This is a genomic window from Sphingorhabdus sp. 109 (genome assembly GCF_902506555.1).
In the GTDB taxonomy this organism is placed as follows: domain Bacteria; phylum Pseudomonadota; class Alphaproteobacteria; order Sphingomonadales; family Sphingomonadaceae; genus Parasphingorhabdus.
Genome location: NZ_LR732707.1, coordinates 664,917 through 1,126,289, shown reverse-complemented (window position 1 = coordinate 1,126,289; position 461,373 = coordinate 664,917). Strand labels below are relative to the sequence as shown.

General features: G+C 57.2%; 421 protein-coding genes, 11 tRNA genes, 2 other RNA genes, 1 pseudogene and 1 riboswitch (2 of these 436 running past the window's edge). Of the genes and pseudogenes, 190 read left to right on the top strand and 245 right to left on the bottom strand.

Annotation, left to right across the window (positions count from 1 at the left end):
* Together BOSE62_RS05420 and BOSE62_RS05415 are read left to right on the top strand one after the other, a co-directional pair.
* Window positions 1-2,504, top strand: partial view of a TonB-dependent receptor gene (locus BOSE62_RS05420; protein ID WP_159643068.1) — the 3' portion only. The gene continues 55 nt to the left of window position 1, outside the view; only the last 2,504 of its 2,559 coding nucleotides appear in the window; its start codon lies beyond the left edge, outside the window; the stop codon is at window positions 2,502-2,504.
* 227 nt (window positions 2,505-2,731) lie between these two features.
* Complete coding sequence (locus BOSE62_RS05415) at window positions 2,732-5,683, top strand: TonB-dependent receptor (protein WP_159643066.1); 2,952 nt, start codon at window positions 2,732-2,734, stop codon at window positions 5,681-5,683.
* Between the two features lie 356 nt (window positions 5,684-6,039).
* Here the strand turns inward: BOSE62_RS05415 and BOSE62_RS05410 are convergent.
* The 7 genes from BOSE62_RS05410 to BOSE62_RS05380 all read right to left on the bottom strand — a co-directional run bounded on the left by BOSE62_RS05410 (window position 6,040) and on the right by BOSE62_RS05380 (window position 13,304).
* Window positions 6,040-6,115, bottom strand: a tRNA-Thr gene (locus BOSE62_RS05410).
* A 30-nt stretch (window positions 6,116-6,145) separates the two neighbouring features.
* On the bottom strand, window positions 6,146-7,018 hold the full coding sequence (locus BOSE62_RS05405; protein WP_159643064.1) for a hypothetical protein: 873 nt from the start codon (window positions 7,016-7,018) through the stop codon (window positions 6,146-6,148).
* Between the two features lie 85 nt (window positions 7,019-7,103).
* Complete coding sequence (locus BOSE62_RS05400; RefSeq protein WP_236553853.1) at window positions 7,104-8,351, bottom strand: mechanosensitive ion channel; 1,248 nt, start codon at window positions 8,349-8,351, stop codon at window positions 7,104-7,106.
* Window positions 8,352-8,466: 115 nt separating this feature from the next.
* Window positions 8,467-9,465 carry an NADPH:quinone oxidoreductase family protein gene (locus tag BOSE62_RS05395; RefSeq protein WP_159643062.1) on the bottom strand — a complete coding sequence of 333 codons (999 nt, stop codon included), beginning with the start codon at window positions 9,463-9,465 and terminating at the stop codon, window positions 8,467-8,469.
* Window positions 9,462-10,820 carry a serine hydrolase domain-containing protein gene (locus BOSE62_RS05390; protein WP_236553851.1) on the bottom strand — a complete coding sequence of 453 codons (1,359 nt, stop codon included), beginning with the start codon at window positions 10,818-10,820 and terminating at the stop codon, window positions 9,462-9,464. Before BOSE62_RS05390 ends, BOSE62_RS05395 begins: the two co-directional genes overlap by 4 nt.
* Window positions 10,801-12,120 (bottom strand): replication-associated recombination protein A, encoded by a 1,320-nt coding sequence (locus BOSE62_RS05385; RefSeq protein WP_159643060.1) that lies wholly within the window; start codon window positions 12,118-12,120, stop codon window positions 10,801-10,803. Before BOSE62_RS05385 ends, BOSE62_RS05390 begins: the two co-directional genes overlap by 20 nt.
* A gap of 2 nt (window positions 12,121-12,122) precedes the next feature.
* Window positions 12,123-13,304 carry a glycosyltransferase family 4 protein gene (locus BOSE62_RS05380; RefSeq protein ID WP_159643058.1) on the bottom strand — a complete coding sequence of 394 codons (1,182 nt, stop codon included), beginning with the start codon at window positions 13,302-13,304 and terminating at the stop codon, window positions 12,123-12,125.
* Window positions 13,305-13,368: 64 nt separating this feature from the next.
* Between BOSE62_RS05380 and BOSE62_RS05375 the strand changes: the two genes are divergently transcribed.
* On the top strand, window positions 13,369-14,022 hold the full coding sequence (locus tag BOSE62_RS05375; RefSeq protein WP_159643056.1) for an MOSC domain-containing protein: 654 nt from the start codon (window positions 13,369-13,371) through the stop codon (window positions 14,020-14,022).
* A gap of 5 nt (window positions 14,023-14,027) precedes the next feature.
* Here the strand turns inward: BOSE62_RS05375 and BOSE62_RS05370 are convergent, their stop codons facing one another.
* The 11 genes from BOSE62_RS05370 to BOSE62_RS05320 form a co-directional block, all read right to left on the bottom strand.
* On the bottom strand, window positions 14,028-14,963 hold the full coding sequence (locus BOSE62_RS05370) for a hemolysin family protein (protein WP_159643054.1): 936 nt from the start codon (window positions 14,961-14,963) through the stop codon (window positions 14,028-14,030).
* 21 nt (window positions 14,964-14,984) lie between these two features.
* Window positions 14,985-15,491, bottom strand: a complete 507-nt coding sequence (ybeY, locus tag BOSE62_RS05365; protein WP_159643052.1) for an rRNA maturation RNase YbeY — start codon at window positions 15,489-15,491, stop codon at window positions 14,985-14,987.
* Window positions 15,478-16,509, bottom strand: coding sequence for a PhoH family protein (locus tag BOSE62_RS05360; RefSeq protein ID WP_159643050.1), 1,032 nt, complete (start codon window positions 16,507-16,509; stop codon window positions 15,478-15,480). Before BOSE62_RS05360 ends, ybeY begins: the two co-directional genes overlap by 14 nt.
* On the bottom strand, window positions 16,509-17,846 hold the full coding sequence (gene miaB / locus BOSE62_RS05355; protein ID WP_159643048.1) for a tRNA (N6-isopentenyl adenosine(37)-C2)-methylthiotransferase MiaB: 1,338 nt from the start codon (window positions 17,844-17,846) through the stop codon (window positions 16,509-16,511). Before miaB ends, BOSE62_RS05360 begins: the two co-directional genes overlap by 1 nt.
* A gap of 9 nt (window positions 17,847-17,855) precedes the next feature.
* A complete protein-coding gene (locus BOSE62_RS05350; protein ID WP_236553849.1) occupies window positions 17,856-18,602 on the bottom strand; it encodes a lysophospholipid acyltransferase family protein in 747 nt (248 codons plus the stop codon).
* A 79-nt stretch (window positions 18,603-18,681) separates the two neighbouring features.
* Window positions 18,682-19,104, bottom strand: coding sequence for a Fur family transcriptional regulator (locus BOSE62_RS05345; protein ID WP_067199835.1), 423 nt, complete (start codon window positions 19,102-19,104; stop codon window positions 18,682-18,684).
* A 113-nt stretch (window positions 19,105-19,217) separates the two neighbouring features.
* Window positions 19,218-19,634 carry a MucR family transcriptional regulator gene (locus BOSE62_RS05340; RefSeq protein WP_159643046.1) on the bottom strand — a complete coding sequence of 139 codons (417 nt, stop codon included), beginning with the start codon at window positions 19,632-19,634 and terminating at the stop codon, window positions 19,218-19,220.
* A 107-nt stretch (window positions 19,635-19,741) separates the two neighbouring features.
* Window positions 19,742-20,245, bottom strand: a complete 504-nt coding sequence (gene rimI, locus BOSE62_RS05335) for a ribosomal protein S18-alanine N-acetyltransferase (protein WP_159643044.1) — start codon at window positions 20,243-20,245, stop codon at window positions 19,742-19,744.
* A 3-nt stretch (window positions 20,246-20,248) separates the two neighbouring features.
* A complete protein-coding gene (gene tsaB / locus BOSE62_RS05330) occupies window positions 20,249-20,875 on the bottom strand; it encodes a tRNA (adenosine(37)-N6)-threonylcarbamoyltransferase complex dimerization subunit type 1 TsaB (RefSeq protein WP_159643042.1) in 627 nt (208 codons plus the stop codon).
* 7 nt (window positions 20,876-20,882) lie between these two features.
* Window positions 20,883-21,476: a malonic semialdehyde reductase gene (locus BOSE62_RS05325; RefSeq protein WP_159643040.1), complete on the bottom strand. Its 594-nt coding sequence runs from the start codon at window positions 21,474-21,476 to the stop codon at window positions 20,883-20,885.
* 24 nt (window positions 21,477-21,500) lie between these two features.
* Window positions 21,501-22,073 carry a NifU family protein gene (locus tag BOSE62_RS05320; RefSeq protein ID WP_159643038.1) on the bottom strand — a complete coding sequence of 191 codons (573 nt, stop codon included), beginning with the start codon at window positions 22,071-22,073 and terminating at the stop codon, window positions 21,501-21,503.
* 123 nt (window positions 22,074-22,196) lie between these two features.
* Between BOSE62_RS05320 and BOSE62_RS05315 the strand changes: the two genes are divergently transcribed.
* Window positions 22,197-25,115, top strand: coding sequence for a M16 family metallopeptidase (locus BOSE62_RS05315; protein ID WP_159643036.1), 2,919 nt, complete (start codon window positions 22,197-22,199; stop codon window positions 25,113-25,115).
* Between the two features lie 9 nt (window positions 25,116-25,124).
* Here BOSE62_RS05315 and BOSE62_RS05310 read toward each other — a convergent pair whose 3' ends face one another.
* From BOSE62_RS05310 to BOSE62_RS05295, 4 genes are all read right to left on the bottom strand, one after another.
* On the bottom strand, window positions 25,125-25,757 hold the full coding sequence (locus tag BOSE62_RS05310) for a peroxiredoxin family protein (protein WP_159643034.1): 633 nt from the start codon (window positions 25,755-25,757) through the stop codon (window positions 25,125-25,127).
* Window positions 25,758-25,894: 137 nt separating this feature from the next.
* On the bottom strand, window positions 25,895-27,196 hold the full coding sequence (gene hslU, locus BOSE62_RS05305; protein ID WP_159643032.1) for an ATP-dependent protease ATPase subunit HslU: 1,302 nt from the start codon (window positions 27,194-27,196) through the stop codon (window positions 25,895-25,897).
* A gap of 40 nt (window positions 27,197-27,236) precedes the next feature.
* Window positions 27,237-27,803, bottom strand: coding sequence for an ATP-dependent protease subunit HslV (gene hslV, locus BOSE62_RS05300; protein ID WP_159643030.1), 567 nt, complete (start codon window positions 27,801-27,803; stop codon window positions 27,237-27,239).
* A gap of 163 nt (window positions 27,804-27,966) precedes the next feature.
* Window positions 27,967-28,206 (bottom strand): hypothetical protein, encoded by a 240-nt coding sequence (locus tag BOSE62_RS05295; RefSeq protein WP_159643028.1) that lies wholly within the window; start codon window positions 28,204-28,206, stop codon window positions 27,967-27,969.
* Between the two features lie 276 nt (window positions 28,207-28,482).
* Between BOSE62_RS05295 and BOSE62_RS05290 the strand changes: the two genes are divergently transcribed.
* Window positions 28,483-28,728: a hypothetical protein gene (locus BOSE62_RS05290; protein WP_236553847.1), complete on the top strand. Its 246-nt coding sequence runs from the start codon at window positions 28,483-28,485 to the stop codon at window positions 28,726-28,728.
* 18 nt (window positions 28,729-28,746) lie between these two features.
* Here BOSE62_RS05290 and BOSE62_RS05285 read toward each other — a convergent pair whose 3' ends face one another.
* A complete protein-coding gene (locus BOSE62_RS05285; RefSeq protein WP_159643026.1) occupies window positions 28,747-30,033 on the bottom strand; it encodes an MFS transporter in 1,287 nt (428 codons plus the stop codon).
* Window positions 30,034-30,196: 163 nt separating this feature from the next.
* On the opposite strand from BOSE62_RS05285, the gene pgsA reads away from it, so the two are divergent.
* Genes pgsA through BOSE62_RS05270 form a run of 3 tightly spaced genes read left to right on the top strand, consistent with a single transcriptional unit; the run spans window position 30,197 to window position 31,481 of the window.
* A complete protein-coding gene (gene pgsA / locus BOSE62_RS05280) occupies window positions 30,197-30,769 on the top strand; it encodes a CDP-diacylglycerol--glycerol-3-phosphate 3-phosphatidyltransferase (protein ID WP_159643024.1) in 573 nt (190 codons plus the stop codon).
* The gene (moaD, locus tag BOSE62_RS05275) at window positions 30,769-31,032 is read left to right on the top strand and encodes a molybdopterin converting factor subunit 1 (protein WP_159643022.1); all 264 of its coding nucleotides are present in this window, start codon (window positions 30,769-30,771) and stop codon (window positions 31,030-31,032) included. Before pgsA ends, moaD begins: the two co-directional genes overlap by 1 nt.
* Window positions 31,029-31,481 (top strand): molybdenum cofactor biosynthesis protein MoaE, encoded by a 453-nt coding sequence (locus tag BOSE62_RS05270; RefSeq protein WP_159643020.1) that lies wholly within the window; start codon window positions 31,029-31,031, stop codon window positions 31,479-31,481. The genes moaD and BOSE62_RS05270 overlap by 4 nt, the downstream gene beginning before the upstream one ends.
* On the opposite strand, the gene BOSE62_RS05265 is transcribed toward BOSE62_RS05270, so the two are convergent.
* Window positions 31,478-32,401: a hydrogen peroxide-inducible genes activator gene (locus BOSE62_RS05265; RefSeq protein WP_159643018.1), complete on the bottom strand. Its 924-nt coding sequence runs from the start codon at window positions 32,399-32,401 to the stop codon at window positions 31,478-31,480. The genes BOSE62_RS05270 and BOSE62_RS05265 overlap by 4 nt on opposite strands.
* A 153-nt stretch (window positions 32,402-32,554) precedes the next feature.
* Between BOSE62_RS05265 and epsC the strand changes: the two genes are divergently transcribed.
* A complete protein-coding gene (epsC, locus tag BOSE62_RS05260; protein ID WP_159643016.1) occupies window positions 32,555-33,259 on the top strand; it encodes a serine O-acetyltransferase EpsC in 705 nt (234 codons plus the stop codon).
* Window positions 33,259-33,612, top strand: coding sequence for a DUF2794 domain-containing protein (locus BOSE62_RS05255; protein WP_159643014.1), 354 nt, complete (start codon window positions 33,259-33,261; stop codon window positions 33,610-33,612). Before epsC ends, BOSE62_RS05255 begins: the two co-directional genes overlap by 1 nt.
* Before the next feature lie 43 nt (window positions 33,613-33,655).
* On the opposite strand, the gene phoB is transcribed toward BOSE62_RS05255, so the two are convergent.
* The 7 genes from phoB to BOSE62_RS05220 all read right to left on the bottom strand — a co-directional run bounded on the left by phoB (window position 33,656) and on the right by BOSE62_RS05220 (window position 41,268).
* Window positions 33,656-34,357: a phosphate regulon transcriptional regulator PhoB gene (phoB, locus tag BOSE62_RS05250; RefSeq protein ID WP_100094691.1), complete on the bottom strand. Its 702-nt coding sequence runs from the start codon at window positions 34,355-34,357 to the stop codon at window positions 33,656-33,658.
* Window positions 34,357-35,088, bottom strand: coding sequence for a phosphate signaling complex protein PhoU (gene phoU / locus BOSE62_RS05245; protein ID WP_159643012.1), 732 nt, complete (start codon window positions 35,086-35,088; stop codon window positions 34,357-34,359). Before phoU ends, phoB begins: the two co-directional genes overlap by 1 nt.
* 25 nt (window positions 35,089-35,113) lie before the next feature.
* A complete protein-coding gene (gene pstB / locus BOSE62_RS05240; RefSeq protein ID WP_159643010.1) occupies window positions 35,114-35,911 on the bottom strand; it encodes a phosphate ABC transporter ATP-binding protein PstB in 798 nt (265 codons plus the stop codon).
* Between the two features lie 53 nt (window positions 35,912-35,964).
* Window positions 35,965-37,227 (bottom strand): phosphate ABC transporter permease PstA, encoded by a 1,263-nt coding sequence (gene pstA / locus BOSE62_RS05235; protein ID WP_159643008.1) that lies wholly within the window; start codon window positions 37,225-37,227, stop codon window positions 35,965-35,967.
* Window positions 37,220-38,605: a phosphate ABC transporter permease subunit PstC gene (pstC, locus tag BOSE62_RS05230; RefSeq protein ID WP_159643006.1), complete on the bottom strand. Its 1,386-nt coding sequence runs from the start codon at window positions 38,603-38,605 to the stop codon at window positions 37,220-37,222. The genes pstA and pstC overlap by 8 nt, the downstream gene beginning before the upstream one ends.
* A 60-nt stretch (window positions 38,606-38,665) precedes the next feature.
* Window positions 38,666-39,709, bottom strand: coding sequence for a substrate-binding domain-containing protein (locus BOSE62_RS05225; protein ID WP_159643004.1), 1,044 nt, complete (start codon window positions 39,707-39,709; stop codon window positions 38,666-38,668).
* A 182-nt stretch (window positions 39,710-39,891) separates the two neighbouring features.
* Window positions 39,892-41,268 (bottom strand): sensor histidine kinase, encoded by a 1,377-nt coding sequence (locus tag BOSE62_RS05220; protein WP_236553844.1) that lies wholly within the window; start codon window positions 41,266-41,268, stop codon window positions 39,892-39,894.
* A gap of 129 nt (window positions 41,269-41,397) precedes the next feature.
* Between BOSE62_RS05220 and BOSE62_RS05215 the strand changes: the two genes are divergently transcribed.
* The 12 genes from BOSE62_RS05215 (at window position 41,398) to BOSE62_RS05160 (ending at window position 50,721) form a co-directional block, all read left to right on the top strand.
* Window positions 41,398-41,814, top strand: coding sequence for a hypothetical protein (locus tag BOSE62_RS05215; RefSeq protein WP_201295635.1), 417 nt, complete (start codon window positions 41,398-41,400; stop codon window positions 41,812-41,814).
* A 72-nt stretch (window positions 41,815-41,886) separates the two neighbouring features.
* Complete coding sequence (locus BOSE62_RS05210) at window positions 41,887-42,171, top strand: HPr-rel-A system PqqD family peptide chaperone (RefSeq protein ID WP_159643000.1); 285 nt, start codon at window positions 41,887-41,889, stop codon at window positions 42,169-42,171.
* Between the two features lie 8 nt (window positions 42,172-42,179).
* Complete coding sequence (locus tag BOSE62_RS05205; protein ID WP_159647904.1) at window positions 42,180-43,040, top strand: HprK-related kinase A; 861 nt, start codon at window positions 42,180-42,182, stop codon at window positions 43,038-43,040.
* The gene (locus tag BOSE62_RS05200) at window positions 43,040-44,071 is read left to right on the top strand and encodes a nucleotidyltransferase domain-containing protein (RefSeq protein ID WP_159647903.1); all 1,032 of its coding nucleotides are present in this window, start codon (window positions 43,040-43,042) and stop codon (window positions 44,069-44,071) included. Before BOSE62_RS05205 ends, BOSE62_RS05200 begins: the two co-directional genes overlap by 1 nt.
* A gap of 112 nt (window positions 44,072-44,183) precedes the next feature.
* The gene (gene glmU, locus BOSE62_RS05195; RefSeq protein ID WP_159642998.1) at window positions 44,184-45,533 is read left to right on the top strand and encodes a bifunctional UDP-N-acetylglucosamine diphosphorylase/glucosamine-1-phosphate N-acetyltransferase GlmU; all 1,350 of its coding nucleotides are present in this window, start codon (window positions 44,184-44,186) and stop codon (window positions 45,531-45,533) included.
* A gap of 120 nt (window positions 45,534-45,653) precedes the next feature.
* Window positions 45,654-45,887, top strand: a complete 234-nt coding sequence (locus BOSE62_RS05190) for a ribbon-helix-helix protein, CopG family (RefSeq protein ID WP_159642996.1) — start codon at window positions 45,654-45,656, stop codon at window positions 45,885-45,887.
* Window positions 45,888-45,893: 6 nt separating this feature from the next.
* A complete protein-coding gene (locus tag BOSE62_RS05185) occupies window positions 45,894-46,259 on the top strand; it encodes a type II toxin-antitoxin system VapC family toxin (RefSeq protein WP_159642994.1) in 366 nt (121 codons plus the stop codon).
* Window positions 46,260-46,277: 18 nt separating this feature from the next.
* A complete protein-coding gene (gene glmS, locus BOSE62_RS05180) occupies window positions 46,278-48,101 on the top strand; it encodes a glutamine--fructose-6-phosphate transaminase (isomerizing) (protein ID WP_159642992.1) in 1,824 nt (607 codons plus the stop codon).
* A 2-nt stretch (window positions 48,102-48,103) separates the two neighbouring features.
* Window positions 48,104-48,544 (top strand): OsmC family protein, encoded by a 441-nt coding sequence (locus BOSE62_RS05175; protein ID WP_159642990.1) that lies wholly within the window; start codon window positions 48,104-48,106, stop codon window positions 48,542-48,544.
* A 91-nt stretch (window positions 48,545-48,635) separates the two neighbouring features.
* Window positions 48,636-49,802 carry a DUF2157 domain-containing protein gene (locus tag BOSE62_RS05170; RefSeq protein ID WP_159642988.1) on the top strand — a complete coding sequence of 389 codons (1,167 nt, stop codon included), beginning with the start codon at window positions 48,636-48,638 and terminating at the stop codon, window positions 49,800-49,802.
* Entirely contained in the window at window positions 49,799-50,335 is a 537-nt protein-coding gene (locus tag BOSE62_RS05165; RefSeq protein ID WP_159642986.1) for a GDYXXLXY domain-containing protein, read from the top strand. The genes BOSE62_RS05170 and BOSE62_RS05165 overlap by 4 nt, the downstream gene beginning before the upstream one ends.
* An 11-nt stretch (window positions 50,336-50,346) precedes the next feature.
* Window positions 50,347-50,721, top strand: a complete 375-nt coding sequence (locus tag BOSE62_RS05160) for a GFA family protein (protein WP_236553843.1) — start codon at window positions 50,347-50,349, stop codon at window positions 50,719-50,721.
* A 77-nt stretch (window positions 50,722-50,798) separates the two neighbouring features.
* Here the strand turns inward: BOSE62_RS05160 and katG are convergent, their stop codons facing one another.
* Window positions 50,799-52,994, bottom strand: coding sequence for a catalase/peroxidase HPI (gene katG / locus BOSE62_RS05155; protein ID WP_159642984.1), 2,196 nt, complete (start codon window positions 52,992-52,994; stop codon window positions 50,799-50,801).
* Window positions 52,995-53,265: 271 nt separating this feature from the next.
* On the opposite strand from katG, the gene BOSE62_RS05150 reads away from it, so the two are divergent.
* The 6 genes from BOSE62_RS05150 to queE all read left to right on the top strand — a co-directional run bounded on the left by BOSE62_RS05150 (window position 53,266) and on the right by queE (window position 58,228).
* Window positions 53,266-54,450 carry an aspartate aminotransferase family protein gene (locus BOSE62_RS05150; RefSeq protein WP_159642982.1) on the top strand — a complete coding sequence of 395 codons (1,185 nt, stop codon included), beginning with the start codon at window positions 53,266-53,268 and terminating at the stop codon, window positions 54,448-54,450.
* Entirely contained in the window at window positions 54,447-55,373 is a 927-nt protein-coding gene (gene argF, locus BOSE62_RS05145; RefSeq protein ID WP_159642980.1) for an ornithine carbamoyltransferase, read from the top strand. The genes BOSE62_RS05150 and argF overlap by 4 nt, the downstream gene beginning before the upstream one ends.
* Window positions 55,373-56,275: an Hsp33 family molecular chaperone HslO gene (gene hslO / locus BOSE62_RS05140; RefSeq protein WP_159642978.1), complete on the top strand. Its 903-nt coding sequence runs from the start codon at window positions 55,373-55,375 to the stop codon at window positions 56,273-56,275. The genes argF and hslO overlap by 1 nt, the downstream gene beginning before the upstream one ends.
* A gap of 147 nt (window positions 56,276-56,422) precedes the next feature.
* Window positions 56,423-56,830: a DUF3617 domain-containing protein gene (locus BOSE62_RS05135; protein ID WP_159642976.1), complete on the top strand. Its 408-nt coding sequence runs from the start codon at window positions 56,423-56,425 to the stop codon at window positions 56,828-56,830.
* Window positions 56,831-56,900: 70 nt separating this feature from the next.
* A complete protein-coding gene (gene queC, locus BOSE62_RS05130; protein WP_159642974.1) occupies window positions 56,901-57,587 on the top strand; it encodes a 7-cyano-7-deazaguanine synthase QueC in 687 nt (228 codons plus the stop codon).
* Window positions 57,584-58,228, top strand: coding sequence for a 7-carboxy-7-deazaguanine synthase (gene queE / locus BOSE62_RS05125; RefSeq protein ID WP_159642972.1), 645 nt, complete (start codon window positions 57,584-57,586; stop codon window positions 58,226-58,228). The genes queC and queE overlap by 4 nt, the downstream gene beginning before the upstream one ends.
* Before the next feature lie 4 nt (window positions 58,229-58,232).
* Here the strand turns inward: queE and BOSE62_RS05120 are convergent, their stop codons facing one another.
* Both BOSE62_RS05120 and lipB read right to left on the bottom strand, forming a co-directional pair.
* On the bottom strand, window positions 58,233-58,460 hold the full coding sequence (locus BOSE62_RS05120) for a hypothetical protein (RefSeq protein WP_159642970.1): 228 nt from the start codon (window positions 58,458-58,460) through the stop codon (window positions 58,233-58,235).
* Between the two features lie 50 nt (window positions 58,461-58,510).
* A complete protein-coding gene (lipB, locus tag BOSE62_RS05115; RefSeq protein WP_159642968.1) occupies window positions 58,511-59,161 on the bottom strand; it encodes a lipoyl(octanoyl) transferase LipB in 651 nt (216 codons plus the stop codon).
* Window positions 59,162-59,233: 72 nt separating this feature from the next.
* On the opposite strand from lipB, the gene BOSE62_RS05110 reads away from it, so the two are divergent.
* Window positions 59,234-59,974 carry a hypothetical protein gene (locus tag BOSE62_RS05110; RefSeq protein ID WP_159642966.1) on the top strand — a complete coding sequence of 247 codons (741 nt, stop codon included), beginning with the start codon at window positions 59,234-59,236 and terminating at the stop codon, window positions 59,972-59,974.
* A 3-nt stretch (window positions 59,975-59,977) separates the two neighbouring features.
* Here the strand turns inward: BOSE62_RS05110 and BOSE62_RS05105 are convergent, their stop codons facing one another.
* The 3 genes from BOSE62_RS05105 to BOSE62_RS05095 are packed head-to-tail and all read right to left on the bottom strand — an operon-like array spanning window position 59,978 to window position 61,882.
* Window positions 59,978-60,565: a GNAT family N-acetyltransferase gene (locus BOSE62_RS05105; protein ID WP_328799754.1), complete on the bottom strand. Its 588-nt coding sequence runs from the start codon at window positions 60,563-60,565 to the stop codon at window positions 59,978-59,980.
* A 4-nt stretch (window positions 60,566-60,569) separates the two neighbouring features.
* Window positions 60,570-61,427 (bottom strand): oxygen-dependent coproporphyrinogen oxidase, encoded by an 858-nt coding sequence (hemF, locus tag BOSE62_RS05100; RefSeq protein WP_159642964.1) that lies wholly within the window; start codon window positions 61,425-61,427, stop codon window positions 60,570-60,572.
* Window positions 61,424-61,882, bottom strand: coding sequence for a tRNA (cytidine(34)-2'-O)-methyltransferase (locus tag BOSE62_RS05095; protein WP_159647900.1), 459 nt, complete (start codon window positions 61,880-61,882; stop codon window positions 61,424-61,426). Before BOSE62_RS05095 ends, hemF begins: the two co-directional genes overlap by 4 nt.
* A gap of 176 nt (window positions 61,883-62,058) precedes the next feature.
* On the opposite strand from BOSE62_RS05095, the gene petA reads away from it, so the two are divergent.
* Genes petA through BOSE62_RS05080 form a run of 3 tightly spaced genes read left to right on the top strand, consistent with a single transcriptional unit; the run spans window position 62,059 to window position 64,776 of the window.
* Window positions 62,059-62,622, top strand: a complete 564-nt coding sequence (petA, locus tag BOSE62_RS05090) for a ubiquinol-cytochrome c reductase iron-sulfur subunit (RefSeq protein ID WP_159642962.1) — start codon at window positions 62,059-62,061, stop codon at window positions 62,620-62,622.
* Between the two features lie 14 nt (window positions 62,623-62,636).
* Window positions 62,637-63,905 carry a cytochrome b gene (locus tag BOSE62_RS05085; protein WP_159642960.1) on the top strand — a complete coding sequence of 423 codons (1,269 nt, stop codon included), beginning with the start codon at window positions 62,637-62,639 and terminating at the stop codon, window positions 63,903-63,905.
* 19 nt (window positions 63,906-63,924) lie between these two features.
* A complete protein-coding gene (locus tag BOSE62_RS05080; RefSeq protein ID WP_159642958.1) occupies window positions 63,925-64,776 on the top strand; it encodes a cytochrome c1 in 852 nt (283 codons plus the stop codon).
* 71 nt (window positions 64,777-64,847) lie between these two features.
* Here the strand turns inward: BOSE62_RS05080 and BOSE62_RS05075 are convergent, their stop codons facing one another.
* A complete protein-coding gene (locus tag BOSE62_RS05075) occupies window positions 64,848-66,320 on the bottom strand; it encodes an FGGY family carbohydrate kinase (protein WP_159642956.1) in 1,473 nt (490 codons plus the stop codon).
* A gap of 116 nt (window positions 66,321-66,436) precedes the next feature.
* Between BOSE62_RS05075 and glpD the strand changes: the two genes are divergently transcribed.
* The 3 genes from glpD (at window position 66,437) to BOSE62_RS05060 (ending at window position 69,464) form a co-directional block, all read left to right on the top strand.
* Window positions 66,437-67,945 carry a glycerol-3-phosphate dehydrogenase gene (glpD, locus tag BOSE62_RS05070; RefSeq protein WP_159642954.1) on the top strand — a complete coding sequence of 503 codons (1,509 nt, stop codon included), beginning with the start codon at window positions 66,437-66,439 and terminating at the stop codon, window positions 67,943-67,945.
* 66 nt (window positions 67,946-68,011) lie between these two features.
* Window positions 68,012-68,085: transfer RNA gene (locus BOSE62_RS05065), tRNA-Gly, on the top strand.
* A gap of 302 nt (window positions 68,086-68,387) precedes the next feature.
* Window positions 68,388-69,464: a sensor histidine kinase gene (locus tag BOSE62_RS05060; RefSeq protein ID WP_159642952.1), complete on the top strand. Its 1,077-nt coding sequence runs from the start codon at window positions 68,388-68,390 to the stop codon at window positions 69,462-69,464.
* Between the two features lie 26 nt (window positions 69,465-69,490).
* On the opposite strand, the gene BOSE62_RS05055 is transcribed toward BOSE62_RS05060, so the two are convergent.
* Window positions 69,491-69,895 carry a response regulator gene (locus BOSE62_RS05055; protein WP_201295634.1) on the bottom strand — a complete coding sequence of 135 codons (405 nt, stop codon included), beginning with the start codon at window positions 69,893-69,895 and terminating at the stop codon, window positions 69,491-69,493.
* 264 nt (window positions 69,896-70,159) lie between these two features.
* On the opposite strand from BOSE62_RS05055, the gene BOSE62_RS05050 reads away from it, so the two are divergent.
* The 4 genes from BOSE62_RS05050 (at window position 70,160) to BOSE62_RS05035 (ending at window position 73,930) form a co-directional block, all read left to right on the top strand.
* Window positions 70,160-70,861, top strand: coding sequence for a hypothetical protein (locus tag BOSE62_RS05050; RefSeq protein WP_159642950.1), 702 nt, complete (start codon window positions 70,160-70,162; stop codon window positions 70,859-70,861).
* 210 nt (window positions 70,862-71,071) lie between these two features.
* On the top strand, window positions 71,072-71,704 hold the full coding sequence (locus BOSE62_RS05045) for a hypothetical protein (RefSeq protein WP_159642948.1): 633 nt from the start codon (window positions 71,072-71,074) through the stop codon (window positions 71,702-71,704).
* A gap of 106 nt (window positions 71,705-71,810) precedes the next feature.
* Window positions 71,811-72,530 carry a response regulator gene (locus BOSE62_RS05040; RefSeq protein WP_159642946.1) on the top strand — a complete coding sequence of 240 codons (720 nt, stop codon included), beginning with the start codon at window positions 71,811-71,813 and terminating at the stop codon, window positions 72,528-72,530.
* Window positions 72,527-73,930 carry a sensor histidine kinase gene (locus BOSE62_RS05035; protein ID WP_159642944.1) on the top strand — a complete coding sequence of 468 codons (1,404 nt, stop codon included), beginning with the start codon at window positions 72,527-72,529 and terminating at the stop codon, window positions 73,928-73,930. The genes BOSE62_RS05040 and BOSE62_RS05035 overlap by 4 nt, the downstream gene beginning before the upstream one ends.
* A 43-nt stretch (window positions 73,931-73,973) precedes the next feature.
* Here the strand turns inward: BOSE62_RS05035 and BOSE62_RS05030 are convergent, their stop codons facing one another.
* Both BOSE62_RS05030 and BOSE62_RS05025 read right to left on the bottom strand, forming a co-directional pair.
* On the bottom strand, window positions 73,974-74,216 hold the full coding sequence (locus BOSE62_RS05030; RefSeq protein WP_159642942.1) for a hypothetical protein: 243 nt from the start codon (window positions 74,214-74,216) through the stop codon (window positions 73,974-73,976).
* Entirely contained in the window at window positions 74,213-75,601 is a 1,389-nt protein-coding gene (locus tag BOSE62_RS05025; protein ID WP_159642940.1) for a M28 family peptidase, read from the bottom strand. The genes BOSE62_RS05030 and BOSE62_RS05025 overlap by 4 nt, the downstream gene beginning before the upstream one ends.
* 198 nt (window positions 75,602-75,799) lie before the next feature.
* Between BOSE62_RS05025 and ettA the strand changes: the two genes are divergently transcribed.
* Window positions 75,800-77,479: an energy-dependent translational throttle protein EttA gene (gene ettA / locus BOSE62_RS05020; RefSeq protein WP_159642938.1), complete on the top strand. Its 1,680-nt coding sequence runs from the start codon at window positions 75,800-75,802 to the stop codon at window positions 77,477-77,479.
* A gap of 135 nt (window positions 77,480-77,614) precedes the next feature.
* On the opposite strand, the gene putP is transcribed toward ettA, so the two are convergent.
* The 3 genes from putP to BOSE62_RS05005 form a co-directional block, all read right to left on the bottom strand.
* Window positions 77,615-79,087: a sodium/proline symporter PutP gene (gene putP / locus BOSE62_RS05015; RefSeq protein WP_159642936.1), complete on the bottom strand. Its 1,473-nt coding sequence runs from the start codon at window positions 79,085-79,087 to the stop codon at window positions 77,615-77,617.
* 220 nt (window positions 79,088-79,307) lie between these two features.
* Window positions 79,308-80,072 carry an NYN domain-containing protein gene (locus BOSE62_RS05010; RefSeq protein ID WP_159642934.1) on the bottom strand — a complete coding sequence of 255 codons (765 nt, stop codon included), beginning with the start codon at window positions 80,070-80,072 and terminating at the stop codon, window positions 79,308-79,310.
* Window positions 80,073-80,369: 297 nt separating this feature from the next.
* Window positions 80,370-81,011 carry a carbonic anhydrase gene (locus BOSE62_RS05005; protein ID WP_159642932.1) on the bottom strand — a complete coding sequence of 214 codons (642 nt, stop codon included), beginning with the start codon at window positions 81,009-81,011 and terminating at the stop codon, window positions 80,370-80,372.
* Window positions 81,012-81,075: 64 nt separating this feature from the next.
* Between BOSE62_RS05005 and lipA the strand changes: the two genes are divergently transcribed.
* Both lipA and BOSE62_RS04995 read left to right on the top strand, forming a co-directional pair.
* Complete coding sequence (gene lipA, locus BOSE62_RS05000; RefSeq protein WP_159642930.1) at window positions 81,076-82,029, top strand: lipoyl synthase; 954 nt, start codon at window positions 81,076-81,078, stop codon at window positions 82,027-82,029.
* A complete protein-coding gene (locus BOSE62_RS04995) occupies window positions 82,016-82,501 on the top strand; it encodes a type II toxin-antitoxin system RatA family toxin (protein ID WP_159642928.1) in 486 nt (161 codons plus the stop codon). The genes lipA and BOSE62_RS04995 overlap by 14 nt, the downstream gene beginning before the upstream one ends.
* On the opposite strand, the gene BOSE62_RS04990 is transcribed toward BOSE62_RS04995, so the two are convergent.
* From BOSE62_RS04990 to BOSE62_RS04980, 3 genes are read right to left on the bottom strand one after another with little or no spacing between them, the layout of a single operon-like run.
* A complete protein-coding gene (locus BOSE62_RS04990) occupies window positions 82,450-82,965 on the bottom strand; it encodes a CinA family protein (RefSeq protein WP_159642926.1) in 516 nt (171 codons plus the stop codon). The two genes, BOSE62_RS04995 and BOSE62_RS04990, sit on opposite strands and share 52 nt — an antisense overlap.
* 15 nt (window positions 82,966-82,980) lie before the next feature.
* Window positions 82,981-83,499, bottom strand: a complete 519-nt coding sequence (locus BOSE62_RS04985; RefSeq protein WP_159642915.1) for a hypothetical protein — start codon at window positions 83,497-83,499, stop codon at window positions 82,981-82,983.
* A gap of 2 nt (window positions 83,500-83,501) precedes the next feature.
* A complete protein-coding gene (locus tag BOSE62_RS04980; protein WP_159642913.1) occupies window positions 83,502-84,674 on the bottom strand; it encodes a bifunctional 2-C-methyl-D-erythritol 4-phosphate cytidylyltransferase/2-C-methyl-D-erythritol 2,4-cyclodiphosphate synthase in 1,173 nt (390 codons plus the stop codon).
* A 92-nt stretch (window positions 84,675-84,766) separates the two neighbouring features.
* Here BOSE62_RS04980 and dusB point away from each other — a divergent pair, with 92 nt between their 5' ends.
* The 7 genes from dusB to hflX all read left to right on the top strand — a co-directional run bounded on the left by dusB (window position 84,767) and on the right by hflX (window position 93,983).
* A complete protein-coding gene (gene dusB / locus BOSE62_RS04975) occupies window positions 84,767-85,762 on the top strand; it encodes a tRNA dihydrouridine synthase DusB (RefSeq protein ID WP_159642911.1) in 996 nt (331 codons plus the stop codon).
* Window positions 85,762-86,835, top strand: coding sequence for a two-component system sensor histidine kinase NtrB (locus BOSE62_RS04970; protein ID WP_159642909.1), 1,074 nt, complete (start codon window positions 85,762-85,764; stop codon window positions 86,833-86,835). The genes dusB and BOSE62_RS04970 overlap by 1 nt, the downstream gene beginning before the upstream one ends.
* 14 nt (window positions 86,836-86,849) lie before the next feature.
* Entirely contained in the window at window positions 86,850-88,271 is a 1,422-nt protein-coding gene (gene ntrC, locus BOSE62_RS04965) for a nitrogen regulation protein NR(I) (RefSeq protein ID WP_159642907.1), read from the top strand.
* 97 nt (window positions 88,272-88,368) lie between these two features.
* A complete protein-coding gene (locus tag BOSE62_RS04960; protein WP_159642905.1) occupies window positions 88,369-90,669 on the top strand; it encodes a sensor histidine kinase in 2,301 nt (766 codons plus the stop codon).
* A 9-nt stretch (window positions 90,670-90,678) separates the two neighbouring features.
* Window positions 90,679-92,061 (top strand): nitrogen assimilation response regulator NtrX, encoded by a 1,383-nt coding sequence (gene ntrX / locus BOSE62_RS04955; RefSeq protein WP_159642903.1) that lies wholly within the window; start codon window positions 90,679-90,681, stop codon window positions 92,059-92,061.
* 132 nt (window positions 92,062-92,193) lie between these two features.
* Window positions 92,194-92,688, top strand: a complete 495-nt coding sequence (gene hfq, locus BOSE62_RS04950; RefSeq protein WP_089132374.1) for an RNA chaperone Hfq — start codon at window positions 92,194-92,196, stop codon at window positions 92,686-92,688.
* The gene (hflX, locus tag BOSE62_RS04945; protein WP_159642601.1) at window positions 92,685-93,983 is read left to right on the top strand and encodes a GTPase HflX; all 1,299 of its coding nucleotides are present in this window, start codon (window positions 92,685-92,687) and stop codon (window positions 93,981-93,983) included. The genes hfq and hflX overlap by 4 nt, the downstream gene beginning before the upstream one ends.
* Window positions 93,984-93,987: 4 nt before the next feature.
* Here the strand turns inward: hflX and mazG are convergent, their stop codons facing one another.
* The 10 genes from mazG to BOSE62_RS04895 are packed head-to-tail and all read right to left on the bottom strand — an operon-like array spanning window position 93,988 to window position 103,416.
* Window positions 93,988-94,731: a nucleoside triphosphate pyrophosphohydrolase gene (mazG, locus tag BOSE62_RS04940; RefSeq protein WP_268893894.1), complete on the bottom strand. Its 744-nt coding sequence runs from the start codon at window positions 94,729-94,731 to the stop codon at window positions 93,988-93,990.
* Window positions 94,732-94,784: 53 nt separating this feature from the next.
* Entirely contained in the window at window positions 94,785-95,402 is a 618-nt protein-coding gene (locus BOSE62_RS04935; protein WP_159642599.1) for a retropepsin-like aspartic protease family protein, read from the bottom strand.
* 4 nt (window positions 95,403-95,406) lie between these two features.
* Complete coding sequence (locus tag BOSE62_RS04930; RefSeq protein WP_159642597.1) at window positions 95,407-96,177, bottom strand: MBL fold metallo-hydrolase; 771 nt, start codon at window positions 96,175-96,177, stop codon at window positions 95,407-95,409.
* A 2-nt stretch (window positions 96,178-96,179) separates the two neighbouring features.
* A complete protein-coding gene (locus BOSE62_RS04925) occupies window positions 96,180-96,956 on the bottom strand; it encodes a TatD family hydrolase (protein WP_159642595.1) in 777 nt (258 codons plus the stop codon).
* 1 nt (window position 96,957) lies between these two features.
* Window positions 96,958-98,511, bottom strand: coding sequence for a methionine--tRNA ligase (metG, locus tag BOSE62_RS04920; RefSeq protein WP_159642593.1), 1,554 nt, complete (start codon window positions 98,509-98,511; stop codon window positions 96,958-96,960).
* A 57-nt stretch (window positions 98,512-98,568) separates the two neighbouring features.
* Window positions 98,569-99,576, bottom strand: coding sequence for an AAA family ATPase (locus tag BOSE62_RS04915; RefSeq protein WP_159642591.1), 1,008 nt, complete (start codon window positions 99,574-99,576; stop codon window positions 98,569-98,571).
* Window positions 99,573-100,202 carry a dTMP kinase gene (gene tmk / locus BOSE62_RS04910; RefSeq protein ID WP_159642589.1) on the bottom strand — a complete coding sequence of 210 codons (630 nt, stop codon included), beginning with the start codon at window positions 100,200-100,202 and terminating at the stop codon, window positions 99,573-99,575. Before tmk ends, BOSE62_RS04915 begins: the two co-directional genes overlap by 4 nt.
* A complete protein-coding gene (locus tag BOSE62_RS04905; protein ID WP_159642587.1) occupies window positions 100,199-101,341 on the bottom strand; it encodes a D-alanyl-D-alanine carboxypeptidase family protein in 1,143 nt (380 codons plus the stop codon). The genes tmk and BOSE62_RS04905 overlap by 4 nt, the downstream gene beginning before the upstream one ends.
* 40 nt (window positions 101,342-101,381) lie before the next feature.
* Window positions 101,382-102,401 carry a septal ring lytic transglycosylase RlpA family protein gene (locus BOSE62_RS04900; protein WP_159642585.1) on the bottom strand — a complete coding sequence of 340 codons (1,020 nt, stop codon included), beginning with the start codon at window positions 102,399-102,401 and terminating at the stop codon, window positions 101,382-101,384.
* Window positions 102,385-103,416 (bottom strand): lytic murein transglycosylase, encoded by a 1,032-nt coding sequence (locus BOSE62_RS04895; protein ID WP_159647898.1) that lies wholly within the window; start codon window positions 103,414-103,416, stop codon window positions 102,385-102,387. The genes BOSE62_RS04900 and BOSE62_RS04895 overlap by 17 nt, the downstream gene beginning before the upstream one ends.
* A 209-nt stretch (window positions 103,417-103,625) precedes the next feature.
* Here BOSE62_RS04895 and BOSE62_RS04890 point away from each other — a divergent pair.
* From BOSE62_RS04890 to BOSE62_RS04880, 3 genes and pseudogenes are all read left to right on the top strand, one after another.
* Window positions 103,626-103,715, top strand: a tRNA-Ser gene (locus BOSE62_RS04890).
* 158 nt (window positions 103,716-103,873) lie between these two features.
* Entirely contained in the window at window positions 103,874-104,263 is a 390-nt protein-coding gene (locus BOSE62_RS04885; RefSeq protein ID WP_159642583.1) for an Arm DNA-binding domain-containing protein, read from the top strand.
* Between the two features lie 70 nt (window positions 104,264-104,333).
* A pseudogene (locus tag BOSE62_RS04880) lies at window positions 104,334-104,441 on the top strand (PEP/pyruvate-binding domain-containing protein); the annotation flags it as partial.
* Window positions 104,442-104,862: 421 nt separating this feature from the next.
* Here BOSE62_RS04880 and BOSE62_RS04875 read toward each other — a convergent pair.
* From BOSE62_RS04875 to BOSE62_RS04825, 11 genes are all read right to left on the bottom strand, one after another.
* Entirely contained in the window at window positions 104,863-110,700 is a 5,838-nt protein-coding gene (locus tag BOSE62_RS04875; RefSeq protein ID WP_159642579.1) for a DUF4011 domain-containing protein, read from the bottom strand.
* The gene (locus tag BOSE62_RS04870; protein WP_159642577.1) at window positions 110,697-112,772 is read right to left on the bottom strand and encodes a 3'-5' exonuclease; all 2,076 of its coding nucleotides are present in this window, start codon (window positions 112,770-112,772) and stop codon (window positions 110,697-110,699) included. Before BOSE62_RS04870 ends, BOSE62_RS04875 begins: the two co-directional genes overlap by 4 nt.
* Window positions 112,769-113,275: a hypothetical protein gene (locus BOSE62_RS04865; RefSeq protein ID WP_159642575.1), complete on the bottom strand. Its 507-nt coding sequence runs from the start codon at window positions 113,273-113,275 to the stop codon at window positions 112,769-112,771. The genes BOSE62_RS04870 and BOSE62_RS04865 overlap by 4 nt, the downstream gene beginning before the upstream one ends.
* Window positions 113,276-113,278: 3 nt before the next feature.
* Window positions 113,279-116,275, bottom strand: coding sequence for a site-specific DNA-methyltransferase (locus BOSE62_RS04860; RefSeq protein ID WP_159642573.1), 2,997 nt, complete (start codon window positions 116,273-116,275; stop codon window positions 113,279-113,281).
* The gene (locus BOSE62_RS04855; RefSeq protein WP_159642571.1) at window positions 116,275-117,264 is read right to left on the bottom strand and encodes a DUF3883 domain-containing protein; all 990 of its coding nucleotides are present in this window, start codon (window positions 117,262-117,264) and stop codon (window positions 116,275-116,277) included. Before BOSE62_RS04855 ends, BOSE62_RS04860 begins: the two co-directional genes overlap by 1 nt.
* The gene (locus BOSE62_RS04850) at window positions 117,261-120,302 is read right to left on the bottom strand and encodes a BPTD_3080 family restriction endonuclease (RefSeq protein ID WP_159642569.1); all 3,042 of its coding nucleotides are present in this window, start codon (window positions 120,300-120,302) and stop codon (window positions 117,261-117,263) included. Before BOSE62_RS04850 ends, BOSE62_RS04855 begins: the two co-directional genes overlap by 4 nt.
* Window positions 120,303-120,496: 194 nt before the next feature.
* Window positions 120,497-120,742, bottom strand: a complete 246-nt coding sequence (locus BOSE62_RS04845) for a hypothetical protein (RefSeq protein WP_159642567.1) — start codon at window positions 120,740-120,742, stop codon at window positions 120,497-120,499.
* Window positions 120,739-124,182, bottom strand: a complete 3,444-nt coding sequence (locus BOSE62_RS04840) for a TM0106 family RecB-like putative nuclease (RefSeq protein ID WP_159642565.1) — start codon at window positions 124,180-124,182, stop codon at window positions 120,739-120,741. The genes BOSE62_RS04845 and BOSE62_RS04840 overlap by 4 nt, the downstream gene beginning before the upstream one ends.
* A gap of 343 nt (window positions 124,183-124,525) precedes the next feature.
* On the bottom strand, window positions 124,526-129,820 hold the full coding sequence (locus tag BOSE62_RS04835) for a sacsin N-terminal ATP-binding-like domain-containing protein (RefSeq protein WP_159642563.1): 5,295 nt from the start codon (window positions 129,818-129,820) through the stop codon (window positions 124,526-124,528).
* Between the two features lie 529 nt (window positions 129,821-130,349).
* Window positions 130,350-130,709 (bottom strand): hypothetical protein, encoded by a 360-nt coding sequence (locus BOSE62_RS04830; protein WP_159642561.1) that lies wholly within the window; start codon window positions 130,707-130,709, stop codon window positions 130,350-130,352.
* Between the two features lie 22 nt (window positions 130,710-130,731).
* The gene (locus BOSE62_RS04825; protein WP_159642559.1) at window positions 130,732-131,628 is read right to left on the bottom strand and encodes a hypothetical protein; all 897 of its coding nucleotides are present in this window, start codon (window positions 131,626-131,628) and stop codon (window positions 130,732-130,734) included.
* A 578-nt stretch (window positions 131,629-132,206) separates the two neighbouring features.
* Here BOSE62_RS04825 and BOSE62_RS04820 point away from each other — a divergent pair.
* Both BOSE62_RS04820 and BOSE62_RS04815 read left to right on the top strand, forming a co-directional pair.
* Window positions 132,207-132,593 (top strand): hypothetical protein, encoded by a 387-nt coding sequence (locus BOSE62_RS04820; protein WP_159642557.1) that lies wholly within the window; start codon window positions 132,207-132,209, stop codon window positions 132,591-132,593.
* Between the two features lie 11 nt (window positions 132,594-132,604).
* Window positions 132,605-134,245 (top strand): hypothetical protein, encoded by a 1,641-nt coding sequence (locus BOSE62_RS04815; protein ID WP_159642555.1) that lies wholly within the window; start codon window positions 132,605-132,607, stop codon window positions 134,243-134,245.
* Window positions 134,246-134,533: 288 nt separating this feature from the next.
* On the opposite strand, the gene BOSE62_RS04810 is transcribed toward BOSE62_RS04815, so the two are convergent.
* The 14 genes from BOSE62_RS04810 to BOSE62_RS04745 form a co-directional block, all read right to left on the bottom strand.
* Window positions 134,534-135,436: a hypothetical protein gene (locus BOSE62_RS04810; protein WP_159642553.1), complete on the bottom strand. Its 903-nt coding sequence runs from the start codon at window positions 135,434-135,436 to the stop codon at window positions 134,534-134,536.
* 125 nt (window positions 135,437-135,561) lie between these two features.
* Complete coding sequence (locus tag BOSE62_RS04805; RefSeq protein ID WP_159642551.1) at window positions 135,562-136,818, bottom strand: hypothetical protein; 1,257 nt, start codon at window positions 136,816-136,818, stop codon at window positions 135,562-135,564.
* Between the two features lie 71 nt (window positions 136,819-136,889).
* Window positions 136,890-137,657, bottom strand: a complete 768-nt coding sequence (locus BOSE62_RS04800; RefSeq protein ID WP_159642549.1) for a tetratricopeptide repeat protein — start codon at window positions 137,655-137,657, stop codon at window positions 136,890-136,892.
* A 347-nt stretch (window positions 137,658-138,004) separates the two neighbouring features.
* The gene (locus tag BOSE62_RS04795) at window positions 138,005-138,559 is read right to left on the bottom strand and encodes a hypothetical protein (RefSeq protein WP_236553840.1); all 555 of its coding nucleotides are present in this window, start codon (window positions 138,557-138,559) and stop codon (window positions 138,005-138,007) included.
* Window positions 138,504-139,370 carry a hypothetical protein gene (locus BOSE62_RS04790; protein WP_159642547.1) on the bottom strand — a complete coding sequence of 289 codons (867 nt, stop codon included), beginning with the start codon at window positions 139,368-139,370 and terminating at the stop codon, window positions 138,504-138,506. Before BOSE62_RS04790 ends, BOSE62_RS04795 begins: the two co-directional genes overlap by 56 nt.
* A gap of 33 nt (window positions 139,371-139,403) precedes the next feature.
* A complete protein-coding gene (locus tag BOSE62_RS04785) occupies window positions 139,404-139,763 on the bottom strand; it encodes a hypothetical protein (RefSeq protein ID WP_159642545.1) in 360 nt (119 codons plus the stop codon).
* A gap of 189 nt (window positions 139,764-139,952) precedes the next feature.
* On the bottom strand, window positions 139,953-140,834 hold the full coding sequence (locus BOSE62_RS04780) for a hypothetical protein (protein WP_159642543.1): 882 nt from the start codon (window positions 140,832-140,834) through the stop codon (window positions 139,953-139,955).
* A 379-nt stretch (window positions 140,835-141,213) separates the two neighbouring features.
* Window positions 141,214-141,897, bottom strand: coding sequence for a TetR/AcrR family transcriptional regulator (locus tag BOSE62_RS04775; RefSeq protein WP_159642541.1), 684 nt, complete (start codon window positions 141,895-141,897; stop codon window positions 141,214-141,216).
* Between the two features lie 220 nt (window positions 141,898-142,117).
* A complete protein-coding gene (locus BOSE62_RS04770) occupies window positions 142,118-143,569 on the bottom strand; it encodes an efflux transporter outer membrane subunit (protein WP_159642539.1) in 1,452 nt (483 codons plus the stop codon).
* Window positions 143,569-145,164: a DHA2 family efflux MFS transporter permease subunit gene (locus tag BOSE62_RS04765; RefSeq protein ID WP_443028804.1), complete on the bottom strand. Its 1,596-nt coding sequence runs from the start codon at window positions 145,162-145,164 to the stop codon at window positions 143,569-143,571. The genes BOSE62_RS04770 and BOSE62_RS04765 overlap by 1 nt, the downstream gene beginning before the upstream one ends.
* Complete coding sequence (locus tag BOSE62_RS04760) at window positions 145,161-146,399, bottom strand: HlyD family secretion protein (RefSeq protein ID WP_159642537.1); 1,239 nt, start codon at window positions 146,397-146,399, stop codon at window positions 145,161-145,163. The genes BOSE62_RS04765 and BOSE62_RS04760 overlap by 4 nt, the downstream gene beginning before the upstream one ends.
* A 248-nt stretch (window positions 146,400-146,647) precedes the next feature.
* Window positions 146,648-148,516, bottom strand: coding sequence for an AMP-binding protein (locus tag BOSE62_RS04755; RefSeq protein WP_159642535.1), 1,869 nt, complete (start codon window positions 148,514-148,516; stop codon window positions 146,648-146,650).
* 10 nt (window positions 148,517-148,526) lie between these two features.
* A complete protein-coding gene (locus BOSE62_RS04750) occupies window positions 148,527-148,922 on the bottom strand; it encodes a 2,4'-dihydroxyacetophenone dioxygenase family protein (protein ID WP_159642533.1) in 396 nt (131 codons plus the stop codon).
* A gap of 22 nt (window positions 148,923-148,944) precedes the next feature.
* Window positions 148,945-151,176, bottom strand: a complete 2,232-nt coding sequence (locus BOSE62_RS04745; protein WP_159642531.1) for a TonB-dependent receptor — start codon at window positions 151,174-151,176, stop codon at window positions 148,945-148,947.
* A gap of 234 nt (window positions 151,177-151,410) precedes the next feature.
* On the opposite strand from BOSE62_RS04745, the gene BOSE62_RS04740 reads away from it, so the two are divergent.
* The 11 genes from BOSE62_RS04740 to BOSE62_RS04690 all read left to right on the top strand — a co-directional run bounded on the left by BOSE62_RS04740 (window position 151,411) and on the right by BOSE62_RS04690 (window position 164,635).
* Window positions 151,411-152,388, top strand: a complete 978-nt coding sequence (locus tag BOSE62_RS04740; protein ID WP_159642529.1) for a helix-turn-helix domain-containing protein — start codon at window positions 151,411-151,413, stop codon at window positions 152,386-152,388.
* Between the two features lie 114 nt (window positions 152,389-152,502).
* Window positions 152,503-153,288 (top strand): glucose 1-dehydrogenase, encoded by a 786-nt coding sequence (locus BOSE62_RS04735; RefSeq protein WP_159642527.1) that lies wholly within the window; start codon window positions 152,503-152,505, stop codon window positions 153,286-153,288.
* A complete protein-coding gene (locus BOSE62_RS04730) occupies window positions 153,285-154,268 on the top strand; it encodes a thiamine pyrophosphate-dependent dehydrogenase E1 component subunit alpha (RefSeq protein WP_159642525.1) in 984 nt (327 codons plus the stop codon). Before BOSE62_RS04735 ends, BOSE62_RS04730 begins: the two co-directional genes overlap by 4 nt.
* On the top strand, window positions 154,255-155,304 hold the full coding sequence (locus BOSE62_RS04725) for an alpha-ketoacid dehydrogenase subunit beta (protein ID WP_159642523.1): 1,050 nt from the start codon (window positions 154,255-154,257) through the stop codon (window positions 155,302-155,304). Before BOSE62_RS04730 ends, BOSE62_RS04725 begins: the two co-directional genes overlap by 14 nt.
* On the top strand, window positions 155,301-155,531 hold the full coding sequence (locus BOSE62_RS04720) for a biotin/lipoyl-containing protein (RefSeq protein ID WP_159642521.1): 231 nt from the start codon (window positions 155,301-155,303) through the stop codon (window positions 155,529-155,531). The genes BOSE62_RS04725 and BOSE62_RS04720 overlap by 4 nt, the downstream gene beginning before the upstream one ends.
* The gene (locus BOSE62_RS04715) at window positions 155,531-156,211 is read left to right on the top strand and encodes a lipoyl protein ligase domain-containing protein (protein WP_159642519.1); all 681 of its coding nucleotides are present in this window, start codon (window positions 155,531-155,533) and stop codon (window positions 156,209-156,211) included. Before BOSE62_RS04720 ends, BOSE62_RS04715 begins: the two co-directional genes overlap by 1 nt.
* A 174-nt stretch (window positions 156,212-156,385) precedes the next feature.
* Entirely contained in the window at window positions 156,386-157,585 is a 1,200-nt protein-coding gene (locus BOSE62_RS04710; RefSeq protein ID WP_236553838.1) for an efflux RND transporter periplasmic adaptor subunit, read from the top strand.
* Between the two features lie 44 nt (window positions 157,586-157,629).
* Window positions 157,630-160,854, top strand: coding sequence for a multidrug efflux RND transporter permease subunit (locus BOSE62_RS04705; RefSeq protein WP_159642517.1), 3,225 nt, complete (start codon window positions 157,630-157,632; stop codon window positions 160,852-160,854).
* The gene (locus BOSE62_RS04700) at window positions 160,851-162,260 is read left to right on the top strand and encodes an efflux transporter outer membrane subunit (protein WP_159642515.1); all 1,410 of its coding nucleotides are present in this window, start codon (window positions 160,851-160,853) and stop codon (window positions 162,258-162,260) included. The genes BOSE62_RS04705 and BOSE62_RS04700 overlap by 4 nt, the downstream gene beginning before the upstream one ends.
* 224 nt (window positions 162,261-162,484) lie before the next feature.
* Complete coding sequence (locus tag BOSE62_RS04695; protein WP_159642513.1) at window positions 162,485-163,657, top strand: thiolase family protein; 1,173 nt, start codon at window positions 162,485-162,487, stop codon at window positions 163,655-163,657.
* Window positions 163,658-163,705: 48 nt separating this feature from the next.
* Window positions 163,706-164,635, top strand: coding sequence for an acyl-CoA thioesterase (locus tag BOSE62_RS04690; RefSeq protein ID WP_159642511.1), 930 nt, complete (start codon window positions 163,706-163,708; stop codon window positions 164,633-164,635).
* A 3-nt stretch (window positions 164,636-164,638) separates the two neighbouring features.
* On the opposite strand, the gene BOSE62_RS04685 is transcribed toward BOSE62_RS04690, so the two are convergent.
* From BOSE62_RS04685 to BOSE62_RS04670, 4 genes are all read right to left on the bottom strand, one after another.
* Window positions 164,639-166,381 (bottom strand): class I adenylate-forming enzyme family protein, encoded by a 1,743-nt coding sequence (locus tag BOSE62_RS04685; protein WP_443028803.1) that lies wholly within the window; start codon window positions 166,379-166,381, stop codon window positions 164,639-164,641.
* Between the two features lie 30 nt (window positions 166,382-166,411).
* Window positions 166,412-168,448 (bottom strand): 3-hydroxyacyl-CoA dehydrogenase NAD-binding domain-containing protein, encoded by a 2,037-nt coding sequence (locus BOSE62_RS04680; RefSeq protein WP_159642509.1) that lies wholly within the window; start codon window positions 168,446-168,448, stop codon window positions 166,412-166,414.
* 403 nt (window positions 168,449-168,851) lie between these two features.
* Window positions 168,852-169,172 (bottom strand): DUF6481 family protein, encoded by a 321-nt coding sequence (locus tag BOSE62_RS04675; RefSeq protein WP_159642507.1) that lies wholly within the window; start codon window positions 169,170-169,172, stop codon window positions 168,852-168,854.
* A gap of 357 nt (window positions 169,173-169,529) precedes the next feature.
* Window positions 169,530-169,877, bottom strand: a complete 348-nt coding sequence (locus tag BOSE62_RS04670; protein WP_159642505.1) for a hypothetical protein — start codon at window positions 169,875-169,877, stop codon at window positions 169,530-169,532.
* A gap of 205 nt (window positions 169,878-170,082) precedes the next feature.
* Window positions 170,083-170,292, top strand: a riboswitch (cobalamin riboswitch).
* 81 nt (window positions 170,293-170,373) lie between these two features.
* On the opposite strand from BOSE62_RS04670, the gene BOSE62_RS04665 reads away from it, so the two are divergent.
* Genes BOSE62_RS04665 through BOSE62_RS04655 form a run of 3 tightly spaced genes read left to right on the top strand, consistent with a single transcriptional unit; the run spans window position 170,374 to window position 173,807 of the window.
* Window positions 170,374-172,311, top strand: coding sequence for a TonB-dependent receptor plug domain-containing protein (locus BOSE62_RS04665; RefSeq protein WP_159642503.1), 1,938 nt, complete (start codon window positions 170,374-170,376; stop codon window positions 172,309-172,311).
* 27 nt (window positions 172,312-172,338) lie between these two features.
* The gene (locus BOSE62_RS04660; protein WP_159642501.1) at window positions 172,339-172,887 is read left to right on the top strand and encodes a hypothetical protein; all 549 of its coding nucleotides are present in this window, start codon (window positions 172,339-172,341) and stop codon (window positions 172,885-172,887) included.
* On the top strand, window positions 172,884-173,807 hold the full coding sequence (locus tag BOSE62_RS04655; protein WP_159642499.1) for a cobalamin-binding protein: 924 nt from the start codon (window positions 172,884-172,886) through the stop codon (window positions 173,805-173,807). The genes BOSE62_RS04660 and BOSE62_RS04655 overlap by 4 nt, the downstream gene beginning before the upstream one ends.
* A 216-nt stretch (window positions 173,808-174,023) precedes the next feature.
* Here BOSE62_RS04655 and lpdA read toward each other — a convergent pair whose 3' ends face one another.
* The 3 genes from lpdA to BOSE62_RS04640 are packed head-to-tail and all read right to left on the bottom strand — an operon-like array spanning window position 174,024 to window position 177,148.
* Window positions 174,024-175,436, bottom strand: a complete 1,413-nt coding sequence (gene lpdA / locus BOSE62_RS04650) for a dihydrolipoyl dehydrogenase (RefSeq protein ID WP_159642497.1) — start codon at window positions 175,434-175,436, stop codon at window positions 174,024-174,026.
* A gap of 21 nt (window positions 175,437-175,457) precedes the next feature.
* Window positions 175,458-175,841 (bottom strand): acyl-CoA thioesterase, encoded by a 384-nt coding sequence (locus BOSE62_RS04645; protein ID WP_236553835.1) that lies wholly within the window; start codon window positions 175,839-175,841, stop codon window positions 175,458-175,460.
* Window positions 175,838-177,148, bottom strand: coding sequence for a pyruvate dehydrogenase complex dihydrolipoamide acetyltransferase (locus BOSE62_RS04640; RefSeq protein ID WP_159642495.1), 1,311 nt, complete (start codon window positions 177,146-177,148; stop codon window positions 175,838-175,840). The genes BOSE62_RS04645 and BOSE62_RS04640 overlap by 4 nt, the downstream gene beginning before the upstream one ends.
* Before the next feature lie 136 nt (window positions 177,149-177,284).
* On the opposite strand from BOSE62_RS04640, the gene BOSE62_RS04635 reads away from it, so the two are divergent.
* Window positions 177,285-177,740: a universal stress protein gene (locus tag BOSE62_RS04635; RefSeq protein WP_159642493.1), complete on the top strand. Its 456-nt coding sequence runs from the start codon at window positions 177,285-177,287 to the stop codon at window positions 177,738-177,740.
* Here the strand turns inward: BOSE62_RS04635 and BOSE62_RS04630 are convergent.
* The 15 genes from BOSE62_RS04630 to pgi form a co-directional block, all read right to left on the bottom strand.
* A complete protein-coding gene (locus BOSE62_RS04630; RefSeq protein ID WP_159642491.1) occupies window positions 177,737-178,267 on the bottom strand; it encodes a peroxiredoxin-like family protein in 531 nt (176 codons plus the stop codon). The two genes, BOSE62_RS04635 and BOSE62_RS04630, sit on opposite strands and share 4 nt — an antisense overlap.
* A gap of 71 nt (window positions 178,268-178,338) precedes the next feature.
* On the bottom strand, window positions 178,339-180,642 hold the full coding sequence (gene rnr, locus BOSE62_RS04625) for a ribonuclease R (protein WP_159642489.1): 2,304 nt from the start codon (window positions 180,640-180,642) through the stop codon (window positions 178,339-178,341).
* On the bottom strand, window positions 180,642-182,177 hold the full coding sequence (proS, locus tag BOSE62_RS04620) for a proline--tRNA ligase (RefSeq protein ID WP_159642487.1): 1,536 nt from the start codon (window positions 182,175-182,177) through the stop codon (window positions 180,642-180,644). The genes rnr and proS overlap by 1 nt, the downstream gene beginning before the upstream one ends.
* Window positions 182,178-182,208: 31 nt before the next feature.
* Window positions 182,209-182,826, bottom strand: a complete 618-nt coding sequence (phaR, locus tag BOSE62_RS04615; protein ID WP_159642485.1) for a polyhydroxyalkanoate synthesis repressor PhaR — start codon at window positions 182,824-182,826, stop codon at window positions 182,209-182,211.
* Between the two features lie 180 nt (window positions 182,827-183,006).
* Complete coding sequence (gene alr, locus BOSE62_RS04610) at window positions 183,007-184,062, bottom strand: alanine racemase (protein WP_159642483.1); 1,056 nt, start codon at window positions 184,060-184,062, stop codon at window positions 183,007-183,009.
* A gap of 19 nt (window positions 184,063-184,081) precedes the next feature.
* Window positions 184,082-185,719: an MFS transporter gene (locus BOSE62_RS04605; RefSeq protein ID WP_159642481.1), complete on the bottom strand. Its 1,638-nt coding sequence runs from the start codon at window positions 185,717-185,719 to the stop codon at window positions 184,082-184,084.
* 34 nt (window positions 185,720-185,753) lie between these two features.
* Entirely contained in the window at window positions 185,754-187,727 is a 1,974-nt protein-coding gene (locus BOSE62_RS04600) for an acetyl-CoA carboxylase biotin carboxylase subunit (protein ID WP_159647892.1), read from the bottom strand.
* A gap of 117 nt (window positions 187,728-187,844) precedes the next feature.
* Window positions 187,845-188,948, bottom strand: a complete 1,104-nt coding sequence (bioB, locus tag BOSE62_RS04595; RefSeq protein WP_159642479.1) for a biotin synthase BioB — start codon at window positions 188,946-188,948, stop codon at window positions 187,845-187,847.
* The gene (gene scpA / locus BOSE62_RS04590) at window positions 188,945-191,080 is read right to left on the bottom strand and encodes a methylmalonyl-CoA mutase (RefSeq protein WP_159642477.1); all 2,136 of its coding nucleotides are present in this window, start codon (window positions 191,078-191,080) and stop codon (window positions 188,945-188,947) included. Before scpA ends, bioB begins: the two co-directional genes overlap by 4 nt.
* A gap of 62 nt (window positions 191,081-191,142) precedes the next feature.
* A complete protein-coding gene (locus tag BOSE62_RS04585) occupies window positions 191,143-191,925 on the bottom strand; it encodes an enoyl-CoA hydratase-related protein (protein WP_159642475.1) in 783 nt (260 codons plus the stop codon).
* Window positions 191,926-192,032: 107 nt separating this feature from the next.
* Complete coding sequence (gene mce, locus BOSE62_RS04580) at window positions 192,033-192,467, bottom strand: methylmalonyl-CoA epimerase (RefSeq protein ID WP_159642474.1); 435 nt, start codon at window positions 192,465-192,467, stop codon at window positions 192,033-192,035.
* On the bottom strand, window positions 192,468-193,412 hold the full coding sequence (locus BOSE62_RS04575; protein WP_159642472.1) for a DUF808 domain-containing protein: 945 nt from the start codon (window positions 193,410-193,412) through the stop codon (window positions 192,468-192,470).
* A 10-nt stretch (window positions 193,413-193,422) separates the two neighbouring features.
* Window positions 193,423-194,949, bottom strand: a complete 1,527-nt coding sequence (locus BOSE62_RS04570) for an acyl-CoA carboxylase subunit beta (protein WP_159642470.1) — start codon at window positions 194,947-194,949, stop codon at window positions 193,423-193,425.
* Between the two features lie 128 nt (window positions 194,950-195,077).
* A complete protein-coding gene (gene gorA / locus BOSE62_RS04565) occupies window positions 195,078-196,427 on the bottom strand; it encodes a glutathione-disulfide reductase (protein WP_159642468.1) in 1,350 nt (449 codons plus the stop codon).
* Window positions 196,428-196,443: 16 nt separating this feature from the next.
* On the bottom strand, window positions 196,444-197,943 hold the full coding sequence (gene pgi / locus BOSE62_RS04560; RefSeq protein ID WP_159642466.1) for a glucose-6-phosphate isomerase: 1,500 nt from the start codon (window positions 197,941-197,943) through the stop codon (window positions 196,444-196,446).
* Between the two features lie 152 nt (window positions 197,944-198,095).
* On the opposite strand from pgi, the gene lepB reads away from it, so the two are divergent.
* From lepB to BOSE62_RS04540, 4 genes are all read left to right on the top strand, one after another.
* Complete coding sequence (gene lepB / locus BOSE62_RS04555) at window positions 198,096-198,899, top strand: signal peptidase I (protein ID WP_159642464.1); 804 nt, start codon at window positions 198,096-198,098, stop codon at window positions 198,897-198,899.
* A complete protein-coding gene (gene rnc, locus BOSE62_RS04550; protein ID WP_159642462.1) occupies window positions 198,848-199,564 on the top strand; it encodes a ribonuclease III in 717 nt (238 codons plus the stop codon). The genes lepB and rnc overlap by 52 nt, the downstream gene beginning before the upstream one ends.
* The gene (gene era, locus BOSE62_RS04545) at window positions 199,561-200,454 is read left to right on the top strand and encodes a GTPase Era (protein WP_159642460.1); all 894 of its coding nucleotides are present in this window, start codon (window positions 199,561-199,563) and stop codon (window positions 200,452-200,454) included. Before rnc ends, era begins: the two co-directional genes overlap by 4 nt.
* A gap of 245 nt (window positions 200,455-200,699) precedes the next feature.
* Complete coding sequence (locus BOSE62_RS04540) at window positions 200,700-202,136, top strand: sensor domain-containing diguanylate cyclase (protein ID WP_159642458.1); 1,437 nt, start codon at window positions 200,700-200,702, stop codon at window positions 202,134-202,136.
* A 116-nt stretch (window positions 202,137-202,252) separates the two neighbouring features.
* On the opposite strand, the gene topA is transcribed toward BOSE62_RS04540, so the two are convergent.
* The 3 genes from topA to plsY form a co-directional block, all read right to left on the bottom strand.
* Entirely contained in the window at window positions 202,253-204,850 is a 2,598-nt protein-coding gene (gene topA / locus BOSE62_RS04535; RefSeq protein WP_159642456.1) for a type I DNA topoisomerase, read from the bottom strand.
* Window positions 204,851-204,973: 123 nt separating this feature from the next.
* Window positions 204,974-206,092 carry a DNA-processing protein DprA gene (gene dprA / locus BOSE62_RS04530; protein ID WP_159642454.1) on the bottom strand — a complete coding sequence of 373 codons (1,119 nt, stop codon included), beginning with the start codon at window positions 206,090-206,092 and terminating at the stop codon, window positions 204,974-204,976.
* Between the two features lie 5 nt (window positions 206,093-206,097).
* Window positions 206,098-206,691: a glycerol-3-phosphate 1-O-acyltransferase PlsY gene (gene plsY / locus BOSE62_RS04525; RefSeq protein WP_159642452.1), complete on the bottom strand. Its 594-nt coding sequence runs from the start codon at window positions 206,689-206,691 to the stop codon at window positions 206,098-206,100.
* 152 nt (window positions 206,692-206,843) lie between these two features.
* Between plsY and murI the strand changes: the two genes are divergently transcribed.
* Together murI and hemA are read left to right on the top strand one after the other, a co-directional pair.
* The gene (gene murI, locus BOSE62_RS04520) at window positions 206,844-207,656 is read left to right on the top strand and encodes a glutamate racemase (protein WP_159642450.1); all 813 of its coding nucleotides are present in this window, start codon (window positions 206,844-206,846) and stop codon (window positions 207,654-207,656) included.
* Window positions 207,657-207,773: 117 nt separating this feature from the next.
* Window positions 207,774-208,994 (top strand): 5-aminolevulinate synthase, encoded by a 1,221-nt coding sequence (hemA, locus tag BOSE62_RS04515; RefSeq protein WP_159642448.1) that lies wholly within the window; start codon window positions 207,774-207,776, stop codon window positions 208,992-208,994.
* Window positions 208,995-209,329: 335 nt separating this feature from the next.
* On the opposite strand, the gene BOSE62_RS04510 is transcribed toward hemA, so the two are convergent.
* Window positions 209,330-210,313, bottom strand: coding sequence for a threonine ammonia-lyase (locus tag BOSE62_RS04510; RefSeq protein ID WP_159642446.1), 984 nt, complete (start codon window positions 210,311-210,313; stop codon window positions 209,330-209,332).
* 53 nt (window positions 210,314-210,366) lie between these two features.
* Here BOSE62_RS04510 and BOSE62_RS04505 point away from each other — a divergent pair, with 53 nt between their 5' ends.
* The 5 genes from BOSE62_RS04505 (at window position 210,367) to BOSE62_RS04485 (ending at window position 215,067) form a co-directional block, all read left to right on the top strand.
* Window positions 210,367-211,584: a saccharopine dehydrogenase family protein gene (locus BOSE62_RS04505; protein ID WP_159642444.1), complete on the top strand. Its 1,218-nt coding sequence runs from the start codon at window positions 210,367-210,369 to the stop codon at window positions 211,582-211,584.
* A 1-nt stretch (window position 211,585) separates the two neighbouring features.
* Window positions 211,586-212,755, top strand: coding sequence for a carboxynorspermidine decarboxylase (locus tag BOSE62_RS04500; RefSeq protein ID WP_159642442.1), 1,170 nt, complete (start codon window positions 211,586-211,588; stop codon window positions 212,753-212,755).
* 146 nt (window positions 212,756-212,901) lie between these two features.
* Entirely contained in the window at window positions 212,902-214,101 is a 1,200-nt protein-coding gene (locus BOSE62_RS04495; protein ID WP_159642440.1) for a type III PLP-dependent enzyme, read from the top strand.
* Between the two features lie 73 nt (window positions 214,102-214,174).
* Complete coding sequence (locus BOSE62_RS04490; RefSeq protein ID WP_159642439.1) at window positions 214,175-214,606, top strand: MAPEG family protein; 432 nt, start codon at window positions 214,175-214,177, stop codon at window positions 214,604-214,606.
* Window positions 214,607-214,635: 29 nt separating this feature from the next.
* Window positions 214,636-215,067: an MAPEG family protein gene (locus tag BOSE62_RS04485; RefSeq protein ID WP_159642437.1), complete on the top strand. Its 432-nt coding sequence runs from the start codon at window positions 214,636-214,638 to the stop codon at window positions 215,065-215,067.
* 41 nt (window positions 215,068-215,108) lie between these two features.
* Here BOSE62_RS04485 and BOSE62_RS04480 read toward each other — a convergent pair whose 3' ends face one another.
* From BOSE62_RS04480 to BOSE62_RS04445, 8 genes are read right to left on the bottom strand one after another with little or no spacing between them, the layout of a single operon-like run.
* Window positions 215,109-216,317 carry a class I SAM-dependent RNA methyltransferase gene (locus tag BOSE62_RS04480; RefSeq protein ID WP_159642435.1) on the bottom strand — a complete coding sequence of 403 codons (1,209 nt, stop codon included), beginning with the start codon at window positions 216,315-216,317 and terminating at the stop codon, window positions 215,109-215,111.
* Entirely contained in the window at window positions 216,314-217,717 is a 1,404-nt protein-coding gene (locus BOSE62_RS04475; protein WP_159642433.1) for an NAD(P)H-hydrate dehydratase, read from the bottom strand. The genes BOSE62_RS04480 and BOSE62_RS04475 overlap by 4 nt, the downstream gene beginning before the upstream one ends.
* Before the next feature lie 8 nt (window positions 217,718-217,725).
* A complete protein-coding gene (locus BOSE62_RS04470; RefSeq protein WP_159642431.1) occupies window positions 217,726-218,094 on the bottom strand; it encodes a hypothetical protein in 369 nt (122 codons plus the stop codon).
* A 55-nt stretch (window positions 218,095-218,149) separates the two neighbouring features.
* Window positions 218,150-219,871, bottom strand: a complete 1,722-nt coding sequence (gene ilvD / locus BOSE62_RS04465; RefSeq protein WP_159642429.1) for a dihydroxy-acid dehydratase — start codon at window positions 219,869-219,871, stop codon at window positions 218,150-218,152.
* A 52-nt stretch (window positions 219,872-219,923) separates the two neighbouring features.
* Window positions 219,924-220,676 (bottom strand): N-formylglutamate amidohydrolase, encoded by a 753-nt coding sequence (locus BOSE62_RS04460; RefSeq protein ID WP_236553831.1) that lies wholly within the window; start codon window positions 220,674-220,676, stop codon window positions 219,924-219,926.
* A complete protein-coding gene (locus BOSE62_RS04455; protein WP_159642427.1) occupies window positions 220,649-221,503 on the bottom strand; it encodes a 4-(cytidine 5'-diphospho)-2-C-methyl-D-erythritol kinase in 855 nt (284 codons plus the stop codon). Before BOSE62_RS04455 ends, BOSE62_RS04460 begins: the two co-directional genes overlap by 28 nt.
* The gene (locus BOSE62_RS04450) at window positions 221,503-223,191 is read right to left on the bottom strand and encodes a tetratricopeptide repeat protein (RefSeq protein WP_159642425.1); all 1,689 of its coding nucleotides are present in this window, start codon (window positions 223,189-223,191) and stop codon (window positions 221,503-221,505) included. The genes BOSE62_RS04455 and BOSE62_RS04450 overlap by 1 nt, the downstream gene beginning before the upstream one ends.
* Entirely contained in the window at window positions 223,160-224,815 is a 1,656-nt protein-coding gene (locus BOSE62_RS04445) for an electron transfer flavoprotein-ubiquinone oxidoreductase (protein ID WP_159642423.1), read from the bottom strand. Before BOSE62_RS04445 ends, BOSE62_RS04450 begins: the two co-directional genes overlap by 32 nt.
* A gap of 128 nt (window positions 224,816-224,943) precedes the next feature.
* On the opposite strand from BOSE62_RS04445, the gene BOSE62_RS04440 reads away from it, so the two are divergent.
* On the top strand, window positions 224,944-225,720 hold the full coding sequence (locus tag BOSE62_RS04440) for a uracil-DNA glycosylase family protein (protein ID WP_159642421.1): 777 nt from the start codon (window positions 224,944-224,946) through the stop codon (window positions 225,718-225,720).
* On the top strand, window positions 225,717-227,459 hold the full coding sequence (locus BOSE62_RS04435; protein WP_159642419.1) for a lytic transglycosylase domain-containing protein: 1,743 nt from the start codon (window positions 225,717-225,719) through the stop codon (window positions 227,457-227,459). Before BOSE62_RS04440 ends, BOSE62_RS04435 begins: the two co-directional genes overlap by 4 nt.
* Window positions 227,460-227,535: 76 nt before the next feature.
* On the opposite strand, the gene ahcY is transcribed toward BOSE62_RS04435, so the two are convergent.
* Complete coding sequence (gene ahcY / locus BOSE62_RS04430; RefSeq protein WP_159642417.1) at window positions 227,536-228,990, bottom strand: adenosylhomocysteinase; 1,455 nt, start codon at window positions 228,988-228,990, stop codon at window positions 227,536-227,538.
* A gap of 103 nt (window positions 228,991-229,093) precedes the next feature.
* The gene (locus BOSE62_RS04425; protein ID WP_236553827.1) at window positions 229,094-229,666 is read right to left on the bottom strand and encodes a YqgE/AlgH family protein; all 573 of its coding nucleotides are present in this window, start codon (window positions 229,664-229,666) and stop codon (window positions 229,094-229,096) included.
* A gap of 143 nt (window positions 229,667-229,809) precedes the next feature.
* Here BOSE62_RS04425 and BOSE62_RS04420 point away from each other — a divergent pair, with 143 nt between their 5' ends.
* On the top strand, window positions 229,810-230,286 hold the full coding sequence (locus BOSE62_RS04420; protein WP_159642413.1) for a peroxiredoxin: 477 nt from the start codon (window positions 229,810-229,812) through the stop codon (window positions 230,284-230,286).
* A 59-nt stretch (window positions 230,287-230,345) separates the two neighbouring features.
* Here the strand turns inward: BOSE62_RS04420 and BOSE62_RS04415 are convergent, their stop codons facing one another.
* From BOSE62_RS04415 to BOSE62_RS04400, 4 genes are read right to left on the bottom strand one after another with little or no spacing between them, the layout of a single operon-like run.
* A complete protein-coding gene (locus BOSE62_RS04415) occupies window positions 230,346-232,184 on the bottom strand; it encodes a M2 family metallopeptidase (RefSeq protein WP_159642411.1) in 1,839 nt (612 codons plus the stop codon).
* A 57-nt stretch (window positions 232,185-232,241) separates the two neighbouring features.
* Window positions 232,242-232,772, bottom strand: coding sequence for a hypothetical protein (locus BOSE62_RS04410; RefSeq protein ID WP_159642409.1), 531 nt, complete (start codon window positions 232,770-232,772; stop codon window positions 232,242-232,244).
* Between the two features lie 5 nt (window positions 232,773-232,777).
* A complete protein-coding gene (locus BOSE62_RS04405; RefSeq protein ID WP_159642407.1) occupies window positions 232,778-233,530 on the bottom strand; it encodes an alpha/beta fold hydrolase in 753 nt (250 codons plus the stop codon).
* 55 nt (window positions 233,531-233,585) lie between these two features.
* Window positions 233,586-234,233: a 2-hydroxychromene-2-carboxylate isomerase gene (locus tag BOSE62_RS04400; RefSeq protein WP_159642405.1), complete on the bottom strand. Its 648-nt coding sequence runs from the start codon at window positions 234,231-234,233 to the stop codon at window positions 233,586-233,588.
* An 89-nt stretch (window positions 234,234-234,322) separates the two neighbouring features.
* Between BOSE62_RS04400 and BOSE62_RS04395 the strand changes: the two genes are divergently transcribed.
* From BOSE62_RS04395 to BOSE62_RS04385, 3 genes are read left to right on the top strand one after another with little or no spacing between them, the layout of a single operon-like run.
* Complete coding sequence (locus tag BOSE62_RS04395; protein ID WP_159642403.1) at window positions 234,323-234,781, top strand: MarR family winged helix-turn-helix transcriptional regulator; 459 nt, start codon at window positions 234,323-234,325, stop codon at window positions 234,779-234,781.
* Window positions 234,774-235,862, top strand: a complete 1,089-nt coding sequence (locus BOSE62_RS04390) for an HlyD family secretion protein (protein WP_159642401.1) — start codon at window positions 234,774-234,776, stop codon at window positions 235,860-235,862. The genes BOSE62_RS04395 and BOSE62_RS04390 overlap by 8 nt, the downstream gene beginning before the upstream one ends.
* Window positions 235,859-237,409, top strand: coding sequence for a DHA2 family efflux MFS transporter permease subunit (locus BOSE62_RS04385; protein WP_236553825.1), 1,551 nt, complete (start codon window positions 235,859-235,861; stop codon window positions 237,407-237,409). Before BOSE62_RS04390 ends, BOSE62_RS04385 begins: the two co-directional genes overlap by 4 nt.
* On the opposite strand, the gene BOSE62_RS04380 is transcribed toward BOSE62_RS04385, so the two are convergent.
* The 7 genes from BOSE62_RS04380 to ffh form a co-directional block, all read right to left on the bottom strand.
* Window positions 237,406-238,431, bottom strand: coding sequence for an aspartate-semialdehyde dehydrogenase (locus BOSE62_RS04380; RefSeq protein ID WP_159642399.1), 1,026 nt, complete (start codon window positions 238,429-238,431; stop codon window positions 237,406-237,408). The two genes, BOSE62_RS04385 and BOSE62_RS04380, sit on opposite strands and share 4 nt — an antisense overlap.
* Before the next feature lie 83 nt (window positions 238,432-238,514).
* Window positions 238,515-238,904 carry a 50S ribosomal protein L19 gene (rplS, locus tag BOSE62_RS04375; RefSeq protein WP_089132446.1) on the bottom strand — a complete coding sequence of 130 codons (390 nt, stop codon included), beginning with the start codon at window positions 238,902-238,904 and terminating at the stop codon, window positions 238,515-238,517.
* A 3-nt stretch (window positions 238,905-238,907) separates the two neighbouring features.
* Window positions 238,908-239,873 carry a tRNA (guanosine(37)-N1)-methyltransferase TrmD gene (gene trmD, locus BOSE62_RS04370; RefSeq protein ID WP_236554141.1) on the bottom strand — a complete coding sequence of 322 codons (966 nt, stop codon included), beginning with the start codon at window positions 239,871-239,873 and terminating at the stop codon, window positions 238,908-238,910.
* Window positions 239,870-240,184 (bottom strand): hypothetical protein, encoded by a 315-nt coding sequence (locus BOSE62_RS04365; RefSeq protein WP_159642395.1) that lies wholly within the window; start codon window positions 240,182-240,184, stop codon window positions 239,870-239,872. Before BOSE62_RS04365 ends, trmD begins: the two co-directional genes overlap by 4 nt.
* The gene (gene rimM / locus BOSE62_RS04360) at window positions 240,181-240,669 is read right to left on the bottom strand and encodes a ribosome maturation factor RimM (protein WP_159642393.1); all 489 of its coding nucleotides are present in this window, start codon (window positions 240,667-240,669) and stop codon (window positions 240,181-240,183) included. The genes BOSE62_RS04365 and rimM overlap by 4 nt, the downstream gene beginning before the upstream one ends.
* 3 nt (window positions 240,670-240,672) lie before the next feature.
* Window positions 240,673-241,116, bottom strand: a complete 444-nt coding sequence (gene rpsP, locus BOSE62_RS04355; RefSeq protein ID WP_159642391.1) for a 30S ribosomal protein S16 — start codon at window positions 241,114-241,116, stop codon at window positions 240,673-240,675.
* Window positions 241,117-241,160: 44 nt separating this feature from the next.
* Window positions 241,161-242,624, bottom strand: a complete 1,464-nt coding sequence (gene ffh / locus BOSE62_RS04350; RefSeq protein WP_159642389.1) for a signal recognition particle protein — start codon at window positions 242,622-242,624, stop codon at window positions 241,161-241,163.
* Between the two features lie 257 nt (window positions 242,625-242,881).
* Here ffh and BOSE62_RS04345 point away from each other — a divergent pair, with 257 nt between their 5' ends.
* The 5 genes from BOSE62_RS04345 to BOSE62_RS04325 all read left to right on the top strand — a co-directional run bounded on the left by BOSE62_RS04345 (window position 242,882) and on the right by BOSE62_RS04325 (window position 248,256).
* The gene (locus BOSE62_RS04345) at window positions 242,882-244,555 is read left to right on the top strand and encodes a putative bifunctional diguanylate cyclase/phosphodiesterase (RefSeq protein WP_236553823.1); all 1,674 of its coding nucleotides are present in this window, start codon (window positions 242,882-242,884) and stop codon (window positions 244,553-244,555) included.
* Between the two features lie 71 nt (window positions 244,556-244,626).
* A complete protein-coding gene (gene dapF, locus BOSE62_RS04340) occupies window positions 244,627-245,433 on the top strand; it encodes a diaminopimelate epimerase (RefSeq protein ID WP_159642387.1) in 807 nt (268 codons plus the stop codon).
* Window positions 245,430-246,695: a tRNA (N(6)-L-threonylcarbamoyladenosine(37)-C(2))-methylthiotransferase MtaB gene (gene mtaB / locus BOSE62_RS04335; RefSeq protein ID WP_159642385.1), complete on the top strand. Its 1,266-nt coding sequence runs from the start codon at window positions 245,430-245,432 to the stop codon at window positions 246,693-246,695. Before dapF ends, mtaB begins: the two co-directional genes overlap by 4 nt.
* Window positions 246,692-247,621 (top strand): signal recognition particle-docking protein FtsY, encoded by a 930-nt coding sequence (ftsY, locus tag BOSE62_RS04330; RefSeq protein ID WP_159642383.1) that lies wholly within the window; start codon window positions 246,692-246,694, stop codon window positions 247,619-247,621. The genes mtaB and ftsY overlap by 4 nt, the downstream gene beginning before the upstream one ends.
* The gene (locus tag BOSE62_RS04325) at window positions 247,618-248,256 is read left to right on the top strand and encodes an inner membrane-spanning protein YciB (RefSeq protein WP_159642381.1); all 639 of its coding nucleotides are present in this window, start codon (window positions 247,618-247,620) and stop codon (window positions 248,254-248,256) included. The genes ftsY and BOSE62_RS04325 overlap by 4 nt, the downstream gene beginning before the upstream one ends.
* 21 nt (window positions 248,257-248,277) lie before the next feature.
* Here the strand turns inward: BOSE62_RS04325 and BOSE62_RS04320 are convergent, their stop codons facing one another.
* The gene (locus BOSE62_RS04320; protein ID WP_159642379.1) at window positions 248,278-248,883 is read right to left on the bottom strand and encodes a superoxide dismutase; all 606 of its coding nucleotides are present in this window, start codon (window positions 248,881-248,883) and stop codon (window positions 248,278-248,280) included.
* Window positions 248,884-249,066: 183 nt separating this feature from the next.
* On the opposite strand from BOSE62_RS04320, the gene BOSE62_RS04315 reads away from it, so the two are divergent.
* The gene (locus BOSE62_RS04315; protein WP_159642377.1) at window positions 249,067-249,630 is read left to right on the top strand and encodes a urate hydroxylase PuuD; all 564 of its coding nucleotides are present in this window, start codon (window positions 249,067-249,069) and stop codon (window positions 249,628-249,630) included.
* Between the two features lie 48 nt (window positions 249,631-249,678).
* Here BOSE62_RS04315 and pspF read toward each other — a convergent pair whose 3' ends face one another.
* On the bottom strand, window positions 249,679-250,725 hold the full coding sequence (gene pspF, locus BOSE62_RS04310) for a phage shock protein operon transcriptional activator (RefSeq protein ID WP_159647888.1): 1,047 nt from the start codon (window positions 250,723-250,725) through the stop codon (window positions 249,679-249,681).
* Window positions 250,726-250,883: 158 nt separating this feature from the next.
* Between pspF and BOSE62_RS04305 the strand changes: the two genes are divergently transcribed.
* The 10 genes from BOSE62_RS04305 to BOSE62_RS04260 all read left to right on the top strand — a co-directional run bounded on the left by BOSE62_RS04305 (window position 250,884) and on the right by BOSE62_RS04260 (window position 254,582).
* A complete protein-coding gene (locus BOSE62_RS04305; protein ID WP_159642375.1) occupies window positions 250,884-251,060 on the top strand; it encodes a hypothetical protein in 177 nt (58 codons plus the stop codon).
* Between the two features lie 149 nt (window positions 251,061-251,209).
* Window positions 251,210-251,884, top strand: coding sequence for a phage shock protein PspA (gene pspA, locus BOSE62_RS04300; RefSeq protein WP_159642373.1), 675 nt, complete (start codon window positions 251,210-251,212; stop codon window positions 251,882-251,884).
* Window positions 251,884-252,192 carry an envelope stress response membrane protein PspB gene (gene pspB / locus BOSE62_RS04295; RefSeq protein WP_100094848.1) on the top strand — a complete coding sequence of 103 codons (309 nt, stop codon included), beginning with the start codon at window positions 251,884-251,886 and terminating at the stop codon, window positions 252,190-252,192. The genes pspA and pspB overlap by 1 nt, the downstream gene beginning before the upstream one ends.
* Complete coding sequence (gene pspC, locus BOSE62_RS04290) at window positions 252,189-252,572, top strand: envelope stress response membrane protein PspC (protein ID WP_100094849.1); 384 nt, start codon at window positions 252,189-252,191, stop codon at window positions 252,570-252,572. The genes pspB and pspC overlap by 4 nt, the downstream gene beginning before the upstream one ends.
* A 24-nt stretch (window positions 252,573-252,596) precedes the next feature.
* On the top strand, window positions 252,597-252,896 hold the full coding sequence (locus tag BOSE62_RS04285) for a hypothetical protein (protein WP_159642371.1): 300 nt from the start codon (window positions 252,597-252,599) through the stop codon (window positions 252,894-252,896).
* Entirely contained in the window at window positions 252,896-253,225 is a 330-nt protein-coding gene (locus BOSE62_RS04280; RefSeq protein WP_159642369.1) for a hypothetical protein, read from the top strand. The genes BOSE62_RS04285 and BOSE62_RS04280 overlap by 1 nt, the downstream gene beginning before the upstream one ends.
* 13 nt (window positions 253,226-253,238) lie before the next feature.
* A complete protein-coding gene (locus BOSE62_RS04275; protein WP_159642367.1) occupies window positions 253,239-253,493 on the top strand; it encodes a hypothetical protein in 255 nt (84 codons plus the stop codon).
* A gap of 32 nt (window positions 253,494-253,525) precedes the next feature.
* Window positions 253,526-253,786, top strand: a complete 261-nt coding sequence (locus BOSE62_RS04270; protein ID WP_159642365.1) for a hypothetical protein — start codon at window positions 253,526-253,528, stop codon at window positions 253,784-253,786.
* Between the two features lie 30 nt (window positions 253,787-253,816).
* Entirely contained in the window at window positions 253,817-254,047 is a 231-nt protein-coding gene (locus BOSE62_RS04265; protein WP_089134678.1) for a hypothetical protein, read from the top strand.
* A 124-nt stretch (window positions 254,048-254,171) separates the two neighbouring features.
* Entirely contained in the window at window positions 254,172-254,582 is a 411-nt protein-coding gene (locus tag BOSE62_RS04260) for a SufE family protein (RefSeq protein ID WP_159642363.1), read from the top strand.
* 148 nt (window positions 254,583-254,730) lie between these two features.
* On the opposite strand, the gene BOSE62_RS04255 is transcribed toward BOSE62_RS04260, so the two are convergent.
* The 6 genes from BOSE62_RS04255 to BOSE62_RS04230 all read right to left on the bottom strand — a co-directional run bounded on the left by BOSE62_RS04255 (window position 254,731) and on the right by BOSE62_RS04230 (window position 259,164).
* Window positions 254,731-255,267, bottom strand: coding sequence for a J domain-containing protein (locus BOSE62_RS04255; protein ID WP_089132466.1), 537 nt, complete (start codon window positions 255,265-255,267; stop codon window positions 254,731-254,733).
* Between the two features lie 50 nt (window positions 255,268-255,317).
* Window positions 255,318-256,970, bottom strand: a complete 1,653-nt coding sequence (locus BOSE62_RS04250; protein ID WP_159642361.1) for a caspase family protein — start codon at window positions 256,968-256,970, stop codon at window positions 255,318-255,320.
* A 46-nt stretch (window positions 256,971-257,016) separates the two neighbouring features.
* An RNA gene (gene rnpB / locus BOSE62_RS04245) (RNase P RNA component class A) lies at window positions 257,017-257,373 on the bottom strand.
* Window positions 257,374-257,379: 6 nt separating this feature from the next.
* Window positions 257,380-258,072: an N-acetylmuramoyl-L-alanine amidase gene (locus tag BOSE62_RS04240; protein ID WP_159642359.1), complete on the bottom strand. Its 693-nt coding sequence runs from the start codon at window positions 258,070-258,072 to the stop codon at window positions 257,380-257,382.
* A gap of 21 nt (window positions 258,073-258,093) precedes the next feature.
* Window positions 258,094-258,735, bottom strand: coding sequence for a histidine phosphotransferase family protein (locus BOSE62_RS04235; RefSeq protein ID WP_159642357.1), 642 nt, complete (start codon window positions 258,733-258,735; stop codon window positions 258,094-258,096).
* A gap of 24 nt (window positions 258,736-258,759) precedes the next feature.
* Window positions 258,760-259,164, bottom strand: a complete 405-nt coding sequence (locus BOSE62_RS04230; RefSeq protein WP_236553822.1) for a Mov34/MPN/PAD-1 family protein — start codon at window positions 259,162-259,164, stop codon at window positions 258,760-258,762.
* Between the two features lie 43 nt (window positions 259,165-259,207).
* On the opposite strand from BOSE62_RS04230, the gene BOSE62_RS04225 reads away from it, so the two are divergent.
* The 4 genes from BOSE62_RS04225 (at window position 259,208) to BOSE62_RS04210 (ending at window position 262,420) form a co-directional block, all read left to right on the top strand.
* The gene (locus BOSE62_RS04225) at window positions 259,208-260,161 is read left to right on the top strand and encodes an RluA family pseudouridine synthase (RefSeq protein ID WP_159647887.1); all 954 of its coding nucleotides are present in this window, start codon (window positions 259,208-259,210) and stop codon (window positions 260,159-260,161) included.
* A gap of 74 nt (window positions 260,162-260,235) precedes the next feature.
* The gene (rpoH, locus tag BOSE62_RS04220; protein WP_089134681.1) at window positions 260,236-261,147 is read left to right on the top strand and encodes an RNA polymerase sigma factor RpoH; all 912 of its coding nucleotides are present in this window, start codon (window positions 260,236-260,238) and stop codon (window positions 261,145-261,147) included.
* An 85-nt stretch (window positions 261,148-261,232) separates the two neighbouring features.
* Window positions 261,233-261,898: a monofunctional biosynthetic peptidoglycan transglycosylase gene (gene mtgA, locus BOSE62_RS04215; protein ID WP_159642353.1), complete on the top strand. Its 666-nt coding sequence runs from the start codon at window positions 261,233-261,235 to the stop codon at window positions 261,896-261,898.
* A 24-nt stretch (window positions 261,899-261,922) separates the two neighbouring features.
* The gene (locus tag BOSE62_RS04210) at window positions 261,923-262,420 is read left to right on the top strand and encodes a hypothetical protein (protein ID WP_159642351.1); all 498 of its coding nucleotides are present in this window, start codon (window positions 261,923-261,925) and stop codon (window positions 262,418-262,420) included.
* 56 nt (window positions 262,421-262,476) lie between these two features.
* Here the strand turns inward: BOSE62_RS04210 and clpX are convergent, their stop codons facing one another.
* Together clpX and BOSE62_RS04200 are read right to left on the bottom strand one after the other, a co-directional pair.
* A complete protein-coding gene (clpX, locus tag BOSE62_RS04205) occupies window positions 262,477-263,739 on the bottom strand; it encodes an ATP-dependent Clp protease ATP-binding subunit ClpX (RefSeq protein ID WP_159642349.1) in 1,263 nt (420 codons plus the stop codon).
* Window positions 263,740-263,876: 137 nt separating this feature from the next.
* Window positions 263,877-264,500 (bottom strand): ATP-dependent Clp protease proteolytic subunit, encoded by a 624-nt coding sequence (locus BOSE62_RS04200; RefSeq protein WP_159642347.1) that lies wholly within the window; start codon window positions 264,498-264,500, stop codon window positions 263,877-263,879.
* 244 nt (window positions 264,501-264,744) lie between these two features.
* Between BOSE62_RS04200 and BOSE62_RS04195 the strand changes: the two genes are divergently transcribed.
* Window positions 264,745-265,365, top strand: a complete 621-nt coding sequence (locus BOSE62_RS04195) for an ATP-dependent Clp protease proteolytic subunit (protein ID WP_159642345.1) — start codon at window positions 264,745-264,747, stop codon at window positions 265,363-265,365.
* A gap of 107 nt (window positions 265,366-265,472) precedes the next feature.
* Here BOSE62_RS04195 and tig read toward each other — a convergent pair whose 3' ends face one another.
* From tig to gatC, 5 genes are all read right to left on the bottom strand, one after another.
* On the bottom strand, window positions 265,473-267,029 hold the full coding sequence (tig, locus tag BOSE62_RS04190) for a trigger factor (RefSeq protein WP_159642343.1): 1,557 nt from the start codon (window positions 267,027-267,029) through the stop codon (window positions 265,473-265,475).
* A gap of 57 nt (window positions 267,030-267,086) precedes the next feature.
* Window positions 267,087-267,171, bottom strand: a tRNA-Leu gene (locus BOSE62_RS04185).
* Window positions 267,172-267,262: 91 nt separating this feature from the next.
* Entirely contained in the window at window positions 267,263-268,750 is a 1,488-nt protein-coding gene (gene gatB / locus BOSE62_RS04180; RefSeq protein ID WP_159642341.1) for an Asp-tRNA(Asn)/Glu-tRNA(Gln) amidotransferase subunit GatB, read from the bottom strand.
* A 2-nt stretch (window positions 268,751-268,752) separates the two neighbouring features.
* Window positions 268,753-270,237 (bottom strand): Asp-tRNA(Asn)/Glu-tRNA(Gln) amidotransferase subunit GatA, encoded by a 1,485-nt coding sequence (gatA, locus tag BOSE62_RS04175; RefSeq protein WP_159642339.1) that lies wholly within the window; start codon window positions 270,235-270,237, stop codon window positions 268,753-268,755.
* The gene (gatC, locus tag BOSE62_RS04170) at window positions 270,237-270,524 is read right to left on the bottom strand and encodes an Asp-tRNA(Asn)/Glu-tRNA(Gln) amidotransferase subunit GatC (protein ID WP_159642337.1); all 288 of its coding nucleotides are present in this window, start codon (window positions 270,522-270,524) and stop codon (window positions 270,237-270,239) included. The genes gatA and gatC overlap by 1 nt, the downstream gene beginning before the upstream one ends.
* Window positions 270,525-270,652: 128 nt before the next feature.
* On the opposite strand from gatC, the gene BOSE62_RS04165 reads away from it, so the two are divergent.
* From BOSE62_RS04165 to BOSE62_RS04150, 4 genes are read left to right on the top strand one after another with little or no spacing between them, the layout of a single operon-like run.
* The gene (locus tag BOSE62_RS04165; protein ID WP_159642335.1) at window positions 270,653-271,777 is read left to right on the top strand and encodes a DUF3089 domain-containing protein; all 1,125 of its coding nucleotides are present in this window, start codon (window positions 270,653-270,655) and stop codon (window positions 271,775-271,777) included.
* Window positions 271,774-272,238, top strand: a complete 465-nt coding sequence (gene ruvX, locus BOSE62_RS04160) for a Holliday junction resolvase RuvX (RefSeq protein ID WP_159647886.1) — start codon at window positions 271,774-271,776, stop codon at window positions 272,236-272,238. Before BOSE62_RS04165 ends, ruvX begins: the two co-directional genes overlap by 4 nt.
* A 22-nt stretch (window positions 272,239-272,260) precedes the next feature.
* Window positions 272,261-273,253: an aspartate carbamoyltransferase catalytic subunit gene (locus BOSE62_RS04155; protein ID WP_159642333.1), complete on the top strand. Its 993-nt coding sequence runs from the start codon at window positions 272,261-272,263 to the stop codon at window positions 273,251-273,253.
* Window positions 273,250-274,470, top strand: a complete 1,221-nt coding sequence (locus BOSE62_RS04150; RefSeq protein WP_159642331.1) for a dihydroorotase — start codon at window positions 273,250-273,252, stop codon at window positions 274,468-274,470. The genes BOSE62_RS04155 and BOSE62_RS04150 overlap by 4 nt, the downstream gene beginning before the upstream one ends.
* Before the next feature lie 30 nt (window positions 274,471-274,500).
* On the opposite strand, the gene BOSE62_RS04145 is transcribed toward BOSE62_RS04150, so the two are convergent.
* The 3 genes from BOSE62_RS04145 to BOSE62_RS04135 are packed head-to-tail and all read right to left on the bottom strand — an operon-like array spanning window position 274,501 to window position 277,387.
* Entirely contained in the window at window positions 274,501-275,934 is a 1,434-nt protein-coding gene (locus BOSE62_RS04145) for an SPOR domain-containing protein (protein WP_159642329.1), read from the bottom strand.
* Between the two features lie 59 nt (window positions 275,935-275,993).
* A complete protein-coding gene (locus tag BOSE62_RS04140) occupies window positions 275,994-276,647 on the bottom strand; it encodes a hypothetical protein (protein ID WP_159642327.1) in 654 nt (217 codons plus the stop codon).
* Window positions 276,648-276,664: 17 nt separating this feature from the next.
* On the bottom strand, window positions 276,665-277,387 hold the full coding sequence (locus tag BOSE62_RS04135; protein WP_159642325.1) for a ParA family protein: 723 nt from the start codon (window positions 277,385-277,387) through the stop codon (window positions 276,665-276,667).
* 252 nt (window positions 277,388-277,639) lie between these two features.
* Here BOSE62_RS04135 and BOSE62_RS04130 point away from each other — a divergent pair, with 252 nt between their 5' ends.
* The gene (locus BOSE62_RS04130; protein WP_159642323.1) at window positions 277,640-278,656 is read left to right on the top strand and encodes an SPOR domain-containing protein; all 1,017 of its coding nucleotides are present in this window, start codon (window positions 277,640-277,642) and stop codon (window positions 278,654-278,656) included.
* Window positions 278,657-278,663: 7 nt separating this feature from the next.
* Here the strand turns inward: BOSE62_RS04130 and serB are convergent, their stop codons facing one another.
* Window positions 278,664-279,545, bottom strand: a complete 882-nt coding sequence (gene serB, locus BOSE62_RS04125; RefSeq protein ID WP_159642321.1) for a phosphoserine phosphatase SerB — start codon at window positions 279,543-279,545, stop codon at window positions 278,664-278,666.
* On the opposite strand from serB, the gene miaA reads away from it, so the two are divergent.
* From miaA to BOSE62_RS04095, 6 genes are all read left to right on the top strand, one after another.
* Window positions 279,538-280,473 (top strand): tRNA (adenosine(37)-N6)-dimethylallyltransferase MiaA, encoded by a 936-nt coding sequence (gene miaA, locus BOSE62_RS04120; RefSeq protein WP_159642319.1) that lies wholly within the window; start codon window positions 279,538-279,540, stop codon window positions 280,471-280,473. The genes serB and miaA overlap by 8 nt on opposite strands.
* Window positions 280,474-280,589: 116 nt before the next feature.
* Window positions 280,590-282,335: an acetolactate synthase 3 large subunit gene (locus BOSE62_RS04115; protein WP_159642317.1), complete on the top strand. Its 1,746-nt coding sequence runs from the start codon at window positions 280,590-280,592 to the stop codon at window positions 282,333-282,335.
* Window positions 282,335-282,850: an acetolactate synthase small subunit gene (ilvN, locus tag BOSE62_RS04110; protein ID WP_159642315.1), complete on the top strand. Its 516-nt coding sequence runs from the start codon at window positions 282,335-282,337 to the stop codon at window positions 282,848-282,850. Before BOSE62_RS04115 ends, ilvN begins: the two co-directional genes overlap by 1 nt.
* 86 nt (window positions 282,851-282,936) lie before the next feature.
* A complete protein-coding gene (ilvC, locus tag BOSE62_RS04105) occupies window positions 282,937-283,956 on the top strand; it encodes a ketol-acid reductoisomerase (RefSeq protein ID WP_089132485.1) in 1,020 nt (339 codons plus the stop codon).
* Between the two features lie 302 nt (window positions 283,957-284,258).
* Window positions 284,259-285,917: a 2-isopropylmalate synthase gene (gene leuA, locus BOSE62_RS04100; RefSeq protein ID WP_159642313.1), complete on the top strand. Its 1,659-nt coding sequence runs from the start codon at window positions 284,259-284,261 to the stop codon at window positions 285,915-285,917.
* 79 nt (window positions 285,918-285,996) lie between these two features.
* A complete protein-coding gene (locus BOSE62_RS04095; RefSeq protein WP_159642311.1) occupies window positions 285,997-286,968 on the top strand; it encodes an NAD(P)H-dependent flavin oxidoreductase in 972 nt (323 codons plus the stop codon).
* A gap of 78 nt (window positions 286,969-287,046) precedes the next feature.
* Here the strand turns inward: BOSE62_RS04095 and BOSE62_RS04090 are convergent, their stop codons facing one another.
* The 7 genes from BOSE62_RS04090 to fabD form a co-directional block, all read right to left on the bottom strand.
* The gene (locus BOSE62_RS04090) at window positions 287,047-288,060 is read right to left on the bottom strand and encodes a TIGR00341 family protein (protein ID WP_159642309.1); all 1,014 of its coding nucleotides are present in this window, start codon (window positions 288,058-288,060) and stop codon (window positions 287,047-287,049) included.
* A gap of 45 nt (window positions 288,061-288,105) precedes the next feature.
* Window positions 288,106-289,077 carry an endolytic transglycosylase MltG gene (gene mltG / locus BOSE62_RS04085; RefSeq protein WP_159642307.1) on the bottom strand — a complete coding sequence of 324 codons (972 nt, stop codon included), beginning with the start codon at window positions 289,075-289,077 and terminating at the stop codon, window positions 288,106-288,108.
* Window positions 289,078-289,081: 4 nt separating this feature from the next.
* Window positions 289,082-290,338 carry a beta-ketoacyl-ACP synthase II gene (gene fabF, locus BOSE62_RS04080; protein WP_159642305.1) on the bottom strand — a complete coding sequence of 419 codons (1,257 nt, stop codon included), beginning with the start codon at window positions 290,336-290,338 and terminating at the stop codon, window positions 289,082-289,084.
* Between the two features lie 171 nt (window positions 290,339-290,509).
* Window positions 290,510-290,746: an acyl carrier protein gene (locus tag BOSE62_RS04075; RefSeq protein ID WP_089132491.1), complete on the bottom strand. Its 237-nt coding sequence runs from the start codon at window positions 290,744-290,746 to the stop codon at window positions 290,510-290,512.
* 98 nt (window positions 290,747-290,844) lie between these two features.
* Window positions 290,845-291,381: a hypothetical protein gene (locus BOSE62_RS04070; RefSeq protein WP_159642303.1), complete on the bottom strand. Its 537-nt coding sequence runs from the start codon at window positions 291,379-291,381 to the stop codon at window positions 290,845-290,847.
* A 12-nt stretch (window positions 291,382-291,393) separates the two neighbouring features.
* Complete coding sequence (fabG, locus tag BOSE62_RS04065; RefSeq protein WP_159642301.1) at window positions 291,394-292,137, bottom strand: 3-oxoacyl-[acyl-carrier-protein] reductase; 744 nt, start codon at window positions 292,135-292,137, stop codon at window positions 291,394-291,396.
* A 43-nt stretch (window positions 292,138-292,180) separates the two neighbouring features.
* Complete coding sequence (gene fabD, locus BOSE62_RS04060; protein WP_159642299.1) at window positions 292,181-293,116, bottom strand: ACP S-malonyltransferase; 936 nt, start codon at window positions 293,114-293,116, stop codon at window positions 292,181-292,183.
* A 200-nt stretch (window positions 293,117-293,316) separates the two neighbouring features.
* Here fabD and BOSE62_RS04055 point away from each other — a divergent pair, with 200 nt between their 5' ends.
* Entirely contained in the window at window positions 293,317-294,642 is a 1,326-nt protein-coding gene (locus tag BOSE62_RS04055; protein ID WP_159642297.1) for a phosphotransferase family protein, read from the top strand.
* The gene (locus tag BOSE62_RS04050; protein ID WP_159642295.1) at window positions 294,639-295,916 is read left to right on the top strand and encodes an acyl-CoA dehydrogenase family protein; all 1,278 of its coding nucleotides are present in this window, start codon (window positions 294,639-294,641) and stop codon (window positions 295,914-295,916) included. The genes BOSE62_RS04055 and BOSE62_RS04050 overlap by 4 nt, the downstream gene beginning before the upstream one ends.
* Window positions 295,917-295,961: 45 nt before the next feature.
* Here BOSE62_RS04050 and BOSE62_RS04045 read toward each other — a convergent pair whose 3' ends face one another.
* Window positions 295,962-298,211 carry a sensor domain-containing protein gene (locus BOSE62_RS04045; RefSeq protein WP_159642293.1) on the bottom strand — a complete coding sequence of 750 codons (2,250 nt, stop codon included), beginning with the start codon at window positions 298,209-298,211 and terminating at the stop codon, window positions 295,962-295,964.
* A 359-nt stretch (window positions 298,212-298,570) separates the two neighbouring features.
* Here BOSE62_RS04045 and rpsF point away from each other — a divergent pair, with 359 nt between their 5' ends.
* Genes rpsF through rplI form a run of 3 tightly spaced genes read left to right on the top strand, consistent with a single transcriptional unit; the run spans window position 298,571 to window position 299,827 of the window.
* On the top strand, window positions 298,571-298,933 hold the full coding sequence (rpsF, locus tag BOSE62_RS04040) for a 30S ribosomal protein S6 (RefSeq protein ID WP_159642291.1): 363 nt from the start codon (window positions 298,571-298,573) through the stop codon (window positions 298,931-298,933).
* 20 nt (window positions 298,934-298,953) lie between these two features.
* Entirely contained in the window at window positions 298,954-299,178 is a 225-nt protein-coding gene (gene rpsR / locus BOSE62_RS04035) for a 30S ribosomal protein S18 (RefSeq protein WP_089132498.1), read from the top strand.
* Between the two features lie 10 nt (window positions 299,179-299,188).
* Entirely contained in the window at window positions 299,189-299,827 is a 639-nt protein-coding gene (gene rplI / locus BOSE62_RS04030; protein ID WP_159642289.1) for a 50S ribosomal protein L9, read from the top strand.
* A gap of 198 nt (window positions 299,828-300,025) precedes the next feature.
* Here the strand turns inward: rplI and folE are convergent, their stop codons facing one another.
* The 6 genes from folE to BOSE62_RS04000 all read right to left on the bottom strand — a co-directional run bounded on the left by folE (window position 300,026) and on the right by BOSE62_RS04000 (window position 309,696).
* A complete protein-coding gene (folE, locus tag BOSE62_RS04025; protein ID WP_236553821.1) occupies window positions 300,026-300,646 on the bottom strand; it encodes a GTP cyclohydrolase I FolE in 621 nt (206 codons plus the stop codon).
* A gap of 117 nt (window positions 300,647-300,763) precedes the next feature.
* Window positions 300,764-300,840 (bottom strand) — tRNA-Arg (locus tag BOSE62_RS04020).
* 177 nt (window positions 300,841-301,017) lie between these two features.
* Window positions 301,018-303,696 carry a pyruvate, phosphate dikinase gene (gene ppdK, locus BOSE62_RS04015; protein ID WP_236553820.1) on the bottom strand — a complete coding sequence of 893 codons (2,679 nt, stop codon included), beginning with the start codon at window positions 303,694-303,696 and terminating at the stop codon, window positions 301,018-301,020.
* A gap of 220 nt (window positions 303,697-303,916) precedes the next feature.
* A complete protein-coding gene (gene glyS, locus BOSE62_RS04010) occupies window positions 303,917-306,373 on the bottom strand; it encodes a glycine--tRNA ligase subunit beta (RefSeq protein WP_159642285.1) in 2,457 nt (818 codons plus the stop codon).
* A gap of 136 nt (window positions 306,374-306,509) precedes the next feature.
* Window positions 306,510-307,382, bottom strand: coding sequence for a glycine--tRNA ligase subunit alpha (locus BOSE62_RS04005; RefSeq protein WP_236553819.1), 873 nt, complete (start codon window positions 307,380-307,382; stop codon window positions 306,510-306,512).
* Between the two features lie 214 nt (window positions 307,383-307,596).
* Entirely contained in the window at window positions 307,597-309,696 is a 2,100-nt protein-coding gene (locus tag BOSE62_RS04000) for a molybdopterin oxidoreductase family protein (RefSeq protein WP_159642283.1), read from the bottom strand.
* A gap of 159 nt (window positions 309,697-309,855) precedes the next feature.
* On the opposite strand from BOSE62_RS04000, the gene BOSE62_RS03995 reads away from it, so the two are divergent.
* The 7 genes from BOSE62_RS03995 (at window position 309,856) to BOSE62_RS03965 (ending at window position 316,586) form a co-directional block, all read left to right on the top strand.
* A complete protein-coding gene (locus BOSE62_RS03995; protein WP_159642281.1) occupies window positions 309,856-310,827 on the top strand; it encodes a TraB/GumN family protein in 972 nt (323 codons plus the stop codon).
* Between the two features lie 52 nt (window positions 310,828-310,879).
* On the top strand, window positions 310,880-311,794 hold the full coding sequence (locus tag BOSE62_RS03990; RefSeq protein WP_159642279.1) for a TraB/GumN family protein: 915 nt from the start codon (window positions 310,880-310,882) through the stop codon (window positions 311,792-311,794).
* A 12-nt stretch (window positions 311,795-311,806) separates the two neighbouring features.
* A complete protein-coding gene (locus BOSE62_RS03985; RefSeq protein ID WP_159642277.1) occupies window positions 311,807-312,604 on the top strand; it encodes an acyl-CoA thioesterase in 798 nt (265 codons plus the stop codon).
* 124 nt (window positions 312,605-312,728) lie between these two features.
* Window positions 312,729-313,394 carry a 50S ribosomal protein L25/general stress protein Ctc gene (locus tag BOSE62_RS03980; protein ID WP_159642275.1) on the top strand — a complete coding sequence of 222 codons (666 nt, stop codon included), beginning with the start codon at window positions 312,729-312,731 and terminating at the stop codon, window positions 313,392-313,394.
* A 109-nt stretch (window positions 313,395-313,503) separates the two neighbouring features.
* The gene (gene pth, locus BOSE62_RS03975; protein ID WP_159642273.1) at window positions 313,504-314,073 is read left to right on the top strand and encodes an aminoacyl-tRNA hydrolase; all 570 of its coding nucleotides are present in this window, start codon (window positions 313,504-313,506) and stop codon (window positions 314,071-314,073) included.
* A gap of 120 nt (window positions 314,074-314,193) precedes the next feature.
* Window positions 314,194-315,294 (top strand): redox-regulated ATPase YchF, encoded by a 1,101-nt coding sequence (gene ychF, locus BOSE62_RS03970; RefSeq protein ID WP_159642271.1) that lies wholly within the window; start codon window positions 314,194-314,196, stop codon window positions 315,292-315,294.
* A 47-nt stretch (window positions 315,295-315,341) separates the two neighbouring features.
* The gene (locus tag BOSE62_RS03965) at window positions 315,342-316,586 is read left to right on the top strand and encodes an alkaline phosphatase family protein (protein ID WP_159642269.1); all 1,245 of its coding nucleotides are present in this window, start codon (window positions 315,342-315,344) and stop codon (window positions 316,584-316,586) included.
* Window positions 316,587-316,607: 21 nt separating this feature from the next.
* Here the strand turns inward: BOSE62_RS03965 and BOSE62_RS03960 are convergent, their stop codons facing one another.
* Window positions 316,608-317,078, bottom strand: a complete 471-nt coding sequence (locus BOSE62_RS03960) for a hypothetical protein (protein WP_159642267.1) — start codon at window positions 317,076-317,078, stop codon at window positions 316,608-316,610.
* 94 nt (window positions 317,079-317,172) lie between these two features.
* Window positions 317,173-318,978 (bottom strand): DNA mismatch repair endonuclease MutL, encoded by a 1,806-nt coding sequence (gene mutL / locus BOSE62_RS03955; protein WP_159642265.1) that lies wholly within the window; start codon window positions 318,976-318,978, stop codon window positions 317,173-317,175.
* Window positions 318,979-319,129: 151 nt separating this feature from the next.
* Between mutL and BOSE62_RS03950 the strand changes: the two genes are divergently transcribed.
* The 6 genes from BOSE62_RS03950 (at window position 319,130) to BOSE62_RS03925 (ending at window position 324,855) form a co-directional block, all read left to right on the top strand.
* Window positions 319,130-320,167 carry a rod shape-determining protein gene (locus tag BOSE62_RS03950; protein WP_089132514.1) on the top strand — a complete coding sequence of 346 codons (1,038 nt, stop codon included), beginning with the start codon at window positions 319,130-319,132 and terminating at the stop codon, window positions 320,165-320,167.
* A 49-nt stretch (window positions 320,168-320,216) separates the two neighbouring features.
* A complete protein-coding gene (mreC, locus tag BOSE62_RS03945; RefSeq protein ID WP_159642263.1) occupies window positions 320,217-321,119 on the top strand; it encodes a rod shape-determining protein MreC in 903 nt (300 codons plus the stop codon).
* The gene (mreD, locus tag BOSE62_RS03940; RefSeq protein ID WP_159642261.1) at window positions 321,119-321,634 is read left to right on the top strand and encodes a rod shape-determining protein MreD; all 516 of its coding nucleotides are present in this window, start codon (window positions 321,119-321,121) and stop codon (window positions 321,632-321,634) included. The genes mreC and mreD overlap by 1 nt, the downstream gene beginning before the upstream one ends.
* Window positions 321,631-323,607, top strand: a complete 1,977-nt coding sequence (gene mrdA / locus BOSE62_RS03935) for a penicillin-binding protein 2 (protein ID WP_159642259.1) — start codon at window positions 321,631-321,633, stop codon at window positions 323,605-323,607. Before mreD ends, mrdA begins: the two co-directional genes overlap by 4 nt.
* 2 nt (window positions 323,608-323,609) lie before the next feature.
* On the top strand, window positions 323,610-324,722 hold the full coding sequence (gene rodA, locus BOSE62_RS03930) for a rod shape-determining protein RodA (RefSeq protein WP_159642257.1): 1,113 nt from the start codon (window positions 323,610-323,612) through the stop codon (window positions 324,720-324,722).
* Window positions 324,723-324,779: 57 nt separating this feature from the next.
* Window positions 324,780-324,855, top strand: a tRNA-Lys gene (locus BOSE62_RS03925).
* Between the two features lie 127 nt (window positions 324,856-324,982).
* Here BOSE62_RS03925 and BOSE62_RS03920 read toward each other — a convergent pair.
* Entirely contained in the window at window positions 324,983-325,978 is a 996-nt protein-coding gene (locus BOSE62_RS03920) for a hypothetical protein (protein WP_159642256.1), read from the bottom strand.
* Between the two features lie 54 nt (window positions 325,979-326,032).
* On the opposite strand from BOSE62_RS03920, the gene BOSE62_RS03915 reads away from it, so the two are divergent.
* Window positions 326,033-327,343, top strand: coding sequence for a DNA cytosine methyltransferase (locus BOSE62_RS03915; RefSeq protein ID WP_201295633.1), 1,311 nt, complete (start codon window positions 326,033-326,035; stop codon window positions 327,341-327,343).
* Window positions 327,344-327,389: 46 nt separating this feature from the next.
* Here the strand turns inward: BOSE62_RS03915 and BOSE62_RS17600 are convergent, their stop codons facing one another.
* Entirely contained in the window at window positions 327,390-327,527 is a 138-nt protein-coding gene (locus BOSE62_RS17600) for a helix-turn-helix transcriptional regulator (RefSeq protein WP_443028819.1), read from the bottom strand.
* 110 nt (window positions 327,528-327,637) lie between these two features.
* On the opposite strand from BOSE62_RS17600, the gene BOSE62_RS03905 reads away from it, so the two are divergent.
* Both BOSE62_RS03905 and BOSE62_RS03900 read left to right on the top strand, forming a co-directional pair.
* Window positions 327,638-328,147, top strand: coding sequence for a hypothetical protein (locus BOSE62_RS03905; protein ID WP_159642252.1), 510 nt, complete (start codon window positions 327,638-327,640; stop codon window positions 328,145-328,147).
* Between the two features lie 83 nt (window positions 328,148-328,230).
* Window positions 328,231-328,611 (top strand): hypothetical protein, encoded by a 381-nt coding sequence (locus tag BOSE62_RS03900; protein ID WP_159642250.1) that lies wholly within the window; start codon window positions 328,231-328,233, stop codon window positions 328,609-328,611.
* Window positions 328,612-328,890: 279 nt separating this feature from the next.
* On the opposite strand, the gene BOSE62_RS03895 is transcribed toward BOSE62_RS03900, so the two are convergent.
* From BOSE62_RS03895 to BOSE62_RS03880, 4 genes are all read right to left on the bottom strand, one after another.
* Entirely contained in the window at window positions 328,891-329,214 is a 324-nt protein-coding gene (locus BOSE62_RS03895; RefSeq protein WP_159642248.1) for a hypothetical protein, read from the bottom strand.
* Window positions 329,211-329,474 (bottom strand): hypothetical protein, encoded by a 264-nt coding sequence (locus BOSE62_RS03890; protein WP_159642246.1) that lies wholly within the window; start codon window positions 329,472-329,474, stop codon window positions 329,211-329,213. Before BOSE62_RS03890 ends, BOSE62_RS03895 begins: the two co-directional genes overlap by 4 nt.
* 35 nt (window positions 329,475-329,509) lie before the next feature.
* A complete protein-coding gene (locus tag BOSE62_RS03885; RefSeq protein WP_159642244.1) occupies window positions 329,510-330,250 on the bottom strand; it encodes a hypothetical protein in 741 nt (246 codons plus the stop codon).
* A gap of 271 nt (window positions 330,251-330,521) precedes the next feature.
* Window positions 330,522-331,136, bottom strand: a complete 615-nt coding sequence (locus tag BOSE62_RS03880) for a hypothetical protein (RefSeq protein ID WP_159642242.1) — start codon at window positions 331,134-331,136, stop codon at window positions 330,522-330,524.
* 160 nt (window positions 331,137-331,296) lie between these two features.
* Here BOSE62_RS03880 and BOSE62_RS03875 point away from each other — a divergent pair, with 160 nt between their 5' ends.
* A complete protein-coding gene (locus BOSE62_RS03875; protein WP_159642240.1) occupies window positions 331,297-331,659 on the top strand; it encodes a ribbon-helix-helix protein, CopG family in 363 nt (120 codons plus the stop codon).
* A gap of 93 nt (window positions 331,660-331,752) precedes the next feature.
* Here the strand turns inward: BOSE62_RS03875 and BOSE62_RS03870 are convergent, their stop codons facing one another.
* The 18 genes from BOSE62_RS03870 to BOSE62_RS03785 all read right to left on the bottom strand — a co-directional run bounded on the left by BOSE62_RS03870 (window position 331,753) and on the right by BOSE62_RS03785 (window position 350,637).
* Window positions 331,753-332,349, bottom strand: coding sequence for a hypothetical protein (locus tag BOSE62_RS03870; protein WP_159642238.1), 597 nt, complete (start codon window positions 332,347-332,349; stop codon window positions 331,753-331,755).
* Between the two features lie 85 nt (window positions 332,350-332,434).
* Window positions 332,435-333,184 (bottom strand): hypothetical protein, encoded by a 750-nt coding sequence (locus BOSE62_RS03865; protein ID WP_159642236.1) that lies wholly within the window; start codon window positions 333,182-333,184, stop codon window positions 332,435-332,437.
* A gap of 562 nt (window positions 333,185-333,746) precedes the next feature.
* The gene (locus BOSE62_RS03860) at window positions 333,747-336,047 is read right to left on the bottom strand and encodes a DUF5906 domain-containing protein (RefSeq protein WP_159642234.1); all 2,301 of its coding nucleotides are present in this window, start codon (window positions 336,045-336,047) and stop codon (window positions 333,747-333,749) included.
* A gap of 84 nt (window positions 336,048-336,131) precedes the next feature.
* Window positions 336,132-336,395 carry a helix-turn-helix domain-containing protein gene (locus BOSE62_RS03855; RefSeq protein ID WP_159642232.1) on the bottom strand — a complete coding sequence of 88 codons (264 nt, stop codon included), beginning with the start codon at window positions 336,393-336,395 and terminating at the stop codon, window positions 336,132-336,134.
* 105 nt (window positions 336,396-336,500) lie between these two features.
* The gene (locus tag BOSE62_RS03850; protein ID WP_159642230.1) at window positions 336,501-336,731 is read right to left on the bottom strand and encodes a helix-turn-helix domain-containing protein; all 231 of its coding nucleotides are present in this window, start codon (window positions 336,729-336,731) and stop codon (window positions 336,501-336,503) included.
* Between the two features lie 101 nt (window positions 336,732-336,832).
* Window positions 336,833-338,029: a tyrosine-type recombinase/integrase gene (locus tag BOSE62_RS03845; RefSeq protein ID WP_159642228.1), complete on the bottom strand. Its 1,197-nt coding sequence runs from the start codon at window positions 338,027-338,029 to the stop codon at window positions 336,833-336,835.
* 354 nt (window positions 338,030-338,383) lie between these two features.
* Window positions 338,384-339,796 carry a dihydrolipoyl dehydrogenase gene (locus tag BOSE62_RS03840; RefSeq protein ID WP_159642226.1) on the bottom strand — a complete coding sequence of 471 codons (1,413 nt, stop codon included), beginning with the start codon at window positions 339,794-339,796 and terminating at the stop codon, window positions 338,384-338,386.
* A 1-nt stretch (window position 339,797) separates the two neighbouring features.
* The gene (locus BOSE62_RS03835; protein ID WP_159642224.1) at window positions 339,798-341,177 is read right to left on the bottom strand and encodes an NAD-dependent succinate-semialdehyde dehydrogenase; all 1,380 of its coding nucleotides are present in this window, start codon (window positions 341,175-341,177) and stop codon (window positions 339,798-339,800) included.
* A gap of 47 nt (window positions 341,178-341,224) precedes the next feature.
* Complete coding sequence (locus tag BOSE62_RS03830) at window positions 341,225-341,908, bottom strand: hypothetical protein (RefSeq protein ID WP_159642222.1); 684 nt, start codon at window positions 341,906-341,908, stop codon at window positions 341,225-341,227.
* Window positions 341,909-342,216: 308 nt separating this feature from the next.
* Complete coding sequence (locus tag BOSE62_RS03825) at window positions 342,217-342,480, bottom strand: DksA/TraR family C4-type zinc finger protein (protein ID WP_159642220.1); 264 nt, start codon at window positions 342,478-342,480, stop codon at window positions 342,217-342,219.
* Window positions 342,481-342,731: 251 nt separating this feature from the next.
* Window positions 342,732-343,007 carry an HU family DNA-binding protein gene (locus tag BOSE62_RS03820; protein WP_089132522.1) on the bottom strand — a complete coding sequence of 92 codons (276 nt, stop codon included), beginning with the start codon at window positions 343,005-343,007 and terminating at the stop codon, window positions 342,732-342,734.
* A 240-nt stretch (window positions 343,008-343,247) separates the two neighbouring features.
* The gene (lon, locus tag BOSE62_RS03815) at window positions 343,248-345,677 is read right to left on the bottom strand and encodes an endopeptidase La (RefSeq protein WP_159642218.1); all 2,430 of its coding nucleotides are present in this window, start codon (window positions 345,675-345,677) and stop codon (window positions 343,248-343,250) included.
* 98 nt (window positions 345,678-345,775) lie between these two features.
* The gene (locus tag BOSE62_RS03810; RefSeq protein WP_159642215.1) at window positions 345,776-346,111 is read right to left on the bottom strand and encodes a YbaB/EbfC family nucleoid-associated protein; all 336 of its coding nucleotides are present in this window, start codon (window positions 346,109-346,111) and stop codon (window positions 345,776-345,778) included.
* A gap of 2 nt (window positions 346,112-346,113) precedes the next feature.
* A complete protein-coding gene (locus BOSE62_RS03805) occupies window positions 346,114-347,829 on the bottom strand; it encodes a DNA polymerase III subunit gamma/tau (RefSeq protein ID WP_159642213.1) in 1,716 nt (571 codons plus the stop codon).
* A gap of 151 nt (window positions 347,830-347,980) precedes the next feature.
* Window positions 347,981-348,075, bottom strand: an RNA gene (gene ffs / locus BOSE62_RS03800) — signal recognition particle sRNA small type.
* Window positions 348,076-348,112: 37 nt separating this feature from the next.
* Complete coding sequence (locus tag BOSE62_RS03795) at window positions 348,113-348,454, bottom strand: 2Fe-2S iron-sulfur cluster-binding protein (RefSeq protein ID WP_159642211.1); 342 nt, start codon at window positions 348,452-348,454, stop codon at window positions 348,113-348,115.
* Complete coding sequence (locus tag BOSE62_RS03790) at window positions 348,451-349,554, bottom strand: cysteine desulfurase family protein (RefSeq protein WP_159642209.1); 1,104 nt, start codon at window positions 349,552-349,554, stop codon at window positions 348,451-348,453. Before BOSE62_RS03790 ends, BOSE62_RS03795 begins: the two co-directional genes overlap by 4 nt.
* 9 nt (window positions 349,555-349,563) lie before the next feature.
* Entirely contained in the window at window positions 349,564-350,637 is a 1,074-nt protein-coding gene (locus tag BOSE62_RS03785) for a cysteine desulfurase family protein (RefSeq protein ID WP_268893893.1), read from the bottom strand.
* A gap of 143 nt (window positions 350,638-350,780) precedes the next feature.
* Between BOSE62_RS03785 and BOSE62_RS03780 the strand changes: the two genes are divergently transcribed.
* Window positions 350,781-351,437, top strand: coding sequence for an alpha/beta hydrolase (locus tag BOSE62_RS03780; protein WP_089132528.1), 657 nt, complete (start codon window positions 350,781-350,783; stop codon window positions 351,435-351,437).
* An 8-nt stretch (window positions 351,438-351,445) separates the two neighbouring features.
* Here the strand turns inward: BOSE62_RS03780 and BOSE62_RS03775 are convergent, their stop codons facing one another.
* Window positions 351,446-351,649, bottom strand: a complete 204-nt coding sequence (locus BOSE62_RS03775; RefSeq protein WP_159642207.1) for a hypothetical protein — start codon at window positions 351,647-351,649, stop codon at window positions 351,446-351,448.
* Between the two features lie 173 nt (window positions 351,650-351,822).
* On the opposite strand from BOSE62_RS03775, the gene BOSE62_RS03770 reads away from it, so the two are divergent.
* The gene (locus BOSE62_RS03770) at window positions 351,823-352,584 is read left to right on the top strand and encodes a hypothetical protein (RefSeq protein ID WP_159642205.1); all 762 of its coding nucleotides are present in this window, start codon (window positions 351,823-351,825) and stop codon (window positions 352,582-352,584) included.
* A 7-nt stretch (window positions 352,585-352,591) separates the two neighbouring features.
* On the opposite strand, the gene BOSE62_RS03765 is transcribed toward BOSE62_RS03770, so the two are convergent.
* Complete coding sequence (locus BOSE62_RS03765) at window positions 352,592-354,187, bottom strand: phosphoenolpyruvate carboxykinase (RefSeq protein WP_159642203.1); 1,596 nt, start codon at window positions 354,185-354,187, stop codon at window positions 352,592-352,594.
* Between the two features lie 238 nt (window positions 354,188-354,425).
* Between BOSE62_RS03765 and BOSE62_RS03760 the strand changes: the two genes are divergently transcribed.
* The 8 genes from BOSE62_RS03760 to BOSE62_RS03725 are packed head-to-tail and all read left to right on the top strand — an operon-like array spanning window position 354,426 to window position 360,028.
* Window positions 354,426-355,130, top strand: coding sequence for a response regulator transcription factor (locus tag BOSE62_RS03760; protein ID WP_159642201.1), 705 nt, complete (start codon window positions 354,426-354,428; stop codon window positions 355,128-355,130).
* A complete protein-coding gene (locus BOSE62_RS03755) occupies window positions 355,102-356,688 on the top strand; it encodes an ATP-binding protein (RefSeq protein WP_159642199.1) in 1,587 nt (528 codons plus the stop codon). Before BOSE62_RS03760 ends, BOSE62_RS03755 begins: the two co-directional genes overlap by 29 nt.
* Window positions 356,685-357,140 carry an HPr kinase/phosphorylase gene (locus BOSE62_RS03750; protein WP_236553818.1) on the top strand — a complete coding sequence of 152 codons (456 nt, stop codon included), beginning with the start codon at window positions 356,685-356,687 and terminating at the stop codon, window positions 357,138-357,140. The genes BOSE62_RS03755 and BOSE62_RS03750 overlap by 4 nt, the downstream gene beginning before the upstream one ends.
* A complete protein-coding gene (gene rapZ, locus BOSE62_RS03745; RefSeq protein ID WP_159642197.1) occupies window positions 357,137-358,072 on the top strand; it encodes an RNase adapter RapZ in 936 nt (311 codons plus the stop codon). Before BOSE62_RS03750 ends, rapZ begins: the two co-directional genes overlap by 4 nt.
* Window positions 358,073-358,076: 4 nt before the next feature.
* Entirely contained in the window at window positions 358,077-358,481 is a 405-nt protein-coding gene (locus tag BOSE62_RS03740) for a PTS sugar transporter subunit IIA (RefSeq protein WP_159642195.1), read from the top strand.
* Window positions 358,478-358,756: an HPr family phosphocarrier protein gene (locus tag BOSE62_RS03735; protein ID WP_159642193.1), complete on the top strand. Its 279-nt coding sequence runs from the start codon at window positions 358,478-358,480 to the stop codon at window positions 358,754-358,756. The genes BOSE62_RS03740 and BOSE62_RS03735 overlap by 4 nt, the downstream gene beginning before the upstream one ends.
* Window positions 358,757-358,760: 4 nt before the next feature.
* Window positions 358,761-359,564, top strand: a complete 804-nt coding sequence (locus BOSE62_RS03730; protein WP_159642191.1) for a TrmH family RNA methyltransferase — start codon at window positions 358,761-358,763, stop codon at window positions 359,562-359,564.
* Between the two features lie 50 nt (window positions 359,565-359,614).
* Window positions 359,615-360,028: a COG3650 family protein gene (locus BOSE62_RS03725; protein ID WP_159642189.1), complete on the top strand. Its 414-nt coding sequence runs from the start codon at window positions 359,615-359,617 to the stop codon at window positions 360,026-360,028.
* 3 nt (window positions 360,029-360,031) lie between these two features.
* On the opposite strand, the gene rmuC is transcribed toward BOSE62_RS03725, so the two are convergent.
* From rmuC to recR, 4 genes are all read right to left on the bottom strand, one after another.
* Window positions 360,032-361,411: a DNA recombination protein RmuC gene (gene rmuC, locus BOSE62_RS03720; protein ID WP_159642187.1), complete on the bottom strand. Its 1,380-nt coding sequence runs from the start codon at window positions 361,409-361,411 to the stop codon at window positions 360,032-360,034.
* A gap of 192 nt (window positions 361,412-361,603) precedes the next feature.
* The gene (gene def / locus BOSE62_RS03715) at window positions 361,604-362,170 is read right to left on the bottom strand and encodes a peptide deformylase (protein ID WP_159642185.1); all 567 of its coding nucleotides are present in this window, start codon (window positions 362,168-362,170) and stop codon (window positions 361,604-361,606) included.
* A gap of 220 nt (window positions 362,171-362,390) precedes the next feature.
* The gene (locus BOSE62_RS03710; RefSeq protein WP_159642183.1) at window positions 362,391-365,120 is read right to left on the bottom strand and encodes a TonB-dependent receptor; all 2,730 of its coding nucleotides are present in this window, start codon (window positions 365,118-365,120) and stop codon (window positions 362,391-362,393) included.
* 321 nt (window positions 365,121-365,441) lie between these two features.
* On the bottom strand, window positions 365,442-366,044 hold the full coding sequence (recR, locus tag BOSE62_RS03705) for a recombination mediator RecR (RefSeq protein ID WP_159642181.1): 603 nt from the start codon (window positions 366,042-366,044) through the stop codon (window positions 365,442-365,444).
* Between the two features lie 142 nt (window positions 366,045-366,186).
* On the opposite strand from recR, the gene fmt reads away from it, so the two are divergent.
* Together fmt and truA are read left to right on the top strand one after the other, a co-directional pair.
* Window positions 366,187-367,092, top strand: coding sequence for a methionyl-tRNA formyltransferase (gene fmt / locus BOSE62_RS03700; RefSeq protein ID WP_159647880.1), 906 nt, complete (start codon window positions 366,187-366,189; stop codon window positions 367,090-367,092).
* The gene (gene truA, locus BOSE62_RS03695; RefSeq protein WP_159642179.1) at window positions 367,089-367,832 is read left to right on the top strand and encodes a tRNA pseudouridine(38-40) synthase TruA; all 744 of its coding nucleotides are present in this window, start codon (window positions 367,089-367,091) and stop codon (window positions 367,830-367,832) included. Before fmt ends, truA begins: the two co-directional genes overlap by 4 nt.
* Window positions 367,833-367,919: 87 nt before the next feature.
* Here truA and BOSE62_RS03690 read toward each other — a convergent pair whose 3' ends face one another.
* The 12 genes from BOSE62_RS03690 to BOSE62_RS03635 all read right to left on the bottom strand — a co-directional run bounded on the left by BOSE62_RS03690 (window position 367,920) and on the right by BOSE62_RS03635 (window position 383,621).
* Window positions 367,920-369,815 (bottom strand): XrtA/PEP-CTERM system amidotransferase, encoded by a 1,896-nt coding sequence (locus tag BOSE62_RS03690; protein ID WP_159642177.1) that lies wholly within the window; start codon window positions 369,813-369,815, stop codon window positions 367,920-367,922.
* A gap of 9 nt (window positions 369,816-369,824) precedes the next feature.
* On the bottom strand, window positions 369,825-371,387 hold the full coding sequence (xrtA, locus tag BOSE62_RS03685; RefSeq protein WP_159642175.1) for an exosortase A: 1,563 nt from the start codon (window positions 371,385-371,387) through the stop codon (window positions 369,825-369,827).
* Window positions 371,384-372,607 (bottom strand): TIGR03087 family PEP-CTERM/XrtA system glycosyltransferase, encoded by a 1,224-nt coding sequence (locus BOSE62_RS03680; protein ID WP_159642173.1) that lies wholly within the window; start codon window positions 372,605-372,607, stop codon window positions 371,384-371,386. The genes xrtA and BOSE62_RS03680 overlap by 4 nt, the downstream gene beginning before the upstream one ends.
* Window positions 372,607-373,680 (bottom strand): FemAB family XrtA/PEP-CTERM system-associated protein, encoded by a 1,074-nt coding sequence (locus BOSE62_RS03675; RefSeq protein ID WP_159642171.1) that lies wholly within the window; start codon window positions 373,678-373,680, stop codon window positions 372,607-372,609. The genes BOSE62_RS03680 and BOSE62_RS03675 overlap by 1 nt, the downstream gene beginning before the upstream one ends.
* Complete coding sequence (locus tag BOSE62_RS03670; protein WP_201295707.1) at window positions 373,677-374,573, bottom strand: XrtA system polysaccharide deacetylase; 897 nt, start codon at window positions 374,571-374,573, stop codon at window positions 373,677-373,679. Before BOSE62_RS03670 ends, BOSE62_RS03675 begins: the two co-directional genes overlap by 4 nt.
* Window positions 374,554-375,855 (bottom strand): XrtA/PEP-CTERM system-associated ATPase, encoded by a 1,302-nt coding sequence (locus BOSE62_RS03665; RefSeq protein WP_159642169.1) that lies wholly within the window; start codon window positions 375,853-375,855, stop codon window positions 374,554-374,556. The genes BOSE62_RS03670 and BOSE62_RS03665 overlap by 20 nt, the downstream gene beginning before the upstream one ends.
* Before the next feature lie 35 nt (window positions 375,856-375,890).
* Window positions 375,891-377,513: a hypothetical protein gene (locus BOSE62_RS03660; RefSeq protein WP_159642168.1), complete on the bottom strand. Its 1,623-nt coding sequence runs from the start codon at window positions 377,511-377,513 to the stop codon at window positions 375,891-375,893.
* Between the two features lie 3 nt (window positions 377,514-377,516).
* Window positions 377,517-378,434 (bottom strand): AAA family ATPase, encoded by a 918-nt coding sequence (locus BOSE62_RS03655; RefSeq protein ID WP_159642166.1) that lies wholly within the window; start codon window positions 378,432-378,434, stop codon window positions 377,517-377,519.
* A gap of 10 nt (window positions 378,435-378,444) precedes the next feature.
* Complete coding sequence (locus BOSE62_RS03650; protein ID WP_159642164.1) at window positions 378,445-379,977, bottom strand: XrtA system polysaccharide chain length determinant; 1,533 nt, start codon at window positions 379,975-379,977, stop codon at window positions 378,445-378,447.
* A 39-nt stretch (window positions 379,978-380,016) separates the two neighbouring features.
* Window positions 380,017-380,634: an XrtA/PEP-CTERM system exopolysaccharide export protein gene (locus BOSE62_RS03645; protein WP_394700057.1), complete on the bottom strand. Its 618-nt coding sequence runs from the start codon at window positions 380,632-380,634 to the stop codon at window positions 380,017-380,019.
* Between the two features lie 213 nt (window positions 380,635-380,847).
* Window positions 380,848-382,083, bottom strand: coding sequence for a pyridoxal-dependent decarboxylase, exosortase A system-associated (locus tag BOSE62_RS03640; RefSeq protein ID WP_159642162.1), 1,236 nt, complete (start codon window positions 382,081-382,083; stop codon window positions 380,848-380,850).
* Window positions 382,080-383,621 carry an acyl-CoA ligase (AMP-forming), exosortase A system-associated gene (locus BOSE62_RS03635; protein ID WP_159642160.1) on the bottom strand — a complete coding sequence of 514 codons (1,542 nt, stop codon included), beginning with the start codon at window positions 383,619-383,621 and terminating at the stop codon, window positions 382,080-382,082. Before BOSE62_RS03635 ends, BOSE62_RS03640 begins: the two co-directional genes overlap by 4 nt.
* 30 nt (window positions 383,622-383,651) lie before the next feature.
* Here BOSE62_RS03635 and BOSE62_RS03630 point away from each other — a divergent pair, with 30 nt between their 5' ends.
* The 4 genes from BOSE62_RS03630 to BOSE62_RS03615 are packed head-to-tail and all read left to right on the top strand — an operon-like array spanning window position 383,652 to window position 386,529.
* Entirely contained in the window at window positions 383,652-384,692 is a 1,041-nt protein-coding gene (locus BOSE62_RS03630) for a GNAT family N-acetyltransferase (RefSeq protein ID WP_236553816.1), read from the top strand.
* 42 nt (window positions 384,693-384,734) lie between these two features.
* Window positions 384,735-385,007: an acyl carrier protein gene (locus BOSE62_RS03625; RefSeq protein WP_159642159.1), complete on the top strand. Its 273-nt coding sequence runs from the start codon at window positions 384,735-384,737 to the stop codon at window positions 385,005-385,007.
* A complete protein-coding gene (locus BOSE62_RS03620; RefSeq protein ID WP_159642157.1) occupies window positions 385,004-385,711 on the top strand; it encodes a hypothetical protein in 708 nt (235 codons plus the stop codon). The genes BOSE62_RS03625 and BOSE62_RS03620 overlap by 4 nt, the downstream gene beginning before the upstream one ends.
* On the top strand, window positions 385,696-386,529 hold the full coding sequence (locus BOSE62_RS03615) for a hydrolase 1, exosortase A system-associated (protein WP_236553815.1): 834 nt from the start codon (window positions 385,696-385,698) through the stop codon (window positions 386,527-386,529). Before BOSE62_RS03620 ends, BOSE62_RS03615 begins: the two co-directional genes overlap by 16 nt.
* Here the strand turns inward: BOSE62_RS03615 and trxB are convergent, their stop codons facing one another.
* From trxB to BOSE62_RS03600, 3 genes are all read right to left on the bottom strand, one after another.
* On the bottom strand, window positions 386,530-387,495 hold the full coding sequence (gene trxB, locus BOSE62_RS03610) for a thioredoxin-disulfide reductase (protein ID WP_159642153.1): 966 nt from the start codon (window positions 387,493-387,495) through the stop codon (window positions 386,530-386,532). It abuts the gene before it with no gap.
* Between the two features lie 212 nt (window positions 387,496-387,707).
* Complete coding sequence (locus tag BOSE62_RS03605) at window positions 387,708-388,970, bottom strand: hypothetical protein (RefSeq protein ID WP_159642151.1); 1,263 nt, start codon at window positions 388,968-388,970, stop codon at window positions 387,708-387,710.
* Window positions 388,971-389,217: 247 nt separating this feature from the next.
* Window positions 389,218-389,294 (bottom strand) — tRNA-Met (locus BOSE62_RS03600).
* Between the two features lie 178 nt (window positions 389,295-389,472).
* On the opposite strand from BOSE62_RS03600, the gene BOSE62_RS03595 reads away from it, so the two are divergent.
* Complete coding sequence (locus BOSE62_RS03595; protein ID WP_159642149.1) at window positions 389,473-390,708, top strand: NAD(P)/FAD-dependent oxidoreductase; 1,236 nt, start codon at window positions 389,473-389,475, stop codon at window positions 390,706-390,708.
* Here BOSE62_RS03595 and BOSE62_RS03590 read toward each other — a convergent pair.
* Both BOSE62_RS03590 and BOSE62_RS03585 read right to left on the bottom strand, forming a co-directional pair.
* Entirely contained in the window at window positions 390,705-391,220 is a 516-nt protein-coding gene (locus tag BOSE62_RS03590) for a 2'-5' RNA ligase family protein (protein WP_236553813.1), read from the bottom strand. The genes BOSE62_RS03595 and BOSE62_RS03590 overlap by 4 nt on opposite strands.
* A gap of 74 nt (window positions 391,221-391,294) precedes the next feature.
* Window positions 391,295-391,831, bottom strand: coding sequence for a peroxiredoxin (locus tag BOSE62_RS03585; RefSeq protein WP_159647874.1), 537 nt, complete (start codon window positions 391,829-391,831; stop codon window positions 391,295-391,297).
* Between the two features lie 172 nt (window positions 391,832-392,003).
* Here BOSE62_RS03585 and BOSE62_RS03580 point away from each other — a divergent pair, with 172 nt between their 5' ends.
* Complete coding sequence (locus BOSE62_RS03580; RefSeq protein WP_159642147.1) at window positions 392,004-392,435, top strand: hypothetical protein; 432 nt, start codon at window positions 392,004-392,006, stop codon at window positions 392,433-392,435.
* A gap of 1 nt (window position 392,436) precedes the next feature.
* Here the strand turns inward: BOSE62_RS03580 and BOSE62_RS03575 are convergent, their stop codons facing one another.
* Window positions 392,437-393,264, bottom strand: a complete 828-nt coding sequence (locus BOSE62_RS03575; protein ID WP_159642145.1) for a queuosine precursor transporter — start codon at window positions 393,262-393,264, stop codon at window positions 392,437-392,439.
* Window positions 393,265-393,367: 103 nt separating this feature from the next.
* Between BOSE62_RS03575 and BOSE62_RS03570 the strand changes: the two genes are divergently transcribed.
* Window positions 393,368-393,444 (top strand) — tRNA-Arg (locus BOSE62_RS03570).
* 5 nt (window positions 393,445-393,449) lie between these two features.
* On the opposite strand, the gene BOSE62_RS03565 is transcribed toward BOSE62_RS03570, so the two are convergent.
* Window positions 393,450-394,274, bottom strand: coding sequence for an NUDIX hydrolase (locus tag BOSE62_RS03565; protein ID WP_236553811.1), 825 nt, complete (start codon window positions 394,272-394,274; stop codon window positions 393,450-393,452).
* 105 nt (window positions 394,275-394,379) lie between these two features.
* On the opposite strand from BOSE62_RS03565, the gene BOSE62_RS03560 reads away from it, so the two are divergent.
* Window positions 394,380-394,967 (top strand): DUF4126 domain-containing protein, encoded by a 588-nt coding sequence (locus BOSE62_RS03560; protein WP_159642143.1) that lies wholly within the window; start codon window positions 394,380-394,382, stop codon window positions 394,965-394,967.
* Between the two features lie 56 nt (window positions 394,968-395,023).
* Here the strand turns inward: BOSE62_RS03560 and BOSE62_RS03555 are convergent.
* The 4 genes from BOSE62_RS03555 to BOSE62_RS03540 form a co-directional block, all read right to left on the bottom strand.
* Window positions 395,024-395,100: transfer RNA gene (locus tag BOSE62_RS03555), tRNA-Pro, on the bottom strand.
* 105 nt (window positions 395,101-395,205) lie between these two features.
* Window positions 395,206-395,282, bottom strand: a tRNA-Ile gene (locus BOSE62_RS03550).
* 133 nt (window positions 395,283-395,415) lie between these two features.
* On the bottom strand, window positions 395,416-396,309 hold the full coding sequence (locus BOSE62_RS03545) for a WalW protein (protein WP_159642141.1): 894 nt from the start codon (window positions 396,307-396,309) through the stop codon (window positions 395,416-395,418).
* Window positions 396,310-396,459: 150 nt separating this feature from the next.
* The gene (locus BOSE62_RS03540; RefSeq protein WP_159642139.1) at window positions 396,460-398,238 is read right to left on the bottom strand and encodes a sensor histidine kinase; all 1,779 of its coding nucleotides are present in this window, start codon (window positions 398,236-398,238) and stop codon (window positions 396,460-396,462) included.
* A 73-nt stretch (window positions 398,239-398,311) separates the two neighbouring features.
* On the opposite strand from BOSE62_RS03540, the gene BOSE62_RS03535 reads away from it, so the two are divergent.
* Complete coding sequence (locus BOSE62_RS03535) at window positions 398,312-398,785, top strand: Lrp/AsnC family transcriptional regulator (protein ID WP_159642137.1); 474 nt, start codon at window positions 398,312-398,314, stop codon at window positions 398,783-398,785.
* A 48-nt stretch (window positions 398,786-398,833) separates the two neighbouring features.
* Here BOSE62_RS03535 and BOSE62_RS03530 read toward each other — a convergent pair whose 3' ends face one another.
* The gene (locus BOSE62_RS03530) at window positions 398,834-400,117 is read right to left on the bottom strand and encodes a hypothetical protein (protein ID WP_159642135.1); all 1,284 of its coding nucleotides are present in this window, start codon (window positions 400,115-400,117) and stop codon (window positions 398,834-398,836) included.
* Window positions 400,118-400,304: 187 nt separating this feature from the next.
* Here BOSE62_RS03530 and yaaA point away from each other — a divergent pair, with 187 nt between their 5' ends.
* The 4 genes from yaaA (at window position 400,305) to BOSE62_RS03510 (ending at window position 405,566) form a co-directional block, all read left to right on the top strand.
* On the top strand, window positions 400,305-401,063 hold the full coding sequence (yaaA, locus tag BOSE62_RS03525) for a peroxide stress protein YaaA (protein WP_159642133.1): 759 nt from the start codon (window positions 400,305-400,307) through the stop codon (window positions 401,061-401,063).
* Window positions 401,060-401,764 carry an SDR family NAD(P)-dependent oxidoreductase gene (locus BOSE62_RS03520; protein ID WP_159642131.1) on the top strand — a complete coding sequence of 235 codons (705 nt, stop codon included), beginning with the start codon at window positions 401,060-401,062 and terminating at the stop codon, window positions 401,762-401,764. The genes yaaA and BOSE62_RS03520 overlap by 4 nt, the downstream gene beginning before the upstream one ends.
* Window positions 401,765-401,933: 169 nt before the next feature.
* Complete coding sequence (gene gyrA / locus BOSE62_RS03515) at window positions 401,934-404,627, top strand: DNA gyrase subunit A (protein ID WP_443028818.1); 2,694 nt, start codon at window positions 401,934-401,936, stop codon at window positions 404,625-404,627.
* Between the two features lie 102 nt (window positions 404,628-404,729).
* Entirely contained in the window at window positions 404,730-405,566 is an 837-nt protein-coding gene (locus BOSE62_RS03510; RefSeq protein ID WP_159642127.1) for a TauD/TfdA dioxygenase family protein, read from the top strand.
* On the opposite strand, the gene BOSE62_RS03505 is transcribed toward BOSE62_RS03510, so the two are convergent.
* Entirely contained in the window at window positions 405,557-406,246 is a 690-nt protein-coding gene (locus BOSE62_RS03505) for a lysoplasmalogenase (RefSeq protein ID WP_236553807.1), read from the bottom strand. The genes BOSE62_RS03510 and BOSE62_RS03505 overlap by 10 nt on opposite strands.
* A gap of 97 nt (window positions 406,247-406,343) precedes the next feature.
* Between BOSE62_RS03505 and trmFO the strand changes: the two genes are divergently transcribed.
* Window positions 406,344-407,696, top strand: coding sequence for a methylenetetrahydrofolate--tRNA-(uracil(54)-C(5))-methyltransferase (FADH(2)-oxidizing) TrmFO (trmFO, locus tag BOSE62_RS03500; protein ID WP_159642125.1), 1,353 nt, complete (start codon window positions 406,344-406,346; stop codon window positions 407,694-407,696).
* Here the strand turns inward: trmFO and BOSE62_RS03495 are convergent.
* Together BOSE62_RS03495 and BOSE62_RS03490 are read right to left on the bottom strand one after the other, a co-directional pair.
* Window positions 407,693-408,151, bottom strand: a complete 459-nt coding sequence (locus BOSE62_RS03495) for a hypothetical protein (protein ID WP_159642123.1) — start codon at window positions 408,149-408,151, stop codon at window positions 407,693-407,695. The two genes, trmFO and BOSE62_RS03495, sit on opposite strands and share 4 nt — an antisense overlap.
* Window positions 408,152-408,189: 38 nt before the next feature.
* Window positions 408,190-408,861: a hypothetical protein gene (locus BOSE62_RS03490; protein ID WP_159642121.1), complete on the bottom strand. Its 672-nt coding sequence runs from the start codon at window positions 408,859-408,861 to the stop codon at window positions 408,190-408,192.
* Window positions 408,862-409,030: 169 nt separating this feature from the next.
* On the opposite strand from BOSE62_RS03490, the gene BOSE62_RS03485 reads away from it, so the two are divergent.
* Genes BOSE62_RS03485 through BOSE62_RS03475 form a run of 3 tightly spaced genes read left to right on the top strand, consistent with a single transcriptional unit; the run spans window position 409,031 to window position 412,376 of the window.
* Window positions 409,031-411,073: a Tad domain-containing protein gene (locus BOSE62_RS03485; RefSeq protein WP_159642119.1), complete on the top strand. Its 2,043-nt coding sequence runs from the start codon at window positions 409,031-409,033 to the stop codon at window positions 411,071-411,073.
* An 8-nt stretch (window positions 411,074-411,081) separates the two neighbouring features.
* Window positions 411,082-411,681 carry a TadE/TadG family type IV pilus assembly protein gene (locus BOSE62_RS03480; protein ID WP_159642117.1) on the top strand — a complete coding sequence of 200 codons (600 nt, stop codon included), beginning with the start codon at window positions 411,082-411,084 and terminating at the stop codon, window positions 411,679-411,681.
* A complete protein-coding gene (locus tag BOSE62_RS03475; protein WP_159642115.1) occupies window positions 411,678-412,376 on the top strand; it encodes a TadE/TadG family type IV pilus assembly protein in 699 nt (232 codons plus the stop codon). Before BOSE62_RS03480 ends, BOSE62_RS03475 begins: the two co-directional genes overlap by 4 nt.
* A gap of 27 nt (window positions 412,377-412,403) precedes the next feature.
* Here the strand turns inward: BOSE62_RS03475 and BOSE62_RS03470 are convergent, their stop codons facing one another.
* From BOSE62_RS03470 to eno, 4 genes are all read right to left on the bottom strand, one after another.
* Complete coding sequence (locus tag BOSE62_RS03470) at window positions 412,404-413,786, bottom strand: pyruvate dehydrogenase complex E1 component subunit beta (RefSeq protein WP_159642113.1); 1,383 nt, start codon at window positions 413,784-413,786, stop codon at window positions 412,404-412,406.
* A complete protein-coding gene (gene pdhA / locus BOSE62_RS03465) occupies window positions 413,786-414,871 on the bottom strand; it encodes a pyruvate dehydrogenase (acetyl-transferring) E1 component subunit alpha (RefSeq protein WP_236553804.1) in 1,086 nt (361 codons plus the stop codon). The genes BOSE62_RS03470 and pdhA overlap by 1 nt, the downstream gene beginning before the upstream one ends.
* 117 nt (window positions 414,872-414,988) lie before the next feature.
* Complete coding sequence (locus BOSE62_RS03460; protein ID WP_159642109.1) at window positions 414,989-415,300, bottom strand: FtsB family cell division protein; 312 nt, start codon at window positions 415,298-415,300, stop codon at window positions 414,989-414,991.
* A 100-nt stretch (window positions 415,301-415,400) separates the two neighbouring features.
* Complete coding sequence (gene eno / locus BOSE62_RS03455; RefSeq protein WP_159642107.1) at window positions 415,401-416,675, bottom strand: phosphopyruvate hydratase; 1,275 nt, start codon at window positions 416,673-416,675, stop codon at window positions 415,401-415,403.
* Window positions 416,676-416,878: 203 nt separating this feature from the next.
* Here eno and BOSE62_RS03450 point away from each other — a divergent pair, with 203 nt between their 5' ends.
* The 5 genes from BOSE62_RS03450 to BOSE62_RS03430 all read left to right on the top strand — a co-directional run bounded on the left by BOSE62_RS03450 (window position 416,879) and on the right by BOSE62_RS03430 (window position 418,978).
* A complete protein-coding gene (locus BOSE62_RS03450; RefSeq protein ID WP_159642105.1) occupies window positions 416,879-417,415 on the top strand; it encodes a hypothetical protein in 537 nt (178 codons plus the stop codon).
* 62 nt (window positions 417,416-417,477) lie between these two features.
* The gene (locus BOSE62_RS03445) at window positions 417,478-417,861 is read left to right on the top strand and encodes a phage holin family protein (RefSeq protein WP_159642103.1); all 384 of its coding nucleotides are present in this window, start codon (window positions 417,478-417,480) and stop codon (window positions 417,859-417,861) included.
* Entirely contained in the window at window positions 417,858-418,184 is a 327-nt protein-coding gene (locus BOSE62_RS03440) for a hypothetical protein (protein ID WP_159642101.1), read from the top strand. Before BOSE62_RS03445 ends, BOSE62_RS03440 begins: the two co-directional genes overlap by 4 nt.
* Window positions 418,185-418,187: 3 nt before the next feature.
* A complete protein-coding gene (locus BOSE62_RS03435) occupies window positions 418,188-418,727 on the top strand; it encodes a hypothetical protein (protein ID WP_159642099.1) in 540 nt (179 codons plus the stop codon).
* A complete protein-coding gene (locus BOSE62_RS03430; RefSeq protein ID WP_159642097.1) occupies window positions 418,724-418,978 on the top strand; it encodes a DUF4170 domain-containing protein in 255 nt (84 codons plus the stop codon). The genes BOSE62_RS03435 and BOSE62_RS03430 overlap by 4 nt, the downstream gene beginning before the upstream one ends.
* Here BOSE62_RS03430 and BOSE62_RS03425 read toward each other — a convergent pair.
* The 6 genes from BOSE62_RS03425 to carA all read right to left on the bottom strand — a co-directional run bounded on the left by BOSE62_RS03425 (window position 418,975) and on the right by carA (window position 425,629).
* Window positions 418,975-419,616: a rhomboid family intramembrane serine protease gene (locus tag BOSE62_RS03425; RefSeq protein WP_159642095.1), complete on the bottom strand. Its 642-nt coding sequence runs from the start codon at window positions 419,614-419,616 to the stop codon at window positions 418,975-418,977. The genes BOSE62_RS03430 and BOSE62_RS03425 overlap by 4 nt on opposite strands.
* 5 nt (window positions 419,617-419,621) lie before the next feature.
* The gene (greA, locus tag BOSE62_RS03420) at window positions 419,622-420,095 is read right to left on the bottom strand and encodes a transcription elongation factor GreA (protein ID WP_159642093.1); all 474 of its coding nucleotides are present in this window, start codon (window positions 420,093-420,095) and stop codon (window positions 419,622-419,624) included.
* A 114-nt stretch (window positions 420,096-420,209) separates the two neighbouring features.
* On the bottom strand, window positions 420,210-423,545 hold the full coding sequence (gene carB, locus BOSE62_RS03415; RefSeq protein WP_159642091.1) for a carbamoyl-phosphate synthase large subunit: 3,336 nt from the start codon (window positions 423,543-423,545) through the stop codon (window positions 420,210-420,212).
* Window positions 423,545-423,949 carry a hypothetical protein gene (locus BOSE62_RS03410; protein WP_159642089.1) on the bottom strand — a complete coding sequence of 135 codons (405 nt, stop codon included), beginning with the start codon at window positions 423,947-423,949 and terminating at the stop codon, window positions 423,545-423,547. The genes carB and BOSE62_RS03410 overlap by 1 nt, the downstream gene beginning before the upstream one ends.
* 109 nt (window positions 423,950-424,058) lie before the next feature.
* Complete coding sequence (locus BOSE62_RS03405) at window positions 424,059-424,436, bottom strand: ribonuclease E inhibitor RraB (protein WP_159642087.1); 378 nt, start codon at window positions 424,434-424,436, stop codon at window positions 424,059-424,061.
* Window positions 424,436-425,629: a glutamine-hydrolyzing carbamoyl-phosphate synthase small subunit gene (gene carA / locus BOSE62_RS03400; RefSeq protein ID WP_159642085.1), complete on the bottom strand. Its 1,194-nt coding sequence runs from the start codon at window positions 425,627-425,629 to the stop codon at window positions 424,436-424,438. Before carA ends, BOSE62_RS03405 begins: the two co-directional genes overlap by 1 nt.
* Window positions 425,630-425,762: 133 nt before the next feature.
* Here carA and BOSE62_RS03395 point away from each other — a divergent pair, with 133 nt between their 5' ends.
* The 7 genes from BOSE62_RS03395 (at window position 425,763) to BOSE62_RS03365 (ending at window position 433,512) form a co-directional block, all read left to right on the top strand.
* Window positions 425,763-426,215: a GatB/YqeY domain-containing protein gene (locus BOSE62_RS03395; RefSeq protein ID WP_159642083.1), complete on the top strand. Its 453-nt coding sequence runs from the start codon at window positions 425,763-425,765 to the stop codon at window positions 426,213-426,215.
* A gap of 33 nt (window positions 426,216-426,248) precedes the next feature.
* On the top strand, window positions 426,249-426,659 hold the full coding sequence (locus BOSE62_RS03390) for an endonuclease domain-containing protein (protein WP_236553803.1): 411 nt from the start codon (window positions 426,249-426,251) through the stop codon (window positions 426,657-426,659).
* Entirely contained in the window at window positions 426,656-428,524 is a 1,869-nt protein-coding gene (dnaG, locus tag BOSE62_RS03385) for a DNA primase (RefSeq protein WP_159642081.1), read from the top strand. The genes BOSE62_RS03390 and dnaG overlap by 4 nt, the downstream gene beginning before the upstream one ends.
* A gap of 23 nt (window positions 428,525-428,547) precedes the next feature.
* Window positions 428,548-430,560 carry an RNA polymerase sigma factor RpoD gene (rpoD, locus tag BOSE62_RS03380; protein ID WP_159642079.1) on the top strand — a complete coding sequence of 671 codons (2,013 nt, stop codon included), beginning with the start codon at window positions 428,548-428,550 and terminating at the stop codon, window positions 430,558-430,560.
* 167 nt (window positions 430,561-430,727) lie between these two features.
* Window positions 430,728-431,363, top strand: a complete 636-nt coding sequence (locus BOSE62_RS03375; RefSeq protein WP_159642077.1) for a DUF6975 family protein — start codon at window positions 430,728-430,730, stop codon at window positions 431,361-431,363.
* Between the two features lie 106 nt (window positions 431,364-431,469).
* Window positions 431,470-432,315, top strand: a complete 846-nt coding sequence (locus tag BOSE62_RS03370; RefSeq protein WP_159642075.1) for an AAA family ATPase — start codon at window positions 431,470-431,472, stop codon at window positions 432,313-432,315.
* Window positions 432,316-432,330: 15 nt separating this feature from the next.
* Complete coding sequence (locus tag BOSE62_RS03365; RefSeq protein WP_159642073.1) at window positions 432,331-433,512, top strand: vWA domain-containing protein; 1,182 nt, start codon at window positions 432,331-432,333, stop codon at window positions 433,510-433,512.
* A gap of 3 nt (window positions 433,513-433,515) precedes the next feature.
* Here BOSE62_RS03365 and BOSE62_RS03360 read toward each other — a convergent pair whose 3' ends face one another.
* From BOSE62_RS03360 to BOSE62_RS03350, 3 genes are read right to left on the bottom strand one after another with little or no spacing between them, the layout of a single operon-like run.
* Window positions 433,516-433,818 carry a hypothetical protein gene (locus BOSE62_RS03360; RefSeq protein WP_159642071.1) on the bottom strand — a complete coding sequence of 101 codons (303 nt, stop codon included), beginning with the start codon at window positions 433,816-433,818 and terminating at the stop codon, window positions 433,516-433,518.
* A gap of 57 nt (window positions 433,819-433,875) precedes the next feature.
* Window positions 433,876-435,072 (bottom strand): exo-beta-N-acetylmuramidase NamZ family protein, encoded by a 1,197-nt coding sequence (locus tag BOSE62_RS03355; RefSeq protein ID WP_159642069.1) that lies wholly within the window; start codon window positions 435,070-435,072, stop codon window positions 433,876-433,878.
* Window positions 435,072-435,617 (bottom strand): DOMON-like domain-containing protein, encoded by a 546-nt coding sequence (locus BOSE62_RS03350; protein ID WP_159642067.1) that lies wholly within the window; start codon window positions 435,615-435,617, stop codon window positions 435,072-435,074. The genes BOSE62_RS03355 and BOSE62_RS03350 overlap by 1 nt, the downstream gene beginning before the upstream one ends.
* Before the next feature lie 38 nt (window positions 435,618-435,655).
* On the opposite strand from BOSE62_RS03350, the gene tyrS reads away from it, so the two are divergent.
* Window positions 435,656-436,885 carry a tyrosine--tRNA ligase gene (gene tyrS / locus BOSE62_RS03345; RefSeq protein WP_159642065.1) on the top strand — a complete coding sequence of 410 codons (1,230 nt, stop codon included), beginning with the start codon at window positions 435,656-435,658 and terminating at the stop codon, window positions 436,883-436,885.
* A 129-nt stretch (window positions 436,886-437,014) separates the two neighbouring features.
* Window positions 437,015-437,299 carry a PilZ domain-containing protein gene (locus BOSE62_RS03340; protein ID WP_159642063.1) on the top strand — a complete coding sequence of 95 codons (285 nt, stop codon included), beginning with the start codon at window positions 437,015-437,017 and terminating at the stop codon, window positions 437,297-437,299.
* A 3-nt stretch (window positions 437,300-437,302) separates the two neighbouring features.
* Here the strand turns inward: BOSE62_RS03340 and recG are convergent, their stop codons facing one another.
* A complete protein-coding gene (recG, locus tag BOSE62_RS03335) occupies window positions 437,303-439,360 on the bottom strand; it encodes an ATP-dependent DNA helicase RecG (RefSeq protein WP_159642061.1) in 2,058 nt (685 codons plus the stop codon).
* A gap of 59 nt (window positions 439,361-439,419) precedes the next feature.
* Between recG and BOSE62_RS03330 the strand changes: the two genes are divergently transcribed.
* Entirely contained in the window at window positions 439,420-439,686 is a 267-nt protein-coding gene (locus tag BOSE62_RS03330) for an FAD assembly factor SdhE (RefSeq protein WP_159642059.1), read from the top strand.
* Window positions 439,687-439,718: 32 nt separating this feature from the next.
* On the top strand, window positions 439,719-443,189 hold the full coding sequence (gene mfd / locus BOSE62_RS03325; RefSeq protein WP_201295632.1) for a transcription-repair coupling factor: 3,471 nt from the start codon (window positions 439,719-439,721) through the stop codon (window positions 443,187-443,189).
* Here the strand turns inward: mfd and BOSE62_RS03320 are convergent.
* On the bottom strand, window positions 443,186-445,159 hold the full coding sequence (locus BOSE62_RS03320) for a putative bifunctional diguanylate cyclase/phosphodiesterase (RefSeq protein ID WP_236554139.1): 1,974 nt from the start codon (window positions 445,157-445,159) through the stop codon (window positions 443,186-443,188). The two genes, mfd and BOSE62_RS03320, sit on opposite strands and share 4 nt — an antisense overlap.
* Before the next feature lie 209 nt (window positions 445,160-445,368).
* On the opposite strand from BOSE62_RS03320, the gene moaA reads away from it, so the two are divergent.
* The 3 genes from moaA to BOSE62_RS03305 all read left to right on the top strand — a co-directional run bounded on the left by moaA (window position 445,369) and on the right by BOSE62_RS03305 (window position 447,274).
* Entirely contained in the window at window positions 445,369-446,355 is a 987-nt protein-coding gene (moaA, locus tag BOSE62_RS03315) for a GTP 3',8-cyclase MoaA (protein ID WP_236553801.1), read from the top strand.
* Complete coding sequence (locus BOSE62_RS03310) at window positions 446,352-447,125, top strand: NAD kinase (RefSeq protein ID WP_159642051.1); 774 nt, start codon at window positions 446,352-446,354, stop codon at window positions 447,123-447,125. Before moaA ends, BOSE62_RS03310 begins: the two co-directional genes overlap by 4 nt.
* 74 nt (window positions 447,126-447,199) lie before the next feature.
* A tRNA-Asn gene (locus BOSE62_RS03305) sits at window positions 447,200-447,274 on the top strand.
* A 166-nt stretch (window positions 447,275-447,440) separates the two neighbouring features.
* Here the strand turns inward: BOSE62_RS03305 and BOSE62_RS03300 are convergent.
* The 7 genes from BOSE62_RS03300 to BOSE62_RS03270 all read right to left on the bottom strand — a co-directional run bounded on the left by BOSE62_RS03300 (window position 447,441) and on the right by BOSE62_RS03270 (window position 455,484).
* Window positions 447,441-448,595 carry a GGDEF domain-containing protein gene (locus BOSE62_RS03300; protein WP_159642049.1) on the bottom strand — a complete coding sequence of 385 codons (1,155 nt, stop codon included), beginning with the start codon at window positions 448,593-448,595 and terminating at the stop codon, window positions 447,441-447,443.
* A gap of 1,088 nt (window positions 448,596-449,683) precedes the next feature.
* Window positions 449,684-449,932, bottom strand: coding sequence for a hypothetical protein (locus BOSE62_RS03295; RefSeq protein WP_159642047.1), 249 nt, complete (start codon window positions 449,930-449,932; stop codon window positions 449,684-449,686).
* 359 nt (window positions 449,933-450,291) lie between these two features.
* Entirely contained in the window at window positions 450,292-450,555 is a 264-nt protein-coding gene (locus BOSE62_RS03290) for a hypothetical protein (protein WP_159642045.1), read from the bottom strand.
* Window positions 450,556-451,467: an RHS repeat-associated core domain-containing protein gene (locus BOSE62_RS03285; protein WP_236553800.1), complete on the bottom strand. Its 912-nt coding sequence runs from the start codon at window positions 451,465-451,467 to the stop codon at window positions 450,556-450,558. It lies immediately after the preceding gene.
* Between the two features lie 43 nt (window positions 451,468-451,510).
* On the bottom strand, window positions 451,511-452,278 hold the full coding sequence (locus tag BOSE62_RS03280) for a sulfite exporter TauE/SafE family protein (RefSeq protein WP_159642041.1): 768 nt from the start codon (window positions 452,276-452,278) through the stop codon (window positions 451,511-451,513).
* A 32-nt stretch (window positions 452,279-452,310) separates the two neighbouring features.
* Window positions 452,311-455,052 (bottom strand): preprotein translocase subunit SecA, encoded by a 2,742-nt coding sequence (secA, locus tag BOSE62_RS03275; protein WP_159642039.1) that lies wholly within the window; start codon window positions 455,050-455,052, stop codon window positions 452,311-452,313.
* Window positions 455,053-455,157: 105 nt separating this feature from the next.
* Complete coding sequence (locus BOSE62_RS03270) at window positions 455,158-455,484, bottom strand: hypothetical protein (protein ID WP_159642037.1); 327 nt, start codon at window positions 455,482-455,484, stop codon at window positions 455,158-455,160.
* 59 nt (window positions 455,485-455,543) lie between these two features.
* Here BOSE62_RS03270 and argJ point away from each other — a divergent pair, with 59 nt between their 5' ends.
* On the top strand, window positions 455,544-456,773 hold the full coding sequence (gene argJ / locus BOSE62_RS03265; protein WP_159642035.1) for a bifunctional glutamate N-acetyltransferase/amino-acid acetyltransferase ArgJ: 1,230 nt from the start codon (window positions 455,544-455,546) through the stop codon (window positions 456,771-456,773).
* A gap of 4 nt (window positions 456,774-456,777) precedes the next feature.
* Window positions 456,778-457,584 carry an inositol monophosphatase family protein gene (locus BOSE62_RS03260; RefSeq protein WP_159642033.1) on the top strand — a complete coding sequence of 269 codons (807 nt, stop codon included), beginning with the start codon at window positions 456,778-456,780 and terminating at the stop codon, window positions 457,582-457,584.
* Here the strand turns inward: BOSE62_RS03260 and trxA are convergent.
* Complete coding sequence (gene trxA / locus BOSE62_RS03255; RefSeq protein ID WP_089132615.1) at window positions 457,581-457,907, bottom strand: thioredoxin TrxA; 327 nt, start codon at window positions 457,905-457,907, stop codon at window positions 457,581-457,583. The two genes, BOSE62_RS03260 and trxA, sit on opposite strands and share 4 nt — an antisense overlap.
* Before the next feature lie 75 nt (window positions 457,908-457,982).
* Window positions 457,983-461,373, bottom strand: the 3' portion of a protein-coding gene (gene addA, locus BOSE62_RS03250; RefSeq protein WP_159642031.1) for a double-strand break repair helicase AddA. The gene runs 62 nt beyond the window's last position; only the last 3,391 of its 3,453 coding nucleotides appear in the window; the start codon falls outside the window, past its right edge; it ends in the stop codon at window positions 457,983-457,985.

Sequence of the window (461,373 nt, the reverse complement as noted above, 5' to 3'; positions counted from 1 at the left end):
CGCCTGCCTATGCGCAGGATGTGCAGGAACAGGAAACGTTCGAAGACAATGTGATCGTCGTCACCGCGTCCAAGCGCGAGACGACTTTGCAGGAAACACCCATTTCGGTTTCCGTGACGTCCGGTGAAACGCTTGAAAATGCGCAGATCCGCGATGTGCTTGATCTGCAATCGGTCGCTCCTTCACTGCGTGTCAGCCAGTTGCAGACGTCTTCGGCCTCGACCTTCATCATTCGCGGCTTTGGCAACGGCGACAATAATTTCGGCATCGAGCCATCAGTAGGCGTGTTCATCGATGGCGTATTCCGTTCGCGTTCGGCGGCGGCTCTGTCGGATCTTCCCAATGTCCAGCGTATCGAGGTTCTCAACGGCCCGCAATCGACGCTGTTCGGCAAAAATGCATCGGCCGGCGTAATCTCGGTCGTGACACGCGAACCGCAATTTCAGTTTGGCGGTGCTGTTGAAGCGATTTACGGCAATTATAACAATGTCGTCATCAAAGGAGACGTTACTGGCCCGCTGACCGACAATATCGCTTTCTCGCTCGATGGCAGCTACAACCGGCGCGACGGCTATGCGGAGATTGTCAATCTGGGCGTAGACCAGAACGACCGGAACCGCTGGGCGGCGCGCGGCCAGTTGCTGATCGAGCCGACGGCCGATCTCTCCATTCGCGCGATTGCTGATTATTCGCGGATCGACGAAGTCTGCTGTCAGGTGACCACGGTGGTTGCCGGACCGACTGCCGGAGCAATCCAGTTGCTGGGTGGCCAGTTCTCGACCGACCTGTATGACTATAATGCCTATCTCAACCAGATTCCGATCAACAAGGTCGACAATTATGGTGGATCGGTACAGGTCGATTATGAAGCCGGTGCGCTGTCGTTTACCTCGATTTCCTCCTACCGGGAACTGAAGAACCTGTTCGTTTCGGACATCGACTTTACCAGCCTCGATATTGCGAACGAAACCCGCAACCAGAAGGTGAAGACGGTCACCCAGGAATTCCGTGTGACGTCCGACTTCGACGGCCCGGTCAACTTCCTGCTCGGTGGCTATTATTTTGACGAAAGCATCTCGCAGCGCAGCCAGATCGAAAATGGCAGCCAGATTCGTGATTTCTTCGAAATATTGGCTGGTGGTAACCCGGCGGATGTCATTGCCGGGAACCCGAGCGTGTTCAACGGCGTGGAATCGGCTCTTGGCCTGCCGCAGGAATCGATCTTTCTGACTCCGTTGCTGACATCCGAGCAATTCTCGATGGACAATACGTCCTACTCGATCTTCGGCACGGTTGATTTCGAACCGGTCGACGGTCTCGTGTTTACCGGCGGTTTCAACTATACCGATGACAAAAAGGATTTCGCTCTCGCACAGCAAAGCTTTGATCCTCTGGGCCAGATCAATCTGATTGATGCCTTCATTGTTGGCGCGACCAGCGGAACCGTGACCACAAGGGATCAGTTCCAGGCGCTTCCGGCTACGACCCAGCAGGCGCTGCTTGCCGCGGCAACCGATGCCAATGTTAACCCGTTGCTCGGTCTTTCCGCGTTTCAGTTCCAGCCTCCGTTCGTCACCATTCCGAACGCGATTGAAGACGGCAAGACCCGGGATGACAAGTTCACCTATCTGCTGCGGGCATCCTATTCGATCTCTGATCAGGTCAATGTCTACGCCAGCTATGCGACGGGCTTCAAGGCCAGTTCTGTAAACCTGTCACGCGACAGCCGTCCCTCCAACACCGACTATGTTGCAGGTATCGGCGGATCGACTTTTGCAGCGCCGTCATCGCCCATTCTCGATGCCGGCCTGGCGGTGCCCAACCTGAGAAGCGGTTCGCGCTTTGCAGGGCCGGAAAATGCCACTGTCTATGAAGTCGGCCTGAAGGGCCAGTGGCCAGGGTTCGGTTTCAACCTCGCCCTGTTCGACCAGACCATCGAGGGTTTCCAGAGCCTGGCCTTCACCGGCACCGGATTTGCCCTGCAGAACGCAGGTCAGCAGTCGGTCAAAGGCTTCGAGTTTGACAGCAATATCAATCCGGCTGACGGACTGGTGTTCACTTTTGCCATGACCTATCTGGACCCGCTTTATGATGATTTTCCGGGCAGCGTTCTGGGCGATCTGACCGGCGCTACGCCAGGCGGTATTCCGGAATTCTCGATATCCACTTCCGCGACCTATTCCCACGAATTCGGCGCGAGCGGAAATATGCTGATCACGCGGATTGACTATAATCACGAAAGCAACACGCCGATCAACAATGGCCTGCCGACCTACAATGCCGATCTCGGCAACACCCAGATTTTCGATCGTGAGGTCAATCTGGTTAACGGCTCGATGACGCTCAAGCTCGAGAATGGTCTGGAAGTCGGTGCCTATGTCCGCAATCTGCTCAATGACAAGTATCTCACGACTGTCTTTGACGGCGTGGCCCAGTCGGGCACGGTGTCCGGCTATCCAAGCGCCCCCCGTACCTATGGCGGAGTCGTGCGCTACAAATTCTGATATTGTACGAAAATTACAAGACAGGGCCCTGCCGGGAAACCGGCAGGGCTTTTTTGTGTCCCAATTGCACCAAATTGTCCTTTTTTGGTGCAAAAATGTAATGCTATCATGCATTTTTTATAATTCTGGCTGGACTTAATCGCGCGATTAGTTGAGTATTCGTTCATCGGGGGGATGAGCAAAAGCTACACTCTCCGGTGACAAACGTTGGGATTTGGGAGAGAGAAATGCGTAAATCGCTACTATTGGCTGCCACAGCTATATCGGGAATGTCCGCACCTGCCTTGGCGCAGGGTCAGGATAATGATGTCATCGACAGCAACGTCATCATCGTCACCGCACAACGTCAGGCGCAAAGCGCACAGGATGTGCCAATTGCCGTTTCCGCATTTTCGCAAGAGGCGCTTGAAGCGCAACAGATCGAGAACAGTTCCGATCTCCAGCTGACGCTTCCGAACATCACCTTTACCAAAACCAATTTTACCAGTTCGAGTTTCACAATCCGTGGCATCGGCGATCTGTGTGTTGGCACATCCTGCGACCAGGCAACCGCCATCCACCTGAATGATCAGCCGCTATTTTCGACCCGCCTGTTCGAGACAGAGTTTTTCGATCTGGAGCGCGTTGAAGTTCTGCGCGGTCCACAAGGCACATTGTTCGGACGGAATGCGACCGCCGGGGTGGTCAATGTGGTTAGCGCCAAGCCCAATCTGGGAGAATTCCAGGCTTCCGGTGATGTGGAATATGGCAATTATAATGCGCTCAAGGTCAAGGGAATGGTCAACATTCCGATCGGCGACAGTCTGGCTTTCCGTGGAGCGGGCATTTACGTGAAACGCGATGGCTATACGACCAATCTCAATGGTGGCCCTGATCTCGATGACCGCGAGCTATACTCGATCCGCGGCTCGCTGCGCTTTGAACCGGGGCCGGATACCACGATCGATCTGATGGCTTCCTATTTTCGCGAAGACGACAACCGGATGCGCATCCAGAAACAATATTGCCAACGCGACGAAACCGGTATTCTCGGCTGTCTGAATGCCCGCCGCGATGCGCAATCGTTCAACGGCAATGCCACCTTTACCGCAGCGCTGTCCTCGCAGGAATTCCTCGCCACTCAAGGGATACCAACCGCCTTTGCGCTAGGAAGCCTCTACGGTCCGGATCAATATGAAGGTATCGGCATCCCTGCCGATCCGCGGACGGTGAACACGGCATTCTCGCCTGAATATTTCACCAGCGAACTGACTTTCCAGGGCAAGATCGAGCATGACTTCGGACCGATCAGCGCCCAGCTTTCGGGTACCTATCAGAAGGTGAAGCTGGATTCCCGACAGGATTATAACAATAATATCGGCCGCCGGGATATCTATGCTCCCGGCTTGAACACACTTGCCGCCGCAGCGGCCGGCCTGGTTCCGGGCCTGCCGGCAGCCTATTTTGCGCCGCTTGCAGCCGCAATCATCCCCAACGGACCGGATGGCGTGCTATGTACGTCGGACACGGACACAATCGGTCTGGGGGCATTTGGCGGAAACAGCAATTGTTCAATGACGCCGCTGCAATATGACCGTTCCAATCAATATAATAACAGCTGGTCGGCGGAAGCGATAATCTCGAGTGATCTGGACGGACCGTTCAATTTCCTCCTTGGCGGCATCTATGCCGATTATCATCTGACCGAGAACAGCTATTATGTGAATGCGTTCGCGATCGATTATGTTGCCGGTCTGCTCGGCAGCTTCACATCTCTGGGCGGGGGTTTGCCGCCATCGTACCTCGGTACTCCCTATTTCCGGAACAATACCGATGACCTGACGGTCAAATCCTACGGTCTGTTCGGCGAAGTCTATTTTGACATCAGCGACAGCCTCAAACTGACCGGTGGCTTGCGCTATAATAATGACAAGAAAACTGTGCAGGCGCGTTCAACTCTGGCCAGCTTCTTGGTCCCGTACAGCCAGACCACCAATGCGTTTGAATCGCCTTATGTCGGATCTTTCGATGCAGATCCCGGCACGGTTGGCAACCAGATCTACCAGAATCGCGAGGTCAAGTATAACGAGATCACTGGGCGGGCCGTAATCGACTACAAGATCACCGATGACAACCTGATCTATGCATCCTATTCCCGTGGCTACAAATCCGGCGGTATAAACCCGCCACTGCAACCGATTTTCGAGGTTCCGGAATCCTTCCGGCCAGAACAGGTGGATGCGTTTGAAATCGGTTCGAAAAACACCTTCGGTGATGGAGCGCTGCAACTCAATGTGACAGCCTTCTATTACAAATATAAGGATCTGCAACTGAGCAAGATTGTCGCACGAACAGCCGTGAACGAGAATATCGATGCCGATATTTACGGTGCGGAAGTCGAAGCGATCATCCGTCCCGATCCGGACTGGATGATCAATCTGGGTTTCAGTTATCTGCACACCGAAGTGAAGGGCGATACGTTTAACAGCGATCCCCGCGATTTCGGTGGCGGCCGGTCCGATGCGGTGATTATCAAGGATATCACCAATGCATCCAACTGTGCGGTGGCTTCGACATCCGGAAATGCAGCGGGAGTTAACCAGTTCGTCAACTCGGTGAACAGTGTCATCAACGCCGGTCTGGTTCCGGGACTTGCGGCCGGGGCAGGGCTCCAGCCTACGGTTTCCTTCCCTGATGATGGCGGCATTGCTTCCACTGGCGCCTTCGGTATCTGCGGCGTGCTTGAAGCAGCGGCTGCTGGTGCATTTGCCGGGGCCGGACTTGATCCGGCTGCATTTGGCGGGGTTGAATATTTTGCCGCGGGCGTTCCCAAGAATATTCGCGGAAATGATCTGCCGCAGGCGCCGCAGCTGAAATTCTCGGTCGGTGTCCAATATACGCATAATTTCGACAATGGCATGAGCCTGGTGCCGCGTGTTGACCTCGCTTATACCGGAGAAAGTTACGGCAGCATCTTCAACGGCAATGTCAACCAGATCGACGGCTATGCGCAGGCCAATGCGCAGATACAGCTGAACGGAACGGATGACCGCTGGTATGTTCGGGGCTTCATCCAGAATATATTCGACAGCAACTCGGAAACCGGACTTTATGTGACGGACCAGTCGTCCGGTCTCTACACCAATGTCTTCACGCTGGAGCCCCGGCGCTACGGTATCGGTGCCGGCTTCAAATTCTGATCTGAAACGATGATGATGACAGACGAGCCCTGCCGGGAGACCGGCGGGGCTTTTTGCAACTCGTTGAAAAGTCTGTTCACAAAAGAACGGGCGGATTCGGATTTGCGAAAATCCTCGACACGGGCCGTTTTTGCCAAGCCGGAATGAAATTGATCAGGATTGGATCCGTTGCGCAGAAACATGCAAGAAGCATAAGGTCCTGCTGTGCTATGGATCCGACAGACAGGCTAGTCTCTCTGCGATGGCCAGGCGGCTGCCTTGCCAAATCTGCAAGATGATCGGGAAAGCCCCAGCTTGCTCGCGCTTCGGTTTTTTTGCTGCCGTCGATCGCCCGGATCAACTTCAATCCGTAAAAATGGTGCCGAATATCCGACTCGAACGGATGACCTACCGCTTACAAGGCGGTTGCTCTACCAGCTGAGCTAATTCGGCATACACTGGATTTGCTGGGCGCTATTAGCGTCAAACCACGCCAAAGGTCCAGCCTTCTTTTTGCGCGATTTCATCGGTCAGGGCAGGCGGGTTCCAGAGCGCCGGATAGGCCGCGGACCGCTTCATCCATGCCGCCGTAATCAGCGCATCGGTGCTATGGTCGTCATAGCGGGGCAGCCTTGACGGGACAGGCGTATCAAGCCGTGTCAGGGCGCGTTTAAGTCCGGCGCGATCACGGACCTTGCTGCGGCCTTTGGGCTGACCCGCGGCCAGCGCCGCGATGGTCGTATATATTTCGACAATGACGGGACCGGATTCGGGCACGGGGTCAAAAGGCCAGATCGGAATCGCGCCATCGAGCTGATTGAGCAGGCGCATACCGGTCAGGCTGGATTTTCCCACCTGCGCCGCGCCGACCAGATTGAAGCAGCTGGCGCTGTTGGCTTGCCGGGTTTCACGCTGATAACGCTCGACCGCGCGCAAGCGGCCGCTGCCGCCGGTAAACAGGTCGCCAACCCGGCCTTGCCCGTGGCGGAAATGACGGCTCGCCTGCGGGTGCACGAGAAAGCTCGTGACATTGAGATGGGGGTCATCAGCACTGAGTCCATCGATCTGACGCCACAGGTTTTTCGCATCAAAAGGACTGTCTTCCCACTCCGGAAAATAAGCCTGCCGATCAAAAAACGGCAGCGACATCGACAGGTCAAAGCCGATCAGGATATCCCGCTGCGTCGCTGCATGTCCGAGCAGCCAATCCAGGACATCAGCCCGCGACCAGCGCGGTTCGGGCGATAACAGGGCAGGGGGACCTTCAGGACCGATAATCGCGACCGCGATTCCGCGGGGCCGTTCGGTCCTGGCGCCCGACCAGTCGATGCAGGCAAATTGGGAGAAGTTTCGCACTCGGCAACCCTAGCGGATTGCTCGGGCAAAAGAAAAGGGCGAGTCCAGTGGACCCGCCCTTGTTCTATAACTTGTCAGCCCGTGCCTATTTCTTGGCGGCCGGTTTTGTCGCCGCAGGCTTCCGCGCTGCGGGCTTACGGGCTGCGGGTGCCTTGGGTTTTGGCGGATTGTTGCGGAGGTCCTCAAGAACCTTGCCGGCAACATCGCGACCACCCCAGCCAAAAGCGAGAGCTGCCGCTGCTGCGCCGCCAATCACCAGTGCTGTGAAGGCGGTCTGAACAATCTCCTCGCCCACGCCCATGAACTGCAGACCCATGAAGGTGAACAGGATGATGGTGGCATAGCGGATGATCGTCGCCGCCATGCTGCTTTCGTCCGCAGCGCTCATTACCCGAGCCAGCAAATTGGCAATCAGGAAACCTGCCATGATCACAACACCGCCGAATATGACCCGGCCACCGAGTTCAAGCACCTGGTCCAGTATCTGGGTAAGTTCCGGAAAACCGAGCAGGCGCGTTGCTGCGATAGCAAAGAAGAGCATGATGCCGATCTGCGCAATACGTGCCAAAATGGACGTCAGAGAGGTTTTCTCGGGCAATATTCCGATCGCCGCAACCGATTGGTCAACGCCAAGACCGGGCAGGATATCCTTGATGATCTGGACAACAAATTTGCTGATCAAATAGCCGAGTCCCAGGGTGATCGCTGCCGAGAAAATGGCGGGCAATGCCTGGAAGATAGTCCGCAGCATCTCGCTGGCCGGTCCCGAAATTGACTCGATATCGAGAATGTCGAGCGCGAAAATCGCGATGAAGATAACAGTCAAAGCATAGACGATCGAACCGATTGTCGACGAAATCTGGCTATTGCCGGTAGCCGTGTCGATACCGCCCCGGTTGGCCCATTTGTCAAAGTCGAATGTCTGCAAGGCGGTTACCACGAGATCGCGCAATATATCGGCGATCTTGAGGCCGACGAAAAAGACAACCACTGCCATCACAATGCCGGGCAATGCCTGCATCACGGTGTTGAGCAGTCCCTCGATTGGCTGCACAACGCCACCGAGGCCGAACACGGTCAGAACAGCAATCAGGCCAAACAGCCAGATCAACAGGCTGGCGATTTTGCCCAGCGATTCCCCAAGCGATGCTCCCGAACCGGTATCACGGCGCAAAAATCCGATATTGTCTACCAGCTTTGCAAAGGCCCATTTGGCGGCCTTCGCCAAAAACCAAGTGATAAGAAGAATGATGACCGCCAGGCCGATCTTCTGTCCTATTTCTATGGCGAGCTCCGTATCCAGAGCGTAATTGCCTATTCGCATACCATCCATATAGCATCCCCTGCTTAAAAAAAGTTTCGACTGATATCTTGTTACCACATTTCGCGGTGGATAGACAGTTATCAATAGCAAGCCGGCTGGGAGGAAGCGTAAATAGTCGTAAAGATCAGTCGCCTGGAATTATTTCTATTACAACCCGTCCAATGGCTTCGCGCCTTTCGAGCACCCTTAGCGCCTCCGCAGTATCGGCGAGCGCAAAGCGGTGGGAAATATGCGGCCGCATGGCGCCCTCGGCGGCCAGTTGCTGCAGCGCGGCACTTTGGCGCCGGGCAAGCTCGGGATCCCGGCGCGGGCTCTCTCCGGCACGCACACCAATCAGGCTGTAGGTCTTGATCATGGCATGATTGGCCGGGAAAGCCGGAATTTTACCACTGGCAAAGCCGATTATGAGGTACCGGCCGTTCCAGGCGATGGCCCGTGTGGCCGTCAGCGCCAGATCACCCCCGACCGGATCATAGACAAGATCGACACCTTTGCCGTCGGTCAATGCCTTCACCCGGGCGGCCAAATCCTCAGCCGATGGGTCGAGGACATGATCGGCCCCTGCAGCCAGAATGGTCTTTCGCTTTTCGTCGCTTGAACCGGTGCCGATGACGGTTGCGCCAACATGCTTGGCCATCTTGACGGCAGCCATGCCGACCCCGCCGCTTGCACCCAGAACAAGGACGGACTCTCCTTGCCGGAGGTGGCCCCGCTCGACCAGTGCATGCCAGGCGGTTGAACCGGCAGCTTGCCAACTGGCGCCTTCGCTGAAGGAAAGAGCGTCGGGCAGGGGCGATGCGGCAGCGGCCCTGACGACCCATTGTTCGGCCAGCGCGCCCCCTTTTCCGCCCGTCATGACCCGGTCACCCGGCTTGAAAATGTCAACATCGGAGGCGACTTCGATCACCTCGCCGGCCGCTTCCATGCCGGGAATGAACGGCGGGTCGGGCCGAAACTGATATTTGCCCTCGGTCATCAACAGATCGGGAAAATTCAGCCCCGCCGCGTGGACCAGAATACGGATCTCGCCGCTTCGCAGCGGCTTCGCTTGCTGCTCCAGGATCCGGATGGAGGAAGGGCCGCCGAGGTCCGTGCAGACGGCGGCCTGATATTTATCACTCATGATTTTCCTGCTGCTATCACGTCTCTGATGAATGTTTCGATGTCGAAACGATTGTCGCTGCTGTCATAGCCCCGGCGGACGATCACCATGTCGAGCGAAGGTATGATCACAAGATACTGGCCGCGATTGCCAAAGCCGGCAAAGCTGTCGTCTGGAATCCCCGGTGATTTGTTCATCAGCCAGAAGGTCGCACCATAGCCGAACGCTCGATTTTCAGGCTGCGGTCCGGATGGCTTGCTGACATAGTCCCGCCAGTTCTCCGGCAGCAACGTTTCGCCGTTCCACGATCCATTATCGAGATAGAGCATGCCGAGCCGGCCCAGGTCCCGCGCTGTGGTCCACACCTGGCTGGAAAGGATATAATGGCCTTGCCAGTCGGTTTCGGCATAGGTCCGCGTCATGCCAAGCTTCTGGAAGAGGATGAAAGGATCGAACTCCGGATGTTGCTGCCGGGCAGCGTGAACCGCGAGCAACGTGTCGTTATTTGCGTAGCGAAAGCGGATGCCCGGTTTATAGAGCAAGGGCCATGCGGTGGCTCGTTCGGTGACGCTTGCCCCGCCCATATAAAGTGGATCGGTGCGGTTTCCGGCGGTATCATTGACCAACCCGCTGCTCATCCGCATCAATTGATCGATGGTGAGCGATGCGCGGGGATCGCCCTGTCTCTGCCATTCGGGAATCTGTACCGGAGCAAATATGTTCAGCTTTTTCTGCTCGACCGAATATCCGATAAGGGTGCCGGCGATGGATTTTGCGACCGACCATGTCCGCTGCGCGGTGTGCAGATCGTGCCCTTTCTTGTAGGATTCCGCGACGATCTTGCCGTTTCTTATGATCAGCACAGCGCTGGTTTTTCCGCCATATGTCTCTGTTTGAAACGCTTGTTCGGCTGTCGTCCGGAAAGCGGCCGGCCGGGCCGTCGCCGCCGAAAGCGCTTCGCGGTCACCCATCGGCCAAGTCCGATCGTCGAAATATCTCCGCTCAGCCGGCGTTGGGCGGATTTCCGTTTGTTCAAAGCCGATTGGCATGGACGTGCAACCGGTTTCGCTATTCCAGACGGCAATCCGCGGCGGGGCATCTTCGGTGAAAGGCACCCGCACTTCGCGCCTTGCCATATCAATGTCTTCAACCAGAAGAGGAACGGTTTCCGCCACCCGATCATAGATACCGGTCAGTTCGTCGGCCTTGATATCAGCCAGCGTTTTTCCGCCGTTCCACAGCCCGGAACAGATGAATTGTGCTTTGTAACCGGCCGCCAAAGCCCGGTCATAACGCGCCATCTCGTCGCTCTGGGCCATGGCGCTGCTGCTCAGCAGGGCACCGGCGACACAGATATTAGCGAGTTTTTTCAGCACGCAGTTTCCCCCAAAAATCCAGCCGTTCCCTTATTTTGTGCTCGAAGCCGCGATCCACCGGATGGTAGAATTGCTGCGCCTTCATATCTTCTGGCCAGTAATTATCGCCCGAAAATCCGTCATCGCTTTCATGATCATAGCTGTAACCGGAACCATAGCCGATTTCCTTCATGAGTTTTGTCGGTGCGTTCAATATATTCTGCGGCGGCATTAGCGAACCGGTGTCTTTGGCAGATTTCCAAGCGGCTTTTTGCGCCTTATAGGCGGCGTTGGATTTCGGCGCGGTCGCGCAATAGAGACAAGCCTGTACGATGGCCAGTTCGCCCTCCGGACTGCCGAGAAATTCATAGGCCTGTTTTGCCGACAACGCCTGCACCAGAGCCTGCGGATCTGCCATGCCTATATCCTCGCTGGCAAATCGGACGATCCGGCGCAGCAAGAATAGAGGTTGCTCCCCGGCAACCAACATTCTCGCAAGATAATATAGGGATGCTTGCGGATCGGATCCGCGCATCGCTTTGTGAAGCGCCGAGATCAGATTATAATGGCCTTCGCGATCCTTGTCGTAGACGGCCATCCGGCGATGCAGGATTTTGGCAAGACTCCCCGGGGCCAGCGGATCCTTGATATCCAGCGACAGCAATGTTTCAGCCTGATTGAGCAGAAAGCGGCCATCACCATCGGCACTGGCAATCAGCGCCTCTCTGGCTTCCCTGGTAAGCGGCAGGGATTGCTGCTCCAGTGCCTCTGCCTTTGCCAGCAATTGTCCCAGCGCATTGCTGTCGAGCCTGTTCAGAATCAGCACTTGGGCGCGGCTGAGCAGGGCGGCATTGAGCTCAAAGGACGGATTCTCGGTAGTCGCACCAACAAGAACCACGGCGCCGCGCTCGACATAGGGGAGGAAGCTGTCCTGTTGCGACCGGTTGAACCGATGGATTTCATCTACGAACAACAGAGTGGCCTTGCCCGACTGAAAATGCATCTCGGCTTCGGCGAAAACCTTTTTCAGTTCGGCAACGCCGGAAAAGACCGCGGAAATCGCGTTGAAATGCAAGTCTGTCTGATCGGCCAATAACCGAGCAAGACTGGTTTTTCCGGTCCCGGGCGGCCCCCATAAAATCATCGAGGAAAGCCTGCCGGCGGCGACCATTCGGGCTATTGTCCCGTCCGCTCCGACAAGATGGTCCTGACCAACAATCTCTTCCAGAACACGGGGTCGCAGCCGGTCTGCCAGTGGCGCGTCCGGCGTGGATTCAGGCGCGTCCTCCTGCCCGTCGTCCTCGTCGAAAAGGCCCTGCATGGCTAGCGGACTGCCGCTTGCTGTATCGGGCCGTGGCCGGCCTGCCGCTGGCGGACCAGACGGATATAGGTTTGCGCCACCACATTGTTGATCTGGTCCCAGCTATAGTCCTCGGCACGCTGTTCGCCGGCGGAGCCATGGGCATTGCGCAGATCGCTGTTCTGGCAATAGAGTTGCAGTGCATCGGCAAATTCGCGAACCGCGCCGGGGGTCACCAGCTTGCCGGATTCGTTATTCTTGACGAGGCTCTGGCTTCCCGTGGCCTTTGCCGCAACGACGGGCAGTCCGCAGGCCATCGCCTCCAGAGTTACATTGCCGAACGTCTCGGTGATTGAGGGATTGAACAGCATATCCATGCTGGCCACCGCGCGACCGAGATCGCTGCCTTGCTGAAATCCGACGAACGCAGCACCGGGGATCCTGTCTTCGAACCATTGCTGGGCCGGTCCTTCTCCAATCACCAGAATCTTGTGCGCCACCTTACGGCGTTTCAACTCGTCGATCGTGTCCGAAAAAACGTCGAGCCCTTTCTCCATGACCAGTCGACCGAGAAAGCCGATCACGGGCATATCATCCTCTATGTCCAGCGACTGCCGCCACGCCAGATCGCGCCGTCCGGAATGGAATATTTCGCGATCGACACCGCGCGACCAGATACCGATGTCATAGTTCATCCGCTGGTCCCTCAAAACCTGCGCCATTGATTCCGAGGGTGCGACCAGCGCGTCGCAACGGCGATAAAGGCGGCGCAAGATCGCTTCGATCACCGGCTCCAGAAAAGCGAGATTATAATAACGAGGATAAGTTTCAAACCGGGTATGGACCGATGCCAGTACCGGAATATTCTGGCGACGGGCCCAGGACACCATCTTGTGACCGACGCGGTCGGGGCTGGAAATCTGCATGATATTCGGATTGAACTGGGCCAGATCCTTGCGCACGTCCCCGGAAATCCGCGTGGGAAAACGATATTCGCCGCGGCCGGGAAAGGCGACCGACGGCACGCTGACCAGATCTCCTGTCGGCTCAAAGGCAGGCGTGTCAGTGGTCGGGGAATAAACCCGCACAGCGGCCCCCTGACGCAACAAATAGTCGACCAGACGGTTGAGCGCCTGGTTTGCACCATCGCGCACAAAATTATAATTGCCGCTGTAGAGCGCAATACGAAGATCACTGATTTTCATTCGCGCCTTCAAGCATAATAGCTGGCGAATTGCCAATATGAACTTGATCGGCTAGCAGAGGAACATGATAAAGACCCGGCTCGACCAGTTGCTGATCGGCACCCCGAAACCCTTTCGCAAAGACGGTGAAACAAGCGCCATTGTCAAGATGCCGGTCGAGGATGCCAGAATGCTCGGCCTTGAAGGCCTGTCCGGCAATCAGGTCGCCGATCAGGTCCACCATGGCGGCCGGGACAAGGCTGTCCATCTCTATCCGGCAGATCATTATGCGTTCTGGCAGGACAGATACCCTGATCTTGAGCTGCTCGAGCATCCCGGGGCGTTCGGAGAGAATTTTAGCTGCACCGGCATGAGTGAGGACCGGCTCTGTCTCGGCGATATTTTTCGGCTAGGCGAAGCGCTGATCCAGTGCAGCCATGCCCGGCAACCTTGCTGGAAACTCAATCATCATTTTGGCAAAGCGGATGTGCTGAAAACCATCGTGAAAACCGGCAAATCCGGCTGCTATTTTCGCGTTCTGGAAACAGGAAAGGTGCGGGCAGGAGACGATTTCATCCAGCAGGCCCGCCCTTTGCCCGAATGGCCGCTCGACAGACTGTTCGGCCTGATCATCGGCGGCGGACACAAGGGGCGTAACGCGGAGCTTGAAATGCTGGCCAAAAACCCGCTGCTGGCAGAGAGTTGGCGGCTGCGGGCAGGGCAACTGGCCGCAGCCTGAGTGGACTAGATCTGCTCCGACTTTGGCGGGTGCAGGCGCAATTTCGTCACGCGCCGATCATCCGCTTCGGTGATTTCCAGTATCCAGCCGCTGGGATGTTCCAGCTTTTCGCCGACGACCGGTATATGACCGGCCAGGACGAACGACAGACCGCCGATTGTATCGACATCTTCGTCGATGACTTCCAGCGCCGGATCAACGGCCTCGCCGACATCATCCAGTTCGGCTCTCGCGTCCGCTTCCCAGATACCATTTTCCAGCTGAACCAGCATAGGAACCGGTTCATCATCATGCTCGTCTTCGATCTCGCCGGTGATTTCCTCGACAATATCCTCGATCGTGACGAGGCCTTCGGTACCATTATATTCGTCAAAGATGATGGCTAGATGAGTGCGCGTCGCCCGCATTTCGGCGAGCAGGTCGAGCACGCCCATGGATTCGGGCACGAAGCGCGGTTGCCGGAGGAAGGGGCTGATGTCATCGGGATGTTCGTCCCCTCTGGCAACGATCGCAAAGATATCCTTGATATGGATCATGCCGATAATATTGTCGAGATTCTCCCGATAGACCGGAATCCGGCTGTGGCCGTGTTCGGAAAAAATATCGACGAAATCGCTGAAAGGCGCGCTTTCCTCAATGGCTATGATGTCGGCGCGTGGCACCGCGATATCATCGACCCTATGCTCGCTAAAATGCAGCATATTGCGCAGCATTTCCAATTCCAGCGACGAAACGTCAGGCGGATTATTGGGGTCTGCCTCGGCGTCGCTCTCATGATCGTCGATGACTTCTTCGATCTGCGCGCGCAGGCTGTTGTCTTCGTTATTGCCGAATAGCAGAGCCTTCAGGCTCTGCCATATTCGCCCGGGTTCCTCATCTTCCTTGGATAGGCTGCTGCTGCGCGCCGCACCGGTAGCATTATCATTTTCAACGTCGGTCATTCTGTTTCTTGATTACCTGTTTTACGCTTGTTCTGAATAAGGGTTGGCAATGCCCAGTGTCGCCAATGCTTTGATTTCGCAGTTTTCCATCAATGCAGCATCTGTCTCGTTCTCGTGATCATAGCCTAGCAAATGCAGCGTCCCGTGCACAATCAAATGTGTTATATGGGTGGTGAGGGCAACATTTTTGCCCGCAGCCTCTTCACTGCAGGTTTCGTAGGCCAGAATGATATCTCCGAGCAGGGCTTCGCCATCGTCGGTATTGGCTAGGGCGCCGAGCAGATCCGGCTGAATCTGGGGAAAAGACAGAACGTTGGTCGGCTTGTCCTTGCCGCGATAATCGTTGTTGAGACGATGGACTTCGGCATCGTCCGAGAGCTTCACGCTGAGCTCCATATCAAAATTCCGGGCCAGCAGATCCGCATGGGACGAAGCGGTGATTGCCGCCTTGGCCGCACGCGCAGCGAGATTCGACCAATCCCGTTCACTGTCCCAAACGGGAGATGCTGTCAGTTCAGTCCGGAGCATCTTTGCCTTCATAGGCTTCGACAATTTTGCCGACCAGTGGATGACGGACAACATCGCTGGCGCCGAATCTGACTACGCTGACGCTCTCGATATCCTGCAATTTGGATACGGCATCAGCCAGTCCGGACGTGGCCTCGCGCGGCAAGTCGACCTGGTTGGGGTCGCCGCAGATCACCATGCGGCTGTTCATCCCGAAACGGGTCAGAAACATCTTCATCTGCGCAGCAGTCGTGTTCTGGGCCTCGTCGAGGATGACAAATGCGTCGGACAGTGTCCGTCCGCGCATGAAAGCAATGGGTGCAATTTCGATTTCACCGCTTTCGATACGGCGCTCGACCTGTTCGGCTGGAAGCGTATCGTAGAGGGCATCGTAAAGCGGTCGCAGAAACGGATCGACCTTTTCCTTGAGGTCACCCGGCAGAAAACCGATTTTTTCACCCGCTTCGACAGCCGGACGCGACAGGATCAAACGATCGACAGAGCCGCTAACCAACTGAGACACTGCTTGTGCCACGGCCAGATAGGTCTTTCCGGTGCCTGCAGGACCGAGAGCGAAAATCATGTCGTCGCGGGCCAGAGCTTCCATATAATGAGCCTGCCGCACCGACCGCGGAAAGATGGTTTTCTTGCGCGTCCGGATCATGACCTTTGGCGCATCGGCAACATCAATTTTCTTTGCCGTCACACCCGGAGCCGGCTGTTTTGCGGTTTTTGCCACTCGCGGATCTGCAGCCATGGCGATGATCGCCTCGACCGCGCCCGCGTCGATCTCCTGTCCTTGCTCCAGACGGTTGTAAATGCCGAAAATGACATCGCGCGCCTGTGAAACCGCTTCTTCCTCGCCTTCGATTTTCAGCTTCGTACCACGCGCAGCAATATAGACACCGAGCCGGTTTTCGATGGCGACAATATTCCGGTCATATTCCCCGAACAGGTCGCCCAATATCTGCGGGTCGTCAAATTCCAGATCCAAGGTCGTGAGCTTTGCGGATGCACCGGCTTTGCTTTTATGGGCCATCAGGCAGCGAGTCTTTCTTTGATCCGACCGGTGAGACTGTTCGGTCCGGCCTGGGTGATTTCGACGTCGGCCAGATCGCCAATGGCGAGATCGGGCGAAATGATATGCACCGATTGCAGCCATGGCGTTTTGCCGATCAGCTGACCGTCAAGCTTGCCCTGCCGTTCCAGCAGGATATCGGTTGTCCGGCCAACGGTTTGCTGGTTGAAATCAAATTGCTGCTGGTTCAGCAAAGCCTGCAGTCTTTGGAGCCGTTCATCCATCACCTCCGGCGGAATCTGTTCCTCCATTCCGGCCGCGGGTGTGCCCGGACGCGGAGAATATTTGAACGAGAAAGCCTGAGAATATCTGGCCTCGCGGACGATTTGCAAAGTCTCTTCAAAATCCTGATCGGTCTCGCCCGGGAAGCCGACGATAAAGTCGCCGGAAAGCGCTATATCGGGCCGGACTTTCCGCATCTGTTCGAGAATGTCGAGATAACTTTTTGCGCTGTGTGAGCGATTCATCGCCTTGAGAATCCGGTCGCTACCAGACTGGACCGGCAGATGGAGGAACGGCATGAGCGTCTCGACATCACCATGTGCGGAGACGAGACCCCCGGTCATGTCATTGGGGTGGCTGGTCATGTAACGAATACGCTTCAGCCCCTTGATCTTGTCGAGCGCACGGATCAGACCATCGAGGCCCTGTGTCTGGCCCTTGTCATCTTCGCCGCTCCAGGCATTCACATTCTGCCCGAGCAGCGTGATTTCAAGCGCGCCACCATCAACCAGCGCCTTTGCCTCGTTGACAAGGTCTGCCCAAGGCCGGGAGATTTCAGCGCCGCGGGTGTAAGGCACTACGCAATAGGTACAGAATTTGTCACAGCCTTCCTGCACCGTCAGAAATGCGGTTGGTCGCGCCTGTTTGCCGCGCGAGGGCAGGATATCGAATTTCGAAATCGCCGGCATGTCGGTATCGAGCGCCTTCTTGCCGGATTTCGCCACGTCCATCAGTTCTGGGAGCCGGTGATAGGCCTGTGGCCCCACGACAATATCGACGCTGGGCGCGCGACGGGATATTTCCCTTCCCTCGGCTTGGGCAACGCAGCCGGCAACAGCGATCATCGGGCTGCTGCCGTCCTTCCGGCGCAGACGTCCGATATCGGAATAGACCTTGTCGACCGCTTTTTCCCGGATGTGACAGGTATTGAGCACCACAAGATCAGCATCCTCGCTGCTATCCGCCGCGCTCATGCCCTGATCGGACAGCAGTTCGGACATGCGCTCGCCATCATAGACGTTCATCTGGCAGCCGAAGGATTTGATATGATATTTTTTGGGATCAGCCTGTGTCATAGAGCGCGCCTATACAATGGGTTTGCCCCCCAGGGAAGCCGAAAGCGGCTCGACAATCCGTCGTCTGGCTTCGGCCGCAATATCTTTGCGGCTGGAATAATGGTCAGGATCGAACGGCTCGAGAAAATGGACTTCGACCAGGAAACTGCCGCGCCGGGTGAGCAACCGCCAGGCATTGGACTGTGCACTTTCTTCGCCGGTCCAGCTGACCTCATAGGCGTCGCCGCCATAGTTGAGAAATATCGGCTGCACCAAAATGCCAGGTGGCGGGGGTTCCAGCACCTTGAGCAGCGGTGCTTTGAACGGCAGAAGCGTGGAGCCATCAGTCGTCGTGCCCTCGGGGAATATCGTTATCGCCCAAGTTTCCTCCAGCGCGTCGCGGAGTTGGTTAATCTGCTGTGCGATTCCCATACGGTCCGCGCGCGAAACAAACACCGTATCGTTGAGCCGGCAAAGCCAGCCTATGACCGGCCATCGGCTGATCTCTTCCTTGGATACAAAGGCGGTACCGCTATGACCGCCGAGTATAGCGATATCGACCCAGGACAGGTGATTGGAAATGAAAAAGACATCGCGTTTGATTGGCGTGCCGATAATGTTCACCCGCGCTCCGCAAGCAAAGGCGGCAATCTTGAGAAACGTACGCGGCCAGGGGTTGGACAGGCCGAAGAGACGCCACAGATAGTAAAGGGGAACGCAGACAAGCAATGCCAAGACCAATATCGTCATACGCAATGCGAATCTCAGATATCCCATCGGTGATGCTCCGCTCCACAACCTATATGCCATCGGCTGGGTGTCGCAGGGGCGAGCCTCCGGGTCGGGATCAAGCACCTCAGCTTTTTCTGGCGAGAGATACGCCATATAGCTCCATGCGATGATCAACCAGCCGGTATCCCAGCTTTTCTGCGATCTGTTTCTGCAATGCTTCCAGTTCCGGATCGACAAACTCGATGACTTTACCGGTTTCCACATCGATCAGATGATCGTGATGCGCTTCCGGCACCGCTTCATAGCGCGCCCGACCGTCGCCGAAATCATGGCGATCAAGTATACCGGCTTCTTCAAACAGCCGGACTGTCCGGTAAACGGTCGCAATCGAAATTCTGGGATCTACCGCTGACGCACGCTCGTGCAGGGTCTCGACATCGGGATGATCCTCGGCGTCGGATATGACACGCGCTATCACCCGACGCTGGTCGGTGATGCGGAGCCCTTTTTCAGCACAGAGTGCTTCAAGATCAATTTTTTGCGGCATGGAACCTTTCCGTTACGCTGGCCAAGACTCTATGCGGGGCAGGGGATATTGCAAAGGGAAAATTGCGACAAGCTTGCCGCAATTTCGATATTTGCTGCAACGAGAAGTCCAGCCTATTTCTTTTTGCCCTTTTTCTTGCCCAGACCGATTGCCTTGGCAAGTTGGCGGCGTTTTTCCGCATAATTGGGCGCGACCATCGGATAGTCGTTGGGCAGCCCCCATTTCGCGCGATAATCCTCGGGTGTCATGCCGTAATGGGTCATCAGGTGGCGCTTGAGCATTTTCAGCTTCTTGCCATCTTCCAGGCAAACGACATAGTCCGGCTTAATCGATGCCTTGATTGGAACGGCGGGTTCCGGGCGTGCCTGTTCCGCTGCCTTGCCCGAAAGCGAGGCCAGTGCTCCGTGAACGCTGCTGATGATCAGCGGCAGATCAGACACTGCGACGCTGTTATTGCTGACATGCGCAGCAACAATGTCCGAAGTGAGCGTAATCAACGTCTCATTCAGAGCGATTTCTTCCTCTGTCATATTAAATTACCTTTGTGCGACCATTATTTTTATAATGCATTTTTTGCGCGCCGGTAATTACACGAACTGTCAGTAGCTGCAATAGGCAAACTGTCAGTTACATTAGTTTAAACGCTGAGCGTTGTCTTGTAAGTAACCGCGTCGAATTTTTGCATATCCGGGCCGGTGTAATAGGCTTTTCGCACACCAATTTTTTGAAATCCGAATTTCGAATATAGTATTTTCGCCGGATTATCTTCTCTCATTTCCAGAAAAACCGCATTAACTCCGTTATTTACTGAAAGTCTCAGCATATGTTCGAGCAGATGATAGCCGACGCCTTTGCTTCGGAATTCCGGAGCCACCGCAAGCATCAGAAGCTCTTCTTCGTCTGCAGCCTGCCGGCTGATCAGAAAACCACAGATGATGTTTTTGCATTCTGCAATCAATAGCTTTGCATTCGGCAGGGACAGCATCGACCGGCATTGATGGGTATTCCATCCTTCGCCGTAGGTTTTCGGAAAAGCATGTTCCATGACGTGCATGACATCGCCAAGATCAGCGAGATCACCAAGCCGTATTCTGATCGGGAAGAGGCCATGATCTTCGCTAGGGCTTTCGCGCGTGGCCATTGATCAGCCTGTCTTCGTAGGCTTGGCGTCTGGCTTGCGCCCGTAATCCGGTTTGGGGAACATATTCTTCATATCCTCTGCCACTAAAAAGATATGCGCCGCATTTGGCAATATTGAAATGTCTCTTTTGCTACCGGCAAGTGTGGCAAGCTCTGTCGCGGCCGATCCCGCTATGACATCTGCCCGCACCTCTTGCACAGCCTGTTCCGGTGTGAGGGAAGCAAAATCACCGGCCGGTTTGCCGTTAGCGCAATAATTCTGGACAAAATATTGGCCATGGCCGGCCAGCATGGCCACACAAATAGGTTCAGGCTGTTCGAGCTGATCCAGTGCTTGCGCCGCCACCAGTGCGAGACAATTATAGCCGTGAATATCCGAACCCCAAGCGAGCGCAAGCGCCTTGGCGGCGGAAATACCGATCCGAACGCCGGTAAAACTGCCCGGTCCGCAATTGACCAATATCTTGTCGGCCTTGCCGCGATCGGGAAGTTTGGCGATCGCCGGAACCAGCTTTTCCGCATGGCCACGACCGATTTCGGCATAACTAGCAGCAATCAACGCACCATTTTCAAACAGTGCGACGGAACATGCAGGGCTGGCCGTGTCGATCGCGAGAAGGCGCTCGCCCATCAATTCGTCAGATCAGGCTGTTGAATTTATCGAAATCCGGGCGCGGGCTCCGGTCGAAAATTGTCGCGGGATCGCCATAGCCAAGCGTCGATATGAAGTTGGACTTGACGTGCGGCTGGTCGCCGAAAAATTCCTTGTCGACGGCATCATTGTCAAAGCCGGACATTGGACCGGTGTCGAGGCCGAGCGCGCGCGCCGCCAGAATGAAATAGGCGCCCTGGAGCGAACTGTTGCGCATTGCATGGACCTTGCGGGCCTCGGCATCGCCTTCGAACCAGCTTTTTGCATCGGCATGCGGAAAAAGTTCCGGAAGATGTTCGTGGAAATTCTCGTCCATTCCGATGATCACGGCGACCGGAGCCTTGCGGATTTTATCCTGATTGCCTGCCGCAGACAGTTTGGCCAACAGGTCGAGTGATTGCTGGCTGTGGCACCAGATCAGCCGGGCTGGCAGCATATTCGCGCTGGTCGGGCCCATTTTCATAAGATTCCAGATAGCGTGTAGCTGTTCGACCGTTACCGGCTTGTCATGATAGCCGTTATAGGTACGGGCTTCGAGAAACAGCTGGTCCAGCGCAGCCTGATCGAGTGGAGAATTCATGGCTCTGCTTTCTTTGGATGACGTTTAGGCGGCCCGGACTTCCGTAACTTCCGGGACGTAATGTTTGAGCAGGGATTCAATGCCGTGTTTGAGCGTCGCTGTCGACGACGGGCAACCGGCGCAGGCCCCCTGCATTTTCAGGAACACGGTGCCCTGGTTGAAGCCGCGGTAGATGATATCGCCACCATCATTGGCAACCGCCGGGCGGACCCGTGTTTCGATCAGTTCCTTGATCTGTGCGACGATGTCGGCATCTTCCGGATCATCATGTACCTCCTCTTCGGGAGGGACAATGATGTCGCCGGCACTGCCCGGTTTGAAGAGCGGCAGTCCGGCAGAAAAATGATCGAGCAATATGCTTAGCACCTGCGGTTTCTGATCGCTCCAGTCGGCACCTGGTCCACAGGTAACCGAAATGAAATCCGATCCGAAGAAAACACCGGTGACATCGCCGAGCGTGAACAGCGCTTCGGCCAGCGGAGATACTTCGGCATCTTCGGGCGAGGCAAAGTCTCGGGTTCCTTCGGACATGACCGGCCGGCCCAGCAGAAATTTGAGGGTCGAGGGATTTGGTGTTTTTTCGGTTTCTATCAACATGACTGCTACCTGGCGATTATATGCGGAGCGATCAAGGGCTAAACAACATCTCTCTGTGGAAGATGGGGGAAACGAGAGGACTATTCACTGGCCAGTCAGATTGAGCCTGCTTATACCTGACGCATGAGAACATTATCACTGCGCCTCCATCCAGGCCTTTCCATTCTGTTTCTGTTGCTCGCTCTGCTGGCAATGCCCGGCATGGCGCATGCCGAAGAGAGCCGGACGGATGCTGAAGTCCCGTGGTTATACGAGAACAGCGATGTTCCGGTTGACACAAGCTGGACCTTTGGCGTGCTGGAGAACGGCATGCGTTATGCCGTCAAGCACAATGGCGTCCCGCCGGGCCAGGTATCGATCCGCCTTCGGCTCGATGTCGGCTCGTTAATGGAAACTGAAGCGGAACAGGGATTTGCCCATTTCATGGAGCATCTGACATTTCGCGGCTCGACCCATGTCCCCGACGGCGAAGCAAAGCGGGTCTGGCAGCGTCTGGGAGCAACCTTCGGGAGCGACAGCAATGCCGAAACCACGCCGACGCAAACCGTCTACAAGCTCGACCTTCCCAATGCGAACCGCAACAGTCTCGATGAAAGCCTGAAAATCCTGTCGGGCATGGTGCGCTCGCCCGGACTCACCGCCACCGCGGTCAATGCCGAACGTCCCGTCGTTCTGGCCGAATTGCGCGAGCGTGCCGGCCCGCAGTCGGATGTGCAAAACGCGACCCGGGAACTGTTTTTTGCCGGGCAGCGTCTGGCAAAACGCGCGCCCATCGGCACGCCGGAAACATTGAGCGCGGCCACGCCACAGATGCTGCAACTGTTCCATCAGCGCTGGTATCGACCGGAGATGGCCGTCATCGTCATTGCCGGCGACGGTGATCCGGCCCTGTTCGAGCAATTGCTGAACAAGCATTTTTCGCAATGGCAAGGCAAGGGCGAGGCGGGCAAGATTCCCGACTTTGGCGATGTTCGGGCTGATGCCGACATCAGCCGGGTGGTTATCGAACCCACTTTGCCGCGGTTCATCTCGATGGTCATCGCGCGCCCCTGGGAACAGGTTGAGGACACTATTGAATATAACCAGCAGATTCTGGTCGATCTTCTGGCCCTGCAGCTGATCAACCGGCGGCTCGAAGCGCGGGCCCGGGCAGGCGGCAGCTATCTGCAAGCCAGCGTCGGTCAGGAAGATGTCAGCCGATCGATAGATGGTACTTTCGTCAGCATAGTTCCGCTGGGAGAAGACTGGGAAGCTGCGCTGGAGGATGTCCGTTCGGTTATCGCCGATGCAACCACCACAGCGCCCTCCGAACAGGATATTGCCCGGGAGGTCGCGGAATTTGACGCGGCTCTGGCGATCGGCGTCGAAAGCTATCAGACAGAGGCGGCGCGCAAGCAGGCCGATGATATCATCAATGCTGTCGATATACGCGAAACGGTGGCCACACCCCAGGTGGCTCTCGATGTCTTTCACGCGATGCGGGATATGTACACGCCGGACCGACTGCTCGATTCGACGCAAAAACTATTTTCCGGCGTCGCCACGCGCGCCCTGCTGACTTCGCCTCACATCATCGACAATGGCAAGACCCGTCTGGAGCAGGCGTTGCGACGGCCCGTCGATGCCGCCAGCGACGTCCGTATGGCCCAGTCCGATATCGGTTTTGAAGCGCTCAGGAAAATCGGTAAAATGGGATCGGTGCTGTCGGCCGAGAAATATGATCGTTTTGATATCGAAAAGCTGGTTCTGGCCAATGGCGTCAGGGTGTTGATGTTTCCGAACAACGCCGAGCGCAACAAAGTCATGGTCAATGTCAGATTTGGCAAGGGGTATAGCGGCCTTTCATCACAAGAGGAGACTCTGGCCTGGTCCGGCGCCATGGCGCTGATGCCCAGTGGTGTCGCCGATCTCGGGCAGGAGGAACTGGACAAGATCACAACCGGTAGACGCATCGGGCTTTCGTTCAACATCGACAATGACGCGTTTGAAATTTCTGCCGATACGCGTCCATCGGATCTAGAGGACCAGTTGCATTTGATGGCGGCTAAACTGGCCTTTCCGCGTTGGGATGCCGCCCCTGTGGTTCGAAGCAAAGCCGCTGCGCTGATTAGCTACGACAGCTTCTCGGCCTCTCCGCAGGCGGTACTTGGCCGTGATCTGGAATGGCTGGTTCGCGGCAAGGATCCGCGCTGGAAGACGCCGAACAAGGAAGATTTCAAGGAGCTTACCGCCGAGAATTTCAAGAAATTCTGGAAACCGATTCTGGCCAGCGGACCGGTGGAAGTGATGCTGTTTGGTGATTTTGACCGGGACCAGGCCGTCGAATCCGTACTGAAAACGTTCGGCGCGTTGCCAAAACGGGACGCGCAACCGGTCGCCGCGGACGCGCGATCCCCGCAATTTCCAGCGCCAGAAGCCGGTCCTGAAATACTGGTCCACAAGGGTGATCGGGAAAGAGCCGCTGCCATGGTGGCCTGGCCGACGGGCGGCGGGCTGGACAATGTTCGTGAGAGTCGCAAACTGGAGGTCCTGTCGTCGATATTCAATGACCGGCTTTTTGAAATCCTCCGGTCGCAACAGGGGGCAAGCTATAGTCCGCAGGTCATCAACAGCTGGCCTGTGGAATTTGAATCCGGTGGATATATCGGCGCTCAAAGCCAGTTGACCCCGGACAATATTGACCGCTTCTACAATGTCATCGACATGATAGCCAAGGATTTAAGGGAAAAACCGGTTAGCACGGATGAGCTTCAGCGCGTGGTCGAGCCTCTTCGTCAGTTGATCGCGCGGGCCAGCAGCGGCAACAGTTTCTGGATGAGCCAGCTGGAGGGTGCGAGCTACAACCCCCGGAAATTCGCCGCCCTGCAGACCCTGTTGCGTGACTATACGGTAGTCACACCGGAAGAAGTGCAGGCGCTGGCAATCAAATATCTTGATGATGCAAAAAAATGGAAGCTCGCGGTGCTCCCCGAAGCGGAAAATCTGGCGGCCAATGACAATGGAGTGCCCGGACAGTCAGTGGATGCCGCCGCCAGCCACTAGCCGCTGGACTCAGATTGAGTCGACCAGCGCGAGTATCTGGTCATTGCTTGGCCGCTTTGTGTAATCGCCGGACACTGTTTTCGCGATGATCTTCCCGGTCTTGCCGATCAGATAGACCGATGCATAAGGAACACCGACGGCCCGCCCGTCGGTATATTGCGGGTCGCGCAACCCGAATGCGTCGATCACCGCCGAGGACTGGTCGGACAGCATCTCATATTGCAGCATCTGGTTCTTCGAAAAACGGTCCTGTTGCGCCGGACTGTCATAGCTAAGGCCATAGAGCGTATAGCCACGGTCCTTGAGGTCGCCGACGATGCCGTTGATCGCTTTCAATTGCGTCTGGCAATAGGGACACCATTCGACCGAGCGCGTAAAAACCACGAGGGCAGGACCATTCTCGAGAATTTCGGCAAAGCTTGTTTCATCGCCGTTGGCCAGAAAGCCGGTCTCCAGGGGAACCTGTTCTCCCACCGCGAGACCGGCATCGATGCTTTCCGCCTCGGTTATCGGAGCAACCGAAATTTCCGGCTTGCTTTCCGTCTGATCGGATGCGCCGGTGCCCGTTTCAGAAGCGGGTTCGGAGCAGCCGGTCAGCGCCAGCACGGCAAGGGAAGACAAGGTCAAAGCGGTTCGGGTCATTTTATGCTCCATTCAACTATCTTTGCCAATATTCGTGGACCGAAGCCGGAATGTTACAAAGCGGGGCCCCCGGTTTCCCGAATAGCGGGGCCTGTTTTTACGATCGGCAAAGCGCCGCCGAGCGCTCGCTTTTACCATCACAATACATATTTGGACAGATCGGTGTCTTTTGCCACATCAGAAAGCTGCTTTTCGACATAAGCCCTGTCGATGATGATTTCCTCACCGGTCCGGTCCTCCGCATCAAAGCTGATTTCTTCAAGCAGTTTTTCCATCACTGTCTGCAGCCGGCGGGCCCCGATATTCTCGACCGTTTCGTTCACATTTGCCGCGATTTCGGCCAGCTTGCCAATCGCATCGTCGGTGATTTTGATGACAACATCTTCCGTCCCCAGCAATGCAACATATTGCTCAGGCAGATTGGCGCGTGTTTCGGTCAATATCCGGACGAAATCGGACTCAGTCAGCGCCCGCAATTCGACACGGATCGGCAACCGTCCCTGCAATTCGGGAAGCATGTCGCTCGGTTTCGATATCGAAAAGGCACCGGAAGCGATGAACAGGATATGGTCTGTTTTCATCGGACCATATTTGGTCGCAACCGTCGTTCCCTCAATCAGCGGCAGCAGGTCTCTCTGAACCCCTTCCCGGCTAACCGATCCGCCACGCATGTCGCTGACGGCGATTTTGTCGATCTCATCAAGGAAAACAATACCGTTGGATTCGGCGTCGGTAATTGCGGCCCGCGAGATATCCTCTTCGTCCAGCCGCTTGTCGGATTCTTCCTCAATCAGTTTGTCCCAAGCGTCGGCAACCCGCATCTTGCGGCGCTTCAGGCGCGACTGGTTGAACGCTTTGCCCATCATATCCGACAGGTTGATCATCCCGACCTGACCGCCCATACCGGGAATATCCATCGGCATATTAGGCGTGTCTTCCACTTCGATCTCGATTTCGGTATCGTTCATATGATTGTCGACGACCCGTTGACGAAAGCTCTCGCGCGTGGCTTCGCTGGCATTTTCACCACATAACACATCGAGCAACCGGTTCATCGCGGCTTCCGCTGCCGCTTCATGGACCGCCATTCTCCGGCGGTCGCGCTCCAGCCGGACTGCCTCCTCGGCAAGATCGCGAGCAATTTGCTCGACGTCGCGACCGACATAGCCCACCTCGGTGAATTTGGTGGCCTCGACCTTGATAAAGGGCGCATCCGCTAGCTTCGCCAGCCGGCGCGAAATCTCCGTCTTGCCGCAACCCGTGGGGCCGATCATCAGAATATTCTTGGGCGTTACTTCGTCGCGCAGTTCGGCAGGAAGCCGCTGGCGGCGCCACCGGTTGCGCAGGGCAACAGCTACGGCGCGTTTAGCCTCCTTCTGACCAATGATATGGTCGTCCAGTGCCTTGACGATTGTTTTGGGGGTCAGGTTCGCCTGCATGCTAAATTCTCTTCATTGGTGATAATGGGGTCGACCAGGATCAGCTGTCGCTGTCGAGCGTCTCTATGGTGACCTGGTCGTTGGTGTAGACACAGATTTCCGCGGCGATTTCCATCGCCTTTTTCGCCAGCTTTTCGGCGTTCTTTTCGTAATCCATCAAGGCGCGGGCAGCCGAGAGCGCGAAATTACCGCCGGATCCGATCGCCGCGATGCCTTCGTTCGGCTCCAGAACGTCGCCGTTGCCGGTCAGGATGAGCGTGACATCCTTGTCCGCCACGATCATCAGGGCTTCCAGATTGCGCAAATATTTGTCGGTTCGCCAGTCTTTGGCAAGTTCGACAGCGGCCCGCATCAACTGCCCGTTATGCCGCTCAAGCTTGGCTTCCAGTCTTTCGAACAAGGTGAAAGCGTCAGCGGTTGCCCCGGCAAAACCGCCGATCACCGAGCCATCGTGCAGCTGCCTTACCTTGCGGGCATTGCGCTTCATTACCGTCTGACCCATCGAGACCTGGCCATCTCCGACGACCACGACCTTGCCATTTTTCCGCACCGATAGGATTGTTGTGCCATGCCATTGCTGCAGGCCGTGTTGCTGATTTTCTGTCATGAAAGCAGATATGGGTAATCGCTTCCGAATGTGCAACCAATGGCTTTACGGCTTTGTTTCATTGCAGGAAAGATTGACCGAAACCGGTCAATCAACCCGCAATCGTGGCAAAAAAAATGGCGACCGAAAGGCCGCCATTTTCAAAATCTGTATCTGAACAAGTTCAGGGGGAGGTTGGCGTATCGTCGCTGCCATCGGCTGCGATGATGATGCCAGCAATCACTGCTGCTGCTGCCAGAATTGCGATGATGATGCCGGAGCCACCTTCGAGATCATTTTCGCCTTCGACAGTTGCGCTGGTGCGTACAGCCGAAGAAACAGGCTGGGAGGCCTGTGCCAAAACGGGTGCGCTTACAAGCGATGCAGCTGCTGCTGCAGCCATTCCTATTTTACCGAAACGCATAATTTGCTCCTTCAGGGTTTCGCATTTCACTTAATACGCTTCGAGCATTGACATAAGAGCATGCTGAAATCAACCATCTTATTGTTCAAAACCACAATATCGCCAATCAGTTGCAAAGATCACACAGGTTGAACTTTTGTCTAAAATAGGCCTTTGAACCGGCGCATGATGGACAACAGTTAATTTTACCCGCCTGTTATCGCTCTATCCCTTGATTTTCATAGCCTGTACCAATTCAAGACGTTAACCAAAAGGGGCAATTTCGGGCTGGAATATATGGCTAACAAATTGTTAACCAAGGCCATGGACAGAGAGAATTCGAGACATCTGGTTGTAGCAGCCGAACGACCGGGACACAGTTTTCGCCGCAGTCTGCCGGTAAAAATCGTGGATATCGCCGCTGAAGAGCATGACAGCGACAGAGTATCAATCGCGAAAAGCAAGGGATTCGGAGAAGATGTCAGCCTGTTTCTGCTTAGCTTCCTCGCATTCTTTACTGCTTTTTACATGTTCATCGTCTGAGCGGACGTTGCCGCTCGACTAATCGCAGGCCCGATGCAATTGCTGCCCGAGCCATGCCGCGACCAGGCACATGGCTGCGACCAGCAAAAGCTGTTCGGTCGTTGACACGCCGATCATGCTCAGCCCCAGCGCGACCAGAGCGCCCACGACCATACAGCCGGAATTGACAACATTGTTGGCCGCAATCGTGCGGGCGGTCTGGCTGATGTCCACCGTGGTTGTCAGAAAGGCGTATAGGGGAACAACAAACATGCCGCCGAAAATAGATACGCCGGCCAGAGTGCCGAGCAAGGCCCACGCCCCTTCGTGGACGATAAAAGTGTCGAACGTATAAAGTTGGCCCTCCGGCAAACCCTGCCAACTGCGCGCAATGAAATAGAGTATCAGCACGAATACCCCCATCAGGATCACGCTAGCCGGCGCAAAACGCGCTGAAACTTCGCTCTTCAGCAGCCGGTTGACCAGTATCGAACCAACGGCAATGCCGATCGAGAATACGCCCAGAAACAGGCTGGCGACCTGCGGAGTTGCGGTCAGCACATTTTCAACCAGCGGCGGGAATTGGATGATCAGCACCGATCCTATGGTCCAGAAAAAGCTGATCGCGATAATCGCCAGATATAGTCGGCGCACATGCAAGGTAGCGGAAATCAGCCGTATCGATGAGCGGACAAAGTTGAAGTCGATCGCTTCAACTTCCTTTTGTGCCGGTGCTGGCGGCATGAACTGGGCGGCGATGCGTCCAATCAGCGCCACTACAAAAACCGCGATTACAGCAATTTCTACACCATTTCCATTCCGGTCGATGATGATCCCGCCCAGAATCGTGCCGGCCAGAATTGCGATATAGGTTCCCGCTTCTACCAGTCCGGTGCCTCCCAATATTTCGTCTTGCTCCAGATGCTGGGGAAGAACGGCATATTTTATCGGACCAAAGAAAGTCGATTGCAGACCAAGAAGAAACAGGGCGGTCAGCATTATCGGTATCGACTGCAGCCAGAGTCCGATACCGCCGACGACGGCAATGAAAATTTCCAGGGTTTTGACGAAACGCGTGATTCGCGCCTTGTCATAATTGTCCGCCAACTGCCCCGCCAGCGACGAGAACAGGAAAAACGGCAATATGAAAAGGCCGGACGCCAGCGCATTGAACGCGAAATCTTCGGATTCGCTTTCATAAATTCCATAGGTGACCAGAATGACCATCGAGAATTTGAAGAGATTGTCATTAAATGCCCCGAGCAACTGTGTCAGGAAAAGCGGCAAAAATCTTCTCGTTCGCAGCAAATGCGCAGTATTTTGCATAAAGTGAAAATCTCTGTTCGAGCAAAGGATGAGGGTTACGGCATCCTTAGTCCTTTCAGCCTGTGCGTCAAATTCAATGACCGACTGTCCTTGCAATGAATTTCCACTCCTGTTGGTTGAAACAATTTTCATTTCGGGCAAATCTGTCTATGCGAGAGCCATAATGCTGAACTTGCCGAACATATTGACGCTCTCGCGAATTTTTGCGGTTCCGATTCTCGTGTTTCTGCTCTGGCCAAATTTCGAATCGGTTCGGCCGCAACCGCTCCCCATCGACTATTTACTGACGTTCGGGCTCTATTGTCTGATGGCGATCACCGACTATTTCGATGGCTATCTGGCCCGTTCCCAAGGCACGGTTTCGAAGCTCGGCATATTTCTCGATCCGATTGCCGACAAGATCATGGTTGCCGCGGTCGTTCTAATGCTGATATTCACACGCGATATCAGCGGATGGCACGCCATTGCCGCCATTATCATATTGCTGCGGGAGATAACCGTATCGGGTCTCCGTGAGTTTCTCGCGGGGTTGCAGATCAGCGTTCCGGTTTCTCAATTGGCAAAGTGGAAAACCGGGTTCCAGATGATTTCCCTCGGCGCTTTGATCTTGGCAGGCGGTTTGCCGCAATTTCCGATTGTGCAGACCGTGGGCCTGTGGACGCTTTGGGCGGCGGCGATCCTGACCCTGATCACCGGCTGGGACTATCTCCGCGTCGGCCTGAAGCATATGGACTGATGGCACGCTCGCTCGACATCGTCTATTTTGCCTGGGTTCGGGAGCGGCTTGGTCTGGACCAGGAACAGGTCGCGCTCGGCGAGGGCATCGAGACTATTGCCGATGTCGTTATGATGTTGGTTGCGCGAGGCGGCGTCTATGCCGAGATATTTGCCGACCTGGCCAAATTGCGCTTTGCCCTCGATCAGGACTATGGCCTTCCGGCAAGCCCGCTCGGTTCGGCGAAGGAGCTGGCGATTTTTCCGCCGGTAACGGGCGGATGATCAGAATTTCGGTCGGACCGGACGATTTCGACATCGCGGTCGAGACAGCGAGAGTTTCGGGGCAGGGCGGCGGCGCGATTGCCAGCTTTATCGGACAGGTTCGCGATGACGGGAATCTGCAATCGCTCGCGCTGGAACATTATCCCGCAATGACCGAAAAGGCGCTGCACAAGATTGCCGAAACGGCACGGGCGGACTGGCCGCTCCACGCCGTCACCATCATTCACCGCGTCGGGAAACTGGCGGTGGGCGATAATATCGTATTGGTGATAACCGGATCCGATCATCGCGGAGCGGCAATCGAGGCCTGTTCCTTCATCATGGACAAGCTGAAGACGGTTGCGCCCTTCTGGAAGAAGGAAACCCGGACCGACGGAACGACGAAATGGATCGAAGAGCGCGCATCGGATGTCGATGCATCGCAAAAATGGGACCTTCGGAAAAACTAGAGTTGTTTTTCGGCAACCCGGTGTTGCGCCCCTTTCATGATTTCTGCCAGCAGCTGAAACTCGCTTCGGCGTGGGCTGTTCTTGCGCCAGACCAGCGCGATGTCGCGCGTGGCACGATCCGACTGTAGCGGTCTGGCAACGATATTGGTGTGATCGAGAATGCCGCTATCTATTGCCATTTTGGGCAACAGGGTCAGACCAAGGCCATTGTCGACCATTTGCACCAAAGTATGCAGGGAAGTACCCATCATCCGCGCGGATGCCCGGAGTTCCGGTCGGTTACAGGCCGCGAGGGCATGATCTTTCAGGCAGTGTCCGTCTTCGAGCAGGAGCAATTGCGTTTCGTCGATGGTAGCCGGATCAACCTGCGGCGGAGGATCGCGCGGATCGTCTTTCGGGAAGGCCACAAAAATTTCGTCGCTGAACAGCATTGCCGATTCGACATCGCCGCAGGGAAAGGGCTGTGCCAGCAAGACGCAGTCCGCATGGCCATGATGCAGCGAGTCGCAGGCTGCCTGACTGGTTTCCTCTTTCAGATAAAGTTTCAACTCCGGGCGTTCCTTGCGCAGTTGCGGCAGCAGTCGCGGCAGCAGAAAGGGAGCGATGGTCGGGATCACGCTCATCCGGACGTCCCCCGCCAGTGGCTTACCGGCAGATCGGGCCATTTCGGACAATTCCTCAGCCTCCCGTAAAATACGATAGGCTTTCTCGACCATCTGGTTGCCCAGTTCGGTAAAACGGACCACCCGGCGGGTCCGCTCGACCAGAACAATATCGAGCAGCGCCTCCAGTTCCTTGATCCCGGCAGACAATGTCGACTGGGTGACAAAGCAGGATTCCGCCGCTTTTCCGAAATGGCCATGTTCTTTCAGCGCAACCAGATATTGCAATTGCTTCAACGTGGGGAGATAGGTCGACATTATCGAAGCCTTCGATCAGTAAATGTATATTGATCTGCTATAGTGATAAACAATGGGTTGAAAAGTGCGTTCCCATTTCCGTTTCGAAAAAGAACTGGAAATACGGGCCTGTCCTACCTAGTTAATGATATTCGTATCTTCCGGAGGAAATTTATGTTTCGGCAACTCGGCGCCTATCTGGATTCCATTAAGGCGCGCGACCCGGCACCGCGATCGCGCTGGGAAGTGCTGCTTTATCCTGGCGTGCTGGCGCTTGGCCTCCACCGCCTCGCGCATTGGCTATTCAAGGGCGAATTATATTTCTTCGCCCGGTTGATCAACCATATCTCCCGCTTTTTCACAGCGATCGATATCCATCCGGGTGCCAAAATCGGCCGCCATCTGTTCATCGACCACGGGTTTACCGTAATCGGTGAAACTGCACAAATTGGCGATAATGTAACTATCTATCAATGCGTTACCCTGGGCGGGACGAACCCGGCAAATGGCGTTGGCGGCAAGCGACATCCGACAATCGAGGATGACGTTATTCTCGGTTCGGGAGCCCAGGTGCTCGGTCCTATCACGGTCGGCACACGAGCGAGGGTGGGGGCCAATGCGGTCGTGACCCAGGATGTTCCGGAAGGAGCAACCATGGTTGGTGTCCGCGCCCGCCCGACATTGGTTGAGGCCAAGGATTATCAGAAGGAATTTGTTCCTTACGGCACGCCGTGCAGTGAAATATTCGATCCGTCGACGCAAAAACTGGAAATTCTTCAATGCGAAATGGAACAGTTGCAGAAACGCATAGCGGCCTTTGCGAAGGAGCGAAACGGCGAAAAAGAGTCAATTGAATCAGAGGGACGCGACAGCGCTTGATGCGTTTCGGCGATTCCAACATATCCCCTTTTCCGCAGCGCGGCTCGGCTACCCAGGTCGGTTTTGAACGTCGTGAAATAGAGCGGATTCTGGGACTTTACGGCCGAATGGTCGCGGCTGGACACTGGAAGGATTACGCCATGGATATGCGCCGGGATGTCGCGATATTCGCTGCTTTCCGCCGCGCATCGGAACGGCCGCAGATGCGGATAGAGAAGCGACCGTCTGAACGCAATCGCCAGGGCATGTGGTCGCTACGCGGCGAGCAGGGACAGGTTTTGAAACGCGGCCATGATCTGGCCGGCGTGTTGGCACCGATCGAGCGCAAGCTGATGAAACTGGTCGGCGACTAGCAAATCCAGATCGGCGCGCAATGCACCTTGCTCCGCCCGGATATCAGCCTTCGACAGCGTCGGTATCGAGCGCATAGCCCGCTGATCTTACAGTACGAATGATATCCGATCTGCCATTGGCGTTTAGCGCTTTTCGCAGCCGCCGGATATGGACATCAACGGTACGCAGTTCAATATCGCTGTCCTGCCCCCACACGCTGTCGAGCAGTCGTTCGCGGGAAAACACCCAGTTGGGATGCTCCAGAAAATGGCGCAGCAGGCGAAATTCGGTGGGACCGAGCGGGATAGTGTCGCCGCCTCGCTTCACCTTGTGGCCAACGGTATCCATTTCCAGATCGCCAAAGCTGAGCTTCTCGCCCGCCAGCGCCGGTCGGACACGCCGCAGGACGGCTTTCACTCTGGCGATTAGTTCACGGGGGCTGAACGGCTTGGTGATATAATCGTCAGCACCGGTTTCTAGGCCACGGATCTTGTCCTCTTCCTCTCCACGGGCGGTCAGCATGATAATCGGGATATTGGCGGTTTCCGAAGAGCGGCGCAGGCGGCGACACACTTCGATTCCGGAGAGACTTTCCAGCATCCAGTCGAGCAAGATCACGTCGGGACGATGTTCCTGCACCAGCAGCAAGGCTTCCTCGCCATCCGGAGTATGGATGACGTCATATTCCTCTTTCTTGAAATTCCAGGTCAGCAGTTCCGCCAGGGCGGCATCATCCTCGACCAGCAGTAATTTGGCGTTGACCATCAGTCTTCCCCGTCGATGGGCGCTTCGTCGACCGGTGTCGTCGGATTTTCGCCGCGTGTCCGTTCCGGCATCGGCTCTCCGGTGGCCGCAAAATAGACCATCTCGGCAACATTGGTGGCATGATCACCGATCCGCTCCAGATTTTTTGCGATGAACAGCAAATGGGCCGCTTCCCCGATATCCTTGGGATTTTCTATCATATGGGTGATTACGGCACGGAAAATGCTGTTATAGAAATCGTCGACAATCTGGTCGCGGCGGTTCACTTCCATCGCCAGGTCCGCATCCCGTCGCGCAAACGCGTCCAGCGAATCTCGCACCAGTTCGCTGGCGATTTTCGACATGGATGGCAGCAGCGAGATCGGCGTCAGGCGATGGGCTGTGGTAACAAGCGGTACCCGCTTGGCAATATTCTTGGCATAATCGCCTATCCGTTCGACCACACCGGATATCTTGAATGTGGCAATCAATTCCCGCAGGTCGTCAGCCATGGGCGCCCGCAGCGCGATGGTCTGGAATGTCAGCTCGTCGATCCGTTTTTCGAGTTCGTCGATGAGCTTGTCTTCCCGAACAACTTCTTCCGCCAGTTCCAGATCGCTGTTCTCCAGCGCGCGCATGGCCTTGGAAATGGCCTGCTCGCTGCGTCCGCCGATTTCCGCGACCATGCCGCGCAATTCGTTTATGTCGGAATCGAAGGCTTTAACCGTATGTTCTGTACCAGTATTGACCATTTTTGACTTCCTAGACTTCGAGATATCAGCCGTAACGTCCGGTGATATAGTCCCGTGTTTTCTCTTCCCGCGGATTGGTGAAAATATCGGTAGTTTCACCATATTCCACCAGGGTTCCCAAGTGGAAGAACGCCGTCTTCTGGGATACGCGCGCGGCCTGCTGCATATTGTGCGTTACGATGACGATCGCATATTTGCCACGCAATTCATGGATCAGCTCCTCGATCTTTGCCGTTGCAATCGGATCGAGAGCTGAGCAGGGTTCGTCCATCAGGATCACCTCGGGATCGACCGCAATGGCACGGGCGATACACAGGCGCTGCTGCTGCCCGCCCGACAATGCGGTGCCGCTATCGTGAAGCCGGTCCTTCACTTCACCCCAGAGACCAGCGCGCTGCAGAGAGGATTCGACAATATTGTCCAGTTCTTCCTTGCCCGTAGCGAGGCCGTGGATCCGCGGCCCATAAGCGATATTGTCATAGATGGACTTGGGAAAAGGATTCGGTTTCTGGAACACCATCCCGACCCGCGCCCGCAACTGGACAACATCCATTTTCGGCGCGTAGATATCATCTCCGTCCAGCTGGATATCACCGGTGACCCGGGCGATCGGAATCGTGTCGTTCATCCGGTTCATGCAGCGCAGGAAGGTAGACTTGCCGCAGCCGGAAGGCCCGATGAAGGCGGTCACATTATCCATGTTCACGTCGATGGACACATCATTGATCGCCTGCTTGTCGCCGTAGAACACGTTGACATTGCGAGCCGTCATCTTCGGCGTAGAGGCTTCGCTTGCCATATCAGTCGGGGCCGAATCTGTCATATTTGCGCTTTCACTTGCTTCTTGCATTGTCAGATCATCATTCATCACAGCACCTACCAGCGGGTTTCAAAACGGTTGCGCAGATAGATGGCCAGAGCGTTCATCGTCAGCAGGAACAACAATAGCACGATGATCGCTGCGGATGTTTTTTCTACAAAACCGCGGTCGACTTCATCCGACCACAGGAAAATTTGCACCGGCAATACCGTTGCCGGATCGGTAATGCCATTGGGCGGGGTGGCGATAAAAGCGCGCATGCCGATCATCAGCAGCGGCGCAGTCTCGCCGAGCGCCCGGGCCATGCCGATGATGGTACCGGTCAGGATGCCGGGCAGGGCCAGCGGCAGGACATGGTGAAAGACCACCTGCAACGGACTCGCGCCGATGCCAAGCGCTGCTTCGCGAATAGACGGCGGTACCGATTTAACGGCATTACGCCCCGAGATCACAATCACCGGCATGGTCATTAGCGCCAGGGTCAGGCCGCCGACCAGAGCGCCGGATCGCGGCATGCCGAAGAAATTCAGGAATACGGCAAGCCCCAGCAAGCCAAAGATGATCGAGGGGACAGCCGCCAGATTGTTGATAGAAACCTCGATCAGGTCGGTCAGCCGGTTCTTCGGCGCATATTCCTCAAGGTAGAGCGCCGCCAGCACGCCCACCGGAAAGGCCAGCAGCAAGGTGACAACCATGGTGATCAGCGACCCCTTGAACGCACCCCATATGCCGACCTGCATCGGGTCGGTGGCATCGGAATGGCTGAGGAAATTCCAGTTGAAGCCGGTCGAGAAACGATCTCCCAGTTCGCGCACTTTCTCTTCTGCTTCCGGATTACCGGCATCCTTGTAAGCGACATCGATATCGGAAATAACCGGCAAATATATCGTGGTTTTCTGTTCGACAATATCCGGATCATTCAGAATCATCGCGCTAACCGCGGTCCAGCCACCCGGCGAAAAGAGCTCCGTTCCGTCCGGGCCATATTGAATCTCGATGCTGCTGTCGACGATTTCACGCAGCCCCATGGACTGCAAATTTGCATTGGCATTGGGCCCTTCAAACTGGCTGGCCGAAGCGCCGCCGGTAACAGCCGGAAAATCGATATCGACAGGCAATTCTGTCTGGGTGAAGCCGCGGAAGCCGTTGCCGACCATCACCACCAGCAAAAAAGCAAGAAAGCCCGCCGAAAGCATGACCGCAGCCATGCCCAGGGCCTTGAAGCGGCGTTCGGCCGCATAGCGCCGGGCGATGCGCTTCTGCATCGCCGGGCCCTGCCAGTCAGTCGGATTGCGCTTCGTTTCGGTGAGACTATTCATATGCTTCCCGATATTTTTTGACCACGCGCAGGGCGATAAGGTTGAGCAGCAGCGTTACGATGAACAGAACCAGTCCGAGGGCAAAGGCAGCCAGCGTCTTCGGACTGTCAAATTCCTGGTCACCGGTCAGCAGTTGCACGATTTGCGTTGTGACGGTGGTTACGCTGGAAAAGGGATTGGCGGTCATATTGGCAGCGAGACCGGCAGCCATGACCACGATCATCGTTTCGCCAATCGCGCGGCTGACGGCCAGCAGAACACCGCCAACGACACCTGGCAGGGCAGCCGGGATAAGCACCTTCTTGATCGTTTCGCTATGGGTGGCTCCCATCGCCAGCGAACCGTCGCGCATTGCGCTGGGTACCGCGGCAATGCTGTCATCGGCCATCGACGAGACGAACGGAATGATCATGATGCCCATGACCACACCAGCTGCGAGAGCGGACTCCGACGACGCACCGGCAATGCCGATCGAAACGGCAAAGTCGCGCAAAGCCGGAGCGACGGTCAATGCGGCAAAATAGCCGTAGACCACCGTCGGCACCCCGGCGAGAACCTCGAGTATCGGCTTCATCCAAGCGCGGAATTTCGCTGGTGCATATTGGGTCAGATATATGGCGCTCATCAAGCCGAGCGGGATCGCGACGATCATCGCGATTATCGCGCCGATAAAGACGGTGCCCCAGAAAAGCGGAATGGCGCCAAATCCGGTTTCGCCTCTCGGACCGGCCACCGCTTTCGGATTCCATTCGGTACCGAACAGAAAATCGATCGGTGACACCATCGAGAAGAAGCGGGCCGATTCGAACACCAGCGACAGGAAGATGCCGACGGTGGTGATGATTGCAATAAGCGATGCGAGCAGAAGAATCAGCATTGTCACACGCTCGATCTTGGTCCGCGCCCTCAGGTCAGGCTTGATCTGCAGCCACGCATAGACACCGCAGGCGAATACCATCAGCAGTGCCGCGACCGTTCCGATCATCTGATAATAGGCAATAGCTTCGCGATAGGGTTCGACCATCGATTGCGACAGCGGATTGAAGGCATTGGTCTGGTTGCCATAAGCTATCGCGCGGGCCTCGGACAGGATCGCTGCCCGGGAAAAACTGTCCTGCGGTAGCCCGGCCGCTGCAGCGCTGGTCAGCGCGGCATCGGTTATCAGCGCCGGGCTGACAAAATTCCAGATGGTCATGAAAATCGCGGCCGGAACAATCGCCCACAAGGCGACATACCAGCCATGATAATTTGGCAGCGAATGGAGCGCAGATCGGGAGGTCTCTCCGCTCGCCTGCATTCCGGAAGCCTTCAGGCGGCCAAAAAACCAGGCGACCAGCCCCAGGCCGATCACGAGAAAAAGAAGCGTCGCACTTGTCACAATATCTGGTTCCGCTCCTGCATCAATATCATCAAGTATGTAGCGCGCGTCAAAGCGTGCCTATTCAAGTTCGCCGATCGCGAGCGGAGGCATGTCACGGATCACGTCGGTCATCACCGCTCGTACATTTTCTGGCGATGCAATCAACCCGGCTTTCACCAGATAACCGTCGCGGCTGCCAGCCTCGATAAACTCAAGCATATATTCGCGAAGCCCCGGAATGACACCGACATGCTGTTTTTTGACATAGACGTAAAGCGGGCGTGCGCCGGGATAATTGCCGGATGCAATCGCATCATAGGTCGGCTTCACCCCCGAGACCGAAATGCCACGAACGCTGTCCAGATTTTCTTCCAGAAAACTGAAACCGAAAATTCCGACGCTGTTGGGATTTGCTTTCAGTTTCTGGACGATGAGATTGTCATTTTCCCCCGCATCGACATAACCGCCGTCGGTGCGGACTTCATGACAGATGTCCTTGAAGGCTTCCTCGTCGCTGTCCTTGAGCGCCTTGGTGGCCGAATCGGCTGTACAGCCAACTTCCATTATCAGTTCGGTCAGCGCGTCGCGCGTACCTGACGTGGACGGCGGGCCGTAAACGCTGATCGCGAAGTCGGGCAGGGACGAATCGATATCAGACCATCTCTCGTTCTTGTTTTCCTTACCGTAGGGCCTTGCCGCAATGGCTTCGTAAATCTGGGCCGGAGTCAGCGAAAAGGCAGGGCCGTTATTCGCTTGGGCAACCGCGATACCATCGATACCGATCTGCACTTCGATGATGTCGGTCACGCCATTGCTCTGGCACAGTTCAAACTCGGATGCCTTGATCCGGCGGGATGCATTGGCGATATCGGGCGTGTCCGCGCCCACACCGGCACAGAACAGGCTCATGCCGCCACCGGTGCCGGTCGATTCGAGGATGGGGGAGGGATTGGCGCCGTTGATGCTGAACTGCTCTGCCACCGCTTTCGCAAAGGGGAAAACGGTCGAGGAACCGACGATCCGTATTTCGCTGCGGGTGCCGCCTTGGCCACCGGACGCCTGGTCCTGGCAGGCCGATAGCCCGAGGGAGGCGACCGCCACGAGCGCGATTGTTCTCAACATAGAATAGTTCCTAATTCCACTGCAGGTGATCCCTCGCAAAAATTGCCAGAAACCCTATCAACAGGCTTGTTCGGGAGGCTTCTAGGGAGGCGCAATGTCCTGTTCGTGACAAATATATTACAATTATGTGACCATGCAGTCGGACACTCATTCCCGGGAGAATTATTTCCCGCGATCATCGATCAATCACTGCCTTGTGCCAGCAAAACGGCTCCCGGACTTTTGCTGGCGACCGGCAGCAATACCGATACCGTTGTACCGCGGCCTACCTCACTGCTGATTTCCATCCTTCCCCCATGGCGTTCCGAAATATGTTTTACGATTGCGAGCCCCAGTCCGGTACCGCCAATCGACTTGCTGCGTCCCTTGTCGACACGGTAAAAACGTTCGGTGAGCCGGGGGATATGTTCCGGTGCTATGCCGTCGCCCTGATCACTGATCGACAGATAAAGCATCGTGCCCGATTTATTGGGCGCGACCTTGATCGTGACCGGTGCCCCTTTTCTTCCGTATTTGAATGCGTTGCTCAGCAGATTGTTGACGACCTGCGACAATTGCGCCCGGTCTCCGTGGATCATTGGCATAACAGTTGGAAAATGAACCAGTATTTCACTTTCTTTCTTGCCACGGCTGTTGATGTAGAAATCACGCGCTTCCTCGACCAATTCGCTCAGATCTATCACGTCTGAAGGCAGCTCGAATTTCTCTGCCTCGATCCTGGAGAGCGACATCAGGTCCTCGATCAGACGCTGCATCCGGTCGGCTTCGTCATACATGATTTTCAGAAAGCGGGCGCGGGTTGCATCGTCCTTGCCGGCCGTGGGGTCCTCAAGCGTTTCGATAAACCCCTTGATGGCTGCCAGTGGTGTGCGCAGTTCGTGGCTGGCGTTTGCGACGAAATCGGTCCGCATTCTTTCGGCGGCATAGCGACTGGACCGATCGGAAAGCTGGACCAGCTTCAGTCCGTCCTGAAGCGTGTGGATGCGCAATTCCCATCTCTGGTCCGTGCTTCCGACACCGACCAGCAAAATGGGCTCACCGGTATGTTTGGCATCCGGATTTGCCAGACGGTCGGCAGCGGCGGGATGGCGGATGGCGATGCGCACGTCCTCGCCAACGATATGATTGCCCAGGACCTGGGCGGCGGCCGGGTTGGCCGCGGCGACCTTGGCATTGCGGATCAGCATGATCGGATCTGTTATCGGGTCGATAATATCCTGATAGGCCTCCGAGCGCCCCTGATATAATATCCGTTTGGTCTGTCGTTCCAATGCTGCCGGATCCGGCATTGGCGAGGCGGGCCGGTCCTGCATAACCATGAACAGGGCGAAGGTGCCCGAGACAATGACCACGATGAACTGCTGGCCGGATTGTGGCATTTGACCGGAAAGAATGCCACCGCCGACAATGATCGCCAGAGCGATCAGCAAACGAAGAGGGGAAACCGAAGTCATCGGAATGATTCTGGCATTGTCATAGCCGCTGTTTAGCCGGTGCTCCGGCGCATCGGCAACGGGAATGTTTCGGGAGCCTGCACCGGCTTTCGCAAATAGAGACAATATTAACGATTTGCATGTCTATGTCCCGAATATGGACGCGGTTGCGAGCGAGGGACTGATTGCTCGCCTTTCAATCGATTTCCGCTTATGTGCACCTATCTGAAGCTAAGAAAAATGGACAGAAATTCGATGAAAGAGGGCCTTCCATCTGAATCGTCAGACGCAAATGGCGAGAATTGCGGCATTGTAAACCGTCGCCGCGCCCTGATGATGGGCGCAGTCACGGCTTCAGCTGTAGTCAGCATCAAGCCTGCATTGGCGCAGACCGCCGGTTCCGTTCTCAATTGCGAGATTCCAGTGCCGGGCAAACATGCTTCGGGCGGTTTTATCGCGCCGAACGGGAAAGTGGTCACGGCAGACACGCCAGGAGCATTTCCGCCCGCCGGTCGCAATTTCACCGGCGAGGAAGTACGCCGCGCCATGAGGGGCCGCACCTTGCCCGGGACATCCAACGACCAGTCGCGGGCCTATGTGAAATATATTCGCCGGCTGCAGTCCGGGCAGAGCGGCTTCACCTGTTATGCTTCGCTGCAAATGCCGCGCTGATATATCCGCACCATTTTAACTTTTGCCTGCTATTAATCGGTTATGTCGCACCAGATTCGCAGGTAGTTCTCCATGACCCAGAAATATCGGGCTGCGCCGGCAGAAGATCTGATCTGGCATGACCTGGACAGCATGAAACTGCTGTATCACAGACCGTCCGGCATCACCCATATTCTAGCCGATCCGGCCCCCGCCATATTCGAAGTGATGGAAGAGGCTGCGCTTGCCGCAACCGAGATTATTGCGCGGCTGACCGCCCTATTCGACATCGAATCCGGCGGAGATGCGGAAGAAATCATTCTGGCACGCCTCGAAGAACTGTCATTGCTCGGTCTCGTGTCCCGGGTCCCCGGCTGATGGGCAAGATGCATCATATCCTGCTCAAAATCGGTCCCGCAGCTTTCCGGATTGCTTCGGCATGGCGACAACCGCTGGATCAGCTGGCCGGTCTCTATCGGCACTATCCGGCACCGGGCGAAGGGCAGGTCGATTTCACGGTTCGGCTGGAGCCAGACAAGCCCTGGCGCCGCCACATCCGCCCGTCCGTCCACATCGGCGGTGACTTCTGGCTGCCCGATGCCGCACCGTTGCCGCTGGCGCAGGGTTTGCTTGCCGCCGAAATGGGCATGAACCTGCAAATGGCGCTCGGCTGGCGGCGGCATCTGCTGCTCCATGCCAGCAGCGTCAAGAAAGACGGCAAAGCGCTGGTCATGACCGGCCTGTCCGGCTCGGGGAAATCGACCTTGTCCGCGATGCTGGCCGAGCGGGGCTGGCGGTTCATGGGGGACGAATTCGCACTGTTGGGCCTCGACGACGGAAAGATTTCGCCTTTTCCGCGCCTGATAAGCCTGAAAAACCAGGCTATCGGGGCGATGCAGAATCTTGCAGCGGATGACCGGTTCGGCCCCGAAATGAAAGCCACACCCAAGGGCGACATACGCCATCTTGTGCCGCCGCAGGAGGCCGTTACCCGAATGGAGGAGTCGGCCACGCCGGCGCTGTTGCTTTTTCCCCGCTTTGGTCACGCTCGCGAATTGCGCGAAATGGGCCAGGCCGAAATTTTCGTCCGGCTGACCCAGGCCTCAACCAATTATGTCGCGCTCGGAGAATCGGGATTTCGGGCACTGACCCGGTTTGTTGATCGGGTTCCCGCCAGAGCCATGGATTATCAATCGATTGAGCAGGCGGAAGAACTGATCGACGGATTGTGGAGCAAACTGCCATGATGCGCGATGCCCGACGTCTGGTCGATGCCCTGCGCAACCCGGCCAGCGTGGAAATGCTTCGAGGCAGCGAGTGGACCGACCTGATCAGCATGGCCCGGGCCGAATCGCTGATCGGCGCGCTGGCTCACCGGATCGATCATGCGAAGGTGCCGGATCGGATTCGCATGGTTCTGCAAGATGCCGTCGAGGCGCATGATCTGGCGCGACTGCAGGCCTTGTGGGAAGCCGATTGCGCGCGACGGGCGCTCGCCGACTATCCCGGCAAGATCGTCCTGATGAAGGGGACAGCCTATGTCGCGGCCGACCTCGCCGCTGGCCGGGGCCGTAGCATAGGCGATCTCGACATCATGGTGGAGCGGAAAGATTTGCCGGTGGTCGAAAACGCCTTGCTCGATGCCGGCTGGGAATGGGTTAAACCGGATCCCTATGATGACCAATATTATCGCGAGCATATGCACGAACTGCCGCCGCTGATCCACCGCGAGCGGGACCGGATGATCGACGTACATCATACAATATTGCCGTTGACCGCTGGTCCTACGCCGGATGCCGGAGAGATACTCGCCAGTGCCGTAGCACTCGCGGATGGCCTGTATGTGATGGCGCCGGCGGACATGGTGCTGCATTCCGTCGCCCATCTGTTTGCGGATGGTGATCTGGCCGGCGGCTTGCGGAATCTGTGGGACATCAACCTCCTGTTGCGGGAAAAGGCCGAAGCCTCAGCATCATTCTGGACCGAGCTCGATGAGCGCGCCCGTCTCCACGGGCTGGCCGACGAACTGGCAAGGGCGCTGCGCCTTGCTGCGGCGCTATATGATACGCCGGTTCTTCCGTCGCTGGCGGGCAAGGCGACGTTTACCGACAATTTCTATGTCCGCCGTTTGCTGGCGCGCGACGGTTATGGCCGCGAAACCCGGAAATTGACGCGCCTTGCCTTCTATATCCGATCCCACTGGCTGCGAATGCCGCCACTGATGCTGGCGCGGCATTTGTGGATCAAATGGCGCAAGGACGGAAAGCCGTCTGGATGAACCCGCCACGCCGACAAGATACAGGGTGGCTTATCCCCGCTTTGCATGGCATTAGCCGCTGCAAATGGCCGAGACAGCGCCGCTATAGTCCCATTTGTTCCGGAGAATTTCGATGTCAGATCGCCCGCTAGCCGCAATCATCCTGGCCGCCGGTCAGGGGACGAGGATGAAATCGGAAAAGCACAAGGTGCTGCACCCGATTGCCGGCAAGCCGATGCTCCACCATCTTCTCGATACTATCGAGTCTGTTGGCGTTGAACGCACCGTCATTGTCGTCGGCGCCCGCCGTGAGCAGATCGAGGAAAGTGTAAAGGACCGCAATGTCGCGATCGCAGTGCAGGAGGAGCAGCTCGGCACCGGCCACGCGGTGGCGCAGGCTCATGACGCGCTAAAGGGCTTCGCCGGCGACGTGCTGATCCTCTATGGCGATGTGCCGATGGTCAGCGCGGATACGATGCGCGACATGATTTTCCGCCTCAACAATGGATCCGATCCGCGCGCCGTCGTGCTCGGCTTCCGCCCAGATGATGCCGCCGCTTATGGCCGGATTATTGCCGATGATCAGGGCGAGATCGAGAAGATGGTCGAGTTTAAAGACGCCAGCGATGCGGAGCGTGCGGTCAATCTGTGCAACAGCGGCCTGATGGCGGCGCGCTCGACGGACCTGTTCATCCTGCTCGACCAGATCAGCAACGACAATGCTGCAGGGGAATATTATCTACCCGACATCGTCATGCTTCCCGGCCAGAAAAGCGCCGTTATTGAGGTCGATGATCCGGCCGAGGTCGCCGGCGTCAACAGTCGCGCCGAACTTGCCGCGGTCGAAGGCGAATGGCAGGCCCGCCGCCGAGAACAAGCCATGGCCGACGGGGTCAGCCTGATCGCGCCGGACACGGTGTGGTTCGCGCACGATACGCAAGTCGCTTCCGATGTCGTGATCGAGCCCAATGTGATCTTCGGTCCCGGCGTCTCGATCGCCTCGGGCGCGAAAATATATGGGCACAGCCATATCGAAGGAGCGACTATTGGTCCCACGACCAACGTCGGACCCTTCGCCCGTCTGCGCCCGGGGGCCGTGATGGAAGAAGGCTCCAAAGTCGGCAATTTCGTGGAAATGAAAAAAGCCACGCTGGGCAAAGGCGCCAAGGCCAATCATCTGACCTATCTCGGCGACGCTGAAGTGGGCGAGGGCGCTAATATCGGTGCCGGCACGATCACCTGCAATTATGACGGCTATTTCAAATATAAAACGGTGATCGGCAAGGGCGCCTTCATCGGATCGAACAGCGCGCTGGTGGCACCGGTGACGATCGGCGAAGGCGCAATTGTCGGCGCAGGCGCAACCGTAACGAAAGATGTTGCCGCCGGCGATCTGGCGCTGGTTCGCGCTGAACAGACGGCGAAGGCAGGTTGGGCTGCCCGGTTCAATGCGGCAAGCGTTAAGAAAAAATCGCGAAAGTGACGCCGGAATTACATATCGCTTGATTAAGAACCAAGCCGATGCCGCTTGTAACGCAACTTCCCGGCACAAATAGTCGATTCAAATTGACATGATATCACGATATGATATCAATATATCATCATGACCCGAATCCTCGCTGATCTCCCCGAAGACGATGTAAAATGGCTCGACGCTCAGGCGACAGAGCAGGGCAAGTCTCGCGCCCAGTTGTTACGGGATGCAGTGGCTGCATATCGCGCTGAGGGCAGCAAGGACTGGATCGCCAAGGGCCGCGGCTATTGGAAAGATCGATCTGATATCGGGGACAGCATGGCATATCAGCGCACCATCCGCGCAGACCGCGAACCGGCATAGAAGGCCATGTCCACGCCCTTTTTCGACACTAATATCATCATCGACTGGTTGCAGGACCGGCCCGGCGCGGCCGCTGAATTGCAACGATATGCAAAGCACCGGATCAGCCGTGTCGTCTGGACGGAAGTCATAGCAGGCGAACCGCTGGAAACCCGCCGCAAGATACAGGATCTGCTGGCCCCGTTCGAAATCGTTGAACTGGACGCACGAATTTGCGATGCCGCTGCCGATATCCGCTATCGCATGCAGATGAACTTGCTTGATGCCATGATTCTTGCCACTGCCCAGGTTAGCGGTGCTATCCTGATTACCCGTAATACAAAGGATTTTCCGGCCAACATGCCGGGCATCCGGATACCTTATATATTTTAGCAGAAAGCCCGAAAAACGATGTGCGGAATTATTGGAATAGTTGGCAATCAGTCCGTTTCAGATCGTCTGGTCGATGGCCTGAAAAGGATGGAGTATCGCGGCTATGACAGCGCCGGTGTCTGCACCGTGCATAATGGCCAGCTGATCCGCCGCCGGGCAGAAGGCAAGCTGGCGAATCTGGTGGAGGTGTTGAAAACGGATGATGCCGCCGGCAACGTCGGGATTGCCCATACCCGCTGGGCCACCCATGGTGCGCCCACAACCAGTAACGCGCATCCTCATGCAACCGGCGAAGTAGCGCTGGTGCATAACGGCATTATCGAGAATTTCAGGAGCCTTCGCGAAGCGTTGAGCGCGCGTGGCCGGTCATTCGAAAGCGAAACCGATACCGAAGTGGTCGCTCATCTGGTCAGCGAGCAGGTCGAAACGGGCAAAAGCCCGGAAGAAGCGGTCCAGGCGATCTTGCCACAATTGCGGGGGGCTTTTGCGCTGGCCATCGCTTTCCGCTCGCAGCCCGACCTTCTGATCGGCGCGCGGCTCGGCTCCCCTCTGGTGGTCGGCTATGGCGACGGCGAAACCTATCTCGGATCCGACGCGCTGGCGCTGGCGCCGCTGACCCAGCAAATTGCCTATCTGGAAGAAGGCGACTGGGTGGTCATCACGCGCGATGGCGCAGATATCTATGACAAGGATAATGTCCCGGTGGAGCGCGAGATCACGACATCCGGCGTCTCGGCTTCCGCCATCGAAAAGGGCAATTACCGCCATTTCATGCAGAAGGAGATTTTCGAGCAGCCCACCGTCGTCGCGCAGACATTGCAGAGCTACATCCGCTCGCTCGAACAGCAGGTAGCACTGCCACAAATGGATTTTGACCTGCGCGATATCAAGCGCGTGACGATCGTCGCCTGCGGCACCAGCTATTATGCCGGCATGGTAGCCAAATATTGGTTTGAGACGTTCGCCCGCGTCCCTGTCGATCTCGATTTCGCCTCGGAATTTCGCTATCGTGATCCGGTGCTCGAACCTGGTGGACTGGCGCTGTTCATCTCGCAGTCGGGAGAGACCGCTGACACTCTTGCAGCGCTTCGCCACAGCAAGGAGAATGGCCAGAAAATTGCGGTTGTCGTCAATGTTCCGACCAGCAGCATGGCCCGCGAAGCCGATCTCCTGCTGCCCACCCATGCCGGTCCCGAAATCGGCGTTGCATCGACCAAGGCCTTCTCGTGCCAGCTTGCGGTGCTCGCTGCGCTCGCGGCCCATCTGGCCGTGGTGAAGGATAGAATGACGCGGGACGAGGAGCGGGATGTCGTCAGGCACCTGACCGAGGCACCCGCAGCCCTGAACGCGGCCCTCGCGCATGACGAAGATATTGCACAAATGGCGCATCTGATCGCGCCGGCGCGGGATGTGCTCTATCTGGGACGAGGTCCGGATTATCCCTTGGCCCTAGAAGGCGCTCTGAAACTCAAGGAAATCAGCTATATTCATGCCGAAGGCTATGCCTCCGGCGAAATGAAGCACGGTCCGATTGCTTTAATCGACGAAGCGGTACCGGTGATCGTGCTGGCGCCATCAGGCCCTTTGTTCGAGAAAACCGTATCCAATATGCAGGAAGTCATGGCCCGCGGCGGCAAGGTTGTGCTTATCTCCGATGCTGACGGGATAGCGGAAGCGGGAGAGGGCTGTATGGCCACGATCGAGATGCCGAAAGTCCATCCTTTGATCGCGCCGCTAGTCTACGCGGTACCCGTGCAACTATTGTCCTATCATGTCGCAGTCGCCAAGGGCACGGATGTCGACCAGCCCCGCAATCTCGCAAAGTCGGTAACGGTGGAATAATCATGGCAACCAATCCTTCTCTTGTCTCCGTCGAAACCGCTAGCGGCAAATTCCAGCAGACCGTCAGGGTCGGGAAACATCGGTTTCTGGCAGACGAACCGGAATCCTTTGGCGGTAATGACAGCGGCCCGTCGCCTTATGACCTGTTGCTCGCGGCACTGGGCAGTTGCACATCAATGACGATGAAGATGTACGCCGATCGCAAGGGTATCGCGCTCGAGGCCGTGCATATCCTGCTCGAGCATAGCCGCGAGCATGTCGATGACTGCCAGAGCTGTAACAATGACGACAATCGCATTGACGTAATCGACCGTTCGATCACTCTTGAAGGGGATTTGAGCGAGGAGGATCGGCGCAAGCTGCTCGAAATTGCCGAAAAATGCCCGGTGCACAGAACTTTGGAAAACCGCATAGACATCCACACCACCGAAGTGCGGGATTGATCCGACCCGACCGTTAGCGCGTGACTGCGCCGCTGCGCTTGCCATCCCAGCCCGCCTCGCGTAGATTTTTTACCGGAGCGGAGATCGGCAATTGTCAGAAAGAAAAATCAATATCTGGCTGAATGCCGGCGTGATCGATGGAGCGACTGCGCAACGCATCCGGGACTATGAGAGCGATCAGGCGAGACCACTCGGTCTCTGGTCGCTGATCGGACTGGGTGCTCTAGCCATCGGTCTCGGGATCATCTCGCTCGTCGCCGCGAATTGGGATGATATCCCCGGAATGGTCCGCCTGTCCGTTCATGGACTTTTGATCAGCGGTCTTTGCGGCGCAATCTATCGGCTGGAGCCGCGCAAAGGCTTTCTCGGTCTCTATCTGAAGGACATTTTTCTGTTCGTGACCGCGGTGCTGGGCTTGACCTTTTTCGGGCATCTCGGTCAGGTCTACCAGACCAGTTCTCCGCTTTGGCAGCCTCTGCTGATATGGCTGCTACTGTTTTCCCCTTTGTTGCTGCTGACCGGTCGCGGGTGGCTGATCTCGCTGCTCTGGCCGGCGTCGCTGATGGGGACGGCCATCAGCTTTCTGGGCTGGTATTTCGAACAAAGCGAAGCCCCCAGTTCCCTCATTGTTGCGGTCATCACCAGCCTGCCGGTTTTTGCACTGCTCCTTGCCGTGGTGATGGGAAAATGGAGCGAAAGGGCGGTTTTCTGGCGGCAGATCGGACAATTTGCACTGACGATCTTAGTCGCAGGGGTGGGTTTCAAACTGATAACCGATGGATTGGCATTGGGCACGGGGGAATCGAACCAGTTCCTGAGCGATATAGCAGCGATCCAGTTGCTGTTATGGAGCGCAGCTGCGCTTCTGGTCTACTTTTACAATCGCGCCGCATCCGGTATCAGCATCGCCGCGATTGTAACCGGTGCCGCGATCATCAATTTTGTCAGCAGTATCGCGCAGCCTAGCGCGCCTGTGGTCAACGCTATATTGTTCATGGCCTTTTGGGCCGTGGTTGGCTGGAGTGCGATCCATTCCGGGTGGCGGAACGTGTTTCAGGCGGTTGTCGCGATCATAGCGTTGCGCCTGATCATCCTGAATTTTCAGCTCGCTTATGATCTGTTCAGCAGCGGCATCGGCCTGATTATCGCAGGGCTGATCACCATTGCCATAGCGATGGCCGCCTATCGCCTGTCCCGGACGTTGGCACCAGAAAAGTCGAGTGCAGACGAACCGAACGAGCAGGGGAGCGACCAATGAGCCGCTATCGTCGATTTTTCATGCCGCTTGCACTGCTATTGCCGCTGGCCGGTCTGGCACTGATCTGGTGGATCACGGAAAGGGAATCGCACCAGGGGACTGAATGGGATGTGCCGATTGCCGGCTATGATCCTCGCGATCTGCTGCGGGGCCATTATGTACAGTTTCGCTACGACTGGCCTGCGACCGATGAGGGCCAGATACCGTCATGGGGGGCCGCTCGCAAAAGCTTGTGTATCAGGGGCACCGCGCCCGAAATCGCAAGCGTCGAAACATATGACCGGATTGACGCCGATCCTCTCGTGGATGACCGTTGCGATATGGTCGTCCGGGCCAATCCGTGGAGCGAGGAAGGCAATGATGGCCTCACCCGCGACCGCCTCTATGTCGCGCAGGACGCAGCGCGCGACTATGAGAAAAATCTTGTCGATCCGGATTTGCAGGCTATCGCGAGAATCCGGATTAACAATGACGGGTTCATCACTCCGCTGTCGCTGCGTTTCCGCCCGCGTCGCGAAGAAGAGAACAGATAGGAGAAGTTTTCGTGCGCAGCAGCATATCCGGCGGTTGCCATTGCGGCGCTGTCCGCTTCGAAGCCGATGTCGAAAAGGCACCGGCAATGCTTGATTGCAACTGTTCGATCTGTGCCCGGACCGGCTTTCTGCACCTGTTCGTGCCACATCAGCAGTTTAGCCTGCAAAAAGGGGAGGGGGATCTTACCAGCTACCGCTTTGGCAGCGGCCAGGCGAATCATCTCTTCTGCAAGATTTGTGGCGTCAAAAGCTTCTACCAGCCAAAGTCCCACCCGGAGAGCTGGAGCGTGAACTATAACTGCCTCGACACCGGCCATGATCTGCAACCAACGATCACCAAATTTGATGGCCAGAACTGGGAAGCAGCCAAAGCAAAACTGGGCTAAGACGCGGACCATGGTTCCAACCAAAACGGCCCGCGGATTTTATCCGGCGGGCCGTCTCAGCGGGTGTCGTCCAGATATCAGCCTAGATCGAAGCGATCGGCGTTCATGACTTTTGCCCAGGCCGCGACAAAATCCTCCACGAACTTTGTCTCATGCCCGTCCTCGGCATAGACTTCGGCGACCGAACGGAGCTGCGAATTCGATCCGAACACCAGATCGGTCCGGGTCGCGCGCCATTTCTCCTCGCCCGTCTGCCGGCATTTTCCGATGAACAGTTCGTCGCCGGACTTGTCCACGACTTCCCAAAATGTGCCCATTTCGAGCAGATTGACGAAAAAGTCATTGGTCAATTGGCCGGGGCGGTCGGTGAACACGCCCTCGGTCGGCGCGCTCGAATGATTGGCCCCGAGTACCCGCAGACCGCCAACCAGAACCGTCATCTCGGGAATGGTTAGATTGAGGAGATTGGCGCGATCGATCAGAATTTCCTCGGTCTTCACGCTTGCCTTGGTTTTCAGATAGTTGCGGAAACCGTCCGCAAACGGTTCCAGCGGTTCGAAGCTTTCTGCGTCGGTTTGCTCTTCACTCGCGTCTCCGCGTCCCGTGGTAACCGGAACGTTGACATCAAATCCCGCATCCTGAGCCGCTTTCTCGACCGCCGCGCTGCCCGCGATGACGATGGCGTCGGCCATTGACAGCGAACCGCGGATTTCGTCGAGCTTGTCCAGAACCTTGGCTAGCTCTCCGGGATCATTGGCTTCCCAGTCTTTCTGCGGTGCAAGCCGGACTCGCGCGCCGTTGGCACCGCCGCGGTGGTCACTCTTGCGATAAGTGGAAGCCGAAGCCCAGGCCGCCTTGACCAGTTCCGCAACCGAAAGACCGCTGTCGAGCACCTTGTCCTTGAAGTCCGCCACATCCTGATCCGTAGCCTGCTGGCCTGCGGGAACGGGATCCTGCCAGATCAGATCCTCGGCGGGTACTTCAGGGCCAAGATAGCGGACCTTGGGTCCCATGTCGCGGTGCGTCAGCTTGAACCAGGCGCGGGCGAAGGCATCATCCAGCGCAGCCTGGTCATCACGGAAGCGTTCGGATATCTTGCGATAGTCCGGATCGCGTATCAGCGCCATGTCGGCGGTGGTCATCATTGTCGGGACCTTTTTGGAAGGGTCCCGGGCATCGGGTGCCATGTCTTCGGGGTCCGGATTGACCGGCTGCCACTGCTTGGCACCCGCGGGACTGTCGACCAGTTCATAATCATATTTGAACAACAGGCGAAAATAGTCGCCGCCCCATTGCGTCGGATTGGGCGTCCACGCCCCTTCCAGCCCGGACGTAGTGATATGTCCCTCGCCAATCTGCTCCGGATCCGTGCTCCAGCCGAAGCCCATCAGATTCAGTTCGCCCGACTCCGGGTCACCGCTTAGCTGGTCGGGCGGAACCGCGCCGTGGCATTTGCCAAAGGCGTGGCCGCCGGCAGTCAGGGCCACGGTTTCCTCGTCATTCATCGCCATCCGCGCGAAAGTTTCCTTCATGTCGCGGGCCATGCCCTCGGCATCATGCGGATTGCCGCCCGGACCTTCCGGATTGACGTAGATCAGACCCATCTGGATTGCCGCCAGCGGATTTTCCATCGCCTTGCCTTCATCGGGATCGATGCGTGTGGCAACGCCTTCATTGACCCATTTTTCTTCCGAGCCCCAGTATACGTCTTTCTCGGGTTCGTAGACATCCTTGCGGCCACCGCCGAAACCGAACACTGGTCCGCCCATCGATTCAATCGCGACATTGCCGGTCAGGATGAACAGGTCAGCCCAGCTAATCTGCTCGCCATATTTCTTCTTGATTGGCCAGAGCAGGCGGCGCGCCTTGTCTAGGTTACCGTTGTCCGGCCAGCTGTTCAGCGGAGCAAAACGCTGCTGCCCGCTGGAAGCACCGCCGCGACCATCACCGGTGCGGTAGGTGCCGGCTCCATGCCACGCCATGCGGATGAAAAAGGGACCATAATGCCCGTAATCGGCCGGCCACCAAGGCTGGCTGTCGGTCATCAGCGTCTTCAGATCATCCTTGAGTGCCTGGAAGTCCAGCTCGCCGAAGGCTTTCGCATAGTCGAAATCGGGCCCCATCGGGTCCGGCGATGTGCCGCCCTGAGTCAATATTTCGAGTTGCAGCGAATTGGGCCACCAGTCACGGTTTGTCCGCCCCAGTAAGCTCCGTACACCGCCATCAAAACCCATCGGGCAACCATCAGGGGAACCTGTTGTTTTCATATCCATCTGACTATCTCCTTTTCTGGTGTCTGCGTCTGTCCCGCCAGTCACCGATGCCGTTAATTACCTCATGGCGAGCTGGCCGCTAAATGAATTCTCCCTGTCTCTGTGATCAGAACAGTCACTCAACTCGCTCAGCGACAGCATGGCGGCCGCCACATTCTACCATGATTGACCGGCTTAGCGAAGCGGCATATAAGGAGGCCTGTTTCGAGAGGCGGCCAGTCGGGTCGCCTTTTCTATTTTGTTGAAGTCCCGTTTTCGGAAGGAAGAGAAAATGACGATTACCCCGCTCATGCCCGTATATCCCCGGTGCGGTTTTCGTCCTGTGCGCGGCGAGGGCGCCTGGCTGATTTCCGAAGACGGCTCGCGTGCACTGGATTTTGCCAGCGGCATCGCGGTCAACCTTCTGGGACACGGTCATCCGCATCTTACCAAGGCGATCCAGGACCAGGCGGCAACCCTGATGCACGTGTCAAATCTCTATGGTAGCCCGCAAGGCGAGAAATTTGCCCAGCGGCTGGTCGACACGACTTTTGCCGACACGGTCTTCTTTACCAATAGTGGCGCGGAAGCCGTGGAATGCGCGATCAAGACCGCGCGTGCCTATCACCAATCGGCCGGCAGTGAACGGTTCGAGATCATTACCTTCAAAAATGCATTTCACGGCCGGACGATGGCGACCATCTCGGCGTCCAATCAGGAAAAAATGCACCACGGATTCTCGCCTTTGCTCGCCGGCTTTAAATATGTCGATTTCGATGATCTGGCGGGAGCGGAAGCGGCTATCACCGACAAGACCGCGGCGTTTCTGGTCGAGCCCATCCAGGGCGAAGGCGGCGTACGTCCGGCGTCGGATGAGTTTATGAAGGGCTTGCGCGACCTGGCCGACAAACATGGCATTTTGCTGGCGCTCGACGAGGTACAATGCGGCGTGGCCCGCACCGGCGCGCTATACGCTTACGAGCTTTACGGCATCAAGCCGGACATTGTCGCGACGGCCAAGGGCATCGGCGGGGGTTTCCCCCTCGGCGCATGCATGGCGACCGAAGAGGCCGCACGCGGCATGGAGCCCGGAACCCACGGTTCGACCTATGGCGGCAATCCGCTGGCGATGGCCGCCGGCAATGCTGTCTGGGACGTGGTTGCCAATGACGAATTTCTGGAAAATGTCCGGGTGACCGGTGAAAAGCTGCGGGCGGCCATCGAGCAGTTCATCGGCAATTATCCGGATCTGTTCATCGGCGTGCGGGGCAAGGGCCTGATGCTCGGTATTATGATGACTCAGGAGGCGCGCAGCTTTGTCGCCCATCTACGGGACCATCACGGGTTGCTGACCGTGGCTGCCGGCGACAATACACTCCGGATATTGCCGCCGCTCAATATCGACGACAGTCATATCGCAACCTTCATCGAGAAACTGTCAGCGGGCGCAGCCGATTACGAGGCACCTGAATCATGACCCGGCATTTTCTCAATCTTTCGGACGCGAGCGGGGACGCCATTGCAGCGATGATCAACGATGCGATCGACCGCAAGGCAGCGCGCGCTGGCTTCCCCAAGGGCAAGCCGGACGCAGACCGGCCGCTGGCTGATCATGTGCTGGCGATGATCTTTGAAAAGAGCAGCACGCGAACCCGCGTGTCCTTCGACATGGCAATCCGCCAGCTTGGCGGTTCCAGCATCGTCATGGACAGCGGCTCAATGCAGCTCGGCCGCGGTGAAACGGTCGATGACACGGCCAAGGTCCTTTCCCGGATGTGCGACGCGATCATGATCCGCACCGATGACCATGCGAAAATCGAACAAATGGCCACAAATGCCAGCGTACCGGTGATCAACGGCCTGACCGACCTATCCCATCCCTGCCAGATTGTCGCCGATCTGCTGACGCTGGTGGAACATGGCAAATCCCTGCCGGGTCTTGAAATCGCCTGGCTCGGCGATGGCAATAATGTGCTCAACAGCATCGTCGAAGGGGCCGGGTTGATGAAATATAACGTGCGCATCGGCTGCCCCGAAGGCTATGATTCCGACCCGGAGTTCATCAAACGAGCGCGGGACGCTGGCGCCAATGTTTCGATCCATCGTGACGAGAATGAAGCGGTGGCCGGCGCAGATGTCGTTGTTGCGGACACTTGGGTCTCGATGGGGCAGGAACATGCGGAAGCCAAGCTTGCTGCCATGATGCCCTATCAGGTCAATGATGTGATCATGGAACAGGCCAAAGCGGACGCGCTGTTCCTGCACTGTCTCCCGGCCCATCGCGGCGAGGAAGTCATGCCTTCGGTGATCGACGGCCCGCAATCGGTCGTTTGGGACGAGGCCGAGAACCGGATCCATGCCCAGAAGTCCGTTCTGCGCTGGTGCTTCGGGCAACTCTGATGATGGAAATAGGTCTGAGCGACAGCATATTATCCTTTGCGATTCCGGCAAAAAACTGCCGTGGTCGGGTGGTTCGTCTGGGCCCCGCCCTTGATGATATTCTGGGCGCGCACAGCTATCCGCCGGTAATCCGGGACCTGCTGGCGGAGGCCGTCTGCCTCACCGCAATGCTTGGCGCGCTGATGAAGGAAGATGGCTCGCAACTGACCTTGCAGGCCCAGACCGAAGCGGGCGTGATCGACCTGCTGGCCTGTGATTATAAAGATGGTGCCTTGCGCGGTTATGTAGCATTTGACCGCGAACGGTTTGCCGCCCAGCCGGTTGAACCCAGCCTGATGTCGCTGTTCGGCAAAGGCTATCTTGCGATCACATTTGATCTGCCGCAACCGCGTGGCCGCAACCAGGGGATCGTGCCGCTCGAGGGAGAAAGCTTGTCCGAAGCGGTACAGAATTATTTCCTTCAGTCGGAGCAGATTCCGACGCTGATCCGGGTTGCGGTGGACGAGAATGATGGCCGGATTTCTGCTGGTGGGTTGCTTGTTCAGCATCTTCCGGAAGGGGAGGTGGGGCGCGAACGCCTCCATGCGCAGTTGGATCATCCGGAATGGGAACATGTCGAGATCATGGGCGGCAGCGTGCGCCCGGCAGAGCTGACAGATGAAAATCTGCCGCTGGAAGACATTTTGTGGCGCCTGTTTAGCGAGAGCGACGAAGTGAGGGTTTTGAGCGGTAAAGCGTGCGTTAAGGGATGCCGCTGTAATGAGGACCATATCAGGGACGTAATCGCACGGTTCCCGAAAGAAGATAAGGACGACATGCTCGATGAACTGGGTAATATCGCGATAGACTGCGCATTTTGTAGCAAGACTTTCACGATCACAGGCGCCAGTCTGAACAATTGAATACCGACAAAATTGAGGCAATCACGCACGATTGTCGAAAAAATCCTAGCGATTGACATAATTGGCGACGATATTGGCCGCAATTCAGGAATATTATCAACCCATTGGCAATCAAACACCCGCAACCAACAGGACAGGAGAAATAATATGAAAGGCATGAAACTGATCAAATCAGTCAGCGCAGTTGCCGTCATCCTGTCGGGCTTTGCTATTGCCGCCCCCGCACAGACCCCCCGCATGGCTTTGCTTGAGGGATTATCGGCCGGCGAATGGACCCTGAAACAGCGGGGATCGACCGGATCGGGCAAGAAAGTCTGTCTCGGAAACCCCGAATTGCTGCTGCAGATCCAGCATGGCCGGGCAAATTGCACCCGATATGTGATCGAAAACGGGCCGAAAAAGCTGCGTGTCAGCTATAAATGCGGCCCTGCGGGCCATGGCGTCACCGAGATCAAGCAGGAATCCAGCACCCTGGTACAGATATCATCGCAAGGCTTTCGCAACGGCGAGCCCTTTTCGGTCGATTTCGAGGGCCGGCGCACCGGCAGTTGCTAGGGCCTGACCCCGTGACCGGCAAGCGCGGAACACTTGCACCGCGCGGTCAAGGCCTTTAGCGGGGCGCATCATGACCTCCGAATCGAAAACAGCGATCATATTATTGTCCGGTGGACTGGACTCGATGGTGTCTGCAGCAATCGCCGCGGAACAGGGCTATCGCCTTATCGCACTCACCGTCGACTATAACCAGCGGCACAAGGTCGAACTGCAATCGGCCCGAACCATCGCCTCGAAACTCGGCGTATCGGAACATATCATCCTGCCGCTCGACCTGAGTCGCTTTGGCGGCTCGGCGCTCACCGCCGACATTGATGTGCCCAAGTCCGGCCTGACCAATGATATTCCGGTGACCTATGTGCCCGCCCGCAACCTGATATTCCTGTCGCTGACTCTCGGTCTTGCGGAAGCGAGGGATGCCCGCGATATATTCATCGGCGTGAACGCGCTGGACTATTCCGGCTACCCGGACTGCCGTCCCGAATTCATTCAGGGGTTCGAACGTCTTGCCGATCTCGCGACAAAGGCCGGTGATCAGGGCAGCGGCTTCAACATCCGGACCCCGCTGCAACATATGACCAAGGCGGATATTGCCCGCGAATCAATCCGGCTGGGACTTGACCCGTCTTGGAGCTGGTCCTGCTATGATCCGACCGGGGACAATCTCCCTTGCGGGCTATGCGACAGCTGCCGTCTGCGGCAGAAGGGCTTCGAAGAAGCCGGCCTCGTCGATCCGACCCGATACGCGGCATCATGAGCTATGCGGTCAAGGAACGCTTCCTGACCCTGCAAGGCGAAGGTGTGCACGCCGGTCGACGGGCGGTGTTCGTCCGCTTTGCCGGCTGCAATCTCTGGACCGGACTGGAAAGGGATCGCGCTACCGCAATCTGCCAGTTTTGCGACACGGATTTTGTCGGAATGGACGGCGAAGGCGGGGGACGTTTCCCTACGGCAGAAGCTCTCGCAACAGCCGCGGCAGAAACCTGGGGCATGGACCGCGATTCGCGGTTCGTGGTGCTGACCGGCGGTGAACCGATGCTGCAGGTGGATGCAGATTTGATCGATGCGCTGCACGCCGAGAATTTCTTCATCGCCATTGAATCCAATGGAACGCTACCGGTCCCGCGAACGATCGACTGGATCTGCATCAGCCCCAAAGCGGAGAGCGAAACAGTCCAGCGGTCCGGCGACGAACTGAAACTCGTCTGGCCGCAAGAGGGCAGCAACTGGCAGGATATGCAGGACTGGGATTTTGCCAATCTGCTACTGCAGCCGAAAGACGCAATTTCCGATCCTGCCGCTAGCAAGGGCCATCTTGAACAGGCGATTGCCTTTGTGCAGGCCCATCCGAAATGGCGCCTGTCGCTACAGACTCACAAGATACTCGGTCTGGCCTGAGAATTTATTCCGCGGGTTCTTCTGCCGGTTCTTCTGTGTCCTCGCCAGTCGCATCGACTTCCGTGATTGTATCGACATCAACCATTTCATCGCTGATCGTGCCGTCTATGACATCGACATCGTCCATCCGCGTTTCCGTCGTTTCTCCGGAATCGGGAGCCTCACTGCCCGAACAGGCCGAAATCGCCAGGGCAAACGCCGCAACACCGGTCATTCTTGAAAATTTGCTCATGGTCTTCTCCTCTTGTCGTGATCAGGTACTTCCCGCTTCATAACCTGCAATCAGCGACGATCAATCGCCTTCAGGAATCCGCCGGCCGTTTTCTGCAACGCTTCATCAAATTCCTGCAGCGTTGCCGCGATACCCAGTTGGGCAAGGCTGGTGACCGGAAATTCGCTGATTCCGCAGGGGATGATCCCGCCGAAATGGTTGAGATCGGGATCGATATTGACCGAGAAGCCGTGCATCGTCACCCATTTGCGGATACGAATGCCGATCGCTCCGATCTTGGCTTCCTGCCCGTCCGGCGTGTCGCACCAGATGCCGACGCGACCGTCTACCGCCCGTGCCGCCACGCCAAATTCCGCCAGCGCCGCAATCACCCAGTCCTCGAGCGCGTGAACAAACCCGCGCACGTCCGCGTTGCGTCTTTTCAGGTCGAGAATGATATAGCCTACTCGCTGCCCCGGACCATGATAGGTGTGGCGACCGCCGCGCCCGGTCTCATAGACAGGAAAAGTCTGGCTGAGCAGTTCCGCCGGATCGGAGCTTGTGCCGGCGGTATAGAGCGGTGGGTGCTCGAGCAGCCAGACCAGCTCCTGCACGTCGCCGGCCCGAACCGCAGCGTTGCGCGATTCCATTTCGGCGAGCGCATCAGGATAGTCGATCTTTTCCGGCGCAACGCGCCATTCGATATCGTTGAGGGCATTCATAGAAATTTCGTGCACTTTTGCTGGCCGGGTGGCAAGAGCTTGCAAGACGGAAATGGAATTGGGAACGAAAAAATGAAGCTCGATTATATGCAATGCTGGAATGGTGCAATGGCCCTGCTCGGTGCGCATAAAGAGGCCGTCTTTGCCATTGCCGGCGTTTTTCTATTTCTCCCGACCTTGTTGTTCGCACAATATGTAGCCCCGCCGCTTCTGTCCGGCGAAGAGGATGCCAATGCGCTGTTCACCGTCTATTCCGCCTATTTCAGCGACAATGCCTTTGCGATTCTCGCCTCCAATCTGGTGATGGGATTTGGCGGGCTGGCAATCTATTTTGCGCTGGTGCCGACGCGAAGCCACACCGTAGCCGAGAACCTGTTGGCGGCATTGAAATTTCTCGTCATCTATCTGCTCGCCAATCTGTTGTCCGGCCTGTTCGTTCTGTCGGGCCTGATGCTGTTCATTTTGCCAGGCCTCTATCTAAGCTGCCGCTTCGTCCTGATCCCGGTCATTCTGGCCGATCAGCAGGAACGCAGTCCGGTGGAACTGCTCAAGCGGAGCTGGTCTCTGACCCGGAATAACGGGTTTGCGATTCTCTTTTTCCTGCTGATCATCATGGTTGTCGGCGCTATCGCCATTAATGTGCTGGAAGCCGTGACCGGCATTGTGGTCGGATTGGCAACCGGCGGCGAAGGGTGGCCACTCATCGTCAATCTGGTCGCTTCGCTGGTCGAGACGGTCTTCCAGCTGATTATCTACGCCGCCATCGCTTCGATCTATCTGCAATTGTCCGCCCCGCGGCAATCAGCGGTCTGACGCCTATTCCAGTATCGGGACGTGGGGTGCCGCCGATCGCGGCAAAAGGCTGGTCAGCCGCGGGTCTTCCATCAGGTCGGTCTGCTGCCTGAAAATCCGGAAACCGCATTGCTGGTAAAAGGGCAGGGCGCGCGGCGAATCCTGCGTACAAGTGTGGAGCCAGACCCGGCCGATGCCGTCCCGCCATGCCATGTCCAGTGCCCTGCTCATCATCCAGCGGCCTTGGCCCTTTCCGTTCAACGCCGGGATCAGTCCGAAAAAGGCAATCTCGCATTGGCGGGGAACGCGAAAATCCAGCTCGATAAAACCGACGACGGCTTCATTGCCATCGCGTACAAGCGAGATTTCCACTGCCGGATCATCGAGGATCGCGGTCAGCCCATCGCGGTCCATCAACAGCCGCGATGTCCACATCCATGGCTCTCCGACCTTGCGGAACAGTGCGCAATAATCCTCTGCCGAGGGATCGGCCCAGCGTTCGATATAAAGATCCGATTCCAATAGCGGCAACCGAGGCTTTTCCAACATCTCCAGATGGGAAATGATGGTAGCTACATGGCCGGCCGGAACATCCCGAACCGACATTGTCATAGAATCAGACCCATTTTGCCTCGGGCGGCAAGCTCATAAGGATCGCGTCGACATTGCCGCCGGTCTTCAGCCCGAAAGTTGTGCCGCGATCATAGACAAGGTTGAACTCGGCATAGCGCCCACGCCATTCCAGCTGCTGCTGTTTCTCTTCGTCGGTCCACTCCATTGCCATCCGCTTGCGCACCAGGGCGGGGAAAATATCCAGAAAGGCGCGACCGACATCCTGGGTGAACGCGAAATGGCGGTCGAAATCCGATTCCTTGTCGAGTTCGATATGGTCGTAAAAAATCCCGCCAACACCGCGATGGACCTTGCGATGGGGTATATAGAAATAATCGTCAGCCCATTTCTTGAAGCGCGGATAATATTCCGGGCTGTGCGGCGCGCATGCGGAACGCAGTCGCGCGTGAAACTGTTCGGTATCGTCATCATAGACGATTGCCGGGTTGAGATCAGCGCCACCGCCGAACCAGCGCTTGGTCGTGCACAGGAACCGCGTGTTCATATGTACATTGGGGACATGGGGGTTTGTCATATGCGCAACCAGACTGATCCCGGTGGCAAAGAAGCGGGGATCATTTTCGGCACCATTGATCTGAGCCTGGAATTCCTCGCTGAAAACACCGTCGACCGTGGAAATGTTGACCCCAACCTTCTCGAATATTTTCCCCTTCATCAAACCTTGCGTGCCGCCACCGCCGGGCGAGCCATCGGGATTCTGCCGGTCCCAAGGAATATAGTCGAAAGTCGCGTCGCTGCCGGCTTCCGACTCAATCTTCTCGAATTCGGCGCATATCTGGTTCCTCAGATCCTTGAACCAGGTCTGAGCCGTAAGCTGCTGGTCATCCAATATATTGGTCATTCCGGAAATTGTCCTGTCTGTCTAAGTGCTTCGCCCAAGGCCATGCCAGCCGAAACCGCCAGATTCAAGCTGCGCATACCGGGTTTCATCGGGATCGTGATTCGTCCATCGCATTGCTCATGTACAGTAAGGGGAACCCCTGATCCCTCCGATCCAAACAACAGGATATCGTCCTTGCTATAGGCAAACTCGAAATACGACGCTTCGGCCTTGCTGGAGAGCAGGACAATCCTTGATTCCTGGGAATCGACACTTGCACGAAATGCATCCCAGTCGGCGTGACGGGTATAGTCGACATGGTCAAAATAATCCATTCCGGCGCGTTTCAAACTGCGGTCGCTGAACGGAAAACCGCATGGTTCGATGATATCGACAGACACATGAAAGCAGGCACAAGTCCTTAATATTGTTCCTAAATTTCCTGCGATTTCGGGTTGATATAATGCTATTCTCATAGGGCAGGCACCTTGCGCGGGAAGTGAATGTTCGGTCAATCGAAAATTCCCTGTTGGCAAACCCTATCCTTCGCGGCTATCAGGCGCGCAATTCACTGCCTGTTCAAACTGCTGTTGAGCAGTATCGGACATTCTGGCAGTCTTGGGGTCATAAATTTTCTATAGGGCTTGTTTGCATGGCAACGGTTGAAACAGCTGATACGGCAGTCGCAGAAGAAAGCGGCGTTCGCCGCCGGGACTTTATCAATATCGCAGCAGTGAGCTTCGCTGGTGCCGGGGCGGTGGCAACGGTTTTCCCGTTGGTCAACCAGATGAACCCGAGCGCTGACGTACTTGCTCTGTCATCGATCGAAGTCGACATTTCGGCGATCGAAGCCGGCCAGTCGATCAAGACAAGCTGGCGGAAACAGCCTATTTTCATCCGTAACCTGACGGCAGACGAAATATCCCAGGCCAATGCGGTCGATACTGCTGGCCTGCGTGATCCGGAAACCCTCGCCGACCGGACAACCCCCGGCAAGGAAAACTGGCTGATCACGCTGGGCGTTTGCACCCATCTCGGCTGCGTGCCGCTCGGTGCTGCGCAGGGCGAAATAAAAGGTGAATTTGGCGGCTATTTCTGCCCGTGCCACGGATCGCATTATGATACGGCCGCCCGCATTCGCAAAGGTCCGGCCCCGACCAACCTCGTGGTTCCGGAACATGAATTCCTTTCAGATACTGTCGTGAAAATCGGCTAAGGGGCAGAAGAAAAATGAGCTTTCCTTGGGCAAAAGAATATACACCAACAACTGATTTTGGTCAGTGGATGGACAAGCAGCTGCCGCTGCCACGGTTCATTTACAACAGCGTTGGTGCTGGTTATCCCGCGCCGCGCAATTTGAACTATATGTGGAATTTCGGTTCCTTGGCCGGCCTGTTTCTGGTCGTCCAGATCGTGACCGGCATCATTCTCGCCATGCATTATGCGGCCAACGCAAATATTGCCTTTGATTCCGTCGAACATATCATGCGCGATGTGAACAGCGGCTGGATGATCCGCTATGCGCATGCCAATGGTGCAAGCTTCTTCTTCATCGCCATCTATCTGCATATCGGTCGCGGGCTTTTTTACGGCTCGTACAAGGCGCCGCGCGAGATGCTGTGGTTGCTGGGTGTGGTTATCTATCTTCTTGCGATGGCGACCGCTTTCATGGGCTATGTTCTGCCATGGGGCCAGATGAGCTTCTGGGGTGCCAAGGTGATTACCGGCCTGTTTGAAGCCATTCCGCTTGTCGGCAAGCCGATCCAGGAACTGCTGCTCGGTGGTTTCGCGCCGGACAATGCGGCGCTGAACCGCTTCTTCTCGCTGCACTATCTGTTGCCATTCGTCATTGCCGGCGTTGTCATCATGCATATCTGGGCGCTGCACATTCCGGGCTCTAACAACCCGACCGGTGTTGATGTAAAGGGACCACAGGACACGGTTCCATTCCATCCTTACTATACCGCGAAAGACGGCTGGACGATCGGTCTCGCGCTGATCTTCTTCACCGCGCTGATGTTCTTCCTGCCGAACGCACTGGGCCATGCCGACAACTATATTCCGGCCAACCCGCTTTCGACGCCGGCCCACATCGTTCCGGAATGGTATTTCTGGCCCTGGTACGCGATTCTGCGCGCCTTCACCTTCGACTTCCTGTTCATTCCGGCGAAGCTGCTTGGTGTACTGGCGATGTTCTCCGCGATCCTGGTCTGGTTCTTCCTGCCATGGCTGGACAAGTCACCGGTCCGCTCGGGCAACTTCCGTCCCAAGTTCAAGATCTTCTTCGGCATCCTTGTGATCGACGTGCTGATCCTGGGCTATTGTGGCGGTGCGCCGGCCGAAGAACCGTTCGTGATGATCAGCCAATTGGCCGCCGCTTATTATTTCGCGCATTTCCTGATCATTTTGCCGCTGTTGTCGCGGATGGAAAAGCCTGAGCCTTTGCCGAACAGTATCACTGAATCGGTAACCGGCAAGCCACTCAACACTGCCAGCTAAGAAACAGGGACCTGTCGTAATGGTAAGATTTATCGGAATATTGGTTGGCCTGTTCTTTTCAGGCTGGCTCCTGGTTTCTTTTGCAATGGGAGCAAAAGAATATATCTCCAACCCGCCGGCGGAAACCGCCGAACATGCGTTCCATCAGGAACCGAAGGATATTTCCTTCACCTCCGATGGTCCGCTGGGAAAATTTGATCGCCAGCAGCTGCAACGCGGCTTCCAGGTGTACAAGGAAGTCTGCGCAGCCTGCCACTCGCTCCGTCTGGTCGCTTTCCGCAATCTGGAAGAAATCGGCTATAATGAAGACGAAGTGAAGGCAATCGCGGCCAACTGGGCTATCCAGACACCGGATGTCGATCCGGACACCGGCGAAATGTCGTCCCGCCCATCGTTGCCTGCCGACAAGTTCCCCAAGCCATTTGCCAACAACGTTGCGGCAGCCGCTGCCAACAACAACGCGATCCCGCCTGATCTCTCCCTGATCACCAAGGCGCGCGAAGGCGGAGCTCCTTATGTCTATTCGCTGCTGACCGGCTACCAGAACCCTCCGGCAAATCTGCCTGAAGCCAACCAGCCGGGACCGGGACTGCATTATAATCCTTATTTCGCCAACCTGAACCTCGCGATGGCCCCACCACTGGCGGCTGCCGATATGGTCAGCTATTCCGACGGCACCAACCCCAGCATCGAACAGATGGCTGAAGATGTGACGGCTTTCCTGATCTGGACGGCAGAACCAAAGCTGGAAGAACGGCACCAGACCGGCTGGGCGGTCATCGCTTTCCTGCTGATTGCGACGATTCTCGCCTATCTGTCCTACCGGACGATCTGGGCCGACGTGAAAGCGGAAAAGAAAAAGAAGGTCTGAAGACGCGCAGCCTCTTCAACTGCTGACTAGAAAAGCCCGCGCAATGCGGGCTTTTTTATGGCTGCAACATCCTAGCTGGCCAGAACTGAAGTGATGGCCCGTTTCCAGCCCGCCAGACGCAAGTCTCTGACATCTGCTGCGATCGCCGGTTCGTGAACGTCGAGCCCCGAGATCATCGTCGCAGCGGCTTCGAGCGAACCATATATTCCGCAACCGACCGCCGCCAGCATTGCGGCACCCAGCGCCGTAGTCTCGAAAAATTCCGGCCGTTCGACCCTGATGTCGAGAATATCGGCGAGATCCTGCACCATCCAGTCATTGGCCACCATGCCGCCATCAATCCGCAAATTTTGCCAGTCGACCCCGTCAGCGGAAAAAGCTGTTTTCAGATCGTGGCATTGATAGGCCATTGATTCGAGCGCGGCGCGAGCGATATGCGCCTTTTTCGATGCAAAGCTCATACCGGAGATGGTCGCGGTCGCATCGGCGCGCCAGTGCGGAGCGCCGAGGCCGGACAAGGCTGGGACCAGATAGACCCCGCCGTTGTCGTCGACCGAGCGCGCCAGTTCCTCGCTCTCTCCGGCAAATTTCAGCAAACCGATATCGTCGCGCAGCCATTGCATCAGGCTGCCGGCCACGAATACCGACCCTTCGAGCGCATAGACACGGCGGCCCTGATATTGATAGAGAATGGTCGATAGCAGGCGATTGTCCGACCGTGGTGCCGTTTCCCCGCTGTTGGTCAGGATGAAGGCTCCGGTCCCGAAAGTGGCTTTTGTCTGGCCGATCGCCAGACAGGCCTGGCCGATGGTGGCTGCCTGCTGGTCACCGGCGGAACCGCATATCGCGATCGGGCTGCCGAACAGGTTCGGTGCGGTGGTCCCCAGCGTCCCCGCGCAATCGACAATGCGCGGCAGCGTCTTTCCGGGAATGTCGAAAAGCGCCAAGAGCGCATCATCCCAGTCATCCGATTCCAGCCCCATCAGCATTGTCCTGCTTGCGTTGCTAGCGTCCGTGACATGCTGCCCGCCGGTCAGCCGGTAGATGAGGTAGGATTCGATCGTGCCGAAGGCGAGATTATCGCCCGCGGCTTTTACGTCGGGCCAGTGTTCCAGCATCCAGCCGATCTTGCTACCGGAAAAATAGGGATCGAGCAGCAAGCCCGTCTTGTTCTGAACCATCGGCTCGAGGCCGTCAGCCTTCAGCCTGTCGCATGTGTCAGCCGTTCGGCGATCCTGCCAGACGATTGCCCGGCCGAGCGGTTCGCCCGATCTCTTGTCCCAGGCGACGACCGTTTCCCGCTGGTTGGTGATCCCGATCGCCGCGATCTTGTCTGCTCCGCCAGCCTTTTCGATCATTTTCTGGCAGCAACTCAGGGTCTTGTCCCATATTTCGGCAGCATCATGTTCGACCAGTCCCGGAGCCGGATAATATTGCGTCAGCGCTTCCTGCTGCGATCCCTGCAACTTGCCGTCGACGCCAAACAGCATCGCCCGGGTCGATGTCGTGCCTTCATCGATAACCAAAATATGCTGTGCCGCCATGTCCCGCTCCCATATTGCCCTTGCAAGCTATAAGCTGGCATTGAAAAGGCAAGCGAAAGCCGCCTATGCTGCAATGCAACATTGCACATATTGCTGGTTTGTTTATTAGGTCGCTAATGTACGATTTGGCTATCATTGGCGGCGGTATAAACGGCGTCGGCATTGCGCGCGATGCAGCGGGCAGGGGGCTGAAGGTCCTGCTGGTCGAGCGCGACGATCTGGCTTCGCATACATCCTCGGCAAGCACCAAGCTGGTCCATGGCGGTCTGCGCTATCTCGAACATTATGAATTCAACCTCGTCCGCAAGGCGCTCAAGGAACGGGAAGTCCTGCTCCGCGCCGCACCGCATATCATCTGGCCGATGCGCTTCGTGCTGCCGGTCGACAAGGGTATGCGGCCCGCCTGGCTGCTGCGGCTCGGCCTGTTCCTATATGATCATCTTGGCGGTCGCGAGATATTACCGGCCACCAAAAGCCTCAATCTCCGCACCGACCGTCGTGGCGATCCGCTGCAGAAACGGCTCAGCAAAGGCTTTGCCTATTCCGATTGCTGGGTCGAGGATGCCCGACTGGTCTCGCTCACCGCGCGCGATGCCGCCGAGCGCGGCGCCGAGATCCGGACACGCGCCGAATGCGTCGGACTCGATCGCAAGGCCGATCACTGGAATATCGACATTCGGCAGAATGGCGCACCATGCATCGAACAGGCCAGGATATTGGTCAACGCCGCCGGCCCTTGGGTCGACCCGGTCACGGCGCTCTACAACCGCAGCAACCACGCGGCCAAGTTGCGACTGGTCAAGGGCAGCCATATCGTGGTGAGGCGCAAATATCAGGGCGATCACAGCTATATTTTCCAGAACAATGATGGCCGAATCATCTTTGCCATTCCCTATGAGGGCGAGCACACGCTGATCGGTACCACCGACCAGCCGTGGACCTATGCCGAAGGTGACGCGACGATCAGCGACAGCGAAATCGATTATCTCTGTGATGCCGCCAGCGAATATTTCGTCAAGCCGGTAACCCGAGACGATATCCAGTGGACCTATTCCGGGGTCCGGCCGTTATATGACGACCATAGCCGCAGCGCCGCCACCGTGACCCGGGATTATGTCTTTGATTATGAGACGGATAACGGCGCGCCGGTGCTCTCGATCTTCGGCGGGAAGATAACCACTTATCGCGTGCTAGCGCTGCAGGCGATCCGGACGCTCGCGGACAAGCTCGATGTCGATACCGATGACTGGACCAGAGAAGCGGCTTTGCCCGGCGGCGATTTCCGGCATGATGGCGTCGAGGCGCTGGTCGACCAATATGAAGAACGCTGGCCTTTCATCGATCGGGTCATATTGCACCGATTGGTCCGGGCTTATGGTACGGATACCGTCACTTTGCTGGCCGAAGTCAAACAGGCGGCGGATCTGGGCCAGTCTTTTGCTGCCGGCCTCTACGAGATCGAGATCCGCTGGCTGGTCGACCATGAATTTGCACGCAGTGCCGAGGATATTCTCTGGCGCCGGTCGAAGCTGGGATTGCATATGACGAAAGCCGAACAGCAGGCCGTCGCGCAATGGTTTGAACAGCATGCGCTCTCCTCACAGACAAATCTCAAGCTTTCCTGATTGACGGACCACAAAAGCGGTGGCAATAGCAGCGCATTCGGACGATCTGACGGTCGATCGGGAAATGCGGGTGTAGCTCAATGGTAGAGCAGAAGCCTTCCAAGCTTACGACGAGGGTTCGATTCCCTTCACCCGCTCCATCTACCTTGTAACACTGCGCCGTTCCGCCAAAATTTTAATTCTCCGGCCATGTCGCGTTACGTCCGCGCCTCATGGCGAGGGCGTTCAATAGCGATATATCATAATAGCCACAGCGGCTTTAAGCCTTGGGTTCGCCTGTCGGTTTGCCTTGAACATGCTTTGCCAGCGACCGGAGGAAAATTCGCAGGTATAAAAAGATTTGGTTACATTTTTCAAAAATAGACTAAATTGCGCTGACTTGTCCTGTTCCGAATTGTTTGATCACCTGAGCTTCCGTCTCAATAAATAGTGGAATCTGATTATGCCTACTCGCAGCCGGATCAAGAATTTCAGACTGGCCGACTATAAAGACCGGCAGGCAAATGACTCGCGGTTGCAGGAACGCGGCGCATTGCAGAAGAGCGGTGATGCCTTTCATGCGCTGGCCGATACCATGCCACAAATGGTCTGGTCGACGCTGCCCGACGGTGATCATGATTATTATAATGCCCGCTGGTATGAGTATACCGGAGCGCCCAGGGGCTCAACCGATGGCGAAGCCTGGGCCGACATGTTTCATCCCGACGACCAGCCGGAAGCCTGGAAGCGATGGAATCACAGTCTCGAGACCGGCGAGCCCTATGAAGTGGAATATCGTCTGCGTCATCATTCCGGCCAATATCGCTGGGTTCTGGGGCGGGCACTGCCGATTATCGGGCCGGATCAGAAGATCCAGCGCTGGATAGGCACCTGTACCGATATCGAGGATGCAAAACAGGCGGCCAGCCACAACGAGATGCTCAGCCAGGAATTGAGCCACCGGATCAAGAATATTTTTGCCATCATTTCCGGCCTCATCAGCATGACCGCACGCGGCGACGAAAGCTTTCGCGAGCCGGCCGAGACCCTGAAAGGGCGGATAGCGGCGCTGGGGCGAGCGCATGAATATGTGCGGCCGCATAATGACAAGGAACAGGCAGTATTGGGTGATGTGACAATGCAGCGCCTGCTGTCGGAGATATTTGCATCCTATCCCGCCTTTACGGAGAACAGGCTGCGTATTTCCGGCGGCGATATTGCGGTTGGTGACAGGGCGGCAACTCCAATCGCGCTTGTTTTCCACGAACTGGCAACCAATTCGATGAAATATGGCGCCTTGGCCGCTGATGAAGGGCAGGTCGATCTGGTCATTTCCCGGGACCAGGACATGGTGCTTTTCAAATGGTCGGAAAACGGTGGCGCGCCGATCGATACACCGCCAACCGGGTCCGGTTTTGGATCAAAGCTGGTCGAAATGTCCGTAACCCAGCAACTGGGCGGCAGACTCGACCGGCTATGGCTGCCCACCGGTCTGCAGATCGATATGGCGGTCCAGGCAGCCCGGTTATCGGGAAGCTAGCAACCGGGCGCGACCGATAGCCGAAATCAGTCGAACAGTTTCATTCTTTGCGGCGGTTCGGCATCGTCCCTGTCGTTCGAGACGTCGACCAGATAGTTCAGAACATCCTTCAGGACTTCGATTTCAACCGGTTTGGTCACCGCACCCAATGTTCCCTCGACGCCGTCTCCCAGCTGCCTGGGGTTTGCAGTGATGAAGACCACCTTCACCCCGAATTCATTGGCCAGCCGTTCGCCGATAATCGGGCCGGTCGGCCCGTCGCTCAGATTGACATCGACGAGCGCAATGCCGGGCTTTTTCCTGACGAGCGCCAGCGCGGATTCGGTGTCATCGGCAACACCGATGCAGTCGTAGCCGAGGTTACCGACGATTTGCTCCAGCTCCATGGCGATGAGAAACTCATCCTCCACGATCATAATCTGAGGGGTCATAATATTGGTCCGCTAATATACTATCTGCTTCCTTAACGCGAGAATTGCCAGTCCGGTTCCCGGAAATGGCCAAATAACGCATATTTCAAACGACCGGGAAAAATCAATCATCGATCTACCCCTCGATAGGAATTGGCAAAGCGTGCCTTTCACGCCTGAAAATTTCACCGAACCAGCCCGGCCGGAGCCGGCCTGGTTAAATATCTGACATAATCAATATGCTTATCCCCGTGGTATGGCTAGTATCCGGGGGAGGGGATTTTCATGGACAACCCGTTTGCGAAACCTGTAAAATTGGTCATTCTGGCAAGCAGCATGGCTCTGGCAATGATTCCCGTGCCGGCTTCGGCGCGATTTGGCGATGCTTTCGGAGCCAAATCCGGCGATGCATCACGCGAAGAACCTGCCACCACAGCAGAGCAGGGCGGCGCTTCGGGTCCCCGGTTATCAAAAGAGTCCGCTACGGATGCCGATACGGTAGCCCCCGAAGATAGCGTCGCCGGCCCGGCTGGTGCCACATCCTTTGATACATTGTGCGGCAATGGCCAGGGCAAACCGGATGGGACGAACGCCGGTCCCAGGCGCAAGGGGCTGTTCGGCATGGCCGACCGGATGGCGAAAATGACCAGAAAGATCCCGCTGGTCGGCGATTTTCTCGTCGACAGTGCCAACGATCTTTCTCAGGCAGTGGCCTGCCGACTCTACCCGGAAGAGCAACAACAGGCGGCCGAAGCGACGCAACGGGCGACAGAGGGTGGTGAGATTGGTAAAAAGGTCGAATGGCGGAGCAGCGTGCGCGACAATGTCTCGGGCAGTTCGACCATCGCTTCGAAAAATGCCTTGCCGGACGGAACGCCCTGCATGCTGCTCACAGATATTGTGATTGTGGACGGCGAGGAACTGAAAGTGTCCAAAACCATGTGCAAACCGGCCGGCACAAACCGCTACACGATCATGGACAGCTGATCCGCTATATCGCAAAGTCATCCTGCGGCAGCGGGAACGGCCGCAAAAGCGCTTCTTTCTGACAGGGGAATGAACCATGCGCGTCGATTGATACATTTTGCGACAATTTTTGTTCGTTCTGACAAAGTTCAGCGACAAGTTGCCAGTAGAACGACATTCATGGCGGAACGGAAAAAGCGTTTCCCCGAACTGGAACATGAGGAACATATTATGAAAAAAGCAATTTTGATCTCGAGCGCTACCGCCCTGTTGATGGCAGGCGGCATTGCCGTTGCTGCCCCCGGTGACCGTGGCATGAAAGCTGACGCGAATGGCGACGGCACGATCAGCCGGGCGGAAATGACCGCATCGCTGAACAGCCGCTTTGCCAAGATGGATGCAAATGGCGATGGCCAGCTCTCCAAGGAAGACCGTGAAGCGAAGCGTGCCGAACGTGCGGGCAAGCGCGACGAACGTTTTGCCAAGGCTGACAGCAATGGCGACGGCGAACTGAGCCAAGCCGAAATGGAGGCGGCCCGCGCCGAACGCAAGGCCGCGCGCTTTGCTCGCGCCGACAAGGACGGCAATGGCAAGCTCAGCCAAGAAGAAGCCAAGGCCATGAAGGGCAAACGCAGCGGCAAGGGCATGCGCGGCAAAGGCAACAAGCGTGGCGGTCACGGCATGGCGATGATGCGTAATGCCGACACCAATGGTGACCAGAAGATCAGCAAGGCCGAATTTACCGCAGCGGCAATGGCCCGTTTCGACAAGGCCGATGCCAACGGAGACGGCAATCTGACCAAGGAAGAACGCCAGGCGGCCTTCAAGGCGCGCAAGGGCGAACGGAATAAAAGAGGCGGTTAATCCCTGAACCACTCTTTTTGCGAACGGATCGTCAGCCATCCCCCTTCTCCCCCAAAGTGGCTGGCGGTCCGTTCCTATTTTGCAATTTCTCTATTAGGGCAACCCGATGACGAACAAGACCCACATATTGCTGGTCGATGACGAAGCCTCGCTGCGCGAACCGCTGGCCGAATATCTGATCAAACAGGGCTATAAGGTACAGCAGGCCGCCGATGCCAGCATCGCGCGGTCATTGCTCAACGCCTATGATTTCGACATCATCCTGCTCGACATCATGATGCCCGGCGAAGACGGGCTCAGCTTGTGCCGCTTTGTCACCGACAAGACCGATATCCCGGTCATTATCATCAGTGCCAAGACCGAAGAAACCGAGCGGATCATCGGGCTCGAACTGGGCGCAGACGACTATATCACCAAACCCTTCAGTCCGCGCGAACTGGTCGCCCGGATCAAGGTTATTTTGCGCCGCGCTGAAAAAAATGGGACCGCCCAGGTCGGGACCAACGGCAGCGGCTATCAATTTTCCGGCTGGACCCTGAAATGTGACAAGCGAAGCCTTGTGGATGCCGATGGAGTGAATGTGTCTCTCTCGACCGGCGAATACCAGATGCTGCTGGCGCTGGTATCCCGCGCTGGCAAGGTATTGAATCGCGACCAGCTGCTCGACATCACCCAGGGCCGCGAAGCCCATGCCTTCGACCGCGCCGTCGACAACCAGATCAGTCGCCTGCGCCGCAAGATCGAAGCCGATCCGAAAAATCCCGAAATTATCAAGACCGTCTGGGGTGGCGGCTATGTGCTGGCCGGCGAAGTTAAATCGCTGTGAAGCGCCTGTGGCCCCATAGCCTGGTCGGACAATTGCTGATGGTCGTGGCGCTGATTCTGTTGCTGGCGCAGGGCATCAACAGCTTTCTGCTCTATCGCGGTGCCCAGAACCAGAATCTGGTCGAGGCGTCGACGGCGGCCGTCGCCCGCATTGCCTATGGTTTCGAACGGCAGGCGCGCGATCGTCCAGCCCAGCGCCGCAACAGCAACAGGTTACGGCGCTGGGGGCAGCTCCGCTATAGCCCCGATAGTCCTGTTACCGACAATATGCGGCGGCTGCCCGAACTGGAAGCGCGCGCCGGTCAGGCCCTTGCCAATATGGGCATCGGTTTCACCGAAATCCGCGCCACGGTGCTGACCGACCTGACCAGCGACATGACCGGTCATGTGGTCGGCTCCAATCGCGGCGAGTGGCGCAACAGTCCGATCAACCGGTCGATGGGCGGTGGCACGCAGAAAGCGGAAACCAAAGGCTTCGTTGTCATTTCAGTACAGCAGGACATCGGCCAGTGGGTCAGCATCGCTTCCGCCGTGCGCGAACGATCGCCGCTTCTGGTCCGCACGCTGCTGGTACAGACCATCACCATCTATCTGCTGATGCTGATCCCGCTGATCCTGCTCGGGCGCTATATTTCCCGTCCGCTGAAATCGCTCACCGCAAGAACCCGATCCTTTCAGCCCGGCACGACCGAAACGCTCGAGGAACAGGGACCGCCGGACACGCGTGAACTGATCCGCGCCTTCAATGACATGAGCGACCGCGTGACGCGGATGATCGATGAAAAAGACGTCATGCTCGGCGCTATCGGCCACGACTTGCGGACTCCTCTGGCCGCCTTGCGGGTGCGCGTGGAAAGTGTCGAGGACGAGACCGAGCGCGAGCGGATGGTCAGCGGTATCGAGGACATGAACAATATGCTGGAGGATATCCTGTCGCTGGCGCGCCTGGGTCGCTCTACCGAGCAAGCGGATCCGGTCGACATCCGGTCGCTGATCGAAACCGTTGTCGACGAATTTACAGATCTTGGCCGTGATGTCCGCTATCAGCGCGGTGAAAAACAGATTGTTGCGGTCCGCGAAACCCTCGTCCGCCGGGCGCTGCGCAATCTGGTCGGCAACGCCACGCTTTACGGCAAGCTTGCGGACATCTCTGTGGAAAAGTCCGACAACAGCCTGTTGATTCATGTGGATGATGACGGCCCGGGCATCCCCGAGGCCAAAATATCCACGATGTTCGAACCCTTTCTGCGCGGTGACGGATCGCGCAATCGTGCCACCGGCGGATCGGGGCTGGGCCTAACTCTCGCCCGCGCCATTGCGCGTGATCACGGCGGTGACATCATTCTCCAAAATCGGGAAAATGGCGGACTGCGTGCCACGCTGATATTGCCGCTCGGCTGAGCTTCGGGCCGGCGGTCTTTGCATCGTCAGAGCGCGGCGGATGTTAGTCTGCCGCGGTTTCCGTAACCGCAACCGGATCGTTGACACCATCGGCGGCCAGTTCCGCATCAATATCCTCGGCCATCACTCTCGCCGCTTCGGCAGCGGCTTCTTCCAGCGACCGCGCATCCTCCTCTATCTCTGCTTCCATTTCGGCTATGGCCTCGTCACCCTGTTCCTCCATCGGCGTTTCGGAACAGGCGGCCAGCAACAATAGGCTGAGTCCGAGAAGCGGAAGCGCTCTCATGGTTTGACAGGCATGGTAAAATCCGCATCGCTATTGGCGATGATCGACAAGACCGTGGTCCAGGCCGCAACATTTTGCCGCAACTGTTCCGGATCAATCTTGTCGAGCGTGTCATCCGGTGTGTGGTGCAGGTCGAAATAGCGGCTGCCGTCCTGCTGCAAATCGATTATCGCAAGATTGCTATCGCTGATGATCGGCCCGATATCCGCGCCGCCACCGGCCTTGCCGCCGGAACGGCCTATGCCAAGATTGAGCAGACTGGCGGATATCCTGTCGGCCACCGGTTTGGCGCTATCGGGCAGGGTAAATTCCACCCGCCAGACCCTGTCGGCGCCGAAGTCCGATTCCATGGCGATCGCATGTTTCTGATCGCGATGGGCATCGCGATAGGCCTTGCCACCCCAGATACCGACTTCTTCCGCGCCCGCCCAGAGCAGTCTGATGGTCCGCAGGGGCTGGCCGTGATCCCTGATATTCTTGGCTGCCGCCGTGATGATACCGCAGCCCGCCGCATCGTCAAAGGCGCCGGTCGCCAGATCCCAGCTGTCAAGATGGCAGGCGATCAATATCATCGGCAGGCTCGGGTCCCGTCCGGTCACTTCGGCGATGACATTGCCCGATTCCTGCTGGCCCAGATTTCTCGGTGTCAGCACCAGATTCATCGTCACCGTCTCTCCGACCCCCTGCGCCAGCTTGACCATCCGTTCAAGATTGTCGGCGTCGGGAAGTGACAATGCGCCCGCCGGGATCGGTTTGACGCCTTCACCAAATCCGGTGCTGCCGGTGTGCGGATTGCGATGATAGTCGGTGCCGATCGACTTGATAACATAAGCAACCGCGCCCTTCTGCGAGGCAATCGAGGGACCGACCCAGCGGACCGGTCCGAAAGCGCTATAACCCGAACCATCCTGGGACCGGTGCATCTTGTGCGTTACAAAGGCGATTTTACCGGCCAAGCTGCCGTCAGGCACCGCCTTCATTGCCTCAAGCGACTCGAAATAGGCAACTTCCGCCGTAATGCCCTCCACCCCGGTGCTTGCGCTATTGCCAAGCGCGGTGACAACCAGCGGCTGGGCATAAGGGGCAACAACGGCAGCCGTTTCTGCCCCGCGCACCCATGTCGGCATCATGAAGGGTTCGCTACGGACATTGTCGAAACCGTACGCTATCAGCCTGGCCACAGCCCAGTGGCGCGCCCGAGCTTCCTGTTCGGTACCCGCCTGCCGCGGTCCGATCTCGGTGGTCAGCCCCTCGACAATATCATAGGCGACATCGTCCTGCAGCGCCTTGGCCTGAAGCATCATTGGGTCATGGTCCGTGGCCAGAGCGGTGGTGGACAGGGACAGCGCGGTTGCGCCAGCGAGCAATGCGGATATTTTTCTCATGACGGCTGACTAACCCGCCCGCCAGCATTTGCCAATAGGCTGGCCAATGGTCTCTTGCGACCGGCGGACGGAATAGCTACATGGACCATCAAACAAGCCCGATTTTTCCGTTAATGCTGCGCCTCCCCGGCCATGCTGAGCCATCAGCACGATCGACAGGCTCGGGGCTAACGGCACTTGAACAAGAGAGAATTTAACATGGCCGCCCAATATTCCTTCGTCATGAAGGGTCTGTCCAAGACCTACCAGAACAAGCAGAAGCCGGTACTGGATAATATCAGTCTGCAATTTTATCCCGATGCCAAGATCGGCATTGTCGGTCCGAACGGCGTCGGCAAATCGACCCTGATGAAGATCATGGCCGGCAAGGACACAGAATTTACCGGTGAGGCCTGGGCCGGAGACGGGATTACCGTCGGCTATCTGGAACAGGAGCCCGAGCTCGACGAGAGCAAGACGGTCAAGGAAAATGTGATGGATGGTGTCGGCGAGATTGCCGATCATATCCGCCGCTTCAACGAAATCACAGAATTGATGGGTGATCCGCCCGAAGACGCCGATTTCGATGCGCTGATGGAAGAAATGGGTGTGCTCCAGGAAAAAATCGATGCGGTTGATGGCTGGACACTCGACAACCAGCTGGAAATCGCGATGGAGGCCCTGCGCTGCCCGCCCGGCGACAGCGCGGTAGACAATCTGTCCGGCGGTGAAAAGCGCCGCGTCGCGCTCTGCCGTCTGCTGCTAGAGAAACCCAGCATATTGCTGCTCGATGAGCCGACCAACCATCTTGATGCGGAATCGGTTTCCTGGCTGGAAAACCATCTGCGCGAATATCCCGGCAATGTTATCATGGTAACCCATGATCGCTATTTCCTCGACAATGTCGTGAACTGGATGCTCGAACTCGATCGCGGCCGCTATTATGTCTATGAAGGCAATTATTCGCTCTATCTGGAGAAGAAAGCCAAAAGGCTGGAGCAGGAAGCCCGCGAGGACAAGGGCAAGCAGAAAGCGATCAGCGACGAACTGGCCTGGATGCGACAAAATCCCAAGGGCCGCCAGACCAAGTCCAAGGCGCGTATCAAGAGCTTCGACCAGCTGGTCGAGGCCCAGGAAAATCGCGATCCGGGCAAAGCGCAAATCCTCATCCAGACCCCCGAACGGCTCGGCGGCAAGGTGATCGAGGTTGACCATCTCTCGAAGGGCTTTGGCGACAAGCTGCTGATCGACGATCTCAGCTTCACCCTGCCACCCGGCGGCATCGTCGGCGTCATCGGCCCCAATGGCGCGGGCAAATCAACCCTGTTCAAGATGCTGATCGGTCAGGAAGAGCCGGATAGCGGCAGCGTGTCGATCGGCGACACGGTCAAGCTGGGCTATGTCGACCAGAGCCGCGACGAACTCGACCCGAACAAGAATGTCTGGGAAGCGATTTCCGACGGCCATGACTATATGACACTCGGCAAGCATGAAATGTCGACCCGCGCCTATGTCGGTGCCTTCAACTTCAAGGGCACCGACCAGCAGAAGAAGGTCGGCCAGCTTTCCGGCGGTGAACGCAACCGCGTGCATATGGCACGGATGCTGAAAGAGGGCGGCAACGTGCTGCTGCTCGATGAGCCGACCAACGATCTCGACGTCGAAACCCTGTCAGCGCTGGAAGAAGCTCTGGAAAGCTACGCCGGTTGCGCCGTGGTCATCTCGCATGACCGCTTTTTCCTCGATCGTCTGGCAACCCATATCCTGGCGTTCGAAGGCGACAGCCATGTGGAATGGTTTGAAGGCAATTTCGAGGCCTATGAGGAGGACAAGGTCCGGCGTCTGGGCGAGGATGCGCTGAAACCGAGCCGGGCGACCTACAAGAAATTGACCAGGTGAGACGGATCGATACGGAAAAACACGGACGGAACCCTATCTAATCGTCATGCTGAACGTGATTCAGCATCCAGAGCGTCAAACCCCTGCAGTCATTGGGTACCGCTCTGGATACCGGATCAAGTCCGGTATGACGTTTTAGGCCGGGCGTGCAGCCGGTTTTCCAGCCAAACTAACCCCGACAATCGCCACCAGCGCGGCAACAAACCCGGGAATAATTTCGTAAACCCCTGGACCACCCAGGAACTCCTTGTTCCAGCCCATAGCGATCCACAGAATCACCACGCCGGCGCCGACAGCCAATCCCGAGACCGCGCCCGCGCCGGTCATCCGCTTCCACGTCAGCGACAGCAGGATCAGCGGACCGAACGCAGCGCCGAAGCCGGCCCAGGCGTTGCTGACCAGTCCCAGAACCTTGCTGTCCGGATCGCGGGCGATATAGATGGCGACCAGCGCGACCAGCGCCACAAACAGTCGTCCGATATTGACGGTTTCCCGCTCACTGGCGTTCTTGCGCAGAAACAAGCGGTAGAAATCCTCGGTCAGCGAGCTGGAGGAGACCAGCAGTTGCGAGCTGATCGTGCTCATGATCGCGGCCAGCAATGCGGCGAGCAGGAAGCCGGTGATCAGCGGGTGGAACAATGTGTTGGCCAGCAAGATGAAAATCGTCTCCGGATCGTCCAGCGTCAGTCCGTTCATCTCGACATAGGCGCGGCCGGTGATGCCGACGCCGATCGCGCCGAGCAATGCCACGCCCATCCAGCTCATGCCGATATTGCGCGCGGTGGCCACTTGCGGCACCGAACGGATCGCCATGAAGCGCACGATGATATGCGGCTGTCCGAAATAGCCGAGCCCCCAGGTGATGGCCGAGAGGAAGCCGATGAAGGACAATCCGGCGGTCAGACTCAGAAAATCGCGGTCGATCGCGTTCAGTTGCGCACTGGCGGCGCTGAAACCGCCATCGCTGGTCAGGACCACGATCGGCATCAGCACCAGCGCCACGACCATTATGCAGCCCTGGACGAAATCGGTCAGGCTGACGGCCAGGAATCCGCCAACCATCGTATAGGCCAATACCACGCCGGCGGTCATCCAGATGCCGGTCATATAATCGCTCATGCCGGTGTCGCCGAACAGGCCGGCGAAGCTGGTTTCGAACAATTTGCCGCCGCCGACCAGGCCGGCTGCGGTATAGACAGCGAAGAACAGGACGATGATGATTGCCGAGGTCACTCTGAGCGCGAGCGCCTTGTCAGGGAAACGGTTGGCGAGAAACTGGGGTATGGTGAGGGCGTTGCCATAGCTTTCCGTCTGCGCGCGCAGACGTGGGGCAACGACGATCCAGTTGACCAGCGCGCCGACAAACAGGCCGATGCCGATCCACACCTCGACCAGCCCTGCCGCATATAGCGCGCCGGGCAGGCCGAGCAGCAGCCAGCCCGACATGTCGGATGCCCCGGCAGATAAAGCCGCTACCGCCGGATGGAGATCGCGCCCCCCCAGCAGATAGCCTTCGCTACTGTCTGTCGATTTGCGCCAGGCGTAAAAGCCGATGGCCAGCATCAATATGAAATAAAGGGCGAGTGAAAAGAGGGCTCCGGTTTGCATCCGACGGTCATAGCGATTTTGACGCGCGAGTCACCCGTTGCATTTGGGAAGGAGGAAACTGCGAATTCCTGTCGCTGATCGTCCCGCAACCCGGCTTGCGGGCTCTGCCATCCTCCCTGCCTACGGGGAAGGGGAAGGCGAGCGCACCATTTTGCAGTGAACCCGGTGGCGGTCCAGATCCAGCCCTAATGTTCCTTCCTCTTCGCGGAGGAAAAAATACTCACCGCAAACGCTTCACAAATAACTGTCCATTTTCATCACGTTTTGTCTGAAAGTTCGGAACCTCTTCGAACATTTCTGAAAGCCGCGAAAAACCGTAGTTGCGAACGTCGAAGCTTGACCGGTTGCCGGCAATCTTGCCGACTTCGCTGAGGCTGGCATAGCCCTCGGCATCGCGTTTGGTGGCCTGATAGGCATCGATCAGCAGATTGAGCAGTTCTTCGTCGACCTTGCCGCCGTTGCTATCGCCGGTTCCGTTCGCTGCCTCGCCCTTGGCTGCCGTCTTGACGTCACTTTTACCCGCGCCGGCGCGATGGCGCTTGTCCGCCTTGATCAGCGCATCGACGTCGATAAAGCGGCTGCAGGCCTGCTTGAACGCTTCCGGCGTCTTGGCGCTGCCAAACCCATAGACGGGCAGGCCTTCCTGCCGGATCCGCATCGCCAGCGGCATGAAGTCGCTGTCGCTGCTCATAATTCCGAAGCCGGTAACCTTGCCGCCGAACAGCAGGTCCATGGCGTCAATCGTCATCTTCATGTCAGTGGCGTTCTTGCCCTTGGTCATGTCGAACTGCTGTTGCGGTTCGACACCATATTTGTGCAATATATCGACCCATCCCTTGAGCGACTGCTTGCGCCAGTTGCCGTAGGCGCGGCGGATATTCACGGTGCCCAGCTCGGCTAGCGCGGTCAGCACGGGATCGAGGCCATTGTGGCTGGCATTGTCGGAATCGATCAGCAGGGCGATATTGTCATTATGTTGATTCATGACGCTTTGATGGACCGCGCGGGGAGGGCGTTCAAGAGGAAAAACGCTGTCCTACAGCAGGGCGGATCGATTATATGAGGCGTGGCTCTTTGACAGGCAGCATATCGATTGCGCGGCGAGCACCGCTGGCGCATGCGCCTAAGCGCGACCTGGTTCCGGGAGCAGGGAATTTCTTTATAACAGTGTAAAGTGTGTAAAGTTCGCCGCCACAATAGGCGCGAAACCAAAGGGCAAGATTGGTTACATTCTCAAGATAGCGAATCAAAGCACTGAAATGACGGGATTCACAAGGCCCCTTCAGTCCACGACCGAGAAATGGTCACCGTCCGGATCGAGCACGTGCAGCTTGCCTTCGGCAATCGCGAACCAGGCGCCGATCAGACGAATCGAGCCATTTGCTTCCTTTTCCTGAATGCAGGGGAATGTCCGCAAATTGGCCAGGCTGGTCTTGACCCCTTCATGCTCCATCGCCAGTTGGGCGGCGCTGCTGTCGAGGTCTCCGTGTTCATGCGCAACTCTGGCCCGCGCGTCGTCGAGCAGGGTGATCCAGTCGGCGATAAACCCGCCTTTGCCGTGGGGCATGTCCTTCATCTGCTCGGACAAAGCCGCGGCGCAACCGCCGCAGCTGCCATGGCCCATGACGACCACTTCTTCGACCTGAAGAAACTGGACGGCAAATTCGAGCGCTGCCGAGACGCCATGCTGTCCCGGTGTGGTCTCGAACGGAGGCACCAGCGCCGCCACATTGCGGACAATGAAGGTCTCGCCGGGGTTGGTATCGAATATCTGGGTCGGGTCCACGCGGCTGTCGCTGCAGGCGATGATCATCACCTTCGGGCTCTGGCCTTCCTTGAGTTCATCCCAGCGCTCCCGCTGGGTATGCCATTGGTCGGAACGAAAGCGGCGATAGCCGTCGAGCAGGTCTGCAAATTTTGTCATGTTTCGATCCATATCACCGGTTTTGGGGGTGGCAAGAGCGGTTTTCTTTCCCTATCTGATAGAAATGAACGAAATCACCAAGATCACCCCGCCGGAACCCCGCCCCGAACGCCTGCGCAAGCCCGACTGGATCCGCGTCAAAGCCCCGATGGGGACGGAATTCGAGAAGACTCGCGCACTGATGCGCGAGCATAAGCTTAACACGGTTTGCGAAGAGGCGGCTTGCCCGAATATCGGCGAATGCTGGACCAAGAAGCATGCCACCGTGATGATCCTGGGTGATGTCTGCACAAGGGCCTGCGCCTTCTGCAACGTCAAGACCGGCATGCCGATGCCGGTGGACCCGCTGGAGCCGCAGCACACGGCCGATGCCGCCGCCAAACTGGGTCTGGAACATATCGTTATCACCTCGGTGGATCGCGACGATCTGCCCGATGGCGGCGCCAGCCAGTTCGTGAAAGTGATCGAGGCTTTACGCCGGACGACACCGAAAACCACGATTGAAATATTGACACCGGATTTTCGTAACAAGACCGAAGCAGCGGTCGAGGCCATCGTCGCCGCCCGTCCCGACGTCTATAATCACAATCTGGAGACTGTCCCGCGGCTCTATCCGACAATCCGTCCCGGCGCGCGCTATTATGCGTCGCTGCGCCTTCTCGAGCAGGTCAAGCGACTCGATCCGTCGATCTTCACCAAGTCGGGCATCATGCTGGGCCTGAGCGAACAGCGGCTGGAAGTGCATCAGGTGATGGACGATATGCGCAGCGCTGATATTGATTTCCTGACCATGGGCCAATATCTGCAGCCGACGACGAAACATGTAAAAGTCAGCGAATTCGTCAAGCCGCAGGCCTTTGACGCTTATGCGTCGGTCGCCCGGGCCAAGGGCTTCCTGCTGGTCGCATCCAGCCCGCTGACCCGTTCCAGCTATCACGCCGGTGAGGATTTTGCGAAGATGCGCCAGGCGCGCGAGGAAAAACTGGCGCGGTCCGGTGACCTGAATGCCCGTCCATAGGGAAACCCGCGATCTGCCCTACAGCGCCGCGCAAATGTATGCGCTGGTGGCGGATGTAGGACGCTATCAGGAGTTTCTGCCCTGGGTTGTCGGCACGCGGATCAGGGCCGATAACGAGACCGAGATGCTCGCCGATGTCCTCGTCGGATTCAAGGGGCTGCGCGAGCAATTCTCGTCTCGGGTGATCAAGGTCCGGAACGAGTCGATCGACGTGGATTATCTCGACGGTCCGCTGAAGCAGCTACACAATGAATGGCGCTTCCGCTCGCGTGACGGTGGCGGTTGCCATGTCGACTTTTACGTGGAGTTTACCTTTAAAAACCGCATGTTCGAAAAACTGGCCGGACAGATGTTCGCCAAGGCGCTGCACAAGATGACCAGTGCCTTTGTTGACCGCGCCGGCGAAATATATGGCGGCAGCTACGCGCTTTCTTCGGGCAGCAGCAGTTCCAGCGCCACCCGCACCGCCTGAAAACGGATATCGGCGCGGCTCTGGTCGTCGCCGAAATTCTTGCGGTCGGCCACAACATCCTCGGCGCTTTTACCCTTCTCGGCCTTGGCAAAGACAACCGTACCGACCGGCTTTTTCTCGGTCCCGCCGCCGGGTCCTGCAACTCCGGTGATCGCCACTGCGACATCGCAGCCCGAGCGCTCGAGCGCCCCCTGCGCCATTTCCCAGGCGACCGCGATGGACACCGCACCAAAGGTCTCGAGCAGATCACCGCTGACTCCCACCATCGACTGCTTGGCGTCATTGGAATAGGTGATGAAGCCGCAATCGAATACGTCGCTGCTGCCAGCCACCTCGGTCAGAGCGGCGGCAACCAGACCGCCGGTGCAGCTTTCGGCTACGGTAATCCGTCTGCCAATCTTGCGGTTCTGCTCGATGACTTGGGCCGCCAATGCGGCAAGCTCTGGGGGAAGAAGATTTTGCATGAAAGTGCGGCTACCCTATTTCTCCGTGTTTTCACAAATAATTATCGGCGGCTTTTTCTCACGGTCAGTTCCCAGCTTCATGAACAATCCGATCAATCCACCAACATTAGCCGGCGGCAGCGGTTCCAGCAATGTATAGGCTTCGCTGATCGTGGTGCAGCTTTTGGGTTTGATGCCATCGTTGACCATGGCGCTGACCAGACCATCGAGGAAGGGCCGCATGGCATCAACATCCATGCTTTCCGGCATCTTTTCATCGAACATGATCTTGATTCCGTGCTTGGCTGTCGGCCAGGCCTGCTCCGAAGCGATGCTATATTTCTGATAGGATTGTGAGTTCTGCTGCAACAATGCCGCATTCTCGTCGAGATAGGGGCTGCATTTTGATCCCGCAGCATCAAAAATAACGGGCAGAATATACGTGAATATCGCATTGGCCTGTTCGGCAGAGACACAGGCCTGCGTTTCTGCGGCCTGGGCAGCACCGATGTTGAGCGCGCTGATTAGAGTGACGCAAGATGCAAGCTTCTTCATTCTCATCCTTCCAATAGAATCGTGGCAATGGCTTGCGCCGCTATGCCTTCCCCGCGCCCCGTGAAGCCAAGCGCCTCGGTCGTGGTCGCTTTAACGCTGACACGATCCAGGTCAAGCTTGAGCAGGGACGCGATATTCTGTCGAATGGCTTCGCGGTGCGGCTTGATCTTGGGCGCCTCGCAGATGATCGTCATATCGACATTCTGGATCAAGCCGGCTTTTTCAACAATCAGCTTCACCGCATGTTCCAAAAAGTGCGCAGAAGCCACGCCACGCCATTGCGGATCCGACGGCGGGAAATGGTCGCCAATATCGCCAGCAGCTATTGTTCCGAGCAGGGCGTCCGTCAACGCGTGGAGCAGGACATCAGCATCGCTATGTCCGGCAAGACCTTTCTCGTGATCGATTTTAACGCCACCCAGCCATAACTGCTCACCGGCAACCAATCGGTGGACATCATAGCCCATCCCGGTACGCGTCTGGTGCATAATCTCGGTTCCTTCTGCCGAAAAATCGGCGGGCAAAGTAAATTTTCTGAGCGCTTCGTCACCCGCGACGGTCGAAACCTTATGTCCAGCGGCGCGAAATATCTGCGCATCATCGCTGGCATCTTTGTCTGCGGTGAAATTTTCATGGGCCGCAACAAGCTTCTGAAAATCGAAGGCTTGCGGCGTCTGCACGCGCCACAGGCTGTTGCGATCCACCGTCCGATCGAGCTGGTTACCGTTCAGTTGCACCATTGTGTCAACGCAAGGCAGCAGCGGAATGGCAGCAGGCGCCCGCTCCAGCTGGTCAAGGAGCCGGTTGACCACCACATCCGGCACAAAGGGCCGTGCGGCGTCATGGACAAGAACATATCGGGCGCCACCGGCACGCCAAATCGCCATCAGCCCGTTATAGACCGACCGCTGGCGGGTCGTTCCGCCGATCACGATATTGTGCGAGGGAAAGGAGACAAGCGATTGATTTAGCATGTCTTCCTGCCCCTCGGCAATCACGATCCATATCCGGTCGACAGCGGGATGAGAGGACAATCTTTCCACGCTGTGCCGGATCATCGGCTTGCCGCCAATGGTTTCAAACTGCTTGGGCAGGTCCAGTCCCGACCGCGCGCCGACACCGGCGGCTACAATCAGAGCGTGGGTCTGCTGGGAAGGATCGGGGGATGCAACCATGACTCGCGATCTACGCCGAGAAAGAGGATGAAGCAATTCTTGCCTCGAAATTGATTTATAGGTAGAGGCTGCTTAAAATTTAGGCAGTAGATATGAAAATTGATCCCATCTTCATTGGTGACTTGAAAATTGACAGCCCGGTCATTCTGGCGCCGATGACCGGCGTCACCGATTTGCCGTTCCGCAAGTTGGTCCGTCGATTTGGCTCCGGTCTCAATGTCACCGAAATGATTGCCAGCCAGGCGATGATCCGCGAAACCCGCCAGTCGCTGCAGAAATGCGCGTGGGATGCGACCGAAGAACCGGTCTCGATGCAACTCGCCGGCTGTGACCCGGCGGTAATGGCTGACGCTGCCAGACTGAATGAGGATCGCGGCGCCCAGATTATCGATATCAACATGGGCTGCCCGGTGAAGAAGGTCGTCAATGGTGATGCCGGCTCGGCGCTGATGCGCGACCTCCCGCTGGCGGCCTCGCTGATCAAGGCGACGGTCGAGGCGGTCAAGGTGCCGGTGACCGTCAAAATGCGCATGGGCTGGGATCATCAGAGCCTGAACGCGCCGGAACTTGCCCGTATCGCAGAAGACCTGGGCGCGAAAATGATTGTCGTACATGGCAGAACCCGATGCCAGATGTACCGGGATAGCGCTGACTGGGCCTTCGTCAGCAAGGTCAAGCAAGCGGTTTCACTGCCGGTGATCGTTAACGGCGACATTTGTTCAATTGAAGACGGGCAGAAAGCGCTCGAACAAAGCGGTGCTGATGGCGTGATGATCGGCCGCGGTGCCTATGGAAAACCGTGGCTGCTCGGGCAGTTCATGCACTGGTTCAAGACCGGGGAACATCTGCCGGATCCGGATATTGCCACGCAATATGCCATTCTCGACGAACATTATCGCGACATGCTGAAACTCTATGGCGACCATGTTGGCGTCAAGGTGGCACGCAAGCACATCGGCTGGTATACCAAAGGCCTGACCGGATCTGCTGAATTTCGCAATCGGGCCAATAGCGAGAACGATCCCTATGTCGTGCTCGAAATGCTCGAGGAATTTTATTCGCCCTGGCTGAACAAAGCGGCCGCTTGATGGACGGGACGCCTCCGGCTGAGCTGATACTGTCCGGGCTCAGCCACGCGCTCCTGATCGTCGACTCGGATCATATGGTGACCCGGGTCAATCCTGCAGGCGAAGCGCTTTTTGGCACCAGCGCCAAACATCTGGTCGGTCGCAGGATTGACCAGATTTTGCATTTTTCCGATCCTCGGCTAGATGCGGCGCTGACCGAACGGGACATCAGCCTGACTGCACGTGGCGTGATGATCTCCGGTGACGAGCGCAAATTGGGGATCGTCGATTTCGACATTCATCCGCTGGCCTCGGAATCGCTTTGGCGGCTGATTTCGCTTTCACCCATGCCGCAGGATGGCCCCATCCTCGAAAATGAGAATAATGATCCGTCCAATCTCGCCATTCGCGCGCCGGACATTCTCAGCCACGAGATAAAAAACCCGTTGGCGGCGATCAAGGGCGCAGCGCAGCTGCTCGACCGGCAGCTTGACGACAGCCAGAAACCGCTGACCCAGATGATTACGGCTGAAGTGGAGAGGGTAGTCAATCTGCTCAACCGGATGCAGACCTTGTCGTCCAATCAGCCGGCACAGACCAAGGCGGTTAATATTCACACATTGATCGATCGAGCCCGGCGATCGACCGAGGCGGCCACCGGTCAGGCAGTTAAAATCCGGGACAAATTTGACCCGTCTCTGCCCGACGCGCTGATCGATCCGGACGCAATGATGCAGGTATTGACCAACTTGCTCGCCAACGCCGTCGATGCCACCAAACATCTGCCCGACCCGAAGATCCGCATCATCACCCGCTACAGTTTCGGCGCTTCGCTCTCGGCTCAGGGCCAAACGGCCGCGGTCCGTCTGCCAATCCAGATCATGGTCTGCGACAACGGCCCGGGCGTCCCCGCCGAACTGGAACGGGAAATATTCTCGCCCTTCGTCTCGACCAAAAAGGAAGGGCAGGGGCTGGGCCTCGCACTGGTGAAAAAGCTGATGCGGGATATGAACGGCCGGATCCGCTACGATCGCGAGAACCAGGACGAAATGAGCCGGTTCACTCTATTTCTTCCCGTTGCACCGAAAAACTGACGTCAGGAAATATCATGGCCAAAGAAAAAATCATATTGGTAGAAGACGATCTGTCGGTCAGCCATGTTATCATCACCGCTCTGCGCGCCGAGGGCTACGAAGTGGAGAATTGCAAGTCGATCGCCGAACGCGACGCGCTGATGTCGAGCAGCCATTATGATCTGTTGCTTACCGATGTCGGGCTGGGCGAAGGGGATGGCGACGGGATTTCCTCGCTCGACAGCGTCAAGGCGACCCATCCCGATATTCCGATCATTATCATTTCCGCTCAGAACACCCTCAACACCGCGGTCCGCGCCTCGGAAACGGGAGCGTTTGAATATCTGCCCAAGCCCTTTGATCTCGACGAACTGGTACAGGTCGTGGGCCAGGCGCTGAAACCGAAGAATATTCAGCCGGTAGAGCCTTCGATGGACGAGGAGAGCCTGCCGCTGGTCGGACGCAGTCCGGCGATGCAGGAAGTTTACCGGATGATCGCCCGACTGCTGAAAAACGATCTGTCAGTGCTCGTGCTTGGCGAATCGGGTACCGGCAAGGAACTGGTAGCCGAGGCAATTCACGGGCTTGGCCACCGCAAATCCGGACCATTTGTCGCGGTCAATATGGCCGCGATCCCCTCGGAACTGATCGAAGCGGAGCTGTTCGGCCACGAAAAGGGTGCTTTCACCGGCGCTGTTGCCAATGCCTCGGGCAAGTTCGAACAGGCGCAGGGCGGCACCCTGTTCCTCGACGAAATCGGCGACATGCCGATGCACGCCCAGACCCGGTTGCTGCGCGCTCTGCAATCTGGCGAAATCAACCGCGTAGGCGGCAAGGGGCCAGTCAAGCTCGACGTCCGGATCATTGCCGCCACCAATCATGATTTTCTCGATCTGATTGAGCAGGGAAAGTTCCGCGAAGATCTCTATTACCGGATCAATGTGGTGCCGATCGAATTGCCGCCGCTACGGGAACGCGCCAGCGATATTCCGGCGCTGACCAAGCATTTCCTCAAGCTTGCGGTGACCGAAGGACTGCCCCACAAGCAAATTTCCGAGGAAGGAATGAACCTGCTTTGCCACCACTATTGGCGCGGCAATGTCCGGGAACTGAAAAATGTTATCTACCGTCTGGTCGTGACCGGCAGGGAGGACACGCTGTCGGAAGACGCCATTCGCCAAATTCTCGCGACCGAACGCAGCGAGGACCGAGGCCAGGCGGCAAATATGGAGTTTGAAGCGCATATCAAGGCGATCGTGCTGGACCTGATGGCCGCGCCGGAAAAGGAGAATCTCTATACGCAGGCGCTGGAGAAATTTGAAAAACCGCTGCTGTCCGAAATGATGCACCATGCCCATGGAAACCAGATCAAGGCGGCAAAAATTCTGGGTATCAACCGCAATACATTGCGCAAGAAGCTGAACGAATATCAGATCGATCCATCCGAGTCGAAATGACGTCTTCGCGATGAACTGACGGATTGCTTCGCTCAACCGTGATATTTTTACAATATTAGTGCTTTTTTTGCAACGATTCCGTTGTATTGAAAGCACAATGACAGTGTCTCCCCCCCTGACGGAACAGCGTGTCCCCCTCTGGCTGCGCCGCCTGTCGCTAATGGCCGAGAAAGAAGCGGTCATGCGGCGGGTCGAATGGATTGTCGCGCTGCTGTTCGGCACGATCATGCTGGGCACCTATTTCCTGCTGAGTACGCAATCCGACCAGACCGACTTCATTTCACCGCCGCTGACCGCCGCTTTGTTGGTGGCGAACCTGATTCCGGCGATGACCTTGCTGGTGCTGTTCGGACGCCGGATCGCGAAGGGCAGGGCTGCGCAATCGTCAATCGGCAGCAAGGGCCGCCTGCACGTCCGGTTGGTGGCCCTGTTCTCGCTGGTCGCCAGCATCCCGATGGTGCTGGTTGTAATCTTTGCATCATTATTGTTCCAATATGGCGTCGAATTCTGGTTTTCTGATCGCGCCCGCGGCATGCTGGAAAATGCCAATGATCTTGCGCGCGGCTATTATGAGCAAAACCAGCGCGAAGTGGGAGAAGAGACCATCACCATGGCCAATGACCTGCGCAACTATTTGCAGCAGGCCGAACTGGAAAGCCCGCAATTTGCCGAAGGCTATGTGTTTCAGGTGTTGTCGAGAAAGCTCAATGAATCGGCGATCATCGAATATGGGGCGGATGGTGTCGCCAGGACGGCGGCGGCGGTGGATCCCGATGACACCGACCAGCAACCCAAGATAACCGATGCCGTTCTCAAGCAACTGGAGCAAGGGCAAAGCTATGTGGTCACCGCAAGGCCGGACAAGATCGAGGCGGTTACCGCGCTCGACCTGAATTCCCGCATTTTTCTCTACGCGGCGCGCGACTCCGATATGCTGGCGCTGAGCCAGTGGGAGAGGGCACAATCGGTTCTCGCCGACTATGAAGACCTATTCTCGCGATCGCGCAGCCTGCAATTGCAGTTCAACATAGCCCTGTTCGTCATTTCGTTACTGATTGTCGGGCTGGTCTTGTGGATCGCGCTGGCGGTTGCCGACCGCATGGTGAAACCGGTCAGCGACCTCGTCCACGCGGCCAAACGGGTCACCGAAGGCGATCTTGCCACCCGGGTACCGACGACCTTTGAAAATGACGAAATCGGCACGCTGGGGCGGGCGTTCAACCGCATGACCGAGCGGCTGGAAACCCAGACGACCGCGCTGATAACAGCCAATGAACAGCTCGGCAGCCGGCGTGCCTTCATCGAAGCTGTACTGGAATCGGTCACCGCCGGGATCATCAGTGTAAATGAAAAAGGCGAGATTGGGCTGGTCAATTCACAAGCGCAGTCGCTGCTTTCCAAGCCGATCGACGATCTGCTTGAGGCCGATATCGGCAAAGCCGCCCCGCAATTTGCAAGTCTTGTTCAGGATGGAGTGGAAAATAGCATCATCGAATTTGCTACCGATTCCGACATGCGCACCCTGGCGGTCAAAATTGTCGGCGGACCGACCGGTCATGTTATCACCTTTGAAGATATCACCCAGCAGTTGCTCGACCAGCGACGGGCAGCCTGGTCTGACGTAGCCCGGCGCATCGCGCACGAAATCAAGAATCCCCTGACCCCGATCCAGCTGGCCGCCGAACGGCTGCAGCGCAGATTCGGTGCGCGGATGAGCGACGATGTCAGCATTTTTGAAAATCTTACCAATACGATCATCCGCCAGGTTGGTGATCTGCGCAATATTGTCGATGAATTTTCTTCCTTCGCACGCATGCCGAAACCGGTTTTCCGGCGGGAGAATCTGGACGATATCCTGAAGCAGGCGTTGTTCATGCAGGATGTAGCATGGCCGTCTGTCACATTTAATTTTAACGCGGACGCTCAGCCTGTATCGCTGGTCTGCGACCGGCGGCAGCTTGGACAGGCATTCACCAATATTATCAAAAATGCTGCAGAAGCAATTGAGCAACGAGCAGAATCCAGTGCAGATTTTCAACTGTCAGACGGTCAGATCGATCTGGAAATCCGGAGCGAGAACCAAATTGTCGCAATCGAATTGACGGACAATGGCATCGGGCTGCCAATCGAACGAGACCGGATCGTCGAGCCTTACATGACAACCCGGGCCAGCGGCACCGGACTGGGCCTCGCGATCGTCAAGAAAATCATCGAGGAACATTTCGGTGAAATGAAGTTCAGCGATGCTCCGCAAGGTGGCACCCGGGTGACGATCCGGTTCAGCCCATCGCAACTGGCGCGGCTGAGCCACGGAGATACAGAAAATCCGGACAATGCCCCTGACAAGGGACCGAACGGGGACAATAGCGAACAGCACAGTGAAACGAATGAGGAATAGAGGTTCAACATGGCGTTAGATATTCTGGTTGTCGACGACGAACCCGATATCCGTGATCTGATATCCGGAGTTCTGGAGGACGAGGGCTATACGACCCGGGTGGCCGCCGACAGTGACGCGGCGCTGGCCGCGGTCAACGAGCGGCGTCCATCTCTGGTTCTACTGGACGTCTGGCTCAGAGGATCGCGTCTTGACGGCTTGGAACTGCTGACCGAGCTGAAACAGCTCGACGCCAAAATGCCGATCATCGTCATCTCCGGCCATGGCAATATCGACACGGCTGTCGCCGCTATCTCGCAGGGCGCGGTCGATTTTATCGAGAAACCGTTTGAAGCCGAACATCTGCTGCATCTGGTATCCAGAGCCACCGAAACAGACCGGCTGCGCCGGGAGAATGAAATTCTCAAGGCCCGCGTCGGCTTCGCCGATGAACTGACCGGCAACTCGGCTGCCGTGAATAACGTGCGCGCCACGCTGAAACGCGTCGCCGGAACCGGGAGCCGCCTGCTGATTTCCGGCCCCGCCGGGGTGGGCAAGGAAGTTGCCGCGCGGCTGATGCATAATTGGAGCTCGCGCTCCGATGCCGCCTTTGTCACCATCAGCGCTGCCCGGCTTTCGCCCGAAAGCGTGGAAGAAGAATTGTTCGGCACCGAACGCAACGGCAAGATAGAAAAAACCGGGCTGATGGAGGAAGCCCATGGCGGAACGCTGTTCATCGACGAAGTCGCTGATATGCCGCTGGATACCCAGGGCAAGATATTGCGGGTCCTGACCGAGCAGAGTTTCAACCGGCTTGGGGGGTCGCAAAAGGTGAATGTCGATGTCCGGGTTGTATCAGCGACGTCGCGGGATCTGGAAGTCGAAATCCGCGAGAAGCGCTTCCGGGAGGATCTCTTCTACCGGCTCAACGTAGTGCCGGTCGTGCTGCCGCCGCTCAACCAGAGGCGGGAGGATATTCCGGTTCTCGTCGACCACTATGCCGCGCGATTTGCGGCCGAACAGCGCCTGCAACCACCGGAAATTACCGATGAAGCCATGGCGGCCCTGCAAGCCTGTGACTGGCCGGGCAATGTCCGCCAGTTGCGCAATGTCGTCGAGCGGACGATCATCCTGGCGCCAAAAGATAATTTTGCGAAGATAGAGGTCGAGATGTTGCCGCCGGAAGTGCTTGGCAATGACGATGATCTCGATCAGGGCGTCGCATCGCTCATGGGCTCCCCTTTGCGCGAAGCACGGGAGAGCTTCGAACGCGAATATCTGAAAGTACAAATCCGTCGCTTTTCCGGCAACATCTCGAAAACCGCCAATTTCATCGGCATGGAGCGGTCGGCCCTGCATCGGAAATTGAAGATATTGGGCCTTGCTTCACGAAAGAAATCCGACGTCGAGTGAGAAAGCAGGCTTGACGGTTGTCGAGACAGGCCGAATATCATATACGAAGACAAAGGCTCCCCGAGAAGAGCAGATGCCGTCAGAGAAATAATAATATGCCATCGCAAAGCTGGCCAATAACTGGAGTCAAATATGACCGATAAATCTAACAACTTGCAGGATTTATTCCTGAACTCCCTCCGCAAATCAAAAACCCCTGTCACCATGTTTCTGGTCAAGGGCGTCAAGCTGCAGGGCATTGTCACCTGGTTCGACAATTTTTCCGTACTATTGCGCCGCGACGGCCAATCCCAGCTGGTGTACAAACATGCCATTTCGACCATCATGCCGTCGGAATCACTGGACACGCAGCCTTTCTCCGATCTGATGGACAAGGCAAAGAACCGGCCCGGCGTGCTGCAGGAAGTATTCCTGACCGCGGTGCGGGACAGCAATGATCCGGTCACCATGTTTCTGGTCAACGGCGTGATGCTGCAAGGCGAAGTTGCGGCCCATGACCTTTTCTGCATCCTACTCGAACGGGAAGGGCTGTCGCAACTGGTGTACAAACACGCGATATCCACCGTGCAGCCCGGCGGCCCCCTCAATCTGGCGGATTATAACAATGCAGATGATGGTGCGCATTGATACCATTTGAGAAGGACAGTCTCGACAGCAAGAGCCAAAAAGCGCTCGTCGTACATCCCGACATGGTGTCGCTGAGCCAGTCTGCGCTCGAACATCGCCTTGAAGAAGCCGTAGGCCTCGCCCTTGCGATCGGACTGGTCGCGACCGGTTCCCACTATTTTTCTGTACGCAACCCCAAGCCGGCAACGCTATTCGGTTCGGGGCAGGTGGACCAGATCCGCAAGATGATGCAGGAACAGGAAGCGTCGATACTGATCGTTGACGGCAGTCTCAGCGCGATCCAGCAACGCAATCTTGAAGAGAAGCTGGAGGTCAAGGTCATCGATCGTACGGGCCTAATTCTCGAGATATTCGGGGCCCGCGCCGCGACTGCGGAGGGCCGTCTTCAGGTGGAACTCGCCCATCTCGATTATCAGGCCGGCCGGCTTGTCCGCAGCTGGACCCATCTGGAGCGGCAGCGCGGCGGTTTCGGCTTTCTGGGCGGGCCGGGCGAGACCCAGATCGAATCTGATCGCCGGATGATCCGTGACCGCATGGCCAAATTGCGTAAGGATCTGGCCCATTTGCGCAAGACTCGCGCCCTGCATCGCGAACGCAGGCAGCGGGCGCCCTGGCCGGTAATCGCGCTGGTTGGCTATACCAATGCCGGCAAATCGACACTGTTCAACCGTCTGTCCGGTGCCGAAGTCTTTGCCGAAGACCTCCTCTTCGCCACGCTTGACCCCACGATGCGGGAATTCCCGCTGCCGGGATATGACAAGGCGATATTGTCGGATACGGTGGGTTTCGTCTCCGATCTGCCGACGCAGCTGGTTGCCGCTTTCCGGGCGACCCTCGAAGAGGTGAGCGCCGCCGATATTGTTGTACATGTGCGAGATATTTCGCACGAGGCCAGCGATGCCCAGGCCCGCGATGTCAGGCAGATATTGGCCGATCTCGGCGTTTCGCAAGAAGCAGGCGAGGGGCCCCCTGTTATCGAGGCATGGAACAAGATCGACAAGATAGGCCCCGATGACCCGCAATTTGAACGGATATCGTTACCATTGCCCGACAATGTCTGCACAATTTCTGCCGCGAGTGGTGAAGGCGTGGAAGATCTGGTCAACATGATTTCCAGAACTTTGTCCGAGGGCTATAAATCGGATACGGTAATCATCGAGGCATCCGACGGCAAAAAAATGGCCTGGTTGCACGAAAATGGGCGGGTTCTGAGCAGCGACCAAGATGGTGACAAGCTGAGGGTGGCGGTTGAAATGTCACCCCGCAATTGGGGTCGTTTTGACGCATTGGGTTGAAGGTTCAGCCGTCGGCCGGGCAATCCTTGGCCTTTTGCCATTCAGCCTCCAGTTCCTCAAGCGACATATCTTGCATGTCTCCGTCAACATTTGACTCTATCCGATTGAATCTCAGGATGAATTTATCCGTAGCATCAACTAGCGCGCGTTCTGCATCGACCTTGTAATGGCGGGCCAGATTGACCGCAGAAAACAGCAGGTCACCGATTTCCTCATGGATGTCCGCCTCACTGGTAGCGGCTGCAACTTCGTCGAGTTCCTCCAGCAACTTTTCTTTCACCGGTTCTTTGTCAGGCCAGTCAAATCCGACCCGCGCCGCCCGTTTCTGGATTTTCTGGGCACGCAGCAGGGCGGGCAGGGCGAGCGCCACACCATCAAGCGCGCTGGACTGTCCCGTCTGAGCACGTTCGTCAGCCTTGATCTGTTCCCAGCCCGGGCTCTGTTCGGCCGTGCCGAAAATATGCGGATGCCGTCGCATCATCTTGTCGCAAATCGAAGTCACGACATCGCCAAACTCGAATTTTCCGGCATCAGCCGCGATCTGGCTATGAAATACAACCTGGAGCAGGAGGTCGCCCAATTCATCCTTGAGCGCCAACATATCCTTGCGTTGTATCGCATCGGCAACCTCATAGGCCTCTTCGATCGTATAAGGCGCAATGCTGTCGAACGTCTGAACCTTGTCCCAGTCACATCCATCGTCAGGATCGCGCAAATGTCGCATGATTTTCAGCAGGGGATCGATCAAAGGCGTCTCCGTTCTAATCCGTCATTAAGAGTGATAATATATATTATGTTAAATTACTGATTGTCTGGTGTGGCGGGTTCCAGCACCATTTCACCCTCCGCTACGCGCCAACTACCCAGTTTTGACAAAAAATTCATGCCGATCACATTGGCGTCACCAAATTCTTCCGCGACCACTACCGGCAGATCCTGCATTTTCAGCGGTCCGACCTGGATAGACTGGATAACACCGCGCTGCGCCTCGACCGACCCATTGGCGGTGCTGAGAACGACCGGAAACGGGCTGCTGCTGATATCAATGTCCGCAGCCTGCGCCGTACGCAATGCCATAGCGGTCGTGGTCGCGCCGCTATCGATCAGGAACCGTACCGGCGTCGCGTTAACCTTTGCATCCACCCAGAAATGGCCATCAGCCGATTGCCGTATCCGCAAGGTTTCACCAACCACGACTTGGTCATGCGAACCGTTTAGTTCTCCGGAAACCCGACTCCAGACAGCCAATATTTCCTGCTTGTAGGAGAACCCGACGATGAACAGCCCAAAGATCGCAACCCAGGCAAGAGCCGTTCGCACAATCTCGCCAAGGCCAATCCGCCGCGAGAATAACGCACTCGCGACCAGCACCAGAGCACCGATAGCGAAAACAAGGTTAATATTCTGATCTTCCGTCAAGGTTTCAGATTTCTTTCACAAAGCCGTCGAAAGCGGGCCGGATATGATTGGGCAATATGGACACAAGATGGTGATAATCCATCGACTTGTCCATATGTGTCAACAGGCTCAACTTCGGCTGGACGTCTTCGATCAGATCCAGTGTCATTTCCAGATGCGCATGCGTGGGATGCGGTTCATCGCGCAACGCATCAACGACCAGCAGATCGCAACCCTGATACAGGGCGCGCATATCGGCAGTAACCTCGCCAAAATCGGTGGCATAGACGATCGATCGCCCCTGAAGTTCGAACCGCAGTCCGGCTGAAGTAATACCGCCATGCGGCTGGTCGACGTGGCGAACCATGATGTCGCCAATGGTAATATCACCGTCCAATATTTGGGCCTCGCAGATCGACGGATAATATTTATGTCCCTCGAAAGCATAAGCGAAGCGATGTTGCAGGCTCTTGAGTGCGAATGGACGGGCATAGCCCGGAATTGGCTGACGCTTCTGCTGGAACACCGCCCTGAGATCATCGATCCCGTGGCAATGATCAGCGTGATCATGCGTCCAGATGACTGCGTCGATCCGGTCTATTCCATTATCGAGAAACTGGTTGCGCAGATCGGGCGATGTATCGACCAGAATTCGGGTGGCGGCGCTTTCAATCAGAATGGACACCCGGCTTCGTCGGTTTTTCGGCTCATTCGGGTCACAATCGCCCCAGTCATTGCCGATCCGGGGCACACCCGCGGACGTCCCGCATCCCAGTATCGTCAGTTTCAAAGCCACATTCAGGGACGTGCTTTATTGAACAATTGGTAGAAATTGCGACTGGTCGTTTCGCATAGCTGATCATAGTCCTCGCCACGCAACTCGGCCAGATAGCGAGCCGTATCCGCGACAAAGGCAGGCTCCCCTGTCTTACCACGATGCGGAACCGGCGCGAGAAAGGGGGCATCGGTTTCAACCAGAAGCCGATCCGATGGCAATTTCGCTGCCGTTTCCTTCAGGTCCTTGGCATTTTTGAAAGTCACGATCCCGGAGATCGAAATATAAAGCCCCAAAGCCAGGGCTTTCCGGGCGAAATCCTCGCTTGCCGTGAAGCAATGGATGACACCGGTATAGGCGCCCTGCTCCATTTCTTCCGCCATGATTTCGGCCGTATCGTCCTCGGCATCGCGCGTATGGACGATGATCGGCAGGCCGGTTTCGCGCGCCGCGTGAATATGCGTGCGAAAGCTCTGTTTCTGACGGTCCCGGTCGCTGTGATCATAATAATAATCCAGCCCGGTTTCTCCAATCGCAACAACCCGCGGATGCGCGGCTTCTTCCAGCAGTTTTGCGAGATCAATATCGGGATGCGCATCGGCCTCATGCGGGTGGATACCGATGCTCGCCCACACATCCTTTTCCCGCTCGGCCGTAGCCACGATATCGCGCCATTCACGCTCTCGTGTCGAGATGTTGAGCATTGCCGTGACGCCGCATTGCCGCGCGCGATCAAGGGCAGCGCCCTGCTCTTCGACAAGCCCTTTGTAATTCAGGTGGCAGTGGCTATCGACAAGCATATCAGGCCTCTGTCACGTCTTTCAGCGGTTCGAGGCGCGGAAAAATTCCCTCCGGCTTCGGCAGTTCGAGCCCCTGCTCTATCGGCTGGCCAAGATCTTCAAAATCGCGGTTGTCTGGCGACTGCGCCAGCAAATCGAGCATCCGGTCACAACTGTCGGGCATCACCCAGCGCAACATGATCGCCAGTTGCCGGATCGCTTCGGCGGTATGGTAGAGCACGCAGTCAGCACGCGCAGGATCGGTCTTGCGCAATGCCCAAGGCGCCTGGTCGGCAAAATAGATATTGGTGGCACTCAGCCGTTCGCGGATGACATCGAGCGCCTGATCTATGTTGAACAGACCGCCGGTCATCGCTGATTTCACGTCGGCAAAACAATTGTCCAACTGGCCAAGCAATTCCAGTTCTGCAGCGGTAGGCTCGCCACGCGACGGAATTTTCCCGTCGCAATTTTTGGCAATCATCGACAGGCTTCGCTGTGCAAGATTACCGAAATTATTGGCAAGATCGGCATTGGTCTTGGTAATGATGGCTTCCGCCGAATAGGTCCCGTCCTTGCCGAAAACGACGTCGGCGAGCAGGAAATAGCGAAGCTGATCGACACCAAAGCGTTCCGCCAGTTCCATCGGATCCACAACATTGCCTACCGATTTCGACATTTTCTCGCCACGGTTCAGCAAAAAGCCATGACCGAAAATCTGCTTGGGCAAAGGCAGACCGGCGCTCATCAGGAACGCAGGCCAGTAGACCGCGTGAAAGCGAACGATATCCTTACCGATGAGATGAAGGTCAGCCGGCCAATATTTGGCGAACATCCCCTCAGTATCGGGATATCCAACGCCGGTCATATAAGTCGTCAGGGCATCGACCCAGACATACATTACATGGCCGGGTGATCCGGGCACCGGAACGCCCCAGTCAAAGCTGGTACGGGAAACACTGAGATCGCGCAGTCCACCTTCGACAAAGCGTCTGACTTCGTTGCGCCGGCTTTCGGGTTGGATGAATTCAGCATGCTCCTCATATAGTTTCAGCAACTTGTCCTGATATTTGGACAATTTGAAAAACCAGGTCTCCTCCGCTGTCCATTGCACCGGAGTACCCTGGGGAGAAAGCTTTTCGCCCCCCTCGCCTGCTTCCAGCTCTTCTTCTGCATAAAAGGCTTCGTCGCGCACCGAATACCAGCCTTCATAGCGATCCAGATAGAGATCGCCATTGGCTTCCATCGCTTTCCACAACGCTTTGCTAGCCTCATGATGAGCCGGTTCGCTGGTTCTCCGAAATCCGTCATAAGCGATATTAAGTTTATCGCACATTGCTATGAAATATGAAGACATTTCATCGGCAAGCTTGATCGTTTCAACGCCCGCGTCCCGCGCCGTCTGGACCATTTTGAGTCCATGTTCATCGGTACCGGTGATCAGACGAACGTCGCGGCCGCCCAACCGTTGAAAACGTGCAATTGCATCAGCAGCAATGGCTTCATAAGCATGGCCAATATGCGGACGCCCATTGGGATAGCTTATTGCGGTGGTAATATAGAAAGGTTCTGACATAGCCGTCTCTCTTGATGCATTGGCGGCCGTTGTAAACAGCCAAATCATCAATTCTGCTCATCCTTCTTTGGCAAGCCCTCCCATCAGGCTGCCTAGCCGGAAAATTACCGCCTGATTGTCGAGCGCTTTTGGTAGCGCCGAAGCCGCCAATTCGCTGGCTTCCCGCCATTTTTCAATATTCTGCATCGAACAGGCAAGGTCAGGCCCTTTGATATGTTCTGCAATAAGGCTGGGAACCCGGTCGAGAAACGCGCGATATCTTGGCGTTGCCGCTTTCAAGGACAACTTGCGGGCCAGTTCACTCTTCAGACTGTTATCCCGATCACCGGACTTGACGATCTGCCGCGCAATTCCTTCCAGTTCGGCAAGGCCGACTTCGGCATATTGCAGGGCCCGCCCGGGCGAACCTTCGCCGGCCCGCACCAGCGTTTCCAGATCCGCTGCCCCGAGGTTCGGCGCAGCGGTTTTGAGCACCGCGCGCATGTCTTCGGCCTCCAGAGGGTCGAATCGCAGCATCTGGCACCGTGAACGGATCGTCGGCAACAGCCGGTCAGGCATATGGCTGATCAGGAAGAAGATTGTGTTTTTCGGCGGCTCTTCCAGGTTCTTTAACAAGGCATTGGCGCCGGCGCGTTCGAGATCGTCAGCCGCGTCAATCACCACCACCCGATAGTCCGAAATCGAAGCCTGATTCTGGAACAATTGCTGAAGGGCTCGAATCTGGTCCACCTTGATATTTCTGGCCAGTTCATGTTCGTCGAGCGAATCCAGACCATTGTCCCGCGCCTTTTTTTCCTCCTTGTCGCCCTTGGCTCCCCGCCGAAGCAGGCGAAAGTCCGGATGCGATCCGGCTGCAAGAAGATGCCCGGCCTCGTCATCCTGACTGTCCGAAAAACCCGGCTGCGCATTGCGCGAATTGAGCAGCAGATGCGCCGCTCGCTGGGCAAATGCCGCCTTGCCGAGACCTTTGTCTCCAGCCAGTATCCAGGCATGATGGAGCTTGTCCCTGGCGAAGGCCTGCAGAAAAATTCTCCGGGGCTTATCATGACCAACATATGACGTCATGGCTTCAAGCCGTCCAGATTCTGCACCAGACTGGCGGTCACCGCTTCGACGGATTGCGAAGCGTCAATCAGGCGAATACGATCGGGTTCGTCAGCGGCGAATTTCCGGAAGTTGGCCATGACCGCCCGATGATAGTCGCGGTCCCTGCCCCCGATCCGGTCACTTTCGCCACGATCTCTCGCCGCCGCTCTGCGCAAGGCATCTGTCTCCGGCAAGTCGAGGACGAAGGTGCGGTGCGGCATCAGATTCCCGCTGCCAATACGATGCAAATCCATGATTTCGGCGTCGCTTATCTCACCGTTAACGCTTTGATAGGCCCGGCTGCTGTCGATGAACCGGTCACAGACCACCCATTCGCCGCGTGCCAGAGCCGGACGGATCAATTTGGCGCAATGCTCGGCGCGTGCTGCCGCGAACAACAACGCTTCAGTCCGGATATTCCATTTTTCCTCGGCCCCCGTGAGCAACAGTTCCCGGATTGTCTCCGCGCCGGGCGTTCCGCCCGGTTCACGGGTGAGCACGACTTTCGTGCCATTTTTTTCCAACGCATCAGCGATCGCCTTTGCCTGGGTAGACTTACCGGTCCCCTCTCCGCCTTCCAGCGTGATGAAGCACCCCTGGATCACGCCAATCCGAGCAAGGATTTCAATCCGGCCCAGACGCGGTCAAAAAAGCCCGCCTCGTCCACATCTTCGCCAGCGACGAGATCTACCGACTGCTGTCCGGCATCCGCCGTACTGACGATCAGCTTTGCGATAGGCTGGCCTTTGACGATCGGGGCCTTGATCGGACCGCTATAGGTCACCTTCATTGATATATTGCCATCAGAAGCTTTTGGAATCGTTGCGAATAAATCCTTTGGAGCAACCAGCGAAACAGTGGAACTGTCCCCAAGCTGTACTTCCGCATTCTGGATCCGGGTTCCCTTGTCGAAAAGCTTTTTTGGCTCCCAGGCATTGAAGCCCCAGTTCATGAATTTGACCGACTCCTCGACCCGGCCGCCGTAGCTATCAAGCCCGGCCAGCACCGATATCAGCCGCCGTCCCTTCTGCTCCGCCGAACCGGTGAAGCCGAACCCGGCCTCTTCTGTGTGGCCGGTCTTCAACCCGTCCGACCCGGCCACTTTGCCAATCAGCGGATTACGGTTGGACTGCTTAATGCCGTTCCAGGTAAATTCGTCCTGGCCATAGAAATCATCATAGAGTTTCGGGAAATTGGCCACTGTAGCCGAACCTAGTCTGGCCAGATCCCGCGCGGTGACCATAGTCCGGCCTTCGTCCGGCCAGCCGTTGCTGTTGCCGAAACGGCTATTTGACATGCCCAGTTCCTTAGCCCGCTTGTTCATCAGCCCGACAAAGGCTTCCTCGGTCCCGGCAATGCCTTCCGCCAGCACGACGCAGGCATCATTGCCCGAAAGCGTGACGATGCCGTGCAACAAATCGCTCACGCTAACCCGATCACCGACGCCGAGAAACATTGTCGACCCCTGGTTGTTCCATTTCTTCCAGGTCGCTTCGTTGACGCGAAACTTGTCGTCAAGATCGAGCTTGCCTTTGCTGATCAGGTCAAACGCGACATAGACCGTCATCATTTTTGCCATTGATGCCGGCGGGATTTTCCTGTCCGCGTTTTTCTCGAACAGTACCGCTCCCGACGAAAGGTCCGTCATATAGGCTATCGGTGCCTCGGTCTGGAAGTCCGGTGCAGCGACAACAACCGATGACAAGGCGACAAAAGGCAGTGACAACAGAAGATATTTTTTCATTTAGGACAGGATTCCCGATCAGAATTAATGCGGCAACAGACTATTTGTCCCCGCGCAAGATTCGTGCGCCGCTATAGCCGCGCTGCTGCGCCTGTGCCAGCCCTGTCTGCGCGTCTCCTTCGCTGGAATAAGGGCCATAACGCACGCGCCAGATCGACCGCGTTCCATCGGGCATGACCTTGGCTCCGACTTTCTTGGCCAGCGTGTCCGCCCTTGCCTTGCTGCTGAAAGCGGCGATCTGCACAAAATAAGCTCCGACAAGGTCTCCGACGTAATTGTTTCCGACGCTTTGCTGCGCGCCCACCGGTCGTCCAGCGCCCTCGATGATGAAACGTCCGTCACGACTTCCCGTCGCCGGCGCAGGCGTGATCGCTCCGGGCGCAATCTGGCCTGGGGCGGGTTTGACCGGCACAGCGGCTTGCCGGACCGGCGTGGCCGGTTTCGGCAACTTGGCCAGATTCTTCCGCAATATCATCAGCAGGGAATCGGGTGTGGCGATCCGTTCGGCTGCGGGCGCCCCCATGCGCAGAACTGCGCGTTCCTGTTCGTTGGGATTGACCTTGCGTACGCGCACGCCGGCGACGCCGACCTGATCGATCCCCAGTTGCTTGGCCGCGCCGTGAGACAGGTCGATCAGCCGGTCATTGGCAAATGGTCCCCGATCATTGATGCGCACCAATATCGTGCGTCCGGTCTCCAGCGCCGTTACCTCGACGTAGGAGGGTAGCGGCAATGTCTTGTGCGCGGCCGAAATGCCTTGTGGATTGAACGCTTCACCATTGGCGGTCGGATTGCCTGACAGCTCTTCACCATACCAGCTGGCATAGCCGACTTCGTCGTAATTCTGCACGTCCTCAGGCGTATAGGTCATGCCGCCCACCTTGTACGGATCTCCGATTTTCTGCGGAAAGTCGGAGACCGCTGCCGAGCCGGATGGCTGACCGGCGTCACGCGGTGGCGGCGCGCCATCGGGAAACTGACCAAAATCGCGCGAGCCGCTGCACCCCGCTAGGGCCAGCGTTGCTACCGATAATATTCCAAATCTAACCGCGTATCTCATCCGCTAATAACCCCACTGCTAGCCCGTAAAAATTCGAACAATTATAATCCAGAATGACGCGATAATTGCCCGTCAGCAAATAAGCGGTACTGCCTGCCCCGTCCGGCTCGAGCAGAGTTGCCATCACATTTTCGTCGAGGGTCTTTCCGGTTGCCGGCACAACACCGAGCGCGCGCCATTCAGCCATGCTTTTCCACTGGCTATGGCGGCCGAATACGCGCGGGCATCGCGTCGGCACGATCTTGCTTGCGACTGCATCGCGATCTAGTGAAGACGGCACATTAACGGCGATACCCCACGGCTCGCCGCGACGCCAGCCGGAGCTGACAAAATAATTGGCGATCGAGGCAACAGCATCATGCTCGTTGTTCCAGATATCCGCATAGCCGTCGCCACTGCCATCCTTCGCCAGCCGCAAATAGACCGACGGCAGGAATTGCGGCATGCCCATGGCCCCGGCCCAACTTCCCTTGAGCGCTGACTGCGGAACACCCTGATCGATCAACTGGAGCACGGCCAGCAATTCGGGCTCGAACAGCGAGCGGCGGCGCCCTTCATAAGCGAGCGTGGCCAGAGAGCGGGGAATATCGAAATCGCCCATATAGGAGCCGTAATTAGTTTCCTTGCCATAAATAGCCATGATGATCGGGCCCGGCACGCCGGTCTCGCGCTCGACATCGATCAACTTCCCAACGAGACGGCGATAGGCAGCCTTGCCATTGGCGATTCTCTGGCTCGTGATATGCCGCCGCTGATAGGGAGCGAAGGGCGGAATCGCGCTGTTCGGACTTCCTCCCGGCTGCGACTGGTCCAGCGCAACAACCCGCGGATTGTAACTCAGCCCTGGCAACACCTGATCGAGCGTCTGCGCCCGTATGCCTTGCTGCAATGCTTTTTTCCGCACCTCCAGAAGATAGGTATCGAAACCGGAATTACTTTGTGCCTTGGCGTTTTGCATCGGTGTCGCGGAACTGATGCCCAGAAGTGCAAGAGCGCCGCAAGCGATGGCGGTCATGATACGCATGAATACTTCCCTTTCGTCACACCGTTGTCGCACAAAGCTCGTCTGAGTGGAATCCCTAAATAACCTGCACAAGCAACCATTCGCCCCAAAAGCCGCAATATGCGGGAATCCGGTATACCGGCTGCCGCCAGCCACAAAATGTTTTGCGCTTTCAAATTGATGGCGCTAGGACGCGTTCGACCCGGCCCGAAGGGCCATGCGGACAGGTGGCAGAGTGGTCGAATGCAGCGGTCTTGAAAACCGCCGAGGGTGCAAGCTCTCCGTGGGTTCGAATCCCACCCTGTCCGCCACTCACTAGTCCAGACTAGTCCTATGCTTTCCAGATCCTATAGAAAGTCTTGACTTTCTAAGCGTTTCTTGATCAATCCTGTCCAGCCAAGACCACCTCTAGCCAGAGAGAAATTGGGGTATATTGGGGGTGCGGTTCTTCGCAAATGGGGGTATAGAAATGCTGACGGACAAAGCGATCAAAGCGGCAACGGCGAAAGAGAAGCCATATAAGATCACCGATGGAAACGGCTTGTTTCTCCATGTATCAACCAAGGGTCACAAGACTTTTCGCTTTAAATTCCGATTTGAGAAGAAAGAACAGCTCCTGATATTTGGGATATACCCAGATATATCGCTGGCTGATGCTCGGGAGAAACGCGGAGAAGCGCGCAAGCAGCTTCGCGCAGGGAGAGATCCCCGCCATGCGTTTAAAATATCCAAATTGGTGGGATTTGATGCCGGATCCAAAAACTTCGAATCGTTGGCCCGCGAATGGTATGATCTACAACGTCCCCGCTGTGTCCCCCGTCAGCGTTCGATAGACAGATTGCGGTTCATTAACATGTGAGTGTTTTGGTATCATCGTAGTGACGCAAGGAACGAAGATGAGACCAAAACAGAAAAATTCCAAAGCTAGTGCTGAACGCTACTTCGGTAGGGCAGCATCAATCATCAAGCAAAGAGAAAGGATAAAACAACAGACTTTTAAAAAACGCCGCTTGCTTCACAGCAAGCTGGCAGCTTAATATCAACCAGATGGTGCCAAACACTCAACAAAGTGAATGACACATCTGTCTCAATTTATCTGACGACGGACAGTCTAAACCGTATGGTAAAACTTGCGGCTCTATCGACTCCAAATGCAAGCTTTGAGCAAATAAGAATTAGATTGCTGCTTGGTCAATCAAAACACAATTACCTTGATCAGTGTGCTTGCTGCACCCAGCCAATAGTTTCTTCTGTCCCAAGTCATAAATCTTTTGGGTTAAACTTATGCGCCAAATGCTCAACAAAAGTTCGGTTATCAGATGATAGTTGAAAGAGAATTAATGGACATGGCATGACCTAAGCAGTAAATGTCTTTTTCACGGACAAGTTACAACTCTGGAAACGAGTGATGTTCGCAAATGATAGCTGGCGATCTACAATCTATGCTTTGCTACATTTTTAAGCCACTGCGTGTGCCTGATGCATACTTAGTCGAGCGATCTTGCGGATCGCTGCGTATATATCATCAGACTTGAATAGCTCGCCCGAGCTTGAAACTTTTCCTTCATATTCCGAGCGAGCGACGACAATTTGGTCTCCGTAAAGTTTGGGGGCGGCATTCGCGCGAGATAACACCATTACCTCGCCAATCAGCGTCTCGCCATCCCAGACGGAATATAGCCTGTCTTTTTGGTCTTCATACCAAACTATTCCGTCGACATCTCTCATCCTTCGACCAACCGGTTTACGAGCTTCTTGGTCATCGCTGCTTTCTTCATCGAATTTTCGCTCCGCAACCTCTATGTCCGATCGCTCCGGTTCATCATGATAGTCAGGCTTCTCAATTCTTATATCAGCTGCCCGCTCAGCGCTCTGTTTTGTCTTTGGAGGATTTTGGGGTTTTTCGGCGAGCGTTGCCATCCTTCGTTCACGAACGCCGTTCAGCCACCTCAGCAGCCGCTGCGTTTCTCGATCCGGGTCGGCATACCAGTCAACAGACCAAATGCGATAAATACGCCATCCCAGATTTTCCAATTGTGTCTGCCGGATACGGTCCCGGTCGCGCACCGTGTGGCCTGTGTGATAGGGTGCTCCATCGCACTCGACGCCCGCCAGGAAACCCAAGGGAAAATCCCTATGCCTGACACCGAGATCAATGCGAAAACCGTTCACTCCCACTTGTGGAACCACGTCATAGCCGTTAGCCCGTAATTTTTCGGCAACAAAGTCCTCGAATGGGCTTTCTGCGTCGCCGCCAACTGGATCGTCGGCTGCGCCACCACCATGAATATAAGTGAGATAAGCATGAAACGCCCGGATTCCACGGCTGGAATTGGCTGTCACTTTTACATCATTGGGCCGGAGAGACGTAAAAATCCGAATAGCCAACTTGGCACGAGTGACGAGCACATTCAGTCGCCTCCATCCAACTTCGCGGTTCATCAACCCGAAATTCTGCTTTACAATCCCATCCCTATCTTGACCATATACGGTCGAAACTAAAATGATGTCCCGCTCGTCCCCTTGAACATTTTCGAGGTTCTTAATGAAAAATTCGTCAACGGAATCGGCGTATCTATCCAGATATTTACGCACTTCAGGTTGTTCGAGTTGCAGCCGGTCGAAATCGTTCTGGATTAATTCTGTTTGCTTAGCATTCATCGCCGCTATCCCGATCGATCGTTCAGGATAAGCGATCATAAGTCGAAATGCCTCTTCGATTACTGCCTGTGCTTCTCTCTGGTTTATGGAACTTTCATAATAAGTATCAGGATGAATGTTTGGAACGTAAAAACATCGGACGCCCAGCAAATCATCGTCTGCACCTATAGGGCTGGGGAATACAACTAGGTCGCCATCGTAGAATTCACGATTTGAAAACTGAATCAGACTTTCATGCTGGAACCGGTAAGCCCATTTAAGTCGTCTCTTGCGCCGGAATCGAGAACTAGCGAGGTCGAGGATGGATTCCGTATCAACGGCTATACCGGTGCTATCATCATCCTGCTCGCCATCATCCCGACTTTGAAAATGGTCGCTGGGTGGCAATTGGTTTGCGTCGCCAACCACAACGAATTGCTTGCCTCGTAAAACTGAACTAATTGCATATTCTGGGCGCATTTGCGAAGCTTCGTCCATTACAATCAGATCAAATTGTAGGCTACCGGGACGGATATACTGTGCCGCACTGGCGGGAGACATCATCCAGACCGGTTTCAATGTCTGTAGGGCGTTCCCGGCTCTGTGCACCACGTCGCGGAGCGGGGTGCGCGGACGACGCAAACCCAGTTCATGATTGAGTAGCGCCTTTTCGGTATATTCACCGACTAGTCCATAGTCGATACCCCAAGGTGTGTCATCATTCAACCGATCTGCCAAAATAGCCTTGGCTTCCAAAGCATGCAATTCAAGATCAATCTCAACGAACCTATTACGCGCGGCAGCCAAGCTCAGCCCGCCCGCCCGCTGCAAATCAGCCCCATCGCCCGTGAGATATTGCCGAAGCAATCCATTGACGAAAGCAAGTTCATAGATATCTGCTAGATGATTGGGCTCGACTGCCCCGGATAGCGCACTTTCCGCCAGCAGGGTCAAGCCCGCCGCACTTAAGTCAGCGCGATACTTGAAGAGGTCAGCGGCCAGTTTTACCCCGGCTTTATCTGCTGCCATCTCAGTCAAGTCTTCTGCCAACTTATGCCAGGACTCTGATGTCGGTCGATCACTGTTCTCACACAATCCCTTAGCTTCCAATCCGGCTATCTCAAAAAGCAGCTTCTCTGCTTCCTGCCACTTGCCCGCTGATTCAACCAATGTTTCGCGCAGACCTAGTATTTCAGTCATAACTGATACAGGCCGCTCGCTCCGACTAAGCACCTGAACCAATCCCATAGTGTCTTGGCTCGCGCGCAATTTATCCGCCGACTGAAGTGCGCGGGACAGAGCTTCGAGCGGTTCATCGATAGTGCCGACCCAACCAAATTCAGCATGTTGACGGATAACATCGAATTCATCTACGCTGCTCAACAGGGCAGAAATTCGTTCGTCCAAAGATTCTCCGTCACGAACTAACTGACACTCTGATCGGATAGTAAGTGCTTGAATAGAATCGTCTAACTGATGAAGGTTGTCGCGGGCCGTTGCCAATTCCACCGAAATATCGCTGACACACGTTTCTACCGGCACATATTGCAAAGCGTGTTCCAAAGCAGGCGCCAGTTCGCTTGCCGCACGTCCAATCATGGCCTGATCGTCTACGCTTAAGGCCAAGTATTCGCCGATGGCAAAACTTGCTCCGATCGTGGCGAAGGATTGCCGTGCCGCATCAAGCGCTGTTCGTGCTTCCCGGAGATTTGAAAAATCCGACCCGGCGCCTTTCCATAGCACATCAGGGAAATATGTCTTTGAGGCACTATCAGCGTGAAAACTATCGGCTTGGCGTTGATAGCGGGCGGTGCGTCTAAGCGCATCTACCGCTACTTCTCGGTCGGCACTGTCGCGAAGAATACTAGCGGCACGCCGACGTGCTGCACGAAACTCTCTGCTAAAAATGCGTGCGAAAAACCCGGTCTCTTCTAAGATATCCGCGATCCTGAGAAGCTCTTGGGAAGGCTCTACATTAGTTGGATCGCGCAAGTCGGATTTGACAGCATCCCGTTCACTACATATGCTTTCTGCCCTGTCGGATTCTTCTCCCAGCACCAAACCAGCCACTGGATCAAGCAAGCGCTGGGAATAGAACGCGCGTATTTTTTCATCGACTTCGGATAGCCGCTTAACAGCTTCGGTAGCAACCAAGAGCGCGTTCCCCGTCAGGTCGCTTGGCAAACAAAGCCGGGTAATGACAGATGTGACATGAACCCCAACTCTATTCCAACTTTCGCAAGCTAGTTTCGACTGAACTGCTCTCTCCACAGCATTGCGGGCAGTCTCGGGCGTCGGAGTCACAGCTGCTAATGCGTTGGCGAGGGCGTTAACTGTCTGGGGATTAGCAGTATTGACATTGTTCATTTCCTCGCTGGCCCGGGAATATAACTGACGCCACCGACTTTGTTTTTGGAGTAAAGACCGCACAGTTTCCGGTTCACGCAAGGCAGCCTTCACCATATCTTCTGGTAGATCGTCGAACGGTTCGATCATGCTTAGCTGGTCGAGAAGAGGCTGAATGTCTTGCCACGGTCCAGGTAGATCAACTGCCGCAACCGCACTGAGTTCGTCAAGCCGCACGCCAAATGCAGCAGCAGATTCTGCCGCTCTAGAAGCGGCATTAATCTGAGAACTCTGATCGAAGACCGGCAAGGTCTGCGCCTTTAACCAAAGTGGCCGAGCATTGCGACCGTTATCCAGAGCTGCAATAGCCTTGGCATATGTTGTCAGCTGACTGCGAGTCTCAATAAGGCCTGTTTGATCAATCAAAGCAACATCATTTATAGTAACGAGCTGCCTGAAATTAGTCTCAGCATATTCACTGACATTTGCCCGCAGGATTAGTTCTCGCCAGACCAGATCGTATGTTTTTCGTCCCAGTGCGCCCAATGACGTATCAAGCAATGCCAGATAGTTGCGGAGAAGATCGCGCTGGCTGGTCAATTCCCGGCGTCTCAGTTCTAGTTTGTCAGACTGTTGCTCGGCGCGTGCATCCAGCCTCACCCGAAGCGAACGATAGAATTCATCTCGCTTGGCATTTTCGCCATGCAGTTCTAACACTAATTCACCTAAACCACTCGCCTTCAAACGATCCGCCACGACGCGAAGCGCCGCTTGCTTCTCTGCAACGAATAATACCTTTTTATTTTGACTGATTGCAGTGGCAATTATGTTGGTTATAGTTTCCGATTTACCGGTTCCTGGTGGCCCTTCTATCGCAAGATTAGCACCGTCGGCTGTTTCTATCAGTGCGCTATGCTGTGATGCATCTGCGGGCCGAATTAGCGTCGGTGCACGGTCCGACCATTCTGGAGAATCTATATCGTAAGGTTCGCTAGGTGAAGGATCGCCCCCCATTGGTGCGGCGCCCAACAATGCAGGAAGCAAACAGTGACCGGCAAACGCATTTTCGGGCCATGCATCAGGATCCAAGTCCTTCCACAAAACCATCCGCGGAAAAGGCAAAACGCAAAGTGTTGCAAAATGCCTTAGTTTTAATCGGTGGCCTTTTTCCAGAACTGATTCTAACCGAATGAAATAGGATTCTGGAGTTTCCTCTGTTCGTAATTCCGGCATCGCCAATTGCCAATGTTGACGCATTTTCTCGGCTAGGGCGACATTAATTTGGAGCCCCTCGTCGTGCGTAGACAAGGTATATTCATACCGGCCTCGCACAACCTTGCGCTCGATTTCCACGGCCAGCAATAAGGCAGGTGCATAGTTTGGCGTATCGCCGGTGTTGTCATCGAACCATTGGACAAATCCCATGGCCAAAAACAGTGTATGAAGACCGGTTTCACGTTGATGTGAACGATATCGCTCCCAAATTGTTTTAAGCCGTTTATCACATTCTTTCGGCGTCAACAAAACGCGAATGCGGTCATCCTTATGATGATCTGAAATTGGATCATCGCTCGATTTGAGATCATAGGATGGATCGAACCCATGTGCTCGAGCAATGGCTGCTACATCGATTGCTTTACCATAATCGAGTCGGGGCAGTCCTAGTTCTTCTCGCACGACAGCGCGCAGAGTTCGTTCCGCAGAGTCCCATCGCTGGGCATCTGCCTCGTCATCACCTAATGTTTCAGTCTCTGCGAGGAACGCTTCATTTGTCAGCTGCGCACGCTCATAGGCAACCTTAAATTCAGCTGTGTCTTCATCCGGCGGGATCGTCTCTTCATCTGGCAGGGCCTCGAAGCGCATACCTTTTTTCGAAATTGTTTCGAACAGCAGATCGGGTCTCTCATCGACGATCCTCACCATGCTGGCCGATCGACTGCCGTGTTTGAATGAAATGAGCGGATTACGGCGTGATAAATCAATCAACTTCGCGCGTAGTTCGGCAACTCCACCTTCGGTAAACCGGCGCATTGTGTCATCGATTTCGGACGACTTTTCTGTCATCGTATCACTTTCTTTCGGCGTTGCTACAGTTCTCTTGCCGCGATTCCTCGGCACTTTCTCTTTAATATCTTGACGATTACAATCGAGTAAATAGGTTTGGACGAGCTTTTCTAGCTGTCTGGTTTTTTTGGTCCTTCGATGAGCAAGCTCTGACAGAATTAGCTTGAGCTCAGCGGCATTGCTTTTGTTTTTCTGGGCCGCCTCTTCTAGCTGATCGGCTGAGTGTAGCATCAAGGGCCGCGTCATGACGCAACCTTGGCCAATATGTCATCAATGAACTCACTGCCGGGGCTGACGCCGCTAACCAGCAATTTGTCGCGTGCGCGGGTGCAAGCAACGTAAAGCAAATGTCGCTCGGTCTCAAAGGCAGTTTCCATTTCCGCAGGATCGCCGATCATTGCCAGCCGCGTTGGGTCCGGCAAAACGTCCTCATCGCAAGCCATGGCTGCGACGGCGCGAAATTCCAGCCCTTTTGCGTCGTGCATCGTTATGATCGCCACCCCGTTTTCGGATCTAGGATCGAGCCCTGCCGCTTTCGCAGCATTTCTAGCCCTCCCCAATTGACCGTCGCTCCTCACCAAGAGGCCAATTTGTGACTGCGCGATATCTGCCTCGATACAGCTTTCAAGCCAAGCGGCGACTTTCGCACATTCATCATTTTCATCTTTGGCCAGGACAACCGTTGGTTCGACGCCATCGAACACTGATACAGTGCCTCGCCGGCCTTCTTCTATTCCGTCCATGTCCGTGATTGAGGGTGGGAGCAGCCGATCGGCCATGGCTCTGATCTGATGTGAGGTCCGGTAATTGACCTTCAGCGAATGGCTTCGGCCACGAATGTCGATTCCTAGTTTGGCCCAGCTGAACGGCAATCGAAAAATACGCTGACCAATATCGCCAGCGAGGAACAGAGCGTCTTTTCTATTCTGGCCAGCTTGGGCAAGAAAACGCACTTGTGCAACCGTCAGATCTTGTGCCTCGTCCACCACGATATGGCTGTAGGGCAGCTGATCGAGACCCTTCTGCCCGATCCAATCTGTGAGCGCGCCATACATCATTGCCCAAGTAACGAGATTGCGATCTTCTAACCGCTGTCTGACAAAGTGGAATACGCTCCACGCGGCCTCCCTTTGCTGAGCGCCAAGGCGGGTTCGGCGGCCAGTTCGCGGAATGGCCGCATACTGGTCGGGGTCCGAAACGCCCCAAGCATCAACCAGTTCATCCCACTCCTCGAACAGGAATTCAATCGACAAAGCTTTGCCGAGACCCGCCTTGTCCGCTTCCTTGATAAACGCGCGAATTTGCGACGGCGATGCTCGATTTGGCTGTGAATGCACGCTCGTGTAAAGTTCAATGGCTGCCTGATCGAGTGGAAGCACTACAATGCGGCTCCGCAACTCGGGTTCGGCCTCAGTCAGAATATCCCGCTTACTCTCCAACGCTTCGGCAAGTTTCTTGGAGAATGTTGTGAGGAGCACATTTGCAGCATCATCATTGCGCACCAGATGCACTGCGCGATGGAGAGCGACGATCGTTTTTCCGGTGCCTGCGGACCCTGTCACCCGCGTTGGGCCATTGACTTTCTTTTCGACCAATTCGCGCTGCGCAGGGTGGAGGAACACGGCCCATTTTTCGAAGGGTGCATCCAGCGCTGCCTGAAGTTCCTCGATATTGTCGAGGATACGAAATCGCCGCTGTGCATCGGGATGAACGAAGGGATTAGATCCCGGCGTCGCTGGCACTGCGATATGGTCGTCTAATTTGCCGCCGGTTGCGAAATCATAAAGAGCTTCAGCTGCTTCGGCCGGCAGCTTATCGAACAACGTCTCCAGATCATCTTCTGGCATTTCGCGCACGGGCTGCAGCCAATCGCGCGGGACTCCGACATCGAGCATTTCATCGTCCGTTAGGACCCAAAACGGTTGAACCACAGGGCTTTCTGGTTTGTCGAGCGGGTAATCCTCCGGTCCATTTGTTACCGAAATTTCTTCAATCCGCTCCACCACCTCAACGATTTGCATAGCGCCAGTGCGCTCATGTGCCACCATTTTGCGCCGATTTGCCCATGCGTAGGCGTCGTCATGGTGATCCACATAGGCAAGTGTAGTCGCGTCGCCATCCTTGTGTAGGATGATCCGAATGTCACGGTTAGCGCGTAGTGACCAAAATCCTTCTGCACCATCAATCCTATGCATCTGCAATCCGTTGCCGGCCGGATCTTTACCATAGCGCAAAGCTGCCTGCATGGCCGCTCCAGCTTCTGCCTGGTTCAGTATGGCTAGCGCATCGTTAAAGGTGGAGGCGAGCAGAAGTGTCAAAGGCTATCGAGCCCATATGCATCGCCCGCATTGTCGTCATCGCAGCCGGAAAATTCATAATCCAGCATCACGTGGCTCATTTCGTAACCATCATTTGTCGCAATCATCAACATAATATGCTGCACGTCGTCAGTAAGATCGTGAGTGCCAAGCATCCATCTGCACGCATGATTGCGTCCGCCATTTTCTAATGCCATGCAGAAATCTTTCGGGTCTGACCATGTATCGTCGATCACATCCTCATCTACTTTTGGTGGACCATAAATTTGCGATAATTGACGTTTTACCTGATCGTAAATCCGAAGGGCATTGGATGCGTAGGAATCATCGGTAAAGGTCTCCGACTGCCCTAATATTCGAACTAAGCCGGCTTCGGGCTTCCAGATTCCCGAGTAGGTCTTAAAGGCGGGATGCGGCTTAGGAACTGAATGCAAGATAACGTGATAAGTTGCCATACCACTGGGCACGGTTGACCCTGCTTCTATGCCGAACGGATTTGCCATAAATTAAACCTCCAAAACTTTCATAACTTCATCACCCAGATGGTTCACCACCTTCACGGCCACGCGCCCATCTTTCGGTCGCGCAAACACGCGTGATCGGGTGCGATTGAGTGAATCCCATGCATCCTGGTCCACCTCGGCCTTCAGCGTTGTTTTCAAAGCCTTGTAAGGATCGTTTGCGCCCGGAAAATAGGCGTGGCGGACAAAGAAGCTCTCGTAATTATAATCTGTGTCGATAAACCATACGGCGATGTCGTCGGCGTCGCCGCTTTCGATCTGACCGCCTTTATACATATCGACACCCAGCACCTCGATGCTGATCTCTCCATCGCCTTCATCATGGACCACTATGTCGGGCTCCCCGAACACGGTGAACAGATTGCCCGCGCCGGTATTGGCGAGATCGGGCATGTGCAGATCAGGATTGATCCGCGCTTGCAACACGGTGAGAGGCCCCATTTTGGTCAGCTCGCTGGCATGGGCATCAAAGTTGAACGCTGCAGCAATCAGCAGGTCGAAGCCGGCATCCATCGCTTCACGCGCGGCTGCAGTCAGGGCGGTGCGGCTGACAGTGCCATATTCTGGGCCAACAAAGATCGCAGCGCGGCGGGTTGGGCCTGTGTCGCTATCCTCATCATCTTCCGCCTCGGTCAGGGATTTCTGGCGCACGATGCCCTCGGCCACGATCCACTCGCCCGGCCACAGCTTCATCGCTTCGAACGCCAGCTTGTCGTCCTTTGCCCGCTGCTGGACGCCTGAACGTTTAAGATTGTCGAGCACCATTTCTGCGAAGTCCACGCGTTCGCCGCTGCCAGTTTTTGTCGCCCTGCCCTCGGCCGCTTCTATCTCGTCGAACAGACTGTCGTCGACATCGACGGCAGGGACGCGGTGGGGACTAAGGCTTTCTACGGTGAACGGCCCCGCGACGCGCACGCGACTTTTGTCCTCATAGGGCTGGTCATAGAGATATTCAGTGTCCGCCTTGGCGGCAATGCTGGCATCGATTTCCTGCTGGCGTTCGATGCGCAGCTTCCACCATTCGGCGTGCAGCTTCTCACACTCCGGGTCGTTCCAGGGATCGACCGGATGGTCGGGCAGCGTATCGAGTTTGTAGTCACGGCCCAGTTCCTCGTTCAGCTTTGCGAGCCATTTGCTGCGCACCGCATCGGAGGCGCCCTCGTTGCGCGCCTTTTCCAGTGCCTTGGCGGCAGGTTCGGGCCACGGTGAGCCGGGTTCGCGCGGCATGGTCCATTCCTCGAAGGGAGGGAGGTCGGGGTCAGAACCATCCCGGCTACGCAAGGCGTTGATCTCGGCGCGCAGCGGTTCGAGCTTTTCCTGATACTCCTCCCAGATCGTGTCGATCTCGGCATTGTTGGCGATGCTCTTGAGCGTGATGTGCGGCACACGTTTGTAGACGAAGCCCTGGCGCAGGCGCCCTTGGGTGGGCGTGTCGCGCGGCGGGGTGCGGGTGATCTCGCCTTCCTTCACCTGCCCTTCGCGGCTGTCGGCGAGCAGATACCAGGGATAGCGCGCGCCCATGATCCGCGCCCGGGCAAGCGCAAGCGCGACCCGGCTGGTATCGATTGTGATCCACCGCCGCCCCCACTGCTCGGCGACATAGGCGGTGGTGCCCGAACCGCAGGTGGGATCGAGCACTAAATCACCAGGATCGGTGGTCATCAGGATACAGCGCTGGACGACCTTTTGGCCCGTTTGCACGACATATGACTTTTCTTCGGAGAAGCCTGTCATCTTCACATCGGTCCAATAGTTAGCAATTGGAACAACATCGAAATCACGCAAGAAACGCTTATACATTAAGCTATTTCCGATTGGTCTTAGGCGACCAGATTTCGCTAACTTTGTGAGGCCGACCAAATCGGTTTTGAAGGTTCCGCGGCCTGGCTTGAACTCACGTCCAGCGTATTCAAAATCTCGAACATCGGCTCCTTGTAGTGGCCTCTGGCTGGTAAGGTTGTCGCAAGCAAAAATATTTTCTCGGTCAATACTGATTGCGTTTGAGGCAATTTCCTCAGACGAGAGGCGACGATCTTCTCCACCCTGCAAATCAAACCAAGTATATTGGGTTGTTCCAGCTTCTCCCAATACTTTGCGTTGATATGGAGATCGAAATTTCAAAGAGGGCTTGGAGCGTGCAAACCAGATTAGGTAGTCACTAATTGCTGCCAACCCTGTGGTTGAGGTGCTGCTGGTTTTTTCGAAACCGATCTGACCTACAAAATTCTCTTCGCCAAACACCTCATCCATGAGAGCTCGCACACGGTGCACATTTTCGTCCCCGATCTGGACGAAGACGCTGCCGCTCTCTGTCAACAGGTCGCTCGCCACGGTCAGGCGGTCGCGCAGATAGGTGAGGTAGGAGTGGATGCCGTCGGCCCAAGTGTCGCGGAAGGCCTTCACCTGCTCGGGCTCGCGCGTCAGGTGGTCGGCCTTGCCGTCCTTCACGTCGCGACTGGTGGTGGACCACTGGAAGTTGGAGTTGAACTTGATGCCATAGGGCGGGTCGATATAGATACACTGCACCTGGCCCTTCAGCCTCTCGCGCTCCGCCAGCGATGCCATCACCTTCAGCCCGTCGCCCAGGATCATGCGGTTCGACCAGTGCTGGTCATGCGCGTAGAACTCGGTCCGCGCCTCCGGATCGACGCCGTTGAAATCGGCGAAGAGATCGGGCGCGTCGTCGGGTTCGTCGCGCTGGCTAGCGCGCTTCAGATCCTCGATCAGTGCCTTGGGATGGATCTTCTCCTGGATATAGAGCGGCGGCGCCTCGACCACGAGGTCCGACCAGTCCGCCACATCCTTCCCCCGCCACACCAACTGCGGATCGAGATCGCGATTGCGCCGCTCGTAAGCGACCTCGATCGGCCGCTTGGTTTCGGCATCGACAAAGGTTTCGAGTTCGGCCGTGGGTGCATTCTTTCGGGTCGCCTCGTCATGGGTGAGCGTTTCGACGCGGAGGGGTTTCTTATTCTTGGACATTAATTGTCTTTCAACTTACCGCGAAACGCGTAGCAATCTAAGTCAAAAGCGCGGTTCATTTCGGCAAACGTATAAATATGTGGCTTGGGGTTTTTACCTAAAGCATCTGGGACAACTGCCAGTTTCCACAATGGCCTCCATTTGCCATCTCTGGCTTGGCGAGCACGTGTATCGTTGTGAGAGTGCTTTTCTGCATAGGAGCGTTCTTTCTCAGTGATGAAGAAGCACGGATCAGGTAGCGATGTTCCTTTTACCTCTACGTGCATCACTTCACCGGTCTTTTTCGAAAACAAGAGGTCGTAACCGCACTTGTCAGCCTCTTTGCTCTCACAAGTCCATTTCGCATAATGCTGTTTGACAATCTCAACCGCCCTATCTTCGATCAGTTTTCGCCGCGTAGCATCAACACAGAATGTAACATTCGCTTCTGTGTCACCCTGCTCCACTGCCGTAAATTCAGCTAGAATTTCGTTCCTGTATCGCAGAAGTTGCTGCGCCATATCCTTGCGCCAAGCGTCATCGTCGTTCCCGCCGCGAAGATATGCATAAGACCGTTTCAAATTATCGCCGCGCACTTTTCTCTTTCGCATAAGTAGTGGAACATGCCGGGCATTGTGCGAAGATACCGTATATCCAAACCGACCTCCGTCGGAATCTAGTTCAAGCTTGTCGGCATCTGGGCGAGTTTCATAGCCTCTTTCAAAATTTGCATCTTCATACCAGCCCACGAGATAGAGGCCGGCCTTGCCGGGTTTCTTAGAAACAAAAAAGACCAGCCATCCAGCGGGATCTTCAGGCATTGGCGGACTGCTGCTCCCGCCTAACGGTGGAGCGTAACCATAAAAGATGCCTTCAGAGTCCGGCAGGAAGTTGAATTTCTCATGACCAACGCGTCCATCCAAATAACCAAAATCGCCTTTGACTTCAGCCCCTTGAAAATCGTCAGACCATCCAGTGTTGATAATTGCAATTTTGTTGAATTTGGTCATCGTAAATCCCCCTCACCTACGGTTTTAATCCACTCTTTTATAACGGCTTCGAATTCCGTCTGCATCGTCCATTTCTCGGTAAACTCGGCAAAGCCCCAGCGTCCCATCGTGCCGAGATTGTTCACGCCCGGAACCCAATAGCTTGCCATCGTATCGGCCTTGTCCTTGGCGTCTTCATTTCGAAAACCCTTGATTTCCACGACGAGGTTCAGCGGGTCCTCGGCGCCTTTCCCGTCATCGATCTGCAGTATAAAATCAGGGCGATAGCGCCGGGCTTCCCCGCCGGTGCGGTAAGGCACTTCGAAACCAAGATTGTGGTTCTTCACCCAGGCGAGAACGCGCGGATGTTGGTCGGCGACGCGGCAGAACTCCAGTTCCCAATCGCTATCCGCGATTGCATAGTTGATATGACATTTTTTACCGGTCTCGTATCTGTCCTGGCTGGTGTTAAACCCGACATGGGATGTGGAGCCTTCGCGATTATAGGGATCGAGCAAGGCAATCACTCGATTTTCCCCTTGCGTCCCACGAGTGATCGCGCGCTTAATTCGCTCCGCGACCCGGTCAGCAATATCGTAATAGAGCAATTGCGCCGGCTGTGTGCTGCCCTTGCATACCAGATGTTCCGCCATCCAGCGGCGAACAATCTTGCGCATTTCGAGAATAAGCGCGGGATTGGGCACCTCACCATCCTGGGTAAACTGCCGTCGCACGATACGGTCAGCAAGGCGCAGCTGAATTGTGGCGGGGCGCATATCGGCGAGATAGTCCAGCGTCATGTCCGCTGTTTCACCGATGATACCAGAACTGATCGTCTCGGTCGCACCGACCAGGTCAGGGTTCAGCTCCAGGGTAGAATCTTCGGTGAATTCGGCCTGCAGCGTGTCCCGCGGCAATTCGGTGCGATAGCCCTCTACGCGTGGAAAACGAATTTCGACGTCGTCACGTTCCGGACTAATTGCTTCCACCCTGATCATCGGCGGAGGCGGTTTTATATCGGCTTGAACGGCCTGCGCCGTGAAATCAAACGGGATGCCGAAGATGTCAGCATATTCAACGCCGAACCGGTCATCTGCGTTCAGTTCGTAAGAGACGCGGCGTAGTGCGCGACCAATAACCTGCTCACATAATAGCTGCGTGCCGAATGCCCGCACGCCAAGCACATGGGTAACAGTATTCGCATCCCAGCCTTCTGTGAGCATGGACACCGAAACCACGCAGCGGATTGCCCCACCCAGTTGACCGGGTCTGCCGACAGTGTTCATCACTTCCCGCAATATGTCGGCATCGTCGATCTTTTCAGCCGACGCGCGGTCGCCGGTGCGCTGGACCATCTCGTCCTTGAACCGATCGATCTCACCAGCCGCTGCGGCTTTAAATTCCGCGCTGACCGCCTCACCGCTTTCCAGCTGCATGCTGTCAATCAAAAGGGTCCGCATCTTGGGCAGGGCCACACCATCGGGGTCGAAATTCTGAAAGAGCTTGCATTTGCCAGCGACCAGCTGGCTGCCGCCATCTTTCGTCGATACTGGGTAACCGGCGATATAATCGTGCACCAGCTTTGACGTAGCTGTATTGTTGCAAACAACGATGAATACTGGTTCGACGCCCAGATTGGACTCCTTCCAAGCATCAAAGGTTTTAACGTAATGGCCGTAGAGCGCGTCGATCGCGGAAAGCAATTCGTTCGGTAATTTTTGTGGATCGTCAAAGCCCGATTTGCAGCGGCCCTTCTTTGGCAATTTCTTGCCGATATGTTCCCACAGATTTCGGAACATCGGCATCTCGCCCTGTTCCACATTGTCGATAATGGGAACGCGCGGCAATTTTACGATACCGCACTCAATCGCATCCATCAGGCTGAAATCGCTCATCACCCAGCCAAACAGCGATCCTTCTCGATAGCCTGAACCCTTGAGGAAGAAAGGCGTGGCGGACAGATCATATACCATATTGAGGCCGAGCGTGCGCTTGACAGTTTCCAACCCTGAAATCCAAAGGCGCGCGGCTTCGTTGTTTTCCTTGGCCTCGGCCTTGTCATCACCTTTCAGAGTCTTTTCTTCCTCCGGTGATAGCGGGCGTTCACGATAACAGTGGTGCGCCTCATCGTTCAGAACGACGACATTTTTCATTCCGAGCAACGGCCCTGCGACGCGGCGTAGCATTGCGCCATCGCTCTCCTGTTTAGGGGTGGTATTGAGCGCTGCCTGTTGGACCTTGTTGAGTGACACCTCATCTTTTTTCTTGAAGGCATGAAAGTTGGTAATGACAATTTTCGCCTGCCCCAGATCGCGCAGCATATCCTCCGGGACAATCTCGCGGCTCTTATAATAGCTGTTCGGATCATTGGGTTGCAGCACCTGCAACCGATCTCGGATGGTAATGCCGGGCGCGATAACCAAAAAGCCCTTAGAGTATTTCTTGGATCCTGGATGCCGCACAGCATTTAGCGTATGCCAAGCGATGAGCATCGCCATCACCGTCGTTTTGCCTGCCCCGGTCGCTAGCTTGAGCGCAAGCCGGATCAAGTCAGGGTTCGAGGCTTCATTGGCTGCAAACAGATGGTCCCAAAACCTCTGGCCAGTCGCGAGCTTTACCTTACCGCCCTTGCGGCTTGGACGACCAACAACTTCCGTAAGCCAAATAACCGTTTCGACGGCCTCAACCTGGCAGAAAAACGGTGTCTGATTGGTGAATTTATGCGTGCGCCAGTGGCGAAGCAAACGAGCCGTGGTGGGCGTAACCTGCCACTGGCTCTCCGGCAAAGCACGCCAACTTTGCACTGCAGACCGGATACCGTTGATGGTTTCGGTAGGATCGTAGATCTCGCCCTTGGCATCGGCATAGAGATCCTGTTGAGAAGCAACATTCCCGCGCGTCGTTTTTGCCTTGGGTATGGGTGTAGTCAGATCGCTCTTGCGCCGTCCCGGTTCGATCTGACCAGTAGGCTGGCCAGAATCGCTCAGCTGCCAGTGCTGGCCTGGCTCCTCATACGGCGAATTGAGAATCGGAGATTCGAAAAATGCCTGGCTGTTCATCTAATCATCCGCTTTCTCAAAAACCTGAAAGAAGGCCAAAAAATAGCGACACTCTAATTTCGTGAGCCATTCCAATCCCCTCTCTTGTGGAGCCGTTATTGAGTCAATTAATTCTATTCATGAAAATGAAAAGTCAAGAAACCACTTGATTTGCAAGTGGTTGTAACTCGAATATTGACGATTGCAACAAGCCGCTAAGACGGGCTTGAATAGCGGAGCGATGTCGGTAGGTGTTGGCGGTCCCCGATTCCTAGTTCCGACGGAATGCTGTCAGGATTAGATAGCCGCGTTTTTATCTTTTCGATTGTTCCACTACGGATATGTTCATCAAGATCGCCATAATAGCGGTCCAGCTTCCAGACCTTGCTCATCTGGGAAGAAATCGTGCCTTCGGATTTCCCGGTTTCCTTTAGCCACGCCTTGAATTGTTCTTCTCTCACTTGCTTCCCTCCTCTTCCACCCAGGCGAGCGTATTTACCAACCTTAGATGATCGACAGTTTTTGCGTCTAGTTCCAACAGCTTGGGATTGGCCAAGATTAACGCCAGCGTGCGAGCACGGCTAATCGCGACATTAATCCGATTCTTGGAATAAAAGAACTCGATATGGCGCGGCAAATCTTCGGGCGTCGAGGTTGTGAGACTGACAATTACTACTTCTGCTTCCTGCCCTTGGAAACGGTCCACCGTGCCCACTCGTGCGGCAGCGGGGAGTGAAGCTGCGAGTGCGTTTACCTGCATATTATATGGCGCAACGATTAGAATATTGTCCCAACCTATTTTTCCGCTGCTGCCTTCTCGTCTCGTAAATTTGGTGCCGAGCAAGCCGGTTGCTAGCTCCTTCACGCGCTCTACTTCGATATCGCAGCGCTGGCCGCAACCGATATGATCCATCGGCACAAATCGCAGACCTTGTTCAGCTATCGCCGGGTCATGTCCCTGGTCCAGATGCAGGCGCTGCCGCCCGCAGTCAGGGTGCGCTTTCAGCCGTCCGTCGTAGACGGCTTCCGAGATGAAGCTACATATTTTAGGGTGCATTCTCCAACTTGTGTCTAGGAGGATACCCTTGTCCGGTGCAACGGTCGCGTCTCCCTGTAATAGATAATCCAAAGCTGAAAGTCCGCTTTCGCCGGGATGCGAGCCTTGTATCGGTTGCGCCAGCTGCATCTGATCGCCCACGAGAACAATGTTTTTCGCCGCCGAACCCATAGCCAAAAGATGACCGAGTGAGACCTGTCCCGCTTCATCGACAAAGAGATAATCGAACTCCTGGTCGAAACCCTTGTCGGCGAATAGCCAAGCGGTGCCGCCCACTAGATCAGGAAAATAGTCGTGAACGTCACTAGCGCTTTCCACATCGGTAATGACACGCCCATTTAAACGCTGATCCTCATTACCGCGCGTGCATTTCTTGACGCCGGAAAAGGAAAGCCCGGTTTCCTCGGCGACATCCTCAACCTTAGCAAGTAGATTGTTGATTGCCTTATGGCTGTTGCTCGACACGCCCACGCGCTTGCCAGCAACAATCAGCGAGCAAATCACGTGAGCGCTCGTAAATGTTTTGCCGGTGCCGGGAGGCCCCTGAATAAATAGCGTTGTGTTGTCCATCGCAAGGCAGCGCAGAGTTGCGGCCTCGATCAAGCTTTCACCTTCTTGCACCAGACCGCCGCCCTGCCAGTCTTGCAGTCGAGGCTTCTTCCGTTCAATGATATCAAGTAGCGCACGGTAAGGCTGCGCGTCGGGCAGTCCGCTAACATCAGTTGTAAGACCATCAGGGTCGACGCAGCCGTTCAGCCACTGGTCTTCGTCTATGCCGGCCCAGGCCATTGCGACCCGGCGCACCGCAGCTACCAGTATCGCGTTTGGCACTGTAGGTTCCGGGATCAAAGAGCCGTCCAGCGGCCAAAAGCCTTTTGCGCTGTTACCGCGCTTGATTTCGACCGTCCCCGCTTCGCAATCCAGAGCGATAATTGTGCCGACTCTCTGAAGCGTGGGCGCATGGAGCACGGCTGCTCCTTCACGCAGCTTACTGTCTTGAGGAGGGAAACGGTAACTAGCGACAGTGCTCCGCTTCTCTACTCGCTGCCAGTTGCCCTCAGAGTCAATATCCGGCGTGATCGCTCCAATACATTCGCCATCTTCCACTAATTCATGGGGTTCATGCTCGCAGCGGTCAAACATCGACCAGAAAGCAGGCTTATCGGCGCGGCGGTGGAACTGGGTAAGATGACCCACAAGCGCCCTGCCCTCCTCGCTCTCAGGAATTTTTCCAGCATGAATAGCTTCGATCAATCGCTGTGATCGCAACTCTGCCTCCACGCGCGCCTCTGTCTTGTCATCCGTCACGGGAACGGCAGGGCCAGAAGCTCTCCATGGAAGGTCCGGTGTCCGAAGCTCTATGAGCCAATCCCTCAGCGCTTCGGTATTTTCGCAATCGACCTTATTATACTCCAAAATACCCTGTAAAATGGCGTCTTCGCCGGTCACCTTCCAGCTTTTATATTCGATGATTGATTGATCCGCTTTGGTGACATCACCATCGCGCGCTTCGGCAAAAAATATTTCCATCGTTTTGAGTGACAAGTTGGGTTCTGATGTGCGAATTGCCTGCCGCAATACTGCATAGAGGTCGACGAAACGACGCTGACGAAGCAAATTATCCAAAACTTCCTCGCGGCTGGCATGCAAAGTGGAAAGCCGCCGAAGGGATGTAATCTCGTAGGGAGCATAATGGTAGATATGAGCGCCAGGGTTGGCATCCAGATGCTGGGCAATCCAGTCCACTGTATCTTCAAACGCTAGGCGTTCTGCCGCATGATCATGGCCCCAGCGGAACCGGAATTCGGGCTTGCCGCCATCCCTGTAATGGACACCCCATAGATAATCGAGACCGCCTTCTTCCAGTGGATCACCTTCTAGGTCGAAGAATAAATCTGCGGCATGTGGCTGGGGCAAATTGGCAAAGCCGCGGCCATCTTCCAGTTCGAGCGTTTCGACTACGGGTTCGCCGCCCTGCCATCGGGCAATCTGTAAACGGGCCTGCGCTTGCAATTTTGCAAAAGTTGCAGGTGCCATGCGCGCAATTCGCGTATCATCAGGCGAACTGGCAAGAGCAGTTGCGCTTAAAATCCCGGCATCGCGGAGCTTTTGCGCTTGTGGTTTGCCTAGTCCGGCTATGCGGGAGAGGTGATCTTCTTCCTCCCATATTGAAGCACAGTGATCCCGCCATGGGCATAATGAGCATGCAGCGCAGGGTTCTGGCGAGCTTTTCTCCGCTCCTGTTTCTACAAAGGATAGGTAGCGGCCGATAGCGTTTCCAAGAACATGATCAAAGTCGACCATTCGAAAGCTTTCGCGTCTTCCATCCCCGAGCTCGACATGGACGCGTTCTGGATTGCATCCCTGCAAAGCGGCGATCATCCGGGCATAAAGACCGAGCTGAACGATGTGAGATGCTTTTGCTGACTTGGCGAGCTTGGTATCAACTGGTTCGTAAGACCACTGCCCTAAATCAGACGGCTTCTCGACACGGATCAAAAAGTCAGCGAAGCCGCTCCATTGATTTTGGAGGAACGCCGCCTGAAAGATTGTGCGGGCGCCAGTTTCCATTGCCTCGCGAGTTAAACGGGCGCGGGTTTCAAGCGAACCATCGCCGGGGATTTCGACCAGAGTTCCATCTTTTGCCAATTTCTGTCGGTAATTATCTTCATGATCCAGTCCAGCCTCTTGGACTAGCTTTGCCATGGCATCGTCTTCTGCGCGGTTAGGTGCTTTTTCCGGATCGGTCATGCGCAGCAAATCTAGAGTGGTGGCATAGGCACACCCCAGATATCGAACCAAATCAGACGGCGAGTGCACGATCTTGTCTTTATGTCGGCGCAAATTTAGATTCCCCCCATCCGAAAAGTGTAGCAACTGAGTAGCTGCGTAAGCGTCGGAAACACCATCTTAAATTATAGATTCGGTCTATTAATTCCGTTCTTCATGCACTCCGTTTTCTAATGATGCATTACAATAAATCGCAAATTGAAGTTTCATGTATTAAACAAGTTTTTTATGTCGATGATCGGGTTGACCAATAAATCTCATCAGTTCGCTTGGGGGCAACGTGACCTGCTGCGAAGATATCTATCATCGGGCGCATTTCAGACCGGTAGCAGTTGGGTCGACAACCGTCTTTCGGGTTGTGGCGTGCAGACGACTCAATCGCTCCTTCAACTATCGCTCATCGTTCGATGTCAAACTTTAATCGAGTTGCCCCGGCCCCGACCTCCTTAAACAGGCCCCGGCCATCGGCGCTCAACGGGTTCGGCAGCTGCATTACCCGCCATCGCGTAGGATCGAACACGAACGGGACATAGAGGATGCGATACTTTCGAGTGCCGTCCGACGAGCAGTCAGCCGCTACGCGCATCTCGTTCTGTGAAAACTCGAACTCGAAGGCGTCGTCTAGGTTCGACTTCACCTCGTAGCGCCATTCGACCTCGGCGGTCTGAACGCGGAAGTCGAATCCAAGAGCGTCATCGCCTTCCCAGTCAATTTCGATTAAGCCCCTGTTCTCAGAGACCCAACAGCGATCGTCATACCTTTCCTTATGCTTTTCCAACAGGAAGCGGCTGGCGAGATACTCGCTAGCGAAACCCATGGCCGAGCGGATATCTTCCGTGACTCGTTTTGACCGGCGCCTACCGCTGTTGCCTCCACCGCGCACAGCCTTGCGAGCCACTCGTTCGGACTGCTCCGTAAGGGAGAATCGACTACGCGAGCGCTTCAACCAGTCGCCGTTCAACATACGGTCGTCTGCGAGGTCGACCAGCAACCTCGCGAAGTCTTGATTGCGCGTGTCCAGCGAGACGTCTGCGAACTTAATAGTCCGCTTCTCCGCCTCGTTGCGCTCCTGACGCTGACGTTCGCGTTCGAGCTCGCCGTCGAGGTCGTCGGGGTTCAGTCCGAGGGCCGTCGGCTCGACCGAATGAGGCATGCCACGAGGCCATAAACCTGCTTGGTCTATAACCACAATCTCAGTGCCTTCCTCGACCCGCACGAAGTCGAGCAGCCCCTTACGGCCGACCTCCTTCACCGCGGCAAGCGAACCTTCCTTCCACGGGTCGGGAAGGGTATTCGCGAAACACCAGGCACCGACCACGCCGGCGTTCGTCTCGACAAAGCGCTGCAAGGTCCTCGCCGACAATCTTCGAACCTTCTCGACTGGATCCAAGTCTCCCTTGCCATCCGAGCCCAGCAGTTCATCCAGTTTAGCCTTCAGCAAAGCACGGACGTCCTCCTTGGCGAGATGCTCGCGGTCGATGATCCATCTTTCCTGGAACACCAAGAAATCCAGTTCACGCATCGAGACATAGCGATCCAGCGGGCGACCAGCCTCGAAGTCCGATAGGAAATGTCTGCGGATCCGGTCGAGTGCAATGTCGGACAGCTCTCTTTTCCAAGTCTCGAACAGCCGCCTGAGCTCGTTCTCGTTGGTAAGAATCGGATGGCCTAGCGAGGCGAGCACCCGATTTAGGTCGCCATAGTTCAAGTCGAGTTTACGACGGACTTCGGCGAGATCGGGTCGACCGAGTTCCTCGACCAGCTCTTCTGGAGTGCACGGAAGACGTTCGGAAATGCCAGTTAACGTCTCTACTATCTCGGAACGACGCGGGGAAGTGCCTAGCGTCTCGAAGAGCCATTCGGCTGTCGCTTGGTCGGTGATGCACGTCACGATCGGCACGAAACGTTCCAAAATGAGCGTATGGTCCGTCGTCATCGCATAAGCGTGATCGTGCACGAGATCGACCTTGCACCCCAATGCGCGTGCGAGTTCCTCGTCGCTGGGTCGCAATCTCGGATCAGGTGTCGGACGTCGGGCGGCAAGGCGTAGCAGGAGTGTTTCGAACGAACGCATGCGGCGATCGAGGAGTGTTGACAAGACCGGAGCAGCATCGGCCAGAACGGCCCAAGTGATTTCCTCACCGTCGCCCACCGCAAGCGTAGGATGGTCGTCGTCGGGAAGGGCGTAGAAACGGAGCGGTTCCTCTACCGCGGTTGCGCCGACCGAAAGTCTGATGGTTTTGCATCGGCGAAGTCGCACCCGCCGCAGCCTTTCCGCCACCGTGCCGCTCGGAATCTGACGTTCGAGGGCCTGCCCCAGGACTTCGTTGGCAAGCACTGCTGCCTCAGGAAGCCAGTCCAGTCCGTCCGCAGCTAGCAACGGATCGGAGTTGGAAACGACCATCGGCTTATGGTCGACAAGGACCCCTACCTGTCCGTCATCGACCGGCAGTGCATCGAAGCCGCCGCCAATTCGCAGCTTCGCTATAGCCTGCGTGACAAAATTCTCCTCAGACAGTTCTAGGACCGCCTCTCCGGCCGCGAGGACCGCCTTGGTTTCTGGCAAAAGCGGATCGCCGGTCAAGAACACCCGCGGCGGCGCGTCAGGATCTCCTTCGACGACGGAGTAACCGGTCGAAGTAAGCACAACGAGGGGAAGGTCGGAGGACAGGTCGAGTTCGGACGAACAGACCTCGCCCCAAACTTGCTGATAGGCCTTACGAAAAGCCACGCGCTCACGTGGCTGGAGATTTGAAGCGCCCGTCGCCATTGCTGCCAACTTGAGCGGTATCTGTTCTGGGTCAGACCAGTTACGCAAGTTGATTGGCGGGGAGAACATGACAGACGCTAGGCCCTCGTCGGTCTCGATCATCTCGACCAGCCTGTCCCTCGGCCGATCTACGTAGCGCGGCGGTCGCCGCCGCCCGTCAGTGCTCGCCCAGAGCTCGTCTGGCCGGCGGAAGCGCTCGTCATCGCTGTCGACCGGCATCCAGCGTGACGTCGCTAGGAAGACGGCCGCAGGCGTCAGGAGTTCGGTCTCGTTGCGTTCTGTTCCCCAACGCTCGTATCTGCCTAGGTGCCAATTTTTCCAACCTGCGTCACGCTGTGCGACCTGCACCATGGCTAGCTCGGCCAGCCTGCGCCTCGCCTCCGGAGGGAGTTTGCGGTGTTCGAGTTGTCCGGGAAAGCGCCACAGCTCGCCTTGCCGCGAATAGGCGGTCCAAGGGTTAGGAAGGTCAACGTTGGCATTAGCCGACACCCAAGCAGCGGTGCGACCTTTATCCATATCCTTGGTCTTGAGAAAGGCGTTCCATATATAGGTTGGTGCTCCGGTTTGTGGTGCCGTCTCGTCTGCCAAGAGCGGTAGACCGTCCTCAACACCGGCAGCGCGCAGGAAGTCCGTCCAGTCCTTGCGGAGCGCCACTGACTTTGGGATCCATGACGCTTCCGGGCGCAGAAGCATCTGGGCGGCCTTAGCGCAGTCGGGGGACACGGCGGAAGCCTCGGCAAGGTAAGTTGTTAGGTTCCTTCCTTGTGCTGTCCAGCCGTCGGAGAAGCGTGCCTCGCGAGCCGGCCTCCATCCTCCCGCAACCTCGACGTGAAGGTCAATCGTGGACAACACTTTGTGGCACTTGGATCCTTCCGCACGCCAAACTTCGAACGCCCACTTAAGCGCTGCTTCCCGTCTCTTGGGGGCAGGACGTTCGCTGAAGGTTGCCGGAAGCTCTGCCAGGACCTCCAGTGCGTCGTATCGCCTTACGAGGCCCGCCTTCATGAAATCCGCGACCACTTCGGACGTCAGCGACACATCGTCGTCGAGGATGGAGAACTTGCTTGCGAGCGCCTTCGGCGGCAGCGGCGCCCCTTCCGCCTTCCTCCGCTTTCCGATGGCATCGCGCACGAATACCGGGGTCTCCGTTTCAATACTCATGGCGGCCTTGATGCTACCGTCGCGCGTTAAGAGTATCTTCCTCCCGCCTAATTCTTTCAGGGCATGGACTGAGGGAAGCGCCTTCCGGCATTCCTCGTAGAATGTGCCCCAGGTTTTGGGCGACGATCCGTCGAATCCAAGCGATGCGGCTACCGCTTCGAGCCATCCCGCCAAATCCTGTTCGTTTGGCACAGCCCTGAGTGGGATCGTTTTCAGCATTCCGCAAATCCGCTCGAGACGGCGTGATCCTATGTTTGGGTCGGCCAAGTTAGCGACCCCTGCCTTGACCAAACGCCGCACCCGCAGAAGACGGTAGCCTTTCTCCTCCCATACGTATGCTTCCTCGAACGAGCACCAAGCGTCTTTGCCTTCAGCCTCGGGAACGACCTCGAGGTTCCGCCAATCGATCTCGTGCACCTTGCAAACGCGAGCGAGCCTGTCCACGTCCTCTGGATCCCAAGCGGCCAGATCAAAGATGGCATTCCTGTAAGTCGGGCCAGAGATCTCCTTGAGTTCGAGCGATGCCTGGACCGCGGTGTCGGCGAGCTCGTCGAGCAGGAAGGCGTTGAGTGGGAGCTCGAAGTTTGCGCGCCGTCGGTCGATCGAAGCGTAGAAAGGCGCGTCGACATGCCCGTCGAGTGGTGACGGCATCTCCGCGGCCATAGGAAGGAAGTTATAGATCCTTCCAGGCTCGGCATCGATGGCCGCCAATGGGATCGCGACCGACACCTTGGGGTCACCCTGCCAATCGCGCCATCTGACTAACTGCGCCTCCGTGGCGATACTCGCCTCGACGGCCTCGCCGAGACGCTCGCGGTCGACCGGTCGCCGCGCGACTATGTAGCGTCGGCGATCGGGCCCAATTGAGACAATCTCGTATTCGATGTCCGACCGCTCTACCGGTGATGGCCTTTTTACGACCTTGCGGGTCAACCTACGCCTGGTGACGTCGCCTCCTTCGTGGATCTCAATGACGACCTTCTCCAAACGATCTAGGAACAACAGCAGTGGCACCTCTAGCTCAGCTAGGGCGGTGGTTTGCGAGCGTGCCACAGAAACCGCCGCCCGCCCCTTTATCGGCAGGTGGACGACGGTGGCGAAACCCTCTTTCGCAAACTCCGCTATGTCGTTGCTTTGTTGCAGGATCGGCATCGCAGCGAGGTATCGCGGCAGGTCGCGTGCCACTTTGGCGGCCGTCTGCGGCGAAGTTACTCGCTTCGCAGCGCGTTCTATCTCGGCACGATTGGCGAAGCGAAAGCAGTAACCCTCGAACGCCTCCGCGCTTTTAGCAACCGCCTGAGAGTAGATTCTCACGTCGTCGGTGAGGGTTTCGACCGAACGAAACCCGAGACCCTTGTTTCCTATCCCCTCTCCAACCGACTTGCTAGACAGCCCAACGTTCCGGATGGCGTCGACGTTTCTCCAAGTGAAGCCCTTTCCCGTATTCGCTATAAAAAGGTCTGCTCGCTCGTCGCCGTGGATCACAAGCTTGAGGAGGATAGAGCCGACAGTCCCTTCGTCGTGTGCGTCGTGCGCGTTCTGGAACAATTCAAACAGGACCCGGTCGCCATATTCGCCGCCGATCACCTCGCCGAGATTCCGCAGGCTTTCGTAGGGCCGGAGGCCTTTGTCCGATGCCGCTGCCGCGTGCTCTAGTTGATCAGCGAGAACGGCTTCGAGCTGGGCGGAAGGCGAAATTTCCGTGTGTTCTGAGTTGTCGATTTCCGATTGTTCGAACGCACCTAAATCCGCTTGTGCCAAATCACCCTCCAATAGATTGCTCAATCGGACTAGAATAGGCGGATTTTAATTTCCAGATGCTTTTGTCGCCGGTCCCCTAATCGCATGAAGCTCAACGCCCAATTCAAAGAAATTGGTAACGGGAATGGGCGCCAATTTCAATTTTTCCATTTTTTGAAACTTCAAGATGTTCCTGGTTCCGATGGTCAAGATGGAAAATCCGGGCGCTTTGGCAGATTGCAATTTTGAGGTAGGCAACTAATATTTATCACTGCGCTAATAACAATAGATGTTACCGCCTCAGCGGCCAAGTCCTTCCCGCCGCTAACGTTCATCTACCGACTCCAAGTTAATGCCATTGCCCCAATTTGGAGTTTCTCTTTTAGCTAGACGATAAAAGTTGCCGTCTTTCCGAGCTGTCACGCCTTGACCCGACGTCGGGGGATCGAACACCACAGTAAAGTAACGCGGTGGCTCGATCAGCCGGTGTTTTCCGCGACAGCCGGCTGCGCGCGCCCTCTACGACTATCGAGGGCAAACTCGCAGGGCGTTACCGGCTCACGCAGGCATCGAGTGCCTTACGTGCGGTTTCGAGCGTGGTGACGCGCAGACGAGCCAATGGCTTATTTCGAAAGGTTTCAAGGGTATTGAGATTACTGTTTCGACCTTCCTTGCTGGCGGGTAGCAATTCGGGTTCGAGGTCATCAATCCGACCATCTGCGACCGCACGCGAGAAATACAGAAGCGGCGTTCTCGCTCGTTTTTCTACCGCGAGCTCGGCGCCGCATGTCGTGCGATAGCGAAGAACATATTTCGAATGGCCTTTTGGATGTTCGTCAATGTTTACGCAGCTGATTATTAGCGAGTGCAGCTCGGCCGTTTGCCTAGAAAGTCCGGTTGTATAGTGCATCTTTATTCTCCTGTTGGTGGGATCAATTGGTAATTCTGAGCTGTTCGATGAGGGAATTCCTGGTCGCGGGTGGTAGCGCGCGGCCCTCGTCAAACCAATCGCGCGCATGTTCTGGTGTAACGTTGTGTGCCGGCGCTATTTTCGACAGCGCGCCGAGATTCACGACGCTTGCCACTAACAGCCCACGCGTAGCATTGGCGGGGTTGGCATCATGCAGTTGCCGCGCAAGCCAAGCCGGATCTATCGTGGAAATCACAAAATCTTTTCGGCTCCTAAGCCAGTCAATTGCGTCAAGTGAGTGAAGAAAGACAAATGCAGGAGAGGCTCTGCCACGCTGCTGCGCGGCTCGCGTTGTGCTGGTCCGGATTATTTTGCCAGGTCCGCAACGATTACGAACGGTCCGCGTGTCCAGTTCCGTAAGAAGTGCCAAGTCGTTTACAGCCAATGTGGATTCGGTTTCGCCGTAAAATGCTCCTTCAATAGTCTCTATCAAATTTAGCCATGCATAGGCTAGGTTGTAGACTTTGCGCACTTCACCATTTCTCGCTGACGTGAAATCGATGCCACCTAAAGCAACATTGGGAAGGGTTGATAAAAAATGCTCAAGGAAGTCGAGCGCGTCATTCCGATCGAACTCTACATCCGGCAAATGCTCGTTATCTAGCGACAAACGGCGATCTTCCAGCATCATGTGAAGGCCGCGAATTTTTTCCGCGACGGCAAAACGGCCGAGGTCGATCGATGCGATGTCATTCTCTGACAGATTCTCTTCGGCCAACCCTTCGACCGTAAGACCTAGAAAGTCGTTTCGCATCGCATGGCCATGCGGCTCTGCAAGGGTAAAATAGAGATCATCCGCCTTCAGAAGCAGGCAGTGCCGCAAATTCGTTTCAACATTATCTAGAGTGGGAATATCCATGGCCTGCCCTTTTGTGATATTTACTTATCACTCATGTAAAGCCTCGAGTCAATAGAAATGTGATATGTAGATATCATTCTGCCGACAGCTTATGATTTTAGGCGAACTCCCTTATCTTAGGTCTTATATGGCCCGTCGGATGCGCTGAGACCGGACGTTGCGGTTCCCGACCAACGTCGTCATTTCCAAACCGATTCGAAGCGATAGAGATTGATAGTTTTCGGGGTGCATGATTAAAACTTGGAGATCAGTAATTGGACGCATCCATGCTCGCCGGCTTTATGACGCAAGGGCAGCGAGCCCACTACTGGCACAGATAATTGCCAGAGCGGCCATTGTCTGATCTCACAATATTCTGCCTGCGCCAATCAATCGCGCAGCTTTGACCATAACAGTCGAGGGACACCAGTTGCGGCTACTGGCAGAGCTGATCCCTTGGAGCCATGACTAGTGTATCGACGACGCCTCCTACAAAGCAGATCAGCTAGTGGAAGGCTAAGACACTGGGTGGCTGAAACCCCTGAGCCTCATGAAGGCGAAGGCACCACAACAAAATTGCCAGATACTTTGCCAGAATAATGATTGCGTATTACCAGAAAAATATCCAAGCTGTCCGTGCGTTGCAGGCAGCTCGCTCGTTACAAGAAGACATCACGAACGAACAGGATGTAATCTTCGCTATGCACTATTTTAACTCCATCCATAACCCTTCCCCCCTCAGCCGCCATGCCAAGGCGCAAATGCAACGTCGCTGTATACCGGAGGCTGCAGTCGAACTTTTATTGGATTTCGCCACTGCAACACCATCCGGCGGCGGAACTTTGCGTTATCGCTTCGACAAACGTTCTTGGGCGGTAGCTGAAGAATTTCTCGGTGCACAGGCGCGTGCCTTCGAAAAATTTCGCAATGCCTATGTCATCGAAGCAAGCAACGGCACGGTGGTTACCGCCGCCTGGTTGCATTAAGGAGAACTAGGATGGAAAATGTTATTAATGCTTCCAAACTATTCGAAAAGCCTAGTAAGGCGACCCACGAGGCTCGCGAGGCGAATGCCAATCAATCGCTAATGAACAAGCTGCGGCAGTCGTCTCGAACCGATCGCGATGACGCAGTTCTGATCGCTAAACGCCTTGGCGACATTGCCGAGAAGCTGTCACCAAAACAGCCGAAGAACATGGCTCGCCAATGGTTTGATGCATTATGGAACGGTGACCGTTGGGAAAAGCGCAAGCGCTATGTTATTTTCGATGGTGAAACGGCGCCTGATCCCATCGCAAGTAATGGCGCCGACTGGTCCGCGCTGATCGAGCAAGCCGCCAAAAGCCTTTATCCGGACGGGAGCATCACCTCGGAAAAGGAACGCGCAAGAATTTGCCGCGACGTCTTACGCGGGACGAATTATCTTCCCGCGCTCAACACTGTCCCTTTACGGTCAGACAGTGCACAGACCCTCATGGTCGCCTACGTCGCCAGGATTTGCGAAGCCATCGAAGAGCAGACCGATATTGTTGAACTGTGGGATGCGATGGATCAGGCTCCGTTTGCCATTCACTCATATGATCTTGAGAAGCCGACATATGAAGATGAGAACCCCGCCGATCCATTCACCGTGCGTCTTCGCAGCCTCGATCGCTACAACGGGGATGCCTACTCTAGAGGACCGTTAGGTGAAGCTTCGCGCAAAGCGGATGAAGTTTCGCGCTATCAATATAGGCAAAGAAGCGATGAAAGCTATCGCTTCGAGCCCAGCACTCGACACGACGACGAAGAGTGGCAATTCCCTACGACCTACCTTGGACTCGCTGGATATCGGCACGAGAGCCGTATTTTTGCAATTCCCCACGACTTCTTGGACGATCTCCCTTCCGGCCGAGAACGATTTGACGAATGCGAAGCAGATGAACAAGAGCTCATTTCCGAATGGCTCGTGATGAAGAACATTTCGCCAGACGACCCTCAAGCACGATTGCCGGAGATAATCTATTCCGAAGAACATGGGTTTGGTTGGAAGCCATTTACATATGACGTCCCTAGGCAAGTCTGGCTGCAAATTAGACCTCGTCCGGACGGTCCAGCGGGCCTGTGGCTAACTGGCAAGGCTCAAGATTTTGGGGCCTGCTATCCGGTGCTTCCGCAGATGGACACGTTAGCTGTTCAATCAAGTATAAGTTCGCGCTGGGACAGCTTCATACCGCAACACTATAATTGGCACTACGAGTCTCTGCTATGGCCCGAATTTATTCCCGAATTCATGACGAACGCTGACGTGCCTGAGGGCGCTATCACAGGTTTGTTTGAAAACCCATACCACGAGATGACAGATATAGAAGGATGGTTGGACGATCTTGATAACGGCGAGTTGCAGGAGTTCCTGTTCCGTCTTGATCCTAGATCTCGATTTTGCCCTTCGATTGGACTTGACGACGAGCTTCCTCCACCATGCCGATCGGGCACTATTGCTGCCGCGTTGTTCTCGAACGCCGGCAGCTCGCGCGATGAGCGCTTAGCGATGCAGCTAATATTGCAAGCCAACGTAATTGCTAGCAATGGACTAGATTTTCATGCGGCGCTTCTCGCCTCCAATCGCGCACTGATCGAAGCAATGATCTTGGACTAAGCAAACCGACTGAACTACTTGTCTTGCTGAACGGAAATGGTGGGTTGTTATGATCTAATAGTCTGGAACGGCAAGTCCGCTTTCCCAAGCAAGGCACTCGCTTGGGAGGGTCTAAATTGTGCGCAGAAGGCAGTTATGAAATCTTACCAATCCTAATGTCTGATTTTGGGTCGTTAGCGGATAGGCGGCAATCCGGTCGGATTTGGCTTTGAGCGGACTGTCCGCCAACTATATTTATCCAATGATATAAATGACTTACAGGGACTGCGCTCAGTCATAATCGCTTTGTTACTTATTACATATCCGGCGACCGTTTGAGACGTAACAGCGCAATGGTGTATTGTCGCGGATCGTCCTTTGGCGCTGACATGTGCTATCACACCAATTTGAGTTGGACGACGCATTCGGTGCGCTAGGCTGTGTGGGTTTGGGAACCGCGGCAGCAAATTCTGCTTCGATTTGTCTGGCGAAGCTGACGGGGACAGTATTGCAAGCTTTATTGTTGCTCCGGTAACTGGCTTGAAGCATGGACCACCAGCGCTCCCCCAGCTCTCCCGAACTTTTTCCCTTGTCGGATCCTAAGCGCCTAATAAGTTCATTGCAGACCGATGTTGTCACCGATGTCAGTTGGGTTCGCTGTCTTAGTTCCATTTGGTGCTCGGCGTAGGAGGCGCTTGGTGGCAACAGGTCGCGGTCCCTACTTGCGTCACTTCGTAAATCTTCGGTAATTTTTTTAAAGCGGCCGTCAATGGTGCAATTGAGTGTTCGCTGCGCCCAATTGAGCAACGTAGGCGGAGGACGGTTCATCCCTGGCGTGTTGAAGTTGGGTGTGGATTTGTCGTAGATGTCACGTTTGAATCTGGCATCCCAATATTCATTCCAGTCATGAAACTCGGGTGCATTCTTATCCAACTTGTTGCAGCCAGAATTGCTCAGCATATTTGTGCATTGGCGTATCGCAAAATTGATTTTATTATCAGATGCAAGAACAGAAGGTCCCGCCTCGTTCCAGCTCAAAATACCGTAAGCGCTATAGGATGCGTCCAACCTCGAATATGCTGCGTCCAGGTTGCGTTTCAGCTGTTCACCGGTAGGGCATGTCTGATCTTGCTGCATAGCATGTGCGGCCGGAGATGTGAGAATTCCAGCGACCAAAACAATAGATGTTAAAACAGCAATTTCTTTACGCATAAAATTATCCTCGAAGAACTTTTGGTCAAATTTCGATTTTGAATTCTTTGCAGCCCTCACGCTTCAAATTGATCTGGAACAAAAACCCAAAATCGCGCCGCGTGATGGTCAGACGCATCACCTGGTCACATGTCAGAGCCAAGCTCGGCATAGCATGCACCGAGCATATTCAGCAGTTTGTAACCGGACCCTGGGTCTTCATTCACCCATTCGGCATATGCTTCATCGCCAGCTTCGTTAGATTTTGCCACAATGGCATCAAAAGATTCAGCATCGCCCTGTTCCAACCGGTTTTTAGTTTTTGCTTTTTCAAGCCAAAAGAAAGATTGCTTCTCGGCGTTGTTTGACGAAAGCGCCGGATCAAGTGCGCCAACAAAGGTAGCGTTGTTCATGCTATCAACACTGTATTTCCATCGGTCCCAATAGGCTGCACACTCGGACATTTTACCGATTTCAACGGGATGGTTATCGGAATTCTGATATTTACGAAATGCTGCATTCGCACGTTCTGAATCTATTGCAGCTATAGCCGCATCGTCAGTGTCCAGGGAAGCTTCTGCTTGCTTTTGCTGCATCGCAGTCCCGGAGTCTGGATTATCAATATATTGCGTTTGGCCGACGGGCGTAGATTCATCAAAGGCCAGTCGATTGACCATTAGCACCCCTGCCCGAATAATGTAATCGATCTTCACGGTCCCTCCGCTCGCGCAACATTCTCCGTCACCTTCTCGCCATACTGGCGAACTGGCGAACAATTCACGCAGATCAATTTTCACGCTCTGCCGGATTGCAAATCCAGCAGGCAACATGGCGTTCACCTGCTCGAACCAGCGATCCATATCAATCTTGATCCATTTCTCCTTTGTGCGCACCAGCACAAAATCGGCGTTACCCTTTCCGCCGACATTTCCTGCAATATGGAATACCACCCCATCATCTGAATTTTCGACCATGTCAGGGGGAATAAAATAGCCCCAAACCTGATGTGCTGTAACAAGTTTCATATCGTCACCCGACATGCCTTCCGCAATGACGATCATTTCATGGACAGGCCCGTCTGTAGGCATTAGCTGCATATGTTGCCAGATTATCGGGCCACCACGCTCCATGCTGGCAAAGCTGCCGGATGATATGACCCAGCATCGCGATTCACTTTGGTAGAGGCAGCGGCTGCGAAGAGTGATCAAATAATCATTCGCCAAGGTCACAGCCTTTTCCATATCAGCCTGACTGCATCCGCTTTCATATCTGCCGTCGGGACACACGCCGATCTGCAATGCTGTGCCGGCGGTTTTATCGGACATGGCTTGTGCAGACGCGATGGTCGGTAGCGACAAAAAAGCCAATATAATTATAGCAATTCTTTTTAGATATTTAGCCAATGCACCCTCCCATTTTCATCGAATGATATTGGCGCCAACCGCTTGCGGGGCGTTGCCAGAATTTCTGCATCTCATTGTTTGGCTGCGCAGGCAGTCGGGTCACCCAGGTCGCAGCCCTTGGCAATCGCTTTTTTGCCGCCATAGATATCTAGCGCTCCGCCCTCGCCAACTTGCTGCATATTGCCATAGAAAAAACAGGCAGTGCCAACGTCCTGCCGACACAGCGCGCCATATGACGATCTTGCTTCAGACAAATCTTGAGGTCCGCCTTTTCCGTCATATAGGAACTGGGCAATCCGGAAGCAGGCCTCGGTGTGACCGGATCTGCAAGCCATCTCATAAGCGCGCCGCGCTGCGCCGTAGTCGCGGGGGCCCGTTTGATCACCCAATCGTCCATAATGCGAAAATGTGCCGACAATGAAACACGCTCTGGCCTGGCCGGCATTGCAGGCTTCGTTTAGCAACTTGGTGCCCTCGTCCGATTCCCCTTTTCTCATCGGGCTGGTAACCAGCAAGTCACCATAGTTGGTGCAGGCATCAATATTCCCTGCTGCGCAAGCCGTATCGAACATCGCCCGTGCGGCAATCCGGTCTTGATTCCCGCCCTCGCCATTGAGCAGCATTGCTCCGTAATTATTGCAGGCAGCAACCACATTTTTATCACAGGCCCTGCTGTAGAAATCTCTTGCAACGGTCAGGTCATTGACCGGGCTTTGTCCTCCGACGATCAGCTGCGCTCGATTGAAACAGCCGCCGCCGCTGCCGTAAAGGCAGGCCCGTTCAAAGCTGCCATCCGCGGCACCGACATCCTTCGGTCCGCCAGTGCCATCCTGTTGCATGGCGCCAAGGAAGTTGCAGCCCTCTGAGATCGTTGCGCTACAGGCCCGTTCAGACAGACTCCGTGCCGCGATATGATCCGGTGGACCATCCAGCCCCCGGTAAAGAGCGCTGATTGTGTTTAAACAGTCTTTATTGTTTCCTCCGTGGGCAGACAATGACTGACACGATGGCTCGTCGACCCGCTCGGTCTTTCGGTCATGTTGCATTGTCCGAGGTGCTGCGGGTGCTGTAATATTATCCCCTTGCGGAGTAGCTCGTGCAGCCAGCGGTGTAGCGGCGGCTAAGAGCAACATGCTTAGCCAGATAATAAAAAGCCCCTGTAATCTGCGCAATATCGTCAACCCGGTCATTTGCAAATGGCCAGCCATTCCATCAGATTTTGCATGCCTTTGTCGGTTTGATCGCGATAGGCTGTGGTAAGCTTATTGGCATATTCCTCCGCTGTGCTGCGCTGTTCGTCGAAATAGGCGCTATCGTCGTCCTCATCCATTTCCCGCCGGGCAACCCTTTCCCAGTAAATCTTCCGCTTTTTGGCATTGCCTGAAGACAATTCCTTGCGTAGCGCATCCGTAAATTTGCGATCTGACCTCTCGAGGAGAGAGGAATTCCAGCGTTCCCAGACGGCGGAACAGGTCAACATTTCTGAAAGCGTTTGCGGAGACGCACCACTGGTAGTCCAGAGTTCGAAGGCGGCATTGTGCGCCGGTGCGTCGGCTGATTGCGCATTGACGGCAGAGACCGTGCTGCCAAAAACCGCAACAGCGGTAACAACTGACAATAGTTTATACATGCCGGGAAACTTTCTATTGGTGATAAATGATTGGGATAAATGAATGATGTCCGGTTCAATCTTCCTTGCAGACGGTTCCGCCTCCCGTGCCACTGTAGGATGTGCAGACAACCAGACCACTTCCGCGCTTGGGCTTATATGGTTTACCAGTGCCCAGAGACCCCACCGGACGTGCATTGGCCTGTCGCGCCTGTTGGGCACGATCATCCGCAGCACGCTGGGCCCATTGACGGGCGTCGTTCTCCGACTGTCGCTTCATCCGCATACGCCGCTGGTATTCGGCAAAGACAAGACGCGTGGCCGGTGGATTATATTGCCAGTAAAATTTATTTGCGATCGTATAGACCGCTTCGTCGCTCAATTTGCGCAAGCCGCTTGCGCCGATTTCGACGATAATATTTCCCAGAAGGTCGCCATCCTCGTTCGGTTTGAACATGCTCTTGCCATAGGGATAATGATAGACAAGATAGTCGGCAACGGCGCCATAGTCGCCGGTGCGGTTTATATAGGCGCGCAAAGAGGCCGCAGATAAGGTTCCGAGCGAGTTCAATTGTCCTTCCTGCTCGGCGGATTGCATTTCCGTCCGCTCGTCATAGAGATCGGAGCAATCCTGCGCGATGCCCAGCACATATTGATCCAGGCCCGACCGGCCATTTTTTTTCTTATAGTCAGCCCAGATCGTATCAATCGCTTTTGCCGCCCGTGCGCGGGCAGCAGGATCATTGCCGGTCTCTTCGCCGAAATGGGCCATCGCACGAGAGCCCGGGACCGAATGCTGGACCCCTTTTGACGAAGCAAAATCGAGCGCCAGGGCGCATTCATAGATCAGCTCGGAATCATCCGCGCTCGCCTGTGCAGGAGCGGTGGCGATGGCCGGAACCATGGATAGAATTGAAATGCCGAAAATGCGGGATATGGACATGATCGCCGTTTCCTTTTGCTACTCGCTTTGCGGTCAGCTTCCTTGAAAAACGGCCATTTCCCGGTCACAATCCTTCGAACGGCCGAGCATGTAATTATATGCTTCATCAGCGCCCATAGCGCGGGTCCGCTTGTTATATTTCGCTTTGGCCGAAATCAGAGATTGTTCGCCGTCGAGACCGGTTTGTTGCTCGATCAAGCGAATGACGTTCATCCAGTCGGCCGACCCATAGTTCAACTGGACCTCATTACCTTCGGCAATCCCAACGACATATGCACAGCTGGCACTTATCTCCATCAGCTTTTTGGGGCTCGGACCCTTGGCTGAAACAGGTGCGGCGACGAACGCTATTCCGACGGCCGCCAGGGGAAATAATGAACCTAATTTCAACATGTTCTACTCCAGACAAAAACCACATTCTGTCACCTATCGTCCACCATATGCATCGGATCGTCGACCTGCCCTGAAAGTGGCTAATCGGAGGCGAAAAAAGCGGAGCAATGCGGGTGCAAATTACAAATTTGGTAAACAACTTATGGTGTTGTCCATATTGCGAATGGGCTGATGCGTATTGGATGAAATCTATGTTTTCTTGCCATTTGTGTTGTGAAGCCCCTGCAATGGTTGGCCGAACATCGCGGCCCGGGCTCTGGCTGCGGCAGTCAATATGGGTCTAGGCAAATTGAAATACGCGCTTGGACTCATGCCGAGGAAATATTGAAAGTCCCGCACCATATGGCTCTGATCTGTATATTGCGGATCAATAAATTCACGCCATTCCGCATAGGGGCGCGAGTGCATGGTTCCAAGCATCCGTAAAAACCGTTGACGGCGAAGTAGCAATTTCGGCGTAAACCCCAATGTCTGCTTAGACAGGCGCGCAAGCTGGTTTTGCGTTATTCTCAGGCCATTGGTAAGCTGCTCCACGGTAGCAATATCCGGGTCAGCAAGGAGGGATAATAGATCTTCGACTATGTCTGAGGAACGTCGCGCAGGTCTGCTTCCAATCCGCCTTAACAAGAACTGATCAGCAATGGCTTTACGTGCATCAATATCCGCTGCAGCTCCGATATCTCCAATAAAATCGGAGCCCTCCGGTCCTTCCAGAACAGAAGCCAAGGGGACGATCCGATCCGCCATACTGCTTGCATCGATATTCCAAAGTCGCCCCCAACCGATTGGCAAGATGCCTATCCCGAAACTGGCTCCGCTACCTTTTATATATGTTGGCTTGCTAGTCGGTCCTTGCAGGACAGCACGCGCACCCGTTCGGACTGGCTGTCCCCCGGCATCAAGACCAATAATCCACGGTCGATCCAGGGCCAAGCGGATATTGGCCCACTCAGGATGCAGGTAATCCTCAACCGGTTCATCCCCCGACGTGGAAAACTCATAATAAGTTGATATAAGGGGAAGTAGCTCAGGCGCAGGAGCGCGGAAAGCTATCGAAATAGTTGGGTTCATACATCATATGATCTGCAACAGATTATTCTTTGTAGCAAGCAATAACAAATTACGGTCGAAACTAGATTTAGCCGTTTCAGCGCAAGCGGAAGACTACGCTTTTAGCGTGAAACGCAAATCAAATGCAGCTTTTGAAAATCGGGGTATGTCTAGGGGTATAATAAGAAAAGTCTGAATTATTATAATTGAATTACAATGCTTTATCTCATAAGAGCGATAGCCACCCTGTCCGCCACTTTTCATCGGCAATTCCAAATGACAGGTCACGTGCCTGCGAAACGTGGAAACGGGCGTCAAAGACCACAAGGAAGCAATCCGGAGGCAATATTTTCCCCTGGACGCCGATGCGATCGAGATCGCCGCGCCCGCACACCGAGAATCAGAAGCAGAACGTCTTCTTGATCATTGCCCAGTAACGGGTTGCCCATTGCAAATGCGGCTCCCGGTCGAACTTGTCCTGCACTTCAGCCAGACGGGCATGTCCGCAAATCCCTTCCATCAGAAAAAGCGACGCGGTTTTGATCTCGCTCATCCTGATTTCTCCCCGTTGAACAGCACGCTCCAGCAATTCGCTGATATCGTGGATCGCCACTTCTGCACTCCATCCCCGCATCGAAGCACCGCCATCCTCCGTTTCGATATCGAGCCAGTCGATAAGCCTTTCCATCAGACGCCCTTCCGGAGAATGATAAAACTCCACACCATCTGAGCATAGAGCGGGGATAGCCTCGTCGATATGATGATGCGTGACGCCTTCGAACAACCCCCGAGTCCGTTCCTTGATATTTTTCATCAGAACCGCGCGGAGAAGTTCCGCCTTGCCGGGGAAACGGGCATAGATGGTAGGCTTGCCAAATCTCCCATATTTGGCAAGCTTGTCGATCGAAAAATTCTCAAACCCTATCTGGAGCAACAATTCCCAGCTTGCCTGCAATATACGATCGGTCAGAACCTCGGCATCTTCGGCGCTCGGACGACCGGCGCGAATGACGGAACAGACATCCATATCGTCAGTTTTGGTGCTCGTTTGCACCGGTTCGGGTTGATCTTTCGGATCTGTCACGATTGCGTCCCCGAAGGAAACGATCGCGATGCCGCCTGCAATCGGCACCACAAGAAAGCGTCAAACCGTTCAAGTAAGACGCCCATATTCTTTCCAAAAGCGTTACTCGCCGTTCCATGCCCTTTGATCCTCTCCGCTTTTGCGGCTATCGGATCAATCATTAGAGCGCAGAAGCGCGGTGTCAATATCCAACGATTCGGCATCATTTTCCCTGAAACCATTACGGGGCCTGCTGCCAACCCAGTCCCAACGCCTTGTTTACGGCAATATAGGCTTCCGCAAGCTCGGCCCGCGCCGACGTACTAGACATTTGAGAACGCAGCAAATCGCGGTTCGCAGCCAGCGCATCCGATCGTGCTATCGCTCCTGCCTCGGCACGCATTTGGTCCAGCGCCGCCCCGCGCCGGGCGGCAGCCTCGGCCTCGAGCACCTGACCAAAGGCTATTCTCGTACCGCCAAACCGGGCCAGAGCAGCTTCGCTGTCCGCCAGTGCGCCGAGCACGGCTGCGCGGTAATTGGCCTCTGCTTCGGCAAAAGCGCCCCGGCTTGCATCAACCCGTAACTGGCTACGCCCGCCATCAAAGGCACTCCAGCTCAGACGCGGCAGGGCAAGACCGATCAGGCGCGACGGGTCAAAAAGATCGCCGATGGAATCACTACCCAGCCCGAGCAATCCGATGAAACTTATCTTCGGGAACAGCTCTGCGACGTTGACCCCGATATCGGCATTGGCCGCAGCTAGATTACGTTCCGCCTGACGAATATCGGGCCGCAATCGCAACATATCTGCTGGAGAGCCAATCGCAACCTGATCCGGTGGCAGCGGAACCGGAGTTTCAGCGGCCAGCAAAATATCAAATGCTCCCGGCTCCCTGCCTGCCAGAACGGCCAACTGGTCCTGCGCGATCGTGATCTCGATATCGTTCCGCGCCGTTTCAGCCAGAGTTTGCATTTCCTGTCCACGCCACTGCTCCACCGGATGCAAGGTGCCGGTTCCCTGCTTATAACGCTGTTGGGCGAAGGCCAGCAGCTGACGGTCAATCCGCAACTGCTCTGCAAACATGGCTTTCATTTGCTGGCGAGCGCGCAAACCGACATAAACTCTGGCAACTTCCGCCGATAGCGAAACCTGCGCATCGGCGAGACTGGCCCGGCTCCCTTCAAAACGCGCATTGCTGGCTTCGACCCGGCGGCGGTTTCCACCAAACAAGTCCAGCTCCCAACTCGCGTCGAAGCCCAGGCTCAGGCTTTCCGCGGTGAAGCGGTCACGGTTACTCTCCGGATCCACCAGCTCAGCTGGTATGTTGATATAGGGGGTGGATGCAGACGCCCCGATTGCAGGCAGCGCATTGGTGCGCGCCGACTGCAATCCCGCACGCGCCTGCGCAACCCGTGCAAGTGCCGCATCGATAGAAGGTGCGTTGGTAAGCGCTTCTTCTACCAATCCGGTAAGCACCGGATCATCCAGCTGCTCCCACCAGGCCGCAGCCGGTGCGCGCGGCACAGTTTCATCCGGAGCGCGCAAAAATGCGCCACGCGCGGTGCTCTGCCCCGCCGTTTCCGGCGGACCGGAATAGTCAGGCCCGACTGTCGTACAGGCTGCGACTGCCAACGGAGCCGTCGAGAGCAAAAGGCTTTTGGAAAGGGTTCTGAATATGCTGGAAATTGTCATCAGTGCATTGCCATATTGACCTGCCCCTTGGGCAGCGGTTTCAGGAAGATTGCCAGCGTGGTCACCAACAGAGTGCCGATGGCCAGCAACCAGAATTCGTCGTTAAAAGCCATCACCAGCGCCTCGCGCGTCACGGTGGCGTCGATCATCTGGAAAGCGGCGGTCATGCCTTCCGTCCCGCCACCATATTGTTCTACAAGCGAAGCAAACCACCCTTGCGTTGCCGGATCATTGGCCTGCAGGTTCGCGTGCAGATTCCAGCGATGAAACTCCCAGCGCGTGTCCTGAACGGTTGCCAGCAAGGCAAGAGTGATCGAGCCGCCGAGATTGCGGGCCGCGTTGAACACGCCGGCTGCATCGCCGGCATCATCGACATCGACCGCGCTGATCGCCGCCTGATTGAGGAACATGAAGCCTAATATCTGGCCAACGCCGCGCATCAACTGGCTTTCCGTAAAGTCCGCGCCGGTCGATTGTGCTGTAAGCGAAGCATCCCAGAAGCAGGAAAAGGCCATCAGTCCAAAACCAAGCGCCACGGCGAGCCGCAGATCGATGGTGCGGATCATCAGCGGCACCAGGGGCATCATGAGCAGCGCCGGAACGCCGGAGAGAAAGACGACCTGCCCAGCCTGCAGCGCGTTGTAATCCGCTATGGCGGCGAGAAATTGGGGAATGACGTAAGAGGTTCCGTATAAAACGCCGCCCAGGATCAATGCGAGCACCGACACTGCTGCAAATTCGCGGTTTTTCAGGAGCGCCAGTTTTATCACCGGCTTTTTTGCCGTGAACTGGCCAAATGCCAGAAGCGCGAAGCCGATTACCGTGACGATACTCAACTGCCATATCAGCGCGGATTCAAACCATTGCTCCTTGTGTCCATCCTCCAGCACGACCGTGAGTCCGCCCAGACCGAGCGACATGCCGATAATGCCGAGCCAGTCGGCCGATTTCAGTTCCTCGAGATTCATTTTCTGGTCAGGCAGGCCAAATATGAGTAGTCCGATCAGCAAGGCACTGACGGGAACGTTGATGAAAAATGCATAGTGCCAGCTAAGATTTTCGGTGAGCCATCCCCCTAGCAATGGCCCCAGAACAGGCCCAAGGATCACCGTCGCACCGAAAAGAGCGGTTCCGATTGGCTGCTGCGAAGGCGGCAAACGGGTGGCAATAATGGTCATCGCCGTGGGTATCATCGCACCGCCGGTAAAACCCTGACCGATACGGCCAATGATCATCGTCGTAAGATCGTCTGCCAGGCCACACATAGTCGAGAACGCCGTGAACAGGACTGCCGCAATCAGCAGGAACCGGCGCAATCCGAAGACCCGTTCAAGCCAGCCGGTAAGCGGTATGATGATGATTTCGGCAACGAGATAGGCGGTTGCCACCCATGTGCCTTCCGACGCAGACGCACCGATTTCGCCCTGAATGGTGGGAAGCGAGGCGTTGACAATCGAAATGTCGAGCGTCGCCATCAGAGATCCCAGTGCCCCGGCGGCGACACCCATCCACGCACCCAGATCGGCTTTTTCCGGTGACGGTGCGGAGCCTGACGTCGTCAGACCGTCGGCGGGAGGTGATGCGGCAGCGCTCACCGGTCGCCAGCCTGCTCGCGCTCAATAGCTGCCACGGAATCGCGCCCTGATCTCGTGTCGACAGAAACCTCCAGCGACAGGCCGGGCACCAGAATGCGGCGCGATTCCGGCCCCGCTTCGATCCGCAAACGGACCGGCACACGCTGGACGATTTTCGTGAAATTGCCGGTCGCATTCTGGGGAGGAATCAGCGAGAAATTTGCGCCCGTTCCCGGCGTGATGCTTTCGACCACACCGCGAAACTCGACACCCGGAAGCGCATCAGCCACAATGGAGGCGGACTGACCCGGCCGCATCAGTCCGATCTGCGTTTCCTTGAAATTGGCCGTCACATAAATATCGCCGGTGGGGACGATGGTCATCAAGCGCTGGCCGGGCTGGACGAACTGACCGGCACGCGCTGCCAGGCTGCCGACGCGGCCGCCTACCGGTGCCGTCAGCTTGGTATCGGACAGATCGTCCCGGGCGCGGCTGCGATCCACCCGGGCGGCCTGGATCTGGGCCTGGGCCGCACCCGTCTGGGCTTGCAGGGACATTACCCGTTGCCGGGCCTGATTTACCGCAGCCTGATTGCCTCGCCGTGCCGCGATCGCCTGGGCAAGTTCGGTTGTGAAACCGTCGAGACGGGTCGAAGGTTCTGCTCCCGAAGCGACCAGCGGCCGGTAGCGGCTGATCTGCTGCTCGAGATACTGTATCCGGGCCTGGACCGAAGCGACTTCCGCTTCGGCGGCCGTAACCGCAGCTTGCGCCTCGCGTATATTCGACCGGGTAACTGCCTCATTGGAGCGGGCCAGGGCGATTTGGCTATCGGCGGCATCGATCCGGTTTGCATAATCTGATGCCCTGATCTGGACGAGTAATGCACCCTCGTCGACCGTTGCGTTTTCCGCCACCACGACTTTTTCGACAAAGCCGGAAAGTTTCGAAGAAATCGCAACATCATCTGCGGTGACAAAGGCATCATTGGTTGATTCCTGATATTTTCCAACCGTCTGGTAAAGCCAGAATTGATACGCGCCAAAAGCCAGAGCCACAATTGCGATGACGATCAGCAACGGGCGAAACCAGGAACGATCGGTCACCGAGGGAGCATGATCATCCTGCGACTGGTTCTCCGGTGCGGAATCGCAGTCTGCGTCCGGGCTATCGCCTCGCAGCTGGTTCTCATCGACCGGATTGTCGGAATTTCTTTTGTGGGAAGAGGGGGAGGAAGTCTGAAGAGGGGTTTCTGTCATTAATAATTCCCGAAACGAAACGGTATCGTTCTTTTAAGTTTCTGCGCATTTGGCTGTTCGCTATCGCTATGTCAATGGGCTAGTGATCGCAGCGGGCAAAAAATCCGAGGTCGATAGTGTTCGTCACATCGCTTCGAAATGAGAATCGAGATCGTAGCAGGAGATGAGGCCGGGAGCAGGTCGTAGGCACAATATCTCCCTGCCCTCAAGCCGCTGCGCTGGATTTCGCAGGCTCGATCTACGAACCGCTAATGGTCGGAAACATCCAACTGGGCTAGTATCGCCTCAATCGCGTCAGGATTTTCGATTGTGCTGGGCATGGTGACGTCCTGACCATTGGCAATCGAGCGCAGCGACGAACGCAGAATTTTCCCCGAGCGCGTTTTTGGCAATGCGCCAACGACATGGATGGTCTTCACCGATGCGACAGCTCCTATTTCAGATCGGGCATGCGCGATACAGGCGGTGACCAGTTCCGCTTCACTTTGCTGTCCGGAAGCGACAACAAAAGCAACCGGGATCATCCCCTTCAGCATATCGTCGGCCCCGATCACCGCGCATTCCGACACACCGTCAACCTCAGCCAGCGCGCCTTCCATCTGACCGGTGGACAACCTGTGCCCGGCAACATTTATGATATCATCGGTTCGGCCCATCACGTGCATGAATCCATCCGCGTCGCAAAAGCCTGCGTCACCAGTTTCATAATATCCGGGATAAGATGCAAAGGCTTTTTGAAAGCCTTCGTCATTGCTCCAGAGTCCTTTGAAGCAGCCTGGTGGCAAGGGGCAATCTATCACAATATTGCCCACCCCTTCACCGGATACAGGCTTACCATCGTCGTCCAGCACATGAAATTGGTAACCGGGCACCGGGAAACCCGCGCTGCCCGCTTTACGGCGCACATCACCCAGACCTGCACAAGTTGCCAGCGCGGGCCACCCCAGTTCCGTCTGCCACCAGTGATCGATAACCGGACGCCCAGTACGCTTTTCCAGCCATTTTATCGTGTCCGGGTCAGCGCGTTCGCCGGCCAGAAACACCGCCCGGAGCGAGGGCAAGTTGCTTGCCGGATAGAGCGCGCCATCCTCGTCTTCCTTGCGAATGGCGCGGATGGCGGTTGGAGCGGTGAAAAATACCGAGACCCGGTTACGCTCGATAACCCGCCAGAATTCGCCGGCATCCGGCGTGCCCACCGGCTTGCCCTCATAGAGGACCACGGTGGCACCCGCGAACAGCGGCGCATAGACAATATAGCTGTGGCCGACCACCCAGCCGACGTCGGAAGCCGCCCAGAAACATTCGCCGGGCTTCAGGCCGTAGACATGGCGCATGCTCCATTCGAGCGCCACTGCATGTCCGCCATTATCGCGCACCACCCCTTTCGGCGTTCCGGTGGTTCCCGATGTATAAAGGATGTAGAGCGGGTCGGAGGACATGAGGGGAACGCATTCGGCGGGCTTGGCCTTGGCAAGCTGTTCCGACCAGTCTTGCGCCCAGCCATCGCCGAGGTCGGCGCGCAGAGTCTCGCGCTGGAACAGCAGCACGGCTGGCACCGGGTGCCGGGCCTGCGCCAGACTCTCGACCACCAGCGGCTGGTAGGGAATGACTTTCTGGCCTTCTATTCCGCAAGATGCGGTGAGCAATAATCTGGGCTCGGCGTCATCGATCCGTTTCGCCAGTTCCGGCGGGGCAAAACCGCCGAACACGACCGAATGTATTGCGCCGATCCGCGCGCAGGCAAGCATGGCGAACAGGGTTTGCGGGATCATCGGCATGTAGATGATCACGCGGTCACCCTTCCCCACGCCTTGCGCCGCGATCATGCCGGCGGTTCTTGCAACCTCCGCCTGCAATTCGCGATAAGTAAATGTCTGCCGCCGTCCGGTAACCGGGCTTTCGTAGATGACCGCATTCTGGTCCGCCCTGCCCCCGTCGACATGGCGGTCCACGGCATTGTAGCAGCTGTTCAGCTGGCCATCGGGAAACCAGCTGTTGCTGTCCTCGTCCCAGCCGATCGTCGGCGCTGCAATCCAGTCGATTTCCGAAGAGGCTTCCAGCCAGAAACGATCCGGATCGGCGATATTATCCGCTATGGACTTTTCATATTCATGCATCGGGAGCAGCTTATCCGTTCGACAGCTCGGTTAAAAGAGAATGATCCAATATCGATGTCACATTGTCTTCGTCGTCGAGAAAAACGACCGGGCCATGATTGGTGAAATAGAGCTCGGTATATTCCGGAAAAGCCGTGTGGTCGTGGATAACATCCAGCGGCTCATAACCATAGGTGCCTTCGAGCGCCACGCCCATGCGATATTCCATCTTGCCCTTGACCACATAATATTCTCCCGCGCCGAGGTGACGGTGCCGGGGAAAGAAACTGCCTGGCTGGCAGCGTAGCAGCACTGTCCATCTGCCCGTCTCCTGGCTGGCAAAGAAGAGCTTGAAATCGATTCCCTCCACCAGATTGGACCAGCCAATATCTCCGGGGGTGGTCAGCAGTTCAGGCACAATATCCATGGTCAAATCCTGTCTTCTGGGGTTAGAACGTAAGCCGGAGTTCGGCACCATAGGTGGCCCGTTCGCCATAATAGCGCGGCACGAAACCGAAACCGCGCAGATCGGTCGCATCGACAATATAGGCCTTATCGGTGACATTTTTGGCCCAGGCCGCCAGTTCCCAGCCGTTGTCAGGATCGGATAGCGAGGCCCGCAAATTGAGCAGCCCGTAGCCCTCTCCGGAACTGATCAGAGGGTCCTCGGCATTGTTGTAGAATTTCTTGCCGGTATAATTATATTCGGCCCGCCAGCGCGTTTCGAAGCGTCCGACTGGCACGGTAACCTGGGCGTTGGCCGACAGGGTGAATTTTGGCGCGCCCGGCATGCTGTTACCGGAGAAATCCCGGGGCAAGCCGGAAACCGGATCAATCGCCCCGGACTGGTAATTTTTGAATTCGGCATCCAGGACGCCGAAATTCAGGCCGAGATCGAGCCAGTTCGTCGGCGTCGCAAACGCCTCGACTTCTATGCCCTTGATCTTCGCATCGGCGGCATTGTCGAGGCCCAGGGTCGGGACGGCGCTGCCCGCCTGTGTGTTGACCGACAGGACCTGCAGATCGCTGTAATCATAATAGAAGGCCGCAACATTCAATCTCAGATTGCGGTCGAACAGGGTCGATTTGAAGCCGACTTCGTAGGAAATCAGGGTTTCCGGATCAACCTGTGTGCGCTCCGCGATATCGGTGATAATCCCGATATTGAAGCCACCGGCCTTGAACCCTTTGTCAACGCTGACATAGGCCAGCACGTCATCGGTGACATCATAATCTGCCGAAAGCCGCCAGGAGAATGACTTGTAGGAATCGCTGAGCCTGGCGAATGGTACCAGCGGGATGGGATCGCCATTGGCAATATCGTCATCGAAAAATCCTGAGATAAGGTCAGCCTGATGGGTCGACCGGACCTTGTCGATCGTATAGCGGGCGCCAACGGTAAGGCGCAACTCGGGCAATACCGAATAGGTCGCCTGGCCAAAGGCGGCATAGGCCTTGTTCTTGCGGGTGGCCTGGGTGATCACCGGCAAGGCGCCCTGGGCGAAGGTCAGTTCGCCGAGCAGATCGGCATTGCTGCGCGCGTCAAAATCCTCGTAGAAATAATAGAGGCCGGCGATCGCATTGAGGGTGCCGTCGTCATAGGACAGCTGGAATTCCTGGGTGAACTGTTCGGCATCCGTCAAAAAGGTGATTTCATCGATCCGGAACGGCCCGCCATCGACATCCACGCCATTGTCGACGTCGCTCTTGTCATAGCCCGTCAGGGAGCGGATCGACCAGTCGCCGAAATCATGCTGCGCAACGAAATTGACGAAAACATTGTCCGAATGATTGCGTGAAGGGCCATTGAAATTGAGCAAGCGCTCGTCGTCGGGGAAAGGATCGGTATAGCCGAACAGATCGGCTCCGTTGATCGTGCCCACCGGCTTGTTTTCCAGATAGTCGCTGCGATCCCGGCCCCCGCCGACGGTCAGCCGGAGATCGGTATCGGGACCGGGGCGCAGGCGGAAAATCGCGCGCGCCGCGGCTTCGTCGACATTGATCGCGTCTGTGCCGTCGAACCGGTTGAATTTTTCGCCATCCCGTTTGCGAACCATGCCGGCGACCCGGACCGAGAATCCGTCGGTGATCGGCAGCGATGCGGCCACCTCGCCTTCAAACAGGCTGAAACGGCCATAGCCGAAGCGGGCGTTCCCCTCGAACCGGTCGTCTGGCAATTTGGAGAAAAACTGGATCGCACCGCCGGTGGCATTCTTGCCGAACAATGTGCCCTGCGGGCCACGGACGACTTCTATCCGTTCCAGATCGAACAGCGAGAAAATCTGGCTGCCGGTGGATGCCACCACGACGTCATCGCGATACACGCTGATAGGACCGATCGATGAACTGTTAAAATCATTATTGCCGACGCCGCGAATGAATATATTCGGGACACCACCGAACGTCTTGATCTCAAGATTGGGAACCTGGTCGCCGATCGAAAGGCTGTTGGTGAACCCGGAGTCGGCAATCATCTGCGTATCGAAAGCGGACACGGACACCGGCACATCCTGCAAATTCTGCGCCCGCTTCTGCGCCGTGACGACGATGACATTGACGCCGCCGCTCTGCTCGTCGGTATCGACATTGTCCGGCACGGCCTGAGCCAGCGCGGTGCCGTGGGCTAGCAATGAAACCGATGCAAGGGATACAGCTAGGGTTGCGCGACATAAATTCTTCATTGTTCTTCCTTCTCCTGAACGGTGAGCCATCTTGTGTGCGGCTTTCCGATTGGCAGGGTATTAGCCCGCATGGCTTTGACGTTTCTTGCTTGGGAACGGCGTCATTTTTGTATTCCTGTGAACCGATTTGTCCGAAATTGTTCCAGAGAGACACCAAACTTGGCAATGTGCGCCAGAAAAGCACACCGGCTTGCGAACGGCGCCAAGCCGTCGTAGCATCGACCCAGGAGAGGGATGATGAAAATAATTGAGGAAGAGAGCTGGCAATCGACCAGCCTGCCTCCGACGCGGCAATTGCCCGGCTTTCAGGAAGTGCTGGACCGCACCCATTTTCACTGGGATCTGAAATCGGCACGGGATGACCAATATATAGCCGAAGTACGACGGCGTGCGGTCAATGACTATATGCTCACCCATATTGTCGCCGACCCGGTCACCGGATTCCGGTCGATGGACGATGTCAAGAAAAGCAATGACGCCTATTTCTGTCTGCTGTTTTTCACGCAGGGCGAATGTCTTCTCGAGCAAGGCGCCAATGAAACCGTCGTGTCCAATGGCAAGATCGCGATCTGGGACAGCACCCGTCCCGCCAAATTCCAGAACACCAGCAGGCTGACCCAATATTCAATATTGATCCCGCGCGACAATGCCAAGATCATGATCCCCGGAATCGAGGACATGTGCGGCCTTAGCGTCGATGGCAACAAGGGACTCGGCTCGATCCTGCATTCCCATCTGGTGCAGATCCACCAGGCCATCGAACTGGTGGAACCGGAAGACCGGCCGGCCGTGTTGCGGGCCACCGTCGAACTGGTAGCGGCCGCCTTCAAGCCGGAAAGCACCAACCGCTCGAGCACCGTCTTTCGCCAGGCGGTCCTCAACCGGGTGCAGGAATATATAATAGCCAATCTCGGCGAGCCGGACCTTTCACCGGCAACGGTGGCAGCGGCTTTCAAATTTAGTCCACGCTATCTGCACCGTTTGTTCGAGGAATCGGACGAAAGCGCAGGCAGCTGGATCCGCAAGCGACGGCTGCATGCCGCCAAGGCAGATCTTGCTGACCCGGCAAAAAACAGATTATCTGTCACCCAGATTGCCATGCGGCGCGGTTTCGCTGACGCTTCCCACTTCAGTCATGCGTTCAAGAAGGAGTTCGGACAATCGCCACGACAGTTCAAGCAGTCATGCAAGAGCATTGATCCGCACGACTGAAGCAATCGCTTCGCATGCAGTTCGCCCAGAATCAACTTTGTAGCCACGCTGACACAAGCGGAACGGCGCGCCCTCTCCTATTTCCGAAACACAGAAAATAAAGAGGATGGGATTATGGCAGCACGACTGCAAAACAAGGTCGCGTGTATAACCGGGGCAGCGCAAGGCATTGGAGCCGGGATCGCAGAAGCCATGGCGAAGGAAGGCGCGCAAATCATCATCGGCGACATCAATGACAATGGTGCCCAGTCGCTCGCCAAACAAATTGGAGCCAATGCTGTTCATCTGGATGTATCATCGCAAGAGGATTGGCAGGCATTGCAAGATCATGTCGAAGAGCAATTCGGGCGGCTTGATATCCTGGTCAACAATGCCGGTCTGGAGCTGGTCAAGCCGATGCAGGACCATAGTCTGGCAGAGTGGCGCAAGGTCATGGCAGTCAATGTCGATGGTCTTTTTCTGGGCTGCAAGACGTTCGAGGCGTTGCTCCGCGAATCCGGAAAGCCGGGTTCCCCTGCCTCGGTAATCAATATTTCCTCGATTGCGGGCCTGGTCGGCTATCCCGACCAACTGGCCTACAACACATCCAAAGGCGCTGTTCGGCACATGTCGAAAAGCCTGGCGATCGAATGGGCGGCGCATGGTGATGCGATCCGGTGCAATTCCATCCATCCTGGCTGCATCCGCACGCCGATGCTCGAAATGGCGGTGGACGGATGGGTTGAAAACGGCTCGGTACCCGCCGATGATCCGTGGAGCGCGGTCGCAGCGCTATGCCCGTTGAACACGGTTGGCCTGCCGGAGGATATTGCCATGGGCGCGATATATCTCGGTTCTGACGAGTCCCGCTTTGTCACCGGAATCGAGCTGGTGATCGACGGCGGGTGGGTTGCCCGATGAGCAGCAACCACAGCAAGCGCCTCTGGATGTATGCGCAGATGGTCAAGAGCCGCCATTTCGAGGATATGATCAAACCGGCCTATTTTGAAGGCAAGACGCCCGTCTTCAATATGGCGAAAGGCCCGCTGCCCGGCGAGATGCATCTCTCGGATGGCCAAGAGCCGTGCGCCGTCGGCGTATGCGCACATTTGCGCGCTGACGACACCGTCACAGCCACCCACCGGCCTCACCATATCGCAATCGCCAAGGGCGTCGATCTGAACGCCATGGCGGCAGAGATTTTCGGCAAGAAGGACGGGTTGGCCGGCGGACGTGGCGGTCATATGCATTTATTCGATCCAGCGGTGAATTTTTCCTGCTCGGGAATTATCGCCCAAGGGATGGGCCCGGCAGTCGGCGCAGCGATGGCGGCGAAGATGCAGGGTAGCGATGCCGTTGCGGTTGCCTTTTTGGGAGAAGGCGCTGCCAATCAGGGCGCTTTTCACGAAAGTCTGAATTTGGCCTCGGTATGGCAAGCGCCGGTGGTCTTCGTCATCGAGGACAATAGCTATGGCATTTCCGTTCCCAAAACCGCCTGCACCGCAGTTGCCAGCAATGTCGAACGTGCGGCGGGCTATGCCATGCCGGGCCATAATGTCAGAAACAATGATCCGGACGGCGTCTATGAAGCCGCGGGTATCGCGATCGACCGGGCGAGGTCCGGCTCGGGGCCCAGCCTGATCGAGATAGAAACGAGCCGGCTGGAAGGTCATTTCATGGGCGATCCGGAAGGCTATCGACCCAAGGACGAGGTCAAGCGATTGCAGGAGCGCGATCCGATCCCAGCCTATCGGGCCCGATTGGTCACGGAAGGATTTGACCAAATGGAACTTGATCGCGCTGAACGCGAAGCCCGCGAACTCGTCGACCAGGCCTTTTCGTTTGCCCGTGGCAATGAGTATCCCGAACCGAAGGAGGCCTTTGACCATGTCTTTGCCTGATGCAACTGTAGAGAAACCGGCTTCCGAACGCCGGCTGACCATCGCCAAGGCGATGAGCGAGGCAATCGGCCAGGAGATGGAACGCGATTCCACCGTACTGGTGATGGGCGAGGATATCGGCAAGATGGGCGGCGTGTTCGGCACCACAACCGGACTATTCGAAAAATTCGGTAAAGATCGCGTCCGAGACACGCCGATTTCCGAAACCGCTTTCATTGGCGCGGCCGTTGGTATGGCCGCTTCGGGGATGCGTCCGGTGGTTGAGTTGATGTTCGTCGACTTTTTCGGCGTCTGCATGGACGCGATCTACAATCTGGCCGCCAAGCAAAGTTATTTTTCCGGCGGCAAAGTCTCCTGTCCGATGGTGCTGATGACCTCGGTTGGCGGCGGCTATGGCGATGCTGGCCAGCACAGCCAGTGCCTCTACGCCACATTCGGCCATCTTCCCGGCATGAAGGTGGTGATCCCGTCCAATGCGCATGATGCCAAGGGCTTGATGCTCTCGGCCATCCGCGACGACAATCCGGTCATTTTCATGTTTCACAAGGCATTGCAAGGCATGGGATGGCTCGGCACCGTAGCCGGTTCGATCAATGATACACCGGAGCGCGAATATTGCGTGCCGATCGGCAAGGCCTCGGTCGTTCGCGAAGGAAGCGATATCACCATTGTCGGACTCGGGGCCACCGTACATCAGGCACTCGCCGCCGCGAAAAAACTCGATGACACCGGCATTGACGCAGAAATTGTGGATTTGCGCACGATCGCGCCGCTTGACCGGAAAACAATCCTTGCCTCGGTTGCCAAAACCGGCCGGCTGCTGGTGGTCGACGACGATTATCTGAGTTTCGGGATCGGATCTGAAATCATTGCGACGGTCTGCGAAGCGCTTCCCGCGCCGCTAAAATATCCACCGCAACGGATGGCCCACCCCGACATTCCGATCCCATTCACCCCGGTGATGGAACATTTTCTACTGCCCGATGCCGGAAAGATCGAGAGCAGGGTTATCGCCATGATGGGAGAGAAAACATGACTGATATATTGGTTCCCCATGGGCAGTGGGAAGCGGATCAGGACGCCGCCCTCGCCACTTGGCTTTACGGTGATGGCGAAACCGTGCAGGAAGGAGTGACGGTCGCCGAAATCATGGTGGAGAAAACCAGCTTCGAAATCCCCGCTCCGGCCAGCGGTACGCTTTCCATAGCGGTTGAGGAGGATGCAATCGTGGCCCCTGGACAGGTGCTTGGCTCGATCCGGTAATGGCGGCTACAACGGAGCGGGCCCTTGTCCGTCATCTGGCCCGCGCGATTTCGCCGGAGACGGAAATTGAAATCTGTTCGGGACAGCAGGCGATCGACCGCGACGATGCACTTATCGAGAAAGTTGCGGCCTTTCCGCCCGGAGCTTCATGCATCAGGATCTGGGAGAACCATAATTGTCTGGTAACAACCCGCCGCATCGCCAGACGGGCCGCTTTTGCAGAAGCTGTCGCCGCGAGCGCTCAATCAGGCTGGCCCGTTTATGTCCGCTCTTCAGGAGGATCGACCGTTATCCATCGCCCGGGAATTTTGAATATCTCGCTCGCCAAAGCGGCAGGCGCCGACATCGTGCAACCCGAAACCAGCTATGACGACTTGCTCCTCATGTTGCGAGACGGCTTGCAAAAACTGGGTATCGAACCTTCGATCGGGGCTATCAAGGGCGCCTATTGCGACGGCAAATATAATCTCTGCCTGAATGGCAGAAAAATCGCGGGAACCGCATCGCGCATCGTCCGCCGGAAACAGCAGACCGTCTATCTCTGCCACGCATCCATAGCAGTATACGGCTCGCCAATGCGGGACATCTCCCTGATCAGCGCATTCGAGCAAAATATGGGCCTGGACCACATATATGCGCCATCGAGCCACACCACCTTGATCGAACTGGCGGGTTTCTGACAGGAACAAGGCTGGCGGCACCCCCGATGCCCGGGGAAATAAAAGGCAAAAAATTGATTTGAAAATCAAAGGTCTATGCTGCAGCGCACAAAGAGTGTTGCGATTACGGTCTTTTCTCCCTATTTCCCCAGATCAACTTATTGGCGCTCCCCCTCGACCAACAGGACAATCGACATGATGAAAAAAACGCTGGCTGGGCTTTTGCTTCTCGGTCTCACGGCTTGTTCCGGTGAACCGGAAGCTCCTGTTCAGCAACCCGTACCGGTCGAAATATATACTGTCAGCGAATCCGAGATACCCAATATCGTGGAACTGCCGGGACGGGTCGAGGCGATACGTGTCGCCGATGTCCGGGCTCGGGTGACCGGGATTGTGCAGCGGCGCCTATATGAAGAGGGCAGCCATGTGCGGGCGGGACAGCCCCTGTTCGCCATCGATCCGTCGGAACTGCGTGCCAGCACAGCCCAAGTGCGGGCAAGCCTCCAACGGGAAATGGCCACAGCCGCCAATGCGAAGGCCGTGGTGGATCGTTATCGCTCACTGGTCGAGGAGCAGGCTATCAGCCGTCAGGAATATGATGCCGCGGTCGCTGCGTCCCGCGAAGCCCAAGCCAGCGTTGCACAGATCAAGGCCGAGCTTGATGCAGCCAATTTGCAACTCGGCTACACCACTGTCCGTGCGCCTATCGCCGGTCGCTCGCGCAGCGCCGAAGTGACGGAAGGCGCCCTGGTCAGCGCTTCCGAAGCCACGTTGCTGACCCAGATCGAACAAGCTGGTCGCGTATATGTCACGTTCGCGCAATCATCTTCGCGCATTATGGACGTCAGGCGAGGCATTGCTGAGGGTACCATTATACTGGACGAGAACGATAGATCCGAGGTCCAGCTGGTTTTCGAGGACGGCACAGAATATCCGATACCCGGGGAGATCGACTTTCTTGATTTTTCCGTCAACGAAACGACCGGCACGGTCAACCTGCGCGCTGAATTTGCCAATCCTACCGGTCTTTTGCTGCCCGGTGAATTCGTGCGCGCGCGCATATTCGTGGGGACGAGGAAAGGCGGCTTTATAATTCCGCAGAAAGCAGTAACCGTGAGCGAGACGGGTGGCGTCGTCATGGTTATCGACGACGAGGGGAAGGCAGCGGAACGAGCCGTCGAACTCGGCGCGATGACCGGATCGATGTGGATCATCGAGTCTGGTCTGAAAGCGGGCGACAAGGTCATCACCAGCAATCTGCAGAAAATACAGTCCGGCATCCCTGTCACGCCTAAAAAACCCGAAGTAAAGTCAAATGGCTCCGGCACCAAAGCGACGCCGAAGACTCCGGAAGCCTCATCCGCCGCAAAACCGAAAACGGAGGCGGCACAATGAGCGTGAACAACCAATTTCCCATCGCGCACAAGTCGGATTGAGCTGTGCCGAGATATTTCATTGACCGTCCCATATTTGCATGGGTCATCGCGCTGGGCATCCTGTTGTCGGGGTTCATCGCCCTGCGTCAATTGCCGATCGAACAATATCCCGATGTCGCACCGCCATCACTGAGCATTTCTGTATCCTATCCCGGTGCAGACGCCGCGACGCTGGAGCAGAATGTCATCCAGCTGATCGAGCAGCAACTGAACGGCATTGATGGCTTCCTCTATATGTCGTCGTCGAGCGAGAGCAACGGCACCGGAACGATCACGCTGACGTTTGAAGCGGGTACCGATATCGATATCGCGCAAACCGATGTACAAAACAGCCTGAGCACAATCGAGGCCCGCCTGCCAAGCGATGTGACCGCTCAGGGTATACAGGTGAGGCAAGCCACAAGCGGATTTCTGCAGATTGTCGCACTAACTTCGAAAAGCGGAACTCTGGATTCAACCGATCTTGGCAATATTGCGTCGACCCAGGTTGTCGACGAATTACGACGGGTGAACGGCGTGGGTGACGTGACTCTGCTGGGGTCCGAATATGCCATGCGGATCTGGCTGGATCCGGAACGGCTGGCCTCGTTCGGCCTGACGCCGTCGACGGTGCTGGCGGCCATCCAGGAACAGAATAACCAGACCGCAGGCGGTTCGATTGGAGCACTTCCCGTGCTGCAGGACACTCAGATCAACGCCACCATCACGACGCAAAGCCGGTTCACCACCACGAAACAGTTCGAAGAGATCATCCTGCGCGCAGAAACGAGCGGCGGCACAGTCACGCTGGGCGACGTGGCGCGGGTGGAAATCGGAGCGCAAAGCTATTCGACATCGACGACACTGAACGGCCAGCCGATGGCCGGGATGGCGATCCAGCTGGGCACCGGCGCAAACGCCCTTTCGGTTGCCGAAGGAGTGGAAGAACGGATGCAGGCGATAGGCGACAGCCTTCCTGCCGATGTCGAATGGGCGATTCCCTACGACACCACTCCATTCATCAATATCTCGATAGAGGAAGTCGTTACTACGCTGATCGAGGCGATGATTCTGGTCTTCCTCGTGATGTTTCTGTTCCTGCAAAGCTGGCGCGCCACGCTCATTCCGACATTGGTTGTGCCGATTGCACTAGCCGGCGCGTGCCTGGGATTGTGGGTATTTGGATTTTCGATCAACGTTCTCACCCTGTTCGGCATGGTGCTGGCGATCGGCATATTGGTCGATGACGCGATTATCGTGATTGAAAATGTCGAGCGTATCATGCGCGAAGAGGGGCTCGGCCCTATTGAGGCATCGCGCAAGGCAATGGACCAGATCACCGGCGCGGTCATCGGTATCACATTGGTACTGGTCGCCGTGTTCTTGCCGATGGCTTTCTTCCCCGGATCGACCGGCGGCATCTACCGTCAGTTTTCCGTAACGCTCGCGGTATCCATATTATTCTCCGCGCTGATGGCATTGACACTGACGCCGGCCTTGTGCGCGAGCCTGCTGAAGCCGATCAGAGAGAGCGGATCAGAAGGTCAAGTTGACCGGGAAGAAATCGGCGAGTCTTCCGCCACCGGCGCGGCGGGGATATGGGCGAAGCTTCTGGCTTTCGTCTCCGACTGGCTTAACCGGTTCAATCTCTGGTTTGCCAAGCTTACAGAACGCTATGGTCGTGCGACCGACTCCATGCTGGGGCGGCCGATGCGCGGTCTCGCCATATTTCTGCTATTATGCCTGGTCAGTGGCTTCTTGTTCCTGCGCCTGCCGACCGCATTCCTGCCCACCGAGGATCAGGGATATCTGATTACCGTTATTCAATCGCCTTCAGGTGCCACCTTGGAACGGACTGAAGAAGCAGTGGAACCGGTTTCCGAGCATTGGATGAACAAGGAGGAGGTTGCCAATCTGGTCGTGGTGCGCGGCTTTAGTTTCTATGGCCAAGGGCAGAACAACGCGATGATGTTCTCTCCGCTGATCGACTGGAACGAACGCTCGGCGGACGAAAGCAAGGCGGATGCGCTGTTTGAAGAAGCCATGGGCCAGTTCGCGCAGAATGAAGATGCTATCATATTCGTGATACAACCTCCTGCCATCCAGTCTTTGGGCAATGCCAGCGGCTTCAGCGTGAAAATCCAGGACCGTGCGGGCTTGGGCCGTGAGAAGCTGACCGAAGCGCGGGACCAGTTACTCGGCATATTGGCCCAAGGCGACATTGTCACGGGTGTCCGTGCGGAAGACCAGCAGGCTGCTCCGCAGCTCAAAGTCGACATCGACCGTGTCTTGGCGCGCTCGCTCGGCCTGTCGATCAGTGATGTTAACACGACATTGTCGATCAATTTCGGATCCGCATTTGCCAATGAATTCATTCTCGACGGTCGCTCGCTGGAAGTCTACGTGCAGGCCGACGCACAATATCGCATGACGCCGGAAGACGTAATGGCGTTGCAGGTCCCCAATGATCTAGGCGAACTGGTGCCATTTTCGACTTTTGCGACCGCGAAATGGACGGCCGGCGCGCCCAGCCTTGCGCGCTACAACGGCTATCCCGCGATGACCGTTTCCGGATCTGCTGCAGCAGGCGTGTCGTCCGGCGATGCGCTTGCAGCGGTAGAAGAGGCCATGACGCAAATGCCTGATGGAATCGGATATGAATGGACCGGCATCAGCTATGAAGAAAAGCAGTCAGCCGGTCAGATCGGATTGTTGCTTGGTCTCTCGGTTCTGGTGGTCTTCCTGTTGCTCTCCGCTCTTTACGAAAGCTGGGCCGTACCGTTTGCGGTGCTCTTGATCATCCCCATCGGCATGCTGGGCGCGGTGCTATTTTCCATGATGCGGGGATTGTCGGCTGATATATATTTCAATGTCGGCCTGATCACCATCATCGGTCTGGCAGCGAAAAACGCCATTCTGATCGTCGAATTTGCAATTGAAGAAGAGGCCGAGGGAAAATCGATCGTCGATGCCGTCAAAAGCGCTGCCCGCCTGCGGCTGCGACCGATCATCATGACGTCATTAGCCTTCATTCTCGCTATGGTCCCGCTTGCCATTGCCACGGGTGCCGGGGCGAACAGCCGCATAGCGGTGGGCACCGGTGTGATGGGCGGGATGATCAGCGCAACCGCCATCGGCATTTTCATCATACCTTTGCTGTATATGCTGGTACGGCAAAATCTGAGCCGAAAGGCGCCAATGGCTGCCGGCTCGCTCGAAGAAGAACAGGCGGGGGGAGACAAAGCATGACCGGCACGCCCCGCCTCACTCTGGCAGCCGTTTTCGTTTCGACCAGCATGCTCGGCGCTTGCGTCAATCTGGCGCCCGAAGACCGGCGCCCCGATCTGCCGACAGCGCAAGCCTTTGCCAGCGAATACCGCCCCGACGGCCTCGTGATTGCCTCGCAATTGGGCTGGAGCGAATATTTCAATGACCCGCAGCTCAAGCAGCTGCTCGCTGCGGCGATCGAAAACAACCGTGATCTTGTTGCAGCGACAGCGCGCATCGAACAGGCGCGCGCGCAATATCGAATCCAGGACAGTGCACGCCTGCCGCGGTTTGATGCCAGCGGCAGCGCCACCCGGACACGCACACCAGTGGATACGGATGGCAGCAGCGCGGTTACATTTGACAGCTATAATATTGGTGTTGCCGTTACTTCTTTCGAGCTGGATTTCTGGGGCCGCGTTCGCAATTTGAGTGATGCCGCGCGTGCCAGCTATCTGGCCACGATCTCGGCGCAACGCGCTTTCTATCTGTCGCTGATCGGCGATGTTGCCTCGACTTATCTCGAACTTATCGAAACGAGAGAGCAGATTGCCTACGCCGAAGCGACGCTGCAAAGCCGGACCGAAGGGTTGAGGATCGCCAAATTGCGACTGGATGCCGGGATCACATCAGCGCTGGATTACCGGCAAGCCGAAGTTTTGCTGACACAAGCGCAACAGACACTAGGTGCGCAACGCCTGTCGCAGGCCCAATCCCGTAACCAGTTGGCGGTACTGGTCGGCGGCCAGCTTCCGGACGATCTGGACACTGCCCTCCCTCTCGAGCAACAGGAATTTGCAGGCCCCCTCGATGCCGGCCTTCCCTCTGATCTGTTGCTTGCCCGTCCAGACATCGTTGCGGCCGAGCAAAACCTCAGCAGCGCCCGCGCCAATGTCGGTGCGGCGCGCGCTGCATTTTTCCCGAGCATTTCCCTGACCGGTTCCGGCGGCCTGACGTCGGACAGCTTGGACAATCTTTTCGATGGGGATAATCTTACCTGGAGTTTTGGACCATCAATCAGCTTGCCGATATTCGACTGGGGTGCCCGAGAGGCCGACCTCGGCCTGGCCCGCGCGCTCGAAACAGAAGCGGTCGCCAATTATGAAAAGACCGTCCAGACGGCCTTCCGCGAAGTATCGGATGCCCTCGCTGGGCGCCGCTGGCTCGGCGAGCAGGTGGTCACGGCAAAACGCACGGTTGCGGCCCAGGAAGAGACGGCGCGAATTGCCCGTTTGCGCTATCGCGAGGGCGTGGTGGACTATCTGGAAGTTCTCGACGCCGAGAGAAACCTGTTCAGCGCCCGGCAGAGCCTGCTGGAGTTGATCCGCACAAATGACCAAAATCATGTATCGCTGTTCATCGCGCTTGGTGGCGGCATAAAGCCCTGATAAGCTCGTCAGCCTGCCCTTTCAGGGCGCTTGTTACCCGGTCGGCGCGGTATCGAACCGAAGGGTCACCCTGCACAGCCGATGATGCATCTGGATCGATCTGCTGAAGGATTCTATACTGTAGCGCGGTGGACATTTTCAACGCGCCTCGTATAAATTCCGATCGCAACAGACCGCCATGTTCCAGAACAAACAATCGCGGCAAATCATCAGGAGAATCCATCATGCGTGAAGCAGTCGTCGTATCCTATGCTCGAACGGGTCTAGCCAAAGCCGCTCGTGGCGGTTTCAATATCACGCCCCCAATGACCATGGCGGCCCATGCTATCAAACATGCAGTGGCCAAATCGGGTGTTGAAGCGGATTATGTCGATGATTGCATATTTGGCAATGTCGCGCACGGGGCACCCAATATCGGACGCAACGCGGCGCTTCTGGCCGGCCTTCCCAAAACAACCGCAGGCGCGACGATCAACCGCTTTTGCTCGTCCGGCATGCAGGCGATTGCCATTGCCGCAAACCATATCCGCGGCGACGGTGCCGATTGCGTGGTTGCAGGCGGCGTCGAAAGCATATCGATGCAGGGCCCGCGCGCGCCGGAAGGCACGATCGACGAGAAAATCCTGACGATCGCTCCCGCGATTTTCATGCCGATGATCGAGACCGCCGATATCGTTGCAGAGCGCTATAATATCAGCCGCGAATATCAGGACGAATATTCCCTGCAATCGCAGCAGCGCATAGCGAAAGCTCAGGAAGCCGGTCTTTTTGATGATGAGATCGTGCCGATGCAGACTAAAATGAAGCGGGTCGACAAGGAGAGCAAGGAAGAAACCGTCGTTGACTACACGGTCGACCGGGACGAGTGCAATCGTCCGACCACCACGTTGGAAGGTCTTGCCAGTCTCAAACCGATCATGGGCGAAGACAAATATATCACGGCGGGGAATGCCAGCCAGCTGTCCGACGGAGCGGCCGCTCTCGTGCTGATGGAAGCGAAGGAAGCGGAGCGTCGCGGGTTGAAACCGCTCGGGCGCTTTGTCTCCTGGGCGGTCGCCGGGTGCGAACCGGATGAAATGGGCATTGGCCCGGTATTTGCGGTTCCCAAACTGTTGGAGCGCCAGGGCCTGACCGTGGACGACATCGATATCTGGGAACTCAACGAGGCGTTCGCCAGCCAGTGCCTGTACAGCCGCGACCGGCTGGGTATTGATCCGGAAAAATATAACGTCAACGGCGGCTCTATCTCGATCGGCCATCCCTTCGGCATGACCGGCGCGCGCTGTGCCGGTCATCTGTTGCAGGAAGGCCGCAGGCGGGGTGCCAAATGGGGTGTTGTCACCATGTGCATCGGCGGTGGACAAGGCGGCGCCGGACTTTTCGAAATATATCCCTGAGCTAAAACACCGTCGGACCATGATTGATTACAAGGAATAGTAACAGCTTTGCATAAATTAACAGACGAACAAGTCGCGCGGCGGCTAGCCACCGCTGAGGCCCATCGCAACTCGGTACCGGCAGATGAGCTGATCGCCGGATTGCTCCGCACTTTCACGCTCACTGCGGACGGGAATGACGAATTCATTTATCCGGCTTTGAGTTCCACCACGCGTGAGCGGATTTTCGGTGGCCAGGTGATTGCCCAGGCGATTGTCGCGGCAGACCGGACGGTCGATGACGAGAAAAATATCCATTCGCTCCACTCCTATTTCCTGCGGGCCGGCGACGAAACCAAGCCGCTGCATTTTCGGGTGCACCGCGACTTTGACGGACGCAGCATTTCCAATCGCCGGGTTGTTGTCCGTCAAAATGACAAAGTGATATTCAATCTGACCGCTTCCTTCCAGAAACCGGCGGAAGGGCTACATCATCAGGTAGATATGCCCGATGTCTTGCCGCCGGCAGACTGTATGACCGCGATGGAGCAAATTGCCCGGAACCCTGAGGTTTCGGACGATCATATCGAGCGGATGAGTATGCCGAGACCCTTTGAAATCCGCAGCTTTGAACCCGAAGGCAAAACAAGCCACGCACATCAATATCAATGGTTCAGGACCATCGCTCCCCTGCCCGATGACCCGCTGACCCACAAGGCAACCCTGGCCTTCGCCTCTGACATGGGACTGCTGTCGACATCCATGATACCGCATGGCCTGCACTGGACGACGCCCGGACTATTCTCGACCAGCCTTGATCATGCCATGTGGTTCCATGACGATTTCAGAATGGACCAGTGGGTCTGCTACGTGATGGACAGCGACTGGACCGGCAATACGCGCGGCCTCAACCGCGGCTCACTATACCGGCAAGACGGCACGCTGATTGCTTCTGCTGTTCAGGAAGGCCTTATGCGCCTGACGCCGCCGAGCGCTTGAGCCTCAGAACAGCGCCTTCAGGTCCTTCTTCAGGATTTTTCCGTTGGCGTTGCGCGGCAGGCTTTCGGTCCGGAAGAGCACTTTTACCGGCACGTTGAATGCAGCCATCCTTTCCCGGACCCATTGCTGAATTTCCGTCTCGCTGGCGGTCTTTCCCGGAGCCAGTTGCACGATAGCCGCCGGTTCTTCGCCCAGTGTTTTGTGGTCGACACCGACGAGAGCGGCATCCATGACCGCCGGATGATCATAGAGAATATTTTCCACCTCGGACGAGTAGATATTTTCGCCGCCCCGAATGATCATGTCTTTGGCGCGGTCGACGATATGGCAGAAGCCTTCTTCATCCAGTCGCGCCAGATCGCCGGTGCGCACCCAGCCATTGACGAAGGTTTCAGCGGTTGCTTCCGGACGGTTCCAATAGCCTTTGACCACCATCGGGCCGCGGGCCCAGAGTTCGCCGACTTCGCCGACCGGCATTTCCTGATTGCCGTCATCGCTCATGATTTTCAGGTCGGCGGCGGCCACCGGCGGGCCGCAACTGGTCGGGCGATTGAGATAATCCTCGGCCGTATGCGTCGTCACCGTCGCCATGGTTTCGGTCATGCCCCAGCCATTACCGGGCAGCGCGCCAAACACTTCGTAAATCTTCCTGGCAAGCTCGGGCGCCGAGGGCGCGCCGCCATAGGCGATGGAATCGATGGAGCTCAGATCATATTGGTCGCGATCCGGATGTTCGATAAGCTGCCACGCGATGAACGGGACCCCGCCGGTTGAATTGACCTTTTCCTTCTCGATGATTTCCATCGCCCGGACGGTATCCCATTTGTGCAGAAAGACCATTTTATGGCCGCCGTGAACGGTCGGCATCATGATCGCCGAACAGGCAGTGCAATGGAACATCGGAACCACGGTCAGACCGACGCGCACCGCCGGCTCGGGAAGTTCGTCGCCGCGTCGCAAGGCTGCCGCCGCGCCGGAATAGCCGACCGAGACGGCATTGGTGGTGAGGTTGCGGTGCGAACCCAGCGCGCCTTTGGGCTGTCCGGTCGTGCCGCTAGTGTAGAAAATTGTCGCCGGATCATCAGGCGCAATATCAACCGCCGGCAGCTTCTGATCCGGTAGATCGGCGTAGGCATTGGGTCGACCGATAATATCTTCCAGCGCGCGCGCCGGGTTTGCCAAAGCGGCCTGTCCGCGTGCCACGATGATATGTTTCAGATCGGGCAAGTCCGCCATATGCGGCGCGATCCGGTCCCATCGCTCGGCGTCGCAAAGCAGCACGCTGGTCTGCGAATTGGTCAGTCCGAAAACCAGTTCCTGATCGGTCCACCACGCGTTTAGCGGGACAACAATTGCGCCAATCGACGCTGCGGCAAAGAAGATCACCGGCCATTCGGGCAAATTCCGCATTGCCAGCGAAACCCGGTCGCCCTTGGACACGCCGATATTGTGAAGCTCCGACGCCAGAGCGGCAACGGCGCGATACCAGGCCTCATAGGTTACGCGCTCATCTGCATAGATCAGAAATTCGCTGTCACCATGGCTCCGGGCATGGTCCGCCAGGGCGGCCAACGTGGGATGGGCATTTTTCCAGACGCGGGTCGGCACCCCGTCTATATCGACCATCTCCATTTCAAACGGCTGACCGGGTGCGCACAATATGGCTTCCACATCCTTGCGCGATCGTACGGGCCATCCAGCGGGCGGTGTCCACTTTTCCAGCGAATCTCGTGCTTCAACTGACAAATTTTTCTCTCCTGATCGACAAGCGTGGGCCTATCCGTTGAACGTGCCTCCTTCATCGGCTTTTTCCTTCAGCAGTTTTGCGACCGGCAATCCGTGTTTTACCAGACCGGCCACGATTTCGCCGAGCCCGATCGTATCGGCCCAGAACATCGGCCCTCCGGTATAAAGCGGCCAGCCATAGCCGTTGATCCAGACGACATCGATATCGCTCGCCCGCTGCGCCATGCCTTCTTCGAGGATTTTCGCGCCTTCATTGACCATCGGATAGAGCAGTCGCTCCCGGATCTCGTCTTTCGAAATTTCACGCTGTTCCTTGCCGGCCTTGGCGGCGAATTCGGCGATGATCTTCCTGACTTCATCAGAGGGCGTGCGTTGCCTCGCTTCATCATAATCGTAAAATCCCTTGCCGACCTTCTGGCCCCAGCGACCGGTTGCGCATAAGGCATCCCGCAAGCTTTCGATGCGATCCGGATCGCGATGCCAGCCGATATCGACGCCGGCCAGATCGGACATCTGGAACGGGCCCATCGGAAAACCGAAATCGAGCAAGACATCGTCGACGTCCCAGTAATTGGCCCCTTCCACGATCATTGCATTGGCCTGCTCCTGGCGGGGGCTGAGCATCCGGTTGCCGATAAATCCGGGACAGACGCCGGAAACCGCAGCAACCTTGCCAATCTTCTTAGACAGTTTCATTGCCGTCATCAGCACATTGTCGGCCGTTTTCTCGCCGCGCACGATTTCGAGCAATTTCATCACATTGGCGGGCGAGAAAAAGTGCAGGCCGAGAACATATTCCGGTCGCTTCGTGACCGCAGCAATTTCGTCAATATTCAGATAGCTGGTGTTGCTGGCCAGTATTGCGCCCTGTTTCACAATGCCGTCGAGCTTGGTGAATACGTCTTTTTTAACATTCATATTTTCGAACACCGCTTCGATCACCAGATCGCAGTCAGCCAGATCATCATAAGACAGGCTGGGCGTCAGAATGCTCATGGCATCTTCGACTTGCTGCTGGGTCATACGACCGCGCTTGGCCGTATTCTCGTAATTTTTGCGGATCACGCCAACGCCGCGGTCGAGCGCTTCTTCTTTCAGTTCGACAATAGTCACCGGGATGCCCGCGGACAGAAAATTCATGGCAATACCACCGCCCATGGTCCCGGCCCCCAGGATGCCGACCTTCATGATCGGGATAAGATCGATATTGGGGTCGATACCGTCAATCTTATTGGCGGCGCGTTCGGCAAAGAAATAGTGCCGCATGGCTGCCGACTGGGTCCCGGTCATCAGCTTGGTGAAAAGCTCGCGCTCCTTGGCGACGCCTTCGACATAGGAAAGTAGCCCGGCAGCCTTCACCGCCTGAATAGCGGCTTCCGGCGCGTCAAATCCGCGAATTTTGCGACCGTTTTTCTGCCGGAACTCATCAAAGATAGCGGGGTTTTTCACGCCATCCTGATTGGCCGTGCCTTCGGAAGAGCGTGGCGGCTCCTTGCCAATCTGTTCGCGGGCGAAGGCAATGGCGTCATCGGCCAGGCTGTCTTCGCCAACCAGCTTGTCAACCAAACCGATAGCGTGCGCCTTTTGCGCCGAAATCGGATTGCCAATAACCACCAGTGGCAAGGCCGCTTCGGCCCCAACAACTCGCGGCAGGCGCTGGGTCCCGGCCGCACCTGGAATCAGGCCCAATTTCACCTCCGGCAGCCCCATTTTTGCCGAAGGAACCGCCACCCGGTAATGACAGGCGAGAGCCACTTCACAGCCCCCGCCCAAAGCGGTGCCGTGGATCGCCGCGACCACCGGCTTGCTGCTCGCTTCGAGCCGGTCAATCGCCTGCCCCAGATCGGGCCCCTTCATTGGTTTGCCAAATTCTGAAATGTCGGCGCCGGCAAAAAAAGTCCGTCCGTCGCAGCGGATAACCACAGCCTCGACTTCGTCATCGGACAAGGCTTGATCGATACCGTCGCACAATCCTTGGCGAACGACCGATCCCAGCGCGTTAACCGGAGGGTTGTCCGAAAAGATGACCAGGACATTGCCATGCTTTTCCGTTGTCACGACAGACATTCTTCTCTCCTCTATATTTATAGTTGGATGCAGAACAGATGCGGTGCGCCGTGTCAATTGGGTTGGCCAACGCGAGAACAGCCGGACAGTCCGCCCGGTGAACCGTTCGGCCGCCAACTTGGGTAAATCAGGGGTCAGACATATGCGCACCGATCAATATGCATCGCCCGCCGGTCGGGGCCACCGGATTGATCCTTGTGTAGGGTCCGTACACACGGCCACAAGTCGATAATTCAACGTCGTCGTTGAACCGAATAGGGCTGATCCGGGAGACCGGAGAGGGTGTATAGAGGCAGCCGAGCACATAGCCGGCAGCCCAACCGGTCTCGCGTTATGTTCTTCAGTCAAGCCGAACGGGCTGGCGATCCGGTCCGAAAAGTCTGTCGAACCTGGCGCCCGAGATTTATTTCCGGCGTTTTTTCCGCTTGGCATAGCGCTCATCGCGAGCGGCCTTTTTTTCCGCTTCCGTGAGTCCCAAGGCAAGCTTCGGCTTGGCTTTTTCCTTTACCGCCTTGCGCTCCGCTTTCGCCTGTTCAAAGGCCGCGCGCTTTGCTTCGCTCGCCGCCGCCTGCTTTTCCTCGCGCGCAAGTTGCGCGGCCTTGCGTTCGGCAATGACCTCATCGCTCAGCGGCGGTTTTTCTTTCAGCTTCTTGAGGGCAGCCTGTTTGGCTTTGGCTGCCATCTGCGTGCGTTCCTGGAAAGTCGGTGGTGTGAATGGCGGCATTTGAGTTTATATGTCCTCGATCGTGCGATTGGCCCGTGCACGCCGATAAATTCCCGCACAGAGGTGCAGCCCGTACAGCCATTGGTGCTATCGGGCAATGTTTTAGCGTCCGCACGCGATTATATTAGGTCGCGACGGTGACGGGGCATGAACGCTTTTCGATCTGGTTCCAGGAAAGGCCGCCGATCAGGGCGGGTAAAATCACCTGCGAACAGCGCCCGAAACGATGCGCGCAGGCAAAATTCGCGATTGATCAGCGGTATCTGGAATCGTCAAAATATCTGACACGGCCCCGGCCACTATCCATCCCCTGCCCCGCGCTCCAGCGCGGACACTGACAATGCCGCCGGTCCGGTTTCAGTCCTGCTTCACGGGGCGCGTACTGGAACTCGCATAACCGGCATAGCTGTCGGTAAAGGCATATAGAACGCCGTCGGCTTCTTCCTTGGCAAACTGGGCCGCTTCCTCGTCCGAACTGCCGTAAGTTATCTCATCTTTTGTGATGGCGGAGATCATCGCATCGCGCTCAGCGGTACAAGCTGTCTTTGCGGCCTTTTTAAACGCGCCGGTGCCAGTCTTCTCATCCAGCTGCGCTGTTGTGAAGTCGACGAGACAGTTGGAATAGGCAACCCGCGCGGTTTCCGCATCGGCAATTGTTGCGGCTGAAACGGTGCTGAACAAGGCAATACTCAAAAATGCAATCATGACTATCATTCCTAAAGTGAGGCCTCATCCTATAGCATAACTGGAATTCAGGAGCGAAGCAGATTCCACCCTCACCCTGTTAAATTTTACCTTCCGGAATCAGCCTGAATGCTGTTGCCGACGCACACACGATGGTGAAAATGGATAGGCCCCTCGTCCCAATCCGATTGAAATTTGGGCTTGCAACTCGAATCGTTTTCGACGAATGGGGCGCCAGATATCGGGTTTCTCTTAATCGAGAATTTAAAGGGAAATCGGTGAGAAGCTGGCTCTGGCCCCTTCAAATCCGGTACTGCCCCCGCAACTGTAAGCGGCTAGCCGATATGCCATATGCCACTGGATCTGCGGATCTGGGAAGGCGGCATATCGACAGCGATCCGCAAGTCAGGAGACCTGCCCTATATCGTCGTTCTTCAGCCGGACGGGGTGTGTCGGGTGAACGGGGCTTTTCCCTGCGTAACGGCAATATTGGTCGTTAACATAAGGGAATATTCCAATGCCTAAATTCACACTATTGACTGCTCAGCTTCTGGGCAGCGCCGCTCTATTATCCGGGTCTGCCGCTTTCGCGCAGGACAGCACCGCTGCGGACGACCGCGATGATCTGATCGTCGTCACCGGAACGCGCTCCGGCGAAGCCATCGCGCCGGATATCCATGCAGGCTCTCTGACCGTTATCGACAGCAGCCAGATCATCAACCGTCAGGTGCGCGAGGTCTCAGAAGTGCTGCGCGACGTCCCCGGAGTCGCGGTCAGCGTCGTCGCCGGCCAGACCCAGCTGCGTTTGCGCGGTGCCGAAGGAAATCACACGCTGTTCCTGATCGACGGGATCGAGGTGTCTGACCCCTTTTTCGGCGAGTTTGATGTCGGAACCCTGATCGCCGATGATTCAGCCCAGATCGAGATTTTGAGAGGCCAGCAAAGCGCGCTTTATGGATCGGATGCCATTGGCGGTGTGGTGCATTACCGGACCCTCAGCGGCGAAGCCGCGCCCGGCCTTTCCGCCCGGATCGAGGCAGGCTCGTTCAACAGCTTCAACAGCGCGGCCCGGTTCGGCGGGAAGAGCGGCGCATTCGACTATGTGGTTACTGCGTCGATGGTTAGCACCGATGGCCAGCCCAATGCCCGCGGCGGGACCCGTGACCTGGGCAGCGACAGCGCAGCCTTCGGATTTGTCGGCAATCTGCAGGCGGCCGACAATCTTCGTTTCGGCATCGTCACCCGCTATTCGGAAAATAGCGGAGATTTCAACGGGACCGAGAGCGATCCAACAACTGCAAATTTCGGGCAAATTATCGACAGTCCGGGCAAAGGGTTCGAAAATGACGGCCTCTATGGCCTGGTTAAAGCCGAGCTGGATCTGCTGGACGGTCGCTGGACCCATCGGGCGTCGGCCCAATTCGCCAATAGCGAGCGACGCGGCTATTCCGGTGGTTCGCAAAACTCTGGCAGCATCGGCAAACGCCTCAAGGGGAGCTATGAAACCACCGCGAAATTCACCGGTGGGGCGATCGAGCACCGGGTGACTTTTGCCGCCGACCTCGAGCGGGAAACCTACCGGAACGATGATCCGTCCGGCTTCGCCTTTACCGGTGAACGGAGTAACGAGAATCTCGGTCTTGTTGGCCTCTATGAACTGGAGGCCGGTGGTCGCGCATCGTTCAGCGCAGCAATCAGATATGATGACAACGAACGCTTCGCCAATGTCACCACCTATCGCGTGCAAGGCGCCTATCTGCTGCCCACAGGTACACGGCTGCAGGCGGCTTATGGCACCGGCGTCAAAAACCCCGGATTTTTTGAACTGTTCGGCTATTTTGACGGCATATATATAGGCAATCCGGATCTGAACCCGGAAAAGTCGGAAGGATGGGAAATTGGCGTCACGCAGAATTTCCTTGACGGTCGGGGCAAGATCGGACTGACTTATTTCGAAAGCCAGCTGGAAGACGAAATCTATACAACCTATCTGCCGCCCACCTTTGCTGCGACGCCGGCCAATCGGGACAGCCTTTCCAAACGCGATGGCGTGGAAAGCTGGCTGGAAATCGATCTGGATGACAGCTGGCGGATCAACGGCAACTACACCTATCTGCGCGCACGCGAAAACGGCGTGCAGGAAGTCCGGCGGCCGAAACATATCGGCAGCATCGCCATTGACTGGCACTTGCCGGACGACAAGGCCGGGGTGACATTGGTGGCGCGCTACAACGGATCACAGCAGGATGTGGCCTTTACCGATCCGAGCTATGTGCCGGTGGATGTCCGGCTTGATGATTATCTGTTGATCAATTTGAACGGCCGGGTGAAGCTGGCCAGCAACATCGAGCTGTTTGGCCGCGTTGAAAACCTGTTCAATGAGCGTTATGAGCAGGTGTTCAGTTTCGTTTCGCCCGGTAGGTCTGTCTACGCCGGCATTCGCGGTCAGTTTTGAATTCAGGAAAATAGAGGGAAACATGTTATGACGACGCAAACTATGTCCGGAAAGGCCGAGAATATCTGGGCCGCAACCGTTGCAGGCGCTTCCGTTCTCGGAAGCTGGATATTTGCCTGCATCATGCCGTTCACCGCAATCGGTGTATTGCTGGCCGCGACCATGCCGTTGCGCAAGGCGATGACATGGATGGCCGGGGTCTGGCTCTCCAACCAGTTGGTTGGCTATCTGATTCTCGACTATCCCCGCACCATGAACAGCTTTGCCCACGGTGGCAGCCTGCTGGTGGCCAGCATGGCCGGCCTGATGGTCGCCCATCACGTCCTGAAATGGCGCAAGGACAGCGGAATCGCCAGCCTGGGCATCGCTTTTGTCGCAGCGTTCACGACCTATGAAGCCCTGCTTTACGTTGCTGCACTCTATCTCGGTGGCATCGCAAATTTTGCAGCGGATATCGTCTGGCTGATTGCCAGGAATGACATGATATGGTTCGCCGGCCTGCTGGCTGTGCGCACGGTGCTGACCCGTGCCCTGCCCCGCTTCTACGCACCACAGCTGGCAGCACGTTCCGCATGAGCAGCGACCTGCGTGTCGTATCCCTGTTGCCCAGTGCCACGGAAATTGCCGTGGCACTGGGTCTCAAACCCAATATCGTCGGACGGTCGCACGAATGCGATTTTCCCGCTTTCGTCGGCGACCTGCCGATCTGCACCTCGACCAAATTGGAAAAGGGCCTGCAATCGGACGAGATCGACAAGCGAGTCCAGGAAATCGTGCGCCAGGGTCTATCGGTTTACGAAGTCGATACGCCATTGCTGCAGTCGTTGAAACCGGATGTCATCCTGACCCAGTCGCAATGCGCGGTCTGTGCGGTCACCCCCAATGACCTGGAAGAAGCGCTGGCAAGCTGGATCGGCCAGAAACCACAGCTCATCTCGCTCGCTCCCGACAATCTCGACGACGTATGGCGGGATTTCCGCAGTGTGGGCGAAGCGGTCGGACGGACCGGCGAGGCCGAGCAGGTGATAGCCGGTCTGCAGGAGCGCCTGCGCAAGCTGGGTGAGGGCAGGAAGCACCAGCCGAGCGTCGCCGCGATCGAATGGATCGAACCGCTGATGGTGGCCGGGAACTGGGTTCCCGAACTGATCGAGATCGCCGGCGGACAATCCCTGTTCGCCGAAGCGGGCCAACACTCGCCGTGGCTCGAGTGGGACGACCTGCTTGAATCCGACCCCGACAAGATAATTTTCATGCCCTGCGGCTATCAGATCGACCAGACGCTGGCGGAAATGCCGACCATGGTGAAGCACCCGCATTGGGCAAAATTGACGGCGGTCAAAAATGGCGAAGTTTTCCTCGCCGACGGCCATCATTTCTTCAATCGGCCGGGCCCCCGCCTGGTCGAGTCTGCCCAGATCATCGCCGATATATTATATGCCGAGTCCGGCGATAATGGCGACCTGTCGAAAGGCTGGATCCGCTGGACCAGCGAATGATGACCGGGGCAGCGCACCGATCGTGACCCAATCTTTTGCTGCAATGGCCCCGGTAAAATGACAGCCGTACATTTGCGGCCGGTTCACCCCCTTAGCGTGAATCAGCAACCCTTGCGCGTTCACTCTGCACCTGCGGCGACGACGAGCTTGTTTCCCGTCCTTATCCTCTCCGGAGAAAAGGACGGAAAGCGGCCTCCTGCCTGAGCAGGAACACCGTTACATATGCAGAACGCGCCCGTAAGCGTCCAGCACGCTTTCGTGCATCATTTCGCTCAGCGTCGGATGCGGGAAGACCGTGTTGGCCAGCTCCGCCTCGGTTGTTTCCAGCGTCTTGCCGATAGTATAGCCTTGGATCAGTTCGGTCACTTCTGCGCCAATCATATGGGCACCGAGCAATTCGCCGGTCTTGGCGTCAAATACCGTCTTGATAAAGCCTTCGGTCTCGCCCAGCGCAATCGCCTTGCCATTGCCGATGAAGGGAAATTTGCCAACCTTGACGTCATGACCCGCTTCCTTGGCCTTGGCTTCGGTCAGGCCGACGCTGGCGATCTGCGGGTGGCAATAGGTGCAGCCGGGGATATTGTTGACGTCCATGGCGTGTGGATGACCGTCCTTGCCCATGGACTGGGCGATGGCTTCCGCCGCGATGACGCCTTCATGGCTTGCCTTGTGTGCCAGCCACGGGCCGGCGGTGCAGTCACCGATCGCGTAGATGCCATCGATGTTGGTCCGGCAATATTCGTCGGTTTTGATATGATAGCGTTCGTCCGGCTGGACACCCAGTTCGTCCAGACCGATGGTCTCGATATTGGGCTGGATACCCACAGCCACGATGACATGGCTGAAATCGTGGACATCTTTCTTGCCCTTGCTGTCCTCGATCTCCGCCTTGACGCCCTTGTCGCCGGTTTCGATGCTTTTCACGCCAGCACCGGTCATGATCGTCATGCCCTGCTTTTTCAGCGACTTTTCAAGGAATTTCGAGATTTCCTCGTCTTCCACCGGCACGATCCGGTCGAGCATCTCCACAACCGTAACATCAACGCCGATATCATTGTAGAAGCTGGCAAATTCGATGCCGATCGCGCCGGAGCCGATGACTAGCAACTTGGTCGGTGTTTCGGTCGGGGTCATCGCGTGGCGATAGGTCCAGATGCGTTTGCCGTCCGCCTTGGCAAAAGGCAGGTCACGGGCGCGCGCGCCGGTCGCGATGATGATATTCTTGGCCTCAAGCTCTTCCTCGCCCTTGTCGGTCTTCACAGTTAGCTTTCCCGGCGCGGTGATCGTGCCATCGCCCATGACGACATCAATCTTGTTCTTCTTCATCAGGCCGGTGACGCCCTGATTGAGTTGCTTGGCAACGCCGCGGGAGCGCTTGACGATGGCATCGAGGTCGGCGCTGATCTTTTCGGCAGCCAGACCATAGTCGGCGGCGTGTTTCATATTGTGAAACACTTCCGCCGAACGCAGCAAAGCCTTGGTCGGGATACAGCCCCAGTTGAGGCAGATACCGCCCAGATTTTCGCGTTCCACAATCGCGGTTTTCAGGCCCAGTTGCGAAGCGCGGATTGCGGCGACATAGCCACCGGGGCCGGAACCGAGAACGATGAGGTCATATCCGTTTGCCATAATATTCCTTTTCGATAATCTTTAATCTAGAGCGGGGACCCGCACAGGCTTCCCGTCTCCGTCAACAGCCACAAATGTGTAGACACCCGATGCAGCTTTGGTCATTTCATCCGCATGCCGGTCACGGCGATATGTTTCGACCTGAACGGTCATCGAACTGCGGCCGATTTTGGAAAATTCCGCATAGACCGACAATTCATCACCAATTTCAACCGGGTGCCCGAAACGGACATCGTTCGCGCCGACTACAACCGACTGGTGCCGACTATGCTGCGCTGCCAGCGCGCCGCCGGCCTGCGCCATCTGCGCCATCAGCCAGCCGCCAAAGGCAACGCCATAAGGATTGCCTTCGGTGGGCATCACGATGGTTCGGATAGCAGGGATTTTTCCGCTCAGTTCCGTCAAGCGAGCATCCCCATTGGATTTTCAACGGTTTCCTTGAACGCCTTCATGAAGGCGGCACCGGTCGCACCATCAATCGCGCGATGGTCAAAGCTGCCGGTAGCGGTCATGATCGTGGCGATCTGGACACTGTCGTCGATCACCACCGGTTTCTTGATGCCGGCGCTAATCGCCAGGATCATCGCCTGCGGCGGATTGATCACCGCATCAAAGGTCGTCACGCCGAACATGCCCATGTTGGACAGGCTCGCAGTGCCGCCCTGATATTCGTGCATCTTGAGTTTGCCGGCCTTGGCGCGCTCGGCAAGATCTTTCATCTCGGTGGCAATGGCGCTGAGCGACTTGGTGTCGGCGCTGGTCACGATCGGTGTGATCAGGCCGCCCTTGATGCTGACCGCAACGGCGATATCGGCGCGCTCATAGCGGATCAGATTATCTTCGGTATAGCTGACATTACAGTCCGGCGCCTGCATCAGCGCAACCGCCTGCGCCTTGATCAGCAAATCGTTGACCGACAATTTGATACCACGCGCTTCGAGCGAAGCGTTGAGTTCGCCGCGCAGTTTCAGCAGCTTGTCGATATTGATATCGATGCTGACGCGATAATGCGGGATGGTCTGCTTGGCCTCGGTCAGGCGGCGCGCGATGGTTTTACGCATGCCGGAAAGTTTCTCGACGGTGTGCGGAATATCGAACTCGCTGCCCGCCGCGGCGCTTTTCTTCGCTGCCGGCGCTGGTGCGGCGATTGGCGCCGGAGCAGCGGCTTCTGCCTTGGCCGGAGCCGTGCCGCCTTCGGCCGCATCAATATCGGCCTTTACGATACGCCCGCCGGGGCCGGAACCGGTCACGGCGGACAGATCGACGCCTTTCTGTTCGGCGAGACGGCGTGCCAGCGGACTGATTTTCAGGCGATCGTCGCCGGACTGGGCAGCAGCCTTCGGCGTCGGTGCCGGGCTGGCCTTTGGCGCCGGCTTCGGTGCCGGAGCCGGTTCTTCCTTTTGCGCTGCTGGTTCTGCGGCTTTTTCCGCTTTTGGTGCAGGCGCGGCTTTTGCATCACCGACATCCTCACCTTCTTCGGCAATGATCGCGATCACATCGCCAACCTTCACATTATCCGTGCCCTCAGCAACCAGTATCTTGGCGATCACCCCCTCGTCGATCGCTTCGAATTCCATGGTCGCCTTGTCGGTTTCAATTTCCGCCAGCAAGTCACCGGAAGATATGCTGTCACCCTCTTTCACCAGCCACTTGGCGAGCGTTCCTTCTTCCATGGTCGGGGAGAGCGCAGGCATTTGGAGGTTAATGGGCATGGCCGGTTATCTTTCCTGAATGAGTCCTGTTATCGCCAAAAGCTGTCCAACATTGCGCCAATGTCGTCAAGGCCAGTCGCTTGCCTTGCGGCTGTTTTTATCGCAACAAGTGTTTTTGACAGGGAGAGGATGGTTCATGCGCACCTATCTGGTAGTAATCGACGAGACCGACGAGGCCAGCCTCGCGCTGCGCTTCGCCTCGCGCCGGGCAATGAAGACGAACAGCGCCCTGCATATTCTGGCGCTGGTGGAGAGCGAGGACTTCGTGGCCTGGGGTGGCGTGCAGGCGACGCTCGAGGAAGAAGCGAAGAGTCGCGCCGAGGCACTGGTCTCCAGCGCGGCCGGCACATTGTTCGAGGAAACGGGCATCCGTCCCTCGATCACGGTCAAACAGGGCAAGGGCCCTAAAGTGGTACGGGAGATGATGGACGAAGTCGACGGCCTGGGCGCACTGGTGCTGGGAGCCGCGGCCACGGGCGCGCCCGGACCGCTGGTCAGTCATTTTGCCGCCACCGAGGCAGGGACTCTGCCCTGCCCGGTGATGGTTGTACCCGGGGCACTGACCAAGGAAGAGATTGACCGGTTGAGCTAGTCCGCTTTTGCCAGTTCGCCGCGGGCGGGATAGTCGTTTTCCAGCGCGAAATCGATACCCTTGAGCAGTTCGTCGAGCGGCGGCCGGGTGAAGGGCATGCTCTGGATGCTGGCGAAATAAAGCGTCTGGTCGGGCCTGACCAGCAGCATCGCCGGTTCGGAGAAGATCGACGGCTCTTTGCTGCCCGGACGACCCGATGAAATATAGAGCCCCATATCGCGGGCCAGATCTTCACCGAGCCCGTAGCCGAGCAGCAAATCGTCAATGCCCCACTCTTCGACCGATTTCTCCGCCCGTTCCTTGCTGTCCATGCTGATCGCGACGACGGTGATACCGCGCTCGGCAAAATCGCCAAGTTTGCGCTGCAAATCGCGCAACTGCATCTTGCAGATCGGGCAGTGCACGCCGCGATAGAATAGCAGCAGCGTGAAATTTTCGCCAAGCCGCTGGCTCAGCTGGAACTGGCCACCATCGATCAGCGGAACCGTGAAATCGGGGACTGTCTGTGTCGGAAGGATATTAGGCATAGGGGGGAATTCCTTTTCTGTTGATAATCTATACCCCTATTCGAGCGCATTGGTTGCCCGGTGACAATGAACTATTTCTTTCTCCGGGCCTTGCCTTTGTTTCCCCGAATATTGGCAGGCCGTCCCGGTTTCCCCTTGCGATGGACTTTGCCCTTGCCTTTGCCCGGCCAATTGGGCGCAGGACGCGATCCCATATGATTGGCGCCTTCGGGCAATTCGAACAACAGGCTGCCGGTGGCGGCATTCGCCTCGACCAGACGCAGTTCGATCTTCTGGCCGATATTATAGGCAGTGCCGCTCTCCATGCCGGTCAGCTGCTGCTTGGCCTCGTCATAGTCGAACCGTTCGGCGCCCAGCGTCCGAACCGGCACCAGACCATCGCCGCCGAGCTCCTCGACCGTAGCAAAAAAGCCGAAATTCTGGACGCCGGTGATCCGGCATTTGACAACCTCGCCGATCCGGTTTGCGAGATGGGCCGAGATATAGCGGTCCACGGTTTCCCATTCCGCCTTCATCGCGCGGCGTTCGAGCTTGGAAATTGTTTCGGAAATCCGTTCGAGACGCCCGGCCTCTTCCTTGCCCAGTCCGGAAAATTCCGGAATGGCGCTGTTTTGTGGCGCCGGTTGTTCCAGCTTGCAAGCGGTGACCAGCGCACGGTGCACGACCAGATCGGCATAGCGCCGGATCGGGCTGGTGAAATGGGCGTAACTGCCCAGCGACAGGCCGAAATGGCCCATATTGGTATGGCCGTAATAAGCCTGGGTCTGGCTGCGCAAAATCTGTTCCATGACCAGAGGCAGCAGCAGTTCGTCGTCGACCTGCCGGATCAGATTGTTGAACACCGCCGGCTTGATCACCTGCCCCATGGCAAAGCTCATGTCGAAGCTTTTGAGGTAATCCTTCAGCGCGATCAGCTTCTCGCGGGATGGCGTTTCGTGCACCCGATAGATGACCGGAGATTTTTTCGATTCCAGCATCCGCGCCGCCGCGACATTGGCGACGATCATAAAATCCTCGACCAGACGATGCGCATCGAGCCGTTCGCGGACGGCGATTTCGACAATCTTGCCCTGATCGTCGAGCACCACCCGCTTTTCCGGTAGATCCAGATTGAGCGGTTCGCGTTCGTCGCGCGCCTTGGCGAGCAGCTTCCAGCAAGCCCACAGAGGTTTCAGCGCATTGTTCTTCAGCGGATGATCCCGTTTCCCGTCCATCGCTGCCTGGGCATCTTCATAGGCGATATTGCCCGCAAGCTTGACGATCGCGCGGGTAAAGCGGGAACCGATCACCTTCCCTTTCGCGTCGATGGTGACGTGACAGACCAAAGCCGCCCGGTCGACGCCCTGTTTCAGCGAACAGACATCGGTGGACAATGCTTCCGGCAACATCGGCACGACCCGATCGGGGAAATAGACGCTGTTTCCGCGCTTATAGGCTTCGCGGTCGAGCTTGCTGCCCGAACGGACATAATAGGACACATCGGCGATGGCGATCAGCGCCTTGAAGCCGCCCTTGTTATCCGGACTATCATCCGGCTCGGCCCATATCGCGTCATCATGGTCGCGGGCATCGGCCGGATCGATCGCGACAATCGGCAGATGCCGAAGATCTTCCCGCTTTTCCTTCGACACCGGCAGTCTGATCGCCTGTTCCGCTTCCTCTTTCACCGCATCAGGAAAATGGAGCGGTATCTCGAATTTGTGAATGGCGATCAGGCTGAACGACTTGGGAGCGAACGGATCGCCCAATATGTCCTTCACCCGCGCCTTGACTTCGGATCCCCGCTTAACCGGTTCGGCCAGAACCAGATTGCCCGGTTCGGCTTCACCAAGATCAAGAATTGGCGTGCTGCGACGAATTTTCCGGTCTACCGGCTTCAGCCAATAGCGGTCGCGTTCGTCTTTCTCGACCACACCCATCAGCATCTCGCTGCTTTGGGCGAGCTTCTTCATCAAAAAGGCGACATGCCCCTGCCCGCGGGATTCTGTCCGTGCCAAAATCCGGTCACCAACGGCCAGCGCCGCACGGCGACCTTTTTCCTTGATGCGCAGCTTAGGTGCAGGCGCATTGTCGGCTTCCCAGCGCTCGGGAATCCCGATCGCTTCATTGCCGTCTATTTCAACGATCTTGAGGACGGTAACTTTGGGAATACCGCCCATCTTGTGGAACGCCCGTCCCGGCGTGCTGTCGATCAGCCCTTCATCGGCCATATCCTTAAGCAGCGCTTTCAGCGCAATCTTGTCCGATCCCCGCAATCCGAAGGCTTTCGCGATTTCCCGCTTGCCGACCTGCTGGTCGGACCGCTCGATAAAATCCAGTATCTGTTTGCGCGTGGGAACCTGCTTCGGTTTGTGGGTTTTTCTCGGACCTGCCATCAATATGCTTTGCCGATGATGATCCGCTCGACCGCCGGCTTGCCGGTGAAGATGCAGACCCCGTCTGCCGGCGCGGCATCCACCGGAACATTACGGAAAGTCAGCTTCAGCTTTTTCAGCCGTTCTTCGATCCCGTCCAGTTCGTCAGCGGTGGCCTTGCACCATTGCACTTCGAGCCAGCCCGGATGTTTCTTATTCTCTTTGTAAAACCGCTCGACGTCTGACCAATGTTCGACACCGCGCGTGATATTGCCCTCAAGCCGCTGCCTGGCTTCCGCGTGCAATGCCGACTGGACCTCGGACAAAAGCACCGGGATTTCCGGAATGAAATCCGCCCGGGCGAGAAATTTCGTGTCGAGTTTGCCGCTGTCCTGATAGAGCGCGTCACGCCGGATCATCGCCACCTTGTCGTCGGCCATGTCGCGCGGTCCGATTTCCAATATGACCGGCGCGCCTTTCTTGATCCAGGACCAGCGCTTGGTCTGGGTCTTGGCGCCCGTGATATCCAGCTTTACCCGGACCGGTTCGTCAAAGGCTCTCAGCTTGCCAATGTCCTGCGCCAGCGCCTTGCAATAGTCCAGCACGGCTTCGTCTTCCGGCTTGTCGCGCAGCATCGGCACGATCACCACCTGATAGGGCGCAATAAGCGGCGGCACGCGCATGCCGTCGTCATCGCCATGGGTCATGATGACGCCGCCGATCATCCGCGTCGACGTACCCCAGCTGGTCGTGTAGGCAAACTGGAACTCGCCTTCCTTGTCCTGATAGCGGATATTCTGAGCCTTGCTGAACGTCTGGCCAAGGAAGTGGCTGGTGCCCGCCTGCAAGGCCTTGCCATCCTGCATCATCGCCTCGATCGAATAAGTCGCATCGGCGCCTGGGAAACGTTCATTTTCCGGTTTCTCTCCGGCGACGACCGGCATGGCCAGCACGCTTTCCGAAAAGTCGCGGTACATTTCCAGTGCGTTGAGCGTTTCTTCCATCGCCTCGGCCTTTGTGGCGTGGGCCGTATGGCCTTCCTGCCAGAGAAATTCCGTGGTCCGCAGGAACATTCTGGTCCGCATTTCCCAGCGCACCACATTGGCCCATTGATTGATCATCACCGGCAGGTCGCGCCAGCTCTGCACCCAGCGGGCAAAAGCGGTGCCGATCACGGTCTCGGAGGTCGGCCGCACGACCAGTGGTTCTTCCAGCTTGGCTTCCGGATCGACGACCAGACCGCCATCGTCGCCCTTGATCAGCCGGTGATGCGTGACAACCGCCATCTCCTTGGCAAAGCCGTCGACATGCTCGGCCTCTTTCGAGAAATAGCTGAGCGGGATGAACAGCGGGAAATAGCAATTTTCATGACCAGACGCCTTGATCCGCTGGTCCATCAGAAATTGCACCCGTTCCCAGATGCCATAGCCCCAGGGCCGCATGATCATGCTGCCGCGTACGCCGGACTCCTCGGCCATGTCGGCTTCTGTAATCACCTGTTGATACCATCCCGCGAAATCTTTTTCCCGGGTAATGGATAGGGCATTTTTCTTCACTGGTTTTTCCTGCGGGTTATGGGGCTGAAGATCAGTTGTCGATCTTGTCAATTTTGGACTGGATATCCGCCAACTGTTTTTTCAGCTCCATAATTTCAATATCCTTGTCGGACAATTGATTTTCCGCTTCATCTTCGCTTTCGTTCCGGTCACCCTGACCGATACTCAATGCCTTTTCGAAAACCCCGGCCAACGGACTGGCCTTCAGCGCATTTTCTACCGCTTCCTGAAATTGCTTCTGGTTCTTCACCGCCATCTGCCCGAGCGGGTTTTTGTTGAGCGCGCCTTCGACCGCTTCCTGAAACTGCTTCTGGTTCTTGCGGAAATTATCCATCGAAGCCTCGAGATAGGAAGGCATCAGGGATTGCATGCTGTTACCGTACATGGAGATCAATTGACGCAGGAATTTGACCGGCAGCATCTGCTTGCCGCTGCTTTCCTCGTCGACGATGATCTGAGTCAGTACATTATGTGTGATATCCTCGCCGGTCTTCGCATCGACCACGATAAAATCCTGATCGTTGCGAGTCATCTCGGCGAGAAAGTCGAGCGTGATATAGCTCGAGGTCTCGGTGTTGTAGAGACGCCGGTTGGCATATTTCTTGATCGTTATAGGATCACCTGGATTTATGTTCTTGGACTTGGCCATATCTGCTCCCGACGGGTTAAAATCCTGTTCTTGATGAGGACTTTCCAACCGACAATTATTTATATGTTGCAAGAGCACTAAACCTATTTGTGCATTGCCGCAACTTTTGTCGTTATCAGTGTTTTGTGCGCAGCATTTATATTTTGTGCAACTGCGTAGAAATACAGTATTGTTACGGCGCTATGTCCAGTCGCGGGCAAGCCGGTTGCCAAGACCGGTGATCAGCTCATATTGCGACAGGCCCGACTGGGCAGAGGCAACTTCCAGATCATATTCGCAGTCGACCCAGTCGCCTTCTTGCAGATAGGGCGCTGCCGCAAGATCGATCGCGATCAGGTCCATAGACACGCGGCCCAGCACCGGCAGCAGATATCCGTCATGCATGAACATGCCGTTGTTGGAAAAACCGCGCAAATAGCCATCGGCATAGCCCATCGCCAATATGCCGACCTTGTGCGGTTCGGCCGCAATATATTGCGCGTTATAGCCGAGCTTGTCCCCCGCTTGAAGCGAGCGCACCTGGATGATTTCCGCCTGCGGAACTGCGACCTGAGTGATGACGCCGTCCAGATCCGGGCGCTGGATTCCGCCGTAAAGAGAAAGACCGGGGCGGGTCACATCGAAATGATAGTTGCTCCCCAGTGCGATACCGGCGCTGTTGGCAAGACTGGCCCGCTTGCCGGTCACGATTTCCAGCGCAGCATTATATCGCGAGAGCTGCTCCCCATTTTGCGGCCCGTCCTCGTCGGCCGAGGCCAGGTGGCTCATCACCATATCGATCGCCATCCCGGCAAACAGACCGGCGTCCAGATCTTCCACATTGATACCGAGCCGGTTCATGCCGCTGTTGATCATGATGTCGCAGGACCTGCCGCTGGACTTCCAGCGCTGCACCTGCTCAAGACTGTTCAGCACAGGCTTGGCCGGAGAACGGAGCGCGAAGGGCAAATCGGCTGCACGCACCCCGTTGAGCACCGACACTTGTGCCTTGCCCGTGGTCAGGTCTTCGATTTCCTGCGCTTCCTGCCAATTGGCGACGAAAAAGTCGGTGCAACCCGCCGCGACCAGCCTGGCCACGACATTGCGGGCGCCCAGACCATAAGCGTTGGCCTTAACCGCAGCTCCGGCCTTTGCTGCGCCCGACATAAGGTCAAGCGCGCGCCAGTTGGCAAGCAGCGCGTCTGAGTCCAGCTTCACGCGTGCGGTCGGCGGAATATTCGGTTTGTCGTCACTCATGAAGCGACCGATAGGGCCTTTAGGCCGCTTCGTCGAGAGCCGCTTCCGGGTCGTTGGGAATGCCCCACCAGGCAACGGCCGCACCGAATGCGACGACCACCCATGTGTACCAGAGACCGGCGTATATATCGCCGGAACGCGCCACGATATATCCGGCAATCAGCGGCAGGAAGCCACCGAGATAGCCGGCGCCGATATGATAGGGAATCGACATCGAGCTATAGCGGATTTTGGCCGGGAACATTTCTGACAGCAGAGCGGCGACCGATCCGTAGGTCAAGGCACTGAGGGCCCCGAGCACCAGCAAGATGGCAACGATCCCCAATATGCTGGCCATGCCCGGCTGCTGCCTGGCAAAATCATAGCCATATACGGCCAGCGCAGCGCGAATGCCGCTGCTGCGCGCAGCCCCGTCTTCCAGCCACGAGGGCTCGATAGCGATCGGGTTGTTGCCAGCGCTCAATTTCAGTTCGCTGGCATCGACCAATGTATAGGACACGCCGGCAGATGTCAGAGTTTCCAGAATTTTACCGCAATCGCTCTGTTCCCGACTGAACAGTTCGGCAAAAGGATCGGTGCTGCAGGCACTGCCCTCCACCCGCACGGGATGGGCCTTGGCGGCTTCCGCCAGACCGGGATTGGCGAGCTGCCCCAATCCCCAGAACGCTGGAAAGAGCAGCAGCAGCGACAGCAGCGCACCGACGACAATCGGTTTCTTGCGCCCGACCCGGTCCGACCATTTCCCAACAACAAGGTAAAACGACATGGCAATCAGACCGGAGACAAACAGGACGATGTCAACGGTGCGCGCCTCCATGTTCATTGGCCCGCGAAGAAAGGACATGCCGGAAAAGAAGGCGGTATACCAGATGGTGGTCAACACGCCGGTGATGCCGAACAGCGCGACAAAAATCCGCTTCTTGTTGCCAGGGTAGGTGAAACTTTCGACAAAAGGGTTGCCCGCCGTTTCACCTGCCGCCTTCATTGCCTGAAAAACGGGGCTCTCGTTCAGCTTCAGACGCATCCACAGTGATATTGCCAGCAGCATGATCGACAGCAGGAAGGGCACCCGCCAGCCCCAGTCATTAAATTCCTGTTCCGGAATCAGGAAGCGACAGGCCAGAATGACTCCGATCGACAGGACAAACCCGCCGGCAACGCTGGCCTGGATATAGCTGGTATAATAGCCGCGCTTGTTGGTCGGCGCATGTTCCGCGACATAAATCGCCGCGCCACCATATTCGCCGCCCAGCGCCAGACCCTGCAATATCCGCAGAAAGATCACGATCAGCGGCGCCGCCAGCCCGATCGTCTCGGCGCTTGGAATGAAACCAACCCCTGCCGTGGCAATCCCCATCAGGGTAACCGTAACAAGGAACGTATATTTGCGGCCCAGCTTGTCGCCGAGAAAGCCGAAAAGAATGGCGCCCACCGGACGGAAACCGAAGCCGATGGCGAAGGTCGCCCAGACCATCAGGATTTCCAGCGTCGGATTGCCGCTGGGGAAAAAGGTCGGCCCGATAATGTAGAAGAGCGTGCCGTAGATGAAAAAATCGTACCATTCGAAAATGGTGCCGGCGGAGGACGCCGCTATGACCAGTCTTATTTCCTTCTGCGTCGGTTCGCGTTGTCCCGCTATCGCAGCGTCACTGGCCATATCTGTGCCCTCCCCGAGGCGTTGTTCAATCGGTCTATTCCAGTTCGAGTATCACCGCATCAACGGCAAGGCTATCACCCTGCGCGGCTTCCACCGATTTTACCACGCCATTTTTCTCGGCACGAAGAATATTCTCCATCTTCATCGCCTCGACCACGGCCAGAGGTTGCCCCTCGACCACGCTATCGCCCTCGCCCACGTGCAGCGCGACCAGCAAGCCGGGCATCGGGCAAAGCAGGAATTTCGACAGATCGGGCGGGATCTTCTCGATCATGTGCACCGCATGTTGCGCAACATGGGCGGGCAGGATCCGTGCCTTGTGGGTTGCACCATGACTGTTGAGTGCGAAACCGTCGGAGCTTTTCGCGATCTTCACCGACAGCGGCTTGCCCGCAACTTCGGCGAGAATCAGACTATCGCCCGGTGTATATTCCATCGACAGGTCTACAGCCGTACCATCGACCGAGATTTCCTCTTCGGAAATCAGCACATCCATGATCTTGTCGCCGATCTTCACCTGCCATTCGGAGGGCGCTTCGAGACGCTTGCCAAGCTGATTGTCGACTCGGCGCGCCCGATCCGCATGGGCGGTGGCGGCAAAAGCGCCAATGGCGGCAAGATTAACCAGCAGTTCGTCGGATGCCGGAGCGCCGTGAAAACCGTCGGGATATTCCTCGGCGATGAAATTGGTGGTGATATTGCCTTCGCGGAAACGCTCGTGCTGCATCAGCGCCGAGAGGAAATCGATATTGTGACCGGGACCGACCAGCTCGAACCGGTTCAGCGCGTCGATCTGGCGATCAATTGCCTCGATGCGGGTCTCGCCATAGGTGATCAGCTTCGCGATCATCGGATCATAGAAGATCGACACCTCGCCGCCTTCGGCCACGCCATCGTCAACGCGAATACCTTCTTCCGCTTCCGGTGGCCGATATTTGACCAGACGACCAGTGGAAGGCAGGAAGCCGCGATAAGGATCTTCGGCATAGACGCGGTTTTCGACCGCCCAGCCGGTCAGCGTCACATCATCCTGCGTCAGCGGCAGTTTTTCGCCATAGGCAACGCGGATCATCTGTTCGACCAGATCGAGACCGGTGATATATTCGGTGACCGGATGTTCGACCTGCAGACGGGTGTTCATTTCAAGGAAATAAAAGCTCTTATCCGCCCCGACGATCAGCTCGACCGTACCGGCGCTATAATAGCCCACGGCCTGCGACAGCGCGACCGCCTGTTCGCCCATCTTCTTGCGCATTTCGGGATCGACGAACGGCGATGGCGCTTCCTCGACGACCTTCTGGTGGCGTCGCTGGATCGAACATTCGCGTTCGCCGAGATAGATGACATTGCCATGCTTGTCGCCAAGCACCTGGATTTCGATATGGCGCGGCTGTTCGATGAATTTCTCGATAAACACACGGTCATCGCCAAAGCTGGCAAGGCCTTCGCGCTTGGTCGCTTCAAAGCCTTCGCGAACGTCTTTCTCGTTCCAAGCGAGCCGCATGCCCTTGCCGCCGCCGCCCGCGCTGGCCTTCATCATCACCGGATAACCGATGTCCGAAGAAATGCGCACAGCATGTTCGGTATCGTCAATCTCGCCGATATGACCAGGAACAACGCTGACGCCAGCCTTTTCGGCGAGCTTCTTCGACTCGATCTTGTCGCCCATCGCCGCAATCGCATTGGGTGGCGGCCCGATGAAGGCAATATCATTGTCCGCCAGTTCCTGTGCAAAGCTGGTCCGCTCGGACAGGAAGCCATAGCCGGGATGCACGGCTTCCGCGCCGGTGTCCTTGCAAGCCTGGATGATCTTTTCGGCGATCAGATAGGATTCCGCAGCAGGAGACGCACCGATATGCACGGCTTCATCCGCCATTTTGACATGGGGGCTGCGCGCATCCGCATCGGAATAGACGGCAACCGTCTTGATCCCCATTTTCTGGGCAGTGCGAATGACCCGGCAGGCGATTTCACCACGGTTTGCGATCAGGATTTTCTTAAACAAAATATGACTCCAGCAGTTCGTCACCCTGAACTTGTATCAGGGTCCATCGTGCGAAAAGCACTGACGGTGATTGTTGATAAGTGGATGCTGAAACAAATTCAGCATGACGAAAATATAAGCTCACTCCGCCGCCTCCAGCTTGCATTCCCGCTGCTCGGCTTCCATTGGAACCAGACCCAGTTTAGCGAACAATGTCTCGTCCGCATCGTCGCCCGCATTGCCGGTGGTCAGCAATTTGTCGCCGGTGAAGATGCTGTTGGCACCGGCAAGGAAACACAATGCCTGCGTGCTTTCGCTCATGCTCTCCCGCCCAGCGGACAGCCGGACCATCGAGGCGGGCATGGTAATCCGTGCCACCGCGATCGTGCGGACAAATTCGATATCGTCGATCTTCGCCAGCGGCGTGTCGGCGAGCATATCGCCGAGCACCGTGCCCTTGACCGGGACCAGCGCATTAACCGGAACGCTTTCCGGATGTTTCGGCAAGGTCGCCAGAGCATGGACAAAGCCGACCCGGTCTTCCCGGGTCTCCCCCATGCCGACGATACCGCCGGAACAGACGTTGATGCCGCTGTTGCGGACATTTTCCAGAGTCTCGAGCCGGTCGCCGAAGGTGCGCGTGGTGATCACCTTCTCATAATGTTCCGGCGAGGTGTCGATATTGTGGTTGTAATAATCGAGGCCTGCCTCGGACAGCATTTCGGACTGTTCCTTGGTCAGCATGCCCAGCGTCATGCAGGTTTCCATGCCCATCTGCCGGACGCCCTTGATCATTTCGATGATCGCCGGCATGTCGCGGTCCTTGGGGTTGCGCCAGGCAGCGCCCATGCAGAAGCGCGAGCTCCCGCGGTCCTTCGCCTGCGCCGCGGTTTGCAGCACCGTGCGAACGTCGAGCAGCTTTTCTGCCTTGAGGCCGGACTTCGCACCAGCAGACTGGTTGCAATAGCCGCAATCTTCGGGGCAGCCGCCGGTCTTGATCGACAGCAGAGTCGAGAGTTGCACCTCGCCCGGCGTGTGGTTGGCGCGGTGGACGGTTGCGGCCTGGAAAACCAGTTCGTCGAACGGCAGGTTGAACAGGGCCGCGATGTCCTCGCGCGTCCAGTCGTTGCGGACCTCGTGTCCCTGCGAAGGCAGGGACCCATTTCGGACCTGCTCGTCCGGACGCGATGGCGGGAGATGGGCACCTGCCTGCGCAGGTACACTGATATTTTCGTCTAAACTCATTCCGCAGCTTCCTCTTCGGGAGGCATATTATGCCCCAGCAGTCTCAAGATGTCCGCGGCACATTCCACAATATTGCTGCCCGGTCCATAGATTCCGACCACGCCGCTTTTGCGGAGAAATTCATAATCCTTGGCCGGGATGACGCCACCGGCAAATACCTTGATATCGCCGCGCCCGGATTCCTTCAGCAGGTTGATCAGTTCCGGGATCAGGGTCTTGTGGCCCGCCGCCAGGCTGGACGCGCCGACCGCGTCGACATTTTCCGCCAGAGCCAGATCGCGGGTTTCGCCGGGCGTCTGGAACAGAGGCCCGGAAATCACGTCAAAGCCCATATCGGTAAAGGCGCTGGAAACGACATTGGCACCACGATCATGGCCGTCCTGCCCCATTTTCGCGACCAGAATTTTCGGCTTGCGACCAAGCCGTTGCGAGACCGCGTCGACGCCGTCGATGACCATCGCGTAACGGGCATCATTTTCATAGGCCTTGCCGTAAATGCCCTTCACCGGCGTCGGCTTGGTTTCGTAACGGCCGAACACCGCTTCCATCGCATCGGAAATCTCTCCGAGCGAAGCGCGCTGACGCGCCGCATCGACGGCGAGCGCCAGCACATTGCCGCCGCCTTTCGCACCGTCGGTTAGCGCCTTGAGCGCTGCCTGACAGGCCGCTTCATCCCGATCGGCGCGCATTTTCTCGAGCCGGGCAATCTGGCCCTGCCGAACCTTGGCATTGTCGATATCGAGCGTTTCCATCGCGTCTTCTTCGGGAAGGCGGTATTTGTTGACGCCGACGATCACCGCGTCGCCCTTGTCCACGGCGGCCTGACGACCGGCAGCGGCTTCCTCGATCATGGCTTTCGGCCAGCCATCGGCAACCGCTTTTGCCATGCCGCCTTCCGAACTCACGCGTTCGATAATCTCCCAGGCCCTATCGACCAGTTCCTCGGTCAGCGCCTCGACATAATAGCTGCCGCCGAGCGGATCGACGACCTTGGTTATGCCCGCCTCTTCCTGCAGCACAATCTGGGTGTTCCGCGCAATACGCGCCGAAAAATCGGTCGGCAGCGCAATCGCTTCATCCAGCGCGTTGGTGTGCAGCGACTGGGTTCCGCCCAAAGTCGCGGCCATGGCTTCGATCGTGGTGCGGATCACGTTATTATATGGATCCTGTTCGGTCAGCGAGACGCCCGACGTCTGGCAATGGGTGCGCAGCATTTTCGAGCGTTCCGACTTAGCGCCGAGATCGGTCATAACGCGATGCCACAGGGTTCGCGCCGCGCGCAGTTTGGCCACTTCCATGAAGAAATTCATGCCGATGCCGAAGAAGAAGCTCAGCCGGCCCGCAAAGGCATCGATATCCAGACCCGTCGCCATCGCCTGTTTGGCATATTCGCGGCCGTCGGCAATGGTGAAGGCCAGTTCCTGCACCGCCGTCGCGCCGGCTTCGTGCATATGATAGCCGCTGATCGAGATGCTGTTGAACTTCGGCATATGCTCCGATGTATAACCGATAATGTCGGAAATGATCCGCATCGAAGGCGCCGGCGGATAGATATAGGTGTTGCGCACCATGAACTCTTTGAGAATATCATTCTGGATCGTGCCGGAGAGCTTCTCCTGAGAAACCCCCTGCTCTTCCGCCGCGATGATATAAAAAGCGAGGCACGGAATGACCGCGCCGTTCATTGTCATCGATACCGACATTTCGTCGAGCGGAATCTGGTCAAACAGGATTTTCATATCCTCGACGCTGTCAATCGCGACGCCAGCCTTGCCGACATCGCCGACCACGCGTGGATGATCACTGTCATAGCCACGGTGGGTTGCGAGATCGAAGGCGACCGAAAGCCCCTTCTGCCCTGCGGCGAGATTGCGACGGTAAAAGGCGTTCGACTCTTCGGCGGTTGAAAAACCGGCATATTGGCGGATCGTCCAGGGCCGACCGGCATACATGCTCGCCTTCACGCCCCGGGTGAACGGACCAAAGCCCGGCAAACCCGGATCGCCGGCATCTTCGGCCGTGTAGAGCGGCTTGACAGCAATACCCTCGGGCGTTTCCCAGGTAAGGTCGCGCCCCTTGACTTCCTTGTCAGCCAGTTCCTGCCAGTCTTCGATCGTCGGTTTGTCAGTCATAATATCGCCATGCTTGGGTGAACGGAAAATGCTTCACTTATATACGTTAGTTATACAAATCATCACTTGCCTTTGAACTCGGACTTGCGCTTCTGCAGGAAAGACAAAGCGCCTTCCCTCGCATCTTCGCTGTCACCGGCAATTCGCTGGCCTTCCGCCTCGCGAAGCAGTGCAGTCGCATAATCGCATTCCAGTGCTTCGGTAAGATTCTTGCGCATGACGCCCAGCGCCACAGTTGGCCCGCCGGCCAGTCGCTTGGCGAGGGCCATGGCCTCATCCATCAGGGCATCCGCTTCGACGACTTTGTGGATGGCCCCCCATTCAAGCGCTTTGGCTGCAGGCAGTTTCTCGCCCAGCATCATCAGTTCGGTGGCCCGTGCTTTGCCGACCAGACGCGTCAGCATCCAGCTGGCACCGCCATCGGGAACCAGCCCGATATTGACGAAGGCTTGCAGAAAATAGGCTTTCTCGCTGGCGACCACGAAATCGGGTGCCAGGCCGATCGAACAGCCGACGCCCGCGGCAGGGCCATTGACCGCGCTGATCGTTGGAATATTAAGCTTGTGCAGCTTGAGCAGCATCGGATTATAATGGAGCATCAAGGCCTTGTAGCTGCCCTGCCCGCCGGAAATCTCGCTGTCGCGACCGCCCTGCAGGTCAGCGCCGGAGCAGAAGCCCTTGCCTTCGCCAGTAATGACCAGAGCCCGGGCATCGCTGAGACGATCCAGCGCATCGTTGATATCATCCGCCATGTCCAGCGAGCAGGCGTTCAGCCGCTCCGGCTTATTGAGCGTGATCGTGGCCACTTGGTCGGTGATGTCGAGCTTGATATTTTCGAATTCCATGTTCGGTCCTTTTAAATATTTCGTCATCCTGAACTTGTTTCAGGGCCTCCTCGAGATCCTGAATCCAGTTCAGGATGACGGTCCCGTAGATGATGACGATCCAGCGATTAATGCCCCTCGGGCGTTTCCATAATTTCGGTTAGCATTCCGCCCATATCCTTGGGATGCACAAAAAAGATAAGCGTACCATGCGCGCCGATCCGCGGTTCGCCGAGGACTCGCTTGCCCATCGCTTCGAACTCGGCCTTGGCGGCGTGAATGTCGGGCACTTCAAAACAGATATGATGCTGACCGCCGAGCGGGTTCTTCTCCAGCCATTTGCCAACCGCGCTGTCCGCTTCCGTCGGCTGCAGAAGCTCGATCTGCGTGCCGGCGGTTTCGCCCTCGCCCGGTGTATTCACGAAACAGACGCGTACTTTCTGCGAATCCAGCACGAATGGTTCGGTGATATCGGTAGCGCCCATGACATCGCGATAGAAAGCAATAGAGGCGTCAAGATCGGGTGTTGCCACGCCGATATGGTTCAATCTTCCCAATTTCATCTAATGTCCTTCTCCATGTGGAATGAATCTGTGCACAAGCGGCGCTATCCCGGCTCCGACGAGCACGCCGAGAATTCCCGACAGGAGCGCAAAGGCAATCCCGCCAACCATAAGTTCGGCAGATGCCGGGAACAGGCCGAGCAAAGGATGCGAGAGCCAGTCGATCAGATGTTCCGGCCCGTGCCAGCCTAGCGCAGCAATATTGTGCACCAGCAATCCGCCACCGACCCAGGCCATGGCCAGGGTGCCGATAATCGACAGGGCGGAGAGCAGCTTGGGCATCAACCGAACCAGACTGCGGCCGAAAGAGCGCAACGCGCCCTCGTTATTCTGCGCGATATGCAAGCCGATATCGTCCATTTTCACGATCAGTGCAACCGCGCCGTAGACCGCCACGGTAATCACAATGCCAATGATCGCAAGGATGATTGCCTGTTCCCACCAGACCTGGTCGGTCAGTTCGGACAGGGCAATCGCCATGATCTCGCCGGACAGGATCAGGTCGGTACGGATCGCGCCGGAGACCATTTCCTTCTCCCGCCCCGGCCCCTCGATAATGGCGGGCTGGTCATGCTTTGTGGACTCGTCGACGTGGAAAAATTCCAGCACCTTCTCGGCGGCTTCATAACAGAGGAACAATCCGCCGAAAATCAGGATGATCGGTATCAAAAAGGGCGCAAATTGCCCCAAAAGAACCGCAGCCGGTAGCAAGAAGACCAGCTTGTTCTTGAACGACCCCTTGGTGATTTTCCAGATCATCGGCAATTCGCGCGACGGATCAAAACCGGTGACATAAGTCGGCGTCACCGCCGCATCGTCGATCACCACGCCAGCGGATTTGGTCCCCGCGCGCGCGGCTGCGGCACCGATATCATCAACCGACGCCGCCGCAACTTTCGCAATGGCTGCGACATCGTCGAGCAGGGCTACTAATCCTGTTGGCACATTCTATCCCCTACAACGGAATATTGTCATGCTTCTTCCACGGATTCTCCAGCTGCTTATTGCGCAGTTTCCGTAATCCCAGAGCCACCCGGCGACGGGTCGAATGCGGCATGATCACTTCGTCGATAAATCCCTTTTGGGCCGCGACGAACGGATTAGCGAAACGCGCTTCATATTCCGCGGTATGCTCCGCGATCTCTTCCTCGGTCTTGCCACGGAAGATGATCTCGACCGCACCTTTTGCGCCCATCACGGCGATTTCCGCGGTCGGCCAGGCATAGTTGAGATCGCCGCGGAGATGCTTGGACGCCATCACGTCATAAGCGCCGCCATAGGCTTTGCGGGTGATGATGGTGATCTTCGGCACGGTCGCTTCGGCATAGGCGAAGAGCAGCTTGGCGCCATGCTTGATGATACCGTTATGCTCTTGTGAAGTGCCGGGCAGGAAGCCGGGAACGTCCACCAGAGTGACGATCGGAATGTTGAACGCATCGCAATAGCGGACAAAACGGGCCGCTTTCTTCGACGCATTGATATCCAGGCAACCGGCGAGCACCATTGGCTGGTTGGCAACGACGCCGACGGTGGCGCCTTCCATCCGGCCAAAGCCGCAGATGATATTGCCGGCATGGGCCGGCTGGACTTCAAAGAAATCGCCCTCGTCGACCATCTTGCGGATGACCTCGTGCATGTCATAAGGCTGGTTGGCATTGTCGGGGATCAGCGTATCGAGGCTTTCCTCGAGCCGGTCCCACGGATCGGCGGTCGGCCGCTCGGGCACTTCTTCCCGGTTGGAGAGCGGCATGAAGTCGATGAAATCGCGTGCTGCCAGCAGCGCTTCGACATCGTTTTCATAGGCGACATCGGCGACACTCGTCTTGGTCGTGTGCGTGACCGCTCCGCCCAGTTCTTCCTGCGTAACGATCTCGTTGGTCACCGTTTTGACCACATCGGGCCCGGTGACGAACATATAAGAACTGTCTTTCACCATGAAGATAAAGTCGGTCATCGCCGGTGAATAGACTGCACCGCCGGCGCAGGGCCCCATGATCAGGCTGAGCTGAGGAATGACGCCGCTGGCCAGAACATTTTTCTGGAACACGTCGGCATAGCCGCCAAGCGATGCCACGCCTTCCTGAATACGCGCGCCGCCGCTGTCGTTGATGCCGATCACCGGCGCCCCGACTTTCATGGCATTGTCGAGGACCTTGCAGATTTTCTCGGCATGGCGTTCGGAGAGCGAGCCGCCGAATACGGTGAAGTCCTGGCTGAACACGAAAACCAGTCGGCCGTTGATCGTGCCCGAGCCGGTAACCACGCCGTCGCCGGCGATCCTGGTCTTGTCCATTCCGAAATCGACGCAATTATGTTCCACATACATGTCGATCTCTTCGAACGAATCTTCGTCGAGCAGAATTTCGATCCGCTCGCGCGCCGTCAGCTTGCCCTTGGCATGCTGGCTATCAATCCGCTTTTGCCCGCCACCGAGCATAGCTTCAGCGCGCTTGGCTTCCAATTGTGCGATAATGTCTGACATTAAACCCCCGGCTGTGAATCACTTGATGCGATACGCCCTAGTCAAAGAGCAGCCGGTTAGGCAATCGTCAATAGCAATTAATTGCCCGATTAAACCATATCTTCATGCTATGGATGCCGTAACGTTATCTATTTAAGCAGTACCAGCTCTTCGGACATGCTGGGATGCAACGCGACCGTATCGTCAAAGGCCTGCTTGGTTAGCCCTGCCTTCACCGCGACCGCTGCCGCCTGCAATATTTCCGGCGCATCGGGCCCGATCATGTGCAAGCCGAGGATCTTCTCGGTCGGATGCTCGACGATCATCTTGTAGAGGCTGCGCTCGGCCCGGTCGGCAAAAACATTGCGCATCGCCCGGAAATCCGACGAATAGATTTTTATATTGCCATATTGCTTGCGCGCCTCGCTCTCGGTCAGGCCAACCGAGGCAATTGGCGGCTGCGAGAATACCGCGGACGGGATGTTGTCATAGTCGACCGTGCGCGGATTGTCGCCAAACACGGTGTCGGCAAAGGCCTGCCCTTCACGGATGGCGATCGGCGTCAGCTGCACGCGATTCGTGACGTCGCCTACGGCATAGATATTTTCGACATTGGTCCGGCTATAATCATCGACGATGATGGCGTTTTTGTCATTGGTTGCAACGCCGGCTTTTTCCAGCCCCAAATTGTCAACTTTTGGTCGTCTTCCGGTTGCTGCGAGCACAATATCGGTACGAACCGGGTCTTTTTTGCCGTCCATGTACACGTCGAGCGCCCCGTCATCCCGCTTCTCGATCCGGTCAAATGTGCAGTTGAATTTATAGCTGATACCTTTGGCGAGGGAAATCTGGATCAGCCGGTCGCGCACGCTTTCGTCATAGCCGCGCAGGATGATATCGGACCGGTTAACCACCGTCACATCACTGCCCAAGCCATTGAATATTCCGGCAAACTCGTTGGCAATATAGCCACCGCCGGCGATGATGATCGATTCGGGCAGCGCCTCCAGATGGAACATCTCATTGGACGTCGACATCAGCCCGCTGCCGGGAAAATCAGCCACGGCGGGCCAGGCGCCGACCGCGATCAATATATATTTCGCCGTAACGGTCTTTCCGCCCGCCAGCTTGATCTCATGCGGGCCCGCCAGCTCGGCGCGCTCGAGAATAATCTCAACCCCATGATTTTTAAGGGTATCGGTATAGGCATTGTTCAGCCGGTCGACATCCTTGAGGACATGATCCCGCAATTTGGTCCAGTCGAATTTGGCATTCTCCCAGGTCCAGCCGAAATTTTTTCCGTCTTCCAGTTCTTCGGAAAAATGCGAACCGTAAACCAGCAGTTTCTTTGGCACACAGCCGCGGATTACACAGGTGCCCCCGACCCGATATTCCTCGGCTACCGCGACTTTCGCGCCATAGGATGCGGAGACCCGCGCAGCCCGTGTTCCGCCGGAACCTGCCCCGATAACGAACAGGTCATAATCATATTCAGCCATTTATCGTTCCTTATTGTCAGGCGCCAAAAGCCCGCTTCTTTAACTCTTCGGTCGATGCATCCAATCGGTTACCATCATCGGCTCCCAGCTTGTTTGCCATTTGCTTGCCAAGCTCGACGCCAAATTGGTCAAACGGATTGATGTTTAGCAACACCGCATTCACAAACGTCCGATGCTCATAAAAAGCCAGCAGCGCACCGAGTGAAGATGCTTCCAGCTCTTCCAATAAGATCGTGACTGAGGGCCTGTCACCCGGATAGTTTCGATGACTGTCATCGGATTTTTTCCCCGCCATCAACGCAGCGCCCTGAGCGAAACAATTGAGCAACAAGCCGTTGTGATGAGCCGGATCCAGCGAATCCCCCGGTTCGACAACCGCAAGAAATTCAACCGGCACAAGATGGGTCCCCTGATGCAGCAACTGAAACACGGCATGCTGCGCATCGGTGCCGACACCACCCCAGACGATCGGACTGGAATGCAAAGCCAGCGCTTCGCCATCCAGCGTCACCGCTTTGCCGTTACTTTCCATTTCAAGCTGCTGAAGATAGTCGGGTAACAAGCCCAGCCGCTCGTCATAAGCGAATACCGCCCGGGTCTCACAGTCACGGATCTGGGCATAATATTGATCGGCGAAGGCCGCTAGCACCGGAATATTCTGGTCCCACGGGCTATCCCGGAAATGCTGATCCATAAGGGCAGCGCCCGCCAGCAAATCCGCGAACACATCATAGCCGAGCGCGAGAGCAACGCTGAAACCGATGGACGACCAGAGCGAATAGCGTCCGCCGACCGTTTCCGAAAACGGCAATATGCGCGTTTCATCCACGCCCCATTTCACTGCCTGTTCCGGGCTTGCCGTCAGTGCAACCACCTGCCCCAGTGGATCCGCAACGCCCTGCTCCCGCATCCAGTCGAGTACCGACTGGGCGTTCATCAGGGTCTCTGCGGTGGTAAATGTCTTCGAGGCGATCACCAGCAGCGTTTTGCCTGCATCAAAGCGCTCCAGAACCGGCTCAAGCGCGACTCCGTCGATATTCGAGACCACCGCCAGTTCATATTTCTCGTCGCCCAGTTTGAGCGCCTGATGGAGCATTTTTGGTCCCAGTGCCGAGCCACCGATGCCGAGATGAATGATCTGCGTGAATTCGCCGAGCGCGCCGGAATCGACAATTTCCACCAGACTTTTCATCCGCTGGTGAAGCGCCTGCGCGTTTTCGACGCTTGGCGGACTGCCGATGCCCCGTTCCGCGCAATGCTCCGCCGCACGGCCTTCGCTAATATTAACCGTCTCTCCGGAAAGCAGGGCCTGAACGCGTTGCGACAGTCCCATGTCGTCAGCGAGGGCAGAGAAAGCGCCGACTGTCTTGTCGTCGAGATGGGTTTTCGAAAAATCGAAATAGATACCAGCCTGTTCCCATCCGAAACCGGAGACTCGCTTGCTATCCGCTTCAAACAGACTGGTGAGAGTTGTCTGAGGAAGGCTCCTGAGGCTTTGCCACTGGTCTGAAGTCATTCAATCATCCGATCCTGATAGTGTAAATCATGCGTGCCCGTTGGTTGCACTAGCCCTATCCGGCGGACAGACCGGCCTCAAGTTGAAAATAGCAGGGATCGGCAGGTTGCAAGAAATCTTGACGCCACTGCCATTGTCGGCGAAGGGGCGGCATGGCGCGAAACAAAGCAGAACGATCGGAAACAGGCGACTTTGTCGCGTTCCTTGTAAAACTTGCATTATTCATTCTGATTTTGCGAAGTTTTATCGTGTCACCGTTCAATATTCCGTCGGAATCTATGCAGCCGCGTCTGGTGGTCGGAGACTATCTGCTGGTGGCAAAATGGCCCTATGGCTTTTCCAGATACAGCCTGCCGTTCAATCTACCGCTGCTTCCCGGACGCGTCTTGCCACATTCACCCGAACCAGGTGATGTTGTAGTATTTAAAGCACCGCCGACCGCGCAGGACGACTATATTAAGCGGGTTATCGCGTTATCAGGTGATATCGTGCAGGTTACCAATGGCGTTATCTCCATCAATGGAACGCCTGTCGCGCGCAAGAGAATAGAAGATTTCGAATTGCCAGTCACGCCCAACAGCCCCTGTTACCGCGAGGAATTTGTGTCCGCAGTACAGGATGGTTCCACGATTTGTCGCTATCCGCAGTTTCAGGAGACGCTCCCCAACGGGGTTACATATCGTACCCTCGATATTTTCGAAGATTCGGAAGGTGATAACACACAGGCATTTGTCGTTCCTGATGGCCACATGTTTCTGATGGGCGACAATAGGGATCGCAGTGCAGACAGCCGGTTCCCGGCCCAGGAAGGCCAGGCTATCGGCATGGTACCGGAAGAAAATCTGGTCGGAAAAGCACTTGTTTCGGTTTTTTCAACCGACGGCTCGGCCGAATGGATCAAACCATGGACCTGGTTTACCGCAGCACGTTGGGAACGGATCGGAGAAGGTTTTTGAGCCGGCCCGACTTTCTGAACTGGATCGCAGAGATTACCGGCAAACAACCTGTGACACCGGAACTCTATGTTCGCGCGGCAACGCATGGAAGCCACGGAGAGAAAGACTATCAGCGCCTCGAATTTCTCGGCGACCGGGTTTTGGGGCTGGTGATCGCCGATCATCTCTATCACCAGTTTCCCAATGAGCCGGAAGGCCAATTGTCGCAGCGACTCAACGGTCTGGTTTCCGGTTCGGTGTGTGGTGAAGTCGCCAGACAGATCGGCGTTGGCAACCATGTTCTCCTCGGCAAACAGGCGCGCGACGATGGTGCGCGAAAGAGCGTCAAGGTCCTGGGTGACGTAATGGAATCGCTGATTGGCGCAGTCTATATCGATCATGGTATGGACGCCGCCCGCGAATTCATCCTCAGCCATTGGGAAAACCGGGTTTCCACGACGGCCGGCGATGTTCGCCATCCGAAATCCGCGCTGCAGGAATGGGCCGCAGCCAATAATCGCAAAATCCCCGAATATGAACTGGTCGATAAAAGCGGCCCGGATCATGACCTGAAGTTCACTGTACGGGTGAGCGTACGCAATGTCGGCGAAGTTATGGCCACTGCGTCCGCCATTCAGGCGGCCCAAACCGAAGCGGCCAAGAAATTTCTGGAAACATTCACATGACACAAAAATGCGGCGTAGTGGCGCTGATCGGCGCACCGAATGCCGGAAAATCAACTCTGATAAATGCGCTGGTCGGCCAGAAGGTCGCGATAACCAGTTCCAAACCGCAAACCACGCGAACGCGGCTGCTGGGCATCGCGATCGAGGAAGACACACAGCTGCTGCTCGTCGATACGCCGGGTATTTTCGAGCCGCATCGCCGGCTTGACCGGGCGATGGTTTCCGCAGCATGGGAAGGCGCGGAAGACGCCGACATCATCGTCCTTCTGGTTGATGCTCGCGCCGGTCTCGGGACCAAAGTCACCTCAATCGTAGACCGGATCAAGCATCGCTCCGAGAATATCATCCTTGTCATGAACAAGGTCGATATCGCCGCGAAAGACAAGATGCTCGGACATGTCGTCAAACTGCATGAACTGGCGGACTTCGATGAGACGTTTTTCATCAGCGCCAAAACCGGCGACGGACTTCAGGAATTGCGGTCTTATCTGGTGCAAGCAATGCCGGAAGGCCCGTGGCATTTTCCGGCCGACCAGGTTTCCGATGCCAGCGAACGAATTCTGGCTGCAGAAATCACCCGCGAGCAGGTATTCCGGCAACTGCATGCCGAACTGCCCTATGCAACCGCCATCGCTATGGAACAATATAAGGAACGGCCTGACGGTTCGCTCGAGATCCATCAGCAAATATTGGTGGAAAAGGCCAGCCAGAAAGCCATTATCTTGGGCAAAGGCGGGCATCAGATCAAGGAAATCGGCACGAAGGCCCGCGCCGAACTGTCCGGTATTCTGGGCAGGCCGGTCCACCTTTATCTTCACGTCAAGGTCAGCGCGAACTGGGACGAAGACCGAAGCCTCTATCAGGACATGGGTCTCGACTGGGTCAAATAGGCTGAACCGATATGCTGACTGTCCGGGGAAAGCCAGCGCCTGACATCAGTCCTGACAGGCTCCCCAAGCGGCTTCCGACGGCGGGTGGAATTCTCCCGACATGCGCACGCGGCCGTGCAACGCCCGTCCAGAAACCTGAGCAATCTTAACCTTAAATTAGCCCTTCTCTGCGATAGATTCCCGGGGGCCAATTACGTTTTGAATTGGGGACGGTTTTGCAAAATCTGGCTTCGAAATTAGCTGCTATGCGGCATACATCAACCCGCGCAGCTCTGGTAACAACCCTGTTCTGCCTGAATTCGCTGATCGTCATTGCAGCGTCAAACCATACCGGCGGTTTTGCAGCCTTATGGTCAGCCAATGCCAGCCTTGTGTTCATGCTGATGATTTTCCCGAGAAAAGAGCATCCGGTTTATTGCACCGGTGTCTTTCTGGCGAGTTTGGTCGTAAATTTATATTCCGGTTTCCCCTTGCAAGCAGCCCTGCTCTATTCGCTCTCGAACGTGCTGGAAGCGGTCTTGGTTTTCCTGGCTCTCGCGCGCCTCGGATTTCCGAAAACCGGATTATATAACCCGGCCCAACTGGTCGAATTTGGCATAGTGGCAACTCTCGTGACGGCCATTTCCGCATCCATCGCGTCTCTCGGAGACATCGAAAATTTCGCGAATGCCTGGTTGTCGTGGTTCGCATCCGATCTGCTCGGGCTGCTGATTTTCCTGCCCTGCTTCAACATCATTCATGCAACGATCACCGGCGCGGAGAAATATATTTGGCCCGGACGCCGCTGGTTCGAATTTGCCGGGATCATGTCACTGGTTTTCGCTGTATCGGCCGTTGCACTCGTTCAGACTGCAGTACCGCTGCTTTTCCTGACAGCGATTCCCGTTTTTGCAGCGGTTTTTCGCTTCGGTCCCTTTGGCGGGATGGCCTCCACGCTTATGGTCGCCATCGTGGCAGAGTTTTTCACCCTTTCGGGATTTGGTCCGATCGCCGGACTGGAGGCAAGCCAGATTACCAAGATATTCGTCCTGCAAGCCTATATCGCGAGTCAGCTGATGCTGGCACTGCCGATCGCTTCCTTGCTGGCGGACCGCCAGAGCAAGGTTGAGAAGATCATTGAAAACGAAAAGCTCCTGAGAATTCTGGCAGAAAAAGACCAGCGGAAAGCAGAAGAAGCAAAATTGCAAAAGATGCGGCTGCTCGCTCGCGACGAGCTGACGGGCCTTTCGTCCAGACGCCATATCATGGAACAGTGCGAACTTGCCTTGCAACGCGCCCAGGAAGGGAACGGAGCGTTTTCCATCGCGATCTTCGATGTCGATAAATTCAAAGCTGTAAACGACCGGTTTGGCCACGCTGTGGGCGATGATATTCTCAGAATGATCGGCAAAATCTGCAAGCACACAATATCCCGAAACCAACTCGTAGGCCGCATCGGCGGCGAGGAGTTTTTAATGTTGTTGCCCGACACGTCAATCGCCGAAGCAGAAGCGCAGGTCGAACGATTGCGCCTCGCGATAATGGATGCGCGGTTGCTGCAGCCTGACATCGGGGTGACTGTGAGCGCAGGATTGGCCAACAGCGCCGGATTTCACGAACTGAAAGAAATGCTACTACTGGCCGACAAAGCATTATATGCTGCAAAACATGGCGGCCGCAATCGGCTGGAAATTGCCGCCTGATCTGAAGAGCAAATGACAGGATTGGGCGGTTAGCCCTGAACCAGACCACTCTCGCGGTTCGGTTCCTGGAGAGCGAGCAGCGCACCGGCCTCTCGCCCTTCTTGCCCAGCCCTGCCTTATTCGGGATCGGCCTTGGCTGGCGCCTTTTTTGCAGCCGGTTTCTTCTTCGCTGCCGGCTTCTTCTTTGCAGCAGGTTTTTTCTTGGCGGCCGGCTTTTTCTTTGGAGCCGCTTTTTTTTTGGCTCGTTTCTTAGCCGGGCCTTTGGCTGCGCGAGCGTCAATCAGTTGCGCCGCTTCTTCCAGCGTCAATTGATCCTTGTCGACTGTCTTCGGCAACGAAGCGTTGGTTGTCCCGTCGGTAACATAAGGCCCATAACGGCCGTCCATCAGTTTGATCTCGGATTCGGTTCGCGGATGTTTGCCCATTATCTTGAGCGGTTCCATTTTCCCGCGGCCGCGACCGCCACCATTTTTGGCAGCATCCGCCAGTTTGGCAACGGCTGCATTCATACCGATTTCGAAAACTTCCTGGGTATTTTCAAGCCGTGCGGATTTGCCATTGTGGCTCAGATAGGGGCCATAGCGACCGATCTGCGCCATCACCGGTTCGCTGGTTTCCGGGTGTTTGCCAACTTCTCGGGGAAGTGACAGCAGCTTCACGGCCCATTCGAGGCCGAAATCTTCCGGTGGAATATCCTTCGGGATAGAAGAGCGCTTTGCTTCCTTGCCCTCGCCTTTTTCCACATATGGGCCGAAGCGACCGACCTTTTTGGTGATTTTCTCGTCGCTATCGGGATCAACGCCGAGTTCCTGCGGACCTTCATCTTCCTCTGCGTTGGCGCCGCCGCCTTGCGCAAATCGACGGGTAAACTTGCATTCAGGATAGTTGGAACAGGCGACAAAAGCGCCGAAACGACCGCCGCGTAGCGCCAGCTTGCCTTCATTGCAGCGCGGGCACAGTCGCGGATCCGAGCCATCTTCCTTTTCCGGGAACAGATAGTCGCCCAGAAACTTGTCCAGTTCCGCGGTGACTTCCGACGGCATTTTCTCCATTACCTCGACGGTCTTGGGTTTGAAATCATGCCAGAAAGCTTCAAGGATTTCCTGCCACTGGGCGCGACCACCGCTGACTTCATCCAGCTCATCTTCGAGACCGGCGGTATAGTCATAGGCAACGTAGCGATCGAAAAAGCGCTCGAGAAATCCTGTCAGAAGCCGGCCGCTTTCTTCAGCAAAGAACCGGTTTTTCTCGACGCGTACATAGGCGCGGTCTTTCAGCGTCTTGATAATCGAGGCATAGGTCGACGGCCGACCGATACCCAGCTCCTCCATCTTCTTGACCAGACTGGCTTCGCTATAGCGTGGAGGCGGCTGGGTGAAATGCTGCGATGCATCGACGGATTGTTTGGCCGGACTGTCCCCCTTGGACATCGCTGGCAACAATCCACCATCCTCGTTCTTGTCGTCATCGCGGCCTTCCTCGTATAACGCCAGGAAACCGGGAAATTTAACGACCTGGCCATTGGCCCGCAGTCCGGTCTGACCACTACCATCAAGCATTTCGACGGTGGTGCGTTCGAGCCGGGCCGACGCCATTTGACTTGCCATGGCCCGCTTCAGGATCAGGTCATACAGCTTGGCGTGATCGCCGCTTCCAACGGTCCGCTGAGTGAAGTTCGTGGGACGAATGGCTTCATGGGCTTCCTGCGCATTTTTGGCCTTCGACTTATATATGCGCGGGCTGTCCGGAACATAGCTTGCGTCGTAACGGTCAGCGATCGCCTTGCGCGCGGCAGAAATTGCACTGCCGTCCATCTGGACTCCGTCGGTACGCATATAGGTAATCGCACCATCTTCGTAGAGCTGCTGCGCGATGCGCATCGTATGACTCGCGGAATAGCCGAGTTTGCGCGCGGCTTCCTGTTGCAGCGTGGAAGTCGTGAACGGTGGTGGTGGATTGCGGGTTAGCGGCTTTGTCTCGATAGTTTCGACGGTGAAAAGACCGTTTTCAACGGCTTTTTTGGCGATCATGGCCTGCTCTTCGGTCACAAGGTCCATCTTGCCGAGCTTCTTGCCCTGATGCACGGTCAGGCGCGCCTCGAACGGCTGGCCACCCTGCTCCATCTGCGCGGTAACCGACCAATATTCCTGTGGCTTGAACGCCTCGATTTCGCGCTCCCGCTCGACGATGAGCTTGAGCGATACCGACTGCACGCGCCCTGCAGACTTTGCGCCCGGCAACTTGCGCCACAATACCGGTGACAGGGTGAACCCGACAAGATAGTCGAGCGCCCGCCGTGCCCGATAGGCATCGATCAAGTCTTCGTCCAGCTCGCGTGGATGCGCCATGGCGTCGGTCACGGCAGCCTTGGTGATGGCATTGAAGGTAACCCGGTCGACCTTCACCGGAAGTGCCTTTTTCTTCCGCAAGACTTCCTGAACATGCCAGCTGATTGCTTCCCCTTCACGGTCAGGGTCAGTCGCGAGAATCAATCGTGTCGCTTTTTTCGACTCGTCGGTAATCGCCTTCAGCTGCTTTGTTTTGTCGGTGTAATTTTGCCAAGTCATCGCGAAACCATCGTCCGGATCGACGGAGCCATCCTTGGGTGGAAGGTCGCGGATATGGCCGTAGGAAGCCAAAACCTTGAAATCCGATCCCAGATATTTCTCGATGGTTTTCGCTTTGGCGGGTGATTCGACAATGACTAGCTGCATATGTTCCGATTTTCTTTGTTCTCACGTACACGCACGAGGCTGTGGCAGGGATTGGCTACAGGTCAAGGGCCTGTGTGAAGATTTTTGTCAATGGCGGTCGAGATTTTACCAGTCTACAAGCGATCAGTTCGACAGGCTGACCCGGGCCCCGGCATGACGGATCAGTCGTCCGGCCAGCTCGAGTTCAAGCAGGGCCAGTTGCACCGCAGGAGCATCCAGCCCCGATTGCCTGACCAACTCATCGACAGTCACTGGCGTCATGCTCAGCAACGCTATCACCGGCTCCCGTTCTGCATTGTCCATTTCCGTCAGTCCGTTCCCGTACAAGGCCGGATCTTCCCGATCGGCCCGAAATTCGCTGCCACAAGCCGCCGGTTCCGCGCGATCGTCAAAATGCCGGATCATTTCCAGTATATCCTCGGCCGATTGAATCAGCGTCGCGCCCTCCCGGATCAGCATATTACAGCCCCTCGATCTCGGATCGAGCGGAGAGCCGGGAACCGCCATTACCTGCCGCCCTGCTTCCGCCGCCAGCCGGGCCGTAATCAATGATCCCGAACGCGGCGCAGCCTCGATAACCACAGTGCCTCTCGCAAGTCCGGCGATGATCCGGTTGCGATAGGGAAAATGCCGGGCGCGCGGTTCCGTTCCCGGAGGCTGTTCTGCCAGCAGCAACCCGCGCTCGGCTATCGTCCGCTGCAATCTTTCATTCTCTGGTGGATAAAAAACATCCAGACCGCCAGCGATTACCGCGATCGTGGCCTTATCCAGCGAACCCTGATGAGCGGCGGTATCGATGCCTTTCGCCAGACCGGACACTACTGCAATCCCCGCTTCCGACAGTCTGTTGGCCAGATCGCGGCCAATGCGGCACGCCGCTGCCGACGCATTTCTTGCTCCCACTATGGCGACCACTGTTTTGTCCAACAGACCTGAGTGGCCCTGCCAGATCAGGACCGGTGGGGGATTGCCAAGCTCCGCGAGCAACACAGGATAAGCGGGATCCCCGAGGAACAGGCACTCGGCTCCCAGTTGGTGAATCGATTGCATTTCCGCTTCTATTCGCTTCACTTCTGCAATCCGTGGCGCGCGTCCGCCACCCCGAGCCGCCAGATCGGGAATAGCTTCCAGTGCCCGGGCTGCTGTCCCGAATCTTCTGATCAACTGCTGATAAGTAACGGGTCCGATATTCTCGGATCGGATTAGCCGGAGCCGGTCAAACGCTTCCTGGCTTTCGCCCATTCACTTCATGCCTTTTTTGACGCTCCGACTTTTGGCTCTTCGCCCGCGATCAAACGCTCGATGTTGGAGCGATGTTTCCACAAAACCAGCAAGGCCAGCCCGATGAACATGGGCATCATCGCATATTCACCCAGAACGAAGGCTGCTATCGGCACCGATATCGCAGCGAGCATCCCGCCAACCGAAGAGTAGCGCCAGATCGCCAGCGATCCAAGCCACGTGACCGCAAATATCAAGCCCGCAGTGGGGATCAGGGCGGTGACAATGCCGAGCAGTGTCGCCACGCCTTTGCCCCCGTTGAACCGGAGCCATATCGGGTAAAGATGGCCGAGAAAGGCACCGAGACCGGCCAGTACGCCCAGTCCGTCAGAAACCTGCAAGGCTATGTAAACCGCAGCAAATCCCTTGCCGATATCGAGAAGCAGGGTCAGCGCAGCCATAGCCTTGTTGCCGGTCCGGAGAACATTGGTGGCGCCGATATTGCCGGACCCGGTCTGGCGCAGATCGCCGCCACCGGAGAGCCGTGTCAGCACCAGCCCGAAAGGAACGGAGCCCAGCAAATAGCCAAGCCCTAACGCCAAAATTGGTTCTACCCACATAGACTGCACTGCAAATACCCCTATTTCGATCCGCGCTATAGTTACCTGTGGTGATGGGCAAGTATTTCGCTCGAAAAAACGTCAAGGCCAAACATCTGTCAGACGAACCGAAGCGGTTGCCGTCGCATCGTTATTCTGGCTATGGGCATAACATGACTGAAGCGCAGAATGGCGAATGCCCTCCCTTGTTGTTTTTCGATACCGGTGTCGGCGGGCTTTCGGTTCTGGGCGAGACACGACATTTGCTGCCCAAGGCACCGGTCATCTATGCTGCGGATTATGCTGGTCTGCCTTATGGCATGAAGTCCGAAGCCGAGCTCGCCGCCCGCGTTCCGGCGCTCCTCGGCCGTCTCGTCGAACGGTACAAACCGCAACTGGTCACGATCGCCTGTAACACCGCATCGACCATTGCTCTCGATCATGTCCGCTCCGCGCTGGACATCCCGGTTGTTGGCACCGTGCCCGCGATCAAACCGGCAAGCGAGCTGACCAAGACCGGGGTGATCGGCCTTCTCGGCACGAAGGCGACCATCCGGCAACCATATGTCGACCGGCTCGCTGCCGATTTTGCCGCTGACAAAATGCTGCTGCGCCATGCTGCTCCGGAACTGGTTTATGCCGCCGAGGCCAAGCTGCGCGGAGAGCAGCCCGACGCCGGAGCAATAGCGGCCGCCATGTCCGGGCTGGTTGAACAGGCCGACGGCGCGGAGCTGGACACGGTCATCCTGGCCTGCACCCATTTTCCGCTGTTGCGCGACGAACTGGCCGTCGCGGCAGGAAGGCCCGTCCAATTCATTGACGGCGCCAAAGGTATCGCGCGCCGGATTGCCTATCTGACCGGGAACAGGACGTGGCCGGACGATGAGCGGGAAGGGACTTTTGTCACAACCGGAGATATCGCCGATATCGAGCCCTACCGCCCGGCCTTCGCCAGATATGGTATAAGCCGGTTCGAAAAGCTGTAAGCCCGTGGCGGACAACCCTTATTGCGAGTGGTTCGCGCTGGAAATTGTGAGAAAAGGCCGCTAAAGGCCATTTCCAGAAAACAGCAAACTCAGATTTGACGCAGGATTTGGTGCACAGTGGACTACGACAAGATTTTTTCGCAAGCGATTGACCGGCTGCATGCCGAGGGTCGCTACCGGGTATTCATCGACATCCTGCGCAACAAGGGATCCTTTCCCAATGCCCGCTGTTTCGCACATCATAACGGTCCGCAACCGGTCACCGTCTGGTGCTCGAATGACTATCTCGCCATGGGCCAGCATCCTGATGTGATCAAGGCGATGGAAGAGGCTCTGCACGACGTCGGAGCCGGATCGGGCGGAACCCGCAATATCGGCGGTAACACCCATTATCATATCCAGCTTGAGCGGGAACTGGCCGACTGGCATGGCAAGTCCGCCGCGCTGCTTTTCACCTCGGGTTATGTATCGAATGAGGCGACGTTGTCCACGCTGACCAAGGTACTGCCGGGCTGCATCATCTTTTCAGACGAACTGAACCACGCTTCGATGATCGCCGGAATCAAGAACAGCGGCTGCGAGAAACGGGTTTTCCGGCACAATGACCTCGAGCATCTCGAAGAATTGCTGGCTGCCGCAGATCCCGAAGCGCCGAAGCTGATCGCCTTCGAAAGCATCTATTCGATGGATGGCGATGTCGCGCCGATCCACGCCATTTGCGATCTGGCCGACAAATATAACGCGCTCACCTATTGCGACGAAGTCCATGCGGTCGGCATGTACGGCAAGCGCGGCGGCGGTATTTCCGAACGCGACAAGGCGGCTGAACGGATCACGATCATCGAGGGGACATTGGCCAAGGCCGTTGGTGTGATGGGCGGCTATATTACCGCTGACCAGAAGATCGTCGACGTGATCCGGTCCTATGCCCCGGGTTTCATATTCACCACCAGCCTTTCGCCAGTGCTTGTTGCCGGCGCCCTGGCCAGCATCCGGCACCTGAAACAGTCGACCGCCGAGCGCGATGGCCAGCAGGCAGCCGCCCAAAAACTCAAGGACCTGTTCGCCGAGGCGGGTCTGCCGGTGATGGATTCCACGACCCATATCGTTCCGCTGCAAGTGGGCGATCCGGTCAAGGCCAAGAAAATCAGCGATATATTGCTCGCCGAATATGGCGTCTATGTACAACCGATCAATTATCCGACCGTACCGCGCGGAACGGAACGTCTGCGCTTCACGCCCGGACCGGCGCATAGCGAGGCGATGATGGTTGACCTGACCAAGGCACTGGTGGAAATCTGGAGCCGGATGGATCTAGAACGGGCGATCGCGGCCTAGTTTCCAAATTCGGATTGCCGCCTTGCCATAAAATTATCGGAACAAACTCCCAATAGATCTTCCCTGTTTTCGCCGCGCAATGCCCCCCCGCCAAAACTTTACACAAGCGCGCGTTTTTCATTTCTGAGACTTTTGCCTCCGGTCCGCAGAATTGCTGCCGTTCTCGTTCCGCCGCTGGTTCCCGAGTGTGACTTTCCAAACCGCCGGCAAAATCCGGATAGCTTTGCGTGCGGACGATTGGTGGCGCTATCATCTAATCAAATTGTCAAAGAGCCTGAATCAGAATCAGCAGAAGATAGGCCATCAGGACCGGTGTAGGAAAGACTTATCAGACCCTAGCTACCCCTAATGATGTCCGCGAAGCGCTGACGGTCGACATTGCCCCCCGACAGCGTGATGGCGGTCCGGTCGGTCAGTCCGGCCTTGCCAGCGAGAAGCGCCGCCAGCGCAACGGCACCGCCCGGTTCAACGACCAAGCGCAATTTCTCGAATGCTACCCGCATCGCGTGATGCACTTCAGCGGTGGAAACGGCGATGCCTGTGGCGTCGCGATCTTTCAGAATATTGAACGTGATTGGCGCAACGCTGAGCGTTTGCAGCGCGTCGCAATCGGTCGCGGGCGGGTTGTCCTCTACCGGCACGATCGCTCCACCTTCCAGCGAGCGTTTCATGTCATCCCAGCCTTCCGGCTCGACGACCATAATTTTGGCGTCAGGGTTAGCCAGAGCGGTCCCGCTTGCCAGGCCTCCACCGCCGCAGCAGGCGACAATCTGATCCGGCTCCGATCCGGTTCGGGCCCGCACCTGTTCGCGGATTTCCAGACCGCAGCTACCCTGTCCCTCGACGATCCAGGGATCATCGAAACTGGGAACAACCACGGCTCCGCTTTTCTGCGATAGATCGGCTGCCAATTGTTCCCGATTACCGCCCATCCGGTCATAGGTGATGACCTTGGCACCCAATGCCTTTGTATTCTCCAGTTTCGCCCTGGGAGCATCCTCAGGCATGATGATCGTTGCAGGTATGTTCAGCCTGCGAGCAGCCCATGCAACGCCGTGTGCATGATTTCCGCTGGAAAAGGCAATGACACCCCGCTGGCGCTGATCATCGTTCAGATCGGTCAAACGGTGCCAGCCACCCCGTATTTTGAACGCGCCAATCGGTTGCAGGCATTCTGCCTTGCACCAGACTGTCTTGCCATCAATTTCCAAAGGCAACAGCGGTGTCGCCGGCAGTATGTCAGCAACTTTTCTTGCCGCTCGTTCAACCCCTGCAAGTTTTGGTTTGCGCTCAGGGTCCATCAGGTCTTGCTCTGTCATGACCTCTCCCTATATGCGGGGCTAACATTTCTCCAGCATTTAGAGTGGAAATCATGGGCAAAATATTGGTGATCGGCGCAGGCGGCGTCAGTTCGGTTGCAGTGCATAAAATGGCACAGTTGATAGCGGCAGGCAGCGGGCCTTTCAGCGAAATTCTACTGGCCAGTCGGACTTTATCAAAATGCGACGCGATTGCCGAGTCGGTCAAAGAGCGGACCGGCGTGGCGATATCCACGTCCCAGATTGACGCCGACAATGTTCCGGCGCTGACCGCATTGATCGAGCAGGAAAAGCCTGATCTGGTGGTCAATCTGGCGCTACCCTATCAGGATTTGCCGATCATGGACGCCTGTCTGGCGACCAAGACCGACTATCTCGACACCGCCAATTACGAACCGCGCGACGAAGCCAAGTTCGAATATAAATGGCAGTGGGATTATCAGGACCGGTACAAGGACGCCGGGATCATGGCGCTGCTCGGCTCCGGCTTTGATCCGGGCGTGACCAGCGTGTTCACCTGCTGGCTGAAGAAACATCATTTCGACCGAATCGATACGCTCGACATTCTCGACTGCAACGGCGGCGATCATGGCCAGCATTTCGCGACCAATTTCAATCCGGAAATCAATATCCGCGAAGTTACCGCCAACTCGCGGCATTGGGAGAATGGCCAGTGGGTCGAGGGACCGGCGCTGACCCAGAAGCAGGAGTTCGATTTCGAGGCGGTCGGCCCGAAGAATATGTATCTGATGTATCACGAGGAAATCGAGTCGCTAAAGACGCACCTCCCGGAAATTCAGCGGATTCGCTTCTGGATGACCTTTGGCGATGCCTATCTGACCCATCTCGAAGTGCTGCAAAATGTCGGTATGACCCGGATTGATCCGGTGATGTACGAAGGCCGCGAGATCATCCCGTTGCAGTTCCTGAAAGCCGTATTGCCGGAGCCTGCGAGCCTCGGTGAAACCACCAAGGGCAATACCAATATCGGTGTTATCGCAACCGGCGTGAAAGACGGCGTCGAGAAGACGCTCTACGTCAAGAATATCTGCAGCCATGAGGCGGCCTTCGAGGAAACCGGCAACCAGGGCGTCAGCTATACCACCGGCGTTCCGGCGATGATCGGCGCGGCAATGATGCTGTCCGGCCAGTGGAAGGGCGACGGCGTGTTCAATATGGAAGAATTCGATCCCGATCCATTCATGGCGATGCTGAACGAGCATGGTTTGCCGTGGACATTGGAAGAATTGGAAGCACCTTTGGCGTTCTAGGATGGAGACCAAGGCCGGCGATCCCGGCGCGTTTGCGCAATTTGATCTGGGCCGCGTGCCCTCGCCCGCCTTTGTCGTGGACGAGGCAGCCGTGCGGCGGAATCTGGCGATATTGGCAGATATCAGGACGCGTTCGGGTGCCAAGGTCCTGCTGGCGCTAAAAGCATTTTCGATGTGGTCTCTGGCGCCACTGATCGACGAATATCTCGATGGCTATTGCGCGTCTGGCCTGTGGGAAGCGCGGCTTGCCAGAGAACATTTTCGCGGGCCTATCAGCACTTACTCTCCCGCCTATAAAGCGGAAGATCTGGCCCGTATCAGTGCCATTTCCGAGCATGTCACCTTTAATAATCCGGCGCAGATTGTGCGATGGAAAAGTTACTCTAATCATAACCTTCTGAACGATAGTTCAGAAATAGGATTAAGAATCAATCCGCAAATCCCGCTGGGTGAGACGGAAAAATATGATCCGAGCCAGCCGCATAGCCGGCTCGGCTTTCCGGTCAGCCAGCTGGCACCAGAGCATTTCCGACATTTGAGCGGCATCCACTTTCACAATCTATGCGAGCAGGGTTTTGACGCGTTGCAGCAGACATGGGAGAAGGTCGAGCCGTATATCGCGCCGCATTTCGGCACGCTCAAATGGATAAATCTGGGTGGCGGGCACCATATCACACGCGATGATTATGATCGCGAGGCGTTGGTGTTTTTCCTGAAAGATCTGAAAGCGCGGTCGGGTTGCGATATCTATCTCGAGCCGGGCGAGGCCGTGGCGCTGGATGCGGGAATCCTGGTCGGCGAGATACTGGATGTCTTCGACAATGGCATACCGGTCGGGATCACCGACATATCGGCGACCTGCCATATGCCGGACGTAATCGAGGCGCCCTATCGGCCGGCCATGCTGGGTGAGCGCAGCGAAGGCACCGCCATTCGCCTCGGCGGACCCAGTTGCCTCGCGGGTGACATTATCGGCGATTATATCCTGCCCGCCGACGCGCATATCGGGCAACGCATCGCTTTCCTTGATCAGGCCCATTATTCGATGGTAAAGACCAACACATTCAACGGTGTTCCCCTGCCCTCGATCTGGCTGTGGAACAGCGACAATGACACGCTAAAATGCGTCAAAACATTCGATTGGACGGTGTTTCAGGACCGGTTGAGCTAGAAAATGGACCGGTAGCAGCACTTTCTGTAAATGTAGGACTTTACAGACTCATATAGCGGCCATATAGCCGCGCTTCGCTGCCCCATGGCCGCTTGCGAATCCGCAAGGCAGCTCAATCGATCTAAGCCGATAGGGGGTCCCTTGAGTTGCGCTATTACCATGATGCCGAGGAGCTGACGAAGGCTCTTAGCCCAGATATTCCAGTTTTGCTTAACCGGCCACACGCTGCCCGTCGTGCTGCGCGTTATTTCGTCGAGCAGTTTCCCGGCAAGTCGCTCTATGCGGTGAAGGCGAATCCTTCGCCAACCTTGCTGCAATTGCTTTGGGAAGAAGGCGTCACCCATTTCGACGTCGCCTCGATCGACGAAGTGCGGACCGTGCGCGCGGCGCTGCCAGAGGCGACGCTTTGCTACATGAACCCGGTCAAGCAGTTGGCTTCGGTGCGGGAAGCCTATCACGAGCATGGCGTGCGGATTTTCTCGCTCGACAGTATCGAAGAGCTGGAGAAGATCGAACTGGGCACCGGTAATGCCGAAGACCTGACGCTCTGCGTCCGGATTCGCGTGGCTTCGGAATTTGCCGAAATCAGCCTCGCTTCGAAATTCGGTATCGATGTCGATGAATCGGCCGAATTGCTGCAGCGCGTGCGGCAGCGGGCCGACTGCCTCGGAATCTGCTTTCATGTCGGAAGCCAGGCGATGACGCCGCTCGCCTATGTCCATGCTCTCGAGCGGGTCCGTACCGCGATTGTCGGCGCGTCGGTGACCGTAGACATCGTCAATGTCGGTGGTGGTTTTCCGTCCATTTATCCCGATCTGGCGCCGGTTTCGCTCAACCATTATTTCACCGCCATCGACCGCACGTTCGAGGATCTGCCGATCAGCTATTCCGCAGAGCTGTGGTGCGAACCCGGTCGCGCATTGTCGGCCGAATATAGCTCGCTGGTGGTCAAGGTCGAGCGCCGTCGTGGCAACGAGCTCTATATCAATGACGGCGCCTATGGCACCCTGTTCGACGCCGCCCATATCGGCTGGCGCTTTCCGGTGCGACAGATCGGTGCCGACGAGGACGGCGGCGCGACGACCGGTTTCAGCTTCTACGGCCCGACCTGCGACGACATGGACTTCATGGCCGGACCGTTCACCCTGCCCGACAGCATTCAGGCCGGCGACTATATCGAAATCGGTATGATCGGTGCCTATGGCTCGGCGATGCGGACCAAGTTCAACGGCTATGGCAGCAGCGAGGAATATGATGTCGCCGACGAACCGATGGCCAGCCTCTATGTCGGCGAAAATCTCGACCGGTCCGATCGCGACAATGTGGTGTCCTTTCCGAGCGCCTAGCCACTGATTTAGGTTGCAATTGACAATCGGTTACAGTTGACGCAGTTTCTTCCCGTTTTCGGGAGGACGAAACATGGAAATTGCAATTTTGGCTCCAGCGGCCGTGCTGGTCTTGTGGTCGCTGATCATGCTGTTCTGGATGGCCGCGACAAGATTCCCCGCGATGGCGAAATCCGGCGCGGATCTAGGCAGCGCAAAGCCGGGTGGACGCGGCAGCGATCTCGAAGGGGTCATTCCCGACAAGGTAAACTGGAAGGCCCATAATTACACCCATTTGATGGAACAACCGACTCTGTTCTACGCGACGGTCGTCATTCTGGCCGTTGCCGGTGCAGGGCACGGAATGAATCTCTATCTGGCATGGTCCTATGTCATCATCCGGATCATCCACAGCATCTGGCAGGCGACGGTCAATCTGGTGAAGGTCCGCTTTCTGCTCTTCATATTGTCGACCGTCTGCCTGCTGGTCATGGCGGTCAACGCCCTGTGGGCCACGCTTTTCTAGCATCATAACAATATTCGGGAGGAAATTTAATGGACAACAGCCCCTTGCTGCAACCGATGGTTGCGCTCATTTTGTGGACCATGCTGATCTGGCTGTGGATGTATGTCACGCGGATTCCGGCGATGAACAAGGCCAAGATCGACACCGCCAATCTGGTCGGTGGCAAAGGTGGTGATCTCGACGAATTGCTGCCGCCGGACGTGCAGTGGAAAGCGCATAATTATAACCATTTGCTGACAGAACCGACGCTTTTTTATGCAATTTGTGTTGTTTTGATCCTTTCGGGACAGGATTATGGACTGAACCAGACCATTGCCTGGGCCTATGTTGCCCTGCGCGTGTTGCACAGTCTGGTACAGGTGACCGTCAACCGCGTGCTTTTCCGGTTCATATTATTTGCCCTGTCGAGCCTGTGCATTATCGCGCTGGCAATTCACGCAGCTATCGCGGTCTTCCATTAGACGAGGTGATGGCTGGAGCGGACCAGCCCTTGCAGGCGTAGCTAGCGGCTGAAGCTGGAGACAAGCTCGACATGGGTCGACCAGAGAAACTGGCCCACCGGCCAGACCTGGTCGAGCTTGTAGCCGGCGTCGCACAGTTGCTTCGCATCGCGGGCGAAACTGGCCGGATTGCAGCTGATATAGCAGATTTTCGCGACATCGGACTGAGCCAGTTGCAATATCTGGTCGCGGGCGCCGGCCCGCGGCGGATCGAGAATGACGGCATTGAAGCGGTTCAGTTCCTCGACGCTTAGCGGTCGCCGGAACAGATCGCGATGCTCGCAGAAAATCTGTCGAGTCGAATGGTTGGCCGCCATTTTCAGCGAACCGATGGCATCGCGCGCGCCCTCGGCGGCATAGACTTTCTGGTCCGGGCCCAGAGCAAGCGTGAACGTACCCAGTCCGGCGAACAGGTCCGCAACCAGACGCGCATCGCCAACCGTTTCCCGCATGGCAGCGACCAGCGCCTGCTGGCCTTCCCGTGTCGGCTGAAGGAAACTGCTGTGCGGAAAACCGACCACAGTGCCACCCAGCGTGACCGTCACCGGTTCCGGTTCCCACTGGGTTTCGGGACCATAGCCGCCATCGACCGACAGGCGCGCCAGGCCGTTTTTCTGGGCAAAGGCCGATAGCGCTTCGCGCTGCTCCAGACCTTCCGGTTCGTAATTGCTGATCAGCAGGTCAATGCCCTGGTCGATCAGGGTCATTTCGATATTCATGTCATGTTTACGGCGGGCCGCTTTCTTGAGAAAGCTCCGAAGCGGCGGGAGTAGCGCCATCAGCTCGGGCGCCATAATCTCGCATTGCTTTAGATCGACAATCCTGTGGCTGCCCGCACCGCTGAACCCCAGCTTGAACTGGTCGCCGAGCTTGGCCGCGCGCAGGCTGGCGCGAATGCGGCTTCTGGGTTGCGAAATTTGCGGCGGGTGGAGCTTTCCGGCGACCACCCCCTGTCCTTCCAGCGCATAGGCCACGCGCTCGGTGAGGAAGCGGGCGTAGCTCTCGGCATCGAGATGTTGCAGGCTGCAACCGCCGCAGGACTGGAAATGCTGACAGGGTGGTTCGACATGATGCGGTCCCTTGATCAGGCCACCATCTTCGTTCAGCCGGTCGAGCGGTGCGGAAAAGGCAATATGGCGGCCATCGGCAGTCACGCCGTCCCCCTTCGCGGCAACGCGAATGATCAGGTCTGGATCGGCGGTCGCGGTCATAAACATTCCTGCAAGCTGGCGGGGATCTGGTCGACAAGCATTTCCGGCGTGAAGGCCGGGCCCGCCAGTTGTCCGGCCCGGCTGTGCAGCCACTGGCCTTCGCAGGCTGCCTTATAAGCACCAAGGCCCGTTGCCAAGCGACTTGCGATGATCCCGGCCAATATGTCACCGGTGCCCGCCGTGGAGAGCCATGGACAGTCCTGTGCCGACAGAGATACCTCGCGCTCGGTACTGGCGATCACCGTGTCTGCTCCCTTCAACAAAATGCTGCATCCTGACTCATGCGCGAGCTGACAGCTGTCCTGGATTTTATGTTCGGGTGCACGCCCCGTCAGTGAGGCAAATTCGCCGGCATGGGGAGTCGCGATCGTCCCGGCATTACGATTCTTCACCAGCGCGGAAAATTCCGTTCCGGCGACGGTTAGCGCATCAGCATCGAGGACCAGCGGTGCATCGGCTGCCAATGCGGCACCCAGCAGCTCCCTCGCCTGATCATCGCGACCCAGACCGGGGCCGACTACGATCGCGGAGATGCGCGGGTCGGAAAGCTTTTGCTGCAGGTCGGCGCTATCTTCCACGGTCTCGACCACGATACTGGAATGGGGAGAAGGAAAGCCGGCTGCGGCGAATATTTTGACATAACCGGCTCCGGATTTCTGGGCGGCTAGCGCTGTGAGTTGCGCGGCGCCGGGCATCGCACCAGCGACTACGCCTACCAGGCCACGGCTATATTTGTGATCCTGTGAAGTCGGCCCGGACATCTGCGACTTTGGCAATATTTCGAGATTGCTATCCGCCGTGATGCCGATATCGATCCCGACCAGATGGCCCGTTTTCGACCGTGCCGGCTCCAGATAATGGGAAGGTTTATACGCCCCGAGCGTGACGGTCATATCAAAAGCCGGAAGGTCATTGAGCAATAGACCGTGATCGGATTCAACGCCGCTGGGCAAATCGATCGCAACCCGACGTTTCGCACCGGCAAACAGGCGGCTGAAATCGCTGAACCAGCCATCACCAATGGCGCGCGTCAATCCGGTGCCGAAGAGACAGTCGACAAATTGCGCGGCGGGTTGTGCCTCTTCCAGCAAGACGGTTTCCCCATGCCAAAGCGATTTGGCATGGCGCGCGGCGTCGGTTGTCGGATCAGCCGCCGCGGCGATGCGGACTTCAACGCCTTTATCCCGCAGCCATTCCGCGATCACATAGCCGTCTCCGCCATTATTGCCCGGACCACAAAGCACCAGAGTCGGCATATCGGCGGCAACGCGCCAGATCATCTGCGCGGCGCCTTGCCCTGCGCGGCGCATCAGTTCGTCAACGCTAACGCCGGAGTCGATCAGCTTCTGTTCCGCACGCTTCATTTCAGCGGCGGTCAATATATTCCCCTGATTGATCATGCCTGTCTCTAGCTTCCGGCTGGCGCCGGTTCTTCCTGGCTGTCGGTGGGCCCTTCTGCACCAGCGTTCGGCTTGATCTGTGCGGGCAACAGATATTTGTCGGGTCCGACGCTGACCTGGATCTTGCCATCTTCAACAATCATGATCCGCGCCCTGTCAAAACCGTCCGCGGCTTCCAAGCCATGACCGTCGGTCAGCACATTGAATCGACGGAAACCGCCGTCGGGGTGCCGGATGATCATGGTGACGCCATTTTCACCGCTCAGCCGTTCAATCAGGCAGTCGCGGGTAAAATCGGTTGCACCATCGATGGCGCAACTGATTTTTCCGTCTTCTCCGGCTTGTGCAGCCGCTCGCTGCTCTGCTTCGGCAAGCACAGCATTGTCCGGCCTGCTGTCGCAAGCAGTCAACAATAACGCGAAGGCGACAGCACTAGATATCCGCATAGACATGTTTTTCCGCTTTGGCTCCCGGATGGGTAACCGCGCCCTTATAGGCCGGTCCTACATTCTGGGCATAGCGCCACAAGGTCCCCGAACCATAATCACTTTCGCGTTGCGTGAAGTTTTTCCGCCGCTCGGTCAATATCGCCTCGTCGACTTCCAGATCGATAAGGCCCTTCTCGGCGTCAATATTGATCATGTCGCCATCCTCGATCAGGCCGATAGGTCCGCCATCGGCCGCCTCCGGTCCGACATGGCCAATGCAGAAACCGCGAGTGGCGCCCGAGAAGCGGCCATCGGTGATCAGCGCGACTTTCTCGCCCATGCCCTGACCATAGAGCGCGGCGGTGGTGGCCAACATTTCCCGCATGCCGGGGCCGCCTTTCGGCCCTTCGTTGCGGATAACGACGACAGCGCCTTCCTTGATCTTCCGGTCTTCAACGGCTTCAAAAGCATCTTCCTCGCACTCGAAGACTTGGGCCGGACCGCGGAACTGCAGGCGTGCCATGCCGGCGACCTTGACGATCGCGCCTTCTGGCGCCAGCGAACCGCGCAGACCGACAACGCCGCCGGTCGGGGTGATCGCGTGCTGCACGTCGTAGATGACCTTCTGGTCGGGGTTCCAGACGATTTCCTCGATATTCTCGCCCAGGGTCTTGCCGGTCACGGTGATGCAGTCGCCCTTGATCAGACCATTGTCCATCATCGTCTTCATCAGCATGTAGACGCCGCCGGCATCGTGCATGTCCTTGGCGACATATTTGCCGCCCGGCTTGAGGTCCGCCAGATAGGGGGTGGTCTTGAAGATTTCCGCGACGTCGAACAGGTCGAAATCTATACCCGCCTCGCTGGCCATGGCCGGCAGATGAAGAGCCGCATTGGTCGAGCCACCGGTGGCGGCGACCACGCGGGCGGCGTTGATGAAGGCATCGCGGGTGCAGATATCGCGCGGCCGCAAATTGAGCTCGATCAGGTTCATGATCTGCCGGCCCGCGGCCCGCGCCATATCGTCGCGGGTTTCATAGGGAGCGGGTGCCATATTGCTGTTCGGCAGCGACAGGCCGATGGCCTCGGCGACGCAGGCCATGGTGTTGGCGGTAAACTGGCCGCCGCAAGCGCCGTGTCCGGGGCAAGCGACTTTTTCCAGTTCGATCAGTTCCTGTAGCGGGCAATTGCCGGCGCTGTGCTGACCGACCGCTTCGAACACGTCGACGACCGTTACATCATGGTCGTGGAAGCGTCCGGGCAGGATCGAGCCGCCATAGACGAAAATCGACGGCACATTGAGCCGCAGCATCGCCATCATCATGCCGGGCAGGCTCTTGTCGCAGCCGGCATAGCCGATCACCGCGTCATAGCAGTGGCCGCGAACGCTGAGCTCAACGCTGTCGGCAATCACTTCGCGCGACACCAGCGAAGCTTTCATGCCCTGATGGCCCATGGCAATGCCGTCGGTGACCGTGATGGTGTTGAACCGGCGCGGGGTTCCGCCGGCTTCGATCACGCCTTCACGCGCGATATCGGCCTGACCGTCGAGCAATGTGTTGCAGGGCGCGCTGTCGTTCCCCGCGGAAGCGATGCCGACAAAAGGTTTTGCGATATCTTCCTCGGTCATTCCCATGGCATAATAATAGCTGCGCTGGGGCGCGCGTTCGGGACCGACGCTGACGTGACGGCTGGGCAAACGGGATTTATCGAATCTGTTGGTCATTCTGGCTTTCCAATATGGCAATTTCCGGATCGTCCTTCCAAAAGTCCGCCGGTTAAGCAAGAGCCGTTCTTATTTTATCGCACGTACGCAATAAAATATCGGCAAATCGCCGCTGTCCGGTCTCTTCCCGGATCAGGTCCTGACGGACTTCGACCCCGATATAGGGCTGGCCGACGGTTTCACACTGCCGGTTCATCGTCGCGTTGAGATCCTTGCCCGAATACGGCATCTGGTCACCGACGATCAAGCCCTCCTCCTCGCCGAGATACTGGAGCGCGAGGCGCGGGGCCGTCTGATGATCATTATACATGATACCGATGTCCCACGGACGTTTCAGCTGCGGATTGGTCCGCAGCACCGGCGAAAAGCTGTGCAGCGAAGCCACCAGCACCGGCTTCAGGTCGGCGATCAGCGCCGCCACCCGGTCATGATAGGGCGTGAAGAAGCGATCCAGCCTCGCCCGTTTTTCCGCTTCGGAAAGACGATTGCCCGGGATTTCAACGCCGTCGCTGCGCTCCACGATGACGGCTGGTTCATCGGGATAGCGGTTGAGATCGACGATAAGCCGGGAAGCCGTGCTGAGAACGGCGAGATAGCCTCCCTGCTCGGTCATCAACCGGGCTATCGGTGCGATCCCGGGATCATAGGCGATATGGTCCGTGGCATATTGTGGCGGAATACCGAGATCGATATCGTCGGGGACGTGGCAGGAGGCATGATCAACCAGCAGCAGAACGCCGCCTTCGGAGGGCACGCCAGAAATTTCGAATGCTTCGGTCACCGGATTTTCCCAATCATCGTCCATATTCGGTCCATCGTCTTGCGGCAGTGGCTCTCTGCTTTTCTGGCTTCGGTGGTTGAATCAAACAAGGCAAAACATGTTGCACCCGATCCCGACATACGGGCTAGCACCGGCCGGCAATGTTCCAGCGCCTGAAGGACTGCCGTCAACTCCGATACCAGCGCCGCGGCCGGGTCCTGCAGGTCATTTCTGCCTTTGCGGGCCGAGGCGATCAGCGGTCCACCCGAAAGGGCGCCGCGATCCACACCGTCCCAGGCCGCAAATATGTCCGCTGTAGGCACCGGGACCAGAGGATTGACCAGCAGCACGTCGGTACCGCGCAGATCATCATCGACAATCGGCTCCAGATCCTGGCCGATACCCGTGCCGCGGCAGGTTTTGCTGGCGACGCAGGCCGGGACATCGGCGCCGAGCGGCCGCGCCACAACCGCCAGTTCTTCTGGCGACAGCCCAAGCCCCCAGAAGCGGTTGAGCAACCGCAGCGTCGCTGCGGCATCGGCCGATCCTCCGCCGATTCCGGACGCAACCGGCAGCTGCTTGTCGAGATGCAGACGGGCCCCGCGCTTCATATCTGCGTGCTGCGCGAGCCGGTTTGCCGCCTGTATAACCAGATTGTCGGTCGCGCTCAAACCGTCCGCAAAAGGACCATCGATCTGCAAACTGATACCCTCGCCCGGACCCACCGAAATCCTGTCTCCCTGATCGAGAAAGGCAAATATCGTCTCCAGTTCGTGATAGCCGTCGGGCAGCCGCCTGCGGACATGCAGCGCAAGATTGATTTTTGCATAGGCCGTTTCCCGATCCGGCCCATCCCGTTCTGAGCCGGACATCAGGGCGATACGAGGTCGGGCTGGAGACCGATATCTATTTTGCTGGCAAGCCGCTGTGCATCCTCGTCTTCTGCGAACAATTTTGCAGATTTCCAGGCATAGCGCGCCTCGTAAAGCCGACCGACTGTCCAATAGGCATCTCCGAGATGCTCATTGATCGTCGGGTCCTGTGGCTGGCCTTCCAGAGCGCTTTCCAGATAGGTAACGGCCCGTTGGTGGTCGCCGGTAATGAAATAGGCCCAGCCGAGGGAATCGGTGATCGCGGGCGAATTCGATCGCAATTCGTGCGCCTGCTTGATCGCAGCGACCGCTTCCTTCTCGTTCTCCCGCCGTTCGAGCTGGGCATAGCCGAGATAATTGAGGATTGTCGGGGAATTGGGCAGCAGCTCATTTGCCCTGCGCAGCGATTCCAGCCCTTCCGGCCAGATTCCGGCCTGTTCCTGCGCGCCGCCCAGTGCCAGCCAGTAATTGGCGAGAACCAGATCGGAGCGGTTCTGCTGCTCCGCCAGCCGGACGGCCGAGGTAAAGGCATCCGCCGCCGCCACATGGTCACCCTGTGCCTGCAATACCTGGCCGCGCAGCATATGGAGTTCGGGAGCCTCCGGATCCGATTCCAGAACAGACACGAGCCGGGCCTTGGCTCCGTCAAAATCATCGTTGGCAACCAAGCTGGCGATCTGCGAACTCAGTCCGACGAGAAAATAGGGACTGTCGCTGCCAATCCGCGCATATTCCGCCGCCGCCAGATCGTGCTTCTCGGCCAGTGCATAGGCACGGCCCAGCATCAGCCAGGCATAGTCGGACCTGCCGGCAACCTGCGCGCCGGACAGCGCGAGCAGTTGCGAGAGAAAATTGGCTTGCTGCGCAGCCAGATCGCTCGAGAGCCGCTGGAAGAGGAAGGCCAGACCGGTGGTTGCCGTTACTTTTCGGGCCACGCCTTTTTTCAGCCCGGTTTCGATCTGATGATATAATCTCTGCTCGGCCGCGGTAGACCGTAGCTTCAGAATTTCCTTTGCCGCTTCCGGTTTGTTTCGCGCCCAGAAATGTCGGGCCGCCATTATTCGTACCGGCGCCATCCGCGCTTCGTTGCGCTCGACCAGAGCGGCGATCAAGGAGAGCGCGGCATCTTCCTGTCGGCGGGCGAGGCTGTGCAGGATCAACTGCTCTTCGAGATAATAGCGGGCGGTCGCATTGCTTCTGGCTCGCGAAAGCATCGCGGTCCCGTCACGCCCTCTTGCGGTTTCCAGCCAAGCCGCCAGAAACGGTTCAAGAAAGGCAAAATTCCCGAGTGATTCCGCCTCGACAGTCGCCAGATCGGCGCCATTCCAGTCCCGCTGCGCAAAGGCCGAAGCATAGAGCAGCAGCGGCATTTCCGGCTCCACCGTACCGCGCAACTGCATGACCCGGACCGCTTTTACGGCCAGATCGAAATCTCCCGTTTCCACGGCGCTAACATAGGCTTTGCCAGCGAACAACTCGTTGTCCGGCTGTTCCTTCAGACCGTCCGCGTAGATGGCGGCCGCAAGCTGATTCTGATCGGCGGACTCGGCCAGTCTGGCTTCAACAAAGCGATTGAGGCCCGTGGTGCTGTCGCCGCGACTGGCAAGCGCCGGTGCAGCAATCTGACTGGTGGCGAGCAGCGCCCATAGGCCGAGACTACATATTCGGATAATTTGGACCTCCGCCACCTTCCGGAACCACCCAGTTGATATTCTGGGCCGGGTCCTTGATATCACAGGTCTTGCAGTGCACGCAATTTTGCGCGTTGATCTGGAATTTCGGCTTGCCGGCCTCGTCCTCGACAAATTCGTAGACGCCTGCCGGGCAATAGCGCGCCGAAGGGCCGGCAAAGACCGGCAGATTGACATTAACCGGTATATCGGGATCTTTCAGTTGCAGATGGACCGGCTGGTCTTCTTCATGGTTGGTGTTCGACAGGAATACCGACGACAGACGATCGAAACTGATCACCCCGTCGGGCTTCGGATATTCGATCGGATTGCAATGTTCCGCCCGCTTCAATCGCGACCAGTCAGGGTGCAATTTCATCGTGAACGGCATTTTGATCTTCAGATGCTCGGCCCACATGTTGATGCCGGAAATGATCGTGCCGAGGAAATCGCCATATTTCTCGACCGCCGGCAATACGTTGCGCACCACGCGCAATTCTTCCCGGACCCAGCTATTTTCGTAAGCCGCGCCATAAGCGGTCAGTTCGTCGCTGCTGCGGTCTGCCACAATCGCTTCATAAGCAGCTTCTGCGGCCATCATTCCGGTCTTCATGGCGGTGTGCGTACCCTTGATTCGCGGAACATTGACGAAGCCGGCGGAGCAGCCGATCAGGGCGCCGCCCGGGAAATAGAGCTTGGGAACGGCTTGGAAGCCGCCATCGTTGATTGCTCGCGCGCCATAGGAAACGCGTTTTCCGCCTTCCAGGATCTGGCGGATTTCGGGATGCTGCTTCCAGCGCTGCATTTCCTCGAACGGCGACAGATAGGGGTTTTCGTAATTCAGCCAGGTGACAAAGCCAAGCGCGACCTGATTGTCCGCCTGATGATAGAGAAAGCCGCCGCCATTGGCGCCTTCGCTGAGCGGCCAGCCCTGCGAGTGGATCACCCGGCCCGGCTTGTGCTTGGCCGGATCGATATCCCACAATTCCTTGATCCCGAGACCATAGATTTGCGGCTCGCTTTCGGCATCCAGCGAAAACTGGTTTTTCAGAATCTTGGTCAGATGGCCGCGCGCGCCTTCGGCAAAGAATGTATATTTGGCGTGCAGTTCGAGACCGGGTTCATAATCCGGCTTGTGGCTGCCATCCCGTGCCACGCCCATATCGCCGGTGGCAACGCCTTTTACCGATCCATCCTCATTATACAGGATTTCGGCGGCCGCGAAGCCCGGGAAGATTTCGACGCCCATATTTTCGGCCCGCTCGCTCAGCCAGCGACACAGATTGCCGAGCGAACCGGTATAGGTGCCCTTGTTGTGCATGAAAGACGGGGTCATGAAATGGGGCAGCGAAATTTTTTTCTTCTTGGTCAATATCCAGTGATGGTTTTCGGTCACCGGAGTCTGCGCGAGCGGACAATCTTCGTCGCGCCATGACGGGAAGAGTTCATCTAGGCCCTTGGGGTCAATCACCGCGCCGGACAGGATATGCGCGCCGATTTCGGAGCCTTTTTCCAACACGCAGACCGACAGGTCCTTGCCTGCCTCGTCGGCCATCTGTTTGAACCTTATGGCTGCACTGAGACCGGCGGGACCACCCCCGACTATCACCAGATCATAAGGCATTGACTCTCGTTCACTCATGTCGCTTTTCCTACAATTCTTGCTTTTATTCTCTTCTATAATCGGTCTGTCGTAAACCGAAACCCGCTGGGCAGAAACCTGCTTTCCCGCCAATTGACCTATTCGTCAACTCATGACTCTATGCATAAATGAATTTAATCTCCGCACCAACGCCTAATCCTTCACCCGAGTCGATGATCGCCAGCCTGCAAGACTGGTGGTCGCTGGCTGGCGTCGATCTGGATTATGCCGACCGGCCGGCGGCGCTGCTGGCCCCCGCAACCATCGCTCCGGTGCAGGATCTGCCGCAAACAGCAACCGTTACGGAACGCGTGCCGGAAGAGGCCAGAACTCCGGTACAGGCCGAGCCATTGCCGGCCACCTATCCCGAATTTCTTGATTGGCTGGCCAATGACAGGAAGCTGGTTGAGTCGGGCTGGTCGAAGCAAAGGGTAATGCCGCAAGGGGACCTGGAACCGGAAATCATGGTGATTTCGGCGCTGCCGGAAAAAAACCGCAATGGCGACGTCCATCTCTTCAACCCGGACAACCGAAAACTGCTGGAAAAAATGCTGACGGCCATCGGATGTGATTCGGGCCAATCCTATCTAGCAAATATCGCTCTTTCCCTCTCCTATGATGGCCGGATAGACGAACAGCATTGGCCAGTGCTGAAAAACCGGCTTTTGCACCATATCGGGCTGGTCCGTCCGCACCGTATCATCTGCTTCGGCGACTTGGCGGCCAAGATCATATTCGGGCAGGACCTGCTGACCGCGCGCAAGAATAAGCAATTTATTAACCATAGTTCCTCACAAACAGAAGCGATCGTGACATTTCACCCGCGGATCCTGATCGAACGGCCATTGTTCAAGGCCGAAGCGTGGAAGGATTTGCAAATGCTGACAAGGATTTCTGCCTCGTGAAACTGAAATTTGCACTGACCGTATCGCTCCTCACCCTCACCGCTGCACCCGCGCTCGCAGACGATGGTGCTGTTCTCTACAACAGCGCTTCGGTTGCGAAATATGTTCCCTCACAGCTCAAGCAGAAACAATCGGACCATTATCGCGCCCTGTTTTCGGCGATGAGCAGCAATCACTGGGACGTGGCGAAAAACCTGCTCGACACGGCGCCGACCGGCCCGCTGAAACCGATCGCGCAAGCCGAATATTTCCTGGCTGCCAATAGTCCCCGGGCAGAACTTGGGCCGTTGCTGACTCTGGTCAATGAAGCGCCGCAAATACCGCAAGCCGCGCAGTTGGGCCGCCTGGCCCAGAAACGCGGCGCACAACTGTTGCCCGACCTGCCCCAGCGCCGCAACCTGTCATGGATTCCCGGTTCTCCGATCCGGTCGAAACCGAAAGATATCAGCTCCGACAGCGCAGCCAATAGCGTGCGCGGCCAGATTATAGACTTTATCAAGAACGACAATCCACAGGGCGCGGAAGCACTGCTGAACGCCAATGCCAGCCAGATGTCCTCCGAAGCACGCACGGAACTGGAGCAGCGGGTTGCCTGGTCCTATTATATCGAAAATGACGACAGCTCCGCATTGCGGCTCGCCCGGCAGGCGCAAAATGGCTCGGGTGAATGGGTCGGCCACGCCAACTGGGTGGCCGGGCTGGCATCATGGCGGCTGAACGACTGCCGCACAGCCGGCAACGCATTTGAACAGGTCTCCCGGTCTGCCGCCAATGTCGACCTGCAGGCTGCCGGTCTCTACTGGAGCGCCCGATCCGATCTGAAATGCGGCCTGCCTGAGCGGGTGCAGGGCAAGCTGCAGGCCGCGGCGCGTTTCGATGACAGCTTTTACGGTATGCTTGCGGCGCAGACACTCGGCATGGAACCGGACCGGTCCGGCCAAAGCGAGTCGTTCGAGAAAGCGGACTGGCGCGCGCTGGAACGGCACGAAAATGTCCGCGCTGCCATCGCTCTGGTGGAAATTGGTGAGGAACAGCTGGCCGATGAGGTGCTGCGGCATCAGGCGACGATCGGCGACAGCGGCGACCACCCTGCCCTGATCAAACTGGCCCGCGAACTTGATTTGCCACGGACCCAGCTCTGGCTCGCCCATAATGCGCCGCGCGGGGTGAAACCCGATGTCCAGGCCCGCTTCCCGGCGCCGAAATGGAAACCGGACGGTGGCTGGCGCGTCGATCCGGCATTGGTCTATGCCCATACATTGCAGGAATCCGCATTCCGCAGCAAAGTGGTCAGCCCAGCGAACGCCATCGGCCTGATGCAGGTCCGTCCCGGAACCGCCGGCGATATCGCCCGGGCCAATGGCCTCAATTTCAGCGAATCCGATCTCTACCGGCCCTCGACCAATCTCGAATATGGCCAGTCCTATCTCGAATATCTTGGCAAATCATCGATCACCGGCGGCAAGTTGCCCAAAATTGCCGCGGCCTATAATGCCGGGCCGGGCGCGGTGCAGCGCTGGAACAGCGAAGTTCGTGATAATGACGATCCGCTGCTGTTCATGGAAAGCATTCCCTATGTCGAGACTCGTGGCTATGTCTCGATCATATTGCGCAACTACTGGATGTACGAGAAACAGGCCGGTCTCCAATCGGTCAGCGCCCGCGCGCTTTCGCAAAATCAATGGCCGCAGTTTCCCGGCAATCCGGACCGGCGCCGGACCCAGTTCACTTCCCGCTAAGAATATGTCCAGACATTAAAAAGCCGGGCCATGCATTGCGCATGGCCCGGCTTTTTTGTTCGGAATATCCTGTCGCCTAGTAGCGATAATGGTCCGGCTTGAACGGGCCTTCGACCGGAACACCGATATAGTCAGCCTGTTCCTGGCTCAGCTTGTCCAGTTTCACGCCCAGTTTCGCGAGATGCAGTTCGGCGACCTTCTCGTCGAGATGCTTGGGCAGAACATAGACGTCATTTTCATATTGTTCCGGACGCAGCCACAATTCGATCTGAGCCAGCACCTGGTTGGTGAAACTGGCTGACATCACGAAGCTCGGGTGGCCAGTCGCGCAGCCCAGGTTCACCAGACGGCCCTGAGCGAGAACGATCAGCTTCTTGCCGTCCGCAAATTCGACCTCGTCGACCTGCGGCTTGATTTCGGTCCACTTCATGTTCTTCAGCGCACCAATCTGGATCTCGCTGTCGAAATGGCCGATATTACAGACAATCGCACGATCCTTCATGGCGCGCATGTGATCGACAGTGATGACATCCTTGTTGCCGGTCGTGGTAACAAAAATATCGCCCCGTTTGGTGCCTTCCTCCATGGTGACGACTTCAAAGCCTTCCATGGCCGCCTGCAGCGCGCAGATCGGATCGATTTCGGTCACGAGGACGCGAGCGCCGCCGTTGCGCAGCGACTGGGCAGAGCCTTTGCCGACATCACCGAAACCGGCGACAACAGCGACCTTGCCGGCCAGCATGACGTCGGTGGCGCGGCGGATTGCGTCGACCAGCGACTCTTTGCAACCATAGAGATTGTCGAACTTGGACTTGGTGACGCTGTCGTTGACGTTGATTGCCGGGAAAGGCAGCTTGCCGATCTTGGCGAGTTCATAGAGACGGTGAACACCGGTGGTGGTTTCTTCCGAAACGCCTTTGATCGCTTCAACCGTGCGGGTCAGATAGCCTGGACGTTCAGCAAGAAAGCGGGTCAGAGTAGCAACAAAGACTTCCTCTTCTTCATTTTCCGGCTTGAACAATTCTTCTCCGGCTTCCACCCGCGCGCCCCAAAGCGCGAACATGGTAGCATCGCCGCCATCATCAAGGATCAGGTTGCAGGTCTGGTCGGTGCCCCAGTCGAAGATGCGCTCGACATAGGCCCAATATTCTTCCAGCGTTTCGCCCTTGATAGCGAAAACCGGCGTGCCACCGGCTGCGATCGCAGCGGCGGCATGATCCTGGGTCGAGAAGATGTTGCAGGATGCCCAGCGCACTTCCGCGCCCAGTTCCAGCAAGGTTTCGATCAGCACGGCGGTCTGGATGGTCATGTGCAGCGAACCGGTGATGCGGGCGCCCTTCAGGGGCTTTTCCGCTCCGAATTCTTCGCGCAGCGCCATCAGGCCCGGCATTTCGGTTTCGGCTATTTCAATCTCTTTCCGGCCGAAATCGGCGAGGGAAATATCCTTGATGATATAATCCTGGGTTGCGGTGGCCACGTCATGTCTCCTTGAAAAACGAAATGCCGCACAGGCGTTCCGGTGCGACAACATGGCCGTTCAATAGAGGCTCGCCGCCTCGGAAGCAAATATAAAGATGTCTTTATATTTGATATATTGTGAGTCTGACGCTGCACAGACCGTAACAAACAATGCGTCAGGCACTGCCAAATCCGGTCGACAGTTTGGTCGGATCGATGCCCAAAGCGTCCCATGCCATCAGCCATTTGTCGCCGGACCTATGTTCGTACAGCCAGTCGGGCGATCCCTTGGCGATCGTCCAGCCATTCTGGGTCAGTTCGCTTTCCAGCTGCCCCTCTCCCCAGCCGGAATAACCGAGCGCGATGCTCCACTGTTGCGGACCGCGCCCCTGCGAAATCGCTTTCAGCATGTCGACAGAGCTGCTCAGTCCCCAGCTGTCGCCGACCTGCAGCGTGTCCGACATATTGATATCCAGGCTGTGCAGGATGAAACCGCGCTGGGTTTCCATTGGTCCACCCAGATAAACATCGCAATCGGGCGCTTCGGTCGTGTCGATATCAAACTGCCGGAGGATATCGTGAAACCGGATACCCTCCACCGTCTCGCCGATATTGATCCCCAGCGCGCCATTTTCATCGTGCGAACAGATTGCCACGACCGATCGCGAGAAGCGGGGATCGGCCATTCCGGGTGTCGCCAGGAGGAACTGGCCGGAGAAAAACAGAGGATCATTCATACTGGTCAGCATAGCGTCGCAATTATGAACTTCCCATGGCAAAAGTCACAGCTCTCGTTTCCTGTTGTTTTGCCAGCTTGCATTTTCCTGCCTCTGTCACCACTATCACCAATGGAGGCATGCATTCCCAGCCCGATCAAAACCAGGAGCAACATATGATTAACAAAGGCGACAAGATTCCCGACGTGAAATTGGTCAAGGCGACCGCCGAAGGCCCGCAGCAGATCAATTCCAGTGAATATTTCGCAGGCAAGAAAGTGGCGCTATTTTCCGTCCCCGGCGCTTTCACGCCAACCTGTTCCGCCAAACATCTTCCCGGCTATGTCGAGAAGGCGGCCGATCTGAAAGCCAAAGGCGTTGACGAGATTGCCTGCACCGCCGTCAATGACGCCTTCGTCATGGGCGCATGGAATGAAGCCGCCGGTTCGGAAGACGTCACCATGCTGGCAGACGGCAATGGCGATTTTGCCGAGGCGGTTGGCCTGACCATGGACGGTTCCGGCTTCGGTCTTGGCCAGCGCGGCCAGCGTTTCTCGATGATCGTCAATGACGGCGTGGTCGAGGAACTGAACGTCGAAGCACCGGGCGATTTCAAAGTTAGCGCCGCCGAATATATGCTCGATCAGCTCTAAGGTTCAAAAATCCGAAAGGCGGCCGGCGGAAACAGATGTTTTCGCCGGCCTTTTATTGTCTACCATCCGCAGCTTTTGTTTTTATTTTCTTCCTTCAGCCAGTCCATCAGCGGCGCGAAATAGCTGATCATCGCCGATCCATCCATTTCCCGCGTTCCGGTAAAAGCTTCCAAAGCGTCGGGCCAAGGCTTGGACGCCCCCATTTCCAGCATCGCATTCAGCTTCGCGCCGACCTGTTCGTTGCCATAGAAGGAACAGCGGTGCAGCGGGCCGGTCCATCCGGCTTCGTCACAGGCAGCCTTGTAGAACTGGAACTGCAGGATCCGGGCAAGGAAATAGCGCGAATAAGGCGTGTTGCCGGGGATATGATATTTGGCACCGGGATCGAACGCATCGGCGGGACGATCAACCGGCGGCGTGATGCCCTGATAGTCAAGTTTCAGATCATGCCAGGCTTGGGTGTAATTGTCCGGCTGGATCTCGCCCGAGAAAACCTGCCAGCGCCATTTGTCGACCAGCAGGCCGAATGGCAGGAAGGCAACCTTGTCCATCGCCTGGCGCAGCAACAGACCGATGTCCTTGTCTGCACTCGGGACCTTTTCGGCGTCAAGCAGGCCGACCTGCACCAGATATTCCGGCGTGATCGACAGCGCGACCATATCGCCAATGGCTTCGTGGAAACCATCATTGGCGCCGTCGAGGTGCAGATAGCTTTGCTCGTTATAAGCGCGCTGGTAATAATTATGGCCGAGTTCGTGGTGGATGGTGACGAAATCGTCGCCATTCACCTTGATGCACATCTTGATCCGGATATCGTCCTTGTTGTCGATATCCCAGGCGCTGGCGTGGCAGACCACTTCGCGGTCGGCTGGCTTCGTAAACAGGGAACGTTCGTAGAATGTTTCCGGCAGTGGTTCAAAACCGAGCGAGGAGAAGAAACCTTCGCCAGCCTTGACCATCTTCATCGCGTCATAGTCATTGGCGACCAGCAATTCGGTTGTGTCATAACCAATATCGCCGGCTCCTTCCGGTGCGACGATATCATAAATATTGCCCCATTCCTGCGCCCACATATTGCCGAGCAGATCGGCGCGGATCGGTCCGGTAGCAGGCTGCACCTCGTCGCCATATTTTTCATTGAGCTTGTCGCGCGTGTAGCAATGCAGCTGGTCGTATAGCGGTTTGACCTGCGCCCACAGCTTGTCGGTCAGCTTGGCGAAGTCGTCGGCCGGCATGTCATAGCCGGACCGCCACATTGCGCCGACATCGGCGAAACCGAGCTCCTGCGCCCCTTGATTGGCGATTTCGACCATGCGGGCATAATCGTCCTTCATCGGCGCGCCGACGTTACTGTGCCAGCTTTCCCACATTTCAGACAATTCTTCCGGATTGCGGTTGGTGCCCATGGCCGCTTCAATATCGGATCCGTTGATTTCTTCGCCATTCAACGTGCCCTTGCCCTTGCCATAGGCCGAGTTCAATTTGGTGGCAATTTCGTTCAGTTCGGTAGCGGCGCCATCCGTGGTCGGAGCGGGAAGCACAATGCCGCCGCGCAACTTGTCCAGCTTGCGGCGGGTGACGGCATCGAAACCGGCGACATCGTTGAACCTGGCGGCCTCGATCGCCGCCTCCACCGACATGGTCGTCCCCTCAGCGCCGACTTTGGCCGCAAGAGCATCGGTATCATCTGTGATGAAATTCGCGTTAATCCAGTAAATCCGCGCAGCATCGACCGAGAAATCGAACAGTTGCTGTTCGGTCTCGGCGATAAATTGCTCGGCATCGGCGGCTGTCGGTGCAGCCGTTTCCTCCATCGCATCTTTTTCATGATGCTTGGCCAGAGCCGGTGTTGCCAGCGCCATGGTGGCGATTGCGACGATCGAAGCGGCGGTTTTCATATGTGGATCCTCAACTGTTTTGACTCTGGTTGGAATTGAAACTTTATCGTGCGCCGGTCAAGCCCGCGTTTCGCGCCATCGCCAGACGAGCGCACCGATCATTGCGACCGTACCGACAATCCAGCATATGATTTTGGCAGGTCTCGCCAGGGCCGCGGTTCCGGCCAGAATATCGCTGCCCTGTTCATTGACCAGTTGCACCAGCTGGCACACGGTCTCGACATAGTCGGTCACGCCGAAGATAAAATAGCTGAGCACGCACAGCAATCCGATTTTCTTGAGCGTCGGCGATACGGCGCGCTGCCAGATCAACCGCCCGCCGATAATGCCGCCGGACATATAGAGGGTAATGAATACAAGGTCTGCGATCATGCCCCAGCGGGCGATGTCCAGCACGCCAGCGTCGGCCCAGCTTTGCTGGATAGCGTTGACCCTGTCGGCTGTTGCTGCGCTCTGATGGTCGAGGATACCGTCGGGAGCGACGATGGTCTCCAGCACTCCGCCCGAGAGAATCAGACAGATGAAGAGCGCCAGCCCACCGCCCCAGAATATCCAGAAATTGCGCCAGCTATACAGTTTCGGCATCATCCCTCCTATCCAACCAGAAAGCGCACCATCTCCTGGCTCATTTCCGCCTTTGTCACGCTGCTCATATGGGTACCGGGTATCTCAACATGGTGGCCATTGAGCAAAATTGCCGCCAATTCTTCCGGATCGCCGTTGTCGCGATCCTCGCTGCCGCACAGCACCAGCGTTTCGGTTTCTATGCTGGCTGCCTCGGCAGGATCCATATCGGAAAAAGTCGCGAGCAACAAACTTGCTGCCTCCGGATCGATTTTCTGGCTCTTCATGAACTGAATGGCCATCCAGTGCGGATCGCCGCGTTTGGCGCTATCTTTGAGCCGGATTGCCTCCTGAAAAAATGCCTGACGCTGTTCCCATCCCGCAAGGCCCTGAAGCCCCATGCCGGCAAGGATCGCCCTGCCCGGATTTGCTCCGGTAACCAGCAGCCGGGCCGTCGTCCGGGCACCCAGCGAGAAGCCGCCGAGATCAAAATCGGTCAACTGCAGTTGCGCGATCAGCGCCAGCGCATCCCGGACCAGCACATCATCGGGATAGGCCGCAGGATCATGCGGCGCTTCGCTTTCGCCATGCGCACGGAGGTCGGGCATGATCACCCGGAAGCCCGCATCGGCCAGCGCCCGTGCATGACCGAATTTGATCCAGTTGGTATCGGCACTGGAGAAGAGGCCGTGCAGCAAAAGCAGCGGACGCCCCTCGCCCATCTCGTGGATTTTGAGCTTCACCCCGTCAAAAGACGTAAAGTCCCATTTCTTCGCAGTCATTTTTTACTTTCCCAATTCTCGCGATGAACGACCGGATTGCCGGACCGACGCGCACTCATCGCTCGGCAAGGCCTTTTTGTTTCATCCGCCAGACCGCAAGTTCGATCCGATCCTGACCGAAAAAGGGCTCGTCTTCGAATACCAGCGTCGGTACGCCCCAGTGGCCTGCGGATTCCAGTGCCTTCTGGTTTTCGGCTATTTCGGCGTCAAGCCCTTCCGCCTGGGTCGAGGCTTCGGCACGCAATTCGGTCAGGTCCAGTCCGGCGCGCTCGGCGGCTTTTTCCAGATGATCGCCCTCGTGCCAGCCTGCGGTGCCGCCCCAGATGAGCTGCGACACCTCATTGGCAAAATCCAGTCCCTTGCCACGCCGCGATGCTGCCTGTCCCATCCGGGTCAGTTCGAAAATATAGGGCTGTTCGTCGGCAATCTTGCGCGTGGCGATGTCCTGCACGATCGGATCGGGCTTTGGCGGTGCCATCGGGATGCCCATATGCTGCGCCACGCGGAATATATCGCGAAATGTATAGCCGAGCCAATTGGGATGGTTTTTCTCGAAGAAATCCGGTTCGCGGATTGCCAGCGGGTATACGAAGCGCTGGTTGATCTGCAGGTCATAGTCCTGCGTCAGCGCGACATAACGCCGCGTAGCCAGATAGCTGTAGGGCGAACGGAAGGACCAATAAACGTCTGCTTGCAATGTCATGGCAATCATATGGCACAATCATTGACCGGCTTCTATAAATTTCAAAGCTAATCATTGCATATTATAACATATGTTATTAAACGGCGGCCATGAGCGATAATATGGGATTTCTGGTTGGCGACATTTCCCGGCTGATCCGCCGGACCTTCGACAAACGGGCCAAGGCGATCGGCGTCACCCGCCCGCAATGGCGGGTGTTGACCTGGCTGCAACGTCATGAAGGAATCAACCAGAGCGCCCTCGCCGACATGCTGGAACTGGATGCCATGGCCCTGTGCCGGATGGTCGACCGGCTACAGGCAGCAGACATGGTCGAACGCCGTGCCGACCCCACCGACCGGCGGGCGTGGAAATTATATCTCACCAGCAAGGGCAGTGCGCTGACCGAGCAGCTACAACCCATTGGTGAAGAATTGCTGCAGGAGGCGCTTGTCGACATATCACCCGAGGATCAGGACAAGCTGTATCGTTTGCTCGAACGGTTCCGCACCAATCTGCAATCAATCGACGAAGGTGACTTGCTAGAGAATCGGCCTGCCCATGGCTGACAATCCCAATCCCGATATCGACAGGACGCTGTTGACGGAAGGCTCACCCGAAGCGCCCACCGCGGAGCGGTCGACCGGACGGAATGTCATCCGCTGGCTGTTGATGCTGTCTGTGCCGTGTTTACTCGCTGCTGCAGGCATCTATTACTGGATTGCCAGTGACCGCTATGCGTCCACCGACAATGCCTATGTGCAGCAGCACATCGTTTCCATTTCTCCCGAGGTGGGGGGGAAAATCGTGCAAGTAGCCGTCGAGGAAAACCAGCAGGTGGCGGTCGGCGACCTCCTGTTTGCCATAGACCCCGCGCCCTTTGAACTGACCGTAGCGCAAAGCAATGCCCGCATTGCCGCCGCGCAAGTCGAGGTTCAAAATCTGCGCACCGATTATCAGGTGAGCGGCGTGGATATCGAGGTGGCGCGCCAGGACATCGCCTTCGCCCAGTCCAATTATCAGCGGCAGGCCGCGCTGATGGACAAGGGCTTTACCACGCGGGCGCGGCTCGATGCCGCCCAGCATGAAGTTGATCTCGCACGCGCCAGACTGAAATCCGCGCAGGCCGATGTCGTCGCGGCCAGGTCGCGTCTGTCAACCGGATCCGCCGCTCCTGGCGAAAATCCGGACGTTGCCGAGGCCAGAGCGGCCCGGGACCAGGCCTTGCTCGACCTCGCACGCACGCGGGTGGTGGCTCCGTTTTCCGGACGGGTCGCCCAGTCTACCCGGTTGCAGATCGGACAGATGATGGTGTCCGGACTGCCGGCGCTTTCCATCGTCGATGACAAGAACAGCTGGGTGGAAGCCAATTTCAAGGAAACCGATCTCGCCCGGATGAAGGTTGGACAGAAGGCTATAATCAGCTTTGACGCCTATCCGGAGCTGGAGCTTGACGGCGAGGTCGAGAGCATTGGTGCGGGCACGGGATCGGAATTCTCGGTGCTGCCGGCGCAAAATGCCAATGCCAACTGGGTCAAGGTCACCCAGCGTGTGCCGGTCCGAATCCGGATATTGGACAAACCTCCACGACAGTTGATCGCCGGTATTTCGGCGGAAGTGACCGTCGACCTGCGCAACGGTAACGAGTGAACACGCAGGATCCCGACGTAGCGGCGCTACCGGTCGATAACCGGGTCCTGCTTACCATTGCCGTCATGCTCGGCAATATCATGCAGATACTGGATTCGACGATCGCCAATGTCGCGCTGCCGCACATGCAATCAGGCCTTGGCGCTACGCTCGACACGGTGACCTGGGTATTGACCAGCTATATATTGGCCTCGGCGGTCGCCATCCCGATCACCGGCTGGGTCGCCGACCGGATCGGCTCGCGCAAGCTGTTCCTGCTGTCGATAGCGGGCTTCACCCTGTCATCCTTTCTCTGTGCGACGGCCAGCAACCTGGAAATGCTGGTATTCTACAGGGTCATGCAGGGCCTTTCCGGTGCGTTTGTAATGCCGCTTTCGCAAACGGTAATGCTCGACATCAACCCGCCGAAAAACCATCCCAGGGCGATGGCAATATGGGGCATGGGGGTGATGATCGCACCGATTACCGGACCGGTCATCGGCGGCTATCTGACAGAAAATTACAGCTGGGAATGGATTTTCCTGATCAATGTCCCGCTGGGGATTATTGCCTTCATCATGCTATGGACGCTACTCCCCTCGCGACCGGTTACCCGGCGCAAGTTTGACCTGCTCGGCTTCGCCCTGTTCGCCGGATTCATGGCCTCTTTCCAGCTGATGCTCGATCGCGGCAATGGCGAGGACTGGTTCGAAAGCTGGGAGATCATCATCGAGTTCGGCATTGCCGCAGCGGCATTGTGGATGTTCTCAATCCATATGGTCTCCGCGAAAAATCCGTTCTTGTCGCGCGATCTGTTTCGTGACCGCAATCTGGTCACGGCGATGCTGCTGATGATGGTGGCCGGCGTTTCAATGTTCTCCACCATGGCCTTGCTGCCACCGATGCTGCAGAATATCTATCATTATACGCCGGTTGATGCCGGCCTCATCCTCGCGCCGCGCGGGATTGGCGTTTTCATGGGAATGGCAATCGGCAGCCGTCTGGCGACCCGCATCGATGCCAGATTTGTGGTGGCGGTGGGCATGGCGCTGGCTTCCTATTCGGCCTGGATGATGACTGGCTGGAGCCTGGACATGAACCGCTGGCCCGTGATCATCAGTGGCATCGTGCAGGGTTTGGGCATGGGCGGGCTGTTCGTGACCATGAATATATTGGGCTTTTCTACGCTTTCGCCGGCCTTGCGCACCGATGGAGCCAGTCTGCTCAATCTTTCGCGAACCATCGGTGCTTCGGTCGGAATAGCGGTGTTTGTCGGGCTGCTGGGCCGCAACTGGCAGACCAGCCATGCCGATCTGGCGGGCCATGTCACCGAAGCGCAGCTGTCGCCGGTCAGCCCGACCAGCATCAACCGGCTCGGTCAATATGGCGAACAGGCGATGATGGTGATCGACGGAGAGGTGAACCGGCAGGCGCTGATGATCGCCTATCTTGGCGATTTCTGGCTGATGGCTGTGGTTACCGCCTTATGCGTTCCGCTGGTGTTCCTGATGAAGAAACCCCAGCGGATAAAACTTGATTCAACCGAAGCGGCGAGTGCGGCGCACTAGCCTTTCTTCAGATGCTTGCGGCCGAGTAGCTCGGCAATCTGCACCGCGTTCAGCGCCGCGCCCTTGCGCAGATTGTCGCTGACGCACCAGATGTTCAGGCCGTTTTCGACCGTCGGATCTTCGCGGACGCGGCTGATGAAGGTGGCGCCATCGCCGACGCATTCTACCGGCGTGACATAGCCTTCGTCCTCGCGCTTATCGACCAGCATGATGCCAGGCGCGTCGCGCAGGATTTTCTGGGCATCCTTCGCGGACAGTTCTTTTTCGAACTCGATATTGATCGACTCGCTGTGGCCGACAAAGACCGGCACGCGGACGCAGGTAGCGGACAGCTTGATCTTCGAATCGAGGATTTTCTTGGTCTCGACGACCATTTTCCACTCTTCCTTGGTCGATCCGTCGTCGAGAAACACGTCAATATGCGGGATCACGTTGAAGGCTATCTGCTTGGTGAAGACATGGTTTTCCTTCGGGTCACCGACAAAGATCGCGCGCGACTGTTCGAACAGCTCGTCCATGCCGCCCTTGCCTGCACCGGACACCGACTGATAGGTAGAGACGACCACCCGCTTGATCGTCGCCGCATCGTGCAGCGGTTTGAGCGCGACAACCATCTGGGCGGTCGAGCAATTGGGATTGGCGATGATATTGCGCTTGCTATAGCCGCTGATCGCCTCGGGGTTCACTTCGGGTACGATCAGGGGGATATCCGGATCCATGCGATAGAGCGAGCTATTGTCGATCACCACACAACCGGCAGCGGCGGCTTTGGGTGCATATTCCTTGGTCGGGCCGGAACCGGCCGCAAACAGGGCGATATCCCATCCGGAAAAGTCGAAATGCTCGATATTCTGAACCTTGAGCATTTTGCCGGTATCACCGATTTCGATCTCGCTGCCCTGCGAGCGGGACGAAGCGACGGCAGCAATCTCGTCATAGGGAAATTCACGCTCGACCAATATATTGAGCATTTCACGCCCGACATTGCCGGTGGCGCCAACGACTGCGATTTTGTAACCCATGAAACTTTTCCTGTAGCTGATATTAAAACAGCCGGTTTTCCTGTGGGGAGAACCGGCTGTTTGAAACTTTTATGAAGCGTTGGTTATTTTGCTTCAGTGCCTTTCGAAGGCTGGTTCAAACGGCGCTCCGCAATACGGGCCCGTTTACCTGTCCGCCCGCGCAGATAGTAAAGTTTCGCACGACGCACGATACCGCGGCGAACCACGGTGATGCTTTCGATGTTCGGGGAATATAGCGGGAAAACACGCTCAACGCCTTCGCCGAACGACATTTTGCGTACGGTGAAATTGGAGCCCATGCCGCGATTGGTCCGTGCAATGCACACACCTTCAAAATTCTGGGTACGAACGCGCTCGCCTTCGACGACGCGCACACCGATCCGCAGTGTATCACCAGCGCGGAACTCGGGAACTTCTTTCGATGCTGCAAATGCTTCTACAGCTTCTTTTTCCAATGTCTGAATCAGGTTCATGACCTATTCCTTATCTTTATCTTTTTCCTGCGCACCAGAGGGCGACTGATCCGGAGCGTCCCTGTGACGCTCCCATAAATCCGGCCGCCTTAGCCGTGTATCTTCTTCTGCCCTTTGTTTCCGCCAAGCAGCTATTTTCGCATGATCCCCCGATCGCAAGACTTCAGGGATAATGCGCCCTTCCCATATTTGAGGTCGGGTATATTGCGGATATTCGAGTATTCCGTGCTCGAAACTCTCGTCATCTCCGCTAGAAGACGCGCCCATTACCCCGGGAAGCAGGCGAATGCAAGCGTCTAAAAGCACCAGAGCGCCCATTTCTCCGCCGGACAGGACATAGTCGCCGATCGAGACCTCTTCAATGGGCCGCCCCTGAAACAGCCGTTCGTCAAATCCCTCGAAACGGCCACAGATGATGGTGACACCGGGACCGGTCGCGATTTCGCGGACGCGGGCCTGTGTGAGAGGCTTTCCGCGTGGAGTCATGGCGAGGATGGGGGCTGCTGGCAAACGGGTGGCTGCTCGTCCCCGGACCTGATCGGGGGTTGTCGAAGTCGGGGCGGCGGAAGACGACAGCCCTGCGACAGGCTCCGGGCGAACGGAATTGGAGGACAACCGCTGTCCGTGGGAACCGAGCGCGCCCTCCCCGTTCGTGTCGAGCGAAGTCGAGACACCTTCGTTCCCCAGATCGCCTCTCGACTGCGCTCGAGACGAACCGATCTTTTCCGTCATCCGTTCAATCGCATGGTCCACCGCCGCCGCCATGACGTCAACCCGCAACACCATACCGGCGCCGCCACCGGCCGGCGTATCGTCGACACTGCGGTGCTTGTCGGTAGCGAAATCACGCGGGTTGATGGCGTCGAGCGCCCATTTCCCTTCTGACAGCGCCCTGCCCGCCAGCGATGTGCCGAGCGGTCCGGGAAATATTTCCGGGTAGAGAGTCAGGATTTGCGCGTTGAAGGTCACTTCTTCCTGCGCCAGTTGATCCACAGGATGGAGATAGTCATGCCGATAAAGAAACTGCCGAAAAAGCCGACGGCGGCACCGACAGACATGCTCATCATTGCCGCACGACCACAGTTTTGCATATCCAGGCAATTATCCGATTGCAGCCACCAGAGATTGAACAGCCAGTAGAGCACAGACAGGCCGGGTACGGGCAAGCTTGCCAGAAAAGGCAACCAGGCAAGGTTAATATCCGGCTGCACCCGCTTCGCAATTTCGATAATCGCGATAGACAGACCGGCTATCACCAGAATGATCAGGATCAGCATCATGGTTCGACAAACTCCGCCTGCACGATGGCCGGATCATCGCGCATGTCGATCGCGTGCACCGGGACCATGAACTTTTTGCCGCTGGCGCGTTCTATCTCGATCACATCGCCCGCGCCGAATTCATATATGGCGAAGATTTTTCCGAGTTCCTCGCCGGCGTCGGAGACACAGCGCAGGCCAATAATATCAATATGATAGAATTCGTCTTCGTCCAACTCCGGCAAAGCCGAACGCGGGACGCTGAGCTCGGTACCTCGGGCGGCTTCGGCGCCGTTGCGGTCGGTAATTTCGGCGATCCGCGCAATCGCTCCCATCTTGTGGGGCTTCGCGGATTTCAGCGTCAATGCGCCGCCGTTAAATATCTTGTGCGCCCTGAGACTGTCGAGGCTGTCACAGAAAAGCTTGAGCCGGACTTCCCCGGTCACCCCGTGCGCGCCAATGATGACGGCAAGAGGGACGGGTTTGTCCGGATCAACCGTGTCCAAGGATTAACCCTCGGACTTTTCTTCGGTTGCAGCTTCTTCAACGGGTGCTTCTTCGGCTGGTGCTTCTTCAGCAGGAGCCGCAGCGGCTTCCTTGGCGGCTTCTTCAGCAGCAGCTGCTTTTTCCGCTTTTTCTTCCAGACGCTCGGTGGCCTTCTCGCCTGGCTTGCCCTTGTTCGGGTTGTTGCGCGCTTCACGCTTCATCAGACCGGCGGCGTCAAGGAAGCGGGCGACGCGGTCGGAGGGCTGTGCGCCGTTTTCGAGCCAGTGCTTTGCCCGTTCGGTGTCCAGAACAACACGCTTTTCGTCATCTTTCGCGAGCAGCGGATTGTAGCTGCCGATGCGTTCGATAAACTTGCCGTCGCGCGGGGCGCGGGCATCGGCGATCACGATTTTATAATAAGGGCGTTTCTTGGAACCGCCACGGGACATTCTCATTGCTACTGCCATTGTAATAAACCTTTCTAAAAATACATAAATTCAAACTGTTACGACTATTTCTTCTTGTTCAATAAATTCGCCAGATCAGGGGGAAGGCCGCCTGATGTCATGTCGGGCAGCCCGGGCATGCCAGCGAGGCCGCCATCCTGGCCACCCATCCCCGCCCCGGCGGCTCCGCCACCATTGCCAAACATCGACATCAGCCCCTTGATTCCGCCCATTTTCTTGATGCGCTTCATCGCCTTGGCCATTTCCTGATGCATCTTGAGCAGCTTGTTGACATCCTGCACCGTGGTACCGGAACCGATCGCGACCCGGCGCTTGCGCTTGGCGTTGAGAAGGCCCGGACGACTCCGCTCTTCCTTGGTCATCGACCCGATGATGGCATCCATGCGAACCAGAACCTTTTCATCCATCCCGCCGCCGGCCATCGCCGCTTTCGCCTTTTTCATGCCCGGCATCATCGAAGCCATGGCACCCAGACCACCCATCTTGGTCATCTGGTTAAGCTGCGAGCGCAGATCATTGAGATCGAACTGCCCCTTGAGCATTTTCTCGGCAAGCGCTTCGGATTCTTCCTTGTCGACGACCTGTGCCGCTTTTTCGACCAGGCTGACAACATCGCCCATGCCCAATATCCGGCCGGCAACGCGTTCCGGGTGGAATTCTTCCAGAGAATCGATCTTCTCGCCGACACCGACAAATTTGATCGGCTTGCCGGTGACGGCGCGCATAGACAGCGCCGCACCGCCGCGGGCATCACCATCCATCCGGGTCAGGACCACGCCGCTCAGATCGACCTGATCGGAAAAATTCTGCGCTACATTGACGGCATCCTGGCCGGTCAGTGCATCGACAACCAGCAGCGTTTCCTGCGGCTTGGCAATGTCGGCCACCGCCTTCATCTCGTCCATCAGCTGCTGGTCGACATGCAAGCGGCCGGCAGTATCCAGCAGCAGAACATCAAAGCCCTGCAATTTGGCGGCTTGCAACGCACGCTTGGCAATTTCGACCGGCTGCTGGCCGGCTACAATCGGCAGGGTGGCAGCATTGATCTGCTCGCCCAGTACTGCCAGCTGCTCCTGCGCAGCCGGACGGTTGACATCGAGAGAGGCCATCATGACCTTCTTATTCTCTTTGTCCTTTAGCCGTTTGGCGATTTTCGCGGTCGTGGTCGTCTTACCGGACCCCTGCAGGCCGACCATCATGATGATGGCGGGTGGAGCAACCGACAACTCAAGACCGCTGACCTCGGAACCCAGCATTTCGGCAATACCGTCATTGACGATCTTGACCACTTGCTGGCCCGGCGTGACCGATTTGAGGACCGACTGGCCAACCGCCTGCTCGGTGACCTTCTCAACGAAATCCTTGACGACGGGCAACGCGACATCGGCCTCGAGCAAGGCAATCCGCACTTCCCGCATGGCACCGCGAACATCTTCTTCCCGCAGGGCACCACGGCCGCGCAACTTGTCGAAAACGCCACCAAGGCGGTCGCTCAACTTATCAAACATGTCTCCGCCTTTCTTCCTTCAAGAGACCGGTTTCCCGGCCAACGCAAAAAGCGCCGATGGGCGAAACCTCGCTGATCGACGTGTGAGTTTTTCGAACTCTAAACTGGGTTGGCGATACAAGCATCGCCTGAGTTGGCAGGCTATTAGTGCAGTTCGGGCGATATCGCAAGCCCGGAATTTCAAAGATATGAACAGCTGTTAACCAGAAATTGAGAACTGTTTGGCAAAAGCCGTCCGGCAACAGCGGGAAAACAACTATGGCTCGACCGGCAGCCGACCAACATCTCAGGTTGATGAAGAACGGTTATAAGATTTCGATTGGTCGTGATGTTGTAACCGGCGTCATCGTCATTCTGGCAATTTTGATGTTCGCCGGCACCGGCGGCACTGTGCTGTCCGATGCTATCGGTTCGATCACTGGCCAGACCAAGGCCGGCGACAATGTGCTGGTCCCCGCTTTCCTGCTGAATATCGCCCTGATCCTGTTCGGCTGGCGCCGATATAATGACTTGACCAAAGAGGTCGAAGAACGGGCCGCCGCGGAGCAGCTGGCTCGCTCTCTTGCTGTTACCGATCCGCTAACCGGACTGCTCAACCGTCGCACCATCGGCGAAAGAACAGCGGAAATGATCAGTCTCGCGCAAAAGCAGAAAAAGAGCATAACATTCATGATGCTCGATCTCGACAATTTCAAAGCCATCAACGATGTACACGGCCATAGCGCCGGCGACGCCGTATTGAAGCAAGTGGCCAATCGTTTGCAGCGTGTATTGCCGCCCCATAATCTGCTGGCACGGCTTGGCGGTGACGAATTTGCCTGCGCCTTTGTATTCAACCCCGAACAGCCGACAATGGTTGAACGGATTGCCGATGATCTGATCGAAACAATCGCGGCACCGATTGTCGAAAATGGCATACAGCTTGCCGTGACCACGTCGATCGGCATGGCCCGCTATGATTCAGAATCGGAGGGCGTTGATCTGCTGATGCGCCGCGCCGACATCGCCATGTACAATTCGAAGAAGCAGGGCCGAAACCGCTATTGCTGGTTTGACATTAACATGGAGCAGGAGCTGCAAACGCGCAGCCTGCTGGAAACCGGCATGCGAATGGGCATCCCCAATGGAGAGTTCGTTCCCTATTTCGAGCAGCAGATTGATCTCGCTACCGGAAAATTGACCGGCTTTGAAGTTCTTGCCCGCTGGGAATCGCCGACACAGGGGCTGATTTCGCCGGAAGTATTCATCCCGATCGCCGAAGAAACCGGAATGATCGGCGATCTGTCACTCAGCATCATGCGGCAGGCGCTCGACCACGCAAAATATTGGGACCCGTCGCTGAAGATTTCCGTCAATATCGCGCCGGTCCAGCTGCTTGATCCTTGGCTGGCGCAGAAAATCGTCAAACTGCTTGTCGAAAGCGGATTTCCGCCGAGCCGTCTGGAAATCGAGATTACAGAAAGTGCACTGTTCGAGAATCTAAGCCTCGCCCAGTCGATCGTCGGCAGTCTGAAAAATCAGGACATCAAAATTGCCCTCGACGATTTCGGGACCGGCTATAGCTCACTCGCCCACCTGCGCGCCCTGCCGTTTGACCGGATCAAGATTGACCGCAGCTTTGTCTCGTCCCTAATGCACAATGCGGAAAGCAAGGCTATCGTGATGGCGATCAACGGCCTGGGCGAAAGTCTCGGCCTGCCAATCACCGCAGAAGGCATCGAGGACAAGGATACCGAGAATGCGTTGCGCAGCATCGGCTGTGCCCAGGGTCAGGGCTGGTATTATGGACGCCCTTGTACGGCGCTCGAAACGCGGAAGATTCTCGCCCAGCGCAATTTGTTGCCGGCCGGTGATCTGGACGAGCCGGAGACCGCGCAAACCGGAGCCAGCGCCTCCCCCACCGTAAAAGAACCGATGCAAAACGCAGGCTAGGACCACTTGCCGCCAGCAATTGCTAGCCGAATAGCTGGACTCCCGGGAACGGCATCCCTAAATCGCTGGTCATGACCACAGGACGCTTCCATAAAATGCACGGATTGGGCAATGATTTTGTCATCATCGATGCGCGCGAAACGGAAATGAACCTGTCGAGCGCGATAGCGACCGCCATCGCAGACCGGCGTAGCGGTATCGGCTGCGATCAGCTGATCGTGTTGCGCCCGTCTTCTGTTGCCGATGTGAGGATGCAGATATTCAATGCCGACGGCAGCGAAGTCGAGGCCTGTGGCAATGCCAGCCGATGCGTCGCCAAGCTGATCGGCGACGAGACACGGATCGAGACCGCCGGCGGCATCATTACCGGCCATGCGACCGAAGATGGTGCCATTGTCGATATGGGCAAGCCCCGTTTCGAATGGCAGTCCATTCCCCTTGCCTATGCCATGGATACGCTTTCCATGCCGGTCGGCTGGGAAGATTTGCAAAATCCCGCGACCGTCAATGTCGGCAACCCGCATGTCATATTCTTTGTCGATGACAGCGATGGCGTCGAGTTGGAGCGCCTCGGACCGATGATCGAAGTCGACCCGCTGTTTCCGGACAAGGTCAACGTCAATATCGCCCATATTGCCGATGGAATCATCCATTTGCGGGTCTGGGAGCGGGGTGTCGGCCTGACGCGGGCCTGCGGCACCGGTGCCTGCGCCACCGCCGTGGCGGCGATCAGGCGCGGCATGGTGAACAGCCCGGTACAGGTCAATTTGCCGGGCGGGTCTCTCACAATCAGCTGGCAGGAAGGCGAGCATATCCAGATGCAGGGCCCGACCACCTATGTCTTTTCCGGCGAAGCGGACTGGGACCGGTTCGGATGAACGCACCGGAAATGATCAGCATGGGCTGCCGACTCAATATCGCAGAAAGCGAGACTTTGCGGCAAAATCTTGCGGCCAGCAATATTGACGGCGACAATCTGGTGATCGTCAACAGCTGCGCGGTTACCAACGAAGCGGTCCGGCAAACACGGCAAGCCATAAGGCGGGCCAAGAAGAAAAACCCGGAAAAGAATATCATTGTCACCGGATGTGCCGCGCAGATTGACCCCGCCATGTTTGCCGACATGCCGGAAACCAGCGCGGTGGTCGGCAATTCCGACAAATATGATGCAGCCAATTTCAAACTGGGCCTGCAAAGCAATCGTCCGGACATCAGGGTTTCCGATATCATGGAGGTCACGGAAACCGCGCCGCATATGGTCGGCGCCTTTGCCGACCGGTCGCGCGCTTTCGTGGAGATCCAGAATGGCTGCGACCATCGCTGTACCTTCTGCATCATCCCTTATGGCCGCGGAAACAGCCGGTCCGTCCCGGCGGGGGAAGTCGTCAGCCAAGTCCAGGCGCTGGTTGACCAAGGCTTTAAGGAAGTGGTTCTCACCGGCGTCGACGTTACCAGCTATGGTCCGGATCTTCCGGGCGAGCCGACTCTCGGCATGCTGGTCGAGCGGATATTGAAATTCGTGCCGGACTTGCCAAGACTGCGGCTGTCTTCGCTTGACGGGATCGAGATTGACGACCGGCTGTTCGATTTGCTCACCGGTGAGGCACGGATCATGCCCCATGTCCATTTGTCTTTGCAATCGGGTGACGACATGATCCTCAAACGGATGAAGCGGCGGCACAGTCGCGAACAGGCAATCACGCTGGTCGCACGGCTGAAAGCGAAACGGCCGGAAATTGCGATAGGAGCGGATATCATCGCTGGTTTTCCGACCGAAGAGGAAAACATGTTCGCCAACAGCCTGGCCATAGTCGACCAATGCGACATAGTTCACGGGCATATATTTCCCTATTCACCGAAATCGGGCACGCCCGCAGCGAAGATGCCGCAGGTCGAAGGGCATATCATTCGGGAAAGAGCGAAAATATTGCGCAATCGCGTAACGGAACGCGCCGCACAATGGCGGCAGTCGCTCGTCGGGACGCAACAGAAACTGTTGGTCGAGATGTCGGGCGATGCCGGATATGCGGAAAATTTCTCTCGCGTGCAGCTCGACCGACCGGCTGGCAAGGGGCAGATCGTGCCAGTGGAGATTATCGGCATGCAAAACAAACAATTGATTGGTAGAGTGACAGCGTGAGCGAGAATAGCAGTTGGAAAGACCGCCTGTTCGGCGGATTTAGCAAGACATCCTCCCGGCTGACCGAGAATCTGACCGGGCTGGTGACCAAGGCCAAGCTTGATGACGCCACGCTCGACGATATCGAGGACGCGCTGATCATGTCGGATCTGGGTCCGGCTACGGCCGCCTCGATCCGTGAGAAATTGGCTACCGAACGCTTTGAAAAAGGCCTGAGTGAGCAGGCGGTGAAAGAAATCATCCAGCGCGAGATTACCGCGATTCTGGAACCGGTAGCGGTTCCGTTGGAGATCGACGCCTTTCCCCGCCCCCAGGTCATTTTGGTCATCGGCGTCAACGGTTCGGGCAAGACCACCACCATCGCCAAGCTGGCCCATCTGTTTCTGGAACAGGATTATGGCGTCATGCTGGCGGCGGGTGATACTTTTCGCGCGGCTGCAATCGGGCAGCTCAAGGTCTGGGCCGAACGACTGGGCGTACCGATTGTCAGCGGGCCGCAAGGCGGCGACAGCGCCAGCATAGTTTACGAAGGCGTCAAACAGGCAACGGCCACCGGGATCGACGTGTTAATCGTCGATACAGCCGGAAGGCTGCAAAACCGCAGCGAATTGATGGACGAACTGGACAAGATCCGGCGGGTGCTCGGCCGACTCAATCCGGAAGCGCCGCATAATGTGGTGCTGGTGCTGGATGCCACGACCGGACAAAATGCCCTGTCGCAGATTGAAGTGTTTCAGGACGTGGCCAAGGTCACCGGCCTTATCATGACCAAGCTCGACGGTACTGCCCGCGGCGGCGTTCTGGTGGCGGCAGCAAAACAGTTCGGAATGCCGATCCACGCCATCGGGGTTGGTGAAACAATAGAAGACCTGCGCCCCTTCAAGGCCAAAGATCTGGCCGCAGCCATAGCCGGGATAGAATCATGACCGAAGCCACAGCAATTGAAGAAATTCCGAAAGAGCACAGAGGCCTGAGCTTCGCGCTCGATTTCGGCCCGCTGCTGCTGTTCTTTCTGGTCTATAAATTCGGTGCCCCCGAGGGCAATCCCATCACCTCGGCAATTTATGGCACGATCGCCTTCATGATCGCCATCGTCATCGCGATGATCGTATCGAAATGGAAGCTGGGCAAGATTTCGCCGATGATGTGGATGTCCGCGATCCTGATCCTCGGGTTCGGCGCCCTCACCATCTATTTCAATGATCCGCGATTCATCCAGCACAAGCCGACGATCATCTACGCCGGCTTTGCAATCATATTATTTGGCGGGTTGCTGCGCGGCAAGGCCATGCTGAAAAGTCTGCTGCAGGCGGCGTTTGAAGGACTGAGCGACGAAGGCTGGCTGAAACTCTCGCGCAACTGGGCGCTGTTTTTTACCGGCATGGCGGCTATCAATGAACTGATGGTGGCTACGCTGAGCTTTGACTGGTGGTTGACCATCAAAGTCTGGGGTGTAACCGCCGCCTCCTTCATCTTTGCCATGGCCAACATCCCGATGCTGATGAAGCACGGTTTTTCGGTCGAAGAAAAGCCGCGCCCTGAAGGTCAGGACGCGGCTTGAATATATTTCTGCTGTTGGTCTTTAGCCCTGGTCAGCGCGGCTGACACCGTCTCCGTCAAGGTTCAGCGCAACAAAGTCCCAGTCGACCGCATTGTCGAGCAGTGCGGATACATAGTCCGGACGTGCGTTCTGATAATCGAGATAATAGGCATGTTCCCAGACATCGAGCGTGAACAACGGTTTCACGCCATGAACGACGGGCGTGTCGGCATCATGATAGGAAGTGATCTTCAGCTCGTCACCGTCCAGTACCAACCAGGCCCAACCGCTGGCGAAGTGACCAACGGCCTCTTCCTTGAACTTGCTTTTGAATTCTTCGATCGAACCAAAGCTGCTTTCGAGCCGGTCTTTCAACTCGCCGGTAATTTCCTTTTTCTCGGGCGAAAGGCAAAGCCAGTAGAAGCTGTGGTTCCAGACCTGAGCGGAATTGTTGAACAGACCGCCGTCGGCCGCCTCAATGACTTCGGAAAGCTTTTTTCCTTCGTGGTCTGTACCGGCGATCGCGTCATTGGTCTTGCTTACATAGGCGTTATGATGCTTGCCGTGGTGATAGTTGAACGTGTCTTCGGAAATCAGGTCGCCGAAGGCGGTTTTTTCATAAGGTAACGGGGGCAGTTCGAAAGCCATATCGTCTTTTCTCCATAGTTTTTGAGATGTGGTGCCTCAACGCATCAATAGCATAAAAGATGCAAGCATAAATATTCCGATAATCGTCAGGCGCGGTTAAAAAGCCATTTTTTCGTGACATAGACCTATGGGTTGCATAAAGTTAATGTCTGATTGCAAATTGGATCATCCGGGGGGAATGTAATGGCGAAATTTTTTGGAAATCTTAATGCGGTGATGATTGTCGGCGTGATCGCTGCGGTCGCGATTATGTTCGGCCTGCACGGTGATATGGTCACCGGCAATGCTATCGGTCGCTGGCTGCATCTGTTCTTCGGGGTGTTGTGGATCGGTCTGCTCTATTATCTGAATTTTGTACAGGTACCGCTGATGCCTACCATTCCGGACGATCTGAAGCCGGCTGTCGGCAAGCATATCGCGCCGAAAGTCTTGTTCTATTTCCGCTGGGCTGCCCTGCTCACCGTGATCACCGGTCTTTACGTCGCATGGGCCAGCGGCTGGGTTCATCAGGCGATGACTTTGCAGCAGCCATTCACGCTGATCGGCGTGGGCATGTGGATCGCCATCGTCATGGCGGCCAATGTCTGGTTCATTATCTGGCCGAAGCAGAAGAAAGTTCTCGGCATTGTCGAAGCGACAGCAGACGAGAAAGCCGCAGCGGGCAAGGTTGCACTGATGGCATCGCGCACCAATGTGCTGCTTTCGCTGCCGATGTTCTACACCATGGTAAACGCCAACGCCGGATAGAAATGGAAGAATTGGAAGCATGTGAAGGGGGCCCCGGGGCCCCCTTTTTCATGTGCCTAGAAGGTCGTGCCGCTTCAGCGAATGGCGCAGCTGGTCATAGGTCAGGTTGAGCGCCTTGGCCGTCTGCCGCTGATTGTAGCGCGACCTCGCCAGCGCTGCTTCCAATATCCGTTTCTCGAAGGCCTCCACTGCCGCCTTCATGTCGTCGACTCCGTCGAGGGCAAGACCGGATACTGGAGTCTCGACGTGTGCCGGCACCGCTTCTGCAACGGACTCTTCCGTCGCTTCACTTTTCCGTTTAGCCTGCATTTCTCGTGGCTTCCATGGTGACTCGAACGGATCGAACACAATATGATCGACCGGTCTGCCGTGATCATTCCACTGGTAGACGGCGCGCTCGGTCACATTGCGCAGTTCGCGGACATTGCCCGGCCATTCGTGCCGGTTCAGCGCTTCCGACGCCAGCCGTCCGAAGCCCGGCCACGACGGCCATTCCAGTTCCGCCGCCATCCGCCGACCGAAATAATCAGCCAGCACCGGAATGTCGCCTTCGCGAACGCGCAACGGTGGCAGGGTGACCACCTCGAACGATAGCCGGTCGAGCAGGTCGGCGCGGAATCTGTTGTCCTCCGCCATTTTCGGCAGGTCGGCATTGGTGGCAGCGACAATGCGGACATCAACCCGCTGCGGCCGTGACGACCCGATCCGCGTAATTTCGCCATATTCCACCGCCCGCAAGAGCCGCTCCTGCGCGCCGGTGGACAGGGTGCCCAGTTCGTCGAGAAACAGGGTGCCGCCGTCGGCCTCTTCAAACCGCCCTACCCGCGCCTTGGTGGCGCCGGTAAAAGCGCCGGCTTCATGCCCGAACAGTTCCGCCTCGATCAGCGTTTCCGGCATAGCCGCGCAATTGAGCGTTACAAATGGTCCGTCCCACCGCATACTGAGCCGATGCAGGCGTTCCGCGATCAGCTCCTTACCGGTGCCTCGCTCGCCTACCACCAGCACCGGACGGTTGAGCGGCGCCGCGCGGCTGGCTTTTTCCACGGCGTCGAGAAAAGCGCCCGATTCGCCGACAAATTGACCTTCGCGTTCCATAGCCAAGATATAGTGGGAATTCCCACTAAATAGCAATTAATACTATGCGATCCATGCCAAGAAAATTCATTTATCTATATATTACAGTATCTTAATGAAGTTGGCACGGCTTCTGCAATGTTGGTTTCATATACGCAACACAACTACTGGAGAACACCATGCCAGCCCTGAACAAAATGAGCCGCACCGATATTTCCGCGATTGTCTCGATCCTGCTTTTCAGCGCGGTCATATTGATCAGTGCCGTCGGCCCCGCACAGGCCGAAGGTACGATGGTGAAAAACCAGCCCGAGTCCCCCGCTGTCAGCTTCGTTAACCTAGGTTATCCGGCGTGACAGACAAAATGGCCGGGACCCCTTCTTTCCCCCTTGTCGAAGTCAGGTCCCGGCCACCTTTTGAAATTCACCAGGTTGATGTAGAGCAGGATCGGAACGAAGGTTCGAACAAGTTCAATCACAACCGCAGACCTAACCGGAGTATGTACATGGCAGGTATTTTTTCAAGAACACGCGACATCATCGCCGCCAACGTCACAGACATGCTGGACAAGGCCGAAGATCCGTCGAAGATGATCCGGATGATCATCCTCGAGATGGAGGAAACCCTGGTCGAAGTTCGCGCCTCTGCCGCGCGCACCATCGCTGACCAGAAGGAAATGCGCCGTCATATCGACAAGCTCGACCATCTGACCGAAGACTGGAGCGAGAAAGCCCAGCTCGCGCTCTCCAAGGATCGAGAAGACCTGGCCAAGGCAGCCCTCGTCGAGAAGCGCAAGGCTGCCGACATGGCCGATCAGTTGAAAGCGGAAATCCAGACCCTTGATGATTCGCTTCGGTCATCCGAAGGCGATATCGCCAAATTGCAGAAGAAACTGCAGGAAGCCCGCTCGCGCCAGAGCAGCCTGGTCAACCGACTGGAAAGCGCAGAGAACCGCGTGAAGCTGCGCGAAATGTATAATGGTGAAAAGGTCCACGATGCCTTCTCCCGGTTTGAATATCTCGAACGCCAGGTCGATTTTGCCGAAGGCCGCGCCGACGCGCTTGGCATGGGCGGCGAACCGCAGAGCCTGGAAAACCAGATCGCGGCGCTGGAATCCAGCGACAAGGTCGATGAAGAACTGGAAGCCATGAAGGCAGCCATGAAGAAAGGGGACGCATAATGCAGGAAGAACTGATCATCATTCCCATCGTCATGGGAACATTGTTCATCGGTCTCCCCTGGTTGATTTTCCACTATGTGACCAAATGGAAAACCGCCGCGACCATCACCAATGAAGACGAACATTTGCTGGAAGAACTCCACCACATGGCCCGCCGTCTGGACGACCGGATGGAAACCATCGAACGGATTATGGCAGCGGACAACCCCGACTGGCGGCAATCCGCCCTGCCGGCTTCGAAAGCCGAACAAGCCCCAACGCTCGAAAATTTTGACGAGCTTCTGAAGAAGGAAAGGCACCCCTCATGAGCTCCTCACGCACGAAATTCTATCTCGACAAGCAGCGCGCAAAATGGAGCGGTGTCTGCGCCGGGATCGCCGACTATACCGGGATCAATGTCGCCTGGGTCCGGCTCGCAGCCATCATCGCGACCGTGACCTTCGCCTTCCCGTGGACGCTGGTCGCTTACTGGGTCGCGGCAAAAATATCCGAACCGAAACCGGTCGGCATGTATCTGAGCGATCCGGAAGACACGAAATTCTGGCAGGGCGTGCGCCAGTCACCGCGCCGCACGACCCGCGATATCAAGTCGCGCTTCCGGGAAATCGACCGCAAGCTGGCCGACATGGAACTTTACTACACCAGCAAGAACACGACTCTGTCGAACGAAATTGAAAATCTGCGCTGAACCAGCGGAACAGGGAGAAAGACTATGGATTGGGGAAGCCCCGAATTCGTTATAGCGATCATCGCCATCAGCACCGCCGGGTGGATCGTCAATAACTGGATACGTGCCAAGCACGGATATGAGCTGGAAGACGAGTGGGGAGGAAAAACCACCAGGACCAACCCTGACGAACAGCGCAAGATCGAGCTGCTTTCCAGTGAAAACGAAACCTTGGTCGGCAAGATCGACCGTCTGCAGGAGCGGCTGCAGGTCCTCGAACGGATCGCTACCGATCCCGCCAAGCGCACCGCTGACGAAATCGAAGCCTTGAGAGAGGAAAACTGATGGATCCCGATAAAATTGCCCTGCTCACAACTCTCGCCCCCATGATTGCAACGGTCACGGCCATAGCCGTCGGCGGCTGGGTCCTGACCACCTGGATGCGGATCAAGAACGGCTATCCACTGGAGAACCAGTGGGGCAAGTCGGTCTATCCAAAAACCGACCAGGAGGCGGTCGAACGAGTCAAGCTGCTGACCAACGAGAATGCCGAACTGCGCGCCGAGATCGGTTCGATGAAAGACCGGCTCGCCAATGTAGAGCGGATCGTCACCGACGACAGCCACCGCCTGACGCAGGAAATCGAACAATTGCGCGACAAGCGCACGAATTGAAGGGAGAGAGACAATGGAAGGAATAATTGCCCTGCTGATACCATTTGGCGCCTTTGCGGTAGCGGGCTTTGCCATCTGGACCGGCCATCAGCGCAAGCTGATCAAGATGCGGGGCGAGTTTCCCGCGAGCCATGACGCCGATGCGGAGAGAATGCGCGAGGAGCTCAAATATCTGAAAGACCGCGTTGCGGTTCTGGAGCAGATCACGACCGATGGCCACAGCACGCGGCAGCTGGAAAGCGAGATTGAACAATTGCGCAGCCGCTAACGGGGCCTGCGAAACGTAGAGGGAATGAATAAATGAATCCGTTTGAAATGGTCGTTGCCATCATCATCGTCATAACGATCGGAAAAGTGCTGAGTACCCGTTATCGGGCGAAGCATGGCATTATCGAGGATCAGAACGGCAACGAGATCGCCGCCCCGAGCCAGGGCACTGGCCGCCTGCAGGAAGATGTCAAATATCTGAAAGAGCGTGTGGCGGTACTCGAGAAGATCGCCACCGACGATCGCGGCGCCCGGGAACTGGAAAACGAAATCGAGAAATTGCGGGACCGCTAGGTCGGTCCGGAAAGTGGAAGGACAAGCATGATGCAAGAACCTGCTTTTTATATGATCACTGCGGCTTTTTCGCTGATTGGACTGACGGTCGTGGCGCTGGTTGCCCTGCGGGGCTGGCGTGACTGGATCGCGCTCAAGTCCCGCGAGATCGAGCAGCGGCGCGAGGACAATCCACCAACCGCAACATCGCGGATCGAGGTTGCCGACCTCAAGGAACGTATCCGCAAGCTGGAAGCCATTGCCGCGGGGGTGGAGCTTTAGTAACGCGGTAGAAGACCCGTTTGCGCCGAGCGAAATCGAGACACGCAAGAGCTTCGCGACTTTGCTCAAGGCGGACGCTTAAAACGGGTGACCTTGGCCGCCGACCCTGCTAACCGCCCTGCCCATGAGCAAAATTGACGACCTGATCGAAGAATATGAATTTCTCGAACCCGATGACCGCTACCGCCTGCTGATCGATCTCGGGAAGCAGCTCGATCCGATGCCGGACGCGCTGAAAACCGACGCGACGCTGGTACGCGGCTGCTCTGCCTCGGTCTGGGTCTATCCCACGCAACTGGATGACGGCCGACTACATTTTCTGGCCGACAGCAATGCCGCCATCACCAAGGGTATTATCGCACTGGTGCTGGAAACCGTGCAAAACCAGACTGCCGAGAAAATTACCGATACGGACATAGCAGCGCTGCTGGAACCGTTTGACCTGAAGAACCAGCTCAGTTCGAACCGTACCCAGGGCATTCCCAATATGATCGCGCTGATCCAGCAGACCGCGTCGCGGTTGCGGAGCAACTAGTTCTCCTGCGGATGCAGGGATCCGTCTCCCGGTCTTCGAACTTGGAGACTTTGACCGGTTCACGCGCGTTGATAGTCTGGTGGCCTAACGGAGCCCGTAATCGTCCAGACGGTAGGAGATGGTTTCCCCCTTCGCGGGAGAACAGGGCCTAGACCGGTTTCCAGACGCGCCGCTCTTCGGCGATACGCAGAACGTCGAACGCAGCCTGGGCGGCTTGGAATTTCTTTGCCGCTTCTTCATCGCCCGGATTGACGTCCGGATGATATTCCTTTGCCATCGAACGCCACGCCTTTTTCACCGTCTCGAATTCGACATCGGGGGTCAGGTCGAAAATCTCCAGCGCGGTCATTTCATCGCGCGAACGGCTGCCGTCGCCGGACCCCATCCAGCTGTAATGCTTGGCTTCCTGATAGGCATTGGCATCGCGCTGTTCATCGGCTTCGCGCTTCTTGCGCTCTTCCTTGTCCAGACCTTCGAAATAGTCCCAGCCCCGGTTATATTCAGCCGCGTGAGTCTGGCAGAAATACCAGCGCTCCGGACTGTTGGGGGATTTCGGCGCAGGACAATTGCCGGGCTCGTCACAACCGTGGCGGTCACAAATCTTGACCTGCTGCGTTTCTCGGGAGCTTTCATAGCTTCCCCAGCGGGGAAAACCCCAGTTATCGGATCGTTTTGCTTTGGGCATGATTGTGACTCTATCAAAGACTGGAGTTAACTGCCAGCTTCTTCGAGCGGCTAGTCACTGGACAAGATATTGGCGGTAACGCGGACCAGATCGGGTCGCTGCTCGAGTTCCGCCTGACTGCTCGCCAGTTTCGCCCAGTATCGCGCTTCACCCGGCGACCGGGGAATGCCCTGCCCGGAATGATGCAGCTGCGCCCATATTGCCCTTGCCCCGGCATAGCCGCCGCGGGCGGCAAGCGAACAATCCTGGGCCACCTGATCCGCACGTCCCTGCTGATAATGCAGTTCGCATATCCAGTTATTGCCTTCCACATTACCGCCATCGGCGAGCGAGCGCAGCTTTCGCAGGGACTCTTCTATCTGCTTTCCATAGATGCCGAGCGCGTAAGTTGCATAGGGATGCCCGCGATCAGATGCGTCGCGGAACAGTGCAATCGCCCGCTCTTTGTCGACAATGCCGAATTTCCCCTCCCATAGGGCGAAGCCGAGGTGTGATTGCGCTTTCGCATATCCTTGCGCAGCCGCCAGCAGGTATAATTCCAGTGCGCGGCTTGCCTTGTCAGGCTGATTTTCCTGAAAATACCAGGCCAGTTCCGTCTGTCCGGCCGGGTGTCCCTGCGCCGCGGATTTTTCCAGCCAGACCAGCGCCTGTTCGAGATCCCTGCGCACGCCGATGCCCAAATGGTACATGAACCCCAAAAACGATTGCGCGAGCGGGTCTCCCTCTGTCGCCAGCCGCGTCAGGTCGGCGAGACCGACCTCACCGAGAAGCTCGCCCACCAATATGGTTTCGTCTTCAATCGCCAGACGGTCCATCGGAATATTCAGTGTCGACGGGGATGGACCCACCGGCAAAGACGATGTGCTACCGGGAGTGTCCGAAGATACACCAGGTTGATTGAGATAATAATCATCAAACCAGCTGCCATAATGGAAAGGTTGTTGCGGCCCGAAATCCAGTCCTCTGGTATTGGAATAGACTTCCCGCGACACCAGCTTGAAATAGTCCGAAAGTTCGAGGCCGGGAATGGCAAGCTTGTTTGCGATCGCCTTGGCGAAAGGGCTGGTCGTGGAATCCACTGGCGCCGCATCCAGGGCAGGCTTGCCTTTGGCGGTAGAGTAAAAGACAGCGCCCTGCGTCATCTCGAGCAACCCCATCGGCGACACATCGCCGTCGGGATCGTCGCTGCTCAGGTCTTTCAGGCGCACAACGGGATCCGGAGTCCGGCAGGCATCCATGAAGAACAGATTGAACTTCCTGGCCTTCGAGGCTGCTTCCAGCATTTTCTCGAGCGGCAGGAACTCGGTATCCAGTTCGTCTCTGGAGGCGAAAGCCGGCGCATCGACCGGCACCATGAAGTTGCGACCATTATATTCAAAGCCGTGGCCGGCATAATAGACGACGGCGCTTTCGGCTCTGGATGCTTTGGCTGCGAACGCCTCGGCAGCGCTGTTCAATTCTGCAATATTTGCATCGCGCACGTCGATGATCTCGAACCCTGCCTTCGCGAAGGCGGTGCAGACATGGTCTATGTCATTGACCGCATTCGCCAATATCGGCCAGTTGAGACCGTCATAGGCGCTGATCCCGATGAGCAACGCAACCCCGCGCTCACCCTGGGCGACTGCACATTTCGCCTCTGCCTGGTGCTCGACACCGAACAGGCCGACAAAGACAATACAGCTGAGCAGAAATTTTTTCATGGGTCAGTTTACCACCGACCGCTTGCTGTTCAACGATCAAATTGAAAATACCAGAGGGTCTGTAAGCCGGGTTCTGTCCATCCGCCGAAACGGAATAGCCAGCCATTCATCTGGGCCATGCATTGCTGCGTGGCTCAAGCAACCAACCCGGGCAGCAAGCCGAAAAAGCCATATGCCGCCCCTATTTGGTTTTGCTCCAGGTGGGGTTTACCATGCCAGGCCTGTTGCCAGTCCCGCGGTGCGCTCTTACCGCACCCTTTCAATGTCACGTGACCGAAGTCGTCGCGACCTGCTTTCTGTTGCACTTTCCCTAGGGTTGCCCCCGCCGGACGTTATCCGGCACCTTTTAATCGTGGAGCCCGGACTTTCCTCGACAAACTGCCGCGGCTGGCCGACCCTCTGGTCCGCCCTATTTAGTGATTCCACGCTCTCTGTCCAACATTAAAGACAAAAGCAGCGAGCGGCACTCACCATCGATCACGCCGTCGATATTTGCCGGACGGAAACGGCGCTGAAACGCAACAACGGCGGCCGTCTGGTCGGATATATCATAGCCGAACCGTTCCAGCGCCAGCATGAAGCCGCCGTCGGTCCAGGGCGGGTCGTTCAGCTTCACCGCCGGTTTTTTCAGCGCGATACCGTGGCGCGCCAGGCGGTCCCAGTCGAACAATTCGCCTGGATCCTGCTTGCGCGCCGGAGCAAGATCGCTGTGGCCGATAACATTGGAGGCGGTGATATTGTGCCGTTGCACGATCTCATGCGCAAGACGGGTGACGGCATCCATCTGCTCTTCCGGGAAGGGCACATAACCCCATTCATGCCCGGGATTGACGATTTCGATACCGATGCTGGCGCTGTTCACATCACTGATCCCGCGCCAGAAGCCGCGGCCCGCGTGCCAGGCCCGCTTCTCCTCTTCGACCATCTGGACGATCTGGCCATCCTCGGTGACCACATAATGGGCCGAAACCTTGGCTTCGGGATTGGCCAGCCAGCTGATCGCCGAAGCCGCGTCCTTCATGCCGGTATAATGCATCACAAGAATGCTTATCGGCAGCTGGCGTTCGTCAAAATTGGGAGACGGCGTCCATATCGCATCCATGAAAGGCCCTTCCATTGAAGCTCAGGCGGTGACAATAGCACCCAAAAGCAATTCTGTCGTCGATGGTGGAGAAATTCGCAAATCGCCGCCATTTTCCAACGTCAGTTCCCGGGTCATCCACGCGCCCGCGGTCCGTGCGCTGAGATCGGTCTGCGCTATCGTACCATCCAAGGCAGATCGTATGCCCTCGTCTAGCGCGATCTTGTCCCCCTCTGCCCTGATAACGACCTCGACACCGAGGTCCCCATGCTCGGCACCGACATCCAGCCGTCCGCCCCGCACCAGGGATTCCTTGGCAATCAGCGCGAGATTGAGGAGAATCTTGATCGCTTTCTTGGGCAAGGCCTCGCCCTGCAAGGCCCAGCCAAGGGTGATCTTTCCCGAATCGCCGAGCAGCGATTCGATCAGCTGGCGCGCTTCTGCCGGATCGACATTGTCGCCGAAACCGCCGGCAGCACCAAAGGCGAGCCGGAAATATTTCAGCTTGTTGGCCGATACTCTGGCGCTGTCCGCGAGCAGATCCATGCAGCGATCGCGCATCACCGGGTCGGTTTCGCCTTCCAGCAATTCCAGTCCGTTGTTGAGCGCTCCGACCGGACTGAGCAAATCGTGACATATTTTCGAACACAGCAATGCTGCCAGGTCAACTTCGCTATTCGACATATCAACACGCCCTTAACTATCATTTCATTCCGCGGCTGTTTGGCCTTTTGCACCGGTGCAATCAAGTGTGATCGCGTTGAAGCGGCCATAAATATCGCCGTTTTCAACCGCATGCCATGCTGCGGCATTCTGGCCGTTCAAAATCAGCCAGATCCGGCCATCGGCTGCGGCGCACCCCGCGTCAATCGCAGAAGGCCGCACGCTGCCGCCGGGATGGGAATGATAATAGCCGGCGATGGTATCACCGCCATCGCGCTGATCCCGCTCGGCGGCGATCAATAGTGCCGGATCAATTTCGAAATGGCGCAGCGGATCGGCGGCAACATTTGGTGCTGGGCGATAAGTGCTGACCCGCCCGTCGTCACCGAATAATATTCCGCAAATTTCATGCGGTTTCCCGGCTTCGGCCAGTCGCTGGAGTTCCGCCAAGATGGCGCTTGATATAAACAGTTGCATGGCCCACATCTACGCGATGAACGCGGGGCAATCTACCATATCCGGAACCTTACCGGAATCACAGAAAAGGCAGCGTCTGGATGCCGCCCTCACAGAGGTGGTGGACGGGCTTTCGCGCGAGCGGGTGAAATCGCTGATCGCTGGCGGACATCTGCTGGTGGAAGGAACGGTCTTCACCGACCCCTCGGCCAAGAAGCTGGCCGGCAAACCATTCGCGCTCACGATACCCGAACCGATCGAAGGGCCGGCCCAGCCACAGGATATTCCACTCGACGTCCTGTTCGAGGACCCGCATCTGATCATTGTCAACAAGCCGGCGGGGCTGGTCGTCCATCCCGCCGCCGGTCATGCTGACGGTACACTGGTCAACGCGCTGCTCCACCATTGCCGGGGCGAGCTATCAGGCATTGGCGGCGTTTCCCGGCCCGGAATTGTCCACCGGATCGACAAGGATACGTCAGGACTGATGGTCGCGGCCAAGACCGACGCCGCGCACCAGGGACTTAGTGCCCTGTTCGCCAAACATGATATCGAGCGGCGCTATCTGGCGATTGTCAACGGCCGGCCCAATCCGCCCATGGCGACGATCGAGGGAAGCATCGGCCGGAGTAACGTCAACCGCAAGAAAATGGCGGTTGTCGGAGACGATCGCGGCAAGACGGCAATGACCCATTATACGGTCAAGGAAATGCTCGACGGCGCTGCGCTGGTCGAATGTACGCTGGAAACCGGGCGCACCCACCAGGTAAGGGTGCATATGACCCATATCGGCCACAGTCTGATTGGTGACCCGCTCTATGGTGCTGGTCGAAAATCATTACTTTCCCGGCGAAAAGATATTCAATTTCGACGTCAGGCGCTGCATGCTGCTAGTCTTGGATTTGTTCACCCGATAACGGACGAAAAATTGATGTTTTCTATCGATTTTCCGGACGATATGCAGGAACTATTCATGAAGTTGCGTGTATAGGTAACACACCTTATATCGCTTTTGACCAAAGGGTGCTTGATGAGGCCCGGAGGCACAACAAAGAAGGAACGAAAATGGCTAATGGTAGCAATGTTCCGGCAAAAATCCCAGCCTTAGGGGGGGACGCAAGCCTGAACCGGTATCTCTCGGAAGTCCGCAAATTTCCTATTTTGACTCCCGAACAGGAATATATGCTGGCGAAACGCTATTCTGAGCACAAGGATCAGGAAGCCGCCGCCCAGCTTGTCACCTCGCACCTGCGGCTTGTCGCGAAAATCGCGATGGGCTTTCGCGGCTACGGCCTGCCCGTCTCGGATCTTATTTCCGAGGGCAATGTCGGGCTGATGCAGGGTGTGAAGAAATTCGAACCCGACCGCGGTTTCCGCCTCGCGACCTATGCGATGTGGTGGATCCGTGCGTCGATCCAGGAATATGTGTTGCGTAGCTGGAGCCTCGTGAAAATGGGCACCACCGCCGCACAGAAGAAGCTATTCTTCAATCTGCGCCGCATGAAGAATAACCTCGATGCGTTTGAAGACGGTGATCTGTCGCCGGAAGACGTGCAGAAAATTTCCACCGATCTGGGCGTGGCCGAGCATGAAGTGGTCAATATGAACCGCCGTATGTCGATGGGTGGCGATGCCTCACTGAACGTGTCGCTATCGTCCGAAGACGGCGACAGCGGCCAGTGGCAGGATATATTGGAAGATGACGGCCCGCTGCACGATGAAGCGATTGCAGCTTCTCAGGAAGCCGATTTCCGTCATGAAATGCTGACCGAGGCCATGGGCTCGCTGAACGAGCGCGAGCAGCATATTTTGGCTGAACGCCGCTTGTCGGAAGATCCCAAAACACTGGAAGACCTGAGCAAGGTCTATGAAGTCAGTCGCGAGCGCATTCGTCAGATCGAGGTTCGCGCGTTCGAGAAGCTGCAGAAAGCGATGCTGCGGATTGCCGGTGAAAAACAGCTTCTTGCCGCGAACTGATCAGAAATCCTGACCAAGGCATAAAATAGCAGAGCGCCCCGAAACAGAAATTGTTTTCGGGGCGCTTTGCATTTAGGCTCCGGCTATGGGGCTGATAAAATTTCTCTTCAAATTCATGATTTATTTCATCCTGATCACGGTCGCGTGGGTCGGGATCTATGCAATTGTGCCGCCGCCAATAACCGCAACCATGGTTCTGGATGAAAACGGCATTACCAAGGACTGGACGAGTTTCAGCGATATCTCCCCCAATATGGCACGCGCCGTGATTGCCGCCGAGGACAGCAAATTCTGCAGCCACAACGGCTTTGACACCGAAGCAATCCAGAAGGCGATCCAGCGCAACGCCCAGGGCGGGCGGATACGGGGTGGTTCGACCATATCCCAGCAAGTCGCCAAAAACGCCTTCCTCTGGCAGGGCGGCGGATTTTTCCGCAAGGGGCTGGAAGCCTATTTCACCTTCCTGATCGAGACGATCTGGAGCAAGCGCCGGATCATGGAAGTCTATCTCAATATCGCCGAGACCGGTATCGGCACTTATGGCGTGCAGGCGGGCGCACAGCGCTATTTCAAAAAGGACGCGAAGGATCTGAGCAAGATCGAGGCCGCGCGCATCGCAGCGGCCCTGCCCCTGCCCAAGAAACGCGCTGTCAACGGCGCCAGCGGCTTTACCCGGCGCTATGGCAACACGATTGCGGCGCGGATCAATGTGGTGCGGAACCAAAGGCTGGATAACTGTATCTATAAATGAATTTATGGACAAAACGTCACGTTTATGAGAATTGAACGCAAAATCCTTATCGGCGTTTCTGCCACCCTCATGTTTGGCGATTCGCTTTGGTACGATTTCAATCGAAACGCCGATGAACCCAATAATGTTCTTTTAACCACAACGCTTTTAAGTTCAGCTTTCACTGACAGAAATCTCATCGATGAACTGCCCTACTATGACCAAGCTCAAGCCGCTTGGATTAAAAATGGTGTTGAGGTGAAAGACATCTCGACTGAGCTGGTCAACGATGATCCTCACAATCTCGGACCGGATAGCTTGGGCAGATATGTGGTGGTGCGCCTCCAAAAGAACGCCGACACCACAGCCTATATCGATACAATCAGGGCGTTGGCTTCAAAAGGGATATGTCTGGTCGCATTAGTAGATACAACAAACCCTCGTCAAGCTGAGGGCGTTTTCTGGGCAGACATGTCCAGGATCATTCAAGTTAAAAATGACCATGGGCAGCCGGTAAATTGCCACGACCGCTTTAATATCTAGATGTCTGATCCATTGGTCGGGATTGCAACGCCGAACCGAGAAAAGAGACGGATTTTCTAAGCCGCATCTTCCTTCTTCGCCTTGGCGATCACCTTCACCGGGTCTTTTGTTCCCGCGACCACATCCTTGTCGATCACGATCTCGTCCACGCCCTCCAGATCGGGCAGGTCGAACATGGTGTCGAGCAGGATATTCTCGACAATGGACCGCAGGCCACGGGCACCGGTCTTGCGCTCGATAGCCTTGTTGGCCACCGCGACCAGCGCGTCTTCGGTAAAGGTCAATCCGACGTCTTCCAGTTCGAACAATTTGCGATATTGTTTCACCAGCGCGTTTTTCGGTTCCTGGAGGATGGTCACCAGCGCGTCGACGTCGAGATCCTCGAGTGTTGCGATTACCGGCAGACGGCCGACAAATTCAGGGATCAGACCGAATTTTAGCAGATCCTCGGGTTCGCCCTGAGCGAGCAGCTCACCGACCCGGCGTTCTTCCGGCGCCGCAACATGGGCGCCGAAGCCAATCGATTTTCCTTCGAGACGGTCACCGATGATCTTTTCCAGACCAGCGAATGCGCCGCCGCAAATGAACAGGATATTGGTAGTGTCGACCTGCAGGAATTCCTGCTGCGGATGCTTGCGGCCGCCCTGCGGCGGAACGCTGGCTGTGGTGCCCTCCATCAGCTTGAGCAGTGCCTGCTGGACGCCTTCACCCGATACATCGCGGGTGATCGACGGATTTTCCGCCTTGCGGCTGATCTTGTCGATTTCGTCGATATAGACAATGCCGCGCTGGGCCTTCTCGACATTATAGTCGGACGCCTGCAACAGTTTCAGAATGATATTCTCGACATCTTCACCGACATAGCCGGCCTCGGTCAACGTGGTCGCGTCGGCCATGGTGAAGGGCACGTCGAATGTCTTGGCCAGCGTCTGCGCCAGCAAGGTCTTGCCGCAACCGGTCGGCCCGACCAGCAGGATATTCGACTTGGCCAGCTCGATGTCGCCGGATTTCGCAGCGTGGTTGAGGCGCTTATAGTGATTGTGGACGGCAACCGAGAGAACCCGTTTCGCGCGGTTCTGGCCGATCACATAATCGTTCAGAACATCGCAGATTTCCTGCGGCGACGGCACTTCGCCGTCCTTGCGACCGGTGACGGCGCCCTTGGTCTCCTCGCGGATGATGTCGTTGCACAGCTCGACACATTCATCGCAGATAAAAACCGTCGGTCCGGCAATCAGCTTGCGGACTTCATGCTGGGATTTTCCGCAGAAGGAGCAATAAAGGGTGCTCTTCGAATCAGATCCCGTCAATTTCGTCATAAAAAGTCCTTTAAACCGGCGATTATTGTAATCTAACCGTCAAATTCCAAATTGCCACAGCTTTTTACCCGCCCTTTCGGCGTATATGCAAGCCTGTCAACCATATTGCTGATGTCTACCCGGGTGAGGCAACGCGCTTATTTGTCCCCGTCGCTTGGCACCGGGCGCTTGTCATAGACTTCGTCGACAATACCGAACGCCTTGGCCTCGTTCGCTTCCAGGAAGGTATCGCGATCCATGGCCTTTTCGATCTCTTCTACCGATTTGCCGGTATATTTCGCGTACAGCGCATTCATGCTCGACCGGATACGCAGGATTTCCTTAGCCTGGATCTCGATATCGGAAGCCATGCCCTGGGCGCCGCCGGACGGCTGGTGGACCATGATCCGTGCGTTGGTGGTCGCCATGCGCATGCCCGGTTCACCCGCAGCCAGCAGGAAGCTGCCCATCGATGCCGCCTGACCGACACAGACCGTGCCAACGCGCGGACGGATATATTGCATCGTGTCGTGGATCGCCATGCCGGCGGTCACCACGCCACCGGGCGAATTGATGTAAAGATAGATATCTTTCTTCGGGTTTTCGGATTCCAGAAACAGCAGTTGCGCGGTGATGATCGATGCCATCCCGTCTTCGATCGGACCGGTGACAAATACGATCCGCTCGCGCAACAGCCGGGAAAAAATGTCAAAACTGCGTTCGCCACGGTTGGATTGTTCGATAACAACCGGGACTAGAGCGTCTGTGATCGGATCATGCATGTTGTAGGTCGTCCTGTTTTTATCTCTTTTGCGCTTCTCTTCAGCGTCGGCACTACATCGGGATTATCGCCGGATTGTTCAAGGGCTTTAACGATCTTGCACGAGAATGATTGCCGCCGAGAAAAAATTGCTCGCCGGCACGACGATCATTGCGCACTATCCCGGCTATCCCTACATGTTCTGCAAGGCAATGCTGATCCTTCCGTGATCGGTGCTCGTTAAATTTCCATCTGCGGAGTCAAGAATGATAACCAACAACAGCCCAATCACCCCCTTATCCAATGAAGAGGACGAGGACGAGAACAAGTCCGGTGGCCTGCCCGGAGCCATGATGACCAAGTTTCTCGAAGCCCGCACGATCATGATTTTTGGCGGCATCGACCAGAAACTGGCAGAGCGTGTGTCGACGCAGCTGCTCTATCTCGATCATGTCAATAACGATCCGATCCGCATTTTCCTGAACTCCCCGGGTGGCCACGTTGAATCCGGCGACACGATCCACGATCTGGTTCGCTATATAAGCTCACCCGTCGCGATGATCGGAACCGGCTGGGTGGCCAGCGCCGGCACGCATATCTTCCTTGGCGTTCCGAAAGAACAGCGTTTCTGCCTGCCCAATACGAGATTCTTGATCCATCAGCCATCCGGCGGCGCCGGCGGCAAGGCATCGGATATCGCAATCCAGGCACAGGAAATCGTTAAGATGCGCGAGCGTCTGGCCCGGATCATTGCCGAGGAAACCGGACAGGATGTAGAGCGGGTCCGCAAGGATATTGATCGCGATTACTGGATGAGCACCGAAGAAGCCAAGGAATATGGCATTCTCGGTACAGTGATCGACAAGGCTAGCGAGGTCATCATCTAACCAGCCTTGGGGATCTCATTCGACAGCCATATCTGGTTGATCGCAGCCCATTAAAAAGCCGGACAGGTTCACCCTGCCCGGCTTTTTTAATATCCCGATGGGATAGATTATTTCTTGGCTGGTGCCTTTTTGGCAGCCGGTTTTTTCGCGGCCGGCTTCTTGGCCACCGGTTTTTTGGCTGGTGCCTTATCGGCAGCGGCCTTGGCCGGCGCTTTTTTCGCTGCAGCCTTCTTGGCCGGTGCCTTTTCGGCATCGTCCTTCTTGGCGGCGGGTTTTTTCGCAGCGGCTTTCTTGGCTGGCGCCTTTTTCTTGGCTGCCGGCTTCGCTTCGGCCTCGTCTTCTGCCTCGATCGCAGCTTCCAGCTCTTCACGCGTTACCTTGCGGTCGGTGATTTCGGCTTTGTCAAACAGGAAGTCGACAACCTTGTCTTCATACATCGGTGCACGAAGCTGGGCTGCAGCCATCTGGTCCTGCTGGATATACTGGACGAACCGGTCGCGGTCTTCCGGACGATATTGCTGGGCCGCCTGCTGGATCAGCATGCCCATTTCCTGCTGGCTGACTTCGACGCCATTGGCCTGGCCGATTTCCGAAAGCAGCAGTCCGAGGCGAACGCGACGGACGGCGATCTCGCGATATTCGTCCTTCTCGTCTTCCATTTCCTTGCGAGCCGCTTCCGGATCTTCTTCCTGGGCCGCTTCCTGCTCCAGCTGCTGCCAGATCTGGTTGAATTCGGCTTCGACCATACCCGGCGGCACTTCGAAATCATGATTGGCGGCGAGCTGGTCCAGCAGCTTGCGCTTCATATGGGTGCGGGTCAGGCCGTTCAGTTCCTGCTCGATCTGGCCCTTCAGCAATTCGCTGAGCTGGTCGATGCCTTCGAGACCCATGGATTTGGCCATTTCGTCGTCGGCTTTCGCAACCTTCGGCTTCTGCACTTCGGCAACAACCACGTCGAAAGTGGCGTCTTTGCCCTTCAGGTCTTCAACATTATAATCGTCGGGAAAGGTTACCTTGACGAGCACTTCGTCATTGGCTTTCTTGCCGATCAACTGGTCTTCAAAGCCCGGGATCAGGCGGCCGGAACCAAGTTCGATCGCCATGCCTTCGCCCTTGCCGCCTTCAAACGGTACACCGTCAACCTTGCCTTCAAAGTCGATCAGCAACTGATCGCCTTCTTTCGCCTTGTAGGATTTCGCGGCAGTTTCGAACTGCTTCTGGCTTTCCGCGAATTTCTGCAGCGCTTCGTCAACGGTTTTCTCGTCCGCTTCGACCTGAAGCCGCTCGAGTTTCAGGCCGTCGACCGATGGTGTCGGAACGTCCGGCAGAATTTCCAGATCCAGCTTCACATTCGCGTCCTTGCCGGGCTCATAGCCTTCATCAAGATCGACGTTCGGCTGCATCGCCGGACGGAGCTTGTTGTCCGCCAGGGTTTTCTCGATGCTTTCCTGGATCGAGCTGGTCAGCGCGTCCTGCATCAGCGCATCATTATGCATCTTGCGCACCAGGTTGGCCGGAACCTTGCCTTTGCGGAAACCGGGCATATTGACCTGAGGGGCAAGCTTCTTGACCTCGGCATCAACGCGTGATTCGATATCTTTCGCGGTTATCTTGATTTCATAGGCCCGTTTCAGACCTTCGTTCAGCGTTTCAACAATCTGCATGACTATCCTTTGGTGCCTTCATATTCGGTGTTATTTCGATAAATATTGCGACTAACTTGGTGCGGGCGAAGGGACTCGAACCCCCACACCCGAAGATACCAGAACCTAAATCTGGCGCGTCTACCAATTCCGCCACGCCCGCCCAGCTAAGTCGTCAAAACCCTATCGAAGTACGATTGACCCGCGCGCCTAGCCGAAAGGCGCGTTGAGGGCAAGTGGGGTTTGTGAACGAATCAACCCAGCGTCTTCTTGAGAAGTTCATTCACCACCTGCGGATTGGCCTTGCCCTGCATGGCTTTCATCGTCTGGCCGACGAAGAAGCCGAACAATTTGTCCTTGCCGTCGCGATACTGGGCGACCTTGTCTTCATTGGCGGCCATCACGTCGGCGATGACTTTCTCGATCGCGCCGGTGTCGGATTCCTGCTTGAGCCCCTGTTCCTCGACGATCTTTTTCGCGCCGTCGCCGGTTTCGAGCATGATCTCAAAGACCTGCTTGGCGATCTTGCCGGAGATGGTGCCATCGGCAACCAGACCTAGCAATTCCGCGGCCTGTGCGGGGGAAACCGGACTATTTTCAATGCTCAGCCCCATGCGGTTGAGCGCGCCGAACAGTTCGGATGTCACCCAGTTGGCCGCGCTGCTGGCGATTTTTTCCGGCTCGTCGGTGGTTTCGAGCAGTTCCTCGAACCACAGGGCCGTTTCATGCTCTGCGGTCAGGACCGCGGCATTATAGGCGCTCAGGCCGAGGACATTCTTGTAGCGCGCGCGCTTTTCATCCGGTAGTTCCGGCAGGCTCGCCTTGCAGTCGAAGATGAAATCATCTTCCAGTTCCAGCGGCAACAGGTCAGGATCAGGGAAATAGCGATAGTCGTGCGCATCTTCCTTCGAGCGCATCGACCGCGTTTCGCCCTTGTCCGGATCGAACAGGCGGGTTTCCTGCACGACGGTACCGCCATCCTCTATGACATCGACCTGACGCTGGGCTTCATATTCGATCACCGCCTGGATGAAGCGCATCGAGTTGACATTCTTGGTCTCGGTGCGGGTGCCGAGTTCGCCGCCCGGTTTGCGCACGCTGACATTGACGTCGGCGCGCATAGAGCCCTGTTCCATATTACCGTCGCATGACCCGACATAGCGCAGGATCGAACGCAGCTTGCGGACATAGGCCGCCGCTTCCTTGGGCGAGGTCATATCCGGTTTGGAGACGATTTCCATCAGCGCCACGCCGCAGCGGTTGAGATCGACATAGGACATGGTCGGATGCTGGTCGTGCATCAGCTTGCCGGCATCCTGCTCGATATGGATACGCTCGACACCAATGACCTTGCCGTGGGCGTCCGGATCTTTTTCATCGAGCGAAATCTGGATCACGCCCTCACCCACGATCGGGTGGTAAAGCTGGGAAATTTGGTAGCCCTGCGGCAGATCGGCGTAGAAATAATTCTTGCGGTCAAAGCGCGAATATTTGTTGATCTGTGCGTCGATCGCCAGCCCGGTGCGCACCGCCTGACGGACGCATTCCGCGTTCAGCGTCGGCAGCATGCCGGGCATAGCCGCGTCGACAAGACTGACCTGCGTATTCGGCTCGGCGCCAAATTCGGTGGAAGCCCCGGAAAAAAGCTTCGATTCGGAGGTGATCTGGGCGTGGACCTCGAGGCCGATCACGACCTCCCATTCGCCGGTTCCGCCCTGGATACGATATGTTGATTCAGTCATTTCTACCACCACTGCTCAGGCTTGGCGACGAAGCCAGCCCGTTCCTCGATTGCCAGACCAGCGTTGAACACGCTCTGTTCGTCCAGTGCCTTGCCGATGATCTGCAGGCCGAGCGGCAATCCCTTGCCGTCCAGTCCGGCTGGGACCGACATCGCTGGCAATCCGGCCAGTGAACTGGGCACGGTGAACACGTCGTTGAGATACATGGCCAGCGGATCGTCGCTTTTCTCGCCCAGACCAAAGGCTGCGCTTGGCGCGGTCGGGGTCAGCAGCAGATCGCAGCTGTTCCAGGCCTTGTCGAAATCCTGGGAGATCAGGGTGCGGACCTTCTGCGCCTGCGTATAATAAGCGTCATAATAGCCGGCGCTCAGCACATAGGTGCCGATCATGATCCGGCGCTTCACTTCCGGTCCGAAACCGGCTTCGCGGGTGGCGGCATACATGTCCTGCAGCCCTGCCCCGTCCGGCAGATCGCGCAGACCGTAGCGCACGCCATCATAGCGCGAGAGGTTGGACGAAGCTTCGGCCGGTGCGATGATATAATAGGCGGGCAACGCATATTTGGTGTGCGGCAGCGAGACATCGACGATGGTCGCTCCGGCATCCTTGAGCATTTCTATGCCCTTCTGCCACAGCGCATCGATCTCGGCCGGCATATTGTCGACCCGATATTCCTTGGGAATACCAATCTTCTTGCCCGCCAGATTGCTATTGAGCGCCGCTTCCCAGTCGGGGACGGGCAGGTCCAGCGAAGTCGAATCCTTGGCATCGAAACCGGCCATGGATTCGAGCATGATTGCGCAATCACGGACATCATGGGCCATCGGCCCCGCCTGATCGAGCGAACTGGCAAAGGCGATCGTGCCCCAACGCGAGCAGCGACCATAAGTCGGCTTGAAACCGGTGATGCCGGTGAAGGCGGCGGGCTGGCGAATCGAGCCGCCGGTATCGGTGCCGGTGGCGGCCGGTGCGATGCGGCCGGAGACGACCGCCGCGCTGCCGCCCGACGAACCGCCTGGAGCCAAATCGGCATTACCGCCATCGTTACGCCGCCAGGGCGAAATCACATTGCCGAACGCACTGGTTTCGTTCGACGAGCCCATGGCGAACTGGTCCATATTGAGCTTGCCGAGCATACCTGCGCCCGCCTTGAACAGGTTGGACGAGACGGTCGATTCATATTGCGGGGTGAAGCCTTCGAGAATGAGGCTGGCAGCGGTCGTCGGCACGCCTTCGGTGCAGAACAAATCCTTCATCCCGATGGGGACACCGGCCATTTTGCCCAGTGCTTCGCCATTCGCCTTGGCCTTGTCGGCCGCCTCTGCGGAAGCCAGAGCATGGTCGGGCGTTTCAACCAGAAAAGCGTTCAGCGGTTTCGCCGCGCTGACCCGCGCGATAAATGTCTCGGCGACTTCTTTCGCCGTAAAATCGCCATCCGCAATCCCGCTGCGGATATCAGCGATGCCCATTTCAAATATTGCGGTCATTATTCAATCACCTTCGGAACAGCAAAGAAGCCATGTTCGGCCACGGGCGCGTTGGCCAGTATCTTGTCGCGAATCGCGCCATCGGTGACGACATCCTCGCGCAGCCGCAATTTGTTCGGGATCACCGCCGTCATCGGCTCGACCTTCGAACAATCCACTTCGCCCAGTTGCTCGACCCAACCCAATATCTGGTTCAGTTCGGGCACGAAGGCATCCGCTTCGGCTTCGGTAATCGCGATCCTCGAGAGGCTGGCGATCTTTTTGACGGTTTCCTTATCGATTGACATGACTCATTCTTTTCAGGTTCATCTTTTTTCGGGTATTTTGGATTTATATTGTGTACCGAGCGCCGCTAGCACCGGCGCGGAGCGGCTTCAAGCGGATTGAGGCAGCAGCATATAGGTTGGAGTGTCATTTGGCCCGTAAATTTCTCTATTTTGTCGCAGGCATGGTCATTCTCGTGCTCGCCGGCGCATTTGTTTATCAGGTCTATGGCGACGATCTGATGGAAGTGGCCTTTGTGCCCGACACCGAGTTCACCGCGCAGGACGTGCTTGAAAATAATGTCTATGCCGATACGTCAATGTGGCTGGCGCGGCCTGAACTGGTGGAGGGCAATCCGGCGCTCTGGCTACCGCAAGGCTATGAAGACAGCGAACCACCGCTGCCCGAATCCGGGAAGGTCGCCGTTTTCTTCGTCCATCCGACGTCCTTCCTGAAAAAGGATCACTGGAACGCGCCGCTCGATGATCAGGAATCGCAAGATCGGGCACGCATTTTCCTGCGCGGGCAGGCCAGCGCCTTCAACGCGGTCGGTCAGGTCTGGGCCCCGCGCTATCGCCAGGCAACCCTCGGCGCGTTCCTGACCGAAAAGCCGGAAGGCCAGCGGGCGCTGGACGCAGCCTATCAGGACGTGCTGGCGGCCTTTGATTATTTTGTCGGGGAAATTCCAAGCGATCAGCCGATCATTCTGGCCGGGCACAGCCAGGGCAGTCTGCATCTGACCAATTTGCTCAAGGACCGGGTCGCGGGCACACCGCTCGCCAACCGGATTGTCGCCGCTTACGTTGTCGGCTGGCCGGTCTCGGTAGACAGCGATATCTCTGAAATGGGCCTCGACATCTGCGAAACGCCCGAACAGACCCGTTGCATCATGGCCTGGCAAAGCTTTGCCGAGCCCGCAGATTATGGCAGGATCATCAAGGTCTATGACATGACCATCGGCTTCAACGGCGAGCCGCGAAAAGATACAAAATTACTGTGCAGCAATCCGGTCAACGGCGACGTCAACTCGTCTTCTCCGGCTTCGGCCAATCTCGGCACGCTTGTCCCGAACGACGATCTGAGCGAAGCAAGCGTCACCGTCGGATCGGTTCCGGCAAAATGCGATCCGCGCGGTTTTCTGCTGATCGGCGATCCGCCGGAAATCGGTCCCTATGCCCTCCCCGGCAATAATTATCATGTCTATGACTATAGCCTGTTCTGGGCCAATGTCCGGGCAGACGCGCGCCGGAGGGTAACAGCATTTCCGGCACGCTGATCTCCGATGATGTTGCGGCCTTTGCCGCTGTGTTGCCCGATGGCGGGCGGCTGCTGGGGCTGGATATCGGCACCAAGACCGTGGGCATGGCCCTGTGCGATTCGCACTGGACCTTCGCGACGCCGGCGGAAACCATCGAGCGGCGCAAATTCTCCAAGGATCTGGAACGCATCAAAACGGTCATTGCCGAACAGAATATTGTCGGACTGGTCGCTGGCCTGCCGCTCAATCTCGACGGCAGCCAGAGCCCGCAGACCCAGGCCGCACGCGCCTTTGCCCAGAACCTCAAACCACTCGGCCTGCCGATTCTCCTGTGGGACGAACGGTGGAGTACACAGGCGGTCACCCGCGACCTGATCGCCTCGGACGTCAGCCGGAAGAAACGGGCCAAGGTGGTCGACAAAATGGCCGCCGCCTATATTTTGCAGGGTGCCATCGACAGGCTTGCCGCCCTGTCATGATGGCACTATAGAACCCGCTTTAATGACATCGCAAAAAACCGCATCGTCGCAGACCTTTCCAGCCGGATCGGATGCTTTTCCTCATCGTCATCTATTGGGTATCGCCGGGCTGCAGCCCTGGGAGATATTATTCCTGCTGGAAGAGGCCAAGCAATGGGTCGACCTCAACAAGAAATCCAGCAAACATGCCGACAAGCTTGATGGCCTGACCGTCATCAATGCCTTTTTCGAGAATAGCACGAGAACGCTGCTGTCCTTTGAAATTGCCGGAAAGCGGATGGGCGCGGATGTCGTTAACATGCACGCGGCGCAATCGAGCATCAAGAAGGGCGAGACGCTGATCGACACGGCGGTTACGCTCAACGCAATGAAGGCCGATGCGATTGTCATCCGCCACGGCAGCTCCGGCGCGGTGCAGCTGATTGCCGACAAGGTTGACTGTCCGGTGCTTAACGCCGGGGACGGACGGCACGAGCACCCGACCCAGGCTTTGCTCGACGCGCTGACCATCCAGCGCCGCCGGGGAGAGATCAGCGGGCTAACCGTTACCATCTGCGGTGACGTGATGCACAGCCGGGTGGCGCGGTCCAATATCTACTGCCTGACCACATTGGGCGCCAGGGTCCGGATATGCGCACCGCCGTCCCTGCTCCCCGCCGCGCTTGACCGGTTTAACGTCGAGGTGTTTACAAATTTCGACGAAGCACTGAAGGGCAGCGATGTGGTTATGATGCTGCGGCTGCAAAACGAACGGATGAACGGTGACTTCATCCCCAGCCCGCGCGAATATCAATATCTCTATGGCCTGACCCGCGAGCGACTGGAACTAGCCAACACCGACGCGTTGATAATGCACCCTGGCCCGATGAACCGCGGCGTCGAAATCGACAGCGATGTTGCAGACGATCTCGAAAATTCCGCGATTACCGAGCAGGTCGAAATGGGCGTGGCCGTGCGCATGGCCTGTCTGGATATCCTGACCCGCAAATCGCGCGGTGTGGAGGGCTGGTCATGAACAGGTATTTTGGCAATGCCCGTCTGGTTCTGCCGGGCGAACAACAACCGGTAGAGGGCAGCCTGTTGGTCGAAGGAGACCGCATCACCACGATCAATACTGGTGCTGACGATCGCTCAGACGGGGCAATCGACTGCCAGGGCAGACTCCTCGCGCCGGGCATCGTCGATCTCGGCGTTTTTGCGATCGACAAACCAGCGTTCCGTTTTGGCGGGATAACCCGGGCGGCGCTGATGCCGGATCAGGCCCCGATCCTCGATCTACCGGCGATGATCAAGCATAATGCCGTCGACGGGAAACCGGATCTCTGGTCACATCCGATCGCCGCGGCCACCAAGGGCCTCGAAGGACAGCAGCTCGCGGAAATCGGATTGATGCAGCGTTCCGGTGCGAAGGCGGTGGCAACCGGCCGGCGATGGATTGCCGACAGCGGCATCATGCTGCGCCTGCTGCAATATTGCAAATCGCTTGATCTGCCGCTGATCGTGCACAGTGAGGATGCCGGGCTCACCGGCGACGCCGTCGCGACCAATGGCGAGACCGCGACGCGTCTCGGGCTGGCCAGCGCCACGGCCGCGGCCGAATCGCTGTCAATTGCGCGGGATATCGCGCTGGTTCGCGAGACCGGTGCCCATGTGCATTTCCGTCAGGTGACCACGACCGACGGGCTCGAGCTGATCCGGGCGGCCAAATCGGAAGATCTGCCGGTATCTTGCGGGATCACCCCTGCCCATCTTCTGTTGTCTGATATCGCGATCAGCGATTTCCGGACATTTGCCCGGCTGAGCCCGCCGCTGCGGAACGAGGCGAATCGCCTCGCCTGCATCGAAGCCGTCAGAGATGGCACCATTGATGTGATTTCTTCCGGTCATGATCCGCGCGGCCCCGAGGACAAGCGCCTGCCCTTTGCCGAGGCCGCACCGGGCATGGCGGGGGCGGAAACCTTGCTGGCCCTGTCGCTCACGCTGGTTCGCGACGGCATCATCCCGATCGGACGTCTGTTCGAGCTGTTGTCCACCAATCCGGCGAAAATACTCGGGGTTGAAGCAGGCTCGTTGACACCAGGCTATGAAGCGGATTTCATCCTGATCGACGAGGATGCGCCCTGGCGTGTCGATGCACGGAAAATGGCAGCCGCCGCCGGCAATACCCCGTTTGATGGTTTGCCGGTCCAAGGCCGGGTCACGGCCATATATAAAGGCGGCAGAGCTTATTAGCCCACCGCCTTTATCGCATGGCAGGATGATTTAGCGCGAAGCGAGTTTCTTCGGAGCCTGACTGGCCATGCGCGTTGGCACGGCCTTGCTGACGCCCTTTGCCTGGCGGACAATGCAGTTGCCGCCTTTGGCCTTGATGCCGGAACACATGGCTTCGGCCGTCTGCGCATTGCCGAATCCGACGGCTGCGAGGCGGTAGAGCGTCCGTCCTTTTACGTTGACCCGCGAACTGGCATATTGGAACGATTTCAGATCGCTGTTCCTGGCGGACAATATACCCCAGGCGCGCTTGGCGCTGGCCGCCGAGGAAAAGGCTCCGAGCTGAACCAGATGCGTCCCGGACGTCGGAATTACGGTCTGCGATACTGGCTGATAAGCTGTTTTCTGCAAAACAGGCTTGTCGGCCGGAATGTTCTGCACCGCGGCCGTCTTTACCTGCGCTGGCTGGTTGCGCTCGACGACGAGATTGGCGGGAGTCGGTTTGGCGGGCGTTGTGGCAGCGGCCGCACTGGCCACTGATTTTGCAGCCGCGCTGCTGGCTGGCAACGCCACGGAAGCCACTTTCACGTTATTTTCCTTGGCGAGGAAATCAGCCTCATTCCCGACTTTTGGCGCAGGGCCAACAGCCGGAAGCGGAGTGTTCCGGTCAAAGCTGGCAACTTCACGGCCATAATCCTGTTTCGGAGATGAGGCTACATTGCTCGGAACAACGTTCGCACGGAGCGCCAGTTGCGCCGGCTGACCCGGATCATTGGCGACCGGGGTCACGTTCAGCACAGTGGCGATGCGGGTCTGATAGGCTTCGGGACGCGCCATCTGTGCCCATTGCATCACCCGATCATTGACCGTTTCCGGTGCAACATCCTGCATCGCCATCAGCTTGGCTTCTTTCCAGCGACCGTCCAGAGCATAGGCCAGCCCCAGATTCTGGCGGGTGCGGCCGGTAACATTGGCTTCACGAATCGCCTGTTCGAGAACCGTGATCGCGGTCTTGCTGTCACCAGCCAATGCCAGCGCCAGCCCATAGTCGGAAGCCGGAATATATTGACGGTTATTGACGATAAGCGCCTTGGCCTCGGACGCTTTGCCCTGGCCCAGTTTTGCGAGGCTGAGACTCAGAATCGTACGTGCGTCCGACTTGCCGAGTTCCATGGCATCCTCGAAACTGCGTTCTGCCGAAGCCATCCGACCGGCAGACAGATAGGCCTGGCCGAGAAGCGCCCGTGTTTCCGGATCGCTACCCACGCCGGCGACCGAACGTTCAGCATAAGCAATTGCAGCTTCGAGATCACCCTTGGCCAATGCCTTTTCAGCCTTCTTGGCATATTTCGCACCGTCTTTGACGGTTGCCGGCTTGCTGGACAGGGAGGCTACCGAGCCGCCGCCAAGGGGGCCGCAGCCTGTCAACACGGTGGCAAACACCATGGAGGATGCAGCCATTTTCAAAATTACATCGCGTTTCATTTTTATGCCCTCGCAATAAAAGTCAGTCGTTTCCGTTCAATATTCTTTTCAAGCCTGATTCAGGCGGCTCCGCGCGACGGAACGCGTTCGGCCAGATCGTCCAGTTCGGGAATGGTCTTCAGATATTCGTCCACGGCCCTGGTTACCAATTGCTGAGCCGAGACATTCTTGACCGCCGTTGCCAGACGCAATTTCAGATGCCGTTCCGGATCCAGCCGCAGCGTGAATGCGGTTTTTGCCTTGCGGGTCCGGGATTTTGTCGCCGGGCGTGGCTTCTTGGCCTTGCTTTTTCCTATTCTGGCGGATTCCAGCACCGAAGGCTTTTCAGCCAGTGGTTTGGCTTCCGTCGATAGCGGCAACGCTACCGGCGCCACGCCGGGTTTTTCCGCCTCATCTTCGCTTACGCCTTCATTCGATGGCTTCACACCCAGTTTGGCAGCAATTTCTTCCTGCTGCTGCCGGACCGCGACACCCGGATTCGGGATGGCACCAGCCAGCGGATTGTGGACATGTTCAACCGGATGCGCATTATGGTCAGGGTCGACATCATAGCCCATGTCATCCCAGCCCAGATCCTCGTGGATTTCGCCACCGGAACCAGCGCCTTGGTCGCCAAAATTCGCAAAGCTCTGCCGACGCATGGCCGGCTTTGCGCCACCTTTGCGAGCCAGCAGGCTGGACGAAAGGGATGCTAGGGGTTTTGGGTCGCTCATTTTCTCAGCCTCCCCCATCACGAACCAACAACACGGCGGCCGAAATTGCCGCCAGCCCGCTGGATGCCCGGATTGACTTTCTGTGCCATCGCGGGTGCGCTGAAAATCGTCCGGCGGAAGTTTTTCTCAAGCCGGTCGGAAATATAGGACCAGAGATGGACGACTTCCTGGGCCGAACGGCTCTTCGGATCGACTTCCATCACGGTACGGCCATCGATCATCGAGCCGGCAAAATCGGTCCGGTGATGGACGGTAATCGGCGCAACGGTGCCGTGCTGGGACAGCGCGACCGCCGCTTCAGAGGTTATCTTCGCTTTCGGAGTCGCACCATTGACGACGAAGATCAGGGGCTTGCCTGCCCGTTCACAGAGATCAACGGTGGCCCCGACAGCCCTGAGATCGTGTGGACTTGGACGGGTCGGAATGACAATCAGTTCGGCAACCGAAATCACGCTCTGGATCGCCATGGTGATTGCCGGCGGTGTATCGATGACCGCCAGTTTGAAACCCTGCTGACGCAATATCGCGAGATCCGCAGCCAGGCGCGAAACTGTGGTTTGCGCAAAGGCCGGCAACTCGGCTTCCCGCTCGTTCCACCAATCGGCCAGCGATCCTTGAGGATCGATGTCGATCAGGACGACAGGGCCAGCACCGGCCAATTGTGCCTGCACAGCCAGATGCCCGGACAATGTCGTCTTGCCGGAACCGCCCTTTTGCGAAGCCATTGCTAGAACTCGCACGCTCTTCCCCTTGTTCAATCGTGGCAATATTTGCCTGAAAATCTCTAATCTGCGGCTTTTGTGACAGAACAGGGCTAAAATAGGGTTAACGGGATCGAGGGGAATTTTGCGTTGGCGAAATTATCGGTTACATTCGTTTCGCAGGGGATTCCCGGGCCAGCTTGCCAGTTTTTACTAGACCTGAAGAGTTTCAGGGGTTTAGCAAATCATTCACGGCTGATATTGTTGAAATTTGATTATCGAGGATATTCCATGAAAAAGACCCGTAAACATTTTGCTCCTTTGCTCGGTCTGGCGTTGACCATGGCTGCCGCACCGGCGCTGGCGGATGTAAAGGACGGGGTCGATGCCTGGGGGCGTGGCGATTTTCAGACGGCTATCAACGAATGGCGCGGCCCCGCCAACCAGGGCGATGCCGATGCCCAGTTCAACATGGGACAGGCCTACAAGCTCGGCCGCGGCGTTCCGCAGGATCTGGCGCAAGCCGGGGATTGGTACAAGAAGGCTGCCGACCAGGGCCATTTGCAGGCCAATGACAATTACGGTCTGCTGTTGTTCCAGAACAATCGCCGGAGCGAAGCCCTGCCCTATCTGCAGGCTTCGGCAGAGCGCGGCGAGCCACGGGCGCAATATGTTCTGGGAACCGGTCACTTCAACGGAGATTTCGTCGAGAAGGACTGGATCAAGGCTTATGCATTGATGACCCGCGCATCAGCGCAGGAACTGCCGCAAGCGACATCCAATCTCGCGCAGATGGATCGCTTCATCCCGGTCGAGGACCGGCGGCGCGCGGTTGAACTGGCCGGCCAGATGGAACAGGATGAAAAGCGGATCAGGACCGCCCAGATTGGCGGCCTGAGACCAACACCATCGAGCGGTCCTGTGCAAACAGCGCAATTGCCCCCGTCCCGTCCGGCTTTACCCGATCCGGTTCCGGCTCCCGGCCCGGTTACACCTGGCGTGACTTACGCCCCTGCCCCGCAACCTGCACCGACCGCCCCTGTTGCTGCGGCAGCGCCGGTGCGCGCCACGACGACGGGCAACTGGCGGGTGCAACTTGGCGCGTTTAGCGACGAGAACAAGGCGAAAAGCCTGTGGAGCAGACTGGAGGGCAGCGTTTCGGCGCTCGCCGGACTACAGCCTTATCTGGTCAGGGCGGGCAGCATCACGCGCTTGCAGGCCGGGCCGTTCGGAACCCGTGCGCAAGCCGATTCGACCTGCGGCCAGGTCAAGGCATCGGGCAATGACTGTATCGTCAAACACCGGTAACCCCGGTCTATTGCGTGACCCACTGGTCGGCAGATATTCCCTGAATATACAGGAGCGCCGTCAGATCATTATATCTGATCGCGACATCGGCGGCCTGCGCCGCCTTCGGCTTGGCGTGATAGGCGACGCCCAGCCCAGCCCTTTGCAACATCGGGATGTCATTGGCACCGTCACCGACGGCCAGGCAGGATTCGAGCGTTAGCCCGCTTTCCCGCGCAGCGGATTGCAGCAACTGCTCCTTGCGGGCTGAGTCGACGACAGGGCCATCCAGCTGGCCGGTAAGCAGTCCGGCAGATTCGGCCAGAACATTGGCATGAAATGACCCAAATCCAATGGTTTGCGCGACGGGGCTGGCAAATTTTGTAAATCCGCCGGAGACCAATATTGTCGTTCCGCCGTCCCGGGCCATGGTCCGGACAAGGATTTCTGCACCCGGCATGATCCGGACCCGTTCATCCAGACAGAGCTGGATCGCCGCGACTTCCAGTCCCTCGAGCAGCGCCACTCGACCGCGTAGCGCCTCTTCGAAATCCAGTTCGCCCTGCATGGCCCGTTCGGTGATCGCCGCGATCTCGGTCTTGATGCCGGCATAGTCGGCCAGCTCGTCGATGCACTCAACCGTGATCATGGTGCTGTCCATGTCGGAAATCAGCAGTTTTTTGCGCCGGTTTTCTTCCGGCTGGACGGCGATGTCGATATCGCCTTCGACCGTCTCCAGACAGGCCCGCGCCGCACCGGGATCGCCCTCGAAGAAAATATCCAGCACCCGCCCGTCAATCAGACCGGACTGGCGCGAGACAGTGGCACCGGCCCGACCGAGGCTGGCGACCGCCGATTGAATATCTCTCTCATTCAGGGATTCTTTTGCTATGAGCGTGGCGATGAACATGATTTCTCCGAAACAGAAGCAGAATGTTGCGCTGGTCATAGGCCCCACGGCCAGCGGCAAGTCCGCCTTGGCACTGGATATCGCCAAAAAGCAACCCTCGGTGATCATCAATGCCGACAGCGCCCAGGTCTATCGCGATCTCACCATATTGAGCGCGCGTCCGACCGAACAGGAAATGGAGGGCATCGACCATCAGCTGTTCGGCTATATCGACGGCGTTGAAGCCTGTTCCGCTGCACGCTGGGCCCGTGACGCCAAGACGGCAATCGCCGCCGCGCATGAACGCGATCTCCTGCCGATACTGGTTGGAGGGACCGGACTTTATGTCCGGACCTTGCTCGATGGCATCGCGCCGATCCCCGAAATCCAGCCGGCTGTCCGGCAGGAAATCCGGAAAATGGAAACATTGGAAGCATATCGCGCGCTTCAGCGGCTGGATCCGCTTTCGGCCGAGCGGCTGCACGCGACCGACACAACCCGCGTCCAGCGGGCGCTGGAAGTAGTCCGCTCGACCGGAAAGGCGCTCGACCATTGGCACAAACACAAGACAGGCGGAATCGGTGACCGGATCACCTTGCATCCCTTGTTGCTGCTGCCGCCACGGGAATGGTTGTACGAACGCTGTGACCGGCGGTTTGACGAGATGATCGAACGCGGAGCCAGAGAAGAGGTGGAGCGACTGCTGTCCCGCAATATCCCAGTAAATCTGCCGGTCATGCGGGCTATCGGGATTGCCGAAATCGCGGCCTGGATCGCGGGTGACATCAGCCGGGCCGAAGCGGTGGAACAGGCGCAAACCGCCACCCGACGATACGCAAAACGGCAATATACCTGGTTCCGTAACCAGACCCCGTCCGATTGGCACAGGATTGAAGAGGTTTATAATATCAATATGGAGCATATATTTGATATTATATTTCGCTTTTAGGCCTTGACATAACATATTCAGATATGTAGCCAGCCCCGAATTGATAAGCCTTGCCTATTGTGCTGCAGTGCATCATGGCGGGCGAATATGCGTAACAGACATTGATGGAGCATGATGTGGCCGAAAAAAGCGGCGCCGATATATTGGTTGAGACCCTGCTGGATCTGGGTGTGGATACCGTATTCGGCTATCCGGGCGGCGCAGTGCTTCCCATCTATGATGCGCTCTACGAGCATCCCAAGATCAAGCATATCCTGGTTCGGCACGAACAGGCAGCCACCCATGCGGCCGAAGGCTATGCGCGCTCTACCGGGAAACCGGGCGTGGTGCTGGTCACTTCCGGGCCGGGTGCAACCAATGCCGTTACCGGAATCACCGATGCGCTGATGGACAGCATCCCGATGGTCGTCTTCACCGGACAGGTTGCAACCAATCTGATCGGTTCAGACGCGTTCCAGGAATCCGACACGGTCGGCATCACCCGGCATTGCACCAAGCATAATTATCTGGTGAAGAAACCGTCCGATCTGGCACCCGTTGTCCAGGAAGCCTTCCATATTGCCACCCAGGGCCGACCGGGTCCGGTGGTCATCGACATTCCGAAGAATGTCCAGGTCGCCGCGACCGAACATGGCAGCAATCGCGCCCGGACCAATACGCGCTATCAGCCGCAGACCGAGGGCGATTTCAAGGCAATCAACGCCGCAGCCGAAATGATCATGGCTGCGAAAGCGCCGGTCCTCTATACTGGCGGCGGGATTATCAACAGTGGGCCGAAAGCCAGCGAAACATTGCGGGAACTGGCGGAATTGCTGGGCTGTCCGGTCACGTCTACCCTGATGGGGCTGGGCGCATTTCCGGCCTCTTCGGACAAATGGCTGGGCATGCTGGGCATGCACGGAACTTTTGAAGCGAATATGGCGATGAACAAGGCCGATCTGGTGATCTGCCTTGGCGCCCGTTTCGATGACCGGATCACGGGACGGCTCGATGCCTTTTCGCCGAATAGCAAGAAAATCCACGTCGATATCGACCGGTCGTCGATCAACAAGACCGTCCGTGTCGATCTGCCGGTTATCGGCGATGTCGGCCGGGTGATGGAACAGTTGATCGCCGTGCTCAAGGGGCGCCGCTTTGCCACGCCCGAACTGGGCGAATGGTGGGCCCGGATCACCGGCTGGCGGGCAACAAACTGCCTCGACTATCCCGAAAACAAGACCGAAATCATGCCGCAGGAAGCGATCCGCAAATTGTGGGAAGCCACCCACAAGCGCGAACCGATCATCACCACCGAAGTCGGCCAGCACCAGATGTGGGCCGCCCAGCATTTCGATTTCGAATCGCCCAATAAATGGCTGACCAGTGGCGGCCTCGGCACCATGGGCTATGGCCTGCCTGCCGCGATCGGCGCGCAACTGGGCAATCCCGATGCGCTGGTCATCGATATTGCCGGCGAAGCATCGATCCAGATGAATATCCAGGAACTCGGGACCGCCACCCAATATCGGTTGCCGGTAAAGATTTTCGTCCTCAACAACGAATATATGGGCATGGTTCGCCAATGGCAGGAACTGACCTATGAAAGCCGTTATTCAAATAGTTACAGCGACAGTCTCCCGGATTTTGTGAAGCTGGCGGAAAGCTATGACTGGACCGGTATCCGGATCGAGGATCCTGCCGATCTGGAATCCGGCATCCAGAAGATGATCGAAACCGACGGACCGGTGATGGTCGATTGCCGCGTCGCCAAGCTCGCAAACTGTTTCCCGATGATCCCGTCGGGCGCTGCCCATACCGAAATGCTTCTTACCGAAGCCGATGTGAAGGGTACGATGGACGACCAAGCAAAGGCCCTTGTCTGATGCATATCCACGAAGAAGCCGTTGAACGTCATGTTCTTGCCGTTCTTGTTGACAACGAAGCGGGCATATTGGCCCGGATCGCCGGCATGTTCACCGCTCGCGGCTATAACATCGACAGCCTGACCGTGGCGGATATCAGCGAAGACCATGCGGTCAGCCGGATCACCATCGCCACCAACGGGCCACCGCATGTGATCGAGCAGATCATTGCCCAGCTCGACCGTCTGGTGCCGGTACATAGCGTCCGCGACCTCACCGAGTCCGGACCGCATGTCCAGCGCGAACTGGCGCTGGTAAAAGTCGCCGGCAAGGGCGAGAACCGCATCGAGGCTATGCGTCTGGCGGATATTTATCGCGCGCGGGTTGTCGATGCGACCACAGAAAGCTTTATCTTCGAAATTACCGGTGCTCCGGAAAAGATCGAGACGTTCGTTGGCCTGATGCGCGAGGTCGGACTGGTGGAAGTCGGTCGGACCGGCGTGGTCGCGATTGGCCGGGGACCGGAACCGGCATGAACCGCGCAAATCCTCTATAGGCCGGTTTTTCAGGTTATAGAGCCAGTCAAAATCTATTCGCAATCCTCTGAATATAAGGAAGAAAAATGAAAGTTTATTATGACGCCGACGCAGATCTCGGCCTGATCACCGGCAAGAAAATCGCGATTGTCGGCTATGGCAGCCAGGGCCATGCCCATGCCCAGAACCTTCGTGACAGCGGCGTCAAGGAAGTGGCCATTGCCCTGCGCGCCGGTTCGGCGACCGCGAAAAAGGCCGAAGATGCAGGCTTCAAGGTGATGACCAACCAGGAAGCCGCGGCATGGGCTGATATTGTGATGATCCTGGCGCCCGACGAGCATCAGGCCGCTATCTATGCCGACGACCTGCACGCCAATATGAAAGAGGGCGCCGCCCTCGCCTTCGCCCATGGCCTGAATATCCATTTCGGCCTGATCGAAGCGCGCGAAGATCTCGACGTGATCATGATTGCGCCAAAGGGCCCCGGCCACACGGTGCGCAGCGAATATCAGCGCGGCGGCGGTGTCCCCTGCCTGATCGCGATCGACCGTGACGTATCGGGCAATGCCCATGATGTAGCGCTGGCTTATGCGTCCGGCGTTGGCGGCGGCCGCTCCGGTATCATCGAAACCAATTTCCGCGAAGAATGCGAAACCGATCTGTTCGGTGAGCAGGCCGTGCTTTGCGGTGGCATCACCCATCTGATTCAGGCGGGTTTCGAAACCCTGACCGAAGCAGGCTATGCGCCGGAAATGGCGTATTTCGAGTGTCTGCACGAAACCAAGTTGATCGTCGACCTGCTCTACGAAGGCGGCATTGCCAACATGCGCTATTCGATCTCCAACACCGCGGAATATGGCGATATCACGACCGGCCCCCGGATCATTACTGCCGATACCAAGGCGGAGATGAAGCGCGTACTAGCCGACATCCAGTCAGGCCGCTTCGTCAAGGATTTCGTTCTCGACAATCGCGCCGGCCAGCCGGAACTGAAAGCGGCCCGCAAGCAGGCTGCCGCCCATCCGATCGAGGAAACCGGAGCCCAGCTTCGCGCCATGATGCCCTGGATCGGTGCCAACAAACTGGTCGACAAAGAAAAGAACTAGACCATATCGACGGTTGGGAAACGGGCGGTGGAGACTATCTCCGCCGCCTTTTTCTTTGCCGCCAGGCGTGCCTCGCCAGATAAATTTATCGCCGAGGTTGCTTTTTTCATCATTCTGGATAGATAGCATTGCATGACCCGGTCCAAAGCTCTCCTGCTGCTACGACTTATACGCCCTTAGGCGTACCAATGCTGCTGCCCGCATGGCGCAGCGCCCCGCCTAAGGGACGATTTTCCAGATATTATAAGCAATCCCCGGAATTGTGCCTTGCGCGCAATTTCCAGCAGCATAAGAGTGAAAAGATGCACAAGAACCCGTCACAAAAATATCGCCCGTTTCCGCAGATCGACTTGCCCGACCGGCAATGGCCTTCGCGCACGATAGACAAGGCACCGCGCTGGCTTTCGACCGATCTGCGCGATGGCAATCAGGCGCTGATCGATCCAATGGATGCGCAGAAAAAACAGCGATTTTTTGATCTGCTGGTCAAGATCGGTATCAAGGAAATCGAGGTCGGTTTCCCCTCCGCCGGCGCCACCGATTTCGACTTTATCAGCGGGCTCGTAAAATCCGGAAAGATACCGGATGACGTCATGGTGCAGGTCCTGACCCAATCCCGCCGCGATCTGATCGAAACCAGCTTTGCCAGCCTCGCCGGCGCGCGGGCTGCCATCGTTCACCTGTATAACGCCGTATCCCCCGCCTGGCGCGACGTCGTATTCCGGCTCGACAAGCAGGGCGTCAAGGATATCGCCCGCGAAGGCGCAACCATCTTGCGCGAGCAGGCCGAAAAATATCCCGACACCGACTGGCATTTCGAATATTCGCCGGAAACCTTCTCCACCGCCGAACTGGATTTCAGTCTGGAAGTGGTCGAAGCTGTGATGGAAATCATCGAACCAACCGCGGATAAACCGTTGATCCTGAACCTGCCCGCAACGGTCGAGGCCTCGACGCCCAATATCTATGCCGATCAGGTCGAGTGGATGTGCAAGAATATCAGCAAGCGCGACCATGTCGTGATCAGCCTGCACACGCATAATGACCGGGGATCAGGCATCGCCGCATCCGAACTGGGCATGATGGCCGGCGCGGATCGCGTCGAAGGCTGTCTGTTCGGCAATGGCGAGCGCACCGGCAATGTCGATCTGGTGACACTGGGCCTGAATCTCTACACCCAAGGCGTTGATCCGAATATAGATTTCTCCAATATGGACGAAATCGTCAAGACCGTCGAATATTGCAACCAGCTGCCGGTTCCGGCCCGCCATCCCTATGCTGGCGAGCTGGTGTTCACCGCTTTCTCCGGATCGCACCAGGACGCGATCAAGAAAGGCTTTGCCGCCCAGGAACAGCGCAACGACGAAATCTGGAACGTGCCCTATCTGCCGATCGATCCACGCGATCTCGGCCGCGACTATGAAGCGGTCATCCGGGTCAACAGCCAGTCCGGCAAGGGCGGCATCGCCTGGATATTGGAGCAGGACCACGGATTGAAACTGCCGAAGCGGCTGCAGGCCAATTTCAGCCGGACGGTGCAGGAACTGGCCGACCAGACAAGCCGGGAACTGTCGTCGGAAGATATCTGGGATGCCTTCCGGAAACGCTATCACATCGACGGCAGCGGTCGCTATGAGCTGGTGGACTATGAAGAACGCAGGACTGGCACCGATCGGATTTTTATCGGAAAGATCAAGGGCCCTGATGGCGAGATATCGGTCAGCGGGCGTGGCAACGGCCTGATTTCAAGCGTCGTGGATGCTGTTTCCTCGGCTATGGGGATCCATCTGGAAATCAAGGATTATTCCGAACATGCGCTGGGATCTGGCAAGGATGCTCAGGCCGCAGCCTTTGTCGAGTGCAAATCCGATGACGGCAGAGAATTTTACGGAGTCGGCATAAACAGCGACGTTGCCCGGGCTTCGGTCGAGGCTCTGCTCAGCGCCGTGAACCGAATTTAAGCGTTCGGTTAAAATAATAGTAGAATATGCCACCGTATCGGTTATTGCGGTGGCACATTCTTTTAAATCGGGGTTCGCCATGACTTTACCAGCCATTTTCGACAATCTTCGCCTGCCGCTGATCGGTTCTCCCCTGTTCATCGTATCCGGACCGGAACTGGTCATCGCGCAGTGCAAGGCCGGTATCGTCGGCAGTTTCCCTGCCCTCAACGCCCGCCCGCAATCGATGCTCGACGAATGGCTGCACCAGATTACCGAAGAACTGGCGGCGTGGAACCGCGACAATCCGGACAAGCCGGCCGCCCCCTTCGCGGTCAACCAGATCGTGCACAAGTCGAATGACCGGCTCGACCAGGACATGGCGACCTGCGCGAAATGGAAAGTGCCGATCGTCATCACCTCGCTGGGCGCGATCGAGGATCTGAACACCGCGGTCAAGGGCTGGGGCGGAATCACGCTGCACGACATCATCAACAACCGCTTCGCCCACAAGGCGATCGAGAAAGGCGCGACCGGTCTGATCCCGGTGGCAGCCGGTGCCGGTGGCCATGCCGGAACGCTCTCTCCCTTCGCGCTGATGCAGGAAATCCGCGAATGGTTTGATGGCCCCGTCGCGCTCTCCGGCTCGATCGGCAACGGCGCTTCCATTCTGGCGGCCCAGGCAATGGGCGCTGACCTCGGCTATGCCGGTTCCGCCTTTATCGCGACCAAGGAAGCCAATGCGGACCAGGGCTACAAGGAAGGCATTGTCGAGGGTCAGGCCTCCGATATCGTCTATTCCGACCTGTTTACCGGCGTGAAGGGCAATTATCTGCGCCAGTCGATCGAAAATGCCGGCCTCGATCCGGACAATCTGCCCGAGGGCGATTACAAGACCATGAACTTCGGCTCCGGCGGCAATACCGAGAAAAAGGCCTGGAAAGACATCTGGGGCTGCGGCCAGGGCATCGGCCTGATCAACGACGTGATGAGCGTGCAGGATATGGTAGACCAGTTCACCCGCGAATATCGCGAAGCGCGCGAAAGTCTGAAAGAACGATTCAACTATTAGGGCCGCAAAGCCCGGGGCTGGCTGAAAACCGGTCAGCCCAGGCTGGAAAGCTGTGATATTTTGTTGGAAACCGGGACCTTAGCCGGCTCCCAGGGCGATGCGTCCGCCGACTAGCCCGACGAACAGCACCAGGACAAGCAGCCAGATCACGAAGATGCCGCTGGTCAGGCGCCAGCTTCTCGGCGGCAGTCCCTGCACCAGAAAAGTGGCGATCCCCGCGACGTTGATGCACACGAGATTGGTGGCCAGCAGAAATAGCGCGCTCACCCCAAGGGACTCTTCTCCGCTGCCGAAAAACAGTCCCGCTGCGGCAATCGGCGGCACCAGCGCGACCGCGATCATCACACCGACGAGCGAGAGCGAAGCGCCCTGGCTGAACGCGAGAACGCCGGCGGCACCGCAGGCCAGAGCCAAGGCAATATCCGCGGGCTGGACGATCGTCCGGTTTCTAAGCTCGGGGACCAGCGGATCGACATCGATGAACATGCCGAGCAGAAAAGTGAACAGCAACGCGGCGGCGATCCCCGTGACCAGCGTGATCAGCGCCCGCCGACCAAGCGCCCTGTCGCCCAGCGTCGCCGCCATGGCCATCGCCATGGTCGGACCGAGCAGCGGCGCGATGATCATCGCGCCGATCACCACTGCGGTCTGCCCGCTGCGCATGCCCAGCGCCGCGATCAGCGCGGACAGGATGACGGTCAGCAGATAATTGGGCCGCAGTTCCAGACTGGCTTCGATATCATCATATAATTCGTTGGTGCTGATCCGGTCCCGGGTAAAGAAAGCTTCCAATTTCGTCGGCGGCTTCCGGGCACCGGCAGTCGGCGGCGCAATGTCCTGCAGCTCCGGAATTTCCGGCAGCACCGCCTCGACCTGCAGGACGAGAACGGAAAATCCCTCGGTACCCCTGAAATTCTCATCCAGTGTGGCGATGAGCAACTCGATCGAGCGGCTGGGCACGACGCAGGAAAATTTCTCGAGACCGTCGGGTACTGGCTCCTGCCAGAAACGACTGCAATGCTCCGCGATGAGAGCGTTCGCCTGCGGCACGCCGGCGTCCGGAACGATTATCTCAACCAGTCTTGCCGACATCAGCTGCTCTTTCTCCCCCCGGTCTGACCGCGAGGCACCATGACATCACATTTCGCCGCGTGCGCGGCGAATAGCGAACCATTTCTCGACATTGCGATTATGCTCTTCCAGCGTCTCGGCGAAGACATGGCCGCCACGGCCGTCGGCGACAAAATAGAGCGCATCGGTCTTCGCCGGGTTCAGCACCGCTTCGATGGACAGGCGCCCCGGATTGGCAATCGGCCCCTTGGGCAGGCCAATCATCGCATAGGTATTATAATCGTTGACCTGGGCGATTTCCGATTGGCGGATGCGTCGGCCCAGCGGCTTGCCTCTGGTGATCGGATAAATGATCGTCGGGTCGGCCTGCAGCATCATATTCTTGCGGATCCGGTTGCTGTAGACACCCGCAACCGTCCGGCGCTCTTTTGCCAGCGCCGTCTCTTTCTCGACGATCGCGGCAAGGGTGATCGCTTCATGCGGCGTTTTGGCGACGCTGGCCTTGGAGCGCTCCGGCCACAGCTCGGCGATAGTATCCGTCATCGCCTTCTGCATCCGCGCCACGACGGCGGCGCGCTGCTCGCCACGCTCGAAACTGTAGCTGTCCGGCAGGATCGATCCTTCAGCCGGTACCGGAATATCGCCCTTGAGCAACTTTTCGGCCATCAGGGTTTCGTGTACGATGATCGACGGCGTGCCCTCCGGCACAGTGATCAGGCGCTGCACCGCCTTGCCTCCTTGCAAAATGGACAGAATCTGCGCGTTGCTCGCGCCGGCAGGAATTTCGAATTCGCCGGCCTTGATCGGTTCGGAACCGCCCAAGATCTTGGCCCGCGTCAGGAAATCGTCAGCGGATTCTATAACCCCTTCCGATTCCAGATCCTGCGCTGCCATCGCGAGACTCGAGCCCGATTTGATCAGGACCGTGCGCTGTGCTTCCAGAGGCCCGCTGGCGTTCCAGCCATAAAGAAAGCTGCCGCCCAGCAGGACTGCAATGACCGCCGCTGCCACCAAGATCAGGCAACCGAGACGGCGCATGATTTTAGACCGCTTTCATAATGATGCTGGCGTTGGTTCCGCCAAAGCCGAAACTGTTGCTCAGCACGGCTTTCACTTCCCGCTTTTTCGCAACATGCGGCACCAGGTCCACGCCTTCGCACCCTTCGTCCGGGTCGTCGAGATTGAGCGTCGGCGGCACGATCTGGTCACGCAGGGCGAGAATGCTGAAAATGCCTTCGACAGCGCCGGCACCGCCCAGAAGATGGCCGATTGCCGATTTCGTCGAGCTCATCGACATGGTTTTGAGATCATCGCCGAACAGACGCTTTACCGCCGCCAGTTCGATCGTGTCCGCCATCGTCGAGGTACCGTGGGCATTGACATAGTCAATGTCGGCGGTCGTCAGACCCGAGCGCTTGAGCGCCATTTCCATCGAGCGATAGGCACCGGTTCCGTCCGGATGCGGTGCCGTCACATGATAGGCGTCACCGGACATGCCATAGCCCACCACTTCGCAATAGATATTCGCGCCGCGAGCCTTGGCATGTTCATATTCTTCCAGAACGACAACACCGGCGCCCTCACCCATCACGAAACCGTCGCGGTCCTTGTCATAGGGACGGGACGCAGCCGTCGGGTCATCGTTACGCTTGGTTGAAAGCGCCTTGGCCTGCGCGAAGCCGGCAATGCCGATCGGACAAATGGTCGCTTCGGCGCCACCGGCCAGCATGACATCGGCATCGTCCAGCGCGATCATCCGCGCCGCGTCGCCGATGCTGTGGGCACCGGTCGAGCAGGCTGTAACCACGGCGTGATTGGGACCCATCAGGCCATATTTGATCGACACCTGACCGGAAATCAGATTGATCAGCCGTCCATGGACGAAATGCGGGCTGACCCGGCCCGGACCGCGCTCGGCCAGAACCAGCGATTCTTTCTCAATGCCCGGCAGTCCGCCGATACCGGAGCCAATCGAACAGCCGGCGCGCAATTTGGCTTCATCGGACATCTCCGTAAGTCCGGCATCCTCGAGCGCCTGCCCGGCGGCATCGATGCCATAGACGATGAAGGGATCAACCTGGCGCTGGACCTTGTGGTCGACGCGCAAATTGGGATCAAATCCATATTCATGATCCGCAGGCTTTACCTCGCAGGCGATATGGCATTTCTGATCGGATGCATCAAAGCGGGTAATCTTCCCGGCGCCCGACTTGGAAGCCAATATATTGCTCCAGGTCGTTTCTACATCGCCACCCAGCGGCGTTACCAGGCCCATTCCGGTTACAACTACACGGCGCATATCATGCCTCTCCTTGCGGGCTTCCTTTGCCCAAAATCAATATCCTGCTCACAATCAAAAAACGGCCACCGAATCGGGATGTTCGTCCCGGGCCGGTGAGCCGCTTTGCGATATTTCAGCGATCATTGGCCCTGAGGCGCGCCCGTATTGCTGGCAACACCCCAAAATCAATTAGCCCTTGTTTTTGTCGATAAAATCAATGGCGTCTTTGACGGTGCCGATTTTTTCAGCCGCATCATCAGGAATTTCAACGCTGAATTCTTCTTCAAATGCCATGACCAGCTCAACAATGTCGAGGCTGTCAGCGCCCAGATCATCGATGAACGCAGCTTCTTCGGTCACTTTGTCGGCTTCAACGCCCAGATGCTCAACAACAATCTTTTTTACGCGGTCTGCAGTCTCACTCATGAGAGGTCCTTTTTGTTAGGATTGAATTTCCATTTCGTCCTAGTGCGGTGGCGCGCACCTTGCAAGAGGGCACGAACAGCTTTGTTCGGCCAGATACGCTATCGCCCGAGAATGCCGTTGCGAAAATCATCCTCGATCATTCGCAAAGTCCCGCGCCACTCCCAATAATCATGTGCCAGTCTGCGCAATTCAGGGTCTTCGGGATATCCCGCTTCGGTCAACTCCCTGTCGACCTTTCCGGAACGATAGGCTGCCTCCAGCAGGTGGCGGCCGTCCGGCGCGGCATTGTCAGTATAAAATTTGTCGAGAAACGGCATGAAGTCACCCAGATTCCGGATTTTCTCGATCAGATTCTCGTGTAACAACCAACCGTCCATCAGCGCAACGCGGAACGCATTGCGCGTTTCCAGATCCGTCCATTGATGCGCCTGCTGGCAAGGGCGAGTCGCCTCGCCCGCGGCCAGAAACGCGTCCCGCTCGCGCCCGTCCCGGGTCATGTCATAATAGATCTGTGCCTTGTCCGCCGGGATATTGCTGCTGACACAGTCGAGATTTTCAATCCGCAACAGACCATCTGTCGGTCGGCCTTCCTGTGGCATGACAGCAATGGACAGAAGCAGCAGTCCGGAGAGCATCGGAATGAATCTCTAGCTGATCATCGCCATGCCGCCGTTCACGTGCAGCGTCTGGCCGGTAACATAGGCGGCTTCGTCGCTGGCGAGATAGACAACAGCAGCACCAATATCCTCGCCGCTGCCCATTTTTCCGGCCGGAATCTTGCGGTTGATCTCGTCTTTCTGGGCATCGGTCAGTTCATCGGTCATTGGCGACGCAATGAACCCCGGTGCCACGCAATTGACGGTGATCCCGCGCGAAGCCAATTCCTGCGCTAGCGCCTTGGACATGCCGACCAGACCGGCTTTCGAGGCGACATAATTGGCCTGGCCGGGATTGCCGGTCGCGCCGACCACCGAACTGATCGAAATGATCCGGCCGCCACGCGCCTTCATCATCGGCCGCGCTGCAGCGCGGATCAGGCGGAAAGCCGATTCCAGATTGACCCGGATCACATCGGCGAAATCCTCGTCCGACATGCGCATCACCAGCCCGTCGCGGGTGATGCCGGCATTGTTGACCAATATGTCGAGCTTGCCGAGCTTTGCCACCGTGTCGGGTATCAGCGCGTCGACTTCATCCGGCTTGGAAAGATCGCACGGCATGACAATATGGCCTTCCCCCGGCAATTCCGGGATCATTTCCATCAGCACGAGCTTGCGGGTGCCCGAAAGCGCAACGGTAGCGCCCCGTTCGGCGAGCGATCTGGCAATCGCCGATCCGATTCCACCGGAGGCACCGGTTACCAGGGCGGTCTTTCCGCTTAAGTCAAACATTGCTAATTCCTTCAAAAATACAAATTCGGGTCATTGATCGCGGCTAGAGACTTTTCAGAAGTGCCTCGATGTCATCCATGGAGACCAGGCTTACCTTTTCGGCATCCGGCGCAATGCGTCCGACCATGCCGGTCAGCACCTTGCCACCAAATTCGACAAATTGCTCGACTCCGGCTTCCGCCATATTGTCGACCGATTCCCGCCAGCGAACCGCGCCTGTCACCTGCTGGACCAGCAACTCCCGTATTTCATCCGCATCCGACACCGCAGCCGCCGTAACATTGGCAAATACCGGCACGACCGGCGGAAAAATGCTGGCTTCTGCCAGCGCCTCTTCCATTGCCTCGGCGGCAGGCGCCATCAGTGAACAGTGGAAAGGCGCGGAAACAGGCAGCAGCATACCGCGTTTGATGCCATGCTCCTTGGCCGCAGCAATGGCCCGCTCGATAGCCCCGATATGGCCGGAAATCACAACCTGCGTGGGGTCATTGTCGTTGGCAACGGTGCAGATTTCACCCTGGGAAGAGGCATTGGCCAGCGCCGACGCCTTCTTGATATCGGCGCCGAGCAAGGCTGCCATACCGCCCTCGCCCACCGGCACGGCTTTCTGCATCGACTGGCCGCGCAACTTCAGCAATTCCGCGGTCGTCGTCAGGTCCAGCGCCCCGGCAGCACAGAGCGCGCTATATTCGCCAAGGCTGTGGCCCGCCACATATGAGCAGATCTCTCCAATTGATTTTCCGCCCTCTTTCTCTGCCACTCGCAAGGTGGCGACCGCATTGGCCATGATCGCCGGTTGCGCATTTTCCGTCAGGGTCAGTTCGTCGATCGGTCCGTCGCACATCAGCTTGAACAGATTTTGCTCGAGTGCATGATCGACTTCCTCAAACACTTCGCGAGCGGTGCTGCTCGCCTCGGCAAGCGCCTTGCCCATGCCGACGGCCTGGCTGCCCTGTCCCGGAAAAATGAATGCACGCATGATGACCCCCAGATTTTCAAATATGATTGGGGGAATTAGGCACGAATGGCCGGTCATGCAAGCGCCGCACGCATCGGCTAAAATCATTTGCAGAAATTTAATTGACCGATTAAGCCATCCCTATGACGGATGAGGCATTTCAGACAAAGCTCGAAAATTACTGCACAAAAACATTTGGCACGGACGGGAAATTAGAGCATTTGCGACGATTATCCGGCGGGGCCAGCATGGAAAGCTGGGCCTTCACCTATAGCGGCGAGGAATTTGTCCTGCGACGCCTGCCCGCCGGCCTTTCTGCCGATGATGACGGTTTGCGCGGTGTCCCGCTCGAAATGCAGGCCGATATTATCGAGCTGGCCCGGACTGCCGGTGTTACCGCTCCGGAGGTGCGCGGTCGGCTGAGCCCGGAAGATGATATCGGTGAAGGCTTCATCATGACCAAGGCGGAAGGCGAAACGCTGCCGCACAAGATATTGGGCAATCCTGTCTTTGCCGAAGCCGAGAGCAAGTTGACCCGGCAATGCGCGCAGGAACTGGCGGCTATTCACCGGATACCGGTGCAACCGTTCGCGAACTCGCTGGAATATTTTTCGCCAGCCGAACTGATCCGCCTGCAGAAAGATAAATATGACGAGATCGGCGGCAATATTCCGATTTACGAATATACTTTCCATTGGCTGAACCGGAACGCACCGGATGCCAGCGACAAATATCTTGTGCACGGCGATTTCCGCATGGGCAATCTGATGATCGATCATCAGGGTGTGTCTGCAGTACTCGACTGGGAGCTCGCCCGGATCGGTGATCCGGTGCAGGATCTCGCCTATCTGTGCACGCCGAGCTGGCGTTTTGGTCAATATGAGAAAGTGGCAGGCGGCTTCGACAGCGCTGAATCCCTGTTACAAGCCTATGCTGAAGCCAGTGGCACCGCAGTGGACCCGGACCGTTTCCGCTTCTGGCTCATCTATTCCACTATGTGGTGGGGCGTCGCCTGTCTGGTGATGGGACAGATCTGGCGCAGCCATGGCGACCGTTCTCTGGAACGGACCGTGATTGGCCGCCGGGTGTCCGAAGTCGAAATTGATCTTGCCCTGTTGTTCGAGGAAATCCTGCCCGCCGAAGTCTGCACCCCGCTCGACTGGGCGGTGCCCGAAGAAAAAGCAGAAACCGGCGAAACCGGCTATGGAGAATTGCTGACAGCGCTCGGGGAATGGAACGCCCGACATGTCCAGCCCGGCCTCCAGGGACATGACAAGTTCCAGTCGCGTGTCGCCGGCAATGCCCTCGGCATCGCCAGACGACAGGCCGAATGGGGCCCGGATTTCCGGGATGCCACAAGCGCGCGTCTGGCCGCTATCGGTTATGATCATGGACAGCTTTGCAGCGGGCTTTCAAACGGAGACATCGGAATTACGACACCAGCCGTCTGGAATCATCTTCGGCTGTCTGCGCTGGAACGCCTGTCAATCGACCAACCTAAATATGCCGGCCTGAAGGTCGCGCTCAGCAAATGGAGCTCATCATGACTGCTTTCGAAATCCCGCAGGACATTGAAGATTATCTCGGTGTGCTTGATGCGTTTATTGAATCAGAGATAAAGCCGGTGGAGCGGCGCGACGACAATATCCGCTTCTTCGATCACCGGCGCGAGGATGCGCGGACCGATTGGGAAAATCAGGGCTTGCCGACCGAGGAATGGGAAGAGTTGCTCACCGAAATGCGGCAAATCGCCGATGCAGCCGGCCATTATCGCTATGCATTGCCCAAGGAATTCGGCGGTCAGGACGGCACCAACCTGGGCATGGCGCGGATCCGCGAACATCTGGCGCACAAGGGGCTCGGTCTGCATAATGATTTGCAGAACGAGAATAGTATCGTCGGCAATCTGGTCTTGCCACTCATGCTGCGTGACTTTGGCACCGAGCAGCAGAAACAGGAATATATCCCCCAGATGCTGGCCGGGAAAATGGGCTGGTGCTTCGGCCTGACCGAGGAGCATCACGGTTCGGACGCGACATGGATGGATACGACCGCCGTTCGGGAAACCCGTGACGGGGTGGACGGCTGGCTGATCAACGGCAACAAGATGTGGACCACCGGTCTGCACAAGGCCTCGCATGTGATGACCTTCGCCCGGCACAGCGGCAAGGATGGCGATGCGAAGGGGATCGGTTGCTTCATCGTGCCGGTGGATGCCGAAGGCTTTGAAGTCGGTGAATATATGTGGACGTTCAACATGCCCACCGATCACCCGAAATGCTCCTACACCAATGTCTGGATTCCCGCCGATGCGGTGCTTGGCGATCTCGACACGGGCCTCGCCTGCGCCCAGCATTTCGTCCATGAGAACCGGATTCGTCAGGCAGCATCATCTCTGGGTGCAGCACAATATTGCATCGATGAATCGGTGAAATATGCCGGTGAACGCAAGCCGTTCGGCAAGCCATTGGCGGTCAATCAGGGGATCCAGTTTCCGCTCGTGGAACTGCACACCGAAGCGGCCATGTTGCGCCAGCTCATCTACGCGACAGCGGCCAAGATGGACACGATGCCGAAAACCGATGTCGCCAAATATCTCTCCGCCCAGGTCAGCATGTGCAATTACCGGGCGAACCGGCTGGTCTGCGATGCTGCCGACCGGGCGATGCAGGTTCATGGCGGCATGGGCTATTCCCGCCACAAGCCGTTTGAACATATCTACCGTCACCACCGTCGCTACCGGATCACCGAAGGCGCGGAGGAAATCCAGATGCGCAAGATCGGCGGCGATATGTTCGGGTTTTTGAACAGGAAGAAATAGCGTCCGCCGCTAGCGTCCGTTCAACCATTGCGCCGGAGACGCCTGCTATTTGGGCTTGGTCCTGGTCGCGGTCCAGTCGGCAACGGTGCTGAATGCGGGGACCGAAAGCGAATCCCGGTCGATTTTCGTCGTCGGGACATATCCGGCAGGCATGTTCGGAACTTCCAGTCCGGCCTCGGCGATCAGATAGGGTGACACGCGGCGGCTAGTGCACAGGCCGCCGTTGCCATCGCTGACTAGTCGGGCTTCGAATTCAATACCCTGCTGATTGCCGCTCGACCGGCAAACGGTAGCCACCGCCAACTGGCCGTCACCAAAATCGATTACGAACTTTGTCCCGACCGGCACATTATACAGACCTTCCACCAACGCACCGGTAACCGACAGATTGCGCACGACAATCGAATAGACATGGTTCTCGTGGATCATCCGCACCTTGCGATACATGGACAGCCGTTCATTGCGATGATGGCGCGGGCCGGAGGGTTCGATCGTCCAGCTTTCACCCTCCAGATTTTCGACCAACATCTCGTTGTTGACCGCACTGCTGTAGACATGCCCCTGGACGTGACTGACCTTCAGTTCGCTGATCAATTCGAATTCGTCGAGCGTTTCTATCCCCTCGGCTGTCGTTTCCATGCCGAGAGCATCCGCCAGCGCGACGATAGCGGCAATAATTGCCCCGTTGCGCGATCCCGGTTCCGTGGCACCACGGACGAAACTCTGGTCGATCTTGATTTTGTCGAACGGGGCAGTCTGCAAATAGCTCAATGACGAATAGCCCGTTCCGAAATCATCCAGCACAAGCCGTACCTGCCTGCGCTTGAGGGCATCGAACATCGCGCTGGTTTCGTTGCTTTCGGCCAGAAAAACGCCTTCGGTCAATTCCAGCTCGAGCCGTTCCGGTGAAAGGCCGGACGTGCGCAGCGCTTTATCGACTATGGTCGGAAATTCCTGATCGGCAAACTGGATTGCCGAAACATTTACTGCCACTCTCGTTTTTCCAGGCCATTTGGCCGCGTCTGCACAAGCCTTGTGCAGAGCCCATTCGCCCAATTGCGCGATGAGATTGGCTTCTTCGGCAATCGGAATGAACAGCGCCGGAGGGATCTGGCCGCGTTCCGGGTGGTACCAGCGCATCAAGGCTTCGAAACCCTCGACGACATTGGTCTTGGTGTTGACGATAGGCTGATAGGCGAGCGCGAGTTCATCCTTGGCCACGGCATCCCGTAAATCCTCTTCCAGTACGCGTCGGTCTTCGGCAGACTGTTGCAGGTCTTTGGAATAGAAACGGAAGCGGCCGCGGCCATTACCTTTCGCTTCGTAGAGCGCAAGATCTGCGCTTTTGACGATATCATCGCTCGACAACCCGTCGAACGGTGCAACCGAGACCCCTATGGATGCACCGATAATACAGCGGCGGCCGTCCACCGAATAGGGCTGGGAAAGACTGTCTATAATCTTTCTGGCAAGTTCCCCAAGAATTCCGCGGTCATCGCAGTCAGGCAACATGACCTGGAATTCGTCACCACCCAGACGATAAACTTCGCCTTTCTCCTCGACGATTTTGAGAAGCCGTTCTGCCACCTGTTTCAGCAGGGCGTCACCTGCCGGATGGCCCAATGTATCGTTGATCTGCTTGAACCGGTCCAGATCGACCAACATCACCGCACAGGTCCGTTTCTGTATCCGGAAGGCTGCGAGCGTGGATTCAAGTTTCTTCACCATGCTGGCACGGTTCGGCAGGCCGGTCAGGGAATCGAACGTCGCCAGACGCGATGAATCTTCCGACGCCTTGCGTTGCTCGGTTATATCGTTGCCGCTGCCATAGAAGCCTTGAAAATTCCCCGATTTGTCAACATGGGGCCTGCCGGAAATCGATAACCAGCGCGCTTCGGCAGAGCCATCGGTCTCTACTTCAAAACCGCTGAACTGCATTTTCTTGGTAAACATGAAAGACAGGGATCTCGAACCAGCATCATTGCTGACCGGCTTGAGAAAGAGTGATGCAAATGGCTTTCCGAGCAGATCTTTCGATTTGCTACCGAACAGCTCGGCGATGAACTCCGAGATATAAGTGAGATTCCCCGCAGCATCTGTCGACCAGAACCAGCCTTTCCCGGTCTGTTCAAAATTTTGCAGCAGAAGGAGAGCGTCGGTTGCTTTTATATTGCCGGAAACGACCGGCGTCTGGGCGCCGATCCGGGATCCGATTTTGCCAAGGAAGCCGCGGGAACCCGAGCGCACGGGAGGCACTGCCGGTTCTTCATTGCCAATGGATGTCTCGAGTCCCATTCGTAATTTCTTCTCGCTTAATCAAAACAACAATTAAAAATAGGCTCGAGGTGTTGCAGATTGGTAAACGATCGAGAAATGCTGAATTCCCGGACGGGCATCAGAACGGAAACAAGCCTGCTGGCGGATGGATGGTGGCGGGAAGGATGACGAAGGCGACAATCCCTGAATAAATCAGAAAGTGATTTCTCGCTGCCTGTTTACCGCAAAACCACTCTTGCAATCACCCGCCAATTCCGTCATAGGCGCCGCTTCCGCCTGATCGGGCCTGCCCTGATCAGTGGAAAATGAAGAAAGCCGGAGGGGCGTGTCTGCATGGTGCGGCGTCAACGATCGGCGGTAAATGAAGGAATGACTGCATGCCAATGTACGAGCATGTCTTCCTCGCGCGGCAGGATCTGAGCCAGTCTCAGGTTGATGCCCTTGCGCAGGAAGCCACCAAAATTGTTGAATCGAATGAAGGCAAGGTCGTTCTGACCGAGACCTGGGGCTTGCGTACGCTCGCCTACAAGATCCAGAAGAATCGCAAAGCGCATTATGTGATGCTGCGGCTGGATGCGCCAGGCAATGTTGTCCTGGAACTGGAACGCCAGACCCGGATCAACGAAGATGTCATCCGTTTCCTGACCATCCGCGTTGACGAGCATGAAGAAGGCCCGTCCGTGATGATGCGCAAACCCGAACGCGACCGCGAACGCAAACCGCGCCGCGACAGCAATTAAGCCAGAGAAGGAGTTAAACCATGGGACGTCCATTTTTCCGTCGCCGCAAAAGCTGCCCCTTTTCCGGCAAAAACGCAAAGCCCATCGACTATAAAGACGTGAAGACGCTGCAGGGATTCATTTCCGAACGCGGCAAGATCGTACCAAGTCGTATCACCGCAGTATCCGCCAAGAAGCAGCGCGAGCTTTCCAAAGCCATCAAACGCGCTCGCCATCTCGGCCTCCTGCCCTACCTCGTGAAATAGGAGCGAAACGATGGATATTATTTTGCTCGAACGAGTCGAAAATCTCGGCACCATCGGTGACGTCGTCACCGTGAAAAACGGTTATGCCCGTAATTTTCTGCTGCCCAACAAAAAGGCATTGCGCGCCAACGAAGCCAACAAGAAGGTTTTCGAAGCCAATCGCCAGCAGATTGAAGCGGACAATGAAGCAAAGCGCAAGGAAGCCGAAGCGGCCTCCGGCGGCATTGACGGCAAGCAGATTGTTCTGATCCGCGCATCGTCCGCCAGCGGACAGCTTTACGGTTCGGTATCGGTCCGTGACATTGTCGAAGCCCTGAACGCCGATGGCGCTCCGGTCGAGAAAAGCATGGTCATTCTTGAAAAACCGATCAAGACGCTCGGTGTTTTCGATGTCCGCATTCGTCTCCACCCGGAAGTCAATGTCACGATCCAGGCCAATGTCGCCCGCTCTGACGACGAAGCCGATCTTCAGAAAGACGGCATCGACGTGATCGCGCAGATGTTTGAAGAAGAGCAGGCTGAACTGGCGGCTGCCGCGCTTTCGCCCGATAGCGAAGATGACGGCGAAGAAGCTGCTGAAGGCGATACCGAAGCCGCTGCTGAATCAGAAGAAACGGCTGAACAGGACGATTCCGAAACCAAGGAATAGTTTTTTCAGAAGCAGATCGGGAAAGCCCGGATCCGGCAACCATCGCAAGATGGCTACCGGATCCGGGCTTTTTCTTTGCCAGCGGGACGCACCAGCCAGCTCTCCCGGCACTTTGGAAAAATTCGGATTACCCAGTCGGCCTGATCTTGTATCCGGGCCGGAAGCGGCTGACGGCAGGACTTGTGATCGACCGTCAGCTCAATAGCCCATCAGACTCATGACTTCCTCGCGGCTCCGCGCATCCTCCAGAAAACAGCCGAGCAGGCGGCTGGTAGTCATCGAAACGCCCGGTGTGCGAACGCCGCGTGCCGTCATGCAGCTGTGGCTTGCTTCAATCACCACCGCAACGCCATCGGGCTTGAGATTTTCCCAGATACATTCGGCGACTTCCGCGGTCAGCCGTTCCTGCACCTGCAGCCGCCGGGCAAAACCGTGCAGCACGCGGGCGAGCTTGGATATGCCGACGACCTTGTCGGTCGGCATATAGGCGATGCTGGCCTTGCCGATGATCGGCGCCATATGATGTTCGCAATGGGAGTGGAACGGGATGTCCTTGAGCAGCACCAGCTCGTCATAGCCACCGACTTCCTCGAAGGTGCGCGCCAGATGCATCGCCGGGTTTTCGGCATAGCCCTCGCAATATTCCTTCCAGGCCCGCGCCACGCGCTTGGGCGTGTCGACCAGTCCTTCGCGTTCCGGATCCTCGCCGGACCAGCGCAACAATGTCCGCACCGCTTCCTGAACCTCTTCGGGTACCGGTATTTTCTGGGCTTCGCGCGCGGCGAGCGCGTCTTCGATAGAAAGGGAATGGTCGGCCAATGGGGGTCCTTCGTTTTATCAATCACTTGCCAGTAAACTAGGCGAGCTCAAGCCCCGGTGCAAGTGCACCCAGGGGCATCCATTGATAAAAGAGGATCATTCGTAAAAGAGGGAAAGTGGCGCGCCCAGGAAGATTCGAACTCCCGACCCCTTGATTCGTAGTCAAGTACTCTATCCAGCTGAGCTATGGGCGCTAACCAGATGGTGCAGATAGGGGCTGAACTCCCTGCTGGCAACCCATAAATTGCCCTTCTGCCCAACTATCTTTTCATTCCGTGACCGGCAATGGCCCGCGCCGGTTGCAGAGCCGGCTGCCCGATGATCATAGCCGGCCGGTCACCGCCCCGCAAAGCCTGCGGGGCGGTCCGATCTCACCGTTGCGACAGCGCCGCCTGCGCCGCGGCCAGCCTTGCGATCGGCACCCGGTAAGGCGAGGCGCTGACATAATCGAGCCCGGTTTTCTCGCAGAAAGCGATCGATGCGGGGTCGCCGCCATGTTCGCCGCAAATGCCCAGCTTGATGCCGGAGCGCGTCGCCCTGCCGCGTTCGGCCGCGATTTCGATCAGCTGCCCGACACCCTCGATATCGAGGCTGACAAAGGGATCGCGCGGGAAAATGCCCTTGTCGACATATTGCGTCAGGAAGCGCCCGGCGTCATCGCGGGAAACGCCCAGCGTCGTCTGCGTCAGGTCATTGGTACCGAAACTGAAAAACTCGCCATGTTCGGCAATTTCACCGGCCATCAGCGCGGCGCGCGGCAGCTCGATCATCGTACCGACAAGATATTCGATTTCCCGCCCTTTTTCGGCAAAGACTTCTTTCGCCATCCGGTCGACCGCATCCTTCATCAGTTCCAGTTCGCGCGCAGTGGCGACAAGCGGGATCATGACTTCGGGAATCGGCGCTTCGCCGCTGGCTTCGGCGACCTCACAGGCTGCTTCGAAAATGGCGCGGGCCTGCATTTCGTAGATTTCGGGATAGGTGACACCGAGACGACAGCCGCGATGGCCGAGCATCGGATTGAACTCGTGCAGTTCGGCAGCCCGCTGCTTCAGCGTCTCGACCCCGACATCGGCGGCCTTGGCCACTTCCTCGAATTCGGACTGATTGTGCGGCAGGAATTCGTGCAGTGGCGGGTCCAGCAGGCGGATGGTTACGGGCAGGCCCACCATGACGTCAAAAATCTGCCGGAAGTCGTCCCGCTGTTCCGGCAGCAGCTTGGCCAGCGCCTGCCTGCGGCCCTTTTCATCGGGAGCCAGGATCATCTGGCGAACCGAGGTGATCCGCGCGGCATCGAAGAACATATGCTCGGTGCGGCAAAGGCCGATGCCCTCGGCGCCGAAGTCGCGCGCGACCTGACAATCGAGCGGCGTTTCCGCGTTGGTGCGGACGCCCAGGCGGCGGACCTTGTCGGCCCAGATCATCAGCACGCCAAAGTCGCCAACCAGTTCCGGCTGGATCGTATCGACGCGGCCGGCCATGACCTGGCCGTTGCTGCCGTCGATGGTCAGCATATCGCCTTCTTTCAACTCGCGGTCACCGACCTTCATGACTTTCGTATCATTGTTGATCGAAATGGTGCCGGCGCCGGAAACACAGGGTCTGCCCATGCCTCTGGCGACCACAGCCGCATGTGACGTCATGCCGCCACGCGCGGTCAAGATGCCCTTGGCGGCGTGCATGCCGTGAATATCCTCGGGCGAGGTTTCGACCCGGACGAGAATGACATCATCGCCCATCTCGGTGCGCCGTTCGGCAGTATCGCTGTCAAACACGATCAGCCCGCTGGCCGCGCCCGGAGAGGCCGGCAGACCGGCGGTCAACACATCACGCGTGGCGTCCGGATCGAGCGTCGGGTGGAGCAGCTGGTCAAGCGCCATCGGATCGACGCGCATCACCGCTTCTTCTTCGGTGATCAGTCCGTCATTGGCCATATCGACCGCGATCTTCAGCGCCGCCTTGGCGGTGCGCTTGCCCGAGCGGGTCTGCAACATCCACAATTTGCCGCGTTCGACGGTAAATTCGATATCCTGCATGTCGCGATAATGGCGTTCGAGCAGGTCAAAGACGTCGGTCAGTTCCTTGTAGGTTTCCGGCATCGCCTCTTCCATCGACAGCGGCTTGGCACCCGCCTGCTCGCGCGCCGCTTTCGAGAGATATTGCGGCGTGCGGATCCCGGCAACGACGTCCTCGCCCTGCGCGTTGATCAGCCATTCGCCATAATAAGCGCTGTCGCCGGTCGAGGGATTGCGGGTGAAAGCAACGCCGGTAGCGCTGGTTTCGCCCATATTGCCGAAGACCATCGCCTGGACATTGACCGCCGTGCCCCATTCGGACGGGATATCGTTGAGCCGGCGGTAGACCTTGGCGCGCTCGGCCTGCCAGCTGCCGAAAACCGCGCTGACCGCGCCCCATAGCTGGTCATTCACGTCCTGCGGGAAGGGCTTGCCCCATTGCTCCTCGACGAGCGTTTTATATTCGGCAACCAGCGCCTGCCAATGTTTCGCTTCCATCTCCGTATCGGTGAAGAAGCCATTGTCTTCCTTGGCAATTTCCAGAGCTTCCTCAAAGGCCCCATGATCGAGCTCGAGCACCACGTCGGAATACATCTGGATGAACCGGCGATAGCTGTCCCAGGCGAAGCGTTCGTCCCCGGAGGTCTTCGCCAGACCTTCGACGGTTTCGTCATTGAGACCCAGGTTGAGAACCGTGTCCATCATCCCCGGCATCGAGGCGCGGGCGCCGGAACGGACCGAGACCAGCAGCGGATCGGCGGCATCGCCGAAGGACTTGCCGGTTACGGATTCGATATGGGCAACGCCCTGCGCCACTTCGTCGCGGACACTGTCCGGATATTGGCCGCCCTCGGAATAATAGCGCGTACACATTTCGGTCGAGATCGTGAAACCGGGAGGCACCGGCAGGCCGATATTCGCCATTTCCGCGAGATTGGCACCCTTGCCGCCAAGCAGGTTGCGAGCCTCTGTGGAATCACCGGGCGCGCCATCCGCGTCCATGCCGCCACCGAAACGATATACATACTGGGTCATTCTTGCTTTCAACTCCATATGTTAGCCCCTCCTCTTCAGAGGAGAAGTCGGGGTAGTGCCGGGCCGTCAGCCCATTGGGAAAACGGCCTTGCGCCACCTGCCCTGTGTCCCGCCCCTGAATCCCCTCGCGGAAAAGCGAGGGGGTAGATGATAAGTTCGGGTTACCGAAAATACGCCGTCGAACTTTACAAACTTTACACTGTTATAAGCAAAATATCTTCTAACCCTCGATCTGCGAGAAATCAGCCACTTGATGGACGGCATTACGAAAGCGTGCGAGCAGGGCCAACCGGGCTTCCCGCTTTGCTTTGTCTTCGTCGTTCACGGTCACATCCTCGAAAAACTGGTCAATCGGTCCGCGCAAGGCCGCCAGCGCGGTCATTGCCTGCTCAAACTGCTCGGCCGCGATCGCGGCGGTCACGTCCGGCTGTGCCGCGTCGAGCGCGTCAATCAGGGCCTTTTCCGCTTTTTCGGGCGTGTAGGAAAGGGGTTTGTGCTCCGCACTTGATGCGGAGCCCTGCCCGGAGGTCGCTTCTTCGCCTTCAGAGCTCCGCATCGAGTGCGGAGCACCAGCCCCCTCTTTTTTCAAAATATTCGAAGCCCGCTTGTAACCGGCGAGCAGGTTCACACCATCCGTAGTTTCCACAAAGGCCTGCAAAGCCTTCACCCGGGCGAGCAAGCGCACCAGATCGTCTTCACCGCCGAGCGCAAACACCGCATCGATCAGGTCGTGACGGACGCCCGCTTCGCGTTGCTGGACTTTGAGGCGGTCGGCAAAAAAGTCCATGAGCTGTCCGACCAAAGCCGGAAGGCTTTCCAGAGGCTCGGGATAAGCATTATGAGGCTGATCCCACTGATAATCATCTTCGATTTCCTTACGGGATCTCGACCAAAACTTCTGTTTTGCAATTGAATAGTACTCCGATGAACCGTCTCGCAGCACGATTTGTCCGGCAAGAATCGGCCATAGAGGCAAACGAATTTCGTTCTCCAAAATAAGGCGGCTAATGGCGATCACGGCTCGCCTAAGAGCAAACGGATCTTTTGAACCTGTCGGTAGCTCGCCAATTTCAAAAAATTTGGTAACTGTATCCAGCTTATCCGCCAGACTCACCGCCACCGTCACCGGATCGGTCGGCACTTCGTCGCCCTGCCCGACCGGCTTGTAATGGTCACGGATCGCGTTGGCGATCGCCTGCGATTTTCCCTCTTTCTCTGCATAATAGCCGCCCATCAAGCCTTGCAGCTCGGGGAACTCGCCGACCATTTCGGTGACGAGATCGGCTTTGCAGAGACGTGCGGCCTCGGACACTTCACCATGAAATGTATCGCCGGGGCTGGGCTGGTAAAAACCATTCCCTTCTAAAGAAACCAGCCACTCGGCCAACTTGGCCACACGCTCTACCTTGTCGGCAACCGTTCCCAATTTTTCGTGGAATACGATGTTGCTCAATTTCTTCGCATGATCCTCCAGCCTGGTCTTCTGGTCAAGTTCCCAGAAGAATTTGGCGTCGGAGAGCCGTGCAGCGAGGACTTTTTCATTCCCCGCGACAATCGCCTTGCCGCCATCACTGGCGTCGATATTGGCCGTGCAGACAAAATTCGGGGCCAATTTTTCCTCCCTGTCGCGAAGCGACGGGGAGGTGGCAGCCGGAACGGCTGACGGAGGGGTGGCCCCTCCACCACGCTGCGCGCGGTCAGCCTCCCCATGCTGCGCATTGGGAGGATATTTGCACACGAAATATTTCTGGTTCACCCGCGCGGTCAGCTGGATCACCTCTTCCGGTACGTCCAGGAACGCCGGATCGAACGCGCCCAGCAAAGGCACCGGCCATTCGGTCAGACCGGCATTTTCGACCACCAGGCCTTCGTCCTCGACCAGCACCAGACCGGCGTCGGATGCTGCCTTGGCGGCACCCTCGCGGATGATATTCTGGCGTTCTTCATGGTCGACCAGAACGTGGCAGGCGCGAAGCTTTTCGGCATAGTCACCGGCGTTACCAATGGTGATGCGCCCGGGTGCCGTTCCTGTCGAGCCCAGTCGAGACATGTTGGGATCGTTCTCTGCCGCCGGTCTCTCGACTTCGCTCGAGACGAACGAAGCTTTTGCATGATGAAATCTATGTCCGACAGTATCATAGCCTGACGTCAAGCCGTCAATTTCGCAGGGCACCAGCTCATCGCCCAAAAGCGCCACGATCCCGCTCAAGGGCCGCACCCAGCGCAGACTTTCGGTCGACAGGCTGGCGTCGCCCCAGCGCATCGATTTCGGCCACGGGAAGGCCTTGATGATCGCCGGAATGGCTTCCGCCAGCACATCCCTGGTATCGCGACCCGGTTTGTTGATTACCGCGAAATAGGTCGGGCGTCCCTTGACGTCGCGCACTTCCAGCTGGTCGCGGGTTACGCCGTTCTTGCGGCAGAAGCCGTCTATAGCCTGGTCCGGCGCGCCTTCGGGGGGCCCCTTGGCCTCCTCGCTCACCGCTTCGGTCTGCGCGGGCAGATCGCTGGCGATGAGGGCAAGCCGTCGTGGCGTCGACCAGACGGTGATATCGCCCGCTGTCAGGCCCGCTTCCGCCATTTGCGCGGTGAACAGCCGTTCCAGATCGGCGCGCGCCTTGGCCTGCATGCGGGCGGGGATTTCTTCGGAGAGCAGTTCGAGGAGAAAATCGGTCATCTGTTTTTTCCTCCCTGTGCGTAGCATGGGGAGGGGGACCGCGCGAAGCGTGGCGGAGGGGCCCCGCCGTCAGCCGTTCCGGCTGCCACATCCCCATTGCTGCGCAACAGGGAGGAAAGAAATGCTTCCACAACCATCACGCCGCCCACCCGTTCTTTTCCATATAGGCTTCGCAGCTGCCCTTCGCCAGATCCCGGACCCGGCCCATATAGCTGGCTCGTTCCTGGACGCTGATCACGCCGCGCGCCTGCAGCAAGTTGAACACATGGCTCGCCTTGATCGCCTGCTCATAGGCCGGAATCGGCAGGCTCCGGTCGAGGCAATTTTCGCATTCGGCCGCCGCCTTGTTGAACAGATCAAACAGGCTTTCGGTATTGGCGACTTCGAAATTCCATTCCGACATTTGCTTCTCATTTTCTAAGAAGATGTCGCCATAAGTCATTCCAGCACCATTATAATCCAGATCGTAGACGCTATCGACGCCCTGAATGTACATGGCCAGGCGTTCCAGCCCGTAGGTCAGTTCGCCGGCCACGGGCTTGCAGTCAAAACCGCCCATTTGCTGGAAATAGGTAAACTGGGTGACTTCCATGCCGTCGCACCAGACTTCCCAGCCGAGTCCCCAGGCGCCGAGAGTCGGGCTTTCCCAGTCATCCTCGACGAAACGGATATCGTGCAGCATCGGATCGATGCCAATCGCCACCAGACTGTCGAGGTAAAGCTGCTGGATGTCCGGCGGCGAGGGTTTGAGCACCACCTGATATTGGTAATAATGCTGCAGCCGGTTGGGATTTTCGCCATAGCGGCCGTCGGTCGGGCGGCGGCAGGGCTGCGCGAAAGCGGCGTTCCAGGGATCGGGACCAAGCGCCCGCAAGGTGGTCGCGGGGTGAAAGGTGCCGGCACCCATTTCCATATCATAGGGTTGCAGGATCGCGCAGCCGCGGTCACCCCAATATTGATGGAGCTTGAGGATGATCTGCTGGAAGCTGAGCGGCTTCTTATCGGACAAGATGAAGACTTTCTTCGCGGCTGCAATAATTACGCGCTGCTTTGGCGAAAGGGCGGCAGAGGGTCAAGGGAGGAATGGTCGGAATGCAGCCTTATTCGTCATCCTGAACTTGTTTCAGGACCCCTCGAGATCACGCACAGCCTTTGGAGGTCCTGAAACAAGTTCAGGATGACGGGGGATTTCTCAGGACGACGGGATTATTCCGATGACCGGATCATTCCGCCGCAACCAGCGCTTCGACCTTTTCCACCGTCACCGATACCGCGTTCAGAACGGCATTGCCGGACAGCGGATCGAACCGCTCCGTATCGGTAAGGTCATTGATCGAGACGCCGGGCTTCGCCGCCGCCACCGACAGGCCGATGCCCTCGCGGCCATGGCCGAAGCCGTGCGGGATCGACACCACACCCTGCATGATGCCGTCGGTGATCTCGACCGGGATCTGGATATTGTTCACCCGGCTGGAAACTGACGCCATGACGCCATCGGCCAATCCGCGCGAGGCGGCGTCATCGGGATGGATCATCAATGTGCAGCGGTCCGGCCCCTTGAGCAGCCGTGCGCTATTGTGCAGCCAGCTGTTGTTCTGCCGGACATGGCGGCGACCGATCAAGCGGAGGCTGTCGGGCTGTTCCTTGCCCAGGGATGCGGCAAAGCGCTGCAATTCGGCAAGGAAATCCGGGTGGGCGCAATGGATCTTGCCGTCGCTGGTACGCAGCCGTCCGGCCATGCAGGGCCGCATCGGACCGAGATCGATGCCATTGGGCGCCGCCTCCACTTCTGCCAGGGTCAGGCCGGCTGGCGAGCTTTGCAACATAGTGTCGAGCACGTCGCGCGGCTCACGGATATTGGGCACATCCTGCCCGTCCTGCGCAAGAATTTCGCGCGCCAGTTCCGCGATGATTTCCCAGTCGGTCTTTTCGCCCTCCTGCAATTCGAAAATCGCCGGCGAGTAGCTGGCATAGTTGCGGATCGCCAGCGGTCCGAAGAAAAACGGATAATGATCTTTTTCCAAAGGTCCGCAGGGCGGCAATATATAGTCGGCATGGCGGCTGGTCGCGGTGACATACATGTCGAAGGAAACCATCAGGTCGAGTCGCTCCAGCGCGCGGTCAAGCTTCGCCCCGTCCGGCGCCGACAGCACCGGATTACCGGTAACCACGAACAGCGATCGGATCCGCTCGTCATCCTCGCGCAACATTTCGTCGGCGAAGGTCACCATCGGCAGTTCGTTCATCACCGAGGGCATGACACCACGCACCGTGTCCGCCGTGCGCACCGACCCCCTGCCCACCAGATTGATCGTGTCGAGCGCCGGCTCCGGCACCATTGTGCCGCCTTCCCGGTCGAGATTGCCGGACGCAATATTGATCACCTGGATCAACCACTGGTTGAGCGTGCCATATTCGCAGACTGAAACGCCCATCCGTCCATAGATTGCCGCCGGCTGGTCGGCCGCGAGCTGGGCAGCCATATCCTGCATGGCCTCCACCGCGATCCCGCAATGGAGAGACAGCTGTTCGATATCAAAGCCGACCAAAGCCGGATCTATCGCGCCCCAGCTGTCATCCAATATGGCATCAAGTCGGGACGTATCCGCCAAGCCGCCGTCAAAAATACTTTTCAATATCCCGATCAGCAAGGCCGTATCGGTTCCCGGCTTCACGAAATGATGCTCATCGGCCAGCCTGGCGGTTTCGGTCCGGCGCGGATCGACGACAACCAGCAAGCCGTCGCGGGCGCGCAGTTCCTTCACGCGCTTCTTGAAATCGGGCACGGTCCAGATGCTGCCGTTGGACGCTGCCGGATTGCCACCGATGATCAGCAGATACTGGCTGCGGTCGATATCCGGCACCGCTGCGAGGCTGACATGGCCATACATATGATATTGGACGACGTGATGCGGGATCTGGTCCAGGGTCGAGGCGGAATAGAGATGCTTTACCCCGATCGCATGGCGCAGGGTGCTGATCTGGGTGCTGATGCCATAGTCATGGGCGCTGGGATTGCCCATATACATGGCGGGCTTGGCCCCCTCTCCCTTGAGCGCGAGCAGCTTCGCGGCGATTTCGGCAAAAGCCTGCTCCCAGCCAATTTCCTGCCACTGGCCGTCGACCTTTTTCACCGGCTTGTGCAGCCGGTCGGGATCATTCTGCAAATCGGCAATAGCGGTTGCCTTGGGGCAGATATGCCCGCGACTCAGCACATGATCGGGATTGCCCCTGATTGAAAGAATCTCGCGCCCCTCGACCTCGACCAGTACGCCGCAATTGGCTTCGCAGATATGACAGGTGCGGGCGTGGATCGTGCTCATCGGTAGGCTCCTTGATTTAACCATCCGATTAACAGATTTGTTTCCCACTCGCCAGTGCCGCCGCGATACCGGTTAGTGATTCCGGCAATTTTTGCTGGGCATTTGCCGCCAATTGTTCAATGAAGCCGACTATAACTTATTGTCGGAGCTTCCTTATCCATGCCGCGTAACGGGCTTTTCAACCGCTTATTCCTTTCGCTCTCCATTGCACTCGCAGCCTGTTCCGCGTCTGGCGAGGATATCGCCAGCACCAGCAGCGACGCCACGCCAGCAGCCGTTGACGGCGCTGCATCTGCTGCGGAATATAGCCGCGCGATCATGCCGGATGATGCGGATCCGGCGCTCTGGGTGATCCGGGACGAGGACACGACCATCTTTTTGTTCGGCACCGTCCATATCCTGAAACCCGGCATGACCTGGTTCGACGAGGCGGTGAAGGACAGTTTCGATTCGTCGGACGAGCTGGTGATCGAAATGATCAAGCCGGACGCCGCCGCGATGATGAAAATTGTCAGCGAACTGGCAATCGACAAAAGCGGCGTTTCGCTACGCGACAAACTGAGCGCCGAAGACCGCGCCGAATATGAGGCCACCATGGTCAAGCTGGGCATGCCGGTCGCGGCGTTCGATCCGCTCGATCCGTGGTTCGCCAGCGTCAATCTCTCGCTCATTCCGCTCGCGCGCAACGGTTATGACGCGGATCAGGGCGTGGAAGATGCCTTGCTGGCCCAGGCAAGGGCCCGCGCTATCCGGATCACCGGTCTTGAAACGCCCGAGCAGCAGCTGGGGTTTTTCGATAATTTGCCCGAGGAGGTGCAGATCCGCTTTCTCAATTTTACCGTCGACAATATCGATGATACGGCCGACGGCATGGAGCAGATGGTTGCGGAATGGGCCAATGCCAATATCGATGCGCTGGGCGCTTTGATGAATGCAGGGCTGGAAGACAAGATCCTCTATCAAACCCTGCTGGTCGACCGCAATCGGAACTGGGCGGAATGGGTACAAGCCCGGATGGAACAGCCAGGAACGGTCTTCCTGGCAGTCGGCGCCGGGCATCTTGCCGGAGACAGCAGTCTGCAGGCGATTCTGGCGAACAAGGGATTTGTTGCGGAACGGATCGAATATTGATTAATCTGTCTCCCTGCTTTTCTTTTCCCCGCATCCACACCAGATAGGCATTATGCGCATCATAACCTCCATTCTGGCCCTGCTCGCCTCGTTGCTGCTCACCGCCTGCAACAACACACCCGATCATGTGGCCCTGAACACCGTCAAGACGGGTACGCCCGCTCTCTGGAAAGTCAGCGGCACAAAACCCGGACAATTGGGCACCGCCTATATGTTCGGAACGATCCATATCCTGCCCGACGATGTGCAATGGCGTACGCCAGCGCTCGAGGCTGCGATTGCGGAATCAGACCGGCTGGTGATCGAGGTGCTCGGACTGGAAGACACGCAGAATGCCGCCAAAATCTTTTCCCGACTGGCAATTTCGCCCGGACAGGCGAAACTGGACGACCGCATCAACCCCGCGCTTCACGATGATCTCGACCGGATCATCGAAGCCTCCAACCTCCCCGAACGCACGCTTAACCGGATGGAAACGTGGGCCGCGGCCCTGTCTCTGGCATCCGCGCAGACGCGAAATCTCGGGCTCGATTCAAGCGGCGGCGTCGAACAGAAGCTTACCGCCCAGTTCGAGAAAGCCGGCAAGCCGATAGAGGCGCTGGAAACCATCGAACTGCAGCTGGGCTATTTTGACAAGCTGCCCGAACAGCAGCAGCGCCAGATGCTGACCAGTGTGCTGGAAGAATCTGAAGACGCACAACTGGCTTTTGAAAAGCTGTTCAACGCCTGGATGACCGGCGATCTCGAGCATATTGTGACGCTTTCCGACACCGGGATATTAACCGATCCGAAGACCCGTGAATATCTGCTGGTGGCACGCAATCTCAACTGGGTCGACCAGCTGGACAAGCGCTTGCAAAGACCAGGAACGTCTCTGGTCGCGGTTGGTGCGGCGCATCTGGCCGGACCCGACGCGGTTCAGGCATCGCTCGCGAAACGCGGTTATAAAGTCGAAAAAATTCAATAATCAGGGCTTGGCATGACATATATACTTGATCGGGAAACCGCGCTGGTTGCGCAGGAAGAGGGACAGTTCACCATTGCGGCGAGCGACGTCTACCGCAACCCGACCGGCATGGCCTTTGGTGGCTGGGTCGCGGCGATCGCGGGGCGCGCCGTGGAAATGCATCCGGAATGCCGTGGCCCACTGGTTTCGCAACAGATCGTCTATATGACCGGAGTGGGACCAGGCGAGGTAAGCATCTCCGTAAAACTGCTGCGTGCCGGATCCTCGACCCAGTTCTGGCGTGTGGAACTGTCGCAAAACGGATCGATGACCAACGCCGCCGATATCGTCACCAGCACCCGTCGGCCCACCGACATCGACTATCAGGTGGAAATGCCGGCTACCCGGTCGCCGGAGGAATCCATCTCCCTCCCCTCGGTCAATCCGATGGCGCCCAAATGGGTCAGCCACTACGACCAGCGCATCGCAAAGGGCATCCCCTTTGCCGTCAACGAATCGCCGGAAGCCATTGTCTGGATCAGGGAAGCCGACGGCCGTCCGGTCGACCGGATCAGCCTGCTTTCCATTCTCGACACGCCTATGCCGCGGACGTTCTTTGTCACCGAACAATTCCGTCCTGGCAGCACCGTGACCATGGCCAGCTACATCTATGCCAGCGAAGAGGATCTGGCGGAAGCGGGAACCGATTATATGTTGCTGCGGGTTACCGGAGCAACGGTGCGAAACAGCGCCACCGACGGCCGGGTAGAGCTTTGGTCCAAGAATGGCATTCTGCTTGCCACAAGTTCACAAATCGGATTTTTCCGCTAGATTTTACTGGCCGTGCAAACCCCTTGCTTTTGCAATAGTCCGACCTTATAGCGCCCTGTTTCCGGCCATGTGCACCCTGGAGGCGTGGCGGAAATCTTACACAAGCTAATTTTGGAGCAACATTATGAGTGATCAGCTGACTATTTCAGCCGAGCCACGCGAACGGGCTGGCAAGGGAGCCTCCCGTGCATTGCGTCGCGAAGGCCGTGTCCCCGCCGTTATTTACGGTGACAAGAAAGAACCCATTGCAATTCATCTCGAAGAGCGGGAATTGAACAAATTGCTGGGTACCGGCCATTTCATGAACTCGCTGGTCCAGGTAGAAGTCGAAGGGAAGAAAACCCGTACTCTGCCAAAGGATGTTGCTTTTGATCCGGTCACCGACCGGCCTCTGCACGTCGACTTCTTCCGCCTTGCCAAAGGCGCGAAGGTTCAGGTCAACATTCCTGTGGTCTTCATCAATGAAGAGGAATCGCCTGGCCTGAAGCGTGGCGGCGTCATGAACGTTGTCCGTCACGAACTCGACCTGATGTGCGATGCCGATCATATTCCTGACCAGATCGAAATCGATGTAACCGGTCTGGAAATTGGTGATTCGATCCATATTTCCCATGTCACCCTGCCCGACGGCGCGGAAAGCTCGATCACCGATCGCGACTTTACCATTGCCGGCGTTACCGCACCATCCGCTCTGAAATCTTCCGATGATGAAGACGAAGCAGACGGCGAAGATGGCGAAACGGAAGTCACCGAGCAGGACGCCGACACGGCCGAGGGCGAAGACAGCTAGACCTTCCGCCATCAAACGATGTAACGAAAAACCGTTCATGCCAATCAAAACGGGCGTGGACGGTTTTTTCTTTCCGAAGGCTCGTGACGAGCAAGGAGCGCTTTAGAAAATGCAACTATGGGTCGGCCTTGGCAATCCGGGCGCGCAATATGCGATGCACCGGCACAATGTCGGTTTCATGGTGATCGACGCGCTCGAAGAAGTGCACGGTTTTCCTCCGCCCAAGCAGAAGTTCAAGGGCTGGACCATGGAGGCACGGCTGGGCGGCGAAAAGCTCATCCTGCTCAAACCGGCGACCTTCATGAACGAAAGCGGCAACAGCGTCCGCGCGGCCATGGATTTCTACAAATTGCAGCCAGAGGATGTCACCGTCTTTTACGACGAGCTGGATCTCGAACCGTTCAAGATCAAGGTCAAGCGCGGCGGCGGTGCAGCCGGTCACAATGGCATCAGATCAATGATCGCCCATATCGGTCCGGACTTCCGCCGGGTGCGCATCGGCATCGGCCATCCCGGCACCAAGGCGCGGGTAACAGGCCATGTGCTGGGCAATTATGCCAAGTCTGAAATCGATGATCTCGCCCATATGCTCGGCGTGATCGCCGACGAGGCCGACTGGCTGGCGAAAGGCGATGATCCGCGGTTCATGAGCGAAGTCGCGATGCGGATGCAGGAATAGCGGGCAGTATTGAATTTATCGCCACCCTGAACTTGATTCAGGGTTCAGAGCGTATATGCGCAACTTTTGAACGATTTGGCACGGGTTGCTGAATCAAGTTCGGCATGACGGAGTATTAAGATGGGTTTCAAATGCGGTATCGTTGGCTTGCCCAACGTCGGAAAATCAACGCTTTTCAATGCACTGACCGAGACGCAGGCGGCGCAGGCGGCGAACTATCCGTTCTGCACGATCGAGCCGAATGTCGGCCAGGTCGCCGTGCCCGATCCACGGCTGCAACAGATTGCGAAAATCGCCAGCAGCGCCAAGATCATCGAAACGCAGCTTGCCTTTGTTGATATCGCCGGCCTCGTCAAAGGTGCATCGCAAGGGGAAGGTCTGGGCAACCAGTTTCTCGGCAATATCCGCGAAGTTGACGCGGTCGTCCATGTGCTGCGCTGTTTCGAGGATGACGATATCCAGCATGTCGCGAACAAGATCGATCCGATTTCCGACGCGGAAGTCGTCGAGACCGAGCTGCTGCTCTCCGATCTGGAAAGCCTGGAAAAACGCGTGCCCGCCTTCCAGAAAAAAGCCACGAGTGGTGACAAGGAAGCCAAGATTGCCGCCAATGTTCTGGGCCAGGCGCTTGAACTGCTGCGCGAAGGCAAGCCTGCGCGGCTGACCGAGCCCGAGGGCGAGGAAGAGCAGAGAATTTTCGACCAGTCGCAACTGCTGACCGCCAAGCCGGTGCTTTATGTCTGCAATGTCAGTGAAACCGACGCCGCAACCGGCAATGACCTGAGCGCCGCTGTGTTTGAAAAAGCAAAGGCCGAAGGCGCGGAAGCGGTGATTGTTTCCGCCGCGATCGAATCCGAGCTGGTCGAAATGGAACCGGAAGACCGGGCCGAATTTCTGGCCGAGCTAGGACTCGAGGAATCCGGCCTCGCCCGGGTCATTCGCGCCGGCTACCAGCTGCTCGACCTGCAGACCTTCTTTACCGTCGGACCCAAGGAAGCCCGCGCATGGACCGTGCACAAGGGTGCCAAGGCCCCCGAAGCGGCCGGCGAAATACACAGCGACTTCGAGCGCGGCTTCATCCGCGCCGAAACCATCGCCTTTGACGACTATGTCGCGCTGGGTGGCGAAAGCGCGGCCCGCGATGCCGGAAAACTGCGGCAGGAAGGCAAGGATTATGTCGCGAAAGACGGCGATATCTTCAATTTCAAATTCAATGTCTGAATTGTCACATTGTCCGGCTAGGAAGTGATGCTCGGAGGATCGCTATAATGTTCAAGAACCTGTTTTCGTTGATTTTGGTCGGCCTTCTGCTGGCCGGTGCCCCTGCCCAGGCAACCGTCACGCCCGAACAGGACGATTCGAGCGGCCAGAAGGTTGAGCAACGTCATCCGGTCACCATTTTGATCTCCATCGATGGATTCCGGCCCGATTATCTCGACCGGGGCATCACCCCCAACCTGAACGCGCTGGCGGCAACCGGCATATATGGTCCGATGCGCCCGTCTTTCCCGAGCAAGACCTTCCCCAACCACTGGACGCTGGTAACCGGCAAGACGCCCGATCATCACGGCATTGTCGGCAACACGATGGAAGACGCTGCTCGGCCGGGCGAGGTTTTCAAAATGTCTACCCAGGATCCGTTCTGGTGGAACCAGGCTGAACCGGTCTGGATCACAGCGGAGAAACAGGGCATTCGCTCGGCCACCATGTTCTGGCCGGGTTCGGAAGTCGATTTCAACGGCGTCCGGCCGGCCGACTGGTGGCCGTTCAACCAGAAGCTGTCCAATGATCGCCGGATCAACGCGATTGTCGACTGGATGCGCCGGCCCGCTGATATCCGCCCCCGGCTGGTGACGCTCTATTTCGACACAGTCGATACCGCCGGCCATTATTACGGCCCCGCACCGAGCGAGAAACTGCACGCGGCGATTGCCGAAGTGGATGGCGAAATCGGCCGACTGAAACAGCAGCTGGACGATCTGGGACAGCCGGTCAATTTCGTCATTGCATCGGATCACGGCATGACCGAGACCTCTCCCGACCGGATCATCTATCTCGACCGAATCATGGCGCGCGACCAGTACAGGCTGGTCGAAAGCGGCAATTATCTGGCCATCGAACCGCTGGAAGATAACAGGGACGCGGTACGTGCGGCCTTTTTACGGCCGCACGAGCATATGCAATGCTGGGATCGCGAGAATATACCCGAAGCTCTGGGCTACGGCACCAATCCCCGTGTGCCGTCAATCTTCTGTCTGGTAGAAACCGGCTGGGTCGTGTTGCAAGATGTACCGGAATGGATGACCGGAATAGGCGGCGGTCATGGCTATGACCATCGCGATCCGGACATGATGGCTTTCTTCCTGTCCAGCGGTCCGGCGATCCGTGCCGACGGCCAGCTGCCGGTGTTCGACAATGTGAATATCTATTCGCTCGTCGCGCGACTGGCAGGCGTAAATCCTGTCGCCAGCGATGGCAGTCTCGCCCCGTTTGAGCAGTCGCTGCGGCCCTGATTTCCCGATGATCCGAGGCGATTAGGGTGCGTCGGGGCTGTCAGCCATTCTGGTATAGACCACCGCGACCGGGGCGCTGTCCGTGACACTGCAGGTTTTCGGATCGACGACTCGGTCGCCGCGAAAACCTCTCAATTCCGTGCCGGTCTCGCTCAACGTCAGGCCCATGCCAACCCATATCTGCAACGCGCATTTTTCCTGCATGGCGCGCGAGAATGGCGCGCGGTGCGCACCGTAAACCAGCGTACCGTGCATGGTCGCGGTAAAATCGATCTCCCCCGCTTCATTATTCGCCGACCGTTCGCGGTAGCGGGAGATCAGACTGGTCCCTTCCTGGGTGAAATGGAGAATATCACCGTCCGCCTGTTGCCAATAGCCATTGAGGTCATGGTCGACATTTTGCACGCCGCCGTCATCGGGACGCGCACCGGCAGCAACGCCATTGACCATCATCAGGGCGGCAATTGCGCAGACCATATGGCGATATCTCATGGCTAAGTCCCTTTCCTCCAGATACTATGTCTAGAACGATCCGTCCGGCAGACAATGATCTGTATCACATGATGCCGCTTTCACCGTATGAAGCTTATTTCCGGCCAAACAGCTTTTCCACATCTTCCAGCGCCAGTTTCACCCAGGTTGGCCGCCCGTGATTGCACTGGCCGCTATGCGGGGTCACTTCCATCTCGCGCAGCAAGGCATTCATTTCCGCCACGCTGAGCACCCGTCCGGCTCGGACGGACCCATGACAGGCCATGGTGGAAGCCACATGATCGACGCGCTCCTTGAGGCTCAGCGCCTGGTCATAGGCACCCAATTCGTCTGCCAGATCGGTGACCAGTTGCGTCACGTCACCCGACCCCAGCATCGCCGGGGTCGCCCGGACCAGCATCGCGGTCGGTCCGAACCGCTCCAGCTCCAGCCCGAATTCCGATAATTCGGCCGCCCGGCTCTCCAGCCGGTCGCAGGCATTTTCATCCAGTTCGACCACTTCCGCCATCAGCAGCGCCTGCGAGGCAACCGTGCCGCCTTCGACCGCCTGGCGCATCCGCTCCAGCACCAGCCGTTCATGCGCCGCATGCTGGTCGACAATCACCAGCCCGTCTTCCGCTTCGGCGACAATATAGGTTTTCGCGACCTGTCCGCGAGCGATACCCAAGGGATGGCGGGTGGCTTCCGGTACTGGCTCGGACGCCGCCTCCGCCTTGCCCATCAGTGGCGCGATATCCTCCCGCAAGTCCATCTCGGCAAAGGCAGCGCGATCATCTCGGACCGTGGCCGAAGGATAGGGTTGCTGCGCGACGTTGGCTTTGCTCTGCTGCGAGAAAATGCTGCGCTGCGGATCGGTCGCCACCGGCTCGCTCTGCCATCGCCCGAGCGCTGATTCCGCCGGGCGCTGCACCACGCGGAACCCGCCTTCGTCCAGTGCTTTTCTGAGGCCGCTGACGATCATCCCCCGGATCATCGCCGGTTCGCGAAAGCGCACTTCGGTCTTCGCCGGATGGACGTTCACATCGACCAGCTCGGGCGGCATTTCGATGAACAGGGCAACCACCGGATGCCGGTCGCGCGCCAGCATCTCGGCATAAGCGCCGCGCACCGCGCCGACCAGGAGCCGGTCCTTTACAGGGCGGCCATTGACGAACAGAAACTGGTGATCGGCAACCCCGCGATTATAGGTCGGCAGTCCGGCAACACCGGTCAGACGGATCTCTTCCCGCTGCAGATCGACGCCGACGCTGTTGGCGCGCAGATCGCGGCTGGTCAGCGCGGCAACGCGCTCCGGCCCGGTTTCTCCGGCCTGAACAGCAATCGCCTTGCGCCCCTGATGCTCCAGCGTGAAACCGATATCGGGCCGGGCCATCGCCAGTCGGCGGATGATATCGGTACAAGCGGAATATTCGCTGCGTGCGGTGCGCAGAAATTTTCGCCGGGCGGGTACATTTCCGAACAATTGCTCGACCCGCACTTTTGTACCCGGCGGGATTGCCGCGGGCCCCTCTTCTGCCAACTCGCCATGATCCACCACCCGGCACCAGCCATCCTCTCCCGCCATACGGCTTTCGATTGTCAGCCGCGCCACGCTGGCGATGGATGGCAGGGCCTCTCCGCGAAAGCCCATGGTGGTCACCAGCTCGATGGCCTCGTCGGGCAGCTTCGAGGTCGCATGGCGTTCCAGCGCCAGCGCGATATCGTCGCGGCTCATGCCACAGCCATTGTCGGAGACCTGGACCAGATCCAGACCGCCTTGCTCGAGCCGGATATTTATCTGGCTAGCTCCGGCATCGATCGCATTTTCGACCAGCTCTTTCAACGCGCTGGCCGGACGCTCGACCACCTCGCCGGCAGCGATCCTATTTATCAGGCTATTTGGGAGTCTTCTTATTGACATAATGGCGTTCCTAGCCCAAGCGACCTTAGCAAGCGACCCCTGATTTATTGGGCGATTCCCATGGTTAACTTCATGACCCGTTCAGCTTGACTATCGCTTGGTTTAATTGTCGCAGCTAAGCCTGCAACTACAAGAAATTACGGACAAAAATATGTTTGAAAATCTGTTCAAGTTCCGTTCGCAAGATTTGGCGATCGATCTCGGCACCGCGAATACTGTGGTTTATCTGCGTGGCCAGGGAATCGTGCTCAACGAGCCGTCGGTTGTCGCGATCGAAACCGTCAATGGCGTGAAAAAGGTCAAGGCCGTCGGCAATGACGCAAAGATGATGATGGGCAAGACGCCGGACAGCATCGAAGCCATCCGCCCGCTGCGCGACGGCGTGATCGCCGATATCGATGTCGCCGAGCAGATGATCAAGCATTTCATCCAGAAAGTGAACGGCAAGAGCAAGCTGTTCAGCTATCCCGAAATCGTGATCTGCGTTCCCAGCGGTTCGACCTCGGTCGAACGCCGCGCCATTCGCGATGCCGCGTCCAACGCCGGTGCCCGCCAGGTCTTTCTGATCGAGGAGCCGATGGCGGCTGCCATTGGCGCCGACATGCCGGTCACCGAACCGATCGGTTCGATGGTGGTCGACGTCGGCGGCGGAACGACGGAAGTTGCGGTCCTGTCGCTGCGCGGCCTCGCCTACACCACCTCGGTTCGCACCGGCGGTGACAAGATGGACGAAGCCATCGTCTCCTATGTCCGTCGCCATCACAATCTGCTGATCGGCGAAACCACTGCCGAGCGGATCAAGAAGGATTTCGGTGTTGCCCAGGCTCCGGCCGACGGCGTCGGTCACACGATTCATATCAAGGGCCGTGATCTGGTAAACGGCGTGCCGAAAGAAATTTCCATCAACCAGGGCCAGATTGCCGAAGCGCTGAGCGAGCCGATCGGAACAATCATCGAGGGCGTTCGCATCGCGCTGGAAAACACCGCGCCCGAACTGGCGGCCGATATTGTCGATCAAGGCATCGTCCTGACCGGCGGTGGCGCTTTGATCGCCGGCCTCGACGCAGCGCTCAGCGATGAAACGGGCTTGCCGGTTACAGTGGCCGAAGATCCCCTTGCCTGTGTTGCCATCGGCACCGGACGTGCAATGGAAGATCCGATGTTCCGGGGCGTCCTGACAACCGCCTGATATCGAATTTATGATCGAACAACGACTGGAAACGAAAGGATAAACCGATATGGCGCCGCCAAATCATCGGCGTCCAGGATTTTCCAAGCGGGCGCAATATAGTATATTCGCCAGCTATTTACTGGGCATATTGGGAGCGGTTCTGGGACTGCTTCTTTTGCTTGTCTCCTTCATCGATCCCAGAGGTTTTTCGGCCCTGCGCACCATCGGTGCGGAAGCGATGGCGCCAGCCAGCAAGACCCTGTCCGAATTTGGCAGTCTGACCGGAAACGCCGGGGATCAGGTTTCTGCCTATTTCAATGCGGCCTCGAAAAATGCCGAGATGCAGCAGGAACTGGAGCAGAACCGGATCGAAATTCTGGAAGCACGCGCCCTCAGGCAGGAAAATGACCGCCTCAAGCGGCTGCTGAAACTGGATGAGGAAATTCCCGATTCCATTGCCATGGCCCGGCTGATCAGCTCGACCGCGTCGAGCGCCCGCCGCATCGCAACGCTGGGTGTGGGCAGCAATAATGGTCTGGAGCCAGGCCAGCCCGTCCGTTCGCCGGAAGGTCTGGTGGGCCGCATATTGGAAACCGGCCCTTCTACCGCCCGCGTCCTGCTCGTCTCGGACAGCAAGAATGTGACACCGGTGCAGCGCGCCAGTGACAGCCTGCCCGCCTTTGCCACCGGCCGCGGAGACGGCACGGTCGATATCCAGCCGATCAATATCGGTACCAATCCGTTCAAGGGCGGGGATCTGCTGATCACTTCGGGTAGCGGCGGGCTCTATAGTCCGGGCATTCCGGTAGCGGTCGTCATCCGCAAGACCGAAACCGGCGCCATCGGCCGGGTCCTCGCCAATCCGGCCAAGGTTAGCCATGCCATTGTTCAGCCGATTTTTCAGGCCGAAACGGTTCGCCAGATCGAGGAAAATCCGGTGGATGATCTGGAAGAGGAATCCGGCGAATAGTGCCCCGTTCCCGTCAATCCCGGATTGGCCGCCAACCCTCGCAGCTGCGGATCAAGCTGATACCGCCGGTAACCGTTGTGCTTGGCTCGATGATCACCGCGCTACCGATCATCACCGATTATCCGATCCTGCCGCCGATGGGTTTGCTGGTGATATTGGCCTGGCGGCTGATCCGTCCAGGCTACTGGGCAGTCTGGGCTGGCTTCCCGCTCGGTCTTGTCGACGATATTTTCAGCGGTCAGCCGCTTGGCAGCGCAGCATTTCTCTGGTCGGTCATCTTCATCCTGCTTGAGACGCTCGACCGGAAAGCGGTGCGCCGTGATTATTGGCAGGACTGGCTTATTGCCTCCACAGCCATCGCAATTGTGCTAATATGCGGCATGCTGATCGTCGACTTCCAATCCAATCTGCTGCGGTTCGACTTGCTGATGCCGCAAATATTGCTGTCAGTCCTGCTCTATCCGTTCGTGGCCCGGCTGATCGGAGCCATCGATAACTGGCGGGTGGCATCATGAAACCGCCAAAAACGATCAGCAGCGCCATGCAGGAACTGACTTTCACCCGGCGTGCGACGGTGATCGGCGGATTGCAGATCGGCGTCGGCGTGCTGCTGGCATCGCGCATGGCCTATATTTCGGTGGCCGAGAACGAGCGCTACAAGCTGCTGTCGGAAAGCAACCGGGTCAATCTCACGCTCGTCCCGCCGCGCCGGGGCTGGCTGATCGACCGCAGCGGCAAACCGATTGCCAATAACAAGACTGATTTCCGTATCGACATTATTCCCGACCGGCTGCGCGACAAGGAAAAGACCGTGGCCACGCTGGCGAACCTGCTGTCGCTCGATCCGGAAGAGCTGGAGCGGATCAACCGGGAACTGGAACAGGCCGGCAGCTTCCAGCCGGTTCAGGTGGCAACCGGTCTGGATTCAGAGCAATATGCCGCGGTCAGCGTCCGGCTTCCCGACCTGCCTGGCGTATCGCCGCGGCAAGGCTTCTCCCGAAACTATCCCAGCGGCCCGGCGATCGGACATCTGGTTGGCTATGTCGGCATCGCCTCGGCGGAAGATTACAAGGAAAATCCGGACCCGATCTTGATCACGCCTGGCTACAAGATCGGCAAGGACGGTCTGGAAAAGATGTTCGAGGACCATCTGCAGGGCAAGCCCGGCGCGAAAAGGGTTGAGGTGACGGCGCGCGGCAAGATCGTACGGGAGCTCAATACCCGTCCCGACGTTCCCGGCAAGCCGCTGCAACTGACCCTCGATATCGACCTGCAGGAATATGCGGCCCGGCGGCTGGGCCCGGAATCGGGTTCGGTTGTGGTCATCGACTGCCTCACCGGCGACATTCTGACGATGACCTCGATGCCGTCCTTCGACCCGAACAGCTTCTCCGACGGTATCGGTGTCACCGAATATGGCATGTTGCGGGACGACGATCATGTGCCGCTGCTCGACAAGTCGCTGAAAAGCCTGTTCCCGCCAGGATCGACGGTCAAGCCGATGGTTGGCCTGTCCTTTCTGGAAGCCGGTCTTGATCCCGATGAGACGGTCAACTGCAATGGCGGACTGCAGGTCGGCAACCGGCGCTTTCGCTGCTGGAAGCGAAGTGGTCACGGACGGGTCGACATGGCCAAGGGCATTTATCAGAGTTGTGACGTCTATTTCTATTATTTCGCCCAGAAGATCGGCATCAATCCGATCGCGCTGATGGCCAACCGGCTCGGCCTCGGACAGAAATATCCCTTGCCGGTCGCCAGCCAGTTTTACGGCACGGTTCCCGATCCGGCTTGGCTGCGCAAGAAGCACAAGCGCGAATGGCAGGCCTATGACACGGTCAACACCACGATCGGACAGGGTTACATGCTGGTCAATCCGACCCAGCTCGCGGTCATGGCGTCACGCATCGCAACCGGAAAGAATATCGTCCCGCGCCTGATCATGGACGAAAAGAAGCCCGCGATCCCGACGCTCAACCTCGACCCCGAGCATCTTCTCTATGTGCAGAAGGCAATGAGCGATGTGGTCAACGGACCGGGGACGGCCGGACGGGCCCGCTTGCCGCTCGATGATGTCAAAATGGCCGGCAAGACCGGCACCGCCCAGGTGGTCAATCTCGACTTTGGCCGCGGCGGCCGGGACGTCGCCTGGAAATATCGCGACCACGGCCTGTTCGTTTGCTTCGCTCCCTATGATAATCCGCGCTATGCGGCCGCGGTGGTCATCGAACATGGCGGCGGCTCAGGAGCCGCCTATCCCGTTGCAAGAGACGTGCTGACCTTCCTCTATGACCGCCAGAAAGCAATGGATGTGCTGACAGGGATGGAGAAATCCTGGGGCGGCACAATCCAGGAACGGATGGACAGGAAAATGGAAGCCTATCGCGCCCGGAAAGCGCTCGAGAAGGCGATGGCGGACAATCCCGCCGCCGCCGCCAGCACGGACGCTGCAGCAAGCGATTCCGAAACCGGTTCCGGTTCGGGAGAATAAGGGTGAGTGATTTCATCCCGGCGCCGATAGCGCAGCTTCCCTGGAAAACGATCTTTCTGCTGTTCGTTCTGGCCAGCTTCGGCTTCATCGTCCTCTATTCCGCAGCCGGTGGCAGCCTGACCCCTTGGGCGGGCCTGCACATGGTCCGTTTCACCCTGTTCGCCGGCATGGCCATCGTGCTCTCCCGTTTCCGGGAATCCTTCTGGAAAGCCATGGCTTTCCCGATCTATATCGTCGTTGTCCTCATGCTGGTCGGGGTTGAACTGATCGGGGCGGTCGGGGGCGGCAGCCAGCGCTGGCTCAACCTCGGTTTCATCCGGCTGCAGCCTTCGGAACTGATGAAAGTTGCCATCATATTGGCGGTCGCCCGCTTCTATGACCTGCTGCCGCCCGCCCAGATCAGGACATGGGGTGCGATCTGGCCCTTGTTCGCATTGCTCGCCCTGCCCTGCGCCCTGATCCTGATGCAACCTGATCTGGGCACGACGATCACCGTGGTCACCGGAGCGCTGACCATTGCCTTTCTCGCCGGCCTGCCCCTGCGCCTCTTCATCGGTGGCGCGGCAGCGGTCGCGGTGCTGGCTCCCCTGGCCTATTTCTTTGCACTGGAAGATTATCAGCAGCGGCGCGTGACCACCTTTCTCAACCCGGAAAATGATCCGCTCGGCTCCGGCTACCATATCAGCCAGTCGAAAATCGCGATCGGATCCGGCGGCCTGTTCGGCAAGGGCTTTCTGAACGGCACCCAGAGCCATCTCGATTATCTGCCGGAGGGGCATACCGATTTCGTTTTCGCCACCATGGCCGAGGAATGGGGCCTGATGGGCGGCATAGTGGTGCTCTTCTGCTTCTTTTTGCTGTTCCGATGGGGCCTTGGCGTCGCAATGAAGGCGAAAACCCGTTTTTCCCAACTCACCGCTGCTGGCATGACGGTGACGATTTTCTTCTATGTCGCGATCAACCTGATGATGGTGATGGGACTGGCGCCAGTGGTCGGCATTCCCCTGCCGTTCATGAGTCACGGCGGGTCGTCCATGATGACGATCATGATCTGCGTCGGCATCCTGATGTCGATCGAACGCAATCCCGGCAAAAGCGGCAACGCTTTTGGATGAAAATAACAAACCAACCGGTTGCGTTCCGGAAATACGGCCCTATATAGCCCCTGTAGTGGACGCTTAGCTCAGTTGGTAGAGCAGCTGACTCTTAATCAGCGGGTCGTGGGTTCGAACCCCTCAGCGTCTACCATTTTTCTCTTATATAACAGGGCCTTGAGTAGCTTTTATGCTGCTTGACAGGTGGCGCGTGGCTGACAAGTACCGAATAGACACCGTATTTAATTAGCCAGTGTCATCAATTTGAAACTGGACATTTGTCACACAACAAACAATTTATCCACAAAGTGCCTAGCAAAAAGCACAAGCCACTGTTTTTCTGCTTCTGAAATATCCGGCACATCTATCCGGTCTGCAAACTCAACAATATCTTTCATTTCGCCTGTCGTAAATTGGCTTGCGATTGGCACGGGTAAAGCTTTTAGGCACTTTGCCATTGCCCAACATATTTCTAAAAATGTATCGTCTCCACCACCAATATGAGCCCACAGGGCTCTACCTTGCAGCGTTTCAACCCTCAGCGTTTTTCCATTCTCTTCGGCTTCGAAATAGGGCACAGCCAGTGGGCGTTTGCCCTGCTTAACCGAGCAACTGCTTGTAATGTTAATACCTTGTTGCTCTAGTCGCTCCTGCGCAAGCCTTACGATGTGCCAGTCCTTTTTATTGCTATTTTTCGCTGTCGAATAATTCATACCCACAATATATCTTACTGTGTCTACCTCCCAATGATCACTCCACTCTACCCAATGCGAGGCAACAGCGTTGGCGATTTGAGAAACCATGGAGTCGTTGATGCACATGGGACCGCTTTTGAGGGCAACTAATTCAACTGTGTCACCCACAACCCTTGCACTGTCGATCTCAGAAAGAACAGTGTGACCTGGCGAGTCAATCTGAGTCCAATCATAAAATGGAGGAATGACATCTTCGACTACTCGACCTGCTGCTGTTTCGATGCTCGAAAACACCTTTGCCGCTGCCACAATGTCGTCGACTTGTTTTAGGTTATGAACGTCAAAAAGGTGAGCGTATGCCGCAAGTACAAAGGGGTTGGTCGACTTTCCATCAATGGCCGGTGAACGCGCATTGATTTGACGCATCCGCGCCTCTAATGCAGCTTCCAATTCAGCAACACGAACAAATCGGTTCGCATGTTGAGGAGAAGTTGTTAAACGAAGGAATTCCTGAACTTCAAGCAGCGTTAGCGGCACCGAAGGAGCGAAGGTTGAAAAATCGTAGCGTACAGTTGCGGCCAAAGTTTGATTCCATGTTAATGAGATCCGCAGCCTAGGAGGCATAACCTATTGTCAGTGTCCAGAAAAAAATCGGTAGTTTCACTTTTCTCTGGTGCTTTAGGCATGGATTTAGGCTTCGAACTACAAGGCGACTTTGAGATACTTGCCTGCGTTGAGTTTGACGAAGCAGCCTGCGATACTATTCGTGCGAATGCAGAAAAAGGAAATTTTGCCGGAAACCCAGAGGTTTTCTGCCGCGACCTGTTTGAAATTTCTCCCACGGAGTTAATGGAAAAGATTGGTATTCGCTCTGGTGAACTGGATTTGCTTGTGGGAGGCCCACCATGCCAATCTTTCAGTACAGCGGGCCGTCGCCAGTCCGTTGAAGATCGACGAGGCACTCTGCTTTGGCGCTATTTAGACTTTGTGGAAGCACTTCGACCAAAAGTCTTTGTGATGGAAAACGTACGTGGCTTAATGTCTGCTGCAATGAAACATCGATCAATAGCCGAGCGCCCAGAGAATGGAGGCGCGCAGCTATTGGATGACGAACAACCTGGCTCCGTAATTTCAAAGTTCATAGCTGACCTCGGACTACAAACTGATGGGGCTTATCACGTTGACGCTTTTGAAGTGAACTCCGCAAATTACGGAGCACCCCAAATCCGAGAACGTGTTATTTTTATCGGCAATTCGTTCGACGTTGAGGTGGAATATCCGCAACCAAGCTATGGTGTCGAAACCCCAAACGATCAGTCGCAGCTAATGTTCGAACCACAAAAAATGCTAAAGCCATGGACATCGTTAAGAGATGCAATTGGCGACCTACGGGAAAATGATAGAGAAGTCATGGATTTTAGCCCACGCAAGAAAGGGTTCCTTGCATTAGTTCCAGAGGGTGGGAATTGGCGATCCTTGCCAGAAAAAGTTCAGCAAGAATCAATGGGAAAAGCTTGGTACGCTAAAGGTGGACGATCTGGTTGGTGGCGCAGATTGAGTTGGGATTTCCCATGTCCGACCCTCGTGACAATGCCAAACCATGCTAGCACTTCTCTCTGCCACCCCGAGGAGGTTAGAGCATTGTCAGTAAGGGAATATGCGCGCATCCAAGAATTTCCGGACAACTGGATTTTCTGTGGCAAGACTTCAGAAAAATATAAACAGATAGGCAATGCGGTACCCGTTCGCTTAGGAAAAGTGACCGCTGATGTGGTTTCCAAGCTCCTTGATGCACATCATAAAAACACCACAGCTGAATACCGAGCAGCAAGCGAACCATTTAGGCGGGTGTACATCAAATCCCATGTGCGCACCCGAAAATGGTTTAAAGCCGGAAAAGTATATTCTGGTAGCACACTAAAAGACCTCCAATACATGTCGAAGTGAAATTTTAGTTTTCTTCGAAAAGTGCGCCGGGCGTTACCGCAAGAGCTTATGCAATGCGTCCGACAACTGCAACAATGGGGTTCCGGCGTCCGCGTTCGATTCCACCAAGGTAGGTCCGATCAATTTCCACAGCATGTGCAAGGTGCTCTTGAGTTAGCTTCCGCTCGACCTGTAAACTGTGCACGTTTGCACCCACGAACTTTTCTCAATCCATTAGTGGACAAGACTATCTCTTCGCGGCAGGATTTAGGGACTAAATACCCGATTGTTGGGATATCGACAGGGGAATGAACGATGAAGCACATTTTCAACCTAGCTGCTGCCACGATTTTAGTCGCCATGCCCGTACCAAGTATTGCTCAGAATAGTGATTACATCAGGTTTGGTGGATATGCGACCGAAGTAGCTAAGACACTCACATCAATCCAAAGCTGCAAGCGAATGGGATTTGATGTTAACGACGGAGATGGCATCGCTAGCGAAATTTCCAGTATCGCTACTCGAGAGGCTGTTATGATGGGCATCGACAAATCCACAGCCGAGGCCATGCTACTGGACGCGCTCAATCGTGAGAAAGCCGACATGGAACTCATTTCAAGCCTACCTAAGCACATCGATACAACCGAAGAACTAATTGAACAGGTGCGAGATACTTTCTTATTCTGGGATACCCGCTGCCGGGCTCTTTCATCGGCCGGATTTGGCTCAAACTTCATTCGAGAGACTGGCAACGAGGCGTCAGTACAACAAAAATCTCTAGAAAAGCTGATCGCCGACATTAGATCGACGAACGGCGTGGACTAGGCCAAAATAAGAGTTCGCAGGTTCCATTATTATTTCCAGCAACGCTTTGCTGATCCCAGGCTCACTATTGAGAAGGGAAAAGTATGAAGTCCTCAAAAGGTTCCTCCACCACCGGCAACGAAATGCACCGGTCCATATACGAAGTTCATAGAGAGCGGGCGTCCGGCCGGGGACCCGCAGAAGTTGAAGAATATTCCGGGCTGGATCGCGCTCGGCTGGCAGCGTTTGCTCATGCACTCGATGGACCAAGCTACACAGGCGAGAGCTTCAGCGGCACAGTTGAAATCCACCGAGTACGCTACTTAGGCAGACAGCGACTGAGAACCGAACTGATTGATGTGATCGATGAACGTGTGGCGTTTCGGGTCCTGAACGAATTGACACTGCCCCGGGCCGACCAACTTCACGTATCGGTTGAAAAGCTGCAACAAGAAATAAACAAACTCGCTCGGCTCGGGTTCTAACTGGCCAATTCATCATCAGCGAGCCAGCACAGCAAGCAACAGGATTGCATTCGTCCACAGTCCAGCCGGAACCAGCCATAATGCCATACGGCTCGTTCTAGACGTTCGGCGGCCGTGACCACATGATCGGCAGCTTTCTGTCACCGAGAGTCTGTAACGATGCAATCCGGTGAATTTACAGGCATCTTTTTGCATGATCATCTCCTTCAGCGGTGACCATGGCGCAAAAAGGCCCGACCGGGAGCGCCGGTCGGGCCTATATTTCAACATAGTTGAAGGTCAGTGGCATTCTTCAACCTGGCAAGAAGGAATGCCGCTCAGCGCGGCAGCGTCACTCGGCCAAGGATCACGCAGCCACATTAGGCCAAACGTAGGCTCGCCAACCTCCCCTGCCCATGTTTCGCGATAACCGAGATACTTGAGCAAGAGAATGATGCGATCTCTGGCAATGATCGGCATGAGATCTACATGGCTCCGCCAACCGAACAGCACGATTGCCTCGTGAAGGTCGATTGCCTGATAGCCCCTCAAGCGGCGATGACCTTCAAAAATGACTTCCGGCTCAAGGTCCTCAAACTCATTCAAGTCGAGATGCCGGGTCATGCGCCGAGCGTCGCATTGCCGCGCGTGCGGGTTGGCCAAGTGATGCTGTCAGAGGCGCCAACCGGCATGCCTTCGACAGCGACTGGGTCCATGCCCGCTTCAACCGATACAGCAGTCCAAACGGATAGATTGGACGCACCGACCAGCGCGGAGGCGGCAGAACGGGCTGCAGCCTCATCAACACCTTCGGCTATAACAAAATTGATACCGTCTGCACGGCGGTTAACGGCTTCAACGGGGTAGAATGCGAAAATGGCCATGGCCTAATTCCTTTGATTTATAGGAGGGATATTACTTATGCAGCCAAGGCTTCGGCTTCATCATCGGGGTCGTAGGCGCCGATTTCACTCTCGCGCTTTTTGAGGAGAGCAATTTGTATGGCGCGCTGGGCGTTAGACTTTCCGGTTTCGAATTCGGTGTCGGCTTGAAGAGACTCAAGTACTCGTCGTTCGCATTCGACCAATGCCTGGCTCAATTCTCTGTGCAATTCCCCGCAAATCACATCGGCTAGATCGTTCGGGCTGAAGGGCCGGTCGCCGACCTTCATGCTGGATACCTTGCTGCACAGGGCAGCGGCCAAATCCCCATCGCACTTGGCAGCGGCAAATTCGGCTAAGCTAGCTAATTCAACTGGGCCAGAATGTTCGATTTGCTGCATCAGCCGGCTACGTTTTTCGTTGCCCAGTGTCGAACGCATCAGCATCTGCATAGGCGAGCGGTAATGGCTCGATGCAGATTTTACGCGCTCGGCCGTTTCCGCCAGTTCCCGCATGTACGCCTTGCGGGTGTCAGCGCTTTCGCGAACAAATTCCCCGCGTCGGCTGGAAACTGACTTGTTGATGATCGATTTGGTGTTGGGCAGTCCTACATCGGACAGGGAACGTTTCACGCTATCGGCATGTATATCGAGTTTCTGCTTCATCTTGCGAAGCAAGGCATCGTGCTGATTGCGGTTGGTTTGGACTTTGGCAACGGCGTGGCGGATGTCATTATCATCCATCCAAGCGGCGCCGAGTTTTGCAGTGGGTGTGGGCATGTTCTACTCCTCAAAAGGTTCAAGCATCGCGCTCAAGGCTTCAGTTTTCGACCATGCCCGGCACACGCCAGGTCAGCGGCCCGCCACTTGCAGACCTTGGGCGAAGCGCATTCGCTTCGAACTCAACACGAATTGATGAATGCGCTTACCGGGAGCGATTTCGTACCAGCGAATAGCCGACACGGTGTCCGCCGCGGTGTTTTGGGTCGACCGCGACGGACATAGGCTTGGATCGGTTGAACTTTCAGCGAGTTTAACCGCCGATTGTTTGTCAGGCGGCCTTTCTTATAACATGTCCGATAGCGGAGATAATATCCATGAGATCATCGCCATCGAATGTGTCGAGCAATGCTTCGCAAACTTCGGCCGTACTGGCGCCAGCCATTGCCTTCTCGCACTCAACCTGCTTGATCGTTTCCACTACGCTACCTGCCGCTGCAATCTGCGCCAGCCATTCAGCTCTCTCATGCTTGAAAGCAGTTATTCTTTCACCGAGACCTTCCAGCGTTTCATTATCCAGTTGACTCAGAATGCCTTTACAATCGGCTTTGATGCGCTGTGCCACAAACTCGTCAATGTACTGGCGACCGGACAATTCACTGTCGGAGGCATCAATCCACCTGAGATACTCGTGAGGGCCAGCTGGCAGATTTTCTGACGAGGCTAAGAATGCCCCCGCCAGTAACTTGAGTTCGTCTTCATCAAAATGAAACTCGGGGGAATTTTCCCCTTCCGCCACCATGTGACAATAGTCAGGCGAGTCCTTGATGAGCTTTTCGAAGATCTTCCACCCATGCAACATTGTGTCGTCCGATACTCGGATCACAACATCAGTGAAGTCGTCGGATTTCTGACCGGGCAAAGCCCGAATGTTTACATTTGTCATAAGTATTTTTCCTTGCTTGTATCGTGGCTTCAATGGACACCAGTGGCTGCCACATCCGTCTGGTGAAGCCCCTCTAGTCGAGTCGCAAGACGCTTGTCAAGACCGAAGGCATCCGATAACGTCTGTGGCAGCCAAGTACGTCTAATTTTGGAGAATTTTAATGAGTAACGAAAAGCCGTCGCCGGGAAGGAAGCTGAAGCGCATCTCGGTCAGTCTTCAAGAAGACCAGTATATAGGACTGGAAGAAATTGCCGAGGACATGGGAATTGGCCTCTCGGATGCGGCTCGTGAGGCGATCAATAGCTACCTCCTAAAAGAGCACTGGGGCAATACAGTAGGCAAGCTGGCGGAAGCCGAAATCGCCAAAGGCCTTACTAATGAGGCAGTACTTGAGAAAGTGCTGGCAAAATTCCCACACGCAAAGACCAGTCGCGAGTCGATTGCTTGGTATCGAAGTATGATGCGGCGAGATGACCCTACTATTCCAACGGATAGGGAGGCGCGGGTGAGGACCGAGGGCTGAACGCCGGTGCCGAATCCGGGGCTTCCGGGTAGTTGGGAAGGCCAAGTTGCTAGAAGCGTTAGCCTTCCCTTCCTCGCCCCACCAGATTTCTAATCAGTTGGGCAATTCGCCCTTGGTTGGCTTGCGAAGCCGTAGCCCTTCGATACCGGGTGTGCCGGTCCGTACCGGATCTTGGCGTTCTGCTTCTCGGCGAGCATCGGCTAATTGGCCCTGAACCTCATTACTTGCTTCCCGGTACTGTTTCTGTTGCCGTGCCGCAGCAAGGCTCCACTCATCAAGTGGCATGGTGCCGGGTACAACCAGGACACCCCCGCCCGCATCGGTTTCTAGTTTGACCTTGGTGTCGTCGCGATCGCGCCAGCCGAACTGCGCTTTAGCCAGAAAGATTCCGGCCACGGTATCGCCCATGCGGGCTTGAGACATCAGGATCTCGCGCAACTCCTGTTCCTCGACATCTTTGCGGCAATCAACCGCATCAGTCAAAACCGGGTCGTCATTGATAATCCGGCGCAAGGTGGCGACAGTCGTGCCGAGTGCTTTGGCGATCTGGTTTCGGGCATATCCGTCCAGAAGTGCCCGTGCGACAGCTTCGCGTCCGTTATCGGTCAGTGTCAGCTTGTTGTATGGGATCGCATCCAGTGGCGGCTGATTGGCCTTCGCCGGCTCATCCAGTGGATCAGCCGCCGCCATGCGTTCCCGTCTTGCTCGCTTTTTAGGTGATCCAGCCATTGCGGGCGTATGCCGCGCGGGTTTGCACATGAGATGCCAACAAACTTTAAGTTTCGAGTTTTTCTAAAATAGCCTCAAAGTACGAGATGTCATAATCGGTTAATCCTTTGTCGAAAGACATCCACCATTGATTACCCACAATTGTGCGCTTGTAGCGACCCGGAGTTCCAACTTGTGACGGATGTTCGGTTCGTTCACTCCAAGTCATGAAATCCGACGCCGGACGTTTTGTCTCTTGCACAACTATGCTATCATGCCTTGGGATCGGAGCTTTCCAGACTTCTGAATCCGGCTTGAGCAAATTCAATGCATCTCGCTTGGTGATACCCTTTCGAGCGAAGGCGGGATTTGCGAGCCGCTTGAACGGTTCAGAAGTGTTTATTTCGGTGACAAGAAAACTTTTATTGTCTGAAAATGCGAGGTGCCAACCGGGCATGACTGTCATTCGATAGGACGTTCCTTGTTTAAGACGCGCTCTGATAAATGAGCGGGCTTCGACGCGTGAGCGCAACAGAGTATTTTTCGTATAACGCGCAATCCAAGTCGAATGCCAAGCATTCCTTCCATACGAAACATGGAAAACAACTATGGGGGTAGCTACCTGCAACTCTGCGAGTTCCGACGCGAGCGTGATTTTGCGTAAACTCTCTTGAGCAGCCAAGACAAGGTCGTGGAACTCTTTAGTTCCAAGTTTCGGCATCGGCGCTGCCTTGACTACCGAAGGCTGGCGATGTTCATCTAGCAGATAAACATTGCTCTCAGAGTTTGTCGGCTTTCCAATATTATCAGTGCTCATTCCGGTTTCTACCAATTAGTATTATGGATAAGTCATTGATACCCTTGTGATTCAAGTGTCAACACAATCTAATCCTCGATCCGTGGGTGGCTCCTACGCGTGCATACGTGCGCGCATTATGCGTGCGTGCGCGCCTTTTGGGATCGGAGGGAGAGGATGGAGTGGAGCACCACGTCTGACCAAGGGGCAGCTTCGAAAGCCAAAGCGTCAGATTTAGACACAATGCGTCAAAAGCGTCAGATATTTTTCCTTTATTTTCATAGCTTTGTACACTTCTGACACTTTTGACACTTAATAATAATAAATAACAGGATGAAGGGCATGCCCCCTGCGTGGAGGGCGCCGATTACCCCACTAGGCCTAACTCCGATCAACCTCTGGCCGGCGTGAATTTGCCTTAAATAGTGTCAAAAGCGTCAGAAGTGTACAAACGGCTGTAAATGCTACGTTTTTCAGGCCCTGCAACTGTCAAATCGAAATGATACAAGTGTCAAAGCGTCAGAAATGAAAAGGGCGGCTGAACTTTCGTCCAACCGCCCTGATACCCGCTAAGCCTATCTCATCAATCACCCCAATCAATGCTGCCGCCTACGTATTTCTCAAACGCCGCCCTGGCCTGGTCAAGGGGAGGAATAGCCCAAACTCTTGCGCCCTTCCTGTCCCTTGAATTCACATCAACACCGACGCGCCCAAGAAACTGCGCCACCTTCTTCTTGGAAAACTCGGCACGATGGCGCGTGGCCTTTGCACTGGCCCCCAAGGAGTCCAGCATATCTCCCTTGCCTTCGCTGCCGACAACAAACGCATCGGGCCATGATCCATCGGCAGTAAGGTAACCAAACTCCCCGTCTTCGAGGATGCGGTGCCACCAATATGCAATCGGGTCAGACCTGAAGCCTTCCACTTTCTGGGCTACGAGTGCCTCGGTCTGTGGAATTCCCTTCCGTGGGTGCCAGTCGCCAAGGTCCGTTTCCAACAAATCGTAGAGCATCGCTGCTCGGCCACCATTATCCATCTGCTCTCGCAACTGTTCAAAAAACCCGTTCGGCAACGCCTTGAAAGCTTCCTCATCGGTCTCGAATACAGCGAAGCGGCGTTCGTCTGGCGATGCAGGAATTACCCAGTCTTCATTCGAGGCAATAACGATATGAAGATGGTTCGGCCCTTCGATGATCGGCTTGTTCTTTCCTTCAAAGCTAAGAATTGGCTCGGTGATAAGGTTTTTGAGAATACCTTCGACTTTCTTATCGCCCGCCCAAAGGCCTTCATCAACAAACAGCAAAATTGTGTCGGCCAAATGCTCATTGAACCTGCCAGTAAAATGCTCGGGCTGCGCGACCTGACGGCCATGCTGACCAGCTAATTCCTTGATTGACCGGCAAAAGGTTCCCTTGCCAGTACCTTTCTGTCCCTTGAAAACCAAGGCTACCTCGGCGGGTGTATCAGGATGCTGAACCATGAAAGCGCACCACCGTATCACATAATCGTAGCTAACCTGGTCACCACGGCACAGTACATCCCGCAACAGCTTCCTAAGATGCGACCAGTTACCCTTCTTGGGTTCAACAGCCCATCCACGCCAAAGATTGTAGACATTTGAGTTATCTTTGCTGCCGCTCGGATCAAACGTTACCCAGTCATATTGGCGACGGTTAGGATGTTTTAGCCACCAGTCACCAAGAGGTATCTGTTTGCCCTCTGGCGACTCCACGGCTTTAATATTCATGTGCTTGCGCACTGCCTCGTCAGGGCTCCATTCGACCAGATGTCGCTGCATCCGGTCATCATATCGCTCACGCCCGACCAGATACTTGCCACCATTCAAAACTGTGAACCGATCGGCGTTGATGCGATCGAGAAGCGTTTCCTTAGGCTGCTCGCTTATGTGATCCGGCAAATCAGCTAGATCGTCAGGGAAGTCATCACACGGATCAGATCGTATCGCCTGTTCGATCAGATCACCCTGCCCGGCCTGATGCAAGGCCTTGAAAAGGGTTTTAGCTGTCACCCGTTTTCCGCCATCATCGCCATGAAGGCTGCCCCATCGCCGACCGATCACATATTCATCGTCGGCGTATTCGGGGTCTGAAGTAGACCAGGCAATGAATTCTTCTCTCGCCTCTCCTGCCGATGCGTGGTGGCAAGCCATCATCATTTCAAGCCATTTGCTCTGGTCACGGTAATTTGAAGCGTCGAGACCAGTCAGCATCAGTTCGATTTGTTCCGGCTCAAACTCTCCCGCACCGACAGAAGCAGCAACATCAGGTCGGCGTATCAAATTGAGCAACTCCATCGGAGCTGGTGAAGCGTCTGCAACCGGTTCGGCAAGCGGATCCCAACGATATGGCTTGCCTGTTGCAGGGTGACTGCTGCCCGGCGCTACCATCTGGCGTCCGTGCGCTTTGAACTCGATACCGGGATAGGCTTCAACGGTATCCTGAACGAGCGTACCAGCGGGCAACGTCATGTAGTAGTGACTGCCATCCGAGCCCGTTTCAACCTTGGGCCATTTGTCCAATTTGATACCAAGATCGGCCTCCAACCGCGTAACTGGATCATCCCCCTCATCGAATGCGCGTGGGTCCACATCAATAACCAGATCGGTGTCACGCAGGCGAACGCCTACATTCGTACCACCGTCGAGCAATTCCTTGGCGTCATCAACGTCAAGCGGATCGGTAGTCCGCCATCCATGACCGGGGGCCTTCCCAATGGGCCTGCCACGCGCATCAAGCGCGTTCGGCACATTGAGGCGAACGAATTCATAACTGGTGCCGCGAAACTGCTCTAGTTCGTCAGGTGCAAACTCAAATGCTGGCTGCTTGGGAGGAGCGGAGGGCTTATTGGTAATCTTGTCAGGCACATTAAAATCCTAGTTCTCAGGGGTTTATAGTTCTTGTGTAGAGTTGTGGACATCCCATTCCAACGGCTATTTCTAAGGGCGCTCTCAATCCATGTTGAGAGCGCCCTTCTTTTTATCAAGTTCGGCGAGTTTGTTGTGGCGCCTACTTTCGATGTAGGGCTTGAGATTGGCCAGATACTGGTCAAGTTCCCTGCGCTTGTAGAGCACGGCGGAGCCGACTTTATGTGAAGGTGGTCCATGACCGGTACATCTGCTGCTACGCAGGCTGTTTTCAGTAGATCGCAGATAAGCTGCCGCTTCTTTCGTGGTCAGCAGTTCACCTGCTTGGTGGGCGATGATGTCGTTCATTCTAGGCTCCTTGTGGATTGCAAGAAGCATAGTCATGCATTCATAAACGCCGCCTTAGTACCAGCGATTTGTTGGGAAGATGTCTAAAGTGAATTGAACCAACCGTCAGCGACCATTGCGAACAAAGTCATCCAGATCATCAACATGATACCGAATGAGCCGATCTTGGACGACATGATATGCCGGCCCCTTACCGGTCGCTCGCCAATTCCTGAGCGTTCCGGCGGTCGATCCGAGATAGGATGCTGCCGCTTCGCTATCGAGCCACGGCGTTGAAGGTTTGGCCAGTTCTTCACGCACGATAGTGCGAATGGCTTCGAGGGTTATATCGGACACGGACGGCTCCTGAATAGTAGAGAGACCGTAACCCGCAGGTCCGGCCTCTCGATTGGGACTTGCCCATTTCAGGTATCTGACAGCGTCTCGTCGTTATCCCATCATTCAGGGGCAGGCAGCACTAATTTAAACCCCATAGGATCGATTACGGCCCCGTCGGGAGCCTCGGTAAACTTTGCCCCGGCAGACGCAAAGATCATATCTTCGAGTGCCTGAACATAGCTTCTAAGTTGTTCTACAAGGTGTGAAGCATGGACGTAACCACCAGAAGCGCCCGGCAGTTTTTGGCCTAGCAACAGAGCACTTTCGGCATAGGGAACGCCTGCGGCAATATAGAGCGTTCGCGCGTGGTGGCGGTATTCATGCGGGCTGGGCAATCCTTCATCCCGGGGCTCTACAATGTGCCCGCTGCGACTGTTCGGCGAAGGCCAGAGCCAATCGCTCCCGAGTGGAGCATCCGCCTGCATCCTTTCTTCCAATATCATGGCGAGTCGATTGCCAATCGGGAGCTGAAGGGGTTCGTCGCTGGTCTTCATGTGGGTCAGTGTCAGAATGCGTCGATCAAGGTCAACGTCTTCCCTTTTAATCTGCAAGATTGATGAGCGCCGCGCACCCGTTAACAACATGGCAACATGCAGATCACGGCGCTGTGGCTTCAATCTCATCACCCGCTCCCACCACTCGGGAATATCAAGCGGCGCAACCTTGCGTCTTTTGTTTGATGGGACATGCAACGCGGCAACGGGATTACCAGTCAGAGTTTCATCAATTCGCATGGCGGTGTTTATCACCGCCCTGAGTGTCCGCATCACCGAACCGGCAGTAGTATTCCCATTCTTGCGCTTCAATTCGGCATACAGGTCTCGCACCATCTGTCGTGAAATATCGGCCACGGCCTTTTTTCTCCAATGCTTGAGATAGTGATTGAGATGGTAGCGATAGCCATCTTCACTACGCTGCCGTAGCGGCTTTTCTTCGATGTGGGCTTCCATTGCCCGCTCGAGGGTTATCGCCGTTTCCTCGGGCCCATCGGTCGGATCGATCCCGGACTGAATTTGCGACATCAAAGCCTTTGCTTTGTTGCGGGCTTCACGAAGACCTATCCTGTCAACTCGATCAATCTTGGCCCGAACGGTGCGGATATGGCGACCATTGCGTCTGACATCACCTTGGCAGGCATAGGATTTGGTGGTCTTGTGACAGATCACCATTAGGCCTTTTACTTGAGTATCTCGGTGGATACCTGAGCCCAAAGGCAACTCTCTGATGCGGGCTTCTGTTAAATTCAAAACGGCCATAAGACATTCTCCATAAACACCGCGTTGAACACCGAACGGCCGCTATCCTCTGCTGCCGCTGACTAACGCGAAATGATTGAATGTCGTGGTTTTAGCGCCTCGCGAACGCTAAATTGACCATGATTAGCGTAGGTTATCTCTACTTTTTGAGACTCTTAATCAGCGGGTCGTGGGTTCGAACCCCTCAGCGTCTACCATTTTCTCCGACTAAAAAACCATCCGGCGGATGGCTTTCCGGCATCGGCATGTATCGCCGACGCGGCCCCTCCCAGCTCACAGCCCCTCCTGATTTCCAGGCACAGTCGCTTGCGACCCTGCAACGTTCGGGCAGAACCGGCAACCACCGACGCGCCCTCATACGCCAGCCGGGTCGCCGCGATCCTGATTTTGCGGCAAGTCGATCGGCGTCGCCGCGCAAATCGTTCTCAACGCCTGTTTCAGCCCTTCCTCGATCGTAGGATGGTAATAAGGCATCTCCAGCAACTGGCTGGCCGTCTGCCCCTGCTGGATCGCCCAGGCCAGCATATGCGCGAGATGCTCGCCGGCGGGCGTGCACAGGTCAGCGCCGATCAGCCGGCCATCCGGCGCGGCTGCATAGAGCGTGAGTACGCCCTGGTTACAGCCTTCCACCCGCGCCCTGCCCTGATCGCTGAAATCGGCGGTTCCGGTGATCACGCCATCCTCTTCCGACTGGCCGATCCGCGCCACGGGCGGACTGGTGAAGGTGATGCTGAATGGCGGAAAGCGATCGGCTTGCATTGATGCCGGATAGGCGACCGCATTGCGTCCGGCAATCGCGCCGTCCTGCGAGGCTTCGTGCAACAGGGGAAGATCGTCGGCGACATCGCCGGCCAGAAATATCCGGCTGTCACCGCATTGCATCGTGTTGCGGTCATGAAGCGGCACACCATTGTCGTCGAGTTCCAGCCCGGCCGCGGCAAGACCGAGACTGTCGAGATTGGGCGGCCTGCCAGTGGCGACCAGAACATGGTCGAAATCCGCATCTCCCGACGCCGCACCGCTCCAGGAAAGATGGGCGCCGTCGTCCGTGGGCTCCGCCTCCAGGTCCACGCCCAGTTGCAGGGCCAGATCAGACTCGATGATCCGTTTCAGTGCGGCGTGCACCTTGTCGCAGCGAATCCCGCCGAGCCGGTCATTGCGGTCGAACAGAGTTACTTCGACGCCCAGACGGGCCATTGCCTGGGCCAGTTCGAGACCAATGGGGCCGGAACCGACCACCGCCAGGCGCCGTGGCAAATCCTCCAGATCGAAAATATTCTCGTTGGTAAGCAAACAACGACCCAGTTTCGCGAACTGTTGGGGAACGAAGGGCCTCGAACCGGTTGCGATAATGATGTTCCGCGCCTCGATCTGGCGGCCATCGTCCAGTTCGAGACTGTCGGGCGCGATAAAACTGGCTCTGCCGCGCAAGCGGATGCGCGCCGGGATATCGGCGATACTTTCCCGCGTCAGTCTGGCAAAGCGGTCGCGCTCGTTGCGCACCCTCTGCATCACGGCCTTACCATCGACGTCGATGCCCGACACCGTGATGCCGAACATGGCGGTGGAACGCGCTGCATGGGCGGCATGAGAGGCCGCAATCAGAAGCTTTGACGGCATGCAGCCGACATTGGCGCAGGTCGTACCGTTGAAATGAGGGTCGATCAGCAAGGTGCTGGCCCCGTTGGAACGGGCCGCCCGTTCCGCCGCAAGACCGGCCGTACCGGCCCCGATAACGGCTACATCACATCTGAGCATCCGGGTCATATCAGGCGCCAATCGTGATCGACTTGGCGTTGGCAAACTCCTTCAGTCCAACCTCGCCATGTTCGCGGCCATAGCCACTATCCTTGACGCCACCAAAGGGCATATCCGGAGAGGCAATGCTGTAGGTGTTGATATTCACCATTCCGGTATCGAACCGGCTTGCCGCCATCTTGACGGCGCGATCGACGTCCTTGCTGAAAATTCCGCCGCCCAGCCCGTAGCGACTGTCATTGGCGATACGCATGGCGTCCTCATCGTCTTTCGCCTTGATAATCGAGGCGACGGGGCCGAAAATCTCGTCGTCATAGGCCGGCTGACCCGGTGCAACATCGACCAGCGCCGTGGCGGGATAGAACCAGCCTTTGCGATCCGGGACAGAACCGCCGGCGATGATTCTGGCACCGTTGGCGACGCTTTCCTCGACCTGGGAATGGACCTGGTCGCGCTGACTGCGCGAGACCATCGGGCCAAGTTGGGTTTCATCCTCGTTCGGGTCGCCCATTGCCACATTGTTGAATGCAGTGGCATAGCCCTCGACAAAGGCATCATAATTTTTCTCGGTGACGATAAAGCGTTTCGCATTCACGCAGGTCTGGCCGTTATTGAAAAGCCGGCCCTGCACACAGGCCTTGATCGCGAGATCGAGATCGGCATCGTCAAACAGCATATAGGCATCATTGGAACCAAGTTCGAGCACCGTCTTCTTGGAAACCGAAGCGGCCCGCTGGGCCACAGCGCGGCCGGCCTTGTCACTACCGGTCAGGGTAACGCCGCGAACCAGATCATGTTCGATAATCTTGTCGGACTGGTCATGGCTGATCAAGAGCACGCCAAACAGGTCCTTTGGCAGACCTGCTGCTTCATAGATATCGCGCAGCATCAGCCCGCTGCCCGTGCAATTGGCCGAATGTTTCAACAGCACGCCATTGCCCACCATGAGGGCGGAAATGGAATAGCGGATTGCCTGATAGCAGGGGAAATTCCAGGGCTGGATACCGTAGATCACGCCGAGTGGGGAATAGGTGACGATGCCGCGCCCTCCCGCTGCGTCTCTTTTTTCGTCAGCGAGCATCTCGGGGCCATTTTTGGCGGTATAGTCACAGATATTCGCACACAATTCGATTTCCTCGCGTGCATCGCTCAGCAATTTCCCCATTTCGTCGGTCATAAGCCGGGCAAATTCGTCCTTCGACTGGCGCAGTTGCTCGCCGATTTCGGCGATCACGCCGGCCCGCTCATCGAGGCTTTTCAGACGCCAGTCGAGAAAGGCATTATGCGCCTTCTCGACCACGCCCATGGCTTCTTCATCCGACATCAGCGGATAGGTCGCGAGGGTTTCTTCGGTAAGCGGGTTTACAGTTTCAATGCGTTTGTCGGTCATGGGGGATCCTTTATCATTGTGATTATGCTGTCGGGGATTGGCGAGGATTATCCGTAGGTCTTGCGGTGCCCGTCCAACGTGGCGGAGGCATGGCCCAGCGCGCTGGCCATTGCGTCGGCAAAGCTTTGACCGTCGCAATGCATGATGCCGCTGTGGGCGGCGCAGACAATGCTGCTATCGGCCCAGTCCCGGCCCAGATTCTCGGCCCAGCGGATGAAGTCATCGGCCGCGCCAGAGCGCTTTTCCAGACCATCCGCGAGCTTGGGGTGAAACCGCAGTTTCGGCCCCGGAACAATCTTCTGGACCAGCGACGGAAGATCGATGATCATCAGTGTATCGTCGACATGGACTATGCCGCTGTCGCGGTGCCGTACGATGACCGACCCCACATGCACGCTCTCATCACCGGAAATGAAGTCGACACCACAAGGGATTGAAAAATCGAGAATATTCGAGAATTGCTGCTGCGTTGCCTCGTCCTCGACCAGATCCGCATCCCAGGGCAGCTCCGGCTGCTGTTGGTGATGACGGCGAGTGCCAATCAGACGCGCATGCGGCAGCAGTTCCTGAATATACTGGCAGTGGATGGTATGAAACGGGTGGACGTTGAGCACGGCCTCGATCAACGCGCCACCATCGGTGAGCGCCAGTAGTTCGTCCCGATCCTGCCGATCCGGCGCGTAAGAATCGAGCAGGATGAATTTTCCACCGGGTTGCCGCAGCAGCGACATATGGGTCCCGATATTGATGACATGCGCGATCTTGAAATCACCGCGGATATTCCAGAAATTTTCACTCAGTTGGTCGATTGTCTGGCTCCTAGAGAAATTCTATCGGGGGTTTGCTGGACAACCCCCTGGAGCGGGTTCGGTTCCGGCCGGTATCATGATGATGGAAAAAATAGCGTTGCGACACATGGGCGATAGCGCGCCGCCATGACGTCAATGCTGAATAGTGAAAACGAAAGAGAGTGATCTTCGGGCACGGGAGTTCCGCACCCGCCCTGACACGATTTCGGCAGCGCGGGAAAGCACCCCGCTTAGCGCAACTGACTGTCTTTGCTACCCCGCCGGTTGATCCCGGAACTGCGCCGGTCGCTATCGCGCTCTGATTGACAAGTCACGCATGTCCGCGTCCCAGGCAAGGCACGGCGGCGGGCTTCGGGAATTTCGTCACCGCATTCGATACAATAGGGCGCGGCCCTTCCCGATGGCATATCCGCCCGGGCACGCTTTACCGCGTCGGCGATCGTATCGTCAATCTGGTCGTGTACAGCGCCATCGCGCGCCCAGCCGCCTGCCATTGAAAACTCCAGCGTTTGCTATTTGTATTTTTCAACAACGGCTGAACGGGGGAAAGGTTGCCGATCGCGGTCCGGACCGGACCGGAACGCACCAAGCCGCTCGTGCCGGGTCCGGACGGCGGACGTCCGGGGTCCGCCGGATTTCCTCTGCTGCCCATATAGAAAAAGGCGGACCCTTTTCGAGGTCCGCCTGATGTATCTAGAACAAAGCGCGAGAAAAATGGGGGGCGATACTCTGCCCCCCGGTTTGCTTATTTGTTGACAGCGTCTTTCAAACCCTTGCCGGCTTTGAATTTTGCCTGTGTCGATGCCGGAATCTGCATCGGTTCACCGGTACGCGGGTTGCGGCCGGTGGAAGCTTTGCGCTTCGAGGTTGAAAATGTGCCGAAGCCAACGAGACGAACTTCGCCGCCGCCGGACAATGCACTGCTGATGGAATCAAATACTGCGTCTACCGCTTTGCCGGCATCGCTTTTGCTGAGGCCGCTCTGATCGGCGACGTTACTGATAAGGTCCTGTTTATTCATTATGGGAATCCCCCCTTCTCTAATGGCAATTCAATTTGAATCGCGCTGTGGTCTGGCCGCAGTAATGCGAAATTATCCGGAAGTGTCAAAGAAAAATCGCTGTTTTCTGCGCCAAAGGGCAAATTTTTACGCCAAATGACAGGAAATGAGACGAACGGTTGAGATGCGGTAGCTGTTTCGGATATTCTGCTACCGCATTTCACCTATGTTTCAAAAGTGCGACTCGCTGATGAAAAACTGTCAGTGTCTTGCCGTCGATGCGGTTTCATCGGTAACCGGAGCTGTGGCGTGACTCGCAAGCTCGTCAGCATCGCTCCATTCGATCGGCTCCACGGTCTCGGCCAGCGCCTCGGCCAACACTTCGTCGACATGCTTCAGCGGAATGATGTTGAGTTTCGAAGTGATATTCTCCGGAATTTCGACCAGATCTTTCTCGTTTTCCGCCGGAATCAATACCGTGGTGATACCGCCGCGCAGAGCTGCAAGCAGCTTTTCCTTCAGTCCGCCAATCGGCAGCACCCGGCCGCGCAAAGTAACTTCGCCGGTCATCGCGACATCGCGACGCACCGGAATGCCGGTCAGCGTCGAGACGATGGCGGTAACGATACCGACACCGGCAGACGGACCATCTTTCGGCACCGCGCCTTCGGGTAGATGGATATGGATATCCTTGCGGCTGAAGATGCTCGGCTTGATACCGTATGACGGTGCCCGCGCTTTCACAAAGGAAAGCGCCGTCTGGATCGACTCGTTCATCACATCGCCCAGCGTCCCGGTGGTCTTGATCTGCCCCTTGCCCGATACGGTGACCGATTCAATCGACAGCAGTTCGCCGCCAACTTCGGTCCAGGCAAGACCGGTGACCGCGCCGACCTGGTTTTCCTCTTCACCAATGCCATGCCGATATTTTCGGACACCGGCATATTCGGATAGATTGTCGGGCGTGATTTCGACGCTCTTGTACTCGCCCTCGAGAATCCGGCGCAGCGCCTTGCGCGCCAGCTTGGCAATTTCCCGCTCAAGAGTCCGGACGCCCGCTTCCCGCGTATAATAGCGGATCAGGTCGCGCAACGCGTCCTCGCGCAAGGCAAATTCGCCCTCTTTCAGGCCATGCGCCTCGATCTGCTTTTCAACCAGATGGCGTTTCGCAATCTCGACCTTCTCGTCTTCCGTATAGCCTTCGAGGCGGATGATCTCCATCCGGTCGAGCAGAGGCTGCGGCAGGTTGAGCGAATTGGCGGTGGTCACGAACATCACGTCCGACAGGTCGATATCGATTTCGAGATAATGGTCCTGGAACTTGTCATTCTGTTCCGGATCCAGCACTTCGAGCAGGGCCGACGCGGGATCGCCGCGAAAATCCTGACCGAGCTTGTCGATCTCGTCGAGCAGGAACAGCGGGTTGGATGTGCCGGCTTTTTTCAGATTGGATACGATCTTGCCCGGAAGCGAACCGATATAGGTCCGGCGATGGCCGCGGATTTCCGCTTCGTCGCGCACGCCGCCCAAAGACTGACGGACAAATTCGCGACCCGTGGCCCGCGCAATCGAACGGCCAAGCGAGGTCTTGCCGACGCCCGGAGGGCCGACGAGGCACAGGATCGGGCCTTTCAGCTTGTTGGTACGGGACTGGACCGCAAGATATTCGAGGATGCGTTCCTTGACTTTTTCCAGTGCGAAATGGTCATCGTCGAGGACCTTTTCCGCCTGCTTCAGATCTTTCTTGAGCCTAGATTTCTTGCCCCAGGGCAGTCCGAGCAACACATCAAGATAGTTGCGCGTCACCGTGGCTTCGGCCGACATCGGCTGCATGCCCTTGAGCTTTTTCAGTTCGGTGGTCGCCTTGGCTTTCGCTTCCTTGGAAAGCTTCAGTTCCTTGATCTTCTTGCTGAGCTCGGCCAGCTCGTCGCCTTCGCCATCCTCGCCGTCGCCCAGTTCCTTCTGGATCGCCTTCATCTGCTCGTTGAGATAATATTCGCGCTGGGTCTTCTCCATCTGGCGCTTGACCCGGCCGCGGATTTTCTTCTCGACCTGCAATACGCCGAGTTCGCCTTCCATGAAGGCAAAGACCATTTCCAGCCGTTTGACGGGATCGCTCTCCATCAACAGGCTCTGCTTGTCCGAGACCTTGACGTTGATATTGGCGGCCACGGCATCGGCCAGACGCGCCGCATCGTCAATCTCACCCAATTGCACGACGGTTTCCGCCGGCATTTTCTTGTTGAGCTTGGAATAATTTTCAAACTGGTCGACCACGGACCGCATCAGCGCCGAGGCTTCGGTGCCTTCGGCTTCCTGCTCCTCCAGCAGATCGATCTCGGCCAGCACATAGCCTTCCGGCTTTTCCTCCAGAGTGACATGTCTCGCACGCTGTTTGCCTTCGACCAGCACCCTTACGGTGCCGTCGGGCAGTTTCAGCAATTGCAATACGGTTGCGACCACTCCGAGATCATAGAGCTGGTCGCGGACGGGATCGTCTTCCGCCGGATCGAGCTGTGCGACGAGGAAGATTTCCTTGTTCGAATCCATCGCTTTTTCGAGCGCGACGACCGATTTGTCGCGACCGACAAAAAGCGGCACGATCATATTCGGAAAAACCACGATGTCGCGCAGCGGCAACAGCGGCAGTGATTTGGATTCAGGGACAGGATTCGGTTCGTTCACGGACATTATTACTCCAACTTGATGCGCTGCAACAGCGCCTTTGACCTCTATATGGGGCCTGTTGGAGACACTTCAAGCGCAATGCCTCCGATCACGAGGACAGCCTAAAAGGGCAGTTTGAAACCGGGAGGCAACTGCATGCCGCTGGTCATCTTGCCCATTTCCTCGCTGCTCAGGGCGTCCGCACGATTACGGGCGTCGTTGAACGCGGCTGCGACGAGATCTTCCAGCATCTGCTTTTCATCGGCTTTCATCAGGCTGTCGTCGATTGACACCGACAATATCCGGCCTTTGGCTGTGGCCTTCACCTTTACCAGTCCGCCACCGGCCTGACCTTCAACTTCAAGACTATCCAGCTTCTTCTGGGCTTCCTCCATCTGGGTCTGGACCTGCTGCGCAGCTTCCTGCGCGGCTTTCATCATTTCTTCCATCGATTTCATGGCTATGCGCTCCTTGATTCTTGTGGGCGAGGATCGTCGTCCTCCAGCAATATGGCATCGGGAAAGGCTTCAAAAGCAGCTTTCACCATCGGGGCATCAAGGATCGCCTGGCGTTCGGCATCCCTGATCTGCTGTTCCTGTTCAACCAGACTGGGCTGCGCCTCACCCTGTCCTTCGACGATGGTCCACTCCCGGCCGGTCTGTTCCTTCAGCGCATCGGCAATTTTCCGGATGTCGGCATCGGCAATAGGACGCGCGGGCTGATAGACAATATTGGGCGGGTCGAGCGAGATCAGCCGCATATCGGCGATCAATATGCTTTCCAGCACAGCCGAAACCCGGCCGACCGCGGTGATGACATCGGCAAATTCGGTCGGCAGCGCGCTGGTCTGGGGCGTCGGCGACGGAACCGGCGCAGCGGCGATCTGCGCGACCGGTTCGGCCACTGGCGGTGCCGACTGTTGTTCTGGCGGTGAAGCGGGAGCCGTCGGAGCGCCCTGTTCAAGCATTCTCGCCAGCTTCCCCGGATCGGGCATATCCGCGGCGCAAAGCACGCGGAGCAAAGCCATCTCGCAGGCTTCGCGCGGCAGATGCGCCTGCTGGACTTCCTGATAGCCCTTGAGCAGCAACTGCCACAGCCGGTGCAGGACCGGATAGGAAAGCTGTTCCGACCAGTCGGCAAATTGCTGCCGCGCCTCTTCCGACAAAGTCGGATCACTGGCTCGGCCGACCTTGAACAGGGTCACCTGATGCGAAAGCGACAGCAGCCCGTTCATCAGCGACAGCGGCTCGACGCCGATTTTATACTGTTCGGCAATCGCATCGAGCAAGGCTGCGGAATCGCCCTCGAGCAATCTGGCGAAAAGCCGCCGAACGGCGCCCCGATCTGACAGCCCCAGCATATCGCGAATCTGGACAGCCTTGACCTCGCCATCGCCATCCATATCGGCATGGGCAATTGCCTGATCGAGAATCGACAGGCCGTCGCGGACGGACCCCTCGGCCGCCTGCGCGATCAGATCGAGCGCTTCCTGCTCTGCCGTCACGCCTTCCTTGCCGACTATCATGCCAAAATGCGCAGACAGTTGATCCGGGCTGATCCGCTTCAGGTCGAAACGCTGGCAGCGGGAGAGGACCGTGATCGGAACCTTGTTGACCTCGGTGGTCGCGAAAATGAATTTCACATGCGCCGGCGGTTCTTCCAGCGTCTTCAACAGCGCGTTGAAGGCATTTTTCGACAGCATGTGCACTTCGTCGATGATATAGATCTTGTAGCGCGCGGAGACCGAGGAATAGCGCACCGCCTCGATAATCTCGCGGACATCGTCGACGCCGGTATGGCTTGCGGCATCCATCTCGATGACGTCGATAAAGCTGCCCTCGGCGATGCTGCGGCACGGTTCGCACTGGCCGCATGGATCGATCGTCGGGCCACCCTGCCCGTCCTCGCCGATGCAGTTCAGCGCCTTGGCAATCAGCCGCGCGGTCGATGTCTTGCCGACGCCGCGCACACCGGTCATCAGAAAGGCATGGGCCAGACGGTCGCGCTTGATCGCGTTGCCCAGCGTCTGCACCATCGCATCCTGGCCGATCAGTTCGGAAAATTTCGAAGGCCGATATTTGCGCGCCAGAACCCGATAGGGTTGCGCCGTGCCGGGGGCCGGCTGCTCCGGCGCATCGACACCGCCAGCCGCAAATATATCTTGTGAATCGGACATGAAAGAACAGTTTAGGCGAGAGGCTCCGGCTTGTCGAAGGCTATTCGCGGTGAATTTCGACTCTGCCCGAAAACAGGCGGAAAACTGGCTGGGCCTTTGATTTCAGGGCTGTATGAAGGCTGGAACGGCCGCCAAAACATGGTACCGTTGTAAAGTAGGAGCCGGGCGACCCGCAGAAAAATCGTTGCGGCTGCTTCCTTCCGGACCTGACCGGGTTGGCGACGACTGCGTCCACCCGACTCCCGCTGCGCATATGGTGGGACTCGGGTAAAAATGCAAGCCGTTAGATGATCTGCATATTATGGCTTTCGCCGGGCATCTGCACGGTCAGGCCATCAAGCTCGGGGGTCAGGCTGATCTGGCAGGCCAGCCGGCTGGTCCGGCGCGCGCCCGCGGCCAGATCGAGCATATCCTCTTCCATTTCCGACGCCGGGGGCAATCGGTCAAAATCGGCAGTATTGACGATCACATGGCAGGTCGAGCAGGCCATTTGCCCTTCGCAAGTCCCCTCCAGCGGCTGGTCATGGATTTGCGCAACGGTGAGCAGATTGTCGCCATCCGAGGCCTCGACCGAAAGCGTTGACTCTTCGTCAGCGCTGACGAAATGGACCGTGACCTTGCTCATGATAGCTGTTTCTCCGCTGCTTGATTGATCAGGCCGGCGGCCCGCTCGACATCTTCAACATCGTTATAGCGCCCGAACCCCAGACGAATCGATGATTTAATTTGAGCCGGTTCCAGCCCGAGCGCCGCCAGCACATGGCTGGGCCGCCCGGAACCGCTGGCGCAGGCAGAACCGGCGGAAAAGGCCACGCCGCGCACATCGGACATCAGCCGGGCGACATCCAGGCCCGCCCGACGGATATTGAGGTTGCCAGCATAGCGCCGGTCGAGCGAACCGTTCACGGTCCAGTCGCCGAACAGGCTGCGCGCTCTTTCGGCAAGGCTGACAATATGCTCCATGTCCAGTTCCCTGCGCTCTGCGCATAATTTCGCCGCTGCGCCCAGCCCCGCGCAAAGAGCGGGGGACAGCGTGCCCGACCGTACACCTTGTTCCTGCCCGCCTCCATGGATCATGGCAGGAATATCGATACCTTCACGCACCCAGAGCGCGCCAACGCCTTTCGGACCATAGATTTTATGTCCCGAAAGCGCGATCATATCGGCCTGCTGCGGTATATCGATCCGGCCAAAACCCTGCACCGCATCGCAGAGCATCAGCGCCCCGGCCCGGTGTGCCATTGCTGCAATCTCGTCGACCGGCTGGATGACCCCTATCTCGTTATTGACCAGCATCGCGCCCACCAGCGCTGTTTGCGGCCCCAAACATGCTTCCAGTTCTTCCAATCGCAACAGCCCCTGCGCGTCGACAGGAAGCAGGTTAGGCTCGAAGCCCTGGGTGCCATACCAAAGCGCGGTGTCGCGCACGGCGGCATGCTCGGTGTCAACAAGCGCGATTCCGGTGCGCCCCTGCTGCGTCCGGACCGCTCCCATCGCCAGATTGATCGCCTCGGTCGCGCTGCCGGTGAATATCACCCGCCCACCGGGGGGACATAAAGCGGCAATCTGATCGCGGGCAAGCTCGACCGCCGCTGCTGCCTTGCGACCCATGATATGGGGGCTGTGCGGGTTGCCGAAATTGTCCTTCAGCCAGGGCAGCATCGCGTCAAAAACCTCGGGTGCGAGCGGCGTGGTGGCCTGATTATCGAGATAGACGGGATTCATCGGCCGGGCTCAGCTTCGCCGGGATTCTGCAAAGATCGACTTCCACTTGTCGATGAAGGCATAGATATGCGCCCGGCTGGTATCCCGACCGATACTGACCCGGATTACCTCGCGCGCGATCTGCGGGTCGGTGCCCATGGCTTCGAGCACATGGCTGGTTTTGAGCGTACCCGAAGAACAGGCGCTGCCGGCGGAGACCGAGAATCCCGCCATGTCAAACTTGATCAGCTGCGTATTGGCGGCCACGCCGGGCATATGGTAGCTGGCAATCGTCGCGATGCGCGGCGCCTTGTCCGCAATCACCGAGCCGCCCTCTTTCCGGATCGCGTCATCAAGATGCTGGCGCAATTCCGATGCCCGTCCGGCCCAGTTTGCCGGAGTCTCCAACGCCGCGGTCATGCCCATGATATAGGGCAGATTCTGGGTACCGGAGCGATAACCCTGTTCCTGTCCGCCATCCGCCTCGAGCAAGCGCAAATCCCGTACCAGCAAGGCACCGACCCCTGGCGGTCCACCGAATTTATGGCCCGCCACGACGATCAAATCGGCATCCGGCAACGGCATTTTTCCGATCGATTGGGAGCAATCGGCGAGGAGATAGCAGCCCCGGTCGCGCACCACCTTGGCCAGCGCGTCCAGGTCCTGGATGACACCGGTTTCGTTATTAACCGACTGGATCGCCACCATTGCCGTTTCATCGACGCTTTTCAGCAGATGATTGAGGTTCGCCGGCACCACCAGTCCGTTGCTGTCAACCGGGATCGCCCTGGCATTTTGCGCGAAACGGAGGACCACATCATGTTCAACCGGTGAAATATATTGAATCACCGGTTTCGATCTGGTCAGCGCGATCCGGATCGCCTCGCTGGCGCCGCTGGTGAAGATGACATCGCCATCCCAACCCAGCGCATCGCTGAAACGTCGACGGGCATTTTCCAGCATTGCTTGGGCCGCACGGCCGTCCGCATGGGGAGAGGATGGATTGGCCCAATGTTCAAACCCTTCGGCGCAGGCTTTTCTGGCCGCATCGAGCATCGGCGCGGTCGCGGCATAATCGAGATAGATACGTTTGGTTTCGGTCACGATCTTGGCAAAAACTCTCTGGCTTGCGGGATTGAGTTGCGGATTTGTTCACTCTCCCTATATAGACGCTGCATCCAGCGCAAAAGCTATTCTGACTTGTCGCGCTCTGGAACCGACAATCTAGACCGAAGAATCGAAAACCCATGCCTGACGTAATTTTTACCGGACCCGAAGGCCGCCTCGAAGGCCGCTTCAGCCCAGGACCCCGTGACCGCGCGCCGGTTGCGATGATTTTGCATCCCCATCCGCAAGCGGGCGGGACGATGAACGACCGGATCACCCAGGCGATGTACAAGACATTCGTCAAGCGCGGCTTTGCCACCCTGCGGTTCAATTTCCGCGGCGTTGGCCGCTCCCAGGGCACATTCGATAACGGCATTGGCGAATTGTCCGATGCGGCGGCAGCTTTGGACTGGGTCCAGAGCTTCCATCCCGAAGCGCAGACCACCTGGATCGCCGGCTATAGTTTCGGTGCCTGGATCGGCATGCAGCTTCTGATGCGCCGTCCGGAAATCCGGGGTTTCATTTCGGTATCGCCGCCAGCCAATATGTACGATTTCAACTTCCTCGCACCCTGCCCGTCCTCGGGTATCATCATCCAGGGCGTGAACGACGAGGTTGTGACGCCAAGCGCGGTGCAGAAGCTGGTCGACAAGCTGCGGACGCAAAAGCATATCACGATCCATCATGACGAGATCCCGCGCGCCAACCATTTTTATGAAAATGAAATGGATTTGCTGATGGGTTCGGTCGACAATTATCTCGACATGCGTCTCGCGCCGGATTCGCCGATCAAGTAGAACGCCAGCTAGTCGCCCGTTTGCGGCGATAGAGGCTGATTATTCTCGGGTGTGGGAATCAACCAGATTCCGACATTGGCAAACATTACCCCGGCGGCCACCAGCATGAGCAAGCCCTGCTTCTTATTGGTGCCCTTGTACAATATATAGACTCCGCCAGCCAGCAATGCGGTACCGGCAAGCATGAGTATCGACAGGATCAGATCGGACATGCACAGGCGATTACCGCTGTGGCAGTGGACTGACAATCAAATCTTTTGCTGATTGCCCCGGGCGATTGCGCGGGCAAGCGCCGGTTTCCCGGCAGCATTGCCACGCCGCAGCCGGTGCTGTAGAACAGAAAAGGAACAGTAGGACAGGACCAACCCGGAACGGAACTGGCAACATGATCCCCGACCCTCCTCTGCTGATCATCGCTCCGGTGGCGGACGATACCGATCTGACCCAATTGCCGTGGTGCGAGGCGGCACGCGAGAGGCTGTCGGTCAACCGGAGCAAGTTCGAAAATCTGGAAATGGCAGAAGTGGTATTCGACGCCATGACCTTCCTTGTGTCTCGCCAGACGGCTGCGGAAACTGGGAGGCTATTGGCGGGTAAGGGCAGCGCAAGCCCGCAAGGCAATCCGCCCTGCCCTGACACCCCCTCTCTCGGAATCGCGCTGAGCGACATTCTGGAGAGCGCCCGGCACCTGCCGGCGGTCAACCATCGCCTGCTGCTGCTCGGCAAATGGATCGGCGAGAGCGTATCGGCGAACGCGGCAGCCTGGTTGCCATCCGGCGGACTTAGCGATTTTCCGGATTATTGTACCAGCGTCGAGCGGCTGCTGGCTGGCGGTCCCTTCCCCACCGCGTTCCAGACATGGATCTCGAGAGCACCCGACGGCCATTTCCTGACCCGGGGACTCGGATATTTTGCCGGACAGGAAATCCGCCTGACTGCGCCGGCCGGCTATGATCTTGACGCAATCAGCGCGCGATTGGTGCCTGTCATCGACAATATCGCAACGCGTGGCAGAATAAATCGTCCGGCACGGATCGAGGGCATGGTTCAGGGAGAGATGCTGGCATTCACCCCCAGTGATGATCTTGGCCGGGTCGATATTGTAATCGAGAAGTCTCCTGTCACAGGCGACCCGGCCAAGATATAACCGGTGGCTAGGCGGCGGTCGGTGCCGCTTCCCGAACATTCTGGTCGACATGATCGGCAAATTGCTCGAAATTGTCGATGAACAATTTGACCAGCTTCTGTGCGGTTTCGTCATAGGCGCTTCCGTCAGCCCAGGTCGAACGCGGATCGAGGATCGCGCTGTCGACACCGGATACCGCGACCGGCACTTCGAAACCGAAATTCTCGTCGATCCGGAATTCGCCGTCGTTCAGGCTGCCGTCCAGAGCAGCATTCAGCAAAGCGCGGGTTGCCTTGATCGGCATCCGGTTGCCTTCGCCATATTTGCCGCCGGTCCAGCCGGTGTTGACGAGCCAGCAGCGCACACCGCCCTTGGCGATGCGCTCTTTCAGAAGATTGCCGTAAACCGAAGGATGACGCGGCATGAACGGTGCACCGAAGCAGGTCGAGAACGTCGCTTCCGGCTCGGTTACGCCGATTTCCGTGCCGGCAACCTTGGCGGTATAGCCGGAGAGAAAATGGTACATGGCCTGTTCTGGTGTCAGCCGCGAGATCGGAGGCAGCACGCCGAACGCATCGGCGGTCAGCATGATGATATTTTTGGGGACCGGCCCCATATTTTCTTCCGACGCATTCGGAATGAAGTCGATCGGATAGGCACCGCGGGTATTTTCCGCCTTGCTGTTGTCGTCGAGATCGAGCTCGCGGGTTTCCGGGTCCATCACGACATTTTCCAGCACAGTACCGAACCGGCGGGTGGTTGCGTAAATTTCCGGCTCCGCTTCTTCGGAGAGACGGATCATCTTGGCATAGCAGCCGCCTTCGAAATTGAAGACCGCCGTATCCGACCAGCCATGTTCGTCATCGCCGATCAGAACCCGGCTGGCATCAGCCGAAAGCGTTGTCTTGCCGGTGCCCGAGAGACCGAAGAAAATCGCCGTATCGCCTTCCGGACCGATATTGGCCGAACAGTGCATCGGCATGACCGAATCCAGCGGCAGCAGATAGTTGAGTAGGCCGAACACCGACTTCTTCATTTCGCCGGCATAGGCCGTGCCGCCGATCAGGATCAGCTTCTCGGTCAGATTGACCGCGATGACCGTCTCGCTGCGCGTGCCGTGGCGCGCAGGATCAGCCTTGAAGCTTGGCAGGTCGATGATGGTATATTCCGGATCGAAAGCGGCCAGTTCGTCGGCTGTGGGCCGGACCAGCATGGTGCGGATGAACAGATTGTGCCAGGCAAGCTCGTTGATCACCCGGACGTTGACCCGATGCTCCGGCTGCGAACCGCCAAACAGATCCTGCACGAACAAAGTGTCTTTTTCTGACAGTGCGGCAAGGAAATCTTCCTTCAGCGCGGCAAAATGCGCCGGCGTCATGCCGACATTGGTCTTGCCCCACCAGACACTGTCTTCGGTTTCGCCATCGCGGACGATGAACTTGTCATTGGCCGAACGACCGGTGTGCTTGCCGGTTTCGACAACCAGGGGACCGTCCTTGGCCAGATGCCCTTCACCACGGGAAACGGCAGCTTCCACCAATGCCGGTGCACCAAGATTCCAGTGCTGTTCGCCTGAATTGGTAAAACCCTGATCTTTTAACGTTACAGACGAAACTTTTGGCACTGATAATCCCCTATGGCTTGAAACAGGTTGAGGTAACGCCGACCCGGCGAATTTGAAATGGCGCTTACTGGACCCTGCCGAGTCGGTCAAATTTCTTCCCGCGACCTGACAAATTTTGAGGCATTCCGGCCAGTCCGCGACTCAGATATGTCAATATCGCTACCGACAAGCTATCTTGTAACCTACTATCCCATCCACTAGGTCACATCCAGCACAAGTGGCAAAGGAACGCGAAATAATGGCAGCCAATATTGCTCTTGTCGATGACGACCGCAATATCTTGACGTCCGTCTCGATCGCCCTGCAGGCCGAAGGCTTTGTAACCCGCGTATATTCGGACAGCGAGGCTGCCCTGCATGCGATATTGGAGAATCCGCCGGATCTTGCGGTCTTTGATATCAAAATGCCGAAGATGGACGGTTTGGAACTGCTCAGACGGGTCCGCGAAAAGTCGAACGTGCCGGTGATCTTTCTCACCTCCAAGGACGAGGAGCTGGACGAAGCGCTCGGCCTTGCAATGGGTGCTGACGACTATATCAAAAAGCCCTTTTCCCAACGGCTATTGATCGCGCGCGTCCGATCGATCTTGCGAAGGACGGATTTCCTGAAATCGGTTGACGAGGGTGCAGATGAAGAAGCCGCCGAGCCGCTGGTTCGCGGCAACCTGGAGATGGACCCGGCCCGCCATCTGGTCCGCTGGAAAGATCAGAATGTCACGCTGACGGTAACCGAATTCATGATTCTCGAGACACTGGCGCACCGGCCCGGTGTGGTTAAAAGCCGCAACCAGCTGATGGACGCGGCCTATCAGGATGATGTCTATGTCGATGACCGGACGATCGACAGTCATATCAAGCGATTGCGGCGCAAATTCCGCGAAGTCGATCCCGAATTTGACGCAATAGATACGCTATATGGAGCCGGTTATCGCTACACCGAATAGACACGGGCAGGCGAATGACCGCGGCCTCTCGCTCCGCTGGTCGGCCAGGCTATCGCTGACAACCCGAATCCTCGTGGTCAATGTTCTGGCGATCGCGTTGCTTGCGGGCGGACTGTTCTATCTCAACAATTATCGCGACCGTTTGACCGAAGAACGACTCGTCCAGGCCCGAATGCAGCTGACCATCGTCGCCGACGCCCTGTCGGCGGTCGAGCCCGAGTATAAAAATCCGCTGATCCTTCAATTCTCCAGTCATCTCCATGCCCGCTTGCGGCTTTATGGGCCCGATGGCTCAAAGATCGTCGACAGCTTTACGCTGGCAGAACCGAACTATGCATTTATCGATCCGGAGACCGAACCATTCCGCAAGGATTTGGCCCGGCTGCTGGACCGCACGATCGAGAGTCTGGTGTTCAGCGCGCCGATCCCGGAATTCAGCGAACCGGATGATGACATCGCCGGCGCATGGCCCGAACTGGTCGCTGCCTCCGGGAGCACCGAAGCGGTCAGCTCCGTCCACCTCGCACCCGACCGCACGCCGGTAATAGCGGCAGGAAAATCGCTGCCCGACGGAACCGGGACGATCCTGCTCACCGCAAATGCCCGCGATATCACGCGGATTGTCAGGGCCGAACGGTCCAGCGTGCTGCTGGTGATACTGGTGGCGGCGACGGTGTCGATATTGTTATCACTGTTTCTCGCCCGGACCATCGTGCAGCCGATCAGGAAGCTGGCCCATGCAGCCTTGCGCGTGCGCATGGGGCGATCCGACGAAATCGCCATCCCGCGCATGCCGGACCGGCGCGATGAAATTGGCCAGTTGAGCCGCGCGCTTTCCGATATGAGCAGCGCCCTGCGCTATCGCATCAATGCGACCGAGGCCTTCGCCGCCGACGTGAGTCACGAAATCAAAAACCCCCTCGCCTCGCTGCGTTCGGCGCTGGAGGGGCTGGAGCGGGTCAAGGATCCTGATCTGCAAAAACAGCTTCTCGACGTGGCCAATGACGATGTCCAGCGGATCGACCGGCTGATCAACGATATTTCCGATGCGTCCCGGGTCGATGCCGAACTGGCGCGGGCCAAGTTCGAACCGATTGATATCGGGAGCATGCTGGAACAGTTACTCGCAGCGCGCGAACAGCGGACGTCCAATCTGGGCGTGCATATCGCTTTTGCCCGCCCGGCCAAGGATGTTGCCAGGGTGATGGGCGATGGTGGCCGTCTCGAGCGCGTATTCAGTAATCTTCTCGACAACGCGGTCTCCTTTTCGCCCGATGGCGGTCTGGTGGAGATATTGGCAACCCCCGACGGGGACGAGATTGTCATCCATGTCGCCGATCAGGGGCCGGGCGTCGATCCGGACCAGCGCGAACAGATTTTCCAGCGTTTTCATTCCGACCGCCCCGACGGCGAAGCCTTTGGCAAGCATAGCGGCCTCGGACTGGCGATCGCGAAAACGATTGTGGAAGGCCATCAGGGCACTATCCGGATATTGGATCGGCCGGGTGGACAATCAGGCGCCTGCTTTGAAGTCCGGCTGCCCAAGGCCAGAGGATGACGGATAGCAAACAGAGCGAAGACCCGATGACGGTGCACGCGACTGCCGTTGCTCTTGCCGGCGCCGGTCTGCTGATTCGCGGCAAATCCGGTGCGGGAAAATCCGATCTCGCCCTGCGCCTGATCGACCGGGGCGCAACCTTGATTAGCGACGATCAGGTCGTGATCAGGCGCGAAGATCAAAAACTGTTGCTCGAGCCGCCGGCTCGGCTCGCCGGAAAGCTGGAAGTGCGTTCGCTCGGCATATGCGAGTATGACCATGTTTCCGGTGTCGGGCTAAAACTGGTCATCGACCTGCAGGACCAGGTGGAACGATATCCGATGGACAGACAGATCGTGATTTTGCTGGGCATGGAATTTCCATGCTGTACATTGGATGCTATGGAAGCGAGCGCAGCGATAAAGGCCGAACTGGCCATGCGACGCATAATGCAGGGCGCGAAAATATCATGAGCGAAAAACTCGTCAAACCGGTTCTGCTGGTCACCGGCCTGTCCGGCGCGGGCAAGTCGACCGCATTGAATACGCTGGAAGACATCGGCTGGGAAACGATCGACAATTTTCCGTTTCGCCTTGTCGAGCGCTTGTTGAAAACACCACCGTCCAGTTCCCGCGGGGACAGCGATCCGCCGCTGGCGATCGGATTCGACAGCCGGACCAGGGGATTTGAACCGGACAAGCTGGTCGAAAGCGTCAAACGCCTGCAGAACAAACAGGATTACCAGATCAGCACTTTATATCTCGACTGTGCCGGCGGCGAACTGGAGCGGCGGTACAGCGAAACCAGAAGGCGGCATCCGCTGGCGCTCGACCGTCCGGCAAAGCAGGGCATCGCGCTTGAACGGACCATGCTTGCTCCGTTCCGCAGCTGGGCCGATCATGTGATCGACACCACCGACCTGACCGCCAATGACCTGCAGCGCGAGATCCGCCAGCAGTTCACCCTCGACAAGGATGCGGTCACCACGATCACCCTCACCAGCTTCGGCTTTTCCCGCGGTGTGCCCAATAATATCGACCTGCTGTTCGATGTCCGTTTTCTGGCCAATCCGTTCTGGGATCCGGCCCTCAAGCTGAAAACCGGACTGGACGCCGATGTCGCCGAATATATCGGCAAGGACCCCGCCTATCCCGAGGCGATTGACAAGATACTCGATCTCCTCGCATTCCTGCTGCCGCGCTATCAGGAGGCGGGCAAGGCCTATGTCAACATCGGTATCGGCTGCACCGGTGGACGCCACAGATCGGTACATGTTGCCGAGCGCCTGAGCAAAGACTTGCGTGCCAGCGGGTTTTCGCCCAATGTCCTGCATCGCAATTTGGCATCAAGGCCGATAGAAGCGCTCGAATCAATGCAGAAATCAAACGGAAACAGGGGAATTTAATCAAGTGATTGGATTGGTCCTCGTCACACATGGGCATCTTGCCACCGAGTTTGTCATCGCCATGGAACATGTGGTCGGCGCGCAAAAGGCGATCGCCGCCATTGGCATCGGTGCGCGCGACGACATGGAAGAACGGCGCCAGGAAATTGCCGACAGCGTCGCCAAGGTGGATTCCGGCGACGGAGTCATCATCCTGACCGACCTGTTCGGCGGAACACCTTCCAACCTCGCCATATCGCTCATGGAGAAAGGCAAGGTCGAAGTTATCGCCGGCGTAAATTTGCCGATGCTGATTCGCCTCGACGGCGCGCGCAAATGCATGGACATCGTGTCCGCCATCGCCGCGGCCAAGGAAGCGGGTAGAAAATATATCAGCGTGGCTTCGGAAATATTGGGAAGCGATGCGTGAGCGAAGTCCGTAAAACTGTAGAGATTACAAACAATCGCGGCCTGCATGCCCGGGCGAGCGCAAAATTTGTAACCTATGTCAGCAAATTGCCGGAAGGTCTCGACGTCCGGGTTGCCAAGGACGGCACCGAAGTGACAGGCACGTCGATCATGGGGTTGATGATGCTGGGCGCGGCCAAAGGCGACCATGTCGAGATCATAGTATCCGGCGACCAGGCAGAAAGCGCGCTGGAAAAACTGGCGGGCCTGATCTTTGACGGTTTCGGCGAAGACTGAAACCATGCGCCACCAGATTACCGGTTTTTCCAATCCGACCATCAAGCGGTTGCGAAGCCTGCGCGAGAAAAAGCATCGCAAGCGCGAGGGATTATTCCTCGCGGAAGGCCTCAGAATTCTGACAGAAGCACTGGAAAGCGGCAGAACCCCGAAAATACTCGTCGTGGTGGAAGATGTCGAACTGCATCCGCTGGCGCAACAAATAGAAGCCGCGACGGTGGCCGCTGGCGGTGATGTGATCGAAACCAGCGAAGCCATTATCGCCAAGCTTTCCGGCAAATCAAACCCGCAATCGATCATCGGCATCTATCCGGACCATCCGGTTGCGCTGGCGGAACTGGACCGATCAGACTCAAATATCTGGCTGGTGGCGCAGGCGCTGCGCGACCCCGGCAATCTCGGGACGATATTGCGCACGGGAGACGCGGTGGGCGCGGGCGGGCTGATCCTGATCGACGATTGCGTTGATCCCTTTTCGGTCGAAGCGGTACGGGCGAGCATGGGCGCGGTTTTCACCCAGCAGATCACCCAGGCGCGCTGGCCCGATTTTCTGAGCTGGCTCCGTGAAGCTCCCGGCGAACTGGTCGGGACGAGCCTCAACACCGACAAGGACTATCAGTCCGTGCAATATCGATCGCCCACCTTCCTGCTGATCGGCAACGAGGCACAGGGTCTGCCGGAAGACTATGAAGCCGCCTGCGACACGCTGGTCAAGATGCCGATGATGGGCAAGGCCGACAGTCTCAACGCGGCAGTCGCTGCCTCGGTCATGGCCTATGAGGTGCTGAACCAGAACCGCCAGAGATAATTTGGCGTCTTCCGCCTCTCTGTGTTAGCTTGCGCGCGGAGGGGAAAAATATGAAAAAAATAGCAATATTGTCATCGCTCGCCGTGCTGGCACTTTCAGCCTGCGACGCACCTGCGGAAGAACCGCCAGTGGCCGAGGAAAAACTGGGTGACTATAACGCCGTCGGCACCGAACCGGGCTGGACCGTCGATATCAAGGGAGAGGATATCGCGCTCACCTCCCAGGACGGGAAGGATTTCACTCTTGCTGTCCAGCGGATGAAGAAAACCGATGACGGCTGGGAGATCAAGGGCTTTTCCGACCTGCACAATATCAATATCTATATTACGACCGGTGCGGAATGCAGCGACGGCATGAGCGATCGCGTCTACGCCGATACGGTGAAGGTCGAAGCCAGCGAACATGGCACGCTGACCGGATGCGGTGGCGCCTTTACCGAGAGCGATGCAGGCCCTGCGGCCTAGAGCCTATTCTGCGGCTTTCTGGCCGGGATCCCGGTCGTCCTCGATCAGTTTCTCGGCCACCGCTTCGCTATAGCGCGGCAGCGCCTCGATCTCGGGCACGGGGTCCAGTTCCTTCTTGCCCGTTTCGATCTGCAGCTCGGCGAACTTGCGACCGGTTGCCATGACATTGCGTTCGAAGCTGCCGACGAATTTATTATAATTGCCGACGGCGCTGCCGAGCCCCGTGCCCATGCGTTTGAGATGTTCGCCGGCGGTTGCCAGACGGTCATACATTTCCTTGCCCAGCTGGCCGATCTGCTTGGCTTCGGCTGCCATCTTCTCCTGGCGCCAGACACCGGCCACGGTGCGCGCAATCGCGACCAGATTGGTCGGCGTGGCCAGCAACACCTTCTTCTCGAAGGCATGGTCCCACAAGGCCGGTTCATGTTCAAGCGCGGCGGCGAGAAAATGCTCGCCGGGCACGAACATGATCACATAGTCCGGCGCTTCCTCAAACTGGTCCCAATAGGCCTTTTTCGACAGGCCATCGATATGCGCTTTCATCGAATTGCAATGACGCGCCATAGCGAAGCTGCGGCTGTCTTCGTCATCGGCCTCGAACGCATCCTGATAATCATTGAGCGAAACCTTGGCATCGATCACCAGCTTGCGTCCGCCTGGCACATTGATCACCGCATCGGGACGCAGACGGCCTTCATCTGTGTCGATACTATGTTCGGTGACGAAATCGGTATGTTCGGACAGGCCACAGGTCTCGAGCACATTTTTCAGCTGTTGCTCGCCCCAGCGGCCACGTGATTTCGGCGCGTTGCGGAGGCTGTTGACGAGGCGCGCCGCTTCCTGCTGCACCCTGTCCTGCCCCTGCCGCACCTGTTCGATAGTGGCGGTAATTCCGGCATAGGATTCGGTCCGTTCTTTCTCGATCTTGCTGATCGAGGCTTCATAGGTTGCCAGCCGTTCGTGCACCGGCTGCAGCAATTTGGCGATCTTCTCGCCACCCTTTTCACTGGCCTGGTCAAAGCGCTGGTCGGCGCGATCGAGAAATTGCCGCTGGGCGGTTTCCAGCATTTTCGAGCCAATTTCGGAAAATTGCGCCGACAGTGCCTCTTTCGCCTCCATCAACTGCCGCATCTGCTTTTCATGATTGCGCGCGTCCGCCTGCAGCGCCGCCAGTTCGGTGCGCGCCGCGTCGCGTTCGTCACGTACCCCGTCCAGCGTTATCCGCAAGGCATCGGTGGCCTGTGCCGCTTCCTTGGCCGACTGTATCGCCTCTCTGGTCGCCTGCGCGGCATCTTTGGCGGGCTTGCCGCCGATAAACCAGCCAAGCGCCAGACCGCCCAGAAGAGCAATGACGATAGCGAAAATGACAATGACAGGGTCCAAAATGACTCTCTTTCCGATAAGAACGAAAAGGGAACCTAGGAGTGTTTCTCACAATAGGCAATACTCGTCGTGCCGTCTCTGCCGGAGCAGCTACAGCCCCTCACCTTCCAGTGCCATGGTCATGCGAAGGGGCCCTGAAACACGTTCAGGCTTGCAATGTTGCAACTGCATGAGACAGGACGTTCGAGCCTATCAGGCCGCGATACCATGTTCCTTGCGCAGCTTGGCAAGTTTCTTCAGCACCATCTGCCGCTTCAGCCGCGAGAGATGGTCAATGAACAAAATGCCCTCGAGATGATCCATCTCGTGTTGCAGACAGGTCGCGAGCATACCGTCGATCTGTTCTTCATATTGCTTGCCCTCGACATCCTGCCAGCGCGCGGTAATGGTCGCGGGCCGTTCGACATCGGCATATTGGTCAGGCACCGAAAGGCAGCCTTCCTGATAGACGTTCAGATCCTCGGACGGATCGAGAATTTCCGGATTGATGAACACGCGCGGATCATTGATCACGCCATGGTCATGGTCGCAATGTTCGCCATGTTCATGCTCGTGCGGCGCCGGTTCCTGCAGATCAATCACCAGCACCCGCTTGGGCACACCGACCTGGATCGCGGCCAGACCGATGCCCGGCGCGTCATACATGGTGTCGAACATGTCCTTGACCAGCGTTTTCAGTTCGTCGTCAAACACGGTCACGGGTTCGGACACAGTTTTCAGGCGCGGATCAGGCACCTCTAGGATCGGTAATATAGCCATGTCCCAAATTTAGGGATTCTGCCGGGATTCGTCAAGCTGCGCGGAATCGGGCTCTCGTTTCCGCGGCTATTCGCCATCCGGGGGAAAAACGGATCGCATCGCGAGACAGCGCCGCAATCTGCTACCGGATAGCCGGCAATTCCAAGGCAAACAACAAAAAGGGCGTGCGGTTCATTGACCGAACCGCACGCCCTCCATTGGTCAGTTCCCAGGCTCTGGCCTAGAACTGCCCCCGCAAGGTGATACCATAGGTTCTTGGTTCGGCTAGAAACGCCGAATAGGTCTGCTGCGAAGCGACGAAGGGCGTGTTGAACGCAACCTGCGAATAGTCGACATCGAACAAATTCTGGACCCAGCCCTCGATTGCCCATCTGTCATCCGGGCCGCGAACGCCGAGGCGGGCATTGACCAGCGTGAAACCGTCCTGTTCCTTGCCGTATAGCAGGTCGGACCCGGTGTTATAATCGCTGGTCGTCCGGACGTTGACATAGAACAGGCCGGTCAGCCCGCTATTGCCGATGGGTGGCGTATAGGACAGCGACGCCGTGGCGGTGAGTTCAGGCGCGTTCGACAAATTGTCGCCGGGCAGCAGCCGCAAAGCCGGATCCAGCGCAGTACCATCATCTCGGCCGACCAGATCATTCTCATAGCTGGTATCGGTATAGGTCAGACCCATGGTGACATTGACATGCCGGACCGGGTCGATCGATGCTTCCAGTTCCACGCCCTGTGCGACAACGCCATATTTGACATCATCTGCGCTGCAATTGCCGGTTGTACCGTCGGCATCAGTGTCTGCACCGTTCAGATCCGTGCTGCAGGCATTGATGTTCTGGACGAGAAAGACCGAACCGTTGAACGTGTTGAGCTGAAAATTGTCAAACTGCTGACGGAAGGCAGCAACGCTCAGCGAAAACTCCCGGCTCGTATATTTCGCACCAATTTCAAATGCATCCACCGTCTCCTGGTCAAACTGGAGATTGGCGGTGTCGCCGGTCAATGCGGGATTGCCTAGCGTCGAGCTGGTCAGCGCAGACCGGTCGAGGTTGAATCCGCCAGCCTTGTAACCACGCGAGTAGCTGCCGTAAATCAGCAGATCGTCGGTCGGCTTGTAGGACAGGATCGCGGTACCGGTAAATTCGCTTTCGCTCCGGCTGTCGCTCAGCGTAACCCCGTCCAGCTCGGCGGTGGAATTGCCCTGACAGGACAGCCCAATCAGGCCGCCGGCCAATCCGGCCAACGGTCCGGAAAGCAGCGGTGTGAACAGCGAACGCTGGATCGGGCACATCGTATTGTCGTTGGAGAAGGCGGCGTTAAAATCCTTGGTCTCGTTGGTATAGCGCAGCCCAAGTGTCAGATCGAGATTGTCGGTGACATGGAAGATATTATGCGTGAAGAACGCAAAATTCTCGCTCTTCTGATTATAGACATCGAGCACAGTTCCCTTGTCGTTGATCTGCGCCAGATTATCCAGACCGGCGAAAATCAGCGGCGTGGCAGCTCCGAATGCCCCCGCTCCTCCATTTGCAGCCTGCAATGCAGCCCTGCCCCCGGCGCTCAGACAACCTGTGCTGGTCGGCGACGCAAGGGCGGGATTGACCGCATTGACGATCCGACAGGGCGCGAACGCTCCATATTGCGAACCGAAGCGGAGATTATCCCGCGTTTCAAGCTTTTCATTCGCGTAAAATCCACCGATCAGCCAGTCGAGCTTGTCGTCAAAGGCCGAGCCTTGCAACCGCAGTTCCTGGGTGAAGGTCTTGAACTCCCGGGCTCCGGCATTTTTGTTCGGCTCGCGGTACAGGATATCTATCTGCGTGTAGTCCGTGTCGGAAGCCTGGAAGTTTGAATATTCGCGATATCCGGTAATCGATGTCAGGTTCAGCGCGCCAAGTTCCGCATTGACCTCGATCGAAGCGCCAAAATCTTCCGTTTCGCCAGCATAGGACCGACCGGGCGTGACGTATATATCACGGTTAAACGTGCTCTGATTCAGAGCGTTGCTGTTCTGTCCCAGAGCCAGCAGCACCGGAATGATCGGGTTGGACGCATCGGTCAGAGCCGGTGCTCCGGGTGATGGCAGCGTGAAAGGGTCGAGACCTACGCTCACCCGCGCCTGCTGGGCAAATTCCGGCTGCACAAAAGTCGCTGCACAGCAGGACTCGTCTTTCTTGGAATAGTCGCCAATCACGCGCACGGTCAGACCGTCATTGGGTTCGAACAACAACTGTCCACGGACGAGATAGCGGTCTTTGTTGTTGACATCGGTCCCGTTCACCACATCGTTGTAAAAACCGTCACGCTTCAGATAAACGCCATCGATGCGGGCGGCGATCGTATCGCTCAATGGCCCGTTTATGCCGCCTTCCAGACGAATCTGGTCATAATTACCGTAGGTGGCGGACGCATGTCCGGAGAACCGGAATTCGGGCGCCGCCGTGGTGATGCTGATCATCCCGGCGGACGAATTGCGTCCGCCCAGCGTACCTTGTGGTCCCCGCAGCACCTCGATCCGCTCAATCGGACCCAGTTCACTCAGCGCATTACCGCTACGCGAACGATAAACGCCATCAACGAATACAGCCACCGAACTTTCCAGACCGGGATTGTCACCCACGGTACCGATGCCGCGAATTCGCGCGGAACCATTGGCCTCGTTACCGGTCGATGAAACCAGCAATGATGGCGCCAGCTGGTTGAGCTCGCGGATATCGCTGGTACCGCTTTGCTGCAATTGCTCCGCGCCGATGGCGGAAACGGCGATCGGAACATCGGACAGAACCTGTGCCCGGCCCTGCGCGGTGACCACAATCACATTGTCATCATAATTGCCCTGATCACTCCCGCTGGCCTGATCGGTCGATTCGGGTTGCGTCTGCGCATATACGGGGGCGGTTGCGATTGCCGCCACCGCGAACGCGCAGGCAGACAGCTTCAATGCTGGTTTCATGACATGCTCTCCTGAAAACTTCTTTTTATACTATCGCTTATGATAGCCATCGATTTTACATTTGATAGCCAAATCGGCGGGCGTTGCGTCAATTTTCCAGCAACTGTTGCTTTATTGTCGATTTGACGCGTCTTGCGAAAGAATGAGACCGTGGCGCGAATAGCCGGTTTCTACGGTTGCAAAGCCGGACTGGCGCAAAATACGCTCCATAGAGGCTTGATCCAAAAGCCGTTTATTCTCGCTCACCCGATAATCGCAACCGGGAGTTTCGGCGGGGGAACAGGCTTTCCCCCGGCCTGCTGCAAACGGATTGAAAGTAATCTAGTCGCTATGCACCGGCCTTCGAGACCGCAACGCTTGCGCCAAAGTGCCTTCGTCGAGATAATCCAGTTCGCCACCCACCGGTATGCCGTGCGACAACTGACTGAGCCGGATCGGATAATTTTCCAACCGCTCGGCAATATAATGGGCGGTGGTCTGCCCCTCGAGCGTGGCGTTCATCGCCAGCACCACCTCATCCACACCCCCGGCCTCGACCCGACGGATCAGGGTATCGATCCCGATGTCTTCCGGCCGCACACCGTCAAGCGCCGACAATTTCCCGCCGAGCACATGGAATTTTCCGGGGAAAAGCCGCGATCTGTCCAGCGCCCATAGGTCGGAAACCTCCTCGACCACGCAGATGGATTTGTCGTCGCGTCGCGGATCGCTGCAAATCTGGCAGGGATCCAGAGTGTCGACATTACCGCAAATCGTGCAGGTCACCAGTTGCTGATCAACCCGTTCCATCGCCGCCAGAATCGGCTTCATCGCCGTTTCCGGACGTTTCAGCAGATACAGAACCGCGCGGCGCGCCGAGCGCGGGCCCAGACCGGGAAGCTTGGCGAGGGCCTGAACCAGATTTTCGATCTCTTGCGATGCCATGGCATAGTCATTAGGAGCAGCCGCACAAAACTGCCAAGCAGAAAATGCCTGCCCTGCAACACCGCGAGCCGATCTCGTCGTGGTCGAGCCGGAAGCGGATCACTTATTTGGAAGATAGTTTATGACGTCCGGCAATAAATCCCTGCGCATCGCCTTCATGGGGACCCCCGATTTTGCCGTACCGGCGCTGCAGGCATTGCACGAAGCGGGGCACGAGATTGCCGCCGTCTACTCGCAGACTCCGCGCCGCGCCGGACGCGGCAAGAAGCTGTCCCCCTCCCCCGTCCAGCGTCTGGCGGAAGATCTGGGGATCGAAGTGCGGACGCCGGTGTCGCTGAAAAGCGAAGAAGAACAGGCCGCCTTTGCCGCGCTTGATCTGGATGTCGCTGTTGTTGCTGCTTACGGCCTCATCCTGCCGCAGGCGATACTGGACGCGCCGAAAATGGGCTGCCTCAATATCCACGGCTCGCTGCTTCCCCGCTGGCGCGGCGCAGCGCCGGTGCAGCGTGCCATTCTGGCGGGCGATGAAAAAACCGGAATCACCATCATGCAGATGGAAGCGGGTCTGGACACCGGACCGATGCTGCTGAAATCGATCACCCCGGTCGATGGCAAGACGGCCGGTGAACTGACCGGGGAACTGGCGAGAACCGGCGCGGAGCTGATGGTGCAATATCTGGCGTCGCCGGCTGATTATCCTGCCGAAGTGCAAGATGATGATCTGGCTACCTATGCGAGGAAGATCGAGAAACCGGAAGCGCGTCTGGACTTGGCACAGTCTGCCGCACAGGTCGAACGCCAGATCAGGGCCTTCACGCCTGTTCCCGGCGCCTTTTTTGAATATGAGGCAAATCGCTACAAGATTCTCGCGGCGCAAGTCCGCGATGCCGCAGGTACGCCAGGCGAAACTCTGGACGATCAATTGCTCATCGGCTGCGGTACCGGATCGATCCAGCCGGAAGTCATCCAGAAAGCGGGCAAACCGGCGATGGACCTCAAGGCCTTTCTCAACGGTACAAAAATCCCGAAGGGGACCAAATTGCAATGACCCGCTTCGCGATCACACTGGAATATGACGGCCGCCCGTTCATGGGCTGGCAGCATCAGGATCACGGCCCCAGCGTCCAGCAGGCGGTCGAACAGGCGATCCACAAGATCACCGGTCAGGACATCCGGGTTTTTGCTGCGGGCAGAACCGACGCGGGCGTCCACGCGCTGGCGATGCGCGCGCATTTCGATCTGGATACAAAGCTGACACCCTTCCGGCTGAGCGAAGGCATCAATGCCGGCCTGCGCCCCCATCCGGTGGCGGTACTGGCCTGCGACATTGTCGACGAGGAATGGCACGCCCGCTTCGCCTGCGAGGGCAGGCGCTATCTCTACAAGATTACCAACCGCCGCGCGCCGCTGACCTTCGACCGCGGGCTGAGCTGGCAGGTTGCCCCGGCGCTCGACAGCGACGCCATGCACAACGCGGCGCAGGCGCTGACCGGCCAGCACGACTTCACCACATTCCGCTCGGTCCATTGCCAGGCGCAAAGCCCGGTCAAGACGCTCGACAGCATATCGGTCAGCCGCTTCGGCGAGGAAATTGAAGTCGAGGTCGCCGCCCGCTCTTTCCTGCATCATCAGGTTCGCTCGATCGTCGGCTGTCTGAAACTGGTCGGCACGGGCAAATGGACCACGGTGGATCTGAAAAACGCGCTGAAAGCGAGAGACCGCAATGCGCTCGGCTTCAACGCCCCGCCCGATGGTCTCTATTTTGTCGAAGCCATCTATCCGGAATGACCGTGCCCCAGCGCAGGCAGGGGCCCATCTCGGACCGGAGCAAACGGACGCACTGGCGAGAGATGGATTCCTGCCTACGCAGGAATACTATAGACCAAACAACCGCGACAGCGACCTGTCGAGCATCAGCAGCTGCCACAGCAAGCGGCTGTTGTCCGAGCGTCCGGCAATATGGTCATCGGCGACCGTGCGCATGGCCTTGCTGTCAAACCAGCCGGTCCGCGCCAGATTGCCGCCACTGGCTATGTCCCGCGCCGTCTCGGCCAGCGGACCGCGAAACCATTGCGCGATCGGCGTCACGAAACCCATTTTCGGCCGATAGAGAATATCGTTCGGAAGATAATGTTCCATCGATTTTTTCAGCAGATATTTGCCCTGCCCCTTGCGCACCCGCAAATTGGTCGGCAGCCTAGCGGCAAATTCCATCAGCCGGTAGTCGAGTAACGGTTCGCGCGCTTCCAGTCCGACCGCCATGCTGGTCCGGTCGACCTTGGTCAATATATCGCCCGGCAGCCACATTTTCATATCGGCATATTGCGCCTGGTCGAGTCCGTTCTGCGCCGGTGCCTTGTCCATCAGGTCGATCATCCGCTGCTCGGCCTGATAGTCGCCAAGATCGCTGCGCATGCGGTCGGAATAGATGCGCCGGCGTCCAGATGGCGTGGTCACGCCAACCGCCTCGGCATAGCCTTCCGGCCCGGTCCGGGCCAGCGAGAGCAAAGTCGACTTGGCGCGAAACGGACGCGGGGCCCAGTCGGCCTTGGGATAGACCGATCCCAGCCAGCCAAAGGCCGGTCCGCGAAAAGATTGTGGCAATAGCCCCCTCACCCGCTCTTCGGCATGGTGAAACACATGGCGGCGATAGCCTGCCATTGCCTCGTCGGCACCATCTCCGGACAGCGCCACCGTGACGGTCTCGCGCGCCAGTTCGCACACCCGGTAGGTGGGCAAAGCAGAGGCATCGGCAAAGGGTTCGTCGAAATGGTCGGCGAGCGTATCGATCAGGCCGAAATCATCCGCCGCCACAATGCGTTTGCGATGATCGGTCCGGAATCGTTCCGCGACCTGTCGGGCATAGCCGGTCTCGTCGAGCGACTGCTGGTCGAAACCGATCGAACAGGTCTTGACCGGCCGCCGGCTGTGCTCCGCCATCAGCGCGACCACGGCGCTGCTGTCAACCCCGCCGGACAGAAAGGCGCCCAGCGGCACATCCGCAACCATCCGCGAGCCTACGGCCTGTTTGAGCAGGTTCACCAGCTCCTCTTCCAGCGCACTTGCCGAAGCCTTGTGTCGCTGGCTGAAATCCATATCCCAATATTGCACCGGTGCCGGTTCCGGCCTGCTCTGCTCGAGCAAAAGATAATGCCCGGCAGGCAGCTTCTTCACGCCCTTCAGAAGCGAAGTCTGGTCCGGGACATAGCCAAAGGCGAGATAGTCATCGACCGCTCGCAAATTGGACTCGCGGCGCAGCAAGGAATTGGCGAGCAAGGCTTTCAGTTCCGAACCGAACAATATGCTGCCGTCGGAAACCCGCGCGTAGAACAACGGCTTCACGCCAAGCCGGTCGCGGGCCAGAAACAATTGGCGGCTGCGCTGGTCGTAGAGCGCGAAAACAAACATGCCGTTCAGCCGCTTCAGGCACTCGACGCCCCATTGCCGCCAGGCATAGAGGATGACCTCGCTGTCACTACTGGTCGCAAACTGGTGGCCCAGCCCCTCCAGCTCGGCCCGAACCTCGCGGAAGTTGTATATCTCACCGTTGAAACTGAGCACCTGCGCTTCGTCGGCCGTCAGCATCGGCTGCGCGCCGCCTTCCAGATCGATGATCGACAGTCTGCGATGGCCAAGCCCGACGCCCGGTGCGGTCCAGATACCCAATCCGTCCGGGCCGCGATGTGCGATGCTGTCGGTCATCTTGCGCAGCCGATCGGGATCGACCGGTTTCGCCGTCTCCAAATGAAATATACCTGCAATGCCGCACATAGATGCGCCCTAGCGCAGCCCCGCCATCGCGTCAGCCACTTTGTCGACCGGCCCCAGATCATCGAGAAATGCGTTGATCGCAACCAGTGGTGATTGTTCGCGCTTCGTTTCGGAAGAGAGCAGTATCGCAACGGCCTGCTGAGGGCCGCCGAACAGCTTGCTCTTCACCGTCTCGATCTTCACTACCGAGCCACTGCCGGTGAGCTTGCCGCCAATGCGGTAAAAGCTGACAACGTCGCGCACCACCGGTCCCGGTGCGATCAGCTCGACCGCAGACGCGCCCACGGGCGCAGCTAGGGCGCGGTTGCGCGACCATCCGGTCTCCGGAACAAGCGCGCCCTGTCCATAGCCGACAATCTCGCGTCCTTCTTCCTGACGATCATAAACCGCTACAGAGAGATCGACGTGCATGCCGGTCGAGACGTTACGGTAGCGTCCGAGCAGCTGGTGACTGGCGCCGTCAAAGCGGGGTTGCCAGGGGTAGAGCGGTTGATAATCGACCCTCTCCCAACCCGCCACGTTCGGCAAGCTAATGCTATCCGGCACAACCGAATCCTGCGCTTCCAGTACCGATATCCAGAGCACTGGCACCAGCACGACAACCCCCATTGCCGCCATCGCCTGCACCGGTTTCATCGGTTTTTGCGCGCGTACCGGGACATTCTGATGGCTGGCCAAGGCATCACCATCAATCATCGGGTCGTCGATCTTGCGATCATAGAAGGGCCAGCCGATCGCCATCAGCAGGATCAGCACGAAAGCAAAAAAGAACCAGCCGTAAAAAATGTGATCGAAGCCGACCGCGAAGTCGAGCGATGTATGATGGGCAATATAGATGGTGCCGAAAGCACGGACTCCATTGGCAAGGATCGGCACGATGAACGCGGCGATCATGAACAGGATACGGCGGCTCCAACTCTGGAAACAGACGTTGCTGACCAGCGCGCCATAAGCGATCATCGCGATCAGGAACTCGATGCCGGAGCAGGCCTCGGCCACTCTGAAATAGCCGGTCGGTGTCGATATGAAAATGCCGTCGATAAAGGCCGGGATGTCAGCCCAGCCGAGAATGGCCATCGACAGCTTTGCGGTGACCATCTGCAGGAAGGGCACGAACTCTTCGCCGAAAGGTACAAGGAAAAAACTGAAAGCCATCGGGAATATGAGTCCGCGCGCCACGGTCGGGCCAAGCAGTGTAACAACAGCCCCCTGCAGCATCATCAATAACCCGAGGTGACGGGCAAGAGCGACGCCTGCCGCCTCTCCCATCAACCATCCGAACGCTGCAATGCCGGTCAGGAACAGGCCCGGCAGCCAGATTTCCGGCCTCAGCTTTGCCAGTTCCTCCCGCCGCTGCTGCACCAGCCAATAGAGAATCGGCACGATCAGCAGGCAATGATTATAGGTCGATATGGTCCACCATGTACGGACCATATCGACGGCATCACGCCAGAAGATGACCAATATGGCCAGGCTGGCAAAGGCCAGAAATCTCAGATGCGTGGACCAGAGCGAAGCGGGCACCACGGGCGCTTTGCGGCTTTCGAAATGATCGGCCAATGCGGTCGTCATGCGGCGACCCCTGCCGTCACCGCAGTGGGCAGGCCACATAGGGCTGGCAGGTCTGCAAGCTGCCTCTTCCATGAATAACGCGCATGAATCAGCTGCTTCGCCCGCTCTCCCAGCTGTCTGGCCTCGCCGGAATTCTGAAGCAAGCCGCACACCAGCGATGCTTCTTCATCCACCGACCGTGCGATCAGAAAATGCTCGCCGTCGATCGCGTCAATGCCCTCCGCCGCACAGCCGGATGCCACCACAGGCTTCGCCATCGCCATCGCCTCGAGGACCTTGTTCTGGATACCCCGCGCGATTCTGAGCGGCGCAACCACGACATCAGCAGCAACAATCCAGCTGCGGATATCATCGACCGCACCGACCACGATTGTACCGTTCTTGCCGTCAAGTTGCCTGACCTTGTCGGCCGGCGCCCGCCCGGCAATGGCAAAGCGCGCCTCCGGAAAGCGAGAGAGAATGGCCGGCATGACCTGCCTACTGAAACTCTGGACCGCCTGCACATTCGGCTGATAGTCCATCTGGCCGGTGAAAAGGATCATCGGGCCGCGATGGCCGAGATCAGCCGGATGTGCGTCCGACGCATCGTAAAATTCCAGATCGATCCCGTTGCCCATCGCTCCCACGCGGTCATCGCCCAGACCCGAACGCTGACGGAAGAGGTGAGCCTCGGCTTCGCTGACAAACAGAGCATGGTCAGCGCGTCCGGCAATCTCTTTCTCGAACACGCTCAGCAATCGCCCTTCCCGACGGTGGATCCAGGCCATCGGGCCCGTACCGTCTTCCGCGTAGCTTTCAAATTTCGCGCTGTCGACATCGCCAAAGTCCATCACCACCCGGCCGGCAAAATCGATCGGAATATATTGCGCCATCTGGCCGGAAAATACGAAGATACAGTCAATCGGGCGCGTCCCGATCACCCGCGCGACGAAGGCGCGGATTTCGGCATTGTCAAAACAGGTCAGTGAAACCGGCTTGCCGGACAATATCGCCTCCACCCCACCAAGCCATTGCGGCTTGGTTCGCAAGACAATCTTGCTGGATGCCAGTTCCGAATTGCGCTCCCAGCCGGCCTGCCTTTCCCCCTCGTCTTCGGCAAAACAGGCGACATGAACCGGCGCGCGATCCATCAACTTCTGCAGGAAATGGTGTGACCGGATCTTGTCGCCGCGGTTCGGCGGCCACGGGACCCGATGAGTAAGAAACAATATCTCGCCCATCAGCCCAGGCCCCTGGCGATAAGAGGCCCGAGCCGGTTGGCAAACCACAGAGGCAACTGCTGCCACAGCGCGACCTGCATCCGGTATTTGGGACTCATCGGGTTGACATCGCGAGCGTCCACACCATCGGCGGTGCGCGTTGCATAAGAGAGCGGGCGCGGTTCAAACCCCCAGTTCTTCTTGAACGAAAAGGCGCCGGTGCCATATTTTGAGCGACCGAAGTCGAACGATGTACATCCCCGTTCGCGGGCATGGTTCATCAGTTCATAATACATGATCTCATTGGCCCGGACCCGCCGCGCATCCCATGTCCCGCCGCCCCAGTAGGGCATCACTGTTCCGCGATGATAAAGGCTAAGGACACTGGCCACCGGAGCCCCGTCGCAGAGCACTGTCAGAATATCGGCAGCCGTGCCGAAGGCGTCGAGTACGGCATCGAACAGCGCCTGCGGAAATACCGGTGTACCGAGATTGCGGACGCTTTCGGCATAGACGGCATAATGGTCGTCCCGGTCCTGCCGCGTTGTCCCTATGCGCACGGTCAGGTCGTTCTTCAGCCCCTTGCGGATCTCGGCGCGCTGTTTCCGGGGGATGGCAAGCAACTGGCTTTCCGCATCATCAGCCAGTTCCGTTACAAAGCCGGCATAGACATCTTCTTTGCACTGCCACGGTCCGTCCGGCACGGGGCCGCCGCGCAGCTCGACGCTGGGGAAACTGCCGCGCCTGGCAAGCCGCCACGCTTCCTCGGCGAGCAGCTGGACTGCCTGATCATTGTCCGCGAGAATACCGCCGCCAACCGCGAAACCGGACGACGTCAGGGCCCGGCCGAACAGCGCCGAATGAATTAGATTGAGCGGCAAGACACCCCGCAGCTGCCCGCCGCTGTCTTCGGCGAGCAGATAGCGCCACTCATGACCGCAAGACTTGCTGACCGCCTGCAACCACGCCGGTCGGTGAAAGGGCGTGCCTTCCGGGGCCGCGTGCACAAAGGCGTCGATCCGGGCCAGTTCATTGGCGTCGTCCCGTTCCAAAATACGGATTGACAAGGATGCTGGTTTGAAGGCCATGTTCATCCCATCCGCTCCGCTTCCAGTGCCGCCAGCTCGTCGATCCTGCCCCAGCTAAAATCCCGTCCGGCCCGCAGCAGCTTGGCGCGCATCGAGCCCAGATTGGTATAATGACGGAATTTCGATCGTAGCGGGGCGTCGGCAACGCGCGGCTGATCGGGATCGATTTCCCACGGATGGAAGTAGAAAATCGCTCCATGCCCGTCATCGCGCTGCATCTTCCTGATCGACCGCTCATACAATGCATAAGGCAAGAGCCGGAAAAACCCGCCTCCGCCAGCAGCGAAGCGACGGCTGCCGACCGCAACCGTGGTCACCGGCAATTCGATCAGATCGGACTGATCGACCGGCTTCCAGGCAAAGCGGGGCGATTCCGACCAGCCATAATGATCGTGGGAAATGGGTGCGACGCTGGAAGAATAGATATAGCCTTCTTCGGCCAGTATCTCGTGCGCCCAGGGTGTCCGCTGGTCGATCGAGAAACTGGGAGCACGATAGCCGATGACCTGCTGGCCCGAACTGTCCTCGAGTATCTTGCGACTGCGGTCCAGATCGGCCCGGAACTGGTCCGGTGAAAGGTTGAACACACGCGCATGATCATAGCCGTGACTGGCGATTTCGTGACCGGCATCGGCAATCGTCTGCATCAGCGCGGGATAGCGCTCTGCGACCCAGCCAAGAATGAAAAAAGTGGCCTTGATGCCGGCTTCGTCGAACAACGCCAGCACCGCATGGCTGTTGCGTTCTACGCGGTGCTCCAGCTGATCCCAGTCGGCGCGATCAATGACCGTCTCGAAGGCTCCCACCTGAAACCAGTCCTCGATATCCACCGACATGGCATTGAGCAAAGCATCCGCTTCTCTCGCCCTGGCGAACGATTCAGGCCGCACGTCCCGCATTGACATAGCTTTCCTTGCTCCGGACATCGTTCTCGACCCATTCTACCAGCAACGTCAAGACGCGGTGCAGATTAGCTTCCTGATCATTCATCCGCGCTTCCATCAGCGACAGCTGTTTCGCCAGTGCATCGAGGCGCTGGATCATCGCCTTGTCCGCAACCTCTGAATCCGCAACCTCTGAAACAGCCGGAGCCGCAACTGGTGCTGCCGGTTTCGGTTCCGGTGCCGCCTGGACTTCTGCGGTTTTCAGCGGCGCGGTCGGCGATGCTTCGGGAGCCCTGAAATTGACCACTTCGTGCTCCTGTGCCGGTGCAGGTGCAGGTGCAGCAGCAGGTACGGGAGCGGGAGCAGATTGCGGTGCCGGAGTTTTGGCCACCGCATCAGCGCTCGCGTCCTGGGCCTTCCGGGGTTTTTCCCACAACGGATTTTTCGGCGCGGCTGGTGCCGTTGGTGGCGCGGCAATTTCCACGTTTTCACCTTTCAGGTCGGCAAGCACCCGCTCGACCATCGGCTGGTCGATCATCTCCGCATGCTCGATTGATCCCATCAACAGGATACGACTCATCAATGCGTTTATTTTGCGCGGTACACCATTGGTCTCGGAGTACAGCAGGCGGAATACGCTCGATGTAATCTTCGGCCGTCCCGACCAGCCGCATTTGGACAGCCGGTGCGTGACATAAGGTTCGATCTCTTCGGCATCCATCGGTTCGAGATGATGGTGCGCGATCACCCGCTGGCGCAATTGCTCCAGCTGGTTGGAATTCTGCAGCATATCGCGGAATTCTGGCTGGCCGAGCAGGAATATCTGCAGCAAAGCCTGCCCACCCAGCTGAAAATTGGACAGCATCCGGAGTTCCTCCAGCGCGCCGGCAGGAAGGTTTTGCGATTCATCGACGATCAGCAAGCACCGGCGCCCGGCACGCGCTTCGGCGTGCAGAAACTCTTCAAACGCACTCAGCAACTGGGCCTTGTCCATATGATCGGTGTTGATATCGAAATGATTGGCAGCAACCCGTACGATATCCTCGCTGTCCAGCTTGGTCGTGACAATATTGGCCGCGGTCAGACGCGCCTTGTCGATCGTCGCCATCAGATGGCTGACCAAAGTAGTCTTGCCCGCACCGACATCGCCAGTGATGACGATAAAGCCCTCGCCCTGCGCAAGGCCGTAGCCCAGATAGGACAATGCCTTGCGGTGTGTCAGGCTTTCAAAATAGAAATGCGGATCGGGGGTCAGCTGAAAAGGCCGGCCGTTCAATCCATAGAATGTGTCATACATGCGCGTGTCTCCGGTCAACGGCGGTGATGAATTGGTTAAAAATCATATCTGAGTCCCAGAAGAGCGGAAGCGGTAAGCTCGCTGTCGAACCCGTCTTGCTGATAGCTGTCGAGACCGACTGCCGCTGTGCCCTGCAGGCGGGGCAATATCTGGCGATAATAAGCCGCATTGGCTCCCACGCCCAGAACATTGGGCGCATTGGCGAAGCCGCTGTCGAGCAGATTGGCGTAAACATTGGCATCGAAGCTGGAATAGCGGTCGAGGTCGCGACCGATGGTCAGGTTGGCATAATAATTCTGGTCAATCAGACCGTCTATGGCCGAGACCGAACCCAGCTGCGAGGCAAAATAGCGGCGGCGCGCATAGCCGACTCCGAGGCCGGTATTCCATCCGCCGTGATTGTAGGTAAGCTGCCCGTTGATACCTCGCGCGCGGAACGAAGAAGACGCAGCGGATTGCAGCACATCATTGAAGCACAGGCTGCTCGTCGGGCCGAAGGCACAGCCGTTCAGTTCACCACTGAGCGGGTTGCGGGTGCTGGTAAAGCTGGTGCCCAGGCTCGACAGGTTGTCGTTGAGCAGATTGCCGAATCCCGAAACCGTGTCATAGACCGAGATATTAAGCGCTGTATTCTGGTTGGGCTGATAGGCAAAATTGCCGTGATAGGTTTCGCTGCCATAGCGCTGACCGACCCGTGCCTCGAGCGAAGTGCGCCGGCTTGGCCGCCACAGCACACCGACGTCCCAATATATCCCGTCCTGATCATAGGACAGCAATCGCGGCGAGCTTGTATCGGTGACAAGGCGTCCGTCATCGCCGATGATCGGAACACCGTCGGTATCCCGCACGGCATCCCGTTCCGAAATTTCGATATCTTCATAGCCAATGCCACCGACCGCAGCCAGGGTTTGCGAAACCGGCACCGTCACATCTGCGCGGACCTGCTTTCCTTCAAACCGCTGATCCAGCTGGCTGCCATCCTCGCGTTGCCAACCGGCACCGACGCTCCAGCCAAAGGGCAGATCGCCCGGCTGCATAGCTACGCTGGCATTGGCGGAATGGCTGACACTATCGTCGAATATATCGACCGGGACCTGTCCGGCGGGCAGGACCCCGGCCGTTTCATCCTCTACCTTTGTATAACCGATACGGTAGCCGGCATTCACATCCAGAGCACCTGCCCGGGTCGAGAGGGACGGACCGGCATATACGGAATATACCTGCGTCACATTGTCGATATTGCCCACCGTATTGCTCGGTGCTTCGCCGCGCAGATCGACGCGGCTCCGGGCCGCAAAAGCACCGGCTTCCAGTGCCAGCAGATTCGGAACGACCTGCACGCTGCCACGGGCAAGACCGGTTATGATATCCTCATCACCCAAATTGTCCTCGTAGAAAAACCGGCGTTCGTAACGGACATTCACCTGGGCCTCGGCCCCGCGTGTCTGCAGCGACGTGTCGACACCGGCGGCAACCGACGTATAGGTCAGCACATCGCTGCCGTCCTTCAGGTCGGCGACCAGGATCTGCTGAATTTCGATATAGGGCGCCACATCGGCCTCGCGTTCGCGCGCTTCGACGGCGGGAACAGCCAATCCCGTCAACGGCAGGATGGCGGCTCCACATCTCAGGAAACTTCCGGTTTTATACGCGGTCATGGGTTACTCTCCATATCCATAATAGGATCCGAACCGCCGGCCTGTTGGCGAGAATTTCGTGCCGTTCAGCAGCAACTGGATATGATCGCAGCCACCCAGCAAACTCAGCGCATCGCGCAGCGCGGTCTCGGTTGTTTCATCGGCTTTGACCACCATCAGCACCTGGCCGACATGCATTGCCAGAACCGAGGCTGGCGAAGCCGACAGGGCTGGTGGTGAATCAAAGATCACGATGCGGTTGGGATTGTTCTGGGTCAGGCGGTTGAGCACCTGCTCGGTTCGTGACGAGGCCAGATATTCGGTATCGGCGTTGGTCTGATCGCCAGCCGGCAAGATCGCCAGTCCGGGAATATCTGTATGGATGATACAATTTTCCACCGGCAGTTGCGGGTCGGCAAGCGCATCCATCAGGCCCTTGCTACCCTCCAGCCCAAGACTGGACAGAATACTCGGCTTGGCGAAATCCGCGTCGACCAGCAGGACTTCATTATCCTTCTCCGCGGCGATCGAAAGTGCCAGATTCAAAGCGCAGAATGTCTTGCCTTCATCCGGATGGGCCGAGCAGATCAATATCCGTTCACCCCGCGGTATCGGCGCCATTTTCTGGCTGCCTTTTGCGGCGAGCAGCAATTGGCGCTTGATGATGCGGAACTCTTCCGAAATCCCGGTCACCGGACCGTCGGGCACTATGAAACCAGCGTCTTTCAGCTTCTCCCGATCAACGATCACGGTCGGGCCATCATAGGCCTCGACCGGTCCGTGCCGGACCGGCGTCACTCGCCGCGCCGATGAGTCGATATCCGAACGTTGCAACGGGTTCTCCCGCTGCTCCCCGGTGCGGACAGCCGGGATGTAGTCATAGATTTCGCCTGCTCTTTCGAGCAACGAACCGGATTTCTTGGGAGGACTATATTTGTTCATTTCTGTTCTCTCAGGCCACCATGCCGCGCTGGATAAATTCAACGACCATCAGCATTCCGAACACGCCAAAAAGCGCGCCGCTTGTACCGAAAAAGAGGCGCAGCTTTTTCTTCTGAATTTCACGCTGCGCACTGGTTACGATCTGGCTTACAGAGCCGATCACCGGCAAGCCGCTGGCCTTTTCCAGCCGCGCTGCGGTTGGATAGCTGGTCTGCACATGGCCCATGGCGAAAGCCGTGCCGACACCACCGCCAATTCCTGCGATCAGCACCATCGCCAGAAGCAACGGCCGGTTTGGCGCAGCGGGCGAACGCGGGCTGGACGGCGGATCAATGACGCGGAATTTCAGTGAATCGGTTTCGGATTCTACTTGGCCGCGCAACTTGATCTGCTCCCGGTCGGCGAGCAGCTTGTCATATTGCTCCTTCAGGACCTCGTGGTCGCGATTGATCCGCGACATTTCCGCAGCCACACCCGGTTCGAGCGTCTGTTTCGATGCCAGCTGGGTCATATCCGACTGCAGCGCATTTTTGCGTGCCTGCAATGCGGCCAGGCTGGCCTGGCGTTCCGCCCGCATGCTCTGCAAAGAACTATAGGCGGGATTGGGTGTCCGATAGCCACCGCCCCCAGCCGACTCTTTGCCGGCCTGAACACGCAGCGCCGCGATTTCCTTTTTCATCGAAATGATGTCGGGATGGCTGTCGGTCCAACCGCGTGCGCGGGCACCGGCAAGATTGGCTTCCAGCTGCGCAAGCTGGCCGCGGGCTCCGCCGCCGCCAACGCCCGGCGTCGCGATCAACGGCGGCGTACCGGCAAGCTGCCCGTTCAGCGCCGCCAGCGATCCGGATGCCTGGCTGATCTGGGATTCGATCTGCGCGAGTTCGGCCCGGGCCGCTTCCATCCTCTGGCTTATCGAGCCGACACCGGGCAACAAGCCCAGGTTTTCGGTCTCGAACTGAACCCGCTTCTGCTCGACTTCCTGAAGCTCCTTTTCTCTCTGCGCGAGCTGCGCGTCGAGAAACTTGATCGTCTGGCTGGTTTCATCACGATCGCCCGACAGATTCTCCTCGACAAAAATATCGATCATCTTCTGGACGATGTCGCGGGCCAGCACGGCATTTTCGGCATCGGAAAAATTGCTGGCAGACGATTTCGCGGTAATCTCGAAGAGATTGTCCTTTTCCGACTTGATCTCGATATTCTCGCGCAGCATCTCGACCTTGCTGGCCAGTTCACGGTCTGTCGCCACCGACTGGTTCAATGCGGTTCCGCGAACGACCTTTTCGAGATTGATAGTGGAGGCCAGCGTTTCCTGAACCCGTTCCATGTTTTTCTTGCGCTCGCGCTCGTCCACCCCGACCTTGTCGGATAGAATCGACTGCATTTCGACGGAAATGCGCGCCTGCGATTCATAGCTGTTGGGAATGAGCGCAACGACAAGCCATCCCAGCAGACAGAGACCCCAGGCAACAGCCAGTGCCAGCCAGCGCCGGTTCCAGACGCTGTACAGCGCTATTTTAAATTCATCATAAAGGCCGTTCATGGGTCTATTCAATTCCTGTGATGGGAAGCCAAAAACAAATCAGAACATACTTTCGGGGATGATGATCACGTCCCCGGGACGCAGCATGACATTGGCGCGGGTTTCGCCCTTCTTCATCAGATCGTCTATGCGCAGAGCAAATTCCTGCTGCTTGCCGGTACCCCGGTCGAAACGGATCAGCCGGGCCCGGTTGCCGGATGCAAATTCCGACATGCCCCCCACCGCGATCATCGCATCGAGCAGGGTCATATTGGCACGATAGGGGATCGAAGCCGGCTTTTCCGTCGCACCGACCACGCGGATCTGCTGGGAAAACGTGCCGGAGAAATTATTGACGATGACGGAAACCAGCGGTTCATTGATATATTGCGACAATTGCAACGTCAGGTCTTGCGCCAGCATGGCGGGCGTCTTGCCGACAGCGGGCATGTCGGTGATCAGCGGTGTGGTGATCCGGCCATCGGGACGAACCTGAACCTTCGCACCCAGTTCGGGATTGCGCCAGACGAAGATGGTCAGTTCGTCGAGCGGCCCGATAACATATTCCTCGCCCGGGCCTTCCTGCATCGAAACAAAGGAAGCCGGCGGCAGTTGCGGTCCGCCGGAATTGCCGGAACAGCCGGCAACGGCCAGTGACGCCATGCCGGCCCCGACCATCAGCTTTGCTAAATGATTGTTTTTTATCGCAGAACGCATTTTTACCACCTCGTATAAACCAACTGGCGAATGGCCGGTTTTCAGCAGAAAACGGACAAATCACGCAAAGTCACGAGATGGCTATGCTGGAAAATAGTGAATATAGCGTTAGGATTAGCTGAATTTCCGATTAACGAATGCCGCACTCCGACAGCAGCCCAATTTCCGGAAAAACTAGTCGAGCAAAAGCTCCGCCGCAGGTCCCTGACCCAGAAAATTGGCTGGGCTTGCAGATGCTCCGTAGGCGCCTGCGCAGAATATCGCGACGATGTCACCGACGCCCGCCCTTGGCATTGCAGCATTGTCGCTCAACCGGTCGAGCGGCGTGCACAGACAGCCGACGATCGAAACCGTCTCCACCGGCTCCTCTTCAAACCTGCTGGCAATCGCAGCCGGATAGTTGCGCCTTACCACGGTCCCGAAATTGCCGCTGGCAGCAAGCTGGTGATGCAGACCGCCATCGGTGACCAGAAAGGTCTGCCCCTGGCTTTGCTTGCGATCGACAATCCGCGTCAGATAGACGCCCGCCTCGCCGACCAGATAGCGGCCCAGTTCAATCGCGAACTGCGTCGATGATAGAATGTCCGGCAGCCGCGCGAGCTGGTCCGACAGGGCATCACCCACCTTGATGATATCCAGCGGATCATCCCCCGGAAAATAGGGAATGCCGAAACCGCCGCCGAGATTGATATGGGCCGGTGACTGACCGATTTCGGTCGCCAGACGGGCCGCCAGCGCCACCGTTTGCGCCTGTGTCTCTATTATCGCATCCGCGCTAAGCGCTTGCGAACCGGCAAAAATATGAAAGCCGCGCCAGTCGGCACCGGCTTCCACGATTTGCCTCACGGTTGGTGCCACCAGCTCGATATCCATCCCGAACGGCTTGGCACCACCGCCCATTTTCATACCCGACCCCTTCAGGTCGAAATCCGGATTGACCCGGATCGCCAACCGCGGCTGTTTTGCAAAAGCCTTGCCGATTTTCAGCGCCCGATCGCATTCGCCGGCCGATTCAATATTGATCGTTACTCCAGCCTGGATCGCCTGCTCCAGTTCCTCGTCCTGCTTGCCTGGTCCGGCAAAGCTGACATGGTCGGGAGCCGCTCCGGCAGCCAGCGCCATCCGCAATTCGCCGCCGGATGCAATATCGATTCCGTCGGCCAGACCGATCATATGGCGAAGCAGCGGCGCATAGGGATTGGCCTTCATCGCATAATGCAGATCAAGACTATCCGGCATTGCTGCGCGCAGTTCGGCCATTCGATCGTCGAGTCTGCTTTTCGCATAGATGAACAGTGGCGAGCCATGTTCTGCAACCAGTGCGCTGGCTTTCTGGCCGCCAAGGGCAAGCTCGCCGTCAATGGCCTGAAATCCGGTCGGGATCGGACCTGTCGCTTTCGTTTTGATCATTCGATATCCATGTTGGCCAGCGCGTTGCGGTCCAGCTTTCCGTTAGGGTTCTTGGGAAATTCAGAAAGCAGGATAATATCCCGGGGGTGCATAAAATTCGGTAAATTCTGTTTCAGATATTTTGCCAGCTGCTCGGCGTCAGCTGAATTATCCCCGGCATGTTCAACCGGCCGGGCGAAAAGCCGGATTGCATGACCCAGCCGGTCGTCGGCAACGCCCAGAGCGACGGCTTCGGCCACGATTCCCGATTCGACCGCGATCTCCTCGATTTCCGTCGGACTGATCCGGTTGCCGGAGCTTTTGATCATCGCGTCATCCCGGCCGACAAAATATAGTAGCCCGTCGTCGCCGCGCTTTACCGTATCACCTGAAAATACGGCCGTTCCGCCAAATCGCGAAGCCGCGGGCGCCTTTTTGAACCGCTGCGCCGTCCGGTCCGGATCATTCCAATAGCCCTGCGCCACAAGCGGTCCGCAATGGACCAGTTCACCGGCCTGGTCCGGACCGGCGACATCACCGGCCGCGTCAACCACCAGGATCTCGGCAAAAGGAATCGCGGTCCCCATGCTGGTCGGATTGTCATCGATAAGGGCGGGATCAAGATAGGTCGAACGGAACGCCTCGGTCAGGCCGTACATCGCGTAAATATCGGTCGCGGAACCGAATATGCCCCGCAGCTGCTTGACCAGCGTCGGGGTCAGCGCGCCACCGCTGTTGGTGAGCCGGCGCATCGAGGCCACCGCTTCTTCGGGCCATTGCTGTTCCACCAATTGCACCCATAGCGGCGGGACGGCGGCGAGCGTCGTAATCTGTTCGCGAACGCAAGCCTTCATGACGTCACGCGGCGTCAGATAGTCCAGCGGTACCGCGCAACCGCCTGCCCACCAGGTCGAGAGCAACTGATTCTGGCCATAGTCAAAGCTGAGCGGCAAAACGCAAATCGTGCGGTCATCGGCGGCCAGATCCAGATATTCGGCGACACTGACCGCGCCCAGCGTCAGATTGGCGTGGCTGAGCATCACTCCCTTCGGCCGCCCTGTCGAACCGCTGGTGTAAAGGATCGCGGCCAGATCACCGGTATCGGTAGATTCGGCACTTGGCTCCATGGGTTCAGCGATGGATTCCAGCGCGCTCTCGACGATTTTGTCCTCGAACAGACGACAATGTGTCTCGTCAAGGCCTTCCAGGCCTTTGAGACGTCCTGCGTTGCTGATCAGCAGCTTGGCTCCGCTATCTGCGACGATGTGCGAAACCTGCGCCTGCTTGAGCAGCGGATTAACCGGAACATGCACCAGCCCTGCCCTCGCCGCCGCGAGCGGCATCAGACAGGCCAGTTCGGTCTTCGCCAGCCAGGTTGCGACCCTGTCCCCCTTGATCAGGTCCTGTTCGTGCAGCCATGCCGCCAGCAAGCCGATACGATGATTTAACATCTTGTAGCTAAGAGACCCTGAACGCGTCACCAGCGCGCAGCCATCCGGATCCTTGCCTATCGTCAGATGGTCAAGCGGAAATGCGGCGTTTTCGGATGTGATGTTCAATTTTTGACCTATGGGAAAAAGAGCAGATTTGTGACAGATACGACCTTAGCCATGACCAGTGAATATCATAGCAATTTCCAGTCCGTGCAAGCCATTGCCGGAGAAAAACTGGGGCGATCGGTCCAGAAGTCGCTGTTCGACCGGATCGAATGGCTGAAACCGCTTCACGAACTGTGCCTGCCAGACAAGTCCCCGCTGATCGTCCATAGCCAGGAAGGCGATGCGGAAGCATGGATGTTCCTGATGAAAACCGGATTTCGACGCCATGCCGCCCTCGCCAACTGGTATAATTTCACCTTCCGCCCGATTTATCTCGGTGACTATGACGAAGTAACCAAATTGGCTCTGCTCGCCAAATTGGCAAAGCAGCTGAAATCTAGCTCGCATCGTATTGAAATAACGCCAGTTCCTGACGAGGATTCTGCTGCCAGCCTGACCGAACGCGCCTTCCGGCAGGCCGGCTGGATTGTTTTCCGGTCAAAGGCTGACGACAATCATATTTTGAACGTCAAGGGCCGTACGTTCGACCAATATTGGGCGAGCCGTCCCGGGCAGCTCCGCAACACGGTAAGGCGCAAGGCGAAGAAAAATCTGGTGTCGGTCCGTATCGAGACAGAATTTTCCGACGAGGACTGGGACGATTATGTCTCCGTCTACGAACGCAGCTGGAAACCCGAGGAAGGCAATCCGGATTTCCTGCGAAACCTGGCCCGACACGAAGCGGCGGCCGGCTGCATGCGCCTCGGTCTCGCCTATATCGACGGAGAACCGGTTGCCGCCCAGTTCTGGACCGTGGAAAATGGCGAGGCGCTGATCCACAAGCTGGCGCATATTGAGGATGCAACCAAGACTTCACCGGGAACCTTGCTCTCGGTCGCCATGTTCCAGCATGCGATCGATATTGACCATGTCGATCTGATCGACTTCGGCACCGGCAACGACGGCTACAAGCGCGAATGGATGGAAGATGTCCGGGACCGCTATCGGCTGGAATTTTACTGGCCCAACAATCCGATGTCCTGGCTAGCAATTTTGAGGCACTATGCCTCGGGCCTTGCCGGAAAGCGCTGACCGCTTTAGGGAAGCGCCGTTATCCGAGATTCGGGGGAATTGATGCAAGACAAGGTCGAAATTACGCCGGAAGCTGCCGTGCGTGCAGTGATGCAGGATATTTTGGGACTGAGCGAGGAGCAGGTTGCCGAATTTACCGCGGAAACCGAGCTTTTCGGTGCCCTTCCCGAGCTCGACAGCATGGCCGTTGCCGGATTGCTGACAGAACTGGAAGACCGTCTGGACATCATGATCGACGATGACGAGGTCGATGGCGAACTGTTCGAGACTTTTGGCAATCTGGTCGCCTTCGCCGAGATGAAAGTCACCGAGTGACCCCTCTTCCCGCATTCGTCTCCTACGAATTTGCGGATCGCAAAGAATTATGTCTGGCACTCGATGCCCCGTCCGGCCGCAACGTCATGCTGGTCCCGCCGCTGTTTGACGAGATGAACCGCATGCGCAAGATGCTGGTCGATGTCATGCGTGCGCTGCAAACCGTTGATATAAGTAGCTTTTTGCCCGACCTTCCGGGCTGCAACGAAAGCCCGGTTCCGCTGGCGCAGGTCACGCTGACCGACTGGCAGCACGCCGTTCAGGCCTGCGCGCAGCAGCACCGGATATCCCATATTGCCTCGTTCCGTGCAGGTGTGCTGACGGTTGCGGCAATGCCAGATGCCGGGCACTGGATGCTGAGCCCGGTAAAAGGCGCGGCCATACTGCGCACCATGATGCGCACGAGGATCGCTGCCGACCGGGAAACCGGCCTGAATACAAGCCTCTCCGGGCTGGCCGAACAGGCCAAAGCGGAGCCGATCGAACTTGCCGGCAACATCATCGGGCCGGCGCTGTTCTCGCAATTGAATGACGCTAAACCTCCGACACCGAAACATCAGCGAATCGCCCGCCTTGCTTCAGATAACAAACCGGCCGACGTCCAGATCGACGGTTCCGCCCTTTGGCTGCGCGCCGAACCCGGTGATGATCCGGCCATGTCTTGCGCCATTGCGAAGGATATCGCAGCGTGGGTGGGACAATGACGCGCGGTTTCCACCAGATAAGCTGTGAAGGCGACACGCTCGCGGCGACACTGGATTCCGGCTCCGGTCCCACCGCCCTGCTCATCGTCAGCGGCGGCAATGAAATCCGGTCGGGCGCCCATAATGGGATGGCCCGACTGGCGCAGCTACTCTCGCAACAGGGATTTCCCGTGCTCCGCTATGACCGGCGGGGCATTGGTGAAAGCAGTGGCGAGAATAAAACGTTTCTGGACAGCGCCGCAGATATCAAGGCAGCCGTCGCGTTTCTGCGACAGGAACTGCCACAGCTGCAGTCGGTCATCGCCTTCGGCAATTGCGATGCGGCGACGGCACTGGCCCTATTTGGTCCTGCAGCCGGTATCGATGGCTATATACTGGCCAATCCCTGGGTGATCGAGATGGACGAGGAGACAGCAGGCGAAGAACCGACCATGTCGGCGGCGGCCATCCGGTCCCGTTACTGGGACCGGATCAAAAACCCGCGCACCATCATCGATCTGCTTTCCGGGAAAATCGATTTCGCGAAGTTGCTAAAAGGTCTTAGGCGCGCCTCGCAGACGGAGCAGAACAGCCGGCTGTCCTTGCGGGTACGTGATGCTCTTTGCGGCATGGACAAGGATGCGCATATCTTGCTGGCAAAGCGCGACACCACGGCCCGTGCTTTTCTCTCTGCCTGGAACAGCTCCGATTTTGCACAGGCACGAGACACAGCCACAATCCGGGTCGAAACGCTCGACAGCGCTTCCCACAGCTTTGCCGATGAAACGGCCAGCGAATGGCTCACAGAGAAATTGCTGGAAGCGTTGCGCGCCGCCTGACTATTCGGCTGCGATCTGCTCGAATTCCTGTTCCGCCAGAAAACGCTCGGCATCGAGCGCGGCCATACAGCCGGTACCGGCGGCAGTCACCGCCTGACGATAGACATGGTCCATGACGTCGCCGCAGGCAAACAGACCCGGGATTTTGGTCTTGGGCGTGCCTGGCTCAACCTCGATATAGCCGCCATCGATCAGGTCGAGATGGCCCTTGAAAATCTCTGTTGCCGGCGCGTGGCCGATCGCGACAAATGCACCATCCAGTGCGAGATGGCTTTTCGCGCCGGTCTGCGTGTCAACCAGATCAAGGCCGACCAGCCCGACCGGCTCACCACCGCCGACAAAACGTTCGACATTGGTGTTCCACAGCACGGAAATCTTGGGATTGGCAAACAGCCGTTCCTGCAGGATCTTTTCTGCCCGCAGACTGTCGCGGCGGTGGATCAGCGTCACATCGTCGCTATGGTTGGTCATATAGAGGGCTTCCTCCACCGCGGTGTTGCCGCCGCCAATGACCGCCACCTTCTTGCCGCGATAGAAAAAGCCGTCGCAGGTTGCACAGGCCGAAACGCCCTTGCCCGACAATTCCTCTTCCCCGGGAAGGCCCAGCCATTTGGCTTGAGCGCCGGTCGCGATCACCAGGGTATCACCCTCGTAAACGTCGCCGCCATCGCCCGTCATCCGGAAAGGTCGCCGGGAGAAATCGACATCGACGATTGTGTCGAAGATGAACCGGGTGCCGACTTTTTCAGCCTGCGCCTGCATCTCGTCCATCAGCCATGGCCCCTGGATCACATCGCGAAACCCGGGATAATTTTCTACATCCGTGGTGATGGTGAGCTGGCCGCCCGGCTGCAGCCCCTGAACCACAATCGGCTCCAGTCCGGCACGCGCGCCATAGATGGCGGCTGACAATCCGGCGGGTCCCGAACCCAGAATGAGCATTTTCGTTTTATGCGTTTCGGCCATTTTCCGTTCCTGACGATGATGATTCTGTTATTTGCAAATAGGGATGCCGGACGCCGGTAGGCAAGGCCTATCACCGGCAAAAGCGGCGAAGAATAATTATCGCCGGTGATAGCGTCCATTGACAGCGCGCGAGCCGGCTGAATATCCCAATGACGGGCGGGTTCCGCCAGCATCGACGGGCCGGATATCTCCAATACTAGATCAGCCGGTGGTCAGGCCGTAATTGCATATTTGGATTCCCCGGCGGCGCGGCACATCTGTTTGGATATGCGTGTCTCTTCGCCATCGATAATCGCAACATCGGTGATCGTCAGGCATTTGCGACCGTTTGGCTCGGTATTGAGGGCTGTCACCGTGGACGATCCGGAGACCCCGCCCCGGGTCGGGCTCTCCCACTTGGCTACCGCTCCCACTTCCTCCTGTTCAACCACAGCGAAAGTGGCTTCCGCCGCCTTTTCCTGTTCATCCTGACTCAATTTGCAGGCAATCTCGCCAACAAGCACCGCGCCGACCGCACCGGCAATCAGCGTTCCGACATCGTCGAGTCCGGCCACGGAGCCGACCACGCTACCGAAAATGCCGCCAAGCAGACCGCCGCGCCCTCTGGATTTCTTGCAGCTTTTATTGTCCGCAGATTTTTCCCTCGCCTTCTTCTTCGGCTTGTCGGTCTTGGCAAGGCTCTCTGCCACATAGGTATAGCCGTAATTTTCCGGCACCGGATAACCGCCGCAGCCGGTGTTGTAGCAATAGCGGTCGCTCAGATAATTGCGGTCCGCCTGATACAGCTGTTCGGCCGCCCGGTAGATCGCCATATTGGCACCATCGGGGTCGGAATTTGCATGTTCCTGCATTATTTCCTGGTAGAAACGATCCCGGCTGGCGGCGGAATATTCCATCCGCCCCGCCACTTTCTCGTTATATATCCGGGAAAGCTCATCCTGATACTGGTTCATCCGCTCGCGATATTCGGTCAGCACGCCGCTGTAATAATTGTCCAGCGCCGTCGTGCATGCATTGATATTCTTCGCCTTGTCGTGCGGATCCGCCAGATGCAGATGATCTTCGCGGCAGTCCGGATAATCCCGCTGCAACAATTGCGGGACCGGTGGCAGTTCCGGCAATGGTGGTTCCACCTGCGCGGGGGGCACATAGGCCTTGTCGTCCAGGGCTGGCGCCTGCGGATCGTCCGGGGTACCGTCGCCTCCGGGCTGCGCCTGCGAATCCGGAGAATCGACCGCAAACTGCCGGCTGCCATGGATGGCGACAGAGAGACCGGCCGCCCGGACCGACGACATAGCCCGCTGCTTTTGCCCGTCTCCGGTTTCAACATTGCACCCCAGACAGGCGGTACTGCTGTTCATGGCAATAGCAACCTCGGCTGCAACCGGATCAGGGGACAGGCCCAATGCTCCGGTTGCGAATGCCCCCGTGACTCCGACGGTCATCACCGAAAGTGCTGCTTGAACCTTGCCCAAATATTCCTCCTGTTTCATCCCCCCGAGACGAACCGGGACCCCATGCCCTAAACGAAATGTCCGGCCAAATCCAATTGCGTTAAATTTTCCGCAACCACGCCCGTTTTACGGGCAGCCACAATGACACTGAGAAAGGCAATAGAAAGACTCTAAGCGCGCTATGTCCCGGCCAATCAACGGCGCGGGCTTCTGCCGCACAATAGCATGTTTGCTGATTGGGTGACCGTGATAGATCATGCGTCTTTGTTGGTAGCGGAGGAGGGACTCGAACCCCCGACACATGGATTATGATTCCACTGCTCTAACCACCTGAGCTACTCCGCCAACAGGTTAAGCCGGTTCACAATATTCCGGCAAAACTCTCTCTGGACGGCGGCGCTATAGTCATAGCCTTCGGTCTGGTCAACAAGCGGAAGTAAGAAATACGCTAAAACTTGCACGGCCAATACGATCCGCGCTAACAGCGCTTTTCCAAGCCGATATGTGGTACCAAGGGGCAGATATGAACGCATTTTATGACATATTGATTGTTGGCGCGGGCCATGCGGGCGCGCAAGCAGCCATCGCTTTGCGCCAGAAAAAATTTGAAGGATCGATCGGTCTGGTCGGCAACGAGAAATACCCGCCCTATGAGCGGCCACCGCTGTCCAAGGAATATCTTGCCGGAGACAAGCCGTTCGAACGGATTTTGCTGCGCCCGGAAAGCTTCTGGGTGGAGCGCGATATTGATTTGCTCACCGGCCGGCGGGTGTCGAAACTCGATCCGGTTGGCAAGAAAGTAACCCTGGCCTCCGATGACGAGATCGGCTTCGGCAAGCTGATCTGGGCCACTGGCGGCTCTCCGCGGATGCTCGATTGTCCGGGCAGCCAGGCGCGTAACATTCACGCCGTGCGTTCACGCGCCGATGTCGACAAGATCATGGCCGCCCTGCCCGGCGTCAAGAAAGTCGTGGTTATCGGCGGCGGCTATATCGGACTGGAAGCGGCCGCTGTGCTGACCAAATTGGGCAAGCAGATCACCGTTGTCGAATCGCTCGACCGGGTGCTGTCTCGCGTGGCAGGTGAAGCGCTGTCCCGTTTTTTCGAGGCCGAGCATCGTCGACAGGGTGTGACCATAGAACTGGGCGCCACGGTTTCCGGTTTTGAGACCGGCGAGGATGGCATCGCAACCGCGGTCACCCTCACCGACGGTCGCAAGCTCGACGCCGATATGTTCGTCGTCGGCATCGGTATCATCCCCGAAACCGGCCCGCTCGTGGCCGCTGGCGCCGCAACCGGCAATGGCGTGGACGTCGACCAGCATTGCCGCACCAGTCTGGAAGATGTCTATGCGATCGGCGATTGTGCAGCACACAGCAATGCCTTTGCCGACGGCGCGATGATCCGGCTTGAATCGGTCCAGAACGCCAATGACCAGGCCAAAGTGGCGGCCCTCGATATTCTTGGCGAGGAAACCGAATATGACGCCGTGCCGTGGTTCTGGTCGAACCAATATGATCTGAAATTGCAGACCGTCGGCCTTTCGACCGGCCACGACAGCTATGTCGTCCGCGGCGATCCCGATTCGCGCAGCTTTTCGGTAATCTATTATCGCGACGGCAAGGTCGTCGCACTGGATTGCGTCAACGCGACCAAGGATTATGTGCAGGGCCGCAAAGCGGTGGTCGAGGGACTGAACCTCGACAAGAACGAGCTGGCGAATACGGAGATTCCGATCAAGGAAGTTGGCGTCTACTAGCCTCTGAACGGCCATGTCCGGATGGTCTGCCATGGACCGTCGAGATAATAATGCAGCCCGATCCCGTGAATGTCAAAGGAACGCGGTTCGAATCCGGCCGACAATATGTCGAACAGGTGACCGGCCTCCCGGGCGCTGACCTTGTTCTGGACGGTGATATGCAGCCGGGGTGTTTGCTGGTCCTGCGCGATCAGCAGGCCGGCGAAGCGATCGGCGAGCTCCATCCGGAGCGCCAGAAGCTCCGGTGCATGCAGCCTGTATGCCACGCCGTTTCCGAGATGGATCAAGCCGGATAAATGCGCTTCCGGTTTGGGCAGAGTGCCAGCGAGCCCGGCAATGGCGGCCTTTACTTCCTCCAGCGCCTGGGGCGGCAGATGGTGGAACAGGGTGATATGCGCGTCGACCACATTGCGTTCAGGCGGAAAATAGCGCTGGCGCAGGACGTTGGCCCAGGCGAAATCTGCCTTGCCCATCTGCGCCGTCATGATGATAGGTTTGTTCAGGCGCTTCATGCGCCCCCCTATCGCACAATAAGAAACCGCGAGCAATTTCTTGCTCGCGGTTCCCTGCCATCGGGCATAAAGGCTTAGACCTTGTTGTTGTCCAGCCATTCCAGCAGCTTTTCAGGGGTCGATTCGACATAGGGATCATTGTCGACACCATCATCATTGATACCCGGCTCTTCGAACCATGCGCTGACAACGCCATCGTCGGCAATCATAGAGTAGCGCCAGCTACGGTCGCCGAAACCAAGATGGTTTTTCTTGATCAGCATGCCCATGCGACGGGTAAAGTCGCCCGATCCGTCGGGCAGCAACTTGATTTTTTTCAGACCGAGAGACTTGCCCCACTGGAACATCACAAAGGCGTCATTCACGGAGATGCAATAGACTTCGTCAACACCGCGCGCCTGGAATTCTTCATAGAGGCGCTCATAGGCCGGGCACTGCTCGTTCGAGCAGGTGGGGGTGAATGCACCCGGCAAGGAGAAAACGGCTATGCGCTTGCCGGCGAACAGTTCCTTGGTATTCACATCTTCCCAGCGGAAGGGATTCTCACCACCGAGCGATTCGTCGCGGACGCGGGTTTTCAGGGTTACTTCAGGGATATTTCTACCGATCATCATTGGCTCCATTTGGTTGAACGCTGGCCGCCTAGCACCAAATATTTAACAGGTTTAATTGATTTATCTGTCTCTACTGATTGATAGATCCACTCAAAACCAAGCTTTGCTTGAAAAGGCGCGACTTCCGGCACAAGTTCGTCCGGACAAATGGAGAGGATGGAGGGTGCTCATGGATAATATACAGAAAACGCCAGTCTGGTTCTGGGCCGTCGCGGTCGCGGCTGTGTTGTGGAACGCAATCGGCCTGCTCGCCTATTTTCAGCAGATCATGATGAGCGCGGAACAGTTTGCCGCCCTGCCCCAGGTGGAACAGGATCTGATGTCAATGCAGCCTTTCTGGGTCACCGCTGCTTTTGCGATTGCCGTATTTTCGGGATTCGCCGCGGCCCTCGCTTTGCTGCTGAGGAAACGGATCGCGGTGCGCCTGTTCCTGCTCTCCCTGCTCGCCGTCCTTGTGCAGTTCAGCAGCTACTTCATTCTCGATGGCTATAGCGAATTTGTCGCCGGTCAGGGATGGACCATGCCAATATTGATTCTGGCCTGTGCCGCGGGTTTTGCCCTATTTTCGCTGCGCGCCGAAAAGAACGGCCTGCTGCGCTAGATCAGGCTGATGTGCTAAACGGGGTGAAGTCGGTATCTTCATCATAGATATCGACACCCTCGCGTCGCTTGAGCCAGCCGACCACCAGATAGGTCAGCGGCGTCAGCACCGCTTCCCACAGCACTTTCAGCAGCCAATTGGTAACCATGACGGTGATCACCGCCGAGGTTTCCCAGACGCCGAGAAAGGCCAGCGGATAGAAGATCAGGCTGTCGACCCCCTGCCCCACCACCGTTGAACCGATGGTCCGGCTCCACAAGGCCTTGCCCTGCGTCCAGACCTTCATCCGCGCCATCACATAGCTGTTCACAAATTCCCCGGCCCAGAAGGCCGTGATCGAGGCGATAACGATCCGCCAGGCGCTGCCGAACACGGCTTCGTAATTCTGCTGGCAGATCGCGCCCTTGTTATCCGGCAGGGCGGGATCGGCGAACCGCAATGCGTCGCTGGCGGGAGGGCAGAGCCATCCGTCAAACGGTGGCAGCCTGACCACCACCCAGCTCATCAGCGCAAGAAACAGCAATGCGGCAAAGCCGGTCCAGATCACCCGCCTGGCTCTCGCAAAGCCGTAAATCTCGGTCAGCACATCGCCGATGACATAGCCGATAGGAAAGAAAAGTATGCCGGCGCCATAGATGAAAAGACCGTCGGCAGCCGGCCACCATCCGTCCGGCCACCAGGATATCTGCAGATAGGTCAGTTTCGCCGCGCCGATAATATTGGAGAGCAGCAACACCGTCACAAAAGCCGCCATCACGAAATCATAATAGCGGAACCGGTGACCGGTCTGGCTGGAAGCGGATGTGCGGACTATGGAATTATCGGTCATTGCCCGACCTTAGCCCGCGCCTGCGACAATTCAACATTTATGGCGGTCGATGCACATCACGGTTTGCAGCCGGTCAAAAGATGGCTAAAGCCCATGCCATGGCGCGCCCGTAGCTCATCTGGATAGAGCGCGAGACTTCTAATCTTGAGGCAGCAGGTTCGAGTCCTGCCGGGCGCACCATTTTCCTATTTTTTGAAACCGCGCTGGACGGCGTCCATAGGCTCCGAAGTAATCGGATAGCCGATGCCTTCCGGGATACACAGATGGACTTCTTCGCCCCGTTTTTCAATATTGGGCGAGACCATCACCGACGGATGGTCCTTCACATGGGCCACGGCCTCGTCAAACGACCCGAATTGCGCCAGCCGCTCGAGATTGCGCTTGGTCGGGAAGATGATCTTCACCTCGCCGGCTTCGGCGCGATCGAGCACCGATTGCGCATTGCCCCAGAACAGATTGTAATTTTCCGTTTCATCGACCGTCGCCAGCGCCCCGTGGTCGTCGTGCGAGATCATGTAGAATCGCGTGTCAAACACCCGCTTTTCCGCAAAGGGCGGACACCAGCGTGTGAAAGGAATCAGTTTTTCCAGCTCCAGCTGCCAGTCGAACTGGTTGCAGATATCGGCCAGAACGGTGCCTTCGTGCAACGCGGCGCGGGCGTCCAGGATACGCCTGGCATCAAGATCGCCCTCCACCGCGACCGCAATACCCGTTTCCTCGATCGTTTCGCGGATCGCGGCGATGCGCGCGCCATATTCGTCGACATCGTCATGGCCCAGCTTCCGGGCAAATTCAAAATCCGCGTCATCGATCCGGCCACCGGGGAACACCGCGGCGCCCGCAGCGAAGACCATCTTCGCCGAACGCTCGACCATCAGCAGGTCGGGCGCATTCTGACCCGGCTGATCGCGGAAGATCACCAGCGTGGAAGCGGGAATGGGCTTGGGCATGGGTTTGCCGGTAATGGCGTCGGTTGCTGGCCTATCGTTGCTGGTCGCTGGATCATTCATCGTTTCATATGAACAGCAAGCAACTGCTTTGCCAAGTCTTTTGATGAATAGCGGTCCGGGACAAAGACATTTGCCAAATTCCAGCCGGCGTGGCAGAATCGGGAAATGGGTATCGTCGAGCTGTTGGGATTGGCCGGTAGCGTCAGCCTGTTATCGGGCTGGCGGCTGTATCTCACGATATTTGTCACCGGCCTCGCGATGCGTCTGCAATGGATCAGCCTGCCGGAAAATCTGCAGATTCTCGATGCGTTGGCCAACCCGTGGGTTCTGGCGATCAGCGCATTTGGTGCGGTGGCCGAATTTTTTGCCGACAAGATTCTCTGGCTCGATTCGGCCTGGGATACGATTCACACCGCGATCCGGCCCTTGGGCGGGGCGCTGCTGGCCCTGGCGGTTGTCGATGCCGGCGATCCGGTCTGGCAGGTGGTGGTGTTCCTTCTGGGCGGCGGCGCGGCGCTGGTGAGCCATGGCGCCAAGTCAGGCGCCCGCGCCCTCGTCAACACCAGTCCGGAGCCGGTCAGCAACGCTGTGGTCTCAACCGGCGAGGATATCGCGACCGGCGGGCTGCTGTTCCTCGCCTTCGCCAATCCGGTTGCCGCACTGGTCATCGCCTCGCTGATGCTGATCCTGTGCCTGATTCTGATCTACAAGGGTTTCAGGCTCTGGCGGAAAATAGTATCGAACGGCAGCTAGCCGGCGGCGGAGCCGCGACCGGTCCGCACAGAAAGCGCAAGATACAGAGGGAAAAATGGTCGGGGAGACAGGATTTGAACCTGCGACCCCCTGTACCCAAAACAGGTGCGCTACCAGGCTGCGCCACTCCCCGACGCGCGCTTCCCCTAGGCGGTGCTTTTGGGAAAAGCAAAGGGTTTTTACGCTTCTTTTTTGCCACCGCCCGCAAGCGCGGCAAATCTCGGCTCTGGAAAGAATATGGTGGGCCCGGAGGGACTCGAACCCCCGACCTAGCCGTTATGAGCGGCCAGCTCTAACCAACTGAGCTACAGGCCCGTATGAGCCGCTTTTTCAGGCAATGCTCAATGGGAGGGTGCGATAGCGGAAGCCGGGATGATTTGGCAAGACTGATCGTCGCAATTCGTGCGATTGGCGGCAATCAAATATCAGAAGCCCCGTGCAGAACTGATCAATTCGTCGATTTCGATCGGTTTGACGTTCCTTGTTTCGAGGTGCGCGATGACCTCCCGCCACCAGTCATAAAAGCCGTCCAGTTCCTGCTGCGTCTGCACATAGGGCGTATGGCCCGGCGACAGCGAGGGTGAGTGGAAGGAGAACACAAGCAAGCGCAAATCATCGTCCAGAGCGACGTCGATGGCTTCCTTCGTCTCGCGGGCGGAAATCCTTCCGGGGTCAACGGAATACGTTCCAGCATCTTGCTGCGGGAGCAAAGGGCATTGACCAGCGGGTGCCTTTCCATCATCCCGGCGACTAGACTAGCCTGTTTGCGCAACAGGCCCGAATAGACCGTCGTCAGCGGTACTTCGAGAAGCCTGTTTTCGCTCCCCCACCAGAACGGTTCCGGACCAGCCGAGAGAAAGTCCGGGCCGCCTTCCCCGCTATAGTCGAATCGCGATCTTATGCTGCTGTCCATGACAAAGCCGTGCTTGACCAGCAAGTCGATCGTGTGCGGCCCGATGCCATAGCGGCCGGCGCGGAAAATCGTCGGGGTGATGCCGATCCGGTCGCGGATCGCATTGCGCAGAATGACAAGCTTCTGTTCTTCCAGTTCTTTCGGCAGATTGCCGGCAAAACTGTTGTGGACGTTTAGCTGTTCGTCAAAAGGAGGATTGATCCAGGGATGCAGATGAACCCCGATATCGGCGGTTTTCCGCTCCGCTACAATCCTCAGGAACGCCGCGGCTTCATCATTCTGGACGATCGCAAAATCGATAAAATAGACCGGTTTGAAGCCGAGCGTCTCGGCAAATTGCTGAAAGGCCTGCAATTCGGATACCGAAAGCGTTGTATGGCCTTCGCGCCGGAACGGGGCGTCCCAGTCAAATTCCTCCTCGGTATCCACCGAGACCAGAAAGCGTCTTCCGAAGTTTTCCGGCCAGACGACAGGACTGTCCGGCCTCCGGATTTTTATCGGATGATGCCCCTGTACCGAAATGTCTGCCGTCCCCCCATTGCCCCTAATCTCGCGGAACTAAAGCCAGAAGCTGACAGGCTATTCTGACTCAGTTTCGCGGATCTTGATTTTGCTAGTCGTCGCTGCCGGTAGGGTCAAGGCAATGTTATCCGCATTAATGGTGAGCGATCCGCCCGCCGACTGCGCGAGATTCCGGACCAGCCGCAGCGAGAATCCCAGCCCCAGCAGCGAGGATTCGCCTGCCTCGCCGTCGATTCCCTGCGACGGGTCGAGCAGCTTGCTTTCTGCAACATCCTTGATCCGCGACGGCCGCGACAGGGTGAACCGGTTGGTCGGCTGCACGCCGATCCGGGTCCGCAATTCGCCCTTCAACGTTTCCCCGTTCTCGCAGGAAATGATTGCCGCCGACAACAAGCGGGCAAAAATCCGCTCCACCGACTCGCCGTCGAGCGCGAAGGGCCGGACCGGCTCGGCCTTGCTGATATTGAGTTCGACCGATTTGCTCTGTGTCAGCCCCTGCAGGCGCTGCGCCATCCGCTCGAACAGCCAGTCCGCTCTGGTGGTGCCGCTGGATTCCCGCAACTGGCCGGAGTCGACCTTGACCGCAATATCCAGATCTTCAAAACCGGCCAGCAGTCGCCGTGCTTCATCCATGATATTGCGTGCCAGAGAACGATATTCATAGGAGGCCGGGCCGAACAGTTGCTGCTCGATAATTTCGCTGAATCCGATCACCGCATTCAGCGGCGTGCGCAATTCATGAATGAGTTGCTGCAACTGCTCGCGGCGCTCGACTTCGATGCCGCTCTGGCCTGCGTCCTCGGCTATATTGGGTCGCCGCATGATGCCGCGATATCCTTCAAACCGGCCCGTCTCCTCGCTGAAACAGGGTATCGCGCTCATCCGCCAGTCACCGGTGACGACGGTTCCGCCGCACAGCCGCATCCGGGCATTTTCCATTGGCATGCGCTGGCGAAATGCCGCGGCACCATAAGCGTCGGGTCCCGGCCCTTCGTCGAAGGCCGGCTGGGCGATGGTGACGCCGACGATCGCGCCCTTTGGCGGCCCTTCGGTCCAGTTGATCGTGCCCGACTCATCGGTTTCGAAACGGATCGTCTCGAGCGATTCGGCAAAGCCGTTCCTGCTGCTGTCTTCGCTGACCGAAGCGCGCGGCGGTTCGGCCGGGCGGTTCTTCTGATAGTCGGCAATTTTCTCGACCAGTGCGCTGATCTGCGATTCTGCCAGTTGTCCGGCAGGGTCATCGGCCGGGTCTGCGGCGCAATCCGCTGCGACCTCGTCCTCCGGCCCATCAACGGATAGCAGCGCTTCGGTAACGGTTGGCAGAACAGGAGCCGGCGGCTGGCTCTCAGCCATGTCGAACCCTTGCTCGCGCAATTGCTGCTGGGCGCGCGGCGAAAGCCTGGGAAAGGCGTCAGCGCAGATTTCCGGTGTCAGATCCGCCGCCGCCATGGCCGCGTCACAAACCGCATCGCTATCGGCGGTCAAATAGACCAGCAACGGCGCGGAACGCAACCGGCCGTTCAGCGCCTGTACGGCGGTCAGGCGATCCTGTTCGGAAACCCGTTCGTGCAGATCGCGGAGACGGGTCAGGCCCGCCTGGACGTCCTGATTCGCCAGCCCGGCCGGTTTTTGTGCGAGAAGATCGACCACCTGCCGCCATTGCGTTGCGGCACCGGAGCCTTCCGGCAGGCTCCCCTTGAGCACGGTGGTCAGGCGGTCATCGAAGCGCAATGTCAGATCCAGAAAATAGGTGGTGTATCCAATTGTTAACTGGGTGATAACCCTTTCGGGCTGCATCGGGAAGGGATGAAAATTTCGCGTCACAATGTGGGACATGGGAGAAAACGTTGCTTGGGCAACTTATTATATTATAACCATCAAATGATTCGCGAACGGATATTACTCCCCTATGGCTGACACAAACCTCGACGACATTGATCTGAAAATCCTGCAACGGTTGCAGGATGATGGACGGATTACCAATGTGGAACTCGCAAATAGTGTAGGCCTGACCGCGCCTCCCTGCCTCCGCCGCATGCGTGCGCTGGAAGACGAAGGGATTATCAATTCCTATCATGCCGCGATTGACCCTGCCAAAATGGGGTACACGATCACAGTATTCGCGATGGTAAGCCTGAAAAGCCAGGCGGAATCGGATCTGCAGGCCTTTGAAGAACATGTACAGCAGCTCCCGGAAGTCCGCGAATGCTATATGCTCAATGGCGAGATTGATTTCATATTGAAGGTGGTCGCCAAGGATCTGCAGCAGTTCCAGAGTTTCCTGACCAGCCAGCTGACGTCGGCGCCCAATGTTGCCAGCGTAAAGACATCGCTAACGATCCGATCCGCCAAACATCTGCCTGGCGTTCCTATTCAAGAATAAAAAAGGGCGCCAATAGCGCCCTTTTTCAAATATTCGGTTGGAAAGCGACTAGCTTGCCGGTTCTGCGGCTGCCGCAGGTGCAGGCGCGGCTGCTGCTGTCTGCTGGCCAATCCATGTCTGCCACATCCCGGCTAGCGGGGCGCGGGTTCCCGACACCTTGCTGAACGCCTGCTTGGCTGCGGAATAGTTGCCGGCATAGGCGTGCGCCGTACCGATACCCATATAACCGCGGTTCATGTCCGCACCCGGCTTGGCAAGTCCCGCTTCGTAAAAGGCGACGGCCTTGTCAAAATCCTTGTAGCCGAGCCATACATCGGCGAAATTCATCATCACCGAGCTGCTGCCCGATCCCCGGACGCCAGAAGGCTGCGCCGGAAGCGAGGCCTTGTCGGCGGACACTTCGCGCCGCGCCGGAGCCAGGACTTCGGCGATCAGCGGATGGGAAGCACCGACGGTTCCATTCTGCTGCCCCTCTTCCAGAACCGCGACCACTTCACCGAAAAGGTTCTTGCGCTGCGCTTCCTCGGCATATTCCTTATAGTCATTGGAAGATTTCAGCGCGCCCGCGGCTTTCATGAACCGCAACAGTTCCAGATTCTGTGTGCTGTCTGCCTGCGTAGTGCGCCGGGTTGCCGATACTGCATCGGCCCAGGAATCGCCCGACGGATATGCGGCAGCCCATTTCGCCGCCCAGGTCGCATAGGCACCCATGTCACCGGTCGCCAGAGCGCGATCGCGTGCCAAGCGATACCATGATTCCGGTGCCTTGGTCTGGGACGCATTGGCATCCTTGATCAGCTGATCCCATTTGGCGAGACCTTCGGTTGGCATATTCTGCTTGAAGTAGGTTTCAGCCAGCAACGGTTCGAAATTGTTACCGCGATAGCCAAGATCATAGGCTGCCTGGAAATAATGCTGGGCTTCGCTCCAGCGTTCGTCGCCAAAGGCGAAATTGCCGAGATAGAAATTGAAGGCAGGCAGTTGTTCGGCAGGCGCAAATCCGCTGGCGACCATGGCACCGAGGCCTTTTTCCTGCAGACCCTGGTCTTTCAGCTTCACGCCGAGGTTAACAGCAAATTGTCCGGCGACAAACTGGTCAAATCCGGTCCATGGCTGGGTCAGAACATTTTCCATCAGAGGCTTGGCTGATGCCGGATCGTCACCTTCCATGGCTTTTTGCACAGGAATGATCACGGCGGTGAATTCCTTGCTGTTTTTCGGGCCTTTCGACTTCTTCTTTGCTGCCTCGGCCTGCTGCGGCACGGCCGTCAGGGCGAGCGCACCAACCGTGGCCAATGCGACGGCCATGGAAAAATGAGATATAAAACGCATGAAAATCCTCCGGATAGTAATTATTTGGGAGAAACGTGTTCTCCGGAATATGGTTGCACCATACACTCTTGGCCCTATTACCAAGCTTTCTCGTCTTTTCTAGCGTTATTCCGCTGAATAGAGGTTGAACAGTCCGGGGTCGCTGCCACCGGTGGACAGCCACGAATATATAATGAGGTAAAATCGCGTGCTTGCAATCATATCCCCCGCCAAATCGCTCGATTTTGAATCGACTATCCCGGCCACCCCGCCATCGGAAAACCGCTTCCCGGACGAAACGGAAAAGCTGGCGAAGGCAATCGGAAATTTGACGGTCAAGAAACTGAAGTCCATCATGCCGGTTTCTGACAATCTGATCGCGCTGAACCGGCAACGGTATAGCGAATTTTTCGATCAACCCGAACGACCGGCAATTTACGCCTATAATGGCGACGTCTATTCCGGCTTCGAAGCCGGCAGTCTCGACGAGGAGAGCTTGGCCTTTGCCCAGGACCATCTGCGCATTCTTTCCGGTCTTTACGGGTTGCTGCGGCCGCTCGACCCGATCCGCCCGCACCGTCTGGAAATGGGGACGAAATGGGCGCCACGCTACAACAAGCTGACCGATTTCTGGAAAGACAAGATCGCCACCGCGCTGGCCGTCGATATGGAGCAGGTCGGCAGCGACACGATTGTCAATCTGGCCAGCAACGAATATTGGGCATCGGTCAAGCCGCATGTCGCAAAATTGCCCGGCCGGGTCATCGAGGTGGATTTCCGCAAGGACAGTCCCGACGGCCCAAAGTTCATCAGCTTCGAGGCCAAACGCGCCCGCGGAATGATGGCCCGCTATATCTGCGAGAATCATCTCACCGATCCGGAAGCGCTCAAGGGCTTCGACTATGACGGCTATCGCTATGATGACGACAGCAGTACGGAAAGCAGCCTTCGTTTCCTGCGGACATGACGGGACGATCCGCCGTCGTGATCGGTGCGTCCGGCGGAATTGGTGGCGCGATCGCCGATACGCTCGATGCTGGCGGCGAATATGACACGGTCGTCCGGCTATCCCGGTCCGGCAACAGCCCGATCCCGATCGACCTCACCCGCGAAGACAGCACATGCGAAGCCGCTCACTGGCTGAAGGACCGGGAGATCACCCCCTCGCTTGTCTTCGTCGCGACCGGCCTGCTCCACGAAGGTGCCAGAGGGCCGGAAAAAAGCCTGCGCCAGCTCGACGCCGACTGGCTGCTGAAAAATTTTCAGGTCAATGCGATTGGCCCCGCGCTGGCGGCAAAATATTTTCTGCCGCTGATGGAGAAAAAAGAGCCCATTCGGTTCGCCGCACTATCGGCCAGGGTTGGCAGCATTTCGGACAATCGCCTCGGCGGCTGGCACGGTTATCGCGCGTCCAAGGCGGCGCTCAACATGATGATCCGCAATCTGTCGATCGAATGGTCGCGCAAGAATGAAAAGTCGATCATCGTCGCGCTGCATCCGGGGACCGTCGACACGGAATTGAGCGTCCCGTTTCAAGCCAATGTCCCGCCCGGAAAATTGTTCAATCCCGGTCGCGCCGCACGCCAGCTTCTGACCGTATTAGAAGCGCTGAAACCCGCCGATAGCGGCAAGATTTTTGCATGGGACGGTACGGAAATCGCGCCCTGAGAAAAGCGGTGTAATATTATTGTAAAACTGGCCCGAAAGGCTGGCTTTTGCCGACCCGTTCGCCTAGAAGAACCGGCAAGAAAAAACATATAAAAAAGGTCCGTTTGTGAACGAACAAACCACTCCGCCGTCGCCGTCCCATATCGAGCCGATAGACATCGTCGACGAGATGAAAACCAGCTACATGGATTATGCCATGTCGGTCATCGTCAGCCGCGCGCTGCCCGATGTCCGCGATGGCCTGAAGCCGGTCCATCGCCGCATATTATTTGCCGCGCAGGAAGGTGGTATGGTCGCCGGACGGCCCTATCGCAAATGCGCGAAGATTGTCGGTGACGTAATGGGCAACTATCACCCGCATGGCGACAGCGCGATCTATATGGCGCTCGCCCGGATGACGCAGGACTGGTCGATGCGGGTGCCGCTGGTCGATGGCCAGGGCAATTTCGGCTCGATGGATCCGGACATGCCCGCGTCGATGCGTTATACCGAAGCGCGGCTGAACAAGGTTTCCAATTTCCTGCTCAACGATCTCGACAAGGATACGGTCGATTTCATTCCCAATTATGACGGCAGCCTGCAGGAACCGAGCGTGCTCCCTGCCCGTTTCCCCAATCTGCTGGTCAATGGCGCCGGTGGTATTGCGGTTGGCATGGCCACCAATATTCCGCCGCACAATCTCGGCGAAGTGGTCAACGCCGGCCTCGCCTATATCGAAAATCCGGGTATCACGATCGACGAGCTGATCGAAATTGTTCCCGGCCCCGATTTCCCGACCGCACCGCTGATCCTGGGCCAGTCCGGCGCCCGCGCCGCTTATAAGGACGGCCGTGGTTCGATCATGATGCGCGCCCGCCACGAGATCGAGGAAGGACGCGGCGACAAGCGCTCGATCGTTCTGACATCGATTCCCTTCCAGGTCGGCAAATCCGCTCTGGTCGAAAAAATCGCCGAAGCCGCGAAAGATAAGCGTATCGAGGGCGTCTCCGACATCCGCGACGAGTCCAGTCGCGCCGGTGTCCGCGTGGTCATCGAGCTGAAACGCGATGCAACCCCGGATGTGGTGCTCAACCAGATCTGGCGCTTCACCCCTGCCCAGTCGAGCTTTCCGGCCAATATGCTCGCTATTCGCGGCGGTCGTCCGGAAGTGCTCAATCTGCGCGACATCATCGAATCCTTCGTCAAGTTCCGCGAGGAAGTCATCACCCGCCGCACCAAGTTCGAACTGAACAAGGCGCGCGAACGGGCGCATATCTTGCTTGGCTTGGTGGTTGCGGTCACCAATATGGACGAGGTCGTACGGATCATTCGCGGTTCCGCGACCCCGGCAGAGGCCCGCGAATCCTTGCTGCGGCGCGAATGGCCGATTGCCGAAATCGCACCCTATATCCGTCTGGTCGAAGCGACCGAAACCGATTTCGAGGGCGACAGCTACACACTCTCTGCGGTCCAGGTGAAAGCGATTTTGGATCTGCGTCTGCAGAAACTGACGGCGCTCGGCCGCGAGGAAATCGGCGACGAGCTGAAGGAACTGGCCGCGGCGATCGAGGAATATCTTGCGATCCTGGCCGACCGCGCGAAACTCTACGCGGTGATGCGCGAAGAACTGGAAGAAGTGCGCGACCAGTTCGCCACGCCGCGCCTCTCCGAAATAACCGCTGCCTGGGATGGTCTGGAAGACGAGGATCTGATGGAACGGTCCGAGATGGTCGTGACCGTCACCCATGGCGGCTATATCAAGCGGACGCCGCTCGACACGTTCCGGGCCCAGCGCCGCGGCGGCAAGGGCCGCGCCGGCATGGCAACCAAGGACGAGGATGCGGTCACCGAATTGTTCGTGACCTCGACCCATACGCCGGTGCTGTTCTTCTCGACCCACGGCAAGGTCTATCGCCTGAAGGTCTGGAAACTGCCGGAAGGCGGACCGCAGACCAAGGGCCGGCCGATGATCAACCTTCTGCCGCTGGCTGACGGGGAAACCATATCCACCGTCCTGCCATTGCCGGAAGACGAAGCCGAATGGGCCGATCTGCACGTCATGTTCGCGACTGCCAAGGGCAGCGTCCGGCGCAACAGCATGGACAGCTTCACCAATGTGCCGTCCAATGGAAAGTTCGCGATGAAGTTCGACGAGGACAGCGATGACCGCCTGATCGGCGTGGAATTGCTGACCGGCAATGACGATGTCCTGCTCGCGACCAAGAACGGCAAGGCGATTCGGTTCGCCGGTGACGCCGTCCGTTCGTTCCAGAGCCGCACCTCGACCGGTGTCCGCGGTATCGCGCTGAAGGGCGACGACGAGGTGATCTCGCTGTCGGTCCTGCGCGGGTTCGAAGCCTCGACCGAAGAACGCGACCAGTATCTCAAGGCCGCGCCCTGGAAGGATAATGAAAACGCCCCCGAACTGTCCGCCGAACGCATGGCAGAGTTCAGCGAGACCGAGGATTTCATCCTCACCGTCTGCGCGAACGGCTATGGCAAGCGGTCGAGCGCTTATGAATATCGCCAGTCGGGCCGCGGTGGCCAGGGTATTCTCAACATCGACAATATCAAGCGCAACGGTACGGTCGTCGCCAGCTTCCGCGCGTCGGACGACGAGCAGCTCATGCTGGTCACCGACCAGGCCAAGCTGATCCGGATGAAAGTCGCGGATATGCGCGTGATCGGCCGGAGCAGCTCGGGCGTCAAACTGTTCGACGTCGCCAAGGGCGAAAAAGTCGTCGGCGCCGCCAAGATTGACGAGGAAGAAGAGCCGGAAAACGAAGCGGAAGACGCCGTAGTCGAGGAAATGGTCGATCAGGGCGTTTCGGACGGCGATGTTGCGGCTGAGCCAGAAGCACCGGAAGAAGACAACGCCGAATGATTTAATGCCGTTCGTCCTGAGCTTGTCGAAGGACGCCTCTCACTAGAAAGAGGTGCCTCGACAGGCTCCGCACGAACGAGAATAATGCCGAGGGGAACGCCGATGAAGGTCACACTATCCGGGCAAGCCTGCGGAGCCGAAGTGACGGGTGTTGACCTGACACAGCCGCTTTCCGATGAAGCCATTGCCAATATCCGATCGGCCTGGCTGGAACATCATATTCTCTCCTTCCCCGATCAGGCGGTGGATGACGACGATCTCGAGCGGTTCACGCGTTATTTTGGTGACTTTGGCACCGACCCGTTTTTCGATCCCATCGAAGGCCGCCAGCATATTGCCGCGATCCGGCGCGATGCCGATGAAACATCGCCTTTGTTTGCGGAAAACTGGCATAGCGACTGGAGCTTTCAGGCGCAGCCGCCGGCGGGGACCTGTCTGCTGGGCATCACGATCCCGCCGGTCGGGGGCGATACATTGTTCGCCAATCAGCATGCGGCATTCGATGCGATGCCGCCGGACATGCGCGCGCAATATGAGGGACTGACCGCGATCCACAGCGCGCAGATGGCTTATGCGCCCGATGGTGCCTATGGCGAACAGGATGAAGGCCGCAGCATGGCGATCCGTCCCGATGAATCCGCGCGCGAGACGCAGACACACCCGCTGGTCCGCGACCATCCGGAAACCGGTCGTCCCGGACTGTTCAGCTGTCTCGGCTATATTATCGGCTTCGAAGATATGGCGCCGGACAAGGCCCTGCCCCTGCTCCAGCAACTATATGTCTGGCAGAGCCGCGAGGAGTTCATCTACCGCCACAAGTGGCAAGCCAACATGCTGGTCATGTGGGACAATCGTTCGGTGCTACATTGCGCGACCGGCGGTTATGACGGGCATGACCGTCTGCTCCACCGTACCACGATCGCCGCCTATCAGGGCTGAACCGGGTCGGCACTATCCGCCGCCATTTCATGCCGCAGCGTTCTGACGATCCCCGTGGCAATCATGAACTGGCCGAAATAATAGAGAGGCCAGACCAGCAGGGTCGGCACGAAGCTGTTTTCCAACGCCCCCATGCGCGCAAAAATCAGCAAGTCTGAAACCAGGAACAGGATCGCCCCCGCGCCCACCTGATAGCGGGTGAAGCGGCTGGTCCAGGCCATCGACGCCATTACCGCGACTGACAGGCAATAAATGGCGATGAGCCATGCTTCCCCCCTGTCGGATGGCAGCGCCCATGCGATGAACACCGAGAACGGCACCAGCAGAATCGCAAAGATTTTCTGGCTGCGGCTGAGCTTGTGTCGCCGGTAGCGGGAATAGAAAGCGATGGCGATCAGATGCCCGATCAGAAATGCAACGGCGCCGATCCGCATGTCATATTCCAGCACCATGTCGCCGATCGCACCAAATGCCATGATCGCCCCGACAATCTTGCCATCCAGCCGGTGCAGCCGGACCAGCGCGTAGATCGCCAGAAAGCTGACGCCGAGCCCCTTCCAGAGAATAATCAGAGGCTCCGGCAGCTCCGGACTGTTGAGCACACAGGCGAAATAATAGCTGATGCCGAACAGCAGGCTGAGCAGCAAAAATGGCCGGTTCTCGGCAAAGGCACTTTTCATCGGAATATCATCTCCCCCTCGTTGCCACGGTCTTTAACATGCAAGCCGAACGACTGCCAGATTGACATTGCGGCCATGGGGCAACACTAAGGCGCGCATGACACAAGTACATATCATTGGCGGCGGACTCGCCGGGTCGGAAGCAGCATGGCAACTTGCGGAACAGGGTGTAAAAGTACGCCTTTCCGAGATGCGCGGAAGCGGCGAGATGACCCCCGCTCATCAAACCGACGGCCTGGCCGAACTGGTCTGCTCGAACAGCTTCCGCTCCGATGATGCGGAGAAAAATGCCGTCGGCCTGCTGCATCAGGAAATGCGCGATCTCAATTCGATCATCATTGGCGAAGGCGACAAGCACCGCCTGCCCGCCGGATCGGCGCTGGCGGTTGACCGTGATCATTTCTCCGAGGGCGTAACACAGCGGCTGAGCGAACATCCCAATATCGAGATTGTCCGCGAGCGGATCGATCAATTGCCCGAAAGCGGTCTGACGATTGTCGCCACAGGCCCGCTCACCGCGATGACTCTGGCGGAAAGCATCGGCGCCGCGACTGGCGAGGACTCCTTGGCCTTTTTCGATGCGATCGCCCCGATCGTCTATAAAGACAGCATCAATATGGACATCGCCTGGATGCAGTCGCGCTGGGACAAGGTCGGACCGGAAGGCGATGGCAAGGACTATATCAACTGCCCGATGGACGAGGAACAATATAAAGCCTTCATCCAGGGCCTGCTCGACGGCGAGAAAACCGACTTCAAGCAATGGGAAAAGGACACGCCCTATTTCGAGGGCTGCATGCCGATTGAAGTAATGGCCTCGCGCGGTCCGGAAACGCTGCGCTATGGCCCGATGAAGCCGGTCGGCCTGACCAACAGCCATACCGGAGGCAAGGCCTATGCGGTAGTCCAGCTGCGACAGGACAATGCACTGGGGACCTTGTGGAACATGGTCGGCTTTCAGACCAAGCTCAAATATGGTGCACAAACCGAGTTGCTCAGAACGATACCCGGCCTCGAAAATGCCGAATTTGCCCGGATGGGCGGATTGCACCGCAATACCTTCATCAACGCGCCCAAGCTGCTCGACCAGCAATTGCGCCTGAGGAAAGCGCCGCATATCCGCTTCGCCGGCCAGATCACCGGCTGCGAAGGCTATGTCGAGAGCTCGGCGGTCGGGCTGATGGTCGGCCGGATGGTCGCGGCCGAGATCCGCGGAGAGCCCTTCACCCTGCCCCCGCAGACCACTGCTTTTGGTGCCTTGCTGTCCCATATTACCGGCGGTGCCGATGCGCGCGACTATCAGCCGATGAACGTCAATTTCGGCCTGTTCCCGCCGTTCGAGCAGCGGGTCAAGAAGAAGGAACGCAAGGAAGCCTATACCAGCAGGGCCCGGGCTGATTTCGCTCGATGGCTGCAACCGATATCGTCAGAAGATATCCAGCTCGCCTAGCATTTGCACCGCGCAGTCCTTCGTTTCGGCCGGGTGGTGCGGAATTCCGTGCGCGTCAATTGCCCGTTCCCGTCGCTGTCCGCACCGGCGAAACGCTCGCTGGTGGAAATCGCCCATTCCTCGAAGGTCAGCAGATTATTGCCATCCGTGTCCAGCTTGCGGAATGCATCGGTGCGGCTGCTCATCATTTCCAGACGGGTGATCGCCTCGTCGCGATTGCGGTCATAGCGGTTGAACCGCATTTCCTCCCGCGTCGCCTTATAGGCTTCGGGAGGCGTTGGACCGATCGTTTCGGCGTCCAGCTCGGCAACGGGCAGGACTTCGGGATCCGGCGGTTCCGGTGGCGGCGGGGCTTCGGGCATCGGAACATCCTGCCCCTCCGCACCAATCCAGAGAAACAGGCCGGCGGTCAGCATCAGGATCATGCCGGCCGCACCGGCGAGGAATTTCTTCATAGGCACAGCCCGCGGATCTGCGGCTGTCGATCCAGGGTCTAGCGGCCAGCAATCCCGTGCCAGATGATGCGCGCGGCGCTGGCCGGACTGTAAAGATCGGCAGCCAGTTGGCCTTTCCTAACATCATGAATCATCAGTTTGCAGAGGATTGAGAGCGGTCGACCGCTTCTGTCAAAATCAAGCCTGTCGCCGGACCGCACAATTTCCGTACAACGGTCGAACGCGGACTGGCGCATCGCGGCATCCGAACAGTGGCGGGCAAAGTCCCACAACGCCCATGCCCGGGCGAGTTCGGTCTGACGCGCGGTCAACGCCTGTTCGCCCGACAGTCCGAAAGCAAAAAAGCCGCGACCGCGCGCAGCGGCATAATTCTCAAACTCGCGATCGCCCCAGGGAAAATCATCCAGCATCGCTTCCCAACCGTCGAGCAGGATCAGCAGCGGCGCAAGATTTCCGCCTTTCCGTTCGAGACGATTAATCTGCTCGACCAGCGGCTCGCCGGCCGGACGCTCTGCCGGAGCCTTGGTTAAAATATCCCGCCACCAGGTTAACCGCATCTGTCCAATCAATATTTCGGAGGTTGAACGGATAATGTCGGCGAAACGGGAATCGAGCGCAAACAGCAACGCATATCGGGAGCGTTCCTGCTGCTTTGCATAAGCGTGGATCAACCTGTGTATTGGTTCAAGTTGTAAAACCGTGTCAGACATGGACATGGCGTCGACGGTTTTCTGCGAAAAATCAAGGTAAACATGGCTTTAACCACGCCTATTGCGCCGTCACTAACCCTTTTCTCCCTATCAGGCACACCGCAACGAAACGGGATGGCTCTGCTGTTCCCGTATAGATCGAGGGCATGGCATGGTTGACAGGAACAAGATGAAAACAGCGAAGTCTTTCTTACAAGAGCTGCGTTCAAATACCGCCGGCAATACGCTTGCCATGGCCGGCATGGCGATGTTTCCGCTGGCCGCAATGATTGGCGGCGGCGTCGATGTCAGCCGCATCTATCTGGTGCAGACCCGGCTGCAGCAGGCATGCGATGCCGGCGCGCTGGCCGGTCGGCGCCAGATGGGCGGCGGCACATGGACCGCCAACAGCAACGCGGCGAACACGGCCGCGGAGAATATGTTCAAGGCCAATTTCGATACCGATGCCTTTGGCTCCTATGACGGAACCTCCTCCTTCTCCGAAAATGCCGGCACGGTAACCGGCGTTGCCTCGGTCAAGGTCGATATGGCAGTGATGCAGATGTTCGGCTTCGGCACCAAGAATGTCTCCGTCGAATGCGATGCCTCGATGAGTATTCCCAACACGGACGTGATGTTCGTTCTGGATACCACCGGTTCGATGAACTGCCCCGACACCGGTTCCACCTATTGCAGCAACAATGGCAACAGGGAGGCCTCCAACGCCAGAATCCGGGGCCTGCGCTCTGCGGTGAAATGTTTCTATGAAACCCTCGCCAAAAGAGACAGCGACGAGGATTGCGGATCGACACCGGCTTCCGGCAGCGAGAATACAGCCCATTTGCGCTTCGGCTTTGTTCCCTACAGCACCAATGTGAACGTCGGCAAACTTCTGCCCAATGACTATATCGCTGATAACTGGACCTATCAGTCGCGGGAAGCCGTTTCGACAGTGGAAAATGTCGTCGTCGATTATACGCCGGGCACGCCCTATCTCTATGGCAGCAACTATTATTATGACGGCGGCTGGAGCAGCAGGTCGACGATAGAGACACATTATAACGTTCGCAACAGCAGTGCCTGCAGCGCGCTTCAGCCCGCCGATTATGATGATATGTCGGGTTCCGAAGGATCGAGATATGATGAATATAGCTGGACATCCGGCGGTCAGCAGATCACCCGCTGGTATGTTGACGTCAGGGGCCAACGATATGACTATAGCAGAAGCTATAACAGCAGGCAGGATCGCTGCCAAATCAAGCTGCGGACGCGCGACATTGTCGAGCAGCGGGAATATCGGCAGGTCAACACGCCGGTCTATGAACAGCAACAGGTATTCTCCCATTATGACTACAAGCCTGTCACCTTTGATGTCAGCGCCCTGAAGGCTGGCGGATCGAACTGGAATGATTCGCTTGACCTGCCGGTCGGCAACGAGGGCCTGGACACCGGCGTAGCCTGGGATGGCTGCATCGAAGAGCGGCAGACCGTCCGGACCAGTAATTTCAGTCCGATACCAACCGCCGCCTACGATCTTAACATCGATCTGGTGCCGACCACCGGTGATCCTGCGACGCAATGGGGACCTTTGCTCGACGAAGCCGTCTGGGGCCGCTATAATTCCTACGGCAGCCGCACCACCTCGACCGTCTCGACTTCAAGCAATCTGAGCCGCAATTATAGCTATACCTGCGCCAATGAAGCGCGGAAATTGCAACGGTGGGACACGCCCAGCGACTTTGATTCCTATCTCGACAATCTCGACGCCATCGGCAGCACCTATCATGACATCGGACTGATCTGGGGCGCGCGGCTGCTATCGCCGACCGGGATTTTCGCATCGGAAAATGCCGCATCGGATACCGGCGGCGCGATTGACCGCCACCTGATCTTCATGACCGATGGCGACACCGTGACGAGCAGTTCCCAATATACATCCTACGGGGTGGAATGGTATGACCGGCGCCGGACATCGGCAAGCAGTTCGCCATCGACCAACGATCTGACAACCCAGGTCAACAGCCGCTTCCTCGCGATGTGCAGTGCCATCAAGAACAAGAATATCACCTTGTGGGTGGTCTCGTTCGGCAATGGCGTCAGCGCGGGATCGATCACCAATCTGCGGAATTGCGCGACCTCCGGCAAATTCTACAACGCCAGCAACAGCTCTGAACTGCTGGAGAATTTCCGCTCGATCGCAAATGATATCTCGCAACTGAGGCTGACAAATTGATGTGCGGATTGCTGAAAAAATTTCGCGCCCTCAAAAAAGCGGACGACGGTGCAGCGCTGGTGGAATTCGCCATGGTGGCGCCCGTCCTCATCCTGCTGATAATGGGGATGCTCGATCTCGGCCACCGGATCTACGCGACGGCAATCCTGCAAGGTTCCGTACAAAAGGCTGCCCGCGACGCCAGTCTCGACGACGGCTCTGCCAACGCCAGCTCGATTGACGATCGGGTCAAGGAGCTGATGCTGCCGGTCGTGCAGGCCGAACCAGTTTCGGAGTTTGAATTTACGCGCAAGAATTACAGCGATTTCTCCGACGTCGCCAAGCCGGAAGATTTTACCGACACCAATGGTGATGGCGTCTGCAATAACGGCGAACCCTATGATGACGTGAATGGCAATGACAGCTGGGACGCCGACCGTGGCGTTGCCGGCCAGGGTAATGCCAAAGATGCCGTCCTCTATACCGTGAAGGTGACCTATCCACGACTGTTCCCGATGGCTGAACTGATCGGGCTGTCGCAAGACGAGGTCATTCAGGCCAGCACCGTCGTCCGAAACCAACCATTCGGCGAACAATCTGATCGCGGGGAGATAAAGAATTGCAGTTGAAGAACAAACTCAGCTGGCGGAAACCCGTTCTGTCGATGAAACGCACATTGTCCGCTCTCGCGGCCAATACGAGCGGCCTGGCCATGATCGAACTGGCCTATTCCCTGCCGGTACTGATGGGCGTCGGCATGTACGGCGCAGAAGTCGCCAATGTCGCGATGGTGCGGATGCGGGTCAACCAGATTTCCATGCACACAGCGGACAACGCCTCCCGGATCGGGGAAGGCTCCTTGTTGTCCGAGAAAAAAATCTACGAGAGCGAGATCAACGACCTGTTCGTCGGCGCGGACCGCCAGGCCGGTGAATATGTCGATATATATGAACATGGCCGCGTCATCATCAGCAGTCTCGAAAAGCACAGCGACGGCGATCAATATATCCACTGGCAGCGATGCAAGGGCAAGAAAGTCCATCAATCCAGCTATGGCACCGCTGGCGCGAGTTCACCCTCCCGCCCTGTCAATGGCATGGGCCCCGCCGGTGCCAAGGTGACCGCCCCCGATGGACAGGCAGTGATCTTCGTAGAAATATCCTACGATTATCAGCCGCTGATATCGAGCACCTTCACCAGCACGCGGACCATTACGACGCGCGGTGCCTTTAACGTGCGCGATCGCCGCGACCTGTCGCAAATCTATGACCAGACCGGCAGTGACCCGGTATCCCGCTGCGATGTCTTTGACGGTGTTGACTAGCCCGGACCAGGCCGGGCCAGCACGGCTCTATTTGTAGCAGACTTTCTTCGCCGCCTCGATGATCCGCGCGCTGTCGATCAGCGCTGCCTTCTCCAGATTGGCGGCGTAAGGCAGAGGCACATCCTCGTTGGTCACCCGCATCACCGGCGCGTCGAGATCGTCGAAGCCCTGCTCCATGCACAGCGCGACAATCTCGCTCGCGATCGAGCAGGTCGGCCAGCCTTCTTCGGCCACCACCATGCGGTTGGTCTTGGCCAGACTCTTGAGCACGGTTTCCGTGTCGAGTGGCCGCAAGGTGCGCAGATCGATGACCTCCGCCTCTATCCCCTCGCCTGCCAGTGTGTCAGCAGCTTCCAGCGCCAGACCGACGCCGATCGAATAGCTGACGATGGTAACATCGCTGCCTTCGCGCATGATTCGCGCCTTGCCGATTGGCAGCGTATAATCCTCGATCTCCGGAACATCGAACGAGCGACCGTAAAGCAGCTCGTTTTCCAGAAACACCACTGGATCGGGAGTCTGGATAGCCGCTTTAAGCAAGCCCTTGGCGTCCGCTGCATCATAAGGCGCAATGACGATCAGGCCGGGAACAGCCGCATACCAGGGACCGTAATTCTGGCTATGCTGCGCGCCCACGCGGGATGCCGCACCATTGGGACCGCGGAAGACAATCGGGCAGCGCATCTGGCCGCCGGACATATAATTGGTCTTCGCCGCCGAGTTGATGATCTGGTCGATCGCCTGCATTGCGAAGTTGAAAGTCATGAATTCGACAATCGGCTTCAATCCGCCCATCGCCGCACCGGCACCAATGCCGGCAAAACCATGTTCGGTAATCGGCGTGTCAATCACCCGTTTCGCGCCAAATTCGTCGAGCAGCCCCTGGGTTACCTTGTAGGCGCCCTGATATTCGGCGACTTCCTCGCCCATCACAAAGACCGTGTCATCCTTGCGCATTTCTTCCGCCATCGCATCGCGCAGGGCTTCCCGCACGGTGATCGAGGCCATTGCCGTGCCCGCCGGAACCGACGGGTCATCAGCCCGCGAGACCGGCGCCGGCGGCGCGACCTCCATGATCTCGGGCTTGGCTTCGTCCGCCGGTTCGGGCTTGGCCTCCTCCTTCGCTTCGCTGGCCGGAGCGGCTTCGTTGCCGGATCCGGCTTCTTCGCCTTCGCCGGTCATTTCGGCAATTACCGTGCCGACCGCGACCTCGTCGGTTCCGGCCGCGACCAGAATTTTCGAAATCACGCCTTCATCGACCGCTTCGAATTCCATCGTTGCCTTGTCGGTTTCGATTTCCGCCAATATGTCGCCAGAGCTGACTTCGTCACCTTCCTTGACAAACCATTTCGCCAATGTGCCTTCTTCCATCGTCGGCGACAGCGCGGGCATTTTCAGTTCGATCGCCATCAATATTGCTCCACCAGCACGTCAGTATAAAGTTCGGACAATTCCGGTTCGGGTGACTCTTCGGCGAAATCCGCCGCCTCCATCACGGTCTTCCGGACCTTCTTGTCCATCGCTTTCAGCTCGTCTTCCTCGACGCCCTGCTTCAGCAGAGCCGCCTTCAGACGTTCAATCGGATCGGATTTCTCGCGCACGTCCTGCACTTCGTCGCGGCTGCGATATTTCGCCGGATCGGACATCGAGTGGCCACGATAGCGATAGGTCTTGAGTTCCATCAACACAGGACCACCGCCGCTGCGGACATCCTTCAACGCTTCTTCAACCGCGCCGCGAACCGCCAGCACATCCATGCCGTCGACCTGGACACCGGGAATGCGGAAGCTTTCGCCGCGACGATAGAGCTGGTCTTCGGCAGACGAGCGATTGACGCTGGTGCCCATGGCATATTGGTTATTCTCGATCACGAAAATCACCGGCAACTGCCAGAGCTCGGCCATGTTGAAACTTTCATAGACCTGCCCCTGGTTGGAAGCACCGTCGCCGAAATAGGCCAGACAGACACCGCCATCTTCCTTATATTTATGGGCAAAGGCGAGACCGGTGCCAAGCGACACCTGCGCGCCGACGATACCATGGCCGCCGTAGAAACCATGATCGACCGAGAACATGTGCATCGAGCCGCCCTTGCCTTTCGATATGCCCGAAGCCCGGCCGGTCAGCTCGGCCATCACGATATTCGGATCAATCCCGCAGGCAAGCATATGGCCATGGTCGCGATAGCCGGTTATCACGCTGTCCTTGCCGGGACTGATTGCCGACTGCAGGCCGGTCACCACCGCTTCCTGACCGATATAAAGATGGCAGAAACCGCCGATCAGACCGAGGCCATAAAGCTGCCCGGCCTTTTCCTCGAAACGCCGGATGAGCAGCATCTGTTCGTAAAACTCCAGCATTTCTGCTTTCGTTGCCTTGTAAATGGGAGCCTTCAAGCCTCCGGTCGACTGAACGGCCGACTTGGCTTTCGCCGGCGCGCGCTTCGGCGTCGCAGGCTTCTTGGCTGGGGTGGTTTTCCTGGGAGCTTTTGCCACGCTAGCGGGATCCTTCTTTTGACTAGCAAATAGCATAGCCAATAGTGGTCCGTTACCCAAGCACTTAGGTTCGGCGAACGATTAAATATTCAGCATATGGACGGAAACGGCTTGTCGCTATTTCAGAGGAACGATGATTTCGTCCGGATGGATGACGTTGACCTTCTTGCGCAACAATTCGCCGATCAGATCCGGATCGGCGCCTCGCGGATCGAGCAGTTCCACCCTGTTCTTCAGGGCGTCCCGCTCAGCCTCCAGCTTGGCCAGTTCAATGCCGCGCTGTTCCAGCTTTGCCTGATATTCCCCCCAGGCCAGCACGCCGGTTGGACCGAGCACGGCATAGCCGGCAATGGCAAGCAGGGTCATCAGGGCGAACCCCGGCCCGAGAGCCGCTTTGATCAGACCTGAAATTTTTTCGTGCTGCGCCATATTTCACCTTGAATCAGAAAAGTGATTCGCTGGCAAGGGGCTTAACACCCATTTTGGCAGATCAGCGCCCAAACGCCCCGCGGAAACGAGGAACCGGCGTTCAGCTGAAGATCGAGCGTCCTGCATAATGGGCGACATTGCCGAGTTCTTCCTCGATCCGGATCAGCTGGTTATATTTCGCAAGCCGGTCCGACCGCGCCAGGCTGCCGGTCTTGATCTGGCCGCAATTGGTCGCAACCGCGAGATCGGCAATGGTCGAATCTTCGGTTTCGCCGGAACGGTGCGACATCACCGCGGTGTAGGACGCATTATGCGCCATCCGCACCGCCGCGAGCGTTTCCGAAAGCGTACCGATCTGGTTGACCTTCACCAGCAGCGAATTGGCCAGACCGTCGTTGATACCCATAGACAGACGCTCGGGATTGGTAACAAACAGATCATCACCGACCAGCTGCACACTATCACCAACGGCATCGGTGATCAGCTTCCAGCCTTCGAAATCATCCTCCGACATGCCGTCCTCGATCGACTTGATCGGATAGTCCTTGCACAGTTCGGCGAGATAATCGGACATTTCCGCCGGGCTAAGCACCTTGCCCTCGCCCGAGATATGATATTTGCCGTCGCGGAAAAATTCGGTAGCAGCGCAATCGAGCGCCAGGACCACTTCGTCGCCGATCTTGAATCCGGCTTTTTCAACCGAAGCCATGATGAAGTCGAGCGCCTCACGGGTCGACCCCAGATTGGGAGCAAAACCGCCCTCGTCACCGACAGCGGTTGCCAATCCCTTTTCAGACAGTCCCTTTTTCAGGGTGTGGAAAATTTCCGACCCCCAGCGCACCGCTTCCGACAGGCTGTCGGCACCGACCGGCATGACCATGAATTCCTGGAAATCAATCGGATTGTCGGCATGTTCGCCACCGTTGATGATATTCATCATCGGCACCGGCAGAACATGAGCCGAGACGCCACCGACATAGCGATAGAGCGGCAGACCGCGCGCATCGGCTGCTGCCTTTGCCGCCGCCAGGCTGACGCCCAAAATGGCGTTAGCGCCCAGCCGCGCCTTGTTAGGCGTACCGTCGAGGGCGATCATCGCCGCATCCAGCTCTTGCTGGTCTTCGGCATCCAGATCGGTCAGCGCTTCCTTGATTTCGCCATTGACCGCCTCGATCGCCTTGAGGACGCCCTTGCCGAGATATTTGCTCTTGTCGCCATCGCGCAGTTCAACCGCTTCATATGCGCCCGTAGACGCACCGGAGGGAACCGCCGCGCGGCCAAAGCTGCCGTCTTCCAGCAAGATATCGACCTCCACCGTCGGGTTGCCCCGGCTATCCAGGATCTGGCGGGCATGAAGATCGATTATTGCGGTCATGATGGAGCTCCGAATGAAGGATAGATGTTGGCCACGGCCTTAATGCGATGACCGGCTTCTTGCAATCCATTGAACCGCTTTTCTGTCCGCTTTCCCCTTGTTTCATAGGCAAATGATACCATTTCGAGTAAACGGGGACCGCAAATGGAACGCTTTCCGCTTGTGGAGTGTTGGCAAGAGACAATGAAGAAGGAATAGTGATCATGGCAGAAGTCAAGAAATCAACCGCGAAGACCACTGCGAAGAAACCCGCGACGAAAAAACCGGCAGCCAAAAAGACCACCGCTACCAAGGACACGTCCGAGGTGCGCAGCACGAAAGCGCAAAAGGCAGCGCCCTTGAAAGCCGGCGCGACCAAGGCTGCGGCTGCATCGCCAGACGCCAGCGCCAATACCACCGGCGATTTCAAGGAACGCGCGATATCGAAAGCCAAGTCGGCCGCCAGCCAGGGCAAGGAGCGCACCGGCACCGCGATCGAAAATCTGAGCAAGATGATCGAGGATAGCGCCAAAACCATCGACGATAATGTCGGCGAGAAATATGGCAATTATGCCCGCTCGGCCGCTGACGCCGTATCCTCCTTTGCCGAGAAGCTGAATTCGAAGGAAGTCGACGAAATTGTCGAAGACGCGCGCGAATATGTTCGCAAGAGCCCGGCCGTGGCGATCGGCGCGGCAGCGGTTGTCGGATTTCTCGTTTCCCGTCTGATCAAATCAGGGATGGATGACAACGACGCATGAGTCTATTGTGGCCGTTGAACAGCCGCGGGTGACTGATGTTGCAGGACAAGGAAATTCCAGTTTTGGATGATGAACGTCTTTCCGAAGACTCCGCCGCTGCTTTTGCCGATGAAGCGGACGCCAAATCGCTGAAATCGCAGATCACCGGCCTGATCGATGATGTGCGCGTTCTGGCCCATGCCGAAATGGAATATTATCGCGCAAAATTGTCGGTCAACATGGCGGCGACCAAGCGCATAGTGACGCTGGCCGGCGTCGGCATCCTTTTCGGCATAATGGCTATCATTGCGCTGATTTTGGGAATATTGCTGGTGCTGGCGGACCATGTCGGTCCGCTGGCCGCAACCGCTATTGTCACCGGCCTTACCTTGCTGGTCGCGGCAACGACCATGGGCGTGGCCATAAAGCAGGCGAAAAAGCTGCCGCTGGATGAAACCGATGCATGAGATTGACAATGCCGCACAATAATGACGATATCTTCAGCCTGCGCAATCTGGCGATCAACCGCGACCAGGCGCGCGCCGACCTGAAACGGGACACGGCGGAGACCAGAGAGCGGCTGAAACCGGCCAATCTCGTGTCCGAAGCCAAGAGCAAGGCAACGCAGCGGATGCGCGACGCCGGCACCAGTGCCGTCAACGGTATTCGCGCCAATCCCGGCCTGTCCGCCACCGTTGCCGCCACCGCGACGCTGATCGCGATGCGCAGGCCGATTGCCAGACTGATCGCCAACCGCAAGACATCCGAGCCGGATCAAATCGAGGAATAGAGCATGAACAAATTGACCGACAATATCGACAAGGCCCGCGCGGCGTCCCGGGAACGGCTCGAATCGGCCAGGGATATTGCCACCGAAAGCACGGCGGCAGCGCGTGAGAAAATGTCTGAAAGCAAGGCCCGGGCCGCGGCACTGCTCGGCGAAGGCCGCGAGAAAGCGGCCGAACGCGTGGCAGCGACCAAGGATGTCGCCAAGAAGGCCGCCGCCAAATCGGAAGAAACGATCACCAACAGCCCGCTGGCGATTGTCGCGGGTGGTGCAGCGCTTGGCGTCCTGATCGGCGCGCTGCTGCCCAAGAGCAAGGCCGAAGGCAAATATGTCGGCGCCGCCGGACGCAAGATCAACGAAACCGCGAAAACCGCCTATGAAGCAGCCAAGGATGCCAGCCGCGACCAGATCAGCGAGATGGGCCTGACCAATGACAATATGCGCGAACAGTTCAAAGATATGTTTGGCAAAGCGATCGAGGCTGCTAAGACCGCGATGGCCGCGGCACAGGATGCGGTAAAAGAAGAACATCAGGGCAAGAAATGAAAGAGCAACGCAGCAAAATGCATCTGGTCATGGGCGGACGGGTCAAGGATCCGCGCGGTCTGGAATTTGTCAATCTCGACAAGATCGATCTGGTCGGCGTCTATCCCGACTATGACGAAGCTGAGGACGCCTGGCGTTCAAAGGCCCAGATGACGGTCGATGACGCCGAAATGAAATATGTTGTCGTCCACCTGCACAAGCTGCTTGAGCCGGATGTTCCGCTGGAAGACCAGACGCCTGCGCAAGACTAGGCGTTACGAAAACGCCACCTGAGCAACGGTCTGGTCAGCAGAAGACCGGCAACAAATCCGCCGATATGCGCGAAGATCGCGATCCCCTGCAAGCCGCCGCTGGCCGCGACCCCGATCATCAACTGAATACCGACCCAGGCCAGCGTCAGCCAGACAATGCGGACAATATGGCCCGGGATCGGGCCGACCGGATCAACCCGGTTGCGCGCAAACAACAGCGCATAGGAACCGAGCAGAGCAGAAATAGCGCCGCTTGCGCCCACCATCGGGACCAGCGAATCGCTGTCGACTGCATATTGCGCGAAGGCCGCCGCATAGGCACCGGCCACATAGATCAGCGCCGTTAGCTGCACGCCCATCGCCTGTTCGACAAAGCGCCCGCAGAACAGCAGCATCAGCATGTTGAAGCTGAGATGCAGCAGGCCGCTGTGCAGGAAGGCCGATGACAAGGGTGTCAGCCAAGCCGGCACCATCCAGCCATAGGCGGCAAGATCCAGAGAATCGCCGCTGAACCGGACCGGAAACATGCCGCCGCGCAGGAACGCCTCCTGCTGCCAGCCGAAAACCCAGACCAACAGGAAGATCACGACATTGGCGATGATCAGCCAGTTGGTCAGTTTTCCCGCCGGAATTTGCATCTGGTCTAGATGAACTCGATCTTGTCGAGCAGGAAATATTTGTCGCCCGCCGGCACCGTCACCTCGATTTCGTCACCGACGCTGCGGCCGATCAGGGCGCGGCCGATTGGCGAGTTATAGCTGATTTTGCCGGCTTTGGCATCGGCTTCCGCCTGACCGACCAGCTGGTATTTCACAGGCTTGTCGTCCTCGTCGAGCAGGGTCAGCGTCGCGCCGAACACCGCCTTGTCACCAGACAGGGTCTTGGGATCGATGATCTGCGCGCGGGAGAGCTTGTCCTCGAGATCGCTGATCGTTGCCTCGACCTGGCCCTGCCGTTCCTTGGCCGCGTGATATTCGGCATTTTCAGAAAGATCACCATGCGCCCGCGCGGTCTCGATCGCGTCGACGATGACCGGCCGTTCAGCCTTCAGCGCCTTCAGTTCGGCCTCCATCTTGGCGTGGCCTTCAACGAGCATTGGTACTTTTTCAACAGCCATTAGATTGGCCTTTCCTTACTGATACGCTGCCGATTTCTGCCGTGCAGCGTCAAAAACAGTTTTCCGGCGCCCCTCCCCGGAGAAGCGCCCGCAGTGTGACGAAATGTCGGAAAATTAAGTCTGCGAAGCCTTGTAATAGGACTGTAACGCGCGAACTTCAAGAGTCTCGTCACGCAAAGCCTCGATCGCCTGCATTACCGCATTGCTCGCGGTCGCGGTTGTATAGATCGGAATCTTGCCAACCAGCGCCGCCGCCCGAATCGATTTGGAGTCCTTGGTCGACTGCCAGCCTTCGGTCGTGTTGAAGATCAGGTTGATATCCCCATCCTTGATCCGGTCGACAATATGCGGGCGGCCCTCGGCCACCTTATTGACCTTCTCCACCGCGATCCCGCGCTCCGCCAGATAGGCCGCCGTTCCCGACGTTGCGATCAGCTTGAAGCCCAGCTTTTCGGCCAGACGCGCCGCCGGTACGATGACCTTCTTGTCGGTTTCCTTGACCGAGATGAAGATCGTGCCGCTATCGGGCAGCCGCGTATTGGCACCAAGCTGCGACTTGGCAAAGGCAATCGGAAAGCTCTGGTCAATGCCCATCACTTCGCCGGTCGATTTCATTTCCGGCGACAGCACCGGATCAATGCCGGGGAAACGGTTGAACGGGAAGACCGCCTCCTTGACCGCGATATAGTCGATATGCCGGTCAATTGTCGGCAAATCTTTCAGCTTCTCTCCGGCCATCACGCGGGACGCGATTCTGGCAATCGGCACGCCAATCGCCTTGGCGACAAAGGGCACGGTCCGGCTGGCCCGTGGGTTGACCTCGATCAGATAGACTTCGCCATCCTTGACCGCGAACTGGATATTCATCAGGCCGCGGACTTTCAGGCCGAAAGCCAGCGCCTCGGTCTGCCGCTCCATTTCGGCGATAATATCGTCGGGCAGGCTGTACGGCGGGATCGTACAGGCGCTGTCACCCGAATGCACGCCGGCCTCTTCGATATGCTGCAGCACGCCGCAGACCACCACCTGGTCACCATCGCAGATCGCATCGACATCGACTTCGACCGCGTCGCGCAGATACTGGTCGACCAGCACCGGCTGATCGCCCGACACCTGCACCGCCGTGTTGATATAATCTTCCAGCTGCGCCGGACCGTCGACGATCTCCATCGCCCGTCCGCCGAGCACGAAGCTCGGCCGGATCAGCACCGGATAGCCGATGCGCTCGGCAATCTTCACCGCTTCGTCGCGGGTCCGGGCCATACCGTTTTCCGGCTGTTTCAGTTTCAGCTTGTTGACCAGCCGGGCAAAACGCTCACGATCCTCGGCCAAATCGATGGCATCCGGCGAGGTGCCGAGAATCGGAATACCCGCGTCCTCCAGCGCCTGCGCCAGTTTCAGCGGCGTCTGTCCGCCAAATTGCACGACCACGCCGACCAGTTCGCCCGACTGTTGCTCGACGTGCAGGATTTCCAGCACATCTTCGGCGGTCAGCGGCTCGAAGTAAAGCCGGTCGGATGTGTCATAGTCGGTGGAGACGGTTTCCGGGTTGCAGTTGACCATGATCGTCTCGAAACCGGCGTCCGACAGCGCGAAACAGGCGTGGCAGCAGCAATAGTCGAACTCGATCCCCTGCCCGATCCGGTTCGGACCGCCGCCGAGAATGACGATTTTCTTGCGGTCAGACGGCTGCGCCTCGCATTCCGGTTCCCCGAAAATCGGCGCTTCGTATGAGGAATACATATAGGGCGTCTTTGCCTCGAATTCCGCCGCGCAGGTATCGATCCGCTTGAACACCGGACGGACGCCCAGCTTGTGCCGCAAGGCCCGGACTTCGGCTTCGGTGGTCGCGCCCGCCATCGCGGCCAGCGCGTCATGGACCAGGCCGTGGCCTTCGGCGACGGCGCGTCCGGTGCCGCCGGCAACATGAACCGAATCGATCGCCAGCTTGGCCAGCCGCTCGTCGGAAAAGCCCATGGATTTCAGCTTGCGCATGCCCTGCGCATCATTGGGCAGACCATTGTCCATGATCGCCTGCTCGGCATCGATGATTTCGCGGATCCGCGACAGGAACCAGGGATCGAAACCGGCGATATCGTGGATCTCCTGGTTGGAAAAACCTTCGCGCATCGCCTGGGCGGCAACCAATATCCGGTCCGGTGTCGCCAGCGCCAAGGCCGCAGCAATATCTTCCCGCGGCGCGCCGATCAGATCCTGCACCCGGTTGAAACCGTCAAGTCCGGTTTCCAGACCGCGCAGCGCTTTCTGCATCGATTCGTGGATATTCCGGCCGATCGCCATGACTTCGCCGACCGACTTCATCGCGGTGGACAGCAATGGCTCCGCACCCTTGAACTTTTCAAAGGCAAAGCGCGGAATCTTGGTGACGATATAGTCGATCGTCGGCTCGAAGGACGCGGGGGTGGCGCCGGTAATGTCATTGTCAATCTCGTCGAGCGTATAGCCGACCGCCAGTTTCGCGGCGACGCTGGCAATCGGGAAGCCGGTCGCCTTGGACGCCAGCGCCGAGGACCGCGACACGCGCGGGTTCATCTCGATAACCACGAGCCGGCCGTCCTTCGGATTGACCGCGAACTGGACGTTGGAACCGCCCGTTTCGACGCCGATTTCACGCAGCACCGCGATGCTGGCGTTGCGCATGATCTGATATTCCTTGTCGGTCAGGGTCAGCGCCGGGGCCACGGTGATGCTGTCGCCGGTGTGCACGCCCATCGGATCGACATTCTCGATCGAGCAGATGATGATGCAATTGTCGGCGCGGTCGCGAACGACCTCCATCTCATATTCTTTCCAGCCGATCAGCGATTCATCAATCAGCACCTCGTTGGTCGGCGAGGCTTCCAGCGAAGTCCGCACATAATGGACGAATTCCTCCCGGTTATAGGCCACGCCGCCACCGGTGCCGCCCATGGTGAAGCTGGGCCGCATAATCGCCGGCAGACCGATATCCTCGAGAATTTCCATCGCCTGTTCTTCGCTATGCGCCACGGCGCTGCGCGGGCTTTCCAGCCCGATCTTGTCCATCGCGTCCTTGAACTTCTCGCGGTCCTCGGCCTTGTCGATGGCTTCGGCATCGGCGCCGATCATCTCGACGCCATATTTTGCCAGCACGCCCATCTTGTTGAGCGAAAGCGCCGTGTTCAGCGCCGTTTGCCCGCCCATCGTGGGCAGGATCGCATCCGGCCGTTCCTTTTCGATGATCTTCTCGACGATCTCCGGCGTAATCGGCTCGATATAGGTCGCGTCGGCCATTTCCGGATCGGTCATGATCGTCGCCGGGTTGGAGTTGACCAGGATGATCCGGTATCCCTCTTCCTTCAGCGCCTTGCACGCCTGCGTGCCGGAGTAATCAAACTCGCAGGCCTGACCGATAATGATCGGGCCAGCGCCAATGATGAGGATGGATTTTATGTCAGTTCTTTTGGGCATTAAAATATCACCGCGATTAAAATCGTTACAAAAATAGCAACAGCAGTCAAAATGACACCCCACATCTGCCAGTTGATGCTCGACTGGTAGCCTGAAGGGTGCTGACGTTCGGAATACGACCGGTGCACGATACCGGTGCTTGGGTTTGTCGTTGTGGAAATCGAGTGAGTATTTTCAACCTCAGTGATTCCAGCTCGACTAACCCGATAGTGAGTGGGAGAATTTTGAACAGTTAATACCAAACCGGAATTGACCAGCGACGAAAGCGCATCTTCAACGGCCAAGGGATCTAACTTTGACGTAAAGCTTTCAGCAATTTCAGAAGCTGACAGTTCGGCTTTCAGTTCATCCAGTTGGTCGTGCAGCCTCAGCAATACCGCTTTTTGATTTTCATTTGCCAACATCAAAAAGCACTTCCGACTTTCCAATTTTCTTCGAAACCAAGATACTGACTCTGCCAACAATGATCTGCTGGGCCACCGTATTTCCCCAGATTCCTAAAGGCATTTCCCATCACGCCGGATTCTCGTCAGAAATCTCGCCATTTTCGTTGCAGGCAAAGCAGCCCCAGCCGTCATGGTCGATATCATATTCGCTTTCGATCTCGAGGCATTTGCGGGTCAGTTCGCGGATCGTGTCGCGCTTGGTGTCGAGGTCGATCTGCAGCTCGATCACCCACTCGTCATCCTCGTTGGACACCAGAGCCGAGCGAAAACCCCATTTCGCCGCGTCATTCTTCAGCTTGTTGAGATCGGCAACCGCGCCGACAAATTGCACGTTAATCTCGCGCACAACATGCGACAAATCGCCACCCGCTGCCATATTCTGCAGGATTTCGTCATCAATCGCCCATTCTTCGGCAAGATGGGCGGGGTCGATTGGTCCGCTCATCACTCCAACCCCCCGACAAATTTCTCGAACAGATAAAAACTGTCCTGCGGCCCTGGGCTGGCTTCGGGGTGATATTGAACGCCAAAGGCGCGCTTGCCGATGATTTCGATGCCGCAATTGCTGCCGTCGAACAGGCTCTTGTGGGTTTCGTGAATAGTGTCGGGCAGCGTCTCGCTGTCCACCGCAAAACCGTGGTTCATGCTGGTGATCTCGACCAGCCCTTCGGTCTCGGCCCAGCCGCCGCCGATCCGCTGCACCGGGTGATTGGCACCGCGATGGCCCTGATGCATCTTGACCGTCTTGGCGCCCGCCGCGAGAGCGAGCATCTGGTGGCCGAGGCAGATGCCGAACAAGGGTACATCCGCTTCCAGCAGCTTCTGGATCACCGGAACCGCATAGACGCCCGTCGCCGCCGGATCGCCGGGGCCGTTGGACAGAAACACGCCCGCCGGTTTCAAAGCCATGACATCTTCGTAGGAAGTTTCAGCAGGAACTACAGTGACTTTTGCGCCAGCCTTAACAAGGTTTCTGAAGATATTGCGCTTTGCGCCATAATCAATCGCCACAACATGCGGACGGGTCGAAGATGCTTCCAATTCTTCCAATGGCGCATAGCCATGACCGAGCCGCCACGCTCCGCCCTTGTCCCACAAATGCGTCTGGTGCCCGGTTACTTCCTTGGCCAGATCCAGGCCTTCCAGCCCCGACCAGGCCCGCGCCTTGCCGAGCAAATCGTCGATATCGAACTGGCCTTCGGGATCATGAGCGATCACCGCATTGGGTGCGCCGGCCTCCCTGATTCGCCGGGTCAAAGCCCTTGTATCGACACCGGAAATGCCGATCCGGCCCTGTTCGGCCATCCACTGGTCAAACGGCTTCTGGTCGCGGAAATTGGACGGTGCGGTAATATCCTCGCGGACGATACAACCCAGCGCATGCGGATTGTCCGCCTCGATATCCTCCTCGTTGGTGCCGACATTGCCGATATGGGGAAAGGTGAAGGTGACGATCTGCCCGGCATAGCTGGGGTCGGTCATCACTTCCTGATAGCCGGTCATCGCGGTGTTGAAGCAGACTTCGCCAACCGCAGAACCGGTCGCACCAAAGCCGCGTCCCCATATTATTGTGCCATCGGCCAATACCAATATCCCTGTTGCACCCTCGGGAGCGGCGGGATTATGGGCATGGGTCATGGGCGGTTCCTTCGGGTCGGTGACAGGCGCAAAATTTCACGGGACCTAGAACCAGATTTCTGGCGTCACAATCTATGAAAAATATTATCTTCCCGCTATGGTGGTAGCTTATTCCAAAAATATGAGGAAAGCCATGATTCGCGAGACCGTGAAAGCCGCGCAAATTGCCGCCATGAAGGCCGGTGACAAGGATCGCACCGCCGCGACCCGCAGCATATTGGCAAAGATCAAGGACAAGGATATCGAGCTGCGCACCAAGGATGCCGCAGCGGACGATGACGCCATGGTCACCGATGTCCTGCAGAAAATGGCCAAACAGCGCCGCGAATCGATCGCCATGTTCGAAAGCGGCGGACGCACCGAACTCGCCGCTGCCGAGAAGCAGGAACTCGCCGTGATCGAGGAATTTCTCCCCGCGCAACTGAGCGAGGAAGAAACCGCCGCCCTGATCGCCGGAATCAAGACCGAACTCGGCGCCGACAGCATGAAGGACATGGGCCGGGTGATGGGCGAACTGAAAAAGCGCCACGGCACGGAAATCGACATGAGCCAGGCCAGCGCCCTGGTGAAGGCGGCTCTAAGCTGAAAATCCCCCTCCCGCCTGCGGGAGGGGTTAGGGGTGGGACTGAAAAGAAAAACAGTGGTAGTTTTCAAACCAAGAAATACCGACCGCGCCAAGTCCCTGCGCAACGCAGCCACACCGGCTGAACGAAAGCTTTGGAAATATTTGTCGAAACGGCAGCTTGGTGGACGAAAATTCAGCCGACAGATGCCCGTTGGGCCCTATTATGCAGACTTCCTATGCCGCGAACTGGGATTGATCATTGAAATCGATGGATATTCGCATGAGACACAGCAAGACTATGATGCGAAGCGAACAAGGGCTCTTGTCAAGCACGGGTATAAGGTCATTCGATTCACAAATGATGATGTTTTGAACAATGTTGAGGGTGTGGTCGGGCGGATTGAGCGCGTGCTCGCTGATATGCCCACCCCTAACCCCTCCCGCAGGCGGGAGGGGGATTTATGACCCTCACCCCGCAATGGCTCGAAGAACTGCGATCCCGCGTCACGCTGTCGACGCTGATCGGGCGGACCGTGAAAGTGCAGAAAGCCGGCCGGGAGTACAAGGCCTGCTGCCCGTTCCATAACGAGAAGACTCCCAGTTTCACAATCAACGACGAGAAAGGCTTCTACCATTGCTTCGGCTGTGGGGCCCATGGCGATGCGATCAGCTGGATGACCGAACAGCGCGGCCTTGGCTTCATGGATGCGGTCAAGGATCTTGCCGCCGAAGCGCAGATGGAAGTCCCTGCCCCCGATCCCCGCGCGGCGCAGCGACAGGAGGTCCGGGCCACGCTGCATGACGTCATGGCGGCAGCGCAGGACTGGTTTGTCGACCGGTTCAACAGCGCCGAAGGCGCGGCGGCGCGGGATTATCTGAAGAACCGCGGCATTTCGGAAAAGACGATCCGCGAATTCGGTTTTGGCTTCTCTCCCGATTCGCGGGGACAGTTGAAGGATGCCCTGTCGAAACATGGCCTCGACCGGCTGATCGAGGCCGGACTGCTGATCAAGGTCGACGGCAAGGATCCTTATGACCGGTTTCGCGGCCGTCTGATGATCCCGATCCGCGATCCTCGCGGCCGGGTGATCGCCTTTGGAGGCCGGATATTGGGCGACGGCGAGCCGAAATATCTCAACAGCCCCGACACGCCTCTGTTTGACAAGGGCCGGACGCTCTACAATCTCGACAAGGCCTCGCCCGCTTCGCGCCAGACCGGACGGATATTGGTGGTCGAAGGTTATATGGACGCCATAGCCCTGGCACAGGCCGGGTTTAACGACGTGGTTGCGCCGCTCGGCACCGCGCTGACCGAGCATCAGATCGAACGCATCTGGAAGATGGTCGAGGCGCCGATCCTCTGCTTTGACGGAGACCGTGCCGGGCAAAAAGCGGCGATGCGCGCAGCCGTGCGCGCCCTGCCCATCTTGCGCCCTTCGCACAGCCTCACCTTCATTTCCCTGCCGGCCGGTCAGGATCCCGATGACCTGATCCGCTCGGAAGGCGCACAGGCCTTTGCCGCCCTGATCGCCCGCCCCCAGACGCTCGACGACAAGATCTGGCGGGTCGAGTTTGATGCCGAACCGCTGAACACGCCGGAAACCAAGGCGGGCCTGAAAAAGCGTCTGTCCGACCATGTCCGTGCTATCGCCAATCAGGATATCGCGCAGCATTATCGGCAAGCGTTCGACGATCGCTATCAGGAGACATTCTTCGCCAGAAAGGACAACCGTAACGAAGCGCGTCGTCCACAAAATGCAAACCGCAAATTCGCCTCGAAGTTCATTTCCTACAAACCGACCGACGATACCAAATCCTTCCTGGTCGAAGGCTATGACCTGCAAATCGCCAAGGGCATATTGGGTGGCCTGATCCGCCATCCCTGCCGGATTTCCAGCCATTTCGAGGAGCTCAGCGCGATCCGGCTGGCCGATTCGACAATGCAGTCCCTGCTCGGCGAACTGATCAATGTCGCCATGCGCAAAGAAACGCTTGATATGCAGGGCCTTCTTACCATATTGGAGAAGACAGATTGTTATAATGTCGCAAAAGGGCTGTTACGGGCCGATGCGCTGAATTTCACTTTCAACCGCAAACTGCCAGACGATGCCCCTTCGCTATTGATCGAACGGGCACATCGGGATTTGGCAGAAGCGATTAAAGTGGTGACCGCGCGCCCCGGACTGGAAGCGGCCCTGGCAGAGGCGACGCGGCGGGTGCAGGATGATCTTACGGAAGAAAGTTATGCCGAGCAGCAGCGCCTTCGCAAAGCGAAGCAGTTATTTCACGAGCGGTTGGTCGAACTGACCCAGATCGACGACACAATATAGTTTTTAATTAGGGGCCTGAGCCATTGGCAAGCAAAGCGAAAAATACCAAAGCCGAAGACGAACCGTTGATCGACCTCAACGACAGCGCGATCAAGAAGCTGATCACCAAGGCGAAAAAGCGCGGCTATCTGACGATTGACGAGCTGAACGAGGCCCTGCCCCAGGATCAGAATGAACAGATTGAGGACGTGATGTCCGCAATTTCCGAAATGGGCGTCCGCATCGTCGAGAATGACGAGGAAGCCGCCGAGGAAATGGGTGGTGACGAAGTCGAGTCGATCGACGGCAAGGACAAGGACAAGAAATCCGCAGCCGCCGCTCCGAAAAAAGCGACCGGTGACCGCACCGACGATCCCGTCCGCATGTATCTGCGCGAAATGGGTGCAGTCGAACTGCTCAGCCGCGAGGGCGAAATTGCCATTGCCAAGCGGATCGAAGCCGGCCGCGACACCATGATCTGGGGCCTGTGCGAAAGCCCGACGACGTTCAACGCGATTATTGAATGGTCCACCGCGCTGAACGACGGCGAAATGCAGCTGCGCGAAATTCTCGACCTTGACGCAATGCTTTCCAAGGATCCGGTTCCGGAGAACTTGGAAGACGCGGAAGATGACGATGATGGTGAAATCAGCGAAAAAACCGCCGGGCCGTCCTTCAAGGACGATGACGAGGTCGAAGACGAGGAATCGGCCGACGGCGAAGATGATGATGAAGCCGGGCTGACCGAACGCCGTGCCAAGCGTGTGGTCGAGGAAGAAGAGGAAGACAATACCCTCTCCCTCGCCCAGATGGAAGAAGCGCTGAAGCCCGACGCGCTGGAAAAATTCGCGCTGATCACGTCGGTGTTCAAGAAATTCTCCAAATTGCAGACGACCAGGCTGGAAGCGCTAGCGGCCGGTCAGGATTTTCCGGCCGCTTCGGAGAAGAAATATCACGATTTGCGCGAGGAATTGACCGCGTTGGTCGAAAGCGTGCAGTTTCATGCCAATAAAATCGAGTTTCTGGTCGACCAGCTCTACTCGTTCAACCGGCGCCTGACGACGCTGGGCGGACAAATGCTGCGGCTGGCTGAACGTCACAAGGTACCGCGGCGCGCGTTTCTGGATAGCTATATCGGCAACGAACTTGACGACAACTGGTTGGCAAGCATGGCCAAAGTCGACAAGAAATGGGCGGCCTTTGTCGAAAAGGAAGCCGATGCCGTCGACCGTATCCGGACGGAAATTTCCGACATCGCCAACGCGACCGGCACGTCGCTGGTCGAATTCCGGCGGATCGTCAATATGGTCCAGAAGGGCGAACGCGAAGCGCGTATCGCCAAGAAGGAAATGGTCGAGGCGAATCTCCGCCTCGTGATTTCGATCGCCAAGAAATATACCAACCGCGGCCTGCAGTTCCTTGATCTCATTCAGGAAGGCAATATCGGCCTGATGAAAGCGGTCGACAAGTTCGAATATCGCCGTGGTTACAAGTTCAGCACCTATGCGACATGGTGGATTCGCCAGGCAATCACGCGATCGATCGCCGATCAGGCGCGGACCATCCGTATTCCGGTTCACATGATCGAAACGATCAACAAGCTGGTCCGCACCAGCCGCCAGTTTCTGCACGAGCAGGGCCGCGAACCGACGCCGGAAGAAATGGCCGAGCGCCTTTCCATGCCGCTGGAAAAGGTCCGCAAGGTGATGAAAATCGCCAAGGAGCCGATCTCTCTCGAAACGCCGATTGGTGATGAAGAAGATTCGCATCTCGGAGATTTCATCGAGGACAAGAATGCGATTATTCCGGTCGATGCGGCAATTCAGGCCAATCTGAAGGAAACGGTAACGCGCGTGCTGGCAAGCCTGACCCCGCGCGAAGAACGCGTGCTGCGCATGCGCTTCGGGATCGGCATGAACACGGACCATACGCTCGAGGAAGTCGGCCAGCAGTTCAGCGTTACCCGCGAACGTATCCGCCAGATCGAGGCCAAGGCCTTGCGCAAGCTGAAGCATCCGAGCCGCAGTCGCAAAATGCGGAGTTTCCTGGACCAGTAGAACCGGATGGTCGCACCGGGCTGCTATGGTTTGTAAATCCCTAACAGCCGGTAAACCTACTCTTTAGGTATCGTTGGTATATTCCAAGAATGTTGAGAATGCTTCGGGCATTTTCGTAACTTCATTCGGATATCGGAAACGCGATGCTAGGACAAAACGCACAATTGGTGAGACAGCCAGGGTTCGCTGGCCTGATCGACACTTATGGCAGCGACGCCGTTCCCTATGTCCAGCTGATGGGTGAAGACCTATCCCAGCTGTCGGGGGCTGATATTGCCGATATCGTGCATTTCCTGTGCGTTTTGCACGGACGCCATCCCGGTGTCATCGACCATGCGGCGACCAAGACGGTCGATGATGCAGCGCGGGAATGGCTAATCCAGGCGACCGACGGCTTTGCTGCTGAACGGGCCTTGCTGACAAAATTGACCGTCGCCGCCGGCCCGATTTCGGGTGTGAGCCTTGATGACCAGAGCAATGCCGCGGTGCTGGGCCAGCGGAAGGCGCTGGATATGCTGTCTCAGTCGGAGCGCGCCGGTTGTGCAATCGGAGCGGCCATTGCCCTGGTGGCGGACTGGCATTGCATCAGACATATTCTGGAACAGATTGCCTTGCGCATCGGCGTGGAAGCACGCGCTTCCATTTTGCCGAATGTGGAACAGACAGCCGCGCTCAGCGAAGATCTGGCCGCGACACCGGCCCTGGAAAGAGCACTGAATTTCGGGGCCGAACAGCTGCTCAACCAGCATCGCGGACTGTGGCAACTACTGGAAGCGCGCCGGAATATGCGGCTTTCCCGCTAATCCCCCTGCGGATTCCCGAATAAATTAACTAAATGATTAACTTGCCTGGAACGGTAGTTTTCCCTATCGCCTTTGCTTTGACTATTAAGGCAAGGAATAGAATATCATGCGTTTTGACGGCACCAAAGACTATGTTGCAACCGATGATCTGAAGGTTGCTGTCAATGCCGCAATGACCCTCCGGCGCCCCCTCCTCGTCAAGGGCGAGCCGGGCACCGGCAAGACGGTTCTGGCCTATGAAATCGCCAAGGCGATGGGGACCCCGCTGATCGAGTGGAACGTCAAATCCACCACCAAGGCCCATCAGGGCCTCTATGAATATGACGCGGTCGCGCGGCTTCGCGACGGTCAGCTGGGCGATGAGCGTGTACACGATATTTCCAACTATATCCGCAAGGGCAAGCTGTGGGAGGCCTTCACCGCTCCCGAACTCCCCGTTCTGTTGATCGACGAGATCGACAAGGCCGACATCGAATTTCCGAACGATCTGCTGCAGGAACTCGACCGCATGGAATTTCATGTTTACGAGACTAAGGAAACCGTCAAGGCGACGGAACGGCCGATCGTGATCATCACCTCGAATAACGAGAAGGAATTGCCGGACGCCTTCCTGCGCCGCTGTTTCTTCCATTATATCAAATTCCCGGACCGGGAGACGATGCAAGACATCATCAATGTCCATTTCCCTGACATTCAGGGTGTTCTGGTCAAGAAGGCAATGGACATTTTCTACGATGTCCGTGACGTTCCCGGCCTCAAGAAGAAGCCCAGCACCAGCGAACTGCTGGACTGGCTGAAGCTGATCCTCAACGAGGACATGCCACTCGAAGCGCTGCAATCCTCCGACAGCAGCAAGGCGATCCCGCCTCTGCACGGCGCGCTGCTCAAGAACGAGCAGGACGTAATGCTGTTCGAGCGCCTGGCTTTCATGGCGAAACGCGAAGCACGCTAAGCAAGGGCAGATACGATGTTCTTCAACTTCATGGACGAACTAAGAGCCGCCGGTATTTCGGCGTCGCTCAAGGAACATCTGGTTCTGCTCGAAGCGCTTGAGAAAGACGTTATCCGGCGCAGTCCAGAGGAATTCTATTATCTGTCGCGCGCAACCTTCGTGAAAGACGAGGGCTTGCTCGACCGTTTTGACCAAGTGTTTTCAAAAGTCTTCAAGGGCATCGAAACTTCCTACGGCACCCAGGAAGAAGATATTCCGCTCGACTGGCTGAAAGCGGTTGCCGAGAAATATCTGTCTGAAGAAGAGATGGAGAAGATCAAGTCGCTCGGCAGCTGGGAAGAAATCATGGAGACGCTGAAAGAGCGGCTCGAGGAACAGCAGAAACGCCACGAAGGCGGGAGCAAGTGGATAGGCACTGGTGGCACATCGCCCTACGGCAATTCGGGCTATAATCCCGAAGGCGTGCGGATCGGCGGCGAAGGCGGTCAGAAGAAAGCGATCAAGGTCTGGGACAAGCGCGAGTTCCAGAATCTTGACAATACCAAGCTGCTGGGCACGCGCAATATCAAGGTCGCGCTCCGCCGGTTGCGCAAATTTGCCCGCGAAGGGGCTGCCGACGAGCTCGACATCGACCGGACAATCAATGGTACGGCCAAACAGGGCTGGCTCGACATCCACATGCGCCCGGAACGGCACAATGCAGTGAAGCTGCTATTGTTTCTCGACGTCGGCGGGTCGATGGATCCGTTCATCAAGCTTTGTGAGGAGCTGTTCAGCGCGGCGACCAGCGAGTTCAAAAATCTCGAATTTTTCTATTTCCACAACTGCCCCTATGAAGGCCTGTGGAAAGACAATCGCCGCCGCTTTTCCGAGCGCACCAACACCTGGGATGTGCTGCACAAATATGGCCATGACTATAAGCTGATCTTCGTCGGCGATGCATCGATGAGCCCCTATGAAATCACCCATCCGGGCGGATCGGTCGAACATTTTAATGAAGAAGCCGGGGTGACCTGGATGAACCGGCTGACCAACACCTATCCTGCCGCGGCCTGGCTCAATCCGGTACCGGAAAAGCAGTGGGGCTATTCCCAAAGCGTCAAGATCATTCGCGAACTGATGAATGACCGGATGTATCCGCTGACGGTGGACGGTCTGGGCGATGCGATGAAAGAATTGACCCGGAAACAGGGCTGATCGCTAGTCTTCGATTGCGAGCAGCGTCGTTCCGTCGTATTTTTCGGCCTGCGGTTCGAAAACATCGGACCGTTCGAAATGCTGATCTTCGACGAGCACATCCTTCAGCCCGGCAAGCTTGAACGTTGCCAGCTTGATCTCACGTGGCGGCTGACCGTCTTTTTCCAGCGGCACCGCATCGACATGCATCTCGTCGTGACGGGTGTAGAGGATATGGGGCGCCAGCTTGAAGGCCGTGTTGTTATAAGTAGCAGTGACGCATTTTTTCAGCGCAACGCCTTCGAAAAACTCTTTACTCGGTAACATGGCGGCCAATTACCAGATTCCGGACTGATTGCAAGCATATGTTGCAGTGCAGCATAGTCAGTAGAGAAAAAACTCTTTTGACCGTTCGTGCCACTGATTTTCATCGGGGTCCGCTATCGCATCCAGATCGGCTGCAATGGACGAGGGAGCCTCGATCCACTGCCGCAATGACGGACCGCCGTTGATCACATCGAACGCCAATTTATCATTCTCATATTCGTAGGGAAAATCCCGCCACAGCTGATAGCCGCTGTAAAGTTTGCCGATTGCCTTCAATGCCAGAGCCTGCAGTCGCCATGGCCGGAATGCGGAGTGGTCATAAGCCGGTCCCTCGGCATGGATATGGACGCCGTTGCACAGCAGGCCCTGATGCTTGTGAAAGGTCGGTTCGAACCAGATATCCCGCAACAGGCACCCCTCGAGCCATTGCGGCGCCATGTCCCGCATTGCCGCCATCACCGAGCGCGCATCGATATCCGGCGCACCGAAAAGCTCCAGCGGACGTGTCGTGCCTCGCCCTTCGGACAGCATCGTGCCTTCCAGCATCACCGTCCCGGCATAGGCGCGCGCCATATTGACATTCGGTGCATTGGGACTGGGATTGATCCAGATGCGATCTTCCGGCCAGCCGAATCCCGGGCCTTCGGGCTGCCAGCCCTGCATCTCGATAACCCGATAGTCGACGTCGAGATCGAAATGGCTGATCATCCAGCATCCCATTTCGCCCATGGTCAGCCCGTGCCGCATCGGCATCGGCCCTGCCCCGACAAAACTTTCCCATCCGTCTTCCAGCAACGTGCCCTCGACGGGTCTTCCGGCAGGATTGGGCCGGTCCAGCACCCACACGGTCTTGCCATGCTCTGCTGCGGCTTCCAGCATATAACGCAGGGTGGTGATGAACGTGTATATCCGGCAACCGAGATCCTGTAGATCGATCAGGATCGCGTCAAAACTCTCCATCGACTCCGCCGTCGGCCGGCGCACTTCGCCATAGAGACTGAACACCGGAATATTATGGATCGGATCGTTGTAATCGGGCGACTCGATCATATTGTCCTGCTTGTCTCCGCGCAGACCGTGCTGGGGACCAAAGGCGGCGGTCAGGTTGATATCGTCCAGAGCGGACAAGGCATCGAGACTGTGCACCAGATCGCATGTTACCGAAGCCGGATGCGCCAGCAATGCGATCCGCTTGCCCGCCAGCGGCCGGCGCAGTTCGGCGTTTTCGATCAGCCTGTCTATTCCGAATTTCATCAACCTTCCGCTGCCTCCATTTTGAGCGTAAAACCATCCCGGTGGTGGAAATCCGGCCTAGCGCCGGGATGCGCCAAAGCCCAGAGGGATTTCTCTCCATCCTGCGTTTCGATCACAGCCGACAGACCGGCGTCGAGTACGGGTGCTACCCATGGGTCCGGCAATGCCACCGTGGCTTCGAGCGCTATATGCGTGTCGCTGAAATCGATATGAATCTCGGGCGTTTTTGACAGGATGAGCGGCTTCATCCCGGCCCGATAGCGGTCGAACCCATAAGCCGCCCAGTTGCCCGACGGAGAAAAATTGAATTCGCAATATTGCTCGGCCGCCGGCTCGCCGAGGAAAAGTTCGAAACAGGTGGTTTCCCATAAATTGTCCGCCCGTGCATATTGCTCCAGATCATCCGGCAGTTTTATTTTCCCGGCCTCTCCGGAGACATGATATCGCAACCATATCGTACCGGTCTTTGCCATCGACCATTGGACTGCTATTCCCTCTATTGCCGAAACCGGCGTCGCGGGATGGCTTTGCAAGTTCAAACGCATATTGCGACTTTCGTTGTCCCCATGTAACGGACCAATCCATGACCCATTATCAATCCGATCTCCTGCGTCTACTGAATGATCGCGGCTATATCCACCAGTTAACCGATGCCGAAGCATTGGACTCGCTTGCTTCGAAGAGCATCATTCCCGGCTATATCGGATTTGATGTTACCGCCGATTCCCTGCACGTCGGCAATCTGGTCCAGATCATGATGCTCCGTCGGCTGCAGCAGGCCGGACACAAACCGATTGTGTTGATGGGAGGCGCGACCACAAAAATCGGCGATCCGTCAGGCAAGGACGAAATGCGAAAGATACTCGACGATGAAGGTATCGCGTCGAATTTCGCCAAAATTCGCGGCTGTTTTGAAAATTTTCTGACGTTTGGTGACGGTCCGACCGATGCGATCATGGTCAATAATGACGATTGGCTTGGCCAACTCGAATATATCCCGTTCCTCCGGGACATCGGCCGTCATTTCACGATCAATCGCATGTTGACCTTTGACTCTGTCAAACTCAGACTCGAGCGCGAACAGCCGCTTACGTTTCTGGAATTCAACTATATGATCCTGCAGGCCTATGACTTTGTCGAGTTATCGCGGCAATATGGATGTAAATTGCAGCTCGGTGGTTCCGATCAATGGGGCAATATTGTAAACGGCGTCGAACTCGGTCGCCGGATCGAAGGAGCCGAACTGTTCGGAGTCACCACGCCCCTGATTACGAAAGCGGACGGATCCAAGATGGGCAAATCCGTGGACGGCGCGATCTGGCTGAATGCCGAGCGGCTGTCGCCCTATGATTACTGGCAATTCTGGCGCAACACCGATGATCGCGATGTCGGCAAGTTCATGCGATTGTTCACCGACATTGATCTGGAAGAAATTGCACGACTGGAATCGCTTGAAGGGTCTGAAATCAACGAAGCCAAGAAATTATTGGCTGATGCCGCCACCGCGATGGCGCACGGTGACAGCGCGGCAGCGGATGCCGCCAAGACCGCGCAGCAGACATTCGAGCAAGGCACTGCCGGCAACGATTTGCCTGTTTTCGAGGTAGCGGACAGAGAGATTTCCATTCTGGACGCGCTTGTCGGAATCGGCTTCTGCGCCTCCAAGGGCGAAGCCAAACGTCTGGTGGCCGGTGGTGGCGCGCGAATTGATGATGATCCCGTGCGGGACGCGGGGGCAATGGTTGATCTGGCCGACGGCGACAGGAAGATTTCCGCCGGCAGGAAAAAACACGGTTTGCTTCGCAGCGCCTGACCGCGCGAGAATCTTGGCCCACCGACGAGGTCATTTACCAATTATTTTTGATCGACCGTTATGGTTGCGATGAACCATCTATGGAGCTCGCTGCGAATGAACGGTCTAACACCTCAAACAGCCACAGATATGCGTCGCGCCACACGTTTTTCGGTCGACTTCGAGACCGTCTGCGAAGTGCAGCCTGATAGTGAAATCCAGGTCCGGATCGCCAATATTTCTGCAAACGGCATGATGCTGGCCGACCCGATAGACATGGAAAAGGGCGACCGGGTCACCGTTCGCCTGCCGGTCGCCGGTCGAATCGAAGCCTATCTGGTCTGGTCTCATCAGGGCCGCCATGGCTTCAAATTCGAACGAGTCATCCGGGAGCCGGATTTCTACGCAATGCTCGACAAGATCAACGGCCAATAGGCTCTATCCACTGCGCAACAGACCGACGCCCCAGTCTCGTTCGAACAGATAAAGGGCAATGCGCGCCGCCTGCCCTCTTTCGCTGGCCAGTCCTCCGTCCCGGTCAAGCAACAGCCGGGCATCATCGGTGGCCGCTCCGATAAACTCGCTGACCTGTGTCGGCGTTGCCACGCGAAAGCCGGCGTCTCCGGATTGCCGGGTCCCGAGCAGCTCACCTGCCCCGCGCAATCGGAGATCTTCCTCTGCGATCCGGAACCCATCATTGGTTTCCCGCATCAGGCTGAGTCGCGCGCGTGCCGTTTCGCTGAGCGTATCGCCGCGAATCAGCAGGCAATTCGATTTGACACTACCCCGGCCGACGCGACCGCGAAGCTGGTGCAATTGCGCGAGCCCGAAACGATCGGCCGCTTCAATGATCATCAGACTGGCATTGGGTACATCAACGCCAACTTCGATCACGGTGGTAGCGACCAGCACCTTGATCTCGTTCCGCAGGAAGCGTTCCATCTCCCGATCTTTTTCGGGGCCTTTCATCCGGCCGTGAACAAGACCGACCTGATCACCAAAGCGCGCCTTCAGAGTGGCAGCGCGTTCCTCCGCCGCAGCCAGATCGCTTTTCTCGCTTTCGTCGATCAGCGGGCAGACCCAATAGGCCTGACCGCCTGAGCCGATATGGCGCGCCAGCCCGTCAACCACATCGGGCAAACGCCCGACAGAAATCACCCTGGTATCAATAGTCTGCCGCCCCGGGGGCAGTTCATCGATCCGCGACACATCCATTTCGCCAAATTGGCTGAGGGTCAGCGTGCGCGGAATGGGCGTGGCGGTCATCGCCAGCAGATGCGGTGTGCGGTCCGCTTTCTGGGTCAGCAAAAGGCGCTGGGAAACACCGAATTTATGCTGTTCATCAATGACCGCGACAGCAAGATTTTTATATTTCACATGCTCCTGGAATATCGCGTGGGTACCGATCAATATGTGGATGGACCCGTCCATCAGACCCATCAGTGTTGCTTCGCGTGCCTTGCCCTTGTCGCGACCGGTCAGAATTGCGATATTGACCGGTAGGCCGGTCAACAGTTTCTGCAGGCTCTCGAAATGTTGCCGCGCCAATATTTCTGTCGGGGCCAGAAATGCGCCCTGATATCCGGCTTCCACCGCCGACAATAATGCCATCAGCGCGACCAGCGTCTTGCCGGAACCGACATCGCCCTGCAGCAGCCGGAGCATCGGAGCGCTTTGACCGAGATCGCCTTCAATCTCTGCGATGCAGCGTTGCTGGGAGTTGGTCAGATCAAAAGGCAGCTTCAGCTGCTTACGCAGCCTGCCGTCTCCCTGAACGGGGATGCCTTTCTTGGCCCGGTTGTCCGCACGCACCAGCATGAAAGCCAGCTGGTTGGCAAATATCTCGTCATAGGCAAGACGGTCGCTGTTCCCCTCGTTTTCCGTTCGATGGACAGATTGAATTTCATGCTTCCAATTCTTCCAGCTTTTGGCCGCCAGCTGGCTCGGTTCTATCCATTCCGGCAGGTCCGGAGCTAGCGCTAGCGCCTGCTCGACCAGCTGCTTCATTCGTCCATTTCCGAGCCCGTCGGCCAACGGATAAATCGGCTCTAGTACCGCAATATTGTCGCCCTGCTCGGGTTCAAGGATCTGGTCGGGATGCACCATCTGAAGTTCGTCGCCATAGCGTTCGAGCTTGCCCGAGATTATCTTAGGTTTACCCAGCGGCAGCAGCTTCTTCGGCCATGCCGGATTGCGTCCGAAAAACGTCAAGCTGATATAATTGCCTGCCTCGTCCGTTGCGTGAACCCGCAGCGGGCTGCGCGGTCCGCCGGTGCGATAGTCGACCGGGGTAATCTGGATAATGATCGTCTCGCCAACATCGACTTCGTCAAGTTCATCAACTCGCTTTCGACGCATCCAGTAGCTCGGCTGATGATAGAGCAGATCCTTGATACGGGTCAGTCGCAACTTCTCGAGCGGCTTGGCCAAAGCCTTGCCGATGCCCTTGAGCGACTGGGTTTCGCCAAATAATGGATTGAGTATCTCGGGCCGCATGTCTATCCGCCTTTATACCCCCGCTGGCTCAATAAGCCAGCCAAGTTGGAGCAGTAAATATGGATCGCGAGACAAGGCTCAAACGGCTACAATTTCGCGCCTGGCATCGCGGAACGCGTGAAGCCGATTTCTTGATCGGCGGCTTCTTTGATCGCTATAGTCCGGACTGGTCCGGCGAGGAGATCGAATGGTTCGAACGGCTGCTCGTGGAAGACGATGTGGATGTCATGGCCTGGGCGATCGGCACCCTTCCCGTGCCTCAGGCTTTCCAAGGCCCGCAAATGGATAATATGCGGAAGCTCGACTTTATTGATGCCACAAAATAACCTTCCAATTCTGAGCCCAAAAGCGATCGCAAGTGTCTCATTTAGATAGATTATCAAGTTCAACCAGGAGCATGACCGTCGCCGGTGTGCCAGCTGGCTACCGCCCGCTGTTCCTGTCGGAAATTGCAACCGCATCGAACAGGCGGACGATGTTCATCGCCACCGACGACGCGGCGATGAGCGCAATTGTCGAAGCCGCCCGTTTCTTTGCCCCCGAACTGGACATTATCGAATTTCCGGCTTGGGACTGTCTGCCCTATGACCGGGCTTCTCCGGCGCTTCATATCACCTCGGACCGGCTGGCTGCTCTGGCAAGGCTGGCGCTGCCCTCCACGGGATCACAATTGGTAATCACCACGGTCAACGCGGTAACCCAGCGCGTGCTGGCACCATCACGAACCCAGGAACTGGTCACCCGCCTCGCGCCCGGTACCGTGGTCGAGCAGGAAAAGCTAATCTCCTTTCTCTACGCCAACGGCTTTGTCCGGGTTGATACAGTCGCCTACAGCGGTGAATTTGCCGCCCGCGGAGGCTTGATCGACTTGTTTCCACCCGGAGCGGAACTGCCCATTCGCATCGACCTGTTTGGCGACGAGATTGAGACCTTGCGGCAGTTCGATCCGGCCGATCAGCGGACGGTTGCCAATATCGGTGGTCTGGAACTGCTGCCGGTATCGGAGTTTCTGCTGGATGCCGAAAGCATCACCCGCTTCCGCACCGGCTATCGCGATCTGTTCGGGGCCGTTGCGACGAGCGACGCACTCTATCAATCGATCTCGGACGGACGCCGGCTGGCGGGCATGGAGCACTGGCTGCCGCTGCTAGAAGACAAGCTGGCGACGATCTTTGATTATGTCGGAGACGATTGTCTGATCCTGCGGGATACCGCCGTCACTGCCGCCGCAGAAGCGCAATTTGTCGCTATTGCAGATTATTACAAGAACCGTGTTGAAGCCGACAGGGCTAATTTGTCGAGCTACCGCCCGCTGCCGCCCGAGATGTTGTACCTGACGCCGGAAGAATGGCGAAGCCGCGAAATTGACGCTCCTATTCACGCCCTGAGCGAATTTGACGAACCGGAATCGGACACGGTGATGTCGATGGCGGTATCTTCTCCCCGCGACTTTTCCCCCGAACGGGCGCGCAACGAGAATATCTATCAGGCACTGGGCAGCCATCTCAACAGTCTGACAAAAGCCGGAACGACTGCGATAGTTGCGAGCTATAGTAAGGGTTCGCGCGCGCGTATATTTGACCTTCTTAAAGACCATGACGTCAAGGGAGCCGTTCTTTGCGATGATTGGAATGCCTGTCTCTCGGCTGCCCCCGCCATAGCGCTGACGATATTGCCCTTGTCTTCCGGCTTCCGGTCAGAAAGCCTATCTTTGCTCACCGAACAGGATATTTTCGGTGACCGGCTGGTTCGCAAATCCAAACGGCGCAAAAGCAGCGATGCCTTCATCGAAGAATTGTCCGCGCTCAGCCTGGGCGATCTGGTGGTCCATCTCGAACATGGCATCGGACTATATGAAGGCATTGTCTCGATCCCGGTCGGCGACAGCCCGCATGATTGCGTCCACCTCAAATATGCCGGCGGCGACAAGCTGTATGTCCCCGTCGAGAACATCGATGTTCTCAGCCGCTATGGCGAAGGTGGCGACAGCGTGGTGCTGGACAAGCTTGGCGGCGAAGGCTGGCAGCGGCGCAAGTCGAAGCTCAAGGAACGTATCCGCGCGATTGCCCATGAACTCCTGAAAACCGCTGCGGCCCGTGCCTTGCAACCGGCGACACCGGCCCGTGTGGAAGCCAGTGAAATGGCCGGCTTCGTCGACCGGTTCCCCTATCAGGAAACCGATGATCAGCAGCAGGCAATCGAGGAAGTCCTCGGCGACATGGCGTCCGGCAAGGCGATGGACCGTCTGGTCTGTGGTGATGTCGGCTTTGGCAAAACCGAAGTGGCAATGCGGGCGGCCTTTGCCGCTGCCATGGCGGGCATGCAGGTCGCAATCATTGCCCCGACAACTTTGCTCGCGCGTCAGCATTTTAACAATTTCGAAGAACGTTTCCGGCCCTTCCCGATCAAAATTGGTCGATTGTCTCGTCTGGTTTCTCCAGCAGAAGCCAAAAAGACCAAGGAGGGTCTGGCAAGCGGCGACGTTGACATCGTCATCGGCACCCACGCCCTGCTCGCCAAATCAATCGGGTTCGAGCGGCTCGGCCTGATCATCATCGATGAAGAACAACGGTTCGGCGTGACCCACAAGGAACGGCTCAAAGCAATGAAGGCGGATGTGCACGTCCTGACCCTAACCGCCACGCCGATTCCGCGGACATTACAAATGGCGATGACCGGCATGCGCGAACTGTCGGTTATCCAGACTCCGCCCGTCGACCGGCTGGCCGTGCGCACTTATGTCATGCCATGGGACCCTGTTCCGCTGCGCGAAGCGCTGCTGCGGGAACATTATCGTGGCGGCCAGTCATTCGTGGTTGTTCCTCGCATCGCCGACCTTGCCGATATCGAGGATTTCTTCAAGGAACATGCCCCCGAACTGACCTATGTCGTGGCACATGGGCAGATGCCGCCAGCAACCGTGGAAGAGCGGATGTCTGCTTTTTACGACCGCAATTATGACGTGCTGCTCTCAACCACGATCGTGGAGAGCGGGCTGGATATTCCCAGCGCGAACACGCTGATCATTCACCGCGCCGATCGTTTCGGTCTAGCCCAGCTTTACCAGCTACGGGGCCGGGTCGGGCGTTCTAAAACGCGCGCTTATGCCTATATGGTCACGCCGAAAGACCGGATTATTACCGAAAAGGCCGAGAAAAGACTCAAAATCCTCGGTGATCTCGACAGTCTTGGCGCCGGTTTCGAACTCGCCAGCCACGATCTGGATATTCGCGGTGCCGGCAATCTGCTGGGCGACGAGCAATCCGGGCATATCAAGGAAGTTGGCTTCGAACTTTACCAGTCGATGCTCGAAGATGCTATTCTGGAAGCCAAAGCCAAAGGATCCGGCCTGCAAGCAGCGACCGACAGCTTCTCGCCACAGATCACCGTAGACGCGCCGATCCTGATCCCGGAGGCCTATGTCCCGGATCTATCGCTACGGATGGGACTGTATCGCCGTATGAACGGACTGAAATCCCTGCAGGAAATCGAATCTTTTGCCGCGGAAATGATCGACCGTTTCGGCGACCTGCCGATCCAGACCGACAATCTCCTCAAGCTCATGCATATCAAGATGAATTGCGTGAAAGCGCGGATTTCCAAGATCGAAATGGGTCCGCGCGGGGCTTTGGTCACGTTCCACAATGACAGTTTCCCGAATGTTCCAGGTCTGCTTGATTATGTCGAGCGGCTGAAGGGGACCGCCAAGATCCGGCCAGACAACAAATTGTTCATCGAACGCAAATGGCGCGATCCCAAATCCCGCCTGCATGGCCTCACGCAGCTTACCACCGGACTGTCAAAACTGGCGCAACGGGTATCGGCCTAGTTGCTGCGCAAGGCGAAGGCTTCGAACTCGTCCGGCGACAACGCACCGGATCGCAGGAAACCCTGAAAAAACTCGCAACCTTGTTCAGCCAGAATATCCAGCTGTGATTCGGTTTCAATTCCTTCGGCAATCACACTGAGATCAAGGCTATGCGCCATGTCGATTATCGAGCGCACGACAACCTGATCCTTGGGAGAGCCTGAGATATCTCCGGTCAGGCCGCTGTCGATCTTCAGATAGTCCACCGGTAGCTCCTTGAGATAGGACAGGCTGCTGTATCCGGTGCCGAAATCATCGATCGCAATGCAAATGCCAGCCGCGCGCAATTGATGCAATTTATCCGCCGAAGCCGACAAATTGCCTATCAGTTCTGATTCAGTGATTTCGAGAGTCAGCTGGCCCGGTTCGAAGCCGGCTGCAGCGATCTCTTCCAGCATATCGTCTACAAAAGTTTTTGCCGCCAGATCACCCGCGGTGACATTCAGTGAAAGCCGCAAGAAACCGATACTTTCCGGCCAACTGGCAGCCAGTGTCAAGGCTTGCCTATGGATCTGGGACGACAGCGAATCCATCAGTCCAGCCCGCTCGGCCACGGCAAACAAGGTGGAGGCTCCCAGCAACCCATATTCGGGATGTTCCCATCGCGCCAATGCCTCAGCCCCGACCAGTTCTCCGGTAGCAACCTTTATTTGCGGCTGAAAGACAATGACGATCTCCCCCCTGCTCATCGCTCCGGGTAACTGGTTTTCCAGCTCCTCCTCCAGATGGACATCGGCTTCCGACATGGTGGAGAAATTGATCGGAAGAGCGTCTGCAGCGGTTGCTTCGGCAAGCGCCAGCACGGCTTTTCTGATCAATGTTTTCTCACTGGAATCGCCATCACCAATCGCAACCCCTGCCCGAACAACGGGATTGATCGGCCTTCCCTCCAGCTGCAGATCGTCAAAAATATTGCTGATCAGATCATTGACAAATTCGGAAATCTTGCCGGTCTGGAAATTGGCGAGTGCGATCAGGAAATTCTGGCCGGCGAGACGCGCTACCAGTTGTGCTCCCGCATATTCACGATGGGTTTGATCCATCAGCTTATGGCCCACAATCCGGAGCAGCTGGTCCCCGGCATTGCGTCCAAAAGCCGCGTTGATCATGCGGAAATTCTTGATACCGATCGCCACCAGCGTCAATTGGTTGCCATCTTCCAGCTGCCGTTTGATCCAGCTGCGGGCCGATGTTGTATTGCGTAGCCCCGAAAGCAGATCCCGCCCGGTCCAGTCCTCAACCTCGCCATTATTTGCCAGATATTCGATTCTACCGGAAATCACACCATCGGCCTCGTGCAAATGATGGATGACAGATCGGCCGTTAAACCGGTGCGGCACCGCCGCCTGCCTTGCTCCGTCTCGCAGTCGCCCCAGGGCCCCGCGCGCGCGGGACCGCTCTTCCTGCGACAGCGAGCGATAGACTCCAGTCACAGGATAGCGCTCGAAATCAATGTCTCCGGCTGCGGCGAGCAGACTGTCGCTTATCCAATATTCCCTGGTGGGCCCGACGGTCATCGACCACTGCAAATCCGCAAACGTCATCAAGGACTGTTCGTGACTAGCGCGCTCAGCTCCGCCTCGGAAGTTTTCAACATAGCGATACGCATAGTTGATCGACTGTTCGAGATTCGCGCCGGCATCGGCAAAATCCAGATAATGGGTTGCACCGGCATCGTAGCATTGCCTGATAATTTCCGCGCTTTGACTGCTGTCCGCCAGCGCCAGTATCGCAATCCCGCTCTCGGTTGCCGTGCGGGAAAGCTCGGCAATAGCCTTCAAGCCTTCCGGCTCGGCTTGACGGACATCGATCACCGCAATCATTGCACCGGCCGAGAAAAACCGGGCTCCCAGATTATCCAGCCTGCGGGCAGAATGGACCCGCCATCCCAATGCCGCGATTTCAGCGGCCAGCGGATCGCGTTCGTGCACAGAAAGCAAAAACAGGTTTCTGAACTCGGTCGGGCGCACAGTCGGGATGGATGATATTTTGACCTTGCAACTCCTTTGGCGCGGTGACTTGAACGACCTTTTGCGAGCGATGGACTATCTTTTTCCGTAGCAGCAAAACCTTTATAGGCCGTTGCCTGCCTATCGGGAAAGCGCTAGCCCTATAGCATTGAATCAACATGAGGCGCCCAATGCAAGACGGTTTCGGACGCAAAATTGATTATCTCCGTATATCGGTCACCGACCGGTGCAATTTCCGCTGCCAATATTGCATGTCGGAGAAGATGACCTTCATGCCGAAGTCCGAGCTGCTGACTCTGGAAGAGATTACCCTTATTGCCGAGCGCTTCATCGGACACGGCATCCGCAAGATCCGGCTTACCGGCGGCGAGCCACTGGTTCGGCGGGACATGAAAGACGTCATTCAGCGGCTCGGCAGAAAGGTCGCTTCCGGCGAACTGGAAGAACTCACCCTGACAACCAACGGATCGCTGCTAACCGAATATGCCGACCATCTCGCAAGCCACGGCGTGCGGCGAATCAATGTCAGTATGGATACGCTCGATGCCGGACGCTTTTCCGAGATCACCCGCGGTGCCGATGTGCATGTTGTGCTGGACGGAATAAAGGCCGCCAGCGACGCGGGCATCCGGGTCAAGATCAACATGGTTGCGGTTCGCGATTTCAACGAAGCCGATCTTCTTCCGATGGTCGAATATTGCGCTGAACAGGGACATGACCTGACGATCATCGAGAGCATGCCATTGGGCGATGTCGGTGCAGACCGGCAGCTCGCCCACATCTCAGCCGAGGCGTTTCTGGCGCCTTTGCGCGACCGCTATACGATTCTTCCGATTGCCCATCGCAGCGCCGGCCCCGCGCGCTATGTTTCGGTTGATCCGCTTGGTCTGCGTCTTGGCCTGATCACCCCGCTCAGCAACAATTTCTGCGACGACTGCAACCGGTTGCGGCTGACGACGGACGGCAAGATATTCATGTGCCTTGGCCACAACGCGCATGTCGATCTGCGTGCGGCGGTTCGCGAGAATGGCATCGCAGCCGTTGACCAATTGCTCCAACGGGCTTTAAAGCTCAAACCGCAGCGTCATGATTTCAATGCGCAGCTGGAGGGGTCCGCAGAGATATTGGAGCGTCACATGAACGTCACGGGCGGATGAACGACAAGAAATGGGCACTGATCGTGTCACCTACGCAACCGGCCCAGGAAGCGGCCGAGAAGCTCAAATCGCTGATTGACTGGGTTCCGGTCGAAGAAGCCGGTCAGGCCGTGGTTCTGGGCGGTGACGGCTTTATGCTGCAAACCCTGCACCAGATGCTCAACCGACGGAAGATCATGCCGGTCTATGGTATGAATCTGGGCACGGTCGGCTTTCTGATGAACAACTGGCATATGGAGGACCTGGAACAGCGTCTGCACAAGGCCCGGGCGTTCAAGGTCAAGCCGCTCAGAATGGATGTGGAGACCATTTCCGGCGCCAGCTTCACCCTGCCCGCAATCAACGAAGTGTCGCTGCTGCGCGAAACCCGGCAGACGGCGAAGCTCGAGATCGAGATCAACGGCCGGATCATGATGGACGAACTGGTGTGCGATGGCGTGCTGATCGCTACACCCGCCGGTTCCACGGCTTATAATCTCTCCGCAAACGGCCCAATTCTTCCTCTGACCTGCAATCTCCTTGCCCTGACGCCGATCAGCCCGTTCCGGCCAAGGCGCTGGAAAGGCGCAATCCTGCCCGACAAGATGGAGATTACCATCCGGGTCCTGAACCCCGAAAAACGGCCGGTCAGCGCGGTTGGCGACCAGCAGGAAGTCCGCGATGTCAGCTGCGTCAAGGTGGCGATCGACCGGAGCCAGTCTCTGACCATGCTGTTCGATCCGGAGCATGCCCTCGACGATCGCATCGCCATGGAACAATTTGTCGTTTGATGGCTTGCGGGACGCAAATGACATTGTTATAGGCGCGCTTCACCATGAAAGGCTCGGTCCAGAATCGAGCGTGTTCCCCGATAGCTCAGTGGTAGAGCATTCGACTGTTAATCGAATGGCCGTTGGTTCGAATCCAACTCGGGGAGCCATTTTTCTTCTTTTCCATTTCGCTTAGCGACCGCCGCCCGGTCCTGCGTTTGGCTCGACACCCTGCCGAGCGGCGCCAGACCCTGTGATGGAAGCGGCGCCCTATCCGCCTGATATCGCCGCAGGAATGCAGGAAAGCCGCCGCATGCGCACTGCCGTAATCGAGAATCAAGCGGCCTGCGCCAGGGCGACCTGGTTGCGGCCGTTCCGCTTGGCCTGATAGAGCGCCTGGTCGGCCCGATCCATTGCATCGTTCAGGCTATCGCCGTTAGCCAGCGCGACGAGACCGAAACTCGCGGTAACCTTGTGATCCGCAGCCAGTTCGGGATGGGCAACGAAGCGTAACGAATCACAGATATGCTGCGCCAGCTGCTGCGCCGAATCGAATGGAATCCATCCTGTCAGGATCGCAAATTCCTCGCCTCCGGTTCGGGCCACCTCGGCTTGTTCCTGGCAGAGGCCGGATGCCGTCTTTGCCACTCTTTGCAACACCTTGTCCCCTGCCGCGTGGCCATATTCGTCATTCACCCGCTTGAAATGATCGATATCGAACAAAATGACCGCTCGGGTAAGATCTCCGTTCGGGTGCTGGTCGGCGGAAGCGTTAAACAGCGCTTTCAGTCCACGCCGGTTGAGCAGGCCGGTTAACGGATCGCGATTGGACTGCCCGTGGAAATGCCAGACCATATCGAGCCCGGCCGCGTATAGGAGTACGACCGCCAAAGCGAGCGCGCAGATGCCACTGGTGAAATGGAATATCCACGCATATTCCGACTGCGAATAGCTTTGCTCGGTCAGGGACAGGCCGTGCAGATAATAGACGACCACAATACGCGCGACGAAGATGAGCGCCACCGTAGCGATGACGCCGAACAGCACGCCGTCGATCACCTTCTCTCCCGCCTTCCACAGAGGTGGCAGCGCCAATGCCAGCAGGATAGCTGCCACCACGCTGACCAGAACCGAACGGATGGAGATATCCGGAGCAACAAAGGTGAGTACGACAAAGGCCGTTATGGCGGACGACAGAATCAGGCCGACAAGCACCGAAGGAAAGGCCGCGTTACAGCGGACATAAATGGCCTTGATAATGGCCAGACTGAACATCCAGAACAGGCCGGTCGAGGCGAAGATAAAGCCAACATGCGTGGATTCATGTCGCGTGCTGTCGATGATATAGGCCCCCAGAGCCGCGGAATAGGCAAGCGCAACCCATCCGGGAAAAGGCTGACGCTTGTTGAAGAAATGAATCAGCCCGAATACCAGCGCGAAAATCGCCAATATCAATACCGTCTGGATATGAAAGCCGGAGTTTTCAGACATTTTGCTCAATCTATCCGCCAATCGTCAATGAAATGTTAACTGCGTCATTCTGGCACATTTTCTTCCGCCTGACCGGACCTGACATTCCCAAAGTTCGTCAAAGTTCGGGCCAAGGAGGCCTTTTTACGGTCGACATAGTTGGTCGTAATAAAGTCTGTTAATGTGCTGATAAACAGAAATTTTTTCGACGAAAACACCATCCAGGCCACACTGGTCACACACAGGGAAGCGGAACCAGCTTTCCGGCGGCAGCAATGATGGCGTAGCGGTCGGGCGTTCGCGCAGCGGTGCACAGCGCCCAAGCGCGCATCTGGCTATGAAACGGCATGGTCATGGCTCCAGTTTAACCAAAGGGGGATGCTGTAGGAAAGAAGAGATTATATTCTCATACAGGCGGATGCGCCCTCGCCGCCACGGACGCGGACAAGCGCGGCTGCTGAAGCGGTCGTGACCGCGAATGTAAGGGACCAGGCAAAGCCGCTAAGGCGCGAAGTGGGTGCGCTCTGTATTCCAGACCTTCTGCCTTTGTGCCTTGGTAAGACATAGTCCTGATCGCAGAAAAAAGTCTGGCTGCGCCAATGGCCCGCTGGGTTGCACGATGCGGGAGACCGGGAATGACATAGGATTAGTGCATTTGGTAAACTGTCACCGTAATTGGTAGCTGAGCCGGATCGTTCAACGGAGCATAACAGCGAGATACAATTGAGCGCTCGCCCTCAGTCGTCGAACGCCGATGCTCTCTTTTCGAGCAACCAATAGACCAAAGCTCCTTCAACCATACAAAACGGTATGATGATCCCAACAGAGAAAGAAACTTCAAAAGCGTAGATAGCGATAACTGCAAGCAAGTTAATCAGAACGAATGATAAATCCGGAGCGACCAACTGTTTGCATCCAATTTGCGAATCCAAATCGCGATTTGACCGCAAATCGGTCGATGCACTCCCGCAAAATGGCAAATAACACGCTGATCTCGCTCCACTTCCTACCTGCGGCGTGCTGCGTACGGTGTGCTCGCCAGATTCCAACATTGCGCAGGCTCGATCCGGTTACTGAGCCGGGACGGTCAATGAAGGGCATTGAAGCGATCAAGCGACGAAAATAAAATACGCAGCGCTGAGGAGAACCCACAGAATCAGGTGGATGAACGCAGCTTTGTACTGCTCGCTGCGATAGATATCTCCATAGCCAGCATGCTTCCACAGTCGGAACACTCTGAGCATCAGATAGATATTTACCACAAATGGCACGATCATCACCCATCGAACTATGGAGAGATCGAATAAAGCCATACTCGCGACAAGAACGGTGATCGAGGCAGCTGCAAGCTTCATCATCAAACAATTACGGTGACAGTTTACTAAATGCACCTAAACATTTCTAATCTGAATTTTCTTCGGCCCGCGCTTCTGCGCTTTCAGGGTCCGGCCTGTCTGAATTACGGTGGCACCTAAACCGCTCCTAAAAGTGCACTGTCACGGTAATTCGCAAGTTATAAACATGCTTGGCGATGGTAAATGGGGTGAGGTTGGCAATAACGGACAGTTCACACCGGATGAGTGCATTTAGTAAACTGTCACCGTAATTCCACACCCCAAAATCACGGCTTTCCCCAATAACATCAGCACCTTGCACCTGCGAAGCTTCGCGTATGGTGTGCCGGTCAGTTACCCATTTTCGGGTCGTGATCCGGTGACTAATCCTGAACTGACTGACGAGATCTCTCATCCCAGATGACCTGCGCCCATTGTTGGATCGTCATGTTTGCGACGTAAGAATTTCTCGCCGGTCGTACTTTGTAAGTGCGGTGCAGGAAATCGGCGAGTGCCATGAAGTCGTCGCCGTGCAGTCGAATCTCTTCAACGAGGGGCACGTCCCGGCGAATATCACCCGGGCTTGTTCCCTTACACTTGGACACCTCTGTGGTGATGAGGTCTTCAATCTCGCGAAGCGACACCATCTAATTGCCTCCTTTTTTATAGGTGCAATACGCGATGCTGCCGCCATCATAGAGTGCAAAAAGAGCGCCGGTCACGACATTGGCTCGGCCCAGAACCATCGCAATCCGAGCGCTTCGGAATAGGGCACTCGATACACGCGCGGCTCGTCCAGTGAAGAACGCGCGCGCCCCGACTCGGGTCTTAACACTAAGCGCATTCAAAACATTCGTTACACGCGAGCTTCCTGGGTGCCGATAAAAACCCGCGGCCTCTTTCGGGACTGGCGCAACCAGCACTTCAGAGGCTCCTCGCCCTGTGCCCGCTGCGGCATCACCAAGATCGTCTCCCTCTCCAAAGCCGTATTGTTCCTTTGTGCATTCCCACAGGTTTTCGACGGTCGAGGGTTCATCACTTTGCGGCAACTCATCTTCCCCAACGTCATACCTTGTGTAATTTCTTAACATCAATATTCCAACATCAGTTTGAGAATTGCCTGTTAACTTCGGGCCGATAACCACAATTTCACCATATCCCGGGTCGCTGCAATTTTCTCCGGTCGGACCACAAGCGGTATCCATTCCCGTCGGATCCCTGGCGTTCATCGGATCATTCCCGACATAAGCATAGAGATTGTACTGGTCCTCATACCCAATAGGATCGGTCTGCAGGAACCTTCCCAGATAGGGCGAATAAGCCCGCGCCTTGTAGTGATAGATGCCGATCTCGGGGACCAGGATCTGGCTGCGCGTGCCACCATGTCCCCCGGACACGGCGCATGCTCGCGTATACTGGAACCGGCCAAGGTTGGTGGCGTTGGGGATGCCATGGGCGTCATAGGCGTTGACCTGGACGACATTACCGGTCGCGTCGGTGATCGCGGTGATGCTGCCCTGCCAATTGGCGAACAGATGGCGGCGATTGGTCGCGTTCACCGGAATTACCGTGACAGTTGGAACAAACCCCGATTCCCCACCCTCAAACCCACAAGATTCGCACCGCCACATAGAGGATCAGCAGCGCCGTCAGCCGCCGGATCCAGATCTCGGGCAGCGCTTTGCTGGCCAACAGGCTGCCGACCTGCCCGCCGAGCAGCACGCCGAGAAATAGCGGCCAATAGGCGAGGATCGCCTCGCCGCCGCTGCTGAAACCCGACTTCATCAACTGTCCGGCCAGGCCGGCGATGGAATTGACGAGAATGAACACACTCGCGGTCGCGGCGATGCGGCGGCTGTCGGACCAGCGGGTGAGCAAAAGGATCGGAGCGAGGAAGATGCCACCGCCGATGCCGACCATGCCGGAGAGGAAGCCGATGCCGGTGCCGGTGGCGGGGGCGAACAGGCGGTGGCCGGTCCATTGTCCCGCGGGGGCGCTATCCCCTGCCCGCTTGATGAACGGTTCGATGATCAGCAACAGGCCCGCGGCCGCCAGCGAGAGGCCGAGCAGCAGCAGGAAGCTCTCCTGTTCCAGCACCATGCGGCCGCCGAGCCAGGCGGCCGGCACAGACAGCAACAGAATCGGCCAGATTTTCGGCCAGTCGATCAGGCCACGCGACTGGAAGCGGATGGTGCCGCCGGTGACGACAATGATATTGCAAAGCAGCGCAAGGACCGGCAGTGCCCGGTAGTCGAGCGATGCCAGCGCCAGCAGCGCAATATAGGTCGAACCGCCGCCAAATCCGACGCTGGCGTAAAGCGCAGCGGTCAGCGCAAACAGCAGGGCCAGGCCGAGAAGCGATATTTCCATCTCCGTTCCCGACCGGCTGCCTGCCGGTCCGATCAGAATTTGCCGTGGCAATGCTTGTATTTACGACCCGAGCCACAGGGGCAGGGCGCATTGCGGCTGATCTTGCTGCCATCGAAAGCATCTTGCGGATTGTCCATCTGGCCGGATTGCCGTGGCGGCAATGACGATGACACCGTTCCCAATGTACCGCCGTCAATGTCATTGCTGTTATCTTCGCCGGTCAGCGGATCAATATGCGTGGTCAGGAAATCCGGCAGTTCCGGCAGTTCCGGCACAACCAGCTCTTCCGGCTGGTTGAACTGGCTGATCGCGATAGTCTTCGTCACGCCTTCGCGAATGATTTCCAGCATCCGCTCGAACAGGCCAAAGGCTTCCTGCTTATATTCGTCGAGCGGTTTTTTCTGGGCATAGGCGCGCAGGAAAACCACCTGGCGCAGCGCGTCGAGCGTGGCGAGATGCTCCTTCCAGTGATGGTCGAGCAATTCGAGCAGGATCGATTTTTCGATATTTTCCCACATTCCGGGTTTCTCGGCGTCAACCTGGGCCTTTTTCTCTGCGAAATCGACATCGGCCAGCTCGGCGATCCGGGTCTCGATCATTTCGGGATCAACCGCATCTTCCTGCAACCAGCTGTCGATATCGGGAGTGAGGTTGAGCACGTCCTGGACGCGGGTCTTCAGCCCTTCGATATCCCACTGCTCGGGATAGCTTCCCGGCGGACAGGCATCGGCTACCATTGCGTTGACGGTTTCATGGCGCATGTCCTCGACGACGTCGCCGACCGTGTCGGCATCCATGATTTCCGAGCGCTGCTCGTAGATCACCTTGCGCTGGTCGTTCATCACGTCGTCATATTCGACAACCTGCTTGCGCGCTTCATAGTTGCGCGCCTCCACCTTTTTCTGGGCGGTTTCAATGGCTTTGGACAGCCATTTGCCACCGATTGCCTCGCCGTCCTCGAGATTTTTGTTCATCATCTTGGCAAACATCGTCTCGGTGCCGAAGATGCGCAGCAGATCGTCCTCTAGACAGAGATAGAAACGGCTGAGGCCCGGATCGCCCTGACGACCGGAACGGCCGCGCAGCTGATTATCGATCCGCCGGCTTTCGTGGCGCTCGGTGCCAAGCACGAACAGGCCGCCCGCCTCCCGCACTTCTTCGCGCAGCGCCCGCACTTCTTCCTCGATCTTGGCGATGGCCTTGTCGCGTTCCGGCCCCTCTTCCATGTCGGCAAGTTCTTCCTCGATCCGGAAATCGATATTGCCGCCGAGCTGGATATCGGTACCGCGACCGGCCATGTTGGTCGCGATCGTCACCGCGCCGGGAGAACCGGCCTGCGCGACAATATGCGCTTCCTGCTCATGGAAGCGGGCGTTGAGCACATTATGCTTCACCCCTTCCTTGTTCAGGAAGTTCGAGAGCAGTTCAGATTTTTCGATCGAAACGGTGCCGACCAGAACCGGTTGCCCCTTGTCGCTATGTTCCTTGACGGCTTTTGCGATGGCCGCGAATTTGTCGAGCGTATTCTTGTAGAATTCGTCATTCTCGTCGATCCGCTGCACCGGCTTGTTGGTCGGAATGGTGACGACGTTCATCTTGTAGATTTCGAAAAATTCAGCCGCTTCGGTCTCCGCGGTGCCGGTCATGCCGGACAATTTGGGATACATGCGGAAATAATTCTGGAAGGTGATCGAGGCCATGGTCTGGTTTTCCGGTTCGATCCGGACACCTTCCTTGGCTTCCACCGCCTGGTGCAGGCCGTTCGACCAGCGCCGCCCGTCCATCATCCGGCCGGTAAATTCGTCGATGATAATGACCTTGCCGTCCTTGACGATATAGTCGGTGTCGCGCTTGCGCATGACATTGGCCATCAGTGCCTGGTTCAGATGATGGACCACCTGGGTATTCTCGAAATCATAGAGATTGCTACCGACCAGCAGACCGGCCTCCTCGAGCAGGCGCTCCGCCTTCTCCGTGCCGTCTTCGGTGAGAGAAAGATTGCGGGATTTTTCATCCTTTTCATAATCTTCTTCGGTGATGTGCTGAACCACCTCGTTGACCGATATATAGAGATCGGACTTGTCATCGGTCGGGCCGGAGATGATCAGGGGCGTCCGCGCTTCGTCGATCAGGATCGAATCGACTTCGTCGACGATCGCGAAATTGAACGGCCGCTGGACCATCTGGGCACGCTCGTGCTTCATATTGTCGCGCAGATAGTCGAAACCGAATTCGTTGTTGGTGCCGTAGGTGATATCAGCCGCATAGGCTGCGCGGCGTTCCTCCTCGCCGAGATTCGGAACGATCACGCCGACTTCCAGACCAAGGAAATTATAGACCTGGCTCATCCACTCCGCATCGCGGCGGGCGAGATAGTCGTTGACGGTAACAACATGCACGCCCTTGCCCTCGATCGCATTGAGATAACAGGCAAGCGTCGCGACCAGAGTCTTACCCTCACCGGTGCGCATCTCGGCGATTTCGCCACGATGGAGCACGATACCGCCGATCAGCTGGACATCATAATGCCGCTGTCCCAGCGTCCGCTTGGCCGCTTCGCGAACAACCGCAAAGGCTTCCGGCAATATATCATCAAGCGATTCGCCGCCGGCGACCCGTTCCTTGAACTGCACGGTCTTGGCCGCCAGTTCCGCGTCGGAGAGCGGTTCGACTTCCGCTTCGAACGCGTTGACCGCATCGACCACTTTCTGCATGGATTTGACGTACCGGTCATTCGCTGACCCGAAGAGTGATTTGGCTAAACCGCCGAACATGACATTTTCCAATTTGTAAATTTTGCGGGCCGGTATCCGACCGCGAACAGGGTGAATTTGGGGAGAGTGTTTCGCCGTTCAATATCGGCGAAACAGAGAATGGCGCTAGGGCGCGCCTTCTTCATGCTCCAGCTTGTCGCCCGCTTCGCGAGCCATGGCAAGAACAGGCCAGACAGGCGCCTTGCGACCGGTCCTGACCATAGTCCGTGGCGCTAACAGGCAGGTCTCTGCGACCGCGCAATATTGCTGGTCCGATGCGGAAAAGCCTGCTGTTGCGACAACGGAGGATGACGCCGTCTCCGCTATTTCCGGTTGACTGGCCTGGCTTCCCAGTTCGGGCACCATGCGTTCTGCAGCCGCTGCCGACGCAGGCACGGCGAGGCCGACAGCGTTGAAAAGCAGCAACATTAAACTTGCAAAATATGCGTTCATGGACAAGGCCCCGTCAATATCAGCGCGTTCTATCAAAACAATGTATAAAGGCAAGTTAAGTGTCGGACAAACTTTCGCCCCTGGCGCCAGCACAATCTCCCGTTTTACCCGATATAGAGGGCGTATCCTGCCGCGTCGCTCGCGCGCGCTACAAGGAATGGGACCGCTGCGATCTGACCTTTGTCGAACTGGCAGCCGGCACAGCGGTCGCCGGGGTGCTGACGCAAAGCAAATGCCCTTCGCCGGAAGTCGAATATTGCCGCGAAGCGCTGAAAGGCGGCAAGGCGCGCGGTCTGGTCGTCAACGCCGGCAATGCCAACGCTTTTACCGGCGCCCGCGGCATGGCAGCGGTGCAGAAGATTTTGTCCCTGACCGCGGGCCATCTCGGCTGCGCGGAACAGGAGATATTCGTATCCTCCACCGGGGTGATCGGCGTGCCGTTGCCGCAAGACAAGGCGGAAGCGGGCCTGAAAGCGGTGTTCGCAGCGGAGCCTTGCAGTTGGGAAGAAGCCGCGGCAACGATCATGACGACCGATACCTTCCCGAAAATGGCGACCACGAGCGCTATTGTCGGCGGTAAGACCGTTCATCTGAGCGGCATCATCAAGGGCTCCGGCATGATCGCCCCGGACATGGCGACGATGCTCGGTTACATTTTTACCGACGCCGCGGTCGATGCGAAGCTTCTGCAGGAAATGCTGAGCGCGGCGACGGCAAAAAGCTTCAACTGCATCACCGTCGACAGCGACACGTCGACCAGTGATACCGTGCTGGCCTTTGCCACGGGGCAAAATTCCGCCCCTGCCCTGACGTCCTTTGGCGACAATGGCGCCGATGCCTTCCAGGCGGCGCTGAACGATCTGTGCATGCAATTGGCGCATCTGGTAGTCCGCGACGGCGAAGGCGCGAGCAAATTTATCGAAATCGCTGTGACCGGCGCGGAGAGCGATGACAGCGCCAAGCGCATTGCTCTCTCGATTGCCAATTCGCCGCTGGTCAAGACCGCCATCGCCGGCGAGGACGCCAATTGGGGCCGCGTCGTCATGGCGGTCGGCAAGGCCGGCGAACCGGCGGACCGCGACCGCCTCGCGATCAGCTTCGGCGGCGTCACCGTCGCCCGCGAAGGCCTGGTCGTGCCCGATTATGACGAGGCGCCGGTCGCCGCGCATCTCCAGGGCAGCGAAATCGACATCACGGTCGATATTGGTCTGGGCGAAGGCCGGGCAATGGTCTGGACCTGCGACCTCACCCACGGCTATATCGAAATCAACGCCGACTACAGGAGTTAGGTTCTTGCACAATCTCTATCAGCCCGTCCTCGACATTATCGAAAAGGCGGCGCGCGATATTGTGATGCCTTATTACCAGAATCTGAAGTCTCACCAGATTGACGAGAAAACTCCTGGCGATCTGGTGACGGTCGCCGACAAGCTGAGCGAAGAATATATTGCCGGAGCGCTGTCAAATTTGCTGCCGGACACCAAAATTGTCGGCGAGGAAGCTTTTGCAGCGGATGAATCGGTGCTGGACCAGCTGGCCGACGGCCAGGTCTGTATTATCGATCCGATAGACGGGACCGGCAATTATGCCGCCGGGCGGGGACCTTTCGGAATCATGATCGCGCTGGTCGAGGAGAATGAAACTGTTGCCGGCTGGCTTTACGACCCGCTGACCGGACGCATCTGTCACGCCGCCAAAGGAGGTGGCGCCTTTATAGACGGGACGCCGGTTGCGGTTCCGGAGGTGCATCCGGAGAGACCTGTTGCCGCGCTCGCGACCGGCTTCATGACGCCGGACGACCGGAACAGTCTGCTCGCTGCTGCCGAACCATTTTACGAGATAGTCGACATTCCCCGCTGTGCCGCCGAGCAATATCCCCGGCTGGTACAGGGATCCAACCATATTTCGGTGTTCCAGCGCACCCTGCCCTGGGATCATGCTTCGGGGGTATTGTTCCTCAACGAAGCGGGCGGCAAATGCGCGCGCTGGGACGGATCGGACTATCGCCCCGCAGACCGCAGGAAAGGCCTGCTCGGCGCCTCATCCCCGAAACTCTGGGACGAGGCAGCCGAGCGGCTCGGGGATATCTTCAGAAATTAAGCGGGCAATGACTGTTCGAGCCATTGCTTGAGCTGGCTTTTCGGAGCCGCACCCACCTTGGTTTCAACCTGCTCGCCATTGTTGAACAGAATCATGGTCGGAATGCCACGCACACCATATTTTGCAGGAGCATCCGGGCTGTCATCGATGTTGAGCTTGGCAATGGTTACCTTGCCGGCCAATTCATCGCTGATTTCTTCCAGCGCGGGGCCTATCATCTTGCAGGGGCCGCACCATTCCGCCCAGAAATCGACGAGCACGGGGCCGTCAGCCTTCAGGACATCGCCTTCGAAACTTGCATCAGTAATTGCTTTGGTAGCCATAACGAATCTCCAATTGTTCGGGACCTATTTAGGTATGCTGGCGTCTCGGCTCAAGCGCGCTGGCGTAAAGCTTTTTCATATCGGCTCAAAGCCGGGCTTGTGCCGGTCGATCAGATCCGGCGCAAGCTCGAGCATGAGCGGACCATGCGAATAGAGCAGCCCGGCCTTGATCGGCCGATCCGGGAATATCTTTTCCAGCGCGGCGACATAGGCCGCCATCTGGCGCAGATAGGCGACGGGCGCCTGTTCGGCACTGTCGGGCACCCAGCGACCGGTCTTGAAATCGACGACATAGATTTGGTCATCGGTGATCAGCAATCGGTCGACCGTGCCGGAGATGACATGTTCGCCGACGACCGCGGCTATCGGCGCTTCTGCGAGACTTTCCGGCGCGAAAAGCGCCGACCAGGCCGGATTGTCCATGACCGTCAGCACCGTCTGGATGATCTCTGCGCGGCGCGGCGGATCGGCGATCTGCTTCTGCTTTTCCAGCCAGCGGTCGGCGACATCCAGCCGGCGCTCCGGCGCGATATTGGGCAGGCGCTGGAACAGGCTGTGCAACAATATCCCGCGTTCGGCCGCATCGCGCATGGTCAGGTCCGGCGGCGGATTGCTGGCATCGTCGGGGCCGAGATGCGAGGGTGTCAGGGGTCGCGGCGGGCGCGATTCTTCCGGAGCAGCCCGGAACAGCCAGTCCGGTGGCGGCACATGATCCCCTGCCCCGTCAGCAGCTCTTTCGGGAGCCGCCGGTGCAGCGGGCCTGTTCCGGCTCTCCGTCCGATAGTCCCGCACAGCCTGCCAGTCCGGATCTTCGCGCCATTCGCTGCCCAAGGCCGTCAGACCGCGCTCCATCGCCCCATACCAGCTCAGTTCCGGCACTTCGCCTTTCGCTCTGGGTCCGAGCACGCCGGCAACGACCAGATGTTCTTCTGCCCGGGTCATCGCGACGTAAAGCAGCCGCCAATGTTCTTCCATCGCGACCTTGTCGGCATAAGCGGCATGTTCGGCCAATATGCCGACGCGCTCGGCCTTGCGGACCGGGACAACCGGATATTCCAGTTCGCGACCGGTCCCCTCGCCCAGTTTGATGCTGAAACCGCTGCTTTTCTTGCTCGCCGGGTCGAAGGTCGCATTGGCGAGGATCACAAGCGGCGCCTGCAATCCCTTGGCGCCATGGACGGTCATAAGCCGCACTTCATTGCCACCCTCGACCTGTTCGCGCTTGATTTCGACATCGCCCCGGTCGAACCAGTCGAGAAAACCCTGCAAGGTCGGAATATGATCCTGCTCGAAGGCCAAGGCCGTGGCCAGCAACTCGTCCAGCGGATCGACCGCCGCATGGCTGAGGCGGGCCAGCAATTTGCGCCGGCCCTGCATCGGACCGGACAGGATGGTCTCGAGAAACTGGTAGGGCGTGTTGAAATCGGCCATGGCCATCAGTTGCTGCAGTGGTTTGATTTGGTCGGCCAGGCCGTCCTGCCTGCGCAAGAACTCCCAGAGGCTTTTCTCTCCATTCTCCTTGCCGCGATGACCGCGCGCCAGAAAATCCTCCTGGCTCCAGCCGAGCAGCGGCGACACCAGCAGGCTGGCGAGATTGAGATCGTCATTCGGCTGCAGCACGAAACGAATGGCCGCGAGCAGATCCTGCACCACCAGCGGCTGGTTGAGGCGAATACGGTCGATCCCGGCGACTGGAACTTTCTCGGCAAACAAACGGGCGACGATGAGTGCGCTCAACTCATCGCGCTTGCTAACAAGGATCAATATATCCTTGGGTTGCAGCGCCCGGTTTTGCCGGTCCAGCCACAGCGGATTTTCCGGCGACAGCCACTGTTTGATCTGCACCGCCAGCTGCTGGGCGAAGACACGTTTTTCTTCGCTGGCCCAGGATTCCTCGTCCTCATCGTCGGCATCGCTTCTGCTGGCAATCGGCTTCCACAAGGTCACACTGCCGCTCGCATCCTGATAGTTGCTACGATGTTCCGGAACCCGGTGATCGAGCCCCAGTTGTTCGTGGCCCAGCTGTTCCAGCGTGGCATCGACCGCTTCCAGAATGGGCGGGGTTGAGCGGAAGCTCCGGTCCAGTGACAGATCGCCGAAAGGCTGTTCCGATGCCTCCGCCAACGCAAAAAATCCGGTTCTCGCACTGGCGTAATTATGCGGGCTTGTGCCCTGAAATCCGAAAATTGCCTGTTTGAAATCGCCCACCGTGAACAGCGTCCGGTGGCGCTCGGGTTCGACACCCATGCCGGCAAAAAATTCGTCGGCCAGCGCCCGTACGATATCCCATTGCGCGATATTGGTATCCTGCGCCTCATCGATCAATATATGGTCGGTGCGCTGATCGAGCTTGTATCGGATCCAGGCCGCCATATCGCTTTTCTGCAGGAGGCTAGCAGTCATCCGGATCATATCGTCAAAATCGACCACACCGTGCAGCTTTTTGGCATCGGCATAGCGATGGTAGAAAGCGCGACCGGCCTCCAGAGCGCCGGCAAACAGGTCGGCATATTCGAACAGCACCGCTTTCTCGAGCAGGCCGTTGCTCCATTCGAATAATGAACCGGCGATAAGATCATAGTCCGGCAGCGCTTTCAGCAGTCCCTTCGTAGGCTTCGGCGGTGCGCCGGTGGTCTTGGTTGCCCAAGCCAGATGAACATCGGCCAAGCCAGCAGCGCGCTCCTGCGGATTGAGGGTCAGCCAGAGGCGGATCGCCAACTGCCGCTCCTGCTCCTTCTTGCCACCGGCTTCGGCCATCGCATCGCGCAACCGCGTGATTGCCCGCAGATCAATTGCTTCATCGGTGCAGCGGCTGGCCAGCCACGACTGGGCATCCCCGTCGATCGGCAAACCAAGCAACTGACGGACGAAGGGCAAGGTTCCGGAAGGCAGCCCTTCCATCGCATCGGCCTTGGCCGCGCAAGTCATCAGAAACTGTTCGGTCGCTTCCTCGCCCATCCGGACGCTCAGGCGCTGGATCGCTTCGACAATCTGCGGACGTCCGGCCTGCTCCTCCTCGAGCAGCAGATCACCCAGCACCTCGCGCGCCAATATCTTCTGGTCGCGATCCTCGATCGGCTTGAACATCGAAGCGATACCAGCTTCTTCGGGAAAGGAGGCGAGCAGCGACTGGCAGAAGCCGTGAATTGTCATGATCCGCAAGCCCCCACCCTGCGCATCGAGAACCCGGGCAAACAGGGTGCGCGCCCGTTCGCGGGTTTCCGGTCCTGTTGATGCGCCGATCGCCGCAAGATCGTTGGCGAGCAGGGTGTCGTCCATCCGCACCCAGGCTGTAAGTTGCCGGTTGATCCGCTCTGCCATTTCCGCCGCGCCCGCCTTGGTGAAGGTCAGGCAGAGAATATGCTCCGGATCGACGGTCTCCGTGAGCAACAGGCGAAACACGCGGGCGGTCAGGACCTGCGTCTTGCCGGTTCCTGCGGACGCGCTTAACCAGATATGGGCGTCC

Excerpts from the sequence above, each read along its gene's own strand:
- BOSE62_RS05360 (WP_159643050.1), bottom strand. The coding sequence starts at position 16,509 with ATGGCCCATAAAAGCAAAGCCGGTGCATCCGCAAAGCTCACGACCTTG.
- BOSE62_RS04070 (WP_159642303.1), bottom strand. The coding sequence starts at position 291,381 with ATGCTCTCCGGACTGCTGCTTCTGTCCATTGCTGTCATGCCACAGGAA.
- petA (WP_159642962.1), top strand. The coding sequence starts at position 62,059 with ATGGCAACGGTTGAAACAGCTGATACGGCAGTCGCAGAAGAAAGCGGC.
- BOSE62_RS04635 (WP_159642493.1), top strand. The coding sequence starts at position 177,285 with ATGCGCACCTATCTGGTAGTAATCGACGAGACCGACGAGGCCAGCCTC.
- BOSE62_RS04885 (WP_159642583.1), top strand. The coding sequence starts at position 103,874 with ATGCTGACGGACAAAGCGATCAAAGCGGCAACGGCGAAAGAGAAGCCA.
- BOSE62_RS04145 (WP_159642329.1), bottom strand. The coding sequence starts at position 275,934 with ATGAAACGCGATGTAATTTTGAAAATGGCTGCATCCTCCATGGTGTTT.
- moaD (WP_159643022.1), top strand. The coding sequence starts at position 30,769 with ATGGCACGCTCGCTCGACATCGTCTATTTTGCCTGGGTTCGGGAGCGG.
- BOSE62_RS03560 (WP_159642143.1), top strand. The coding sequence starts at position 394,380 with ATGGGTATCGTCGAGCTGTTGGGATTGGCCGGTAGCGTCAGCCTGTTA.
- BOSE62_RS04460 (WP_236553831.1), bottom strand. The coding sequence starts at position 220,676 with ATGGACGATGATTGGGAAAATCCGGTGACCGAAGCATTCGAAATTTCT.
- fabF (WP_159642305.1), bottom strand. The coding sequence starts at position 290,338 with ATGCGCCGTGTAGTTGTAACCGGAATGGGCCTGGTAACGCCGCTGGGT.
- ntrX (WP_159642903.1), top strand. The coding sequence starts at position 90,679 with ATGGCGTTAGATATTCTGGTTGTCGACGACGAACCCGATATCCGTGAT.
- BOSE62_RS05375 (WP_159643056.1), top strand. The coding sequence starts at position 13,369 with ATGATAAAGACCCGGCTCGACCAGTTGCTGATCGGCACCCCGAAACCC.
- plsY (WP_159642452.1), bottom strand. The coding sequence starts at position 206,691 with ATGTGGGTAGAACCAATTTTGGCGTTAGGGCTTGGCTATTTGCTGGGC.
- BOSE62_RS03435 (WP_159642099.1), top strand. The coding sequence starts at position 418,188 with ATGAACAAATTGACCGACAATATCGACAAGGCCCGCGCGGCGTCCCGG.
- BOSE62_RS03295 (WP_159642047.1), bottom strand. The coding sequence starts at position 449,932 with ATGATGAAGCTTGCAGCTGCCTCGATCACCGTTCTTGTCGCGAGTATG.
- glmU (WP_159642998.1), top strand. The coding sequence starts at position 44,184 with ATGTCAGATCGCCCGCTAGCCGCAATCATCCTGGCCGCCGGTCAGGGG.
- BOSE62_RS03535 (WP_159642137.1), top strand. The coding sequence starts at position 398,312 with ATGGCTGACACAAACCTCGACGACATTGATCTGAAAATCCTGCAACGG.
- topA (WP_159642456.1), bottom strand. The coding sequence starts at position 204,850 with ATGCAGCTAGTCATTGTCGAATCACCCGCCAAAGCGAAAACCATCGAG.
- queE (WP_159642972.1), top strand. The coding sequence starts at position 57,584 with ATGAGCTATGCGGTCAAGGAACGCTTCCTGACCCTGCAAGGCGAAGGT.
- BOSE62_RS04895 (WP_159647898.1), bottom strand. The coding sequence starts at position 103,416 with ATGACCGCCATCGCTTGCGGCGCTCTTGCACTTCTGGGCATCAGTTCC.
- BOSE62_RS04780 (WP_159642543.1), bottom strand. The coding sequence starts at position 140,834 with ATGAACCCAACTATTTCGATAGCTTTCCGCGCTCCTGCGCCTGAGCTA.
- BOSE62_RS05340 (WP_159643046.1), bottom strand. The coding sequence starts at position 19,634 with ATGACAGAGGAAGAAATCGCTCTGAATGAGACGTTGATTACGCTCACT.
- BOSE62_RS03905 (WP_159642252.1), top strand. The coding sequence starts at position 327,638 with ATGAAGCACATTTTCAACCTAGCTGCTGCCACGATTTTAGTCGCCATG.
- BOSE62_RS05045 (WP_159642948.1), top strand. The coding sequence starts at position 71,072 with ATGAAAAAAGCAATTTTGATCTCGAGCGCTACCGCCCTGTTGATGGCA.
- BOSE62_RS05285 (WP_159643026.1), bottom strand. The coding sequence starts at position 30,033 with ATGCAAAATACTGCGCATTTGCTGCGAACGAGAAGATTTTTGCCGCTT.
- phaR (WP_159642485.1), bottom strand. The coding sequence starts at position 182,826 with ATGGCCAAGTCCAAGAACATAAATCCAGGTGATCCTATAACGATCAAG.
- fabD (WP_159642299.1), bottom strand. The coding sequence starts at position 293,116 with ATGCGTGCATTCATTTTTCCGGGACAGGGCAGCCAGGCCGTCGGCATG.
- BOSE62_RS04420 (WP_159642413.1), top strand. The coding sequence starts at position 229,810 with ATGATTAACAAAGGCGACAAGATTCCCGACGTGAAATTGGTCAAGGCG.
- BOSE62_RS04395 (WP_159642403.1), top strand. The coding sequence starts at position 234,323 with ATGAGCGATAATATGGGATTTCTGGTTGGCGACATTTCCCGGCTGATC.
- BOSE62_RS03595 (WP_159642149.1), top strand. The coding sequence starts at position 389,473 with ATGAACGCATTTTATGACATATTGATTGTTGGCGCGGGCCATGCGGGC.
- BOSE62_RS03450 (WP_159642105.1), top strand. The coding sequence starts at position 416,879 with ATGGCAGAAGTCAAGAAATCAACCGCGAAGACCACTGCGAAGAAACCC.
- BOSE62_RS05380 (WP_159643058.1), bottom strand. The coding sequence starts at position 13,304 with ATGAAAATCAGTGATCTTCGTATTGCGCTCTACAGCGGCAATTATAAT.
- BOSE62_RS03470 (WP_159642113.1), bottom strand. The coding sequence starts at position 413,786 with ATGGCGATCGAACTGAAAATGCCCGCGCTGTCGCCGACGATGGAAGAA.
- BOSE62_RS03300 (WP_159642049.1), bottom strand. The coding sequence starts at position 448,595 with ATGTCTGAAAACTCCGGCTTTCATATCCAGACGGTATTGATATTGGCG.
- BOSE62_RS04320 (WP_159642379.1), bottom strand. The coding sequence starts at position 248,883 with ATGGCTTTCGAACTGCCCCCGTTACCTTATGAAAAAACCGCCTTCGGC.
- dnaG (WP_159642081.1), top strand. The coding sequence starts at position 426,656 with ATGACCCTCACCCCGCAATGGCTCGAAGAACTGCGATCCCGCGTCACG.
- BOSE62_RS03770 (WP_159642205.1), top strand. The coding sequence starts at position 351,823 with ATGATCCCCGACCCTCCTCTGCTGATCATCGCTCCGGTGGCGGACGAT.
- BOSE62_RS05385 (WP_159643060.1), bottom strand. The coding sequence starts at position 12,120 with ATGCAGGGCCTTTTCGACGAGGACGACGGGCAGGAGGACGCGCCTGAA.
- BOSE62_RS03625 (WP_159642159.1), top strand. The coding sequence starts at position 384,735 with ATGCAAGACAAGGTCGAAATTACGCCGGAAGCTGCCGTGCGTGCAGTG.
- BOSE62_RS03290 (WP_159642045.1), bottom strand. The coding sequence starts at position 450,555 with ATGGTGTCGCTTCGCGAGATTGAAGACCTCATCACCACAGAGGTGTCC.
- queC (WP_159642974.1), top strand. The coding sequence starts at position 56,901 with ATGACCTCCGAATCGAAAACAGCGATCATATTATTGTCCGGTGGACTG.
- BOSE62_RS04740 (WP_159642529.1), top strand. The coding sequence starts at position 151,411 with ATGATGAAAATAATTGAGGAAGAGAGCTGGCAATCGACCAGCCTGCCT.
- BOSE62_RS03845 (WP_159642228.1), bottom strand. The coding sequence starts at position 338,029 with ATGGCCGTTTTGAATTTAACAGAAGCCCGCATCAGAGAGTTGCCTTTG.
- gorA (WP_159642468.1), bottom strand. The coding sequence starts at position 196,427 with ATGGCTGAATATGATTATGACCTGTTCGTTATCGGGGCAGGTTCCGGC.
- leuA (WP_159642313.1), top strand. The coding sequence starts at position 284,259 with ATGCACAAGAACCCGTCACAAAAATATCGCCCGTTTCCGCAGATCGAC.
- hslU (WP_159643032.1), bottom strand. The coding sequence starts at position 27,196 with ATGCAGGCGAACCTGACCCCCAAAACAATCGTCAAGGCACTGGACGAC.
- BOSE62_RS05185 (WP_159642994.1), top strand. The coding sequence starts at position 45,894 with ATGTCCACGCCCTTTTTCGACACTAATATCATCATCGACTGGTTGCAG.
- BOSE62_RS04235 (WP_159642357.1), bottom strand. The coding sequence starts at position 258,735 with ATGTCGAATAGCGAAGTTGACCTGGCAGCATTGCTGTGTTCGAAAATA.
- mce (WP_159642474.1), bottom strand. The coding sequence starts at position 192,467 with ATGAAATTGGGAAGATTGAACCATATCGGCGTGGCAACACCCGATCTT.
- BOSE62_RS04770 (WP_159642539.1), bottom strand. The coding sequence starts at position 143,569 with ATGACAATTTCCAGCATATTCAGAACCCTTTCCAAAAGCCTTTTGCTC.
- BOSE62_RS04200 (WP_159642347.1), bottom strand. The coding sequence starts at position 264,500 with ATGCATGATCCGATCACAGACGCTCTAGTCCCGGTTGTTATCGAACAA.
- pstA (WP_159643008.1), bottom strand. The coding sequence starts at position 37,227 with ATGAATAGTCTCACCGAAACGAAGCGCAATCCGACTGACTGGCAGGGC.
- rnc (WP_159642462.1), top strand. The coding sequence starts at position 198,848 with ATGGACCTGGTTTACCGCAGCACGTTGGGAACGGATCGGAGAAGGTTT.
- BOSE62_RS04680 (WP_159642509.1), bottom strand. The coding sequence starts at position 168,448 with ATGTCTGTCGTGACAACGGAAAAGCATGGCAATGTCCTGGTCATCTTT.
- BOSE62_RS03680 (WP_159642173.1), bottom strand. The coding sequence starts at position 372,607 with ATGGGCGAGATATTGTTTCTTACTCATCGGGTCCCGTGGCCGCCGAAC.
- BOSE62_RS04505 (WP_159642444.1), top strand. The coding sequence starts at position 210,367 with ATGGGCAAAATATTGGTGATCGGCGCAGGCGGCGTCAGTTCGGTTGCA.
- gatC (WP_159642337.1), bottom strand. The coding sequence starts at position 270,524 with ATGTCAATCGATAAGGAAACCGTCAAAAAGATCGCCAGCCTCTCGAGG.
- BOSE62_RS03990 (WP_159642279.1), top strand. The coding sequence starts at position 310,880 with ATGCGCATCATAACCTCCATTCTGGCCCTGCTCGCCTCGTTGCTGCTC.
- glmS (WP_159642992.1), top strand. The coding sequence starts at position 46,278 with ATGTGCGGAATTATTGGAATAGTTGGCAATCAGTCCGTTTCAGATCGT.
- BOSE62_RS04925 (WP_159642595.1), bottom strand. The coding sequence starts at position 96,956 with ATGCTTGTCGATAGCCACTGCCACCTGAATTACAAAGGGCTTGTCGAA.
- BOSE62_RS05055 (WP_201295634.1), bottom strand. The coding sequence starts at position 69,895 with ATGACCCCTCAGATTATGATCGTGGAGGATGAGTTTCTCATCGCCATG.
- rpsR (WP_089132498.1), top strand. The coding sequence starts at position 298,954 with ATGGGACGTCCATTTTTCCGTCGCCGCAAAAGCTGCCCCTTTTCCGGC.
- BOSE62_RS05265 (WP_159643018.1), bottom strand. The coding sequence starts at position 32,401 with ATGTCGACCTATCTCCCCACGTTGAAGCAATTGCAATATCTGGTTGCG.
- scpA (WP_159642477.1), bottom strand. The coding sequence starts at position 191,080 with ATGACTGACAAACCGACGATCGAAGACTGGCAGGAACTGGCTGACAAG.
- BOSE62_RS03520 (WP_159642131.1), top strand. The coding sequence starts at position 401,060 with ATGACGGGACGATCCGCCGTCGTGATCGGTGCGTCCGGCGGAATTGGT.
- BOSE62_RS03440 (WP_159642101.1), top strand. The coding sequence starts at position 417,858 with ATGAGATTGACAATGCCGCACAATAATGACGATATCTTCAGCCTGCGC.
- rpoH (WP_089134681.1), top strand. The coding sequence starts at position 260,236 with ATGGCTAATGGTAGCAATGTTCCGGCAAAAATCCCAGCCTTAGGGGGG.
- BOSE62_RS04390 (WP_159642401.1), top strand. The coding sequence starts at position 234,774 with ATGGCTGACAATCCCAATCCCGATATCGACAGGACGCTGTTGACGGAA.
- BOSE62_RS03775 (WP_159642207.1), bottom strand. The coding sequence starts at position 351,649 with ATGTCCGATCTGATCCTGTCGATACTCATGCTTGCCGGTACCGCATTG.
- BOSE62_RS04695 (WP_159642513.1), top strand. The coding sequence starts at position 162,485 with ATGCGTGAAGCAGTCGTCGTATCCTATGCTCGAACGGGTCTAGCCAAA.
- BOSE62_RS03350 (WP_159642067.1), bottom strand. The coding sequence starts at position 435,617 with ATGCGTTTGAACTTGCAAAGCCATCCCGCGACGCCGGTTTCGGCAATA.
- argF (WP_159642980.1), top strand. The coding sequence starts at position 54,447 with ATGACCCGGCATTTTCTCAATCTTTCGGACGCGAGCGGGGACGCCATT.
- BOSE62_RS04980 (WP_159642913.1), bottom strand. The coding sequence starts at position 84,674 with ATGGTTGCATCCCCCGATCCTTCCCAGCAGACCCACGCTCTGATTGTA.
- phoU (WP_159643012.1), bottom strand. The coding sequence starts at position 35,088 with ATGGTCAATACTGGTACAGAACATACGGTTAAAGCCTTCGATTCCGAC.
- lepB (WP_159642464.1), top strand. The coding sequence starts at position 198,096 with ATGGCGCGAAACAAAGCAGAACGATCGGAAACAGGCGACTTTGTCGCG.
- lipB (WP_159642968.1), bottom strand. The coding sequence starts at position 59,161 with ATGAATGCCCTCAACGATATCGAATGGCGCGTTGCGCCGGAAAAGATC.
- BOSE62_RS05025 (WP_159642940.1), bottom strand. The coding sequence starts at position 75,601 with ATGAGAAAAATATCCGCATTGCTCGCTGGCGCAACCGCGCTGTCCCTG.
- rimI (WP_159643044.1), bottom strand. The coding sequence starts at position 20,245 with ATGGCCACGCGCGAAAGCCCTAGCGAAGATCATGGCCTCTTCCCGATC.
- BOSE62_RS03565 (WP_236553811.1), bottom strand. The coding sequence starts at position 394,274 with ATGAATGATCCAGCGACCAGCAACGATAGGCCAGCAACCGACGCCATT.
- BOSE62_RS03710 (WP_159642183.1), bottom strand. The coding sequence starts at position 365,120 with ATGAAACCAGCATTGAAGCTGTCTGCCTGCGCGTTCGCGGTGGCGGCA.
- BOSE62_RS04210 (WP_159642351.1), top strand. The coding sequence starts at position 261,923 with ATGAGAATTGAACGCAAAATCCTTATCGGCGTTTCTGCCACCCTCATG.
- BOSE62_RS03880 (WP_159642242.1), bottom strand. The coding sequence starts at position 331,136 with ATGACAAATGTAAACATTCGGGCTTTGCCCGGTCAGAAATCCGACGAC.
- BOSE62_RS05120 (WP_159642970.1), bottom strand. The coding sequence starts at position 58,460 with ATGAGCAAATTTTCAAGAATGACCGGTGTTGCGGCGTTTGCCCTGGCG.
- BOSE62_RS04760 (WP_159642537.1), bottom strand. The coding sequence starts at position 146,399 with ATGACAGAAACCCCTCTTCAGACTTCCTCCCCCTCTTCCCACAAAAGA.
- ntrC (WP_159642907.1), top strand. The coding sequence starts at position 86,850 with ATGGCCAAAGAAAAAATCATATTGGTAGAAGACGATCTGTCGGTCAGC.
- phoB (WP_100094691.1), bottom strand. The coding sequence starts at position 34,357 with ATGGTCAACGCCAAATTACTGCTGGTCGAGGATGATGCCGCCCTGGCG.
- BOSE62_RS03505 (WP_236553807.1), bottom strand. The coding sequence starts at position 406,246 with ATGAAAAGTGCCTTTGCCGAGAACCGGCCATTTTTGCTGCTCAGCCTG.
- BOSE62_RS05080 (WP_159642958.1), top strand. The coding sequence starts at position 63,925 with ATGGTAAGATTTATCGGAATATTGGTTGGCCTGTTCTTTTCAGGCTGG.
- putP (WP_159642936.1), bottom strand. The coding sequence starts at position 79,087 with ATGCAAACCGGAGCCCTCTTTTCACTCGCCCTTTATTTCATATTGATG.
- dprA (WP_159642454.1), bottom strand. The coding sequence starts at position 206,092 with ATGGGCGAAAGCCAGGAAGCGTTTGACCGGCTCCGGCTAATCCGATCC.
- BOSE62_RS03895 (WP_159642248.1), bottom strand. The coding sequence starts at position 329,214 with ATGACCCGGCATCTCGACTTGAATGAGTTTGAGGACCTTGAGCCGGAA.
- greA (WP_159642093.1), bottom strand. The coding sequence starts at position 420,095 with ATGGCTGTTGAAAAAGTACCAATGCTCGTTGAAGGCCACGCCAAGATG.
- BOSE62_RS03980 (WP_159642275.1), top strand. The coding sequence starts at position 312,729 with ATGAGTGATCAGCTGACTATTTCAGCCGAGCCACGCGAACGGGCTGGC.
- BOSE62_RS04405 (WP_159642407.1), bottom strand. The coding sequence starts at position 233,530 with ATGACTGCGAAGAAATGGGACTTTACGTCTTTTGACGGGGTGAAGCTC.
- BOSE62_RS04755 (WP_159642535.1), bottom strand. The coding sequence starts at position 148,516 with ATGCATGAATATGAAAAGTCCATAGCGGATAATATCGCCGATCCGGAT.
- rplI (WP_159642289.1), top strand. The coding sequence starts at position 299,189 with ATGGATATTATTTTGCTCGAACGAGTCGAAAATCTCGGCACCATCGGT.
- trxA (WP_089132615.1), bottom strand. The coding sequence starts at position 457,907 with ATGGCTACCAAAGCAATTACTGATGCAAGTTTCGAAGGCGATGTCCTG.
- BOSE62_RS04570 (WP_159642470.1), bottom strand. The coding sequence starts at position 194,949 with ATGTCAGACATTATCGCACAATTGGAAGCCAAGCGCGCTGAAGCTATG.
- BOSE62_RS03760 (WP_159642201.1), top strand. The coding sequence starts at position 354,426 with ATGGCAGCCAATATTGCTCTTGTCGATGACGACCGCAATATCTTGACG.
- BOSE62_RS04540 (WP_159642458.1), top strand. The coding sequence starts at position 200,700 with ATGCGGCATACATCAACCCGCGCAGCTCTGGTAACAACCCTGTTCTGC.
- BOSE62_RS04345 (WP_236553823.1), top strand. The coding sequence starts at position 242,882 with ATGGCTCGACCGGCAGCCGACCAACATCTCAGGTTGATGAAGAACGGT.
- metG (WP_159642593.1), bottom strand. The coding sequence starts at position 98,511 with ATGTCAGAACCTTTCTATATTACCACCGCAATAAGCTATCCCAATGGG.
- BOSE62_RS04875 (WP_159642579.1), bottom strand. The coding sequence starts at position 110,700 with ATGACGCGGCCCTTGATGCTACACTCAGCCGATCAGCTAGAAGAGGCG.
- bioB (WP_159642479.1), bottom strand. The coding sequence starts at position 188,948 with ATGAGTTTAGACGAAAATATCAGTGTACCTGCGCAGGCAGGTGCCCAT.
- BOSE62_RS03540 (WP_159642139.1), bottom strand. The coding sequence starts at position 398,238 with ATGTCCCACATTGTGACGCGAAATTTTCATCCCTTCCCGATGCAGCCC.
- BOSE62_RS04855 (WP_159642571.1), bottom strand. The coding sequence starts at position 117,264 with ATGACCAAATTCAACAAAATTGCAATTATCAACACTGGATGGTCTGAC.
- BOSE62_RS03810 (WP_159642215.1), bottom strand. The coding sequence starts at position 346,111 with ATGAAATCGATGGAAGAAATGATGAAAGCCGCGCAGGAAGCTGCGCAG.
- BOSE62_RS05050 (WP_159642950.1), top strand. The coding sequence starts at position 70,160 with ATGGACAACCCGTTTGCGAAACCTGTAAAATTGGTCATTCTGGCAAGC.
- hslV (WP_159643030.1), bottom strand. The coding sequence starts at position 27,803 with ATGACAGAAAATCAGCAACACGGCCTGCAGCAATGGCATGGCACAACA.
- BOSE62_RS05105 (WP_328799754.1), bottom strand. The coding sequence starts at position 60,565 with ATGACAATGTCGGTTCGGGATGTTCCGGCCGGCCATGTAGCTACCATC.
- BOSE62_RS03310 (WP_159642051.1), top strand. The coding sequence starts at position 446,352 with ATGAACGACAAGAAATGGGCACTGATCGTGTCACCTACGCAACCGGCC.
- BOSE62_RS03645 (WP_394700057.1), bottom strand. The coding sequence starts at position 380,634 with ATGGTCGGGGCCGGCATGGCGTCACTGGCCGTTGCCGGCTGTTCCGGC.
- BOSE62_RS04095 (WP_159642311.1), top strand. The coding sequence starts at position 285,997 with ATGACTTTACCAGCCATTTTCGACAATCTTCGCCTGCCGCTGATCGGT.
- mtaB (WP_159642385.1), top strand. The coding sequence starts at position 245,430 with ATGAACGCACCGGAAATGATCAGCATGGGCTGCCGACTCAATATCGCA.
- truA (WP_159642179.1), top strand. The coding sequence starts at position 367,089 with ATGACCCGCTTCGCGATCACACTGGAATATGACGGCCGCCCGTTCATG.
- BOSE62_RS04500 (WP_159642442.1), top strand. The coding sequence starts at position 211,586 with ATGGAGACCAAGGCCGGCGATCCCGGCGCGTTTGCGCAATTTGATCTG.
- rapZ (WP_159642197.1), top strand. The coding sequence starts at position 357,137 with ATGAGCGAAAAACTCGTCAAACCGGTTCTGCTGGTCACCGGCCTGTCC.
- gyrA (WP_443028818.1), top strand. The coding sequence starts at position 401,934 with ATGAAAACCAGCTACATGGATTATGCCATGTCGGTCATCGTCAGCCGC.
- BOSE62_RS03425 (WP_159642095.1), bottom strand. The coding sequence starts at position 419,616 with ATGCAAATTCCGGCGGGAAAACTGACCAACTGGCTGATCATCGCCAAT.
- BOSE62_RS04745 (WP_159642531.1), bottom strand. The coding sequence starts at position 151,176 with ATGAAGAATTTATGTCGCGCAACCCTAGCTGTATCCCTTGCATCGGTT.
- BOSE62_RS03835 (WP_159642224.1), bottom strand. The coding sequence starts at position 341,177 with ATGACCGACAAACGCATTGAAACTGTAAACCCGCTTACCGAAGAAACC.
- BOSE62_RS03370 (WP_159642075.1), top strand. The coding sequence starts at position 431,470 with ATGCGTTTTGACGGCACCAAAGACTATGTTGCAACCGATGATCTGAAG.
- BOSE62_RS04140 (WP_159642327.1), bottom strand. The coding sequence starts at position 276,647 with ATGAGCGACCCAAAACCCCTAGCATCCCTTTCGTCCAGCCTGCTGGCT.
- BOSE62_RS04660 (WP_159642501.1), top strand. The coding sequence starts at position 172,339 with ATGACGACGCAAACTATGTCCGGAAAGGCCGAGAATATCTGGGCCGCA.
- BOSE62_RS03725 (WP_159642189.1), top strand. The coding sequence starts at position 359,615 with ATGAAAAAAATAGCAATATTGTCATCGCTCGCCGTGCTGGCACTTTCA.
- BOSE62_RS03865 (WP_159642236.1), bottom strand. The coding sequence starts at position 333,184 with ATGAGCACTGATAATATTGGAAAGCCGACAAACTCTGAGAGCAATGTT.
- BOSE62_RS03510 (WP_159642127.1), top strand. The coding sequence starts at position 404,730 with ATGAAGGTCACACTATCCGGGCAAGCCTGCGGAGCCGAAGTGACGGGT.
- pspF (WP_159647888.1), bottom strand. The coding sequence starts at position 250,725 with ATGGAACGCGAAGGTCAATTTGTCGGCGAATCGGGCGCTTTTCTCGAC.
- BOSE62_RS04260 (WP_159642363.1), top strand. The coding sequence starts at position 254,172 with ATGAGCAAAATTGACGACCTGATCGAAGAATATGAATTTCTCGAACCC.
- BOSE62_RS05030 (WP_159642942.1), bottom strand. The coding sequence starts at position 74,216 with ATGAGAGCGCTTCCGCTTCTCGGACTCAGCCTATTGTTGCTGGCCGCC.
- BOSE62_RS04810 (WP_159642553.1), bottom strand. The coding sequence starts at position 135,436 with ATGCGTAAAGAAATTGCTGTTTTAACATCTATTGTTTTGGTCGCTGGA.
- BOSE62_RS03870 (WP_159642238.1), bottom strand. The coding sequence starts at position 332,349 with ATGGCGGCGGCTGATCCACTGGATGAGCCGGCGAAGGCCAATCAGCCG.
- tsaB (WP_159643042.1), bottom strand. The coding sequence starts at position 20,875 with ATGGGCGAGCGCCTTCTCGCGATCGACACGGCCAGCCCTGCATGTTCC.
- BOSE62_RS03585 (WP_159647874.1), bottom strand. The coding sequence starts at position 391,831 with ATGATCGGTAGAAATATCCCTGAAGTAACCCTGAAAACCCGCGTCCGC.
- BOSE62_RS04415 (WP_159642411.1), bottom strand. The coding sequence starts at position 232,184 with ATGAAAACCGCCGCTTCGATCGTCGCAATCGCCACCATGGCGCTGGCA.
- secA (WP_159642039.1), bottom strand. The coding sequence starts at position 455,052 with ATGTTCGGCGGTTTAGCCAAATCACTCTTCGGGTCAGCGAATGACCGG.
- BOSE62_RS05270 (WP_159643020.1), top strand. The coding sequence starts at position 31,029 with ATGATCAGAATTTCGGTCGGACCGGACGATTTCGACATCGCGGTCGAG.
- BOSE62_RS05165 (WP_159642986.1), top strand. The coding sequence starts at position 49,799 with ATGAGCCGCTATCGTCGATTTTTCATGCCGCTTGCACTGCTATTGCCG.
- BOSE62_RS03965 (WP_159642269.1), top strand. The coding sequence starts at position 315,342 with ATGTTCAAGAACCTGTTTTCGTTGATTTTGGTCGGCCTTCTGCTGGCC.
- BOSE62_RS03405 (WP_159642087.1), bottom strand. The coding sequence starts at position 424,436 with ATGAGCGGACCAATCGACCCCGCCCATCTTGCCGAAGAATGGGCGATT.
- BOSE62_RS04365 (WP_159642395.1), bottom strand. The coding sequence starts at position 240,184 with ATGATGCTGATCCTGATCATTCTGGTGATAGCCGGTCTGTCTATCGCG.
- BOSE62_RS05395 (WP_159643062.1), bottom strand. The coding sequence starts at position 9,465 with ATGAGTGATAAATATCAGGCCGCCGTCTGCACGGACCTCGGCGGCCCT.
- BOSE62_RS03885 (WP_159642244.1), bottom strand. The coding sequence starts at position 330,250 with ATGCCCACACCCACTGCAAAACTCGGCGCCGCTTGGATGGATGATAAT.
- BOSE62_RS04440 (WP_159642421.1), top strand. The coding sequence starts at position 224,944 with ATGAATTTAATCTCCGCACCAACGCCTAATCCTTCACCCGAGTCGATG.
- BOSE62_RS03755 (WP_159642199.1), top strand. The coding sequence starts at position 355,102 with ATGGAGCCGGTTATCGCTACACCGAATAGACACGGGCAGGCGAATGAC.
- BOSE62_RS03985 (WP_159642277.1), top strand. The coding sequence starts at position 311,807 with ATGACATATATACTTGATCGGGAAACCGCGCTGGTTGCGCAGGAAGAG.
- glpD (WP_159642954.1), top strand. The coding sequence starts at position 66,437 with ATGTACGATTTGGCTATCATTGGCGGCGGTATAAACGGCGTCGGCATT.
- BOSE62_RS03805 (WP_159642213.1), bottom strand. The coding sequence starts at position 347,829 with ATGTCCGATTCACAAGATATATTTGCGGCTGGCGGTGTCGATGCGCCG.
- BOSE62_RS04655 (WP_159642499.1), top strand. The coding sequence starts at position 172,884 with ATGAGCAGCGACCTGCGTGTCGTATCCCTGTTGCCCAGTGCCACGGAA.
- BOSE62_RS04970 (WP_159642909.1), top strand. The coding sequence starts at position 85,762 with ATGGACGGGACGCCTCCGGCTGAGCTGATACTGTCCGGGCTCAGCCAC.
- BOSE62_RS03675 (WP_159642171.1), bottom strand. The coding sequence starts at position 373,680 with ATGAACATGGCCTTCAAACCAGCATCCTTGTCAATCCGTATTTTGGAA.
- BOSE62_RS04280 (WP_159642369.1), top strand. The coding sequence starts at position 252,896 with ATGGATCCCGATAAAATTGCCCTGCTCACAACTCTCGCCCCCATGATT.
- BOSE62_RS05290 (WP_236553847.1), top strand. The coding sequence starts at position 28,483 with ATGGCTAACAAATTGTTAACCAAGGCCATGGACAGAGAGAATTCGAGA.
- BOSE62_RS04155 (WP_159642333.1), top strand. The coding sequence starts at position 272,261 with ATGACATCGCAAAAAACCGCATCGTCGCAGACCTTTCCAGCCGGATCG.
- BOSE62_RS04445 (WP_159642423.1), bottom strand. The coding sequence starts at position 224,815 with ATGAGTGAACGAGAGTCAATGCCTTATGATCTGGTGATAGTCGGGGGT.
- ybeY (WP_159643052.1), bottom strand. The coding sequence starts at position 15,491 with ATGCTCCGGACTGAACTGACAGCATCTCCCGTTTGGGACAGTGAACGG.
- BOSE62_RS04130 (WP_159642323.1), top strand. The coding sequence starts at position 277,640 with ATGAAAAAGACCCGTAAACATTTTGCTCCTTTGCTCGGTCTGGCGTTG.
- BOSE62_RS04900 (WP_159642585.1), bottom strand. The coding sequence starts at position 102,401 with ATGAGATACGCGGTTAGATTTGGAATATTATCGGTAGCAACGCTGGCC.
- trmFO (WP_159642125.1), top strand. The coding sequence starts at position 406,344 with ATGACACAAGTACATATCATTGGCGGCGGACTCGCCGGGTCGGAAGCA.
- BOSE62_RS04325 (WP_159642381.1), top strand. The coding sequence starts at position 247,618 with ATGACCGAAGCCACAGCAATTGAAGAAATTCCGAAAGAGCACAGAGGC.
- gatA (WP_159642339.1), bottom strand. The coding sequence starts at position 270,237 with ATGACCGCAATATTTGAAATGGGCATCGCTGATATCCGCAGCGGGATT.
- BOSE62_RS05060 (WP_159642952.1), top strand. The coding sequence starts at position 68,388 with ATGCCTACTCGCAGCCGGATCAAGAATTTCAGACTGGCCGACTATAAA.
- moaA (WP_236553801.1), top strand. The coding sequence starts at position 445,369 with ATGCAAGACGGTTTCGGACGCAAAATTGATTATCTCCGTATATCGGTC.
- BOSE62_RS04905 (WP_159642587.1), bottom strand. The coding sequence starts at position 101,341 with ATGAAAAAATATCTTCTGTTGTCACTGCCTTTTGTCGCCTTGTCATCG.
- BOSE62_RS04000 (WP_159642283.1), bottom strand. The coding sequence starts at position 309,696 with ATGAGCACGATCCACGCCCGCACCTGTCATATCTGCGAAGCCAATTGC.
- BOSE62_RS04150 (WP_159642331.1), top strand. The coding sequence starts at position 273,250 with ATGAACAGGTATTTTGGCAATGCCCGTCTGGTTCTGCCGGGCGAACAA.
- BOSE62_RS04490 (WP_159642439.1), top strand. The coding sequence starts at position 214,175 with ATGGAAATTGCAATTTTGGCTCCAGCGGCCGTGCTGGTCTTGTGGTCG.
- ilvN (WP_159642315.1), top strand. The coding sequence starts at position 282,335 with ATGCATATCCACGAAGAAGCCGTTGAACGTCATGTTCTTGCCGTTCTT.
- BOSE62_RS03395 (WP_159642083.1), top strand. The coding sequence starts at position 425,763 with ATGATTCGCGAGACCGTGAAAGCCGCGCAAATTGCCGCCATGAAGGCC.
- mutL (WP_159642265.1), bottom strand. The coding sequence starts at position 318,978 with ATGTCAATAAGAAGACTCCCAAATAGCCTGATAAATAGGATCGCTGCC.
- BOSE62_RS04400 (WP_159642405.1), bottom strand. The coding sequence starts at position 234,233 with ATGACATTGCAAGCAGACGTTTATTGGTCCTTCCGTTCGCCCTACAGC.
- BOSE62_RS04850 (WP_159642569.1), bottom strand. The coding sequence starts at position 120,302 with ATGAACAGCCAGGCATTTTTCGAATCTCCGATTCTCAATTCGCCGTAT.
- ppdK (WP_236553820.1), bottom strand. The coding sequence starts at position 303,696 with ATGACCCAGTATGTATATCGTTTCGGTGGCGGCATGGACGCGGATGGC.
- rplS (WP_089132446.1), bottom strand. The coding sequence starts at position 238,904 with ATGAACCTGATTCAGACATTGGAAAAAGAAGCTGTAGAAGCATTTGCA.
- BOSE62_RS05350 (WP_236553849.1), bottom strand. The coding sequence starts at position 18,602 with ATGGGATATCTGAGATTCGCATTGCGTATGACGATATTGGTCTTGGCA.
- BOSE62_RS03690 (WP_159642177.1), bottom strand. The coding sequence starts at position 369,815 with ATGTGCGGCATTGCAGGTATATTTCATTTGGAGACGGCGAAACCGGTC.
- BOSE62_RS04640 (WP_159642495.1), bottom strand. The coding sequence starts at position 177,148 with ATGCCCATTAACCTCCAAATGCCTGCGCTCTCCCCGACCATGGAAGAA.
- rpsP (WP_159642391.1), bottom strand. The coding sequence starts at position 241,116 with ATGGCAGTAGCAATGAGAATGTCCCGTGGCGGTTCCAAGAAACGCCCT.
- BOSE62_RS03890 (WP_159642246.1), bottom strand. The coding sequence starts at position 329,474 with ATGGCCATTTTCGCATTCTACCCCGTTGAAGCCGTTAACCGCCGTGCA.
- BOSE62_RS03855 (WP_159642232.1), bottom strand. The coding sequence starts at position 336,395 with ATGAACGACATCATCGCCCACCAAGCAGGTGAACTGCTGACCACGAAA.
- recG (WP_159642061.1), bottom strand. The coding sequence starts at position 439,360 with ATGCGGCCCGAGATACTCAATCCATTATTTGGCGAAACCCAGTCGCTC.
- BOSE62_RS03340 (WP_159642063.1), top strand. The coding sequence starts at position 437,015 with ATGCGTCGCGCCACACGTTTTTCGGTCGACTTCGAGACCGTCTGCGAA.
- BOSE62_RS03430 (WP_159642097.1), top strand. The coding sequence starts at position 418,724 with ATGAAAGAGCAACGCAGCAAAATGCATCTGGTCATGGGCGGACGGGTC.
- ychF (WP_159642271.1), top strand. The coding sequence starts at position 314,194 with ATGGGTTTCAAATGCGGTATCGTTGGCTTGCCCAACGTCGGAAAATCA.
- BOSE62_RS04800 (WP_159642549.1), bottom strand. The coding sequence starts at position 137,657 with ATGCAACAGGATGGCACTGGCGGACCGAAGGATGTCGGTGCCGCGGAT.
- BOSE62_RS05415 (WP_159643066.1), top strand. The coding sequence starts at position 2,732 with ATGCGTAAATCGCTACTATTGGCTGCCACAGCTATATCGGGAATGTCC.
- gatB (WP_159642341.1), bottom strand. The coding sequence starts at position 268,750 with ATGACTGAATCAACATATCGTATCCAGGGCGGAACCGGCGAATGGGAG.
- BOSE62_RS04225 (WP_159647887.1), top strand. The coding sequence starts at position 259,208 with ATGAACGCGGGGCAATCTACCATATCCGGAACCTTACCGGAATCACAG.
- BOSE62_RS03530 (WP_159642135.1), bottom strand. The coding sequence starts at position 400,117 with ATGCGTTTTATATCTCATTTTTCCATGGCCGTCGCATTGGCCACGGTT.
- BOSE62_RS03825 (WP_159642220.1), bottom strand. The coding sequence starts at position 342,480 with ATGGCAGGCGGCTGGGCGCGCGATGGCGCTGTACACGACCAGATTGAC.
- mrdA (WP_159642259.1), top strand. The coding sequence starts at position 321,631 with ATGAAACCGCCAAAAACGATCAGCAGCGCCATGCAGGAACTGACTTTC.
- BOSE62_RS03840 (WP_159642226.1), bottom strand. The coding sequence starts at position 339,796 with ATGACCCGGATGCTCAGATGTGATGTAGCCGTTATCGGGGCCGGTACG.
- BOSE62_RS05175 (WP_159642990.1), top strand. The coding sequence starts at position 48,104 with ATGGCAACCAATCCTTCTCTTGTCTCCGTCGAAACCGCTAGCGGCAAA.
- BOSE62_RS04410 (WP_159642409.1), bottom strand. The coding sequence starts at position 232,772 with ATGATGCCGAAACTGTATAGCTGGCGCAATTTCTGGATATTCTGGGGC.
- BOSE62_RS03660 (WP_159642168.1), bottom strand. The coding sequence starts at position 377,513 with ATGACCGCGTATAAAACCGGAAGTTTCCTGAGATGTGGAGCCGCCATC.
- BOSE62_RS05370 (WP_159643054.1), bottom strand. The coding sequence starts at position 14,963 with ATGACCGACGTTGAAAATGATAATGCTACCGGTGCGGCGCGCAGCAGC.
- def (WP_159642185.1), bottom strand. The coding sequence starts at position 362,170 with ATGGCTATATTACCGATCCTAGAGGTGCCTGATCCGCGCCTGAAAACT.
- BOSE62_RS04960 (WP_159642905.1), top strand. The coding sequence starts at position 88,369 with ATGACAGTGTCTCCCCCCCTGACGGAACAGCGTGTCCCCCTCTGGCTG.
- BOSE62_RS04820 (WP_159642557.1), top strand. The coding sequence starts at position 132,207 with ATGATTGCGTATTACCAGAAAAATATCCAAGCTGTCCGTGCGTTGCAG.
- BOSE62_RS05075 (WP_159642956.1), bottom strand. The coding sequence starts at position 66,320 with ATGGCGGCACAGCATATTTTGGTTATCGATGAAGGCACGACATCGACC.
- BOSE62_RS04250 (WP_159642361.1), bottom strand. The coding sequence starts at position 256,970 with ATGAAAAAATTTCTGCTCAGCTGTATTGTCTTTGTCGGCCTGTTCGGT.
- era (WP_159642460.1), top strand. The coding sequence starts at position 199,561 with ATGACACAAAAATGCGGCGTAGTGGCGCTGATCGGCGCACCGAATGCC.
- ilvD (WP_159642429.1), bottom strand. The coding sequence starts at position 219,871 with ATGACCAACAGATTCGATAAATCCCGTTTGCCCAGCCGTCACGTCAGC.
- BOSE62_RS05010 (WP_159642934.1), bottom strand. The coding sequence starts at position 80,072 with ATGAATCAACATAATGACAATATCGCCCTGCTGATCGATTCCGACAAT.
- pspC (WP_100094849.1), top strand. The coding sequence starts at position 252,189 with ATGAGCTCCTCACGCACGAAATTCTATCTCGACAAGCAGCGCGCAAAA.
- fabG (WP_159642301.1), bottom strand. The coding sequence starts at position 292,137 with ATGTTTGACTTAAGCGGAAAGACCGCCCTGGTAACCGGTGCCTCCGGT.
- dusB (WP_159642911.1), top strand. The coding sequence starts at position 84,767 with ATGAAAATTGATCCCATCTTCATTGGTGACTTGAAAATTGACAGCCCG.
- BOSE62_RS05215 (WP_201295635.1), top strand. The coding sequence starts at position 41,398 with ATGAAAGAGGGCCTTCCATCTGAATCGTCAGACGCAAATGGCGAGAAT.
- pth (WP_159642273.1), top strand. The coding sequence starts at position 313,504 with ATGCAACTATGGGTCGGCCTTGGCAATCCGGGCGCGCAATATGCGATG.
- BOSE62_RS04750 (WP_159642533.1), bottom strand. The coding sequence starts at position 148,922 with ATGGATATTGTGCCTGAACTGCTGACCACCCCCGGAGATATTGGCTGG.
- BOSE62_RS04700 (WP_159642515.1), top strand. The coding sequence starts at position 160,851 with ATGACCGGCACGCCCCGCCTCACTCTGGCAGCCGTTTTCGTTTCGACC.
- BOSE62_RS04860 (WP_159642573.1), bottom strand. The coding sequence starts at position 116,275 with ATGTCCAAGAATAAGAAACCCCTCCGCGTCGAAACGCTCACCCATGAC.
- miaB (WP_159643048.1), bottom strand. The coding sequence starts at position 17,846 with ATGACACAGGCTGATCCCAAAAAATATCATATCAAATCCTTCGGCTGC.
- recR (WP_159642181.1), bottom strand. The coding sequence starts at position 366,044 with ATGGCATCGCAAGAGATCGAAAATCTGGTTCAGGCCCTCGCCAAGCTT.
- BOSE62_RS03485 (WP_159642119.1), top strand. The coding sequence starts at position 409,031 with ATGAAAACAGCGAAGTCTTTCTTACAAGAGCTGCGTTCAAATACCGCC.
- BOSE62_RS03795 (WP_159642211.1), bottom strand. The coding sequence starts at position 348,454 with ATGAGCAAGGTCACGGTCCATTTCGTCAGCGCTGACGAAGAGTCAACG.
- BOSE62_RS04255 (WP_089132466.1), bottom strand. The coding sequence starts at position 255,267 with ATGCCCAAAGCAAAACGATCCGATAACTGGGGTTTTCCCCGCTGGGGA.
- hfq (WP_089132374.1), top strand. The coding sequence starts at position 92,194 with ATGACCGATAAATCTAACAACTTGCAGGATTTATTCCTGAACTCCCTC.
- BOSE62_RS04730 (WP_159642525.1), top strand. The coding sequence starts at position 153,285 with ATGAGCAGCAACCACAGCAAGCGCCTCTGGATGTATGCGCAGATGGTC.
- BOSE62_RS03355 (WP_159642069.1), bottom strand. The coding sequence starts at position 435,072 with ATGAAATTCGGAATAGACAGGCTGATCGAAAACGCCGAACTGCGCCGG.
- BOSE62_RS04265 (WP_089134678.1), top strand. The coding sequence starts at position 253,817 with ATGCAAGAACCTGCTTTTTATATGATCACTGCGGCTTTTTCGCTGATT.
- ettA (WP_159642938.1), top strand. The coding sequence starts at position 75,800 with ATGGCCGCCCAATATTCCTTCGTCATGAAGGGTCTGTCCAAGACCTAC.
- clpX (WP_159642349.1), bottom strand. The coding sequence starts at position 263,739 with ATGACGAAATTGACGGGATCTGATTCGAAGAGCACCCTTTATTGCTCC.
- BOSE62_RS03995 (WP_159642281.1), top strand. The coding sequence starts at position 309,856 with ATGCCGCGTAACGGGCTTTTCAACCGCTTATTCCTTTCGCTCTCCATT.
- BOSE62_RS04050 (WP_159642295.1), top strand. The coding sequence starts at position 294,639 with ATGACTGCTTTCGAAATCCCGCAGGACATTGAAGATTATCTCGGTGTG.
- BOSE62_RS03460 (WP_159642109.1), bottom strand. The coding sequence starts at position 415,300 with ATGGCGCAGCACGAAAAAATTTCAGGTCTGATCAAAGCGGCTCTCGGG.
- hslO (WP_159642978.1), top strand. The coding sequence starts at position 55,373 with ATGATGGAAATAGGTCTGAGCGACAGCATATTATCCTTTGCGATTCCG.
- BOSE62_RS03750 (WP_236553818.1), top strand. The coding sequence starts at position 356,685 with ATGACGGATAGCAAACAGAGCGAAGACCCGATGACGGTGCACGCGACT.
- BOSE62_RS04670 (WP_159642505.1), bottom strand. The coding sequence starts at position 169,877 with ATGATTGCATTTTTGAGTATTGCCTTGTTCAGCACCGTTTCAGCCGCA.
- BOSE62_RS05200 (WP_159647903.1), top strand. The coding sequence starts at position 43,040 with ATGCGCGATGCCCGACGTCTGGTCGATGCCCTGCGCAACCCGGCCAGC.
- ilvC (WP_089132485.1), top strand. The coding sequence starts at position 282,937 with ATGAAAGTTTATTATGACGCCGACGCAGATCTCGGCCTGATCACCGGC.
- BOSE62_RS03575 (WP_159642145.1), bottom strand. The coding sequence starts at position 393,264 with ATGACCGATAATTCCATAGTCCGCACATCCGCTTCCAGCCAGACCGGT.
- BOSE62_RS05005 (WP_159642932.1), bottom strand. The coding sequence starts at position 81,011 with ATGACAAAATTTGCAGACCTGCTCGACGGCTATCGCCGCTTTCGTTCC.
- BOSE62_RS04865 (WP_159642575.1), bottom strand. The coding sequence starts at position 113,275 with ATGGCAAATCCGTTCGGCATAGAAGCAGGGTCAACCGTGCCCAGTGGT.
- BOSE62_RS04075 (WP_089132491.1), bottom strand. The coding sequence starts at position 290,746 with ATGAGTGAGACTGCAGACCGCGTAAAAAAGATTGTTGTTGAGCATCTG.
- BOSE62_RS05255 (WP_159643014.1), top strand. The coding sequence starts at position 33,259 with ATGCGTTTCGGCGATTCCAACATATCCCCTTTTCCGCAGCGCGGCTCG.
- BOSE62_RS03490 (WP_159642121.1), bottom strand. The coding sequence starts at position 408,861 with ATGTCTGACACGGTTTTACAACTTGAACCAATACACAGGTTGATCCAC.
- serB (WP_159642321.1), bottom strand. The coding sequence starts at position 279,545 with ATGTTCATCGCCACGCTCATAGCAAAAGAATCCCTGAATGAGAGAGAT.
- BOSE62_RS03360 (WP_159642071.1), bottom strand. The coding sequence starts at position 433,818 with ATGTTACCGAGTAAAGAGTTTTTCGAAGGCGTTGCGCTGAAAAAATGC.
- BOSE62_RS04785 (WP_159642545.1), bottom strand. The coding sequence starts at position 139,763 with ATGTTGAAATTAGGTTCATTATTTCCCCTGGCGGCCGTCGGAATAGCG.
- ffh (WP_159642389.1), bottom strand. The coding sequence starts at position 242,624 with ATGTTTGATAAGTTGAGCGACCGCCTTGGTGGCGTTTTCGACAAGTTG.
- epsC (WP_159643016.1), top strand. The coding sequence starts at position 32,555 with ATGTTTCGGCAACTCGGCGCCTATCTGGATTCCATTAAGGCGCGCGAC.
- ahcY (WP_159642417.1), bottom strand. The coding sequence starts at position 228,990 with ATGTTGTCGCACCGGAACGCCTGTGCGGCATTTCGTTTTTCAAGGAGA.
- BOSE62_RS04510 (WP_159642446.1), bottom strand. The coding sequence starts at position 210,313 with ATGACAGAGCAAGACCTGATGGACCCTGAGCGCAAACCAAAACTTGCA.
- BOSE62_RS05210 (WP_159643000.1), top strand. The coding sequence starts at position 41,887 with ATGACCCAGAAATATCGGGCTGCGCCGGCAGAAGATCTGATCTGGCAT.
- mreC (WP_159642263.1), top strand. The coding sequence starts at position 320,217 with ATGGCGCCGCCAAATCATCGGCGTCCAGGATTTTCCAAGCGGGCGCAA.
- hemF (WP_159642964.1), bottom strand. The coding sequence starts at position 61,427 with ATGACCAATATATTGGATGACCAGCAGCTTACGGCTCAGACCTGGTTC.
- BOSE62_RS05190 (WP_159642996.1), top strand. The coding sequence starts at position 45,654 with ATGACCCGAATCCTCGCTGATCTCCCCGAAGACGATGTAAAATGGCTC.
- miaA (WP_159642319.1), top strand. The coding sequence starts at position 279,538 with ATGAACATGATTTCTCCGAAACAGAAGCAGAATGTTGCGCTGGTCATA.
- BOSE62_RS03875 (WP_159642240.1), top strand. The coding sequence starts at position 331,297 with ATGAGTAACGAAAAGCCGTCGCCGGGAAGGAAGCTGAAGCGCATCTCG.
- lpdA (WP_159642497.1), bottom strand. The coding sequence starts at position 175,436 with ATGGCAAACGGATATGACCTCATCGTTCTCGGTTCCGGCCCCGGTGGC.
- eno (WP_159642107.1), bottom strand. The coding sequence starts at position 416,675 with ATGACCGCAATAATCGATCTTCATGCCCGCCAGATCCTGGATAGCCGG.
- BOSE62_RS05295 (WP_159643028.1), bottom strand. The coding sequence starts at position 28,206 with ATGCGTTTCGGTAAAATAGGAATGGCTGCAGCAGCAGCTGCATCGCTT.
- BOSE62_RS05225 (WP_159643004.1), bottom strand. The coding sequence starts at position 39,709 with ATGTTGAGAACAATCGCGCTCGTGGCGGTCGCCTCCCTCGGGCTATCG.
- BOSE62_RS03280 (WP_159642041.1), bottom strand. The coding sequence starts at position 452,278 with ATGGAAATATCGCTTCTCGGCCTGGCCCTGCTGTTTGCGCTGACCGCT.
- BOSE62_RS04585 (WP_159642475.1), bottom strand. The coding sequence starts at position 191,925 with ATGGAATTCGAAAATATCAAGCTCGACATCACCGACCAAGTGGCCACG.
- BOSE62_RS04285 (WP_159642371.1), top strand. The coding sequence starts at position 252,597 with ATGGATTGGGGAAGCCCCGAATTCGTTATAGCGATCATCGCCATCAGC.
- BOSE62_RS04790 (WP_159642547.1), bottom strand. The coding sequence starts at position 139,370 with ATGTCCATATCCCGCATTTTCGGCATTTCAATTCTATCCATGGTTCCG.
- BOSE62_RS04045 (WP_159642293.1), bottom strand. The coding sequence starts at position 298,211 with ATGGGACTCGAGACATCCATTGGCAATGAAGAACCGGCAGTGCCTCCC.
- pspB (WP_100094848.1), top strand. The coding sequence starts at position 251,884 with ATGCAGGAAGAACTGATCATCATTCCCATCGTCATGGGAACATTGTTC.
- BOSE62_RS04630 (WP_159642491.1), bottom strand. The coding sequence starts at position 178,267 with ATGCCTAATATCCTTCCGACACAGACAGTCCCCGATTTCACGGTTCCG.
- BOSE62_RS04825 (WP_159642559.1), bottom strand. The coding sequence starts at position 131,628 with ATGGATATTCCCACTCTAGATAATGTTGAAACGAATTTGCGGCACTGC.
- BOSE62_RS04480 (WP_159642435.1), bottom strand. The coding sequence starts at position 216,317 with ATGACCGCGACCGCCGATCCAGACCTGATCATTCGCGTTGCCGCGAAG.
- BOSE62_RS04720 (WP_159642521.1), top strand. The coding sequence starts at position 155,301 with ATGACTGATATATTGGTTCCCCATGGGCAGTGGGAAGCGGATCAGGAC.
- BOSE62_RS04240 (WP_159642359.1), bottom strand. The coding sequence starts at position 258,072 with ATGGATGCGATATGGACGCCGTCTCCCAATTTTGACGAACGCCAGCTG.
- BOSE62_RS04305 (WP_159642375.1), top strand. The coding sequence starts at position 250,884 with ATGCCAGCCCTGAACAAAATGAGCCGCACCGATATTTCCGCGATTGTC.
- BOSE62_RS03590 (WP_236553813.1), bottom strand. The coding sequence starts at position 391,220 with ATGAAGCGCCTGAACAAACCTATCATCATGACGGCGCAGATGGGCAAG.
- BOSE62_RS04915 (WP_159642591.1), bottom strand. The coding sequence starts at position 99,576 with ATGACGTCATATGTTGGTCATGATAAGCCCCGGAGAATTTTTCTGCAG.
- BOSE62_RS03830 (WP_159642222.1), bottom strand. The coding sequence starts at position 341,908 with ATGTCGCTGCTGCGGCAACCCGGTGGAAAATTCATCCTGCTCGATTCT.
- BOSE62_RS03270 (WP_159642037.1), bottom strand. The coding sequence starts at position 455,484 with ATGAACGCATATTTTGCAAGTTTAATGTTGCTGCTTTTCAACGCTGTC.
- murI (WP_159642450.1), top strand. The coding sequence starts at position 206,844 with ATGACTGAAGCGCAGAATGGCGAATGCCCTCCCTTGTTGTTTTTCGAT.
- dapF (WP_159642387.1), top strand. The coding sequence starts at position 244,627 with ATGACCACAGGACGCTTCCATAAAATGCACGGATTGGGCAATGATTTT.
- BOSE62_RS04675 (WP_159642507.1), bottom strand. The coding sequence starts at position 169,172 with ATGCCGCCATTCACACCACCGACTTTCCAGGAACGCACGCAGATGGCA.
- BOSE62_RS04425 (WP_236553827.1), bottom strand. The coding sequence starts at position 229,666 with ATGCTGACCAGTATGAATGATCCTCTGTTTTTCTCCGGCCAGTTCCTC.
- BOSE62_RS05110 (WP_159642966.1), top strand. The coding sequence starts at position 59,234 with ATGAAGCTCGATTATATGCAATGCTGGAATGGTGCAATGGCCCTGCTC.
- BOSE62_RS05150 (WP_159642982.1), top strand. The coding sequence starts at position 53,266 with ATGACGATTACCCCGCTCATGCCCGTATATCCCCGGTGCGGTTTTCGT.
- BOSE62_RS03790 (WP_159642209.1), bottom strand. The coding sequence starts at position 349,554 with ATGAATCCCGTCTATCTCGATAATCAGGCCACCACGCCGCTCGCACCC.
- BOSE62_RS03655 (WP_159642166.1), bottom strand. The coding sequence starts at position 378,434 with ATGAACAAATATAGTCCTCCCAAGAAATCCGGTTCGTTGCTCGAAAGA.
- BOSE62_RS05400 (WP_236553853.1), bottom strand. The coding sequence starts at position 8,351 with ATGGATGGTATGCGAATAGGCAATTACGCTCTGGATACGGAGCTCGCC.
- carB (WP_159642091.1), bottom strand. The coding sequence starts at position 423,545 with ATGCCCAAAAGAACTGACATAAAATCCATCCTCATCATTGGCGCTGGC.
- BOSE62_RS03900 (WP_159642250.1), top strand. The coding sequence starts at position 328,231 with ATGAAGTCCTCAAAAGGTTCCTCCACCACCGGCAACGAAATGCACCGG.
- BOSE62_RS04665 (WP_159642503.1), top strand. The coding sequence starts at position 170,374 with ATGCCTAAATTCACACTATTGACTGCTCAGCTTCTGGGCAGCGCCGCT.
- BOSE62_RS04270 (WP_159642365.1), top strand. The coding sequence starts at position 253,526 with ATGAATCCGTTTGAAATGGTCGTTGCCATCATCATCGTCATAACGATC.
- katG (WP_159642984.1), bottom strand. The coding sequence starts at position 52,994 with ATGGATATGAAAACAACAGGTTCCCCTGATGGTTGCCCGATGGGTTTT.
- BOSE62_RS05040 (WP_159642946.1), top strand. The coding sequence starts at position 71,811 with ATGACGAACAAGACCCACATATTGCTGGTCGATGACGAAGCCTCGCTG.
- BOSE62_RS04315 (WP_159642377.1), top strand. The coding sequence starts at position 249,067 with ATGGCGAAATTTTTTGGAAATCTTAATGCGGTGATGATTGTCGGCGTG.
- BOSE62_RS03960 (WP_159642267.1), bottom strand. The coding sequence starts at position 317,078 with ATGAGATATCGCCATATGGTCTGCGCAATTGCCGCCCTGATGATGGTC.
- BOSE62_RS04725 (WP_159642523.1), top strand. The coding sequence starts at position 154,255 with ATGTCTTTGCCTGATGCAACTGTAGAGAAACCGGCTTCCGAACGCCGG.
- BOSE62_RS03580 (WP_159642147.1), top strand. The coding sequence starts at position 392,004 with ATGGATAATATACAGAAAACGCCAGTCTGGTTCTGGGCCGTCGCGGTC.
- pstB (WP_159643010.1), bottom strand. The coding sequence starts at position 35,911 with ATGACAGATTCGGCCCCGACTGATATGGCAAGCGAAGCCTCTACGCCG.
- tig (WP_159642343.1), bottom strand. The coding sequence starts at position 267,029 with ATGCAGATTGTTGAAACGCTGAACGAAGGTCTGAAACGGGCCTATGAA.
- pspA (WP_159642373.1), top strand. The coding sequence starts at position 251,210 with ATGGCAGGTATTTTTTCAAGAACACGCGACATCATCGCCGCCAACGTC.
- xrtA (WP_159642175.1), bottom strand. The coding sequence starts at position 371,387 with ATGACGACCGCATTGGCCGATCATTTCGAAAGCCGCAAAGCGCCCGTG.
- BOSE62_RS04815 (WP_159642555.1), top strand. The coding sequence starts at position 132,605 with ATGGAAAATGTTATTAATGCTTCCAAACTATTCGAAAAGCCTAGTAAG.
- BOSE62_RS04275 (WP_159642367.1), top strand. The coding sequence starts at position 253,239 with ATGGAAGGAATAATTGCCCTGCTGATACCATTTGGCGCCTTTGCGGTA.
- BOSE62_RS04715 (WP_159642519.1), top strand. The coding sequence starts at position 155,531 with ATGGCGGCTACAACGGAGCGGGCCCTTGTCCGTCATCTGGCCCGCGCG.
- BOSE62_RS03950 (WP_089132514.1), top strand. The coding sequence starts at position 319,130 with ATGTTTGAAAATCTGTTCAAGTTCCGTTCGCAAGATTTGGCGATCGAT.
- alr (WP_159642483.1), bottom strand. The coding sequence starts at position 184,062 with ATGAGTGACGACAAACCGAATATTCCGCCGACCGCACGCGTGAAGCTG.
- glyS (WP_159642285.1), bottom strand. The coding sequence starts at position 306,373 with ATGACCGATTTTCTCCTCGAACTGCTCTCCGAAGAAATCCCCGCCCGC.
- BOSE62_RS03410 (WP_159642089.1), bottom strand. The coding sequence starts at position 423,949 with ATGTTGGCAAATGAAAATCAAAAAGCGGTATTGCTGAGGCTGCACGAC.
- BOSE62_RS04485 (WP_159642437.1), top strand. The coding sequence starts at position 214,636 with ATGGACAACAGCCCCTTGCTGCAACCGATGGTTGCGCTCATTTTGTGG.
- BOSE62_RS03665 (WP_159642169.1), bottom strand. The coding sequence starts at position 375,855 with ATGTATGACACATTCTATGGATTGAACGGCCGGCCTTTTCAGCTGACC.
- BOSE62_RS03670 (WP_201295707.1), bottom strand. The coding sequence starts at position 374,573 with ATGCGGGACGTGCGGCCTGAATCGTTCGCCAGGGCGAGAGAAGCGGAT.
- BOSE62_RS03640 (WP_159642162.1), bottom strand. The coding sequence starts at position 382,083 with ATGATCAAAACGAAAGCGACAGGTCCGATCCCGACCGGATTTCAGGCC.
- BOSE62_RS04735 (WP_159642527.1), top strand. The coding sequence starts at position 152,503 with ATGGCAGCACGACTGCAAAACAAGGTCGCGTGTATAACCGGGGCAGCG.
- lipA (WP_159642930.1), top strand. The coding sequence starts at position 81,076 with ATGAACGAAATCACCAAGATCACCCCGCCGGAACCCCGCCCCGAACGC.
- BOSE62_RS05315 (WP_159643036.1), top strand. The coding sequence starts at position 22,197 with ATGAGAACATTATCACTGCGCCTCCATCCAGGCCTTTCCATTCTGTTT.
- BOSE62_RS04990 (WP_159642926.1), bottom strand. The coding sequence starts at position 82,965 with ATGCAAAATCTTCTTCCCCCAGAGCTTGCCGCATTGGCGGCCCAAGTC.
- rpsF (WP_159642291.1), top strand. The coding sequence starts at position 298,571 with ATGCCAATGTACGAGCATGTCTTCCTCGCGCGGCAGGATCTGAGCCAG.
- BOSE62_RS05135 (WP_159642976.1), top strand. The coding sequence starts at position 56,423 with ATGAAAGGCATGAAACTGATCAAATCAGTCAGCGCAGTTGCCGTCATC.
- pgi (WP_159642466.1), bottom strand. The coding sequence starts at position 197,943 with ATGACTTCAGACCAGTGGCAAAGCCTCAGGAGCCTTCCTCAGACAACT.
- lon (WP_159642218.1), bottom strand. The coding sequence starts at position 345,677 with ATGTCCGTGAACGAACCGAATCCTGTCCCTGAATCCAAATCACTGCCG.
- BOSE62_RS03730 (WP_159642191.1), top strand. The coding sequence starts at position 358,761 with ATGCGCCACCAGATTACCGGTTTTTCCAATCCGACCATCAAGCGGTTG.
- BOSE62_RS04830 (WP_159642561.1), bottom strand. The coding sequence starts at position 130,709 with ATGCACTATACAACCGGACTTTCTAGGCAAACGGCCGAGCTGCACTCG.
- mtgA (WP_159642353.1), top strand. The coding sequence starts at position 261,233 with ATGGGGCTGATAAAATTTCTCTTCAAATTCATGATTTATTTCATCCTG.
- BOSE62_RS03820 (WP_089132522.1), bottom strand. The coding sequence starts at position 343,007 with ATGAATAAACAGGACCTTATCAGTAACGTCGCCGATCAGAGCGGCCTC.
- pgsA (WP_159643024.1), top strand. The coding sequence starts at position 30,197 with ATGCTGAACTTGCCGAACATATTGACGCTCTCGCGAATTTTTGCGGTT.
- BOSE62_RS03650 (WP_159642164.1), bottom strand. The coding sequence starts at position 379,977 with ATGAACGGCCTTTATGATGAATTTAAAATAGCGCTGTACAGCGTCTGG.
- BOSE62_RS05345 (WP_067199835.1), bottom strand. The coding sequence starts at position 19,104 with ATGCCGCAAAAAATTGATCTTGAAGCACTCTGTGCTGAAAAAGGGCTC.
- BOSE62_RS04195 (WP_159642345.1), top strand. The coding sequence starts at position 264,745 with ATGATAACCAACAACAGCCCAATCACCCCCTTATCCAATGAAGAGGAC.
- BOSE62_RS04995 (WP_159642928.1), top strand. The coding sequence starts at position 82,016 with ATGCCCGTCCATAGGGAAACCCGCGATCTGCCCTACAGCGCCGCGCAA.
- BOSE62_RS04710 (WP_236553838.1), top strand. The coding sequence starts at position 156,386 with ATGATGAAAAAAACGCTGGCTGGGCTTTTGCTTCTCGGTCTCACGGCT.
- BOSE62_RS05325 (WP_159643040.1), bottom strand. The coding sequence starts at position 21,476 with ATGAATTCTCCACTCGATCAGGCTGCGCTGGACCAGCTGTTTCTCGAA.
- rnr (WP_159642489.1), bottom strand. The coding sequence starts at position 180,642 with ATGGCAGGTCCGAGAAAAACCCACAAACCGAAGCAGGTTCCCACGCGC.
- BOSE62_RS04455 (WP_159642427.1), bottom strand. The coding sequence starts at position 221,503 with ATGTCCGGCTCAGAACGGGATGGGCCGGATCGGGAAACGGCCTATGCA.
- BOSE62_RS03495 (WP_159642123.1), bottom strand. The coding sequence starts at position 408,151 with ATGAAGAAATTCCTCGCCGGTGCGGCCGGCATGATCCTGATGCTGACC.
- BOSE62_RS05205 (WP_159647904.1), top strand. The coding sequence starts at position 42,180 with ATGCATCATATCCTGCTCAAAATCGGTCCCGCAGCTTTCCGGATTGCT.
- BOSE62_RS03330 (WP_159642059.1), top strand. The coding sequence starts at position 439,420 with ATGGATCGCGAGACAAGGCTCAAACGGCTACAATTTCGCGCCTGGCAT.
- BOSE62_RS04090 (WP_159642309.1), bottom strand. The coding sequence starts at position 288,060 with ATGTCGGCAAGACTGGTTGAGATAATCGTTCCGGACGCCGGCGTGCCG.
- BOSE62_RS03780 (WP_089132528.1), top strand. The coding sequence starts at position 350,781 with ATGCCTGACGTAATTTTTACCGGACCCGAAGGCCGCCTCGAAGGCCGC.
- BOSE62_RS04475 (WP_159642433.1), bottom strand. The coding sequence starts at position 217,717 with ATGATCAATCAGGGGAATATATTGACCGCCGCTGAAATGAAGCGTGCG.
- BOSE62_RS03365 (WP_159642073.1), top strand. The coding sequence starts at position 432,331 with ATGTTCTTCAACTTCATGGACGAACTAAGAGCCGCCGGTATTTCGGCG.
- BOSE62_RS04380 (WP_159642399.1), bottom strand. The coding sequence starts at position 238,431 with ATGGGTTACAAAATCGCAGTCGTTGGCGCCACCGGCAATGTCGGGCGT.
- tyrS (WP_159642065.1), top strand. The coding sequence starts at position 435,656 with ATGACCCATTATCAATCCGATCTCCTGCGTCTACTGAATGATCGCGGC.
- mltG (WP_159642307.1), bottom strand. The coding sequence starts at position 289,077 with ATGCGCCGTCTCGGTTGCCTGATCTTGGTGGCAGCGGCGGTCATTGCA.
- BOSE62_RS05095 (WP_159647900.1), bottom strand. The coding sequence starts at position 61,882 with ATGAGAATAGCATTATATCAACCCGAAATCGCAGGAAATTTAGGAACA.
- carA (WP_159642085.1), bottom strand. The coding sequence starts at position 425,629 with ATGACCCATGCCCATAATCCCGCCGCTCCCGAGGGTGCAACAGGGATA.
- BOSE62_RS05310 (WP_159643034.1), bottom strand. The coding sequence starts at position 25,757 with ATGACCCGAACCGCTTTGACCTTGTCTTCCCTTGCCGTGCTGGCGCTG.
- BOSE62_RS04985 (WP_159642915.1), bottom strand. The coding sequence starts at position 83,499 with ATGAAGAAGCTTGCATCTTGCGTCACTCTAATCAGCGCGCTCAACATC.
- BOSE62_RS05320 (WP_159643038.1), bottom strand. The coding sequence starts at position 22,073 with ATGTTGATAGAAACCGAAAAAACACCAAATCCCTCGACCCTCAAATTT.
- BOSE62_RS05085 (WP_159642960.1), top strand. The coding sequence starts at position 62,637 with ATGAGCTTTCCTTGGGCAAAAGAATATACACCAACAACTGATTTTGGT.
- BOSE62_RS04605 (WP_159642481.1), bottom strand. The coding sequence starts at position 185,719 with ATGGCCAGTGACGCTGCGATAGCGGGACAACGCGAACCGACGCAGAAG.
- trxB (WP_159642153.1), bottom strand. The coding sequence starts at position 387,495 with ATGGCCGAAACGCATAAAACGAAAATGCTCATTCTGGGTTCGGGACCC.